This window comes from Pseudomonas sp. MAFF 730105 (assembly GCF_055380705.1).
Map to the genome: position 1 here is coordinate 1 of NZ_AP018438.1, position 461,373 is coordinate 461,373.

Annotated in this window: 391 protein-coding genes, 5 tRNA genes, 4 rRNA genes and 10 pseudogenes (1 of these 410 only partly in view); 212 read left to right on the forward strand and 198 right to left on the reverse strand. The window is 60.7% G+C overall.

What is annotated here, in order from left to right; translation table 11 throughout:
* The first annotated feature begins 199 nt into the window (after window positions 1-199).
* From dnaA to gabP, 5 genes are all read left to right on the forward strand, one after another.
* On the forward strand, window positions 200-1,714 hold the full coding sequence (dnaA, locus tag PCOSP_RS00005; protein ID WP_139641408.1) for a chromosomal replication initiator protein DnaA: 1,515 nt from the start codon (window positions 200-202) through the stop codon (window positions 1,712-1,714).
* 39 nt (window positions 1,715-1,753) lie between these two features.
* Complete coding sequence (gene dnaN, locus PCOSP_RS00010; RefSeq protein WP_139641410.1) at window positions 1,754-2,857, forward strand: DNA polymerase III subunit beta; 1,104 nt, start codon at window positions 1,754-1,756, stop codon at window positions 2,855-2,857.
* A 17-nt stretch (window positions 2,858-2,874) separates the two neighbouring features.
* The gene (gene recF, locus PCOSP_RS00015) at window positions 2,875-3,978 is read left to right on the forward strand and encodes a DNA replication/repair protein RecF (RefSeq protein WP_464710027.1); all 1,104 of its coding nucleotides are present in this window, start codon (window positions 2,875-2,877) and stop codon (window positions 3,976-3,978) included.
* A gap of 5 nt (window positions 3,979-3,983) precedes the next feature.
* Window positions 3,984-6,401 carry a DNA topoisomerase (ATP-hydrolyzing) subunit B gene (gene gyrB / locus PCOSP_RS00020; protein WP_139641414.1) on the forward strand — a complete coding sequence of 806 codons (2,418 nt, stop codon included), beginning with the start codon at window positions 3,984-3,986 and terminating at the stop codon, window positions 6,399-6,401.
* Between the two features lie 299 nt (window positions 6,402-6,700).
* Window positions 6,701-8,095, forward strand: coding sequence for a GABA permease (gene gabP, locus PCOSP_RS00025; protein ID WP_464710030.1), 1,395 nt, complete (start codon window positions 6,701-6,703; stop codon window positions 8,093-8,095).
* A 115-nt stretch (window positions 8,096-8,210) separates the two neighbouring features.
* On the opposite strand, the gene PCOSP_RS00030 is transcribed toward gabP, so the two are convergent.
* Window positions 8,211-8,945 (reverse strand): response regulator transcription factor, encoded by a 735-nt coding sequence (locus tag PCOSP_RS00030; protein WP_175362262.1) that lies wholly within the window; start codon window positions 8,943-8,945, stop codon window positions 8,211-8,213.
* Between the two features lie 212 nt (window positions 8,946-9,157).
* Between PCOSP_RS00030 and PCOSP_RS00035 the strand changes: the two genes are divergently transcribed.
* A complete protein-coding gene (locus tag PCOSP_RS00035) occupies window positions 9,158-10,696 on the forward strand; it encodes a sensor histidine kinase (RefSeq protein ID WP_139641421.1) in 1,539 nt (512 codons plus the stop codon).
* 155 nt (window positions 10,697-10,851) lie between these two features.
* On the opposite strand, the pseudogene PCOSP_RS00040 reads toward PCOSP_RS00035, so the two are convergent.
* The 4 genes and pseudogenes from PCOSP_RS00040 to glyQ form a co-directional block, all read right to left on the reverse strand.
* A pseudogene (locus PCOSP_RS00040) lies at window positions 10,852-11,630 on the reverse strand (lysophospholipid acyltransferase family protein).
* Window positions 11,631-11,710: 80 nt separating this feature from the next.
* Window positions 11,711-12,244 (reverse strand): D-glycero-beta-D-manno-heptose 1,7-bisphosphate 7-phosphatase, encoded by a 534-nt coding sequence (gmhB, locus tag PCOSP_RS00045; RefSeq protein WP_139641425.1) that lies wholly within the window; start codon window positions 12,242-12,244, stop codon window positions 11,711-11,713.
* A 3-nt stretch (window positions 12,245-12,247) separates the two neighbouring features.
* The gene (gene glyS / locus PCOSP_RS00050) at window positions 12,248-14,302 is read right to left on the reverse strand and encodes a glycine--tRNA ligase subunit beta (RefSeq protein WP_139641427.1); all 2,055 of its coding nucleotides are present in this window, start codon (window positions 14,300-14,302) and stop codon (window positions 12,248-12,250) included.
* On the reverse strand, window positions 14,299-15,252 hold the full coding sequence (gene glyQ, locus PCOSP_RS00055) for a glycine--tRNA ligase subunit alpha (protein ID WP_024777767.1): 954 nt from the start codon (window positions 15,250-15,252) through the stop codon (window positions 14,299-14,301). Before glyQ ends, glyS begins: the two co-directional genes overlap by 4 nt.
* Window positions 15,253-15,333: 81 nt before the next feature.
* Between glyQ and tag the strand changes: the two genes are divergently transcribed.
* From tag to PCOSP_RS00075, 4 genes are all read left to right on the forward strand, one after another.
* The gene (tag, locus tag PCOSP_RS00060; protein ID WP_139641429.1) at window positions 15,334-15,891 is read left to right on the forward strand and encodes a DNA-3-methyladenine glycosylase I; all 558 of its coding nucleotides are present in this window, start codon (window positions 15,334-15,336) and stop codon (window positions 15,889-15,891) included.
* Window positions 15,892-15,933: 42 nt separating this feature from the next.
* Window positions 15,934-16,821, forward strand: a complete 888-nt coding sequence (locus PCOSP_RS00065) for a lysophospholipid acyltransferase (RefSeq protein WP_024777765.1) — start codon at window positions 15,934-15,936, stop codon at window positions 16,819-16,821.
* Between the two features lie 734 nt (window positions 16,822-17,555).
* Window positions 17,556-17,912 carry a DUF6124 family protein gene (locus PCOSP_RS00070; protein WP_464710032.1) on the forward strand — a complete coding sequence of 119 codons (357 nt, stop codon included), beginning with the start codon at window positions 17,556-17,558 and terminating at the stop codon, window positions 17,910-17,912.
* Window positions 17,913-18,078: 166 nt separating this feature from the next.
* On the forward strand, window positions 18,079-18,867 hold the full coding sequence (locus tag PCOSP_RS00075) for an SDR family NAD(P)-dependent oxidoreductase (RefSeq protein ID WP_139641431.1): 789 nt from the start codon (window positions 18,079-18,081) through the stop codon (window positions 18,865-18,867).
* A gap of 170 nt (window positions 18,868-19,037) precedes the next feature.
* Here PCOSP_RS00075 and PCOSP_RS00080 read toward each other — a convergent pair.
* Both PCOSP_RS00080 and PCOSP_RS00085 read right to left on the reverse strand, forming a co-directional pair.
* A pseudogene (locus PCOSP_RS00080) lies at window positions 19,038-20,164 on the reverse strand (GGDEF domain-containing protein).
* Window positions 20,165-20,364: 200 nt separating this feature from the next.
* Entirely contained in the window at window positions 20,365-20,928 is a 564-nt protein-coding gene (locus PCOSP_RS00085) for a TetR/AcrR family transcriptional regulator (RefSeq protein WP_139641433.1), read from the reverse strand.
* A gap of 149 nt (window positions 20,929-21,077) precedes the next feature.
* Between PCOSP_RS00085 and PCOSP_RS00090 the strand changes: the two genes are divergently transcribed.
* Window positions 21,078-21,776, forward strand: a complete 699-nt coding sequence (locus tag PCOSP_RS00090) for a glutathione S-transferase (protein ID WP_139641434.1) — start codon at window positions 21,078-21,080, stop codon at window positions 21,774-21,776.
* Between the two features lie 105 nt (window positions 21,777-21,881).
* On the opposite strand, the gene PCOSP_RS00095 is transcribed toward PCOSP_RS00090, so the two are convergent.
* From PCOSP_RS00095 to PCOSP_RS00110, 4 genes are all read right to left on the reverse strand, one after another.
* Window positions 21,882-22,256, reverse strand: a complete 375-nt coding sequence (locus tag PCOSP_RS00095; RefSeq protein WP_081993370.1) for a lysozyme inhibitor LprI family protein — start codon at window positions 22,254-22,256, stop codon at window positions 21,882-21,884.
* Window positions 22,257-22,374: 118 nt separating this feature from the next.
* Complete coding sequence (locus tag PCOSP_RS00100; RefSeq protein WP_175362259.1) at window positions 22,375-23,145, reverse strand: MetQ/NlpA family ABC transporter substrate-binding protein; 771 nt, start codon at window positions 23,143-23,145, stop codon at window positions 22,375-22,377.
* 78 nt (window positions 23,146-23,223) lie between these two features.
* A complete protein-coding gene (locus PCOSP_RS00105) occupies window positions 23,224-23,898 on the reverse strand; it encodes a methionine ABC transporter permease (protein ID WP_139641438.1) in 675 nt (224 codons plus the stop codon).
* Entirely contained in the window at window positions 23,898-24,905 is a 1,008-nt protein-coding gene (locus PCOSP_RS00110; protein ID WP_464710033.1) for a methionine ABC transporter ATP-binding protein, read from the reverse strand. Before PCOSP_RS00110 ends, PCOSP_RS00105 begins: the two co-directional genes overlap by 1 nt.
* A 414-nt stretch (window positions 24,906-25,319) precedes the next feature.
* Here PCOSP_RS00110 and PCOSP_RS00115 point away from each other — a divergent pair, with 414 nt between their 5' ends.
* Window positions 25,320-27,206, forward strand: coding sequence for a ricin-type beta-trefoil lectin domain protein (locus tag PCOSP_RS00115; protein WP_175385373.1), 1,887 nt, complete (start codon window positions 25,320-25,322; stop codon window positions 27,204-27,206).
* A gap of 205 nt (window positions 27,207-27,411) precedes the next feature.
* On the forward strand, window positions 27,412-29,550 hold the full coding sequence (gene katE, locus PCOSP_RS00120; protein WP_175362257.1) for a catalase HPII: 2,139 nt from the start codon (window positions 27,412-27,414) through the stop codon (window positions 29,548-29,550).
* Window positions 29,551-29,682: 132 nt separating this feature from the next.
* Here katE and PCOSP_RS00125 read toward each other — a convergent pair whose 3' ends face one another.
* The 4 genes from PCOSP_RS00125 to zur are packed head-to-tail and all read right to left on the reverse strand — an operon-like array spanning window position 29,683 to window position 32,479.
* Window positions 29,683-30,396 carry a PA5502 family lipoprotein gene (locus tag PCOSP_RS00125; RefSeq protein WP_464710034.1) on the reverse strand — a complete coding sequence of 238 codons (714 nt, stop codon included), beginning with the start codon at window positions 30,394-30,396 and terminating at the stop codon, window positions 29,683-29,685.
* A gap of 37 nt (window positions 30,397-30,433) precedes the next feature.
* Entirely contained in the window at window positions 30,434-31,222 is a 789-nt protein-coding gene (gene znuB, locus PCOSP_RS00130; protein WP_139641449.1) for a zinc ABC transporter permease subunit ZnuB, read from the reverse strand.
* Window positions 31,215-31,997 carry a zinc ABC transporter ATP-binding protein ZnuC gene (gene znuC / locus PCOSP_RS00135; protein WP_041024685.1) on the reverse strand — a complete coding sequence of 261 codons (783 nt, stop codon included), beginning with the start codon at window positions 31,995-31,997 and terminating at the stop codon, window positions 31,215-31,217. Before znuC ends, znuB begins: the two co-directional genes overlap by 8 nt.
* A complete protein-coding gene (gene zur / locus PCOSP_RS00140) occupies window positions 31,997-32,479 on the reverse strand; it encodes a zinc uptake transcriptional repressor Zur (RefSeq protein ID WP_024778404.1) in 483 nt (160 codons plus the stop codon). The genes znuC and zur overlap by 1 nt, the downstream gene beginning before the upstream one ends.
* 66 nt (window positions 32,480-32,545) lie before the next feature.
* Here zur and PCOSP_RS00145 point away from each other — a divergent pair, with 66 nt between their 5' ends.
* On the forward strand, window positions 32,546-33,469 hold the full coding sequence (locus PCOSP_RS00145; RefSeq protein WP_175362255.1) for a zinc ABC transporter substrate-binding protein: 924 nt from the start codon (window positions 32,546-32,548) through the stop codon (window positions 33,467-33,469).
* Between the two features lie 183 nt (window positions 33,470-33,652).
* Here PCOSP_RS00145 and PCOSP_RS00150 read toward each other — a convergent pair whose 3' ends face one another.
* On the reverse strand, window positions 33,653-34,603 hold the full coding sequence (locus PCOSP_RS00150; RefSeq protein WP_464710035.1) for a homoserine kinase: 951 nt from the start codon (window positions 34,601-34,603) through the stop codon (window positions 33,653-33,655).
* Between the two features lie 55 nt (window positions 34,604-34,658).
* Window positions 34,659-34,949, reverse strand: coding sequence for a DUF2782 domain-containing protein (locus PCOSP_RS00155; protein WP_139641455.1), 291 nt, complete (start codon window positions 34,947-34,949; stop codon window positions 34,659-34,661).
* Window positions 34,950-35,043: 94 nt separating this feature from the next.
* Between PCOSP_RS00155 and polA the strand changes: the two genes are divergently transcribed.
* Window positions 35,044-37,791, forward strand: coding sequence for a DNA polymerase I (gene polA, locus PCOSP_RS00160; RefSeq protein ID WP_464712017.1), 2,748 nt, complete (start codon window positions 35,044-35,046; stop codon window positions 37,789-37,791).
* A gap of 304 nt (window positions 37,792-38,095) precedes the next feature.
* On the opposite strand, the gene yihA is transcribed toward polA, so the two are convergent.
* Window positions 38,096-38,737, reverse strand: coding sequence for a ribosome biogenesis GTP-binding protein YihA/YsxC (gene yihA, locus PCOSP_RS00165; RefSeq protein ID WP_041020741.1), 642 nt, complete (start codon window positions 38,735-38,737; stop codon window positions 38,096-38,098).
* 191 nt (window positions 38,738-38,928) lie between these two features.
* Here yihA and PCOSP_RS00170 point away from each other — a divergent pair, with 191 nt between their 5' ends.
* The 7 genes and pseudogenes from PCOSP_RS00170 (at window position 38,929) to PCOSP_RS00200 (ending at window position 46,222) form a co-directional block, all read left to right on the forward strand.
* Complete coding sequence (locus tag PCOSP_RS00170; RefSeq protein ID WP_139641458.1) at window positions 38,929-39,219, forward strand: c-type cytochrome; 291 nt, start codon at window positions 38,929-38,931, stop codon at window positions 39,217-39,219.
* Between the two features lie 46 nt (window positions 39,220-39,265).
* The gene (locus tag PCOSP_RS00175) at window positions 39,266-39,877 is read left to right on the forward strand and encodes a c-type cytochrome (RefSeq protein ID WP_139641460.1); all 612 of its coding nucleotides are present in this window, start codon (window positions 39,266-39,268) and stop codon (window positions 39,875-39,877) included.
* 196 nt (window positions 39,878-40,073) lie between these two features.
* The gene (locus PCOSP_RS00180; RefSeq protein ID WP_139641462.1) at window positions 40,074-40,718 is read left to right on the forward strand and encodes a thiol:disulfide interchange protein DsbA/DsbL; all 645 of its coding nucleotides are present in this window, start codon (window positions 40,074-40,076) and stop codon (window positions 40,716-40,718) included.
* Between the two features lie 14 nt (window positions 40,719-40,732).
* A complete protein-coding gene (locus tag PCOSP_RS00185; RefSeq protein ID WP_139641464.1) occupies window positions 40,733-41,611 on the forward strand; it encodes an endonuclease/exonuclease/phosphatase family protein in 879 nt (292 codons plus the stop codon).
* Window positions 41,608-43,649: pseudogene (locus PCOSP_RS00190) on the forward strand (GGDEF domain-containing protein). Before PCOSP_RS00185 ends, PCOSP_RS00190 begins: the two are co-directional and overlap by 4 nt.
* Window positions 43,650-43,752: 103 nt before the next feature.
* Window positions 43,753-44,532, forward strand: coding sequence for an N-acetylmuramoyl-L-alanine amidase (locus PCOSP_RS00195; RefSeq protein ID WP_464710037.1), 780 nt, complete (start codon window positions 43,753-43,755; stop codon window positions 44,530-44,532).
* A 76-nt stretch (window positions 44,533-44,608) separates the two neighbouring features.
* Window positions 44,609-46,222 carry an EAL domain-containing protein gene (locus PCOSP_RS00200; protein WP_175362249.1) on the forward strand — a complete coding sequence of 538 codons (1,614 nt, stop codon included), beginning with the start codon at window positions 44,609-44,611 and terminating at the stop codon, window positions 46,220-46,222.
* A 12-nt stretch (window positions 46,223-46,234) separates the two neighbouring features.
* On the opposite strand, the gene PCOSP_RS00205 is transcribed toward PCOSP_RS00200, so the two are convergent.
* Entirely contained in the window at window positions 46,235-48,025 is a 1,791-nt protein-coding gene (locus PCOSP_RS00205; protein ID WP_464710038.1) for an ATP-binding protein, read from the reverse strand.
* Window positions 48,026-48,035: 10 nt separating this feature from the next.
* Window positions 48,036-49,382 carry a sigma-54-dependent response regulator transcription factor AlgB gene (gene algB / locus PCOSP_RS00210; RefSeq protein ID WP_139641474.1) on the reverse strand — a complete coding sequence of 449 codons (1,347 nt, stop codon included), beginning with the start codon at window positions 49,380-49,382 and terminating at the stop codon, window positions 48,036-48,038.
* A 437-nt stretch (window positions 49,383-49,819) separates the two neighbouring features.
* On the opposite strand from algB, the gene PCOSP_RS00215 reads away from it, so the two are divergent.
* The 5 genes from PCOSP_RS00215 to PCOSP_RS00235 all read left to right on the forward strand — a co-directional run bounded on the left by PCOSP_RS00215 (window position 49,820) and on the right by PCOSP_RS00235 (window position 54,305).
* A complete protein-coding gene (locus tag PCOSP_RS00215; RefSeq protein ID WP_139641476.1) occupies window positions 49,820-50,107 on the forward strand; it encodes a hypothetical protein in 288 nt (95 codons plus the stop codon).
* An 80-nt stretch (window positions 50,108-50,187) separates the two neighbouring features.
* Window positions 50,188-50,352 carry a DUF1328 domain-containing protein gene (locus PCOSP_RS00220; protein WP_003177151.1) on the forward strand — a complete coding sequence of 55 codons (165 nt, stop codon included), beginning with the start codon at window positions 50,188-50,190 and terminating at the stop codon, window positions 50,350-50,352.
* Window positions 50,353-50,354: 2 nt separating this feature from the next.
* Window positions 50,355-50,819, forward strand: a complete 465-nt coding sequence (locus PCOSP_RS00225; RefSeq protein WP_139641478.1) for an inhibitor of vertebrate lysozyme family protein — start codon at window positions 50,355-50,357, stop codon at window positions 50,817-50,819.
* A 702-nt stretch (window positions 50,820-51,521) separates the two neighbouring features.
* Complete coding sequence (gene gltP / locus PCOSP_RS00230; protein ID WP_139641480.1) at window positions 51,522-52,853, forward strand: glutamate/aspartate:proton symporter GltP; 1,332 nt, start codon at window positions 51,522-51,524, stop codon at window positions 52,851-52,853.
* A gap of 222 nt (window positions 52,854-53,075) precedes the next feature.
* Complete coding sequence (locus tag PCOSP_RS00235; RefSeq protein ID WP_139641482.1) at window positions 53,076-54,305, forward strand: nucleoside recognition domain-containing protein; 1,230 nt, start codon at window positions 53,076-53,078, stop codon at window positions 54,303-54,305.
* Between the two features lie 200 nt (window positions 54,306-54,505).
* Here the strand turns inward: PCOSP_RS00235 and PCOSP_RS00240 are convergent, their stop codons facing one another.
* From PCOSP_RS00240 to PCOSP_RS00265, 6 genes are all read right to left on the reverse strand, one after another.
* Window positions 54,506-55,513 (reverse strand): DUF5924 family protein, encoded by a 1,008-nt coding sequence (locus PCOSP_RS00240; protein ID WP_139641484.1) that lies wholly within the window; start codon window positions 55,511-55,513, stop codon window positions 54,506-54,508.
* Window positions 55,514-55,722: 209 nt separating this feature from the next.
* Window positions 55,723-57,099 carry a M16 family metallopeptidase gene (locus tag PCOSP_RS00245; RefSeq protein ID WP_139641485.1) on the reverse strand — a complete coding sequence of 459 codons (1,377 nt, stop codon included), beginning with the start codon at window positions 57,097-57,099 and terminating at the stop codon, window positions 55,723-55,725.
* 58 nt (window positions 57,100-57,157) lie between these two features.
* Window positions 57,158-58,816, reverse strand: coding sequence for a Na/Pi cotransporter family protein (locus tag PCOSP_RS00250; protein ID WP_464710041.1), 1,659 nt, complete (start codon window positions 58,814-58,816; stop codon window positions 57,158-57,160).
* 323 nt (window positions 58,817-59,139) lie between these two features.
* On the reverse strand, window positions 59,140-59,907 hold the full coding sequence (locus PCOSP_RS00255) for a TerC family protein (RefSeq protein WP_024778426.1): 768 nt from the start codon (window positions 59,905-59,907) through the stop codon (window positions 59,140-59,142).
* Window positions 59,908-59,983: 76 nt separating this feature from the next.
* Window positions 59,984-61,291, reverse strand: coding sequence for a CitMHS family transporter (locus tag PCOSP_RS00260; RefSeq protein WP_041023168.1), 1,308 nt, complete (start codon window positions 61,289-61,291; stop codon window positions 59,984-59,986).
* Window positions 61,292-61,691: 400 nt separating this feature from the next.
* Window positions 61,692-62,018: a DOPA 4,5-dioxygenase family protein gene (locus PCOSP_RS00265; RefSeq protein ID WP_024778428.1), complete on the reverse strand. Its 327-nt coding sequence runs from the start codon at window positions 62,016-62,018 to the stop codon at window positions 61,692-61,694.
* A 75-nt stretch (window positions 62,019-62,093) separates the two neighbouring features.
* Between PCOSP_RS00265 and PCOSP_RS00270 the strand changes: the two genes are divergently transcribed.
* Window positions 62,094-62,753: an NAD(P)-dependent oxidoreductase gene (locus tag PCOSP_RS00270; RefSeq protein WP_175362244.1), complete on the forward strand. Its 660-nt coding sequence runs from the start codon at window positions 62,094-62,096 to the stop codon at window positions 62,751-62,753.
* 169 nt (window positions 62,754-62,922) lie between these two features.
* On the opposite strand, the gene PCOSP_RS00275 is transcribed toward PCOSP_RS00270, so the two are convergent.
* Entirely contained in the window at window positions 62,923-63,873 is a 951-nt protein-coding gene (locus PCOSP_RS00275) for a choline sulfate utilization transcriptional regulator (protein WP_139641493.1), read from the reverse strand.
* A 114-nt stretch (window positions 63,874-63,987) separates the two neighbouring features.
* On the opposite strand from PCOSP_RS00275, the gene betC reads away from it, so the two are divergent.
* The 3 genes from betC (at window position 63,988) to PCOSP_RS00290 (ending at window position 68,247) form a co-directional block, all read left to right on the forward strand.
* Window positions 63,988-65,502 carry a choline-sulfatase gene (gene betC, locus PCOSP_RS00280; RefSeq protein WP_464710043.1) on the forward strand — a complete coding sequence of 505 codons (1,515 nt, stop codon included), beginning with the start codon at window positions 63,988-63,990 and terminating at the stop codon, window positions 65,500-65,502.
* Window positions 65,503-65,521: 19 nt separating this feature from the next.
* On the forward strand, window positions 65,522-66,442 hold the full coding sequence (choX, locus tag PCOSP_RS00285; protein ID WP_139641498.1) for a choline ABC transporter substrate-binding protein: 921 nt from the start codon (window positions 65,522-65,524) through the stop codon (window positions 66,440-66,442).
* Window positions 66,443-66,678: 236 nt separating this feature from the next.
* Complete coding sequence (locus PCOSP_RS00290) at window positions 66,679-68,247, forward strand: SulP family inorganic anion transporter (protein ID WP_139641500.1); 1,569 nt, start codon at window positions 66,679-66,681, stop codon at window positions 68,245-68,247.
* A 104-nt stretch (window positions 68,248-68,351) separates the two neighbouring features.
* Here the strand turns inward: PCOSP_RS00290 and aroE are convergent, their stop codons facing one another.
* Together aroE and hemF are read right to left on the reverse strand one after the other, a co-directional pair.
* Window positions 68,352-69,173 (reverse strand): shikimate dehydrogenase, encoded by an 822-nt coding sequence (gene aroE / locus PCOSP_RS00295; RefSeq protein WP_041023175.1) that lies wholly within the window; start codon window positions 69,171-69,173, stop codon window positions 68,352-68,354.
* 21 nt (window positions 69,174-69,194) lie between these two features.
* On the reverse strand, window positions 69,195-70,109 hold the full coding sequence (gene hemF / locus PCOSP_RS00300; protein WP_024778435.1) for an oxygen-dependent coproporphyrinogen oxidase: 915 nt from the start codon (window positions 70,107-70,109) through the stop codon (window positions 69,195-69,197).
* Between the two features lie 165 nt (window positions 70,110-70,274).
* Here hemF and PCOSP_RS00305 point away from each other — a divergent pair, with 165 nt between their 5' ends.
* A complete protein-coding gene (locus PCOSP_RS00305) occupies window positions 70,275-71,252 on the forward strand; it encodes an NADPH:quinone reductase (protein WP_175362240.1) in 978 nt (325 codons plus the stop codon).
* A gap of 295 nt (window positions 71,253-71,547) precedes the next feature.
* On the opposite strand, the gene tsaC is transcribed toward PCOSP_RS00305, so the two are convergent.
* The 3 genes from tsaC to PCOSP_RS00320 form a co-directional block, all read right to left on the reverse strand.
* A complete protein-coding gene (tsaC, locus tag PCOSP_RS00310) occupies window positions 71,548-72,105 on the reverse strand; it encodes an L-threonylcarbamoyladenylate synthase type 1 TsaC (protein ID WP_003196294.1) in 558 nt (185 codons plus the stop codon).
* Between the two features lie 61 nt (window positions 72,106-72,166).
* Window positions 72,167-73,267: a DNA-processing protein DprA gene (gene dprA / locus PCOSP_RS00315; RefSeq protein WP_175362238.1), complete on the reverse strand. Its 1,101-nt coding sequence runs from the start codon at window positions 73,265-73,267 to the stop codon at window positions 72,167-72,169.
* 81 nt (window positions 73,268-73,348) lie between these two features.
* Window positions 73,349-74,374: a LysM peptidoglycan-binding domain-containing protein gene (locus PCOSP_RS00320; RefSeq protein ID WP_139641506.1), complete on the reverse strand. Its 1,026-nt coding sequence runs from the start codon at window positions 74,372-74,374 to the stop codon at window positions 73,349-73,351.
* Between the two features lie 155 nt (window positions 74,375-74,529).
* On the opposite strand from PCOSP_RS00320, the gene def reads away from it, so the two are divergent.
* From def to PCOSP_RS00345, 5 genes are all read left to right on the forward strand, one after another.
* On the forward strand, window positions 74,530-75,036 hold the full coding sequence (gene def / locus PCOSP_RS00325; protein ID WP_041023908.1) for a peptide deformylase: 507 nt from the start codon (window positions 74,530-74,532) through the stop codon (window positions 75,034-75,036).
* A gap of 69 nt (window positions 75,037-75,105) precedes the next feature.
* The gene (gene fmt, locus PCOSP_RS00330) at window positions 75,106-76,065 is read left to right on the forward strand and encodes a methionyl-tRNA formyltransferase (RefSeq protein WP_139641508.1); all 960 of its coding nucleotides are present in this window, start codon (window positions 75,106-75,108) and stop codon (window positions 76,063-76,065) included.
* Window positions 76,062-77,372, forward strand: a complete 1,311-nt coding sequence (gene rsmB / locus PCOSP_RS00335) for a 16S rRNA (cytosine(967)-C(5))-methyltransferase RsmB (RefSeq protein WP_464710045.1) — start codon at window positions 76,062-76,064, stop codon at window positions 77,370-77,372. Before fmt ends, rsmB begins: the two co-directional genes overlap by 4 nt.
* Window positions 77,373-77,396: 24 nt before the next feature.
* Window positions 77,397-78,770, forward strand: coding sequence for a Trk system potassium transporter TrkA (trkA, locus tag PCOSP_RS00340; RefSeq protein ID WP_139641511.1), 1,374 nt, complete (start codon window positions 77,397-77,399; stop codon window positions 78,768-78,770).
* Between the two features lie 150 nt (window positions 78,771-78,920).
* Window positions 78,921-79,232, forward strand: coding sequence for a tetratricopeptide repeat protein (locus tag PCOSP_RS00345; protein WP_175362237.1), 312 nt, complete (start codon window positions 78,921-78,923; stop codon window positions 79,230-79,232).
* 17 nt (window positions 79,233-79,249) lie between these two features.
* On the opposite strand, the gene PCOSP_RS00350 is transcribed toward PCOSP_RS00345, so the two are convergent.
* Together PCOSP_RS00350 and PCOSP_RS00355 are read right to left on the reverse strand one after the other, a co-directional pair.
* On the reverse strand, window positions 79,250-79,411 hold the full coding sequence (locus tag PCOSP_RS00350; RefSeq protein WP_154673559.1) for a hypothetical protein: 162 nt from the start codon (window positions 79,409-79,411) through the stop codon (window positions 79,250-79,252).
* Window positions 79,412-79,461: 50 nt separating this feature from the next.
* Window positions 79,462-79,728, reverse strand: a complete 267-nt coding sequence (locus tag PCOSP_RS00355; protein ID WP_041023913.1) for a DUF2790 domain-containing protein — start codon at window positions 79,726-79,728, stop codon at window positions 79,462-79,464.
* A 286-nt stretch (window positions 79,729-80,014) separates the two neighbouring features.
* On the opposite strand from PCOSP_RS00355, the gene PCOSP_RS00360 reads away from it, so the two are divergent.
* From PCOSP_RS00360 to PCOSP_RS00380, 5 genes are all read left to right on the forward strand, one after another.
* Entirely contained in the window at window positions 80,015-80,755 is a 741-nt protein-coding gene (locus tag PCOSP_RS00360) for a response regulator (protein ID WP_041023914.1), read from the forward strand.
* Window positions 80,752-82,065, forward strand: a complete 1,314-nt coding sequence (locus PCOSP_RS00365; protein ID WP_139641517.1) for an ATP-binding protein — start codon at window positions 80,752-80,754, stop codon at window positions 82,063-82,065. Before PCOSP_RS00360 ends, PCOSP_RS00365 begins: the two co-directional genes overlap by 4 nt.
* 214 nt (window positions 82,066-82,279) lie before the next feature.
* Window positions 82,280-82,927 carry a ferric reductase-like transmembrane domain-containing protein gene (locus PCOSP_RS00370; RefSeq protein WP_218938862.1) on the forward strand — a complete coding sequence of 216 codons (648 nt, stop codon included), beginning with the start codon at window positions 82,280-82,282 and terminating at the stop codon, window positions 82,925-82,927.
* A 99-nt stretch (window positions 82,928-83,026) separates the two neighbouring features.
* Window positions 83,027-83,884, forward strand: a complete 858-nt coding sequence (locus PCOSP_RS00375; RefSeq protein WP_139641519.1) for an alpha/beta fold hydrolase — start codon at window positions 83,027-83,029, stop codon at window positions 83,882-83,884.
* A gap of 68 nt (window positions 83,885-83,952) precedes the next feature.
* Window positions 83,953-84,762 carry an alpha/beta fold hydrolase gene (locus PCOSP_RS00380; protein ID WP_139641521.1) on the forward strand — a complete coding sequence of 270 codons (810 nt, stop codon included), beginning with the start codon at window positions 83,953-83,955 and terminating at the stop codon, window positions 84,760-84,762.
* A 217-nt stretch (window positions 84,763-84,979) separates the two neighbouring features.
* Here the strand turns inward: PCOSP_RS00380 and PCOSP_RS00385 are convergent, their stop codons facing one another.
* Window positions 84,980-85,945 (reverse strand): endonuclease/exonuclease/phosphatase family protein, encoded by a 966-nt coding sequence (locus PCOSP_RS00385; RefSeq protein ID WP_139641522.1) that lies wholly within the window; start codon window positions 85,943-85,945, stop codon window positions 84,980-84,982.
* A gap of 232 nt (window positions 85,946-86,177) precedes the next feature.
* Between PCOSP_RS00385 and PCOSP_RS00390 the strand changes: the two genes are divergently transcribed.
* From PCOSP_RS00390 to PCOSP_RS00420, 7 genes are all read left to right on the forward strand, one after another.
* Window positions 86,178-86,420, forward strand: coding sequence for a hypothetical protein (locus PCOSP_RS00390; RefSeq protein ID WP_464710047.1), 243 nt, complete (start codon window positions 86,178-86,180; stop codon window positions 86,418-86,420).
* 116 nt (window positions 86,421-86,536) lie between these two features.
* Entirely contained in the window at window positions 86,537-87,097 is a 561-nt protein-coding gene (locus PCOSP_RS00395) for a DUF4231 domain-containing protein (RefSeq protein ID WP_464710049.1), read from the forward strand.
* On the forward strand, window positions 87,094-88,632 hold the full coding sequence (locus tag PCOSP_RS00400; RefSeq protein ID WP_464710051.1) for a nucleotide-binding domain-containing protein: 1,539 nt from the start codon (window positions 87,094-87,096) through the stop codon (window positions 88,630-88,632). Before PCOSP_RS00395 ends, PCOSP_RS00400 begins: the two co-directional genes overlap by 4 nt.
* Before the next feature lie 47 nt (window positions 88,633-88,679).
* The gene (locus PCOSP_RS00405) at window positions 88,680-89,489 is read left to right on the forward strand and encodes a pentapeptide repeat-containing protein (RefSeq protein ID WP_464710052.1); all 810 of its coding nucleotides are present in this window, start codon (window positions 88,680-88,682) and stop codon (window positions 89,487-89,489) included.
* Window positions 89,486-90,115, forward strand: a complete 630-nt coding sequence (locus tag PCOSP_RS00410; protein WP_464710053.1) for a nucleotidyltransferase domain-containing protein — start codon at window positions 89,486-89,488, stop codon at window positions 90,113-90,115. The genes PCOSP_RS00405 and PCOSP_RS00410 overlap by 4 nt, the downstream gene beginning before the upstream one ends.
* Window positions 90,112-90,423 (forward strand): hypothetical protein, encoded by a 312-nt coding sequence (locus PCOSP_RS00415; RefSeq protein ID WP_464710054.1) that lies wholly within the window; start codon window positions 90,112-90,114, stop codon window positions 90,421-90,423. The genes PCOSP_RS00410 and PCOSP_RS00415 overlap by 4 nt, the downstream gene beginning before the upstream one ends.
* A 118-nt stretch (window positions 90,424-90,541) precedes the next feature.
* Complete coding sequence (locus PCOSP_RS00420) at window positions 90,542-91,156, forward strand: hypothetical protein (protein ID WP_464710056.1); 615 nt, start codon at window positions 90,542-90,544, stop codon at window positions 91,154-91,156.
* Window positions 91,157-91,510: 354 nt separating this feature from the next.
* On the opposite strand, the gene PCOSP_RS00425 is transcribed toward PCOSP_RS00420, so the two are convergent.
* The 8 genes from PCOSP_RS00425 to PCOSP_RS00460 form a co-directional block, all read right to left on the reverse strand.
* On the reverse strand, window positions 91,511-92,239 hold the full coding sequence (locus PCOSP_RS00425) for a hypothetical protein (RefSeq protein ID WP_464710057.1): 729 nt from the start codon (window positions 92,237-92,239) through the stop codon (window positions 91,511-91,513).
* The gene (locus tag PCOSP_RS00430) at window positions 92,239-93,354 is read right to left on the reverse strand and encodes an AAA family ATPase (RefSeq protein WP_464710058.1); all 1,116 of its coding nucleotides are present in this window, start codon (window positions 93,352-93,354) and stop codon (window positions 92,239-92,241) included. Before PCOSP_RS00430 ends, PCOSP_RS00425 begins: the two co-directional genes overlap by 1 nt.
* A 414-nt stretch (window positions 93,355-93,768) precedes the next feature.
* Entirely contained in the window at window positions 93,769-94,131 is a 363-nt protein-coding gene (locus PCOSP_RS00435) for a DUF6124 family protein (RefSeq protein WP_464710059.1), read from the reverse strand.
* Window positions 94,132-94,735: 604 nt separating this feature from the next.
* Window positions 94,736-95,371 carry an SCO family protein gene (locus PCOSP_RS00440; RefSeq protein ID WP_464710060.1) on the reverse strand — a complete coding sequence of 212 codons (636 nt, stop codon included), beginning with the start codon at window positions 95,369-95,371 and terminating at the stop codon, window positions 94,736-94,738.
* Window positions 95,368-96,267, reverse strand: coding sequence for a heme o synthase (gene cyoE / locus PCOSP_RS00445; RefSeq protein ID WP_139641563.1), 900 nt, complete (start codon window positions 96,265-96,267; stop codon window positions 95,368-95,370). The genes PCOSP_RS00440 and cyoE overlap by 4 nt, the downstream gene beginning before the upstream one ends.
* Window positions 96,255-97,334 (reverse strand): COX15/CtaA family protein, encoded by a 1,080-nt coding sequence (locus tag PCOSP_RS00450; protein ID WP_464710061.1) that lies wholly within the window; start codon window positions 97,332-97,334, stop codon window positions 96,255-96,257. Before PCOSP_RS00450 ends, cyoE begins: the two co-directional genes overlap by 13 nt.
* Before the next feature lie 10 nt (window positions 97,335-97,344).
* Complete coding sequence (locus PCOSP_RS00455) at window positions 97,345-97,938, reverse strand: hypothetical protein (protein ID WP_208555119.1); 594 nt, start codon at window positions 97,936-97,938, stop codon at window positions 97,345-97,347.
* A complete protein-coding gene (locus PCOSP_RS00460; RefSeq protein WP_139641568.1) occupies window positions 97,904-98,641 on the reverse strand; it encodes an SURF1 family protein in 738 nt (245 codons plus the stop codon). The genes PCOSP_RS00455 and PCOSP_RS00460 overlap by 35 nt, the downstream gene beginning before the upstream one ends.
* Before the next feature lie 70 nt (window positions 98,642-98,711).
* Between PCOSP_RS00460 and PCOSP_RS00465 the strand changes: the two genes are divergently transcribed.
* On the forward strand, window positions 98,712-98,915 hold the full coding sequence (locus PCOSP_RS00465; protein ID WP_024778455.1) for a twin transmembrane helix small protein: 204 nt from the start codon (window positions 98,712-98,714) through the stop codon (window positions 98,913-98,915).
* Between the two features lie 6 nt (window positions 98,916-98,921).
* Here PCOSP_RS00465 and PCOSP_RS00470 read toward each other — a convergent pair whose 3' ends face one another.
* From PCOSP_RS00470 to coxB, 4 genes are all read right to left on the reverse strand, one after another.
* A complete protein-coding gene (locus PCOSP_RS00470) occupies window positions 98,922-99,809 on the reverse strand; it encodes a cytochrome c oxidase subunit 3 (RefSeq protein ID WP_024778456.1) in 888 nt (295 codons plus the stop codon).
* A gap of 24 nt (window positions 99,810-99,833) precedes the next feature.
* Complete coding sequence (locus PCOSP_RS00475; protein WP_464710062.1) at window positions 99,834-100,385, reverse strand: cytochrome c oxidase assembly protein; 552 nt, start codon at window positions 100,383-100,385, stop codon at window positions 99,834-99,836.
* 117 nt (window positions 100,386-100,502) lie between these two features.
* Window positions 100,503-102,095 carry a cytochrome c oxidase subunit I gene (gene ctaD, locus PCOSP_RS00480; RefSeq protein ID WP_024778458.1) on the reverse strand — a complete coding sequence of 531 codons (1,593 nt, stop codon included), beginning with the start codon at window positions 102,093-102,095 and terminating at the stop codon, window positions 100,503-100,505.
* Between the two features lie 82 nt (window positions 102,096-102,177).
* Window positions 102,178-103,305, reverse strand: coding sequence for a cytochrome c oxidase subunit II (gene coxB / locus PCOSP_RS00485; RefSeq protein ID WP_139641572.1), 1,128 nt, complete (start codon window positions 103,303-103,305; stop codon window positions 102,178-102,180).
* A 373-nt stretch (window positions 103,306-103,678) separates the two neighbouring features.
* Here coxB and PCOSP_RS00490 point away from each other — a divergent pair, with 373 nt between their 5' ends.
* Window positions 103,679-104,329 carry a hypothetical protein gene (locus PCOSP_RS00490; protein ID WP_139641574.1) on the forward strand — a complete coding sequence of 217 codons (651 nt, stop codon included), beginning with the start codon at window positions 103,679-103,681 and terminating at the stop codon, window positions 104,327-104,329.
* 142 nt (window positions 104,330-104,471) lie between these two features.
* Here the strand turns inward: PCOSP_RS00490 and PCOSP_RS00495 are convergent, their stop codons facing one another.
* From PCOSP_RS00495 to PCOSP_RS00510, 4 genes are all read right to left on the reverse strand, one after another.
* Window positions 104,472-105,014, reverse strand: coding sequence for a hypothetical protein (locus PCOSP_RS00495; RefSeq protein WP_175362225.1), 543 nt, complete (start codon window positions 105,012-105,014; stop codon window positions 104,472-104,474).
* A 170-nt stretch (window positions 105,015-105,184) separates the two neighbouring features.
* Entirely contained in the window at window positions 105,185-106,714 is a 1,530-nt protein-coding gene (locus PCOSP_RS00500) for a SulP family inorganic anion transporter (protein WP_139641578.1), read from the reverse strand.
* A 92-nt stretch (window positions 106,715-106,806) separates the two neighbouring features.
* Window positions 106,807-107,538 carry a carbonic anhydrase gene (locus PCOSP_RS00505; protein WP_144930871.1) on the reverse strand — a complete coding sequence of 244 codons (732 nt, stop codon included), beginning with the start codon at window positions 107,536-107,538 and terminating at the stop codon, window positions 106,807-106,809.
* Window positions 107,539-107,733: 195 nt separating this feature from the next.
* On the reverse strand, window positions 107,734-108,792 hold the full coding sequence (locus PCOSP_RS00510; protein WP_139641580.1) for a PA0069 family radical SAM protein: 1,059 nt from the start codon (window positions 108,790-108,792) through the stop codon (window positions 107,734-107,736).
* Between the two features lie 195 nt (window positions 108,793-108,987).
* Between PCOSP_RS00510 and PCOSP_RS00515 the strand changes: the two genes are divergently transcribed.
* Window positions 108,988-109,668 (forward strand): phosphatase domain-containing protein, encoded by a 681-nt coding sequence (locus tag PCOSP_RS00515; protein ID WP_139641582.1) that lies wholly within the window; start codon window positions 108,988-108,990, stop codon window positions 109,666-109,668.
* Here the strand turns inward: PCOSP_RS00515 and PCOSP_RS00520 are convergent.
* The 3 genes from PCOSP_RS00520 to prlC form a co-directional block, all read right to left on the reverse strand.
* Window positions 109,649-111,646, reverse strand: coding sequence for a M3 family metallopeptidase (locus tag PCOSP_RS00520; RefSeq protein WP_175362223.1), 1,998 nt, complete (start codon window positions 111,644-111,646; stop codon window positions 109,649-109,651). The genes PCOSP_RS00515 and PCOSP_RS00520 overlap by 20 nt on opposite strands.
* A gap of 111 nt (window positions 111,647-111,757) precedes the next feature.
* Window positions 111,758-112,036 (reverse strand): YheV family putative zinc ribbon protein, encoded by a 279-nt coding sequence (locus tag PCOSP_RS00525; RefSeq protein ID WP_024778466.1) that lies wholly within the window; start codon window positions 112,034-112,036, stop codon window positions 111,758-111,760.
* The gene (gene prlC / locus PCOSP_RS00530) at window positions 112,033-114,084 is read right to left on the reverse strand and encodes an oligopeptidase A (RefSeq protein WP_464710064.1); all 2,052 of its coding nucleotides are present in this window, start codon (window positions 114,082-114,084) and stop codon (window positions 112,033-112,035) included. The genes PCOSP_RS00525 and prlC overlap by 4 nt, the downstream gene beginning before the upstream one ends.
* A 99-nt stretch (window positions 114,085-114,183) precedes the next feature.
* Between prlC and PCOSP_RS00535 the strand changes: the two genes are divergently transcribed.
* The 3 genes from PCOSP_RS00535 to PCOSP_RS00545 all read left to right on the forward strand — a co-directional run bounded on the left by PCOSP_RS00535 (window position 114,184) and on the right by PCOSP_RS00545 (window position 116,093).
* On the forward strand, window positions 114,184-114,729 hold the full coding sequence (locus tag PCOSP_RS00535) for a gamma carbonic anhydrase family protein (RefSeq protein WP_139641587.1): 546 nt from the start codon (window positions 114,184-114,186) through the stop codon (window positions 114,727-114,729).
* A gap of 67 nt (window positions 114,730-114,796) precedes the next feature.
* Window positions 114,797-115,447 carry an HAD family hydrolase gene (locus PCOSP_RS00540; RefSeq protein ID WP_139641589.1) on the forward strand — a complete coding sequence of 217 codons (651 nt, stop codon included), beginning with the start codon at window positions 114,797-114,799 and terminating at the stop codon, window positions 115,445-115,447.
* 187 nt (window positions 115,448-115,634) lie between these two features.
* Window positions 115,635-116,093 carry an REP-associated tyrosine transposase gene (locus tag PCOSP_RS00545; protein ID WP_464710065.1) on the forward strand — a complete coding sequence of 153 codons (459 nt, stop codon included), beginning with the start codon at window positions 115,635-115,637 and terminating at the stop codon, window positions 116,091-116,093.
* 131 nt (window positions 116,094-116,224) lie between these two features.
* Here the strand turns inward: PCOSP_RS00545 and PCOSP_RS00550 are convergent, their stop codons facing one another.
* Window positions 116,225-117,301 carry an aminopeptidase gene (locus PCOSP_RS00550; protein WP_464710066.1) on the reverse strand — a complete coding sequence of 359 codons (1,077 nt, stop codon included), beginning with the start codon at window positions 117,299-117,301 and terminating at the stop codon, window positions 116,225-116,227.
* A gap of 60 nt (window positions 117,302-117,361) precedes the next feature.
* Between PCOSP_RS00550 and PCOSP_RS00555 the strand changes: the two genes are divergently transcribed.
* Window positions 117,362-117,775: a PA0061/PA0062 family lipoprotein gene (locus PCOSP_RS00555; RefSeq protein WP_175385346.1), complete on the forward strand. Its 414-nt coding sequence runs from the start codon at window positions 117,362-117,364 to the stop codon at window positions 117,773-117,775.
* A 39-nt stretch (window positions 117,776-117,814) separates the two neighbouring features.
* Entirely contained in the window at window positions 117,815-118,240 is a 426-nt protein-coding gene (locus PCOSP_RS00560; protein ID WP_139641597.1) for a PA0061/PA0062 family lipoprotein, read from the forward strand.
* Here PCOSP_RS00560 and PCOSP_RS00565 read toward each other — a convergent pair.
* Together PCOSP_RS00565 and PCOSP_RS00570 are read right to left on the reverse strand one after the other, a co-directional pair.
* A complete protein-coding gene (locus PCOSP_RS00565) occupies window positions 118,237-118,470 on the reverse strand; it encodes a DUF1161 domain-containing protein (protein WP_139641599.1) in 234 nt (77 codons plus the stop codon). The genes PCOSP_RS00560 and PCOSP_RS00565 overlap by 4 nt on opposite strands.
* Before the next feature lie 128 nt (window positions 118,471-118,598).
* Entirely contained in the window at window positions 118,599-119,030 is a 432-nt protein-coding gene (locus PCOSP_RS00570; protein WP_139641600.1) for an OsmC family protein, read from the reverse strand.
* 231 nt (window positions 119,031-119,261) lie between these two features.
* Here PCOSP_RS00570 and PCOSP_RS00575 point away from each other — a divergent pair, with 231 nt between their 5' ends.
* Window positions 119,262-120,263, forward strand: a complete 1,002-nt coding sequence (locus PCOSP_RS00575) for an LLM class flavin-dependent oxidoreductase (protein ID WP_464710067.1) — start codon at window positions 119,262-119,264, stop codon at window positions 120,261-120,263.
* Between the two features lie 53 nt (window positions 120,264-120,316).
* On the opposite strand, the gene PCOSP_RS00580 is transcribed toward PCOSP_RS00575, so the two are convergent.
* Together PCOSP_RS00580 and PCOSP_RS00585 are read right to left on the reverse strand one after the other, a co-directional pair.
* Entirely contained in the window at window positions 120,317-120,538 is a 222-nt protein-coding gene (locus PCOSP_RS00580; protein ID WP_139641604.1) for a DUF1161 domain-containing protein, read from the reverse strand.
* Window positions 120,539-120,653: 115 nt separating this feature from the next.
* A complete protein-coding gene (locus PCOSP_RS00585; protein ID WP_041024236.1) occupies window positions 120,654-120,869 on the reverse strand; it encodes a dodecin in 216 nt (71 codons plus the stop codon).
* Window positions 120,870-121,039: 170 nt separating this feature from the next.
* Here PCOSP_RS00585 and PCOSP_RS00590 point away from each other — a divergent pair, with 170 nt between their 5' ends.
* Entirely contained in the window at window positions 121,040-121,366 is a 327-nt protein-coding gene (locus PCOSP_RS00590) for an ElaB/YgaM/YqjD family protein (RefSeq protein WP_024778479.1), read from the forward strand.
* On the opposite strand, the gene PCOSP_RS00595 is transcribed toward PCOSP_RS00590, so the two are convergent.
* A complete protein-coding gene (locus PCOSP_RS00595) occupies window positions 121,363-122,256 on the reverse strand; it encodes a LysR family transcriptional regulator (protein ID WP_464710069.1) in 894 nt (297 codons plus the stop codon). The two genes, PCOSP_RS00590 and PCOSP_RS00595, sit on opposite strands and share 4 nt — an antisense overlap.
* 114 nt (window positions 122,257-122,370) lie before the next feature.
* Between PCOSP_RS00595 and trpB the strand changes: the two genes are divergently transcribed.
* Window positions 122,371-123,603 (forward strand): tryptophan synthase subunit beta, encoded by a 1,233-nt coding sequence (trpB, locus tag PCOSP_RS00600; RefSeq protein WP_464710070.1) that lies wholly within the window; start codon window positions 122,371-122,373, stop codon window positions 123,601-123,603.
* Complete coding sequence (gene trpA / locus PCOSP_RS00605) at window positions 123,603-124,415, forward strand: tryptophan synthase subunit alpha (RefSeq protein ID WP_041024239.1); 813 nt, start codon at window positions 123,603-123,605, stop codon at window positions 124,413-124,415. Before trpB ends, trpA begins: the two co-directional genes overlap by 1 nt.
* A gap of 60 nt (window positions 124,416-124,475) precedes the next feature.
* Here the strand turns inward: trpA and PCOSP_RS00610 are convergent, their stop codons facing one another.
* The 10 genes from PCOSP_RS00610 to PCOSP_RS00655 all read right to left on the reverse strand — a co-directional run bounded on the left by PCOSP_RS00610 (window position 124,476) and on the right by PCOSP_RS00655 (window position 134,298).
* On the reverse strand, window positions 124,476-126,437 hold the full coding sequence (locus PCOSP_RS00610; RefSeq protein WP_464710072.1) for a DUF7844 domain-containing protein: 1,962 nt from the start codon (window positions 126,435-126,437) through the stop codon (window positions 124,476-124,478).
* On the reverse strand, window positions 126,434-126,754 hold the full coding sequence (locus PCOSP_RS00615; RefSeq protein WP_003187020.1) for a DUF2388 domain-containing protein: 321 nt from the start codon (window positions 126,752-126,754) through the stop codon (window positions 126,434-126,436). Before PCOSP_RS00615 ends, PCOSP_RS00610 begins: the two co-directional genes overlap by 4 nt.
* A gap of 26 nt (window positions 126,755-126,780) precedes the next feature.
* Complete coding sequence (locus PCOSP_RS00620; RefSeq protein WP_139641614.1) at window positions 126,781-127,089, reverse strand: DUF2388 domain-containing protein; 309 nt, start codon at window positions 127,087-127,089, stop codon at window positions 126,781-126,783.
* A gap of 106 nt (window positions 127,090-127,195) precedes the next feature.
* Window positions 127,196-127,513 (reverse strand): DUF2388 domain-containing protein, encoded by a 318-nt coding sequence (locus PCOSP_RS00625; RefSeq protein WP_139641616.1) that lies wholly within the window; start codon window positions 127,511-127,513, stop codon window positions 127,196-127,198.
* A gap of 327 nt (window positions 127,514-127,840) precedes the next feature.
* Window positions 127,841-128,056 (reverse strand): DUF1127 domain-containing protein, encoded by a 216-nt coding sequence (locus PCOSP_RS00630; protein ID WP_024778486.1) that lies wholly within the window; start codon window positions 128,054-128,056, stop codon window positions 127,841-127,843.
* Between the two features lie 324 nt (window positions 128,057-128,380).
* A complete protein-coding gene (locus tag PCOSP_RS00635; RefSeq protein WP_175362211.1) occupies window positions 128,381-129,874 on the reverse strand; it encodes an acetyl-CoA hydrolase/transferase family protein in 1,494 nt (497 codons plus the stop codon).
* A 198-nt stretch (window positions 129,875-130,072) separates the two neighbouring features.
* On the reverse strand, window positions 130,073-131,509 hold the full coding sequence (locus tag PCOSP_RS00640; protein ID WP_139641621.1) for an NAD(P)(+) transhydrogenase (Re/Si-specific) subunit beta: 1,437 nt from the start codon (window positions 131,507-131,509) through the stop codon (window positions 130,073-130,075).
* The gene (locus PCOSP_RS00645; RefSeq protein WP_003220416.1) at window positions 131,509-131,829 is read right to left on the reverse strand and encodes an NAD(P) transhydrogenase subunit alpha part 2; all 321 of its coding nucleotides are present in this window, start codon (window positions 131,827-131,829) and stop codon (window positions 131,509-131,511) included. Before PCOSP_RS00645 ends, PCOSP_RS00640 begins: the two co-directional genes overlap by 1 nt.
* 15 nt (window positions 131,830-131,844) lie before the next feature.
* Window positions 131,845-132,966: a Re/Si-specific NAD(P)(+) transhydrogenase subunit alpha gene (locus PCOSP_RS00650; protein ID WP_139641623.1), complete on the reverse strand. Its 1,122-nt coding sequence runs from the start codon at window positions 132,964-132,966 to the stop codon at window positions 131,845-131,847.
* 435 nt (window positions 132,967-133,401) lie between these two features.
* Window positions 133,402-134,298: a LysR family transcriptional regulator gene (locus PCOSP_RS00655; protein ID WP_175362210.1), complete on the reverse strand. Its 897-nt coding sequence runs from the start codon at window positions 134,296-134,298 to the stop codon at window positions 133,402-133,404.
* A 157-nt stretch (window positions 134,299-134,455) separates the two neighbouring features.
* Here PCOSP_RS00655 and PCOSP_RS00660 point away from each other — a divergent pair, with 157 nt between their 5' ends.
* The 14 genes from PCOSP_RS00660 (at window position 134,456) to pgaD (ending at window position 152,009) form a co-directional block, all read left to right on the forward strand.
* Window positions 134,456-135,637, forward strand: a complete 1,182-nt coding sequence (locus PCOSP_RS00660) for an acyl-CoA dehydrogenase (protein WP_175385340.1) — start codon at window positions 134,456-134,458, stop codon at window positions 135,635-135,637.
* A 13-nt stretch (window positions 135,638-135,650) separates the two neighbouring features.
* Window positions 135,651-136,871, forward strand: a complete 1,221-nt coding sequence (locus tag PCOSP_RS00665; protein WP_464710073.1) for a CaiB/BaiF CoA transferase family protein — start codon at window positions 135,651-135,653, stop codon at window positions 136,869-136,871.
* A 640-nt stretch (window positions 136,872-137,511) separates the two neighbouring features.
* Window positions 137,512-139,047, forward strand: a 16S ribosomal RNA gene (locus tag PCOSP_RS00670).
* Window positions 139,048-139,112: 65 nt separating this feature from the next.
* Window positions 139,113-139,189, forward strand: a tRNA-Ile gene (locus PCOSP_RS00675).
* 26 nt (window positions 139,190-139,215) lie between these two features.
* Window positions 139,216-139,291: transfer RNA gene (locus PCOSP_RS00680), tRNA-Ala, on the forward strand.
* A gap of 252 nt (window positions 139,292-139,543) precedes the next feature.
* Window positions 139,544-142,435: ribosomal RNA gene (locus tag PCOSP_RS00685) — 23S ribosomal RNA — on the forward strand.
* A gap of 159 nt (window positions 142,436-142,594) precedes the next feature.
* Window positions 142,595-142,710, forward strand: a 5S ribosomal RNA gene (gene rrf / locus PCOSP_RS00690).
* 107 nt (window positions 142,711-142,817) lie between these two features.
* A 5S ribosomal RNA gene (rrf, locus tag PCOSP_RS00695) occupies window positions 142,818-142,933 on the forward strand.
* The 16S, 23S and 5S rRNA genes sit together here with 2 tRNA genes alongside, the layout of an rRNA operon.
* 192 nt (window positions 142,934-143,125) lie before the next feature.
* Window positions 143,126-143,761, forward strand: a complete 636-nt coding sequence (locus tag PCOSP_RS00700) for an NADH:ubiquinone oxidoreductase subunit N (protein ID WP_139650247.1) — start codon at window positions 143,126-143,128, stop codon at window positions 143,759-143,761.
* A 156-nt stretch (window positions 143,762-143,917) separates the two neighbouring features.
* A complete protein-coding gene (locus PCOSP_RS00705) occupies window positions 143,918-145,423 on the forward strand; it encodes a YdgA family protein (protein ID WP_464710074.1) in 1,506 nt (501 codons plus the stop codon).
* Window positions 145,424-145,661: 238 nt separating this feature from the next.
* Window positions 145,662-148,142 carry a poly-beta-1,6 N-acetyl-D-glucosamine export porin PgaA gene (gene pgaA, locus PCOSP_RS00710; protein ID WP_464710075.1) on the forward strand — a complete coding sequence of 827 codons (2,481 nt, stop codon included), beginning with the start codon at window positions 145,662-145,664 and terminating at the stop codon, window positions 148,140-148,142.
* Window positions 148,143-148,154: 12 nt separating this feature from the next.
* Window positions 148,155-150,152 carry a poly-beta-1,6-N-acetyl-D-glucosamine N-deacetylase PgaB gene (gene pgaB / locus PCOSP_RS00715; RefSeq protein ID WP_464710077.1) on the forward strand — a complete coding sequence of 666 codons (1,998 nt, stop codon included), beginning with the start codon at window positions 148,155-148,157 and terminating at the stop codon, window positions 150,150-150,152.
* Window position 150,153: 1 nt separating this feature from the next.
* Window positions 150,154-151,509 carry a poly-beta-1,6-N-acetyl-D-glucosamine synthase gene (gene pgaC, locus PCOSP_RS00720; RefSeq protein ID WP_175386601.1) on the forward strand — a complete coding sequence of 452 codons (1,356 nt, stop codon included), beginning with the start codon at window positions 150,154-150,156 and terminating at the stop codon, window positions 151,507-151,509.
* Window positions 151,506-152,009, forward strand: coding sequence for a poly-beta-1,6-N-acetyl-D-glucosamine biosynthesis protein PgaD (pgaD, locus tag PCOSP_RS00725; RefSeq protein ID WP_139650256.1), 504 nt, complete (start codon window positions 151,506-151,508; stop codon window positions 152,007-152,009). Before pgaC ends, pgaD begins: the two co-directional genes overlap by 4 nt.
* Window positions 152,010-152,113: 104 nt before the next feature.
* Here the strand turns inward: pgaD and PCOSP_RS00730 are convergent, their stop codons facing one another.
* Entirely contained in the window at window positions 152,114-153,649 is a 1,536-nt protein-coding gene (locus PCOSP_RS00730) for an FAD-dependent oxidoreductase (RefSeq protein ID WP_464710078.1), read from the reverse strand.
* A gap of 139 nt (window positions 153,650-153,788) precedes the next feature.
* On the opposite strand from PCOSP_RS00730, the gene PCOSP_RS00735 reads away from it, so the two are divergent.
* Window positions 153,789-154,349 (forward strand): YbhB/YbcL family Raf kinase inhibitor-like protein, encoded by a 561-nt coding sequence (locus PCOSP_RS00735; RefSeq protein WP_139650260.1) that lies wholly within the window; start codon window positions 153,789-153,791, stop codon window positions 154,347-154,349.
* 79 nt (window positions 154,350-154,428) lie between these two features.
* Entirely contained in the window at window positions 154,429-155,742 is a 1,314-nt protein-coding gene (locus PCOSP_RS00740; RefSeq protein ID WP_139650262.1) for an MFS transporter, read from the forward strand.
* 31 nt (window positions 155,743-155,773) lie between these two features.
* Here the strand turns inward: PCOSP_RS00740 and PCOSP_RS00745 are convergent, their stop codons facing one another.
* On the reverse strand, window positions 155,774-156,652 hold the full coding sequence (locus PCOSP_RS00745; protein WP_139650264.1) for a LysR family transcriptional regulator: 879 nt from the start codon (window positions 156,650-156,652) through the stop codon (window positions 155,774-155,776).
* A 107-nt stretch (window positions 156,653-156,759) separates the two neighbouring features.
* Here PCOSP_RS00745 and PCOSP_RS00750 point away from each other — a divergent pair, with 107 nt between their 5' ends.
* The 5 genes from PCOSP_RS00750 to PCOSP_RS00770 all read left to right on the forward strand — a co-directional run bounded on the left by PCOSP_RS00750 (window position 156,760) and on the right by PCOSP_RS00770 (window position 161,776).
* Window positions 156,760-157,761 carry a zinc-dependent alcohol dehydrogenase family protein gene (locus PCOSP_RS00750; protein ID WP_464710079.1) on the forward strand — a complete coding sequence of 334 codons (1,002 nt, stop codon included), beginning with the start codon at window positions 156,760-156,762 and terminating at the stop codon, window positions 157,759-157,761.
* Between the two features lie 188 nt (window positions 157,762-157,949).
* The gene (locus tag PCOSP_RS00755; RefSeq protein WP_175386611.1) at window positions 157,950-158,531 is read left to right on the forward strand and encodes a hypothetical protein; all 582 of its coding nucleotides are present in this window, start codon (window positions 157,950-157,952) and stop codon (window positions 158,529-158,531) included.
* Window positions 158,532-158,674: 143 nt separating this feature from the next.
* Window positions 158,675-160,354: a vWA domain-containing protein gene (locus PCOSP_RS00760; protein ID WP_139650270.1), complete on the forward strand. Its 1,680-nt coding sequence runs from the start codon at window positions 158,675-158,677 to the stop codon at window positions 160,352-160,354.
* A 238-nt stretch (window positions 160,355-160,592) separates the two neighbouring features.
* The gene (locus PCOSP_RS00765) at window positions 160,593-161,165 is read left to right on the forward strand and encodes an RNA polymerase sigma factor (protein WP_464710081.1); all 573 of its coding nucleotides are present in this window, start codon (window positions 160,593-160,595) and stop codon (window positions 161,163-161,165) included.
* A complete protein-coding gene (locus PCOSP_RS00770; protein ID WP_464710082.1) occupies window positions 161,162-161,776 on the forward strand; it encodes a hypothetical protein in 615 nt (204 codons plus the stop codon). Before PCOSP_RS00765 ends, PCOSP_RS00770 begins: the two co-directional genes overlap by 4 nt.
* 61 nt (window positions 161,777-161,837) lie before the next feature.
* On the opposite strand, the gene PCOSP_RS00775 is transcribed toward PCOSP_RS00770, so the two are convergent.
* Window positions 161,838-161,914, reverse strand: a tRNA-Arg gene (locus PCOSP_RS00775).
* Between the two features lie 349 nt (window positions 161,915-162,263).
* Between PCOSP_RS00775 and gabD the strand changes: the two genes are divergently transcribed.
* From gabD to PCOSP_RS00790, 3 genes are all read left to right on the forward strand, one after another.
* Window positions 162,264-163,706, forward strand: coding sequence for an NADP-dependent succinate-semialdehyde dehydrogenase (gene gabD / locus PCOSP_RS00780; protein ID WP_053190479.1), 1,443 nt, complete (start codon window positions 162,264-162,266; stop codon window positions 163,704-163,706).
* Window positions 163,707-163,878: 172 nt separating this feature from the next.
* Window positions 163,879-165,156 carry a 4-aminobutyrate--2-oxoglutarate transaminase gene (gene gabT, locus PCOSP_RS00785; protein WP_139650275.1) on the forward strand — a complete coding sequence of 426 codons (1,278 nt, stop codon included), beginning with the start codon at window positions 163,879-163,881 and terminating at the stop codon, window positions 165,154-165,156.
* Window positions 165,157-165,296: 140 nt separating this feature from the next.
* Complete coding sequence (locus tag PCOSP_RS00790; RefSeq protein ID WP_464710083.1) at window positions 165,297-166,514, forward strand: HDOD domain-containing protein; 1,218 nt, start codon at window positions 165,297-165,299, stop codon at window positions 166,512-166,514.
* 126 nt (window positions 166,515-166,640) lie between these two features.
* Here the strand turns inward: PCOSP_RS00790 and PCOSP_RS00795 are convergent, their stop codons facing one another.
* The gene (locus tag PCOSP_RS00795) at window positions 166,641-167,630 is read right to left on the reverse strand and encodes a GGDEF domain-containing protein (protein ID WP_139650279.1); all 990 of its coding nucleotides are present in this window, start codon (window positions 167,628-167,630) and stop codon (window positions 166,641-166,643) included.
* A 200-nt stretch (window positions 167,631-167,830) separates the two neighbouring features.
* On the reverse strand, window positions 167,831-169,015 hold the full coding sequence (gene desA / locus PCOSP_RS00800) for a delta-9 fatty acid desaturase DesA (RefSeq protein ID WP_139650281.1): 1,185 nt from the start codon (window positions 169,013-169,015) through the stop codon (window positions 167,831-167,833).
* 146 nt (window positions 169,016-169,161) lie between these two features.
* Between desA and dibA the strand changes: the two genes are divergently transcribed.
* The 9 genes from dibA (at window position 169,162) to PCOSP_RS00845 (ending at window position 179,819) form a co-directional block, all read left to right on the forward strand.
* Entirely contained in the window at window positions 169,162-171,069 is a 1,908-nt protein-coding gene (dibA, locus tag PCOSP_RS00805; RefSeq protein WP_175363838.1) for a phosphodiesterase DibA, read from the forward strand.
* Window positions 171,070-171,308: 239 nt separating this feature from the next.
* Complete coding sequence (gene oscA / locus PCOSP_RS00810) at window positions 171,309-171,491, forward strand: sulfur starvation response protein OscA (protein WP_042732574.1); 183 nt, start codon at window positions 171,309-171,311, stop codon at window positions 171,489-171,491.
* Between the two features lie 81 nt (window positions 171,492-171,572).
* Window positions 171,573-172,586, forward strand: coding sequence for a sulfate ABC transporter substrate-binding protein (locus PCOSP_RS00815; RefSeq protein ID WP_139650285.1), 1,014 nt, complete (start codon window positions 171,573-171,575; stop codon window positions 172,584-172,586).
* A gap of 176 nt (window positions 172,587-172,762) precedes the next feature.
* Window positions 172,763-173,581, forward strand: a complete 819-nt coding sequence (gene cysT / locus PCOSP_RS00820) for a sulfate ABC transporter permease subunit CysT (RefSeq protein ID WP_175363839.1) — start codon at window positions 172,763-172,765, stop codon at window positions 173,579-173,581.
* A gap of 12 nt (window positions 173,582-173,593) precedes the next feature.
* The gene (gene cysW / locus PCOSP_RS00825) at window positions 173,594-174,463 is read left to right on the forward strand and encodes a sulfate ABC transporter permease subunit CysW (protein ID WP_139650289.1); all 870 of its coding nucleotides are present in this window, start codon (window positions 173,594-173,596) and stop codon (window positions 174,461-174,463) included.
* Between the two features lie 3 nt (window positions 174,464-174,466).
* Window positions 174,467-175,456: a sulfate/molybdate ABC transporter ATP-binding protein gene (locus PCOSP_RS00830; protein WP_139650291.1), complete on the forward strand. Its 990-nt coding sequence runs from the start codon at window positions 174,467-174,469 to the stop codon at window positions 175,454-175,456.
* Between the two features lie 267 nt (window positions 175,457-175,723).
* Window positions 175,724-177,088: a cytochrome C gene (locus PCOSP_RS00835; protein ID WP_139650293.1), complete on the forward strand. Its 1,365-nt coding sequence runs from the start codon at window positions 175,724-175,726 to the stop codon at window positions 177,086-177,088.
* Window positions 177,085-177,603 carry a sorbitol dehydrogenase gene (locus PCOSP_RS00840; RefSeq protein WP_175386633.1) on the forward strand — a complete coding sequence of 173 codons (519 nt, stop codon included), beginning with the start codon at window positions 177,085-177,087 and terminating at the stop codon, window positions 177,601-177,603. The genes PCOSP_RS00835 and PCOSP_RS00840 overlap by 4 nt, the downstream gene beginning before the upstream one ends.
* Complete coding sequence (locus tag PCOSP_RS00845) at window positions 177,600-179,819, forward strand: GMC family oxidoreductase (protein WP_139650297.1); 2,220 nt, start codon at window positions 177,600-177,602, stop codon at window positions 179,817-179,819. The genes PCOSP_RS00840 and PCOSP_RS00845 overlap by 4 nt, the downstream gene beginning before the upstream one ends.
* A gap of 137 nt (window positions 179,820-179,956) precedes the next feature.
* On the opposite strand, the gene PCOSP_RS00850 is transcribed toward PCOSP_RS00845, so the two are convergent.
* A complete protein-coding gene (locus PCOSP_RS00850; protein WP_464710086.1) occupies window positions 179,957-180,481 on the reverse strand; it encodes an Mpo1 family 2-hydroxy fatty acid dioxygenase in 525 nt (174 codons plus the stop codon).
* 85 nt (window positions 180,482-180,566) lie between these two features.
* Here PCOSP_RS00850 and PCOSP_RS00855 point away from each other — a divergent pair, with 85 nt between their 5' ends.
* On the forward strand, window positions 180,567-181,253 hold the full coding sequence (locus PCOSP_RS00855) for a Crp/Fnr family transcriptional regulator (protein WP_139650301.1): 687 nt from the start codon (window positions 180,567-180,569) through the stop codon (window positions 181,251-181,253).
* 112 nt (window positions 181,254-181,365) lie between these two features.
* On the opposite strand, the gene PCOSP_RS00860 is transcribed toward PCOSP_RS00855, so the two are convergent.
* Window positions 181,366-182,370, reverse strand: a complete 1,005-nt coding sequence (locus tag PCOSP_RS00860; protein ID WP_464710088.1) for an AraC family transcriptional regulator — start codon at window positions 182,368-182,370, stop codon at window positions 181,366-181,368.
* 100 nt (window positions 182,371-182,470) lie between these two features.
* Between PCOSP_RS00860 and PCOSP_RS00865 the strand changes: the two genes are divergently transcribed.
* A complete protein-coding gene (locus tag PCOSP_RS00865) occupies window positions 182,471-183,544 on the forward strand; it encodes a fatty acid desaturase (protein ID WP_464710089.1) in 1,074 nt (357 codons plus the stop codon).
* A gap of 293 nt (window positions 183,545-183,837) precedes the next feature.
* Window positions 183,838-185,718 carry a methyl-accepting chemotaxis protein gene (locus PCOSP_RS00870; protein WP_139650307.1) on the forward strand — a complete coding sequence of 627 codons (1,881 nt, stop codon included), beginning with the start codon at window positions 183,838-183,840 and terminating at the stop codon, window positions 185,716-185,718.
* Window positions 185,719-185,874: 156 nt separating this feature from the next.
* On the opposite strand, the gene PCOSP_RS00875 is transcribed toward PCOSP_RS00870, so the two are convergent.
* The 5 genes from PCOSP_RS00875 to PCOSP_RS00895 all read right to left on the reverse strand — a co-directional run bounded on the left by PCOSP_RS00875 (window position 185,875) and on the right by PCOSP_RS00895 (window position 192,999).
* On the reverse strand, window positions 185,875-186,339 hold the full coding sequence (locus tag PCOSP_RS00875; RefSeq protein ID WP_139650309.1) for an SRPBCC family protein: 465 nt from the start codon (window positions 186,337-186,339) through the stop codon (window positions 185,875-185,877).
* Between the two features lie 31 nt (window positions 186,340-186,370).
* Window positions 186,371-189,907 (reverse strand): amino acid adenylation domain-containing protein, encoded by a 3,537-nt coding sequence (locus PCOSP_RS00880; protein ID WP_464710090.1) that lies wholly within the window; start codon window positions 189,905-189,907, stop codon window positions 186,371-186,373.
* 10 nt (window positions 189,908-189,917) lie between these two features.
* A complete protein-coding gene (locus PCOSP_RS00885) occupies window positions 189,918-190,850 on the reverse strand; it encodes a diiron oxygenase (protein WP_464710091.1) in 933 nt (310 codons plus the stop codon).
* The gene (locus PCOSP_RS00890; protein ID WP_464710092.1) at window positions 190,847-191,623 is read right to left on the reverse strand and encodes a DUF3050 domain-containing protein; all 777 of its coding nucleotides are present in this window, start codon (window positions 191,621-191,623) and stop codon (window positions 190,847-190,849) included. Before PCOSP_RS00890 ends, PCOSP_RS00885 begins: the two co-directional genes overlap by 4 nt.
* Before the next feature lie 686 nt (window positions 191,624-192,309).
* The gene (locus tag PCOSP_RS00895; RefSeq protein ID WP_464710094.1) at window positions 192,310-192,999 is read right to left on the reverse strand and encodes a GntR family transcriptional regulator; all 690 of its coding nucleotides are present in this window, start codon (window positions 192,997-192,999) and stop codon (window positions 192,310-192,312) included.
* A gap of 280 nt (window positions 193,000-193,279) precedes the next feature.
* Here PCOSP_RS00895 and lapG point away from each other — a divergent pair, with 280 nt between their 5' ends.
* The 3 genes and pseudogenes from lapG to PCOSP_RS00910 all read left to right on the forward strand — a co-directional run bounded on the left by lapG (window position 193,280) and on the right by PCOSP_RS00910 (window position 197,037).
* Complete coding sequence (lapG, locus tag PCOSP_RS00900; RefSeq protein WP_241801691.1) at window positions 193,280-193,903, forward strand: cysteine protease LapG; 624 nt, start codon at window positions 193,280-193,282, stop codon at window positions 193,901-193,903.
* A gap of 14 nt (window positions 193,904-193,917) precedes the next feature.
* A pseudogene (gene lapD, locus PCOSP_RS00905) lies at window positions 193,918-195,863 on the forward strand (cyclic di-GMP receptor LapD).
* Window positions 195,864-196,677: 814 nt separating this feature from the next.
* Window positions 196,678-197,037 carry a DUF6124 family protein gene (locus tag PCOSP_RS00910; RefSeq protein WP_464710095.1) on the forward strand — a complete coding sequence of 120 codons (360 nt, stop codon included), beginning with the start codon at window positions 196,678-196,680 and terminating at the stop codon, window positions 197,035-197,037.
* A 136-nt stretch (window positions 197,038-197,173) separates the two neighbouring features.
* Here PCOSP_RS00910 and PCOSP_RS00915 read toward each other — a convergent pair whose 3' ends face one another.
* Complete coding sequence (locus PCOSP_RS00915) at window positions 197,174-197,512, reverse strand: hypothetical protein (RefSeq protein WP_041021529.1); 339 nt, start codon at window positions 197,510-197,512, stop codon at window positions 197,174-197,176.
* Window positions 197,513-197,633: 121 nt separating this feature from the next.
* Window positions 197,634-210,866 (reverse strand): retention module-containing protein, encoded by a 13,233-nt coding sequence (locus PCOSP_RS00920; protein ID WP_464710096.1) that lies wholly within the window; start codon window positions 210,864-210,866, stop codon window positions 197,634-197,636.
* Window positions 210,867-211,224: 358 nt separating this feature from the next.
* Here PCOSP_RS00920 and PCOSP_RS00925 point away from each other — a divergent pair, with 358 nt between their 5' ends.
* The 10 genes from PCOSP_RS00925 to PCOSP_RS00970 all read left to right on the forward strand — a co-directional run bounded on the left by PCOSP_RS00925 (window position 211,225) and on the right by PCOSP_RS00970 (window position 224,791).
* On the forward strand, window positions 211,225-212,574 hold the full coding sequence (locus PCOSP_RS00925; protein ID WP_139646139.1) for a TolC family outer membrane protein: 1,350 nt from the start codon (window positions 211,225-211,227) through the stop codon (window positions 212,572-212,574).
* A gap of 37 nt (window positions 212,575-212,611) precedes the next feature.
* Complete coding sequence (locus PCOSP_RS00930) at window positions 212,612-214,768, forward strand: type I secretion system permease/ATPase (RefSeq protein ID WP_464710097.1); 2,157 nt, start codon at window positions 212,612-212,614, stop codon at window positions 214,766-214,768.
* Window positions 214,758-216,125: an HlyD family type I secretion periplasmic adaptor subunit gene (locus tag PCOSP_RS00935; protein WP_139646144.1), complete on the forward strand. Its 1,368-nt coding sequence runs from the start codon at window positions 214,758-214,760 to the stop codon at window positions 216,123-216,125. Before PCOSP_RS00930 ends, PCOSP_RS00935 begins: the two co-directional genes overlap by 11 nt.
* A gap of 354 nt (window positions 216,126-216,479) precedes the next feature.
* The gene (locus PCOSP_RS00940; protein WP_464710099.1) at window positions 216,480-217,385 is read left to right on the forward strand and encodes a TauD/TfdA dioxygenase family protein; all 906 of its coding nucleotides are present in this window, start codon (window positions 216,480-216,482) and stop codon (window positions 217,383-217,385) included.
* Window positions 217,386-217,421: 36 nt separating this feature from the next.
* Window positions 217,422-218,447, forward strand: a complete 1,026-nt coding sequence (locus PCOSP_RS00945) for an ABC transporter substrate-binding protein (protein ID WP_464710100.1) — start codon at window positions 217,422-217,424, stop codon at window positions 218,445-218,447.
* A 5-nt stretch (window positions 218,448-218,452) separates the two neighbouring features.
* Window positions 218,453-219,313 (forward strand): ABC transporter ATP-binding protein, encoded by an 861-nt coding sequence (locus PCOSP_RS00950; protein ID WP_464710102.1) that lies wholly within the window; start codon window positions 218,453-218,455, stop codon window positions 219,311-219,313.
* Window positions 219,314-219,325: 12 nt separating this feature from the next.
* On the forward strand, window positions 219,326-220,192 hold the full coding sequence (locus PCOSP_RS00955; protein ID WP_464710103.1) for an ABC transporter permease: 867 nt from the start codon (window positions 219,326-219,328) through the stop codon (window positions 220,190-220,192).
* A 230-nt stretch (window positions 220,193-220,422) separates the two neighbouring features.
* Window positions 220,423-220,911, forward strand: a complete 489-nt coding sequence (locus PCOSP_RS00960; protein ID WP_464710104.1) for a cell division protein — start codon at window positions 220,423-220,425, stop codon at window positions 220,909-220,911.
* Window positions 220,904-222,346 carry a TIGR01777 family oxidoreductase gene (locus tag PCOSP_RS00965; RefSeq protein WP_464710106.1) on the forward strand — a complete coding sequence of 481 codons (1,443 nt, stop codon included), beginning with the start codon at window positions 220,904-220,906 and terminating at the stop codon, window positions 222,344-222,346. The genes PCOSP_RS00960 and PCOSP_RS00965 overlap by 8 nt, the downstream gene beginning before the upstream one ends.
* A 9-nt stretch (window positions 222,347-222,355) precedes the next feature.
* Window positions 222,356-224,791, forward strand: a complete 2,436-nt coding sequence (locus PCOSP_RS00970; RefSeq protein WP_464710107.1) for a PEP-utilizing enzyme — start codon at window positions 222,356-222,358, stop codon at window positions 224,789-224,791.
* Between the two features lie 16 nt (window positions 224,792-224,807).
* On the opposite strand, the gene PCOSP_RS00975 is transcribed toward PCOSP_RS00970, so the two are convergent.
* A complete protein-coding gene (locus tag PCOSP_RS00975; RefSeq protein ID WP_464710108.1) occupies window positions 224,808-225,497 on the reverse strand; it encodes an NYN domain-containing protein in 690 nt (229 codons plus the stop codon).
* A gap of 464 nt (window positions 225,498-225,961) precedes the next feature.
* On the opposite strand from PCOSP_RS00975, the gene PCOSP_RS00980 reads away from it, so the two are divergent.
* From PCOSP_RS00980 to PCOSP_RS00995, 4 genes are read left to right on the forward strand one after another with little or no spacing between them, the layout of a single operon-like run.
* Window positions 225,962-226,741, forward strand: a complete 780-nt coding sequence (locus tag PCOSP_RS00980) for an efflux RND transporter periplasmic adaptor subunit (protein ID WP_175361992.1) — start codon at window positions 225,962-225,964, stop codon at window positions 226,739-226,741.
* A complete protein-coding gene (locus PCOSP_RS00985; RefSeq protein ID WP_464710109.1) occupies window positions 226,738-228,057 on the forward strand; it encodes an efflux RND transporter periplasmic adaptor subunit in 1,320 nt (439 codons plus the stop codon). Before PCOSP_RS00980 ends, PCOSP_RS00985 begins: the two co-directional genes overlap by 4 nt.
* 1 nt (window position 228,058) lies before the next feature.
* Window positions 228,059-230,155: an efflux RND transporter periplasmic adaptor subunit gene (locus PCOSP_RS00990; protein WP_175361991.1), complete on the forward strand. Its 2,097-nt coding sequence runs from the start codon at window positions 228,059-228,061 to the stop codon at window positions 230,153-230,155.
* A gap of 9 nt (window positions 230,156-230,164) precedes the next feature.
* Window positions 230,165-230,656, forward strand: coding sequence for a GNAT family N-acetyltransferase (locus PCOSP_RS00995; RefSeq protein ID WP_139646167.1), 492 nt, complete (start codon window positions 230,165-230,167; stop codon window positions 230,654-230,656).
* 152 nt (window positions 230,657-230,808) lie between these two features.
* Here PCOSP_RS00995 and PCOSP_RS01000 read toward each other — a convergent pair whose 3' ends face one another.
* The 3 genes from PCOSP_RS01000 to PCOSP_RS01010 form a co-directional block, all read right to left on the reverse strand.
* Window positions 230,809-231,396, reverse strand: coding sequence for a phage tail protein (locus PCOSP_RS01000; protein ID WP_139646169.1), 588 nt, complete (start codon window positions 231,394-231,396; stop codon window positions 230,809-230,811).
* Window positions 231,397-231,678: 282 nt separating this feature from the next.
* Window positions 231,679-231,990 (reverse strand): DUF6916 family protein, encoded by a 312-nt coding sequence (locus PCOSP_RS01005; protein WP_139646170.1) that lies wholly within the window; start codon window positions 231,988-231,990, stop codon window positions 231,679-231,681.
* 46 nt (window positions 231,991-232,036) lie between these two features.
* The gene (locus tag PCOSP_RS01010) at window positions 232,037-232,624 is read right to left on the reverse strand and encodes a phage tail protein (protein ID WP_139646172.1); all 588 of its coding nucleotides are present in this window, start codon (window positions 232,622-232,624) and stop codon (window positions 232,037-232,039) included.
* 288 nt (window positions 232,625-232,912) lie between these two features.
* Between PCOSP_RS01010 and PCOSP_RS01015 the strand changes: the two genes are divergently transcribed.
* The 5 genes from PCOSP_RS01015 to PCOSP_RS01035 are packed head-to-tail and all read left to right on the forward strand — an operon-like array spanning window position 232,913 to window position 243,407.
* Window positions 232,913-233,749 carry a sulfotransferase family protein gene (locus tag PCOSP_RS01015; protein WP_047700034.1) on the forward strand — a complete coding sequence of 279 codons (837 nt, stop codon included), beginning with the start codon at window positions 232,913-232,915 and terminating at the stop codon, window positions 233,747-233,749.
* Window positions 233,750-233,801: 52 nt separating this feature from the next.
* Window positions 233,802-240,122 carry an Ig-like domain-containing protein gene (locus tag PCOSP_RS01020; protein ID WP_464710110.1) on the forward strand — a complete coding sequence of 2,107 codons (6,321 nt, stop codon included), beginning with the start codon at window positions 233,802-233,804 and terminating at the stop codon, window positions 240,120-240,122.
* Window positions 240,123-240,168: 46 nt separating this feature from the next.
* A complete protein-coding gene (locus PCOSP_RS01025) occupies window positions 240,169-241,680 on the forward strand; it encodes a TolC family protein (RefSeq protein WP_139646177.1) in 1,512 nt (503 codons plus the stop codon).
* A gap of 12 nt (window positions 241,681-241,692) precedes the next feature.
* Entirely contained in the window at window positions 241,693-242,478 is a 786-nt protein-coding gene (locus PCOSP_RS01030; RefSeq protein WP_464710111.1) for an aspartyl/asparaginyl beta-hydroxylase domain-containing protein, read from the forward strand.
* Window positions 242,466-243,407 carry a sulfotransferase family protein gene (locus PCOSP_RS01035; RefSeq protein ID WP_464710112.1) on the forward strand — a complete coding sequence of 314 codons (942 nt, stop codon included), beginning with the start codon at window positions 242,466-242,468 and terminating at the stop codon, window positions 243,405-243,407. Before PCOSP_RS01030 ends, PCOSP_RS01035 begins: the two co-directional genes overlap by 13 nt.
* Before the next feature lie 37 nt (window positions 243,408-243,444).
* Here the strand turns inward: PCOSP_RS01035 and PCOSP_RS01040 are convergent, their stop codons facing one another.
* Both PCOSP_RS01040 and PCOSP_RS01045 read right to left on the reverse strand, forming a co-directional pair.
* The gene (locus PCOSP_RS01040; protein ID WP_175361987.1) at window positions 243,445-244,206 is read right to left on the reverse strand and encodes a slipin family protein; all 762 of its coding nucleotides are present in this window, start codon (window positions 244,204-244,206) and stop codon (window positions 243,445-243,447) included.
* 1 nt (window position 244,207) lies between these two features.
* Entirely contained in the window at window positions 244,208-244,732 is a 525-nt protein-coding gene (locus PCOSP_RS01045; protein WP_175384559.1) for an NfeD family protein, read from the reverse strand.
* A 155-nt stretch (window positions 244,733-244,887) separates the two neighbouring features.
* Here PCOSP_RS01045 and PCOSP_RS01050 point away from each other — a divergent pair, with 155 nt between their 5' ends.
* The 4 genes from PCOSP_RS01050 to PCOSP_RS01065 all read left to right on the forward strand — a co-directional run bounded on the left by PCOSP_RS01050 (window position 244,888) and on the right by PCOSP_RS01065 (window position 247,867).
* The gene (locus PCOSP_RS01050) at window positions 244,888-245,133 is read left to right on the forward strand and encodes a DUF2789 domain-containing protein (RefSeq protein WP_139646187.1); all 246 of its coding nucleotides are present in this window, start codon (window positions 244,888-244,890) and stop codon (window positions 245,131-245,133) included.
* A 208-nt stretch (window positions 245,134-245,341) separates the two neighbouring features.
* Window positions 245,342-245,923, forward strand: a complete 582-nt coding sequence (locus PCOSP_RS01055; RefSeq protein WP_464710113.1) for an alpha/beta hydrolase — start codon at window positions 245,342-245,344, stop codon at window positions 245,921-245,923.
* A gap of 49 nt (window positions 245,924-245,972) precedes the next feature.
* Window positions 245,973-246,905, forward strand: coding sequence for a sigma 54-interacting transcriptional regulator (locus PCOSP_RS01060; protein ID WP_464710114.1), 933 nt, complete (start codon window positions 245,973-245,975; stop codon window positions 246,903-246,905).
* Between the two features lie 179 nt (window positions 246,906-247,084).
* On the forward strand, window positions 247,085-247,867 hold the full coding sequence (locus PCOSP_RS01065; protein ID WP_055137035.1) for a MetQ/NlpA family ABC transporter substrate-binding protein: 783 nt from the start codon (window positions 247,085-247,087) through the stop codon (window positions 247,865-247,867).
* A 294-nt stretch (window positions 247,868-248,161) separates the two neighbouring features.
* Here the strand turns inward: PCOSP_RS01065 and PCOSP_RS01070 are convergent, their stop codons facing one another.
* Window positions 248,162-249,322, reverse strand: a complete 1,161-nt coding sequence (locus tag PCOSP_RS01070) for an AAA family ATPase (protein WP_464710115.1) — start codon at window positions 249,320-249,322, stop codon at window positions 248,162-248,164.
* 105 nt (window positions 249,323-249,427) lie between these two features.
* Here PCOSP_RS01070 and PCOSP_RS01075 point away from each other — a divergent pair, with 105 nt between their 5' ends.
* From PCOSP_RS01075 to PCOSP_RS01085, 3 genes are read left to right on the forward strand one after another with little or no spacing between them, the layout of a single operon-like run.
* Window positions 249,428-250,531, forward strand: coding sequence for an efflux RND transporter periplasmic adaptor subunit (locus PCOSP_RS01075; RefSeq protein ID WP_175384561.1), 1,104 nt, complete (start codon window positions 249,428-249,430; stop codon window positions 250,529-250,531).
* Window positions 250,528-251,592, forward strand: a complete 1,065-nt coding sequence (locus PCOSP_RS01080) for an efflux RND transporter periplasmic adaptor subunit (RefSeq protein WP_139646197.1) — start codon at window positions 250,528-250,530, stop codon at window positions 251,590-251,592. The genes PCOSP_RS01075 and PCOSP_RS01080 overlap by 4 nt, the downstream gene beginning before the upstream one ends.
* The gene (locus PCOSP_RS01085) at window positions 251,589-254,636 is read left to right on the forward strand and encodes an efflux RND transporter permease subunit (RefSeq protein WP_139646199.1); all 3,048 of its coding nucleotides are present in this window, start codon (window positions 251,589-251,591) and stop codon (window positions 254,634-254,636) included. The genes PCOSP_RS01080 and PCOSP_RS01085 overlap by 4 nt, the downstream gene beginning before the upstream one ends.
* Before the next feature lie 107 nt (window positions 254,637-254,743).
* Here the strand turns inward: PCOSP_RS01085 and PCOSP_RS01090 are convergent, their stop codons facing one another.
* A complete protein-coding gene (locus PCOSP_RS01090; RefSeq protein WP_464710116.1) occupies window positions 254,744-256,957 on the reverse strand; it encodes a heavy metal translocating P-type ATPase in 2,214 nt (737 codons plus the stop codon).
* A gap of 86 nt (window positions 256,958-257,043) precedes the next feature.
* Between PCOSP_RS01090 and cadR the strand changes: the two genes are divergently transcribed.
* Window positions 257,044-257,490 (forward strand): Cd(II)/Pb(II)-responsive transcriptional regulator, encoded by a 447-nt coding sequence (gene cadR, locus PCOSP_RS01095; RefSeq protein WP_041021508.1) that lies wholly within the window; start codon window positions 257,044-257,046, stop codon window positions 257,488-257,490.
* Window positions 257,491-257,625: 135 nt separating this feature from the next.
* On the opposite strand, the gene PCOSP_RS01100 is transcribed toward cadR, so the two are convergent.
* The 3 genes from PCOSP_RS01100 to PCOSP_RS01110 form a co-directional block, all read right to left on the reverse strand.
* Window positions 257,626-258,597, reverse strand: a complete 972-nt coding sequence (locus tag PCOSP_RS01100; RefSeq protein ID WP_139646203.1) for a thymidylate synthase — start codon at window positions 258,595-258,597, stop codon at window positions 257,626-257,628.
* 51 nt (window positions 258,598-258,648) lie between these two features.
* Entirely contained in the window at window positions 258,649-259,458 is an 810-nt protein-coding gene (lgt, locus tag PCOSP_RS01105) for a prolipoprotein diacylglyceryl transferase (protein WP_464710118.1), read from the reverse strand.
* A 68-nt stretch (window positions 259,459-259,526) separates the two neighbouring features.
* A complete protein-coding gene (locus tag PCOSP_RS01110; RefSeq protein ID WP_175384564.1) occupies window positions 259,527-260,309 on the reverse strand; it encodes a sulfite exporter TauE/SafE family protein in 783 nt (260 codons plus the stop codon).
* A 290-nt stretch (window positions 260,310-260,599) separates the two neighbouring features.
* On the opposite strand from PCOSP_RS01110, the gene PCOSP_RS01115 reads away from it, so the two are divergent.
* Window positions 260,600-261,346: an NRDE family protein gene (locus PCOSP_RS01115; protein WP_464710119.1), complete on the forward strand. Its 747-nt coding sequence runs from the start codon at window positions 260,600-260,602 to the stop codon at window positions 261,344-261,346.
* A 129-nt stretch (window positions 261,347-261,475) separates the two neighbouring features.
* Here PCOSP_RS01115 and ptsP read toward each other — a convergent pair whose 3' ends face one another.
* Entirely contained in the window at window positions 261,476-263,755 is a 2,280-nt protein-coding gene (gene ptsP / locus PCOSP_RS01120; protein WP_139646209.1) for a phosphoenolpyruvate--protein phosphotransferase, read from the reverse strand.
* A gap of 22 nt (window positions 263,756-263,777) precedes the next feature.
* Window positions 263,778-264,257, reverse strand: coding sequence for an RNA pyrophosphohydrolase (locus PCOSP_RS01125; RefSeq protein WP_003186867.1), 480 nt, complete (start codon window positions 264,255-264,257; stop codon window positions 263,778-263,780).
* Window positions 264,258-264,400: 143 nt separating this feature from the next.
* Here PCOSP_RS01125 and PCOSP_RS01130 point away from each other — a divergent pair, with 143 nt between their 5' ends.
* Window positions 264,401-265,057, forward strand: coding sequence for a histidinol-phosphatase (locus PCOSP_RS01130; protein WP_139646211.1), 657 nt, complete (start codon window positions 264,401-264,403; stop codon window positions 265,055-265,057).
* A 94-nt stretch (window positions 265,058-265,151) separates the two neighbouring features.
* On the opposite strand, the gene PCOSP_RS01135 is transcribed toward PCOSP_RS01130, so the two are convergent.
* Together PCOSP_RS01135 and ilvA are read right to left on the reverse strand one after the other, a co-directional pair.
* Window positions 265,152-265,580, reverse strand: coding sequence for a DUF2269 domain-containing protein (locus tag PCOSP_RS01135; RefSeq protein ID WP_139646212.1), 429 nt, complete (start codon window positions 265,578-265,580; stop codon window positions 265,152-265,154).
* 45 nt (window positions 265,581-265,625) lie between these two features.
* Window positions 265,626-267,140, reverse strand: a complete 1,515-nt coding sequence (gene ilvA / locus PCOSP_RS01140; protein WP_139646215.1) for a threonine ammonia-lyase, biosynthetic — start codon at window positions 267,138-267,140, stop codon at window positions 265,626-265,628.
* A 137-nt stretch (window positions 267,141-267,277) separates the two neighbouring features.
* On the opposite strand from ilvA, the gene rpiA reads away from it, so the two are divergent.
* Window positions 267,278-267,952, forward strand: coding sequence for a ribose-5-phosphate isomerase RpiA (rpiA, locus tag PCOSP_RS01145; RefSeq protein WP_053193096.1), 675 nt, complete (start codon window positions 267,278-267,280; stop codon window positions 267,950-267,952).
* A 150-nt stretch (window positions 267,953-268,102) separates the two neighbouring features.
* Here rpiA and PCOSP_RS01150 read toward each other — a convergent pair whose 3' ends face one another.
* From PCOSP_RS01150 to PCOSP_RS01165, 4 genes are all read right to left on the reverse strand, one after another.
* Window positions 268,103-269,014: an SdiA-regulated domain-containing protein gene (locus PCOSP_RS01150; protein ID WP_464710121.1), complete on the reverse strand. Its 912-nt coding sequence runs from the start codon at window positions 269,012-269,014 to the stop codon at window positions 268,103-268,105.
* Window positions 269,015-269,130: 116 nt separating this feature from the next.
* Window positions 269,131-270,063 (reverse strand): SdiA-regulated domain-containing protein, encoded by a 933-nt coding sequence (locus PCOSP_RS01155; protein ID WP_464710122.1) that lies wholly within the window; start codon window positions 270,061-270,063, stop codon window positions 269,131-269,133.
* A gap of 231 nt (window positions 270,064-270,294) precedes the next feature.
* Window positions 270,295-270,960 carry a fumarylacetoacetate hydrolase family protein gene (locus PCOSP_RS01160; RefSeq protein ID WP_139646221.1) on the reverse strand — a complete coding sequence of 222 codons (666 nt, stop codon included), beginning with the start codon at window positions 270,958-270,960 and terminating at the stop codon, window positions 270,295-270,297.
* A 40-nt stretch (window positions 270,961-271,000) separates the two neighbouring features.
* Complete coding sequence (locus PCOSP_RS01165) at window positions 271,001-272,395, reverse strand: FAD-binding oxidoreductase (protein WP_464710123.1); 1,395 nt, start codon at window positions 272,393-272,395, stop codon at window positions 271,001-271,003.
* Window positions 272,396-272,596: 201 nt separating this feature from the next.
* Between PCOSP_RS01165 and serA the strand changes: the two genes are divergently transcribed.
* Window positions 272,597-273,826, forward strand: coding sequence for a phosphoglycerate dehydrogenase (gene serA / locus PCOSP_RS01170; RefSeq protein ID WP_139646226.1), 1,230 nt, complete (start codon window positions 272,597-272,599; stop codon window positions 273,824-273,826).
* A 146-nt stretch (window positions 273,827-273,972) separates the two neighbouring features.
* Here serA and PCOSP_RS01175 read toward each other — a convergent pair whose 3' ends face one another.
* Window positions 273,973-274,395 carry a DUF4399 domain-containing protein gene (locus PCOSP_RS01175; protein ID WP_464710125.1) on the reverse strand — a complete coding sequence of 141 codons (423 nt, stop codon included), beginning with the start codon at window positions 274,393-274,395 and terminating at the stop codon, window positions 273,973-273,975.
* Between the two features lie 133 nt (window positions 274,396-274,528).
* Between PCOSP_RS01175 and PCOSP_RS01180 the strand changes: the two genes are divergently transcribed.
* Window positions 274,529-275,095, forward strand: a complete 567-nt coding sequence (locus PCOSP_RS01180; RefSeq protein WP_139646230.1) for a transporter substrate-binding domain-containing protein — start codon at window positions 274,529-274,531, stop codon at window positions 275,093-275,095.
* A 177-nt stretch (window positions 275,096-275,272) separates the two neighbouring features.
* Here the strand turns inward: PCOSP_RS01180 and PCOSP_RS01185 are convergent, their stop codons facing one another.
* From PCOSP_RS01185 to PCOSP_RS01240, 12 genes are all read right to left on the reverse strand, one after another.
* The gene (locus PCOSP_RS01185; RefSeq protein WP_139646232.1) at window positions 275,273-275,899 is read right to left on the reverse strand and encodes a class I SAM-dependent methyltransferase; all 627 of its coding nucleotides are present in this window, start codon (window positions 275,897-275,899) and stop codon (window positions 275,273-275,275) included.
* Between the two features lie 56 nt (window positions 275,900-275,955).
* Entirely contained in the window at window positions 275,956-276,600 is a 645-nt protein-coding gene (locus PCOSP_RS01190; protein ID WP_464710126.1) for a methionine ABC transporter permease, read from the reverse strand.
* Window positions 276,590-277,708, reverse strand: coding sequence for a methionine ABC transporter ATP-binding protein (locus PCOSP_RS01195; protein ID WP_464710127.1), 1,119 nt, complete (start codon window positions 277,706-277,708; stop codon window positions 276,590-276,592). Before PCOSP_RS01195 ends, PCOSP_RS01190 begins: the two co-directional genes overlap by 11 nt.
* 2 nt (window positions 277,709-277,710) lie before the next feature.
* On the reverse strand, window positions 277,711-278,520 hold the full coding sequence (locus PCOSP_RS01200) for a MetQ/NlpA family ABC transporter substrate-binding protein (protein WP_464710128.1): 810 nt from the start codon (window positions 278,518-278,520) through the stop codon (window positions 277,711-277,713).
* An 87-nt stretch (window positions 278,521-278,607) separates the two neighbouring features.
* Complete coding sequence (locus tag PCOSP_RS01205) at window positions 278,608-279,966, reverse strand: LLM class flavin-dependent oxidoreductase (protein WP_139646238.1); 1,359 nt, start codon at window positions 279,964-279,966, stop codon at window positions 278,608-278,610.
* Window positions 279,966-281,159 (reverse strand): SfnB family sulfur acquisition oxidoreductase, encoded by a 1,194-nt coding sequence (locus PCOSP_RS01210; RefSeq protein ID WP_464710129.1) that lies wholly within the window; start codon window positions 281,157-281,159, stop codon window positions 279,966-279,968. Before PCOSP_RS01210 ends, PCOSP_RS01205 begins: the two co-directional genes overlap by 1 nt.
* 23 nt (window positions 281,160-281,182) lie before the next feature.
* Window positions 281,183-282,424, reverse strand: a complete 1,242-nt coding sequence (locus tag PCOSP_RS01215) for an SfnB family sulfur acquisition oxidoreductase (protein ID WP_464710130.1) — start codon at window positions 282,422-282,424, stop codon at window positions 281,183-281,185.
* Between the two features lie 334 nt (window positions 282,425-282,758).
* The gene (locus PCOSP_RS01220) at window positions 282,759-283,529 is read right to left on the reverse strand and encodes a hypothetical protein (RefSeq protein ID WP_139646244.1); all 771 of its coding nucleotides are present in this window, start codon (window positions 283,527-283,529) and stop codon (window positions 282,759-282,761) included.
* Between the two features lie 465 nt (window positions 283,530-283,994).
* On the reverse strand, window positions 283,995-284,756 hold the full coding sequence (gene tcyN, locus PCOSP_RS01225; RefSeq protein WP_464710131.1) for an L-cystine ABC transporter ATP-binding protein TcyN: 762 nt from the start codon (window positions 284,754-284,756) through the stop codon (window positions 283,995-283,997).
* A gap of 3 nt (window positions 284,757-284,759) precedes the next feature.
* Window positions 284,760-285,425, reverse strand: coding sequence for a cystine ABC transporter permease (gene tcyL, locus PCOSP_RS01230; RefSeq protein WP_139646248.1), 666 nt, complete (start codon window positions 285,423-285,425; stop codon window positions 284,760-284,762).
* Entirely contained in the window at window positions 285,425-286,225 is an 801-nt protein-coding gene (tcyJ, locus tag PCOSP_RS01235) for a cystine ABC transporter substrate-binding protein (RefSeq protein WP_139646249.1), read from the reverse strand. Before tcyJ ends, tcyL begins: the two co-directional genes overlap by 1 nt.
* Window positions 286,226-286,535: 310 nt before the next feature.
* Window positions 286,536-287,528, reverse strand: coding sequence for a D-cysteine desulfhydrase (locus PCOSP_RS01240; protein WP_139646251.1), 993 nt, complete (start codon window positions 287,526-287,528; stop codon window positions 286,536-286,538).
* A gap of 462 nt (window positions 287,529-287,990) precedes the next feature.
* Between PCOSP_RS01240 and betT the strand changes: the two genes are divergently transcribed.
* Window positions 287,991-289,952: a choline transporter BetT gene (gene betT, locus PCOSP_RS01245; RefSeq protein ID WP_464711851.1), complete on the forward strand. Its 1,962-nt coding sequence runs from the start codon at window positions 287,991-287,993 to the stop codon at window positions 289,950-289,952.
* A 12-nt stretch (window positions 289,953-289,964) separates the two neighbouring features.
* On the opposite strand, the gene PCOSP_RS01250 is transcribed toward betT, so the two are convergent.
* On the reverse strand, window positions 289,965-290,705 hold the full coding sequence (locus PCOSP_RS01250) for an SDR family oxidoreductase (protein WP_175361963.1): 741 nt from the start codon (window positions 290,703-290,705) through the stop codon (window positions 289,965-289,967).
* A gap of 116 nt (window positions 290,706-290,821) precedes the next feature.
* On the opposite strand from PCOSP_RS01250, the gene PCOSP_RS01255 reads away from it, so the two are divergent.
* A complete protein-coding gene (locus tag PCOSP_RS01255; protein ID WP_139646257.1) occupies window positions 290,822-291,712 on the forward strand; it encodes a LysR family transcriptional regulator in 891 nt (296 codons plus the stop codon).
* A gap of 237 nt (window positions 291,713-291,949) precedes the next feature.
* The gene (mgrA, locus tag PCOSP_RS01260; protein ID WP_464710132.1) at window positions 291,950-292,987 is read left to right on the forward strand and encodes an L-glyceraldehyde 3-phosphate reductase; all 1,038 of its coding nucleotides are present in this window, start codon (window positions 291,950-291,952) and stop codon (window positions 292,985-292,987) included.
* Window positions 292,988-293,020: 33 nt separating this feature from the next.
* On the opposite strand, the gene tauD is transcribed toward mgrA, so the two are convergent.
* The 7 genes from tauD to PCOSP_RS01295 all read right to left on the reverse strand — a co-directional run bounded on the left by tauD (window position 293,021) and on the right by PCOSP_RS01295 (window position 301,280).
* Complete coding sequence (tauD, locus tag PCOSP_RS01265) at window positions 293,021-293,863, reverse strand: taurine dioxygenase (RefSeq protein ID WP_139646261.1); 843 nt, start codon at window positions 293,861-293,863, stop codon at window positions 293,021-293,023.
* Between the two features lie 49 nt (window positions 293,864-293,912).
* The gene (gene tauC / locus PCOSP_RS01270; RefSeq protein WP_464710134.1) at window positions 293,913-294,752 is read right to left on the reverse strand and encodes a taurine ABC transporter permease TauC; all 840 of its coding nucleotides are present in this window, start codon (window positions 294,750-294,752) and stop codon (window positions 293,913-293,915) included.
* Window positions 294,749-295,543 (reverse strand): taurine ABC transporter ATP-binding subunit, encoded by a 795-nt coding sequence (gene tauB, locus PCOSP_RS01275; protein WP_464710135.1) that lies wholly within the window; start codon window positions 295,541-295,543, stop codon window positions 294,749-294,751. The genes tauC and tauB overlap by 4 nt, the downstream gene beginning before the upstream one ends.
* Before the next feature lie 26 nt (window positions 295,544-295,569).
* Window positions 295,570-296,547: a taurine ABC transporter substrate-binding protein gene (tauA, locus tag PCOSP_RS01280; RefSeq protein WP_464710136.1), complete on the reverse strand. Its 978-nt coding sequence runs from the start codon at window positions 296,545-296,547 to the stop codon at window positions 295,570-295,572.
* 172 nt (window positions 296,548-296,719) lie between these two features.
* On the reverse strand, window positions 296,720-298,303 hold the full coding sequence (gshA, locus tag PCOSP_RS01285; protein WP_464710138.1) for a glutamate--cysteine ligase: 1,584 nt from the start codon (window positions 298,301-298,303) through the stop codon (window positions 296,720-296,722).
* A gap of 269 nt (window positions 298,304-298,572) precedes the next feature.
* Window positions 298,573-298,956 carry a PaaI family thioesterase gene (locus PCOSP_RS01290; RefSeq protein ID WP_139646272.1) on the reverse strand — a complete coding sequence of 128 codons (384 nt, stop codon included), beginning with the start codon at window positions 298,954-298,956 and terminating at the stop codon, window positions 298,573-298,575.
* Window positions 298,956-301,280: a Tex family protein gene (locus PCOSP_RS01295; protein ID WP_175361955.1), complete on the reverse strand. Its 2,325-nt coding sequence runs from the start codon at window positions 301,278-301,280 to the stop codon at window positions 298,956-298,958. The genes PCOSP_RS01290 and PCOSP_RS01295 overlap by 1 nt, the downstream gene beginning before the upstream one ends.
* Before the next feature lie 356 nt (window positions 301,281-301,636).
* Here PCOSP_RS01295 and ompR point away from each other — a divergent pair, with 356 nt between their 5' ends.
* Complete coding sequence (gene ompR, locus PCOSP_RS01300) at window positions 301,637-302,377, forward strand: osmolarity response regulator transcription factor OmpR (protein WP_025211284.1); 741 nt, start codon at window positions 301,637-301,639, stop codon at window positions 302,375-302,377.
* A 111-nt stretch (window positions 302,378-302,488) separates the two neighbouring features.
* Window positions 302,489-303,802: an ATP-binding protein gene (locus PCOSP_RS01305; protein WP_139646275.1), complete on the forward strand. Its 1,314-nt coding sequence runs from the start codon at window positions 302,489-302,491 to the stop codon at window positions 303,800-303,802.
* A 131-nt stretch (window positions 303,803-303,933) separates the two neighbouring features.
* Here PCOSP_RS01305 and rimK read toward each other — a convergent pair whose 3' ends face one another.
* Together rimK and rimB are read right to left on the reverse strand one after the other, a co-directional pair.
* Window positions 303,934-304,839 carry a 30S ribosomal protein S6--L-glutamate ligase gene (gene rimK / locus PCOSP_RS01310; RefSeq protein ID WP_139646277.1) on the reverse strand — a complete coding sequence of 302 codons (906 nt, stop codon included), beginning with the start codon at window positions 304,837-304,839 and terminating at the stop codon, window positions 303,934-303,936.
* Window positions 304,836-305,318: a retropepsin-like aspartic endopeptidase RimB gene (gene rimB / locus PCOSP_RS01315; protein WP_041024672.1), complete on the reverse strand. Its 483-nt coding sequence runs from the start codon at window positions 305,316-305,318 to the stop codon at window positions 304,836-304,838. The genes rimK and rimB overlap by 4 nt, the downstream gene beginning before the upstream one ends.
* A gap of 241 nt (window positions 305,319-305,559) precedes the next feature.
* On the opposite strand from rimB, the gene PCOSP_RS01320 reads away from it, so the two are divergent.
* The 3 genes from PCOSP_RS01320 (at window position 305,560) to PCOSP_RS01330 (ending at window position 308,852) form a co-directional block, all read left to right on the forward strand.
* Complete coding sequence (locus tag PCOSP_RS01320) at window positions 305,560-305,964, forward strand: RNA-binding S4 domain-containing protein (protein WP_139646279.1); 405 nt, start codon at window positions 305,560-305,562, stop codon at window positions 305,962-305,964.
* Window positions 305,965-306,226: 262 nt separating this feature from the next.
* The gene (gene hslO / locus PCOSP_RS01325; RefSeq protein ID WP_139646281.1) at window positions 306,227-307,129 is read left to right on the forward strand and encodes an Hsp33 family molecular chaperone HslO; all 903 of its coding nucleotides are present in this window, start codon (window positions 306,227-306,229) and stop codon (window positions 307,127-307,129) included.
* Between the two features lie 178 nt (window positions 307,130-307,307).
* Window positions 307,308-308,852, forward strand: coding sequence for a phosphoenolpyruvate carboxykinase (locus PCOSP_RS01330; protein ID WP_139646283.1), 1,545 nt, complete (start codon window positions 307,308-307,310; stop codon window positions 308,850-308,852).
* A gap of 176 nt (window positions 308,853-309,028) precedes the next feature.
* On the opposite strand, the gene PCOSP_RS01335 is transcribed toward PCOSP_RS01330, so the two are convergent.
* Window positions 309,029-309,295 (reverse strand): hypothetical protein, encoded by a 267-nt coding sequence (locus PCOSP_RS01335; protein ID WP_464710139.1) that lies wholly within the window; start codon window positions 309,293-309,295, stop codon window positions 309,029-309,031.
* 460 nt (window positions 309,296-309,755) lie between these two features.
* Window positions 309,756-310,820 carry a S8 family peptidase gene (locus tag PCOSP_RS01340; protein ID WP_464710140.1) on the reverse strand — a complete coding sequence of 355 codons (1,065 nt, stop codon included), beginning with the start codon at window positions 310,818-310,820 and terminating at the stop codon, window positions 309,756-309,758.
* A gap of 296 nt (window positions 310,821-311,116) precedes the next feature.
* On the opposite strand from PCOSP_RS01340, the gene PCOSP_RS01345 reads away from it, so the two are divergent.
* Both PCOSP_RS01345 and PCOSP_RS01350 read left to right on the forward strand, forming a co-directional pair.
* Window positions 311,117-312,334, forward strand: coding sequence for a 3-hydroxyacyl-CoA dehydrogenase (locus tag PCOSP_RS01345; RefSeq protein ID WP_139646287.1), 1,218 nt, complete (start codon window positions 311,117-311,119; stop codon window positions 312,332-312,334).
* A 46-nt stretch (window positions 312,335-312,380) separates the two neighbouring features.
* A complete protein-coding gene (locus PCOSP_RS01350; RefSeq protein ID WP_464710142.1) occupies window positions 312,381-312,800 on the forward strand; it encodes an acyl-CoA thioesterase in 420 nt (139 codons plus the stop codon).
* Between the two features lie 66 nt (window positions 312,801-312,866).
* Here PCOSP_RS01350 and PCOSP_RS01355 read toward each other — a convergent pair whose 3' ends face one another.
* From PCOSP_RS01355 to PCOSP_RS01370, 4 genes are all read right to left on the reverse strand, one after another.
* Window positions 312,867-313,343: a glycine zipper domain-containing protein gene (locus PCOSP_RS01355; RefSeq protein ID WP_041024668.1), complete on the reverse strand. Its 477-nt coding sequence runs from the start codon at window positions 313,341-313,343 to the stop codon at window positions 312,867-312,869.
* A gap of 210 nt (window positions 313,344-313,553) precedes the next feature.
* Window positions 313,554-315,905 (reverse strand): FdhF/YdeP family oxidoreductase, encoded by a 2,352-nt coding sequence (locus PCOSP_RS01360; RefSeq protein ID WP_464710143.1) that lies wholly within the window; start codon window positions 315,903-315,905, stop codon window positions 313,554-313,556.
* Window positions 315,902-316,741, reverse strand: coding sequence for a formate dehydrogenase accessory sulfurtransferase FdhD (gene fdhD, locus PCOSP_RS01365; protein ID WP_139646293.1), 840 nt, complete (start codon window positions 316,739-316,741; stop codon window positions 315,902-315,904). Before fdhD ends, PCOSP_RS01360 begins: the two co-directional genes overlap by 4 nt.
* Window positions 316,742-316,833: 92 nt before the next feature.
* The gene (locus PCOSP_RS01370) at window positions 316,834-317,721 is read right to left on the reverse strand and encodes a LysR family transcriptional regulator (RefSeq protein ID WP_464710145.1); all 888 of its coding nucleotides are present in this window, start codon (window positions 317,719-317,721) and stop codon (window positions 316,834-316,836) included.
* 136 nt (window positions 317,722-317,857) lie between these two features.
* On the opposite strand from PCOSP_RS01370, the gene lysM reads away from it, so the two are divergent.
* A complete protein-coding gene (gene lysM, locus PCOSP_RS01375; RefSeq protein WP_139646297.1) occupies window positions 317,858-318,307 on the forward strand; it encodes a peptidoglycan-binding protein LysM in 450 nt (149 codons plus the stop codon).
* A gap of 112 nt (window positions 318,308-318,419) precedes the next feature.
* On the opposite strand, the gene yrfG is transcribed toward lysM, so the two are convergent.
* Window positions 318,420-319,082 carry a GMP/IMP nucleotidase gene (gene yrfG / locus PCOSP_RS01380; RefSeq protein WP_464710146.1) on the reverse strand — a complete coding sequence of 221 codons (663 nt, stop codon included), beginning with the start codon at window positions 319,080-319,082 and terminating at the stop codon, window positions 318,420-318,422.
* Between the two features lie 88 nt (window positions 319,083-319,170).
* Between yrfG and nudE the strand changes: the two genes are divergently transcribed.
* Both nudE and cysQ read left to right on the forward strand, forming a co-directional pair.
* On the forward strand, window positions 319,171-319,737 hold the full coding sequence (gene nudE, locus PCOSP_RS01385; protein WP_139646301.1) for an ADP compounds hydrolase NudE: 567 nt from the start codon (window positions 319,171-319,173) through the stop codon (window positions 319,735-319,737).
* Entirely contained in the window at window positions 319,734-320,561 is an 828-nt protein-coding gene (gene cysQ, locus PCOSP_RS01390; protein ID WP_464710148.1) for a 3'(2'),5'-bisphosphate nucleotidase CysQ, read from the forward strand. Before nudE ends, cysQ begins: the two co-directional genes overlap by 4 nt.
* Before the next feature lie 126 nt (window positions 320,562-320,687).
* Here the strand turns inward: cysQ and PCOSP_RS01395 are convergent, their stop codons facing one another.
* The 7 genes from PCOSP_RS01395 to rfbB form a co-directional block, all read right to left on the reverse strand.
* Window positions 320,688-321,143, reverse strand: coding sequence for a YiiD C-terminal domain-containing protein (locus PCOSP_RS01395; RefSeq protein WP_041024609.1), 456 nt, complete (start codon window positions 321,141-321,143; stop codon window positions 320,688-320,690).
* 37 nt (window positions 321,144-321,180) lie between these two features.
* Window positions 321,181-322,572 (reverse strand): sigma-54-dependent transcriptional regulator, encoded by a 1,392-nt coding sequence (locus PCOSP_RS01400; RefSeq protein WP_464710149.1) that lies wholly within the window; start codon window positions 322,570-322,572, stop codon window positions 321,181-321,183.
* On the reverse strand, window positions 322,569-324,377 hold the full coding sequence (locus PCOSP_RS01405; protein ID WP_175384571.1) for a sensor histidine kinase: 1,809 nt from the start codon (window positions 324,375-324,377) through the stop codon (window positions 322,569-322,571). Before PCOSP_RS01405 ends, PCOSP_RS01400 begins: the two co-directional genes overlap by 4 nt.
* Before the next feature lie 195 nt (window positions 324,378-324,572).
* Entirely contained in the window at window positions 324,573-325,454 is an 882-nt protein-coding gene (rfbD, locus tag PCOSP_RS01410) for a dTDP-4-dehydrorhamnose reductase (protein WP_464710151.1), read from the reverse strand.
* Window positions 325,451-325,996 carry a dTDP-4-dehydrorhamnose 3,5-epimerase gene (rfbC, locus tag PCOSP_RS01415; protein ID WP_464710152.1) on the reverse strand — a complete coding sequence of 182 codons (546 nt, stop codon included), beginning with the start codon at window positions 325,994-325,996 and terminating at the stop codon, window positions 325,451-325,453. Before rfbC ends, rfbD begins: the two co-directional genes overlap by 4 nt.
* Window positions 325,993-326,868 (reverse strand): glucose-1-phosphate thymidylyltransferase RfbA, encoded by an 876-nt coding sequence (gene rfbA, locus PCOSP_RS01420; RefSeq protein WP_139646315.1) that lies wholly within the window; start codon window positions 326,866-326,868, stop codon window positions 325,993-325,995. The genes rfbC and rfbA overlap by 4 nt, the downstream gene beginning before the upstream one ends.
* Entirely contained in the window at window positions 326,865-327,947 is a 1,083-nt protein-coding gene (gene rfbB, locus PCOSP_RS01425; protein WP_139646316.1) for a dTDP-glucose 4,6-dehydratase, read from the reverse strand. The genes rfbA and rfbB overlap by 4 nt, the downstream gene beginning before the upstream one ends.
* A 257-nt stretch (window positions 327,948-328,204) precedes the next feature.
* Here rfbB and PCOSP_RS01430 point away from each other — a divergent pair, with 257 nt between their 5' ends.
* From PCOSP_RS01430 to PCOSP_RS01475, 10 genes and pseudogenes are all read left to right on the forward strand, one after another.
* The gene (locus PCOSP_RS01430) at window positions 328,205-331,117 is read left to right on the forward strand and encodes an aminotransferase (protein WP_139646319.1); all 2,913 of its coding nucleotides are present in this window, start codon (window positions 328,205-328,207) and stop codon (window positions 331,115-331,117) included.
* A gap of 263 nt (window positions 331,118-331,380) precedes the next feature.
* Complete coding sequence (aguB, locus tag PCOSP_RS01435; protein WP_464710154.1) at window positions 331,381-332,259, forward strand: N-carbamoylputrescine amidase; 879 nt, start codon at window positions 331,381-331,383, stop codon at window positions 332,257-332,259.
* A gap of 3 nt (window positions 332,260-332,262) precedes the next feature.
* Window positions 332,263-333,368: pseudogene (gene aguA, locus PCOSP_RS01440) on the forward strand (agmatine deiminase).
* 243 nt (window positions 333,369-333,611) lie between these two features.
* The gene (locus PCOSP_RS01445; RefSeq protein WP_041021061.1) at window positions 333,612-333,812 is read left to right on the forward strand and encodes a hypothetical protein; all 201 of its coding nucleotides are present in this window, start codon (window positions 333,612-333,614) and stop codon (window positions 333,810-333,812) included.
* A 287-nt stretch (window positions 333,813-334,099) separates the two neighbouring features.
* A complete protein-coding gene (locus PCOSP_RS01450; RefSeq protein WP_175361939.1) occupies window positions 334,100-334,774 on the forward strand; it encodes a DsbA family protein in 675 nt (224 codons plus the stop codon).
* 240 nt (window positions 334,775-335,014) lie between these two features.
* On the forward strand, window positions 335,015-336,301 hold the full coding sequence (locus tag PCOSP_RS01455; RefSeq protein ID WP_464710155.1) for an OprD family porin: 1,287 nt from the start codon (window positions 335,015-335,017) through the stop codon (window positions 336,299-336,301).
* 232 nt (window positions 336,302-336,533) lie between these two features.
* Window positions 336,534-337,280, forward strand: a complete 747-nt coding sequence (locus tag PCOSP_RS01460; protein WP_139646329.1) for a 2OG-Fe dioxygenase family protein — start codon at window positions 336,534-336,536, stop codon at window positions 337,278-337,280.
* A gap of 13 nt (window positions 337,281-337,293) precedes the next feature.
* Window positions 337,294-337,731 (forward strand): GNAT family N-acetyltransferase, encoded by a 438-nt coding sequence (locus tag PCOSP_RS01465; RefSeq protein ID WP_175362009.1) that lies wholly within the window; start codon window positions 337,294-337,296, stop codon window positions 337,729-337,731.
* Complete coding sequence (locus PCOSP_RS01470) at window positions 337,728-338,441, forward strand: AzlC family ABC transporter permease (protein ID WP_139646331.1); 714 nt, start codon at window positions 337,728-337,730, stop codon at window positions 338,439-338,441. Before PCOSP_RS01465 ends, PCOSP_RS01470 begins: the two co-directional genes overlap by 4 nt.
* A complete protein-coding gene (locus PCOSP_RS01475; RefSeq protein ID WP_139646333.1) occupies window positions 338,420-338,737 on the forward strand; it encodes an AzlD domain-containing protein in 318 nt (105 codons plus the stop codon). The genes PCOSP_RS01470 and PCOSP_RS01475 overlap by 22 nt, the downstream gene beginning before the upstream one ends.
* Here PCOSP_RS01475 and PCOSP_RS01480 read toward each other — a convergent pair.
* Window positions 338,654-339,580: a LysR family transcriptional regulator gene (locus tag PCOSP_RS01480; RefSeq protein ID WP_139646335.1), complete on the reverse strand. Its 927-nt coding sequence runs from the start codon at window positions 339,578-339,580 to the stop codon at window positions 338,654-338,656. The genes PCOSP_RS01475 and PCOSP_RS01480 overlap by 84 nt on opposite strands.
* Before the next feature lie 378 nt (window positions 339,581-339,958).
* Here PCOSP_RS01480 and PCOSP_RS01485 point away from each other — a divergent pair, with 378 nt between their 5' ends.
* Both PCOSP_RS01485 and PCOSP_RS01490 read left to right on the forward strand, forming a co-directional pair.
* Entirely contained in the window at window positions 339,959-340,369 is a 411-nt protein-coding gene (locus PCOSP_RS01485; protein ID WP_139646337.1) for an MbcA/ParS/Xre antitoxin family protein, read from the forward strand.
* Window positions 340,369-341,045: pseudogene (locus PCOSP_RS01490) on the forward strand (RES family NAD+ phosphorylase). Before PCOSP_RS01485 ends, PCOSP_RS01490 begins: the two are co-directional and overlap by 1 nt.
* Before the next feature lie 70 nt (window positions 341,046-341,115).
* Here PCOSP_RS01490 and PCOSP_RS01495 read toward each other — a convergent pair.
* Window positions 341,116-342,723: a methyl-accepting chemotaxis protein gene (locus PCOSP_RS01495; protein ID WP_464710157.1), complete on the reverse strand. Its 1,608-nt coding sequence runs from the start codon at window positions 342,721-342,723 to the stop codon at window positions 341,116-341,118.
* Window positions 342,724-343,132: 409 nt separating this feature from the next.
* On the opposite strand from PCOSP_RS01495, the gene PCOSP_RS01500 reads away from it, so the two are divergent.
* Window positions 343,133-344,068, forward strand: a complete 936-nt coding sequence (locus PCOSP_RS01500) for an alpha/beta fold hydrolase (RefSeq protein ID WP_139646343.1) — start codon at window positions 343,133-343,135, stop codon at window positions 344,066-344,068.
* A gap of 491 nt (window positions 344,069-344,559) precedes the next feature.
* Here PCOSP_RS01500 and PCOSP_RS01505 read toward each other — a convergent pair whose 3' ends face one another.
* Complete coding sequence (locus PCOSP_RS01505; RefSeq protein ID WP_464710159.1) at window positions 344,560-345,207, reverse strand: TetR/AcrR family transcriptional regulator; 648 nt, start codon at window positions 345,205-345,207, stop codon at window positions 344,560-344,562.
* Window positions 345,208-345,315: 108 nt separating this feature from the next.
* Between PCOSP_RS01505 and PCOSP_RS01510 the strand changes: the two genes are divergently transcribed.
* The 4 genes from PCOSP_RS01510 to PCOSP_RS01525 all read left to right on the forward strand — a co-directional run bounded on the left by PCOSP_RS01510 (window position 345,316) and on the right by PCOSP_RS01525 (window position 348,565).
* Window positions 345,316-346,209, forward strand: a complete 894-nt coding sequence (locus tag PCOSP_RS01510) for an NAD(P)/FAD-dependent oxidoreductase (RefSeq protein WP_464710160.1) — start codon at window positions 345,316-345,318, stop codon at window positions 346,207-346,209.
* A gap of 103 nt (window positions 346,210-346,312) precedes the next feature.
* Window positions 346,313-346,702: an antibiotic biosynthesis monooxygenase family protein gene (locus PCOSP_RS01515; protein WP_024778022.1), complete on the forward strand. Its 390-nt coding sequence runs from the start codon at window positions 346,313-346,315 to the stop codon at window positions 346,700-346,702.
* Between the two features lie 28 nt (window positions 346,703-346,730).
* Window positions 346,731-347,603 (forward strand): class I SAM-dependent methyltransferase, encoded by an 873-nt coding sequence (locus tag PCOSP_RS01520; protein WP_053193159.1) that lies wholly within the window; start codon window positions 346,731-346,733, stop codon window positions 347,601-347,603.
* Between the two features lie 320 nt (window positions 347,604-347,923).
* Entirely contained in the window at window positions 347,924-348,565 is a 642-nt protein-coding gene (locus tag PCOSP_RS01525) for a BRCT domain-containing protein (protein ID WP_464710162.1), read from the forward strand.
* A 177-nt stretch (window positions 348,566-348,742) separates the two neighbouring features.
* Here PCOSP_RS01525 and PCOSP_RS01530 read toward each other — a convergent pair.
* From PCOSP_RS01530 to vapB, 8 genes are all read right to left on the reverse strand, one after another.
* Window positions 348,743-348,818, reverse strand: a tRNA-Thr gene (locus PCOSP_RS01530).
* 416 nt (window positions 348,819-349,234) lie between these two features.
* On the reverse strand, window positions 349,235-350,488 hold the full coding sequence (locus PCOSP_RS01535) for a methyltransferase (protein ID WP_464710164.1): 1,254 nt from the start codon (window positions 350,486-350,488) through the stop codon (window positions 349,235-349,237).
* Complete coding sequence (locus PCOSP_RS01540) at window positions 350,469-351,158, reverse strand: ABC transporter permease (protein ID WP_041023462.1); 690 nt, start codon at window positions 351,156-351,158, stop codon at window positions 350,469-350,471. Before PCOSP_RS01540 ends, PCOSP_RS01535 begins: the two co-directional genes overlap by 20 nt.
* The gene (locus PCOSP_RS01545) at window positions 351,155-351,850 is read right to left on the reverse strand and encodes an ABC transporter permease (RefSeq protein ID WP_139646362.1); all 696 of its coding nucleotides are present in this window, start codon (window positions 351,848-351,850) and stop codon (window positions 351,155-351,157) included. The genes PCOSP_RS01540 and PCOSP_RS01545 overlap by 4 nt, the downstream gene beginning before the upstream one ends.
* 78 nt (window positions 351,851-351,928) lie before the next feature.
* Window positions 351,929-352,684 carry an ABC transporter substrate-binding protein gene (locus PCOSP_RS01550; RefSeq protein WP_175361887.1) on the reverse strand — a complete coding sequence of 252 codons (756 nt, stop codon included), beginning with the start codon at window positions 352,682-352,684 and terminating at the stop codon, window positions 351,929-351,931.
* 13 nt (window positions 352,685-352,697) lie between these two features.
* A complete protein-coding gene (locus PCOSP_RS01555; protein WP_464710166.1) occupies window positions 352,698-353,471 on the reverse strand; it encodes an ABC transporter ATP-binding protein in 774 nt (257 codons plus the stop codon).
* A gap of 276 nt (window positions 353,472-353,747) precedes the next feature.
* Window positions 353,748-354,164 (reverse strand): type II toxin-antitoxin system tRNA(fMet)-specific endonuclease VapC, encoded by a 417-nt coding sequence (gene vapC / locus PCOSP_RS01560; RefSeq protein WP_139646366.1) that lies wholly within the window; start codon window positions 354,162-354,164, stop codon window positions 353,748-353,750.
* Complete coding sequence (gene vapB / locus PCOSP_RS01565) at window positions 354,165-354,395, reverse strand: type II toxin-antitoxin system VapB family antitoxin (RefSeq protein WP_139646368.1); 231 nt, start codon at window positions 354,393-354,395, stop codon at window positions 354,165-354,167.
* A gap of 174 nt (window positions 354,396-354,569) precedes the next feature.
* Between vapB and PCOSP_RS01570 the strand changes: the two genes are divergently transcribed.
* Window positions 354,570-355,019 (forward strand): carboxypeptidase regulatory-like domain-containing protein, encoded by a 450-nt coding sequence (locus tag PCOSP_RS01570; RefSeq protein ID WP_464710167.1) that lies wholly within the window; start codon window positions 354,570-354,572, stop codon window positions 355,017-355,019.
* Between the two features lie 9 nt (window positions 355,020-355,028).
* On the opposite strand, the gene PCOSP_RS01575 is transcribed toward PCOSP_RS01570, so the two are convergent.
* From PCOSP_RS01575 to panM, 9 genes and pseudogenes are all read right to left on the reverse strand, one after another.
* Complete coding sequence (locus PCOSP_RS01575; protein ID WP_464710169.1) at window positions 355,029-355,475, reverse strand: hypothetical protein; 447 nt, start codon at window positions 355,473-355,475, stop codon at window positions 355,029-355,031.
* Between the two features lie 141 nt (window positions 355,476-355,616).
* A pseudogene (locus tag PCOSP_RS01580) lies at window positions 355,617-356,675 on the reverse strand (PDDEXK nuclease domain-containing protein).
* Window positions 356,676-356,911: 236 nt separating this feature from the next.
* On the reverse strand, window positions 356,912-357,319 hold the full coding sequence (locus PCOSP_RS01585) for a hypothetical protein (protein WP_464710170.1): 408 nt from the start codon (window positions 357,317-357,319) through the stop codon (window positions 356,912-356,914).
* 65 nt (window positions 357,320-357,384) lie between these two features.
* Window positions 357,385-357,714, reverse strand: a complete 330-nt coding sequence (locus tag PCOSP_RS01590) for a DHCW motif cupin fold protein (protein ID WP_055136766.1) — start codon at window positions 357,712-357,714, stop codon at window positions 357,385-357,387.
* Between the two features lie 124 nt (window positions 357,715-357,838).
* Window positions 357,839-357,914 (reverse strand) — tRNA-Phe (locus PCOSP_RS01595).
* 102 nt (window positions 357,915-358,016) lie between these two features.
* Window positions 358,017-358,289: an oxidative damage protection protein gene (locus tag PCOSP_RS01600; RefSeq protein WP_024778047.1), complete on the reverse strand. Its 273-nt coding sequence runs from the start codon at window positions 358,287-358,289 to the stop codon at window positions 358,017-358,019.
* Window positions 358,286-359,353, reverse strand: coding sequence for an A/G-specific adenine glycosylase (mutY, locus tag PCOSP_RS01605; protein WP_464710171.1), 1,068 nt, complete (start codon window positions 359,351-359,353; stop codon window positions 358,286-358,288). The genes PCOSP_RS01600 and mutY overlap by 4 nt, the downstream gene beginning before the upstream one ends.
* Window positions 359,350-361,575, reverse strand: coding sequence for an AsmA family protein (locus PCOSP_RS01610; protein WP_464710172.1), 2,226 nt, complete (start codon window positions 361,573-361,575; stop codon window positions 359,350-359,352). The genes mutY and PCOSP_RS01610 overlap by 4 nt, the downstream gene beginning before the upstream one ends.
* Window positions 361,576-361,667: 92 nt before the next feature.
* Entirely contained in the window at window positions 361,668-362,066 is a 399-nt protein-coding gene (gene panM / locus PCOSP_RS01615) for an aspartate 1-decarboxylase autocleavage activator PanM (protein ID WP_464710173.1), read from the reverse strand.
* 261 nt (window positions 362,067-362,327) lie between these two features.
* Between panM and PCOSP_RS01620 the strand changes: the two genes are divergently transcribed.
* The 7 genes and pseudogenes from PCOSP_RS01620 to PCOSP_RS01650 all read left to right on the forward strand — a co-directional run bounded on the left by PCOSP_RS01620 (window position 362,328) and on the right by PCOSP_RS01650 (window position 368,142).
* Window positions 362,328-363,989 carry an OFA family MFS transporter gene (locus PCOSP_RS01620; RefSeq protein ID WP_139646382.1) on the forward strand — a complete coding sequence of 554 codons (1,662 nt, stop codon included), beginning with the start codon at window positions 362,328-362,330 and terminating at the stop codon, window positions 363,987-363,989.
* A gap of 301 nt (window positions 363,990-364,290) precedes the next feature.
* Entirely contained in the window at window positions 364,291-364,884 is a 594-nt protein-coding gene (gene hisB / locus PCOSP_RS01625; protein WP_024778052.1) for an imidazoleglycerol-phosphate dehydratase HisB, read from the forward strand.
* A complete protein-coding gene (gene hisH / locus PCOSP_RS01630; protein WP_047699832.1) occupies window positions 364,884-365,522 on the forward strand; it encodes an imidazole glycerol phosphate synthase subunit HisH in 639 nt (212 codons plus the stop codon). Before hisB ends, hisH begins: the two co-directional genes overlap by 1 nt.
* Window positions 365,522-365,775 (forward strand): annotated as a pseudogene (locus PCOSP_RS01635) (DUF2164 domain-containing protein). Before hisH ends, PCOSP_RS01635 begins: the two are co-directional and overlap by 1 nt.
* A gap of 42 nt (window positions 365,776-365,817) precedes the next feature.
* The gene (gene hisA, locus PCOSP_RS01640) at window positions 365,818-366,555 is read left to right on the forward strand and encodes a 1-(5-phosphoribosyl)-5-[(5-phosphoribosylamino)methylideneamino]imidazole-4-carboxamide isomerase (RefSeq protein WP_139646386.1); all 738 of its coding nucleotides are present in this window, start codon (window positions 365,818-365,820) and stop codon (window positions 366,553-366,555) included.
* Between the two features lie 9 nt (window positions 366,556-366,564).
* Complete coding sequence (gene hisF, locus PCOSP_RS01645; protein ID WP_041024709.1) at window positions 366,565-367,335, forward strand: imidazole glycerol phosphate synthase subunit HisF; 771 nt, start codon at window positions 366,565-366,567, stop codon at window positions 367,333-367,335.
* Between the two features lie 63 nt (window positions 367,336-367,398).
* The gene (locus PCOSP_RS01650; protein ID WP_464710174.1) at window positions 367,399-368,142 is read left to right on the forward strand and encodes a substrate-binding periplasmic protein; all 744 of its coding nucleotides are present in this window, start codon (window positions 367,399-367,401) and stop codon (window positions 368,140-368,142) included.
* A 130-nt stretch (window positions 368,143-368,272) separates the two neighbouring features.
* On the opposite strand, the gene PCOSP_RS01655 is transcribed toward PCOSP_RS01650, so the two are convergent.
* From PCOSP_RS01655 to gpmI, 4 genes are all read right to left on the reverse strand, one after another.
* The gene (locus PCOSP_RS01655; RefSeq protein WP_464710175.1) at window positions 368,273-369,055 is read right to left on the reverse strand and encodes a divergent polysaccharide deacetylase family protein; all 783 of its coding nucleotides are present in this window, start codon (window positions 369,053-369,055) and stop codon (window positions 368,273-368,275) included.
* 1 nt (window position 369,056) lies between these two features.
* A complete protein-coding gene (locus PCOSP_RS01660; RefSeq protein ID WP_139646393.1) occupies window positions 369,057-370,373 on the reverse strand; it encodes a S41 family peptidase in 1,317 nt (438 codons plus the stop codon).
* Between the two features lie 32 nt (window positions 370,374-370,405).
* Window positions 370,406-371,698 carry a murein hydrolase activator EnvC family protein gene (locus PCOSP_RS01665; RefSeq protein ID WP_464710176.1) on the reverse strand — a complete coding sequence of 431 codons (1,293 nt, stop codon included), beginning with the start codon at window positions 371,696-371,698 and terminating at the stop codon, window positions 370,406-370,408.
* Between the two features lie 240 nt (window positions 371,699-371,938).
* Entirely contained in the window at window positions 371,939-373,468 is a 1,530-nt protein-coding gene (gene gpmI, locus PCOSP_RS01670) for a 2,3-bisphosphoglycerate-independent phosphoglycerate mutase (RefSeq protein ID WP_464710177.1), read from the reverse strand.
* Between the two features lie 152 nt (window positions 373,469-373,620).
* Between gpmI and PCOSP_RS01675 the strand changes: the two genes are divergently transcribed.
* The 3 genes from PCOSP_RS01675 to secB are packed head-to-tail and all read left to right on the forward strand — an operon-like array spanning window position 373,621 to window position 374,808.
* Window positions 373,621-374,034 (forward strand): rhodanese-like domain-containing protein, encoded by a 414-nt coding sequence (locus tag PCOSP_RS01675; protein WP_041024715.1) that lies wholly within the window; start codon window positions 373,621-373,623, stop codon window positions 374,032-374,034.
* 1 nt (window position 374,035) lies between these two features.
* Entirely contained in the window at window positions 374,036-374,290 is a 255-nt protein-coding gene (gene grxC, locus PCOSP_RS01680; RefSeq protein WP_053148644.1) for a glutaredoxin 3, read from the forward strand.
* A 35-nt stretch (window positions 374,291-374,325) separates the two neighbouring features.
* Window positions 374,326-374,808, forward strand: a complete 483-nt coding sequence (secB, locus tag PCOSP_RS01685) for a protein-export chaperone SecB (protein ID WP_139646399.1) — start codon at window positions 374,326-374,328, stop codon at window positions 374,806-374,808.
* Between the two features lie 122 nt (window positions 374,809-374,930).
* Here secB and trmL read toward each other — a convergent pair whose 3' ends face one another.
* A complete protein-coding gene (gene trmL, locus PCOSP_RS01690; protein WP_464710179.1) occupies window positions 374,931-375,395 on the reverse strand; it encodes a tRNA (uridine(34)/cytosine(34)/5-carboxymethylaminomethyluridine(34)-2'-O)-methyltransferase TrmL in 465 nt (154 codons plus the stop codon).
* On the opposite strand from trmL, the gene PCOSP_RS01695 reads away from it, so the two are divergent.
* A complete protein-coding gene (locus PCOSP_RS01695; RefSeq protein WP_464710181.1) occupies window positions 375,394-375,831 on the forward strand; it encodes a hypothetical protein in 438 nt (145 codons plus the stop codon). The genes trmL and PCOSP_RS01695 overlap by 2 nt on opposite strands.
* Window positions 375,832-376,339: 508 nt before the next feature.
* Here PCOSP_RS01695 and ntrC read toward each other — a convergent pair.
* The 6 genes from ntrC to glnA all read right to left on the reverse strand — a co-directional run bounded on the left by ntrC (window position 376,340) and on the right by glnA (window position 382,520).
* Window positions 376,340-377,776 (reverse strand): nitrogen regulation protein NR(I), encoded by a 1,437-nt coding sequence (gene ntrC, locus PCOSP_RS01700; RefSeq protein ID WP_139646403.1) that lies wholly within the window; start codon window positions 377,774-377,776, stop codon window positions 376,340-376,342.
* Window positions 377,773-378,858, reverse strand: coding sequence for a nitrogen regulation protein NR(II) (gene glnL, locus PCOSP_RS01705; protein WP_464710182.1), 1,086 nt, complete (start codon window positions 378,856-378,858; stop codon window positions 377,773-377,775). Before glnL ends, ntrC begins: the two co-directional genes overlap by 4 nt.
* Window positions 378,859-379,110: 252 nt before the next feature.
* Window positions 379,111-379,731, reverse strand: a complete 621-nt coding sequence (locus PCOSP_RS01710) for a DUF4124 domain-containing protein (protein ID WP_139646405.1) — start codon at window positions 379,729-379,731, stop codon at window positions 379,111-379,113.
* A complete protein-coding gene (locus PCOSP_RS01715; RefSeq protein WP_139646407.1) occupies window positions 379,728-380,243 on the reverse strand; it encodes a DUF4124 domain-containing protein in 516 nt (171 codons plus the stop codon). Before PCOSP_RS01715 ends, PCOSP_RS01710 begins: the two co-directional genes overlap by 4 nt.
* 197 nt (window positions 380,244-380,440) lie before the next feature.
* On the reverse strand, window positions 380,441-380,995 hold the full coding sequence (locus PCOSP_RS01720; protein ID WP_139646409.1) for a chorismate mutase: 555 nt from the start codon (window positions 380,993-380,995) through the stop codon (window positions 380,441-380,443).
* A gap of 118 nt (window positions 380,996-381,113) precedes the next feature.
* Window positions 381,114-382,520, reverse strand: a complete 1,407-nt coding sequence (glnA, locus tag PCOSP_RS01725; RefSeq protein WP_041024722.1) for a glutamate--ammonia ligase — start codon at window positions 382,518-382,520, stop codon at window positions 381,114-381,116.
* A 330-nt stretch (window positions 382,521-382,850) separates the two neighbouring features.
* Here glnA and thiI point away from each other — a divergent pair, with 330 nt between their 5' ends.
* Window positions 382,851-384,305 (forward strand): tRNA uracil 4-sulfurtransferase ThiI, encoded by a 1,455-nt coding sequence (thiI, locus tag PCOSP_RS01730; protein ID WP_041024723.1) that lies wholly within the window; start codon window positions 382,851-382,853, stop codon window positions 384,303-384,305.
* A gap of 138 nt (window positions 384,306-384,443) precedes the next feature.
* On the forward strand, window positions 384,444-386,264 hold the full coding sequence (gene typA, locus PCOSP_RS01735) for a translational GTPase TypA (RefSeq protein ID WP_139646412.1): 1,821 nt from the start codon (window positions 384,444-384,446) through the stop codon (window positions 386,262-386,264).
* Between the two features lie 169 nt (window positions 386,265-386,433).
* On the opposite strand, the gene PCOSP_RS01740 is transcribed toward typA, so the two are convergent.
* A complete protein-coding gene (locus tag PCOSP_RS01740; RefSeq protein ID WP_024778075.1) occupies window positions 386,434-386,871 on the reverse strand; it encodes a YkgJ family cysteine cluster protein in 438 nt (145 codons plus the stop codon).
* A 254-nt stretch (window positions 386,872-387,125) separates the two neighbouring features.
* On the opposite strand from PCOSP_RS01740, the gene PCOSP_RS01745 reads away from it, so the two are divergent.
* The 5 genes from PCOSP_RS01745 (at window position 387,126) to PCOSP_RS01765 (ending at window position 396,746) form a co-directional block, all read left to right on the forward strand.
* Entirely contained in the window at window positions 387,126-389,576 is a 2,451-nt protein-coding gene (locus PCOSP_RS01745; protein WP_139646414.1) for a glycogen/starch/alpha-glucan phosphorylase, read from the forward strand.
* Between the two features lie 319 nt (window positions 389,577-389,895).
* The gene (locus tag PCOSP_RS01750) at window positions 389,896-393,555 is read left to right on the forward strand and encodes a DUF2339 domain-containing protein (protein ID WP_464710183.1); all 3,660 of its coding nucleotides are present in this window, start codon (window positions 389,896-389,898) and stop codon (window positions 393,553-393,555) included.
* Window positions 393,552-394,922 (forward strand): DUF3999 domain-containing protein, encoded by a 1,371-nt coding sequence (locus tag PCOSP_RS01755; RefSeq protein ID WP_139646418.1) that lies wholly within the window; start codon window positions 393,552-393,554, stop codon window positions 394,920-394,922. Before PCOSP_RS01750 ends, PCOSP_RS01755 begins: the two co-directional genes overlap by 4 nt.
* A gap of 213 nt (window positions 394,923-395,135) precedes the next feature.
* The gene (locus tag PCOSP_RS01760; RefSeq protein ID WP_139646420.1) at window positions 395,136-396,146 is read left to right on the forward strand and encodes a class 1 fructose-bisphosphatase; all 1,011 of its coding nucleotides are present in this window, start codon (window positions 395,136-395,138) and stop codon (window positions 396,144-396,146) included.
* 3 nt (window positions 396,147-396,149) lie between these two features.
* Entirely contained in the window at window positions 396,150-396,746 is a 597-nt protein-coding gene (locus PCOSP_RS01765; RefSeq protein WP_464710184.1) for a DUF924 family protein, read from the forward strand.
* Between the two features lie 123 nt (window positions 396,747-396,869).
* Here the strand turns inward: PCOSP_RS01765 and PCOSP_RS01770 are convergent, their stop codons facing one another.
* Window positions 396,870-398,762: a methyl-accepting chemotaxis protein gene (locus PCOSP_RS01770; protein ID WP_217510006.1), complete on the reverse strand. Its 1,893-nt coding sequence runs from the start codon at window positions 398,760-398,762 to the stop codon at window positions 396,870-396,872.
* Window positions 398,763-399,045: 283 nt separating this feature from the next.
* Here PCOSP_RS01770 and PCOSP_RS01775 point away from each other — a divergent pair, with 283 nt between their 5' ends.
* Both PCOSP_RS01775 and PCOSP_RS01780 read left to right on the forward strand, forming a co-directional pair.
* Entirely contained in the window at window positions 399,046-399,300 is a 255-nt protein-coding gene (locus PCOSP_RS01775) for an outer membrane protein assembly factor BamE domain-containing protein (RefSeq protein ID WP_024778082.1), read from the forward strand.
* A 31-nt stretch (window positions 399,301-399,331) separates the two neighbouring features.
* Complete coding sequence (locus PCOSP_RS01780; RefSeq protein WP_139646426.1) at window positions 399,332-399,901, forward strand: lipocalin family protein; 570 nt, start codon at window positions 399,332-399,334, stop codon at window positions 399,899-399,901.
* A 121-nt stretch (window positions 399,902-400,022) separates the two neighbouring features.
* Here PCOSP_RS01780 and PCOSP_RS01785 read toward each other — a convergent pair whose 3' ends face one another.
* Window positions 400,023-401,387: a formimidoylglutamate deiminase gene (locus PCOSP_RS01785; protein WP_464710185.1), complete on the reverse strand. Its 1,365-nt coding sequence runs from the start codon at window positions 401,385-401,387 to the stop codon at window positions 400,023-400,025.
* A 105-nt stretch (window positions 401,388-401,492) separates the two neighbouring features.
* On the opposite strand from PCOSP_RS01785, the gene hutC reads away from it, so the two are divergent.
* The 17 genes from hutC to mdoH all read left to right on the forward strand — a co-directional run bounded on the left by hutC (window position 401,493) and on the right by mdoH (window position 423,303).
* On the forward strand, window positions 401,493-402,242 hold the full coding sequence (gene hutC, locus PCOSP_RS01790; RefSeq protein ID WP_024778085.1) for a histidine utilization repressor: 750 nt from the start codon (window positions 401,493-401,495) through the stop codon (window positions 402,240-402,242).
* The gene (locus PCOSP_RS01795; RefSeq protein ID WP_464710186.1) at window positions 402,239-402,808 is read left to right on the forward strand and encodes a HutD/Ves family protein; all 570 of its coding nucleotides are present in this window, start codon (window positions 402,239-402,241) and stop codon (window positions 402,806-402,808) included. The genes hutC and PCOSP_RS01795 overlap by 4 nt, the downstream gene beginning before the upstream one ends.
* A gap of 474 nt (window positions 402,809-403,282) precedes the next feature.
* Window positions 403,283-404,971, forward strand: a complete 1,689-nt coding sequence (gene hutU, locus PCOSP_RS01800) for a urocanate hydratase (RefSeq protein ID WP_175361869.1) — start codon at window positions 403,283-403,285, stop codon at window positions 404,969-404,971.
* A 164-nt stretch (window positions 404,972-405,135) separates the two neighbouring features.
* Window positions 405,136-406,602: a purine-cytosine permease family protein gene (locus PCOSP_RS01805; protein ID WP_464710187.1), complete on the forward strand. Its 1,467-nt coding sequence runs from the start codon at window positions 405,136-405,138 to the stop codon at window positions 406,600-406,602.
* A gap of 69 nt (window positions 406,603-406,671) precedes the next feature.
* A complete protein-coding gene (locus PCOSP_RS01810; RefSeq protein WP_139646436.1) occupies window positions 406,672-407,640 on the forward strand; it encodes an ABC transporter substrate-binding protein in 969 nt (322 codons plus the stop codon).
* A gap of 71 nt (window positions 407,641-407,711) precedes the next feature.
* Window positions 407,712-408,563 (forward strand): ABC transporter permease, encoded by an 852-nt coding sequence (locus tag PCOSP_RS01815; RefSeq protein WP_041024738.1) that lies wholly within the window; start codon window positions 407,712-407,714, stop codon window positions 408,561-408,563.
* Window positions 408,560-409,390 carry a quaternary amine ABC transporter ATP-binding protein gene (locus tag PCOSP_RS01820; protein WP_139646438.1) on the forward strand — a complete coding sequence of 277 codons (831 nt, stop codon included), beginning with the start codon at window positions 408,560-408,562 and terminating at the stop codon, window positions 409,388-409,390. Before PCOSP_RS01815 ends, PCOSP_RS01820 begins: the two co-directional genes overlap by 4 nt.
* Window positions 409,391-409,591: 201 nt before the next feature.
* Complete coding sequence (locus PCOSP_RS01825; RefSeq protein WP_464711853.1) at window positions 409,592-411,076, forward strand: HAL/PAL/TAL family ammonia-lyase; 1,485 nt, start codon at window positions 409,592-409,594, stop codon at window positions 411,074-411,076.
* 130 nt (window positions 411,077-411,206) lie between these two features.
* Window positions 411,207-412,745 carry a histidine ammonia-lyase gene (gene hutH, locus PCOSP_RS01830; RefSeq protein ID WP_139646442.1) on the forward strand — a complete coding sequence of 513 codons (1,539 nt, stop codon included), beginning with the start codon at window positions 411,207-411,209 and terminating at the stop codon, window positions 412,743-412,745.
* A 130-nt stretch (window positions 412,746-412,875) separates the two neighbouring features.
* The gene (hutI, locus tag PCOSP_RS01835; protein WP_464710188.1) at window positions 412,876-414,078 is read left to right on the forward strand and encodes an imidazolonepropionase; all 1,203 of its coding nucleotides are present in this window, start codon (window positions 412,876-412,878) and stop codon (window positions 414,076-414,078) included.
* Between the two features lie 11 nt (window positions 414,079-414,089).
* Window positions 414,090-414,893, forward strand: a complete 804-nt coding sequence (gene hutG / locus PCOSP_RS01840; protein WP_464710189.1) for an N-formylglutamate deformylase — start codon at window positions 414,090-414,092, stop codon at window positions 414,891-414,893.
* A gap of 276 nt (window positions 414,894-415,169) precedes the next feature.
* Window positions 415,170-416,117: a choline ABC transporter substrate-binding protein gene (locus tag PCOSP_RS01845; protein ID WP_464710191.1), complete on the forward strand. Its 948-nt coding sequence runs from the start codon at window positions 415,170-415,172 to the stop codon at window positions 416,115-416,117.
* 100 nt (window positions 416,118-416,217) lie between these two features.
* Window positions 416,218-417,132, forward strand: coding sequence for an alpha/beta hydrolase (locus PCOSP_RS01850; RefSeq protein WP_139646452.1), 915 nt, complete (start codon window positions 416,218-416,220; stop codon window positions 417,130-417,132).
* Window positions 417,133-417,235: 103 nt separating this feature from the next.
* Entirely contained in the window at window positions 417,236-418,207 is a 972-nt protein-coding gene (gene pip, locus PCOSP_RS01855) for a prolyl aminopeptidase (protein ID WP_139646454.1), read from the forward strand.
* Window positions 418,204-418,641 (forward strand): D-aminoacyl-tRNA deacylase, encoded by a 438-nt coding sequence (dtd, locus tag PCOSP_RS01860; RefSeq protein WP_139646457.1) that lies wholly within the window; start codon window positions 418,204-418,206, stop codon window positions 418,639-418,641. Before pip ends, dtd begins: the two co-directional genes overlap by 4 nt.
* A 350-nt stretch (window positions 418,642-418,991) precedes the next feature.
* Window positions 418,992-420,734 carry a glucan biosynthesis protein G gene (locus PCOSP_RS01865; protein ID WP_175384591.1) on the forward strand — a complete coding sequence of 581 codons (1,743 nt, stop codon included), beginning with the start codon at window positions 418,992-418,994 and terminating at the stop codon, window positions 420,732-420,734.
* Window positions 420,727-423,303, forward strand: a complete 2,577-nt coding sequence (mdoH, locus tag PCOSP_RS01870) for a glucans biosynthesis glucosyltransferase MdoH (protein WP_139646461.1) — start codon at window positions 420,727-420,729, stop codon at window positions 423,301-423,303. The genes PCOSP_RS01865 and mdoH overlap by 8 nt, the downstream gene beginning before the upstream one ends.
* Window positions 423,304-423,494: 191 nt before the next feature.
* Here the strand turns inward: mdoH and PCOSP_RS01875 are convergent, their stop codons facing one another.
* The 13 genes and pseudogenes from PCOSP_RS01875 to ubiE form a co-directional block, all read right to left on the reverse strand.
* Window positions 423,495-423,866, reverse strand: a complete 372-nt coding sequence (locus PCOSP_RS01875; RefSeq protein WP_464710193.1) for a DUF6124 family protein — start codon at window positions 423,864-423,866, stop codon at window positions 423,495-423,497.
* Between the two features lie 850 nt (window positions 423,867-424,716).
* Window positions 424,717-425,580, reverse strand: coding sequence for a methyl-accepting chemotaxis protein (locus PCOSP_RS01880; protein WP_373682495.1), 864 nt, complete (start codon window positions 425,578-425,580; stop codon window positions 424,717-424,719).
* Window positions 425,572-426,633, reverse strand: a pseudogene (locus PCOSP_RS01885) (methyl-accepting chemotaxis protein); the annotation flags it as partial. The pseudogene PCOSP_RS01885 and the gene PCOSP_RS01880, both read right to left, overlap by 9 nt.
* Window positions 426,634-426,931: 298 nt before the next feature.
* Window positions 426,932-428,848 carry a methyl-accepting chemotaxis protein gene (locus tag PCOSP_RS01890; RefSeq protein WP_139646467.1) on the reverse strand — a complete coding sequence of 639 codons (1,917 nt, stop codon included), beginning with the start codon at window positions 428,846-428,848 and terminating at the stop codon, window positions 426,932-426,934.
* Window positions 428,849-428,948: 100 nt separating this feature from the next.
* Window positions 428,949-429,656 (reverse strand): 16S rRNA (uracil(1498)-N(3))-methyltransferase, encoded by a 708-nt coding sequence (locus PCOSP_RS01895; protein WP_464710194.1) that lies wholly within the window; start codon window positions 429,654-429,656, stop codon window positions 428,949-428,951.
* Entirely contained in the window at window positions 429,653-430,447 is a 795-nt protein-coding gene (tatC, locus tag PCOSP_RS01900) for a twin-arginine translocase subunit TatC (protein ID WP_139646471.1), read from the reverse strand. Before tatC ends, PCOSP_RS01895 begins: the two co-directional genes overlap by 4 nt.
* Window positions 430,444-430,860: a Sec-independent protein translocase protein TatB gene (tatB, locus tag PCOSP_RS01905; RefSeq protein WP_139646473.1), complete on the reverse strand. Its 417-nt coding sequence runs from the start codon at window positions 430,858-430,860 to the stop codon at window positions 430,444-430,446. Before tatB ends, tatC begins: the two co-directional genes overlap by 4 nt.
* Before the next feature lie 10 nt (window positions 430,861-430,870).
* On the reverse strand, window positions 430,871-431,158 hold the full coding sequence (locus PCOSP_RS01910) for a twin-arginine translocase TatA/TatE family subunit (protein ID WP_139646475.1): 288 nt from the start codon (window positions 431,156-431,158) through the stop codon (window positions 430,871-430,873).
* A 24-nt stretch (window positions 431,159-431,182) separates the two neighbouring features.
* Window positions 431,183-431,515 (reverse strand): phosphoribosyl-ATP diphosphatase, encoded by a 333-nt coding sequence (locus PCOSP_RS01915; protein ID WP_003186671.1) that lies wholly within the window; start codon window positions 431,513-431,515, stop codon window positions 431,183-431,185.
* Entirely contained in the window at window positions 431,508-431,906 is a 399-nt protein-coding gene (gene hisI / locus PCOSP_RS01920; protein ID WP_024779928.1) for a phosphoribosyl-AMP cyclohydrolase, read from the reverse strand. Before hisI ends, PCOSP_RS01915 begins: the two co-directional genes overlap by 8 nt.
* Before the next feature lie 81 nt (window positions 431,907-431,987).
* Complete coding sequence (ubiB, locus tag PCOSP_RS01925; protein WP_139646478.1) at window positions 431,988-433,592, reverse strand: ubiquinone biosynthesis regulatory protein kinase UbiB; 1,605 nt, start codon at window positions 433,590-433,592, stop codon at window positions 431,988-431,990.
* Window positions 433,589-434,213 (reverse strand): annotated as a pseudogene (locus PCOSP_RS01930) (ubiquinone biosynthesis accessory factor UbiJ). The gene ubiB and the pseudogene PCOSP_RS01930 overlap by 4 nt, the downstream one beginning before the upstream one ends.
* Window positions 434,213-434,983, reverse strand: a complete 771-nt coding sequence (ubiE, locus tag PCOSP_RS01935) for a bifunctional demethylmenaquinone methyltransferase/2-methoxy-6-polyprenyl-1,4-benzoquinol methylase UbiE (protein ID WP_024779926.1) — start codon at window positions 434,981-434,983, stop codon at window positions 434,213-434,215. The pseudogene PCOSP_RS01930 and the gene ubiE overlap by 1 nt, the downstream one beginning before the upstream one ends.
* 140 nt (window positions 434,984-435,123) lie before the next feature.
* Between ubiE and PCOSP_RS01940 the strand changes: the two genes are divergently transcribed.
* The 3 genes from PCOSP_RS01940 to PCOSP_RS01950 all read left to right on the forward strand — a co-directional run bounded on the left by PCOSP_RS01940 (window position 435,124) and on the right by PCOSP_RS01950 (window position 436,995).
* Window positions 435,124-435,399, forward strand: coding sequence for a polyhydroxyalkanoic acid system family protein (locus PCOSP_RS01940; protein WP_139646482.1), 276 nt, complete (start codon window positions 435,124-435,126; stop codon window positions 435,397-435,399).
* A gap of 248 nt (window positions 435,400-435,647) precedes the next feature.
* Window positions 435,648-436,070, forward strand: coding sequence for a phasin family protein (locus PCOSP_RS01945; RefSeq protein WP_139646484.1), 423 nt, complete (start codon window positions 435,648-435,650; stop codon window positions 436,068-436,070).
* A gap of 10 nt (window positions 436,071-436,080) precedes the next feature.
* Window positions 436,081-436,995, forward strand: coding sequence for a phasin family protein (locus PCOSP_RS01950; RefSeq protein WP_175384594.1), 915 nt, complete (start codon window positions 436,081-436,083; stop codon window positions 436,993-436,995).
* Between the two features lie 166 nt (window positions 436,996-437,161).
* Here PCOSP_RS01950 and PCOSP_RS01955 read toward each other — a convergent pair whose 3' ends face one another.
* The 10 genes from PCOSP_RS01955 to PCOSP_RS02000 form a co-directional block, all read right to left on the reverse strand.
* Window positions 437,162-437,782: a TetR/AcrR family transcriptional regulator gene (locus tag PCOSP_RS01955; RefSeq protein ID WP_139646487.1), complete on the reverse strand. Its 621-nt coding sequence runs from the start codon at window positions 437,780-437,782 to the stop codon at window positions 437,162-437,164.
* 60 nt (window positions 437,783-437,842) lie between these two features.
* On the reverse strand, window positions 437,843-439,525 hold the full coding sequence (phaC, locus tag PCOSP_RS01960; protein WP_464710197.1) for a class II poly(R)-hydroxyalkanoic acid synthase: 1,683 nt from the start codon (window positions 439,523-439,525) through the stop codon (window positions 437,843-437,845).
* A 107-nt stretch (window positions 439,526-439,632) separates the two neighbouring features.
* Window positions 439,633-440,490, reverse strand: a complete 858-nt coding sequence (phaZ, locus tag PCOSP_RS01965) for a poly(3-hydroxyalkanoate) depolymerase (RefSeq protein ID WP_139646491.1) — start codon at window positions 440,488-440,490, stop codon at window positions 439,633-439,635.
* Between the two features lie 224 nt (window positions 440,491-440,714).
* Window positions 440,715-442,394, reverse strand: coding sequence for a class II poly(R)-hydroxyalkanoic acid synthase (phaC, locus tag PCOSP_RS01970; RefSeq protein WP_175361858.1), 1,680 nt, complete (start codon window positions 442,392-442,394; stop codon window positions 440,715-440,717).
* A 274-nt stretch (window positions 442,395-442,668) separates the two neighbouring features.
* Window positions 442,669-443,046 (reverse strand): gamma-butyrobetaine hydroxylase family protein, encoded by a 378-nt coding sequence (locus PCOSP_RS01975; RefSeq protein ID WP_024779918.1) that lies wholly within the window; start codon window positions 443,044-443,046, stop codon window positions 442,669-442,671.
* A gap of 170 nt (window positions 443,047-443,216) precedes the next feature.
* Window positions 443,217-444,554: an ATP-dependent protease ATPase subunit HslU gene (hslU, locus tag PCOSP_RS01980; protein WP_139646495.1), complete on the reverse strand. Its 1,338-nt coding sequence runs from the start codon at window positions 444,552-444,554 to the stop codon at window positions 443,217-443,219.
* A gap of 44 nt (window positions 444,555-444,598) precedes the next feature.
* Window positions 444,599-445,129: an ATP-dependent protease subunit HslV gene (hslV, locus tag PCOSP_RS01985; RefSeq protein ID WP_003186641.1), complete on the reverse strand. Its 531-nt coding sequence runs from the start codon at window positions 445,127-445,129 to the stop codon at window positions 444,599-444,601.
* A 221-nt stretch (window positions 445,130-445,350) separates the two neighbouring features.
* On the reverse strand, window positions 445,351-446,046 hold the full coding sequence (locus PCOSP_RS01990; RefSeq protein ID WP_041024763.1) for an SPOR domain-containing protein: 696 nt from the start codon (window positions 446,044-446,046) through the stop codon (window positions 445,351-445,353).
* Between the two features lies 1 nt (window position 446,047).
* Entirely contained in the window at window positions 446,048-447,784 is a 1,737-nt protein-coding gene (gene argS, locus PCOSP_RS01995) for an arginine--tRNA ligase (RefSeq protein WP_139646497.1), read from the reverse strand.
* Between the two features lie 210 nt (window positions 447,785-447,994).
* Window positions 447,995-450,214, reverse strand: coding sequence for a primosomal protein N' (locus tag PCOSP_RS02000; protein WP_175384596.1), 2,220 nt, complete (start codon window positions 450,212-450,214; stop codon window positions 447,995-447,997).
* Between the two features lie 299 nt (window positions 450,215-450,513).
* On the opposite strand from PCOSP_RS02000, the gene rpmE reads away from it, so the two are divergent.
* The 3 genes from rpmE (at window position 450,514) to PCOSP_RS02015 (ending at window position 453,009) form a co-directional block, all read left to right on the forward strand.
* Entirely contained in the window at window positions 450,514-450,732 is a 219-nt protein-coding gene (rpmE, locus tag PCOSP_RS02005; RefSeq protein WP_024779913.1) for a 50S ribosomal protein L31, read from the forward strand.
* Window positions 450,733-450,773: 41 nt separating this feature from the next.
* Window positions 450,774-451,559: a thermonuclease family protein gene (locus PCOSP_RS02010; RefSeq protein WP_464710198.1), complete on the forward strand. Its 786-nt coding sequence runs from the start codon at window positions 450,774-450,776 to the stop codon at window positions 451,557-451,559.
* A 181-nt stretch (window positions 451,560-451,740) separates the two neighbouring features.
* A complete protein-coding gene (locus tag PCOSP_RS02015; RefSeq protein WP_139646501.1) occupies window positions 451,741-453,009 on the forward strand; it encodes a malic enzyme-like NAD(P)-binding protein in 1,269 nt (422 codons plus the stop codon).
* A 395-nt stretch (window positions 453,010-453,404) separates the two neighbouring features.
* On the opposite strand, the gene PCOSP_RS02020 is transcribed toward PCOSP_RS02015, so the two are convergent.
* Window positions 453,405-455,849, reverse strand: a complete 2,445-nt coding sequence (locus PCOSP_RS02020) for a penicillin-binding protein 1A (protein ID WP_373682496.1) — start codon at window positions 455,847-455,849, stop codon at window positions 453,405-453,407.
* A gap of 207 nt (window positions 455,850-456,056) precedes the next feature.
* Here PCOSP_RS02020 and PCOSP_RS02025 point away from each other — a divergent pair, with 207 nt between their 5' ends.
* The 6 genes in view from PCOSP_RS02025 to aroK are tightly spaced (at most 4 nt apart) and all read left to right on the forward strand, a layout consistent with a single transcriptional unit that may run on beyond the window.
* On the forward strand, window positions 456,057-457,121 hold the full coding sequence (locus PCOSP_RS02025; RefSeq protein WP_139646505.1) for a pilus assembly protein PilM: 1,065 nt from the start codon (window positions 456,057-456,059) through the stop codon (window positions 457,119-457,121).
* On the forward strand, window positions 457,121-457,687 hold the full coding sequence (locus PCOSP_RS02030) for a PilN domain-containing protein (protein ID WP_139646507.1): 567 nt from the start codon (window positions 457,121-457,123) through the stop codon (window positions 457,685-457,687). Before PCOSP_RS02025 ends, PCOSP_RS02030 begins: the two co-directional genes overlap by 1 nt.
* On the forward strand, window positions 457,684-458,307 hold the full coding sequence (gene pilO / locus PCOSP_RS02035; RefSeq protein ID WP_139646509.1) for a type 4a pilus biogenesis protein PilO: 624 nt from the start codon (window positions 457,684-457,686) through the stop codon (window positions 458,305-458,307). Before PCOSP_RS02030 ends, pilO begins: the two co-directional genes overlap by 4 nt.
* Window positions 458,304-458,846, forward strand: a complete 543-nt coding sequence (locus PCOSP_RS02040) for a pilus assembly protein PilP (RefSeq protein WP_139646511.1) — start codon at window positions 458,304-458,306, stop codon at window positions 458,844-458,846. Before pilO ends, PCOSP_RS02040 begins: the two co-directional genes overlap by 4 nt.
* Window positions 458,843-460,915 carry a type IV pilus secretin PilQ gene (gene pilQ / locus PCOSP_RS02045; protein ID WP_464710200.1) on the forward strand — a complete coding sequence of 691 codons (2,073 nt, stop codon included), beginning with the start codon at window positions 458,843-458,845 and terminating at the stop codon, window positions 460,913-460,915. Before PCOSP_RS02040 ends, pilQ begins: the two co-directional genes overlap by 4 nt.
* Before the next feature lie 4 nt (window positions 460,916-460,919).
* A protein-coding gene (gene aroK / locus PCOSP_RS02050; RefSeq protein ID WP_041020548.1) for a shikimate kinase AroK crosses the window boundary here: on the forward strand, window positions 460,920-461,373 show its 5' portion. The gene runs 65 nt beyond the window's last position; the window shows 454 of its 519 coding nt (coding positions 1-454); the start codon lies at window positions 460,920-460,922; its stop codon lies beyond the right edge, outside the window.

The following is a 461,373-nucleotide window of genomic DNA, read 5'->3' on the forward strand; positions in this document are numbered from 1 at the left end:
GAGTTTCGCCCCCACTTGTACAACGACCTCAGGCCCGGTTATCCACAGAGCTTATCCACTGACCGCCTGTCGTCTTTTTATGAGTTAACGCATTGATAAATCGTGGATGAGGATGAACCTGCGTGTGGATAAGTGGACGTCTGCTCGCTACAATGGCCGCTTGTTTTTGCCTCACCGGCTTTCAACTTAGGGGATGTCCGTGTCAGTGGAACTTTGGCAGCAGTGCGTGGAGCTTTTGCGCGATGAGCTGCCTGCCCAACAATTCAACACTTGGATCCGCCCACTACAGGTCGAAGCCGAAGGCGACGAGTTGCGCGTCTACGCACCGAACCGTTTCGTTCTCGACTGGGTCAACGAAAAGTACCTGGGTCGGGTCATGGAGCTGCTCGACGAGCATGGCAATGGCATGGCGCCTGCGTTGTCCTTATTAATAGGCAGCAAGCGCAGCTCGGCCCCGCGCGCGGCTCCGAATGCACCGCTGGCTGCTGCGGCCTCCCAGGCCCAGGCTGCCGTGGCACCGGCAAGCCCGGTCGCCCCGACTCCCGCGCCAAGCAAAAGAAATCCGCAGAAAGTGGCCGAAGCCAGTGAAGAGCCCTCCCGGGACAGCTTCGACCCGATGGCGGGCGCCAGTACCCAACAGGCGCCGGTACGCGCCGAGCAACGCACTGTGCAGGTCGAAGGTGCGCTCAAGCACACCAGCTATCTGAACCGCACCTTTACCTTCGAGAACTTCGTCGAAGGCAAATCCAACCAACTGGCCCGGGCGGCAGCCTGGCAGGTGGCGGACAACCCCAAGCATGGCTACAACCCGTTGTTCCTGTATGGCGGCGTGGGCCTGGGTAAAACCCACTTGATGCACGCTGTGGGTAACCACTTATTAAAGAAGAACCCGAATGCCAAGGTCGTGTACCTGCATTCCGAGCGTTTCGTGGCCGATATGGTCAAGGCGCTGCAACTGAATGCCATCAACGAATTCAAGCGCTTCTACCGTTCGGTGGATGCGCTGCTGATCGACGACATTCAGTTCTTTGCCCGTAAGGAACGCTCTCAGGAAGAGTTTTTCCACACCTTCAACGCGTTGCTTGAAGGCGGACAGCAGGTCATTCTCACCAGTGACCGTTATCCGAAGGAAATCGAAGGCCTGGAAGAGCGCCTGAAATCGCGTTTCGGCTGGGGCCTGACGGTGGCCGTCGAGCCGCCGGAACTGGAAACCCGGGTGGCGATCCTGATGAAGAAGGCCGACCAGGCCAAGGTCGAGCTGCCGCACGATGCCGCGTTCTTCATCGCTCAGCGTATACGTTCGAACGTGCGCGAGCTCGAAGGTGCGCTCAAGCGGGTGATCGCGCATTCCCACTTCATGGGGCGCGACATCACCATCGAGCTGATTCGCGAGTCCTTGAAGGATCTCCTGGCGCTTCAGGACAAGCTGGTTTCTGTGGATAACATTCAGCGAACTGTTGCTGAATACTACAAAATCAAGATATCCGATCTGCTCTCCAAACGCCGTTCGCGTTCGGTGGCCCGGCCGCGCCAGGTGGCCATGGCCTTGTCCAAGGAGCTGACCAACCACAGCCTGCCGGAAATCGGCGATGTGTTTGGCGGACGCGACCACACCACGGTGTTGCACGCCTGCCGCAAGATCAACGAACTTAAGGAATCCGACGCGGACATCCGCGAGGACTACAAGAACCTGCTGCGTACACTGACCACTTGATGACCACTAGCGCAGCTTATTAAGGCAAGGGACTAGACCATGCATTTCACCATTCAACGCGAAGCCCTGTTGAAACCCCTGCAACTGGTCGCAGGCGTCGTCGAACGCCGCCAGACCTTGCCGGTACTTTCCAACGTGCTGCTGGTTGTCGAAGGCCAGCAACTGTCGCTGACCGGTACCGACCTGGAAGTCGAGCTGGTCGGTCGTGTGCAGCTTGAAGAGCCGGCCGATCCGGGTTCCATCACCGTGCCAGCGCGCAAGCTGATGGACATCTGCAAGAGCCTGCCCAACGATGCGCTGATCGACATCAAGGTCGATGAGCAGAAGCTCGTGGTCAAGGCCGGGCGCAGCCGTTTCACTCTGTCGACCCTGCCCGCCAACGACTTCCCGACCGTGGAAGAAGGCCCTGGTTCGCTGACCTGCAGCCTTGAGCAAAGCAAGCTGCGCCGCTTGATCGAACGCACCAGCTTCGCCATGGCCCAGCAGGATGTGCGTTACTACCTCAACGGCATGCTGCTGGAAGTGTCTGCCGGTGTTATCCGCGCTGTTGCCACTGACGGTCACCGCCTGGCGATGTGCTCGATGCAGGCTGATATCGGTCAGCCGGATCGCCACCAGGTGATCGTACCCCGCAAAGGTATCCTGGAGTTGGCGCGCCTGCTGACCGAGCCGGACGGCAACGTCAGCATCGTGCTGGGCCAGCACCACATCCGCGCCACCACCGGGGAGTTCACCTTCACCTCGAAGCTGGTAGACGGCAAGTTCCCCGACTACGAGCGTGTGTTGCCTAAAGGCGGCGACAAACTGGTGCTGGGTGACCGCCAGGCGCTGCGCGAGGCCTTCAGCCGTACCGCGATTCTGTCCAACGAGAAGTACCGCGGCATCCGCCTGCAACTGGCCAGCGGTCAGTTGAAAATCCAGGCGAACAACCCGGAACAGGAAGAAGCGGAAGAAGAAGTGGGCGTTGATTACAACGGCGGCTCCCTGGAAATCGGCTTCAACGTCAGCTACCTGCTCGACGTGCTGGGTGTGATGACCACTGAGCAAGTACGCCTGATCCTGTCGGATTCCAACAGCAGTGCGTTGGTGCAGGAGTCCGATAACGACGATTCGGCTTACGTTGTCATGCCGATGCGTCTGTAATAATCAGCAGAAGCTAGATGTCCTTAAGTCGCGTCTCGGTCACCGCGGTGCGCAATCTGCACCCGGTGACCTTCTCCCCCTCCCCCCGAATCAATATTCTTTACGGCGCCAACGGCAGCGGCAAAACCAGTGTTCTGGAAGCCATACACCTGCTGGGGCTTGCCCGTTCGTTTCGCAGTACCCGCCTGTTACCGGTCATCCAGTACGACCAACTGGCCTGTACGGTCTTTGGACAGGTGGAGCTGGCGGAAGGTGGGCAAAGCGCGTTGGGCATTTCACGGGACCGGCAAGGCGAGTTCCAGATCCGCATCGATGGCCAGAACGCCCGCAGCGCCGCGCAACTGGCGGAAATCCTGCCATTGCAGTTGATCAACCCGGACAGTTTCCGTCTGCTGGAGGGTGCGCCGAAGATTCGCCGACAATTCCTGGATTGGGGCGTGTTTCACGTGGAGCCGCGCTTCATGGCGACCTGGCAGCGCTTGCAGAAGGCGCTGCGCCAGAGAAACTCTTGGCTGCGACATGGTACACTTGACGCCGTTTCGCAAGCGGTTTGGGACAGGGAACTGTGCCAGGCCAGCGCTGAAATCGATGAATACCGCCGCGCTTACATCAAAGCCTTGAAACCGGTCTTCGAGCAGACCTTGAGCGAGCTGGTTGAGCTCGAGGGCCTGACGCTCAGCTATTACCGAGGCTGGGACAAGGACCGGGAACTGAGCACCGTACTGGCTGGCTCGCTGCAACGGGACCAGCAGATGGGCCATACCCAGGCTGGACCTCAACGCGCTGACTTGCGCCTCAGATTGGGCGCCCATAACGCCGCGGACATTTTGTCCCGGGGTCAGCAGAAGTTGGTGGTGTGTGCCTTGCGTATTGCCCAGGGGCACCTGGTCAGCCAGGCCCGTCGCGGTCAGTGTATTTATCTGGTGGATGACCTGCCGTCCGAGCTGGACGAGGCCCACCGTCGGGCGCTTTGCCGTTTGCTGGAAGACTTACGCTGCCAGGTTTTCATCACCTGTGTAGATCACGAATTATTGAGGGAAGGCTGGCAGACGGAAACGCCAGTCGCTCTGTTCCACGTGGAACAGGGCCGTATCACCCAGACCCACGACCATCGGGAGTGAAGGCATTGAGCGAAGAAAATACGTACGACTCAACGAGCATTAAAGTGCTGAAAGGCCTGGATGCCGTACGCAAACGTCCCGGTATGTACATTGGTGACACCGACGATGGCAGCGGTCTGCACCACATGGTGTTCGAGGTGGTCGACAACTCCATCGACGAAGCCCTCGCTGGCTACTGCGACGACATCAGCATCATCATCCACCCGGATGAATCCATCACCGTTCGTGACAACGGTCGGGGCATCCCGGTAGACGTGCACAAGGAAGAAGGCGTTTCCGCGGCCGAGGTCATCATGACCGTGCTGCACGCCGGCGGTAAATTCGATGACAACTCCTACAAGGTTTCCGGCGGGCTGCACGGCGTAGGTGTCTCTGTGGTCAACGCGCTGTCCGAGGAGCTGGTGCTCACCGTGCGCCGCAGCGGCAAAATCTGGGAACAGACCTACGTCCATGGTGTACCCCAGGCACCGATGGCCATCGTTGGCGACAGCGAAACCACCGGTACCCAGATCCACTTCAAGGCTTCCAGCGAAACCTTCAAGAACATCCACTTCAGTTGGGACATCCTGGCCAAGCGGATTCGTGAGCTGTCCTTCCTCAACTCCGGTGTCGGCATCGTCCTCAAGGACGAGCGCAGCGGCAAGGAAGAGCTGTTCAAGTACGAAGGTGGCCTGCGTGCATTCGTTGAATACCTGAACACCAACAAGACTGCGGTCAACCAGGTGTTCCACTTCAACATCCAGCGCGAAGACGGCATCGGCGTGGAAATCGCCCTGCAGTGGAACGACAGCTTCAACGAGAACCTGTTGTGCTTCACCAACAACATCCCGCAGCGCGATGGCGGCACCCACCTGGTGGGTTTCCGTTCGGCGTTGACGCGTAACCTGAACAACTACATCGAACAGGAAGGCCTGGCGAAGAAGCACAAAGTCGCCACCACCGGTGACGATGCCCGCGAAGGCCTGACGGCGATCATTTCGGTGAAAGTGCCGGATCCGAAGTTCAGCTCCCAGACCAAGGACAAGCTGGTGTCTTCCGAAGTGAAGACCGCGGTCGAGCAGGAAATGGGCAAGTACTTCTCCGACTTCCTGTTGGAAAACCCGAACGAAGCCAAATTGGTGGTCGGCAAGATGATCGACGCCGCGCGTGCCCGTGAAGCGGCGCGCAAGGCCCGTGAGATGACCCGCCGCAAAGGTGCCCTGGACATCGCCGGCCTGCCGGGCAAACTGGCTGACTGCCAGGAAAAGGACCCTGCCCTGTCCGAACTGTACCTCGTGGAAGGTGACTCTGCTGGCGGCTCCGCCAAGCAGGGACGCAACCGCCGGACCCAGGCCATCCTGCCCCTCAAGGGCAAGATCCTGAACGTCGAGAAGGCGCGCTTCGACAAGATGATCTCCTCGCAGGAAGTCGGCACGCTCATCACCGCGCTGGGCTGTGGCATCGGCCGCGAAGAGTACAACATCGACAAGCTGCGCTATCACAACATCATCATCATGACCGACGCTGACGTCGACGGTTCGCACATCCGTACCCTGCTGCTGACGTTCTTCTTCCGTCAGTTGCCGGAGCTGATCGAGCGCGGCTACATCTATATAGCCCAGCCGCCGCTGTACAAGGTCAAGAAAGGCAAGCAGGAGCAATACATCAAAGACGACGACGCCATGGAAGAGTACATGACGCAGTCGGCCCTGGAGGATGCGAGCCTGCACCTGAACGAAGACGCCCCGGGCATTTCCGGTGAGGCTCTCGAGCGCCTGGTCAACGACTTCCGCCTGGTGATGAAAACCCTCAAGCGCCTGTCCCGCCTGTACCCACAGGAACTGACCGAGCACTTCATCTATCTGCCTGCCGTCAGCATGGAGCAACTGTCCGATCACGCAGCGATGCAGGATTGGCTGGCCCAGTACGAAGTCCGCCTGCGCACCGTCGAGAAGTCCGGCCTGGTCTACAAAGCCAGCCTGCGTGAAGACCGCGAGCGTAACGTCTGGCTGCCGGAGGTCGAACTGATCTCCCACGGTCTGTCGAACTACGTCACCTTCAACCGCGACTTCTTCAGCAGCAACGACTACAAGACTGTTGTATCCCTCGGCGCGCAACTGAGCACGCTGCTGGATGAAGGCGCCTACATCCAGCGTGGCGAGCGCAAGAAAGCCGTCACCGAGTTCAAGGAAGCCCTTGAATGGCTGATGGCCGAAAGCACCAAGCGCCACACTATCCAGCGATACAAAGGGTTGGGTGAGATGAACCCGGATCAGTTGTGGGAAACCACCATGGACCCGGGCTCGCGCCGGATGCTGAAAGTGACCATCGAAGACGCCATTGGCGCGGACCAGATCTTCAACACCCTGATGGGTGATGCGGTCGAGCCTCGTCGTGACTTCATCGAGAGCAATGCGCTGGCAGTGTCTAACCTGGATTTCTGATCCTGCGGCAGTGCTGCTACAAAAAAAGCCAACGCTCATGCGTTGGCTTTTTTTTACGCCTGAAAGCAGCGATTCCATGGCAGACCGTGCGGTCGAAAATCGGGTAACCCGGTAACACTTCGGAACAAATCCTTCATTCTCAGTCCCTTGCATATCGGCCTAGACCCCCGGGACCACGGGTTCTCAGGTTTTCTGGCGTAAAACTTGCGTGTTAAATAAACAACACCTCGTTTCTTTAAATTTACAAGAGGCGGTGGTACGAGGCGGTACGAATAAATTCAAGATCAAGGGTAGTCTCAATGAGTGGTACGCAAACTTCCAACAATCTGGAGCAAGGGCTCAAACCCCGTCATGTGACGATGCTCTCCATCGCCGGCGTGATTGGTGCCGGGCTTTTCGTAGGCTCCGGTCATGCTATCGCTGCGGCCGGTCCGGCCGTGCTGTTGGCCTACGCCGCCGCCGGTGCATTGGTGGTGTTGGTGATGCGGATGCTGGGTGAAATGGCGGTGGCTTCGCCGGACACCGGTTCGTTCTCGACTTACGCTGATCGTGCGATTGGTCATTGGGCCGGCTTCACCATCGGTTGGCTCTACTGGTGGTTCTGGGTGCTGGTGATTCCCCTGGAGGCCAACGCTGCTGCAACCATCCTGCATGCCTGGTTTCCGAATGTGGCCATCTGGGTATTCACTCTGGTCATCACGTTGCTGCTGACGATCACCAACCTGTTCAGTGTGAAGAACTACGGAGAATTCGAGTTCTGGTTCGCCTTGGTCAAGGTCATAGCGATCATTGGCTTCATTGTTCTTGGTACGTTGGCGATCTTCGGTCTTTTACCCAACAGCCAAGTCAGCGGTGTTTCGCACTTGTTCGACACCCAAGGCTTCCTGCCAAACGGTATGGGCGCAGTGTTGGGCGCGATCCTGACCACCATGTTTTCGTTCATGGGCACTGAGATCGTGACCATTGCGGCGGCCGAATCGAAGAACCCAGGGCAACAGATTTCCAAGGCCACCAATTCGGTTATCTGGCGGATCGGCTTGTTCTATCTTGTGTCGATTTTCATGGTCGTATCCCTGGTGCCATGGAATGACCCGCTGCTCGCCAGCGTGGGCTCTTACCAGACTGTGCTGGAACGCATGGGCATTCCCAACGCCAAGCTGATCGTCGATATCGTGGTGCTTGTGGCGGTGACCAGTTGCTTGAACTCGGCGCTCTACACGGCGTCGCGCATGATGTTTTCGTTGGGCAAGCGCGGTGATGCACCGGCCGTTGCCCAGCGCACCAACAAGAGCGGCACGCCTTACTGGGCGGTGATGCTTTCGACCGCTGCGGCGTTCCTGGCGGTGTTTGCCAACTACGTGGCCCCGGCGGCGGTGTTCGAGTTCCTGTTGGCCAGCTCCGGCGCCATCGCACTGCTGGTGTATCTGGTGATCGCGTTCTCGCAACTGCGCATGCGCAAGCAACGCATGGCCCGTGGGGAAAAAATCGCCTTCAGCATGTGGTTGTTCCCAGGCTTGACCTACGCGGTGATCATTTTCATCGTCGCGGCCCTGACCATCATGCTGTTCCAGGAAGCCCACCGTGTGGAGATCCTGGCGACCGGGCTGTTGAGCCTGCTGGTAGTGGTCTCCGGATTGCTGGTGCAGCGCCGCCGGATTGCAAAAACAGGAAGCCTGGTACAGGCACGCGGCTGATTTGATCGTTCCCACGCTCAGCGTGGGAATGCAGCCAGAGACGCTCTGCGTCTCAAAGAGCCGAACGCAGAGCGTCCGTTGAGGCGTTCCCACGCAGAGCGTGGGAACGATCAACCTAGCTCGCCACCGATGTTTCGCTTCCCGCCGTCACACTCTCCAACCGATACCCATACCCATAAATCGTCAACAACTGCCAACCTCGGTCCGCCGTCAGGCCCAGCTTGTTGCGTAGGCGATAGATATGGGTGTCGAGCGGACGGGACGAGGTCATTTCTTCGTGGGTCCAGAATCGCTCGTAGAAATATTCCCGGGACAGTGGGCGACCCAGGTTGGCGAACAGGCAACGGGCCAGGCGGTATTCCCGTTCGGTCAGGCTGATCGGGATACCGGCTCGGGTTACGGTCAGCTCGGCGTCGTCGAAGGCCAGGTCGTTGAACACCAGCACGTCGCTGGCCGGAGCGCGTTGCAGGTTATGACGACGCAACACCGCGGTGACCCTGGCCTTGAGCTCGTTGGGCCGGAAGGGTTTGCTCACGTAATCGTCGGCGCCGGCATTGAGCGCCTGGACGATGTCGTGTTCGCCGTCCCGGCTGGTGAGCATGATGGCGGCCGGTGGCGCATCCATGTGCTCGCGGGTCCAACGCAGCAGTGAAAGGCCGCTGATATCGGGCAGTTGCCAATCGAGGATCAGCAGGTCGAAGGTCTCCCGCCGCAGTTGCCGCAACAGGTCTTCGCCACGTTCGAAACTGTGCAGGGTCCAGGTTTGCTCACCCCTGCCGGGGATCTGTTGCAGTGTCTGTTCCACCCGGCGCAGCTCGGCCGGTTCGTCATCCAGTATGGCGACACGCATGGGACGCGATTCCTTGATCTCGAAAGTAACGGACATCATCAGGGGCACGCAATCTGCCATTTTTATTGCCGTTCCCCTGTCGCAGGCTGCGACAATACCGGCTCACGGCGCAGAGGGAAAGGCAACCGCACGCCGCCCATCGAGTCCGCTATAGTCTTGGGCTTCACATCAAACAAGAAGCCACTCCTCTCTCATGTTCGGTCAGGGCATCCATGAGTCATCCGCGTCGCAGTGAAAGCCGTGAACCCACCCAGGCCCAGCGATTGTTTCGTCAGTTGGTGCGGGAATGGTTGTGGATAAGTCTGCTGCTGTTACCGGTGACGGCGCTGTTGTCGCTCAGTGTCCAATCGGCTCGCCATGGATCGAGCGTCGTATTATCGGTGTGCCTGGTAGCCTGCGTGCTGGGACTTTTACTGCTGCGCCCTCACTTGGCCCTGTGGACAATGGTGGGTGGCATGGCGGCGGCATTGTCGATCAGTGCTGTGCTGGCGTTAGAGGGCTGGTGGTGGTCGCCGCTGGCGAGTGTATTGGGCATGCTGTTTGGCTACCTGATCTGGAACTGGCGACGCCTGAGCGTAGTGCTGGCCTATTTCGGCTGGGAGCTGGCGCGCCTGGACGCGGAGCCGAAAGTGTTTCCGGAACGCCGACGCACCCCCTACACCGGCAGTGACCGCCTGCAGGGCCAGATCATGGCCCTGGAACAGGCCATGGGCAGGACCCGCGACACCCGCCGCTTCATTGCTGACGGCCTGGAATACCTGCCCGTCGCGACCATGATCAGCGATCCGCAAGGCCGGATATTGCTCGGTAACCGCAAGGCCCGGGATCTTTTCGGCCATGTCCTGGCAGGCGGCGATGTGCTGGAACAGCTTGTGCAACTGGGGTACCCAGCGCTGGAGCGTGAACCCCATCACCGGTTATCCACACTGCCCTTGGTGGAGTTTCGCGACACTCGCGAACGCAGCCTGCGCCTGGAGCGTGCCCCGCTCATGCCGGTGGACGGTGATACGCCCATTGGCTGGTTGCTGAGCCTTATCGACCTGAGCGCCGAGCGAGAAGCCGAAGAGCAGCGCAGCGTGATGTTGCGTTTTCTCTCCCACGACTTGCGTGCCCCCCACTCGGCGATCCTGGCGTTGCTCGACGTGCAGCGGCATCAGACGGGAGGAAGTAATCTGCTGTTCGATCAGATCGAGCGTCAGGTTCGTCGCGCCCTGGACCTGACCGATGGCTTCGTGCAACTGGCCAAGGCGGAATCCGAAGCGTACCAATTCCAGCCGACCCTGTTCGCCATGCTGATTCTGGATGTGCTGGACCAGGCGTTACCCATTGCCCAGGCCAAGCGCATCCAACTGACTCATGCCGTGGATGATGAAGAAGCGATGGTGAGGGCGGATCAATCCCTACTGACCCGTGCGCTGTTCAACCTGCTGGAAAATGCCATCAAGTACAGCGCGCCCGATAGCTGGATTTCGTTGGTGGTTCGCGGCGCGGAGGGTTGGTTGATCTGTGAAATCAGCGACCAGGGCAAAGGCATTGGTGTCGATGAGCTTCCCGATCTGTTCAGTCAGTATCGGCGGTTCTCGTCGGCCCACGGCGTGGATGGGATTGGCTTGGGATTGTCGATGGTCAAAGCCGTGGTGGACCGCCATGGGGGACAGATCGAATGTCACAGCGTGGTCGGTGAAGGTACGACGTTCAGCTTGCGGTTTCCCTTGCTGGGGGACGAAGCGGAAGATCGCAACCTTCTATAGAAACGGTTCCAGGCAGCGAATCGCTCAGGCGCTATAAAAAACTTATGCACCTTCAGACTGGTTTTATGTTTTTAAGAAATATGCATTAAAAACAACCAGTTACAAGATAAAAGCTGTGTTTATCGAATAAACGGTACACAGCTTATCCACAGATATCAGACAGCGAGTTGATCCGTAGCCGCCGGTGTCGTGGGGGTCGGGGGAGCGAGCCCATGTCCCGCTGGGTCTGTTCGTTCCAGGCCTGGACCCGGTCGTTGAGGTCGGCAATGGCGCGGGGCCCACTGCCTTGGGCATACATTGGCTCGCCGATGACCACGGTGATGGTCCCTGGCGTCCTGATCCAGCCAGCCTTGGGCCAGAATTTGCCGGCATTGTGTGCAATCGGCAGTACAGGCAGATCGGCGTTCACTGCCAATGCCGAACCGCTGCGGGAAAACTTGCCGACCGTGCCGTACGGCACACGGGTACCTTCCGGGAAGATCAATACCCAGACGTTGTCCTTGAGCAGCTCGTCGCCCTTCTTCGCCACTTGCTTGAGCGCAGCCTTGGGATTGTCGCGATCGATGGCAATCGGCCGCAGCATCGCCATGGCCCAGCCGAAGAACGGTACGAATAACAGTTCACGCTTGAGCACCTGGCTCAGCGGCTCGAAATAGGCCGACAGGAAGAACGTCTCCCAGGTGCTCTGATGGTTGGACTGGATCACGCAGGGCCGCTCAGGCACGTTTTCGGCGCCCTTCACTTCATAGCGAATACCCAGGAACACTTTGCTTAACCACAGTGCGCAACGGCACCAGTACACGTTGATGAAGCGGTAGCGCGCCTTGAACGGCATGAAAGGCGCGACAAAAAAACTCAGGGAGCACCACAACAAGGAACTGGTGCCCAACAGCAGGTAAAAGAGAAAAGATCTGATGGCCTGCAATATCGACATAGCGGCATTTACCGTTGCGGGCAATGCCCGCCTGTTCAAGCGCTTCCCGAACAATCCTTGATCAGGATGTCTTGGGAGCTCTAATTGTGGATAAGTTCAGCGGCAATCGCCGCCAGGTCGTCAAAAATCAGGGTGCCTACCGGTAGGGTCTTGCCCAGAGTCTTCTCGCCTTTCCCGGTTTTTACCAAAACTGGCTGACAATCGACGGCCTTGGCCGCCTCCAGGTCACCGAGGCTGTCGCCGACGAACCAGACGCCCGCCAGCGGCACAGCATAATGCTCGGCAATGGCCTTCAACATGCCCGGTTTGGGTTTGCGGCAATCGCAACCTTCATCCGGCCCATGGGGGCAATAGACGATCAGCCCGACTTCGCCGCCCTGCTCGGCCACCAGGGCGCGCAAGCGCTCATGCATGGCGTCGAGGACCGCGAGGTCATAGTAACCGCGGGCAATGCCCGACTGGTTGGTGGCAACCGCCACCGTCCAGCCGGCCTTGCTCAACTGCGCAATGGCTTCGATCGAGCCGGGGAGCGGCAACCACTCCTCCACCGATTTGATATAAGCGTCGGAGTCGTGATTGATCACCCCGTCCCGATCGAGAATCAGCAGTTTCAAGGTTTACCCCAGCAGCGAAATGTCGGCGACGCCGAGGAACAGACCCCGCAGACGCGACAGCAGTGCATAACGGTTGGCCCGTACGCTGGCGTCTTCGGCATTGACCATCACTGCCTCGAAGAACGCATCCACCGGTTCACGCAGTGCCGCCAAGCGTGCCAGGGTTTCGCTGTACTGACGTGCCGCGGCCATCGGCTGTACTGCCTGGTCTGCCTGCTGGATCGCCGAATACAGAGAGAACTCGTTGGCGTTGTCGAAGTATTTGGCTTCGACGGTGGCCGCGATATTGCCTTCGGCCTTGCTCAACAGGTTCGACACACGCTTGTTCACCGCGGCCAATGCTGCCGCTTCCGGCAGTTTGCGGAAGGCCTGGACGGCTTGCACGCGCTGGTCGAAGTCCAGGGCCGAACCCGGCTTCAGGGCGCGCACCGACAGGTAGGTGGCGACGTCGACGCCTTCATCTTCATAACGCGCGCGTAGGCGGTCGAAGATGAACTCCAGCACCGCATCGGCCAGGCCGGCGGCCTTGACCTTGCTGCCGAACGCGTTGACGGTGAAGGCCACCGCGTCGTTCAGGTCCAGGTCCAGCTGCTTGTCGATGAGGATCCGCAACACACCCAGCGCCGCGCGACGCAGGGCATAGGGGTCCTTGCTGCCGGTGGGCAGCATGCCGATGCCGAAGATGCCGACCAGGGTGTCGAGCTTGTCGGCGATGGCCACGGCCGCACCGGTCAGCGTGGTCGGCAGTTCGGCGCCGGCGCCGCGGGGCATGTACTGCTCGTTCAGCGCCAGGGCGACGTCCTGCGGCTCACCGTCGTTGAGGGCATAGTAGTAACCGGCGATACCTTGCATCTCCGGGAACTCACCGACCATCTCGGTGGACAGGTCGCATTTGGACAGGATGCCGGCACGAGCCGCGCGCTGGGCGTCGCCGCCGATGCGTGGGGCAATGAAGGCCGCCAACTTCGAAACGCGCTCGGCCTTGTCGTAGACGCTGCCGAGTTTTTCCTGGAACACCACATTTTTCAGGCGTTCGTTGAAGCTTTCCAGCGGTTGCTTCTTGTCTTGCTTGAAGAAGAACTCGGCGTCGGTCAGGCGCGGGCGAACGACTTTTTCGTTACCGGCGATGATCTGCTGCGGGTCCTTGCTTTCGATGTTGGCAACCGTGATGAAGCGCGGCAGCAACTTGCCGTCGGCGTCCAGCAGGCAGAAATACTTCTGGTTGTCCTGCATGGTGGTGATCAGCGCTTCCTGCGGCACTTCAAGGAAACGTTCCTCGAACGAGCACACCAGCGGCACCGGCCATTCCACCAGCGCGGTCACTTCGTCCAGCAGGCTTGGTGGCACGATGGCGGTGCCTTCCTGGCGGGTGGCCAGCTCTTCGGTGCGCTTGCTGATCAGCTCGCGGCGCTCGTTGGCATCGGCCAGCACGTAGGCGGCACGCAGGTCGGCCAGGTAGTTGGCCGGCGAGGTGATGCGTACGCTTTCCGGATGATGGAAGCGGTGACCGCGAGAATCGCGACCGGCCTTCTGGGCCAGGATCGTGCAGTCAATGACCTGGTCGCCGAGCAGCATGACCAGCCATTGGGTCGGACGGACGAACTCTTCCTTGCGCGCGGCCCAGCGCATGCGCTTGGGAATCGGCAAGTCATTGAGGGAGTCTTCGACGATGGTCGGCAGCAGGCTGGCAGTCGGCTTGCCCTTGATGCTCTGGCTATAGCGCAGCTTCGGGCCGCTCTGGTCGATTTCGCTCAGGTCCACGCCACACTTCTTGGCGAAGCCCAGGGCAGCCTGGGTCGGATTGCCATCAGCGTCGAACGCGGCCTGGCGTGGCGGGCCGTCGAGGTTGATGCTGCGGTCCGGCTGCTGGGTCGCCAGGCCGGTGATCAACACGGCCAGGCGGCGCGGCGCGGCGTAGACGTGCTTGGTTTCGAAGTTCAGGCCGGCAGTTTGCAGGCCTTTTTCGATACCGGCCAGGAACGCATCGGCCAGGGTATTCAGGGCTTTGGGTGGCAGTTCCTCGGTGCCCAGTTCAACCAGAAAATCTTGAGCACTCATTGTGCAGCCTCCAGCTTAGCCAACACTTCATCACGCAGGTCCGGGGTCGCCATCGGGAAGCCCAGCTTGGCACGGGCCATCAGGTAGGCTTGCGCGACGGAACGCGCCAGGGTGCGTACACGCAGGATGTATTGCTGGCGCGCCGTCACGGAAATCGCCCGACGTGCGTCCAGCAGGTTGAAGGTATGGGAAGCCTTCAACACCATTTCATAGCTCGGCAACGGCAGCGGCTGGTCCAGTTCGATCAGGCGCTTGGCTTCGCTTTCATAGAAATCGAACAGTTCGAACAGTTTGTCGACGTTGGCGTGTTCGAAGTTGTAGGTCGACTGTTCCACTTCGTTCTGGTGGAACACGTCGCCATAAGTCACTTTGCCGAACGGGCCGTCGGCCCATACCAGGTCGTAGACCGAATCCACGCCTTGCAGGTACATGGCCAGGCGTTCCAGGCCGTAGGTGATCTCGCCGGTGACCGGGTAGCACTCGATGCCGCCGGCCTGCTGGAAGTAAGTGAACTGAGTCACTTCCATGCCGTTGAGCCAGACTTCCCAACCCAGGCCCCAGGCGCCCAGGGTCGGCGATTCCCAGTTGTCTTCGACGAAACGGATGTCATGCACCAGCGGGTCGAGGCCCACGCGCTTGAGGGAGCCCAGGTACAGTTCCTGGAAGTTTTCCGGGTTCGGCTTCAGGACCACCTGGAACTGGTAGTAGTGCTGCAGACGGTTCGGGTTTTCGCCGTAGCGGCCGTCAGTCGGGCGGCGGCTGGGCTGCACGTAGGCGGCGTTCCAGGTTTCCGGGCCGATGGCACGCAGAAACGTGGCAGTGTGGAAAGTGCCGGCGCCTACTTCCATATCGTAGGGCTGAAGTACCACGCAACCTTGCTCGGCCCAGTATTGCTGGAGGGCGAGGATCAAGTCTTGGAAGGTACGCACGGCTGGCGTAGGCTGGCTCACGAAATTCACCTGTTTCTTGGGCTGCGATTTAAAGAGCGGGAGTATACCCGATTCGTTCGTGCGCACGCCCCCTGGAGCCTTATGCCACGCTGCTTTTGGTGTTCCGAAGATCCGCTGTACATGGCCTATCACGATCAGGAGTGGGGGACGCCGCTGCGCGATGCGCAGGGTTTGTTCGAGTTGCTTTTGCTCGAAGGGTTCCAGGCCGGGCTGTCCTGGATCACCGTGCTGCGCAAACGCGCCCGTTACCGCGAGGTGTTGTACAACTTCGACGTACAGCGGGTGGCGCAGATGAGCGATGCCGAAATCGAGGACCTGATGCAGGACCCCGGCATCATCCGCAACCGCCTCAAGCTCAAGGCTGCGCGCCGCAACGCCCAGGCCTGGCTGGCGCTGGAAGACCCGGTGGCGTTCCTCTGGTCGTTCGTCGGCGACAGGCCCCTTATCAACCATTTCAAGGACCGTACCGAAGTGCCGGCCATCACTCCCGAAGCCGTGCAGATGAGCAAGGGCCTGAAAAAGGCCGGCTTCACCTTCGTCGGGCCGACCATTTGCTACGCCTTCATGCAGGCCTCGGGGATGGTCATGGATCACACCCAGGACTGCGACCGCTACGCCGAGCTGGCAAACGGCGGTTAGAATAGCCGGCTCGCAACACGCCCATGAATTCAGGAGTGACCTGTGGATAAGTTGAAAGGCGCCTTGCTGGTCGGCGCTCTGCGGTTATTTGCGCTGCTGCCTTGGCGGGCGGTGCAAGCGGTGGGGTCGGCCATCGGCTGGCTCATGTGGAAACTGCCCAACCGCTCCCGCGACGTGGTGCGGATCAACCTCGCCAAGTGCTTTCCCGAGATGGACCCGGCCGAGCGCGAACGCTTGGTGGGCCAGAGCCTGAAGGACATCGGCAAATCCCTGACCGAAAGCGCCTGCGCCTGGATCTGGCCGGCCCAGCGCTCCATCGAACTGGTGCGCGAAGTCGAGGGCCTGGAGGTATTGAAAGAAGCCCTGGCGTCCGGCAAGGGCGTGGTGGGCATCACCAGCCACCTGGGCAACTGGGAAGTGCTCAACCACTTCTATTGCAGCCAGTGCAAACCGATCATTTTCTACCGCCCGCCCAAGCTCAAGGCGGTGGATGAACTGCTGCAAAAGCAGCGGGTACAACTGGGCAACAAGGTCGCGGCGTCCACCAAGGAAGGCATCCTCAGCGTCATCAAGGAAGTGCGCAAGGGCGGCCAGGTGGGTATCCCCGCCGACCCGGAACCGGCCGAATCCGCCGGCATCTTCGTGCCCTTCTTCGCCACCCAGGCCCTGACCAGCAAGTTCGTCCCCAACATGCTCGCCGGCGGCAAGGCCGTCGGCGTCTTCCTCCACGCCCTGCGCCTGCCGGATGGCTCCGGCTACAAAGTCATCCTCGAAGCCGCCCCCGAGGCCATGTACAGCACCGACACCGCAACCGCCTGCGCCGCCATGAGCCAGGTGGTGGAGCGTTACGTGCGGGCGTACCCGAGCCAATACATGTGGAGCATGAAACGCTTCAAGAAACGCCCGCCGGGCGAGGCGCGGTGGTACTGAAGGCCTGTTGCTTCATAAGATCGGTCCCACTGGGATTTGTGGTGAATGCAGCGTCTGCTGCACCCAAGAAACCCTGTGGGAGCCGAGCTTTCTCGCGATGACGGCGACACAGTCAACATCGGTGCAAGCAGACCCACCGCCATCGCGAGCAAGCTCAGCTCCCACAGGATTTGGGATGGATGCGATGTCTGTGAACCGCCCGGAAAAAACTGTGGGAGCGAGCCTGCTCGCGATAGCGCCCTCACAGCCGCCGCTGAATTAACTGACTCCACCCTCCTGTGGCGAGGGAGCTTCGCAATAGCAGCCCCAACTTCCTACAGACGATCCGCCCCAGCCCTGCTTTCCAACCAAGCAGAGGCAGCCCCTGGCTCGCGAATTCCAGGCCTTACCGTCGCCTGTTTATTCTCCCAAGGCCACCCTTCCCCCAACCCACGCATCCTTGCGCCTTTGCCTACAACTACGCCAGAATCCGCCCGCTTGTGCACCCTGTCCCCGGGTTCTATTGTCTTCCTGCCACTGCTCATCAGTGGTCGGGTTTAGTAGCCCGTGGTTTCCCGCAAGATGCATGAGCTCCATTCAGGCAGGTATTTTCCATCCCTGTTCTTGATGGTGGCTGTGCGCAGGGCGCTTCGGCGCGCCGGCAATGCTGGAATCCCCGGTCTACTAACCTGCGTACAGCCGCCACCCTTCTTTTAGTAGGGAAGAGGTCGCGGCCTCACTGAGGATTCCAGCTTATGTTCAAAGTAACTCCAAACCCTCCGGAAACGGAGCAAGCCTCCCCGCGCACAAAATCCAGGACCAAAAAGCTCGATGAAGCCGCGGAGCGCGCCCTGGATTTCTATCTCTCACCCAAAGAGACGAAACCCGACGATCCCCAGCCGGGCCAGATATTCACAATCGTAAAAGACATCGACAACGAATCCCTGCTCGCCAACCTCACCGAAACCCTGGCCTCGGCTGACGCCATGATCAACGACCTCGCCTTCGAACTGGAAGGTTCACGCCGTCATGTGGCACTCGGTATTCAGCAACTGATCGAGCTGGGTTCGTTGATGGCAAATCGGGTGCTGGATAACGTTGAGTCGCGCTAGCAGGTAGACATTCGCTCAATCAACGAAGCAAACCCGACACCGCTTGTCGGGTTTGCTTCGTTTTACTGGATTGTCGCTATCTTCAATCGTTGTACGAAGAACTCGTAAATATCGTCTCGCCAAACATCGCACAGCCCCCTGGTCCATTACTCAAGGAGTCCCTCCCATGAAAATCGACTTCACCGGCCGTTACGTTTTAGTCACCGGCTCCACCAGCGGCATCGGTTTTGCCACCGCCAAAGGCTTCCTCGAAGCCGGCGCCAATGTGGTCCTCAACGGACGCAGCGAGAGCAGCGTGCAGGACGCGTTGCAGCGCTTGGGCGAGCTTGCCTCCAAAGCCGAAGGCTTTGTGGGCGACCTCAGCAACGCGTCAGGCTGCCAGGCATTGGTCGCCAAGTACCCGCGTTTCGATGTGGTCATCAACAACCTGGGCATCTTCAAGCTGGAAGATTTCTTCGACACGCCGGACAGCGAATGGCAGCGCTTCTTCGAAACCAACGTGATGTCCGGCGTGCGTGTTTCCAGGGCCTATGCGCAGGGCATGGTCGAGCGTGGTTGGGGGCGGATTGTGTTTGTCTCGTCGGAATCCGGCGTGAATATTCCTGCCGACATGATCCACTACGGTTTCACCAAGACCGCCCAACTCTCCATTGCACGCGGCCTTGCCAAGCGCCTCGCTGGCACGGGCGTTACGGTGAACTCGGTGCTGCCCGGGCCGACGCTGTCCGAAGGGGTTGCCCAAATGCTCCAGGCCGATGTCGAGCGCACCGGCGAAAGCCTGGAAAAGGTGGCGGCGGATTTCGTCAACGAGCACCGTAGCACCTCGATCATCCAGCGCGCGGCGCGGGTCGAGGAAGTCGCCAACATGATCATCTATGCCAGCTCGGAGCAGGCCTCGGCGACCACAGGGGCGGCGCTGCGTGTCGATGGGGGTGTAGTGGACAGCATCGTTTAGCAGGGGCATCGACATTCCGAGCCTACAAAAACGGGTCTGCATTCATATGCGGCCCTGCTTGGTTTGATTCATGTGACGAAGGTGCTACTTCCACGCCGCCGAGCGGGAGCAAGCTCCCTCGCCATGGGATCGGGGATGTCTTTCGGTTCCTGCGCCGGGCAAATCCACCCCTACTGCGCCACTGCCACCTGATTGCGCCCCAACGCCTTAGCCCGATACAGCGCCTTATCCGCGTTATTCATCAAGCTATGCAGATCCTTATGCCCAGCCTCCGTCGACGCGACGCCGAGGCTGGCCGTTATTCCGTGAACCGGCTCGATCATCAACCCGCCAATGGTCTGGATCAGTTCTTCTGCAATCTTGATGGCGACCTCGATGGAAGTGTCCGGAAGCAAAATCGCGAACTCTTCCCCGCCCAGTCGACCGTGAATGTCCGTCGCACGAAAGGACGAGCTGATGACCACACCCATCTGGCGCAACACCTGATCCCCAACCTGATGGCCGTAGGTGTCGTTGATCTGCTTGAAATGGTCCATGTCCAGCATTACCGCACACAACCCCTGCCGATTGGTTTTACAGTCGTTATAGAGCCGTTGGGCATGTTCGAAAAAAGCCCGTCGGCTTTTCAGACCCGTCAGTTCATCGGTTTGGGCTGCGCGGGTTGAAATACTGTTCGCCTGCTCCATCTCACGGGTCAATCGGAAAGCGGTTTCCAGTGCCTGGGACATTTTGTGTGTGGCGCGGGCGGCAAATGCCGCGAACACCACAATCGAAAGCGCCATGCCGACTTGGATCGGAAAGGGTTGAAACAGCAGCCAGGCGGTGCATGGCAACAGAACCAGGCCAATGGAGACGAGCGTCATATCGCGGTAGGCCGAATAGCAGGACACCGCGCTGACGGACATGCCGACCGTAAAGAGCATGACCAATGCCTGCACCAAGAGATCGTCTGCCGGCATGACCGCCAATGCGCCTCCCCCCAGATGCTGGCGGACAGCACGAGGGTGATCCAGTATTTGCGCTCCCAGTGCTGAGGCGTGCGTTTGCTTTCGTCGCTGCGAACATAGGCAATGAACAACGAGACGCGCAACAACGTCGACCCGGTCAGGATGGCCAGCCACCAGAAGATAACGCTATGGTCAAAGCGATCCCAGCACAGCCAAGACAGCATGATGGCCGCGAGGTAACTGCCAAAAACCGCGGAAACCGATTGGCGAAAAAGTTGCTGTAACCGGTCAGTTCGCACCTGCTCGGCGATGAACAAACCCTGGTCATCCCGAGATCCTAGGCAACCCATATGATCCACCTGATCGTGACGCAACTTAAAAAAACGATTGTGGCACCTTGCCAGCAACGCAAACAACCGAATTACACCCATTGTAGGGCCCTTGAAGCATTATCCTGCCCTCGAACGCACTCTAGGCATGGCAAAAACCTCGGCATTCTCGGTGGTCGGCAGAATGTTGCCCTGATCCTGCAGCGTTTTTGCGACGGCAGTCAGGCTGGAATCAACCCCGACTCCTGGTAGCTCGATATCAGGTCGTCGAACAGGCCGATATCCCCCCGGGTTCGCGCAATTAACTGAGCGCCTGCAACCGCGGTGTAAATGGCAAGGGCTCGACGCTCACAGGTTGGCGTGTCGCCTGCCCCGAGATCGGCCAGTACCTGGGCCAGCCACTTTACGTTAACGTCCGCAAACGCCTTGACCTCTCGCATCACCTCTTCAGGCAGGTCTTCGGATTCGGCTGCCATGAAGCTGGACAGGCAGAGCCTGTTACCGTTCTGAAGAGACGTGCGAAAAATGGAGGGGTAGAGCTGCAGGCACCGTTTCGGATCGACATTGGTGGCGCGGATTTCTTCAAGCGCCCGCTGCACATCCTGCCAGTAGCGTTCAGCGACCGCAGCGCCCAGGCCGGCCTTGCTGGGGAAGTGGTAGTAGATGCTCGCATTCTTGATGCCGACTTCTTCGGCAATGCTGCGGAAATTGATACCGCTGTAACCGTGTAGCTGGGCGGCGGATTTGGCCGCCGCCAATATGGCTTCTCGAGCATTTTCGTTCACGTTGCCACCTCGCATCGAGATTCAAGTTCATCAGATGCGAGGGATTCTACGCGCAGATCCGCTTACCTGCCAATTGTCAGGTAGGGGATTGACGACGTCGAAAGTTCGGTTCAGTCTTTACCTACCAACTGACAGGCAGGGAATAAATCATGACTTTTCCACAGCAACGCAGTGACGCATCGCCAACGACTTCCAAGCTGAAAATCTACGATTGGTTCAATGGCCCTTATCCCGCCCGAGTGCGCATCGCACTGGCGGAAAAGGGCTTGCTGCCAAACGTCGAGTTTGTGTCGGTCAATCTCTGGACGGGCGAGCACAAGAACCCCGAGTTCCTGGCCATCAATTACTCCGGGACACTGCCCGTGCTGGAATTGAGCGATGGGACGCGGATCGCAGAGTGCACGGCGATTACCCAATACCTGGATAGCCTGGACGGCCATCCGACGTTGACGGGCGAAACGCCTGTTGAAAAAGGCATCATCCATATGATGACCAAGCGTGCCGAAATCGAGTTTCTCGATGCCGTCAGCACGTACTTCCACCATGCCACGCCGGGCCTCGGCCCAGAGGTCGAGCTATACCAGAATGCTGAATGGGGCGGCCGGATGCGTGACAAGGCGATCCGGGGCATGCGCTATTTCGACAACCTTCTCAAAGACCAGCCCTTCGTGGCGGGCGATAAGTTTTCGATGGCCGATATTGCGGTACTGGGCGGCATGATCTTCGCCTCGCTGGTGCAGCTCCCGGTGCCTGAAGAGTGCCTGGCGCTTCGAGCATGGCACGCCAGGATGCAGGAGCGCTCCAGCGTCCAGGCATGGCGTGCCATGGTCGAGCGTGGCGCTGTGTAGCGTTGAGCCGTGATAGCAGGTGAACCGCCAAAGAAAAACCCGACGCTTTACGTCGGGTTTTTCTTTGGGTACGACTGCAAGCCCGATGTGCTCGTGGTTTACGGCTTACTCGACTTGCGACAGCTTGGCGTCGTCGCAACCGGCAGCACGGCACTCGCGCTCGACAGCCTTGAGTATGACGATACGCGCTTCGGTCTTCTCATTGGCACAGTCCAGGTAGAGCAGGCCATCGTTGGAGCAGGCGTTGTCACGAATCTTGATCCACTGGATCTGAGCGGCTTTCACCTTTTTCTTTTGATCCGGGTTCAGAGCACTCATCGTCTTCTTGTATTGATCATTGATTTCCTGATCCGACTGAACCATTTTCAACGACGCGCAATAGGTTCTGTCATAGGCGTTTCTAGGGTTATCGCAACTCATCGCGGATGCCGATGCGGATGCCATTGCCAGCAGTGCCCCAACCAACAAAGACTTGATCACTTACTTCTCTCCCTGAATGCCCTCTATTCATTAGAGGTCGTGGCGTGGAATTTATCATGAGTGCAAAAAAAACGGGCCTGCATTCCCACGCAGCCCCGTTTTTTCATCACCGATCAGATCAGAACGCCGGCAACACCGCGCCTTTGTACTTCTCCAGAATGAACGCCTTCACTTCCGGGCTATGCAACGCAGCCGCCAGCTTCTTCATCGCCTCGCTGTCCTTGTCATCCTCACGGGCTACCAGGATGTTCACGTAAGGCGAGTCGTTGCCTTCGATCACCAGCGCATCCTTGGACGGATCCAGCTTGGCTTCCAGCGCGTAGTTGGTATTGATCAGCGCCAGATCCACCTGAGTCAGCACGCGGGGAATGGTCGCGGCTTCCAGTTCGCGGAATTTCAGGTCCTTCGGGTTCTCGGTGATGTCCTTGGTGGTCGACAGGATGTTGGCCGGATCCTTCAGCTTGATCACCCCGGCCTTCGCCAGCAGCAACAGCGCACGGCCGCCGTTGGTGGCGTCGTTCGGGATCACCACGTTGGCGCCGCCTGGCAGTTCTTCGAGCTTCTTGTACTTATTGGAATACGCGCCCAGGGGTTCCAGGTGCACACCCGTCACGCTTACCAGGTGCGTGCCCTTGGCCTTGTTGAACTCATCCAGGTACGGCTGGTGCTGGAAGAAGTTGGCATCCAGGCGCTTCTCGGCGACCTGTACGTTCGGCTGGATGTAGTCGGTGAAGACCTTGACCTTGAGGTCCACGCCTTCTTTGGCCAATGCCGGTTTGACGAATTCGAGGATTTCCGCGTGGGGCACCGGCGTTGCCGCAACGGTCAGGGTATCGGCGTGGGCGGAAAATGCTGCGGCGGCAGCGAAGGCAACCAGTAACTTCTTCATTCAGCTAACTCCTTGTGGGGCGCCCGCTCTTGGCGCCTGCCAGCGAATGGCTGGCTCATGGTTTATGGGCTCGAGGCCTTATTTTCTAGAGAAATGCACAACCAGCTTGTCGCCTACGGTTTGCAGGACCTGGACCAGCACCAGCAGCAATACCACCGTGACCACCATGACATCGGTCTGGAAACGCTGGTAACCGAACCGGATCGCCAGGTCACCCAAGCCACCGGCGCCCACCACACCGGCCATGGCCGTGTAGGACACCAGCGTAATCGCTGTCACCGTAATCGCTGCAAAGATGCCCGGACGGGCTTCCGGCAGCAAGGCGTTGACGATGATCTGCCGGGTGGTTGCGCCCATGGCCTGGGTCGCTTCGATGATGCCGCGGTCGACTTCGCGCAGGGCGGTTTCCACCAGGCGGGCGAAGAACGGGGTCGCGCCGACCACCAGTGGTGGAATTGCACCGGCCACGCCCAACGAGGTGCCGGTAATCAATACCGTGAACGGGATCATCACGATCAACAGAATGATGAACGGCAGCGAGCGCAGGATGTTGACGATCAGCGATAACAGCGCATAAACGCCCCGGGCTTCGAGCAACTGGCGTGGGCTGCACAGGAACAGCAGCACCCCCAGCGGCAAGCCGAGCAGCACGGTGAACAACAGCGAACCGAACAGCATCAGGAAGGTGTCGCCAGTCGCCAGCCAGATTTCCAGCCAGTCGATGTTTACAAAGAAATTCGTCAGCAGTTCCATTAGCGCAGCACCTCCATGTGGACATCGGCCGCGGTGAAGCGGGCGAAAGCCGCCTCCATGTCACCGCCGGTGATGGCGAGGGTCAGTTGCCCGTAGGGGGTGTCTTTGATGCGGTCGATACGGCCGGCCAGGATGCTGTAGTCCACACCGGTTTCCCGGGCGACGGTGCCGAGCAAGGGGGCGTAGGTCGCATCGCCCTGGAAGGTCAGACGCACGATGCGCCCAGGTACGTGGGCAAAATCGTCGCGCTGTTCGCTCTCGTCGATCTGCTCGTCTTCCTGGACGAAACGCTTGGTGGTCGGGTGCTTGGGATGCAGGAACACATCGGCCACCGGACCTTGCTCGACGATGACGCCGGCGTCCATCACCGCCACTTCATCGCAGACCCGGCGGATCACGTCCATTTCATGGGTGATCAACACGATGGTCAGCTTCAGCTCGCGGTTGATTTCGGCCAGCAGTTGCAGCACCGATGCGGTGGTTTGCGGGTCCAGCGCACTGGTGGCTTCGTCGCACAACAGGATCTTGGGCTTGGTCGCCAGGGCGCGGGCGATGCCGACGCGTTGCTTCTGGCCGCCGGACAACTGGGCCGGGTATTTCCTGGCGTGATCGGACAAGCCTACTCGGGTCAGCAACTCGGCCACTCGCCGGTCAATGTCGCTGCGGGACAGCTCGCCCGCCAAGGTCAGTGGCAAGGCCACGTTGTCGGCCACGGTCTTGGAGGCCAGCAGGTTGAAGTGCTGGAAAATCATCCCGACCTGTTGACGGAAGCGTCGCAGACCGTTGGCGTCCAGGGCGGTGATTTCTTCACCGTCGACGATGATCTTGCCGCCGCTGGCGTCTTCCAGGCGATTGATCAGACGCAGTAGGGTACTTTTTCCTGCACCGGAGTGGCCGATCAGGCCGAAGACCTGACCGTTCTCGATCGTCAGACTGGTCGGGTGCAGAGCGGGGATATCCTTACCGGCGACGCGGTAGGTTTTATGGACGTTTTGAAACTCGATCACGTAGCGAACCTTGTGGGGCGCGTTGGAAAAGGGGCAGCGGTTAGCCGGGGGCGCATTTTAGCCTGTCTGTATAGAGGTCATTAGCATTTATTTCGCAAACTGACTGCCATTTGGAAATAACGCGATCGAAGGTCAGCGAGCCTGGTGGTCGGTCGTTGAGCACCCCTGCGCGCCGCTGTCGGGGACCGGGCGCCATGCGGCCGTCGCCAACCCAGACAGTAACAACACCGTTAATACTTTTTGCTCAAGAGCATTTAAAGTTAGCTTTTAATATATTCACATACTCGGTTTCATTTCGAATAAGTCCTTTCAGTTGTCCACGGATAAGTATCTGGTAAGTTACCGGCCGTCGCTAACTACAGCGAAGTAAAGCCCGTCACGCAACGGCGGGGAAACATTTAAAAGGAATTGAATGTGAAAAAGCATAAGGCTATTTTTGCAGGACTGTTTGTGTTGAGCGTAATGGCAAACGCAGTGGCTGCAAGTTCGACGACTTCGGACACTTTAATGATCTTCGGTGAACTTCCCGACGCGCATGTCGCGCTACCTCGGTACCAGGCCTTGTCAGTCGCGGCAATGCCTGAGGAAGAATTCAAGGAGCGACTTGCCGACGACAAATTTTCTTCCCTGGCCTATCTGGACATCGCCGCAGTAAAAGACGATGAAGCCGCCATCGAGAAAGCGACGGCGATTTTCCGCTCGGGGAAACCGGTGCTGTTGAAAATGGGCTACCAGACGACGGAACTGGCAAAAACAGTAAGTAGCATATTCGGAATTTCCAGCGCGTTTGACTATGCCTTGTTTCACCGGGTGAGCAATTCGGAGATCAATGTCTATCGCCTAGAAGGTTACCAGGATGAAGCCGTCCTGGAAGCGGTGTTGTTGCTGGTCACGGAACTGCAGGCACAGGGCAGCTACCCCCGGGAGGAAGGCGAGTTCATTGGCCTGCCGAAACTGACCTACAACATCAATCTTCAAAGCCCGAACCAGGAAATGACGTCCGTGGTGAATATCGATGTCATCAGGAGTGCAGAGCGAAGCCAGGACAAGAAGTTCGTTTCCATCAAAACGTCGCCAACGACAACGCGTTCCACGAAAAACGGCATCACCATTGGTGGGTCCGGACCGGGTGGCAGTGGGGAAAATCTGTGGGGCGCGTACTTGCCCCATGCATACCGGTTCACTCACCAACTGACCGCTGAACAGGTTGTTCCGGTGTTAGTCAATTCGGCGCCTGCCAGCGATTCGAGGACGGATTTCAATTACAGCGAGACGAAAACCAATGGATTTTCCATTGGCGGAACATTGGGTAGCGAGTTTGGCGGAACGAAAGCCGAAAACATTACCTATGCCGCCAAATCGCCGTTCAACGTGAATTTCGGCCTGAGTTATTCACATTCCAAGACCATGAGCTACGCGTTCCAGGACTACTCGTTGATCGCAGCGCAGAACGGCTCGAAGTTGACGTGGAACGCACCCATAGACCCCAAGCTGAAGGCTGTATTGGTCGACAGGCTCACGGCTGGCATGCCTATTTTGACTGAGGCGCGAATGACGCCAATGATGCGCTCGGCGTCGCTTGAGTCTTATACCTTGTGGGAGTTGCCCGGCACCTACACCGGTGCGGCAACAGTCAGCATTGGCGGCGGCTATGATTTGAATCGGCGTGAGTGGTGGTGGGATCGGACCCAGGTTAGATCCCTGCATGTCACCGATGTCTACGATGCCGCCGAGCAGTACACGCTGGACTTGAACAGTCCGTTCCTGACACGCGAGATGACCGTGCTGATTCGCTCCGCCGACGGCGTCGGCAAGTGCATGTCTGAAAACGCCAACTCCGGTGTTTCCCTTGAGTCCTGTGCGGCCTCGAACGTCAATCAGCTGTGGGGCCTGGATTCGGAGAATCGGTACGTCAACCGGGCGTCGAACCGGTGCCTGAGCGTGCGCGAAACGGATGGCGCCCTGATCACCGATAGCTGCGCCCTGGATAACCGGCAGCAGTGGGAGTGGCAAGCGGATCGGATTCATTCGTTGTACAACCGCGACTGGCGCCTTTATGCCGATGACAGCCGGCTGAAAGTCATTCCGGATGACTCCATGCACTTCCAGGACACGCCCAAGAACGTGTTCAACCCGCTGAACATTCCTTGGGCGAGCTATCCACGGGCACCGTCCATCCATGATGTGATGCCCAACCACCTGGGCCCATCGCCTCAGATCAGCCCGGAATGGGTCGACCGCTATCAAGGCGTGGATACGCGCCAGAGGTGGAGAATCGAGATCCTGCGCGATGGCATTTGATCGCTGAAGTTCCGCCAACCCAACGGTGAGGTTCATCACCGTTGGGTTGGCGCCGGCGGGGAACATCCAGGCGCGTTTCGAGGGAACGGCTCGAACCCTCATCAGTCACTACATAAGCCACTCCCAAATGCCTGGGCACTACTGCCCCGGCGCTTGTCCGCAAGCCCTGTCTGGAAAAGGGATCGAAACGAGGAGTTTATGTCTGATGAATACCAAGCAGCCTGCAACCGCCAAGAGCCAACTGGCCGGGACCGACACCCTGGATCGCGGCAACACCAACGCCAAGCTTGAGAGCCTGGAGCCGTTTCGCTCCGATGCCACCGAGCAGGCATTGCGCACCAACCAGGGAGTGAAGATCGCCGACAACCAGAACACCCTCCGTGCCGGCGCCCGTGGGCCTTCGCTGCTGGAAGATTTCATCATGCGTGAAAAGATCACGCATTTTGACCATGAGCGTATCCCTGAGCGCATCGTTCACGCCCGCGGTACCGGGGCCCATGGTTACTTTCAGAGTTATGAAGCGCATTCGGCACTGACCAAGGCTGGTTTCCTACAGGACCCGAGCAAGAAGACTCCGGTGTTCGTGCGTTTTTCCACCGTGCAGGGGCCACGGGGGTCCGGTGACACGGTGCGTGACGTGCGGGGCTTTGCCGTGAAGTTCTTCACCGACGAAGGCAACTTCGATCTGGTCGGCAACAACATGCCAGTATTTTTCATACAGGATGCGGTGAAGTTTCCTGACTTCGTCCACGCGGTAAAACCCGAACCCCATAACGAGATTCCTACCGGCGGTTCGGCCCACGACACCTTCTGGGATTTTGTCTCGCTGGTGCCGGAGTCGGCTCATATGGTGATCTGGGCGATGTCCGACCGGGCCATTCCAAAGAGCTTGCGAAGCATGCAAGGCTTCGGCGTCCATACCTTTCGTATGATCAACGCCGAAGGCCGCAGCAGTTTCGTCAAGTTCCATTGGCGACCCAAGGTCGGTACGTGTTCATTGGTGTGGGACGAAGCCCAGAAGTTGGCCGGTAAAGATACGGACTACCACCGTCGCGATCTGTGGGAAGCGATCGAGATGGGCGATTACCCGGAATGGGAGTTCGGTGTGCAGATCGTCGCCGAGGAAGACGAGCATGAATTCGACTTCGACCTGCTCGACCCGACCAAGATCATCCCCGAAGAACTCGTGCCCATCACGCCGCTGGGCAAGATGGTGCTGAACCGCAACCCGGACAACTTCTTCGCCGAAGTCGAGCAAGTCGCCTTCTGCCCCGGGCATATCGTGCCGGGTATCGACTTTTCCAACGACCCTTTGCTGCAAGGCCGGCTCTTTTCCTATACCGATACGCAGATCAGCCGACTCGGTGGGCCGAATTTTCATGAGCTGCCGATCAACCGTGCGATCACCCCTGTACACAACGGCCAGCGTGACGCCATGCACCGCACCACCATCGACAAGGGGCGGACCTCCTACGAGCCGAACTCCATCGACGGTGGTTGGCCGAAGGAAACCCCGCCCGGTCCGCAAGACGGTGGTTTTGAAAGCTATCCAGAGCGTATCGACGCCTACAAGATCCGCCAGCGCAGTGACTCGTTCGGTGACCATTTTTCCCAGGCGCGGCTGTTCTACAAAAGCATGAGTGCCCATGAGCAGGAGCACATCATCGCGGCCTACAGTTTCGAATTGGGCAAGGTCGAGCGGGAGTACATCAGGGCGCGGCAGGTTAACGAGATTCTCGCCAACATCGATTTGGACCTGGCGGCACGGGTGGCGAAAAACCTCGGATTGCCGGCGCCCACTGCGGGCACCGTGGATGTACCGACGCTTTCGCTGGAAACATCCCCGGCCTTGAGCCAGGCGAACTTGCTGTCCGGAGATATCAAGACACGCAAAGTCGCGGTGCTGGTGGCGAACGGCGTCGATGGGGCGATCATCGATGCGCTCAAGCAGGCGCTGGAGGCCGAGGGTGCCCATGCAAAAGTCCTCGGGCCGACCTCCGCGCCGGTCACGACCGCCGATGGGCAGACGCTGGCGGTGGATGCATCCATGGAAGGCTTGCCATCCATTGCCTTTGACGCAGTGTTCGTGCCGGGCGGCGCGCAGTCGATCCAGGCCTTGAGTACCGATGGCGTTGCGCTGCATTACCTGCTGGAAGCCTACAAACACCTGAAGGCTATCGCCCTCAACGGTGAAGCCAGGCAATTGTTGGCGTTGTTGAAACTGGAGGCGGACGCGGGGCTGATTCCGGATGCCGATGCCGGGAAGTTCGCGGATTTCTTTGCGGCGATTGCTCAGCATCGGGTTTGGGCGCGGGAGCCCAAGGCCAAAGGGATTCCGGCTTGATGATTGTCTGAAAAGGGCTTGTTGCCTGTCAGGACGCTATCGCGAGCAGGCTCGCTCCCACAGGGGTGTGTCGGATACAAAATTTGTATTCACAACACATCCAATGTGGGAGCGAGCCTGCTCGCGATGCCTTTAAGATTTACGCGGAGTCAGCACCAGCTGCGCCGGCACGCTGCGCAGGATCTGTTTGCGAAGCTTCAGGTCAAACCCCGGATCCAGCTTTTTTACCCGCTTGGTCAGCAGGTTCGCCAGCCATGGATAATCGTTGGTACGCGGCGCCTGGACTGTGACATCACACTGGAAATTCACCACATCGGCGGCAATGGCATCCAGTTGCCGACGCATTTGCTGGATATCGTTGATGTCGAGCTGAATCGTGGTGCTCTCGGCGCTCGGATCGATCAGCTTGGCGACCGGTTTGGTTTCGGCAGCCTGGAGGGCGGCCTCGGCTTTATCCAGCTCGACCTTACGGGCCTCGGCGATCGCGCCGTTGACTTCACCGGTCAGAGCCGGGGCCTTGGGCATCAGGGCGCGAGCACGGCTCAGGGCGGTGGCGGCGGCGTTTACATCGCCTTTTTGCAGATCGATCTGGCTGCGGCGCAGATACGCCTCGGCCAGTTGCCGCTGATAGGGCTCCAGCGCCGGGTCATTCGACGTCTGGGCCTGCAGTGCGGCCAATTGATCTTCAGCGGTGGCCAACTCATTGCTGGCCAGGCTTTGTTCCAGCTGCGCAATGGCCGGGCCCCGGGTGTCGGGCGCTTCGGTCACTGGCGGCGAACTCGTGCAAGCCCCCAGCAGCAAGGAAAATGCGACAAGGAGCAGATAACGGGAGGCGAACGGCTTCATTCCTGCGACTCTCTATTTGCGCAAAAAGCGAGCAAGTCTACACCCCTCGGCGGGGCAGGACAAAACTCAGCAGAAACAATGCCGCGGCGCTGACCACGATCGACGGGCCGGCCGGGGTGTCCTTGAACCACGACAAGGCCAGCCCGCCACACACCGCAAGCATGCCCAGCAGGCTCGCGCCCAGGGCCATCTGCTCCGGCGAGCGGGCGTGACGCTGTGCCGCGGCAGCTGGAATGATCAGCAATGACGTAATCAGCAACACACCGACGATTTTCATCGCCACGGCAATGACCACCGCAATCAGCAGCATCAGCGCCAGTCGCAGCCCCGTCACGGGCAGGCCTTCGACCCGGGCCAGTTCTTCGTGGACGGTGACGGCCAGCAAGGGTCGCCAGAGCGCCACCAGCAACAGCAGGACGGCTGCGCTGCCACCCAGGATCCAGGCCAGGTCCGTCGGGCTGATGGCCAGCAGGTCGCCGAACAGGTAGGCCATCAAGTCGATCCGCACTTCACGCATGAAGCTCAGCACCACCAGGCCAAGGGACAGGGTACTGGGCGCGAGGATGCCCAGCAGCGTGTCGGATGCCAGCGGCTGGCGCTGTTGCAAGGTCACCAGCACCACCGCCAGCAACAGGCAGCCGACGGTCACCGCCACCGTTGGGCTGACGTCCAGCAAGAACCCCAACGCCACACCGAGCAATGCCGCGTGGGACAAGGTATCGCCGAAATAGGCCATGCGCCGCCAGACCACGAACGAGCCCAGGGGACCGGCCACCAGCGCGAGGGCCAGGCCTGCAAGCAGGGCGTACAACAGAAAATCAGCCATGCTTGCAGCCATCTCCATGAACATGGGGGGTAACAGGTGCACCGATGACCACCGAACCGTGCAGGTCGTGGGCGTGGTCATGGTGGTGGTGATAAATCGCCAGGCTGGGTGCGTTCTTGCCGAACAGTTCGACGAACGCCGGGTCGCCACTGACCTGCTCGGGATGGCCGGAACAGCAGACATGCCGATTGAGGCAGACCACTTGGTCGGTGGTGCTCATGACCAGGTGAAGATCATGGGAAACCATCAGCACACCGCAGCCGTGACGGTCGCGCAGGCGGGTGATCAAGCTGTACAGCTCGGCCTGTCCCGCCACGTCGACCCCCTGTACCGGCTCGTCGAGCACCAGCAGCTCAGGCTCGCGCAGCAAGGCTCGGGCCAGCAGCACGCGCTGCATTTCACCACCGGAGATGCTTTGCACCGGGCTGTCGATCACGTGTTCGGCGCCGACTTCGTTGAGTGCCGCCAGGGCCCGCCCGCGATCCACGCCAGGCACCAGGCGCAGGAAACGCAGGACCGACAGGGGCAGCGTCGGGTCTACATGGAGTTTTTGCGGCATGTAGCCGACCCGCAGCTTCGGTTTGCGCCAGACGCTGCCGCTGTCCGGCTTGAGCAAACCCAACACGGCGCGCACCAGGGTGGTCTTGCCGGCGCCGTTGGGGCCGATCAGGGTGACGATCTGCCCCGGCTCGACGCTCAGGTGGATGTTGTCCAGCACGTTCTGCCCGGCGAACGTCACGGCCACCTGCTCGAGGCGGATCAAGGCATTGCTCATCAGGCCCCCTGGCAACCGGAGCAGAGACCGACCACTTCGACGGTCTGGCTGTCGACCACGAAGCCGACCTCCTTGGCGCTGGCGACGATGGCATCGCTGATGGATTTCTGCTCCAACTCGATGGCGGCGTGGCATTCGCGGCAGATCAGGAACTGGCCTTGATGGGCGTGTTCGGGGTGGTTGCAGCCGACGAAGGCGTTCAGGGAGGAAATGCGATGCACCAGGCCGTTTTCCAGCAGGAAGTCCAGCGCCCGATAGACCGTCGGCGGCGCGGCGCGGCGGCCGTCCTGCTCGCTGAGCACCGCCAGGATGTCGTAGGCACCCAACGGCTTGTGGCTTTGCCAGACCAGTTCCAGCACGCGTCGCCGCAAGGCGGTCAAGCGCAGCCCCTGCCGTGCACAGATGGCATCGGCCTCGGACAGCGCGCTGTGCACGCAGTGAGAGTGATCGTGGGGACGACTGGCGAGGGGTGTAATAGGCATGGGCAGCGACGAGTTCAGTGAGAGACGTTATTATGTTACCCGTTCTCGCCTCTTCGAGTGGTCATCGTGTCCCGATTTTTTTCGCTCTTTGTCGCTTTTGTCGCAACTTTTCTGTTGACCGGTCCGGCCCAGGCCGAGGTCAAGGTCCTCACCAGCATCAAGCCGCTGCAGTTGATTGCCGCTGCGGTGCAGGACGGCGTGGCCGTTCCCGAGGTGCTGCTGCCTCCCGGAGCTTCGCCTCACCACTACGCCTTGCGCCCATCCGACGTACGCAAGGTGCAATCGGTGGACCTGCTGTACTGGATCGGTCCGGACATGGAAGGGTTCCTGCCGAGGGTGTTGAGCGGTCGTACGCTGCCTTCCGTCGCGGTACAGGACCTGCCGGGGCTCAAGTTGCGGCATTTTACCGAGGACAGCCAATCCCATACCGATGAGGATGGCGACGAGCATGATCATGACCATCGTCCTGGCACGATCGATGCCCATTTGTGGCTTTCACCGACCAACGCTCGGGTGATCGCCGCCAGAATGGCCGCAGACCTGAGCGCTGCCGACCCGGCCAATGCCGAGCGTTATCAAAGCAACCTCAAGGGCTTCAACCAGCGGCTCGATGCCTTGGACACGCGCCTCAAGTCTCGTCTGGCCGGGATTACGGGCAAGCCCTACTTCGTATTCCACGAAGCGTTCGATTATTTCGAAGACACCTACGGTCTCAAGCACGCCGGGGTGTTCGCCGTGGCCGCCGAGGTCCAGCCCGGGGCCCAGCATGTGGCGGCGATGCGCACCCGCTTGCAAGCCGTGGGCAAGACCTGCGTGTTCAGCGAACCGCCCCTGCGCCCGCGCCTGGCCGAAACCCTGGTGGCCGGGTTGCCGGTCAAGCTTGCGGAGCTGGATGCGCTGGGCGGCTACACCCCGGCGACGGCGCAGGGGTATGAGCAGTTGTTGGAAAAGCTGGGGAATGATTTGGCGGGGTGTCTGGAGTCGTTGTAACGCTTGATTGGCGACGATCCCGATCGCGGGCAAGCCTTGCTCCCACAGGGTTAAAACACAAGCAAGCCTTGCTCCCGCAGAGTAAACACAGACAAGCCTTGCTCCCACAGGTAAAACACAGGCAAGCCTTGCTCCCACAGAGTAAACACAGACCTGTGGGAGCAAGGCTTGCCCGCGATGCTTTTACAGGGCAAAAGGCAGCGGTGTATGAACGTCCTGCCGCTGCGCCAACCGCTGCTGAAACTCCATCGGATCGTGGATCAACACGTCCTGTCCGGCAAAGGATTCGGCGGCGATCAGACGCGACAGCCAGAACCGCACGCACGCCACACGCAGCATGGTCGGCCAAAGTTCGGCTTCGGCGGCGGTGAAGGGGCGCAGCGCCGCGTAAGCGCCCAGCAACGCCCGCGCCCTCGGGCCGTCGAGCACTCCGTCGTCATCCGAACACCAGTCGTTCAGGGCAATGGCGACGTCATACAGCATCGGCCCGGAGCAGGCGTTGTAGAAGTCGATCAGCCCGGTCAGGTGCGTGCCTTCGAACATGGCGTTATCGCGGAACAGGTCCGCATGGATGTTGGCGCGGGGCAGCGCCAGGATGCCGCTCTTCTGCAGCGAAATTTCGTCCAGTGCCGCCTGCAGCAGCCGACGAGGCTCGGTTTCGAGGTGTGACAGCAGCTTTGCGCCCTCCTCTTGCATCCAGTCCAGGCCGCGATCGGTCTTGCGCTTGATCATGTTGTCCCGGGTGGCCAGGTGCAGATGGGCCAGCAACTCGCCAACCTGGGCGCAATGCTGCGCATTGGCCTGCTTGATATGTTTGCCGGCCAGGCGCGGTTGCAGCAGCGCAGGTTTGCCGGCCAGCTCCCTGAGCGCAACGCCGTCGGTGGTGCGCAACGCATAAGGCACCGGCAGGTCGGCCTCATGCAGCACGTCCAGCAGTTCGATGAAGAACGGCATTTCCTGCACCGGGCCGCGCTCCACCAGGGTCAGGACGAATTCGCCCTGCTCCAGGCTGATAAAGAAATTGGTGTTTTCGCTGCCAGCGGCGATCCCCTGGAAATCAAGCAGGCGGCCGAGCCCGTAAGGGGCAAGAAAGGTTTCCAGCTCGGGCCGAGCCAGGGGGGTGAACACAGACATGGTTAGAACTGCCAGTACGGGCGCCCTTCAGCGGGCGCCGGTTGAAATTAGGAAACTATTTCCACTCAAAGATCTTCCATGACGGGATCAGCATATCCGGTTGGTCCGAACGGATGAAGTTTGCATCAGTGCCATCGGCGCGTACCAGGAAATAAGGCTTGCCGTGCTTGGGCGTGACCTTGATCGCATACAGGAAACCGTTTTGCCGGTACTCCTGGATGGTTTTATCGCCTTCCGTGCGAATGGTGACGTCCGGGTCCGCGGAAGGTGCCTCGTCCGCCGCCATCACGGTAAGCGGAGTGATCGCAAACAAGCCAGCCAGTAACAGGCGATTTAGTGTACGCATGATAACCTTGTCCCTTTGTCGTCAACGGTCCCGCTATTCTAGCCCCGGACCCGCCGAAAAGGTTGATCCTGCTCATGAGCCAAGCCCCCTCGTCCTGGTGGACGGTTCTTCTTACCTGTACCGCGCGTTTCACGCGCTGCCACCGCTGACCACGTCCAAAGGCCTGCCGACCGGTGCGGTCAAGGGCGTGCTGAACATGCTCAAGAGCCTGCGCAAGCAGTACCCGGACAGCCCGTTTGCCGTGGTGTTCGACGCCAAGGGTGGGACGTTTCGCGATGCGCTGTACGCCGAGTACAAGGCCAATCGCCCGAGCATGCCCGACGACATGCGCGTGCAAATCGAGCCGCTGCATGCCAGCGTCAAGGCCCTGGGCTTCCCGCTCCTGTGTGTGGACAATGTCGAAGCCGACGACGTGATTGGCACCCTGGCCCGCAGCAGCGCCGCAGCCGACCGCCCGGTGGTGATCTCCACCGGTGACAAGGACATGGCTCAATTGGTCGACGGGCACATTACCTTGGTCAATACCATGACCGGTAGCTCGCTGGACGTGGCTGGCGTAAAGGAGAAATTTGGTGTCGCTCCGGAGCAGATCATCGATTATCTGGCATTGATGGGCGATTCTTCCGACAACATCCCGGGCGTTCCGGGGATCGGGCCGAAGACTGCCTCCGGCTTGCTGGTGGGAGTCAACGGCGGCCTGACCGAGCTGTATACGCAGCTGGATATCGTTCCCACGCTGCCGATTCGCGGCGCCAAGACCCTGCCCGCCAAGCTCGAAGAACATAAGGAAATGGCGTTTCTTTCCTACGAGCTGGCGACCATCAAGACTGACGTGCCGCTGGATGTTGGCCTCGACGATCTGCAAATGGGCCCACCGGACCACGACAAACTTGCCGAGCTGTACACCCTGCTGGAGTTCAAGAGCTGGTTCGAAGAAAACCAGCGGGACGCCAAGCGTGCCGGCCAGGAGATCGTCGAAGTGGCCGACGAACAACCGGGCGGCGACGAAGCGAAGTACGAAGTCATTCTCGATCAGGCGCGCTTCGATGCCTGGCTGGCCAAGCTCGAGCAAGCGCCACTGTTTGCGTTCGTCACGGAAACCAATGGTGACGATCCGCAACATGCGCAACTGGTCGGGTTGTCGTTTGCCGTGGCGGCCCATGAGGCGGCCTACATTCCGCTGACCCATTCCTACATGGGCGTGCCGGAGCAGCTTGATCGCGACACGGTACTCAAGGCCCTCAAGCCCCTGCTGGAAAACCCCGACAAGCTCAAGGTCGGTCAGCATGCCAAGTTCGAGACCAATATCCTGGCCAACTGCGCCATTGGTGGCGATCAGAACAACGGCATCCTGGTTCAAGGCATTGCCTTCGACACCATGCTGGAGTCCTACGTGCTGGACTCCACCGCGACCCGTCACGACATGGACAGCCTGGCACTCAAGTACCTGGGCCAAAGCAAGACCGATTTCCAGGACATCGCTGGCAAAGGGGTCAAACAGCTGACTTTCGACCAGATCTCCCTGGAACTGGCCGGCCCGTACGCCGCTGAAGATGCCGACGTAACGTTCCGTTTGCACCAGGCCTTGCAGGAAAAGCTGGCGGCGATCCCGAGCCTGGGCAAAGTGCTCACCGAGATAGAAATGCCGCTGATGCCGGTGCTGGCGCGCATCGAGCGCCAGGGGGCATTGGTCGATGCCAACCTGCTGGGCGTGCAGAGCGTCGAGCTGGGCGAGAAGCTGGTGGCCTTGGAGCGTGAGGCGTTTGCCATCGCCGGAGAGGAATTCAACCTCGGCTCGCCCAAGCAATTGGGTGTGATCCTGTACGAAAAGCTCGGTTTGCCAGTGCTCAGCAAAACCGCCAAGGGCCAGGCATCCACGGCCGAAGCGGTGCTCGCCGAACTGGCCGAGCAGGACTACCCGCTGCCCAAGGTGCTGATGCAGTACCGCTCGCTGAGCAAGCTCAAGAGCACCTATACCGATCGCCTGCCGGAGCAGATCAACAGCCGCACTGGCCGCGTCCACACCAATTATCAACAAGCCGTTGCCGCGACCGGACGACTGTCGTCCATCGATCCGAACCTGCAGAACATTCCGATCCGTACCGCTGAAGGTCGGCGGATCCGACAGGCGTTCGTCGCACCGAAAGGCTACAAGCTGCTGGCGGCGGACTACTCGCAGATCGAATTGAGGATCATGGCGCACCTGGCCAAGGATGAAGGTCTGCTCCACGCGTTCCGCAACGACCTGGACGTGCACCGGGCCACTGCCGCCGAGGTGTTCGGCGTCGAGCTGGAGGCCGTCAGCCATGACCAGCGTCGCAGCGCCAAGGCGATCAACTTCGGCTTGATCTACGGCATGAGCGCCTTCGGTCTCGCCAAACAGATCGGTGTTGATCGCAAGCAGTCCCAGGCCTACATCGATCGCTACTTCGCCCGCTATCCGGGTGTGCTGGAGTATATGGAGCGCACCCGCGCCCAGGCCGCCGAACAGGGGTTTGTCGAAACCATTTTCGGCCGTCGGTTGTACCTGCCGGACATCAACGCGAAGAACCCGGCGCTGCGCAAGGGGGCTGAGCGCACGGCCATCAACGCACCGATGCAAGGCACCGCGGCCGACATCATCAAGAAAGCGATGGTGGCCGTGGATCGCTGGTTGACGACCTCAGGGCTGGATGCCCGGGTGATTCTGCAGGTGCACGACGAACTGGTGCTGGAAGTACGGGAAGACCTGGTCGAACAGGTCAGCAAGGACATTCGCCAGTACATGAGCGCCGCCGCCACGCTGGACGTGCCGCTGCTGGTGGAAGTGGGCGTGGGCGACAACTGGGATGAGGCGCACTGAGGCGTGACGAACTTCCGAGGGGCTGCTTTGCAGCCCAGCGGGGATAAATCCCCTCGCCACAATGGAATGTCATTGCCTGCGAGGGGTGAGTAAGAAATTTCCTAAGGGCATTTCAAAAATAATCTGAACTAAACCCATGAAATGCCACTCAGAGATTCTGAATGGCTGGTGAAGCCCTTCAATGCTCCTATGTTGTGTTAAGTGTTGGCAGATATCTGGACCCCGCCCTAGCGGTCCGGAACTTGGACCCCGAACTTCCCCCTCCCCATACGAAGTCCGGGGTTTTTTTTGCCTGCGATTTGGCTTATTCGGCCTCTTCGCTGCCCTTGTCCGCCAGCTCCATCCAATCGGCCAGCACGGTGTAGGCTTCTTCCAGGCCCATGCGCTTGGGTGCCGAGAACAGCTGGATGGTGATCGCGTCGCCCCAGCCTTTGCGGATTTCCGACTGCACTTTGAGCAGCGTGTTCTTGGCCGCACCGTAGGTGAGCTTGTCCGCTTTGGTCAGCAGGATGTGCATGGGCATGCCGCTGGCGACCGCCCAATCGAGCATCAGCGTGTCGAAGTCGGTCATCGGATGGCGGATGTCCATCATCAGGATCAAACCCTTCAAACTCTCGCGGCTGCCCAGATAGGCTTCCAGGTGACGCTGCCAGTGCTGCTTGAGCGGAATCGGCACCTTGGCGTAGCCGTAGCCGGGAAGGTCGACCAAACGGCGTTCATCGTCTAGCTTGAAGAAGTTCAACAGCTGCGTGCGCCCCGGGGTTTTCGAGGTACGTGCCAGGCTTGCGTGGGTCAAGGTGTTCAGTGCGCTGGATTTGCCGGCGTTGGAACGCCCGGCAAACGCCACTTCGTAGCCTTCGTCGTCGGGGCATTGATCGACTTTGGCGGCGCTGAGCATGAAGGTGGACTGTTGGCACAGGCCAAGGATGGGGTTCTTCAGTTGCATGGGATTTCCGATGTGGGCGGCGTCGGGAATGGACGCGGCAAGCTGTGTCGTTTCCGTTTCAGTGACGCCAGTATATAATGCCGCAGATTTTGTGTGCGCTTTGTCCCAGCGAAGGATGAGGCTCACGAGAGCGATCGACCTAAATTGCGCATCAGAACGCAGCTTGCTCTCAACCCTGAAAAGGTCGTTTTATGACGAAATGGCTGCTAGCTGCCGGTGTCCTGATACCGCTTTACAGCGCTCAGGCTACACAGGATCCGGAAGCTGTGTACAACCGTGTTTGTGGTGCCTGTCATTCCGGCCAACTCCCAACGGCGCCCCGCAAGGGCGATCAGGAAGCTTGGACGCCGAGGTTGGCGAAAGGTATGGGGACGCTGGTGCAACACGTGACCCAGGGTTTCAAGGCGATGCCGCCGCGTGGTTTGTGCATGGACTGCAGTGCCGAGGATTACCGAGCCATCATCCAGTGGATGAGCGAGTAAACCCGGTCCATAACTCTTTAACCCTTAGCCGTAGTTGGATTAGCTGATGAACAAACTGATCGTGAGTCTGCTGTTGACCTTGGGGATATCCGGCGTAGCCCACGCCGCTGGCGATGCCGCCGCCGGCCAGGCGAAAGCCGCCGTATGCGGGGCCTGCCATGGGCCGGATGGCAACAGCGCAGCGCCAAACTTTCCGAAACTGGCGGGCCAGGGCGAACGCTACCTGACCAAGCAATTGCACGACATCAAGTCGGGCAAGCGTACCGTTCTGGAAATGACTGGCCTGCTGACCAACCTGAGCGATCAGGATCTGTCGGACATCGCCGCTTACTTTGCCAGCCAGAAAGGCAGCATCGGCGCCGCCGACCAGAAACTGGTGGCCCGCGGTGAGAAGCTGTTCCGTGGCGGTGATCTGGACAAAGGCCTGCCGGCCTGCACCGGTTGCCATTCGCCGAACGGTGCCGGTAACGCCGCTGCCGGCTTCCCGCACCTGGGAGGCCAGCATGCCCAATACGTAGCCAAGCAACTGACCGATTTCCGCAAGGAAGAAGGCGGTCGTGCCAACGACGGCGACGCGATGACCATGCGCACCATCGCCCGCAAGCTGAGCGACGAAGATATCGCCGCTGTCGCCAGCTACATCCAGGGCCTGCACTAAGGTCTTTGAGCGGCGTTGCGGGAGCTGTACACCGCTTGTAACGTTAACGCTCGATTAATCTGTCGATGCAAGCATCAAAAGGGTGGCTTTGGCCGCCCTTTTTTGTGGCCGCTGCCGTTACACTAAGAACTTGAACCCGCCGTGGTCTGTCTGAAAGCACACCTCGCGAGGCCACCTATTTGTCCAGGAGTAAAGCATGCGTAATCTGATCATCAGCGCCGCGCTCGTCGCCGCCAGCCTGTTCGGCATCGGCGCTCAAGCCAACGCCGAGGAATCGAAGGCCCCTTACGTCGAATTGAGCAACCCGGTTCCGGTAGCCGTGCCCGGCAAGATCGAAGTGGTGGAGCTGTTCTGGTATGGCTGCCCGCATTGCTACGCTTTCGAGCCGGTGATCAATCCATGGGTCGATAAGCTGCCTTCGGACGTGAACTTCGTTCGCATCCCTGCCATGTTTGGCGGCCCGTGGGATGCCCATGGCCAGATGTTCCTGACCCTCGAGGCCATGGGCGTCGAGCACAAGGTTCACGCTGCGGTGTTCAACGCGATCCAGAAAGAACATAAGAAGCTGACTGACAAAAGTGACATGGCAGACTTCCTGGCAACCCAGGGCGTAGACAAGGAGAAATTCCTGGCGACCTTTGACTCTTTCGCCGTGAAGGGCCAAATCGTCAAAGCCAAGGAGCTGGCGAAGAAGTACGAGATCACCGGCGTACCAACCATGATCGTCAACGGTAAATACCGCTTTGATATCGGCTCTGCCGGCGGCGCTGACGAAGCGCTGCAACTGGCCGACAAGCTGATCGCCAAAGAGCGAGCGACGACCAAGGCTGCTGCCAACTAAGCGCGGCCCACGCCATGGCTCGCTGGAGCACCGAACGCATCGTTGGCCTGCATGAGCCGCGGGTCAACGAGCATCATGTCGCGTCCACTGGCCTGCCCGCCGACAGTCGCTTGCGGCTGCTCAGCTTCAACATCCAGGTGGGTATCAGCACCGAACGCTACCGACATTACCTGACCCGGGGTTGGCAGCATCTGCTGCCCCATCCCGGGCGTGCCGGTAACCTGCAGAAAATCGGCGACCTGTTGAAGGATTTCGACCTGGTGGCCTTGCAAGAGGTCGATGGCGGCAGCCTGAGGTCAGGTTACGTCAACCAGGTGGAGTATCTGGCCCAACTGGGTGCGTTCCCCTACTGGTATCAGCAACTCAATCGCAACCTCGGCCGTCTCGCCCAGCACAGCAATGGTGTGTTGAGTCGCCTGCGGCCCTGGGCGATCGAAGACCATCCGCTGCCGGGCCCCAAGGGGCGCGGAGCGATCCTGGCGCGCTTCGGCGAAGGTCCGGAGGCATTGGTCGTGGTCATGATGCACCTGGCCCTCGGGGCGCGTACCCGGACGATGCAACTGGCCTATATCCGTGAATTGATCGGTGGGTATAAACATCAGGTGCTGATGGGCGACATGAACACCCACGCCAACGACCTGTTGCAGACGTCGCCCCTGCGCGACCTCGGCCTGCTCGCGCCCCAACTCGAAGCGACATTCCCCAGCTGGCGCCCCCAGCGCTGCCTGGACCATATTCTGCTGAGCCCGACCCTGACCCTTGAGCGTGTCGAGGTCCTGGCCCAGCCCATTTCCGATCACCTGCCGGTTGCAGTCGAAATTCGTCTACCGGGTTCGCTCACGGCTGACGCATTTCCTGCGCTGAGTTCTGCCCCTTGCGGACCCGATGAATGAGCGACGACGCCGAACGCTGGAGAGAGAAGTACCTCAAGAGCATTGAGCAACAGGAAAAGCTGGAGCGCCGCTGGGATGCCCGGCTCGACTTGCTGCGCCGTGGCCTGGTGCGCAGCACCCTGGCCGCCGAGGGCACGGACCGGGCCGTTGATCAATGCATGAAAGAGATGCGCGAAGTGGTGCGCACCGATGACATGGATGCCGCCCTCGCCGCCCTGTTGCCACGCTTGGAAAAAGCCGTGCTGGATTCCGAGCAGCGCCGCGAGACCCGGGTCGAACAGATGAGCACCGCATTGACCGCGCTGGTCGCTCAGTTGCAGACCCTGCCACTGCCGAAAGACGTGCGTCGGCCGCTGAAAAAGTTTGCCAAACAACTGGAGGCACGTGTCGACCAGGCCCGGGAAATTCCCCTGTTGCTCAGCGAGTTGAGCAGCTTGCAGGGCAAGGCGCTGGATGCATTGGAGATGCCTGCCGAAGCGAGTCGTCCCGGCCTGCTGCAACGGCTGTTTGGGGGGCATGGTCACGAAGATACGATCCCTCAGTCGCAGGCGGCCGCTCCGGACAAGGGTGTGCTTGTACCCCCGGCGTCCTCGCCCGAAGCGCCCCCGCCCCCGCCCGTGCCGATACAGCCGACAACCGTTGCTGCCCCCGTCATGCCGACCGTGGAGCAGACCCGGCCCGTCGATGAGCCCCCCGAACCGGTTGCCTTCATTCCGCCAATCCTCGACCCCGTTCCGAAGTCTGGCACCGACATCGCGCCGTCGGCCCCCGAACCAGAGAAAACGGCTGGGCCAGCAACCCCTGTCACGGAGCCCGCGGCTGCCGCGGCTGCGCTGGATAATCCCGATGAGCTGATGCCCGAGGCGCCATCACCCGTACTGGAGGAAGCACCGTCCCCTGACACAGAAGCTGATGAGCCCCCGACCACCGTCGAGCCGTTGCCCGTTGATCCGGATGAGGCCCATTACGCCCTGCCCGACTCCCCGGAGCCCTCCTACAGTTCGGTGGCGAAGCACATCGAAGACACCCTGCTGGGCCTGCTGGGTGACCTCACCCTGCCTGAGCGGCATCGCCCTCAAGCCGAGGCCATGGGGGAACGTCTTCGAAACGGTTTGAACTGGTACGAGTTATTGCCGATTCTCGACGACTTCGCGACGCTCATGTTGGCCATCACCGACAGTGGCCAGCATGAGTTCGAGGCGTATCTGCAGCGCCTCAATGATCGGTTGGAGTCGTTCCAGAGCAGCTTGCGCGCGGCCAGTGAAGGCCACGCCGACAACCTCTCGGCTTCCAGGGAAATGGACACCCAGATTCGTGAGCAGGTCGATGGTCTGCAAAGCAGCATGCAGGAAGCCGACGACCTGGAGGGACTCAAGCAGGTGCTGGAGAACCATCTGGAAGGCCTGCTCGGTACCATGGACCAGCACCAGAAGCAGCGTGACCAGCGCGAGCAAGAGGTTGCCAGCCGCCTCAAGAGCTTGGCCGAGCGCGTCGCGGTGATGGAGCAGGAAGCCCAGGTCGTGCGTGAAAACCTTGAAGAGCAGCGACAAAAGGCATTGATTGACCCGCTCACCGGGTTGCCCAACCGCGCTGCCTGGACCGAGCGGCTTGAACACGAGGTCACCCAGTGGCAGCGACACGGCAACAGCTTGCTGCTGGCGATGCTCGACCTCGATCATTTCAAGCGGATCAATGACAACTACGGTCACCTGGCGGGTGATCGGGTGTTGAAGATTATCGCCACCGTGTTGCGCAAACGTCTGCGGGGCAGCGACTTCATCGCTCGTTTTGGCGGCGAGGAGTTTGTCTTGCTGGTGCCCGATACCCCCTGGCGTCAGGTGCCAAGCTGGTTGAAGGCCTACGGGCAGCCATCGAAGCCTGTCCGTTTCACTTCAAGGGTGAGCCGGTGACGATTACCGTATCCGTGGGCATGACCGCATTCAAAGCAGGCGAATACAGCGATCTGGTGCTTAAAAGAGCCGATCAGGCGCTTTATCGGGCAAAATCTGCGGGGCGTAACCGAGTGGAGCTGGGCTGAGGTCAATTGTTCCATTTTGTTTAAATCGGAAGGCAAGCCGGATCCTTGCACAGTGATACGTTACACTGTTGCATTATTCGTCATCCGTAGACGCATGTGCGCCATGAAAATTGTCTCGATCATTGTCTTTTTACTGACCCTGGCCGGTTGTGCCAGCGTTCCACGGCTTGATACCAGCCATCCGTCGGTCAATCAGGACAGCCGCATCCAGTTCGTCGTGGTGCATTACACCTCGGCTTCCCTGGAGCGGTCCCTCGCGCTATTGACCCATGGCGAGGTCAGCGCCCATTACCTGATCGGCGACGACAAGGACGCGACGATCTACAAGCTGGTGGATGAAAGCCGGCGCGCCTGGCACGCCGGGGAAAGCGAATGGCAGGGGCGGACCTGGCTCAACTCCAGCTCCATCGGCATCGAGATCGTCAATCCGGGCTATGTCGACAGCCCCACCGGGCGTCTCTGGTACCCCTACAGCGAAGCCCAGATCCAGTCCCTGATCGCGTTGCTCAAGGACATCACCCGGCGCAACGCGATCAACCCGATCAACATCATCGGACACAGCGATATCGCCCCCCTGCGCAAACTTGATCCGGGGCCGTTGTTCCCGTGGAAGCGCCTGGCGGAAGCAGGCCTGGGCGTCTGGCCGGACGAACAGGCCGTGGCGCGCCAGCAGGCCTTCTTCCTGACGCAGCTGCCGAGCGCCACCTGGTTCCAGACCGAGTTGGCCCGCCTCGGCTACCCGACGCCCCGGACCGGCGAATGGGACGTGGCCACCCACCATGTGCTGGCTGCCTTCCAGATGCGTTATCGACCGACCCGGTTCGACGGTACGCCGGACGCGCAAAGTGCAGCGATCCTGCAGGTGCTCAACCAGACAAAATAATGACGCCTGTCCGACGGTAAAGGCTAAATCCAAATCAGCGGCTATAACTCATTGGTAACTTTCGGATTATCAATCGATGAAGGCTGCCCGCGAAACCCTGCAAAGCTGGCTGCATCGCCCTCTTTTCCTGGCGACGGTAGCGGCTGCACTGAGTACGGCGCTGTTGCTGGCGGGGAGCCTGTTCGTTGTCATGCAACAGACCCAGCAGCGCGAAAGCGACCAGATGAACGCCCAGGGTGAACGTTTCCTGCAACGGTTGGAACAGCTTTTCGGGCAGTTGCGCGAAAGCCTCGATGACCTGCAAAACCAACCGCTGCGCGGATGCGACGAGGAAATGGTCGCGACCTTGCAGCAGGTCAGCTTCAATTACCGCTTCGTCTACGAGGCGGTGTATGTCGACGGTCGCGGTGCCTGCTCCAGCCGTCCGCGCCAGAGCGGATTATCAGTCGCTCGTGCGCCCGACTTACGGGGGCCGACCTACAGTTATTGGCTCAACACCACCACCGAGCCCGACGAAAACCGCGCTGTATTAATGCTGGGGCGCGGTAACTTTCGGGTCGCCACCTCCAGGGGACACCTGACTGACGTGGTAGACCTGCCGCCCGGCAGCAGCCTGCTGGTGGTCCTGGACCATGGCGAGCGTGCCGTTCCCGTGCTGGGTACCGACCAATATTGGCCGCCCACCGAGCCTTGGCCGCCGAAAAACCGCAATGCCCTGCAAGTGACAGCCACCCGTCTGATCTATCGCATGCAGACCGACAGTCCGGAGTATCAGTTGGTGCTGATTGCCCAGCGCAACGGGTTTCATATTCCAGCCAACGCCTGGTGGATGCTGCCCACCAGCCTGATATTGGGCCTGGCGATCGGTTTCCTGGTGTTTCTCCTGGCACGCCAGCGTCAATCCATGGATGTCGAGCTGCATGGGGCCATCCGGCGGGGTGAGTTCCAGGTGCTGTATCAGCCGATTTTCGACCTGCGCAACCGCAATTGTGTCGGTGCTGAAGCCTTGTTGCGCTGGCGACGACCGGACGGCACCCTGACCAGTCCGGATCTGTTCATCCCGATGGCGGAAGATACCGGGCAGATCCGCCAGATCACCGACTTCGTCTTGCACCGGCTGTTCGACCAGTTGGGTCAGCTGTTGCGGGCCAATCCGCAGCTCTATATTTCGGTGAACCTGGCGGCATGCGACGTGATGGTGCCACGCATCGGCGAAGTGATCGCCGGCTTGCTGGCGCGGCATCGGGTCTCGGCGCGGCAGATTGCCTTTGAAGTGACGGAGCGTGGGCTGATCGATGTGCTGGTTGCCAGGGATAACCTGCAATCGCTGCGTGATGTGGGCCATCAGGTGCTGATCGATGACTTCGGCACCGGCTATTGCAGCCTGGCTTACCTGCAAACCCTGCCGGTGGATTGCCTGAAAATCGACAAGGCCTTTATCGATGCCCTCGGCCACGATGCCGCCAGCAGCGGCGTGGCCCCGCACATCATTCGCATGGCCCACGCGTTGGAGCTGAAGGTGATTGCCGAAGGGATAGAACACGAGGCCCAGGCGTCATACCTGTGTAGCGAAGGCGTAACGTTCGGCCAGGGTTGGCTGTTTGCCCATGCCCTCAGTGCCGTGCAGCTCATTGAGCTGATTACCCGCGGCCGACGACGGCTCGGACGGCGGCTGGACGATGAGGCTTAGACGCGAACGGCCTCAAACCGTCAGCGCCATGTAGAACTGGGTGCCCTGTCCTGGCCTTGAGTAGACACCCATGCGCCCGCCATGGAGCTGAACGATCTCCTTGCACAGCGCCAGCCCGAGGCCTGCGCCACCTTTCTTGCGTCCGACCTGGACGAACGGTTCGAAGATCCGCCCCTGTTGACCATAAGCAATGCCTTCGCCGTTGTCTTCGACGCTGATAATCACCCGCTCGCCATGGCGCCGGCCCTGCAGGCGGATCTGGCCGTGGTCGCCGGTGTGACGCATGGCATTGTCGATCAGGTTATCCAGCACCCGCTCCAGCTGCGCCGCGTCGGCGTGCAGGCGCGGCAGCGGGCCCTGGATCGCCACGAGCAACTCGATGCCCTTGGCTTGGGCCTGGGTGGCAAATCGCAGGCGGGCCGCTTCCAGCAGGTCTTCGATGGAGCAAGGAGCCAAGGTCAGCTTTTGCAAACCGTTCTGGTAGCGAGAGAAGTTCAGCAGGTCATTGATGAGCTGCATCAACCGCTGCATTTCTTCATTGACGGTGTCGAGCAGGTCCGCCTCGCGGGATTCTTCAGGGAAATGGACGCGCTCGCGCAGCAGGCCGAACGCCATGTGCATACCGGTCACCGGTGTACGCAGCTCGTGGGAAGCCCGCAGCACGAACTCACTGCGTACCCGTTCGAAGGCGCGCTGTTCGGTGACGTCGTGCAACACCATCACCGCCCCGAGAATATGCCCCTGGGTGTGGCTGACGGGCGTGAGGCTGTAGGTCAACAATCGGGATTCGCCATCGACCTCGATACTCAGATCATCTGGTGCCCGCTCCAGCGTTCCGCCGCGTAGCACCAGGTGCAATTCCTCATCCAGCTCAGGGCGTCCAAGCGCCTCGCCCAATCCCTGTCCCAGGCGCTCCTCGTCCCAGCCCAGTTGTCGTTGGGCGACCGGGTTCAGGTGCTCCAGCCGGCCCTGGCGGTCGATCATCAACAAGCCATCGTCGATGCTATCGAGTACCGCTTGCAGGCGCTGCTGGCCGGCCAACAACTCATCGACATTGGTGGCCTGATGCTCACGCAGTGCCTGGGCCATGATTCCGAAACGACGGGTCAGCAGGTTCAGTTCAGGGGCAGAGGAAACCGGCAGCGTCACTTCGAAGTTGCCCTGGCCAATGTCGTCCGCCGCCGAAACCAGCGCTTCGATCGGGGTCCCGAAACGCCGGGCGATGCCATGGGCCGTGATGAATCCGATGACCAGCACCGCCACTCCCACCAGGCCCAGCAGACCGGAAATCAGCAATGCCCGGTCACGGGCGCGGGTCTGGGTTTCGCTGATGTTGTTCAAGGCGTGCCGATAGCCTTCGATCAGCCCGTTGCGCAGTACATTGAATTTCTCAGTGAGGTTCTGGATACCCGTGAGCTGGGATGTCTGTTCACGCGAGTCTGTAAAGGCTTCAAGGAATTCAAGGTAGTCGGCCTTGGCCTGGGTGAAATTCGCGGTTGGCTCCTTCAGGCTCTGCTCGTGGGCGATGCCCTCCTCCAGAAGGCTGAAATATTGCCGCTTGGAGTCTTCGAGCGCGGCCAGGTCAGGTTTGTCATCGAGCATGATCATCAACTGGTCGCCCAGGGTCTGGCGCAGCTTGAGACCCAGGTCCAGCAGGATGAAGTTGTCGCGCACCGATTGTTCCTGGGTGTTGGCCATCTGCATCACACTGACCAAGCCAAGCAGCAATCCCAGCAAAGCCACTGTTATCAGGGCCGAGATACTGAGAAACAGTCGAGTGCGCAGCTTCATCGCCAGTTTCATAAGGTACCGCTCACAGGTTGTATTGCTTGCGTTTGCGATACAGCGTGGAGGCATCGATGCCCAGGGTCTTGGCCGCCTGGTCCAGCGTATCGGCCGTGGCCAGCACGGCACCGATGTGGGCCTTTTCCAGTTCATCCAGGCTCAGCGCGGCGCCGATGCGCGGTGCGTTGTTGACCGGTTGCTCGGCCATGCCCAAGTGACTGATCTCAACTTTTTCCTGGGGACAGATGATGCTGGCGCGCTCCACCACGTTACGTAGCTCCCGGATGTTGCCCGGCCAGCGATAGCCTAGCAGCGCTTCACGGGCCTCATCGCTGAATCCTCGCGCCGGACGGGCATATTCCTTGACGAAGCGGGCCAGGAAGCGGTCCGCCAGGGTCAGGATGTCTTCGGTGCGCTCGCGCAGCGGCGGCAAATGCAGGGTAATGACATTCAACCGGTACAGCAGGTCCTCCCGAAAACGTCCGTCGCGGACCATGTCTTCAAGGTTCAGGTTGGTCGCTGCAAGGATGCGCACATCCGCCCGGCGGGTGACCGGATCGCCGACCCGTTCGTATTCCTTGTCCTGGATGAAACGCAACAATTTCGGTTGCAGTGTGAGGGGAAAATCGCCGATCTCATCGAGAAACAGCGTTCCGCCGTCCGCCTGGCTGACCCGCCCCAGGGTGCTCTCGCTGGCGCCGGTGAATGCGCCACGGCTGTGACCGAACAGTTCACTTTCCATCAGCTCAGTCGTCAGCGACGGGCAATTGATGGTGACGCAGGATTTTTTCGCGCGTTTGCTCCAGCCATGAATCGCCCGGGCCAGTTCTCCCTTACCGGTACCGGACTCACCCAGAATCAGGATATTGGCATCGGTGCTGGCCACTTGACGGGCGGTTTCCAGCACCACTTTCATCGCCGGACTATGGGAGTCGAGGCCGTCCTTGGGTTTGCGTATCTCGCCTTCCAGCGCCTCCAGCCTTGCCGACAACTGGCGGACCTCCAGTTGCTTGGCGGTCGCCAGGCGCAACTGGTCCGGGCTGCATGGCTTGACCAGATAGTCGGCGGCACCGGCCTGGATCGCGTCCACCGCAGTGTCGACCGCCGAGTGGGCGGTGACGATCACCACGCGCATCCACGGTGCCTGAATGCGCATCTGGGCCAGCACATCGAGGCCGTTGTCTTCACCCAGGCGAAGGTCGAGAAAGCACAGGTCGAATACCTGGCGCTGCAACAAGGTATCGGCCTGGGCGGCGCTGTTGGCGGTGGCGACGGTATAGCCTTCGTCTTCCAGGCAATAGCGGAACGTACGCAGGATGGCGGACTCATCGTCTACCAGCAGAATGCGGCCTTGATGCTCGGTGGCTGATTCCATTTTTCCTACGCTCCTTTAATGAATGATGTTGGTTAGTGTCAGAAAAATCGGGCAAGTTGCATGGTCGATTCTGAGCGAATATTACCTATAGAAAGCGTCGTGGTGAGCTGTGGCGTCCTAACGACCTGATTTGCGTATATTTTTTTCAATTCGTCCGGGATGAGTGACCGGACCTGCCCATTCCGACCGCTGTTCACGGTCGGCAATTCAAAAAGAATCCGATCACCTTTCTCCCCTTCAGTCGTGCAATACGCACGACTGCGTTCAAGGCCATCGTGCAGGATGCGCTTTAGAGTTTTTGCATATCAGATGTAACTACCTGATTATAAAGGAGTTTTTCTCGATAAATTTCTGGCATGCCGTCTGCAATGGTCTAGTCATCGTGGCGTTAGAGCGCCTCAACCAGATCACCACCCGGGGTGGGGAGGAATTCCAGGATGAATTTGCAACGTGCCGCCCGATTACCCATCACCTCCCTGCACATTCAGCAGGGGTTGTGGGCCGTTCTGGCATTGCTGGTGACCCTCGTGGTGGGCCAGCAACTGCTCCTCTGGCACTACAGCCAGCAGCCCGAGCCGGCGCCGGTGTCGATTCATCGCGCTCCTCAAACCCACTTCAGTGCCGTCAGCAGCGTCTCGGAAGCATCCTCCTCGATGCGGATGATGGATGTGGATCAGGCTCAGCCGATCACCGACCTTCCCCGCCAGGAACGCTGGGTGTTTTAACCCGGTGACCGTGCGTCCGACGCGTCCGGAACCATTCCAAGCAGTCCCTAACTAAATAGAAAAGCGTAAGGAGAATCACCATGTTGAGCTGGGCAATTACCTTCCTGATCATTGCCATCATCGCTGCAGTCCTGGGCTTCGGTGGTATCGCCGGCACCGCCACGGGCATCGCCAAGATTCTCTTTGTCGTGTTCCTGGTGATGTTCATTGCCTCCTTCTTCTTTGGTCGTCGCGGCCGAGGCTGACCATGAACGCTGCATTAAAAGGACTGGCCGCCGCCCTGCTACTGGGCGGCAGTGCCATGGCAATGGCTGCCAATGACGGACAGATGCGGGTCAATCAACTGCTTGAGGCTGACACGCAATACCGTGAAACCTGGCAGCACGTCGTCAAGAAAGAAGAGCGCCTGCCGGAATGGGTAATGAATCTGTCAGGCGATTCGGAACAGATGAATGCTGTCGAGGAAGACGGCGACAAATATCTCGTAGGGCCGCTGTGTGAAACCCAGGCGACGTGCCGCAATGAGCGTTTGTTCGTGGCTTTCAGTTTCGACAAGGACAAGGCCTACGCCTTGCTGGTGGAGGTACCTGCCGGGTTGCCTGCCGACAAGTCGCCAAGTCGTCATGCCAACTACCGCTTCCTCGGCAATCCCGATGAAGGTATGCAAGAACTGTTAATGGAACAACTCAAAAAAGATCCCAACTGGTACTAAGTTCTGGATAACGGGAAAAGCAGCCTTGCTTTTCCCCTGCACAGCCCGAGGAGGGCCGATGCATGACCAGGGGGCCGGGACGTTCTGACCGTTCAGGGTCGGAGTGACCTACGGGCACAAGGGGTGCCTGCGAAAGGGCCGGGTCAGGAAAAAAGCTGCGATGCAGGTTCGCGAAATCGAGACGGCTTGGCGAACCTGCGTAGAGCTTAACGGGCAAGAAGCCTGTTCCAGAGCGGCTGGTTATTCGCGCTTCACAACTGCCCATCCTATGCGGCATTTTGTCCCGTCACCTCTCTCTTTTCCCTGACGTCTGACCGTATATCGGAGAGCTTTCCAGCTCTCGCCGTTGCCCTCGGCTCGTCCGTGGGTATCCGTTTTATCGGTTTTCCCGACAGATGAAATAAAGCCCGGCTACGCTGAAACCGCCGCTTCACGGCATTTATGCCTGCTGAAATGTCGCATTCGAACCGCTTGGGATGCGGGTTTTATTTTGAAAATCTCATGCCGATTCGGCATAGGGTAGGCGTTTACGGCATTAGACGTGCCCCCCTCGCATCGCAATAGTTGCGCCTTTTTTCGCCCGCCAGTAAGCCGCCAGCGCGCGCTCGGGGTGACCTTATACGGGGGCAGGAGCACGATTCGTATCACCATGGGTGGTTCGATTTGCTTCTGTCCGAGTCCAATCGAAGTAAGGGTAACGATATGAAGAAGGCAAAATTAAGCCTCGCCTGGCAGATCCTCATCGGTCTCGTGCTCGGTATTGCACTGGGCGCGCTGCTCAACCACTTCAGTGCCGAGAAGGCCTGGTGGATCAGCAACGTGCTGCAACCGGCGGGCGATATCTTCATCCGTCTGATCAAGATGATCGTGATCCCGATCGTGATTTCCTCGCTGATCGTCGGCATCGCCGGGGTCGGTGACGCGAAGAAGCTCGGGCGGATCGGCCTCAAGACGATCCTCTACTTTGAAATCGTCACCACCATCGCCATTGTCGTCGGTCTGCTGCTGGCCAACTTCTTCCATCCGGGCAGCGGCATCGACATGAGCACCCTGGGCACGGTGGATATTTCCAAGTACCAGGCCACCGCCGCCGAAGTGCAGCATGAGCATGCCTTCGTCCAGACCATTCTCAATCTGATCCCGTCGAACATCTTCGCGGCGCTGACTCGTGGCGAGATGCTGCCGATCATTTTCTTCTCCGTACTGTTCGGCCTGGGTCTTTCCAGCCTGCAATCGGACCTGCGCGAGCCGCTGGTGAAGATGTTCCAGGGCGTGTCCGAAAGCATGTTCAAGGTCACCCACATGATCATGCAGTACGCCCCGATCGGTGTTTTCGCACTGATCGCGGTGACGGTCGCCAACTTCGGTTTCGCCTCTCTGCTGCCGCTGGCGAAACTGGTGATCCTGGTTTATGTCGCCATTGCCTTCTTCGCTTTCGTGGTGCTGGGGCTGATCGCCCGCCTGTTCGGCTTCTCGGTGATCAAGCTGATGCGCATCTTCAAGGACGAACTGGTACTGGCCTACTCCACCGCCAGCTCCGAAACCGTGTTGCCGCGTGTGATCGAGAAGATGGAAGCCTACGGGGCTCCGAAAGCCATCTGCAGCTTCGTGGTGCCGACCGGTTACTCGTTCAACCTCGACGGTTCGACGCTGTACCAGAGCATCGCGGCGATTTTCATCGCCCAGCTGTACGGCATCGATCTGTCCATCAGCCAGCAATTGCTGCTGGTGCTGACGTTGATGGTCACCTCCAAAGGCATCGCCGGCGTGCCGGGCGTGTCCTTCGTGGTATTGCTGGCGACCCTGGGCAGTGTCGGTATCCCGCTGGAAGGCCTGGCCTTCATCGCCGGTGTCGACCGTGTCATGGACATGGCCCGTACCGCATTGAACGTGATCGGTAACGCCCTGGCCGTGCTGGTCATCTCTCGCTGGGAAGGCATGTACGATGACGCCAAGGGCCAGCGCTACTGGAATTCCCTGCCGCACTGGCGCAGCAAGGAACCGCTGCCGGCCGGCGAGCCTTCCAGTCGCTGATCCGAAGTGTTGGTGAGAGCAAAAATACCTGTGGGAGCAAAGCTTGCTCGCGATAGCGATCTGTCAGCCTCATTGAGCCAGCAGACCTTGCGCTGATCGCGAGCAAGCTTTGCTCCCACAGGGAATGCGCTGTGTAACCTGTCTGAACCCCGGAGAAATCCGGGGTTTGTCGTTTCTGCCAGCCCCGCTATCATTCGCGGCATCTTCCGGGGGATTTAACTGATGCTCAATGGCCTGTGGCTTGGCTTCTTTATCGTGGCGGCCGTCTCGGCGCTGATGCAGTGGCTGGTGGGTGGCAACGCCGGCATCTTTGCGGCGATGGTGGAAAGCATCTTCGCCATGGCCAAGCTGTCGGTGGAGGTGATGGTCCTGCTGTTCGGTACCTTGACCCTGTGGCTCGGATTCCTGCGGATCGCCGAAAAGGCCGGCATCGTCGACTGGCTGGCCAAGGCCCTCGGCCCGCTGTTCCTGCGCCTGATGCCGGAAGTGCCGCCGGGCCACCCGGCCATTGGCCTGATCACCCTCAACTTCGCCGCCAACGGCCTGGGCCTGGACAACGCCGCTACCCCCATCGGCCTGAAGGCCATGCGCGCCCTGCAGGACCTGAACCCCAGCCCGACCATCGCCAGTAACGCGCAGATCCTGTTCCTGGTGCTCAATGCCTCGTCGCTGACGCTGCTGCCGGTGACGATCTTCATGTACCGCGCCCAGCAAGGCGCGCCGGACCCGACCCTGGTGTTCCTGCCGATCCTGCTCGCCACCAGTTGTTCGACCCTGGTGGGATTGCTGTCGGTGGCGTTCATGCAGCGCCTGCGCCTTTGGGATCCGGTGGTGCTGGCTTACCTGATCCCCGGTGCGCTGGCGCTGGGCGGTTTCATGGCGTTGCTGGCAACGCTCTCGGCCACGGCCCTGGCGGGCTTGTCTTCGATTCTCGGCAATCTGACGCTGTTCGGCCTGATCATGCTGTTCCTGGTGGTGGGCGCCCTGCGCAAGGTCAAGGTGTACGAAGCATTCGTCGAGGGTGCCAAGGAAGGGTTCGACGTTGCCAAGAGCCTGCTGCCCTACCTGGTGGCGATGCTGTGCGCGGTGGGTGTACTACGGGCTTCGGGTGCCCTGGATTTCGGTCTGGACGGTCTCCGGCACCTGGTGCAGTGGGCCGGCTGGGACACGCGCTTCGTCGATGCCTTGCCGACGGCCATGGTCAAGCCGTTCTCCGGCAGCGCCGCCCGGGCAATGCTGATCGAAACCATGAAGACGTCCGGCGTGGACAGTTTTCCCGCCCTGGTGGCGGCGACGGTCCAGGGCAGCACCGAGACCACGTTCTATGTGCTGGCGGTGTACTTCGGGGCCGTGGGCATCCAGCGGGCGCGGCATGCGGTGGGCTGTGCGTTGCTGGCGGAGCTGGCCGGAGTGCTGGGGGCCATCGGGGTCTGCTACTGGTTCTTCGGCTGACACCGAGTTTCTGTGGGAGCGGGCTTGCCCTAATGCAAGTCTGTCAAGCCACAAACCTAATGTGGGAGCCAAGCTTGCTCGCGAAGCGACAGACCAGTCACATTGTTGCTGACTGACTTACCGCAATCGCGAGCAAGCTTGGCTCCCACGGGTTTTGCGTCGTTTGATTCTTAGCTGACGGGTATCAGGGCTCGTCCTGCTCATTCGGTTACGTTGAAGCGCAGCACCCCAATCATCTGTCCGTTCTCTGTCAGTACCCGTACCTGCCATTTGCCCGTCGGGTTATCCGGGAAATTCTGCTTGTGGGTCCAGGCGCGGTAGCCTTCCTTGCGTCCGCCATGGATGTCCAGAGCGATGCGGTCCACTTCTTTGCCGTTGAACTGCCAGACGTGATAGATCCGCTCATCCAGCCCCCGCGGCGCATTGATGGCGGTATAGGCATACAGGCCATTGCCGCGGATCTGCGCGGCGCTGACTTCCTTGAGACTGTCACCGGGTGTGCGGTCTTCCAATTGCGTGCTGATCGCCACTTCGGTCATCCACAGCGTGGCCGGTGGTACCCAGGAGCGCAGCACCCACCCGGCGGCGCCAATGCCCAGGGTGATGCACAGGATTGCCAGTGCATTACGTACGGTGCGGATCGGAAAGATCGAGGCCAGGCTCGGGAACGACAACAGCATGGCGATGCCCAGCGCCAGCTTGAAGCTCTGGTCGGTGGTCAGGTGCATGATGATCGGCAGCGCCGTGAGCAGGGCGGCGAACAGCGTCAGCGTATGCAACGCCAGGAACGCCCAGCGTCGGGGCGCCAGCCATTTGTAATACAGCGGATCGGTGATCGAAATCAGCCCTGACGCCCCCAGCAACCCGGTGAAAACCAACTGGCTGCTGTTCCAGGTGGTGGTAATCAGGAAAAACGGCAGGACAAAGAACAGGCTTTCCTGGTGAATCATCTGCGTGGCGTAACGCAGCAACGGCTGCGGTATTTCCCGCTTGAAAATTCGCGTGAACAGCCGGGTCAGACTGTTTTCCAGCATCAGCCAGAGCCAGCTCACCAGCATCAGGATGGCGATCCAAGTGGCCAGGCCCTGTTGGCGGTCCACCAATATGAAACTGCCGGCGCCGGAGATGAAACCGCCGAGCGCAATGACCCCGGGATAGCGCTTCATCAATTCAAGAATGCGCTGGATGTAATGAGTCAGGGTCTGCATTAGGCGGTTCACAGTAAGTCGTAGGAAATATCCCTGACAGAGTATCGTCCGGACACCTGTATGGCGAGGCTCGCATCCGCCTCTGTGGTCGGGGACTGTGGGAGCAAAGCTTGCTCGCGACGCAGGCGACGCTATTCAGAAAGACTTCATCAACTTCATCGCGGGCAAGCCTTGCTCCCACCGGCCTTGCGTCTTCACGTCTTGTTGTCTCAAACCCGGCGACGCAACCGCCACACCACCAGCCCCAATAGCAACAACCCCAGCAAGCCGCTTACTCCCCACACTAGCTCGTCGTCACTGAGCAACGACCTCTCGATGCGCAGGTAGCCCGGGTCCTTGAGCAGTTCGCGCAGGGCCTGGTTGGCTTGTTCCAGGCTCACCGACTGCAAGCGCACGGCCGGGTTGGCGAAGCGGCCGTCTTCATAGTCGCCCAGGGCGCCCCAGTAATAATCGGCCAGGGCGCTGTTGCCTTGAACCGCCCAGGTCTGGTGGGCGATGGCTGCACGTTTGATGCGCATGAAGCTGTCCGGGTCCAGCCCGTCCTTGAGCAACGTCCTGCGCAATTCTTCGAGGGCCTGTTCGGCTTGCGGCAGGTCTTCGCGGGCGAGGTCCGCGTTCAGGCTGAGAAAGCCGACGCCGCCGAACACCTCACGTTCCACCCACGGGCCATAGGACAGGCTGCGGGCCAGGCGCAGCTGGCGATAGAGGGCCCAGTCCAGATAGTTCTTGAGCAGGTCGAAGGTTTCGTCGTGTTGTTCTTCCAGTACCGGCTCCGGGAACAGCCAGTGCAGCTTGGCACCATCGCCCACCAGGCTGCGGATCAGGTTGCGCTTGGTCACGGCGCTGTAGCGGATCTGCGGCAATGCCTCATGGGCGCTGGGCTCGACCGGCTTGAGTTTGCCGTAGGTGCGCTCCAGGTAGGCCGGCAGCAAGCGGTCGAGGTCGCCGACCACGATCAGCGTCATGTTGTTCGGTGCATACCAGGCTTTGCGAACCTGTTCGAGCCGGGCGAGGGTGTGGTGCTCGACCTCGGCCCGTTCCGCGCAGCGCAGGCCCAACTCCACCGCTAGCTGATTGCTGGCCTTGTGACCCAGGTCCTGGCGGTCGAGCCAGCGTTGCAGGTGGGTGTAGTGGCCGCCGTCCTCGCGCTCGACCACCCGTTTCGCCGCCTCCAGGGCCTTTTCGTCTATGCGGGTACGGGTCAGCACTGCCAGCAGCAGGTCGAGGATCTTGCGCTGGTTGCTCGCCGGTGCCTCGATGACAAACGTGGTATCGGCGTTGTTGGTGAAGGCGTTCCACTCGCCACCCAGCGCCTGCATCCGCTCTTCCAAGGCACCTTCGCCGCCTTCATCGATCCCGCTGAACAGCGCGTGCTCGAGCAGGTGCGGCAGTTCCTTGTCGGCGCAACTGAAGTCATCCAGGCCTACGCCGACCACCAGCCGGATGGCGACGTGCCCGCGTTCGCTACCAGGCTTGAGCAGCAACTGCATACCGTTGGGCAGCGTGTAGCCTTCGACCTGGAACCGGTCGAGGGCCACCACAGGCAGCGAACCGAACAAGAAAAGAGCGAATAACAGACCACGCATAAACGGCTTCCCGGCGACTGACAGTCCAACCCTACTGACTGAACAATGCGCCAGATGTTCAAGGCGAGTGGGTAATGTCGGACATTTCATCCGCCGCCAGGGCACCGATCTCGGCCGTTTCCAGTACCACGTAGGCGCTGCCGCAGAACAGCGAATTGAGACGCCGCATGTCGGCGATCAGGTCCAGGTGCAGGGAACTGGTTTCCAGGCTTTGTACGATTTTGCGCTGCAAGCGGCTGACGTGGGCATGGGCCATTCGTCTTTCCTGGGCGCGAAAGCGCCGTTTCTCACGCAGCAACTGGCGGGCGCTTTCCCGATCGGCACTGAGAAACACTGACAATCCCAGCCGCAGGTTGGCGATCAAGTGACTGTGCAACCCCGCCAGCTCCTCCAGGCCGACCTCGGAAAAGGACAGGCGTTGCGAGGTCTTCTGCTGCTGCACCTTGCGCAGCATGCGTTCGATGAGGTCGCTGCCGAGCTTCAGGTTGATCGCCAGCTCGATGATTTCTGCCCATCGACGGCTGTCCTGTTCGCTGAGGTCTTCGCGGGGCATCTGGGCCAAGTACAACTTGATGGCGCTGCACAGGGCCTCGACATCATCGCTCACGCGCCGCACTTCCTGGGTCAGCGCCGTCTGCTGGCCGCGCAGCACGTCGAGCATGGCTTCGAGCATGTTTTCGATCAGGTCGCCGATGCGCAATGTCTCCCGGGCTGCATTGGCCAGGGCCAGGCTCGGCGTGGCGAGGGCTGTGGGGTCCAGGTGCCGGGGTTTGGCTGTGCCATTGGTTTCCGGACGCTCCGGCAGCAGCCAGGCGCACAGCTTGGCCATCGGCGCGACGCTGGGCAGCAACACCAGGCAGCGCACGGAGTTGTAGAACAGGTGAAAGCCGATGACGGTTTCCTGGGGGCTGAAATCCAGGCTGTCCAGCCACCGTACCAAGGGATCGAGCGCTGGAATGATCAGCAACAATCCGATCAGCTTGTACAGCAGGCTGCCCAGCGCCACCTGACGTCCGGCAGCGTTTTGCATGCTGGTGCTGAGGAACGCCAGCACGCCGCTGCCAATGTTGGCGCCGATCACCAGGCCAATGGCTACCGGCAGGCTGATCACGGCTGCGCCGGCCAGTGTGGCGGTCAGCAGCACGGCGGCCAGGCTCGAATAGGAAATCATGGCGAACAGCGCACCCACCAACGCATCGAGCAGGATGTCACCGGTCAGCGAGGCGAAGATCACCTTCACGCCTTGGGCCTGGGTGATGGGCGTGGCCGCCTCGACGATCAATTGCAGCGCGAGAATGATCAGGCCCAGGCCGATGGAGACGCGGCCCATTTGCCCGACCCGGGTCTGTTTGCGCGACAGGAAAAAAATCACCCCGAGGAAAATCAGCAACGGCGACAGCCATGACAGGTCGAGGGTCAGTACCCGGGCCATCAACGCCGTGCCAACGTCGGCGCCGAGCATGGTCGCCAGGGCAGGGGTCAGCGCCATCAGGCCCTGGCCGACAAACGAGGTGACCAGCATGGCCGTGGCGTTGCTGCTCTGGACCATGGCGGTGACCATGATGCCGGCGACAAATGCCAGCCAGCGCCGAGACATGTTCTGGCCGATGACGTGGCGCAGGTTGGAGCCGTAGACCCGCAGGATGCCGGTACGGACGATGTGCGTGCCCCAGATCAGCAGGGCCACGGCAGAGAGTAGATTCAGCAGGGTCAGCATGAGAGGCCCCCTGTTAGCGTCTCAAAGAGACAAGTTGACGATGCCACATCGTTCTTCTTTGTACTTAAGCTGTAGTTGGCGAACGGTTCGGACGCCAGCATTGCACAGCTAAAGAATTGATTGAAACAAAACTGTCATGAAAAGCACCGCAAACCCTGTGGGAGCGAGCCTGCTCGCGATAGCGGTGTGTCAATCGATACTGTTGTGACTGAAAGGACGCTATCGCGAGCAGGCTCGCTCCCACAGGTCCGGGGTCCAGGGCAACTTTCCAGCGGGCATGAAAAAGGGGCTCCAAGAGCCCCTTCGTTCATTGCTCCGTCCAATTACTGACCCGGAACGTCCTTGCGCAGTTTCACCGGATCCTGCTGCTTGCGCTTGCGTGCAATCGCGGTGCGCATCTTGATGTTGATCGCCTCCACGGCCAGGGAGAAGGCCATGGCGAAGTAGACGTAGCCTTTCGGTACATGGACGTCGAACGACTCGGCGATCAGTACGGTACCGACCACCAGCAGGAACGACAGCGCCAGCATCTTCAGCGACGGATGCTTGTCGATGAACTCACTGATGGTGCCCGAGGCCAGCATCATCACCAGCACGGCCACGATGATCGCCGCCACCATCACCGGCACATGGGAGACCATGCCGACAGCGGTGATGACCGAGTCCAGGGAGAACACGATGTCGATGATCGCGATCTGGATGATGGTGTAGAGGAAGTTGCCACCCTTGCCCGACGGTTGATCGTCGCTTTCATCGTCGCCTTCCAGTGCGTGGTACATCTCCTGGGAGCTTTTCCACAGCAGGAACAGGCCACCGAAGAACAGGATCAGGTCGCGACCGGAGATGCCCTGGCCGAACACTTCGAACAAATCGGCGGTCAGACGCATGACCCAGGTGATGGACAGCAGCAACAGGATCCGCGTGATCATGGCCAGGGCCAGACCGAAGATCCGGGTACGCGCCTGCATGTGCTTGGGCATGCGGCTGACCAGGATCGAGATCATGATGATGTTATCAATGCCCAGGACGATTTCCAGGGCGGTCAGGGTAAAGAAGGCAACCCAGATTTCCGGGTTGGTCAGCCATTCCATGTGAGTTCCTTTGAACGAGTGTTAGGCCGCGCCGCGCTTCGGAATAACCAGGAGCGCGGCGCCGCGGGTATTGCTTTTATAGAGTGCTGAACAGCGGAAAGATCCCCATCAGCAAGGCGGCGAACATTATGCACAGGCAAACCAGCACTGCCCACTTCAGGGTGAAACGCTGGTGATCGCCGAACTCGATCCCGGCCAGTGCCACCAACAGATAAGTGGACGGAACCAGCGGGCTCAACAGGTGGACGGGCTGGCCGACGATCGAGGCACGGGCCATTTCCACCGCCGTGATGCCGTAATGGCTGGCGGCTTCGGCGAGAACCGGTAACACCCCGTAATAAAATGCGTCGTTAGACATGAAGAACGTGAACGGCATGCTCGCCAGCGCGGTAATCACCGCCAGGTACGGGCCGAGGAAGTCCGGGATCACCGCCAGCAGGCTCTTGGACATGGCGTCGACCATGCCGGTGCCGGACAGGATGCCGGTGAAGATACCCGCCGCGAAAATCAGCCCGACCACTGCCAGTACGCTGCCAGCGTGTGCCGCAACGCGGTCTTTTTGCTGTTGCAGGCACGGGTAGTTGACGATCATCGCGATACTGAAGGCCACCATGAACAGCACCGGCAGCGGTAACAGGCCGGCGATCAGGGTGCACATCAGGGCCAGGGTCAAGGCACCGTTGAACCAGATCAGCTTCGGACGGCGAGCGTCCGGGAACTGGGACACGCTGATTTCGCTGTGGTCGATTTCATCGTGGGCCAGCTGCAATTCACCCAGGCGCGCACGCTCGCGTTTGCCGTACATGTAGGCAATCGCCAGGATCGCCACCACACCGAACGCCATCGCAGGAATCATCGGTACGAAGATGTCGGACGGATCCACGTGCAACGCACTGGCCGCACGGGCCGTCGGGCCGCCCCAGGGGGTCATGTTCATCACGCCACCGGCGAGGATGATCAGGCCGGCCATGATCCGAGGGCTCATGCCGATGCGGCTGTAGAGCGGCAGCATCGCGGCCACGCAGATCATGTAAGTGGTCGCGCCGTCACCATCGAGGGAAACGACGAGCGCCAGAACGGCGGTACCGACCGAAACTTTCAGCGGGTCACCCTTGACCAGCTTGAGGATCTTGCGCACGGCCGGGTCGAACAGGCCGGAGTCGATCATCAGGGCAAAATAGAGAATCGCGAACATCAGCATCACCCCGGTCGGGGCGAGCTTGGTGATGCCTTCGAGCATCATCGGGCCGATCTTCGGCGCAAAACCACCGAACAGGGCGAACAGGATCGGGATGATGATCAGGGCGATCAGCGCGGATAGGCGCTTGGTCATGATCAGGAACATGAACGTGATGACCATGGCGAAGCCAAGAAAAGTCAGCATGGGAAATACTCCAGGCGTGGCGTGGCGCGGCGAGGTTAAGGCGAACCGGACGGGTCAGCGCAGAACGTGAGTCACGAGGCGGACGGATGGAGTGGGTGCAGCAGGACGGGTAGCAGCGGACATCAGAATCACCATTGTTGTTGTTAAAACGGCCAAACGGGTCGTGGAGATCCGTTTCTGGCCACCGGTCTTTTGCCGGTAGTGAGGCGATCCTAATCGCGCAAGCTTTCAGCCAGCTTTCGCCGCAGGCAATGGTTTTTTCCGCTGGTCGGAGTCTGTGGGAGCAAGGCTGTGGGAGCAAGGCTTGCCCGCGATGAAGCTGACGCGGTCGTCCTGCATATCGAGTGCCCCTTGTCGCGAGCAAGCTTTGCTCCCACAGGTCGTTCTGTCTCAGTACATTTCAGAACACCGAAAGATCCAACGGTCGCATCGCCCCCATCCAGATCGCATGGTCGGTGTGGTCCGCCAGCTCATCGCCGGTGTTCGGGTGCAGAAAGATCACCAGCCCTTTGCGATAGAGCGCCAGCCACGGTAGTACCACCCCGATGTACTGCGGATCGAACGACAGCTGACAACTCCAGTCCGGATGGGGCCCGACCGGGCGCTCGTGAACGCGGCCCATTTTCAGCGGAAACAGGCGCGACGCTTCCTCACACAGTGCCCGCGCCTGGTCGATGGTGCTGGCATCGAAATAAACATGGGCGTGGTAGCCCTTGATCCGTTGCAATTGTCACTCCTTGCGAACCCTCGCCGTTTCCCGCAGGTCAGAGGCTTATACGCGGTAAAAAAGGGAAAAACAGCCATGAAAAACGCCGAAACCCCGGTGATCAAAGTGGTGCTCTATGGTGCCATGAGCAGCCTAGGCAGTGCGTTGATGGCTGAAATGCTGCGACGCCAGCATGAAGTCATTGCCGTTCTCGATGATCTCACGGCCCTGGCGCCGCGTCCGGGCCTGCGGACCAAGACCGGCGATCTCTATGACCCCGAACGGGTCAAGCAAAGCGTGGCCGGCGCCGATGCAGTGATTTGCCTACTTAACGCGCCGGGGTTGCCGATGAACAGCGAGCACGTGGAACGCACGCTGATTCCGGGTCCGGTGGAACAGGTCCTGGCGGTGGATGCGCTGATTGTCGGCATGCAGGCGGTGAACATTCCCCGGCTGTTTCTGGTGGGGGACTTCGCCGTGCTCGACGAAGACGAGGGCGAAGATGACTTGCAGCGGCATGCCGCCGAGGAAATCCTCGATGCCCTGCGCAACAGTTCATTGCGGTGGACCCTGGTCAATGCGCCCTATGCTGCCGCTGGGTTGAGTATCGAGCATTTCACCCAGGTCAGTACCAGCCTGGAGCCGGGTATGGCCGAGTCCCTGGAACGGCTCAACCGGGTGGCCGTCGGCATTGCCGATGAGCTGAGCTTGAATCTGCATGTGGGCCAGCATGTCAGCTTCGTAGCCGCCACCTGACGACCGCACAAAACCTGTGGTGAGGATTGCTGTTTGTGGCGAGGGGATTTATCCCCGCTGGGCTGCAAAGCAGCCCCAAAAAAGCAGGGCCGCTTCGCAGCCCAGCGGGGATAAATCCCCTCGCCACAGGGTTTTTCTTTGATCATGAAAGTGCCTTCACCCGCACATCTCAAACAGCAATGGACGGCAACGGCAACCCCGTGAGCGACTCGCCGCTGGTGGCCTGTTCTTCCATCAGCCAGTCCACAAACTGCCGGATCAATGCCCCACGCCGTTTACGCTGGGGCAGGACCACGTAATACCCCAGGCGCGACAGCACCGTCTCGGCGATGGGACGACACAACAGGCCTTGAGCCAATAAGTTATCCACAAGGTGGCGCCAGCCGATGGCAACACCTTGTCCGCCAATCGCCGCCTGGATCAGCAAGGTGTAATTGTCGAAACGCAATTGCCCCGGCGCTGGCGGCGAGGTGATGCCCAGTTCGCGGAACACGCCATTCCAGTCGAACCAGTGACTGCTGTTGCCGCCGCGCAGGTGCAGCAGTGGAAACTCCAACAAGGCCTGGGCCGGCAGAGGCAGGGGACGCTCCTTGAGCAGCAACGGGCTGCACACTGGAAAAACTTCTTCACTGAACAGCCAGCGACTTTCGCCCTGTTTGAAGCGACCGTCGCCGAACAGCACGGCAACGTCGATGTCGGTGCGCAACATGTTGTGGTTCCGCTCGCTGGTCACCAGGCTGACGTCCACCTGCGGGTTGGCAGCGTGAAAACGATGCAGTCGCGGCATCAGCCAGTAGGCGGCGAAGGCGAAGTCGGTGGCGACCTGCAACACCTCGTGCTGATGTTGAGCGGTGATCGCGCTCAATCCTGCGTCGATGTTCTGTAAACCGGCCTGTACTTGTTCGAACAACGTCGTCCCGGCCTCGGTCAATTCGATGCCACGGTAAATGCGATCGAACAACCGCGTGCCGAGCTGTTCCTCCAGGCGTTTGATCTGCTGGCTGATGGCCGGCTGTGTGGTGCCCAGCTCAATCGCCGCCGCCGTAAAGCTTCGTTGTCTGGCCGCAGCTTCAAAGGCCCGGAACAGATCCAGAGACAGGTCACCCAAGGCGTCATACATAAGCTGTGCTTATCCTAGTCATTATCCTGCATGGGCTTTACCCCAATAGGTTGGGGGAACATGCTCAATCGCAGCAATTTCGCATAACCGCTCACTATGGAATGCCGCGATTACATGAAGCGCAAGAACATTCTTTTCATCATGGCCGATCAGATGGCCGCGCCAATGTTGCCAATCTACGGTCCTTCGCCCATCAAGCTGCCGAATCTGTCGCGCCTGGCCGAGCAAGGCGTGGTGTTCGACGCCGCTTATTGCAACAGTCCGCTGTGCGCGCCGTCGCGTTTTACCCTGGTGAGCGGCCAGTTGCCCAGCAAGATCGGCGCCTATGACAACGCTGCGGATTTTCCGGCCGACGTCCCGACGTATGCCCATTACCTGCGGCGCCTCGGCTACCGCACGGCGTTGTCCGGCAAGATGCACTTCTGCGGGCCGGACCAGTTGCACGGCTACGAAGAGCGCCTGACCAGTGACATTTACCCGGCCGATTACGGCTGGGCCGTGAACTGGGATGAGCCGGATGTGCGGCCGAGCTGGTACCACAACATGTCTTCGGTGTTGCAGGCCGGGCCGTGCGTGCGCACCAACCAGTTGGATTTCGACGAAGAAGTGGTGTTCAAGGCGCAGCAGTACCTGTTCGACCACATCCGTGAAGACGGCGACCAACCGTTCTGCCTGACCGTATCGATGACTCACCCACACGACCCGTACACCATTCCCAAGGCTTTCTGGGATTTGTATGACGACAACGACATCCCGCTGCCGCAAACCCCGGCGCAAACCGATCTCGATCCCCACTCCCAGCGATTGCTGAAGGTCTATGACCTGTGGGACAAGCCGTTGCCTGTGGATAAGATTCGCGACGCGCGCCGTGCCTATTTCGGCGCTTGCAGCTACATCGACAGCAATGTGGGCAAGCTGCTGCAAACCCTTGAGGACACCGGCTTGATGGACGACACGATCGTCGTGTTCTCCGGCGATCATGGCGATATGCTCGGCGAAAAAGGGCTCTGGTACAAAATGCACTGGTTCGAGATGTCCGCGCGGGTGCCGCTGCTGGTCAGTGCTCCGGGTCAATTCGCCAGTGGCCGGGTCAGCGCCGCGGTGTCCACCGCCGACTTGTTGCCCACCCTGGTGGAACTGGCCGGCGGTACGCTGGAGCCTGGCTTGCCGCTGGACGGTCGTTCGTTGGTGCCGCACCTGCAAGGGCAGGGCGGGCACGACGAGGTCTTTGGTGAATACATGGCCGAAGGCACCATCAGCCCGTTGATGATGATCCGCCGCGGCCAGTGGAAATTCATCTACAGCGAAGATGATCCGTGCCTGTTGTTCGATGTCCGTAACGACCCCAAGGAATTGGAAGATCTCAGCCAGTCACCGGAGCATCAAGCCCTGTTCGCCGAATTTCTCGCCGAAGCCAGGGCCAAGTGGGACATCCCAACCATTCATCGACAGGTGCTCGCCAGCCAGCGACGCCGTCGTTTCGTCGCCCAGGCGCTGACCCTGGGCAAACTCAAGAGCTGGGATCACCAGCCGCTGGTGGATGCCAGTCAGCAATACATGCGCAATCACATCGACCTCGACGATCTGGAGCGCAAGGCCCGTTATCCACAACCCTGCCAAAATCAATAACGAACGTAAGGGGAAGCACATGCAAAAGTTATCCACAGTACTGGCCGCTGGGCTGTTGGTGTTGAGCAGTGCCTCGGCGTGGGCCGAGCAGAGCTGCGAGACGGTCAAGATGGCTGACCCGGGTTGGAGCGATATCGCGGCGACCAATGCCATCACCGGTTTTCTGTTGGAAGGCATGGGCTACAAGCCCAAGGTCGACACCCTCGCGGTGCCGATCACGTTTGGCGGCCTCAAGGATGGCCAGGTCGATGTATTCCTGGGCAACTGGATGCCGGCGCAGCAAGGGTTCTATGACAAATTCGTGGCGAACGGGGATGTCACGCAACTGGCCAAGAACCTGGACGGCACCGAATTCACCCTGGCCGTCCCGGACTACGTTTGGGATGCCGGTGTGCATAACTTTGCCGACCTGAACAAATTCGCTGACAAGTTCGAGAAGAAAATCTATGGCATCGGTTCCGGCGCCCCGGCGAACCTTTCCTTGAAAGAAATCATCAAGACCAACGACTTCGGCATGGGCGATTGGAAACTGGTGGAGTCCAGCGAGCAGGCGATGCTGGCGGAAGTGTCCCGGGCCGTGAAGAAGCAGAAGTTCGTGACCTTCCTCGGCTGGACGCCGCACCCGATGAACGTGCAGCTGAAAATGCATTACCTCAAGGGCGGCGAGAAGTACTTCGGCGATACGGGCAGCGTCTATACCCTGACCCGCAAAGGTTATGCACAGGCCTGCCCGAACGTGGGCAAGCTGTTGACCAACCTGAGCTTCACCCAGGAAATGGAAAACAGCATCATGGCCGAGGTGGTGAACAACAAGGTCACCAACGCCGAGGCGGCCAAGGCCTGGATCAAGGCCAACCCGGCGGTGTTGGACAAATGGTTGGATGGCGTGAAGACGGCGGATGGGCAAGAGGCGTTGGCTGCGGTGAAGGCCAAGCTCTGATGACCCGTGTGCTCCGGATAAGCCCTCAGAAGGTGATCCGGAGCACTTTTGTGGCGAGGGGATTTATCCCCGCTGGGTCGCGAAGCGGCCCTAATGTGTCGACTCGGTGTGTCAGATCATTTGGGTTCAGCTGTTTGGGGCCGCTCCGCGACCCCGCGGGGATAAATCCCCTCGCCACAGGGAGAACGGTGCCTGGTCCTGATACTCTTGTTCTCAACCCCCATCCTTGAGGCCCCATGGCAATCCCCACCCGCCATTCACTGTTCCCCTTCCTGAGCTGGCTGCCCCGGCAGACCCGGGCCAGTGTCGGCCGTGACCTGATCGTGGGTTTGAGCGGCGCGATCCTGGCGTTGCCGCAGTCCATCGCCTACGCCCTGATTGCCGGTTTGCCCCCTGAGTACGGCTTGTACGCCGCGATCGTGCCGGTGCTGATTGCCTGCCTGTGGGGTTCGTCTTGGCATTTGATCTGCGGACCTACGGCGGCGATCTCCATTGTCCTGTACGCCAGTGTCAGTCCCTTGGCCGTGCCCGCGACCCAGGACTACATCACCTTGATTCTGTTGCTGACGGTGCTGGCGGGCATCTTCCAATGGCTGTTGGGCCTGCTACGTTTTGGTGCCTTGGTGAACTTCGTCTCGCACTCGGTGGTGCTCGGTTTCACCCTGGGAGCGGCGGTGGTGATCGCACTGGGGCAGTTGCCGAACCTGATGGGGCTCGATCTGCCGAACGAGGCCACGGCCTTGAAGGGCGTGCTGATGTTGCTCAGTCATCTCGGGGCTGTGGATAAGCCGTCGTTGCTGTTGGGTTTGGGGACGCTGGCCCTGGGTGTGCTACTCAAGCGGCTGTTGCCGCGCTGGCCGAGCCTGTTGATAACGTTGGTCATCAGTAGCCTGGTGGTCTGGTTGTGGCCGGCCATGTTCGGGCATGTGGCGCTGGTCAGCGCCTTTGCCGGGCGCCTGCCGCCGTTCACTGCGCTGCCACTGGACCTCGACCTGATCCTGCGCCTGCTCCCAGGTGCCGTTGCGGTGGGCATGCTCGGGCTGGTCACCAGTCTGTCCATTGCTCGTTCGTTATCGGTGCGCTCCGGGCAATTGCTCGACGCCAACCAGGAGGTCAGGGCGCAGGGGCTTTCCAACATCGTGGGCGGATTTTTCTCCGGCTCCCTGTCAGCCGGTTCTTTTACCCGTTCCGGCCTCAGCTACGACGCGGGGGCCTGTTCCCCCCTGGCCGGGGTGTTCTCGGCATTGTGGGTGGCCTTGTTTGCGGTCGCCGGTGCGAAACTGATCTCGCACATCCCGATTCCGGCGATGGCCGGCAGTATTCTGCTGATCGCCTGGGGGCTGGTGGACCACCGCGGCATCCGCGCGTTGTACCGGGTGAGCCGGGCGGAATTCGTGGTGATGAGCCTGACGTGCCTGGCCACGTTGCTGCTGGAGCTGCAGACGGCCATCTACGCCGGTGTGCTGGCGTCGCTGTTTTTCTACCTCAAGCGCACGTCACAGCCGCGGGTGCACCATGCCCACGAAGGCGAGGCGGATGTGCTGCGGGTCGGCGGTTCGATCTTCTTCGGCGCCAGTCATTATCTGCAGGTGCGCCTGCAACGCTTGCAAGGGCAACGGGTGGTGATCGATGCCCAGCAAATCAACTTCATCGATTACTCAGGAGTGGAAATGTTGCACCAGGAAGCCCGCCGCCTCGGTGCCCAAGGGCGCAGCCTGACCTTGCGCAAGGCCCGGCCCCATGTAGTGGAGGAGTTGAAGAAGCTGGAAGGGCCGGAGAGGTGCCCGATTCACTTCGAGGATTGATACGGTCAGCACTGTGGGAGCAAAGCTTGCTCGCGACGAAAGCGACCCGGTCTGTTGAAAACCGAGGTGCCTGTCTCGCGAGCAAGCTTTGCTCCCACAGTGGTTTAGAGCGCCAGCTGGCGACGCAACTCGGCCAGCACCGGCGCGGTGTCCGGGCGCACGCCGCGCCACAGGTAGAACGCTTCGCCCGCCTGTTCCGCCAGCATGCCCAGGCCGTCCATCGCCACCGCGGCGCCCTGTTCGCTGGCCCAGCGGCAGAACGAAGTAGGCTCCTTGCCGTACATCATGTCGTAGCAAACGGTCTTGCCGGGTTCGATCAGGCTGCCTGCAATCGGCGGTACATCCCCTGACAGGCTCGCGGACGTGGCGTTGATGATCAGGTCCACCGGCTCGCGCAGCCAATCGAAACCACTGGCCGAGACCGGGCCCAGGTCCGCGAACAACTCGGCCAGCAATTCGGCTTTTTCTACGGTACGGTTGGCGATGATCACCGAAGCCGGTGCCTCGGCCAGCAGCGGCTCCAGGGCGCCGCGTACCGCGCCTCCGGCCCCCAGCACCAGGATGCGTTTGCCCTTGAGGCTGAAACCGGCATTGACGGTCAGGTCCCGCACCAGCCCGGCGCCGTCGGTGTTGTCGCCCAACAGACGACCATCGGCCAACTTGCTCAGGGTATTAACCGCCCCGGCCCGCTGCGCCCGCTCGGTCAGGCTGTCAGCCAGTCGGAAAGCGTCTTCCTTGAACGGTACGGTGACATTCGCCCCACGTCCCTCGCGGAAAAATTCCCGCGCGCAGCCGGCAAAATCATCCAGGGGGGCCAGAAGGGTGCTGTAGTCCAGTGTCTGCCCGGTCTGTTCGGCAAACAGGCGATGGATCAACGGCGACTTGCTGTGGCCGATGGGGTTACCCATTACAACGTAGCGGTCCATGGTCATCGGGTCAGTCTCCGTTCAGGCCTGCGCCAGCCAATCGCGATCCTGCAGGAAGTACTCGGTCAGGCGCGCTTCTTCGCTGCCCGGCTCGGCTTTCCAGTCGTAACCCCAGCGTACCTGCGGCGGCAGGGACATCAGGATCGACTCGGTCCGTCCGCCCGATTGCAGCCCGAACAGGGTGCCGCGGTCGTAGACCAGGTTGAATTCCACGTAGCGCCCGCGACGGAATTCCTGGAACTCCCGTTGCTTCGCGGTGAACGGCTCGTGTTTGCGCCGGCGCACGATGGGCAGGTAGGCCTCGATGTAGGCATCGCCGATGGCACGGATGAAGGCGAAGCAGGTGTCGAATCCCCACTCGTTCAGGTCATCGAAAAACAGGCCGCCGATACCCCGGGGTTCGTTCCGATGCTTGAGGTGGAAATAGCTGTCGCACCAGGCCTTGTAGCGCGGATACACCTCTGGGCCGAACGGGGCACAGGCCTGTTCGGCCACGCGGTGCCAGTGCACGCAGTCTTCGGCGACACCGTAGTACGGCGTCAGGTCGAAGCCACCGCCGAACCACCAGACCGGTTCTTCGCCTTCTTTTTCCGCGCTGAAGAAGCGCACGTTGGCGTGGGAGGTCGGAACGTGGGGGTTGTGCGGATGGATCACCAGCGACACGCCCAGGGCTTCGAAGCCGCGTCCGGCCAGCTCCGGCCGATGGGCGCTGGCCGACGGTGGGAGACCGCTGCCGAAGACGTGGGAAAAATTGACACCGCCCTTTTCAATGACCGTACCGTTCTCCAGCACCCGGGTGCGACCGCCACCGCCGGCAGGCCGGGTCCAGGCGTCTTCGACGAAGCGAGTGCCGCCGTCCTCGGCTTCCAGTGCAGCGCAGATGCGGTCTTGCAGGTCGAGCAGATAGGCTTTCACGGCCTCGGTGCGAGTGGTCATGACACCCCCTTTGATCAGGACTGGGCTACGCGGCGTACAGCGGGCCGGTGGCCAATGGGCGCACAGGATACCACCGCACTTGCCCACGCCACAGTTGACGAAGGTCAAGCTTAGGAGTCCGATGTCAGGCTTGGTAAAAAGTCCTGCGACAAGGAGAAAGTGAAGATGGCCAAACGTATCCAGTTCAGTTCCCACGGCGGCCCCGAAGTGCTTGAGTACGTGGATTACCAACCTGCCGAACCAGGCCCGCAGCAGGTGCGCGTGAGCAACCGGGCCATCGGTCTGAATTTCATCGACACCTATTACCGCAGTGGTCTTTATCCTCCGCCGGCCCTGCCTTCGGGCCTGGGCGCCGAGGGTGCGGGCGTGGTCGAGGCGGTCGGCTCAGGCGTCACCCGGTTCAAAGTGGGCGATCGGGTGGCCTATGGCAGCGGCCCGCTGGGGGCCTACAGCGATGTGCATGTGTTGCCCGAGGCCAACCTGGTGCACCTGCCTGAGTCCATCAGTTTCGAACAGGCTGCCGGCGTCATGCTCAAGGGCCTGACGGTGCAGTATCTGCTGCGCCAGACCTATGAGCTCAAGGGTGGCGAAACCATCCTGTTCCATGCCGCTGCCGGTGGCGTCGGCTCCCTGGCCTGCCAATGGGCCAAGGCTTTGGGCGTGAAGCTGATCGGTACCGTGAGCTCGGCGGAAAAAGCGGCCGTCGCCAAAGCCCATGGCGCCTGGGAAACCATCGATTACAGCAAGGAAAACGTCGCACAGCGGGTGCTGGAATTGACGGACGGCAAGAAAGTCCCGGTGGTGTACGACGGGGTTGGCAAGGACACCTGGCTGACCTCGCTCGATTGCGTCGCGCCCCGTGGCCTGCTGGTGAGCTTCGGCAATGCCTCGGGAGCGGTGGACGGGGTGAACCTGGGGATTCTGTCGGCGAAAGGCTCGCTGTACGTAACCCGGCCGACCCTGGCGACTTACGCCAACAACGCCGAAAACCTGCAACGCATGGCCGACGAACTGTTCGGGATGATCAGCAGCGGCAAGCTTACGGTGGATATCAATCAGCGTTATCCATTGGCGGAAGCGGCCAAGGCCCAGGCCGAATTGTCGGCGCGGCGCACGACGGGGTCGACGATCCTGCTGCCTTGAAATGGTGGTGTGCATAAGTTCTGTGGCAACACAAAACCTCTGTGGGAGCGGGCTTGCTCGCGAATGCGTCGGGTCAGCCAATATCGATGTTGCTGACCCACCGCTTTCGCGAGCAAGCCCGCTCCCACATCTGAACTGTGGTGTGCATAGGGTCTGTGGTAACACAAACCCTGTGGGAGCGAGCCTGCTCGCGATGGCGGTGTATCAGACAACACTTATTCGTCTGACCGGCGCTATCGCGAGCAGGCTCGCTCCCACATTGAATAGGTATTGAATCCGGAGGTTGGGGCCGGGCTCAGTCCGGCCGTACCACTTTCCCGGTGGCCAGGTCGCGAATCACGCTGGGGTTCTTGCGCCCGCCCAGGTTGCCGCCGAGTACCAGGTCGATCTGCCCGCGGAAGTACTGCTCGACGCGAATCCGCGTGCGCGCTGCCGGGCGGCCTTGGGGGTTGGCCGAGGTGGACACCAGCGGCCCGACCAGCGAGCACAGGTCCCGCACGGTAGGGTGATCGCTGACCCGCAGCGCCACCGTATCGTGCACCCCGGTGATCCATTCCGGCAACAGGTTCTGGTGCGGTACCAGCCAGGTGTTGGGTCCCGGCCAGGTGCTGGCCATGCGGTCCATCCAGGTGTCGGGGAAGTCTTCGAACAGGAAGTCGAACTGATGGATGTTGTCCGCCACCAGGATCAAACCCTTGTCGGGCAACCGCGACTTGATCGCCAGCAGGCGCTCCACCGCTTCCTCGTTCCATGGATCGCAACCCAGGCCCCAGACCGCTTCGGTTGGATAGGCAATCACCGCCCCGGCGCGAATTTCTCGCGCGGCTTGTTGCACACGCCAACTGTTGACCATGAAAGATTCTCCGCAACACAAGATAAGGCTGTGCGCAGTTTACCGATCTTCCCCATAAAACCTAGCGCGTGCGCGCAAACCAGCGGCCGTTGTCGCAGGTGGCACGTCCTTCCATCTCCAGTTCGGTCAGCGCCGCCAGCACTTTGGGCAATCCCCAGCCACTGGCCTCGGCCAACGCTTCGCTGGTGAGCGGCGCGGCATGGAGCAGGCGCAACAGCGGATGGCTGACAGGCGCCGGCTCCAGGGCCGGCGGCAGGCGTTGCCACCCGCGCAAGGCTTCGAGAATGTGCTCCACGGTTTCCACCAGCGCCGCACCGTCACGGATCAATTGATGACAACCCCGGGCACCCGGGTGATGGATCGATCCCGGAATGGCGTACACCTCGCGCCCCTGTTCCGCCGCCAGGCGCGCCGTGATCAGCGAACCGCTGGCGACACTGGCTTCGACCACCAGAACACCGAGGGACAAGCCGCTGATGATCCGGTTGCGGCGCGGAAAATGGCTGGCGTGGGGTGGGGCGTCCAACGGAAACTCCGAGAGCACCGCGCTGCCTTGGGCAATCATCGCGTCCGCCAAGCGGCGGTTGCGCTGTGGATAAAAATTTTCCAGGCCGGTGCCGAGCACCCCGACGGTTTGCCCGCCGACATCCAGTGCCGCCTGATGGGCCGCTGCGTCGATGCCCAGGGCCAGGCCGCTGGTGATGACAAAACCGGCGCTGGCCAGGCTGCGGGAAAACGCCGCGGCCGTGTCCATCCCCGGACGCGAGGCGCGGCGACTGCCCACCATCGCCAGCTGCGGTTTTTCCAGGATGGTGGGGTCGCCAGCGGCGAACAGCAGCGGTGGCGGATCGCTGATCTGTGCCAGCAGTGCCGGGTAGTCAGGCTGGTCCCACATCAGCAAATGCTGGCCCGAACCCTCCAGCCAGGCCAATGCGTGGGCGGCGCCGTCGCGCACATCCGGGTTGCGCCGGGCTTCGGCGCTCGCCACGGGCAACCCCAGCGCCCGCCATGCGCTGGCCGGCGCGCTGAGGGCTTTGGAAGCCGAGCCGAAGGCTTCCATCAGGGTCATGAAACGTTTGGGTCCCAGCTCCGGCAAGCGGTGCAGGCGCAGGCGAGCCTCCAGTTCCGCAGGGGAAACCGGGGGGCATTCAGGCAATGTCATGTGATCAATCCTTGATCGTCATATATCCCGTTCAAACGGGAACAAGCTGTGGATAACTCTGTTGGTAAGTTGTGAGACCCGTTATGGATTGCGCACCTTGTCGAGCACCGCCAGCGAGCGCGAGGCATACAGCACCAGGCCGTAGCTGAGCTTGTCGTAGGTGCGGAACACCATCAGCAGGCCGGCCCGTTCGTCGGGGATCTTCACCGGTTCGCCGGTGACGCGGTCGCGCACGGTTTCACCGGTCTTCATCACTGCCAGGACATTGCCCTCGGCCAGCCCGTCGCGCCGGCCCTTGTTCAGGGTGACCACATCCAGCGCGCCGATCTGGGTTACGCCCCGTGGCACGTCGAGGATCAGCCCGTTGATGTCCGTTTTCGGCGCGCTGGGCATGAATGTCGAATTGATCGAGCGTTCTTCGCCGCTGAACAGTCGATCGCCGAGGCGTACTTCCTGGGTGGTGCGTTGCAGGGTGAGGGTGGTGACGTCGCCCTCGGCCGCCACGACTTCGGCGCTGCCGATGTCGTCGGCGTTGATGCCCAGTAACTCCTTGGTCTGCGGATCGGTGTAGACCTTGCCCTGGCGGAAGATGCCGTAGGCCGACTGGTCGGTGTCGAATGCCCCACGGGCGAAGATCTGGTCCCCGGCGCCGCTGAGCACCCGTTCGGCATTGCCGGCGACGACGTAGGGCGCCTTGTTGAAATCCGCCGCCGTGTCGACGATGCGGTTGCTCAGCAGGAAGCTGTTGATGGCCTGCAACGGGATGCTCGGGATGGCATCAGCCACCGGCGAGCTGCGGATCCGCGGCGACAGCTTGATGGTGCCCCGGGAGGCGCCGCGATTGAGGGTCAGCCGTGGCTGGCCATTGACGTAGACCAGTGACAGGGTATCGCCGGGGTAAATCAGGTTCGGGTTCTCGATCTGCGGGTTGGCCTGCCAGAGTTCGGGCCATTTCCACGGTTCGCGCAGGTATTTGCCAGAAATGTCCCACAGCGTGTCGCCAGCGACCACGGTGTATTGCTGCGGGAAACCTTCCCGAAGTTGCACTTGCCCGTGCGCGATACCGGCCGAGGCCAGGAGCAGCAGGGCGAGTAGTGATTTCCTCATGCGGTGAATCCCTTTATCATGTGCGTTCGCGTAAAACGCCAGAGCCCCCGTGGCTCGCTCCGTATCAAGAGCAACGTTTTACAACGGTAGCCTGCATCCCAATACACGCCAGGCCAGCCACCCGACTTTACCTCACACGTGCATTTATCAAGCTTATGGCCATTTTGAACATTCTCGAATTTCCGGACCCGCGCCTGCGCACGATTGCCAAACCGGTGGCCGTAGTGGACGACGAAGTGCGTCAGTTGGTCGATGACATGTTTGAAACAATGTATGAAGCGCCAGGCATCGGCCTCGCCGCGACCCAGGTCAACGTGCACAAGCGTATTGTCGTCATGGACCTCTCAGAAGACCGCAGCGAGCCACGGGTGTTCATCAACCCCGAGTTCGAAACCCTCACCGACGAGATGGACCAATACCAGGAAGGCTGCCTCTCGGTACCGGGCTTCTACGAGAACGTCGACCGTCCACAGAAAGTCAGAATCAAGGCTTTGGACCGTGACGGCCAGCCATACGAACTGGTCGCCGAAGGGTTGCTGGCGGTGTGCATCCAGCATGAGTGTGACCACCTCAACGGCAAGTTGTTCGTGGATTACCTGTCGACCCTCAAGCGTGACCGGATCAAGAAGAAGCTGGAAAAGATCCATCGCCAGAATGCTTGATGCCCCCTTCAAAGGCTTGCCGCGGCAAGCCTTTTTTCTTTATGCGACTGTTGTTGATTGAGAGCTTCCATGACTGAGCCACTGCGCATCGTCTTTGCCGGCACTCCCGAGTTTGCCGCCGAACACCTCAAGGCCCTGCTGGCCAGCCCCCATGAAATCATCGCGGTCTACACCCAGCCGGACCGGCCGGCCGGCCGCGGGCAGAAACTGATGCCCAGCCCGGTCAAGCAACTGGCCCTGGAAAACGGTTTGCAGGTGTTGCAGCCGCCGACCCTGCGTGATGGGCAAGCCCAGGCCGAACTGGCCGCGCTGAAGCCGGACCTGATGGTGGTGGTTGCCTATGGCCTGATCCTGCCCCAAGTGGTGCTGGACATCCCGCGCCTGGGCTGCATCAACAGTCACGCCTCGCTGCTGCCGCGCTGGCGCGGTGCGGCGCCGATCCAGCGCGCCGTGGAAGCGGGCGATGCCGAGAGCGGCGTGACCGTGATGCGCATGGAGGCGGGCCTGGACACCGGGCCGATGCTGCTCAAGGTCGCCACCCCCATCAGCGCCGAAGACACCGGTGGCAGCCTGCACGACCGCCTCGCACTGATCGGCCCGCCGGCCGTGGTCGAGGCCATTGCCGGCCTGGCCGCCGGTACCCTGGAAGGCGAAGTGCAGGATGACAGCCTCGCCACCTACGCGCACAAATTGAACAAGGACGAGGCCCGCATCGACTGGAGCCGTCCGGCGGTCGAGCTGGAGCGGCTGGTCCGCGCCTTCAACCCGTGGCCGATCTGCCACAGCACCTTGAACGGCGAAGCGGTGAAGGTACTGGCCGCCCAGTGCGCCGAAGGGAAGGGCGCTCCGGGGCAGATCCTCGAGGCCAGCAAGGACGGCCTCGTCGTGGCCTGTGGCGAACAGGCACTGTGCCTGACCCGCCTGCAACTGCCCGGCGGCAAGGCGCTGAACTTCAGCGACTTGTTCAACAGCCGGCGTGAGAAATTTGCCGTTGGCAGCGTCCTCGGCCAAGCGGTGGAGGCTTCATGAACCCGCGTCTGGCCGCCGCCAAGGCGCTTGCCGCCGTGCTCAGCGGCAAAGCGTCGCTCAACAGTTCCTTGCCGACCCAGTTGGACAAGGTCGAGGACCGTGATCGCGGTTTCACCCAGGACCTGGCGTTCGGCACTGCTCGCTGGCAGCCTCGGCTGTCGGCGCTTGCGGCCAAGCTGTTGCAGAAACCATTCAAGGCCGCCGACGCCGACGTCGAAGCGCTGCTGTTGGTGGGACTTTACCAATTGCTCTACACCCGTGTGCCCGCCCACGCCGCCATCGGCGAAACCGTGGGCTGCGCCGACAAACTGAAGAAACCCTGGGCCAAGGCCTTGCTCAATGCCGTGTTGCGCCGTGCCCAACGGGAAAGCGAAAGCCTGCTGGCCGAGCTGGAGCATGATCCGGTGGTGCGCACCGCTCATCCGCGCTGGTTGCAGAAAGCCTTGAAGGCGTTCTGGCCAGAGCAATGGGAAGCCATCTGCGCGGCCAACAATGCCCATCCGCCGATGATCCTGCGGGTCAACCGTCGCCACCATACCCGCGATGCCTACCTGGCCTTGCTGGGCGAGAATGGCATTCCGGCCCGGCCATGCGTGTACAGCCGCGACGGCATCCTGCTGGAAACCCCGGGCGATGTGCGCGCCCTGCCGGGCTTCGCCGACGGCTGGATCAGCGTCCAGGACGAAGCCGCCCAACTGGCCGCCGACCTGCTGGAGCTGGCGACTGGGCAACGGGTGCTGGACGCCTGCTGCGCACCGGGGGGCAAGACCTGCCACATCCTCGAAGCCGAGCCGAAACTGGCCGGCGTGGTGGCGGTAGACCTGGAAGCCAAACGCCTGGTGCGCGTGAAAGAAAACCTCGAGCGCCTGGGCCTGGACGCCGAGCTGATCGCCGCCGACGGTCGCGACACTGCAGCCTGGTGGGATGGCAAGCCATTCCAGCGCATCCTGCTGGACGCGCCGTGTTCGGCCACCGGCGTGATCCGTCGTCACCCGGACATCAAGCTCACCCGCCAACCGGACGACATCGCTGCCTTGGCGCTGCTCCAGGGCGAGTTGCTCGACGCCCTGTGGCAGACCCTCGATGTCGGCGGCATCCTGCTCTATGCCACCTGCTCGACCTTGCCGACCGAGAACACCGAAGTGATCGAAGCGTTCCTCGCCCGCACCCCCGGCGCCCGGGAACTGGACATCGCCACCCAGGCCGGCCTGAAACAGCCCCACGGCCGCCAGTTGCTGGCCCAAGAGGGCGGGCACGATGGGTTCTACTACGCCAAGCTGATCAAGATCGCCGCCGCACGCGGCTAAGACCGATTCGATAGGAGTGAACGGATGAAAATCATCATCCTCGGCGCAGGACAGGTCGGCGGTTCGCTGGCGGAGCATCTGGCCAGCGAGGCCAACGACATCACGGTGGTCGACACCGACGGCGAACGCCTGCGCGACCTCGGTGACCGTCTCGACATCCGTACCGTGCAAGGGCGGGGTTCCCTACCGACCGTGCTGCGCCAGGCCGGCGCCGACGATGCCGACATGCTGGTGGCCGTCACCAACAGCGACGAAACCAACATGGTCGCCTGCCAGGTCGCCCACACCCTGTTCCACACCCCGACCAAGATCGCCCGGGTGCGGGAAGCGGCCTACCTGACCCGCGCCGACCTGTTCGACAACGAAGCGATCCCGGTGGATGTGTTGATCAGCCCCGAGCAGGTGGTGACCAACTACATCAAGCGCCTGATCGAGCATCCCGGTGCCCTGCAGGTGATCGACTTTGCCGAAGGCAAGGCGCAGCTGGTGGCGGTCAAGGCCTACTACGGCGGACCGTTGGTGGGGCAGCAGCTGCGTCAGTTGCGCGAGCACATGCCGAACGTGGAAACCCGGGTCGCGGCGATCTTCCGCCGTGATCGTCCGATCCTGCCCCAGGGCGATACGGTGATCGAGGCGGACGACGAGGTATTTTTCATCGCCGCCAAGGCGAATATTCGTGCGGTGATGAGCGAAATGCGCCGTCTCGACGAGAACTACAAGCGCATCGTCATCGCTGGCGGCGGGCAGATCGGCGAGCGCCTGGCCGAAGCCATTGAAAGCCGCTACCAGGTGAAGATCATCGAGATGAACCCGGCCCGCTGCCGCTACCTTTCGGACACCCTCGACAGCACCGTGGTGCTGCAGGGCAGTGCTTCGGACCGCGACCTGCTGCTGGAAGAAAACATCGCCGACGCCGACATCTTCCTGGCCCTGACCAACGACGACGAAGCCAACATCATGTCGTCATTGCTGGCCAAGCGCCTGGGGGCGCGGAAAGTGATGACCATCATCAACAACCCGGCCTACGTCGACCTGATCCAGGGCGGCGACATCGACATCGCCATCAGCCCGCAACTGGCAACCATCGGCACCTTGCTCGCGCATGTGCGTCGCGGTGACATCGTCAGCGTGCACTCCCTGCGCCGTGGCGCGGCCGAAGCCATTGAGGCCATTGCCCACGGCGATGCCAAGTCCAGCAAAGTGATCGGCCGGGCCATCCGCGACATCGGCCTGCCGCCGGGCACCACCATCGGCGCGATCATCCGCGACGAAGAAGTGCTGGTCGCCCATGACGACACCGTGATCCAGACCGGCGACCATGTGATCCTGTTCCTAGTGGACAAGAAGCACATTCGCGATGTCGAGAAGCTGTTCCATGTAGGCTTGAGCTTCTTCTGACCCTGGATGTGCCGATCGTTCCCACGCTCCGCGTGGGAATGCCTCAACGGACGCTCCGCGTTCGGCTATAGGGGGACGCAGAGCGTCCCTGGCTGCATTCCCACGCAGAGCGTGGGAACGAGCCTGACCCAACCAACAAGGAAGCCCCCAATGCTCGAATCCCTGGAAAAAATGCTCGCCAAGGGTGTGGATAACCCGCTGCTGCGCTTCGGCCTGGGCAAGGGCTATCTTGACCTCAACGAATTCCCCCGCGCCGCCGAACACCTGCAACGCTGCGTCGAACTCGACCCCAAGTATTCGGCCGCCTGGAAACTGTTGGGCAAGGCTCACCAGGGCCAGGGCGACTTAGCGGCTGCGCGCAGTGCCTGGGAACAAGGCCTGGAAGCCGCCCGCGCCCATGGCGACAAACAGGCCGAAAAGGAAATGACGGTGTTTCTCAAGAAACTGGACCGCCATTCCTGATACACCCCACAACGCCTTCAAAGGCCAACTGCCCGCGGCGAGGGCGTTTTCTTCAGCGGTGTGAGCTGGTAGCAGAGGCCGCTGTTGCCTCGGTTGTGCTCACCGGCGGCATTGGCGTGGGCAGCCATGCCGCCCAATGCGAGGGCAAAAGCGGTCAGGTAGGTCTTGAGTTTCTTCATAGTGACTCCTGTTTGCACGATGATTGCGGCTTTAATGAGGGCCGTGAAGCTCAGCTCCCTTCGTTGTTGCAGGTGTCTGCCTGCTTGAGGTACGTCAGGGACCGCTGCTCACCCATCGAATCGAGGTAGTTGATCTGCGCATTTACCAAGCCGCAGGTCTGGCCGCCGTCCTCAGTTAGCGAGACCACTCGCTTGATGTCCAGGTGCGTGCCGTAGGTGTAGGTCTCGCTGGCGGCTTTGTCCTGGGCCAAGGCGGGTAATGCGGCGGCGCTCAGGGCAGTGATCAGGCAAGCGGTAGCGATGGTTTTCAGTTTCATGGTCGTTTTCCTTCAATGAGTTCGATGGTTTCATCGAGGCGATTCATGTTGTCTCGATGGAGCTCATTTAAGGCCCGTGAGGTATCTCGGCTGTGTCGAGAAACACCTCGGTTGGATGCGTTACGTATCTGAGGTGGGTTGCGATACAGAGCGATACAATCGCTGCTGTTTTGGCTGGGCTCTGGCTTAATCTCGGGCTGGAAAAGCAGAACCGCGCTGCCCTGCCAACCGGCAACCGGGCATCGTCACACTGCGCACTCGATGCGCGTATTTCGGAGAGCAGGGCATGGAACATGTCGATCACGTATTGATCGTGGATGATGATCGCGAGATCAGGGAACTGGTCGGCAATTACCTGAAGAAGAACGGTCTGCGCACCACCGTGGTCGCGGATGGCCGCCAGATGCGGGCCTTTCTCGAAACCAACCAGGTGGACCTGATCGTGCTCGACATCATGATGCCGGGGGATGATGGGCTGCTGCTGTGCCGCGAACTGCGCGCCGGCAAGCATAAGGCGACTCCCGTGCTGATGCTGACGGCGCGCAGCGACGAGACCGACCGCATCATTGGCCTGGAAATGGGCGCCGACGACTACCTGGCCAAGCCCTTCGCCGCCCGGGAGCTGCTCGCGCGTATCAATGCCGTGCTGCGGCGTACCCGCATGCTGCCGCCCAACTTCGTCGTCACCGAGAGCGGCCGCCTGCTCAAGTTCGGGCGGTGGCGCCTCGACACCACCGCCCGCCATCTGCTCGATGAAGACGACACCCTCGTCTCGCTGAGCGGCGCCGAATACAGGTTGCTGCGGGTGTTCCTCGATCATCCTCAGCGGGTACTGAGCCGCGACCAGTTGCTCAACCTGACCCAGGGCCGTGACGCGGACATCTTCGACCGTTCCATTGACCTGCTGGTCAGCCGCGTGCGTCAGCGCTTGCTGGATGACGCCCGGGAACCGCTCTACCTGAAGACGGTGCGCAATGAAGGCTACGTCTTTACCTTCGCCGTCGAAATGCTCGAGGAGCAGGCATGAAGCTCGCGTTGCAATGGCCCCGCACGCTGGCCTCGCGGCTGTGGCTGGTGTTCCTGGTCGGTCTGATACTCGCCCAGTCCCTGACGTTCGCAGCCCAGTACTACGAACGTTACCAAAGCACCAAGACGGCCATGTTGGGCAACTTCGAACACGACACGGCGACCTCCATTGCCATCCTCGACCGTCTGCCTGCCGACGAGCGCCTGGCGTGGACCAAGCGTCTGCAGCGGCGTAACTATGATTACTTGCTGCGCGAACATGACCCGGGCATTCCACTGGCCTCGAACGATCTCGCGGCGACAGCGGCGCAATCCCTTCAGGTCTCGCTGGGCAGCAACTATGACCTGACCTTCGTCGAGATCCCCGGGCCGCAGCAGCATTTCCAGGCCCAGGTGCGACTGGCCGACGGCAGCCCGGTCACCATCGACGTGCGCCCCTCGGTCAAGCCGTTGTCGCCCTGGTTGCCCTTTGTCCTGGTTGGTCAACTGGTGTTGCTGATCGGCTGCACCTGGCTGGCCGTGCGGATCGCGATACGCCCCCTCAGCCGCCTGGCCGAGGCCGTGGAGAACCTCGACCCGAACGCACACCCCGTGCAGTTGGATGAAAGCGGCCCACGTGAGGTGGCCTACGCCGCCCGGGCCTTCAACAGCATGCAGGCGCGGATCGCCGCTTACCTGAAGGAGCGCATGCAACTGCTGGCGGCCATTTCCCATGACTTGCAGACGCCCATCACGCGCATGAAGCTGCGCGCCGAGTTCATGGACGACTCGCTGGAGAAAGACAAACTGGGCAACGACCTGAACGAAATCGAGCACCTGGTGCGCGAAGGCGTGGCTTATGCGCGCAGCGTCCATGGGGCGACCGAGGCCAGTTGCCGCATCAGCCTGGACTCCTTTCTCGACAGCCTGGTGTGCGACTACCAGGACACCGGCCGGGAGGTCAGCCTGCGCGGCACGAACGGCGCGGTCATCGAGACACGGCCCCATGCCCTGCGCCGTATCCTGGTGAATCTGGTGGATAACGCGCTGAAGTACGCCGGCACCGCCGAAGTGGAGATCAGCGGCGACGCGAGCACGGGCGTTACGATCAGCGTGCTCGACCGGGGCCCGGGCATTCCCGAGGAAATCCTCGCCGAGGTGGTCAAACCGTTCTATCGGGTGGAAAGCTCACGCAACCGCAGCACCGGCGGCACCGGCCTGGGTTTGGCCATCGCCCAGCAGTTGACTGTCGCGATTGGTGGGGCACTGAGTCTGCGCAACCGCGACGGTGGCGGTCTTTGCGTGACCCTCGACTTCGGCCTCAATCGGTAGGCCATGCTGGCTGCACATCAAGTGCAGCCGCTACCGGCGGGACGCATAGACGTGCGTTTGTAAGCCATTGTATCTAGCGCATTCGCGTACTCAAAAGAACGTATAACCGCCGGTTGTCGAACATAGGCGGTATACATCTCCTTGCAAGAATTTTCCCCATCGAATCGCCATCAGGCCCCCTGAATGGCGAACCCATACGACAGGAGATCTTGCCATGCATACCCCATCCTACCGCCCCCAGGGCTGGCAGCTGTTCGGCCTGGTCGCAGCCCTGGTGGTGGCGATGAGCATCACGGCAGTCGCTGTCCAACCCGACCTGGTCGAGGGACTGCGCAGCGCCATCCGCGCCACCGCCCGTTCCTCCTTCGCACTGTTCCTGATCGCGTTCACCGCGTCGGCCTTCGCTGTACTGGTGCCTTCGCCGCTTTCCAAGGCACTGGTTCGCGAACGACGCTTCATCGGCCTCGCCTTTGCCTTCTCGCACCTGGTGCATGCTGTGCTGATCTACGCCTATGGGCAGCTCAATACCGAGTTCTGGCCGGCCCGCACCGTGGCGAACAACATTCCAGGCGGGACCGCCTACACCTTCATCCTGCTGATGGCGCTGACCTCATTCAAAGCACCCGCCCGGCTGCTGGGCCCCAAGGCATGGAAGACCTTGCACGTCACTGGCATGTGGGTCATCGCCGCCGTATTCGCCCTCTCCAACTTCAAGCGCATCCCGATGAGCGACTGGTACGTGCTGCCCTTCGGCATCACCTGCGCCGCCGTGGCGATCCGACTGGTCGGCAAGCTGGCCCAGGCCAATAAACGCAGCCAGGCCAGGCAGGCCTCGATACGCCGGGCGGCGGTGATCTCCTGAGCTCGCAGCCAGCAAAGCGGCCTTCTCAGACACGACATATTTCTCCAATACATTTCTCAGAAGCAGTCATCCCGACTGCCTAAAACAAGGAAGCAAAAAATGAGCACCAGCATCCCTACCCAGAACGGCAGCTATATCACCACCCAGGACGGCGTACAGCTCTACTACAAGGACTGGGGCCCGAAGGATGGACAAGTCGTCACCTTCAGCCATGGCTGGCCGCTGAATTCGGATAGCTGGGAATCACAGATGCTGTTCCTGGCTGACCAAGGCTACCGGGTGATCGCCCACGACCGCCGCGGCCATGGCCGCTCCAGCCAGCCGTGGGAAGGCAACGACATGGATCACTACGCCGATGACCTGGCCGCTGTGATCAACGCCCTGGATCTCAAAGACGTCACCCTGGTGGGCTTCTCCACCGGTGGCGGCGAAATCACCCGCTACATCGGTCGCCACGGTACCGCTCGGGTGAAGAAGGCCGCATTGATCAGCGCCGTGCCGCCAATGATGCTCAAGACCGCAGACTACCCGGGCGGCCTGCCGATCGAAGTGTTCGACGGCCTGCGCCAGGCCTCACTGGACAACCGCTCGCAGCTGTATCGCGACATCGCCTCGGGCCCGTTCTTCGGCTTCAACCGCGACGGGGCGAAGGTCTCCCAGGGGCTGATCGATTCGTTCTGGGTGCAGGGCATGCAAGCGGGCCACAAGAACACCTACGACTGCATCGCGGCGTTCTCGGCAACGGACTTCCGCGCCGACCTGGCCAAGTTCGACGTGCCGACCCTGATTGTGCACGGCGACGACGACCAGATCGTCCCGATCGCGGCCTCCGCCCATGCCGCCGCCGAGCTGGTGCAGAACGCCGAGCTGATCGTCTATCAGGGTGCGCCCCACGGGCTGACCGACACCCACAAGGACCGCCTGAATCAGGACCTGTTGAATTTCCTCGGCAAGTAAGCCCATCGCCGGGCTCATGTGCCGCCCAGCGCCGCACATGAGCCCGGCATCCCTATAAAAGAAAAGGAATGATCATGCTCAGTCTCAAATCGCTCTTGGCCGCCGCCATCACCGCAGCAATGGCGCTGACTTCCCTTCAGAGCACAGCCGCCACGCAACCCGACGCCGCCAAGCCCACCGTCGTGCTGGTGCATGGCGCCTTCGCCGAATCGTCCAGCTGGAATGGCGTCGCCACCCGGTTGCTGAGCCAGGGCTACCCGGTGGTGGCAGCCGCCAACCCGCTGCGCGGCGTGAAGCAAGACGCCGACTATGTCGCTGACATCGTCGAGCACACCGCCGGCCCGGTGATCCTCGTAGGCCACTCCTACGGTGGCGCCGTGATCACCAACGCCGTACATGACAACCCGCGGGTCAAAGCGCTGGTCTACGTCGCGGCCTTCGCCCCGGACAAAGGCGAAACCGCCATCGAACTGTCCGGCCGTTACCCGGGCGGCACCCTCGGGCCGACCCTGGCCGCACCGGTGCCACTGGACGACGGCAATAAGGACCTCTACATCCAGCAGGACAAATTCGGCCAACAGTTCGCCGCCGACGTTCCAGCGGCTGAGTCCGCACTGATGGCCGCCACCCAACGGCCCATCAGCGAGGCGGCCTTGAAGGAAGCTTCTGGCGATCCGGCCTGGAAAAAACTGCCGTCCTGGTTCATCTACGGTTCGGCGGACAAGAACATCCCCGAGGCTGCCCTGAAGTTCATGGCCGACCGTGCGGGCTCGAAAAAGACCGTCACCGTCCCCGGCGCCTCCCACGTGGTGATGACGTCCAACCCGGAGAAAGTGGCGGATCTGATCGTTGAAGCGGCGCAAGCCAGTTCCAAATGATGATCGCGTACTGACTAAAAAACCCGGCGCAGGACGCCGGGTTTTTTATTGCAAAGCGCCCCCAAAAAGCGCCGCTCAATTAAAGATCAAATCCCATTCCCCCTGTGGGAGCGAGCCTGCTCGCGATGGGGCCCTGCCAGCCTACACTTCGTCAACTGACAGACCGCTATCGCGAGCAGGCTCGCTCCCACAGGTTATGGGCCAGTCGATCAACCGCTTAGAACCTCATCCTGAAAACAAGCGGGCAATGGTCAGAACCCTTCATCGGCACAGGAAACTCCGATAACGAACCGGCCACATAGCGCTTTCTTAACTCGCGAGTTATCAATGCGTGGTCAATGAACCATTTGGAGCCTCCGCCCCGGCATTCGGGAAGGGCCTCATAACCTTCGGTTGGGCGAAACAACCTGGCAGCAGAAGGCTCGCCATCTGAAAGCTCAGCAAAAAGACTCACTTCTGGCGCTGTTTCGTGTTCAACCTCCGCGTCAAATCGACGATTGAAATCGCCGATAATCACTGCGGAAGCGCCAGACTGGATTGCCTTATCGAGCCAGGCTTCCAGAGCTGGTGCTTGCCTTCTAAGCACGTCGCAGGTGACGACCCCGTTAGCTTTATCACGCTTGGTCGCATACCCGCTGTTCAATGCCTGGTCAAAACAGCCACTTTTGAGGTGTACGGATAAAAGCTTGAGGGTCATGCCCTTGATCGTCACGGGTAACTCCGCGCCATGGCGAGCATGACTCTTGAAGGCCTCTCCAAGCGGGCGAACATCGCCGAGCCTCCCGACCTCAAGCCTGCTGGATTTGCGGACAACAAACCCCGTGCGCTGTATCCAAGGGCTCTGCATGTTGACGTAGAAATCGTACTGATCCTGCGGCCAGATCTGCTGAAGCGCCTCAGGACTCTCGACTTCCTGCACGGCAATCACATCAGCATTCAGCTGTGCCGCCACGGCCTTCATGTCCGCTATCTGCGCCGGCGATTTGCATTCCCACCGGTAGGGGTGTGTTTCTTCAAGTCGCTCGCGATCAGCGGCCTTGATTTGGGAGCACTCCTCGAACTCTCGCTGGCTGAGCGGAGCCGACCGCTGCCACTCCAGGTTCCATGTTGCGAAGGTGAGGGTTTCGGCCAGGGCAGGGTGTGAGAGGCAGGTAAGCGATAAGGCTAAATACAGTGGTTTCATGGGGGAGCATTCCGAGCGCGGTGGCAGTGGGAGTCCAGGAGACGGCACTGCTTTTAGCCGCTGTTTGAGCGTAGCAGCCCATTTTGTCGCTACAGAGTTCTATCCAAATGAAATCCTACTCACCTACCTTGCGGGCGATGTATTGGTCAGCATCGAGGCGTAGGTCAACGGCGGTATTGGTCCGCAACGCACCCTCTCGACATTAATCATCAAGACCTGACTGGAGACCTATATGTCCGTAATTACTCAGGTGGTCATTGCCTTGGTGGTGTCCTTTCTGCTCGATTGGTTTCTCAAGCCGTATCTGTTGCGCAAGTGGCTGGGAGTGGCGTTGGTGGCGACGGGTGCGGTTGGTTCCGTTGTGGCAGGCCAGAGCCGCTTGTTGGGGTTTGATCTGGGGTTGCTGTCGGTTTTTGCCGTGGGGATGGGGATGGGATTGTTCATGAAGCAGCGGCGGTTTGAGCAGGTTGGCTGAGGAGAAGGAAGGGGCAGACTGAAATATCAGAATGAACCCGACCCCTTATTCCTCGAAGACTGCAAAGCTTGGAAGTGGCACAATGGTGGCCAAAGTAGCGTTCAGGGAGGACAGATATGAGTGACTTTGTGCATATGGAAGGACAACTGCGCGAGTGCTTAGGTCGGGTCATATACACCCACAAAACTCATGAAAAGATGGCGGACAAGTGTGCCGCTACTCTGCGACTCCTGAAGATATTCCAGATAATAGTTTCCGCGTTTACGGCTGCTGGAGCTGTAATCGCGGCGGTTTTTGGTCCCGACTGGGCGAAGATTGTCACTGCTATCCTTTCATTGTTAACGTTATTTCTGTCTGGTTACATGAAGGGGTTTGACCCCGGAGGGACGGCCCAGAAGCATCGTGATGCAGCGGCGCGCATCTGGCCTATCCGCGAGTCCTATCTGTCTCTACTCACGGATTTGAAAGCTGGTGCCATTAGCTACGAAAAGGCCTCGGAACGACGGGACGAGTTGCAGGAAAGACTTTCCGTTATTTACAAAGCAGCTCCACAGACCGACGCCAAGGCCTACGCGGCAGCTCAAAAGGCGCTGAAATTCAACGAGGAGCTCACGTTCTCTGATAGGGAAATCGACTGCTTTTTGCCCGCCTCGCTGCGTAGTGAGGCAAAGTCATGACGCAGGTTACCTCTGTTGCTGATCGCCTAATCACTCATTTAGCGTCCACTTTGGACATCCCTGAAGAACGCTACGCGTCCGCCGACCGTAGTTACCGTTCGATCTGCGATTGGTTGGAGCGTCCGGCTTCCCGCTTTGCGCAATTAGGTATCAATGCCTACATTCAAGGGTCGTTTCGACTTGGAACGGTGATACGTCCCTTAAACGACGAAGAGCACTACGATCTGGATGTCGTCTGCGAGTTTGGCGTAAGCAAGATGTCCATAACCCAGAAGCAACTTTTTGATGATCTTGGACATGAGCTCAGGTTGTATGCGGCGCGGTATTCAATGGAGGAGCCATCTGGCTGGGACCGCTGTTGGACGTTGAACTACGCCGACTCTGCCCAATTCCATATGGATGTTTTGCCGTCTGTTCCTGACGGGCAGCGTCAGCGCTCGCTCCGTGAGGCACGAAGGCTATCCATTGAATTCGTAGAAAAGTCGATTTCAATCACTGACAGCAATCACCCTGGCTACCTGTACTACACAGACGATTGGCCATCTAGCAATCCCAACGGTTACGCTGACTGGTTCATGACGCGGATGGAGGTAGCTTTTAATGAGCGACGCCGTGCTATGGCCCTACGCGAGGCCAAAGCTGACGTTGCGGATATTCCAGCATTTCGTGTCAAAACCCCATTACAGTCGGCAATCCAAATACTGAAGCGGCATCGGGACCTATGTTTTTCAGAGCAGCCCGAGGGGTGGCCATCATCAATCATCATATCGACGCTGGCTGCCCATTCGTATAACCAGGAGGCCACGGTCACCGGAGCTCTGTTCAGCATCCTCGCGTCGATGGACCAATATATCGAGGTTCGGGGACAAGCCTATTGGATCGCCAATCCCTCTGACCCACGCGAAAATTTCGCAGACGCGTGGGAAGCAGAGCCGGAGCAAAAGTTAGCATTCGATGATTGGCTCGATACGGCGCGCAGGGACTTTGAACGGGCCGGTGAGACTATCGACCTAGCTCAAATAATCGACTTGCTTTCCCCCCGGCTTGGTCGTGAGTTGTTGGAGAAAGCTGCGACCCGGTTTAGCCCTGGTGCTGTTGCGAAGTCAGTTACTACCCGTCGACTTCACGGAGCGATGCAGCGTCTGTTCGATGCTCCGCACCGTAAACCCGTGGCCTGGCCAACTGTCCCCCAAGGTGACGTTAGCCTCTCTTGTGCAATGAGCAAGGCTGGGTTTCGGACGACAGCTGTAGGTAATAATGGAGCCCTCGTACCGACAGGAAGTTCTTTACGTTTTGAGGCAAGCAGCAATCTTCCAAGGCCTTACAAAGTTTTCTGGCAAGTGGTGAATACTGGGCCTGTCGCGCTAAAAGCTAAGGATTTGAGAGGCGAGTTTTTGGAGGGAACAGTCTCTGCCGGCAACTTGGTGCGAACCGAACACGCAGCTTATAGAGGGTCACATACGATTGAGTGCTTTATCGTTAAAGATGGTTACTGTGCGGCCCGGAGTGGCCCTTTCGTCGTGAATATAGGCTAGCCAACGCGCTGAAACCGTTTATGGCTACACAAAAGAGGAAAGAATCGATGCTAGCTGATAGCGGTAAGCATGAGCTGAAGGATCAGAAGTTTACCGACGATATTTCAGGTGAAAAACATGAAAATTTACTCTTTGTTCGACTAGTGGCAAAGAGTCGTGAATTCACGAATGTGAACTTTAGATACTGCACTTTCGACTCGTGCTATTTGCGCAACTGTAAATTTGACTCCTGCGACTTCACAGGATGTCGCTTTATCGGGACTAATCTTCACGGTTCTACATTCAGTGGTTGTAAATTTGAGTATGCCCACTTTGAAAGAACCGATATCAATAACGAGGTGCTTTCAAGTGGTTGCCCCGGCAACGAAAACCTTAAGGTTCGGTTTGCTCGATCTTTACGTATGAACTATCAGCAGCTGGGTGATGCTCTGTCAGTGAATAAGGCGATCGAGGTAGAATTGGATGCTACTAAAGATCATTTATACAAGGCCTGGCGCTCGAATGAGTCTTATTATCGAAAAAAATATAAGTCTTGGCGTCGCGTCCAGCAACTCTTGCTATGGATTAACTTTAAATTACTCGACTTTTTATGGGGCAACGGGGAAAGCGCTTGGAAGTTGGCTCGCACTGTTCTAGTGTTTTTGGTGTTGATGAGTGCCTTTGATGTTGTCAATTATAGGGATGTATCATTGCTACAAAGTTATTGGGGCGCTTTTTTGCAAGCTCCACAGATATTTCTTGGCACGATTAAGCAATCCTATTTTCCTTCTGGCTATATCACCTTAATCACGTTCGTTCGGCTAGTTCTCTTTGGTTTTTTCATGGCAATTATTGTGAAGCGGTTCAATCGGCGATGATGGCACATATTTATGCGTTCGGATCGATTTGCAGGGGGGAGGTTACGCCTGAGTCTGATGTTGATCTCTTAGCGGTTACAGAAGGGGTCGATCAGAGGTTTGATCCAGAGATGTATTCTGTCTACTCATACGCCCGAGTGGCAGAAATCTGGCGTGAGGGCACCCCGTTTGCTTGGCATTTGTCCCTTGAGGCAAAACTGCTCTTTTCGCCCGATGGGACTGACTATCTGAGTGAATTAGGTACGCCCGCCCCCTACCAATCGGCAGCCCGAGATTGCCGCAAATTTTTCGCACTGTTTGACGTGGCCGCTAACGCGCTTCGCGTTGGAACGAACAGTCCGACTTTCGAGATGTCGACAATTTTTCTAGCAATGCGCAATTTTGCTACTTGCTATTCGCTTGGGGCTGAGTCGCCTAACTTTTCGCGCTACTCTGCTCTTCGGCTTGGAGCGAACAGCTTATCGTTTTCAAGCGAAAGCTTCGGCCTGCTGGAGCGCGCACGACTCCTCTGTACACGTGGATTAGGCGAAATGATATCCAAAGAAGAAGTTACTTTCGTCACAATGGAGTTAGGGATAATAGAGGATTGGATGCGTACTTTACTTATAACGGTAGATGAATCATGAAGAGTTTCAATAACAGGATCGATGCTCAACGCACCATTCTTCAGATAGTTAATAGACGTGGCGCTCAAGTTGAGGAGTTGTCTGGGTTGTCAAGTAAAGCTATCAGGCGCTGGATGTTAGCGAACCAAATAGAAGCTACTTCACATCTTGCGGAATTAATCCGAGATGCGGGGCGGGCGTTGTTTTTCTTGGCAAACAAGAGTCAAGAGCAAATTACCGATGAGTATGAGCTCCACTCGCAGGAGGTAGTTTCAATCACTAAAGAAGTTGAAATTGAAATCCAGAGTTTGGCATCAGCGGCCTTTTAATAGGGCGGAGCTCGTTAGTTATTTTAGAAGGATTTAATTAGAGTAATCCATGTTCCCCAAACGGTTTAGCTGACATTATCTAGCGGTCATATCCCATTTGTCCTACAAGGAGTTAAATATGCTGAAGAATTGGCTTGGCAGAATTGAAAAGGTGCACGTTGGGGTTCAGGTTGTTGCTCAAGTTACAACAATCGTTGCAGCGATCGTCCTCGCGGTTTGGGGGTATTACTCCGCTGTGTATGTGAAAAAAGAAAAGGAAGTCACAGAATACACACTCAAGGAGATGGAACAGAAAACTACACAAAAGCCGCATATCCAAGCTAAGGTTGAATCAATGGTTCAGCCACTCATGGATGGGCAAAATTTGCTTCAGGTTAAGGTGATTCTTTCAAATCTTGGAAACAAGGAAAGCAAAGTTACTTTGGACGATGATGCCTTGACGCTAGTACCGGTTTCCTTTATTGACGGGAAACCAATCTACCAAAAACCTATCAACTTACTTTCTGGACGCTATCCGGGAACCGTCAGCCGTTTGCCACTACGCTTCGTAAATGTTGGAGCGGGTGAAAGCTATGAGATCACCTTTGTACAGAGCCTGGAGAGTTCAGGTATTTATCTCATCCACTTTCTAGCACTCAACGGTATAGACCCATCTGCAGAGGAACTTTTGATCACCGGTGGCGTGCCATACAAGTATTCTGTTGGTGCAGACCAATACGTGGTTTTGAAATAGGCAGTAAGAAATGGGGACAGATTTATTTACTGGAAATAAATCTGTCCCCATTTTTCAGTAAAGGAAATATCAGAACTCTTAGACGTCGAGTTTCCTGAAGGACTGGAGTACTTCATCGGAACCAGAGCGGGTTAAAAAGTACATATTAGATGAGGTTGCAGATCATTAGAGCTTTATCGGTGGTCAGAACCTTTTAGAAAAGCGCACCGAGAGAAGTGTGAGGAACATAGGGGGTTTAAATTTAGAATTGAGTGGCTAGCGTGTAGAGCGAATTATACGAGGAGGAGTACTCAAAGATTTTGTTGAGAATGAGGTGCTTGGGGACCCGCTCGCGAGCAAAATATATAATTTTGATTAGGGGGCGCTATTTAAGACGTCCAATCCAAAATAATCGACAAGAAAGATTGGGAAAGCGCTGAGTACGGGCAGTGGGTCGCGAGGCAAGTCGTTAATTAGTTGCGCTAAAGCGAGTGATGCTTGGTCGCCAACAATTGCTGCGGTGTCTTCTCCAATCGTTAGAATATTGGCCTTTCGAAGATTTGCTCCAATCAGGAACTGCCATCGTTGCTTATCTATTTTTTTTGCATCTTGATACACATGGCTACCTCTTTCAGCGGAAAGTTTTTTATAAACAGCACCTATGCAGTCAGATATGGCGACTGTTCTGTCTAAGTATTCCTCAGGATTATCGATATCTCGAATGGCTTCAACCATTGGGTAGCTTATGAATAACTTTCCAAGATCCGTCTCGTTATCGAAGCGGCGGAGCATGTTAAGCAAGTTTTTCCCGGTGAATTTATCGTCTTTCGGTTCGAAATCAAAGAATAGATAAATTTGTCCTATTTGGTCGCGTCTTAAATTTTTTAAGTTTTCATCTTTGTTGGCGCTTGGGTTTAGTTCTTTAATGAGTTCAAAAAGATCTAGGTCTTCATCTTCTGCAACTTGCGCATAGAGTTCGTAGAGATCGTTTTGAAAGCTGGCTAATAGTCGGCTTTCTTCGCCGGGGAAAAACGCGCGCTCTAAGCTTTGAAAGTAAAGTCGTTCAGTTTTTTCGCCTTCAAATATAAATAATGTCCGCTCCATCAGCTAGACAGTCCTTTATAAATTTTCTCTAAGTTGTGTGCTTTTCGAAGTTCTTTGTCCGTTAGCTCAGTGATAGGAGAAATTGTCTTGTCCAACACAAAGTAGCAGTCAGGCCGTAGAAGGTCATTACTCATCACGCCAGTGTTATGTGTAGTCATAATAGTCTGAGCTTGTGATGTAGTGATTTTTTCAACTATAGTTGAAGCTAAAGCGTGGTGATAGAACGCATCAAACTCATCTATATATGCGAACGTTACCGCTCCCGCCATCAATCGGAGCCACCAAAAATAGAAAATTCCGAGGGATAATGTTCCCGTGGATGCTACTGACCCAAACTCCAGTTTTATCCCGCCGAAATCAAAATAAATAGCTTTGTCACTGCTATTGTTGCTGTCGGCGACGACAAGCTTGCACTCTACGCCCGCATCGTTAAGGAGTTTTTCAAAGTCTTTTATAGCGCCGCTTTCAATTATGCCTTGCGATAGTCGCTTAACGCCGATATCTTTGCCTACATATTCGCCTTTTTTGGTTGCATCTAACGAGCGAAAGAAAACCATTCCCTCAATAAAGTCCAATAATTTTGTGAAGGTATTATTTATGGCGCCTTCATCTAATATTGTATTGCTTTTCACATATTTAAGTAGCGATATCTCCGAGTCGCCCACATCCCTCTTTAGATGTTCCGCGCCTTTCAGCTCGATATTCGCTAAGGTTGATTCTCGGCGATCTATATGAAGGACGTCATTTTTATCTATTGAGAGATGCTCGTAGACTAACGTGCTCCAGGTTTTCTTTCCGTAACTATATTCTATGTGTACGTCGTCAATGCAAAATTCAAAGATAAATTCCGCGATATGTACATTTGGGCTGCCGTTAAGATAGTTGTTATCCAGCGAGGGGAAGTAACTGGGTGAATCAATTAAATGTAAAACCGGATCAACCATTGCGAGGCCGAGGTTAGATTTGCCTCCGCCATTAGGGCCATAGATCATGGCATGTTTCACTATACCTTCACTGACCGCATTTTCATTAAATTCGTATTGCTGGCTAGTTAGATCGAAACATAGCCAGTCTGAGAAGTTTCGGTAGTTTTTAACAGAAAATTTCCGTAGCATCAGGGTAGCCCCTTCTGATTGATAGCGTGAGCTTACCAGTTTTTATAGCTGCCGTAAAAAAACTACGGCTAAAATTTTTATCGGCGGATTGCAGTGCCTCGGAATTTTTTTCACCTGCAAAGCTGTCTGGCACCGTTCCTTTTCTCCCATAGAGCCAGACTGATTTTCCATTCCTATGTAGGTTCTCTGTGATCGGTGCATCTCGTAATGAGCATGAATTGGGATATAAAAACTCAAAAAGTAAAATCGGGAATGGATTCCCTTGCTGAATTTCTGCTATGACCGGTCGCTGTTTTCATTCGTATTTTCTAGAGAGAGTATTGCCCGGAAGAGTCTCGAGTATACATAGGAGTTGCTCGGCGGTTTTGTGGATGATAACCCGGCATAGGTTGCCGGGTATCATAATCAAAATGCCTACTGCCGCGGCTCCACATTATCCAACACCCGATTCGCCAACAACGAACTCAGCTCAATCATCTGCTGAATCCCTAGCGCCAAATGGCGCCGCGAGCCATCCAGGTCAAACGCCAGATCAGTAACCATGGCATCGGCCGAAGCCAGCGTTTCACTGAGGTTGGCGAGCATGCATTCGTTATCGAGGCCTTTCACAACGGTGAAAACCTGCCCCGGTATCGGTTCGTCTTTGGATTGATCTGTCTTCGGCAGCAAGTAGTGGTCCAGCACGCGTTTGGTGGTTTCTTCTTGCTTCCTGGCCTTGGCTTTTGCGGACTGTGTGGTGGGGTCTGTTTCTGGTGGGTTTGGAGTTACTTTGAACATTGGTGTGATCCTCTAATGGGGCCGCGCCATTTCGCTACTAAACGGATGGAGGCGGCTGTGCGCAAGTTAGTAGACCGGTGATCACACCAAACCCGGCGCGCCCGAAGGCGCCATGCGCACAGCCACCATCAAGAACAGGCAATGCCTGCTGATGAGACTTGTGCAACCGAAGATGTGAACCAGGCTACTAAACCCGACCACTGATGAGCAGTGGCAAGGAAACGATAGAGCCCAGGAACAAGGCGCACAAGCGGGCGGATTCTGGCGTAGTTGTAGGCAAAGGCGCAAGGATGCGTGGCTTGGTGGTGGGGTGTAGGTGGGGGCTGTAGGAGGAGGGCTTTTGGGTGATGCAGGGGTTGGTTTTCGCTTGGAACCGCGTTGAATTCATCGCGAGCAGGCTCGCTCCCACAGGGGTATGCGGTTTGCTTAAAGGTTTGTCGATTCAGTTGTGGCGGGGGAGCGCAGTTCTTCTCGACTCATCTGACGCGTCCCGTGCTCGGGTTTTGGGGGCGCTTTGCGCCCCAGCGGGGATAAATCCCCTCGCCACAGGTTTATCTACTTTCTCTGGTGAACAGCATTGGTCCCATAGAGGTGTGGGTAGGTGCTATTTGCGCTTGAGCATCTCCGGCAACTGCGCCACCAGTTTCTGGTTGTTCAGCGGCGCGCGGATGAAGCCGCGTTGGTGGCCGTCCGGGCCGATGACGGCGAGGTTGCCGCTGTGGTCGACGGTGTAGTTGGGTTTGCTGGTGTCCGCCGGGATGAACGGGATGCTCACGGCGTTGGCGAGTTTCTGCAGGTCTTCGATGGAGGAGGCGGTGAGGCCTTTGAATTGTGGGTCGAAGTAACCCAGGTATTGCTTGAGCTGCTTGGGCGTGTCGCGGTTCGGGTCGACGCTCACCAGTATGATTTGCAACTTATCCACAGCTTCTTTCGGCAACTCGCTCTTGATCTGGCGCAGTTGGGCGAGGGTGGTCGGGCAGATGTCCGGGCAGAAGGTGTAGCCGAAGAACAGCAGGCTCCATTTGCCTTTCAAGCCGTCCACGGCCACGGGCTGGCCGTCCTGGTCGGTCATTTTCACGTCCGGCAGGGTGCGGGCCTGGGGCAGCAGGATGATGCCGGCGTCGATCAGCGCCGTCGGGTCGCCTTCACCCTTGCCGGACAGCACTTTGTTGACGGTGAGGCCGAGAATCAGCGCGATCACGGCCACGAGGATGAAGACGGTTTTCTGGGTTCGGGTCATAGGCTCAACAGTAAGTAATGATCTACAAGCAGGGCGATGAACAGCAGGAACAAGTAGTAGATAGAGTACTTGAACGTGTTGATCGCCGCGTGCGGCCGACTGCCACGGTACAACACCACGGCCCATTGCAGGAACCGCGCGCCCAGCACCAGTGCACACACCAGGTAGAGCAGCCCGCTCATCTGGATCACGAACGGCATCAGGCTCACCGCCAGCAACACCAGGGTGTAGAGCAGGATATGGATTTTGGTGTAGTGCTCACCGTGGGTGACCGGCAGCATCGGGATGTCGGCCTTGGCGTATTCCTCCTTGCGATGGATCGCCAGGGCCCAGAAGTGCGGCGGGGTCCAGGCGAAGATGATCAGCACCAGCAACAGCGGTTCGGCGCTGACGTGGCCGGTGGCGGCCACCCAACCCAGCAGCGGCGGTGCGGCACCGGCCAGGCCGCCGATGACGATGTTCTGCGGCGTCGCGCGCTTGAGGAAACCGGTGTAGACCACCGCATAACCCAGCAAGGAGGCCAAGGTCAGCCAGGCCGTCAGCGGGTTGGTGAAGGCCAGCAGCAGCGCCTGGCCGATCACCGCCAAGGCCAGGGCGAAGGTCAGTGCGGCGGCCGGTGAGACCCGGCCTTCGGCCAAGGGGCGTTTGTGGGTGCGGGCCATTACTGCGTCGATGCGTCGGTCCACCACGTGGTTGACCGCCGCCGCGCCGCCGGCACACAGGGCGATCCCCAGGTTGCCGAACACCAGCACCGTCCACGGCACACCGGCGCGGGTGGCGAGGAACATGCCGACCAGTGAGGTGATCAGCATCAGCACCACCACTTTCGGCTTGGTCAGCTCCAGATAGTCGCGCCAGATCGCCTGGCTGCGGCGTGCACCGGTCAGGGTTGCCATGGCATCTCTCCTTTTATTGTGATGGGGCTGGCGCCGTGTTTATGCGGGGTGAACCGCCAGCGCAGCGGGACTTGATGCTTGACCCGGACCAGGCTGGTGCGGGCGTGATAATTGACCAGCACCAGGGTCAGCAGCAGCGCTGCGCCCCCGGCGTTGTGGGCGACGGCCACCGGCAGCGGCAGGTGGAACACCACGTTGCTGATGCCCAGGGTGATCTGCGCCGTCAGCGCGACCAGCACCAGGCCCGCCAGGCGGGTCATACCCACCGCTTTCAATTGCCAGGCCAGGCCCAGCAGCACTACCGTCACCAGCAACGCGCCGATCCGGTGGGTCAGGTGAATGGCGGTGCGGGCGTCGCTGTCGAGTTGGCCGCCCAGGTAGTTCGGGCCGATGTGTTGGGTCAGGTGGAAGCCATTGGCGAAGTCCGCCGCTGGCAGCCATTGGCCGTGACAGGTGGGGAAGTCGATGCAGGCCACCGCGGCGTAATTGGAACTGACCCAACCGCCGAGGGCGATCTGGCCGATCACCAGCAGCAGTCCTGCGGTGGCCCAATGTTGCAGGCGCTTGGGCACGGTCAGTGCCGGCAGTACGCCGGACAATCGCAAGGTGAGCAGGAACAGCAGGCTCAACGTCGCGAAGCCGCCCAGCAAATGTCCGGTCACCACCTGCGGCCATAACTTCAGGGTTACGGTCCACATGCCGAATGCCGCTTGCGCGAAAACCACCGCCAGCAGGAACAACGGCAACTTCAAGGGCTGGCCCGGGCGGTGGCGGTTCATCCAGGACCGTGCCGCCAACGCTACGATCATCAAGCCCAGGGTCCCGGCGAAGTAGCGATGGACCATCTCGTTCCAGCCCTTGTGGGCTTCCACCGGGGTATCGGGAAAATGCAGTTCGGCATGGGCCAGTTGGGCTTCGCTCTTGGGCACGCTGATGAACCCGTAGCAACCGGGCCAGTCCGGGCAACCGAGGCCGGCGTGGGTCAGGCGGGTGTAGGCGCCCAGCAATACGACGATCAGTGCCAGCAGGGTGGCAAACAGCGCAAGGCGAAATCCTGGTTTGGCCATGTCGATGCCCTCATCCGATGTTCGACAGTTTCAGCAGGTGCCGCAGGTCGTTGAGCAGGTCCTTGCCCTTGACCCGGGCGTCGTAGCGCAGCACCAGGTTGCTATGGGGATCGATGATCCACAGCTGGGCGCCGTCGGTGTTCTGGACGTCTTTCTGATAGACCGGCAAGTCCAGCGGGTAGCGTTGCAGTTGTGGGTATTCGCGCTGCAGCTGGGCGTCATATTCGGCATCCAGCGGTTGGGCGATGGCCAGGGCATGGCTGGCGCGGGACGCGTCGCGACCGAGGCCGATCTGCACCTGTCGGGCCAGGTACACCAGTTGCCGGCAGTCCGCCGAGCATTCCTTCGGCGCTGTGACGAGGATCTGCCAGCGCTGCTCATCGGCCTGTACGCCGATCTCCGCGCGGGTCTGGCCGGTGCCGATCAGTTCGCCGTGATAGCTGCGGCTGTCCGGCACCCAAAACTGGAATTTGTACATGCCGGTGGCCAGGATCATCGGGCCGATGACGCCGAACACGATCAGCAGCAGTTGCAGGCGTCCCTTGCGACGGTCGCGCGCGGAGGGTGCCTCAGACGTGTTGGTTGGATTCATGGCGGTTCCCATGGTGTCTCCCTGCGTTATGCCATCCGAGATAAAGAAAAAGGCCGAACAGTGCCGCCGCCATGGCGAACCACTGCACGGCATAACCGAGGTGTTTTTCCGGGCCCATGCTCACCACCGGCCAATCGGTCCGGTAGGCGCCGGGGCCGTTTTGTTGGCGCAATTCATAGGCGAAACCGTGGCGGCCCAGCTCGGCCCAGAGCTTGTCCGGCTCGATGGCGGTGACCAGGCGTGGCCACGGTGCGCCGGTGGGGTCGGCGTGGAGCTGGAACGTGGTGCCGGGCGCGACATAGACCCAGGCCTCCAGGCTCAAAGGCTGTTCGGGGGTGTCGAAGACCGGCGGGGTGCGGCGGTCAGGCCAGGGCAGCCACCCACGATTGACCAGCAGCCACAGCCCGGTGCGGTGGTCGAGAAAGGGTTGCAGCAACTCGACGCCGACCTTGCCGTCGTGCTGGCGGTTATCCAGCAGGATGCTGTGCTCGGCGTCGAACTGACCGCTGAGCTGCACCGGCCGAAAGGCTGGATCCGCCGTCTGTTGCAGCTCGGCGCTGTCCATTGGCGGCGCCACGCGACGCTCGGCGTAGTTCGCCATGAGCACGCGCTTCTGTTCACCCCGGCTCAATTGCCAGAAGCCCAGGCACACCATCACCGGCACCAGAATGGCCACCACCAGTGTCGGTACGAGGCCCGGCCGGAAGCCTTTCATGGCGCCGCCCGAAAGTCGTCGAACGGGAAAGCTATACTCACGTGCATCGCGTCCCCCCGGAGTGTCCCTGATGCTAAAAGCAGCCATCGTCCTGATGCTGATCGCCACGGTTGTCAGCCTGTTCAGCGGCCTGTTTTTTCTGGTCAAGGACGAAAGCGATTCCAATCGCCTGATGATCGCCCTGGCGATTCGGGTCAGCCTGGCCGCTGTCACCGTCGGCTTGATTGCCTGGGGCTTCTTCAGTGGCCAGTTGGTGTCCCACGCGCCTTGGTAAAAAGCGCTAGAGCACGTAGACGAAGATGAACAACCCGATCCACACCACATCGACGAAGTGCCAGTACCAGCTCGCCGCCTCGAAGCCGAACTGATGCTCGTTGTCGAAGTGCCCGCGCATGATCCGCATCAGCATCACGAACAATATGATCGTGCCGATGGTGACGTGGGCGCCGTGGAAACCGGTGAGCATGAAGAACGTCGCGCCGTAGACCCCGGAGCCCAGGGTCAGGCCCAGTTCCTTGTAGGCGTGGATGTACTCTTCGGCCTGGAAGCTCAGGAACGCGCAACCCAGTAGCACGGTGATCGCCAGCCAGAGCTTCAGCGCGCCACGGTGGCCCTTTTTCAAGGCATGGTGGGCGATGGTGACCGTGACGCTGGAGCTGACCAGCAACACGGTGTTGAGCAGCGGCAGGCCCCAGGGGCTGATGACTTCCTTGGGCGCCGGGAAGAGTTTCGGGTCGGGGTTGTTCAGCAAGGGCCAGGTGAACTGGAAGTTCGGCCAGAGCATATGGGCCAGGCCCTTGGTGCCTTCGCCGCCCAGGGCCGGTCCCGACACATGGCGTACGTAGAACAGCGCACCGAAGAAGGCGATGAAGAACATCACCTCGGAAAAGATGAACCAGCTCATGCCCCAGCGAAACGAGCGGTCGAGCTGCGGGCTGTACAGCCCGGCGCGGCTTTCCTTGACCACCGCGCCGAACCAGCCGAACAGCATGTAGGCCACCAGCAGGCCGCCGACGAAGAAGATCAGCGGGCCGTGGGATTCCGGTCGGGCGGCCTTCAGGTCGTTGAACCAGGTCGCCAGGCCATACACCGTGACGAACATCCCGACCGTGGCGATGATCGGCCACTTGCTCTGGGCCGGAACGTAATAGTGTTCGTGAGTTGCCATTTATTGTTCTCCTTATCGGGCACGCTATCGTTCAGTGTTTTGAGCCACCGGTGGATGACGAGCGGTGATATCGAACAGCGTGTAGGACAGCGTCAGGTGCTTCACATCCTTGGGCATGTCCCGGTCGACGATGAAGCGCATGGGCATTTCGATCCGTTCACCGGGTTGCAGCACTTGCTGGGTAAAACAGAAACACTCGGTCTTGTGGAAGTACGCCGCCGCGGTGCTCGGCGCGATGCTTGGAACGGCCTGGGCGCTCATCGGCCGATCGGTGGGGTTGTGGGCCACGAAGACCATCTCGTTCACCGCGCCCGGCTGCACCACCAACTGATCGCCCTTGGGGTAGAAGTCCCAGGGCATGTCCACTGCATTGGTCGACAGGAACTGCACGCGCACCTGCCGCGACGCATCGGCCACCTGCTCGCCTTCGTACTGCCCGGCGGTCTTGCCATTGATGCCGAACGCCTTGCACATCACGTCGTAGATCGGCACCAGGGCAAAGCCGAAGACGAACATCGCCACCACCACGATCATCAGGCGGGTGACCAGTTTCTTCAGCGAAATCGACTCAGCCATGGTTCCCAACCTCCCCACGAACCCCTGTGGGAGCGAGCCTGCTCGCGATAGCGGTGCATCTGGCACACCGAGTCGCGTCTATCGCGAGCAGGCTCGCTCCCACAAGGGCAACCGTGTTCATTTCACTTCCGGCGGCGTAGTAAAGGTGTGATACGGCGCCGGCGAAGGCACGCTCCACTCCAGCCCTTCGGCGCCATCCCACGGCTTGGCCGGTGCTGGCGGGCCACCACGGATGGTCTTGATCACGATGAACAGGAAGAAGATCTGCGTAGTGCCGAACATGAACGCGCCGATGGACGACACCATGTTGAAGTCGGCGAATTGCAGGTTGTAGTCCGGAATCCGCCGGGGCATGCCCGCCAGGCCGACGAAGTGCATGGGGAAGAACGCCATGTTCATCCCGATGAACGACAGCCAGAAGTGCAGCTTGCCGAGGGTTTCGTCATACATGTGGCCGGTCCATTTCGGCAGCCAGTAGTAGGCCGAGGCGAAGATCCCGAAGATCGCGCCGGGCACCAGCACGTAGTGGAAATGCGCGACCACGAAGTAGGTGTCCTGGTACTGGAAGTCCGCCGGGGCGATGGCCAGCATCAGCCCGGAGAAACCACCGATGGAGAACAGGATCACGAACGCCACGGCAAACAGCATCGGCGTCTCGAAGGTCAGCGAGCCCTGCCACATGGTGCTGGCCCAGTTGAACACCTTCACCCCGGTGGGCACGGCGATCAGCAGGGTCGCGTACATGAAGAACAGCTCGCCCACCAGCGGAATGCCCACCACGAACATGTGGTGCGCCCAGACGATGAACGACAGGAACGCAATGGCCGCCGTGGCGTAGACCATCGAGGTGTAGCCGAACAGCGGCTTGCGCGAGAACGCCGGGATGATCGAGCTGACGGCACCGAAGGCCGGCAGGATCATGATGTACACCTCGGGGTGCCCGAAGAACCAGAACACGTGCTGGAACAGCACCGGATCACCGCCGCCGGCGGCACTGAAGAAGCTGGTGCCGAAGTGGATGTCCATCAGCATCATCGTCACGCAGCCGGCCAGCACCGGCATCACCGCGATCAGCAGGAACGCGGTGATCAGCCAGGTCCAGACGAACAGCGGCATTTTCATCAGCGTCATGCCGGGGGCGCGCAGGTTGAGGATGGTGGCGATCACGTTGATCGCGCCCATGATCGAACTGATCCCCATCAGGTGGATGGCGAAGATGAAGAACGTCACGCTTTCCGGCGCGTAGGTGGTGGACAGCGGGGCGTAGAAGGTCCAGCCGAAGTTCGGCCCGCCGCCCGCGGTGAACAGCGTGGACACCAGCAGCAGGAAGGCGGCCGGCAACAGCCAGAAGCTGAAGTTGTTCATGCGCGGCAGGGCCATGTCCGGCGCACCGATCATCAACGGGATCATCCAGTTGGCGAGGCCGACGAAGGCCGGCATCACCGCGCCGAAGACCATCACCAGGCCATGCATGGTGGTCATCTGGTTGAAGAACGCCGGTTCCACGATCTGCAGGCCGGGCTGGAACAGTTCGGCGCGGATCACCATGGCGAACGAGCCGCCCAGCAGGAACATGGAGAAGGCGAACCACAGGTACAGCGTGCCGATATCCTTGTGGTTGGTGGTCAGTACCCAGCGCATCAGGCCCTTGGCGGGGCCGTGGGCGTGGTCGGCGCCGGCATGACCGTGGTCATCGATCACAGCACTCATGTCCTGTCTCCTTCGAACGAATGGGCTGGACGGCGCGGGGCGATGAGCCCCGACCGGTTGCGGGAACACACGTCAGGCCGGCTCATTTGCTTTCCGCCTGTTTGAGTTCCAGCACTTCTTTCGGCGTAACCATGTCGCCCTTGTTGTTGCCCCAGGCGTTACGTTCATAGGTCACGACGGCGGCGATATCGACTTCCGACAGCTGCTTGCCGAACGCGGCCATGGCGGTCCCCGGTTTGCCGTGGAAAACCAGGCTCAGGTGATCGGCCTTCGGCCCGGTGGCAATCTTCGAGCCCTTGAGTGCCGGGAACATCGGCGGCAGGCCCTGGCCTTCGGCCTGGTGACAGGCCACGCAGGTGGTGTGGTAGATCTTGTCGCCACGTTCCTTGAGTTCGTCGAGGGTCCATTCCTTGCTGGTCAGCTCTTTGAGCTGCGCGGCTTCGGCCTTGCGTTCGGCCAGCCATTTTTCGTAGTCGGGCTTACTCTTGACCTCGACCACGATGGGCATGAAACCGTGGTCCTTGCCGCACAGCTCGGCACACTGGCCGCGATACAGGCCGGGCTTGTCGACCCGGGTCCAGGCTTCGTTGACGAAGCCGGGAATGGCGTCGCGCTTGACCGCGAAGGCCGGCACCCACCAGGAGTGGATCACGTCGGCGGAGGTCACCAGAAAGCGCACCTTGGCGTCGACCGGCAGCACCAGCGGCTTGTCGACTTCCAACAGGTAATGTTCGCCCTTGGCGCTCTGGTTATGGATCTGTTCGGCGGGTGTCGCCAGGTTGCTGAAGAACTCGACGTCCTGGCCCAGGTATTTGTAGTGCCACTTCCACTGGTAGCCGGTGATCTGGATATCGATGTCCGACTCGCTGGAGTCGTACATCTTGATCAGGGTCGCGGTGGCGGGAATCGCCATGGCCACCAGGATCAGGAAGGGCACGATGGTCCAGAGGATCTCGACGCGGGTGTTCTCGTGGAAGTGGGCCGCGTTCTGGCCTGTCGAGCGGCGGTGCATCATCATCGACCAGAACATGGCGCCGAAGACGATGAGGCCGATCACTACACAGATCCAGAAGATGGTCATGTGCAGGTCGAAAACTGCATTGCTGATCTGTGTCGCTCCAGGCGCCATATTCACAGTCCAGGCCGCTTGTGCCTGGCTGAAAATCGAACACAACAGGAGGCCCATCCAAACATGTGGATGTCGCGTCATTGCGGGTTCCCCTTATCGTTCTTGTTATCCCGTAGGCATAAAGCCCGCGGCAAGGAGAGCGGCTACATCAGACTACGAACTCGAACCGCCGTGCCTTGCTGCCGTACATCGGGTTCATCAGCTAACTCCATTCAGAACCGAGTATAGACAGCGACTGCAACCTCGCAACGCGATGGCGTAAATCGTTTGAAACAGACGGGACTTGCGCTGGAGGCCGCGAATGGAGAAGGATGCGAAACCAGATGATGGCAAACCGATATAACAGCGCTGCATCAAGGAAGAGGCATTTATGACAAATAGGTCTTAGGCGTGTTTATTCGCCAGCTAAGTTATGTCTTCCCTATTTCATTGCCTTTGTTTTCCTGGAGTTTTCATGAACACCGCCGCATTGCGCGAGCAGATCCAAAAAGCCCAACAACACGAAGCCGAGACCGGCCAATTGGCCCGTCAGTTGGAAGGCCAGTTACCGCACCTGCACCGGGCTATCCAATTGCCAGAGACGAACGCCAACGACGTCCTGGCGCGGTTTGTCGCCGCCTACATCGACGAAGTCCCCGACCTGCTGGATGCGGCCAACGAGGTCGCCAAGGAGGCGGGCATCGAGCCGCAAATCAAACCGGTGCTGACAATCGCCGAACAGTATTTCCTCCAGCCGCCGACGATCATGGCCGGCCATGTCGGGCTCGACAGCCTGCTGGACGAGGCCTACCTGGCCCACCGATTCGTCGAAGAGGTCAATGACCTGTACATCAAGCATTTCGGCCAGCCATTGATCCCCTTGGACATGACGGTCGCCAATCTGATTGCCCACCAGTTGATCGGCGAAGCCTTTGCCAACCAGCTCGACGAAGTGGTGCATCACGCCTTTGATGAGATGCTCAACGAAGAGACATTTGCCTTGGAGTCGGTGGAAACCTACCGCGAGAAACTCAGCAGCCCGAACACCGGCGCCGCCTGGAAGCGCTGGCCGTGCATGTCGCGGCGCCTGGGGGTCGGACTGGAACTGGATAAGCCGGCGGCTTGATCAAGAGCTGACTCTCACCAACCCCCTGTGGGAGCGAGCCTGCTCGCGATAGCGGTCTATCAGCTGACTAAAATGTAGTCTGATGCACCGCCATCGCGAGCAGGCTCGCTCCCACATTCGTTCATAAGGATGCCCTTCGCTTTCAGGCCTTGAAGTCTTTCATCGAGGCAAAGGAATTCGCGATCTTGCGGTAGATCAAGTGATCGTCCAGATCCGTATCGCCATCGCTGTCGGCGTCGGTGGCGTTGATGACCTCTCGATAAAGTCCCTTGTTGTAGCCGGTCACCGTCACGATTGAATCGGGGGCGGTCATGTCGGAATCTTTCTTGTAGAGGCCGATGTTGACGTCAGGCAGTGCAGTGTTTCGGCTATTGCTGCCAAACGACACCAGGATGCATTTGTACAGCCGCCGCTCATCCATGCTACTCAACGTGACCATGGCGCTGGCCAGGTCGGCGGCAAGGGTGTAGTAAGACGCGTCATCGGCGTCGATGTCGTCGTCGCCCTCGACATCGTCCACACCTTCAGCGGTTTCATATTGGCCAGTGGTGGAATTGGCATAGGCCGTGACGACGACATCGGGCTTGAGTCCGGGCCTATACCCGTTGTTATATCGGGAGATTATGGCTTCTGACACGCCATCGTCATTAGAGTCGTTGAACTCGTATAGCAGCGCGTAGTTCATGGAATGCTCCATGGGAGATAGGGAAGATACCTCCCCTACAAACTAAGTCTCGCTCAACGAATGCGTCTACTGTCATAGCTGACAGGTGTACGTGTGTACAACTGTTCCAAGTGCCAACAAAAAACCTGTGGGAGCGAGCCTGCTCGCTCCCACATTCGTTTATCAGGGTGTCAGGACGCCGCAGCGCCAATCCCCGTCGTCGTTCGCAACCGTCCTTCCAGTCGGCGCTTGAGCCCGCGGGACTCGATCAGCAGCTTCGATCCCTTGCTGGCGTTCGCCCGGCTCCATTCTTCCAACAACTCCAGGCAGGAGTGGTCGATGTAGCTCAGGTTGTTGAGCGGTACATGTACCGTCACGCCCTCGGGGATGGTCCCCAACACCTGGGTCAACGCCGGCACCTTGAGGAAGGTCGCCGCGCCGACCAGGCGCAGTTCCATCTCACCTTCCTGGGGCAGATCCACCAGACTGATTTTCAGTCGCGAGGCTTTCCAGGCCAATTTCGCCAGGGTCAGGCCAAAACCGATCAGCACGCCGGTGAGCAGGTCGGTGAAGATGATCGCCAACGCCGTCGCGGCATAGGTGAACATCGGCATCCGGCCATAACGGCCCAGGCCTCGAAACGCCTTGAGATCCACCAGTTTGAAACCGGTGTAGACCAGCACCCCCGCCAGGCTCGCCACCGGAATGCTTTGCAGCACGCTGGACAGCAGCAGGACAAAGAGCAGCAGCCACAGGCCATGGAAAATCGTCGACATCCGCGTGGTGGCTCCGGCCTGGACGTTGGCCGAGCTGCGCACGATCACCCCGGTCATCGGCAAGGCACCGAGCAGGCCGCAGAGCATGTTGCCGATACCTTGGGCGGACAGTTCCCGGTCGAAATCCGCACGCTCGCCGCTGTGCATGCGGTCGACGGCGGCGGCCGACAGCAGGGTTTCGGCGCTGGCGATGAACGCGACCGTCAGGGCGGCAACCAGCAACATTGGATCAGCCAGGTTCATCAGGTCTGCCGGGCGCAGCCAGTCGATGGCTTCGGCGAGGTTGTCCGGTACTTCGACACGCTTGACCTGCAAGGCCAGCACGAGGCTGGCCACGGTGGCCAAGCCGACGCCGAGCAAGGCACCGGGTATGAAGCGCAGGCCGTGAGGGCGAAATTTTTCCCACAGCCACATCACCGCAATCGTCGACAGACCCAGCAGGCCGGCTTGCCAGCCGAACGACGGCAACGCCTGGGCGACTGCGCCGGGGAATGCCGCCAGGTTATCCAGCCCTGACGGCTTGGGCGCCGCGTCGAGCATCACGTGGACCTGGGACAGCACGATCAGCACGCCGATACCCGCCAGCATGCCGTAGACCACGGCCGGCGCGGTGACCCGGAACCAGCAGCCCAGGCGAAAACGCCCGGCCAGCAATTGCAGGAGCCCGGCCAGCAACAGGATCGGGCCGAGCATGCCTACGCCATGTTGGCGCACCAGTTCGAAAACCAGCACCGCCAACCCGGCGGCCGGCCCGCTGACTTGCAGCTTCGAACCGGCGAAAAAGCCCACGATCAGTCCACCGACAATGCCGGTGATCAGACCCTTGGCGGGCGGCAGACCGGACGCAATGGCGATGCCCATGCACAAGGGCAGCGCCACCAGAAACACAACCACCGAAGCCAGCAGCTCCCGTGGCAGAACAGCTTTCAATTGAGCAGCACGCATGGCGGTTCTCCTGAAGATTCTTCAGGCATGGCAAGGCCCGCCCGCTCGAAGAGCAGGAAGGCTTGACCACGCAAGGATTTATTTAGGAGCGATTAGAAGCGCGCTTTGGGCGTCGCGACCGGGATCGGATGGCTTCCATCGAGCGGCAGGAAACGACCCTGGTCCGCATCGAAGGCTTTGATCTCGCTGGTCTCGATGTTGTACACCCAGCCGTGGATGAACAACTGACCGCTGGCCATGCGCGAGGCCACCGAAGGGTGCGTTCGCAAATGCTGCAATTGCGCGATCACGTTTTCTTCGGTGAGGACGGGCATGGTTTGTTTTTCGTCGCCGCACGGGCAGTTGTCGTGGACCATGGTCTTGGCCACTTCGGCGTGGCGCAGCCAGGCTTTGACCGTGGGCATTCTTTCCAGGGTTTCAGGGTTGAGCACCGCGCGCATGGCGCCGCAATCGGAATGACCGCACACAATGATGTGCTGCACCCCAAGGGCCAGTACGGCGTATTCGATGGCGGTGGAGACGCCGCCGTTCATTTGTCCATAAGGCGGAACGACGTTGCCGACGTTGCGGGTCACGAACAGATCGCCTGGAGAGCTATGGGTAATCAGCTCGGGCACGATGCGCGAATCGGCGCAGGTGATGAACATCGCCCGGGGCGATTGGGCGGTGGCGAGTTTCTTGAAGAGTTCTTCCTGCTGCGGGAAGACTTCGTGATGGAAATGCAAAAAGCCGTCAACAATATGCTGCAGCGCTGCATCGGCGGTTTCCGCCTCGGGTTGGGCTGAAGCCGACGCAGCCAACGGCTGTTTATCCTTGTCACTCATGATTCATCCTCATAACGCCAGTGGCTGGTTAAAAAACGTCCAGGTCAAAGGGTTCGACCCGTCAGTCACTCGATGAACAAGGTAGCGGTCGAAACTTAACTCAAACTGAATCGGAGGCTCTAGGACAATGATTACGGGCATGACCTAAAGTGCAGGTGCCCTCCTGTCCAGCCTGTGCTGCTGGGTCAACTTTAATCAAATCAATGACATCTGTCGGCCCGGCGGGCAAAAGGCCTCGCAGTCGAGAGTGTACCCTTCGCGCCGATCGAGCCCCAAGCGTTTGATCGCCTTGGCGAAGCGCTGGGCCAGCAGGTCGGCAAAGGGGCCTTCGCCGCGCATGCGTTTGCCAAACTGACTCTCGTACAGCTCGCCGCCACGGCTCTGGCGGACCAGGCTCAACACATGGGCGGCGCGCTGCGGGTAGTGGGCCTGCAACCACTCTTCGAACAGTGGCGCGACTTCCAGCGGCAGGCGCAACATGATGTAGGAAGCACTTTGGGCGCCGGCGGCATGGGCTTCGTTCAGCAGGCTTTCGATTTCGCTGTCGTTGATCATCGGAATCATCGGCGCGCACAACACCCCCACGGGAATGCCTGCCTCCCGCATCACCCTGATCGCTCGCAACCGCGCCTTGGGCGCCGCCGCGCGGGGTTCGAGAATACGTTTGAGCTCGTCATCCAGGGTGGTGAGGCTGATCATCACCGCCACCAGCCGTTGTCGGGCCAGCTCGGTGAGCAGGTCCAGGTCCCGCAGGATCAGCGAGCCCTTGGTCACGATGGTCACCGGGTGGCGATAGCGCAGCAGCACCTCCAGGATCCGGCGGGTGATGCGCTGTTCGCGTTCGATGGGCTGGTAAGGATCGGTATTGGAGCCCAGGTTGATCGGCGCGCACTGATAGCCGCGCTTGGACAGTTGCTCCTCCAGCACGTCGGCGGCGTTGCTCTTGGCAATCAGTCTGGTTTCGAAATCCAGCCCCGGCGACATGTCCCAATACGCATGGCTGGGCCTTGCATAGCAGTAGATACAGCCATGTTCACAGCCCCGGTAAGGGTTGATCGAGCGATCGAAAGGGATATCCGGAGAGGTATTGCGGGTGATGATGGTCTTCGCTGCCTCGAAGCGCACTTCGGTGCCTTGGGTCAGTGGTACTTCCTGATACCAACCATCATCTTCGACCACCGAGCGGCTCGGGGCGAAGCGGTTGTGTGGGTTGGTAGCGGTGCCACGACCGCGAGGCGGAAGAGAGGCCGACATGAGAAATACTCCGATGCTGTATGTGCATACAGTATCTCCTGCATTCGGATTGGACCAGTGCCATTCAGCGCCTGAGGGGCGTTGGCGCATCTGCGATGACAATTCACAACACTTTGACGTCCTTGTTACGGGTTTTTAACTGGGCAGAGCCGAAACTGCTCCACTTCGAACTCTCTTGTTTCCGGTCATCCGTGCATGTTCAAGTTTCGCTCCCGTTCACTGTGTTGCCTGGCCTTGCTGATGGGGCTGGCCGTGCCCTCGGTCCAGGCCGCTGATGTCGTACAGACGAGGCCCGCTGAGTGGGCCCAGCCTGTAGAAAAGGATTACAACCTTTACCAGATGTCACCCACCCTTTACCGCAGCTCCTTGCCGGATGGTGGAGCCTTGCCCCTGCTGACGAAGCTCAGGATCGGCACGGTCATCACCTTCTTGCCGGAGTCGGATGCACGCTGGCTCTCCACCCCCGGCATTGAGCAGGTACGGTTACCGTATCGCACCAACCATGTCGACGACAGCGACATCCTTCGGGCCTTGCGTGCCGTCCAGGCTGCCGAAGCCAAGGGCCCCGTGCTGATGCACTGCAAGCACGGCTCGGACCGCACCGGGCTGGTGGCGGCGATGTACAGGGTGGTCGTGCAGGGCTGGAGCAAAGAAGACGCGCTGAACGAAATGACCGAAGGCGGCTTCGGCGACAGCCATCACTTCAAGGATGGGGTTCGTTACATGATGCAGGCCGATGTGGAAAAACTCCGTCTTGCATTGGCGAACGGCGAATGCAGCACCAGCGTGTTTGCCCTTTGCTCCTTGAAGAGCTGGGTCAACTCGACCACGACAGCCCATCACCTTGAGCCGCAGATCACCCTGCCCGAGCGCTGATCGATGACGTGCCTGAAAAGGCGGCGATGGAGACGGACAGCGGTCGCGAGTCACCTGGCGCAAAAATGGTTTCACGCAACGCGCGGCCGGTTACCGGGTTGAACAGCCCGTCGCGCTTGAATCGCTGGAACACGGTCATGGCCAATTCCTTTGCCCAGGCGTAGGCGTAGATCGTCGCCCCATAGCCGGTCACCAGGTAGTCCAGGCCATTGGGCCAGCGCTCGCTCGGCGACACCGGCAGATGCCCCACCTGCGCGCTGGTTTGATCAAATACCTGTTGGACGGTCCGCCCGTCGCCGTGGGTGCGGTGTAATTCCATGTCGAATAAAGCGCTGCGCAACAGCACCGCGGTTTCCCAACTGTTCTGGGTGCGGGCAAAGGTCAACAGTTGAGTGGCGACCTCGTCAGGCATCTTTTCTCCGGTTTGATAGTGCTTCGAGATCCGCACCAGGCATTGCCTTGAGAAGCACCATTGCTCGAACAGGATCCCGGCAAATTCGGCGGTGTCGCGAGACAGGCTGTTGATGCCCGACAGATCGCGATAGTCGGCGCGGGTCAGGACATGCTGCAGGCAATGGCCGAACTCATGGAAAAGGATTCGCAGTTGCAGATGGTCGAGCAGGACCGGGTCTGGTCCCTCGCTGCGCGGTAGCCAGCCATGCAGCGCTGCGATGGGGTGTCGTGGACGGCCCTCGGCGGTGATGTGGCGGTTTCGCAGGGTGGTGGTATTGGGAAAACCGTCTCGGTTGGCATCCGAAAACGGATCGAAATAAATGTAACCAATGGTCGCGTCCCATTCGCGGACTTCGAACAGACGCACGTCGGGGTGCCAGGTCGCTACATCCTTTCGCTCGACGAAGTCGACGCCGAACAACTCCGTCGCCATCCGCAACAGCTGGGCAAACGTGGGCTCCAATGCAAACCAGACACTCAGCGCTTCCCTGGAAACGCCTGCTGCCTGCTGGCGAAGTTGATTCGCCAGGTAGGGGTAGTCCCAGGGCTGGAGGTCGCTGAGACCTTGCTGCGTGGCAAAGGTCTTGAGCTGGTCGGCGTCCCGCTTGAATGTGTGCTGCTGCCGTTCGAGCTGTGCCCGCAGAAACGTCATGACTTCTTCAGTGGAGGCGGCTTGCTCTGGCTCGATCGCCAGCTGGGCAAAATTCGAATAGCCCAGGGAGGTGGCGTACTGATGACGGTCATCGAGCAATTGCCTGAGTATGTCGGCGTTGTCGAACTGGCCCGCGTGTGGGCCTTGATCCGATGCGCGGGTGCTGTAGGCCTCGTACATCTGCTGACGTAGGAAACGGTTGTCGGCGTAGTGAGTGACGATGCCAAATGATTCATCGCTAAGTGTCAGCAGCCATCCCGTGCGGCCGGCTTCCCGCGCCTGGCGGGCCATTTGTTGCTTGAACCGCGACGGCAGGCCGCTCAGCTGAGCTTCATCGTCAAACGTTTTGCGCCAGGCCTGGTTGGCCAGTTGCAGGTTTTCCAGGAATAACCCCTGGACCTCCTTGATGCGCAGCTTCAGCAGGCTCTGGCCTGCCGGCATGTGCTGGTGAAATTGGTGCAGGATTTTCTTCAGGACCCGTGTGCGAGTCGGTGCGAAATGCCTGGCGATCTGGCTGTCCGCCAAGCGCTGATAGAGCTCGAACAGCGTGGGGTGTTGTTTCAGCGAAGCCTGGAAGTCATGTAATCGTTCACTGCAATCCAGGGAGGCCCGCGCCCAGGCGTCCGCTGTCCGGGTCGTGGTCAGAAGGTGCAGCAGGTAACCGAAGCCTTCCAATCGTGTGTGGATTTCATCCATGGCCAACACGAGGTCGTCCCAAGTGGGGAAGGGCGTCTGGGTCTTGATGATATGGGCGACCTGATCGCGGCTTTCGGCAAGCAGGCGGTCGAGGGCGGGTGAGAAGTGTTCGGCTTGAATCTGCGAAAAAGGCGGCAGGTCATACGCCTGCAGCAGCGGGTTATCGTCGTGGGGCATGGAGGGCCTTCCTGTCTGTCTGGGCTGACCAGTCTGGGCAGGAAGGCGTGAAGCCTGGCGGTATATATATCGCTCCCGGGCCGGGTGGCCCGGAAGGTGATGCCGGACATGTCAGTCGGTTTTTTTCTTCAACTTGGGGTTGGGAAAGAACTGCACCGCCTGGACCTTGGCGTCCGGCACTTTAAGCGCCGACGTATTGACCCGGGTGCCCAGTTCCTTGGGCACCGATAGGCCTTGTTCGTTGAGCGTGTCGGAATAACCACAGGCGACGCACTCGCGGTGCGGCACGCCGTCTTCGTTCCACATCATCAACTTGTCCGGCTCGCTGCACGCCGGGCAGACTGCCCCGGCGATAAAGCGTTTTTTCGTGATCACAGGCCCCTCGCTCATGCTGCCGCGTCCTCGCTCAGGCCGCTATGGCGCAAGAGTGCGTCAATCGACGGCTCACGGCCACGGAAGTCGACGAACAGCACCATCGGTTCCTGGGAACCTCCACGGGCCAGGATCGCCTCGCGGAAAGCGCGGCCGGTGTCGGCGTTGAGCACGCCGTCTTCCTCGAACTTCGAGAACGCATCGGCCGACAGCACTTCCGCCCACTTATAGCTGTAGTAGCCCGCCGCGTAGCCGCCGGCGAAGATGTGGGCAAAGCTGTTGGGGAACCGGTTGTAGGCCGGAGGACGCATCACCGACACCTCGTCGCGCACACCTTCGAGCACTTGCAGCACGCTACGGCCGTCGCCATGGGTGGCGTGCAGTTCGAAATCGAACAGCGAGAATTCCAGTTGGCGGACCATCATCAGGCCGGACTGGAAGTTTTTCGCCGCGAGCATCTTCTCCAGCAGGTCCTGGGGCAGCGGTTCGCCGGTCTCGTAGTGACCGGAGATCAGTGCCAGGCCTTCAGGCTCCCAGCACCAGTTCTCCATGAACTGGCTTGGCAGCTCCACGGCATCCCAGGCCACGCCGTTGATGCCGGATACGCCGGCGTGCTCGACGCGGGTCAGCAGGTGGTGCAGGCCATGGCCGAACTCGTGGAACAGTGTGGTGACTTCGTCGTGGGTCAGGAGGGCCGGTTTGCCACTGTCGGCCGGGGTGAAGTTGCACACCAGGTTGGCGACCGGGCTTTGCAGCACGCCATCGATCGTGCGACGACGGTCCCGGGCGCCGTCCATCCAGGCGCCACCACGCTTGTTGGCGCGGGCATAGAGATCGAAGAAGAAACGCCCGACGTGCTGGCCGTTTTCCTTGATCTCGAACAGGCGCACGTCCGGGTGCCAGGCGTCGAAGCCTTTCAGCTCGGTGATCTCGATGCCGTAGAGGCGTTGCACGATGGCGAACAGACCGCTCAGTACCTTGTCGATCGGGAAGTACGCGCGCAGGGCTTCCTGGGCGACGCTGTAGCGCTGCTGGCGCAGTTTTTCACCGTAGAAACCGCTGTCCCAGCTTTGCAGGTCGGGGCAGCCTTGCTCGGCGGCGAAGGCTTTCAGTTGTTCCAGATCCTGGGCGGCAAACGGTTTGCTGCGCTTGGCCAGGTCACGGAGGAAGCTGAGGACCTGGTCGCTGGACTCGGCCATCTTGGTCGCCAGGCTCAACTCGGCGAAATTGGCGAAGCCCAGCAATTGGGCCAGCTCCTGGCGCAGGTCGAGGATCTGCTCCATCACCGGGCCGTTATCGTTCTGACCGGCATTCGGGCCTTGGTCCGACGCACGGGTGCAGTAGGCCGCGTAGACTTCTTCACGCAGGGCGCGGTCTTCGGCGTAGGTCATCACCGCGTAGTAGCTGGGGAATTCCAGGTTGATCAGCCAGCCGTCCAGTTCCTTGGCCTGGGCTGCCGCAGCCATTTGTGCCTTGGCCGAATCGGTCAGGCCGGCGAGCGCCGCTTCGTCGGTGACGTGCTTGGTCCAGGCCTGGGTGGCGTCCAGCAGTTGGTTGGAGAACCGGCTGCCCAGCTCGGACAACTTGCTTTGCACCTCGGCGTAGCGTTTCTGCTGCTCCGGTGGCAGGTCGATACCCGACAGACGGAAGTCTCGCAGGGAGTGTTCCAGGATGGTTTTTTGCGCCACGTCGAAACCGGCGGCCTCAGGGCTGTTCGCCAAGGCTTCGAAGGCCTGGAACAACTCACGGTTCTGGCCCAACTCAGTGGAGTAGGCGCTCAGGGCTGGCAGGCAGGCTTCATAGGCTTCACGCAGTTCAGGGCTGTTGCGCACCGCGTTCAAGTGGCTCACCGGGCTCCAGGCGGCGCCCAGGCGATCGTTGAGCTCGTCCATCGCCAGCACCAGGCCGGCCCAGCTTGGCTGTTGGCCTTGGGTCTTGAGGATCTGCGCGATGGCGGCACGGTTGTCAGCCAGGATCTGCTCGATGGCCGGTTGCACGTGCTCGGCACGGATCGCCGAGAATGACGGCAGGTCATAGGGCTGTAAAAGAGGGTTGTTCACGCTCACGGTTGGCACCTTGGCTGGAAGAAACATCGGCCCATCTTAATTACAATCGACCTTCACCGCAGCTAGCAGCGACTATCAGTAGAAAAGAGAGAGCCTATCGTGACCCTTCGCACGTACCAGAATCACACCCCACGGCTTGCCCGGGGCGCTTTCGTCGACAGCACCGCGGTGGTGATCGGCGACGTTGAAATCGGCGAAGACAGCTCCGTCTGGCCACTGACGGTCATTCGCGGCGATATGCACCGCATCCGCATCGGCGCCCGTACCAGCGTGCAGGACGGCTGCGTGCTGCATATCACCCACGCCGGCCCGTTCAATCCCGATGGCTTTCCACTGTTGATCGGCGACGACGTGACCATCGCCCACAAGGTCATGCTCCATGGCTGCGCCGTGGGCAGCCGGGTGCTGATCGGCATGGGCAGCATCGTCATGGACGGCGCGGTGGTCGAGGATGAGGTGATCATTGGTGCCGGCAGCCTCGTCCCGCCGGGCAAACGCCTGGAGAGTGGCTTCCTGTACGTGGGCAGCCCGGTGAAACAGGCCCGGCCGCTGACTGACAAGGAGCGCGCCTTCTTCACCTACAGCGCGGCGAACTACGTCAAGCTCAAGGATTTGCACTTGGCTGAAGGTTATGACCAGCCCTGAAACATCTGGTGAGTCCCCTCGCCACAGATGACCCCTTGCTACTGATTCATTCACCTCGGGAGCTTGCATGCACTACCAAACCGTACTGTTCGACCTCGACGGTACCCTCACCGACCCGCGTGAAGGCATCACCCGTTCGATCCAGTTCGCCCTCAGCCAATTGGGCATCGACGAGCCCGACCTGACCCGCCTCGAACATTTCATCGGCCCGCCGCTGCTGCAGGCCTTCATGCAGTTCTATGGCTTCGACGAAGCGAAGGCCTGGGAGGCGGTGAATTTCTACCGCGAGCGCTTCAAAGTCACCGGCCTGTACGAAAACCGCGTTTTCGAAGGGGTGATGCCGCTGCTGGAAACCCTGGTGGGGCAGGGTCGGCAGTTGTACATCGCCACTTCCAAGCCTTGGGTCTTTGCCCGGGAAATCGCCCGGCATTTTGATTTTGCGCGGCACTTCAAGGTGATCTACGGCAGCGAGCTGGACGGCACCCGCACCGACAAAGTCGAATTGATCGCCCACCTGCTGGCTGAAGAAGGCATCGACCCGGCGAAGACCCTGATGATCGGCGACCGTAAACATGACCTGATCGGCGCGCGCAGCAATGGCCTGGATGCGGCTGCGGTGGGGTATGGGTTTGGCAGTCGTGAGGAGCTCCTGGCCGAGAGTCCGGCGTATCACTTCCAGACGGTGGATGAGCTGCATCAGGCATTTATGCGAGGGTAGTTCGATGGTCATCGCGGGCAAGCCTTGCTCCCACAGATTCCATCCGGCATGAGGGAATTGTCGGTTCTGTGGGAGCAAGGCTTGCCCGCGATGAGGCCACCCAGACACATCCTGCTCCAACTTTTCAGATCAGATCCGCTTCTGCTGTCTAGCCTTAGGACAAAGACAGATCAAGGAGGATCCCCCATTGAAAACCCAGGCACATTCCAATCGATTGCGTTTCGGGCGTTATTCGCAATCCGGACAAATTTATCTATTGACGGTAGTAGCGCTCCGTCGCGATCCGGTTTTCAATCGCTTCGAGACAGGACGTTTGGTAGTGGACGCCTTTCGAAAAGCTCAGCAAGAACAATTCGCCCGTTCCCTGGCCTGGGTTGTCATGCCGGACCATTTTCATTGGCTGATTGAATTGCAGGATATAGGGCTTTCGAAATTGATTGCGCGCACGAAGTCCCGGACCACCGTAGCCTTCAATCGACAGATGCAGTGTCAAGGACCGCTTTGGCAAGAAGGTTTCCACGACCGGGCCATTCGCAAGGAAGAAGATTTGCAGGCCGTGGCGCGTTATATCGTGGCAAACCCTCTGCGAGCGGGGTTGGTTAAGCGGATAGGGGATTATCCGTTGTGGGATGCAGCATGGATCTGAGTCGGCTTATGCGGTGTTCATGACGGCCTCATCGCGGGCAAGCCTTGCTCCCACAGGGGAGTCCTTCATGCCCGATGAGTTCTGTGGGAGCAAGGCTTGCCCGCGATGAGGCCGGCTCAATCACTGGATATCTATGACCCTGCCAACGCCTTCAACGCCGCCTTGCGCTCATCCATTGGCAGCTTGCCCAGTTTTTCCACCGCGGCATAAAACGCGACCCAGTCACCCGATTCCTGTCGGAACAAGGCCGCAAACGCCGGCACCCATTGGTCATACAGGCCAAACGGCAGTAATCGCGCATTGTTCAGCGGCGCATAGACCCAGGCATCGTAACGTTTGTCGCCGGTCCACTGGCTGTCACGTAGCTGCGCATATTCGGCGCGTAGGCGTTCGAACGCCTGAAGCTTTTGCTGACGCATCTGTTCGGGTGGCAGGGGCTGGGTATAGAGCTTTTCCAGTCGTTGACGGGTGTCGAGGATCAGCTGGATGAACTGATCGCGCTGACGTGCCTGCTGGCCGTTGTCCGGCGCCAGCCCGCGACTGGCGCGCCACTGCCGGGTGCCTTCCTGTTCGACGAAGGTGGCGAAGGACTCGTTGAACTCAGTGTCGTCCTGTACGTAGAACCGCTGGTGCGCCAGTTCATGAAAAATCAGTGTGGCCAGGCGTTCGTCGCCCCAGTGCATCATCGAGCTCAGGATCGGGTCGTTGAACCAGCCCAGCGTCGAATAAGCCTCTACCCCGCCAATCGACACATCCATGCCACGCAAACGTTGCAAGGCGGCTTCGCCACGGGCGGCACTCTGGCTGTAGAAGCCGCGATACGCCACGCAACCGGCGATGGGAAAGCAGTGGTTTTGCGGGGTCAGGGAAAATTCCGGCGTGGCGAAGACATTCCAGACTACGTAAGGCCGACCAATGTCCGCATACAGGCGGTAACTTTTGTTATCCGGCAGATGCAGGTGAGCGCTGGCGAAGGTTCGTGCCTCACGCGCCTGCACCAGATGCTCCCGCAACCGAGCGTCTTGAGTGGGGTCGGCAATCACCTGATCGACGGGCTCCCGGGCCTGTAACAGCCGCAGCTGTCCGCTGATGAGCTGGCCGTAGTAACCGACGTTGGAACAACCGTTGAGTAACAAAAGCAGGAGGCCCGGAAACAAAAGCCTGAAAACACGGTCGAGTAACCGATGGCTGGAACGCGGCCTGATCAATTGGAATCACCTTGGGAAAAGTCTGCGCACAAGACTATCCCGCCTGCCCGGAGCTTCGCTATGCGCATGTTGATGCTGACGAGTGGCCTGTTGCTGCTGACCGGTTGTGCCAGCTTGCCTGATCCTGATCCTTCGCAAGCGTGGATCGATCTTGGCAATCATCAGGACACGGCGCTGCAAGCGCTGGAAGTCGATGACAAGACGTCCGTGGACAAACGTTATTTCGAAGTGCAGCCCGGCGCCCATGAGTTGACCGTGCGTTATCAATTTGCCGTCGAGCCCGGGAATATTGGCCCGGATGCCGAGCCGCTGTGGCGGGATTGTCGGTTGAATGTGAAATTCAAGGACTTCAACGCAGGCCAGCGCTACCAGTTGCAGGCCGGCAGCATCGGTTTCCGACCATGGGCCAAACTCTATGACCAGCAGCGCAAAGTGGTGGGCCAAGGTACGCCGGCGGGCTGCCAGCAGAGTTGATCGGCGCTATGCTCAACACCCGACTTCAGGGAATCCACCATGCGCCCTCATATCCTGTTACTGGCTCTTGTCTCGTTGAGCGGTTGTGCATCAAGTCCGCAGCCCCCGGTCGATCCGAACATGGCCTGGGTCGATTTTGCGACCCCCATGCCGGGCGGAAAACTGCTCATGGCCGAGGGCCTGGATGGGCAACGCTTGCAAGATGGGCGGTTCTTCCAGGTTTCGCCGGGCAGCCATGAGCTGAAAGTGCGCTTCGACTTCGAGGTCATGAGTGGGGGTGGGTTGGGCATGCAGGCCGAACCGCAGGAGCGGTTGTGCTACATGATCGTGCGCTACGATCATTTCGAGGCCGGCCAGCGTTATCGTCTGGAAGCCCGCAACCTGGCGTTTACCCCAAGTGCCCGGCTCTATAATGCCAAGCGTAAGATTGTCGCTGAGGAGCGGCAGGTCAACTGCGTCCCTTAATTGTCGTTCTTCTGGTAGATGATTTTCTTCGTACCGCCTTCGCAGGTGCCGACCACCATGTTTTGATCGTGGACTTCTTCGTTCGTGGCGATTTCCAAGGTGTAGGACGACACTTTGTTCGCCTGGATCTTCGCCTCGATTTCCGCTTTCAGTTCTTCACAGGATTTTGGCGCCGCCAGGGCTGACGTGGTCAAGGCGCAACCGATGATGACCAGGGCAAACCGTTTCATGCTCGAACTCCTCGCTGCAGCACGTACCGCTTGTACGTTGAAACTGCCTACTGCATTCGACCACACATTGCTCAACGGGTAACAGGGAAAGATCGCAGCCTTCAGCGGCTGCGATCCTGATGCGGGCGTCAGTTCACCAGCGTGGCATCCAGGGTGATCTTGGCGTTCAACACCTTGGAAACCGGGCAACCTTCCTTGGCCTTGTTGCTCAGCTCTTCAAACTGCTGCTGGCTGGCGCCGGGGATCTTCGCCTTGAGAATCAGCTTCACCGCCGTGATGGCAAAGCCGCCGTCGACCTGGTCGAGGGTCACTTCGGCATTGGTATCGATACTGTCGGCCTTGAGCCCGGCATCCCCCAGAATCATCGAGAACGCCATGGAGAAGCAGCCGGCATGGGCCGCGCCGATCAGCTCTTCGGGGTTGGTGCCGCGGCCGCCTTCGAAACGGGCCTTGAAACCATAGGGTGCTTCACGCAGTACGCCGGTTTCCGTGGAGATGGAGCCGATGCCGGTTTTCAGGTCACCTTCCCAGTGAGCCGATGCTTTCTTAATGATAGCCATGTCTGCCTCCTCAAGATCCGACGCGCGGGTTGCGCCGGGTGTTTTTTGACTGCCAGGCTTGTGAGGATAGACCGTCCGATAAAGTTCACTTCATCGATTAGTCGACTAATTTAGTAGGAAAATTCGTTGCAGCTATTGAAACTCGGGTATATGCCCACATTGCAGGGAACACACCTACAGAAAACGGTAGGCTTTTGCTCGTAGGAAAAGCCCCGTTGGAGACGCCGGCCCATGAAACAGCTGTCCGAAGTGAAATTCTCAACCCTCGACCTCGTGCCTGTCCGCGAGGATGGCAATGCCGCCCGTTCCTTGCGTAACTCGCTGGATCTGGCGCAGCACGTGGAAAAATTCGGCTACACCCGTTTCTGGGTGGCCGAACACCACAATATGGATGGCATCGCCAGCTCCGCGACGGCGGTGTTGCTGAGTTATCTGGCCGGTGGTACTTCGACCATTCGTGTCGGTTCCGGCGGGGTGATGTTGCCCAACCATGCACCGTTGATCATCGCCGAACAGTTCGGCACCCTGGAAAGCCTCTACCCTGGTCGGATCGATCTGGGACTGGGTCGTGCGCCCGGGTCCGATCAGATGACTGCCCGGGCCCTGCGGCGTGAGCGCTCTGGTAGCGCGGACGATTTCCCTGACGATGTGGCTGAGCTGATGCGCTATCTCGGCCCGCGCACGCCCGATCAACGCATCATCGCCATGCCTGGCACCGGGACCAACGTGCCGGTGTGGTTGCTGGGCTCCAGCCTGTTCAGTGCGCAGTTGGCCGGTGAGCGCGGTTTGCCCTACGCCTTTGCCTCCCACTTCGCGCCGCGCTACATGCATGAGGCGATTCGCATCTACCGCAATCACTTCCAGCCGTCGGCGGTGCTCGACAAACCCTACGTGATGCTCGGCGTGCCTTTGGTGGCGGCGGATACCGATGAGCAGGCTGATTATCTGGCGACTTCGGTGTATCAGCGGATCCTCGCGCTGATGCGCGGCCAGAGCCTGGTACAGCGTCCGCCCGTCGAAACCATGAACGGTCTCTGGTTGCCCCATGAGAAGGAAGCGGTGGGCGATTTCCTTGGCCTGGCGATGGTCGGTGGTCCGCAGAAGATCCGTGCCCGCCTCGAGGTGCTGATCGAGCAGACTCAGGCCGATGAGCTGATTTTCACCAGCGACCTGTATGAGCATGCCGACCGCTTGCGTTCATATGAATTGTTGGCGCAGGTCATGAAGGGCTGAATCGTGCCCATGAAAAAGCCGACGCATGCGTCGGCTTTGACATTCGAGCAGCATCAGCGCTTGTAGACGATTTCCTTCGCACCACCCTCACAAGTACCGACGACTTTCCCGTCACTCGCCGCACCTTTATCGACGATCTCCAGCGAATAACCTGACACCTGCTTGGCGTCGAGCTTCGCTGCGATTTCGCTTTTCAGCTCCTCGCAGGGCTTACCGGCGGCAAATACCGAACCCGCAAGGCTCAGCAGACCCACAGCAACCATCAACTTTTTCATCGCTCGCACTCCTTGGTCGGATCAATAGGCTGGTATTAAACAGGAGGGATGCGCCCGCCGGATAGCGCATCGCCATTCCTATGGCACTCCGCCAGCCTGCAAGTTCCAAGCCCCCTCAGCTATTTGCGATCCGGAACCCGACCTTGAGGGTCACCTGAAAGTGCGCGGCCCGGCCGTTTTCAATATGCCCACGGGTTTCCGTGACTTCGAACCATTCCAGGTGCTTGAGGCTTTTGCTGGCTTCGGCCAGGGCATTGTTGATGGCATCTTCGATGCTGGTGGGAGACGAGCCGACCAGCTCGACCTTTTTGTACGTGTGATGATCAGTCATGGCGTTCTCCTTAGGTTATCTCTAGCCGCCTGGCTACCAAGAGCCTAGCAGCGATTTTTCGCCTTACGTGTGGTGCCGTTCACGCGCTGAAGTTCAGATTTACTGCACTTTCAGAAATGCTGGGAGTCCCAACTTTCACACGCACTCAACCACTGCAGGAGAGAGCCACCATGGCCAGCAATTCATTACGCAAAGCCTCGTTGCAAAGCATGGAAGCGGAAATCGAGAATCTGCTCAAGTCGTTGGAAAGCCTGAAGGACGACGCTTCGGACGAGTCGCGTAAGACCCTCAAATCGCTCAAGGCAAACGCCGAAAATGCGTTGAAGCATTCCCGTCATCTGCTCAGCGATGCGTACGAAGAGGTCAAGGTGAAAACCCGCGAAACAGGGCTCGCCACACGCGATTACGCTCAAGAGCACCCTTGGACGACCGCCGGTGTCGCGGTCGGGGCTCTTGGTCTGTTGGCCGCTTATCTGCTGTGCAAGCGCGGTGATTAAGCCGGTTGGCTCAGCTCATGCCTGAGCCACTGGGCCAACTGCCGGGCACGGCCGTCCGCGGCGCGCTTGGGTAGCCACAATGCCAGTCGCGCCGGGGTTTCATCGAAGCCCCATGGCGCGACGAGGCGTCCGGCGCGCACATCCTCGGCCACCAATGGCTCGGGAGCGATGGCCACGCCCAGCCCAGCTACCGCGGCCTCCAACAAATAATACAAATGCTCGAAACCCTGGCCGAATTTCAGCGCCTGGGGATCGAGGTTGTTCTGCCGTGCCCAGGTCGGCCAGGCTTGAGGACGCGACGTGGTATGCAGCAACGACTCGCCCAGCAGCGCATCGACCGGGGCGCCGTTCAGGTCGACGAAACCGGCGTAACGCGGGCTCATGACCGGGCCGATCCGCTCGCTGGCCAATTCATACACTTGCATGTCTGCCGGCCAGGGAGGCTCGGCAAACACCAGTAAAGCGTCCAGCCCTGGGCGCCTGGGGTCCAGATCACCTTCGCCAGCGGACAGATGCAAGCGCAAGTCCGGCAGATCGGCATTGAGCCGGCCCAGGCGCGGAATGAACCAGCGTGCCAGCAGACTGCCCGAGCAGCCCAGCACAAACGGAGCATCCGCCGTGCTTTGGGTGAGTTCGGCGCAGACGCTACGTAGCCGCTCGAAAGCTTCGGCGCTGGCATCGCGCAGACGCAGGCCTGCATCTGTGAGTTTCAGGCCGCGTCCGTCCTTGACGAATAGGCTGACGCCCAGATGCTCCTCCAGCACCTTCAACTGTCGACTGACTGCGCCGTGAGTCACGTGCAGCTGTTCGGCCGCCTGGCTTACGCTGTTCAAGCGGGCGGTGGCTTCGAAGGCGCGCAAGGCGTTAAGCGGAGGCAGATCGTGGCTCATGGTATCTGTGAGTTTTCCTGACAGGTTGCGGCGATCTTATCGGTTTTCAGAGAGGGATGTCAGGGGTAGAGTGACCTCATTGTCTTCTTTCGCATTTGCCTGGAGCGTTCTCCCATGACCCAGCCTACGACCCCTTTCAGCCTGCGCAGCGGCCCCGACGCCAACGGCCTGTTCGGTGCGTTCGGCGGCCGCTATGTGGCCGAAACCCTCATGCCGTTGATCCTTGATCTGGCCCGCGAATACGAAGTGGCGAAGGAAGATCCTGCATTCATCGAGGAGCTGGCCTACTTCCAACGAGACTACGTCGGTCGTCCAAGCCCGCTCTATTTCGCTGAGCGCCTGACCGAATACTGCGGTGGCGCGAAGATCTATCTCAAGCGCGAAGAGCTGAACCACACCGGCGCGCACAAGATCAACAACTGCATCGGTCAGATCCTGCTGGCGCGGCGCATGGGCAAAAAACGCATCATCGCCGAGACGGGCGCCGGCATGCACGGTGTGGCGACTGCCACCGTGGCCGCGCGTTTCGGTCTGGATTGCGTGATCTACATGGGTACCACTGACATCGAGCGCCAACAGGCCAACGTGTTCCGCATGAAGTTGCTCGGCGCCGAAGTGATTCCGGTGGTAGCGGGCACCGGCACCTTGAAGGACGCCATGAACGAAGCGCTGCGTGACTGGGTCACCAACGTCGACAGCACGTTCTACCTGATCGGCACCGTGGCCGGTCCGCACCCGTATCCGGCCATGGTTCGCGACTTCCAGGCGGTGATCGGCAAAGAAACCCGCGATCAACTGCAAGCACAGGAAGGCCGCCTGCCGGACAGTCTGGTGGCGTGCATTGGTGGTGGTTCCAACGCGATGGGCCTGTTCCACCCGTTCCTGGACGACAAGAGCGTCGACATCATCGGCGTTGAAGCGGCTGGCTACGGCATCGAAACCGGCAAGCACGCGGCGAGCCTGAACGGTGGTGTCCCCGGTGTATTGCACGGCAACCGTACCTTCCTGCTGCAGGACGAAGACGGCCAGATCATCGACGCCCATTCGATCTCCGCCGGCCTCGACTACCCGGGTATCGGTCCGGAACACGCCTGGTTGCATGACATCGGTCGCGTCCAGTACACCTCGATCACCGATGCCGAAGCGCTGGATGCCTTCCACAAATGTTGCCGCCTGGAAGGCATCATCCCTGCGCTGGAAAGCTCCCATGCCCTGGCTGAAGTGTTCAAGCGCGCACCGAACCTGCCCAAGGACCACCTGATGGTGGTCAACCTCTCCGGCCGTGGCGACAAAGACATGCAAACCGTGATGCACCACATGGAACAGTCCCAGCAGGAGAAACACTGATGAGCCGCCTGCAAACCCGCTTTGCCGAACTCAAGCAACAGAACCGCGCCGCCCTGGTGACCTTCGTGACCGCTGGCGACCCGAACTACGACACCTCCCTGGCGATCCTCAAGGGCCTGCCGGCGGCCGGTGCCGATGTGATCGAATTGGGCATGCCGTTCACCGATCCGATGGCCGACGGCCCGGCGATCCAGTTGGCGAACATCCGCGCGCTGGGTGCCCAACAGAACCTGGCGAAAACCCTGCAGATGGTTCGCGAGTTTCGTAAAGACAACAGTGAGACGCCCCTGGTGCTGATGGGTTACTTCAACCCGATCCATCGTTATGGCGTGCAGCGCTTCATCGGCGAGGCGCTGGATTCCGGCGTTGATGGCTTGATCGTGGTGGACATGCCGCCCGAGCACAACGGCGAACTGTGTGATCCGGCCCAGGCTGCGGGCCTGGATTTCATCCGCCTGACCACGCCGACCACCGACGATGTGCGGTTGCCGACCGTGCTCAATGGCAGTTCGGGCTTTGTGTACTACGTGTCGGTGGCGGGCGTGACCGGCGCCGGTGCCGCGACGCTGGAGCATGTGGAAGAAGCCGTGGCGCGTCTGCGTCGCCATACCGATCTACCGATCAGCATCGGTTTCGGCATTCGCACGCCGGAGCAGGCCGCCGCCATCGCACGGTTGGCCGATGGCGTGGTGGTCGGCTCGGCGTTGATCGACCATATCGCCAGTGCCGAGACATCGGAGCAGGCCGTCGACGGTGTGCTGAGCTTGTGTGCCGCCTTGGCTGACGGTGTGCGTAAGGCGCGCGTGAGCTGATTTACTGCTGAAAAAAAGGGTTCAGAACCAAGTTCTGAACCCTTTTTTATGCCTGGGACACTAGGGCAATTCCAACCCACCGCTCGCCTTGTGCAGCTTGCGCAAATGCTCACCAAGCTCCTTGACGTTGGCCTCGCTCGCGGCGATTTCAGCAGCGCGGCTAGGCTCGAGCAGCGCCCGGACTTCCTTGTCCAGATCTCCCGTCAGTGTTTGAAGCTGTTTCTGCCGCAGGCTGCTTTCCGATTCCAGTCGCTGCCACTCGCTGGGTTGTGGCAACCCGTAGCCGCTACTGCCCAGCAACTCCGCGGGGCGGCTCAGGAAACCGCTGTTGGCGAGGATCTGTTGCAGTGTCGCGTTGGCCCTTTCCATGCCGCCGTTCTGCAACTCACGGGCACCGAGGTAACGTTGTTTGACCTCATCCTGGGCCAGCAGCAATTGCCGGCGATAACTGGCCTGTTCCAGCAACAATAAAGCCGCGCTGGTGCGCAGGTCAGCCTGTTCGAACCAGACACGGCGCTCGGCGGCGTCCAGGGCCAGCCAGTCTTCCACCGATTGTTGTTTGATCGGCAGGTATTTCTTCAGCACATTGAACATCGCCTGATACCGATCGCGAAAGGAATCGAAGCGGTAGCCCAGGCGCAGGGCCTCCTTGGGGTCGTCCAACACGCTGGTATCCGCCAGACCCCGGCCCTTGAGTACTTCCAGTAATCCGTTGGGCATGATGCTGTCCAGGCCCTTGAGTTGTTCGTTATTGCTGCCGCTGCGCAGCAGCTTCAAGCTCTCCACCGCGCAGTTATTGGACAGGAAGTAATAGCTGCCGTCGTAGCTCCAATGCATTTCGGCGGCGTGCTCGACCGTCTCTTCGATCTCGGTCCGTGACAGGTTCAGCGGCACGGACGCCAGGCTTCGCAATTCGGTCTTGGTGTATTCGTCGATCACCTGGGCCAGTGGCAACACGAACAGGCGCGACGGGTACTTGCCCACCAGGCCATCCCAACTGGACAGCTGCACATCACCCACGAAGGCGCGGTACGAGAGCACCAGGTGTTGATCCAGATCCAGCCGGCAATCTGGCCCACGTGGGCGACCAGGTGCGCAGATCACCAACCGCAGCATGCTGTGGCCCCAGCGGCTGACCCAATTCTGATTGGCTTCGGCCAACAGATAGTCGATGGCGTAAACCCGTTCCGGATCGACCTTGCCCAGGGGTGTCCTGGCGAAATCGTTGCCGGCGTTGAGGAAGGCGAACGACTTGGCGCAGGTGTCCTTGGCGGGCGGGGCCCAACCAAAGTGTTCTTGGTAATAGCGGTACAGCGCGGGGCGTCGGCAGGCGTAGCTCGGGTCGAGGAGAAAGTACTCCATGTTGACCGCGACGAATTCCTTGGGGCTGCTGGTCTCGTAGAGGTCCGGGCTGCGGGCGACCTGGCGGTTGTGTTGCTCCCGTTCACCGCGACGGCCGACATACTGTGGCCAGCCTGCGAGGTCCAGCAGGCGGGGATCGTCACTGAGGGTGAAACGGCGGTCGTTCTGGCCGCGGCACTCATCCGGAAGGCCGATCAGCCCGGCGCTACTGTTGCGTCGTGTGCAGCGCTGGATCAACGCGCGCTCGGCATCCGGCCATAAACGCGCGCGGTCATAGATGTGGGTCAGTTCGTGCAGGACGGTGGCGAGCAATTCCCGCCGCACGGTACCGTGGGGGCGGTGGGTCTTCTGCGTAGCGGCGCTGCCGTCCGTGAGACTGTCGAGCAGATTGCTGTTGAGGTCGAGCTGTGACACCCGCGAGGCTTGGCCATACGCGTTGGCTGGCATCCGGTCGGTCCAGCCGACATCGATACGACGGTCCAATTGTTCGATGAAGCGCGGCGGCAAGGCCGCCATGGCTTCATCGAGCAGCGCCTGGCTGGCCTGCTGTTGCGCGGGGCTCAGGCCTTCATCGTTGAGGTGCAGTCGCAGGCCTGCCTGGGCTGTGCCGCCCATGAGCAGCAGGGCCCCGGCCGCCAGCCAGGCGGCGAGCCGCCTCACAGTGCGAGGATGGCTTCGGCGAGGACCTGGTCACTGGCATCGCGGGCTTCCGGCACGCGGGTACGCAAGGTGTCGAAGGCGGCCTCAAGATGAGCGCCACGGATTTCACCGTTGCTGGCGACGAAGCTGGCTGCATCGTCATGGGCTTCGCGGACGATCTTCGAATCACGGATGGAAGTGGTGGTATCGGAGGTGAAATCGATCGTGCGCTGCGAGGCGCGAACGATGATGTTACTGGTGGCTACCAGGGTATGGGCCTGGGCCACATCGGCCAATACCAGTAGGCCTAGGGCGGCAGCAATCAGCGGGCTACGCATGGAACGACTCCGGAAAGTAGGGATAACTATTGGACGAGAATTGCCTGTGCCAGTTCAAGGTCGCTGACATGAAGTTTTGGCTGGGTCTGGCGTAGATAAGCCAAGGCCGACTCCAGTCGTGCGCCTCGTAACTGTCCTTCACTGGCAACGAATGCCGCTGCGTCATCGCGAGCGGCGACGATCAGTTTATGGTCGAAGGGTGCGGAGGTCACCATGCTCGTGGCGTAGCCACTGACGACCAACTGCTGGGTGGATACATCGAAGGCTTGAGCCGAAACGGACCAGCAGGCAGCGACCAGGAACAAAACGATAGGCAGATCTGAGGTAAAACGCATGGCACTCGACGGTTGATGGCGAACCTGAAGGCTAGCGCAAACCGCCGGGCCAGAGCCAGCGTTGAAACATCGGGATACCTTCGGCCGCCCGATATTTCATGTTGGATCAGATCACCAGGATCGCCTGGGCCAGTTGGGCATCGGTGGCATTCAATTGCGGTGCCTGTTGGCGGATGAAATCCAGAGCACTTTCCAGCTTCACGCCACGGATAGCGCCTTCGCTGGCCACGAAACTGGCGGCATCGTCACGGGCCGCCTGGACGATTTTATTGTCCCGCAGCGAGGAGGTCGCATCGGAAGTTGCATCGGACGTGGCCTTGAGCGCGCCGACGATGGAGTCGGTGGTGACGATGAAGCTGCTGGCATTGGCATGGGCGGCTACGGCCAGCAGGGTTGCAACGCTGAGCAGACGAAGACGGATCATGGTGAGACTCCTTGGATAATGAGAATGCCGGTTCTGTAGCTGGAAGAGGAGACGTCTGTTCGACTCGCTTCGCCACGTTCGCCTGGATAGTAAAGTCAGATCGCGACGCAGGACAGCTTTGATAAGGGATCCCTCCAGGGTTCTGACTGCAAATCAAAACTGTACCTGTAGATATGATGATCTATAAAACTGTACCTGTTTGCAATCTGGCATCGAATTTAGGGGCACTTAAACGACAAGACCCGTCGCGGTTTCCCGCGACGGGTCTTGTTGTGTTCAATTCGGTGCTGGCGGTGGACCCGGTGGGTCAGGGCCAGCGACGCTGAGTTAGCGCCAGAACGGCTTGCTCAGCTCTTCGTAGCGTTGTGCTTCGCTGATACCGGCGTCAGCCAGCAGGCGAGCATCCAGACGAGCCAGTTGATGGCGGCTGGCGATGCGGCGCTGCCACAGCATCAGGTTGGCAATAACGCGAAGAGGCAGGGAAGCCTGGTTTTTTGCAGCGTTGTCTTCGAAAAACAGCTCGGAACTGAGTGTACGTTCCATGGTTGACATCCTTCCGCTTATGGCGGGATTAGGTAGTGGTTTAACTTTAACTGGTGCCCATGATCCTCTCGTTTGGCCAGACTCTGTAGATACAGTTCTCTAGTATTGTGCGCGACCAGTTAACTGTTAAAGGACGGTGTACTGGTCCATATTGAGGCAACTGTACCTGTCTGCACATTTATGGTGCGTTTTAGGTTGGGTTTGGGTGTAGAGCATTAAAAACCTCTAGAAAAACACCGGTACAGCAGTACAGTTTTTGTCGGTAGTCGCAGAAAAGCTTTGATTGACGAAAACTGTATGTGCCGTAGCGCCGATCCAGCTGTATCAAACGGCCAACATGCGTCCGGTTTCTTCCAGGTTCTGGTGCCAACTCAGTGCATCGCGAAGGATGTGAGGCGTATGTCCACCCAAGGCGCATGCCGCTTCAAAATACTCGTTCAAGGCCTGGCGATAAGTCGGATGCACACAGTGGTCGATGATCACTCGCGCCCGTTCCCGCGGTGCCAGGCCTCGCAGGTCGGCCAAGCCGACCTCGGTAACCAGGATGTCGACATCATGCTCGGTGTGGTCCACGTGGCTGACCATGGGGACGACGCTGGAGATGGCGCCTGCCTTGGCAATCGACTTGGTCACGAAAATCGCCAGGTGCGCGTTGCGGGCGAAGTCTCCCGAGCCGCCGATGCCATTCATCATCCGTGTCCCGCAGACATGGGTGGAGTTGACGTTGCCATACAGGTCGAACTCCAGGGCGGTATTGATGCCGATGATGCCCAGGCGGCGGACTATTTCAGGATGATTGGAAATCTCCTGTGGTCGCAGGACCAGTTTGTCCTTGTACTTCTCCAGGTTGGCGAACACATCGGCATTGCGCCGGCTCGACAGCGTAATGGAGCTGCCTGAGGCGAAGCTCAGTTTGCCGGCGTCGATCAGGTCGAACGTGGAGTCCTGCAGGACTTCGGAGTACATGGTCAGCTCTTCGAAGGGCGAATCGATCAGCCCGCACATCACGGCGTTGGCGATGTTACCGATACCGGCCTGCAGCGGGCCAAGCTTGTTGGTCATGCGCCCGGCCGCGACTTCGCGCTTGAAGAAATCGATCAAGTGATCGGCAATGGCCTGGGTGTCGCTGTCCGGTGGTGTGACGGTCGACGGCGAGTCGCCCTGATCGGTGATGACAATGGCAGCGATTTTCTCCGGCGGGATCGGGATGGCGGTACTGCCGATACGGTCGTCGACCTTCACCAGGGGAATCGGTGTGCGGGTTGGGCGATAGGTTGGGATATAGATGTCGTGCAGCCCTTCCAGGTCCGGGTTGTGGGCCAGGTTGATTTCAACGATTACTTGCCGGGCGAAGATGGCAAAACTGGCGGAGTTACCCACTGACGTGGTCGGGACGATGTGGCCTTGCTCAGTGATGGCGACGGCTTCGATCACGGCAATATCAGGCAGCTTGAGCTGGGCGTTGCGCAGCTGCTCTACGGTTTCCGAAAGATGCTGGTCGATGAACATCACTTCACCTGCGTTGATCGCCTTGCGCAACGTGCTGTCGACCTGGAACGGCATACGCCGCGCCAGCACGCCGGCTTGAGTGAGCTCCTTGTCGAGGTCGTTACCCAGGCTTGCGCCGGTCATCAGGCTGATTTTCAGCGGGCTGACCTTGGCGCGCTCGGCCAGGGCGTGGGGGACTGCTTTCGCTTCACCGGCGCGGGTGAAGCCGCTCATGCCGACGGTCATGCCGTCCTCGATCAACAACGCTGCGTCGGCAGCGCTCATCACTTTATCCAGCAAGGAAGGCAGGCGAATGCGGTCACGGTACATGAAGTGTTTTCTCGGGCTGGGAGCATGGATGCGCAGTCTAGTGAATTCGCGCGGTACCCGACCCGCGACCAAAGTCGCATTTTAGGCGTCTATTACGAGGGTTTCAGGCAAAACATCATTACCGGATCGGTAACATCGGGCCTTGATACAAATCAAAACGCCCCGACAAGTCGGGGCGTTTCAGTGAAGCAGAGAGCGTTATTCCACGGCTTTGACCATGTCTTCGATGACTTTCTTGGCGTCACCGAACACCATCATGGTCTTGTCCAGATAGAACAGCTCGTTGTCCAGGCCGGCATAGCCGCTGGCCATGGAGCGCTTGTTGACGATGATGGTCTTGGCCTTGAAGGCCTCGAGGATCGGCATGCCGGCAATCGGCGATTTCGGATCGTTCTTCGCCGCCGGGTTGACCACGTCGTTGGCGCCGAGCACCAGGACCACGTCGGCCTGGCCGAACTCGGAGTTGATGTCCTCCATCTCGAACACCTGGTCGTATGGCACTTCAGCCTCGGCCAGCAACACGTTCATGTGCCCGGGCATGCGACCGGCCACGGGGTGGATCGCGTACTTCACGGTCACGCCATGGTGAGTCAGCTTCTCGGTCAGCTCTTTCAAGGCATGCTGCGCCCGGGCCACCGCCAGGCCATAGCCCGGCACGATGATCACGGTATCGGCGTTGGTCAGCAGGAACGTTGCGTCATCCGCCGAGCCGGATTTCACCGGACGCGCTTCTTTCGAGCCGGCCGGACCTGCCGCATCGGCGCTGTTGCCGAAGCCGCCCAGCAGCACGTTGAAGAACGAACGGTTCATCGCCTTGCACATGATGTACGAGAGGATCGCACCGCTTGAGCCCACCAGGGAGCCGGCGATGATCAGCATCGAGTTGTTCAGCGAGAAACCGATACCGGCCGCAGCCCAGCCCGAATAGCTGTTGAGCATCGACACCACCACCGGCATGTCCGCACCGCCGATGGGGATGATGATCAGCACGCCCAGCACGAATGCCAGGGCCAGCATCAGGGCAAATGCGCTGAAGTTGCCCGTGACCATGAACGTTACGCCCAGTCCCAGTGTGGCCAGGCCCAGGATCAGGTTGAGCTTGTGCTGGCCGCCGAACTGCACCGGCGCGCCTTGGAACAGGCGGAACTTGTACTTGCCGGACAGTTTGCCGAAGGCGATCACCGAACCGGAGAAAGTGATTGCACCGATCGCCGCACCGAGGAACAGCTCCAGGCGGTTACCGGCCGGAATCGAGTCGCCCAGTTGCTTGACGATGCCCAGGGATTGCGGCTCGACGACGGCGGCGATGGCGATGAACACGGCCGCCAGGCCGATCATGCTGTGCATGAACGCCACCAGCTCCGGCATCTTGGTCATCTCGACGCGTTTGGCCATGATCGAGCCTGCGGTGCCGCCGATCAGCAGACCGACGATGACATAGCCGATGCCCGCGGTTGCAAGCTCGGCCCCCAGCTTATAGATGAGGCCCACGGTCGTGGCGATCGCCAGCGCCATGCCGAGCATGCCGAACAGATTGCCGCGACGGGATGTAGTCGGGTGCGACAGGCCCTTGAGGGCCTGGATGAAACAGATCGACGCGATCAGGTACAGCGTCGTTACCAGGTTCATGCTCATTACTTGGGCGCCTCTTCTTTTGCTTTCGGGGCTTTTTTCTTGAACATCTCAAGCATGCGGCGCGTCACCAGGAAGCCACCGAATACGTTGACCGCGGCCAGGGCCACAGCCAGGGTGCCCATGGTCTTGCCCAGCGGTGTCACGGTCAGCGCGGCGGCGAGCATCGCGCCGACGATCACGATCGCCGAAATGGCGTTGGTCACGGCCATCAAGGGGGTGTGCAGTGCAGGCGTTACGTTCCAGACCACGTGGTAACCGACATAAATCGCCAGCACGAAGATGATCAGGTTGTAGATACCGGGGGAGATAAGCTCTTCCATTGTCTGAATCCCTGCTTAGGCGTTTTTGCGGATGACCTGGCCGTCGCGGCACATCAGGCACGCGGCGACGATGTCGTCTTCCAGGTTCACGTCGAACTGACCTTCCTTGGTGAAGACCAGCTTCAGGAAGTCCAGCAGGTTACGGGCATACAGTGCCGAAGCGTCGGCTGCGACTTCACCGGCCAGGTTGGTCGGGCCGACGATGGTCACGCCGTTCTCGACAACCACCTGATCGGCCACGGTCAGCGGGCAGTTGCCACCCTGGGCTGCCGCGAGGTCAATGACCACCGAGCCGGGTTTCATCTGTGCCACGGTTTCGGCGCTCAGCAAGGTCGGTGCCTTGCGGCCGGGGATCAGCGCGGTAGTGATGACGATGTCAGCCTGCTTGGCGCGTTCGTGCACAGCCTGGGCCTGGCGTTGCATCCAGCTTGCGGGCATGGGGCGAGCGTAGCCGCCGACACCGACGGCGCATTCGCGTTCTTCGTCGGTTTCATAAGGCACGTCGACGAACTTGGCACCAAGGGATTCGATCTGTTCCTTCACCGCCGGACGCACGTCCGAAGCTTCGATCACCGCGCCCAGGCGTTTAGCCGTGGCAATCGCCTGCAACCCGGCCACGCCCGCACCGAGAATCAGCACGCGCGCCGCTTTCACGGTGCCTGCCGCCGTCATCAGCATTGGCATGAAGCGAGGGTAGTAGTGCGCGGCCAGCAGCACGGCCTTATAGCCGGCGATGTTGGCTTGGGACGACAGCACATCCAAGCTCTGGGCGCGGGAGGTGCGCGGCGCTGCTTCGAGGGCGAACGCGGTGATGCCGCACTCGGCCAGCTTGGCGATGGTTTCGTTGTTGAACGGATTGAGCATGCCCACCAGAACGGTGCCGCTCTTGATCAGCGTCAGTTCGCTATCGCTGGGAGCAACCACCTTGAGGATCAGTTCGGCCCCGAACGCCTCGCTGGCGCTGCCAATGGTCGCGCCTGCGGCCTCATAGGCACTGTCGATAACGCTGGCCTTGAGACCCGCGCCGCTTTGAACAGTGACTTTATGACCTTGGCCGATCAGCTTCTTGATGGTTTCCGGGGTAGCAGCAACCCGTGTTTCACCCGTCTGGGTTTCGAGAGGAACACCAATGTGCACGTCAAATCTCCTGCGTGATCTTATTGAGTAAACCCATGCACTTCGGATGGTGCGACTGGGGCGGCGGATCAGCACGATCCCGCCGAATCAGGCGGGGCGCGGCATTTTGCAGGCGAAAATACAACCCTTCAAGGGATTATGACGGGTGACGAAAAATTAACTACAAGTCACCCTGTGACCGAATGTCGCAATCATCGGGTCATATCCCCTGTAGGCCGTGCCTTTCAAGGATTCAGGCTCAAATTGATAAATTTTCCCATCGGCCAGATGAATGAGCCGTAATGAGCGGGGCGATATGGCTCAAAGCCACGTATTTGAACGCTTCTGAGACTACTGTACTGATTTCTGAACAGATTGACTGATTGCGACAAAAACTTATATCTGTAGCGCTTTTTATTAGCTTACTACCGGAGTCAGTCATGACTGATTTCCTTATTAATCAGGCACGTAGCCTCTGGCCTGGCCTACCAGCCAATCACGAAAAGCTCGCAGCGATGCAGATTCGACCTTTCGTTCCGGGATCATCAGGTAATAGGCCTTGATGCTCGATAGCGCGTTGCTGTTGGCAACGACCAAGCGTTTTTCCGCCAGCTCCCGCTGGATCAGGAAGGGCGGAATCAAGGCTATTCCCATGTCGTGCATGGCGGCCTGGGCAAGCATGGAGAATAGTTCATAACGCGGGCCTGTCAGGTCGCGGGCAACATTGAGGTCCTGCGCGTTGAACCACTGGCGCCAGGCATATGGACGGGTGGTTTGCTGCAGCAGGGGTAACTCGGCAATGGCTTGCGGTGTCAGGTTGCTGCGGTCGCCCAATAGCGCGGGGCTACAGACTGGCATGGGATTTTCACCCATGAGTTTGTGGGATTCGGTGCCGGACCAGTCGGCGTCGCCAAAATAGATGGCGGCGTCAAAGTCCGTGTCCGCAAACAGAAAGGGGCGCGTGCGATTGGTCAGGTTGACGGTGACTTCCGGATGTTGCTTCTGGAAATCCTTCAGGCGCGGTAACAGCCATTGGGTCCCAAACGTGGGAACCACGGCCAGCTCAATCACGTTCGCGCCGGTGTGCCCCATCACCGAGAGCGTATCGCGCTCGACGGCGTCCAACTGGGTGGCAACCCGGCGGCTATAGGACAGGCCGGCTTCAGTCAGTTTGACGCCGCGCCGCGAACGTCGGAACAACTCCACGCTGAGAAAATCCTCCAGGCTGGCGATCTGTCGGCAGATCGCCCCTTGGGTGAGCGAAAGCTCCTGCGCGGCCTTGGTGAAGCTCTCATGGCGTGCGGCGGCTTCGAAGCTGATCAGTGCGGCGGTGCTGGGTATCTTTCTACGCATGTACGGAGACCTCACTGGTCGGCGGCATAAACAGGGCTTTTGGCGTTTACGGAGTGAGAAATTAGCACAAGCACATGCGTAATCGTCGTTTGCCCTCGTAGGAAAGCGCGCCTAGGATCAATCCACGACTTTTCATTTGATTGGCGAGGATTTTTTCATGGCCGGTAAAGCGAGCTTCAACTGGATCGATCCATTGTTGCTGGACCAGCAACTCACCGAAGAAGAGCGCATGATCCGCGACACTGCCCAGCAGTTCGCCCAGCAGAAGCTTGCGCCCCGGGTGCTGGAAGCGTTCCGTCATGAAAAAACCGACCCGGCGATCTTTCGTGAGATGGGGGAAGTGGGACTGCTGGGCGCCACCATTCCGGAGCAGTACGGCGGCAGTGGTTTGAACTACGTCAGCTATGGCCTGATCGCTCGTGAAGTAGAGCGGGTCGACTCCGGCTACCGCTCGATGATGAGTGTGCAATCTTCGCTGGTCATGGTGCCTATCAACGAGTTTGGCACCGAGGCCCAGAAGCAGAAGTACCTGCCGAAGCTGGCCTCCGGTGAGTGGATCGGTTGCTTCGGTCTGACCGAGCCGAACCATGGTTCCGACCCGGGCGCGATGATCACTCGTGCGCGCAAAGTCGAAGGCGGCTACAGCCTGACGGGCAGTAAGATGTGGATCACCAACAGTCCGATTGCCGATGTGTTTGTCGTGTGGGGCAAGGACGACGCCGGTGATATCCGCGGTTTTGTACTGGAGAAAGGCTGGAAGGGCCTGAGCGCGCCGGCCATCCATGGCAAGGTCGGGCTGCGGGCTTCCATTACCGGCGAGATCGTCATGGACAACGTGTTTGTTCCGGAAGAGAACATCTTCCCGGATGTGCGTGGTCTGAAAGGTCCGTTTACCTGCCTGAACTCGGCACGCTACGGCATTTCCTGGGGCGCCTTGGGCGCCGCGGAGTTCTGCTGGCACACCGCTCGTCAATACACCCTGGATCGCCAGCAGTTTGGTCGTCCCTTGGCGGCCAACCAGTTGATCCAGAAGAAACTGGCCGATATGCAGACTGAAATCACCCTCGCCCTGCAAGGATGCCTGCGTCTGGGGCGTATGAAAGATGAAGGCACGGCGGCGGTGGAGATCACCTCGATCATGAAGCGTAACTCCTGCGGCAAATCCCTGGATATCGCGCGTATGGCGCGGGACATGCTGGGTGGCAATGGCATCTCCGATGAGTTCGGCATTGCCCGTCATCTGGTGAACCTTGAAGTGGTGAACACTTATGAAGGGACACACGACGTTCATGCGCTGATCCTCGGTCGCGCGCAAACCGGTATCCAGGCGTTCTATTAATAGGAGAACGGCCATGGGCGCGCTTTCGCACCTGCGGGTACTGGATTTATCGAGAGTCCTGGCCGGGCCGTGGGCCGGCCAGATCCTGGCGGACCTGGGGGCGGAGGTTATCAAGGTCGAGCGCCCGGGCAATGGCGACGACACGCGTGCCTGGGGGCCGCCCTTCCTGAAGGATGGGCGGGGCGAAAATACGACCGAGGCGGCTTATTACTTATCGGCCAATCGTAACAAGCAGTCGGTCACCATCGACTTCACCCGACCCGAGGGGCAGAACCTGGTGCGGGAGCTGGCAGCCAAGTCCGACATCCTGATCGAGAACTTCAAGGTCGGTGGGCTTGCAGCCTATGGCCTGGACTACGACTCGCTGAAGGCGATCAACCCGCGGTTGATCTATTGCTCGATCACCGGGTTTGGCCAGACCGGTCCTTATGCAAAGCGCGCCGGTTATGACTTCATGATCCAGGGCCTGGGGGGGCTGATGAGTCTCACCGGTCGGCCCGAGGGCGATGAGGGGGCCGGGCCGGTGAAGGTCGGGGTGGCACTGACGGATATCCTCACGGGACTCTATTCGACTGCTGCAATCCTGGCGGCACTGGCTCACCGCGACCAGACCGGTGACGGTCAGCACATCGACATGGCATTGCTGGACGTTCAAGTGGCTTGCCTGGCCAACCAGGCGATGAACTACCTGACGACAGGCAATGCGCCGAAACGATTGGGCAACGCTCACCCCAATATCGTGCCTTATCAGGATTTTCCTACGGCTGATGGCGACTTCATTCTTACCGTGGGTAACGACGGCCAGTTCCGCAAGTTTGCTGAAGTCGCTGGTCAACCGCAGTGGGCTGATGATCCTCGTTTTGTAACGAACAAGCAGCGGGTGGCGAACCGAGCGGTACTGATCCCGTTGATTCGCCAGGCGACGGTGTTCAAGACCACTGCTGAATGGGTGGTCCAGTTGGAGCAGGCCGGAGTGCCCTGCGGACCGATCAACGATCTGGAGCAGGTGTTTGCCGATCCGCAGGTGCGGGCTCGCGGACTGGCAATGGAGTTGCCTCACGCGTTGGCCGGTAAGGTGCCCCAGGTAGCCAGCCCGATTCGCTTGTCCAAGACGCCCGTGGAATATCGTCGTGCGCCTCCGTTGTTGGGGGAACACACGCTGGAGGTGTTGCAGCGTGTGCTTGGCTTGGATGAAGCGGCTGTAACTGCTTTTAAGGAGGACGGAGTCATTTGAAGCTTTCTTCTATATAGAGGGGAGGCTTTTGGCGGGTGTAGACGGCGTTTTATCGGGTGTGTCGCAACGTATTGATAGAAAAGCGAAATTAAGGGTTGACGGCAGATTCTGAGTCTCTATAATTCGCCCCACTTCCGGCGCAGTCGAAACTGAAAACTCCTTGAGTTTCAATGAGTTAGACGATTTAAGATGGCGCAGGGCTTCAGTTCATCGAAGTCCGGAAGGAGTCGGCAGGGCGTGTTGTTTGGCCCCGTTGACGGTTCGATCTTCTCGGTCGAAAGCGGTGAAAAAGAGGTGTTGACAGCAGCGACTAACGCTGTAGAATTCGCCTCCCGCTAACGAGAGATCGGAAGCGCAAGTGGTTGAAGTTGTTGAGGTTTTGAAAAGCAAAACTTTGAAAACTTCCAAAATAATCGCTTGACAGATACACGGGGCGCTGTAGAATGCGCGCCTCGGTTGAGACGAAAGGCTCGACCCACCGCTCTTTAACAACTGAATCAAGCAATTCGTGTGGGTGCTTGTGGAGTCAGACTGCTAGTCAACAGATTATCAGCATCACAAGTTACTCCGCGAGAAATCAAAGATGTAACCAACGATTGTTGAGCCAAGTTTAGGGTTTTCTCAAAACCCAAAGATGTTTGAACTGAAGAGTTTGATCATGGCTCAGATTGAACGCTGGCGGCAGGCCTAACACATGCAAGTCGAGCGGTAGAGAGGTGCTTGCACCTCTTGAGAGCGGCGGACGGGTGAGTAATGCCTAGGAATCTGCCTGGTAGTGGGGGATAACGCTCGGAAACGGACGCTAATACCGCATACGTCCTACGGGAGAAAGCAGGGGACCTTCGGGCCTTGCGCTATCAGATGAGCCTAGGTCGGATTAGCTAGTTGGTGAGGTAATGGCTCACCAAGGCGACGATCCGTAACTGGTCTGAGAGGATGATCAGTCACACTGGAACTGAGACACGGTCCAGACTCCTACGGGAGGCAGCAGTGGGGAATATTGGACAATGGGCGAAAGCCTGATCCAGCCATGCCGCGTGTGTGAAGAAGGTCTTCGGATTGTAAAGCACTTTAAGTTGGGAGGAAGGGCCATTACCTAATACGTGATGGTTTTGACGTTACCGACAGAATAAGCACCGGCTAACTCTGTGCCAGCAGCCGCGGTAATACAGAGGGTGCAAGCGTTAATCGGAATTACTGGGCGTAAAGCGCGCGTAGGTGGTTCGTTAAGTTGGATGTGAAAGCCCCGGGCTCAACCTGGGAACTGCATTCAAAACTGTCGAGCTAGAGTATGGTAGAGGGTGGTGGAATTTCCTGTGTAGCGGTGAAATGCGTAGATATAGGAAGGAACACCAGTGGCGAAGGCGACCACCTGGACTGATACTGACACTGAGGTGCGAAAGCGTGGGGAGCAAACAGGATTAGATACCCTGGTAGTCCACGCCGTAAACGATGTCAACTAGCCGTTGGGAGCCTTGAGCTCTTAGTGGCGCAGCTAACGCATTAAGTTGACCGCCTGGGGAGTACGGCCGCAAGGTTAAAACTCAAATGAATTGACGGGGGCCCGCACAAGCGGTGGAGCATGTGGTTTAATTCGAAGCAACGCGAAGAACCTTACCAGGCCTTGACATCCAATGAACTTTCCAGAGATGGATTGGTGCCTTCGGGAACATTGAGACAGGTGCTGCATGGCTGTCGTCAGCTCGTGTCGTGAGATGTTGGGTTAAGTCCCGTAACGAGCGCAACCCTTGTCCTTAGTTACCAGCACGTTATGGTGGGCACTCTAAGGAGACTGCCGGTGACAAACCGGAGGAAGGTGGGGATGACGTCAAGTCATCATGGCCCTTACGGCCTGGGCTACACACGTGCTACAATGGTCGGTACAGAGGGTTGCCAAGCCGCGAGGTGGAGCTAATCCCATAAAACCGATCGTAGTCCGGATCGCAGTCTGCAACTCGACTGCGTGAAGTCGGAATCGCTAGTAATCGCGAATCAGAATGTCGCGGTGAATACGTTCCCGGGCCTTGTACACACCGCCCGTCACACCATGGGAGTGGGTTGCACCAGAAGTAGCTAGTCTAACCTTCGGGGGACGGTTACCACGGTGTGATTCATGACTGGGGTGAAGTCGTAACAAGGTAGCCGTAGGGGAACCTGCGGCTGGATCACCTCCTTAATCGACGACGGCAGCTGCTCCATGAGCTCCCACACGAATTGCTTGATTCATTGAAGAAGACGATTGGGTCTGTAGCTCAGTTGGTTAGAGCGCACCCCTGATAAGGGTGAGGTCGGCAGTTCGAATCTGCCCAGACCCACCAATTACTGGTGTACCCTGTAGCGATACGGGGCCATAGCTCAGCTGGGAGAGCGCCTGCCTTGCACGCAGGAGGTCAGCGGTTCGATCCCGCTTGGCTCCACCATTTACCGATTGGTGACCCTCGTTTAAAGCTTAGAAATGAGCATTCCATCAAGACGATGATGAATGTTGATTTCTAGTCTTTTGATTAGATCGTTCTTTAAAAATTTGGGTATGTGATAGAAAGATAGACTGAATGGCACTTTCACTGGTGTTGTTCAGGCTAAGGTAAAATTTGTGAGTTGCTCGCATGAGCAAGATCGAATTTTCGGCGAATGTCGTCTTCACAGTATAACCAGATTGCTTGGGGTTATATGGTCAAGTGAAGAAGCGCATACGGTGGATGCCTTGGCAGTCAGAGGCGATGAAAGACGTGGTAGCCTGCGAAAAGCTTCGGGGAGTCGGCAAACAGACTTTGATCCGGAGATGTCTGAATGGGGGAACCCAGCCATCACAAGATGGTTATCTTGCACTGAATACATAGGTGCAAGAGGCGAACCAGGGGAACTGAAACATCTAAGTACCCTGAGGAAAAGAAATCAACCGAGATTCCCTTAGTAGTGGCGAGCGAACGGGGACTAGCCCTTAAGCTTCTTTGATTTTAGCGGAACGCTCTGGAAAGTGCGGCCATAGTGGGTGATAGCCCTGTACGCGAAAGGATCTTAGAAGTGAAATCGAGTAGGACGGAGCACGAGAAACTTTGTCTGAATATGGGGGGACCATCCTCCAAGGCTAAATACTACTGACTGACCGATAGTGAACTAGTACCGTGAGGGAAAGGCGAAAAGAACCCCGGAGAGGGGAGTGAAATAGATCCTGAAACCGTATGCGTACAAGCAGTGGGAGCAGACTTTGTTCTGTGACTGCGTACCTTTTGTATAATGGGTCAGCGACTTATTTTCAGTGGCGAGCTTAACCGAATAGGGGAGGCGTAGCGAAAGCGAGTCTTAATAGGGCGTCTAGTCGCTGGGAATAGACCCGAAACCGGGCGATCTATCCATGGGCAGGTTGAAGGTTAGGTAACACTGACTGGAGGACCGAACCGACTACCGTTGAAAAGTTAGCGGATGACCTGTGGATCGGAGTGAAAGGCTAATCAAGCTCGGAGATAGCTGGTTCTCCTCGAAAGCTATTTAGGTAGCGCCTCATGTATCACTGTAGGGGGTAGAGCACTGTTTCGGCTAGGGGGTCATCCCGACTTACCAAACCGATGCAAACTCCGAATACCTACAAGTGCCGAGCATGGGAGACACACGGCGGGTGCTAACGTCCGTCGTGAAAAGGGAAACAACCCAGACCGTCAGCTAAGGTCCCAAAGTTATGGTTAAGTGGGAAACGATGTGGGAAGGCTTAGACAGCTAGGAGGTTGGCTTAGAAGCAGCCACCCTTTAAAGAAAGCGTAATAGCTCACTAGTCGAGTCGGCCTGCGCGGAAGATGTAACGGGGCTCAAACCATACACCGAAGCTACGGGTATCACGTAAGTGATGCGGTAGAGGAGCGTTCTGTAAGCCTGTGAAGGTGAGTTGAGAAGCTTGCTGGAGGTATCAGAAGTGCGAATGCTGACATGAGTAACGACAATGGGTGTGAAAAACACCCACGCCGAAAGACCAAGGTTTCCTGCGCAACGTTAATCGACGCAGGGTTAGTCGGTCCCTAAGGCGAGGCTGAAAAGCGTAGTCGATGGAAAACAGGTTAATATTCCTGTACTTCTGGTTATTGCGATGGAGGGACGGAGAAGGCTAGGCCAGCTTGGCGTTGGTTGTCCAAGTTTAAGGTGGTAGGCTGAGATCTTAGGTAAATCCGGGATCTTAAGGCCGAGAGCTGATGACGAGTTACCCTTTGGGTGACGAAGTGGTTGATGCCATGCTTCCAAGAAAAGCTTCTAAGCTTCAGATAACCAGGAACCGTACCCCAAACCGACACAGGTGGTTGGGTAGAGAATACCAAGGCGCTTGAGAGAACTCGGGTGAAGGAACTAGGCAAAATGGCACCGTAACTTCGGGAGAAGGTGCGCCGGTGAGGGTGAAGCACTTGCTGCGTAAGCCCACGCCGGTCGAAGATACCAGGCCGCTGCGACTGTTTATTAAAAACACAGCACTCTGCAAACACGAAAGTGGACGTATAGGGTGTGACGCCTGCCCGGTGCCGGAAGGTTAATTGATGGGGTTAGCTAACGCGAAGCTCTTGATCGAAGCCCCGGTAAACGGCGGCCGTAACTATAACGGTCCTAAGGTAGCGAAATTCCTTGTCGGGTAAGTTCCGACCTGCACGAATGGCGTAACGATGGCGGCGCTGTCTCCACCCGAGACTCAGTGAAATTGAAATCGCTGTGAAGATGCAGTGTATCCGCGGCTAGACGGAAAGACCCCGTGAACCTTTACTATAGCTTTGCACTGGACTTTGAATTTGCTTGTGTAGGATAGGTGGGAGGCTTTGAAGCGTGGACGCCAGTCTGCGTGGAGCCATCCTTGAAATACCACCCTGGCAACTTTGAGGTTCTAACTCAGGTCCGTTATCCGGATCGAGGACAGTGTATGGTGGGTAGTTTGACTGGGGCGGTCTCCTCCTAAAGAGTAACGGAGGAGTACGAAGGTGCGCTCAGACCGGTCGGAAATCGGTCGTAGAGTATAAAGGCAAAAGCGCGCTTGACTGCGAGACAGACACGTCGAGCAGGTACGAAAGTAGGTCTTAGTGATCCGGTGGTTCTGTATGGAAGGGCCATCGCTCAACGGATAAAAGGTACTCCGGGGATAACAGGCTGATACCGCCCAAGAGTTCATATCGACGGCGGTGTTTGGCACCTCGATGTCGGCTCATCACATCCTGGGGCTGAAGCCGGTCCCAAGGGTATGGCTGTTCGCCATTTAAAGTGGTACGCGAGCTGGGTTTAGAACGTCGTGAGACAGTTCGGTCCCTATCTGCCGTGGACGTTTGAGATTTGAGAGGGGCTGCTCCTAGTACGAGAGGACCGGAGTGGACGAACCTCTGGTGTTCCGGTTGTCACGCCAGTGGCATTGCCGGGTAGCTATGTTCGGAAAAGATAACCGCTGAAAGCATCTAAGCGGGAAACTTGCCTCAAGATGAGATCTCACTGGAGCCTTGAGCTCCCTGAAGGGCCGTCGAAGACTACGACGTTGATAGGCAGGGTGTGTAAGCGCTGTGAGGCGTTGAGCTAACCTGTACTAATTGCCCGTGAGGCTTGACCATATAACACCCAAGCAATTTGCTGACCTGAAAGGGCACCAGATTGCGGTGTGTGAAGACGAAACGAACCGAAAGTTCGGACTGACTCAGCAGCAACACACAAACTATCGCATACCCATTCGCTGGAACGTGACCGCAAGGCACGCGCTGGCTACCGAATTTCTTGACGACCATAGAGCGTTGGAACCACCTGATCCCATCCCGAACTCAGAAGTGAAACGATGCATCGCCGATGGTAGTGTGGGGTTTCCCCATGTGAGAGTAGGTCATCGTCAAGATTAAATTCCGAAACCCCTATCTGCTGATGCAGGTAGGGGTTTTGTTTTAGTAGAAGTTATCGATTTTCGCCGGCACGTTGCTGTTGAACGGGCTGGTCACAGAATTTCTTGACGACCATAGAGCGTTGGAACCACCTGATCCCATCCCGAACTCAGCAGTGAAACGATGCATCGCCGATGGTAGTGTGGGGTTTCCCCATGTGAGAGTAGGTCATCGTCAAGATTGAATTCCCAGAACCCCTGTCTGCTGACGCAGACAGGGGTTTTGTCGTTTTGGGCCGGTAATCGGATCGTGCCCCTGATTACTGCCGACACCCCGGCAAACCGTGGGGCCGTTGCTATGCTGTGAGAGTCGGGGACTGGCAAAAAAAGAGTCCGCGACGTCAATGCGTCACTGGTCATGGGGATTCCAATAATGAAAAACCCTTATGTTCCCGGTTTCTGGTGCGCCATCGCGGCGTTGGTGCTGCTTTCGGCCACTTATTTCTATGGCGTCATGCTGACTCACCAGATCGAAAAAGCGCTGATATTCCTGGACAGTGCATCTGCGCTGATCGGCGTGATATCCATCGCCATCGTTGCCTGGGCGTCGCTGCAAGGGCAACGCATCAAGAAGAAACACCTGGGACAGGGCAAGACCCTGGTGCTGATCTGGGACACCAAGGTCGCATTAAGACGCGTCGAAACGGTGTTCGATCGTTATTTCTGGGGCAGCTACTGGCAGCCTGGTCGTACCTTCCAAGAGGTCATGGGTGAACTCACAGGCACTCCGCTGGAAAAAAGTCTCGAAGCCCTGAAAATCCAATGTGCCGCTCTGGACAAACAAATCGCCCAGGACGGCTGGCATTGGCTGAGCAATGCCCGTGAGCTATGCGATGTGGCCAATGCCATGGCCCGTGAACGTTATCAGTTGGATTTCTGCGACCCTCGTGCAGAGTCATCGGGCGCGGCGGTCATCAACCGCGATTTCGAGGTGCTGGTGTACACCTGGACAGCGCGGCTCAGGACTTTCGACCATCAACTGGACGAAATTGAAGTCCAATATTCGTAGACCACCTCTCAAGAATTTGCTTTATCCCCTTTAAACATTGGGCCCCCAAGGGTGCCTGATGGTAATCTCCCCCCCTCTTTACGGCGTCAAGCCATACCCTTCGCGGGTCAGGGAAGACGACGGCTTTTTCAACCATGGATATCGATCGGGTCACTTATGAATAAATCAGCAAGCGTACTCTTGGGAATCGTTGTAGCGATCGGAGCTATCAGTGCGGGCGGCGCCTGGTACACCGGGACCAAGCTTGAGGGCGTGCTGCAAACTGCCATTGCCGAAAGTAACAAGCAGATGGTGACTGCCTTGGCCGGCTCCAACAGCTCGTCCTCCATCGAACTGGTTTCGCTGGATCGTGGGATCTTCAGCAGCACCGCTCATTATCGTCTCAAGGGTGAAGGCGATATGTTCGGTGGCGAAGCGGTGGAGCTGCTGGTCGTGGACAACATCGAACACGGTCCGCTGCCTTTTTCCCGTCTGATGACCCTCAAGTGGCTGCCGGTCATGGCCACCAGTCATGCCGAAATCGAACGGACCCCGCTGACCGAAAAATGGTTCGCCGCCGCCAAGGACAAGTCGCCGGTCAAAGGTGTGTTCAACCTGGGTTACGACCAATCGGTCAACGGCACGCTGGAATTGCTGCCGCTGGACGCCAAGCTGGATGAGCAGTCCCAGGTCGTCTTCTCCGGCCTGAAACTCGACCTGGCCGCCAATGCCCAGGCACAGAAGATCAAGGCGGACGGCTACATGGACAGCCTCAAGCTGACCAGCGTCGCGGAGGATCAGAGCCCGGTACTGGTTGAACTGAATGGCCTGACCCTTGCCAGCAACCTGAGCAAGAGCACCTACGGCTATTACATGGGCGATAACGCCCTGATTCTGAGCAACCTCAAGGCCAGCTTCGGTGAGCAGAAGTCGGTGGTGGGCCTGAAGAATATCGAGATGAAAAACAGCAGCACCGAAAGCGGCACCAGCGCTTCGGGGCGTGCCGATTACAAGATCGGTGAGTTGTCGTTCAACGATAAGACCATTGGTGCCGCGCAGATGGCAATCAGTGCGAAGAACCTCGACATTCCCGCCACCATGTCGCTGATGCAGGTTTATCAGGCCAAGTTGCAACCCTATGAAAAAGCCGCCGCCGAAGCCGCTGAAGCTGGCGAGCCCGCTCCGGAACTGAACCTGACCGAGGCCGAAGAGGCGAAGGTCAAGGCCGACCTGGAAAAACTCCTGGCCGCTGGCCCGCAGATCGCGTTGGAGAATCTGTCGTTCAGTACCGCCAGCGGTGAAAGCCGTGCGAGCCTGGTCGTCGATCTGGCCAAGCCGCAATCGATGGACCTGCCGCCTGATGAGCTGGGTCGTCAGTTGCTCGCCCTGCTGGAATTCAACGTGAAAGTGTCCAAGCCGATGCTGGTGGACCTGGCGACCGTGCAAGCCCAGATGGAAGGTCAGACTGACGCCAAACTGATCGCGGATCAGGCCCTCGCCACCAGCGATATGTTCAGCGCCATGGCAGTGGGTACGCAGCTGGCGACCCTGGAAGGCAACGATGTGGTGACCAAGCTGCGTTATGCCAATAATCAGGTTGATTTCAACGGTAAGAAAATGACGGTCGAAGAATTCACCACGTTTGTGATGAATCAAGTGGGTGGCGGCGTCGCCGTTCAGTAACAGCGTTTAGCAACATCTGGAACCGGTCCGTGCCTTGCGCACGGGCCGGTTTTTTTTCGCCTTTCGATAGGAGCCGAATCTGTATCGATTCTGAAGAATTGTGGCGTTCTCAAAAATGCAGCGCCCCGCGATGCAAGACTAGGCCCATTAGAGCTTGGCTGGATTTCTTTGATCCGGCTTCCTGTTTGATGGGCAAGGGGGCACTGCGACCCGGCTGGCCATGTAAGGATGCTGACGAATGCCGCGTACTGTGGGTCCTCTTATTCAATGCGGTTTGCGCCCGTTGTTTGGCGTCGTGTTGTGCAGCCAGTTGTGCTGGCCGGCCTTCGCATTCGCCGATACCACCTATGACCAGATGGTGCTCGACGCCCGTGCCGGCCATTACACGCCTGCGTTGACCCTGTTGCGTCGGGTACCGGCCGGACAGGCCAGTGCCGCCCAGACCAGTGATTATCTGCAGATTGCCAGTTGGGCCGGCCTCGATACTGAAGTGGTGCAGGTCTATGAAACTCAGGGGCGCCACCGCAACCTGCCAGTCCAGGCGCTGAGCGCAACGGCTCGTGCCTACCGCAATCTCAGGCGTTGGGATTCGGCCGCCGAGCTGTACCGCCAGGCGCTGCTGATCGAACCCCAGAATCCTGACCTGCAACTCGGCCTGGCCTTGACCCAGGCCGATGCCGGCAAGCCCGATGAGGCCGTCGCTCGCGCAAGGGCCATGGTCGCCGCGAAGCCTGAAGACCCGACGCGTCGGATGGCCTTGGGCTATGCCTTGACCCGCGCCGGTAACCCTCACGGAGCGCTGTTCGAATACGACCAGGCGCTCTCGCACGCTGGCAGCAGGCCCGAAATCGCCGGGGAATACATCAATGCCCTGCAGCGTGCACGCCTGCCGGAGCCGGCATTGCGGCTGGCCCGTCTTCAGCCGGGTCTGATTGACCGCGGCGTGCAACGGCGGCTGGAAGGCGACGTGGCGGCCGAGCGGGTTCGCTTGGCGGACATGGCCAGTCGCAGCGAAAAGGACCGCTTCGTCATCGCCGATCGTGCCCTGGCCGATTACGATAAGTTGCTCGCCACCTGGACGCCGGTGCCCGAAGCCCATGATGACGTGCTTCGCTGGCGAATCGACCGCATGGGTGCGCTCAACGCCCGGGCGCGTCGGGCGGAAGTGATTGCCGAGTACCAGAAGTTGATCGCCGAAGGCGTGAGTATTCCCACCTACGCCTTGCGCTGGGTGGCGTCCTCCTACCTGGAGCAGCGTGAGCCGGAGATCGCCGTCGACCTGTACCGACGGGTACTGAGCGCACCGGACGCCGATGCCGCGGATCGCTTTGAAGACAGTACCGCCCTCTATTACGCGCTGCTGGAAAGCGAAAGATCCGAAGAAGCCCGTGCCTTGGCCGAGGACCTGGCGAAGTCCCAGCATCCACGAGTCGAGCTCAAGGGCTTGCCAATCGGCAACCCCAACGACGAATGGATGGATGCTCAACTGCTCGCCGCCCAGTCCGGGACCTATGGTGCCGATCTGCCTACCGCGGAGGCGCGCCTGGAAACCCTGGTCAATCAAGGACCCGGCAATATCGGCCTGCGGCTGGCCCAGGCTGATCTGTATCAGGCCCGGGATTGGCCGCGCCGTTCGGAAAACCTGCTCAAGGAAGTCGAGGCAACCACCCCGCGCAACCGGGACCTGGAAATCGCCCAGGCCCGCGCTGCCATGGATTTGCAGGAATGGCGGCAGTTGGATGTCCTGACCGACGATGTTGTTGCTCGTTACCCGGAAAACGCCCACGTCAAACGCTTGCAACGCCTGCGCGATGTGCACGACATGGCTGAACTGCGCATCGAGGCCTACACCGGTAAAAGTTATGGCGGCGGCAACGGCGATGCCGGTGCGGTGACCGGCAGTCGGGACTTCGGTGTCGAAACGTTGCTCTATAGCCCACCCATCGACGAGGACTGGCGGCTGTTCGGCGGCGTCGGCTATGCCACGGGCGACTTCGAGGAAGGCACCGGCCATCATCGCTGGCAGCGCCTGGGTGTGGAGCGTCGCAGCCGTGACATGACCCTGGAAGCGGAAGTCTCCAACCATGCCTACGGCTCCGGTGACAAACAGGGCGCGCGCGTGGCGTTGGCCCGGGATATCGATGATCACTGGCAGTACGGCGGCAGCCTGGATTACCTCTCGGCCAACACGCCGCTGCGTGCCCTCAACAGCGGCATTCGCGCCAATGGCGGCAGCGGTTTCATCCGCTGGCGAGCCCATGAAAGCCGCGAATGGCGATTGACGGTCAGCCCGTCCCACTTCAGCGATGGCAACAACCGTCTCGAAACCCTGCTGACCGGCCGCGAAGGTCTCTACAGCACCCCGCGCCTGCAACTGGAGCTGGGTCTGGAGGTAGCGGCCAGCCGCAACAGTGGCTCCAACGAAGTGCCCTATTTCAACCCCAAGTCGGACCTCGGCGTGATGCCGACCCTCACGGCCAACCATGTGCTGCATCGCCGTTACGAAACTGCATGGAGCCAGCAATTCCAGGTCGGTGCCGGCAGCTACAGCCAGCGCGACCACGGCACCGGCGCCATGGGACTGCTCGGGTACGGCCAGCGTTTCCTCTGGAACGACGTGCTCGAGGCCGGTGCCACGCTGAGCTGGCTCAACCGCCCTTACGATGGCGATCGTGAAAGCGATCTGCGCCTGCTTGTCGACCTCACCTACCGTTTCTAGAAGAGTTTGAAAATGCCTGTCATTTCGCGATTCATCCTTCTGCTGGGGGTCTTGCTGATCAGCGCGTGTGCCCAGCAGGCCCCGGCATTCACGCCGCCCTCGCAACGTTCCCTGGCGGCCAACGATGAGCCGTGGCCGAAGAACCATGTGCTCGGCATCGCCTATCACGACGTCGAGGACCTCGATCCGGACCAGGCGCTGGTGGCCGTGCGTACCGAACGACTGATCGAGCAACTGGCGTGGCTGCGGGAAAACAACTACCAGCCGGTGACCGTGGACCAGATCATCAACGCCCGTAAAGGCGGCCCCGAGCTGCCGCCGCGTGCGGTGCTGCTGAGCTTCGACGACGGCTATGCGAGTTTCTACACCCGCGTAATGCCGATCCTGCGCGCCTATAACTGGCCGGCGATCCTGGCGCCGGTGGGCAGTTGGATCGATACGCCGCTGGACCAACCGGTGGATTTCGCCGGGGTGCCGCGCAAGCGTTCCGAATTCCTGACCTGGGAGCAGATTCGTGAAGTGTCGAAATCGGGTCTGGTGGAGATCGCCGCCCACACCGACGCCAATCACAAAGGCATCCTCGCCAACCCGCAAGGCAACCAACAACCTGCGGCCACTACCCGGCGCTACGATCCCGCCACCGGTCGCTATGAAACCGAGGCCGATTTCCAGGCTCGCCTGCGCAAGGACGTGGCGTCGATCTCCGAGAAAATCCGCAAGGTCACCGGTTACCGTCCGCGAATCTGGGTATGGCCTTACGGGGAAGCCGATGGCACCGCGCTGCAGGTGATCGACAGCGAGGGTTATAAAATGGCCCTGACCCTGGAGGACGGCCTCGACAGCCTCGGTAACCTGATGAGCGGGCCGCGGTTTTTGGTGGCCTCCGATCCGGATGGCGCGCATTTCGCCGAAAGCATTGTTTCCGTGCAGACGAACGACCCGATGCGGGTGGTCCATGTCGACCTGGATTACGTTTACGACCCCGACCCTGTGCAGCAGGAAGCCAACGTCGGCAAGTTGATCCAGCGCATCTATGACCTGGGCGCCAACACGGTATTCCTGCAGGCCTTCGCCGATCCAAAAGGCGATGGCTTGGTGCGTTCGCTGTACTTCCCCAACCGTCACTTGCCGGTACGGGCCGATCTGTTCGACCGGGTCGCCTGGCAGTTGCGCACACGGGCCAACGCCAAGGTCTATGCCTGGATGCCGGTGCTCAGTTTTGCCCTGGATGCGAAGCTGCCGCGAGTGCAGCGCTGGGATCCGGAAACCGGCAGGACTGGCATCGCCCCGGACCAGTACGTGCGCTTGTCGCCGTTCGATCCGAACGTGCGCAAAGTCATCGGCGAAATCTACGAAGACCTGGCGCGGTTGAGCTCAGTGGACGGGGTTCTGTACCACGACGACGCCGTGTTCTCCGACTTCGAGGATGCCGGTCCCGCGGCCCTGAAAGTCTACGCCGCCAATGGCCTGCCGACGTCCATCGCCGCCCTGCGTGAAGACCCGGCAGCGATGCAACGCTGGACCCGCTTCAAGAGCCGCTACTTGATCGATTTCACCCGTGAGCTCACCGCCAAGGTCCGGGCGATTCGTGGTCCACAGGTGCTGACGGCGCGCAATATTTTTGCCGAACCGATGCTCAATCCCGACAGCGAAGCCTGGTTCGCCCAGAACCTCGACGACTTCCTCGGTGCTTATGACTGGACGGCACCGATGGCCATGCCGTTGATGGAGAAACAGACCCGCGCGCAGTCCGGCCCATGGCTGGAGCGCCTGGTCCAGACCGTCAAGGCCCGCCCCGGTGCCCTCAAGCGCACGGTGTTCGAATTGCAGGCCCGTGACTGGGACAGCAAGCCGGCCAGCGATATCGGGGGTGAACAACTGGCCGACTGGATGGGGCGCCTCAAGCGCCAGGGTGCGACCAGTTTCGGCTACTACCCGGACAACTTCATCGAAGACCAGCCCGCGGTGAAAACCGTGCGGCCGGCGCTCTCCAACAAGTGGAATCCTTGACATGCTCGACAGACTGCTCGCTCTGCTGGTGCTGGCGATCGTCCTTGGAGTGCCCCTGGGCCTGATCTTCCTGGTCACTGGGCAATTCCTGATGGACTTCGTGTTCTTCTACCCGCTGTTCATGTCCGGCCTGTGGATCGCCGGTGGCCTGTATTTCTGGCTGCACTGGGAGCGCCACTGGCCGTGGAAGGACGACACCCTGCCGCCGGCCCTGGCCGGCGAGCCGCTGATCAGCATCCTGGTGCCTTGCTTCAATGAGGGCGACAACGTCGCCGACACCATTCACGCGGCGCTGGGCCAGCATTACCCGAACATCGAAGTCATCGCCATCAACGATGGCTCCAAGGACAACACCGGCCAGGTTCTCGATCTATTGGCGCTGGAAGATCCGCGCCTGCGGATCCTGCACCTGGCGGAAAACCAGGGCAAGGCCGTGGCTTTGCGCATGGGCGCCATTGCGGCTCGCAGCGAATACCTGGTGTGCATTGATGGCGACGCACTGCTGGCGCCCAATACCTGCGCCTACTTGGTGGCGCCGATGCTCGAGAATGCCCGTCTTGGCGCCGTGACCGGCAACCCGCGTATCCGTACCCGCTCGACATTGGTGGGTCGGGTCCAGGTCGGCGAGTTCTCCTCGATCATCGGCCTGATCAAGCGCACCCAGCGGGTCTTTGGACGGATCTTCACCGTCTCCGGCGTGATCGTCGCCTTCCGTCGCACGGCCCTGCACAGGGTCGGCTACTGGAGCCCGGACATGATCACCGAAGACATCGACATCAGCTGGAAGCTGCAACTGGACCATTGGAGCATCTTCTACGAACCCCGTGCGCTGTGCTGGATCCTCATGCCCGAAACCTTGCGCGGCCTGTGGCGGCAACGGCTGCGCTGGGCCCAGGGTGGTGCCGAGGTGCTGTTCAAGAACATCCGCGGCATCTGGCAATACCGTCATCGCTACCTGTGGCCGCTGCTGTTCGAATATTGCCTGTCCACGGGGTGGGCGTTCACGTTCCTGCTGTCGGTGGTGTTCTGGGGCGCGGGTAAATTCGTCGAGATGCCGGCGGCCATCGCGGTCGATCATTTGATGCCGCCGGCCTTCACCGGCCTGTTGCTGGCGGTGGTGTGCCTGGTCCAATTCGCGGTGAGCATCCTCATCGATCGCCGTTATGAAAAAGGCCTGTGGCACATCATGTTCTGGGTGGTCTGGTACCCGTTGGTGTTCTGGTTGATCAGCCTGTTCACCACCCTGGTGAGTTTTCCGAAGGTCTTGTTCGGGCAGCATCAGAAGCGTGCGCGCTGGGTCAGCCCGGATCGGGGTATCAAACCGTTTGGTGATGACGAAGAGGAAGTGATCCGATGAAAATTATCAGGACCCGGCAAAGGCCTTTTCTGGTGCTCATCGATGTGTTCTTCACGGTGCTGGCATGGGTTGGGCTGCTGTACCTGCTGGTCAATGGGCTCTGGCCGCTGTTCGACAGTCACGCCGGGCCGCGCTTCGGCGGAACGTGGCTGGACACCCTCGGGACGTTGCAGATCTACGGTTGGGTGGCACTGGTCAACGCGGTCATCCTGATTGCCTGGGCGCGTTATCAGCAGCGCAAGAGTCGAAGCTTCGCCCAGCGTCGATTGCCAGCGCCGGTCGTCGACGATCAGGGTTTGAGCGACAGTTTCAAACTGACTGACGAGCGCCTGGACACCCTGCGCCGGCCGGGCTCCAAAATCATCCATAACAACCAGGAGGGTGACATCAGCCATGTCGTGCCGCACTTTCATGTGCTGAGCAAGGAACTGCAACCGCCGCCCCTGGCGCCGTTTGAGCCGACGCGGGTTATCCAGCTGCCGGCCGATCATTCGATGTAGAGGCCGCCGACGCCTTCGCGAGCAGGCTCGCTCCCACAGGGATTGGTGTGAGCCTAGGCAACGCAGCTTAATGTGGGAGCGAGCCTGCTCGCGAAGGCGATAGGTCAGGCGCTTGAAAAATCCCGGATCAACCGCCACGCCTCGTCCACCGGCAGCGGTTGTTTCATGCGCTGGGCCAGCGCCGCCATGGCTCGGCCTTCATCGCAGGCCACAGCCGCGGCAACCAGGCCATCCTTGCCCAACAGACCAATGAAGGGCGGATGCTCGGGGGTGCCCTTGAACTGCACCTCATCCCATTGTTCGGCATGGCCGAGGTAGTCGTAGCGTTTGCCGAAGTGATAGGTCCAGAAAAACGGCACATCCAGGTAATGTTCTTCACCACCGAGCATATTCGCGGCTGCGATCCGGGCCTGTTGCTGGGCCAGGCGCCAATGTTCGATTCGCCGGGGCTGGCCGTTGAGAGGAAAGGTCGCGATATCACCGACGGCCCATACGCCATCGGCCACGCGCATGCCGGCGTTGACGGCCAACGACTGGTCTTCTTGCCGTGGCAAATCGGCGAACGGTTCGGTGGCCGGGCGCACGCCGATCCCGACAATCACCAGGTCCGCCGCAAAGCGCTGGCCGTTATCCAGCACCACGGCCTCAACCGTGCCGGCACCTTCGATGCCCGCCGCTTCGCCCTCGCTGTGATACACCACGCCGTTGGCTCGATGCCGGGCGAGGATGGCCTGGCCGACGCTGTCGCCCAACTGCGCCGCGAACGGCACGGGATGCCGGGCCAGGACAGTGACGCTCAGCTCCCGTTTGCGCAGCGACGAGGCGACTTCCATGGCAATGAAACTGTCACCGATAATCACCGCCCGTTGCCCCGGCCGGGCACTGTCGAGGATGTGCCTTGCGTGCTCCATCGAGCGCAGCACGAACACCTGCGGCAAATCGATGCCCGGCAGCTCCGGGGTCTTGGGCGTTCCGCCAGTGGCAATCAGGGCTGCGTCGTAGCTCAGCGTCTGCCCGTCGGCCAGGCGAATCTGGCGAGAGGCGCTATCCAGACCGATGACCTCGCCGTGAATCCGTTCGATGCGTTGCTGGGTGAAGTAAGTTTCATCACGCAGTGCGGGGGGCTCGTCGACGGTCATGTCACCGGCCAGGACGTATTTGCTCAGCACTGTACGGTCATACCCGGCGTCGGGCTCGCGATCGATCATCTGGATCCGGCCGCCGAAGCCTTTATCGCGCAATGCCGCAGCGCATGCCGTACCGGCTGCCCCGGCACCGATGATGACAAAGGCGCGTGGGTCGTCGGCCGGCGGGATTTTCTCGTCGGGCAGCGGTTGATCATCGACCCAGATGTCGCCGTCGCGCACCTCGACGTGGTAGCGCTCCAGGCTGTCGAGGGCCGGCGGTTCGCACAGGGCGCCGTCTTCAGCCCGAAATGCCGCCTTGTGCCAGGGACAGATCAGCCGTCCGTGACACACCGCACCCTTGGCCAGCGGCGCACCAGCGTGCGGGCATTTGCCTTGGAAGGCGCGTACCTGATCGCCGGTGCGCAGCAGCACGATGGGCGTTTCGTTGATCTTGACTTCGAGGCCGCGGTCTTCGCGTACATCCGTGAAGCGGGCGACTTGATGCAAGGGCATGGTCGGTCCTCCGGCAGGCGTTTCTCGTTGGAGTCGGCTGATTGGAGTGAGGTTCATCATAATTGTCACTGCAACCCGGGCGAAGCTGGGGCTATAGTGCGCAGGCCGTCCATGGCCTGACCCGCATAAGGTGCCCGGTATGACCCGATTGACTTCCCTCACTCCCTGGCTGGCAGCCTTCACCCTGGTGCTGTGCGCACAAGGGGCTGCCCAGGCTGACGAGCGCTTCACCCTCAACATCCCCGGCGTGTCGGATGACCGTCTTTTCACCGCTGCGGCCGCCAGTGATGCCAACAATTGCGGGGGCAAGAACATTTCCCCTGCCTTGAGCTGGAATGCCGGCCCACCGGGCACCCTCAGCTACGCCATCGTCATGCTGGATCCGGATGGCCAAAGGGGTCAGGGCGTGGACCATTGGGTTCATTACGGTATCAAGGCCACTACGCGGCAAATACCGACCGGGGCGGGCAGCAAGTCCACGCTGGAAGGCATGAGCGGTATCAACAGCAAGAATACCCGTGGTTACATCGGTCCTTGCCCACCCATCGGCGACAGCGCTCATCACTACCTGATCCAGCTCTTCGCCCTGGACCTGCCACCGGATGCGTTGCCCGCGGGACTGACCCGTGCCCAGCTGATGGAAAAGATCAACGGCCACGTGTTGCGCAACAGCAGCGTCGTGCGGCGTTACCACCGCTGATCTCTCTCCCTGTGAGCCTTTGTGGCGAGGGGATTCCCATCCCCCCGCCCTTTCAACAACCTGATATTCAAATCTGCCCATGACAGCCATCACCCATCCGCCAGGCGACCGGTTCAGCCGGTCCGACTACAAGACCCTGGGGCTTGCCGCCTTGGGCGGGGCGTTGGAGATCTACGATTTCATCATCTTCGTTTTCTTCGCCCTGACCCTCAGCCAGTTGTTCTTCCCACCGGAAATGCCCGACTGGCTGCGCTTGCTGCAAAGCTTCGGGATTTTCGCCACTGGCTACCTGGCGCGGCCACTGGGCGGCATCCTCATGGCACACTTCGCTGATCGCCTGGGACGCAAGCGGGTATTCAGCCTGAGCATCCTGATGATGGCCTTGCCATGCCTGCTCATCGGCGTGATGCCGACCTACGCACAAATCGGTTATTTCGCACCGTTGCTGCTGTTGGCGCTGCGTATCCTGCAGGGCGCGGCGGTGGGGGGTGAGGTGCCGAGCGCCTGGGTGTTCGTGGCCGAACATGCCCCGCTCCACCATCGTGGCTACGCCCTGGGCTTCCTCCAGGCCGGGCTGACCTTCGGCTACCTGCTCGGCGCGCTGACCGCCACGGCGCTGGCCCGTATCTACACCCCAACGGAAATCCTCGATTACGCCTGGCGCATGCCTTTCCTGCTGGGCGGAGTCTTCGGCGTCATCGGCGTCTGGTTGCGGCGCTGGTTGAGCGAAACACCGATCTTCATGGCCTTGCAAGCCAACCGCGAAGGCGCAGCGGAACTGCCGTTGCGCACGGTGCTGCGGGAGCATCGGCATGCCTTGCTACCCGCCGCCATTCTGACTTGTGTGCTGACCTCCGCCGTGGTGGTGTTCGTGGTCATTACCCCGACCGTGATGCAGAAAAGCTTCGGCATGACGCCTGGCCAGACCTTCGCCTTGAGCAGCCTGGGCATCGTCTTCCTGAACATCGGCTGTGTCCTGGCCGGCCTCATCGTCGACCGCATCGGCGCCTGGCGCACGGTCATGCTCTACAGCGTGTTGCTGCCCCTGGGCATCTTCGTGCTCTACGCCAGCCTGATCAACGGCGGTGCCTGGCTGGGCCTGGCCTACGCCGTGGCCGGCCTGGGTTGCGGCGTGGTCGGCGCGGTGCCTTCGGTGATGGTCAACCTGTTCCCGCCGAAGATCCGCGTCTCCGGCATCTCGTTCACCTACAACATCGCCTATGCGCTGTGGGCCAGTGTCACGCCGCTGGTGCTGATCGCGCTGGTGCCTTGGAGTCCGTGGGTGTGCGTGGGGTATAGCGTGGTGATGGGGGCGGTGGGTGTCGCGGCGGCGCTGTTTTTCTCGCGACGTCCCATGAAGTCGGCGCAGCCTTCATTGGCGTGTGACGCCTAGTCCTGCTCAGGCGCCTCTGCAGGTCCAGCCTTCAAAGGTGTTCACGCAAAAAGTCCACAAACGCCCGGGTACGTGCCGAGCGGCGTCGGTCCTGACTGAATACCGCGTGGATGGGCAATGCCATCGGCAGGTAATGGGCAAGCACGTTGGTCACGGTTCCCTGGTGAACATCGGCGGCGAACAACCACTGTGGCGAAAGCGAAAGCCCTAACCCGGCAAGCACCATTTCCCGGATCGCTTCGCTGCTGTTGCTGGTGACGTTGCCCTTGATCGTCACGTGATGTTGCTCGCCATGGTGGTCGAATTGCCAGGCGTCATAATGTTCCAGCAGGGTAAACCCCAAACAGTTATGGCGGCTCAGGTCGGACGGTTCGAGTGGCGTGCCATGCCGTTGCAAGTAGGCGGGGGAGGCATACACCCGGCGTGTGCTTTCGCCGAGCTTCAGGGCTACCAGCCCTTCGTTTTTGATCCCGCCGATACGGATGGCCACGTCGATATTTTCCTTCAGCACATCCTCATGTTGATCGCTCAGCCTCAGGTCGATCCGAACCTGTGGATGACGCGCCAGGAAGTCCCCCAGCAAAGGCGCAATGCATAACCGTCCGAAACTCACCGGCGCCGCCACGCGCAGAGGGCCGGCAACCTGCTCCTGTCCGCTGGCGAAACTGAGCCTTGCAGTGTCCAGGTTGGCGAGGATTTCCTTGCTTTGGGCGTAGAAGCGCTGGCCTTGGTCGGTCAACGCCAGATGGCGGGTGCTGCGGGCAAACAGCGCCCCACCCAGGTGTTTCTCCAATCCGCTGATCTGCTTGCTGACCGCTGGTTGACCCAGGTTCAGTTCCCTGGCGACGGCCGAGAACGAGCCGCGTTCCACCACCCGTACGAACACCTGCATTGCCTCGAACAGATCCATGGGATTTGGCCTTTATGAGGAATAAATCCTATCCATTCTTGCTTACTTATCGGAATAGCCCGGCGCTCGCAATATAAACCTACCCACCCATTGGAGGTTTACCCGTCATGAACAACACCATGTCCGCTGCCATCGCCGAAGTTGCCCAGGCGCCACTGGTCGTCCGCTCTATTCCCCGGCCTGTTCCGGGCAAGGGACAGGTCCTGATCAAGGTTCAAGCTGTAGGGATCAACCCGCTGGATACCAAGATCGCGGCAGGAGGTGGTGCCCATGCTCGTCAGCCGCTGCCTGCTGTATTGGGGATTGACCTGGCCGGGACAGTTCTTGAGCTGGGGGAAGGCGTGCATGACTTTATCCCCGGCGAGGAGGTATTCGGCATGGCGGGCGGTATCGGTGGTGCACAAGGTGCCCTGGCCGAATACATTGCCGTCGATGCTCGCCTGATCGCCCCCAAGCCCGCTTCACTGAGCATGCGGGAAGCAGCGGCACTGCCGCTGGTCTTCATCACGGCTTGGGAAGGGCTGGTGGATCGTGCCAATGTCCGGGCCGGCCAGCAAGTGCTGATCCATGGTGGCGCGGGCGGTGTTGGCCAAATGGCTGTGCAGATTGCCAGGGCACGGGGTGCCGAGGTCTATGCCACCGGTTCGATCGACAGCCTGGATTTCATCCGCGAACTGGGCGCGACGGCCATTGACTACCGATCCGAGGACACCGACAGCTACGTACGCCTGCACACCGAGGGCGAGGGCTTCGACATCGTTTATGACACGGTCGGCGGCCCGACCCTGGACGCGTCGTTCAACGCCGTGAGGACCTACACCGGCCACGTCCTAAGTTGCCTGGGCTGGGGGCAACACAGTCTGGCGCCATTGTCGTTTCGTGGCGCGAGCTATTCCGGCGTATTTACCTTGATGCCCTTGCTGACCGGCAAGGGACGCGAGCGCCATGGCCAGATCTTGCGGGAGGCGGCAGGGCTGGTAGAGGCGGGGAAATTGCGGATCAGGGTGGATCCGCGGCGGTTTAGCCTGGACGAGGTCAACGACGCGTTTGTGCAAGTGGCCGAAGGACGCGGGCAAGGAAAAACGGTGGTGGAAATCGGCATCGAATGATCGGATCTTCCTGTTGTGAGTCATGTGCCAACCAAAGCTCAGGTCCATCACGACCGGGGCTTTTGGCTTCTGTGGGAAGGTCGTCAGGGCAGCACAGTCGCGTAAACAACAAAACAGCTTGAGAAGCCTTCCAGACTCCGTAAAATCCGCCGCGCTTTACAATCAACTCTTCAAGGACGAATTCGGATATGCGCTTTTTTGCCACATTCCTGGCCCTCTGCCTCCTGGCGGGCTGTGCCTCCAAGCCCGATTACTACATTTCTCCCGCGCCGGTAGCGATCCCCAAGACCGCCACTTACTGGATCGATACCTTCAACGTTGAAGTCGTCGGCAAGAATGAACGCTTCCTGCCTGACGAAACCGTTCGCGAGCAATTGAACGGCGATCTGGTCCTGCGCCTGCTCGATGCCAACCGCTATGCCTCCAGCCGGGAAACAGCGGACTACCTGCTGGATGTAAACACCGTTTACGCGCGCCGCATCCAGGACACCCAGGGCGGCTTCATGAACAAGGTCGTCGCCGACGGTACGTACCTTGCCAGCGTCGATTTCAGCTATCAGGTCAAGGTGAAGAAGGCCGGCGCCGAAGTGTTGCACTTTGCCCAGGCCCGTGAGGGGTTGATGCCTGGCGGCGCGATAGGGCAAATGCAGAACATGAAGAGCATGCTGGGCGCGCTGACCAACAAGGGTAACTCCGATGTGGAGGGTTACTATACCGGCGTGTTGAGCCGCTTTATCGTCGATGATCTGCAAGCCATTCCGTCTCGCTAGTCGTGTCTTGCGCCTGGACATCTAGGGTGACCAGGCGCTGCTGTTTCAGTACCCCCAAAAAAATTTTGCCATCGTTAACCCGAACCGCAAATCCTCCTCGTCTGAGCTTGTGAACGGATCATCCACTCACGAGGTTCAGCCCCATGTCCCGTCCCCGTCCATTTCTTCGTCCTGCAGCCCAGGGCTTCACCGTGACCTTATTGGTGGCGCTGGCGGGCTGTGGGTTGTCTTCGTCCCGAGAGACTGCCGTTACCGCCGAGCCCGCCGCCGCGCCCGCAAAGCCTGGACCGCAACGCGAGATCGCCCCCATGCAGCCCCGGTTCAAGCGCATGGACGTGCCAATGACGATTGGCTCGTATCTGGTGATGGACGATGATGCCGTCACGCGTTACCGCAGCGCGCCCGGGGAGCGATATGAAAACTTGCCAGGCAATCCCGTCCGCAGCGTTGCGCAGAAACCGGTGTCGACCTTCAGCGTGGATGTCGACACCGGCAGCTACGCCAATGTGCGACGTTACCTCACCCAAGGCAGCCTGCCGCCCGAGGGCGCTGTGCGGCTGGAGGAGATGGTCAACTACTTTCCCTACACCTACGCGCTGCCCACCGATGGTTCGCCTTTTGGCGTGACCACCGAAGTGGCGCCGTCGCCGTGGAACCCTCACACCCGTTTGCTGCGCATCGGCATCAAGGCTTCCGACCGCGCCGTGGCGGACCTGGCGCCGGCCAACCTGGTGTTCCTGGTGGACGTCTCCGGTTCGATGGACCGTCGCGAAGGCCTGCCGCTGGTCAAGGGCACGTTGAAATTGCTGGTTGACCAATTGCGCGATCAGGACCGAGTGTCCCTGGTGGCCTATGCCGGTGAGTCCCGGGTGGTGCTCAAGCCGACCTCGGGTCGCGACAAGGTGAAAATCCGCAATGCCATCGATCAGCTCGACGCCGGCGGTTCCACCGCAGGCGCCTCGGGTATCGAAATGGCTTACCAGATGGCGCGGGAGAGCTTTATCGACAAAGGCATCAACCGCATCCTGCTGGCCACCGACGGCGACTTCAACGTCGGCGTCAGTGATTTCGACAGCCTCAAGCAGATGGCAGTGGACCGGCGTAAAAGTGGCGTATCCCTGACGACCCTGGGTTTCGGTGTGGATAACTACAACGAACGCCTGATGGAGCAACTGGCCGACGCCGGCGACGGCAACTACGCCTACATCGACAACCTGCTCGAAGCACGCAAGGTGTTGGTGGACCAGCTCAGCTCGACCCTGGCGGTGGTGGCGCGGGATGTGAAGTTGCAAGTGGAGTTCAACCCCGCCCAGGTCAGCGAGTATCGCCTGTTGGGTTATGAGAACCGCGGGCTGAAACGTGAGGATTTCAGCAACGACAAGATCGACGCCGGCGAAATCGGTGCCGGGCACACGGTGACGGCGTTGTATGAAATCGTGCCGAAAGGGGAGCAGGGTTGGCTGGAGCCGCTGCGCTATGCCAGCCCGCAGCCCAAGCAAGAGGGCAAGGCCGGTGAGCTGGCAATGGTGCGGGTACGCTACAAAACCGCTGAAGGCGGCAGCAGCCGACTGATCGAACATCCCATCGCCAGTGCGCAGGGCGAAGGCAAGGCCAGCGATGACCTGCGTTTCTCGGCGGCGGTGGCGGCTTTTGCGCAGCAGCTCAAGGGCGAGGGACGCTACACTGGGTCGATGAGTTTGAAGGACACCGCTCAGTTGGCCCGTTCCGCCCGGGGCGATGACCCGTTCGGGCTGCGTGCCGAGTTCGTGCAGATGGTCGAGCTGGCGCAGAGCCTCAAGCCCGAGGTCAAACACGGCTCCTGAAGATTAATGGGATCAAAGTGTGGGAGCCGGGCTTGTGGGAGCAAGGCTTGCCCGCGATTGCGGTAAGTCAGTCAGCAGCAATGTTGACGGGGCCATCGTTATCGCGAGCAAGCTTTGCTCCCACAGGTGTTGCGCCGTTTGATCCTTAACTGACCGGCGTTAGAGCAAGCCCGGCTCCCACAGTGGATCGGTGTTGTTTGCAGGATCGCATTTCTATTGGAAGGAGTCCGCTGCCCAAATGCCCACCCCGATTGACTCTGTCAGCGACGAAGCGCTGCTGGCCCGCTACCGCAATGGCGATGGCGCCAGCTTTGAAAGCCTGTATGCGCGGCATCGGCAGGGGCTTTACCGTTTCCTCGTGTCCTTGAGCAACAAGGCCGAGCTGGCCGAGGAAATCTTTCAGGACACCTGGCTCAGCCTGATCCGCAGCAGCACCCAGCCACAAGGACGGGCGAGTTTTCGCACCTGGTTGTTCCAGATTGCCCGCAATCGCTTGATCGATCACTGGCGCCGGCACGGTGTTCACAATCCGTTGCATGACAGCTATGACGAACAGCTTCACGTCCAGCCCGACGACTCCAACAGCCCGGAGCAGCAGTTGAGCCTGAGCCGCGATCAGGGCCGTCTGGAGGCCGCGTTGCAAGCCTTGCCGGAAGACCAGCGAGAAGTCTTCCTGCTGCGCCTGCACGGCGACCTGGAGCTGCCACAGATCGCCGCCCTGACCGGCGTCCCGCTGGAAACAGTAAAGAGCCGTTTGCGTTACGCCCAGCAGAAGTTGCACCGGCTGCTGGCCGAGGAGGTACCCGCATGATTGACTCCCGAAAGACCCCGGATCCCGCTGACGAAGCGCTGATCGAGCATTTCCGTCAACACACCAGCGGTGAGCCACCCGCCTCCCTGGACGCCTTCATCCTGGCCACCGCCCGCCGCGAAGCGCCGGCGCCCAAGCCAAGCCTGTGGAGCCGCTGGTTGCAGGCCTGCCAACGGCCGCGCTGGCAAATGGCGTTCGCCACGGTGGCGGGCGTGGCGCTGATGATCGGCCTGGTGCTGCGTTCGCCGGTCCCGAAGGACGAACTGGCTGCACCGGCAGCGCTGGATTATTCCGCGGCCCGGCAGGAGCTTGCTGTTGCCCCCGCGCCGGCAGCCCCTGCTGCCCCGGCGCCGATGGCGCGCATGGCGCCCCTGGGCGAACTGAGCCGGGAACCGGAGCAGCCTGTGCAAATCCAGGCGGATGAGCCCATGGCGAAAAAGAGCAAGGCCGTGCCCGCCGCCCCCTCTTCGCTGGAGCAGGGATTGCTGGAAATCCTGCGGTTGCGCCAGGCGGGGGAGACCAAGGCGGCGGATGAGAAGCTGCTCGCGCTGCACAAGCGGTTTCCCAAGGAAGACTTGCCGGCGCGGCTGGAGGCGTTGCGCAAGCGTTGAGTGAACCAACGCCCACAAAAAAGCCCCAAGTCTCGCGACTTGGGGCTTTTGATCATCTGTATGGTGCACCAGGCGGGATTCGAACCCACGACCCCTGCCTTCGGAGGGCAGTACTCTATCCAGCTGAGCTACTGGTGCAACGCGGCGCCATGATACTCATATGCATGGCGGGCGTCCATGCTGCTGATTTGCCGTTGTTTTCCGGCTCTGAGGCGGGTGTTGGCTACGCTGATCAGAAAAAACGGTCAATTTCGTCTTTTTCGTTCTTTTTTTCGAACAGCCTATTGTCCTTCACCCCCATCGGCCCTAGGATTCGTTTGAGATTTCAAACGCTCTTGTCTGGGTGCTGAACCGCACGTCTATGCTTGTTGTGCGTTATTTCTGTGCTTCAGCCCGGTGAATGATTTCCCTGACGGCAGCCCATAAGGCGCCTTTCTACAACTCTAATTCGCTCCGCGTGCGCGCGGTGCTGTTAAGGAAAGCCGACATGCAGCTTAAAGACACCCAGTTGTTCCGCCAGCAAGCCTTCATCGATGGCGCTTGGGTCGATGCGGACAATGGTCAGACGATCAAGGTCACCAACCCGGCCACGGGCGAAGTGTTGGGTACCGTGCCGAAAATGGGCGCTGCCGAAACCCGTCGTGCGATCGAAGCCGCCGACAAGGCCCTGCCGGCCTGGCGTGCGCTGACCGCCAAGGAGCGCGCCAACAAGCTGCGCCGCTGGTATGAATTGCTGATCGAAAACCAGGACGACCTCGGTCGCCTGATGACCCTGGAGCAGGGCAAGCCGCTGGCAGAAGCCAAGGGCGAGATCGTCTATGCCGCGTCGTTCATCGAGTGGTTCGCCGAAGAAGCCAAGCGCATCTACGGTGACGTGATTCCCGGCCACCAGCCCGACAAGCGCCTGATCGTGATCAAGCAGCCGATCGGCGTGACCGCCGCCATTACTCCGTGGAATTTCCCGGCCGCGATGATCACCCGCAAGGCCGGTCCAGCCCTGGCCGCCGGTTGCACCATGGTCATCAAGCCGGCCTCGCAAACCCCGTTCTCGGCCCTGGCCCTGGTGGAACTGGCGCACCGTGCCGGCATCCCGCAAGGCGTGCTGAGCGTGGTCACCGGCAGCGCCGGCGATATCGGCGGCGAGCTGACCAGCAACCCGATCGTGCGCAAGCTGTCCTTCACCGGTTCGACCGAGATCGGTCGTCAACTGATGGCCGAATGTGCCAAGGACATCAAGAAAGTCTCCCTGGAACTGGGCGGCAACGCGCCGTTCATCGTGTTCGACGACGCGGACCTGGATAAGGCCGTCGAAGGCGCGATCATTTCCAAGTACCGCAACAACGGCCAGACCTGCGTCTGTGCCAACCGTCTGTACATCCAGGATTCGGTGTACGACGCGTTCGCGGAAAAACTCAAGGCCGCGGTCGCCAAACTCAAGATCGGCAACGGTCTGGAAGACGGCACCACCACCGGCCCGTTGATCGACGAGAAAGCCGTTGCCAAGGTCCAGGAGCACATCGCCGATGCCGTCGGCAAAGGCGCGACCGTGCTGGCCGGTGGCAAACCGATGCAAGGCAACTTCTTCGAGCCGACCATCCTGACCAACGTCCCGAAAACCGCTGCGGTAGCCAAGGAAGAGACCTTCGGACCACTGGCGCCGCTGTTCCGCTTCAAAGACGAAGCCGAAGTGATCGCGATGTCCAACGACACCGAGTTCGGCCTGGCCTCGTACTTCTATGCCCGTGACCTGGGTCGTGTGTTCCGCGTGGCTGAAGCCCTGGAGTACGGCATGGTTGGCGTCAACACCGGCTTGATTTCCAACGAAGTCGCGCCGTTCGGCGGCATCAAGGCCTCGGGCCTGGGCCGTGAAGGCTCCAAGTACGGCATCGAAGACTACCTGGAAATCAAATACCTCTGCCTGGGTATCTGATCCTGCTGCAAGCGCAAAGGGCACGAGAGCGCTGTCCCTTTGCGTGTTCCACCTGTTCTGTTTCTTGTGGCCGGAACGCTGCGGCAGTCGATCATCGCATGCTGTCGCAGTTGCCTCCCCGCCATGTATTCCTTGGACTACGCCGACCGATGAGCGGCGAATGAGGACCGTAATGAGCAAGACTAACGCTGACCTGATGGCCCGCCGTACCGCTGCCGTTCCACGTGGCGTCGGCCAGATCCACCCGATCTTCGCTGAATCGGCGAAGAACGCCACGGTAACCGACGTCGAAGGCCGTGAATTCATCGACTTCGCCGGCGGTATCGCCGTGCTGAACACCGGCCACGTGCACCCGAAAATCATCGCCGCCGTGACCGAGCAGCTGAACAAGCTGACCCACACCTGCTTCCAGGTCCTGGCCTACGAGCCGTACGTGGAACTGTGCGAAAAAATCAACGCCAAGGTGCCAGGCGACTTCGCCAAGAAAACCCTGCTGGTAACCACCGGTTCCGAAGCGGTGGAAAACGCCGTGAAGATCGCCCGTGCCGCCACTGGCCGTGCCGGTGTGATCGCCTTCACTGGCGCTTACCACGGTCGCACCATGATGACCCTGGGCCTGACCGGCAAGGTCGTGCCGTACTCGGCCGGCATGGGCCTGATGCCAGGCGGTATCTTCCGTGCGCTGTATCCGAACGAATTGCACGGCGTGAGCATCGACGATTCCATCGCCAGCATCGAGCGCATCTTCAAGAACGACGCCGAGCCGCGTGACATCGCTGCAATCATCATCGAGCCGGTGCAGGGCGAGGGTGGTTTCTATGTGGCGCCTAAGGAGTTCATGAAGCGCCTGCGCGCCCTGTGCGACCAGCACGGCATTCTGCTGATCGCCGACGAAGTGCAGACCGGCGCAGGTCGTACCGGTACTTTCTTCGCCATGGAACAGATGGGCGTCGCTGCCGACCTGACCACCTTCGCCAAATCCATCGCTGGCGGTTTCCCGCTGGCCGGTGTCTGCGGCAAGGCCGAGTACATGGACGCCATCGCCCCGGGTGGCCTGGGTGGCACCTATGCGGGTAGCCCGATCGCCTGCGCGGCGGCGCTGGCGGTGATGGAGGTATTCGAAGAAGAACACCTGCTGGATCGCTGCAAGGCGGTGGGCGAACGCCTGGTCAGCGGCCTCAAGGCCATCCAGAAGAAATACCCGGTAATCGGTGAAGTCCGCGCCCTGGGCGCGATGATTGCCGTGGAGCTGTTCGAAAACGGTGATTCCCATAAGCCGAACGCCGCTGCCGTGGCCCAGATCGTAGCCAAGGCCCGCGACAAGGGTCTGATCCTGTTGTCCTGCGGTACTTACGGCAACGTCCTGCGTGTCCTGGTGCCGTTGACCTCGCCAGACGAGCAACTGGACAAGGGCCTGGCAATCATCGAAGAGTGCTTCTCCGAACTCTGACGCAGCCAGCTGTGCACTGATCCACAAAAAACCCGCTTTTAGCGGGTTTTTTCATGTCCGGGCACCTAATCTCAAAGTTCAAGCTGTCTGGAACGACGGTCATTGTCTAAGGTGCAGGTATTGCAAGGGAGCGATGCCGCATGACTGCTGTGGACTTACCCGCTGTACCCCGCGTATTGATCGCCGAGGCCGACCCGGCATCCCGTGAGCTGCTGGAACAGGTGTTGTCGGGCTTGCGCTGCGATGCGCGGGTGGACATGTGCAGTGAGGGCAAGCAGGCGCTGGAATTGCTGGCGCATCATCCTTACGACCTGGTGATCGCCGACTGGGAGCTGCCGGGTGTCGATGGCTTGAGTATCCTGCGGGGCCTTCGCCATCAACAGCGCACCCCGCCATTGCCATTCATCCTGATGAGCCGGCGCAATGACAGCGCCAGTGTACGAGAGGTATTACCACTGGCGCCGGCCGCTTATCTGACCAAACCCTTGAACCGGGAAAGCCTGACCCAGCGTCTGCAAGGCTTGCTGTTGAGTGGCTCTGAAGACGTCGCCAGCGATGCGCCGGCGCCTGGCCCCGCCCAGACCCTGGCGACGTATCTTGAGCGTCGGCGCGAGCAGTCCGAAGGCGCGCCGCTGATGACCGATGTGCAAGTGGCGGTCAAACGCAGCCTCAACCCCAGCGGCCTGGACCTGAAATTACTGGAAGAGGAAATTCGCACCGACCCGCAGATTACCGCCGTGCTGATCGCCGCGGCCAACAGCGCCGCCCAGCATCAGGGCGGCGGTCCGGTGCAAACCGTGGCCCAGGCGCTGCACCAGCTCGGCACCGGGCAGAGCATGAACCTGATTCTCGGATTGACCCTCAAGCGCTGTGCCCGACTCAACGATCCCTGCCTGGCGGACTATGCCGAGCGTTATTGGCTGTTGTCGCTGCACACCGCCGAATACGCCCGGACGATGGCTCGCTTGCTGGATCTGGATCAAGAGCGCTGTTATTGCGCCGGGTTGCTGCATCGCCTGGGTGAACTGGCGGTGTTGCGCTGTCTGGAGGAATGGAAGCGCGCCGATGGCGAACTGGATGAGCCGGAGGAAGTGGGGAACTCCCTGGCGCAGTACGGTGCCGGTTTCGGCTCGGCGTTGCGTACCCGCTGGCGCTTGCCACTGGAACTGCGGGAGTTGATTGCGGCGGTCTATAGCCTCGGCGGCGGGGTCTACTCCCGCGAGGCCCTGGTGATGAACATGGCGGCGCAAATGGCCCACCTGACCGAGCATGAAGGCCTCGAAGAGCTGGCCCGTGGACGCACGGCGCGTTTGCTGAAGATTGGCTTGCCGGAGTTGATGCGTTTGCGCAGGAAGTAAGAACGTCGATTCAACCCTGTGGGAGCGAGCCTGCTCGCGAAAGCGGTCTTGCATTCAACGATGCAGTGACTGTCAGACCGCTTCGCGAGCAGGCTCGCTCCCACAGGTACTTGTGTAGGACGTCGATCAGGCGACGATGATCCGATTCTTGCCCTGGCGCTTGGCTTCGTACATGGCGGCGTCAGCGCGCGAGAACAGGCTGTCGAGGGTCTGGTCTTCGTCGGTGATGCTGGTCAGACCCTGGCTGACGGTGATACCGAAACCCTGCTCCCCACTGCGGAAGGTCAGGCGCTGGATTTCCCGTTGCAGGCGCTCGGCCACTTGCATGGCCATGTCCGGGGCACAGCCGGGGAATACGGCGGCGAACTCTTCGCCGCCGATCCGTCCGAACAGGTCGCCTCGCCGGAGCACGGTCCGCCCGCTTTCGGCGATTTTCTGCAGCACGCTGTCGCCTTCCTGATGACCGTAGGTGTCGTTGATCACCTTGAAATCATCGATGTCCAGCAACAGGAACGCCATGGGCGTCCCTTGCAGTCGTGCCTGCTCGAATTCGCGGTGGGCGCATTCGAAGAAGTGGCGGCGGTTGCTGCTCTGGGTCAGCACGTCGGTGGTCGCCAGTCGCTGCAGCTCGCTTTCCAGCAGCTTCTTTTCGGTGATGTCTTCGGCGATGCCCACCACGATTACCGGCTGCCCCGATTCGGCCTGGCGGTTGATGAAGCATTTGTCGCTCAGCCAGCGGATCTGGCCATCGGCGGCGATGATGCGGTACTCGCGATCCTCCACGGCACCCTTGACCAGCACTTCGGCCAGGCTGCGCTCGGCATAGTCTAGGTCGTCGGGGTAGATTGCGTCACGCCATTCGTTGAAGTCGGCCAATACCAGGCCGACGGGCCGGCCAAAAATCCGTTCGTAGGCGGGGCTGACGTAGAGCAGTTGCCGGGTTTCCCAGTTGAACGCCCAGAGCACCGCGTTGACGCTGACCAGTAACGAACTGAAGAGCTGTTCACGCTCGCTCAGGCGCGCCACCTCGCCTTGGGCGTGCATCAGCGCCATGAGCGTCTGGGCCGCTTCAGGCCAATGAGGTTGGGTTGAATCCTGCAGGTTCTTGTCGACCATTGGCACAAATCTCAAAGAGCGTGCACTGTTGAAGGTTCGCACGCGCTTGCTCCAAAGCCCGCCTGGATGGCGAAGTGCTCTTGAGATAGGGGATTCGAGACGAAGTTCCTTTTCAGGCGACGAAGGGGCGGGGTTTCGGCAGCCAAATCTGCGGGATCGTGCAGGAAAGAAAAACCCCGCCGGGTGGCGGGGCTTGGTTATCAAGCCGTAGCAGGCCGCAACGAGTAGGTCTTGAGCTGATCGGCAAAGTCCCGCAAGGATTGGATACCGCTGATCTCGGCGTCGTGGACCCATTCCTTGATGGCCGCCAGCATGTCGTGGCCGTTGCTGCTGGTCTTGACCCAGATCTGCTGCAGGGCCAGGCGTTTTTCGTAGATCACCTTCAACGCCTGGCTGTGTTCCAGCATGTTCTGGATGCGCAGATGGTGACGGTCGTCCAGCAGGCTGGTTTCCCGTGACAGCAGGCGCTTGGCCCGATGGAATTGGTGGCGAACGGAATGATCGACCTTTTCCAGTTCCTGCTTGACCAGCGGGGCGATCACCAGCTTGCGGTACTGGGCCATGATCTGGAACCGGTTGTTGAGGATCGCGATAGCGGTGTCCATGTCCAGATGGCCCTTGCCTTCGATCCGATGGGCAATCGGCGCGACCCGCTGGACCTTGGCCAGGCGCAGGAAGCGGAACACCTGGATCCAGGCCCAGCCCAGGTCGAATTCCCATTTGCGTACCGACAGCTTGGCCGAATTGGGGTAGGTGTGGTGGTTGTTGTGCAGTTCTTCGCCACCGATCAGGATGCCCCAGGGCACCAGGTTGGTCGCCGCATCGCGGCATTCGAAGTTGCGATAGCCCACGGCATGGCCCAGGCCGTTGACCACGCCGGCCGCCCAGACCGGAATCCACATCATCTGGATGGCCCAGATGGTGATGCCGATGGTGCCGAACAGCAGCAGGTCGATCACGCCCATGATCGCCACGCCCAGGAGCGGGTAGCGGCTGTAGAGGTTGCGTTCGATCCAGTCTTCGGGGCAGTTCTTGCCGTAGATGCGCAGGGTTTCCGGGTTTTCCGCTTCGGCGCGGTACAGCTCGGCGCCTTTGCGCAGTACGGTGGACAGGCCTTTGACGACCGGGCTGTGGGGATCGTCGACGGTTTCGCATTTGGCGTGGTGCTTGCGGTGGATGGCGGTCCACTCGCGGGTGTTCTGCCCTGTGGTCAGCCACAGCCAGAAGCGGAAGAAATGTTTGAGGCCGGCGTTGAGCTCCAGGGAGCGGTGAGCCGAGTAACGGTGCAGGTAGACCGTGACGCTGATGATCGTGACATGGGTCATCAGCAGGGTGACTGCCACCAGTGACCAGGGTGACAAGCCAAGAAAACCTTCGTACCACATAGGCTGTAGGGCCCTCGATAAAGATAGAAACAGCCGTTGCATTATCACCAGCCCTACAGATAAAACCAGTCGGCCTTTCAGATAAGAGTGGCAGGATGTTTCTTCCTCTATAATCCCGGCCTATTTATAAGGACATGGACGACCGAATGACTGCCCATCACCGCATTGCCATGCGAGAAGCGCTGTTTTATCTCGTGCTGTCAGTCGCCTGGCTGCAGCTGGTTGGTTATTTATTAAGCAATTTCTTCGATCAATCCGCCGTCAGGCAGAACTGGCAACTGATCAACGGTTATGTCTGGATGTTGATCAGCGCCGGGTTGATCTTCTTCGCGCGGGCGCGCATGTGCCAGTCGCTCGGCGAAGGCGGGCACACGGCCGATCGCGAACGTCTGCGCCAGGCCGCCGCTGTTTTCGACTGCACCCGCGAAGGGGTACTGGTGACTGATCGCAGTGGCCTGATCGTGCACGTGAACCGGGCCTTCATGGCGATCACCGGTTATGACCGGGACGAGGTGCTGGGCCGGCGTCCCAACCTGTTCAAATCCGGCCGCCACGGGGCGGATTTCTACCGCGACATGTTTGCCTCCCTGGACGGGCGGGGGGAATGGAGCGGTGAAATCTGGAATCGACGCAAGAGCGGTGAGATCTTCCCGCAATGGCAGACGATCCGCGCGCTTATCGACGATAACGGCCAAGTCAGCCAGTACGTTGCAGTGTTCTCCGACATCAGTGCAATCAAGGATTCGGAACACGAACTGGCGCACCTGGCTCACCACGATCCGCTGACCGGCCTGCCCAACCGCATGCTGTTTTCCGACCGCGCGGAACAGGCCCTGGCCTCGGCGCAACTGCACAAGCGCGGTTGCGCCCTGCTGCTGGTGGACCTGGACCACTTCAAGAATATCAATGACAGCCTCGGACACGCGGTGGGCGACGAGTTGCTCAAAAGCGTGGCCGAGCGGTTCCAGGCACTCTTCGTGCCGGGGGTGACCCTGGCTCGCCTGGGCGGCGATGAATTTGCCGTGCTGGTGGAAAACTGCTCGCAGCCGGGGCAGGCAGCGGTCCTGGCCCAACGTATTCTCGACACGTTGAAAGAGCCATTGCGGCTTGATGGTCATGCCCTGTTCATCAACGCCAGCATCGGCATCAGCCTGTTTCCGGGCGACGCCCTCAGCGCTGGGCAATTGCTACGTAACGCCGACTCGGCCCTGTTCAAGGCCAAGAGCGCCGGACGTGACGGTTACGCCTTGTACACCGAAGAACTGACCGCCCACGCTCAACAACGGGTCGAGATAGCCTCCGAATTGCGTCGTGCCCTCGCCCAGCAGGAGCTACGGGTGCACTACCAGCCGGTGCACGACCTGACGTCCAGTCGCCTGATCGGGGTCGAAGCGCTGGTGCGCTGGGAACATCCTGTACGTGGTTTGATCTCGCCGGCCGAATTCATCCCCGTCGCCGAGCGCACCGGGCTGATCGCCCAGATCGATGGTTGGGTCCTGGCCCAGGCCTGCCGACAGATGTGCCAGTGGCAGCAGGCCGGGATTGCGTTGACGTTCATCGCGGTGAACGTTTCCAGCCGATTGTTCGCCCATCGTGAGTTGTACGAGCAGGTTTCACGGGTGCTCCATGAAACCGGTCTGGATCCGGCGTTCCTGGAGTTGGAGGTGACCGAAAGCGCGGTGATGGAAGACCCGGAAGTGGCGTTGGAGCAGATGCATCGGTTGCGGGAACTGGGTGTGCGGTTGGCGATTGATGACTTCGGCACCGGTTACTCATCGTTGTTGCGGCTCAAACGCCTGCCAGTGCAGAAGCTCAAGATCGACCAGGGCTTTGTCGCGGGGTTGCCGTGGGATGAAGACGACGCGGCAATCGTCCGGGTGATCATCGCCCTGGCCCGTAGCATGGGTATGCAGGTGCATGCCGAAGGCATCGAACAGCGCGAGCAGGCAGGATTCCTGCTGGAGCAGGGCTGTGGGATGGGACAGGGTTATTGGTTCGGACGACCGATGCCGGCGCAGCAGCTGGATTGGGAGCGGGCTCCGGCGATCACCTGACAGACAAAAAAACCTGTGGGAGCGAGCCTGCTCGCGATGGCGCCAGATCAGCAACATAGGTGTCTGACTGACACGCCACCATCGCGAGCAGGCTCGCTCCCACAGGGTTTGCTGGTGATGTTTTTGGTTATATAAAAATTCTTAAATAGTCTTTTTAAGAATATCTCGGCTTATCTAGTATTGCTCCACGCCCCAGGCAGTGCCGCCCACTGCCGGGCATTCATTCAAGGAGCAGCAGCATGAGCGCATCCCTACGTAGCGTTGACGGCCAGGACGAAGCAACCATCTTGCGTGAGATCCAGAGCGCATTGCGCGACCTGCGCTTTGGCGCGGTGGAAATCACTGTGCACAACGCGCAGGTAGTCCAGATCGAACGCAAGGAAAAATTCCGCCTGCAGCAGCCGAGCCATAAGCCAGGCTGAAACAGTTTGGCTGTGGGGAATTCTCGAGACCATCCGATCTGCCAGAAACCATAAGAAATCAGCACTCCAGGAGCTTTCACCATGTCGTCGATTCGCCGTTATGCCTTGGCCGCTCTGGCCAGCGCTGTTTTCGCAGGTTCCGCCGTCGCGAAGGATTACGAACTGCTCAATGTGTCCTATGACCCGACCCGCGAGCTGTACCAGGATTACAACGCCGAATTCGTCAGTTTCTGGAAGCAGGCGCACCCGGACGACAGCGTGAAGATCCAGCAATCCCATGGTGGTTCGGGCAAGCAAGGCCGGGCGGTGATCGATGGGTTGCGCGCCGACGTCGTGACCCTGGCCTTGGCCGGCGACATCGATGAAATCGCCAAGTTGGGTAAAACCCTGCCGGTTGATTGGCAACAGCGCCTGCCGGACGCCAGCACCCCTTATACCTCTACCATCGTGTTCCTGGTACGCAAGGGCAACCCCAAGGGCATCAAGGACTGGGGTGACCTGATCAAGAATGACGTCTCGGTTATCACCCCGAATCCGAAGACTTCCGGCGGTGCGCGCTGGAACTTCCTCGCGGCCTGGGCCTATGGCCTCAAGGCCAATGGGGGGGACGAGGCCAAGGCCAAGGAATACGTGCAGGCGCTGTTCAAGCACGTACCGATCCTCGACACCGGCGCCCGTGGTTCGACCATTACCTTCGTCAACAACGGTCAGGGCGACGTGTTGCTGGCCTGGGAAAACGAAGCCTTCCTGGCGCTGAAAGAAGAAGGTGGAGCCGACAAATTCGATATCGTCGTGCCGTCGTTGTCGATCCTTGCTGAACCACCGGTGTCGGTGGTGGACAAGAATGCCGAGAAAAAAGGCAACCTGCAGATCGCCGAAGCCTATCTCAAGCATCTGTACAGCCCGGCCGGACAGGAAATCGCCGCGAAGAACTTCTACCGTCCGCGGGACAAGGACGTGGCCGCCAAGTACGCCCGGCAGTTCCCGAAACTGGAGCTGGTGACCATCGACAAGGACTTCGGCGGCTGGAAAACCGCCCAACCGAAATTCTTCAACGATGGTGGTGTGTTCGACCAGATCTATCAGGCGCAGTAAGCTGGGCTGATCTGAAAAACCGGACATTGAATCTGTGGCAAGGGGATTTTGTGGGAGCAAGGCTTGCCCGCGATGAAGGCGATGCGGTCCTTTAGAAACCGAGTCGCCCCCATCGCGGGCAAGCCTTGCTCCCACCCAGTTTTGCTCCCACGGTGTGTTTTCAACCAAGGACTTTTATGTCGCGTCGCATCTCCCCCGTCATACCCGGCTTCGGGCTGACGCTGGGCTACACCCTGGTGTACCTCAGTCTGATTGTGCTCATACCGCTGGCGGCGATGTTCGTGCATGCCGCCCAACTCACCTGGGACCAGTTCTGGACGATCATTTCGGCACCGCGGGTGTTGGCTGCCTTGAAGCTCAGCTTCGGCACCGCGCTGTGCGCCGCGATCATCAACGGCGTGATCGGCACGCTGCTGGCCTGGGTGCTGGTACGGTATACCTTTCCTGGCCGCAAGATCATCGACGCGATGATCGACCTGCCCTTCGCCCTGCCCACCGCCGTGGCCGGTATCGCCTTGACGGCCTTGTATGCACCGACCGGCCTGGTGGGCCAGTTCGCCACCGACCTGGGGTTCAAGATCGCCTATACCCCGCTGGGGATTACCCTGGCACTGACCTTCGTGACGCTGCCGTTCGTGGTGCGCACGGTGCAGCCGGTGCTGGCGGATATCCCTCGTGAGGTCGAAGAGGCCGCCGCCTGCCTCGGTGCCAAGCCGTGGCAGGTGTTTCGCCATATCCTGATGCCGGCGTTGTTGCCGGCTTGGCTGACCGGTTTCGCCCTGGCGTTTGCCCGGGGCGTGGGCGAGTACGGTTCGGTGATTTTCATCGCCGGCAACATGCCGATGAAAACCGAGATCCTGCCGCTGTTGATCATGGTCAAGCTCGACCAATACGACTACACCGGCGCCACCTCCATCGGCGTGCTGATGCTGGTGGTTTCCTTCGTCCTGTTGCTGCTGATCAACTTGCTGCAGCGGCGCATCGAAACCCCATAAGGAGGCGCGAACATGTCCCAATCGTCTATTTCCGCGGCCTCCACCAACGCCGCCCGCCGCGGCAGCGCGACATCGCGACGGATCCTGATCGGCTTCGGCTGGCTGTTCTTTGCCTTGTTCCTGCTGTTGCCGCTGTTCATCGTGGTGTCCCAGGGCCTGAAGCTCGGCCTGGGCGCGTTCTTTACCGCGATCTTCGAACCCGACGCGCTGTCGGCGCTGAAGCTCACGGTGATCGCGGTGCTGATTTCGGTGCCGCTGAACCTGGTGTTCGGGGTCAGTGCCGCGTGGTGCGTGAGCAAGTATTCGTTCCGTGGCAAGAGCATGCTGGTGACCCTGATCGACCTGCCGTTCTCGGTCTCGCCGGTGATCGCGGGTCTGGTCTACGTGCTGATGTTCGGTGCCCAGGGCCTGTTCGGGCCGTGGCTGGCGGACCACGATATCCAGATCGTGTTTGCGCTGCCGGGCATCGTGCTGGCGACGATTTTCGTCACGGTGCCGTTCGTGGCCCGTGAGCTGATCCCGCTGATGCAGGAACAGGGAACCCAGGAAGAAGAAGCCGCGCGCCTGCTGGGAGCCAATGGCTGGCAGATGTTCTGGCATGTCACCGTGCCGAACATCAAGTGGGGGCTGATCTATGGCGTGGTGCTGTGTACCGCCCGGGCCATGGGCGAGTTCGGCGCGGTGTCGGTGGTGTCCGGACACATTCGCGGGGTGACCAACACCCTGCCGCTGCACGTCGAGATTCTCTACAACGAATACAACCATGTGGCCGCGTTCGCCGTGGCGAGCCTGTTGCTGATCCTGGCGCTCTTCATCCTGCTGCTCAAGCAGTGGAGCGAAAACCGAATCAACCGCCTGCGCGCCAGCGCCGCGGAGGAATAAGTCATGTCGATCGAAGTTCGTAACGTCAGCAAGAATTTCAACGCGTTCAGGGCACTGGACGACATCAGCCTGGACATCCAGAGCGGTGAGCTGGTGGCGCTGCTGGGCCCGTCGGGTTGCGGCAAGACCACGCTGCTGCGGATCATCGCCGGCCTCGAAACCCCGGATCAGGGCAGCATCGTGTTCCACGGCGAGGACGTGTCCGGCCACGACGTGCGCGATCGCAACGTCGGCTTCGTGTTCCAGCACTATGCCTTGTTCCGCCACATGACCGTGTTCGACAACGTCGCCTTCGGCCTGCGCATGAAACCCAAGGGCCAGCGCCCGAGCGAGAGCCAGATTGCGACCAAGGTTCACGAGCTGCTGAATATGGTGCAACTGGACTGGCTTGCCGACCGCTACCCCGAGCAACTCTCCGGCGGCCAGCGCCAGCGTATCGCCCTGGCCCGCGCACTGGCGGTAGAACCCAAGGTGTTGCTGCTGGACGAACCGTTCGGCGCCCTCGATGCCAAGGTCCGCAAGGAACTGCGCCGCTGGCTGGCGCGGCTGCACGAGGACATCAACCTGACCTCGGTGTTCGTGACCCACGACCAGGAAGAAGCGATGGAAGTCGCCGACCGCATTGTGGTGATGAACAAGGGTGTGATCGAGCAGATCGGATCGCCAGGCGATGTGTATGAAAACCCGGCCAGTGATTTCGTGTATCACTTCCTGGGCGACTCGAACCGCCTGCACCTGGGTGAAGACCGGCATGTGCTGTTCCGTCCCCATGAAGTCTCGCTGTCGCGTTCGGAGCTGGAAGACCACCACGCCGCCGAAGTGCGGGACATCCGCCCGCTGGGCGCCACGACCCGGGTGACCTTGAAGGTGGAAGGCCAGAGTGAACTGATCGAAGCCGAAGTGGTGAAGGACCACGACAGCCTGGTGGGACTGGCGAAGGGCGAGACGCTGTTCTTCAAGCCGAAGGTCTGGCAGAAGGTCGCCAACCTCTAGGATCAAAAGCATCGCGAGCAGGCTCGCTCCCACAGGGATCGTGGTCTCCCTGAAATCCCTTATGGGAGCGAGCCTGCTCGCGATGGCGTCCACCATGACACCGCTCTTTGAATTCGAATAACGCCGTCCGGCCTTGCTTCGATTGGTTCTACGTCCACCGCTCTTCTTGCATAAAACCCTACCTAGACTCTGACGTGCCAGGAGGCAGTGAGAGTCCATGACGGACCGGAGTGATTTCCTGGCGCCCTGATGCCAAGGAGATCAAGCATGAGAATGGAAGTCAGTCGGCATGGCCCGCTGGGCTGTGCCTTGTTGAGCGTTTTGCTGTGCCCGTTCGCCAGCGCCGACCCCTCGTTGTCGCCGCAAATACCCTTCGATGTCACGGCCACCCAGCCTGTCTCCCTGTCCAGCCTGCAAGGTAATTTCGATGACCTGTCGTGGCAGACCTTCATCGCCCTGAACTGGCCGGCGCTGGACAACGGCAATCCCAATACCGGTACCACCATCGGCCAGCAGGACGGGGCCACGGTCTGGGAAAGCTGGAAAGAGAGTTACCAGATTTTCCGCGCCAAGGGCCAGGCCCCCTTGCCCTGGGATGCGCCTGCGACGCTTCCCGAAGTGTGCAAGCAGCTCAAGCCCGGGCGGTTGCTGCAGCAGATGGGCAAGGTCCCCGACATGCTGGATGAGTTTATCCAGCCCTTCGATAGCGGCCCGCTGGTGGATCAGAATGGCGTGTATACGCGCAACGAAATCGTGGTCAACCAATCCATGTTCAACGGGATCGTCGACAACGGTCTGTATAGCATCGAAGGCCAGCAGAAATTCTTTGCCGCGAACAAGACCAACACCGTGGCGTTCAGCTGTGGCTCCAACGACACGAGCCAGGTCGGTTCGGTGATGGTGAAGGCATCCTGGAAGGTGCTGGGCGCCAACGACCGGCCCCAGGATTTCCACACGGTCGATGCACTGGTCTATACGCCGGGCAACAGTGACCCAAGCCATGGGCCGATTGTCGAGGAGTCGTGCGCGTCCCAGTCGGTCGGTCTGGTGGGCCTGCACATCGTTCATAAGACCGCCAGCGCACCGCAGTGGGTCTGGTCGACCTTCGAGCATGTGAACAACGTGCCGGAACAATCCACCCCGGTGGCGCAGCGCAAAGGCCCGTACCTGTTCTACAACGCCGCCAGCACCAATGCGATCAACCAGCCTCCGCCACGACCATGGAACCCGGCCGTCAAGGCGACGCCCTCGCAGATCGTGCGCGAAGTACCGCTGACCGGACCTACCAATGCCCTGAACGCCAAATATCAGGGCCTGTTGCGCACGGTCAACCCGCAGAGCGTCTGGGCCAACTATCAGTTGATCAGCACCCAGTGGCCGAGCGCCGCGCCGCCACCGAACTGCCAGATTTCGGCGGCCAACCCGCTGGGCAATCCCGCGCCCCCGTTCCTGGCCAATGCCACGCTGGAAACCTACATCCAGGGCACCACGCCCCAGGCGTCTTCCAGTTGCATGGCTTGTCATGGCAACGCCGCCACTCATGTCACCGAATCTCCGCGTACCAGCTTTGCGGACTTCACCTATTTGCTCGAACGCGCGCAGTCCACTTCCGGACAAGGAGCCAAACAATGAGCACTGACCTGGACAATTTCGTCGGCCTGTCATCGGCCCTGACCGGTATCCCCATCGCGCGCCTGGCGCCACAGCTCGACCCGATAGGTCTGCCTCCGCTCTTTCTCGATTACGTCACCCCACGCATCACTACCGATGTGCTCAACCCGTTGCTGGCGCAGTACGCCACGTTGGCGGCCGACAACGTGCCCCCGGACAAGATCGCCCAGCAGGTGCTGGTCACCACGCAACCGACCCCCAACTCCGTGCTGGCGGCGCGTTCAATCATGAAGCTCTGGTTCCTGGGTGTCTGGTACCAACCGTATGACGCGGGGAATTACAAAAAGGGTGACTCGGCGGTGGTGTCCGATCAGGCCTACATCAACGGCTGGTCCTGGAAAATCGCCCAGGCTCACCCCATGGGCTACAGCGAATCCTTCTTCGGCTACTGGAACGAACAGCCGTCGAGCCTTGAGGACTTGACCGGCGTACCCGCCACCGCGTCCTCCAATGCACAACAAGGAGACCGGTCATGAGTACTGAACAAGCCGAAGTGGTGATCGTTGGCGCTGGACTGGCCGGTAGCATCGTTGCCTATCAACTGGCCATGGCCGGGGTGGAGGTACTGGTACTCGAGTCGGGGCCGGAGATCCCGGTCAATCGGGCTCAATACCTGGAGCGGTTCTACACGACCACGCTGAAAACCCCGGAATCGCCCTATCCACCGGTCACCAGCCTGGACCCGCCCCGTGACCCTGCCGGGCAAAACGCCCCGCGTGCGACCATCGCCGACCTGATCCTGGGCTGGGACAATCCAAAGGTCAGTTATCTGGTGCAGAAAGGCCCGATGCCTTTCACCAGTACCTATGAGCGAGTGGGCGGCGGGACCACCTGGCACTGGGTCGGAACGAGCCTGCGCATGGTGCCGAACGATTTTCGCCTGAAATCCTTGTACAACGTCGGAGTGGACTGGCCCATTGGCTACGACGATCTGCAAAGCGCCTACTGCCGGGCCGAGGCGGAAATCGGCGTCTCGGCCAACGTCGCCGACCAGGCGTACCTGGGCATTACCTTTCCCGAAGGCTACGCCTTTCCGATGCACAGCATTCCGTTGTCGCTGGTCGATGGCAGTTTTGTCACGGCGGTGACAGGGCAGACCTTCGATGGCTTGCCGTTGGTGGTCAGTCCGACGCCCGCTGGGCGTAACTCCCAGCCCTATGCGGGGCGCCGGGTGTGTGCCGGCAATACCAATTGCACCCCGATCTGTCCGATCCAGGCCAAGTACGACGCCACCGTGACGATGACCAAGGCCCTGGCCACCGGCAAGGTCAAGGTGCTGTACCGAACCGTGGCGAGCAAAGTGACCGTGGGCGCGGACAACAATGTCAGCGGAGTGGAGTTCATGCAGTATCAATTGGGTGACGGACCGGTCACCGGCACTGGCGTGGCCCTCGGCCAACGTTATGTGATCGCCGCCCATGCCATCGAAACCCCCAAGCTGTTGCTCAACTCCGCCACGCCCGCCTGGCCCAAGGGCGTGGCCAACAGCAGCGGTCAGGTGGGACGCAGCCTGGCCGATCACCCGATCTACCTGGCGTGGGGCCTGATGCCTGAGGGCAAGGCGATTTTTCCGTACCGCGGACCCCTGTCCACCGCGGGTATCGAGAGCTTGCGCGACGGTGCCTTCCGCAGCCAACGAGCGGCGTGGCGCATTGAAATCGGCAACGAGGGCTGGAACTGGCCGGCCAACGATCCTTACGACACGGTGGCCGACTTCATCGACGGCACGAACAACAACCGCGTCAACCCGCTGTCGTCGAATCAGGACCCCAAAGCCCCTACCGAAGCGCTTTATGGAACAGCGCTGGTGCAAAAACTCAACGACATTTTCATCCGGCAGTTCCGCATCGCGTTCCTGGTGGAGCAGGTGGAAGATGATCCCGATAACGCCAAGTGCTACATCGTGCCGTCGACCGAGTACAAGGACCGCCTCGGTATTCCCCGGCCGGAAATCCACTATGAATTGTCCAAGTACACCCAAAAGGGGTTCCTGGAGGCAAAACGGCTGGCTACTCACATTATCAAGGACCTGCTCGGTGCCGTAGAGCTGACCAAGCCTCTTACGCCGGGGACATTCACTTACGGGAACGAATCTATGAGCTTCCAGGGTGCCGGTCACTTGATGGGCACCTATCGCATGGGCAGTGACCCGGCCAAATCGGTGGTCGACAAGGACCAGCGCAGTTGGGATCACAAGAACCTGTTCCTGGTGGGCGATGGTGTTTTCCCCAGCAGCGGGACCTCGAATCCGAGCCTGACCATCGCGGCGTTGTCGTTCCAGGCCGGGGATACCGTGGCCAACGACCTGAGGGCGGTGACGATGAAGGTCCAATCCAACGTCGCCTGGCAGGGCACCGGTGTGCAGGTCAACGGTTTGGTGCCGCGCCTGGTTCGCTACGTCAGCGGGCTATGGTGTGCCAGCCCGCAGGGCGGCAATGTCGATGGGAAGGGTGGTTCGAGGCACATCGACTACAGCAGCTATGCCTTGCCCGGTGCTGCCGAAGGTGCCTTGGTTGGTCGCGTGGGAGACAGTGGCACGCCGTTCCTGGTGGGGGATCTGGCGCAAGTGCCGGGCAACCAGCAAGGGGAGCTGCAACTGTGCATCAATGATGACCTGACCGGGAAATACGGGGCTGGCTTGAGCGATAACACCGGCGCGCTGACCATCCGGGTCGAGTTCGGTGCGCTGTAACGCTTGACCGCTAAGGTCTGGCACTTGTGGGAGCGAGCCCTGCTCGCGATTGCGCCCTGTCAGTCAATAGTGTGTTGACTGACCCACCGCTATCGCGAGCAGGCTCGCTCCCACAGATTCCGGCTGATTTCTTGGATTCAGGCGGCCGAGCGCTGGTTGCGCAAGGCCACCGGGCCGACGCGTTCCTCAATGGCCTGCTTCAGTTCACCACGAAGTCCCAGTAGGAATCCTGCCTCGACCACCACGAACAACGGCCCGATGATCAACCCGGTCAGGTCATCGACGAATGCCGGTTTACGGCCTTCGTAATAGTGACCGACGAACTGGATCGCCCAGCCCACCACGAACATCCCCAGGCCACTGCCCAGCCACACCGCTGTGCCTTGCGCGGCCAACACCTGTCCTAGCCACACGGCCAGGCCCAACAGTACCGTCATCAGCACACCCAGGCGCAACTCCAGGCGCAGGTAGAACCAGGCACTGGCCGCCGCGACCAGCAACGCCGGTGACAGCAGCAGCGCGCCCATTGGCCAGCCCGGTCGTGACAACAGCACGGCGACCGCGACGAAAATCAGCGGAATGCCAATGAAATGGCTGGCGATGTTGCGCGGATCGCGGTGATAGGCGGCGTATTGACTGAGATGATCGACGAGGCTTTTCATTGTTGTTCCTCCTGAGGTGATGCCTGCATGATGCCCAGGTCTCATAAGGTGTTCTGTCAGTTAGCCGACACTTCCCGGAGTTTTCATGAATTCGCAGCCCTGGCACTCGCACCTGATGGCTGGCCACTGGTACAGCCATCTGCCCATTGAACTGCAGGATAGCCTGCTGGGCATGTCACGGCTGCGTCGACTGTCGCCGGGGCAGCGGCTGTTCCAGCGCGGCGATCCGCCGTGTGGCCTGTACGCGGTGCTGGAAGGCGCGGTGCGGGTCGGTTCGGTGAACGAGCAAGGCAAGGAAGCGTTGCTGAGCGTGGTGGAGGCGCCTCACTGGTTTGGTGAAATCTGTCTGTTCGATGGCCAGCCGCGTACCCATGACGCGGTCATCGTGGGGCAATGCACGCTGCTGCACCTGCCCCAGGCGACGTTGCTGGCCTTCCTGGAACAGCACCCGGCCTACTGGCGGCATCTCGCGCTGCTGATGAGCCACAAACTGCGCCTGGCTTTCATCAACCTCGAACAACTGAGCTTGATGCCTGCCCCGGCCCGCGTTGCCCATCGCTTGCTGCTGATCGCCGAAGGCTACGGCGAAATCGAATCGGCGCGACAGGTCCTGCAACTGTCCCAGGAACAACTGGCGCTGATGCTCTCGCTGTCACGTCAGACCACCAACCAGATCCTCAAGGACTTGCAGGCCCAAGGCATCCTGCACCTCGGTTATGGCGAGATCGAGATCCTTGATATGGGGCGGTTGCGGGAGATGACACTGGTCTGAGAGCGGTATCGACTGATCCATCGCTTTCGCGAGCAGGCTCGCTCCCACATTGGGTCTGTGTTGGCCGTGCATCCCTGTGGGAGCGAGCCTGCTCGCGATGAGGCCAGCCCTGCTAGCGCAGCCCCTCCCGAAACTGCCCCGGCGTCATCCCGGTCCAGCGCTTGAATGCGCGGCTGAAGCTGCTGGCGTCGGCAAAGCCCAGCAGGTAGCCGACTTCACTCAACGAGCATTGGGGGTCGCGCAGGTGCAGCAGCGCCAGGTTTTCCCGGCACTCGTTGAGCAACGCATCGAAGCGGCAGCCTTCGTCGGCCAGGTGCCGTTGCAGGCTGCGCAGGCTCAGGTGCATGGCTTGGGCGATGCGTTCGGCGCTGGGTTCACCTTCGGGTAATTGGGCCTCGATGGCTGCACGCACCTTGCGCTCCCAGGTCAACGGCTGGAGGTGGGCGAGGGTGCGCTTGAGCACCGTTTCATTGTGTTCGGCCAGTTCCGGGTTGGCGTCGTCCAGGTGGCTGTCGAAGTCGGCGAGGCTGAACTCCAGGCAATCCTGTTCGGCGGCGAAATGCACCGGCGAACGGAACGCTTTATGCCACGGCGCAGGGTCCGCCGGCTCAGGGCGTCGCAGGTACACCGCCAACGGTGCGTAGTCGCGACCCAGGCGGTTACGGCAGGTGCGCACGTAAATCGAGGCGAACGCGTCGATGGCTTCGAAAGCGGGCACGGGGTGGCCCTGGGGCAAATCAAGGGTAAAGCGGTAACGGTCCTCGCAGCGGCTCAGTTGCAGCGTCAGCGCGTCGCTGACCACCGGGTGATAGCGCACGATGCGCTCGAACACTTCCCGCAGGCTGCCGCTGGCCACCAGGGCGTAACCCAAGGCGTGAAACGTCGTGGGGCTGACGAAGCGCGATACCCGCAGGCCGATGGCCGGATCACCGCTGGTTTGCACTGCCAGGGCCCATAAGCGGGTGGTGGCTGAAAGCGGGTAGCGAGCGTTCGGATCGTCCATCAGCTGTGGGTCAAGCCCGGCTTCGATGCACAGGGCATGGCCATCCAGGCCCAACGCATCGAGCTGTTTGCGCAGGGCGCGGGTCCAGCTGGCGAGGGTGGTCGGTTCAGTCATGGCGATTGGCGCTTGCGGTCAACAGGTTGGCGTCTACGGCTACCACCCGGCGGTTCAAGGCTCGTCAGGATGAGCACATCTTTAACAGAGGATTTAAGCCATGCATGGCCGTAGCGCAAGTCCCGAGCGATTGAATGCACAACAACGATCCGCCCATATTCGCCAGGTGGTATTGGCCCATGGAGAAGAGTTGCGCCGACGCTACCCGATCCTGCTCCATCAGGATGCCTTGGGGGCGGGCATTCTGGCGTTCGCCCTGGCGGGGATGATCGGATCGGCACTGCTTTACATCAACGGCCATCTGGCTGGCTGGGCGTGCCTGCTGCTCAACGCTTTTTTCGCCTCGTTGACCCACGAATTGGAGCACGACCTGATCCACAGCATGTATTTTCGCAAGCAACGCCTGCCCCACAATCTGATGATGGGATTGGTGTGGCTGGCGCGGCCGAGCACTATCAACCCGTGGATCCGCCGTCACCTGCACCTCAATCACCACAAGATGTCCGGCACCGAGGCCGACCTGGAAGAACGGGCCATCACCAACGGCGAGCCGTGGGGGCTGGCGCGGTTGCTGATGGTCGGTGACAACGTGATGTCGGCCCTCATCCGTCTGCTGCGGGCCAGGACCTGGGCGCACAAGCGCAACATCCTCAAACGCACGCTGAAGGTGTATTTCCCGCTGGCACTGCTGCACTGGGGGGCCTGGTACGTGTTTCTCGGTTTCCATGGGGCCAATGGCGTCGCGAGCCTGTTGGGTACATCGATTGACTGGTCGGCGGACACCCTGGCGATGATGCACGTGATCGATATCGCGGCGGTGGTGATCATCGGTCCAAACGTGTTGCGCACCTTTTGCCTGCACTTCATCAGTTCCAACATGCATTACTACGGCGACGTCGAACCTGGCAATGTCATCCAGCAAACCCAGGTGCTCAACCCGTGGTGGCTATGGCCGTTGCAGGCGTTCTGCTTCAACTTCGGCAGCAGCCACGGGATCCATCATTTTGCGGTGAAGGAGCCGTTCTACATCCGTCAGCTGACGGTGCCGGTGGCACACAAGGTGATGCGCGAGATGGGTGTGCGGTTCAATGACTTCGGCACCTTTGGCCGGGCGAACCGGTTTGTAGGCGAGGATAAACCGAGGCAGGAAGCGGTGAGTGCTGTTCAGGGTTGAGGAGGCTTTTTTCACACGTCGTCGATAGACCCATGGTCCGTGGCGAGGGAGCAATTCCCTTTGCCACTGAGGTCGCGCCCGTTGGCCATGCAGCAGCCCTGGCGAGCGGGTGCATAACGACTACGCTCATCCTCTCGTCGGGCCATCCCAAAAAAACCTAATTTTTTCCCGGGGCTTGCCGAAAGACTGATATGCGTGCACCAAAGTGGAGCAGACCACAAGTCCTGCCCGCGCTGGCATGTGAACGTTGCAACCGGAATGCACCCCCACTCCCTGCATAAGAAGCCTCTTCGATGAATTTGAAATTCAGCCATAAAATCCTTCTAGCCGCCTCTGGTGTGGTAGTTCTGGCTTTTGCCCTGTTCACCCTCTACAACGATTATTTGCAGCGCAACACCATCGGCCGCAGCCTTGAGTCCTCTATCGAACAATCTGGTGACCTGACGGCCAGCAGCGTCCAGAACTGGATGAGCGGTCGCATCCTGGTACTGGAAAACCTGGCGCAGAACATCGCACACCAGGGGGCTACCGCCGATCTGGCGGGGCTGGTGGACCAGCCGGCGCTGACATCGAATTTCCAGTTCACCTACGTGGGCCAGGCCAACGGTGTCTTCACCCAGCGCCCCGACGCAAAAATGCCCGACGGCTACGACCCGCGCCAGCGCCCTTGGTACAAACAGGCGGTGACCGCCGATAAAACCATGCTGACTCCGCCTTATTCGGCCGCCGTCGGCGGGCTGGTGGTGACCATTGCCCTGCCGGTGAAGAAAAGCGGCGAATTGCTGGGTGTGGTGGGCGGCGACCTGAGCCTCGATACCCTGGTGAAAATCATCAACTCGGTGGACTTCGGTGGCATCGGCCATGCCTTCCTGGTCAGCGGTGACGGTCAGGTGATCGTCAGCCCGGACAAGGACCAGGTAATGAAGAACCTCAAGGACATCTATCCCGGCACGCCTGTGCGCATTGGCAAAGGTATCCAGGACGTCGAGTTGAACGGGCAGGATCGTATTCTGTCGTTCACCCCGGTGACCGGCCTGCCGGGCGCCGAGTGGTACATTGGCCTGTCGATCGACAAGGCCAAGGCCTATGCGCCGCTGAGCCAGTTCCGTACCTCCGCGCTGATTGCAATGTTCGTCGCGGTCGCGGCCATCGCGTTGCTGCTGAGCCTGCTGATTCAGGTACTGATGCGTCCGTTGACCACCATGGGCCGTGCCATGCACGACATTGCCCAGGGCGAAGGCGACCTGACCCGGCGTCTGGCCGTACAAGGCAAGGACGAGTTCGCGGTATTGGGGGGCTCGTTCAACCAGTTCGTTGAGCGGATCCACGCCTCGATTTCCGAAGTGTCTTCCGCCACCCGCCAGGTGCACGACCTGTCGCAGCGCGTGATGACGTCGTCCAACGCTTCGCTCGTCGGTTCGGATGAACAGAGCGCCCGCACCAACAGCGTGGCGGCGGCCATCAACCAGTTGGGCGCTGCGACCCAGGAAATCGCCCGCAATGCCGCCGACGCCTCGCAACAGGCCAGTGGTGCCAGCGAACAGGCCGATGACGGTCGTCAGGTGGTGGAAAAAACCATTCAGGCCATGACCGAGCTGTCGCAGAAAATCAGCCTTTCGTGCACCCAGATCGAAACCCTGAACGCCAGCACCGACAACATCGGGCACATCCTGGACGTGATCAAGGGCATTTCCCAGCAAACCAACCTGCTGGCCTTGAACGCCGCCATCGAAGCGGCCCGTGCCGGTGAGGCGGGGCGTGGTTTTGCGGTGGTGGCCGATGAAGTACGCAACCTGGCGCACCGTACCCAGGAATCGGCGGAAGAAATCCACAAGATGATCACCTCGCTTCAGGTCGGCTCCCGTGAAGCGGTCACGACGATGAACGCCAGCCAGGTTTCCAGCGAAGAGAGTGTGGAAGTTGCCAACCAGGCCGGTCTGCGGCTGGTCAGCGTGACGCAGCGTATCGGTGAAATCGATGGCATGAACCAGTCGGTGGCCGCCGCGACCGAAGAACAGACCGCCGTGGTGGAAACCCTCAACATGGACGTCAGCCATATCAACCTGCTGAACCAGCAAAGCGTGGCCAACCTCAATGAAACCCTGAAGGACTGCGATGCCTTGTCCCAACAGGCCAATCGGCTGAAGCAGTTGGTGGACAGCTTCAAGATCTGACCCAGTCCTGTGGGAGCGGGGGGTGGGTTCGTATATTGCGGTTAGTCAGGAACCAGTGTGGGAGCGAGCCTGCTCGCGATGACGGCGGCACAGTCGACATCATCGCTAGCTGACCCAGCGCTATCGCGAGCAGGCTCGCTCCCACAGTGGCATTACCTAGGCGAACATCTTCCGCACATTCCCCATGGCCTCATCGGCAAAGCCTTGCAGGAAATCCCTGAACCCCGACGGCGAATGGGCTTCGGTGTGGTCGGCGATGATGGTCCAGGTGGCGCGGCAGCGGTTGTTCGCCATTGGCTCGACGCGCATGGCGGCCCACAGGTTGTCGATGCCCAGGGTGTTGTAGATCAGTGTCCAGGTCATGTGCATGGCCTGGTCGTCACGGCTGTTGAGCTGTTCCACCACCAGGTTCTGCCCGTCGACAAAGAACTTCTTGCGCAGGGATCTCACCCCCTCGCCGGTCATTTCGATGCGCTCGAGCGCCGGGATGAAACGATTGAAACCGCCAAAATCGCCCACCAGTTCCCAGACCTTTGCCGCGTCCGCCGTCACCTCCACTGAGGTTTCGACTTGGCAGGCGTGAGGGTTCCTGATCAGGGTATCGGGTTGAAATGCATTCATGGTCTTGCTCCTTGCTTCGGGTTGGATGGCTTCAGATGAAGTCGATGGCTTTGAGGTAGTCGGCACCGCGCCGCAGCAGCGCCGGGGATTTTTCCGGGTAGCGGGCCCCCATCTGCCGCACCCCGGTCCGAGCGTTGTCATGGCGGATCATCGAGATGTCGCCGATGTCTTCTTCGAAGCCGTTGAGGTAGAACCCCAGCACGCCGAACAGCGCGTTGTCGGCATCGACCCGGCCCAGTTGCCGCTGCCAGTCCGCGACGCTCACCAGGGAAAACTCCCGGCCGCTCTCGCGGAACGACGCCACGTAGGCGTCCCAGCTCAAAGGCTCGGGGTTGTGCAGGTTGAACACCGCTTGCGTCGGCTGGTAGCGGCTGGCGTGGAAGGCGATGAAGCGGGCCAGGAAATCCACCGGCATCAGGTCGAAGTTGAGTGACAGATCCGGCACCTGGCCCAGCTGGATCGAGCCCTTGAGCATCAGCATCAAGCGATTCTTGTGGGGCTGGCAGACCCCCGTCAGGCTGTTGAAACTGATGTTGCCTGGACGGAACAGGTTGACCCGCACCCCGCGATCCCGCGCCCGCTGCAGGATCCGTTCGCCGACCCATTTGGACAGGTTGTAACCGTTCTTGATGTAGATCGGTGGCGTCGGTGCGGCGGGTTGCTCCAGTACCTGGCCGTCGGCGCCCAGGGCACTGGAGGCCGAAAGCGTGGAGACGAAGTTGAAGATCTTCTTGCTGCGGCCTTCACACAGGCGCAGGCATTCGAAGATCGGCTCCACGTTGTCCCGCGCCAGGGACTCGTAGTCGAGCACGTGGTTGACGTGGGCGGCGTTGTGCACCAGGGCACCAAAGGTTCGGTCGATACGGGCATAGACATCGTCCGGCAGACCCAACTGCGGTTGGGTGATGTCGGCGGCATAGACACTGACCCGGCTCAGGTCCAGATGAGTCAGGCGATTGTCCTGCAGGGCCTGAGAAAAGCGTTCTGCCGCGCTTTGTCCGGCAGACGCGCGCACCAGACAGGCGACTTCGGTGGCGCCCCAGGCCAGCAACGCCTCGACAATGTGCACCCCGAGAAAGCTGTTGGCGCCGGTCACCACCACTTTATGCACGTCACCGCATTGACTGATGGGCAGTGGATCGATGTTGAGTTCCGCCTCGGCATCGATGAAGGCCTGGGGACTGAGCACCGATGTGTCGCTTTGTTCAGGGCTGTCGAGCAGTTTCGCCAAGGTCATCAGCGTCGGTGCCTCGATGAAGCGATTGATCGACAGGCTGCGCCCGAAGGTCTGGCGAATGCTCAGCAGCAGTTGCGACAGCAGGATCGAATGCCCGCCCAGGTTGAAGAAACTCTCGTCGGTGGCAATGTCTTCGGCCGGCAGCTCCAGCAGCTCGGCCCACAATTGCTGCAACTGGGTTTCCAGCGGGTTTTGCGGCTGGCGTCGTTGGCCACTGACCTGAACCTGCACCGACAGGGCGAGCAAGGCGCGGCGATCGACCTTGCCGTTGCTGGTGTAGGGCAGGCTGGGCAGCTCGATGAAGGCGCCAGGGTGCATGTAGCTGGGCAACGTGTCCTGCACATGCTCGCGCAGCGCCTGGAGGGCGGTGCCGGGCCGGTCTTCTCGAGGATGGACCAGGAACGCCAGGATCCGTCGACGCTCGTCCACACCCACGGCCACCTGGCGGTACAACTGGCTTTCCCGCAGGCAATGTTCGATTTCCTCGGGTTCGACCCGAAAGCCCCGGACCTTCACCTGATTGTCGCGCCGGCCGCACAGTTCGATGCCGTTGTCGCTCCACTGGCCGATATCGCCGGTGCGATAGACCCTCAGCTTCTGTCCACCGGGCAGGGTCAGGTCAAGATACCGCGAGGCGGTCAGGGTCGGGTCGTGCAGATACCCCAGGCCGACGCCCGGCCCGGCGATGTAGAGCTCGCCGGGTACGCCTTGGGGCACCGGTTGCAGCTGCTCATCGAGGATCAGTACCCGAGCGTTGGCGATGGGTACGCCGAGGTTGCGGTTGTTATCACCCACGCCAAACTGCCGCGTGGTGGCAAGCACGGTTGTTTCGGTCGGGCCATAGATGTTGTGGAAGCGGCACTGGGGCGCGAGTCGCTCGATCACGAACGGCTCGCAGACATCCCCACCGGTGATCAAGTGCGCCAGGCCCAGGGGGGCCTCCAGCGGCAGCACGCTCAGCAGCGCAGGCGGTAGAAAGGCGTGGCTGACGCGCTGCGCGTGAATCAACGCCACCAGTTGCTGCGGATCGCGGCGCTGGTCTTCGCTGGGCACTACCAGCAATGCACCCTGGATGAAGGTCGGGAGGATATCCAGCAGCGACGCATCGAAGTTGATGGTGGAGAACTGCAACGCCCGACTGTCGCGCTGCAACCCGACGTAATCGCTGTACCAGGCACAGAAATGACTGAGGTTGCGATGACTGAGCAGCACGCCTTTGGGTTGGCCGGTGGTGCCGGAGGTGTAGATCGCCACGGCCGGTTCGTCGATGTCCACCGGACGGCGGATCAGCGAGACGGGGATGCCCGGCTTGAGCGCTGGCAGCCGATGCACGTTCAGCGCGGGCACCGGCAGATCGCCCAGGTCGCTGTCGCCATCGTGCAGCAGCAGGTCGGCCTTGGCGTTTTCCAGGATGAAGCGTCGACGCTGCACGGGGTGTTGCGGGTCCAGCGGCAGGTACACCGCGCCACAGCCCAGAACGGCCAGGATCGCTGCATATAACGGCGCGGATTTAGACAGGCACACCGCAATCACCATTTGAGAGCTAGGCTTGTGGGTGCAAGGCCTGTGGGAGCAAGGCTTGCCCGCGATGAACGATGACTCGGTCTGGTTGGGTACCGCTGTGTCTGTATCGCAGGCAAGCCTTGTCTCCACAGGTTTTGCTTCCACAGATTCTGCCTGCCCCAGCCGGTCCAGCATGGCCTGCTGCAACCTCAGCGACTGGGTGCGCAAGGTTTTGTAGTCGGTGAGCTGGCCTTCGACCCACAACGCCGGTTGCACCGCATCATCGAGCATGCGCTGTTCGATGCCGTGCATCACCGGCACTTCGGCGGCGGCCAGCAGCCAGGGCACTGGCCGCCGGTTGAGGCCATGCTCGAAAGCCAGCACGTCCAGCGCATCGAGCCCCTGTAAAGGGTGTTCGGCAGCGTCGGCCTGCACCGTCGGCCAGTGATCGAGGCCGGTGTCATCCCGGGATAATTGGCTGACCAGCTGCGCGCCGATCTCAACCACCACTGCCAGGGCCTGCAGTCGCAAGGACTGACCATTGCCGCTTTGCGCAGCTATCACCTCCTGGCATAACAGCCGCTGCGCACCGTCGCGAAAAATAATGATCGGTTGTGGCAATGCTTCGCCGGGTACCGTTCGCAGCGCTACACGCACCTCAAGGCGTGAGCGGGCTTCAATGGCGCACGGCGCCGTACCGTCGTCGATCAACAGGTCGACCGCCGGAGATTGAATCGTCACGACACCATGGCCGTGCAGTTCAAGTTCCTGGGTCAGTTCGGCCATGGCCCGGCTGGTGCCAGGCACTGCAATTTCGAGGCGTCTCATCGGCAGCTCCTCATGGGGTCAGGTAGTCGGCCAAGGCATCGCGCACGCAGGGGGAAGCGAGCATCGAACTGCTGCGGAAAAAGCGGGTGATGTTGCCCACCAGCGGATGAAAGCGATTGATGGGGTAGGTCAGCGCGCTGGCCTCTTCACGCAGCGACTGGCGCACCGATTCATCAACGGGCAGATGAGCGATCAGCTCGAAATCGAAGGCCTGCTGCAGATCGCTCGCTAGGTACTGGACGATGAAGCCGGGCATCAACCGGGCAATCGCTTCGTGGTCTTCTTCGGGGGCTGCACGCCAGTACATCTGCACCAGCCGCGTCCAGAAGCCCGAGTGTCGTCCCTCGTCCATCAGATGATCGGCCATCAGGCCTTTGATCGAAGCCTTGACCGAGTCGTCCCGGGCGAACGCCGCGACTTCGTTGGTCACAGTGTTTTCGGCGATCGCGATGCAGATCAGTTCCACGGCGCTTTGCAGATGTTCCGGCGCCTGGGCCAGCGTCGTCGGTATCGCGCGGCTGAGCTCGATCTGGGTCGGCAACGGAATCGGTTCGATGCCGGTCATGTCGATGGTCTGCTGCATGAAGTCCATCGCCACCAACGCGTGGTAATCCTCGTCCACCACCACGGTCATCGCGTCGTAGCGGCAGGCGAACGGGAACTCGATGCCGAAGCGATTCTTGGCGATGCGCCGGGCGGTGTGATCCACCAGTTCGGTCTCGAAGATCACGACGTCGTTGATGAACTTGTAGAGGCTCTGCACCAGTGCGTAATCGCGCAGCTGCGGGCAATGGCTGAGAAAGGTCTGGCTGTGCACCAGGGGCTGACGGCTCATGGGAAAGATCAGTTTGTCGTCATTTTCGACCCGGCGCCGTGGCCGGGTACGGATCGTGGCGCGGCTTTCCCAGGTGTCGGCGAAGGACTGGTACTGGATGGCGTTCATGGCGTCACCTGCGCGACCGGTTGGGTCATGCTCTGGCGCAGGCCATCCCACAGGGCCGCTCGACTGTGGACGGCGGCGAGCGCGGCGGACAGCACCTCGGTTTCGCGCTGCGGATCGCCGTCGATCAAGCGGGCCAGCAATTTTTCCGCAGCAGGGCCGTGGTCTTCGGAGTCGACCTCGATGTGCCGTTGCAGGTAGTACCGAAATGTCGGCGCCTGATCCAGGCCGATGCCCCAGGCATCCAGCATGCGTTGGAACATCTGCGGGATGACGCTCTCGCGACCATGCACGAATGCGGCTGCTACGCTGTGGGCTGGGGCATGCAGGGCGGTGTGCAGGGTCTGGCGAACGAACCGGGCCGCCGCGGGTTCAACCTCGACGCTATCCAAGGCGGTTTCGGGGCTGACGCCTTCCTGCTGCAGGGTGATGAATTGTTCAATCGCCCGGGTGTCCGCGCCGACTTCCCGCATGGCGTCCAGGTACAGCTCGAAATGGCTGCAATACCCGGTGCCGGGGCGATCGTCGGACTCTTCCCCCAGCACGATTTCATTGATCAGGCGTGCCGCATGCGGGTCGGCCGGTGGTAGCCAGGGTAGATGAACGCAGGTCAGCTCCCGTTGCAGCCGCTTGGTCAGCGACATGAAGTCCCACACGGCAAAAACGTGGCTTTCCATAAAGCGGCGTAGTAGATCGATTGATGTTATTTCAGAAAAAACAGGGTGTTGGCCAAGTTCGCGTTTCTTCAAAAAAAGTTGTTCTTTTGTTGGCTGCATTTGAACGTCCTCATCAATGATGTTTGTCCGGTAGGGTGCTCGTTGTTTTTAATAAGGCGAGCGGGTGCCTGAACCGAAATCCATGAATTACCCAAGTCATGCAAGTGTGTGCTGCTATTTCAGTTGTAAGGTCTGAATGCCTTGTTCTTTAAGCGCTTGAGGAAAAATTAAGTCATCGACAACAACTCGACGTAGAAAAAATTAATACACGAAACAAGTCCGCGGCAAGCGATTTTTTAATTATTTAAAGTTGTGGTTTTATTGGGCGTGAAGAGGCTTTATAAAACTTATAAGGTAAGTTTTATTTGGGCGAAGTTGCTCCTTCCGATGTATAACGATCAGAATCGATAGTTCGAGTGAATGCCTCACCCGGAGCACTTCAGGGAACAGGGAATAATGAAGTTCGTGTTTTATGGGCGGGGCGTCGGTCGGACACTCGATTCTCCCGCCGGTGGGCGACGCTCCTTGCGTGGTGGCTTCGATCCGCCTGGTATGTACCAGGCGCTGACTTCTTCAGGTCTTTTTTTGAATCGACAAACGCAAGAGTGAGCCCAAATCGACGGCAGTGCCATTGAACTGATGTGGCGGCGAGTCGCAGACGCGGCCAAGCCGCGTCGGGCGGGCGGGAAGACGGGTGGGAAGGATGTGTAAGAAAGTAATACGCCGGTTGGGTCGCCGGCGCGCGATCAGTTGGATGACTGTTCCAGATAGCGTCGAATAGTCACGCAGGCTTTTTCCAGATGACTCTCCAGCAAGGTTACCGCTGTATCGATGTCTTTGGTTCTTGCGGCCTCGAGCAGTGCGCGATGATCGTCCTGGGTCAGCTTGCCCAGCCCCATGGACGACAGATGAAAGCGCAGGAAGCGCTCCTCCTCATTGAGCTCGCGTTCGATCAGGTCCAACAACTTGCTATTGGGTGCCTTGTGATAAAGCGACATGTGGAACAGCCGATTGAGTTTGCCGATCTCGGCATGATCGGTTTGTGCTTCCAACTGTTCGATGTAATGGGCGGCCAGCGCCAGGTCGTCGGCATCGAGCAAAGGTACTGACAGGCGCAAGGCGAACGATTCCAGCACCGCGCGTAGCGCGTAGGTTTCGATGGCGTTATTGGTGATCAGCGGGGCGACCACGGCGCCTTTGTGTTGAACCACATTGAGCAGCGATTGCGCTTCGAGCTGGCGCAGCGCCTCGCGCACCGGCATGCGACTCACGCCGAACAGGTCAGCCAGTTCCTGCTGACGCAGGGCCGTGCCGCAGGGCAGGCGTCCGTCGAGGATCGCTTCGCGCAGAGCACTCTCGATGATCGAACGGGCCTGGGCAGCGGGGATGGGTCCGTTGACCTGGATAGTGCTTAACGGCTTGGGCTTCTTTGTCACGACCACGCACCCTGAATGAGGAATTGGATCCATGCCAACATTAGTGACAGATTACCAGCCCGTCAAAGTCTCACGGCCGGGGTTCATAAACTAAAGTGTTCCTGAACTAAAGTTTAGCGTGCCTTGGGTGATTGCATCCTGCCATTGTCTTTTGCCGGGTCAGGCTTCACCATCCCACGCATCCTCAACGGCCTTTTCTGGACGCATTCCCTTGGCTGCACCTTCCCCTGCCCTCAGGTCCCTGCGCTGGCTGTGTTCGGCATTGTTGCTGGCCGGCCTCATGCTGGGTGGCCTGCGGGCCGACTGGGACTTTGCGCAGATCAGCCGACGGGCGCAGGCACTGTACGGGCCGCTGGGTGAAGGGCAGCAGCGGATCGATGCCTGGCAGCACCTGCTGGCGACCGAGAAGCAGACGCCTGAGCTGGAGCAGCTCAAGGTGGTGAACCTGTTCTTCAACAAACAGGTGCGCTACGTGGAAGACATCGACCTGTGGCATGAGGTCGATTACTGGGAAACCCCGATCCAGGCGTTATGGAAGGGCGCCGGCGATTGCGAGGACTACGCCATCGCCAAGTACTTCAGCCTGCGGCATCTCGGGGTGTCCAGTGACAAGTTGCGCATCACTTACGTCAAGGCGTTGCGACAGAATCGGGCGCACATGGTGCTCACCTATTACGCCACGCCCGAGGCGATGCCGCTGGTGCTCGACAGCCTGATTGATGCTATCCAGCCGGCCAGCCAGCGAACCGACCTGCTGCCGGTCTACTCTTTCAATGCCGAAGGGCTGTGGCTGTCGGGCGCCAAGGGCAACAAGAAAGTCAGCGACACCAAGCGCCTGTCCCGGTGGCAGGATGTGTTGAAGAAAATGCAGGCCGAAGGTTTTCCGGTCGAGACGACTAACTAGGAGCACGCGCTCAGATGTCTTTGTTCAAACAACTGTTGATCGCTATCTGTCTGTTCCTGGTGGTTGCCTTCAGCGGCAGCTTCATGGTCAGCCTGGAGAGCTCGCGGGCCCAGTACGTCAATCAGCTGCGCTCTCATGCCCAGGACGCGGCCACGGCGCTGGCGTTGTCCCTGACGCCGAACATCGACGATCCGGCGATGGTGGAGCTGATGGTCAGTTCCATCTTCGACAGTGGCTACTACGCCAGCATCCGTGTGGTCGACGTGGCCACCGACAAGACCCTGGTCGAGCGCACCGGCACGCCGGACGCCGGCAGCGTGCCGCAGTGGTTCGTCAAGCTCATCGGTCTGGAGCCGGCCGGTGGCGATGCGATCGTCAGTCGTGGCTGGGAGCAGGCGGCGCGGGTCGAAGTGGTCAGTCACCCGATGTTCGCGCTTGCCAAGCTGTGGCAGAGCGCACTGGGCAGCCTGGGCTGGTTGCTGCTGTGCGGTGCCGTGAGCGCGGTGCTGGGGGCCTTGCTGCTGCGTCGCCAGCTCAAGCCATTGGATTACATGGTGCTCCAATCCCAAGCCATCGCCCGGCGCGAATTCCTGAGCCTGCCGGAGCTGCCGCGTACCCCTGAACTGCGCCGCGTGGTGCAGGCGATGAACCAGATGGTCGAGAAGCTCAAGGCGTTGTTTCAGGAGCAGGCCGAGCGCAGTGAAAAGCTGCGGGTCGAGTCCTACCAGGACAATCTCACAGGGCTGGCCAATCGGCGTTATTTCGAAATGCAGCTCAATGCCCGGGTGAGCAACCCGGAGCAAGCCAGTTCCGGTTATCTGTTGTTGTTGCGGGTCCAGGACCTGGCCGGTCTGAACCAGCGCTTGGGTGGGCAGCGCGCCGACCAATTGCTCAAGGCCGTGGGCGAGCAGTTGTTGCGCGAGTGTGCCCGATACCCGGAAACCCAGAATCTGGTGACACGTATCCGAGGCGGGGAATTCGCGGTGCTGGCGCCGGGGCTGGTGCGCGAGGAAGCGCTGCAACTGGCGCAGAATCTCGAAGTTGCACTGGCGAGCCTGCATGCCACCGGCGCGACCGACGTGGCATCGGTGGCCGCGATCGGGCTGGCGCCCTTCGTCCATGGTGACTCGCCGCAAGCGGTGTTGCAGCTTGGCGACCAGGCCCTGGCCCAGGCCGAAAGCCAGGGCGAGCCGGGCTGGGCCTGTCTGGAGCACAGTGCTTCGGCCAGTATCGGCGACGATCATCATGCCTGGCATACGCTGCTTGACCGGGCGCTGGACAATCAGCGGTTCGAGCTCTACTTCCAGCCGGTGGTGGCTGCCCAGGACACTCAACTGGTGCTGCATTACAAAGTACTTTCCCGGTTGCTCGACGATCAGGGCCAGACCATTCCCGCCGGGCGTTTCCTGCCTTGGCTGGAGCGCTTCGGTTGGACGGCGCGCCTGGACCGCTTGATGCTCGAGCAGGTGCTGCGGCAAATGGCTGGGCACGAAGAGGCCCTGGCGCTGAATCTATCCTCTGCCACCCTGGCCGACCCGCAGGCACTGAACAAAGTCTTTGAGGTCTTGCGGGCCCATTCCAACCTCGGGTCGCGCCTGACCCTGGAAATCGGTGAAGAACAGTTGCCCGAGCAGGCGGTGCTGGAGCAACTGACTCGACGTTTGCGTGAGCTTGGTTTTTCCTTGAGCCTGCAGCGTTTTGGTGGGCGTTTCAGCATGATCGGCAATTTGTCGCGGTTGGGGTTGGCCTATTTGAAAATCGATGGCAGTTATATCCGGGCTATTGATCAGGAGAGTGATAAGCGTCTGTTTATCGAGGCTATCCAGCGTGCTGCCCACAGTATCGACCTGCCGTTGATTGCCGAGCGGGTGGAGACGGAGGGGGAGTTGGCGGTGATTCGGGAGATGGGGTTGTTTGGGGTGCAGGGGCAGTTGGTGGGGGGCCGCGGCGTTGGGATTGAGTACATATCCGTTGCTGCGGTAATGGCTGCTGGCGGTTCCGCCCTTACGGCGGGTTACTTTGGCAAACGCCGGAATGCCGGCCCAGCCCAAAGTAACCAAAGGTCTGTGCCCCACCACTCGGCACCTCGCCAAGGCGAGGTGTTCCCTCACTCCGGCATTGCTCCGTGGGCCCGCCGCGAAGGGCCATCCATGGCCCAGCGCGGCTAACCCGGCATCCATGCCGGGTTGCCCACTACGCAATGCCTGCGTTCGGCCAGCGTGGTTAATGGGGCCTTCAGATCAAAAGCAGAGCAAAAGCAAAAGCGAGGCGGCCTTTGGGCCGGCCTATTTCTTGCGGCTGACCTCAATACCCCCTGTGGGAGCGGGCTTGCTCGCGAAGGCGGCCTTACAGCCAACCTGTCTCTCCGGACGTACCCCGATCCACTGTGGGAGCGAGCCTGCTCGCGATGACGCCAGCCCAGACAACACAGCCCTTGGGGTTATGCAGAGAACAGCCAGGTCCTAGGAGATTTCCTTCAAGTTGTGGCGAAGTTGGTGAACTTGTCCGGCGTCGGGCTCATGGCTAGTCTGGGTTTGTCACTGAAAAAACGGTGACACCGGCGTGCAAGCCGGTTAAAAGAACGTCCTATATCTCACTAGCCGTCTATCGTGCCTTCGTGCTCGTTTTTATGGCAGCTATGTGTGGGAGACCTTCGGGTCTGCCGAGGTCTTGGGCGTTGTCTTACTCGGTCTTGCACACTCGCACATAGCTGCCACCCTTCATCGCGTGCAAGCGAGCCGGGGTGGCTCTGAATTGAATAGGAAGCCCAAGCCATGTTCAAACCTACGCCTAACCCTCCACAGTCGTCTTCCAAATCCCGCGTCGAAACCCTGCAAGCCAAAAAACTCGACGAAGCCGCCGAACGCGCCCTCGACTATTACCTCAAGCCCAAACCCGTCGACGAGTCTCCATCCGGTCAGCTCTTCGTCGTCGCTCCGGACATCGATACCGAAACCCTGCTGGCCAACGCTTCCGAAGACTTGCTGTCCATCAGCGCCATTGCCGCTGACCTGGCCGACGATGTCGACGGTTCGCGTCGCAGCGTGATCCTGGCGATCAGTCGGATGGCCGATGGGGTGCATCTGTTGGTGGAGCGGGCGATGGACCGGCTGGAAGCCCAGGCGTCGGGCTGAGAGGTTTTCGGTGGACTGAAGATCGCTATCGCGAGCAGGCTCGCTCCCACAAGGGATGGGTGTTGCCCCGGTTATTGCGGTGAGCACCGATCAACTGTGGGAGCGAGCCTGCTCGCGATGGCGTCAGTCCAGGCGTCTAGATCAAGCCCTTTTCATCATCATCGATCAATCGGCTCAGCCCGCCCAAGGCTTCCCGGGCCTGGTTGCGGTCCATCAGCTTGGCCTGGGCGGCAGGGGGCAGGTCGGTGACGCGGATGACGCCTTTGCTGGTCAGCACCTGAATCAAGTCGTCGAGTACCCGGATCATCTCCAGGTCGCTTTGCTTGAGTTGCTTGAGGCTGTTTTCCACGGCTTGGTTGGCGAACCAGTCCTGGATCTCGTGGTTGTCGGCCGGCAGGGTTTCGGTGGCTTCGGCATAGGCGATGGCTTCTACGCGCACCAGCAGGCCTTGTGCATCGCGTTGCACATAAAACATCGGGCATCCCTCATGGATTAAGCAGCGTCATGCCGAGCAGCATAGGCCAACTGTGCGCGAGTATGAACCCTTATCCCATGGCGAGGGAGCAAGCGCCCTCGCCATGGGTTTTGTGTCAGGTTCAGCTGTTGTTGTGATCGACCTTGATGGTCGGGTCACTGCCGGCGATCAACGTGTTCAGGTTGACGTTCGACCAGTTGTTGCCTTCCAGCTTGATCGTCACGTCCGGCGCTGCCGATGTGCCGTTGGCCCCGTTGAACTGGCCGGTGGTGCTGACCTGCAACGACGACACCCCATCGACCGTACTGATCTGCAGGAAGTGATCAATGGTGCTGCCGGATTCGCCTTGCAACAGATCCCGCAGGTCGATCCGGTCGCCATCGGCAGCCTTGAAGTCCTTGATCACGTCGTTGCCGGTGTCCCCGGCCTTCCAGACAAAGGTATCGCCGCCCAGGCCACCGATCAGCGTGTCATGACCCTGACCGCCGATCAGCGTGTCGTTGCCAGTACCGCCGAGCAGGATGTCATTGCCCTTGCCGCCGTTGAGCGAGTCGTTACCGCCCTGGCCGAAGAGAATGTCGTTGCCGCCGCCACCCAGCAGCGTGTCGTTGCCATCATGGGCACCGGACACGTCGAACGCGGTGTAGTGCTCGGTGATGTATTGGTGCACGTTGCTGGTGGTGACTTTGCTGACATCCACGCCGCTCTGCTGGGCCACGAACGCCTGGATGGCCTGGTAGCCTTCGCCAATGACGCCGTTGAAGCTCACCAGGTCGCCGAAGAGGATGTCGTTGCCTTCGCCACCGTTGACCGTGTCGGCACCCGGCAGGGTTGCTTCGGTGTGGCCGATGATCGAGTTGGCCAGGTTGTTCGGGTCGATGTTGGTCTGTGGTGTGCCATCCGAGTCGTACGGCTTGAGGTCGTTCAGGGTGACGTCATTGTTCAGGCCAATGGCTTCGACATTGCTCAGGCCCTTGAGCAGGGTGAAGCTGGCGCTCGAACCCGTCGCGGCCCAGGAGTCGGCGTAGCCGCTACCGTCCACGTAGGAGAATTCGAAGGTACCGTTGCCCTCGGCATGCACCGTACCGACATAGTTGTCGTTCCAGTTCCTGCCGTTCTTGGTCGACAGGTACATGTCGCCGTTTTCGTAGATGGTGTATTTGTGCGTGCTGTCGATCGTCTGGGTGTAGTACTTGCCAATGGAGTAGTTGGCCGCACTCAAGACGTCATCGAGCTTGACGGTGCCGTACAGCGTCGGGTTCGTCTGTTCGCCGGACTGGTAGAGCGTCGGCTGGCCGTCGGTGATGAAGTACGTCAGGTTCTTCGCGTCGGTATTGCTCAGGGCCTGGGTGCTGTTGAAGAAGTTCGCCGTGGTCTTGAACACGTCTTCGTAGTTGGTACCGCCGCCGGAGACCATCGAATCGATGACGTTCTTGAGCAGCGTCAGCGCGTTCGGGTCATTGAGGTTCACCGCAACGTTCTTGTTCACCTGGTTGTCGAAGTCCGCCAGGAAGATGTTCACGGTCCCGGAGTTGCTGCCCAGGCTCTGCTTGAGGGTATTGAACACCTGGGTCAACGAGTTCTTGGCTGCGGCAATGGACGACGAACTCATGCTGCCGGAGCTGTCGACCATGAATGCGATGTTGTAGTTGACGCCTGGCACGACGGTCAGCCCGCCAATGTCGGCAACCATGATGTCGTTGCCATCGGTGCCGGTGACGTTGTCACTGCCCGAGGTCGCGGTCACGGCGTTGTAGACCGCCGGGTACACGGTAACCGGGATGTGTGCGGTGGTCACCGCCGACCCGCCGAGGGCTTCCGTGGACGTGGAGGTTACAGTCAGGTCCAGGTGACCGTTGTAGTAGGCCGGTGGCGTCAGGGTCAGGCTGCCCAGGTTCCAGCCGCTGACCGTGGCTTCGCCGTTGCTGCCCACGGTCGCGGTGTGACCCGCGCCGTCGGTCAGCACGCTGCCTTCGGGCATGCCGCCGATCTTCACGCTCAGTTTCTCGGAACCGTCGGTGTCGGTCAGGGCGGTGGTGATTTTCGACAGGTGCACGCTGGTGCCTTCGGCGCCTTCGTTGAGCTTGTAGCCGTCGTAGTAGCCTTCGCCGTTGGTGCCGTGCAGGTCCGAGACGGTTACGCCGGCGTTCGCCAGATCGGTCACGCTGGTGTACAGCGGCACACCCGCGCCGCTCAGGTCGATAGGCGTGCCGCCATTGACCGACAGGTTCACGTCATAGCTGCCCGGGCCGCTCTGGTTGTGGTGATAGATATCGAGGGTGTAGTAACCGCTGGTGGTCGGCGTGAACGAACCGTTCAACTTGCCGCCCGCGCCCCAAGTGATAGCTGCCACGTCCTTGCCGCCGACGGTGACCAGCAAGCTGTCGTCGCCGGTGCCGCTGAAGGTGTAGGTCTTGCCCGCTTCGAGGTAGATCAGGCCCGATGTCTTCGAGGCCGTGCCGGCGTTCACGTTGCTGTCGGACTGCACGTTGGTCACGGTGCTGGTGCTGTTCGGTGTGCCGGCAGCATCGATCACCGACTTGAGCGTGCCGGACGGCGCGCCGCTGCCGTCGGTGCCCAGGCCCGACAGGCTGGTCCAGACTTCCTTGATCAACCCGGTGGAGGTCACGTTGTTGTCGGCCACACTCAGGCTCGGTGCATCCGCCACCGGGGTGATGTCGATCTTCACGGTGCCGGTGTTGCCCAGTGTCTGGCCGTCGGTGGGCTGGAACTGGATCTGTGCGTAATCGGACTTCTGATCGCCCACGCCGGTCGGGTTGCCGTTGGCGCCGGATTCGTTGGCGTCCGGTGTGAAGCGCAGCTTGCCGCCGTCGATGTCAGCCTTGGTGAAGGTCTGGTTGCTGGTCACGTCCTTCCAGGTCGTGCCGTCCAGGTACTGCAACTTGCCGTCGCCTGGCAGGCCGGTGATCTTCACGCCCTGGCTGGCGGCGGCACTGTCCACGTCGCTGACGCCAAAGGTCGACCAGCCGAGAACCAGCGAAGTGTCCTCGGTACCGGTCACCGTGCCTCCGGTGGCAACCGGCGCATCGTTGACCCCGACCACGTTCACGGTGGTGGTGGCGGTGTTGGAGACGTTGCTGCCATCGGTCACTGTCACGGTGATGATGCGCGGGACACTGCTCGGGTCGTCGCTGTTGTTGGTGAAGGTGATGTTCTTGATCTGCTGCATGTAGTCGGCCAGCGTCGCGTTGCCCGACATCGTCAGCGTGACGGTGCCATTGGTGCTGTTGGCGTTGATACTGATGCCGTTGACGCTGTTGCCCAGGTTCAGCGCATCGCCCGGCTGACGGTTGGTCAGCACGACGGTGGCGCCGGTCAGCATGGTGCTGTCCGGGTCGGTTATCTTCAGGTCGGTATCGCCAATCGACACGCCCGGGCCCGCGGTGCCTTCGGTGAAGGTGACCTGGTAATCGGCTCCGGTCTTGCCGCTGGAATTGTTGGCATCCAGGTCGAGTACCGGTGGTGCGTCGTTGTCGATGATCGAGGTACTGACGCTGCCATTGGTGTTGCTGATCGCCAGGTGCTCGAAGTTACCACCGGTCGCGGAGTCGATCTTGACCACGAAGTTTTCCGTGCCTTCGGTGATCTTGTCGTCCAGCGTCGCCACGTTGAAGGTCGTGCTGGTGGCGTTGGCTGGGATTTTGACGGTGTAGACGCCAGTGAAGTCCGTGCCGTCGGCCGCAGTGCCGCTGTAGACGAGCTTGAGGGTCACCTCGGTCTGCGCCGGGTTGGTCAGGCTGACGGTGTAGGTCGCGGCCTGGCCTTCGGTGACCGACGAGCTGCCACTGATGCTGACGGTGGTGTCATCGACCGTGTCGGTGACGGCGGTCACCGCTGGCGCGGTGCTCGGCACCAGGTGCTCGAAGTTGCCGCCGGTGGCGGACTGGATCGTCGCCTGGACATTGCCGGCATCCTGATAGACATCGTCCTTAGGTGCGTCGACGGTGACAGTACCGGTGGTCTTGCCGGCATCGATATTAATGACCGCGCCGTTGCTCAAGGTCACGGTAACCGGTGTGCCGGCGGCATGGGTCAGGGTCGCGGTGTAGGTGATCTGACCACCCTCGGCAACCGTGCCGGTGGCGCTCAGGCTCAGGCCGGTGTCGTCCTGGACATCGGTGACCGCGGTATTGGCCGGTTTGCCGTCGATGTCGAGTTTTTCGTAATTGCCGCCCTTGGCGTCGTCGATCTTGACGCTGAGGCTATTGCCGCCAGCGAGGGCATCATTCGGTGCGATGAAGTTCACCGAACCGGAGCTCGCGCCGACCGGGATGGTGATGGTCTGGCCGTTCGACAGGGTGACAACCAGCGGAGCATCGGTCACTGGTGCGTTGACCGAAGCGGTATAGACGACAGTGCCGCCTTCCGCGATGGTCGACGTGGCGCTGAGCGAAACGGTGCTGGTGTCGAGGGTGTCGGTCACGGTGGTGACGGCCGGGGTGGTGCTTGGCACCAAGTGCTCGAAGTTGCCTCCGGTGGCGTGGTCGATGCTGACTTCGACTTTGCCGGCGTCTTTGTAGACGTCGTCTTTCGGCGCATCAACGGTGACGGTGCCCGTGGTCTTGCCGGCGTCGATGGTGATGACGGCGCCATTGCTCAAGGTCACGGTGACCGGCGTGCCGGCGGCATTGGTCAAGGTCGCGGTATAGGTGATCTGGCCACCCTCGGCAACGGTGTCGGTGGCACTCAGGCTCAGGCTGGTGTCGTCCTGGGCGTCGGTGACCGCGGTGTTGGCCGGCTTGCCGTCGATGTCGAGTTTTTCGTAGTTGCCGCCCTTGGCGTCATCGATCTTGACGCTGAGGTTGTTGCCGCCAGCGAGGGCGTCGTTTGGCGTGACGAAATTCACGCTGGCGCTGCTCGCACCGACCGGGATGGTGATGGTCTGGCCGTTCGACAGGGTGACAACCAGCGGAGCATCGGTCACCGGTGCGTTGACAGACGCGGTGTAGACAACGGTGCCGCCTTCAGCGACGGTCGACGTAGCACTGAGCGAAACGGTGCTGGTGTCGATGGTGTCGGTGATTGTGGTGACGGCAGGCGTAGTGTCCGGCACCAGATTCTCGAAGTTACCGCCGGTCGCACCGGTAATGGTGGTGCTGACGGTGCTGCCGTTGTTGTAGACGTCGTTGGCAGGCGTATTGACTGCAACAGTGCCGGTGGTTTCGCCAGCGGCGATGGTGATCACCGAGCCATTGCTCAGCGTCACGGTCACTGGCGTTTGCGCGGCGTTGGTCAGCGTGGCGGTGTAGGTGATCTGGCCGCCTTCGGTGATGGTCTCGCTGGCGCTCAGGGTCAGGCCAGTGTTATCCACCGAATCAGTGATCGTGGTAACCGCAGGCGTCGTGTCCGGAACCAGGTTCTCGAAGTTACCGCCGGTTGCGCCGGTAATGGTGGTGCTGACGGTACTACCATTGTTGTAGACGTCATTCGCAGGTGTATTAACCGCAACGGTGCCGGTGGTTTCGCCGGCTGCGATGTTAATCACCGAGCCGTTGCTCAGCGTCACGGTCACTGGCGTTTGCGCCGCGTTGGTGAGCGTCGCGGTATAGGTGATCTGGCCGCCTTCGGTGATGGTTTCGCTGGCGCTCAGGGTCAGGCCAGTGGTGTCCACCGAATCAGTGATCGTGGTAACCGCAGGCGTGGTGCTTGGTACCAGATTCTCGAAGTTGCCGCCGGTCGCACTGGTGATGGTGGTGCTGACGGTGCTGCCGTTGTTGTAGACGTCGTTGGGCGATGTCTCGACGGCAATGGTGCCGGTGGTTTCGCCCGCAGCGATATTAATGACCGAACCGTTGCTCAGTGTGACGGTGACTGGTGTTTGAGCGGCGTTGGTCAGGGTGGCGGTGTAAACAATCGAACCACCTTCGGTGATGGTTTCGCTGGCGCTCAAGGTCAAGCCAGTGGTGTCCACCGAGTCGGTGATCGTGGTGACGGCTGGCGTGGTGTCTGGCACCAGGTTTTCGAAGTTGCCGCCAGTTGCGCCAGTGATAGTGGTGCTGACGGTGCTGCCATTGTTGTAGACGTCGTTGGCAGGCGTATTGACTGCAACAGTGCCGGTGGTTTCGCCCGCAGCAATGTTAATGACCGAACCGTTGCTCAAGGTGACGGTCACTGGCGTTTGAGCGGCGTTGGTCAGCGTCGCGGTGTAGGTGATCTGACCACCTTCGGTAATGGTTTCGCTGGCACTCAGGGTCAGGCCAGTGTCGTCCACAGAATCGGTGATCGTGGTGACCGCAGGCGTCGTGTCCGGAACCAGGTTCTCGAAGTTACCGCCGGTGGCACCGGTGATGGTGGTGCTGACGGTGCTGCCGTTGTTGTAAACGTCGTTGGCAGGCGTATTAACCGCGACGGTGCCAGTGGTTTCGCCAGCGGCGATGTTAATCACCGAGCCGTTGCTCAGCGTCACGGTCACTGGCGTTTGCGCCGCGTTGGTCAGCGTCGCGGTATAGGTGATCTGACCACCTTCGGTGATGCTCTCGCTGGCACTCAGGGTCAGGCCAGTGTCGTCCACCGAATCAGTGATCGTGGTGACGGCAGGCGTAGTGCTTGGTACCAGATTCTCGAAGTTACCGCCGGTTGCGCCGGTAATGGTAGTGCTGACGGTACTGCCGTTGTTGTAGACGTCGTTGGGCGATGTCTCGACGGCAATGGTGCCGGTGGTTTCGCCCGCAGCAATGTTAATGACCGAACCGTTGCTCAAGGTGACGGTCACTGGCGTTTGAGCGGCGTTGGTCAGCGTTGCGGTGTAAACAATCGAACCACCTTCGGTGATGCTCTCGCTGGCACTCAGAGTCAGGCCAGTGTTATCCACCGAATCGGTGATCGTGGTGACGGCTGGTGTGGTGTCTGGCACCAGGTTTTCGAAGTTGCCGCCAGTTGCGCCAGTGATAGTGGTGCTGACGGTGCTGCCATTGTTGTAGACGTCGTTGGCAGGCGTATTGACTGCAACAGTGCCGGTGGTTTCGCCAGCGGCGATGTTAATCACGGAGCCATTGCTCAGCGTCACGGTCACTGGCGTTTGCGCGGCGTTGGTCAGCGTCGCGGTATAGGTGATCTGCCCGCCTTCGGTGATGCTCTCGCTGGCGCTCAGAGTCAGGCCAGTGTCGTCCACCGAATCAGTGATCGTGGTGACCGCTGGTGTGGTGTCTGGCACCAGATTCTCGAAATTGCCACCGGTGGCACCGGTAATGGTGGTGCTGACGGTACTGCCGTTGTTGTAGACGTCGTTGGCAGGCGTATTGACTGCAACAGTGCCGGTGGTTTCACCGGCAGCGATGTTGATTACTGAGCCATTGCTCAGCGTCACGGTCACTGGCGTTTGCGCGGCGTTGGTCAGCGTTGCGGTGTAAACAATCGATCCACCTTCGGTGATGCTCTCGCTGGCGCTCAGAGTCAGGCCAGTGTCGTCCACCGAATCAGTGATCGTGGTGACGGCAGGCGTAGTGTCCGGAACCAGATTTTCGAAGTTACCGCCGGTCGCACCGGTGATGGTGGTGCTGACAGTGCTGCCGTTGTTGTAGACGTCGTTGGCAGGCGTATTGACTGCAACAGTGCCAGTGGTTTCGCCCGCAGCAATGTTAATGACCGAACCGTTGCTCAAGGTGACAGTCACTGGCGTTTGCGCGGCGTTGGTCAGCGTTGCGGTGTAAACAATCGATCCACCTTCGGTGATGCTCTCGCTGGCGCTCAGAGTCAGGCCAGTGTCGTCCACCGAATCAGTGATCGTGGTGACGGCAGGCGTAGTGTCCGGAACCAGGTTTTCGAAGTTACCGCCGGTCGCACCGGTGATGGTGGTGCTGACGGTGCTGCCATTGTTGTAGACGTCGTTGGCAGGCGTATTGACTGCAACAGTGCCGGTAGTTTCGCCAGCAGCGATGTTAATCACCGAGCCATTGCTCAGCGTCACGGTCACTGGCGTTTGCGCCGCGTTGGTCAGCGTCGCGGTATAGGTGATCTGGCCGCCTTCGGTGATGGTTTCGCTGGCACTCAGGGTCAGGCCAGTGTCGTCCACCGAATCGGTGATCGTGGTGACCGCAGGCGTCGTGTCCGGAACCAGGTTTTCGAAGTTGCCGCCAGTTGCGCCAGTGATAGTGGTGCTGACGGTGCTGCCATTGTTGTAGACGTCGTTGGGCGATGTCTCCAGAGCAATGGTGCCGGTGGTTTCGCCGGCGGCGATGGTGATGACCGAGCCGTTGCTCAACGTCACGGTGACCGGGGTTTGGGCTGGGTTGCTCAGGGTGGCGGTGTAAACAATCGAACCGCCTTCAGTGATGTTCTCGCTGGCGCTCAAGGTCAGGCCAGTGGTGTCCACCGAATCGGTGATCGTGGTAACCGCAGGCGTAGTGCTTGGCACCAGGTTTTCGAAATTGCCGCCAGTTGCGCCAGTGATAGTGGTGCTGACGGTGCTGCCATTGTTGTAGACATCGTTCGCAGACGTATTCACCGCAACGGTGCCGGTAGTTTCGCCGGCTGCGATGGTAATCACCGAGCCGTTGCTCAAGGTGACGGTCACTGGTGTTTGAGCGGCATTGGTCAAGGTAGCGGTGTAGGTAATCTGGCCGCCTTCGGTGATGGTCTCGCTGGCGCTCAGGGTCAGGCCAGTGTTATCCACCGAATCGGTGATCGTGGTGACCGCAGGCGTAGTGTCCGGGACCAGGTTTTCGAAGTTACCGCCGGTCGCACCGGTGATGGTGGTGCTGACAGTGCTGCCATTGTTGTAGACGTCATTCGCAGGCGTATTCACCGCAACGGTGCCGGTAGTTTCGCCAGCAGCGATGTTGATCACCGAGCCGTTGCTCAGCGTCACGGTCACTGGCGTTTGAGCGGCGTTGGTCAGCGTCGCGGTGTAGGTGATCTGACCACCTTCGGTAATGGTTTCGCTGGCACTCAGGGTCAGGCCAGTGTCGTCCACCGAATCGGTGATCGTGGTGACCGCAGGCGTCGTGTCCGGAACCAGGTTTTCGAAGTTACCGCCGGTCGCACCGGTGATGGTGGTGCTGACGGTGCTGCCGTTGTTGTAGACGTCGTTGGCTAGTGTCTCGACATTGACGCTGCCGGTGGTTTCGCCCGCTGCGATGGTGATGACCGAGCCGTTGCTCAAGGTGACGGTGACTGGCGTCTGCGCGGCATTGGTCAGCGTTGCGGTGTAAACAATCGAACCACCTTCGGTGATGCCTTCGCTGGCGCTCAGGGTCAAACCAGTGGTGTCCACCGAGTCAGTAATGGTGGTAACCGCAGGCGTGGTGCTCGGCACCAGATTCTCGAAGTTGCCACCAGTCGCACCGGTAATGGTGGTGCTGACGGTGCTGCCGTTGTTGTAGACGTCGTTGGCAGGCGTATTGACTGCAACAGTGCCGGTGGTTTCACCGGCAGCGATGTTGATTACTGAGCCATTGCTCAGCGTCACGGTCACTGGCGTTTGCGCGGCGTTGGTCAGCGTTGCGGTGTAAACAATCGATCCACCTTCGGTGATGCTCTCGCTGGCGCTCAGAGTCAGGCCAGTGTCGTCCACCGAATCAGTGATCGTGGTGACGGCAGGCGTAGTGTCCGGAACCAGATTTTCGAAGTTACCGCCGGTCGCACCGGTGATGGTGGTGCTGACGGTGCTGCCGTTGTTGTAGACGTCGTTGGCTAGTGTCTCGACATTGACGCTGCCGGTGGTTTCGCCCGCTGCGATGGTGATGACCGAGCCGTTGCTCAAGGTGACGGTGACTGGCGTCTGCGCGGCATTGGTCAGCGTTGCGGTGTAAACAATCGAACCACCTTCGGTGATGCCTTCGCTGGCGCTCAGGGTCAAACCAGTGGTGTCCACCGAGTCAGTAATGGTGGTAACCGCAGGCGTGGTGCTCGGCACCAGATTCTCGAAGTTGCCACCAGTCGCACCGGTAATGGTGGTGCTGACGGTGCTGCCGTTGTTGTAGACGTCGTTGGCTAGTGTCTCGACATTGACGCTGCCGGTGGTTTCGCCCGCTGCGATGGTGATGACCGAGCCGTTGCTCAAGGTCACGGTCACTGGCGTCTGCGCTGCGTTGGTCAGGGTCGCTGTGTAAACAATCGAACCGCCTTCAGTGATGGTCTCGCTGGCACTCAGGGTCAGGCCAGTGTTATCCACCGAGTCAGTGATCGTGGTGACCGCAGGCGTAGTGTCCGGGACCAGGTTTTCGAAGTTACCGCCGGTCGCACCGGTGATGGTGGTGCTGACGGTACTGCCGTTGTTGTAGACGTCGTTGGGCGATGTCTCGACGGCAATGGTGCCGGTGGTTTCGCCCGCAGCGATGGTAATCACCGAACCGTTGCTCAGTGTGACGGTGACTGGTGTTTGAGCGGCGTTGGTCAGGGTGGCGGTGTAAACAATCGAACCACCTTCGGTGATGGTTTCGCTGGCGCTCAAGGTCAAGCCAGTGTCGTCCACCGAATCGGTGATCGTGGTGACCGCAGGCGTCGTGTCCGGAACCAGGTTTTCGAAGTTACCGCCGGTCGCACCGGTGATGGTGGTGCTGACGGTGCTGCCGTTGTTGTAGACGTCATTCGCAGGTGTATTAACCGCAACGGTGCCGGTGGTTTCGCCCGCAGCAATGTTAATGACCGAACCGTTGCTCAAGGTGACGGTCACTGGCGTTTGAGCGGCGTTGGTCAGCGTTGCGGTGTAAACAATCGAACCACCTTCGGTGATGCTCTCGCTGGCACTCAGAGTCAGGCCAGTGTTATCCACCGAATCGGTGATTGTGGTGACGGCAGGCGTAGTGTCCGGAACCAGGTTCTCGAAGTTACCGCCAGTCGCACCGGTGATGGTGGTGCTGACGGTGCTGCCGTTGTTGTAGACGTCGTTGGCAGGCGTATTGACTGCAACAGTGCCGGTGGTTTCGCCAGCGGCGATGTTAATCACGGAGCCATTGCTCAGCGTCACGGTCACTGGCGTTTGCGCCGCGTTGGTCAGCGTCGCGGTATAGGTGATCTGCCCGCCTTCGGTGATGGTTTCGCTGGCGCTCAGGGTCAGGCCAGTGTTATCCACCGAATCGGTGATCGTGGTGACGGCTGGTGTGGTGTCTGGCACCAGATTTTCGAAGTTGCCGCCAGTTGCGCCGGTGATGGTGGTGCTGACGGTGCTGCCATTGTTGTAAACGTCATTCGCAGGTGTATTAACCGCAACGGTACCGGTGGTTTCACCGGCAGCGATGTTGATCACTGAGCCGTTGCTCAGCGTCACGGTCACTGGCGTTTGAGCGGCGTTGGTGAGCGTCGCGGTATAGGTGATCTGGCCGCCTTCGGTGATGGTTTCGCTGGCGCTCAGGGTCAGGCCAGTGTTATCCACCGAATCGGTGATCGTGGTGACGGCTGGTGTGGTGTCTGGCACCAGGTTTTCGAAGTTTCCGCCAGTTGCGCCAGTGATAGTGGTGCTAACGGTGCTGCCATTTTTGTAGACGTCATTCGCAGGCGTATTCACCGCAACGGTGCCGGTAGTTTCGCCTGCAGCGATGTTAATCACCGAGCCATTGCTCAGCGTCACGGTCACTGGCGTTTGCGCCGCGTTGGTCAGCGTCGCGGTATAGGTGATCTGGCCGCCTTCGGTGATGGTTTCGCTGGCGCTCAGAGTCAGGCCAGTGTTATCCACCGAATCAGTGATCGTGGTAACCGCAGGTGTCGTGTCCGGCACCAGGTTTTCGAAGTTGCCGCCGGTGGCACCGGTGATGGTAGTGCTGACGGTACTGCCGTTGTTGTAGACGTCGTTGGCTAGTGTCTCGACATTGACGCTGCCGGTGGTTTCGCCCGCTGCGATGGTGATGACCGAGCCGTTGCTCAAGGTCACGGTCACTGGCGTCTGCGCTGCGTTGGTCAGGGTCGCTGTGTAAACAATCGAACCGCCTTCAGTGATGTTCTCGCTGGCACTCAAGGTCAGGCCAGTGGTGTCCACCGAGTCGGTAATGGTAGTGACGGCTGGCGTGGTGCTTGGCACCAGGTTTTCGAAGTTACCGCCGGTTGCGCCGGTAATGGTGGTGCTGACGGTGCCGCCATTGTTGTAGACGTCGTTGGCTGGCGTCTCGACATTGACGGTACCCGTAGTTTGACCGGCAGCGATGGTGATAACCGAGCCGTTGCTCAAGGTTACAGTGACTGGGGTCTGGGCCGGATTGGTCAGCGTGGCGGTATAGGTGATCTGGCCGCCTTCGGTGATGTTGTTGGTGGCGCTCAGGGTCAGGCCTGTGGTGTCTACCGAATCAGTGATCGTGGTGACCGCAGGCGCGGTGCTTGGCACCAGGTTTTCGAAGTTGCCACCGGTCGCACCGGTGATGGTGGTGCTGACGGTACTGCCGTTGTTGTAGACGTCGTTGGTCGGAGTGTCGACGGCAACGGTGCCGGAGGTCTGGCCCGCAGCGATGGTAATGACCGAGCCATTGCTCAAGGTCACGGTCACTGGGGTCTGTGCCGGGTTGGTCAATGTCGCGGTGTAGGTGATCTGCCCCCCTTCGGTCACCGTCTCGCCTGCGGTCAGGGTGACATTGGTGGTGTCGATGGTGTCGGTGATCTGGGTCACGGCTGGCGTGGTGGGCAGGGTCACGGCGATACCGCTGCCACCGGTGGTGCCGGTCACGGTCACGCTGATCTGGCTTGGGTCGTTGTAGACGGTGTCGTTCGGTGCCAGTGGGACGTTGACGCTGCCGGTGGTTTGTCCGGCGGAAATCACGATCACCGAGCCATTGGACAGGGTTACCGTCAGGTCGGTAAGGGGCGCCTGAGTAACGGTCGCGGTATAGACCAGCACGCCACCGGCCTCGGTCAGGGTCGGGGTGGCGCTCAGCGTCAGCGTTGAATTGATCAGGGTGTTGGCAGTGGTATTGGCGTTGGCATTGGTGGCCAGGCCGGTGATGTTGTTATTCGCGGCGTTGGTCGCGCCCAGGCCTTCAGTTGGGAAACCGACAGTCGGGTCGACGCTGCCGGCCGTGGCATCCAGCACGACAACGCTGTGGCCGCCACCGGCGGAACCACCGGTACTCGTTTCGCCCGCTCCGGCGGCGGTGGCTTCGAGGGCTGTAGTCGGGTCGACACCGGCTGCGATGGCCTGCTGCAGTTCTTCCACCGACGGCGCGGCCTGGGCAGTGGCCTGTTCGAGATCAGTGGATGAGTCTGGAGTGTTGGCGCTCCACTGGGTGTCTCGGCCCAGATCGAGGGTGCGGCCATCGGCCAGGTCCAACGTGACGGAGCCGGCAGGACCGGTGTCCAACTGATCGCCTGTAAACAGACGATCACCTTCAATGAGCACGCGCCGGATACCCTCCGGGGACACGGCGAAAACCTGACCGACAATGCTTTTGACGACGGCAATAACGCTGCTCATTGATGACTCTCCGGATGCCACGTTCAGTAAACTTCCATGGGCCCGCAAGCTGTGGATAGCGGCGGTCTGGACGTTTTGGCTTTACTTGATAAGGTTATTTGACGCTTTGATATGTCAATAATTTGGCTTAAATTCTTGGGATTTTTGTTTTCGCCAAACTATTGACCTTCCTCTGGGCATCCTAAACAATTGTATCGGTCATGTCACATTGATATTTAAGTGGCGGCTTGTTCTTTCGCTGCAAGATTCAGTACCTGCTTCGAACTTTCCGACATACGGTAATTCCGGTTGCCATCATACGATGCAGCGCCTCGTTTCGCTGTGATCCAAGACAAGCGTTTCAGGAAGAAAAAACACCATGCGTTCGCATTTGTTAATGGCTTTACCCTTCGCTCTCGCTGCCAGTTTCGTGCAGGCACAAACCTTGCCGCAGGCTATGCAACAGGCCCTGGACGTACATCCTGAAATCCAGGCTGGAGTGAACAGCCGCCTGGCAGCGGACTATCAACTCAAGGCGGCCAAGGGCGGTTACCTGCCCCGGGTAGACGTGGCGGCGGGGTATGGTCGCGAAGGCACCGACAGTGTCACGACCCGGTCGGGCAGTAACAATCATTGGGAAACCCTGAATCGCGGCGAGTCGAGCCTGCGTGTGACACAAATGGTTTTTGACGGTTTTGCGACGTCCAGTGAAGTGGGGCGTCAACAAGCCACCGTTAATGCCCGCGCCTATTCGCTGCTCGATACCTCCGAGCGCACCGGCCTGACCGTGGCCCAGGTTTATCTGGATGTGCTGACCCGGCGCGAGTTCGTACGCCTGGCCGAGGAGAACCTCAAGAGCCACGAGCGCATCTTCGATCAGATCAAACTGCGTACCGAGCGCGGCGTGGGCAACCGTGCCGACCACGATCAGGCCGAAGCACGCGTGGCCCAGGCCCGCAACAACCTGATCACCGAGCAGACCAATCTGGCCGACGCCGAGACCAACTACCTCAGTGCCGTGGGCCAGTTGCCTGACCAACTGGAACGCCCCGCCGATTTTATGGCGCTGCTGCCGGCCAACCTGACGGAAGCTCGTGCCCAGATGCTGGAAAACAGCCCGGTACTGCGTTCGGCCGAGGCGGACATCGTCGCTACCGAGAAACAGTACGAAGCCGCCAAGTCGAGCTTCTACCCACGCTTCGACGCCGAACTGGGTCGCACCGCTGACAACGACCTGGACGGCCAGGACGGTCACAACAACGAATGGCAGGCCATGCTGCGCATGCGTTTCAACCTGTATGCCGGCGGCAGCAACAAGGCGGATCTGGAGTCCAAGTCCTACCTGTCCAACCAGGCCCTGGACATCCGTAACAACGCCTTGCGTCAACTGACCGAAGAACTGGGCCTGGCCTGGAACGCTCTCAACAATGCCAATGCCCAAGTACCGATTGCCCAGCAATACGTGGACCGCAGCGCCAGCGTGCGTAACGCCTACCAGAAGCAGTTCAGCCTCGGCGAGCGGACCCTGCTCGACTTGCTCGACAGCGAAAACGAGCTGTTCAGTGCTTCCCGGCGGTTGGCGGAAATCAAGAACGTGCAGTTGTTCACTCAGTATCGGATCAAGGCAACCATGGGCGAGCTGCTCAAAAGTCAGGGGGTAGTCGCGCCGTTGGCATCCGTTGTGCAGAATGACGTGAAACCCAAGGTCCAGTTGCCTGGGATGAATTGAATCATCCATCCAGTTTGATCAGTAAAGAGTGCAGAGCGTGGAATCAGAAGTCAGTCGAGTCGAACTAGTCCATGACCCGCGCACGCTGCATGACGACCCGTTGCTGGACGGGTTGCTGGCGCTCTGCATGCTGCATCAGAAACCGGCCAGCGCGGCGATGCTCACCACCGGGCTGCCGCTGCCCAAGCAACGGCTGAGCGTCGAATTATTGTCGCGCGCTGCCGCCCGGGCCGGCTTGCAAGGCCGGGTGCTGCAACGCCGGCTCGAGCAGATCCCGACCATTGCCATGCCGGCCTTGTTGCTGCTCAAGGACGGTCGCAGTGCGGTGTTGCTGGGCTGGGTCGGCGACGATCAGGCGCGGCTGCTGCTCAGCGAAAGCGACGGCGGAGAAGTGACGGTCAGTCGTGAACTGCTGGCCGACGACTACAGCGGCAAGGTCTTCTTCGCCCAGCCCCAGCACAAATTCGATGTGAACCATGGCACGCTCATTCCCCGGGCGCGCTCGTGGTTTCGCGACACCCTCAAGCGTTCCCGTTGGCTGTACGCCGATGCGATTGCCGCGAGCCTGCTGATCAACATCATCGCCATGGCTGCGCCGCTGTTCGTGATGAACGTCTACGACCGAGTCGTGCCAAACCAGGCCGAGTCGACCTTGTGGGTATTGGCCATCGGCATCACCGGTGCCTATCTGTTCGACCTGATCCTGAAAATGTTGCGCAGCCTGTGCCTGGACCTGGCGGGCAAGAAGACCGACCTGATCATTTCCGCCACGCTGTTCGAGCGTATCGTAGGTATGGCGATGAAGTACCGTCCGGCGCGGGTCGGCAGCTTTGCCCAGAACATCCATGAATTCCAGAGCCTGCGAGACTTCCTCGCCTCGCTGACCCTGACCAGCCTGATCGACCTGCCGTTCACCCTGCTGATCTTCATGGTCATCGCGATTATTGGCGGACACCTGGTGTGGATTCCGGTGCTGGCGTTCCCGATCGCCCTGCTGATCGGCTACGCATTGCAGAAGCCCCTGGTGGCGACCATGGAGCGAACCATGGCCTTGGGCGCCGAGCGCCAGTCCAGCCTGATCGAGACCCTGGCCGGGCTGGATGCGGTGAAGGTCAATAACGCCGAGAGCGAGCGTCAATACCAGTGGGAGCAGACTATCGGCACCCTCAGCCGTCTCGAGCTGCGGGTAAAAATGCTGTCCGGGCTGGCGATGAACATCACCTTGCTGATCCAGCAACTGGCGGGCGTGATCATGATCGTCTTCGGTGTCTACCTGATCATCGCCGGTAACTTGAGTATGGGTGGGCTGGTTGCCTGCTACATGCTCAGTGGCCGTGCCCTCAGCCCGCTGGCGTCGCTGTCGGGCCTGCTGACCCGTTACCAGCAGGCGCGGGTGACCATGACGTCCGTCGATCAGATGATGGAGCTGCCCCAGGAGCGCAATTTCGAAGAGCGTCCGTTGAGCCGCAAGGTCCTGCAGGGTGCCATCGAATGCCGGCAGTTGAGCTTCACTTATCCGAACCAGCAGAACGCCGCGCTGAAGAATATCAACCTGGTGATCAAGCCCGGTGAAAAAATCGGCATCATCGGCCGCAGTGGTTCGGGCAAGAGCTCCCTGGCGAAGTTGCTGGTGGGCCTTTACCAGCCGGACGATGGCGCCTTGCTGGTGGACGGGGTGGACATTCGTCAGATCGATGTCAGCGAGTTGCGCTACAACGTCGGTTACGTCCCTCAGGACATCCAACTGCTGGCCGGCACCCTGCGGGACAACCTGACCTCAGGCGCCCGTTATGTCGAAGACGAGTTGGTGCTCCAGGCCGCCGAACTGGCGGGTGTGCATGAGTTCGCGCGCCTGCATCCCCAGGGCTATGAATTGCAAGTCGGCGAGCGCGGGCAAAACTTGTCTGGCGGTCAGCGCCAGAACGTTGCCCTGGCCCGTGCGCTGCTGCTCAACCCACCGATCCTGCTGCTGGACGAACCCACCAGCGCCATGGACAACACCGGTGAGGAACGCCTCAAGCAGCGCCTTGCCTCCGTGGTGGAAAACAAGACCGTGCTGCTGGTGACGCACCGGGCATCCTTGCTGTCGCTGGTGGATCGCCTGCTGGTGATCGACCGTGGACAGATCCTGGCCGACGGCCCGAAAGCTGCCGTGATGGAAGCGTTGAAGAAGGGGCAGATCAGTGTTGCTTAAGTCGGGTATCAAGGATTCCGTGGGCCGTTATTTCAAAGGCTCCGCTTCGCTTAGTGGACAACCCCTGCCGGAGGTGAACAAGGCCCTGATCGAAGACGCACCACGAGTGGTGCGCCTGACGATCTGGGGCATCATCGCGTTCTTTGTGTTCCTGGTGCTGTGGGCCAACTTCGCCGTGGTCGACGAAGTGACCAAGGGCGACGGCAAGGCGATTCCGTCGTCCAAGATCCAGAAGATCCAGAACCTGGAGGGCGGCATCGTCGCCGAGTTGTTCATCAAGGAAGGGCAGATTGTCGAGGCCGGTGCGCCTTTGATTCGTCTGGACGACACACGGTTCGTCTCAAATGTAGGGGAAACCGAGGCGGATCGCCTGTCCATGCTGTTGCGGGTCGAACGATTGAGTGCCGAGGTCGACGACCGGCCGCTGAACTTCCCGGCCGACGTGCTCAAGGCTGTGCCGGGCCAGGCCGCCAGTGAAGAGTCGCTGTACATCAGCCGTCGCCAGCAATTGCACGATGAAATCGGTGGGTTGCAGGAGCAACTGGTGCAGCGCCAGCAGGAGTTGCGCGAGTTCATTTCGAAGCAGGCGCAGTACCGTTCCGGCCTGGCGTTGCAACGCCAGGAAATCAACATGTCTGAACCATTGGTGGCTCAGGGCGCGGTATCACCGGTGGAAGTGCTGCGGCTCAAGCGTGCTGAAGTCGAGACCCGCGGGCAACTGGATGCCACGACGCTGGCGATTCCTCGCGCCGAATCGGCGATCAAGGAAGTGCAACGCAAGATCGACGAGACCCGCGGCAAGTTCCGCAGCGAAGCGCTGACCCAGCTCAACGAGGCGCGCACCGACCTGAACAAGGCCCAGGCGACTGGCAAGGCCTTGGAAGACCGCGTGAGCCGCACCCTGGTCACGTCGCCCGTGCGGGGTATCGTCAACAAAATGCTGGTGAACACTATCGGTGGCGTGATCCAGCCTGGCAGTGACCTGGTGGAGATCGTGCCGCTGGACGATACCATCCTGGTGGAAGCGAAAATCCGTCCCCAGGACATCGCCTTCCTGCACCCTGGCCAGGACGCCACGGTGAAATTCACCGCGTATGACTACACCATCTACGGTGGGCTGAAAGCCAAGCTGGAACAGATCGGCGCCGACACCATCACCGACGAAGACAAGAAAACCACCTACTACATCATCAAGCTGCGCACCGAGCGCAGCCACCTGGGCACCGATGACAAACCGCTGCTGATCATCCCGGGCATGGTGGCCTCGGTGGACATCATCACCGGCAAAAAAACCGTGCTCAGCTACCTGCTCAAGCCCATCATCAAGGCCCGGGCCGAGGCGTTGCACGAGCGGTAGAGACGAGCAATCGAGGCCGCCCCGTCCCCTGTGGCGAGGGGATTTATCCCCGCTGGGCTGCGAAGCGGCCCCAAACCAAGCAACTCAATCTGCCTGATACGCCAGGGTGCATGGCTTCAGGGCTGCTGCGCAGCCCAGCGGGGATAAATCCCCTCGCCACAGGGACAGGTGAAAACTCCAGGCCATATCGTTATTCACTAACGGTATTTAAATTTAGATTTTTATACCGATAAAGTCATACCCCTGCGTACCTGCCGACCAATCGGCGCGCCGCACGACACGAACCCATACGGCCATGCCGTGAGTTTTTGATCGAGGCGCGCCCATGAAGCGCGCTGTGCGTAGGAGTGATGTATGCCAGCCGTTTCTTATTCCTCGGATTTTCCAAGCGTCGAGAATATCGCGCCGCAAAGCTTCGAAATTCGCCCGTTCAACGGCGCCGTTGGCGCCGAGATCATTGGCCTGGACCTGTCCCGACCGCTCAATGACCAGGATTTCGCCCGTATCCATCGGGCGCACTTGGACCATCACGTCGTGGTGTTCCGTGATCAACGCATTACCCCTGAACAGCACATCGCCTTCAGCCGCCGTTTTGGCGTGCTGCAGATTCATGTGCTCAAGCAGTTCCTGTTGGCCGGGCATCCCGAAATTCTCATCGTTTCCAACATCATCGAGAACGGCCAGTCCATCGGTCTGGGCGACGCCGGGAAGTTCTGGCATTCCGACCTTTCCTATAAACAACTGCCCAGCCTGGGGTCGATGCTCCACGCGCAGGAGTTGCCGAGCGAAGGTGGCGATACCCTGTTCGCTGACATGCACAAGGCCTGGGATGGCTTGCCCGGGGCGTTGCGCAAAGCCGTGGAAGGCCGTTCGGCGGCGCACTCCTATACCGCGCGCTACAGCGAAAGCAAATTCGAAGGCAACTGGCGACCGAAGCTGACACCGGAGCAACTGGCCCAGGTCGCCGAGGTGGTTCACCCGATCGTGCGCACCCATCCGGAAACCGGGCGCAAGGCGTTGTTCGTCAGTGAAGGCTTCACCACCCGCATCGTCGGTTTGCCGGAGGACGAAAGCAAAGCGCTGCTGGCCGAGTTGTACGCACACAGCGTGTTGCCCCGGAATATCTATCGCCATCAATGGCAGCCCCACGACCTGGTGTTCTGGGACAACCGCTCGCTGATCCATCTGGCCGCCGGTTGCCCGAGTCATCTGCGTCGCAAGCTGTACCGCACCACCATCCAGGGCGACGCCCCTTTCTGATTGGCTGCCCACGCGCATAGCGCCCGGAGAATCAACATGTTCAAACGCATTGCTTTTGCGCCGCTGGCCGCTGCCGTCGGCCTGGGATTCAGCCTGTTGGCCGGTAGCCTGGTGGCACCCTCCAGCGCCCGCGCCGAGGGTGAGATTCGTATCGCGGAGCAGTTCGGCATCGTGTACCTGCTGCTGAACGTGGTCCGTGACCAGCAGTTGATCGAGAAACACGCCAAGCAGGAAGGCATCGACATCAAGGTCGACTGGACCCAGTTGTCTGGCGGCGCGGCGGTCAACGATGCGTTACTGTCGGGCTCCATCGACATTGCTGGCGCCGGGGTCGGCCCATTGCTGACCATCTGGGACCGCACCCGCGGCAAGCAGAACGTCAAGGCGGTGGCTTCTCTGGGCAACTTTCCTTATTACCTGTTGAGTAACAACCCCAAGGTCAAGACCATCGCCGACTTCACCGAGCAGGATCGTATCGCGGTGCCGGCGGTAGGTGTTTCGGTGCAGTCACGTTTCCTGCAGTACGCCGCCGCGAAGCAGTGGGGCGACAAGGAATTCAATCGCCTGGACAAGTACACCCTGGCCGTTCCACACCCGGACGCGACGGCGGCTTTGATCGCCGGTGGCACGGAGTTGACCGGACATTTCTCCAACCCGCCGTTCCAGGACCAGGCGCTGCAAACCCCGGGCGTTCATGTGGTGCTCAATTCCTATGATGTGTTGGGGCCGAACTCCCCCACAGTGTTGTTCGCCACCGAGAAATTTCGCGATGAGAACCCGAAAACCTACAAGGCGTTCGTCGAGGCGCTGACCGAAGCGGCCGAGTTTGCCCAGAAGGACAAAGGCGCGGCGGCGGATACCTACCTGCGGGTGACCCAGGCCAAGATCGATCGGGCGACGCTGCTGAAGATCATCGATAACCCGCAGATCGAATTCACGGTCACGCCGAAGAACACCTACCCGCTGGCCGAATTCCTGTACCGCGTTGGCGCGATCAAGAACAAGCCGGCCTCCTGGGAGGATTATTTCTTCCAGGATGCCAAGCCATTGCAGGGGAGTTGATCGCCATGACCGCGCTATTGCAAGGCCACGCGGCCAGCAACCCCGCTCGCATCGATACCCCGTTGTTGTCAGTGGATAACGTCAGCCTGGAGTACCGCACCTCCCAACGCGTGGTGCGGGCCACCCATCGAGTCAGCTTCGACGTCGATCCGGCGGACCGCTTCGTGCTGCTCGGCCCGTCGGGTTGTGGCAAGTCCACATTGCTCAAGGCCATCGGCGGTTTCATCGCACCGCAGGAAGGCGAGATCCGCCTGCAACGAGAAGCCGTCAACGCACCAGGGCCCGACCGGGTCGTGGTGTTCCAGGAATTCGATCAGTTGCCGCCCTGGAAAACCGTCAAGCAGAACGTAATGTTTGCGCTCCTGGCCTCGCGCACCCTCAAGCGTGCCGAGGCCGAAGAGCGGGCGTTGCATCACCTGGACAAGGTCGGGTTGGGGGCCTTTGTCGATGCCTATCCGCACACGTTGTCGGGTGGCATGAAGGCCCGTGTCGCCATCGCCCGGGCACTCGCGATGCAACCGAAAATCCTCTTGATGGACGAGCCCTTCGCCGCCCTCGATGCCCTGACCCGACGCAAGATGCAGGAGGAACTGCTGCTGCTCTGGGAAGAGGTGCGCTTCACACTGCTGTTCGTCACTCACTCCATCGAAGAAGCGTTGGTGGTGGGCAATCGTATCCTGCTGCTCTCACCGCATCCGGGGCGGGTAAGGGCGGAGATCCACAGCCATCAATTCGACCTGCATAGCCTGGGTGGCGTGGCATTCCAGCAGACGGCCCGGCGGATTCATCGGTTGCTGTTCGAGCAAGGCCCAGGGCCCGACACCGAACGGGAACTGGATTTTGCCGACATTCGTATCGCGTATTGAGAGGGGCGACCCATGAGCCGTTTATCGCCTGTGCGCGAAGAGTATGAAGTTGACCTGCAACCCTTGACCCACGTGCCGCTGGAACGGGAGTTACCCCTGGGCCAGCGTCTCTGGCAGCAGGGTTGGCTGCGCAAGAGCTTGATCCTCGTGCTGCTGGCGTTGTTATGGGAGGGGCTGGCCCGCTACCAGAACAATGACTTGTTGCTGCCGGGTTTCCTGCAAACCGCCAGTGCTTTGTACGAAGGGCTGCGCAGTGGCGAACTGTTGGGCAAGGTCTGGATTTCCCTGACGGTGCTGCTCAAGGGATATCTGCTGGGCATCGCCCTGGCGTTTGGCCTGACGACCCTGGCGGTGTCGACGCGGTTGGGGCGGGACCTGCTCAGCACCCTCACGTCGATGTTCAATCCATTGCCAGCCATCGCCTTGCTGCCGCTGGCATTGTTGTGGTTCGGCCTGGGGCAGAACAGCCTGATCTTCGTGTTGGTGCATTCGGTGCTGTGGGCGTTGGCGCTGAATATGTACGCGGGCTTTCTCGGCGTGTCCGAAACCTTGCGCATGGCGGGGCGCAATTATGGGCTCAAGGGTCTGCGCTTCGTGCTGTTCATCCTGATTCCCGCAGCGCTGCCGTCGATCCTCGCGGGGTTGAAAATCGGCTGGGCCTTTGCCTGGCGTACGTTGATCGCCGCTGAACTGGTGTTCGGCGCCACCAGCGGTAAGGGCGGCCTGGGTTGGTACATCTTCCAGAACCGTAACGAGCTATACACCGACAAGGTCTTTGCCGGGTTGGCGGTGGTGATCCTGATCGGCTTGATGGTGGAGAACCTGGTGTTCGACAACCTGGAGCGGGTGACGGTGAAGCGTTGGGGGATGCAGCGTTGATGGAAGGGCTGTCATGATGTTCAGGTAAGCGGTTGTCTGGGCGGACGCCATCGCGAGCAGGCTCGCTCCCACACAGGGTCTGTGCTGGTCGTGACATTCGCGTCTGCGCCCATTTCCTGTGGGAGCGAGCCTGCTCGCGATGGCGGACTTCAACTCAGCCCAATTAGCCAGGTAAAGCCACTTTCTTTTCCTTTAGACTTGCGGCTCTCAAGCAAGTCTCAGGACACGGAATGCCAGCCCCTCCCAGCTCCCTTCGCAAAGCCCTGGTCGCTTGGCTATACGCCGCTGCCCTCATGCATCTGCTGGTCAGCCTCGTGCTGACCTGGGCAGGGCATGCGGGATTGCTCGACGGCTATCTGCAAACCATCGAACAGGCTTTCTGGTCCGGCGCCGCAGTGCCTTCGGCTGCCCGGGCGCAGCAGGTCTGGTGGCTGGCGCTGTTCGGCGCCACGTTGCAAAGTTATTCGCTGTACATGCTGGCCCTGGTCCATCTCGGTAGTCGACTGAGAAGCGCGATGCCTTGGGGGTGGTTGATCGCCGGCATCCTGCTCTGGGCGCCCCAGGACATGCTGCTTTCGGCCCACGCGCAGGTCTGGTCGCATTTGTGGTTCGACAGCCTTGCCCTGTTTGCATTGCTGCCTCCGCTGTTCTGGCTCTACCGTCACGATCGCCGCAGTCCCCTCGTCGACCACCTGCTAAGTGAGTCAAACCATGCCTGATTTTTCTCTCCTCGACTGGGCCATCGCGTTGTTGATCGCCCAGGCTGTCCTGGGCGCGCTGGATACCCTCTATCACCATGAACTGACCGTCGCGCTGCCCTATCGCCACAGCGCCCGGTTGGAGCTGTCGATCCACGCCCTGCGTTCGTGTTTCTACGGGATTCTGTTCCTGGGCATCGCCCACCTGACCTTCCAGGGAACGTGGGCGATTGTCATCGGGTTGCTGTTCGCCCTGGAGATCGGCCTGACGCTCTGGGATTTCGTGGTCGAGGACCGCAGCCGCAAGCTGCCGGCCATTGAGCGCATCATGCACACGGTGCTGGCGGTCAACGGCGGGGCGTTCTTCGCGCTGTACGGGGTGCAACTGGCGCAATGGGCGAGTTTGCCCACTGGGCTGGGCGCGCTCGATCTGGGCTGGCGCGGCTGGTTGCTGACGCTGTTTGCCGTCGGTGTCAGTGCCTCGGGTATCCGTGACGGGCTGGCGGCGCTGCGCATGCAACGCCGGGGAAAATCTGGCAATCCGTTCGCGGGCGGTGTCCATCGGCGCGTGTTGGTGACCGGTGGCACCGGGTTTATCGGGGAGGCACTGGTCAATCAGTTGCTCGATGCCGGACACACCGTCAGCGTGTTGGCCCGGGATCCGTTGAAAGCGGCCTATCTGTTCGACGGCCGTGCCCGTTGCCTGCGCTCGCTGAGCAAGCTGGGCCATGACGAAATCTTTGACGTGGTGATCAATCTGGCGGGGGCGCCGGTGGCCGGTCCACGCTGGAGTCCCCGGCGCCAGGCGCAACTGATTGCCAGCCGGGTCCATACCACCGAAGCATTGATCAACTGGCTGAAGAACGCCCGGAACAAGCCGACGCTGTGGGTCCAGGCCTCGGCCATCGGCTTTTATGGCGTGCGTGATGCCAGTGAGAGCCTGGATGAGCGTGCCGCCAAGGGCGATGGTTTCATGGCCGAACTCTGTGCCCGCTGGGAAGCGTCGGCGTTGCCCGCCGTCGAATTGGGCCTGCGTCAGGTGGTGATGCGCCTGGGCGTGGTCTTTGGCCCGGGCGGGGCATTGCTGCCTTTGCTGATTCCGTTTCGCCTGGGGTTCGGCGGGCGGATGGGCGACGGTCGGCAGATCATGAGTTGGATACACCGTGACGATGTGATCCAGGTCATCGCCCGGGTCTTCGACGACGAGAGCCTGAACGGCACTTACAACCTGGTAGCGCCGGAGACGGTCAGCCAGGGGGCGTTTGCCGAGCGCGTCGGTAAAGTTCTCAGGCGCCCGGTATGGTTTCACATCCCTGCCGCACCGGTGCGTGCCCTGGCAGGGGAGATGGCCCAGTTGTTTTTCGACGGCCAACGCGTGGTGCCGAGCCGTCTTGCCGAGGCCGGGTACCGGTTCCGTTATCCGACCCTCGACGCTGCCCTGCGCGATCTGGCCTGAGGACCGCTCATGAGCAAGCCTTTGATGTACCTGCTGGCCGGTAACGGCAGCGCCGCCGATTGGTGGGACGATGCATTGCCGCACTTCGAGCGCTACGAAGTGGTGCCACTGGAGCTGCCCGGCTTTGGCAATCATCCTCAAGCGCCGTGCGAAGACCTGGCCGCCTACGCCCAGGCTTTGCTGCAGATGACGGTCAAGGGCAGCGCGATCACGGCGGTAGGGGTGAATGCGTTGTTGGTGCTGCATGCCTTGCAGCGTCAACCAGGGCACTTCTGTCGCAGTGTATTGTTGGCGCCGGTTGGAGCTTTTTTATGGCAGCGCCGTCTGCCGGCGTTGATGTCGCCTCTGCCGCTGCGCAAAACCATTCATTGGTTGCTGGCAAACCAGCCGACGCTGTTTGCCCGCAAGTTTTCCAACCAGACCTGGACGCCTGCGCAGTACCAGCGCATGGGGGCCGGGTACGCCCGCTGTCGTGCCTTTGTGCCGCACTGGGATCTGGTGCGCGCGGACACCGCGCTGCCACTGCTGGAGTGGATCACCGACCCGGTCGAACTGGTCTGGGGCGACCAGGACAATGTGCTGGGCATCGAGCAGGCCGCGGCGTGGTCAGCGATTCTCGCCCGCGCCGATCTGACCATCAGCCTGAAGCCCGGCTGGGGTCACTATCCCTGGATTGACGCGCCGAGGGAATTCGTCGCGTGGCTGGAGTCAGGCGAGCGAGGGTTCGTCGCCCATACCAAGGGTGGGCGCTTGCGCCTGGCGGCTCTGGCCGGGCAAGCGGTGCCTGCGGCGCTGTCGCTCAACGACTGCCACGATCCGCGCCTGCCGGCGTTCCTCGACAGCCAATCGGACGCTCTCTGGGCGGTGCGCTCCTCCAGTTATGGCGAAGACCAGGCCGATGCGGCGAACGCGGGCCTGAGTACCACCTTCTTGCGAGTATCGACACAGGACGTGCCGGGGCGCGTTGCCGAGTTGAGTGCGACGGGGGTCGAGGAAGTGGTGGTGCAGCGGTTCATCACGCCGCGGCTGTCCGGGATCGCCTTCGTCCGTCACTTGGCCGTCGAACTGGAGTGGGTCGAAGGTCATCTCGAATCGTTGGCCGACGGCCAGGCGAGCCCCGAGCGCGCGATCATTTCGCGCCTGGGGGACGCGTGGAATAGCGACACGTTCAAGCCATCCCACGGCCTGACCGCCGATCAGCTATGGCGCTTCCTGCAAAGCGTGCTGCGGGTTTTCCACTACGTGCCCGGTGACGTTGAGTGGGCTTGGGACGGCAGCCAACTCTGGTTGCTGCAGTACCGGCCGATCAGCGACTACGGCTGGCGTCGACACCTGACTGCCGCCAACATCGCCGAGATCCTGCCGCCGCAACCCAGTGTTCTGGTGGAATACGCCCAGCGCCGTGCTGCGGCGAGCATTCCCGCGATCATGGCGCGCTGGGACTCGCGGATATTGCAGGACAACGAGCCCTTTACCGCGGTGTTTGGCGGTGCTTCATACATCAATAACGACCTGTTTCTCGCGCGCCTGGCGGACTGGGGCATCAGCGCCAGCAACTACGCGGGTGAGGTCGGCGGCGCTACGCCCCATCTGCCTTGGCGACCGCTACGCCTGATCCGTTCGCTGCCGTTGTTCCTGCGCATGCAGCGCATCGCTCGTGGGCATTTGCCAACGTTGGAAAGGGGGTTGCGGCGCTTCGATCGGGAGCTGCTCGAACTGACCGGACAGGGCGTCGACGGGCAGCGATTGGCGGACTGGTTCACCCGTTTCTATGTATTCGTGGTCCAGGGCAACCTGTGCATCGCCACTGCGTTGGCCAGCAGCGGTGGCGACTGGCTGGGACGACCCCCAACCGCCTATGACAACCTGGAGTGCGCCCCGCATCGACTGCCTTGGGAAACCGACCCGGCTACGCCGCGTCCGGCACCGACCGAGTTGCCGTTGCAGGCGTTCCCCCAATGGCCCCTGGCGGTTCGCCTGGCCCATTCGGGCGGTTTGCCAGGGCTGCGCGGCTACTACCTGCAAGTGCGCGAGTGGTATCGCGACAACCTGATGCGTATTTTCTTTCGCCTGCATCACGCCATGCCGGCGGCCGAAAGGGCGCATTGGTTCGCACCGCATCCGGACATCCGCAGCCGCGAGGGTAGCTTCTGGCAGGATGGTCGCGAGGGCACCGAGCAAGCGAGTGGGTTCCTGATCTACCCGGGACAGGTGCAAGGCATCCTGGGCGACGACATTCTGCTTGAAGAGACCTTGGACCCAGGTCGCCATGCACACTATCAGAACGCCCGGGCGGTGATTGCGCGCATGGGCGGACGCTTGTCCCATGGGTCGACCCTGCTGCGCGAACTGCGCAAACCCTCGGCGGTGCTGCCGCAGGTGGATGCGGCCTGGCTGGGGCGCGAGGTGTTGTATCGGGATGGGAAGTTGACGTTGGTGGAGTAGCAGGTGGCGGGTGTGACTACCAGTAATCCGGTTTGATGGCGGGGGCCTTGCGGGTGGGCACCCGGTTGGGGAATTGGTGGGCTTGGAGCTCGTCGCAGCTAACAACGCGGCGCGTCCAGTGGGCGTGCTGCCTCAAAGAACCTGGGGATGGACGATCTAACTCTGCTCGGTGAGGAAGAATGACGCCGACCGTTATTTCGGGGAAGTCTTCACGAATGGCTCTCAAGGCAGGCGTCATATCGGTATCGCTAGATACTAGTATCAATTGTTCTACTTTTTCATGAGTCTCCAGCTTCGTTTGTCTTGCAGCGGCTCGGTATATGCTGACTGCAATGTGAACATCTGTTTCCTTTTCTTCCAATTTCCAGATGTCGACTTTGTCATTACGAGAAGCTCTCGTCTTTCTATCAATGAAGCGTGGGGCCTTCGCAGGTTCAAGTTGATGATGACCGTAATGGATACAGACATCGGTCGACCTCAGGGCTCGGATATAGGTGTCCTGCGCTTCCTTTGATATTTGACCACGGGTAGCCAGGAGGGGTTTGACGGATGATGTGAAGTAATCGATTGAGGCAATCGTGCTGCTTGGGTTTTCGATATACACGATGTGAGATAACAGGCTTCGAAGATTCAGCCATTTGTAAGGCGTGCCTGCGAGTAATCCATAAAACAGGTTGTAACCATCGACGAAAAATGCGGTACGCACAAATTCAACCCCCCGAAACGAAAAAACCGGCCTAAGCCGGTTTCTTCACCCCAACGGCCAGAAAACTGAATTTCTGCGTACGGGGTTGAGTAAAGAGATCCTAAGTCGGGCGAATTCTGACGTCAACCGTTGCTTAGCCCCTCTCCGTTACCGGCGACGCAGTGTTGAGCGTATGCAGGGCGCAGAGTCAAATCGTTGTGGGCTCGTTTTGTGAGTGTTTATTGCAGAATATGGATGTTCCTCCGATAAGTCCAAAACACCATCCTCCGAAGCCGTTTGGAGTAAAAGGATCGCTCCCAATTTTTTGTGGGATTTGATACCGACCAACGTAAGCAAAAAACTAAGCATCTTTTGACCCCCTCCCAACCTTTTTGAAACAAGAGATTTCCCAAACCTGACTGCATCTCCCTTGACGCTCCCCACCGCTGTCGTAGACTCCGACCATCCGTCAGGGAGTAGCGGTCATGCAACGTTTTTGCAGTTGGGTTATGGGGTTGGCCTTTGTAACGTGCGCAGTCCAGGCGCAGACGCCTGTCGCGGACGATCCGTTGCTCGAGAGCAATGTGACGGCCGGGGCGGCAGGGGGTAACGAGGCGCGAGGAATACTTAGGGCGCGGGATCAGGCGGTGTTGGCCAGTGAGTTGGCCGGACGTATCGTCGAATTGCCGTTCAGTGAGGGCGAGTCGTTCAAGAAGGGCGATACCCTCGCACGTTTCGATTGTTCGGCTTATCAGGCCCAGCTCAACGCAGCCCAGGCAGCGAGTCGGGGCGCCAATGAGGAGTTGGCGCATAACCGGCAACTGGAAGCATTGAAATCCGTCGGGCGCTTCGAAGTCTCACGGGCCGAGGCTCGGCTCAGCGAAACCCAGGCGCAATCCCAGGTGTATCAGGTCCAGGTCAAGCGCTGCAGTGTGATCGCACCGTTCGATGGGCAAGTGGTGGCGCGCAAGGTCCAGCGTTATGAAAGCGTGGCGGCCGGTGCGCCGTTGCTGGACGTGGTCGACAACCGCACCCTGGAGATCCATCTGCTGGTGCCGTCGCGCTGGATGAGCAGGCTCAAGCCCGGACAGTCCTTTACGTTCACCCCCGATGAAACCGGCCGGCCGCTGCAAGCGACGGTCAAGCGCCTCGGCGCGCGTATTGATGAAGGCAGCCAGACCTTGCTGCTGGTCGCGAGCCTGCCCGACGCCAGTGGCTTGCTGTCCGGCATGAGCGGCACGGCCCGTTTCGCGGAGTCCAAGTGAACGCGCCGGTCATGGGCAGCGTCGAGCAGGTATTTGCGCGCTTTCTCGATCTGGAGCGTCAGACGCGGGCCGCGCGTAACCCGGCGCAACTGAGCTACAGCCTGGTCAATGATGGTCAGGCCCTGTTCGGGTTTCGCCACGCCGCGCTGCTGATCGCCGGCAAGGTGCAGGCGGTGACTGGCGTCAGTGCCGTGGAGCCGAATGCGCCTTTCGTGGCGTTTGTCGAGCAGGCGGTGGCGCAATTGTTCAAGCAAGGCGTGCTGAACCAGGCCCGGGTGATTGCCGTCGATGGGGTGAGCGAAGCCGTACAGGCGGACTGGCGAAGCCTGTCGGCCGCGCAGGTATTCTGGCTGCCGTTGATCGATCACAAGGGGCTGGTTTTCGGTGGCCTGTGGCTGGCCCGCGACCAGCCCTGGACGCCGGCCGAGCAAGTGCTGCTGTCGCAACTGGGCGACACCTACAGCCATGCGTGGCTGGCGTTGCAACCACGCAAACCATGGCGCCTGCGCTGGACGCGCAAGCGCCAGGTCGCACTGGTGGCGGTGCTGTTGCTGGGCTTGCTGGTGCCGGTGCGCCAGTCGGTGCTGGCCCCGGCCGAGGTGGTGCCGCTGGGTGGCCAGGTGGTGGCGGCGCCGCTGGACGGCGTGATCGCCGAATTCATGGTCAAGCCCAATCAGGCCGTCAAGAACGGTGACCTGTTGCTGCGCTTCGAAAGCACCAGCCTCAAGGCCCAGGCTGACGTGGCCGAGCGCGCGTTGGATGTGGCCGAGGCGGAGCTCAAGGCCAACTCCCAGCGCTCGTTTGCCGACGCCGAGTCGAGTTCCAAGATCGACCTCCTGGCCGCTCGCGTCGAACAGAAACGTGCCGAGCGCAACTATGCCCTCGAGTTGCTCAAGCGCAGTGAAGTCCGTGCCGAACGGGATGGCATCGCGGTGTTTGCCGATGTCGAGCGCTGGCTCGGCAAGCCGGTGCAGACCGGTGAGCGATTGATGGAAATTGCCGACCCCAGCCAGGCTGAGCTGCGCATCGAACTGGCGGTCGGCGATGCGATAACCCTGGCCCCCGGTGCGCAAGTCGCATTGTTTCTCGACAGCGATCCGTTGCAGCGGCATGTGGCCTGGCTCGAGCGTTCGGCCTATGAGGCGCAACCCACCGCCGCCGGACAGCTTGCTTATCGATTGGATGCGCGCTTCGACGCCGCGGCACCGCGCATCGGTTTGCGCGGCACGGCGAAAATATTCGGAGATCGTGCGCCGCTGGCGCTGTACCTGTTGCGTCGGCCACTGGCAGGTCTGCGCCAGAGCGTAGGTCTGTAGCATGGCGCTGCCGAGTCTGCGGCCGGACCTGCAGCTGTCCCCTGCGGCGCCGGACCCTGATGGTTCGCCTCAGTGGACCCTGGCCGATCCGGTGCGCGGGCGTTACTTCAAGCTTGGCGCGGCGGCGATGCGCATGCTGCGACATTGGTCCCTGGGCGACCCGGAACGGGTGCTGCAAGCCGCGAACCGTGAACCGGGCCTGCCCCTCAATGGCGAGTCCCTGGAGCAGTTGCTGGGCTTTCTGCGTGGCCACGATCTGATCAGCGCAATGGACCCGCAACAGCGCGACAGCTATCAATTCAAGACGGCCGCCCGGCGCCAGAGCCTGTGGCAGATCCTGTTGCATCAATACTTGTTTTTCCGGATCCCGCTGTGGCGTCCGGACGCCTTTCTCAACCGCGCCTGGCCCTGGCTGGCACGGTTCGGGCCCAAGATCCTGCGCTATGGACTGCCGCTGACCCTGGGCTCGGGGATTTTCCTGGTGTCACGGGATTGGCAGCGGTTCCTGGCGACTTTTCCACACCTGTTCAGCCTGGGCGGTGCGCTTGCGTTCGGGGTGGCGTTGTTTTTCGCCAAGCTGTGCCATGAGTTCGGCCATGCCTTCATGGCCAAGCGCGCCGGTTGCCGGGTGCAAAGCATGGGCGTGGCGTTCATGGTGCTGTTGCCGATGTTCTATACCGATGTCAGCGACGCCTGGCGGATCAATGATCGGCGGGCCCGGTTGCTGATTGGCGCCGGCGGCGTGCTGGCGGAACTGCTACTGGCGTGCATCGCCCTGCTGGCCTGGTCGTTGTTGTCCGACGGGCCGGCCCGCACCGCCGCATTCATGCTGGCCAGCGCCACCTGGATCACCACGCTGATCATCAACCTGAATCCCTTCATGCGCTTTGACGGGTATTTCCTGCTCAGCGATTTCTGGGCAGTGGATAACCTTCAAGGCCGTGCGTTTGCCCTGTGTCGCTGGCGTTTGCGCGAAGCTTTGTTCGGCTATGGCGTGGCAGCGCCGGAGCCCTGGTCGCCGAAAATGCGTCGCCGCTTGCTCATATGGGGATATGGCTCGTGGTTGTGGCGCGCGGCATTGTTCTTTGGCATCGCCCTGGCGGTCTATCACCTGTTCTTCAAGGTGCTGGGCATTTTCCTGATGATGGTGGAATTGGTCTGGTTCATTTTCATGCCTATCGTGAATGAGTGGCGACAATGGTGGCAGCGTCGCGAGCAGGCCCATGGGCCGCGGGTGCTGCTGACTGGATTGGTCTTGCTGGCGCTGATCCTGGCCTTGCTCTTGCCCTGGCGCAGCGCCGTGGAAGTGCCGGCGATGCTTGAGGCCGGACGTGCCAGTGCCTTGTACGCGCCGGTGGCGGCACGGGTCAGACAGGTGAATGTGCACGATGGGCAGGTGGTGGCCCAGGGCGACGTGTTGATTGAATTGGAGTCGCCGGACATGGCGTCACGCCTGAGCATCGTGCGCCGGGAAATCGAGATCCAGCAATTGCAGATGCGCCGCCGGGCCGGCCGTAGCGAAACCGCCGCCGACGCGGGCATCGTCGAGCAGCAACTGGCCGAAGCCGTCGCCGAGTACCGCGGCCTGGTCGCCCAACGTGAGCGCCTGTTGCTGCGTGCGCCCCATGCCGGCCAGGTGCGTGATCTGCTGCCGCAATTGGCGGTGGGCCGCTGGTTGTCACCCACGCAACCGCTGGTGCGGGTGGTGCAGGCCGATTCCCGCTTGCGCGGCTACCTTACCGAGGCCGAGCTTTGGCGGGTCGGGCCCGGTGCCACGGGGCGATTCATCGCCGATGATCCGATGCACCCTTCGATTGCCGTGCAACTGAATGAAGTCGACACCAATGGCGCCGCCTGGGTTGAGCAGCAGGCGTTGACGTCCGATCACCATGGGCCGATTGCCGTGCGCCGCGATTCGCAACAGCGGGCCGAGCCCGTGCAGGCGCAATATGGCGTGCGCCTGAGCGCCATCGATGACGAAGCTGCGCCGCCGCAACCGCTGCGGGGCGTCGTGGTGTTGCAAGGGCAGGGCGAATCGATATTGGGAGCGGCCTGGCGTCGGTTGGCGGCGTTGGGTGTGAGGGAAAGCGGGTTCTAAGGAGTGCACATGGAGTCAGTAGCGGCAGAGGGACTGGTGGTGCGGCCGTCGCGGGTCAGTGACGGTCCATTCTTGCAGAGTCTTTATCAGGCGGCGCGACCGGATCTGCAATGGATCGATGGCGAGCACGAGCAGGTGCAGCAGGTGATCGCCCAGCAGTTTCAGGTGCAGGAGCAGGGGCTGGGGGACAACTTCCCCAATGCCATGCATTACGTCGTGGAAAAACTGGGTACCGCCATCGGCGCCTTGAGCACCGATTTCGGTCCCAATGAAATTCGCGTGCTGTACCTGGCCTTCATTCCCCAGGCCCGTGGACAGGGTTATGGCCGGACGGTGTTGCAAGGCGTGCAGAAAGCCGCGCAGCAGATCCGCTGCCCGGTGGCGACCGTGGTCTGGACCAGCAACCCTCACGCACGTCGGCATTACCTGGCACTGGGCTTCGAAGTCCAGGAGCGCAACCCGGCGGCGGAGCGGTTGGTCTGGTATCCGAAAGGGAACTGACAGCTCAATATTCCTTAGTGTGTGGGAGGCGTTTGTGTGGGAGCAAAGCTTGCTCGCGATAGCGGCAGACCAGTCAATATTGTTGCTGCCTGACTTGTCGCAGTCGCGAGCAAGCTTTGCTCCCACAGGGCCGCCGCCCTGCGATTGAAAAATCAGTTACGGGATGGGAACAGACCGTTCAGGGCAATGCTGAAGTTGATGACCAGGAACGGGTTCATGATTGCCATCGGCAGGCCGTTGCCCGTAGGGGCTACCGTGCCGCTGACCGTGGTGGTCACGCCTTTCAGCGGTACTGGCGACGCACCTAGCTGGTCGGAATAGATATTCGCCGCACCCGGTCCGGTGCCTGAAGTGCCGATGAAGGAGTTGGTGGCCGTTGGCGCGTTCAGTGGATTGCTGGCCGGGTTCGCCAATTGCAGGGTGGTTGCGGCCGTAATACCCGTAAGGGTGTGGGTGTGATTGGGCAGGTTGTTCAATGTCGCCGTAACGTTTTCGGTACCGGAAGTCTCGCCGATGACACGCGGGGTCAGGCCCAGGCCGTTGCCCTGGCCCAAGGTCTGTCGGCCTTGCAGGTTGGGGAGCATGAAGTTGGTCTGGCCATTGCCTCCGTAGTAGGTGCCGATCAGTGAAAACAGCGCCTGGTATTGCGAAATGCCAAGTGTCTGCCCGCTGCACAGCGCCCAGCCGCTGGGTGCGAAATTAAAGGCAAACGACTGGATAGTGCCCATGAATACTTCCATAGATTCCTCGTCCTTCAGGTTATCGTTCTGGTATCGCCAGGGGGGAAAATTGCGTTCAGTTCGACTCCGTCCCTGGTCTGGTTACGCACGGCTGAGCTTAGACGCGGTTGTCGTGCTCTGCCGGGTGGGATTCGTGGATCGGCCACTAGGCCTGTGGGCACCACAAATCCCTTGTGGGAGGGAGCCTGCTCGCGAAAGCGGTGGGTCAGTCGCATTCTTGTCGAATGTGCCGCCATCATCGCGAGCGGGCTCGCTCCCACAGGGTCACTCGGATGGCTCACGCTAGTTGAATGCAATGTAGAAATATCCCACCGTCGGATCCCGTCCCATGGGGGGTATCCGCGACACGAATACGTCTTCGAGTCTGCCCAGCTCGGGCACTTCCAATGAGCACAAGCCGTCCACGAAATCAGTGGCCTGCAAACTATTGAATTCGACGCTGAAGGGCATGCGCTCTGCGTTGGGCATTTTCGCCCGAGGCGCTTGTTCGAGGGTTTCGATCCGCACGGGTAAGCAACTGCCGTCGGGCAGGATCAGGCTGCTGGTCAGGCCCAGCAGTGGTTGGAAATGGTGGCTATGAACTTCTTGCAACATGTCGATACTCCAACGGACCGGAGGACCGTAGTCCTCCGGTGGATCATCAGTTACGGGATGGGAAGTAGCCTTGCAGGGCAATGCTGAAGTTGATCGCCAGGAATGGGTTCATGATTGCCATCGGCAGTCCATTGCCGGTAGGGGCGACCGTACCGCTGACCGTCGTGGTCACACCCTGCAGCGGTACCGGCGAAGCACCTAACTGGTCGGAATAGATATTCGCCGCACCCGGCCCTGTGCCCGAGGTGCCGATGAAGGAGTTGGTGGCCGTTGGCGTATTCACCGGGTTGCTGGCCGGGTTCGCCAGTTGCAGGGTGGTTGCGGCGGTTATACCGGTCAGGGCGTGTGTGTGGTTGGGCAGGTTGTTCAGCGTCGCCGTGACGTTTTCGGTGCCGGAGACGGTGCCGATCACCCGAGGGGTCAGCCCCAGGCCGTTGCCCTGGCCCATGGGCATCCGCCCCTGCAAATTGGGGAGCAGAAAAGTGGTCTGGCCGTCGCCGCCGTACGTCACGCCGATCAGGGCAAACAAGGTCTGGTATTGGGCAAGACTGAGCGTTTGCCCGTTGCACAAGGCCCAGTCCCTGGGGGCAAAGTTGAAAGCGAACGGCTGGATAGTACCGATGAATACTTCCATAGAATCCTCATCCTTCAGGTTGTTGGTCTGTGGTATCTGGCGGATACAACGGGAAAGCTGTGATCACCTGGCCTGGTCACGCACGGCTGAGCGTAGACGGGGTTATTTCGTTCTGCCCAAGGACTGAAAATGGCTGACGCTTGGCTTAATCGATTCAGGTTGAGGGAGGACCTATACCGTCCATCTTTTTTACAGGCTCAGATGTATTTGATATCAAAGTAGTACTAGTCGAGGTTTGTTTCCTCGTCTACTCTTCGGACACAAACGGACTACAAACGGTGATAGGGATTGTCAAAGTTTCACTTTATTTCCGGTCTGCCGCGCTCAGGTTCGACCCTGCTTTCTGCAATTCTTTTGCAGAACCCGCGCTTTCACGCCGGCATGACCAGCCCCGTCGGTACGCTGTTCAGCAGCGTGTTGCAGCAATGCAGTGCCGGCAGCGAATTCGGTTCGGTGATCGACACCGACTTGCGCCGTCGCCTGCTGCGCGGGTTGTTCGACTCCTACTATGCCGACAAGGCCGACAAGCCCGTCATCTTCGACACCAACCGCCAGTGGTGCGCACGTTTGCCCGCGCTGCAGGATCTGTTCCCCCAAGCCAAGACCATCGCCTGCGTGCGCAACGTCGCCTGGGTGCTCGACAGTCTTGAGCGGCTCTACCGCGCCAACCCGTTCGAGAACACCAAGCTGTTCAACGATGATGACGAGCGCAACACCGTCTACAGCCGCTGCGAAACCCTGGCCCAGCGCAACCGTCTCGTGGGGTATGCGTGGACAGCGCTCAAGGAAGCCTATTACGGCGAAAACGCCGAGTCATTGCTGATCGTCGACTATGACCTGTTGAGCCAGGCACCCGAGCGGGTGATGCGGCTGATCTACGAGTTCATCGACGAGCCCTGGTTCGAACACGACTTCAATCATTTGACCTACGACGCACCGGCCTTCGATCTGGCCCTGGGCGTTGCCGGCCTGCACAAGGTCAAACCCAGGGTCGCGCCGCAAGCGCGACGGACCCTGCTGCCGCCGGATCTGTTCGAAAAGTATGCCGAGTTGTCGTTCTGGCGCGATGGGTCTGCCAGCGCCGCCAATGTCATTCGTATGAAAACCGACGCCGCGCTCAGTTGAGCGCGGTTTATTTCATTTGCGTGTTCAAGCAGTTCGAGTCCGGGTGAACGTCATGTGGTGGAGCAAAGGTAAATCGCGGGTAATCGAGGGTGCACAGGCCCTGGCATCGCCAATGATCATGTCTCTGGAGCCGCGGATGCTGTTCGACGGCGCTGTCGCCGCGACCGTGGCCGATGCCGCGCAGCCGGACACCCATCCGACCGCCGACGCGGCCAAGACGCCCACGGCCGATCAGGCCACCGATACCCACGCGGCCCAGGGCCAGACCGATGCCACCGAGGCCGCCGTTCCGGGCAAGTCGGTGGTATTCGTCGATTCCCGGGTCAAGGATGCCGCCAGCCTGCTCGAAGGTGTGGCGCCCGGTACCCAGGTCGTGCAACTGGACGCCACCAAGGACGGCCTGCAACAGATCGCCGATTACCTGGATACCCACCAGGGAGTCAGCTCGGTGCAGATCATCGCCCACGGCAACGCCGGTGATCTGTGGTTGGGCAACGCCTATCTGTCGGCGGAAAACGTCCAGGCCCGCAGCGAGGTGCTGGCGCAGATCGGCAAGGACATGAACGCGGGTGGCGACATCCTGATCTACGGCTGCTACACCGCCCAAGGTGATCGTGGCCTGGAACTGGTCGATTCGCTGGCGCAGTTGACCGGCCGCGATGTGGCCGCGTCCAACGACCGTACCGGCCTGGGGGGCGACTGGGACCTGGAAATCGCCACCGGCAACATCGAAAGCGCCAATGTGCTGTCTGCCAGTGCAATGAGCGACTATCAATGGGGTCTCGCCACCTGGACAGCCACCAATAACGCCAACACCGGCGTCGGCTCATTGCGTGCGGCCCTGGCCTCTGCGCAGAACGGCGACATCGTGACCTTCAGCAGCGGCATGACCGTCGCGCTGACCCAGGTGCTGGTGGTCAATAAGAACGTGACCATCGATGGCGACCTCAATAACGACAACGTCGCCGATGTCACCCTCGATGGGCAATTCCGCACCCAGGTCCTCAACGTGACGTCCGGTACGACGGCGACCCTCGATGGCTTGGTGATCACCCGTGGCATGGTGGCGGGTGACGGCGGCAATGGTGGCGTCGATGCTGCGGTCGCCAAGGCCGGTGGTATCTACAACGCCGGCACCTTGACCCTGAAGAACGTCACGATCACCGCGAACGCCGCATCGGGCGGTGGTGGCGGTGGTGGCGTGACGCCGCAATATGCCGGCGGCGGTGGTGGTGGCGGCGGCGCGGTCGGCAGCGGTACGGGCGGCCGGGGCGGCGACACGATCAATGCCACGGGCTCCGTCGGTTCGACGGGCCAGGGCGGTGCCGGCGGTGGTTTCTTCAACATGGGCGGGCGGGGTGGTAACTCCACGGGCGGCGCCGGCGGTGCCGCTTACCCGGGCTATAGCACTGGATCGGCCGGCGGCACGGCGGCCAGCGCCGGCTTGTCCATCGGCGGTGGTGGTGGCGGTGACGGCTACAACGCGGTCGGCGGTGCCGGTGGCGGCGCGGTCGGCGGCATCTACAACGACACTGGCGCGACCCTGCGCATCATTGGCAACTCGGTGATTTCCAACAACATCGGCGCCGGTGGTGGCGGTGGCGGCGGCGGTGCTGGCGGTGGCTACACCCACACCGGCGGTGCGGGCGGCGTCGGCGTTGGCGCCATCTGGAACAAGGGGACCATCCTGATCACCGCCGCCAACTTCGCGGCCCTGTCAGGTAACGTCGGCGGCAGCGGTACCGGGGGCGGCAGTGCGGGCACCTCGGGCACCTCGCCGGCCTCTGTCGCCAACGTCTACGGTGACGGCGGGACCATCAACACCAACTATGTGCCGGACTTGACCCCGCCTACCGCGACTGTCGTGGTGGCCAATACCAGTCTGAACTCCGGCGGCACATCCCTGGTGACTGTCACCTTCTCCGAAGCCGTGACGGGGTTTACCTCAGCCGACCTGACGGTGCAGAACGGCACCGTGGGTGCCTTCAGCAGCGCTGATGGCGGTATCACTTGGACCGGCACGCTGACGGCGGCCAGCAACATCGCCGACACCACCAACGTCATCACCCTGGACAACACCGGCGTTGTCGACCTGGCGGGCAACGCTGGCGTGGGCACCACCGATTCGAACAACTACGTGGTCAACGACACCGTGGCGCCGACGGCGACCATTGTGGTGGCCGATACCGCACTCAAAAGCGGTGAAACCTCGGCCGTCACCATCACGTTCTCCGAAGCGGTGACCGGCTTCACCACCGCCGACCTGACGGTGGCCAACGGTACCCTCACCGGGTTGAGCAGCAGCGACGGCGGCATCACCTGGACCGCTACCCTGACCCCGGATGCCGATGTGACCGACACCACCAACCTGGTGGTCCTGGACAAGACTGGCGTCGCAGACCTGTCCGGCAACGCCGGGGTGGGCACCACCAACTCGAACAACTACGCCATCGATACCCTGCGCCCGACCGCTACCATCGTGGTAGCCGACACCGCGCTGAGCGTTGGCGAAACTTCCCTGGTGACCATCACCTTCAACGAGGCGGTGACCGGCTTCACCACCGCCGACCTGACGGTGGCCAACGGTACCGTCACCGGACTGAGCAGCAGCGATGGCGGCATCACCTGGACCGGGACGCTCACCCCGACCGCCAGCATCAGTGACACCTCGAACCTGATCACACTGGCCAACAGCGGCGTTGCCGATCTGTCTGGCAACGCCGGCACGGGTACCACCGACTCGAATAACTATGCCATCGACACGCTGCGCCCCACCGCGACGATCGTAGTGGCCGACACCGCGCTGAGCGCGGGTGAAACCTCACTGGTGACCATCACGTTCAGCGAGGCCGTCAGCGGGTTCACCCTGGCCGACCTGACGGTCGCCAACGGCTCCTTGAGCGGGTTGAGCAGCGCGGATGGCGGTATCACCTGGACCGCGACGCTTACCCCAAGCGCCAGTGTCACTGACGCCACCAATCTGATCGTCCTGGCCAATACCGGGGTGAGCGATGCGGCGGGCAACGCCGGCAGCGGCACCACCAGCTCCAACAACTACGCCATCGACACGCAGCGCCCCACCGCCAGCATCGTCGTTGCCGACCCCACGTTGAGTGTTGGCGAAACCTCGTTGGTGACCATTACATTCAACGAGGCGGTCACCGGTTTCACCACCGCCGACCTGACGGTGGCCAACGGTACCGTCACCGGGTTGAGCAGCGGCGACGGCGGCATTACCTGGACCGGAACATTCACTCCGAGTGCCAGCACCACCGACGCGACCAATCTCATTACCCTGGACAACACCGGGGTAAGCGATGCGGCGGGTAACGCCGGCAGTGGCACCACCGACTCCAACAACTACGCCATCGACAATGTACGTCCTACCGCCACCGTGGTGATTGCCGATACGGCACTTGCCGCTGGCGAAACCTCACTGGTGACCATCACCTTCAGTGAGGCGGTGACCGGTTTCACCCTGGCCGACCTGACCGCTGCCAATGGTAGCCTGAGCGGGCTGAGCACCAGCGACAACATTACCTACACCGCCACCTTCACTCCGAGCGTCGGCATCAGCGACACCAGCAATCTGATCACCCTCGACAACACCGGTGTCGTGGACGGTGTGGGCAATGCCGGCACCGGCACCACCGATTCCAACAACTACATTGTCGATACGCAACGCCCGACCGCCACCATCGTCGTGGCCGATAACGCGTTGAGCGTCGGCGAAACCTCGCTGGTGACCATTACGTTCAGCGAGGCGGTCAGCGGCTTCGACAACTCGGACCTGAGCGTAGCCAACGGCACGCTGAGCGCCGTCAGCAGCAGCGACGGCGGCATCACCTGGACCGCTACCCTTACGCCGACCCTCGGGATCGTCGACACCACGAACGTCATCACGCTGACCAACACCGGTTTCAGTGATGCGGCGGGCAACACGGGTACCGGCACGACCAGTTCGAACAACTACCAGGTCGACACCAACGTGCCGACAGCCACCATCGTGGTCGCCGATTCGTCGTTGAGTATCGGTGAAACTTCGACGGTGACCATCACCTTCAACGAAGCGGTGAATGGGTTCGACAACAGTGACCTGACCGTCAGCAACGGCACCCTGACCAGCGTCAGCAGCAGCGATGGCGGCGTGACCTGGACGGCCACCTTTACCCCGAGCGTCGGTATTTCCGATACCAGCAACGTGATCACCCTGGACAATACTGGCGTGCGCAATGGTGCGAGCAACGCCGGGGTCGGCACCACCGACTCCAACAATTATGCCGTCGATACCGTGCGCCCCACCGCGACCGTCGTCGTGGCCGATACCGCCATCGGCGCTGGCCAGACCTCGCTGGTGACCATCACCTTCAGCGAGGCGGTGACCGCTTTCACCACGGCCGACCTGACGGTCGCCAACGGTACGGTCACCGGGTTGAGCAGCAGTGACGGCGGTATCACCTGGACCGCGACGTTTACGCCGAGTGCCGGCATCAACGACACCAGTAACGTCATCACCCTCACCAACGGCGGTATCGCCGACCTGGCGGGCAACATCGGCACCGGCACCACCGATTCCAACAACTATGCCATCGACACCCAGCGTCCGACCGCCACCATTGTGCTGAACGATTCAACGCTGCGGCCGGGCGAGACCGCCCAGGTGACCATTACCTTCTCCGAGGCCGTGACCGGCTTTACCAACGCTGACCTGAGTGTTGCCAATGGCAGCCTGAGCGCGGTCAGCAGCAGCGATGGTGGCCTGACCTGGACCGCCACGTTCACGCCGACCGTAGGCGTGAGCGATGCCACCAACCTCATCGTCCTGGACAACACCGGCGTAAGCGATGCGGCCGGCAACGCCGGGACAGGGACCACCAACTCGGCCAATTATGCGGTCGAGACACAGGTGCCGACCGCCACTGTCGTGGTAGCGGACAGCTCACTCACGGTGGGGGAAACCTCGCAGGTGACCATTACCTTCTCGGAAGCGGTCAGCGGCTTCGACAATTCGGACCTGAGCGTGAATAACGGCACGTTGAGCAATGTGTCGTCCTCCGACGGTGGCGTGACCTGGACGGCGACGTTCACCCCGAGCGCCGGAATTTCCGACACCAGCAACCTGATCAGCCTGGACACCAGCGGCGTGGTCAACGTTTCCGGCAACAGCGGCGTCGGCGTGGTGAACTCCAACAACTATGCCGTCGACACGGTGCGCCCGGGCGCCACCATCGTGGTGGGCGATACCAGCCTGGGCATCGGCCAGACCACCACCGTGACCATCAGCTTCACCGAGGCGGTGACCGGTTTCGACCTGTCGGACCTCAGTGTCGCCAACGGTGTGCTGTCCAACCTGGCCAGCAGTGACGGCGGCCTGACCTGGACGGCGACGCTGACGCCTTCGGCGGGTGTCAACGACGCCACCAACCTGATCCTGCTCGACGCCAGCACCGTGCAGGACATGGCCGGCAACGCCGGCGCGGGTATCGCGATCTCCAGCAACTACGTACTCGATGCTACCCGGCCGACCGCGACCATCGTGGTCGCCGATTCAAACCTGACTGTGGGTGAGACGACCCAGGTGACCATCACCTTCAGCGAAGCCGTGGCCGGTTTCGATCTGTCGGACCTGAGCGTCACCAACGGTGAACTGACCAATCTGACCAGCAGTGATGGTGGCAAGACCTGGACAGCGACCTTCACTCCCACGGTGAATCTCACCGACCCGAGCAACTTCATCGCCCTGGACACCAGTAACGTCAGCGACGTGGCGGGCAACGCCGGGGCAAGCGTGGCGGTGTCCAACAATTACGCAATCGACACGGTGGTGCCCAACGACGTGAAGCCACCGCCGGAGTTCCTGACATCGGATCCCGTCACGGTCATTCCGCCATCCGATGTGCCGTTGCAACCGATCGTCTTCACGCCACCGACGGGCAACCTGGGTTCGCCGTTGGGCTTCCCACCGCTGTTCGAACAGCGTGATGTGGGCGGCGGTCTGCGGCCTATAGGCGATATTTTCATCAACCGTGGCGAGCTGGCGCCAAGCTATATCGCCCAGGTATTCAGTACTGATGCCGCCGGCGATGGCTCGGGTCAAGGGTTCCTCGGTTTTGGGGGCGGCGATGGCGGGGTGTTCGGCAGCAGCACCATTTCGACCTTGTTCAACCATGATTCCGGCACCGATAACGAGTCGATGAATGCCTTCGGCAACGCGTCGATGCAGGGGGGGGATGTTTCCCAAGGTATGCGCGGGATGTTCGGCGCACCGACCTTGGGCCAGCAATTGCAACACATCAAGGACACTGAGCAACGTCAAGTCGACAGTCTGGCCATGGCGCTACAACAGGTAGGCGTCAGCCAGGCACAGGCCTGAAGCATTCAATAAGAAAATTGTGCGGCAACCAGGGGCATTCCAGGGAATGAATAGAAGTCAGAAGTTATTCGGTATGAGTCTGCTGGCCGTGATGGTCAGTGGGTGTGCAGTCACCAGTGAGCCGATCGATCGCAGCGTCAGCGAACAGCGCGCCCAAACCGATCTGCAGAACATGTACAAGGGCCAGGAGCCCCTCAGCGGCCCGTTGACGCTGCACCAGGCCATGGCCCGGGCAGTGAAATACAACCTGGAAGGGCGCCTGAAAATCATGGAAGAGGCCCTGGCCAAGCGGCAGCTGGACCTGGCCAGTTTCGACATGCTGCCACGCATGGCGTTGGATGCCGGTTACGTGGGCCGCAACAACGTCAACGCCTCCAGCAGCCAGAGCGTGGAGACCGGCACCCAGTCCCTCGAACCGTCGACGTCCCAGGACCGTGATCGTGAAGTGGCCGACCTCACCATGGTCTGGAACGTGCTCGATTTCGGCGTGAGCTACATCAGCGCCAAGCAGGCCGGTGACCAGCGGTTGATCGTCCAGGAACGCCGGCGCAAGGTGATCAACACCATCGTCCAGGATGTGCGTTCGGCCTACTGGCGAGCCATGGCTGCCGAACGCCTGCTCAAGCAGATCGACAGCCTGATGGCCCGGGTCGAGGCGGCGCGCAACAACAGCCAGAGCATGAGCGAACAACGCATCGGTGACCCGGTGCAGGCTCTGGGTTACCAGCGCTCGTTGATCCAGGCCACCCGCCAGCTCGAAGAGCAGCGGCGCGCGTTGTCCCTGGCCAAGACCGAACTGGCCACCCTGATCAACCTGCCCTTGGGCACTGAGTTGACCCTTGCGACCCCGGATGAGTACGAGATCCCGGAACTCAAGGTCGACATGGCCCGTCTCGAGCACGAAGCCCTGGCCAGCCGTCCGGAACTGCGCGAGCAGGATTACCAGACACGCATCACGGCCGCCGAAACCCGCAAGGCCATGCTGCGCCTGCTGCCAGGGCTGGAGTTTTCCGCCGGCGGGCACTACGACAGCAACTCGTTCCTGGTGGAGCAGGGCTGGGCGGACTATGGCGTGAAAGTCACCTGGAACCTGTTCAACGTGATCTCCGCTCCGGCGGCCATCGACGTGGCCAAGGCCGGTGAAGAAGTGGCGGCGGCGCGGCGTCAGGCAATGTCGATTGCCGTGCTGGCGCAGTTGTACGTCGCCAACGCCAACTACCGCGATGCGCTGCGCCAGTTCAAGACCAACCAGCAACTGTCGGACATCGATGGGCAAATCGTCGGCCAGTTGCGCAGCCGTCATCAGGCCGCCGGCATCGGTGAGCTGGACCTGATCCAGGGCGAGCTCAATACCTTGCAGGCGGACCTGCGACGGGATCTGTCCTATGCCGACCTGCGCAATGCCTATGGTCAGATCTTCGCCAGCGCCGGTCTCGACCCGATGCCCGATGAAGTGCAATCGACCCAGGTGCAGTCGATCGCCACGGCACTGGCCAGCCGCGAAGCGGCCTGGGCCCAGGGCGACATCACGGTGCCGAAGGCGGCGGTGAAGCCATAACCGGGCGTGGGCATGACGCGTCCGGCGTTTTCCCGGCTACCGGTGACGGTGGATCTGCCCCTGCTGTTGCAAGCACTGGCAGCCATTGAGGAGGATCGCTGGCAGGGGCATTTCAACAGCGCCTATTACCACGGCGACTGGAGCGGCGTGGCGCTGATTTCGGCGGTCGACGCGCTGACCGAATTGTCGCCCGGCCAAGGGCAGCCGTTGCGCCGGCCGCCCTGGTCAAACGATGATCGCTGGCACCAGGCGTTGCGCGACTGGTCCGTGGAGATCGTTTCGGCCCGGCTGCTGCGGCTCGGCCCCGGCGGCCGGATCCACGAACACCGTGACTATGACCTGGGCGGACCGGACGCCGACCTGCGCCTGCACGTGCCACTGCTCAGCCCGCCCGAAGTGGATTTCTGGCTGGAGGGGCAGCGCATCCCGATGAAGGCGGGTGAGTGCTGGTTTCTCGACTTGTCACGGCCCCATCGTGTCGACAATCGGGACCGGTTGCCACGGGTTCATCTGGTGCTCGACTGTCGCCCCGGCCCCTGGCTGGAGCAACAGATTGTCGATGGGCTGCCCACCACCCCAGCTGTCCGCGACGAACTCGGCGACTTCCTGCGCTTTCAAGAGCAGGTGGCAAGCGATCCGCAACTCGCCCGGACCCTGCAGAGCCTGGCAGACCCGGACGCCTTCATCGAATGCGCCCTGACGCTGGCTGCCCGGCAAGGGCTGCAGGTGCGCCGGGAGGAATTGCGGGCGGCCATGCGCAACGGTCGTCGGCAGTGGAGCGACCAATGGAAGGCCTGAACCTGCAAGGCTGGCTGCCGATCCGCGTGTGGCAAGAGGCGGGGCAATGGCGGGTCGATTGGTGCTGGTTCGGCGAGAAGCCCTTGTCGCAACCCTTCTTCGGTGATGCCGTGGAAGACGCTTTGCGCCTGCCCTTCAATCAGGCGTTCCGGCGCCAGACTCCCTTGGACGCGCTCGCCCAGTGGCAGTGCCAGAGCCCTGGCCTTGCGCCCAGTGCATTCATCTTCCATGCCTCGCGCTGTGGCTCGACACTGATCAGCCAGATGCTGGCGCAACTGGACGACCACATCGTCGTATCCGAACCGCCGCCACTGGATCGGCTACTGCGCAGTGATCTTCCCGCCGCCGAACGCTGTGCGGCGCTCAAAGGGTTGCTGTCGGCCTATGGGCAGCCTCGTCGAGGCGTGGAGCGGCGATTGGTGATCAAGCTCGATGCCTGGAACATCGGTGAGCTGTCACGGCTGCGTGAGTGTTTTCCCGATACGCCTTGGCTGTTCGTGTACCGCGACCCGCTGGAAATTGCCGTGTCTCATCTGCGCCGCCCCGGCATGCACATGGTGCCGGGGATGATTGGTCCGAGCATCCTGGACGACGGGCTGCCTTTCGGCGGCCCGGAAGACTTCATTGCGCGTAGGGTCGGGCGATTGCTGCAGGCCGGGTTGGAGCAATGCCAGGCATCCGCTGCACAGACGGTTGACTATCGCGAGCTGCCCGACGCCATGGCAGGCAGGCTGGCGGTCTTTTTCCAGCTTGATGAGGTGCAGCGCAGGCAGGCGTTCGCCAGCGTGAAGCGGCACGCCAAGCAGCCGGCGCAGGGTTTTACCGGCGACAGCGAGGAGAAGCGCCGGGAGGCATCGCCCTTGTTGCGCGAGCGGGTACAGGCGTGGGCGCAAGGGCCGTATGAAGCCCTGAAGTCCCTGCCAGGGTAATCAGTTCTATGGCCTGTTTAGGCTCGGCGGCGCTCCATCAGGGCTTGTTCGGCGACAACTCCGCCATCCCCTTGAGCAACTCGATCGGCAGGGGAAAGACAATGGTGGAGGACTTGTCCCCGGCAATCGACCCCAACGTCTGCATGTAGCGCAGTTGCATGGCGCCCGGCTGGCGCCCGAGCATCTCGGCGGCCTGCATGAGTTTTTCCGACGCCTGCAGCTCGCCTTCGGCGTGGATCACCTTGGCCCGCCGCTCCCGCTCGGCCTCGGCTTGCCGGGCGATGGCGCGAATCATCGATTCGTTGAGGTCCACATGCTTGATCTCGACGTTCGCCACTTTGATGCCCCAGACGTCGGTCTGGGCGTCCAGTACCTGCTGGATATCGCCATTCAATTGCTCGCGCTCGGCCAGCAGTTGGTCCAGGTCATGTTTACCAAGCACGGCGCGCAAGGTGGTCTGGGCCAGTTGGCTGGTCGCCATGAGGAAATTCTCGACCTGGATGATTGCCTTCTGCGGGTCGAGGACGCGGAAATACAGCACCGCATTGACCTTCACCGAGACGTTGTCGCGGGTGATCACGTCCTGCGGCGGTACATCGAGCACTATGGTGCGCAGGTCGACGCGGATCATTTGCTGCACCACCGGAATCAGCAGGATCAGCCCGGGTCCCTTGACCTGCCAGAACCGGCCGAGCTGGAACACCACCGCACGCTCGTACTCGCGCAGGATCCGGAAGGTCGAAGCGGCCAGTGCGATCAACAGCAACAGCAGCATCATAAAACCGATTTGCATACCCATCTCATGCTCCTTGTGAGTCAGCGGGGACCACTTCCAGCATCAGGCCCTTGCGTGCGACGACGCGCACCGCTTGTCCAGCCCGTAGCGACGTCGCGCACGCCACTTGCCAGCGTTCGCCTTCCAACTGCACCCAGCCATGGTGATGATTGCCGACCTGCAGGGTGGTAATCACGGTGACGCTTCCCAATAACGCGGCATCGCCGCTGACGGGATGACGCGGCCGGGTTTTCAACGCGCGGAACAACAGAAAAATCAGCAGCAAGGCACTGACCAGGCCCAGCCCGACCATCAAGGGAACAGGCACATCGGCATCGGTCAGGATAATCGCGCCGACGACACACAAAGTGATGCCGCCCAGCCCGGCCACACCATAGTTGGGCAAGGCCACCTCGGCGATCAGTAATGCCACCCCCAGGGCAATCAGCCAGAAACCCAGGGAGTTGGCGACCATTAACGCAGGGCCATCGGCTGCCAGCGTCGGCCCGCTCACGGCCAACAGCGCAAGCATCAAGCAGCGAATATTCACCGGATCCTCCGCAACGCCCGTGCGTGACGTTTATCCACAGTCGTTACTTACAGTCTAGTCGAACCGTGGGTTGATCGAATTTTGAGCAGTCTGGCGATGCTCCAGAGGCTAGACTGCTGGGAGAGAAGCCGCATCCAGCCATGTCAGGAGTTCCCATGGAAACCCCAATCCACAGCCTCCCCGCCCTGTTCAAGCAACTGGGGCTGCCCGACGACGCCATCAGCATCGATCAGTTCATTGCCAGCCATTCACCCCTCAAGCCCGAACTGCACCTGGCTGACGCGTTCTTCTGGAGCAAGAGTCAGCAGCAATTGTTACGCGACGAAATCCTCGAGGATGCCGATTGGGCGGTGGTGGTGGATCAGTTGGACGTGTTGTTGAGGAAAGGGCGCAGTGACTGATGCAAATGCAGAACCTGTGGGAGCAAGCCTGCTCGCGATAGCGGTCTCACATTCAACGCAGAGCTGACGGATATATCACTATCGCGAGCAGGCTCGCTCCCACAAAGTTGATATTCATTTTTATTATTAACAAATAGCTTCTTATTCCTTAAACAATATATCTCTCCTCCCTATACTCGTCCCTGAACAGACACGCAGGAGAGCACCCATGCGCAACGAATCGACTCGCTACCTGATTGTGCCGGGCTGGCAAGGATCGCCGGAAAATCATTGGCAGACCTATTGGCAGAACAGTCTGCCCAACAGCGCCCGGGTCGAGCAGGACGACTGGCTGACGCCCCGGCGTGAAGACTGGGTGGCTGCGCTGGCCGAAGCCATTGCCGCCGACAACACCCCGGTGATTCTCATTGCCCACAGCCTGGGCTGCATCACGGTTGCCCATTGGGCCGCCACCGCGCCGCTGCAACTGTTGCGGCAGGTTCGCGGGGCGTTGCTGGTCGCGCCGGCGGATGTCGAGCGGCCGGCCTGTGTGCCTGCGCTGCGCAATTTCGCACCGATTCCCACCGATCCGTTGCCCTTTCCCTGCCACGTGGTCAGTTCCGACAACGACGCCGCAGTGAGTGCGCCGCGTGCGCTGGAGTTGGCGCGTAGCTGGGGGGCCGAAGCCGGGATTCTGGCCGGGGCAGGACACATTAACGTGCAGTCCGGCCATCAGCGCTGGGAGCAGGGTTTCGCCTATCTCTATCGTCTGCAAAACCGCATGGAGCATCACGCCCTGCGTCGCGCCTGAATTTTTTGACGCCCTTCCGTTACCCGGCGGTGTGGGGCGGGAGTCTGCCATGAGTTTGCATGAAACCTTCGGTCAGCCGTTGCTGACCTTTCCCGATGCGGAAAAAAGCCCCCTGAGCATCCGCGCCAAGGCACTGGTGTTCGTTGATCCACGTTCGCGCCAGTTGCGCCAGGCTCTGGAGCAACTGGCGCCACGCGCAATCCCGGTGTTGATTCGCGGCGAAACCGGCACGGGCAAGGAATTGCTCGCCCGGCACATCCACCGTGAAAGCGATCGTGGCGGGTTGTTCGTCTCGGTCAATTGCGGCGCCATCAGTCCGACTTACGCCGACGCCGAATTGTTCGGCTATGCGGCCGGCAGCTACAGCGGTTCGGCCAGCAGTCGCGCCGGCTGGTTCGGTTCGGCCAACGGCGGCACGCTGTACCTGGATGAAATCGGTGATCTGCCGCTGCCGATCCAGGTCAAACTGCTGGCGGCCCTGGAAAACCACGAGGTCACCCGCGTTGGCGCTCATCAGCCCAGCCCCGTGGACGTGCGGCTGGTGGCGGCCACCAGCATCGACCTGGCGCAAGCGGTAGCCGCCGGCAAATTTCACCAACGGCTTTACCACTACCTCAGCGAAGGCCGTCTCGAACTACCGGCCCTGCGCGAGCGGGTGGGCGATATCCTGCCCCTGGCCGAATACTTCCTGGGCATCTACACCCAGCGCCTCGGCCTGACCATGCCGCTGATCAGCGAGGCGGCCCAGCAGGCGCTTGAGCGGCATAGTTGGCCGGGCAATACCCGCGAACTGGAGAACGTCATTCATTTCGCGTTGCTGGTGAGCACGGAAGAGGAAATCTTGCCGGAGCATTTGAACCTGCCATCCCTGCCCTCGGTACTCGACGCCATCGAGCAGGCAGCAAAGACCCTCGCAAGCGCAACGGCTGCCGAGCGTGTGGCATTCAAGGCGCTGCTTACCCGTCTGGAGCCGCTCTTCTAAAGCCTTGCCGAGAGCATGTTTTATATATGAGTAAAATGAATATGAACTTGAATAAAAGATATTGTTAAGGAATAAAAAATATCGGTATCGTCCGCTTCACGCGAGCGATAGCACTTCGCTTGCACCTCACCCTTTGGCCGTCGTCCATGACGACCGTGATTTTTCGATAAGGACACTGCATGAAAAAGGTTCTGTTGTTCACCGCATTGGCGGCAGCGTTGGCTTCGGGTCTGGCCCAGGCCGCGGAGAAACTGGTGGTAGCGGCGACTCCGGTTCCCCACGCTGAAATCCTCGAGCTGATCAAGCCGGCCCTGGCAAAAGAAGGTGTGGACCTGCAGATCAAGGTCTTCACCGATTACGTGCAGCCCAACGTACAGGTGGATCAGAAGCGTCTGGACGCCAACTACTTCCAGACCCTGCCGTACCTCAAGAACTTCAACGAGGGCAAAGGCACGAATCTGGTCACTGTGATCGGTGTGCACGTCGAGCCGTTTGGTGGCTACTCGAAGAAAGTCAAAAGCCTGGCCGAGCTGAAAGATGGCGCGACCATCGCCATCCCCAACGAAGGCAGCAACAGCGGTCGCGCCCTGATCCTGTTGCAGAAGGCTGGCCTGATCGAACTCAAGGATCCGAAAAACGCCGTGGCGACGCCGAAAGACATCGCCAAGAACCCGCATAACTTCAAGTTCAAGGAACTGGAATCGGCCATGCTGCCGCGGGTGCTGGATCAGGTCGACCTGGACATGATCAATACCAACTACGCTTTGGAAGCGGGTCTCAACCCGGCCAAGGATGCGCTGGTGATCGAGGGTTCGGATTCGCCTTACGTCAACTTCCTGGTGGCCCGTCCGGACAACAAGGACAGCCCGGCCATCCAGAAACTGGCCAAGGCCCTGACCAGTCCTGAAGTGAAGGCATTCATCGAGAAGAAATACAGCGGCGCGGTATTGCCGGCGTTCTGATCGACCCCGCCCTATAAAAAACTGATGTGGCGAGGGAGCAAGCTCCCTCGCCACAAATGGATTGCGGATCTATGCCGCCCTGTTCTTCAGTGCCCGGCGCAGGGCCACGAGCAGTTTGACCATGTCTTGCGGGTCGAGTTGTTGCGGGGCTTTCACGTCGGCCATGTCAATCCTCCTTGTGCGTATCGCCAGCAAGCCTGGCCTTGAGCTGCGGTTCCTTGGCGGCTGTCATCAGACCCGTCCTGCAGCGCTAGGAAAATAGACCGCCTGCAAGGCTTCTGCAAATACCACGGATCAATCCGGCCAGTTCCACGCCGGCGCATCCAGCATTCTCTGGCCGACAATCCCTGTCTGGCCCAGGTCCTTTTCCAGCACGATGCAATTGCAGTCGCCATCCTTTTGCAAGGCCGTGATCAAGCGTCGGGCGTGGGAAACCACCCAGACCTGACAATGCTCCGAAGCCCGGATGATCAAGCGTGCCAGGGCCGGCAACAAGTCCGGATGCAGGCTGGTCTCCGGTTCGTTGAGCACCATCAACGAAGGAGGTCGCGGGGTGAGCAGTGCGGCGATCAGCAGCAGGTAGCGCAGAGTTCCGTCTGACAATTCGGCGGCGGACAACGGGCGCAGCAAGCCATGCTGGTGAAGCTCGATGCCGAAACGCCCGCCTGGCAGTTTATCGATGTGCAGCCGGGCGCCGGGGAACGCATCGCTGATGGATGCGTGCAGGGCTTGATCGTCTCCGATTTCAAGAATGGTTTGCAGGGCGGCCGCCAGGTCACGTCCGTCGTGGTGCAGCACTGGTGTGCGGGTACCCAATTGCGGTTGGCGCGCCGGGGCATCGGCGTCGCTGCGAAAATGGTCGTAGAAGCGCCAGCGCCGAATGAACTCGCGCATCTGCAACACCTCCGGCGAGGTGCGCAGGCTGCCGACCTGGTCGAACAGGCTGTCGAAGGTGGGCGTGTGCTGGGCCAGGACGTCCCACGCGCGGCCATCACGGGCACGGATCATGGGGCCGTTGCGATCCACCAATAGGCTGGCCGGACGGAATGTGGGACCGGCCCAGATGCATTCGCGCTTGATTTGAGGGTCCAGGGAAAACGCGGACGAACTCGGTTCCGGCAGGCCGAGGGAAATCGAATAGCTGAAGTCTTCCGCGGTGAATCCCAGGCGCAGGCGTTTGGTATTTATCCGGACCGTAGCGCCGATGGGCACCTCGCCGCTGCGCATGCGCCGGCTGATCACTTCCGGTCCGGCCCAGAACGTCGAGTCCAATCCACCTTCACGGGCCAGGGCGTTGACCACTCCACCCTGTGCCGTCTCCGCCAACAGGCGCAGGGCGCGGTACAGGTTGGATTTGCCACTGCCATTGGGGCCGGTGATCAGGTTCAGCCGCCCCAGGGGGACCACCAATGTGTTGATGGATCGGTAGTTGGCCACCGCAAGGGTTTTGAGCATGAGCGATTTCCTGCTGCCTGGTTAGCGTCTGTGCATCCGTGGAACCCTGTTCTAAGCTCACAGTCGTATCGTCACTGGCACATTCGTGCAATGCAAGGAGTCTGCATGGCTGGTCCCCGAAACAAACTGGTTGTTTGCTTGGGTTTGTGTGCGTTGTTGGCGGGATGCGGTGACGAAAAAGTCGGTGAAAAAGCCCTGCCGCGGGTTTTCGTACAGCAAGCCGTGCCTACCGAGTACGCAGCCTCGGTGACCTTGACCGGGGATGTCCAGGCTCGGGTGCAGACCGATCTGTCGTTTCGTGTGGGTGGCAAGATCATCGAGCGCAAGGTCGATGTCGGTGACCGTGTCTCGGCCCGGCAAGTGCTGGCCCGGCTCGACCCTCGGGACTTGCAGACCAACGCTGATTCCGCCGAGGCCCAGGTGGCCGCCGAACAGGCGCGGGTCAAGCAAAGCGCGGCAGCCTTCCTGCGTCAGCAGAAACTCTTGCCCAAGGGCTACACCAGCCAGAGCGAATACGACGCGGCCCAGGCGCAATTGCGCAGCAGCCAGAGCGCACTGACGGCCGCCCAGGCCCAGTTGGCCAACGCGCGGGAACAACTGAGCTACACCGCGCTGATCGCCGAGGCGCCAGGCATCATCACGGCGCGCCAGGCCGAGGTCGGCCAAGTGGTGCAGGCCACGGAGCCGATCTTCAGCCTGGCCCGGGACGGCGAGCGCGACGCGGTGTTCAATATCTACGAATCGCTGCTGAGCGAACCACCCTCGGATCCGGCCATTGTCATCAGCCTGCTGGATAACCCGACCATCCAGACCACCGGCAAGGTGCGTGAGATCACTCCGGCGGTGTCCGCCGAGACCGGCACCGTACAGGTCAAGGTGACCCTCGACGATTTGCCCGAAGGCATGCGCCTGGGTTCGGTGGTCAGCGCCACCGCCAAGTCCGCAGGCAAGACCGCTGTGGAGTTGCCCTGGTCGGCACTGACCAAGGACCTCAGCGAGCCCGCCGTGTGGCTGGTAGATGGCGAAGGCCGCGCGCAATTGCGTACCGTCACCGTAGGCCGGTACCTGACTGGGAAAGTCATCATCAGCGACGGGCTCAAGGGCGGCGAGACTGTCGTTACGGCCGGTGGGCAATTGCTGCATCCTGGCGTGCGCGTCGAGATCGCTGAAAACACCCGTGACAAACCGCCGGCAGGAGCTCAGCCATGAAGCGCTTGTGGATGGTCCTGGCGAGCCTGGTCCTGGCTGCCTGCTCGAAGGAAGACGCGCCGCCCGAGCCGGTACGTCCGGTGTTGTCCATTGAGGTCCGCGCGCTTGACCAGCAGGCCCTCGGACGCTTCGCCGGGAATATCCAGGCGCGTTACGAGAGCAATGTGGGTTTCCGGGTACCGGGGCGAATTGCCCGCCGTAATGTCGATGTCGGCGCCGAAGTGAAAAAAGGCGACCTGCTGGCGACCCTTGATCCCACCGATCAACAGAACCGGTTGCGTGCCGCCGAGGGCGACCTTGCGCGGATCGAGGCGCAGTACATCAATGCCCAGGCCAATGCCCGTCGCCAGCAACAGTTATTCGATCGGGGTGTCGGTGCCCAGGCGCAACTGGACGTCGCCCAGACCGACCTGAAAACCACCGGCGCTTCCCTCGAACAGGCCCGGGCGGCGGTGGAGCAGGCCCGTGACCAGCTCAACTACAGCGAGCTGCGCACCGACCATGACGCCGTTGTCACGGCTTGGACAGCAGAGGCCGGGCAGGTGGTTACCGCCGGCCAACAAGTGGTGACCCTGGCCCGCCCGGACATCAAGGAGGCGGTGATCGACCTGCCGGCCGGGCTGGTCGAACGTCTGCCCGAGGGCGTGGTGTTCGAAGTCGCAGCGCAACTGGACCCGAGCATCCGCACCACCGCCACCGTGCGCGAGATCGAGCCCCAGGCCCAGAGTGCCACGCGCACCCGCCGCGCGCGCCTGACCTTGACCGACACCCCGTCCGGCCTGCGCCTGGGCACGGCCATCAGCGTGACGCTGAGCTCGGCCATCGATCCTCGCATCGAGTTGCCGCTCAGTGCGTTGCAGGAGGTCGATGGCAAGGCGCGGATCTGGCTCGTCGACCCGCAGACCCAGACCGTCTCCCCTCGTGAAGTGAAAATACTCGAACGTTCGGCCGACTCGGTGCTGGTGGCCAACGGTATCAAGTCCGGCGATCGCGTGGTCAGCGCCGGCGTCAACAGCCTCCAGCCAGGGCAGAAAGTGAAACTCGACGAGGACGCGCGATGAAAGGGCCTTTCAACCTGTCCGAATGGGCTCTGCGGCATCAGTCGTTTGTCTGGTACCTGATGTTCGTTGCGTTGCTGATGGGGGTATTTTCCTACGTGAACCTGGGTCGCGAAGAAGACCCGTCGTTCACCATCAAGACCATGATCATCCAGACCCGGTGGCCGGGCGCGACCCAGGAGGAGACCCTCAAGCAGGTCACCGACCGTATCGAGAAAAAACTCGAAGAGCTCGACTCCCTCGACTACGTCAAAAGCTACACCCGGCCGGGCGAGTCGACGGTATTCGTGTATCTGCGCGACACCACCAGCGCCAAGGACATCCCCGAGATCTGGTACCAGGTGCGCAAGAAGATCAACGATATTCGTGGCGACTTCCCCGAGGGCTTGCAGGGGCCGGGTTTCAACGACGAGTTCGGCGACGTGTACGGTTCGGTGTATGCCTTTACCGGCGACGGCCTGTCGATGCGCCAGTTGCGTGACTACGTGGAACAGGTACGGGCCGAGATCCGCGACGTGCCCGGCCTGGGCAAGGTGGAAATGCTCGGCGAGCAGAATGAAGTGCTGTACCTGAATTTCTCCACGCGCAAACTCGCTGCATTGGGCATCGACCAGCGCCAGGTGGTGCAGAGTCTGCAATCCCAGAACGCGGTGACGCCTGCCGGGGTGATCGATGCCGGCCCGGAGCGGATTTCCGTGCGCACATCCGGGCAGTTCCAGTCGGAGAAGGATCTGGCCAACGTCAACCTGCGACTCAATGACCGGTTCTATCGACTGGCCGACATTGCCGAGATCAGCCGTGGCTACGTCGATCCGGCTACGCCGCTGTTCCGTTTCAACGGTACGCCGGCCATCGGCCTGGCCATCGCCATGAAAAAGGGCGGCAACATCCAGGAATTCGGCAAGGCGCTGCATGCCCGCATGACCGAACTGACCGCCGACCTGCCGGTGGGCATCGGCGTGCATACGGTGTCGGACCAGGCCGAAGTGGTGCAGGAGGCGGTCGGCGGCTTTACCAGCGCCTTGTTCGAGGCGGTGGTGATCGTGCTGGTGGTCAGCTTCATCAGTCTGGGCATACGCGCCGGGCTGGTGGTGGCCTGCTCGATTCCCCTGGTGCTGGCGATGGTTTTTGTGTTCATGGAATACAGCGGCATCACCATGCAGCGGATCTCCCTCGGCGCCTTGATCATCGCCCTCGGCCTGCTGGTGGATGACGCGATGATCACCGTGGAAATGATGGTTACGCGCCTGGAAAAAGGTGAAACCAAGGAGCAGGCCGCGACCTTCGCCTACACCTCGACCGCGTTCCCGATGCTCACCGGCACCCTCGTCACCGTTGCCGGTTTCGTGCCTATCGGCCTGAACGCCAGTTCCGCCGGCGAGTACACCTTTACCCTGTTCGCGGTGATCGCCGTGGCGATGCTGGTGTCCTGGATCGTCGCGGTGCTGTTCGCCCCGGTGATCGGCGTGCACATCCTCAGCACCAACGTGAAACCCCACGATGCCGAGCCGGGGCGCATCGGCCGGGCGTTCAATGGCGGCCTGCTGTGGGCGATGCGCAATCGCTGGTGGGCCATCGGCATCACCGTGCTGCTGTTCGTGCTGGCGGTGTTCTGCATGCGCTTCGTGCAGAACCAGTTTTTCCCGTCTTCGGACCGGCCGGAGATCCTGGTGGACCTCAACCTGCCACAGAACGCTTCGATGGACGAGACGCGCAAGGCCGTCGACCGTCTGGAGGCGACCCTCAAGGGCGATCCGGACATCGAGCGTTGGAGCACCTACATCGGCGAAGGTGCGATTCGTTTCTACCTGCCGCTGGACCAGCAACTGCAGAACCCCTACTACGCGCAACTGGTGATCGTCAGCAAGGGACTGGAGTCGCGCACGGCTCTCACCGAGCGCCTGCAAAAACGCCTGCGCGAGGACTTCGTCGGCATTGGTAGCTACGTGCAGGCCCTGGAAATGGGGCCGCCGGTAGGACGACCGATCCAGTACCGGGTCAGCGGCAAGGACATCGACCAGGTGCGCAAGCATGCCATCGAACTGGCCACCGAGCTGGACAAGAACGAGCACATTGGCGAAATCATTTACGACTGGAACGAGCCGGGCAAGGTCCTGCGCATCGACATCGCCCAGGACAAGGCGCGGCAACTGGGCTTGTCTTCGGACGATATAGCACGACTGATGAACAGCATCGTCAGCGGATCGCCGGTCACCCAGGTCGACGATGACATCTACCTGATCAACGTGGTCGGGCGTGCCGTAGACAGTGAACGGGGTTCGCCGGAAACCTTGCAGAACCTGCAGATCGTCACGCCGGGCGGCACGTCGATTCCGTTGCTGGCGTTCGCCACGGTGCGCTATGAACTGGAGCAGCCACTGGTGTGGCGTCGCGACCGCAAGCCCACGATCACCATCAAGGCTGCGGTGCGCGATGCAATCCAGCCCACCGACCTGGTGAAACAGTTGCAGCCGGACATCGACAAGTTCGCCGCCGGCTTGCCCGTGGGCTACAAGGTCGCCACCGGGGGGACGGTGGAGGAGAGCGGCAAGGCCCAGGGGCCGATTGCCAGTGTCGTGCCGCTGATGCTGTTCCTGATGGCGACGTTCCTGATGATCCAGCTGCACAGCGTGCAGAAACTGTTCCTGGTGGCCAGCGTCGCGCCCCTCGGGTTGATCGGCGTAGTGCTGGCGTTGGTTCCCACAGGCACGCCCATGGGCTTTGTGGCGATCCTGGGAATCCTTGCGCTGATTGGCATCATCATCCGCAACTCGGTGATTCTGGTCACCCAGATTGATGAGTACGAGCGTGACGGATATGAGCCCTGGGATGCGGTGGTGGAAGCCACCCAACACCGGCGGCGACCGATCCTGCTCACCGCGGCTGCGGCGAGCCTGGGGATGATCCCGATTGCTCGGGAAGTGTTCTGGGGGCCGATGGCCTACGCGATGATCGGCGGGATCATCATCGCCACGCTGCTGACTTTGCTGTTCCTGCCGGCGTTGTATGTGGCCTGGTACAAGATTCGCGAGCCGCGCAAGTCATAGGGCTGCTGTGCAGCCCATCGCGAGCAGGCTCGCTCCCACAGTGACTTGTGATCCACTGTGGGAGCGAGCCTGCTCGCGATGGGGCCTGTCCGATCACCCGGAATTCTTCATTTGCGCAACAACCGCAACCCATTGAACACCACCAGCAAACTCACCCCCATGTCGGCAAACACCGCCATCCACATGGTGGCGAACCCGGCAAAGGTGACGCCGAGGAAGATCGCCTTGATCACCAGCGCCAGGGCGATGTTCTGTTTCAGGATGCTTGAGGTTTGCCGCGACAGGCGGATGAAGGCCGGGATCTTGCGCAGGTCATCGTCCATCAAGGCGACATCGGCGGTCTCGATAGCCGTATCGGTGCCGGCCGCCGCCATGGCGAAGCCGATTTCCGCTCGGGCCAGGGCGGGGGCGTCGTTGATGCCGTCGCCCACCATGCCGACCCGGTGACCCTGGTCGTACAGGTTTTCGATGGCCTGCAGCTTGTCCCCCGGCAGCAGGTCGCCTCGCGCCTGATCCATGCCGACCTGGCCGGCAATCGCTTCGGCGGTGTGGGCGTTGTCGCCGGTGAGCATCAGGGTCTTGATGCCCAGTTCATGCAACTGCCGGATGGCTTCACGGCTGGAGTCCTTCACGGTGTCGGCCACGGCGAACAGCGCCAGGGGGCCCGAGCCGTCGAGCAGCAGCACCACGGACTTGCCTTGTTTTTCCAGGGCGAAGAGTTTCTCCTCCAGTTCCGGGGAGCACAGACCCAGGTCTTCCACCAGGCGATGATTACCCAAGTGGTAGGTCTGGCCATTGATGTCGCCGCGAACCCCACGACCCGGGAGGGCTTCGAAGTTATCCACAGGCTGCGGCGTCGATTGCTTATCCACAGCGGCGATGGCTCGGGACACCGGGTGGTCGGAACGGGCGGCGAGGCTGGCGGCCAGGGCCGGGGCGGTGGTTTCCACGGTCGGGTCCAGCGCCATGTAGTCGGTCTGTATCGGTTTGCCGTGGGTGATCGTGCCGGTCTTGTCCAGGGCCAGGTAGTCGAGCTTGTAGCCGCCCTCCAGGTACACGCCGCCCTTGACCAGGATGCCTTTGCGCGCGGCCGCGGCAAGACCGCTGACGATGGTCACCGGGGTGGAGATCACCAGCGCACAGGGGCAGGCCACCACCAACAGCACCAGGGCCCGATAGATCCAGTCGAACCACGCCGCACCCATCAACAGTGGCGGGATGACGGTTACCGCCAGCGCCAGGGCAAACACCGCCGGGGTATAGATTTTCGAGAATCGATCGACGAAGCGTTGGGTCGGCGCGCGGGAGCCCTGGGCCTGCTCCACGGCGTGGATGATCCGTGCCAGGGTGGAGTGGTCGGCCGCCGCGGTCACGCGGTATTCCAGCTCGCCGGCCTGGTTGATGGTGCCGGCGAACACTTTATCGCCCACGGTTTTTTCCACCGGCAGGCTTTCACCGGTGATCGGCGCCTGGTCGATGGTCGAACGACCGGCCACCACTTCACCGTCCAGCCCGACGCGCTCGCCGGGGCGAATCCGTACCCGGGCGCCGAGGACGATGGCCTTGACCTCTTGCACCTGCCACGTGCCATCAGCCTGTTGCACCGTGGCCTGTTCCGGGGCCATCTGCATCAAGCCGCTGATGGCATTGCGCGCCCGGTCGAGGGACTTGGCTTCGATCAGCTCCGCCACGGTGAACAGGAACATCACCATCGCCGCTTCCGGCCATTGGCCGATCAGCACTGCGCCGGTCACGGCGATGCTCATCAATGCATTGATGTTCAGGTTGAGGTTCTTCAGGGCGATCCAGCCTTTCTTGTAGGTGCCCAGGCCGCCGCTGAGGATCGACACCAGTGCTACCACGGCGACCACCCAACCTGGCGCGGCATTGGTGAAGTGGATCAGTTCGGCACTCAGGGCCGTGACGCCGGACAGCGCCAGTGGCCACCAGGGTTTGGTCGGGGCCGGCAAATTGCTGGTCTGTTGCTCCTGGCCCGGCTTCAGCGGTTCGGCCTGCATGCCGAGGGACTGGATTGCACTGATGATCGGCCCATCGTCGGGCAGGTCATGTGTCACACCCAATACGCGATTGATCAGGTTGAATTCCAGCTGCTGCACGCCTTCGAGTTTGCCGAGCTTGTTCTGGATCAGTGTCTGTTCGGTGGGGCAGTCCATCGCTTCAATGCGAAAACTGCTCAGCCGGGCACCGTCCGTCGGCGCTTTACCGAGGTTGACCACGGACGGCGCTGCTTTCAAAGCGCAGCAGGAATGCCCGTGGTCATGGCCGTGGACGGGCTTGTGGATGTGAAGGGAATCGCTCATTGGGTGACGTCCATGAAAAGTGCTTGTTGCACAGTAAAGACCCTGTAGCCACTATAGGGTCAAGCACCTGTTCAGGAGGCAATGCCATGAAAATCGGCGAGCTGGCGAAAATCACTGACTGCCAAGTCGAAACCATCCGTTATTACGAGCGCGAAGGTCTGCTGCCGGAGCCGGCCCGCAGCGACGGCAATTACCGCGTCTACACCCAGGCCCACGCCGAGCGGCTGACGTTTATCCGCAACTGCCGCACCCTGGACATGACCCTGGAAGAAATCCGCAGCTTGCTGGCCCTGCGCGACAGTCCCCAGGACCAGTGCGAGAGCGTCAACGCGCTGGTCGACGAACATATTCTTCACGTCAAGGCTCGCATCGATGGCCTGCTGGCCTTGCAGGCACAACTGATCGACCTGCGCCGTCGTTGCGGCGAAGGGCCGGATCCGGACCAATGCGGGATCTTGCAGCGCCTGGAAGTGAGCGGAGCGGTGGCGCCGGAGGTGGAACATTCACATGTGGGGCGCAGTCACGGGCATTGAGTGCCTAGCCCCGAAATCCATGGCGAACCCTGTGGGAGCGAGCCTGCTCGCGATTGCGGTGGGTCAGCCAACACTTCTGTGTCTGATATACCGCAATCGCGAGCAGGCTCGCTCCCACAGGGATAGTGGTGTGCTTTAGACCGCCATCGGCGCGGTCATCGGCGCATGGTGCTGGTAGCCTTCAAGGGAGAAGTCGCTCGGCTCCACCTGTTCCAGCCACTCGGGCTGGTACACGCCCGTCTTGGCGAACTCCGGTACCCGCTCGGAAATCACCAGCCTTGGCATCGGGAACGGCTCGCGGGTGAGTTGTTCCTTGAGCATGTCCAAGTGGTTTTCGTAGACGTGGGCGTCACCGATGAAATAGGTGAACCAGCGCGGCGTGTAGCCGGTCAGGCGGCCGATCAGGCTCAGCAGGGCGGCGCCTTCTGTGAGGTTGAACGGCGTGCCCAGCCCCAGGTCGTTGGAGCGGATGTAGAGGGTCAGGGAAATTTCCTTCGTCTCGACATTCGGGTGGAACTGATACAGCAGATGGCACGGCGGCAGGGCCATTTCATCGAGCTGGGCGCAGTTCCAGCCGTGGAACAGGATGCGGCGGCTGCCCGGGTCCTTGATGATGGTGTCGACACACTGGCGAACCTGGTCGATAGCCTTGTACAGCACCACGTAGGCCTGGCCGTTTTCCTCGCCTTCGGCAATCTGCCGGTAACCCTGGGCCAGGGTCTGCTCGATGGCCGCCGGATTGCTCACGGGGATCTGCTTGTAGGCCGGCCATTTGCGCCACTGCACGCCGTAGATCTCGCCCAGGTCGTCTTCGCCCTGGCGGAACGGGTTGGCCAGCCACTGGGCGTTCTCGTTGGCGTTCTGGTCCCAGACCTTGCAGCCCAGGGCACGGAATTCGGCAGCGTTGTTGACTCCACGGAGAAAACCGCACATCTCGCCGATAGCCGATTTGAATGCCATCTTTCGGGTGGTGATGGCGGGGAAACCGTCCTTCAAGTCATAGCGCAGCATCGCACCAGGAAAGCTGATGGTGTTCACGCCCGTGCGGTTGGCCTGCTTGGTGCCGTTCTTGATGACATGGGCCACCAGATCGAGATATTGCTTCATGGATTACCTGTGTCCTTGAACCCGAGGCCAGCGCCTCGGGGTCCGAATTTTTTAAGCCTTGGCCGCCGCAGCCGGCGCACGATGATAAGCCAGCCAGATCAGTACCAGGCCACCGACGATCATCGGCAGGCACAGTATCTGGCCCATGGTCAGCCAGTTCCACGCCAGATAGCCAAGCTGGGCGTCCGGTACGCGGACGAACTCGACGATGAAGCGGAAGATCCCGTAGAACAGCGCGAACATGCCTGACACCGCCATGGTCGGCCGTGGCTTGCGCGAGAACAGCCAGAGAATCAGGAGCAGGGCTACGCCTTCAAGGGCGAACTGGTACAGCTGCGACGGATGGCGCGGCAACTGCGCGGGGTCGCTGAACGGCGGGAAGATCATTGCCCACGGCACGTCGGTCGGCTTGCCCCACAATTCGGCGTTGATGAAGTTGCCGATGCGTCCGGCGCCCAGGCCGATCGGCACCATTGGCGCGACGAAGTCCATCAGTTCGAAGAACGACTTGTTGTTGCGCTTGCCGAACCACACCGCCGCCAGCATCACACCGATGAAGCCACCGTGGAACGACATGCCGCCCTTCCAGACCTCGAAGATCAGCGTCGGGTTCGCCAGGTAGGCGCTCAGATCATAGAACAGCACATAGCCCAGGCGTCCGCCGACGATCACTCCCATGGAGAGCCAGAACACGAGGTCGGAGAGCTTTTCCTTGTTCCAGGTCGGGTCGAAACGGTTGAGCCGTCGCGACGCCAGCAGCCAGGCACCGCCGATGCCGACCAGGTACATCAGGCCGTACCAGTGGATTTTCAGCGGGCCGATGGCCAGGGCCACCGGATCGATCTGCGGGTAAGGCAGCATTGATATTCCTCGTAAACGTCAAAAATACTGGGGTGACCCTGTCACCCCGGGATTAAGCCAGGATTGCGTCAGAGCAGGAAACTCAGGCCCACGCAGAACAGCAAAGCCGCGAACAGCCGCTTGAGCAAGCGCGGTGACAGGCGATGGGCCAGTCGCGCGCCGAAGCGGGCGAAGACCATGCTCGTCAGGGCAATGCCCAGCAGCGCCGGCAAATACACAAAACCGAGACTATGGGCCGGCAACAGTGGATCGTGCCAGCCCAGAATCATGAAACTTAACGCACTGACCAGGGCGATCGGCAAGCCGCAGGCCGAGGAGGTGGCCACCGCCTGCTGCATGGGCACGCTGCGCCAGGTCAGGAACGGCACGGTCAGCGAGCCGCCACCAATGCCGAAAATCGCCGAGGCCCAGCCGACGACCGTGCCGGCCAGGGTCAATCCGGCCTTGCCAGGTACCGTGCGGCTGGCCTTGGGTTTGAAATCCAGGGCCAGTTGCGCGGCGACGATCATGGCGAACACGCCGATGATCTTTTGCAGGTGCGGGCCGGAAATCGCTTCGGCGGTGACAGCACCGAAACCGGCCCCGATCAGGATCCCGACGGTCATCCAGGCGAAGATCGGCCAGCGTACCGCGCCTTTGCGCTGGTGTTCGCGCACGGCATTGACCGAGGTGAAGATGATCGAGGCCAGGGACGTACCGACGGCCAGGTGGGTCAATACCTGCGGGTCGAAACCCTGCAAGGTGAAGCTGAACACCAGCACCGGGACGATGATCATCCCGCCACCCACGCCGAACAACCCGGCCAGCACCCCGGCGCAGGCACCGAGCAGCAGATAGATCACGAATTCCACCAGCGTCCCCCACCCATCCCCGAAACAAGAGCGGCATGGTAACGGATCCATGCCCTTGGGCTCTACTGAAGGCGATGGATGCGCGGGCGATGTGTCGGTTAGAGTGGAAGTTGATCCGACACAAACCCTGTGGCGAGGGGATTTATCCCCGCTGGGGCGCGAAGCGGCCCTAAAATCGGACACCCCGGTGTGCCAGATAAATTGCTTTGGGGCTGCTGTGCAGCCCAGCGGGGATAAATCCCCTCGCCACAGGGATTGTGTTCGGCATTGTTGAGTGGGGGACATACCTGATGTGCCTGATCGTATTTGCCTGGCGACCTGGTCACGCCCAACCGCTGATTGTGGCGGCCAATCGTGACGAGTTCTACGCACGCCCGACCCTGCCCCTGGCCCAGTGGCCCGATGCTTCCCATGTCTACGCCGGTCGCGACCTGGAAGCCGGCGGCACCTGGCTCGGTATCGGCGCCGACGGTCGCTTTGCGGCCCTGACGAATATCCGTGACCCAGGCCAATTGCCGGCGTTCAAGTCTCGGGGCGAACTGGTGGCCCGGTTTCTGACCGGAACTCTGCCGATCACCGATTACTTGAGTGAAATCGTGCCCCGTGCCGGCGAGTATGGCGGGTTCAACCTGTTGCTCGGTGACGGCAGCGAACTGTGGCACTACAACGCCCGCGATGTCCGGCCGCAGCGACTGGCCGAAGGTGTCTACGGGTTGTCGAACGCCGGCTTGAACACGCCTTGGCCCAAGCTGCTCAAGGCCCGGGCGGCACTGGTCGAGGTGCTTGCCGATCCGCAGCCCCAGGATTTGCTGGCGCTACTGAACGACCCGCAACCGGCACCCGTGGCGGAACTGCCGGATACCGGCGTGGGGTTGGCGACCGAGATGCTGCTGTCGAGTGTGTTCATCGCCAGCCCGGCGTATGGGACGCGGGCCAGTACGGCGTTGATTGTCCAGGCCGATGGGACGCAGCACATGGTCGAGCGCAGCTTCGGGCCCCATGGGGGGCATTTGGGGGAGATCGAGGTCAGGGTTTAGTGTTGTGGTGACTGCGCTGGCCTCATCGCGAGCAGGCTCGCTCCCACACTGAGTCTCCAGTGAACACCGAGTTTGTGTCCGACCGAGAACCACTGTGGGAGCGAGCCTGCTCGCGATGGGGGGCAACGGTTAGAGTGTCTTGTTCGAAGCCGGATTGATCATTCGCGCCAGCCCAAGGTTCTTCAGCGCCAGTTGCAACGAGCTATGGATGACCTGCGGATTATCGATGGTCATCACCTCCGCCAGCAGTTCCTGGGCTTTGCTGAGGTTGATCTGGCGCAGCATCCATTTCACTTTCGGCAGGTTGGTGGCGTTCATCGACAAGCTGTCGAAGCCCATCGCCATCAACAGGACCGCCGCTGCCGGATCGCCGGCCATTTCACCGCAGATACTCACCGGCTTGCCTTCGGCATGGGCGTCGCGCACCACGGTCTGCAAGGCTTGCAGCACGGCAGGGTGCAGGTAGTCGTACAGGTCGGCCACCCGTGGGTTGTTGCGGTCCACGGCCAGCAGGTACTGCGTCAGGTCGTTGGAGCCGACCGAGAGGAAGTCCACCTGCCGCGCCAGTTCCTTGGTCTGGTACACCGCTGCCGGGATCTCGATCATGACGCCAACCGGCGGCATCGGCACGTCGGTGCCTTCGTCGCGCACTTCGCCCCAGGCCCGGTGGATCAGGTGCAGGGCTTCTTCCAGCTCATGGGTGCCGGAGATCATCGGCAACAGGATGCGCAGGTTGTTCAGCCCTTCGCTGGCCTTGAGCATGGCGCGGGCCTGGACCAGGAAGATTTCCGGATGGTCGAGCGTCACGCGAATCCCGCGCCAGCCGAGGAAGGGGTTTTCTTCCTTGATCGGGAAATAGGACAAGGCCTTGTCGCCGCCGATGTCCAGGCTGCGCATGGTCACCGGTTGCGGATGGAACGCGGCCAGTTGCTCGCGGTAGATCGCCAGTTGTTCCTTTTCGCTGGGGAAGCGCTGGTTGATCATGAACGGCACTTCGGTGCGGTACAGGCCCACACCCTCGGCGCCGCGCTTCTGCGCCCGGGCCACGTCGGCCAGCAGGCCGGTGTTGACCCACAGCGGCATGCGATGGCCGTCGGGCGTCACGCAGGGCAGATCCCTCAGCGCATCCAGGCCCAGGGACAGTTGTTTCTCTTCCTCCACCACATCGGCGAACTGCTTGCGCAACACGTCGCTGGGGTTGGTATAGACCTCGCCATGGTAGCCGTCGACGATCATCTGGATGCCGTCGACCTTGGAGTACGGCAGGTCCACCAGGCCCATCACCGTGGGAATGCCCATGGCCCGGGCGAGGATCGCGACGTGGGAGTTGCCCGAACCCAGTACCGAGACCAGCCCCGCCAGCTTGCCCTCGGGCACCTCACCGAGCATGGCCGGGGTCAGCTCCTCGCTGACCAGGATGGTGTTGTCGGGGTAGACCAGGGTCTGCTGGCGCTCCTGCTGCAAGTAGGCCAGCAGGCGACGGCCAAGGTCCTTGACGTCCGAGGCACGCTCGCGCAGGTAAGCGTCATCCATCAGTTCGAAACGGTTGACGTGGTCGGTCACCACCTGGCGCAACGCGCCCTGGGCCCATTGGCCAGTCTTGATGACCGTGGTCACTTCGCTGCCCAGGGAGGCGTCGTCGAGCATCATCAGGTAGACGTCGAACAGCGCGCGTTCTTCGGGGCGCAGCTGCGTCGCCAGTTTGGCCGACAGGGCCCGCATGTCGGCGCGCACCCCTTCGATGGCGGTCTTGAACAGCTTCAGCTCGGCATCGATGTCGCTGATGGCCTTGTCCGGCACCACATCCAGGTCGGCGGGCGGCAACATGACCACCGCCGTGCCCACGGCCGCGCCCGGAGAACCCGGCACGCCGACGAACTTGGCTTCCTGGATGCCCTTGCCCTGGCGGCCCAGGCCGCTGATCGAGCCGGTGGCCTCGGCGTGGGCGATCACCCCGGCCAGTTGCGCGCTCATGGTCACGAGGAAGGCTTCTTCACCCTCGTCGAACTGGCGACGCTCCTTTTGCTGGATGACCAACACGCCGACGACGCGGCGGTGGTGGATGATCGGTGCGCCGAGGAACGACGCATAGCGCTCCTCGCCGGTTTCGGCGAAGTAGCGGTAGCGCGGGTGGTCCGCGGCGTTTTCGAGGTTCAGGGGCTCTTCGCGCGTGCCGACCAGGCCGACCAGACCTTCATTGGGTGCCATGCTGACCTTGCCGATCGAGCGCTTGTTCAAGCCCTCGGTGGCCATCAGCACGAAACGGTTGGTCTCGGGGTCCAGCAGGTAGACCGAGCAGACCTGGCTGCCCATGGCCTCTTTGACGCGCAACACAATAATCCCCAACGCCGCCTTGAGATCCTTGGCGGCGTTAACTTCCTGGACGATCTTGCGCAGCGTATTGAGCATGGCTCGGGGTCGAACTCCGTCGTCAGTCGCGCGTCAGCAGGCGCGGGGCAAGCTCTTTGAGAGCGCGTCGATACACCTCGCGCTTGAATGTCACCACCTGGCCCAGCGGATACCAATAGCTGACCCAGCGCCAGCCATCGAACTCCGGTTTACCGGTCAAATCCATCCGCACCCGCTGCTCGTTGGAGATCAAGCGCAGGAGAAACCATTTCTGCTTCTGGCCGATGCACAGCGGCTGGCTGTGCGTCCTGACCAGGCGTTGCGGCAAACGATAGCGCAACCAGCCTCGGGTGCAGGCGAGTATTTCAACATCTTCGCGCTCCAGCCCCACTTCTTCGTTCAACTCGCGGTACAAAGCCTCTTCCGGCGTCTCCTGGGGGTTGATCCCGCCTTGAGGAAACTGCCAGGCGTCTTGATTGATACGGCGAGCCCATAGCACCTGACCGGCATCATTCGTAAGAATGATCCCCACATTGGGTCGGAAACCATCGGGATCGATCACGGCAACAACCTCGCAAGCGCATGTCGCCGCATTGTTCCACAAAGGTTGTGAAAGCAGCAACGAGCCCGCCCAGGTTATGTGCACTCTTGTGAAAAGTCCGTATTCTGAGCACCTTTCTTCAGAAATTTCAGCGAGTAACTGCAATGCGGCTGGCCTTATTCGACCTGGACAACACACTGTTGGGTGGCGACAGCGATCACGCCTGGGGCGATTACCTGTGTGAGCGCGGCTTCCTGGACGCCGTCACGTACAAGGCGCGCAACGACGAGTTCTACCAGGATTACCTGGCCGGCAAGCTCGACAATGCCGAATACCTGAACTTTTGCCTGGAAATCCTCGGTCGTACCGAAATGGAAGTGCTGGCCCAATGGCATCTGGACTACATGCGCGATTGCATCGAGCCCATTGTGTTGCCCCAGGCCATCGAACTGTTGAAAAAGCACCGTGACGCCGGCGACAAACTGGTGATCATTACCGCCACCAACCGCTTCGTCACCGCCCCGATTGCCGAGCGCCTGGGGGTCGAAACCCTGATCGCCACCGAGTGCGAGGTGATCGATGGGCGCTACAGTGGGCGCAGCACCGACATTCCCTGCTTCCGCGAAGGCAAGGTGGCTCGCCTGAATCGCTGGCTGGAAGAAACCGGGTATTCCCTCGACGGCAGCTATTTCTACAGCGATTCGATGAACGACTTGCCGTTGCTGGAGGTGGTTTCGCGTCCGGTCGCCGTGGATCCGGACCCGAACCTGCGGGCTGAAGCCGAGAAACGCGGTTGGCCGGTGATCAGCCTGCGCGACTGACATCGCCATCGCGAGCAGGCTCGCTCCTACATTGGAATGCGTTTCCCCTGTGGGAGCGAGCCTGCTCGCGATGAAGCCGACTCGGTTCCGAGCCCTAAACCGGCTTGGCCCCCATCAACCCGGCAATGGCAATCAGGCAGACAAAACTGAACAGCGCCAAGGCCAAGGTAAAGGTGCCGTTGCCCGCCGTCGGCAGCTTGCGCCGCTTGTTCAGTCGCACCAACAGCCAGAACCCGGTCAGCGCCGCCAGGGTGTAGAGGATGCTGGAAGCCAGCAGCCAGGTCTGTCCCAATGGCCAGCCGACCTGGTGAACCATCCACCAGCCCGTGAAAGGCAGGCTCGCCAGGGAAAGCCCCATCACCAGCCAGACGAACACCCGCGGGCGTTGCAATACGCGGGCAGATGCCGTGGCGTCACCGTTGCGGCGTGTCCGCCAGACCCAGATGGCCAGCCCTACGGCGCCCACCAGCAGCAGGGCCGTGGCCAGGACGTGAGCGATCTTCAGCGCAGTCAACGTTTCCATTGTTCGATTTCCTTGAGCCGTGCCCAACAGCCTAGCTTGGCTTTGTTAACCCAGGAACAACTGGTATGCCGGGTTATCGCTTTCATCCCAATACGGGTAGCCGATCTCCTCCAGGGCTGCCGGCACCAGGTGGCGCTCGTCGTGGGGCACCTGCAAGCCGGCGACCACACGGCCGTCCGCCGCGCCATGGTTGCGATAGTGGAACATCGAAATGTTCCAGCGTCCGCCCAGCTTGTTGAGAAAGTTGAACAGCGCGCCCGGACGCTCAGGGAATTCGAAGCGAAGCACCACCTCGTCGATGACGTGGGCCGCATGCCCGCCGACCATGTGGCGGATATGCAGCTTGGCCAGTTCGTTGTCAGTCAGGTCCAGTACCGGGAAACCTTGCTCGGTCAGGCTGGCGATCAGCGTGCTGCGTGGGTCGTTCTCCGGGTGTGTCTGCACGCCCACGAAGATGTGCGCCTCGCTGCCGGTGTTGTAGCGGTAGTTGAATTCGGTGATCTGACGCTTGCCCACGGCTTCGCAGAAGGCCTTGAAGCTGCCCGGTTGCTCGGGAATGGTCACCGCGATGATTGCTTCGCGGCCTTCGCCCAGTTCGGCGCGCTCGGCCACGTGGCGCAGGCGGTCGAAGTTGACGTTGGCACCGGAGTCGATGGCGACCAGGGTCTGGCCGCTGATGCCGCGTGACTCGACGTATTTCTTGATCCCGGCTACGCCCAGCGCGCCTGCAGGTTCGGTGATCGAGCGGGTATCGTCGTAGATATCCTTGATTGCGGCGCAGATCTCGTCGGTGCTGACGGTGATGACTTCATCCACGTGATGCTTGCAGATATCAAAGGTGTGCTGGCCGATCTGCGCCACGGCGACGCCGTCGGCAAACAGGCCGACGGTCGGCAACACCACGCGCTCTCCGGCGGCCATGGCAGCCTGCAGGCAGTTGGAGTCATCGGGTTCGACACCGATGACCTTGATTTCGGGGCGCAGGTATTTCACGTAGGCCGCGATCCCGGCAATCAGCCCGCCACCGCCCACCGGAACGAAAATCGCGTCCAGGCGCCCCGGATGTTGACGCAGGATTTCCATCGCCACCGTGCCCTGCCCGGCAATGGTGTGGGGATCGTCGTAGGGATGGATATAGACGTAACCCTTTTCGTCGACCAGTTTCAGCGAGTAGGCCAGGGCCTCGGGGAACGAGTCGCCGTGCAACACCACTTTGCCGCCACGGGAGCGCACGCCTTCAACCTTGATTTCCGGGGTGGTCTTGGGCATCACGATGGTGGCTTTCACACCCAGGACCTTGGCGGCCAGGGCCAGGCCCTGGGCATGGTTGCCCGCCGACGCCGTGACCACGCCGCGTGAACGCTCTTCATCGCTGAGCTGGGTCAGCTTGTTGTAGGCCCCGCGAATCTTGAACGAGAACACCGGCTGCAAGTCTTCGCGCTTGAGCCAGATGCTGTTGCCCAGTCGCTCGGAAAGCTGGCGAGCGTTCTGCAGCGGGGTTTCTACGGCGACGTCGTAGACGCGCGAGGTGAGGATCTTTTTGACGTACTGTTCAAGCATCGGAAAGCATCACTGGGCGGGTTGGGCAGGGTCAAGGAGTCTAACCCGGCTTTTGGCCGGGCGACCACACGAATCCCGAGGTTTTGTTGGGTTATACTCGCGTCCCTCTTTACTCCCTGCCCGTTTTCGGAGCCCGCATGACCCAGGATCAACTCAAACAGGCCGTGGCCCAGGCCGCCGTCGACCTCATCCTCCCGAAACTGGATGACAAGAGCATCGTCGGGGTCGGCACCGGCTCCACGGCCAACTGCTTCATCGACGCGCTGGCGCAGCACAAGGGCGCCTTCGACGGGGCGGTTGCCAGCTCCGAAGCCACTGCTGCGCGGCTCAAGGGCCACGGGATCCCGGTGTATGAGCTCAACACCGTGAGCGACCTGGAGTTCTACATCGACGGCGCCGACGAAAGCGACGCGCACCTGAACCTGATCAAGGGCGGCGGCGCGGCCCTGACCCGCGAGAAGATCGTCGCGGCGGTGGCCAAGACCTTCATCTGCATCGCCGACGCCAGCAAACTGGTGCCGGTGCTTGGTGCGTTCCCGCTCCCGGTCGAGGTTATTCCGATGGCTCGCAGCCACGTGGCCCGCCAGTTGGTGAAGCTGGGCGGCGATCCGGTGTATCGCGAGGGTGTGCTGACCGATAACGGCAACATCATCCTGGATGTGCATAACCTGCAGATCACCAATCCGGCGGAGCTGGAAAGCCAGATCAACGCCATCGTTGGCGTGGTCACCAATGGTTTGTTCGCTGCCCGTCCGGCGGATGTGCTGCTGCTGGGCACGGCGGAAGGGGTGAAGACCCTGCGGGCCGAGTAAACAGGGAAAAAGCCCGGTCTTCTGATCGAAGCCGGGCCCCTGTGGGAGCGAGCCTGCTCGCGATAGCGGTTTCACATTCAACGCTGATGTGACGGGTGAATCGCTATCGCGAGCAGGCTCGCTCCCACATGGATTCATGGCAGGCCTGGTTCAAGGCTGCGGTTTCTTGAACACGTAGAACAGGTTCGGCTCGCTCACCAGGTACAGAGTGCCGTCATCGTCCATGGCGATGCCTTCGGCCTGGGGGACATTTTTTTGCAATCCCTGACGGCCTTTGCTCAAGGACAGTGTGCTCAGGGGCTTCCCGTCGATACCCAGCTCGATGATCAGTCGCGACTCATCGGACAGCGCCAGTAAATGGCCGCTGCGCTCATCGTATTGCAGGCTCGACAGGTCCCGCACGAACAGTCCGGCATCGCGCTTGGGGTTGTTGATGACGTGGACTGTGTAAGACTTTTCCGAATTGTGATGGGGAAAGCCCTGCACTTCATAAATCAGCATCGGATCGCGTTCCTTTGCTACGAACAGCCGCTTGCCTACTGAGTCGTAGGCCAGCCCTTCGAACCCTTTGTTCTTGCTCATGTGCACGCCGAGGGTCATTTGTTCGGCGTCGGCCGCGTCGAGGAACCGGGTGTCTTCGTCCAGGTGAATCTTGATCAGCCGCTGCTGGCGCTCGTCGCTGATGACGTAGATGTCCTCGCTGATGAACTCCACCGCTTCCGGATCACCGAAACCGATCAAGGCCACGCGGCGCAGGATCTTGCCGTCCAGTGACACTTCGATCAGTTCGGCATTCTTGTTGGTGACGGTGAACAGGCTCTTGCGTACTGGATCGAACGTCAGCGCCGACACGTCGTCGAGACCTTCGATTACCTGGGCCTCCATCGTGACCCGGTACTGGTCCAGGGCGATGGCCTGCTCGTTGGTGGGTTGCCAGAGGGTATTGAGGTTGAACCAGGCCCGTTCGAACAGGCGCAGGTACTGACCCGCCGCGATCAGCACGATCAGAGCGATTGCCAGTAGCATCAGGATCAAGGGTTTGGGGCGGGCAAGTCGACGCATGGGTGGGCTCGGGTAGGAACAGGTGGTTGGAAATACCACGACTGCCTGAACTGAAGCTTAATGGCCGTGTGCCACACCCTACAGCGAAGGAGGAACTGCCTTACAGAGTTGCTCTGTCAGCGTTGTTTCTCGAAACGATAGAACAGGTTCGGCTCGCTGACCATGTACACGTTGCCAGCTTCATCCATGGTGACGCCTTCGGCGCGCGGGATGGTGTTCTTCAGCCCGTTGAAGTCGCCCAGTAAGGTCATGAAACTGACTTGCTGGCCTTTTTCATCAAGCTCCAGCAAAAGATGAGAATCGGCCGAAAGTACCAGCATGTGACCGGTTCGGGGGTCGATCGCCAGGGCCGAGAGGTTGCGCAGGTCCAGTTCATCGCTGGTATGGATCTGTTTGTCACCCTTGAGCACCGGGGTGCCGTCGCTTTTCCAGGTGAACAATGCTGGCGGCCGTTCCTCGCCCAGTACCAGTTGCTGGTTGCGTGGGTCCCAGACAACCGCTTCGAACCCCTTGTTCTGGTTCTTTGAAGGGCCAAGGTCGTAGTGAGGGAAATCGCTCTCTTTCAATTCTCGGGTATCGGCATCGACGTGGACAATCGACAGTGTGTGGCTTCGCTCATCGGTGATGGCCAGGAGACCGTTCTCCATGAAGGAGACGCCTTCAGGGTTACTCCAGCCCACCAAAGGTATCTTGCGAAGCACATCACCCTGTAACGTCAGCTCCACCAGGAACGGATTCTTGCCCATGACGGCAAACAAGGTCTTGGTCTGTGGGTTGTAGGTCACATCGGACGCTTCATCCTTCTCCATGCCAGGGAGCGGCTTGGCGTCGATCACAGCGGTGTAATCGGGTAGCCAGACGCTTTCCTGACGTTGAGCCGGGCTTTGAAAATGCTCCTTGACCCAAAGCAGACCCCGGTCGTCCCAATGCATCGCAAACGCCAATCCATAAGCGGCAGCCAGCGCCAACAGCGACCAGACATACCAGGGCAGGGCAAAGCGGGAGCGGCGGACGGAGGCGGCGTGGGGCAATGCTGGGGTCTTGGCCATCGATGATTGCGTTCCAGGAATTCGGGCAGGGGAATGGCTGGTTCAGATGCCACATTCGCCGGGATTATCCGGATGGCATGTGAAAAAAACGGTAAATCGTGGGGTGGATGCCTTCAAACCCTTGTGGGAGCGAGCCTGCTCGCGATCGCGGTGTGTCAGGCAACATCAATGTTGCAGGCAGACCGCGATCGCGAGCAGGCTCGCTCCCACAGAAAGGAGATGACGCAGCTGTCAGCAAACGGTGCTTTCGAAACGGCTCGCGCCCGGCAGCTCCAGCACCAGCTCATCCCCCACATTCAGCGGCCCGACGCCCGCCGGGGTGCCGGTGAGGATCACGTCGCCGGCCTGTAGCGAGAAGCAGCCGGCCATGTATTGGATCATCGGCACGATGGGGTTGAGCATCAGGCTGCTGTTGCCGTCCTGGCGCACTTCACCGTTGATGGTCAGGCGAACGGGGATATCGGCCAGATCGGTAAAGGTGGCGTTCGATACGAAGGGCGCAATCACGGCCGCGCCGTCGAATGACTTGGCAATTTCCCATGGCAGGCCCTTGGCCTTGAGCTCGGCCTGCTTGTCCCGAAGGGTCAGGTCCAGGGCCGGGGCGAAGCCGGAAATGGCATCGAGCACTTCTTCGACGCTTGGCCGGGTCGACAGCGGCTTGCCGATCAGTACGGCGATTTCCGCTTCGTAATGCACCGAGCCCCGCTCCACGGGAATGCTGAAACTGCCTTCCAGCGGTACCACGCAACTGCCGGGCTTGATGAACAGCAAGGGTTCGGTGGGCACCGGGTTATCCAGTTCCTTTGCATGTTCGGCGTAGTTACGCCCAATGCACACCACTTTTCCGACCGGGAAGTGGATGCGGGTACCGTCGACATACTGGTGCTGATAGCTCATTACCGACTCCTGTTTTCTGAAACTCATCGGGTGTTTTGCATCACACCGCGAAAATTTTGCCTGGGTTCATGATGCCGTTCGGGTCGAATGTGGCCTTGATGGCTTTCATGTATTCGATTTCCACCGGTGAGCGACTATAGGTCAAGTAGTCGCGCTTGGTCATGCCCACGCCGTGTTCCGCCGAAATCGAGCCGTTGTACTTCTCGACGATTTCGAAAACCCATTTGTTCACGGTCGCACATTTGGCGAAGAACTCATCCTTGCCCAGGTTGTCCGGCTTGAGGATATTCAGGTGCAAGTTGCCGTCGCCGATGTGGCCGTACCAGACCACTTCGAAGTCCGGGTAGTGTTTGCCGACGATCGCGTCGATTTCCTTGAGAAACTCCGGGACTTTCGAGACGGTTACCGAGATGTCGTTCTTGTACGGCGTCCAGTGGGAGATGGTTTCGGAGATGTACTCACGCAGTTTCCACAGATTCTGCAGCTGGGTTTCGCTCTGGCTCATCACGCCATCCAATACCCAGCCTTGCTCCACGCAATGCTCGAAGGTTTCCAGGGCCTGATTGGCGACTGCTTCGGTGGTGGCTTCGAATTCCAGCAGGGCGTAGAACGGGCAGTCGGTTTCGAAGGGCGCGGGTACGTCGCCACGGCCCATGATCTTGGCCAAGGCCTTGTCGGAGAAAAACTCGAAGGCCGTCAGGTCGAGTTTTCCCTGGAAGGCGTGGAGCACTGGCATGATCGAATCGAAGTCCGGCGTGCCGAGCACCATCGCCGTGAGGTTTTTCGGCGCCCGATCCAGGCGCATGGTGGCCTCGACCACGAAACCGAGGGTGCCTTCGGCGCCGATGAACAGTTGCCGCAGGTCATAGCCGGTGGCGTTCTTGATCAGGTCCTTGTTCAGTTCCAGCAGGTCGCCCTTACCGGTGACGACTTTCATCCCGGCTACCCAGTTGCGGGTCATGCCATAGCGAATCACCTTGATCCCGCCGGCATTGGTGCCGATATTGCCGCCAATCTGGCTGGAACCGGACGAAGCGAAGTCCACCGGGTAGTACAGCCCATGCTCTGCGGCCTTGTTCTGTAGCTGCTCGGTGATCACGCCCGGCTGGCAGACGGCGGTGCGGTCGGTGAGGTTCACCTCGAGAATCCGGTTCATGTAGTCGAATGACACGACCACTTCGCCGTTGGCCGCCACGGCTGCGGCGGAAAGCCCGGTGCGCCCGCCCGATGGCACCAGGGCAACCCTGCGTTCATTGGCCCAGCGCACGATGGCCTGGACCTGTTCGATGGTCTTTGGGAAGACGATGGCGCTCGGCGCCGGGGCGAAGTGTCGCGTCCAATCCCTGCCATAGGCTTGCAGGGAGTCGGCATCGGTCAGGACCTTGCCAGGCTCGACGAGGGTCTTGAGCTCTTCTATCAGGGCAGAATGGGTCATCGACAAAACTCTCGAACAATTCATGGTCACCCTGAGAACGCTTCATGTCGCAGAATGAGTGTTTGCAGGTCGCATATGCTAGCATACCGCCCCCGTAGAACAGTGCCGAAGGTCGTTCTGCGGCGACGGCCATCACGCCGGTCGGGCCAGCATGCGCGGTCCGATTCCCTGCCATTTTTTCCGGGACACAGGTTTACGCAGATGAGCAAGACTTCTCTCGATAAGAGCAAGATCAGGTTCCTTCTCCTCGAAGGCGTCCACCAATCGGCTGTCGACGTCCTCAAGTCGGCGGGCTATACCAGTATCGAGTACATCACCAGTTCTCTGCCGGAAGCCCAGCTCAAGGAAAAGATCGCCGATGCTCATTTCATCGGCATTCGCTCCCGCACTCAATTGACCGAAGAGATCTTTGACCACGCCAAGAAACTGGTGGCGGTCGGCTGTTTCTGCATCGGCACCAACCAGGTTGACCTCGACGCGGCTCGCGAGCGCGGTATCGCGGTGTTCAACGCGCCGTACTCCAACACCCGTTCCGTTGCCGAACTGGTGCTGGCCGAAGCCATCCTGCTGTTGCGCGGCATCCCCGAGAAAAACGCTTCCTGCCACCGTGGCGGCTGGATCAAGAGTGCGGCCAACTCCTTCGAAATCCGTGGCAAGAAGCTGGGTATCGTCGGTTATGGCTCGATCGGCACCCAGTTGTCGGTCCTGGCCGAAGGCTTGGGGATGCAGGTGTTCTTCTACGACACCGTGACCAAGCTGCCACTGGGCAACGCCACCCAGGTCAACGATCTGCATGAGTTGCTGGGCATGTCCGACATCGTGACCCTGCACGTGCCGGAAACCGCAGCGACCCAGTGGATGATCGGCGAGAAGGAAATCCGCGCCATCAAGAAGGGCGGGATCCTGATCAACGCCGCCCGCGGTACGGTGGTCAAGCTCGACGCCCTGGCCGACGCGATCAAGGACAAGCACCTGATCGGCGCTGCCATCGACGTGTTCCCGGTGGAGCCGCGCTCCAACGACGATATCTTCGAAAGCCCGCTGCGTGGCCTGGACAACGTGATCCTGACCCCGCACATCGGCGGTTCCACGGCTGAAGCCCAGGCCAACATCGGTCTGGAAGTGGCGGAAAAACTGGTCAAGTACAGCGACAACGGTACTTCGGTATCGTCCGTGAACTTCCCGGAAGTGGCCTTGCCGGCGCACCCTGGCAAACACCGCCTGCTGCACATCCACGAAAACATCCCGGGTGTGATGAGCGAGATCAACAAGGTCTTCGCGGAAAACGGCATCAACATTTCCGGTCAGTTCCTGCAGACCAACGAGAAAGTCGGCTACGTCGTGATCGACGTCGACGCCGAATACTCGGACCTGGCGCAAGAGAAGCTGCAGCACATCAAGGGCACCATCCGGTCCCGCGTGTTGTTCTAAAGAGCACTGGCGAGCTGTTAGCTTCAAGTGGCATGTAATGAAAAAACGGGAGTCCATAAGGACTCCCGTTTTTTATGGCTGACATAAACCTGTGGGAGCGAGCCTGCTCGCTCCCACAGAGGTTATTTACTGTCAGCCAATCACGTTTATTTCACGTTTACGGTGATCTTTTCGGAGACAATCGGCGGATCGAACGGTACATGGCTGAAGTCGCCCAGCTCCAGCTGCAAGGTATGTTTGCCTGGCGCCAGCCTGATGGTGGCCTCGGTCTGCGCCTTGCCGAAATGCATGTGGTTGGCGTCGGCCGGTATCGCCGCGCCGGCGGCAGGCAGTTTGTCGACGTCGATCAGCAGGTGGTGATGTCCGGTGTTCTTTGTCGTATCACCCGCTGGCGCCAGCGCAACGCCCGCGACGCCGAACTTGACCTTGAATTCCTGGGAGACGGTGGCGCCGTCGGCTGGGGACACGATAAATACTTTTGCGCCTTCAGGCGCAGGCGTTGCTGCCGCCAGCATCGAAGTTCCCAGCAACAGGCCGGCTAAAAATGCACGTGACATAAAGCTTTTCATTTTTTTCTCCAGTTTTTCCGCGAAATCCTATTGGTCGTGACAACTTCATGACCAATCGTTGTCGAAGCCTGCAACAACCATAGCAAAGCGAGCCTGAAACGAGCGTCGCTTGTACAAATACCAAGGAGTGACCATGCGTTTCCTGCCTGGCCTGATCTGCCTGCTACCCCTCTTGAGCCCTTTGGCCCATGCCGAACTGATCGACGACATCAACGACCGTGGCGAACTGCGCATCGCTCTCGAAGCCAATGCCGCTCCCTTCAACTTCAAGGAAGACGGCAAGCTCACCGGTTTCGAAGTGGAACTGGGCCAGATGCTGGCCAATGAACTCGATGTACGCGCCGACTTTGTGGTCACCGATGCCGCGGATCTGCTGAGCGGCGTGGAAAGCGGCAAGTACGACGTCGCCATCAACCACATAGCAATGACCCCGGAACTGGCGGAACGTTTCGACACCAGTGCCGCTTACAGCCACCCGGATGCGCAATTGTTGGCGAAGAAGGAGGACACACCGCGCCCGCTCATGATGGCGCAGTCTTTCCAACCGGAAGAAAAGAGCGGTCCGGCACCGAGCCTGGTGATTCCGTTCCAGAAGGGCAACCCGGCGTTCAAGGCCAGCGTGGACAACGCCCTGGCGCGTATCAAGGATGATGGGAGGCTGGAGCAGTTGTCGCAGAAGTGGTTGGGTAAGCAGCAGTGACAGGTTATTAAAGAGTCAGGCGCGGTCTTTGTGGCGAGGGGATTTATCCCCGCTGGGGTGCGAAGCGCCCCCCATACTACCGAAACCGATCAACCTGACAGTTCGAGGCATTAGCTTTTAGAGCTGCTTCGCACCCCAGCGGGGATAAATCCCCTCGCCACAGGGGGGCTGTGGGCCTTAAGACTTGCGCCAGACACTCGCCAGCCATGGCTGCTGCTCCCGGGGCAGTCCCGTCGGCCGATAGTAGTGTTCCAGCTCCACAAAACCGGCTGCGATGAGCTGCGTGCGCCAGGCCTCGAGGTCGTGGTAGGCGCCGAAGCGCTGGCCGCTCCAGCCTTCCTGGTTCTCGCCCCGGGGATTGGAGCTGAACAGCACGCCACCAGGCTTGAGGGTGGCATGCAGTTGCTTGAGCACCCGCGGCAATTCCTGGGTCGGGATATGAAACAGCACGGCGTTGGCGAAGATCCCGTCGAAACGCTCGCTTGGCAGGTCCAGTCGCAGGAAATCCTGTTGCCAGACTTCGCAGCCGCTGTCCTGGCGAGCCATCCGGGCGAATTCCTGTGAACCATCGAGCCCCACCGCAATGTGCCCCATGCGGGTGAAGGTCTGCAGATCCCTTCCCGGGCCGCAACCGAAATCGAGAATGTGAAGCGGTGCCGGGCCGTGGATATGCCGCAACAGCGCATCGATGTTCTGGCTGACGTCGTGATCACGAGTGCCGTCGCGAAAGCTCTCGGCGACCGAGTCGTAATGGCCCAGGGTCGTGGTGGTGATGGCGTTGAGGTCGTCGGAGGAGTGTTTCATGGCGAGGCTTGAGTGGGGAGCGAAGGCCGACTATACCCCATCGTCACAGCATCCACTCAACGCCTGTTCAGCCCTCGCGCTAACCGATCACCGCCCAATTGAATCAGCGCCACCAGTGCCACCAGCAGCACGATCACGGTGAGCATGATCTGGCTGTCGAAGCGCTGGTAACCATAACGATAGGCAATGTCCCCCAGGCCGCCGGCGCCGATGGCTCCGGCCATGGCTGAGGAGTTGATCATGGTCACCAACGTGATGGTAAAACCACCCACGATACCCGGCAGCGCTTCTGGCAACAGCACGTTCCAGACGATATGCCAGCGTCGGCAACCCATGGCCTGGGCGGCTTCGATCAAGCCGTGGTCGACTTCTCGCAGGCTGACTTCGGCGATGCGGGCGAAGAACGGTGTGGCAGCGATGGTCAACGGCACCACGGCTGCCCACACGCCGTAGGTGGTACCGACGATCAGTCGCGTGAACGGGATCAGCGCCACCATGAGGATCAGGAACGGTATCGAACGGAACAGATTCACGAACGCGCCAAGGGCGCGGTTCAGCGTGGGCGCTTCGTAGATCCCGCCCTTGCCGCTGGTGACCAGAATCACCGCCAGCGCGATGCCGGTTGGTAACGCGATCAGCGACGACACGCCCACCATCAGCAGTGTGTCGATGAACCCCTGCAGCAACCGATCAAACCACATAGCCCAGCACCTCCACTTGTTGCGCCCAATTGCCGGCGCGCTGTCGCAGTTCCTCGACGCCCCAGGACGAGCCGCTGACCGCCAGCAACAATTGTCCCAGTCCATGACCCTGAATCCGCTCGATGCCTCCATGCAGCAGTCGTACCCGTCCGCCTAAGGCACTGAACAACGCCGCGAGATCCGGTTCCTCCCGTCCCGTACCAGTGAATTGCAGGCGCAGCACTGCGGCTGCATCCGCCGATGGTGGCTGTGCCTGCAAACGGCTTTGCAATTCCTCCGGCAAGGCCTGTTGCAACGGCGCCAACAATGTCCGGCTGACCTCATGCCGCGGATTGCCGAACACCTCCCAGACCGGCCCCTGTTCAACGATCCGCCCTTGTTCAAGCACCACCACGCGGTCGCAGACTTCACGGATCACCGCCATTTCATGGGTGATCAACACGATGGTCAGGCCCAGCCGCTGATTGATCTGGCGCAGCAGGCCGAGAATCGATTGGGTGGTCTCCGGGTCCAGGGCCGAGGTGGCCTCGTCGCACAGCAAGATCTGTGGGTCGTGCACCAGCGCCCGGGCGATGCCGACGCGTTGCTTCTGGCCACCCGAGAGCTGCGCCGGATAAGCCTTGTGCTTGTCTTGCAGGCCGACCAGTTCCAGCAGTTCGCGGACTTTGCGCTGGCGCTGTGCCTTGGGTACGCCGGCGACCTTCAGCGGTAATTCGACGTTTTGCCATACGGTCTTGGCCGACATCAGGTTGAAATGCTGGAAGATCATGCCGATGCGTCGGCGCAGCTCCACCAGGCGATCTTCATCGAACCCGCCGATGTCGACCTGATCGATCAGCACCCGTCCACTGCTGGGTTGTTCCAGGCGGTTGATGGTACGGATCAATGATGACTTGCCGGCGCCGCTGCGGCCGATGATGCCGAACACTTCGCCATGCTGGATCGCCAGGTCGATGCCCTGCAGAGCCGCTACCCGGGCGCCGTTGTAGGTCTTGCCCACGCCGATGAAACGTACGTGGGCGCGGTTGAACTCTGGATGCAGCTCGGTGTGCGTGGCGCTGAGGGGCAAGGAGGCTTCTGGTCTGGGAAGGGCATTGGCGACGCTCATGGTCAGCCCTCCCAACCGGCCTGGTAGAGCTTGCCATGAGCCTTGTCCAAGGCTGCCCGCACCGCAGGAGAGTGTTGGTAGATGTCGACGAACTTGATCAGCCGCGGGTCGCTCTTGCTCTTGGGCTGGATCACGAACTGGATGACGTATTCCTTGTGATCGAGGCCGTCGAACAGCAACGCGGAGGTGGCGTCGAAGGTGTTCGCCAGGCGAATGTAGGCGGGGTATCCCTGCACCAGGTCGGCGTCTTCATAGGCGCGCACCAGTTGCACGGCTTCGACCTGCAGGATCCGGAGCTTCTTCGGGTTGGCGACGATGTCATCCTCGGTGGCCTTGTAGCCCACTCCCGGCTTGAGCGTGATCAACCCGGCCTTGGCCAGCAGTTGCAAGCCGCGCCCGCTGTTGATCGGATCATTGGCAATGGCGACGCTAGCACCCTCGGGCAGTTCGTCGAAGCTTTTGTATTTCTTCGAGTAGAGGCCGACGTTGTTGATGATTCCCGGTGCGAACGGCACCAGGTCGAACCCGGCGGCGGCCTTGGCATTTTCCAGGAACGGGATGTGCTGGAAATAGTTCACGTCGATATCGCCGGAGGCGAGGCTGACGTTCGGTGCGATCCAGTCGCTGAACTCCACCAACTCGACCTTCAGGCCTTGTTTGGACGCTTCGTCCACGGCGGCCTCCAGGGGGATGGCGAATGCGGCGGTGGTACCGATTTTCAGCGGCGCGTCGGCGGCAAACAGTGTCGAGCTGAACAGACTGAGAAGCAGGGCCAGTGTTTTGACTGGCAGGGTCAGGCGTTGCTTTGTCATGTAGGTATTCCAGTCATTGATGAATAGTCGCAGGTCCTTGTGGCGAGGGAGCCGTTCCCTCACCAAGGTTTGCCTTGGTCTGGCAGGTCAGTGTCGGTAGTGCGAGCCGGTGTGTCGTTCGGGCAAATGGGCTCCTGCATGGAACAGCTTTTCCCGCAGGGTGCCGCTGTCGTATTCCGTCTTGTACGACCCGCGTCGCTGCAGTTCGGGGATCACCAGGTCGATGAAGTCCACATAGCTTTGCGGCGTGACGATGCGGGTCAGGTTGAAACCGTCGAGACCGGTTTCGGCCATCCACGATTCCAGCTCGTCGGCCACCTGCTCGGCCGAGCCGACCAGCGTGATGTAGCGGCCGCCCAGGGCGTGTTGTTCCAGTAGCCTGCGCCGGGTCCAGTCGTTGTTCTGCAGAATCCGGGTGGCGGACTGGATGGCATTGTTCTTCACGTACTGGATCGGCTCGTCCAGTGTGTACTCGGAAAAATCGATGCCCGTCGACGCGGAGAAATGTGCGACCCCGGCCTCGGCGCTGGCGTAGCTCAGGTACTCGGCGTGCTTGGTCCAGGCGGCTGCCTCGGTCTCGCCAACAATCACGTTCAAGCCCATGAATACCTTGATGTCCTCGGGCTTGCGTCCGTCCTGGACGGCGCTGGCGCGCACCTTGTCCACCTGATGCCTGGTCGCCGCTTTGTTCTGCCCGCTGATGAACACGCACTCGGCGTGGCTCCCGGCGAACTGCAATCCGCGCTCCGAGCTGCCGGCCTGGAACAGCACCGGTGTACGCTGGGGTGAAGGTTCGCAGAGGTGGTAACCCTCGACCTGATAGAACTCGCCCCGGTGGCGGACCTTGTGGACTTTTTCCGGTCGGGCGTAGATCCGCTGTTCGCGGTCGTTGAGTACCGCGTCATCTTCCCAACTGCCTTCCCACAGCTTGTAGAGCACTTGCAGGTATTCGTCGGCCTGGTCGTAGCGGCGGTCATGTTCGACCTGCGCAGTCAGGCCCATGGCCTTGGCGGCGCTTTCCAGGTAGCCGGTAACGATGTTCCAGCCGACCCGGCCACGGCTCAGATGGTCGAGGGTGCTCATGCGGCGGGCGAACAGGTAGGGCGGCTCGTAGGTCAGGTTGGCGGTGAGGCCGAAGCCCAGGTTTTTCGTAACGGCGGCCATCGCGCTGACCAACAGCAACGGATCGTTGACCGGTAGCTGAATCGACTCCTTCAGCGTGACGTCCACCGATTGTTGATACACGTCGTAGACCCCGACGATATCGGCGATGAACAACCCGTCGAACAGCCCGCGTTCCAGCAGTTGCGCCAGTCCGGTCCAGTATTCGAGGGTATTGTACTGGGTAGAGGTGTCCTGGGGATGCGTCCACAGTCCGTGATTGATGTGCCCGATGCAGTTCATGTTGAACGCATTGAGCAGGATTTTTTTCTTGCCGGGTGCCATCAGATGGTCCCCCGCAGCGGCGGCTTCTCGTCGTTGAGATAGAAGTTGCCCACCGCGTGGTATTTCCAGCGCACCGGGTCATGCAGCGTATGCACCCGTGCGTTGCGCCAATGGCGGTCCAGGCCATGCTCGGCCAGGGTCGCCTGACTACCGGCCAGCTCGAACAGCGTGCTGCCGGTGGCCAGGGAAATTTCGGTGCTGATGGCGCGGGCTTCGGCCACGGCAATCGACGCGGCGGCGACCGTTTCGGCGTTGGTGTCGGCCTGGGCCCGGTCGAGAAATTCCCCGGCCCTTTCCAGTAGCGCTTCGGCGGCATGCAGGCGGCTGCTCAGTTGGCCAAAACTCTTGAGCGTGTGGGGGGCTTCGGTGGCGACGTCATGGGTGGCGTCGATCCATGGCCGGGTTTTGCTCCGGACAAACTGCAGGGCATCTTCATAGGCTGCGCGGGCAATACCGGTGTCGATGGCGGCATGAAGAATCTGCGCCAGTGGCCCCACCGGTGTCGGCCGCTCGAAGGCACTCTGCAGGGGCAGGACGTCTTCGGCCGAGACATACACGTTTTCGAACACCACCGAACCGCTGCCGGTGGTGCGCTGTCCGAAGCCGCTCCAATCGTCGATCACCGTCAGACCTTCGCTGTTGCGCGGGACGAAGGCCAGTTGCTGGACACCGTTTTCATCCACCACTGACGTGGGGATGCGCTGGGCATAGAGCGCACCGGTGGCGTAGAACTTGCGACCGTTGATGCGATAGCCGTCGCCGTCGCGGCGCAGTTGGGTGGTGCGGTGATGGGCGGTCTTGGTGCCCAGTTCCGCCAAGGCATTGCCAAACCGCTGGCCGGCCAGGACCTCGCCATACAGGCGTTGCTTCTGTGCATCGCTGCCATTGACCCGTAGCACCTCCAGGGCATGGAAATGATTTTGCGGAATCTGCCCGAGAGAGCCGTCGGCCTCGGCAATCAATGCAATGACTTTGGCCAGCGTGACGTTGGAAACGCCCGCGCCGCCATAGGCCTTGGGCACGCTGATGCCCCACAGGCCGGAGCGGGAAAAGGCTTCTAGCTCCGGGTGCGGCAGGCGACGTTCGAGGTCGCGCAGGGCGCTGTCGCGTTTGAAGTCATCGGCCAGGTCGCTGGCGACAATCAGGGCTTGTTCGTCGCTGGTGATCACCGCGACGTGTTGGGAAAGCGTCATGTGCTGCTCCAGAAGTCGGGTGGTCAGATCCAGGAATGCCGGGCCGGCAAAGTGCCGTTCAAGTAATAGGCGCCCACTGCGTGATACTTCCAGCGCACCGGGTCGTGCAGGGTATGGACGCGTGCATTGCGCCAATGACGGTCGAGGTTGAATTCGGCGAGGGTCGCGCGGCTGCCGGCCAGCTCGAACAGTTTTTCGCTGGCTTGCAGGGCAATTTCGGTGCTCAGCACCTTGGCCTCGGCCACGGCTATCGAAGCCCGGGCGGCGGATTGCGCGGTAATTGGCGCGGCATTGACCTGGTCCAGCACTTGGCCGGCCTTGCGCAACAGTGCTTCGGTGGCGTGCAGGTCGATTTTCAGTCTGCCGATATCGGCGATGACGTACGGGTCATCGCTGGCCCGCTCGACCTTGGCATCGATCCAGGGCCGGGAACGTTCGCGGACGAATGCAATGGCGTCGTCGATAGCGCCACGGGCAATGCCTGCGTCAATGGCGGCCTGGATCAATTGCGAGATAGCGCCTTGCACGTTTGGCGTCTCGTTGATGCGCCAGTTGTCCAGCACCAGTTCGGCGTCGACCCGCACGTTGTTCAGCAGCACGGTGCCACTGGCCGTGGTGCGCTGACCAAAACCCGACCAGTCGTCGACGATGCGCAGGCCCGGTGTGCCGCGTCGCACGAAGGCCAGCACCTGCCGGCCCTCGTCGTCCAGCGCCTTGACCGCAACCCAGTGGGCGAACAGTGCGCCGGTGGAATAGAACTTCTGGCCGTTGATGAGAAAGCCATGGCTGTCGGCGCTGATCCGTGCCTTGAGCTCCAGGGTGTTGCGAGTCCCGCGTTCCGGCCCCGCGTTGCCAATGCGCCAACCTTCGAGCACGCTGTTCAGAAGGATTTCTTTCTGCCGTTCGGTGCCCGTGCCAAGAATCAGTTGGAGCACGCCAAACTGGTTCTGCGGAATCTGTCCGAGGGCCGGGTCGGCGGCGGAAATGATCGAGAAGACCTCGGCAAGGGTCACGAACGAGACTTGCGGCCCACCATATTCCCGTGGGACTGCGATACTGCCGAGCCCGCTGCGGGTGAACTGCTCGATTTCCGACCAGGGCAGCTTGCGCTGTTGATCCCGTCGTGCGGCCTGCTGGCGGGCAACCTGTGCCAACTCTCGTGCGGCCTGGATCGCCTCGGCATCGTTGCGCAGCACCTGGGCGGGCAACAACGGGGGGGCGACGTCCTGATCGCTCTGGAGCTTCGCTTGCGCCAGACCAGACATCACAGCCGCTCCATGGCTGTTGGCAGTGCCTGGGCGTTCTGCGCCCGGGTGATTGTGTTGCGTACCATACCCACCTCACATCTCAAGAAAATCAGGAATGTCCGGTGGTCCGGTTTATATACCCTAAACGGATGTAAATTATTTTTGAACTAACGTTTAGGAATATAGATAGAGATCTTTCGCCGGGTGATTTTGTGGCGAGGGGATTTAGCGAAACGTCGCACCGCCCCGCTGGGTTGCGAAGCAACCCTTAAAGTCTTGCGGCGGCTTCGCAGCCCAGCGGGGAAAAATTCCCCTCGCCACAGAAAAATGTCCTCACCCGGAACCTGTTGTATCAAGGCCTTTTACGCCGCGGTTCGGCGGCCTGGAGGGGCTCTTTCGGTTGGGTTTTCAAATAGGACCTGGCACAACCGATCGTCAGTGTTCGGGGCGGCGCCCAGTGGGAGTTGTTGCCCACTCGATCGAGGATGCAGTAGGTCACTTCCAGGCGCAGGTCTTCTCCCGCCTCCAGGATGATCTCCGGTGGCACCCAGACATTGACCGGTTGGCCCACTTCGCTGGATTTGATCCGAGGCAGGTCCATACGCACATCGCCCCAGCGCAAGGTGATCGCATCGTCGACGGCCATGTTCAGGTAGGGCTCGATGGTCAGCGGGACGCCGCGTTTGATCTGGCTCGGGTTCACCCCCTGGCGACGAATGGGCTCCGGAATACGCACCGGTGCCAGCCCCTGGTTTTCATCGCCACTCAGGGCTGACGGCTGGCCGCCGGGGCAATCGAGCTTGACCTGTACCCGATGCGTTGCCGACAGCGCCGGCCCGCGCCCGACCCGCATCACACGATAATGGATGCGCGAAGTCCCGTTGACGATGAAACTCTCCGGTACTCGCAACGTGACACTGGCTTGCGTGTCCGCCTCGGTCAGCAGACGTGAGCCGACGTAGCAGTTGTCCCAGAACAGTTCGATCAGATCGCCCGCGTCCATGCCGGGATAAGGGGCGACGAGCACTTCCAGGCGGGCGGCACCAGTGATGTTGATACCGCTACGGCAGGCATTGGCCAGGGCAGGGGCGGCAAGTTCCGGGATAGTTGACGTACATGTCATGGTGTTCTCCTTGATGCTGACAAACGAAGTCCGTTTCGGAAAGAGCAAAGGCGTTGATATACGCGACTATTTTATTGCGCAGTCTTGAATGCTGTTTCTGTGGTTCTCCGCTGCGTACAACTAAAATAATGTGCGTCGCCTGCTGGTCAACTAGATACGGGGTCGATAGTTTCAGTGTCAATAGAGGCGCTTGCTTAACAATGGACTGTTAAGTTCTTCAGAAATGTCCTACGTGTTGATGTTAAAAATACACAGCGCAAATCGCCTTTTACCTCGGTTTGAGAGCCGAGCGGAAGGTTTGTAGGGCATGAACTGGCAGAGAGCTTAGCGCGAAGGGAAGTGTTGCGAGAGGTAGGTATATACCGCACGTCAGATAATTGAAGATGCTTAACGGGTTTCAAACGGTGAGGTTGTCTTCAAGTCGACAGCTCCTTCCATCCCTGGAAGTAAGCCTGCGTCGATAAGTTACTGTGCGCCGGGACTGGCTGAGAGAAACTTGCTGAGGAACTGCCGGGTGCGTTCTTCCTTGGGCGCTGCGAACATGGTCTTGGCTTCACCTTGTTCGACGATCACGCCCTTGTCGAAAAACACCACGCGGTTCGCCACGTCACGAGCAAAGCTCATTTCGTGGGTCACGATGACCATGGTGCGTTTCTCTTCGGCCAGGCCGCGAATGGTCGCCAGGACTTCTCCGACCAGTTCAGGGTCCAGCGCCGAGGTCGGTTCGTCGAACAGGATCACTTGCGGCTCCATCGCCAACGCCCGGGCAATCGCCACCCGTTGTTGCTGACCGCCGGACAGGCGACGTGGATAGGCGTCCTCCTTGCCGGCCAGGCCCACCTTGGCCAACAGTTTGCGGCCCAGGGTTTCAGCGTCGGCACGTGGGGTCTTCTTCACCACCAGCGGGCCCTCGATGACATTTTCCAGAGCCGTGCGATGGGGAAACAGATTGAAGTTCTGGAACACAAAGCCCACCTGCTGGCGCAGACGACGCACCAGGCCTTGTTGCTGGTTCAACGGGCGGCTGCCATCGATTTCGATGTCACCGACCTTGATCCGGCCGCTGCTGGGTTCTTCGAGGAAGTTCAGGCAGCGCAGGAAGGTGGTCTTGCCCGAGCCGCTGGGGCCGATGATTGCGACGACCTCGCCTTCCTCGACCTGCAGATCGATACCGTTGAGCACCGTCTGACCCTTGAATTGTTTGGTCAGTTTTTCAACCACGATCATGCTTCAAGACTCCTGCTCATGCCGGTTGACCCGCGCTTCCAGACGGTTTTGCACATGTGCCAGGGCGCTGACAAGAATCCAGTAGATCAACGCGGCGGACAGGTACATGGCGAAAATTTCGAAGGTCCGCGCGGAAACCAACTGCGCCTGGCGGAGCAGTTCAGGTACCTGGATGGTGGCTGCCAGCGAGGTGTCCTTGACCAGTGAAGTGAAGCTGTTGCCCAAGGGCGGCAGGGCCGTGCGCATGGCTTGCGGCAGGATAGCCCGACGCAAAGTCTGCACGCGGGTCATGCCGATGCTGGCAGCCGCCTCCCACTGGCCGCGCTCGATGGAACTGATGGCGGCCCGCAGGGTTTCACAGATGTAGGCGGCCATGTTCAACGAGAGGCCGATCAGCGCAGCGGGTATCGGGTCCAGTTCGATGCCCACTTGTGGCAGGCCGTAATACATCATGAACAATTGGACTAGCAACGGCGTGCCGCGGAAGAACGAGACGTAGACCCGGGCGAACCAGTTCACCAGTTTGAAGCGCGACAAGCGCATCAAGGCCAGGCCAAACCCAAGCAGGAAGCCGAAGAACATTCCGCCCAGGCTCAGGATGACCGTGAAGTACACGCCCTGAAGCAAAAAGGGCGTGGAACTGAGGACGAGTTGGAGCTTTGCTTCCATTATTGAGTGACGTCAGCGTTGAAGTATTTCTCGGACAGCTTCTTCAAGGTGCCGTCGGCGCGCAGCTTATCGATGGCCTTGTTCACCGCCGCCAGCAGCTCGGGTTCGCCTTTACGCAGGGTTACACCGGCTTCCTGACGGGAAAAGGCATCGCCAGCAACGGCCGTGTCCGGGGCTTTTTTCGCCAGTTCGAAGGCGGCCAGGCGGTCGACCAGAATGGCGTCGATACGGCCGATACGCAGGTCCTGGTACTTGGTCGGATCATCCTCGTAGGTACGGATGTCCGCCTGGGGCACGTTGTCCTTGAGCCACTGTTCGTAGTTGGTGCCCAGGCCTACACCGACTTTCTTGCCAGCCAGGTCGGCGGCCGCCTTGATGTTGAGTTTTTCTTCGTTCTTCTTCAGTACCAGCGCCTGGATGCCGGAGACGGTGTAGGGCTCGGAGAAGTCGTACTTTTTCTTGCGCTCTTCGGAAATGGTGACCTGGTTGATCACCGCGTCCAGACGCTGGGATTCCAGCGCAGCCAGGATGCCATCCCATTTAGTGGCTTGCAGCTTCACCTTCACGCCCAGTTCCTTGGCCAGGGCCTCGGAAAACTCCACTTCGAAACCGGCCAGTTTGCCGTCGGCATCGACGAAGCTGAACGGTGGATAGGTGCCTTCCAGGCCGACGTTGATCACGCCCGCATCCTTGATTTTTTGCAGCTGCTCACCCGCAACTGCTTGCCCCAGCAGGCCGGCGCTCAATGCCAGGCCCAGCGAACCGATCAACAGGTTGCGACGTAATGCGGAAAAATTCATGACAAGCCCCTGTGTTTTCTTATGAAGACGTAAATTGGATTAGAAGGTGTAGCCGTGATCTGGAAGACTGCCACATCCTGCCTTAAAGCGGCATGTGCGTCGCGTGGCAAATAGGCCAGCGGGCACGACTATAGGGTGGCTTTAATAGATTGGAAAATAATATTAAATCATCCAAATATTCCCAAATGGAATTGTTCCTGTGGGAGCGAGCCTGCTCGCGATGGTGGTGTGTCAGTCAACGGCTATTTGACTGATCCACAGTCATCGCGAGCAGGCTCGCTCTCCCAAGATGGTGCTGCTCCCACTTCTTTCAGAACGCGGCGTTGTAGGCAAACAGCGCCGGTGCCCCGCCGGTGTGCAGGAAGATGATCGGACCCTCGTCGAAACGGTCGCGGCCGATGCCGTCGAGCAGGCCGGCCATGGCCTTGCCGGTGTAGACCGGATCCAGCAGCAGGCCTTCGAGGCTTGCCAGCAGCTTGACCGCTGCCAGGGTACCGGCGTTCGGCTCACCGTAGCGAGGGGCGAAATATTCGTCCCACAGGTTCACCTTGAAGGCCTCTGGAAGCGCTACCTCAAGCAACTGGGCGACACGCTCGGCAAGCCCTTGGACCTTAGGGAACTGGTCTTCCTCGCTGCGCGATACCGTGACGCCAATCACTGGAAGTTGCGGCAGGGTTTCACTCAAGGCCAGGGCCAGGCCGCTGTGGGTACCGGCGCTGCCCGAGGCCAGCACCACGGCGGCGAAGTCCAGGCCGGTGTCCTTGATCTGCTCGGCCAACTCCAGGCCGGCGCGCACGTACCCCAAAGCGCCCAGGGCGTTTGAGCCACCAATCGGCACCAGATATGGCTTCTTGCCGTTGTTGCGCAGCCGGGCAGCCAGGGCTTGCAGTTGCTCGTCGGCGTTATCCAGGTTTTCCACCAGTTCGACCTTGGCATCGAACAGCTCCAACAGCAATCGGTTGCCATTGCCCAGGTAATTGGCGTCTTCGGTGCCGATGGGGTTTTCCAGCAGCGCCACGCAACCCAGGCCCAGCCTGGCGGCCAGTGCGGCAGTCTGGCGCACATGGTTGGACTGGATCGCGCCGGCGGTAATCAGGGTGTCGGCTCCCTGGGCCAAGGCGTCGGCGGCGAGGTATTCGAGCTTGCGCAGCTTGTTGCCACCCAGGGCCAGGGGCGTCAGGTCGTCGCGCTTGATGTAAAGATCGCGGCCGAGCCAGGTGGAGAGGCGTTCGAGTTTTTCCAGCGGTGTCGGATGGCCGAGCAATTCGAGACGGTTAAAGCGGGACAGCTGTTGTTTGATCATGAGTCCGTACTGGTTGTAGGCAATGTCTGGACTATAGGCACGCCGATATTCTCGGGCAACCCCGGGACCAGATCAGAGTGGGGGACGGAGCCCCTTGTGGGAGCGAGCCTGCTCGCGATAGCGGTGTACCTGCTACATACAATGTGCCTGACAGACCGCTATCGCGAGCAGGCTCGCTCCCACAGGGTAATTGTTTATTTGGAACCTAGGGTGCCCCACTGAACGAATGTAGGCGAAGCGGCGTCATCTATGTGGGACACGTACCGCCGAGCCCGACGATTAGTCCTTAGCTGCCTATTCATGTTTAAATTGAACGTTCATTCAAGTTAAACCATTGGTTTGCTGCCCGCTCACAACAGGAGGCTTGCCTTTGCCGAGTCCGTTATCGACTGTCACGGTTTCCCACATCGGGGTGCTTCGCTCATGAGTGCCTCGTCCCTTCCATCCAGCGGCCTGGTCCGCATGAACCCGCCGGTATTCTACTTCGCGGCGACTTTTATCCTGTTGTTCGGCCTGGTGGTGATTGCCCTGCCCGAACAAGCCGGCGCCTGGTTGCTGGCGGCGCAGAACTGGGCGGCCAACACAGTCGGCTGGTATTACCTGCTGGCGATGGCCCTGTACCTGGTCTTCGTGGTGGTCACCGCCTTGTCCGGCTACGGCAAGATCAAGCTCGGTGCCGACCACGACGAGCCCGAATTCAGTTACCTGTCCTGGGCCGGTATGTTGTTCGCCGCCGGGATCAGCATCACGCTGTTCTTCTTTTGCGTCTCCGAGCCGCTGACCCATCTGGCGCAGCCGCCCCAAGGCGAGGCCGGCACTGCCGATGCGGCGCGCCAAGCCATGCAGATACTGTTTTTGCATTGGGGCCTGCACGGCTGGGGCGTGTTTGCGTTCGTCGGCATGGCCCTGGCGTACTTTGCCTATCGGCACAACCTGCCGCTGGCGCTGCGTTCGGCGCTGTATCCGCTGATCGGCAAACGCATCAATGGCCCCATCGGCTATGCCGTCGATGGCTTCGGCATCATCGCGACCGTGTTCGGCCTGGGCGCCGACATGGGGTTTGGGGTCCTGCACCTCAATTCCGGTCTCGATTACTTGCTGGGCATCCCGCATACCCAGTGGATTCAGGTCGGCCTGATCGTGCTGATGATGGGGGCGGCGATCATCGTGGCGGTGGCCGGCGTCGATAAGGGCGTGCGGGTCATGTCCGACATCAACATGCTGCTGGCCTGTGCGCTGCTGCTGTTCGTGCTGTTTGCCGGGCCCACCCAGCATTTGCTCAACACCCTGATCCAGAATGTGGGCGATTACCTCGGCGCCTTGCCGATGAAGAGTTTCGATCTCTATGCCTACAACAAACCCAGCGACTGGCTGGGGGGCTGGACGGTGTTCTATTGGGCCTGGTGGATCGCCTGGTCGCCATTCGTGGGGCTGTTCATCGCGCGGATTTCCCGTGGTCGCACCATCCGTGAATTCGTGTTTGGCGTGTTGCTGATCCCCTTGGGTTTCACCCTCGCGTGGATGTCGATCTTCGGCAACAGCGCCATCGACCAGGTACTCAACCACGGCATGAGCGCCCTGGGCATGTCAGCCCTGGACAATCCGTCGATGAGTCTTTACCTGCTGCTGGAAACCTACCCGTGGAGCAAGACGGTCATCGCGATCACGGTGTTCATCAGCTTCGTGTTCTTTGTCACCTCGGCCGATTCCGGCACTGTGGTGCTGTCGACGCTCTCGGCCAAGGGCGGCAATGCTGATGAAGACGGGCCGAAGTGGCTGCGGGTGTTCTGGGGGGCGATGACCGCCCTGGTGACCAGTGCGCTGCTGTTCTCCGGCAGCATCGATGCGCTGAAATCGGCGGTGGTGCTGACTTCACTGCCGTTCTCGCTGATCCTGTTGTTGATGATGTGGGGCCTGCATAAAGCGTTTCACCTTGAGTCTCAGAAGCAGATCGCGCAATTGCATTCCCTGGCGCCGGTGTCGGGTTCACGTCGAGGTAAGGGCGGCTGGCGCCAGCGCTTGAGCCAGGCGGTGCATTTCCCGTCCCGGGACGAGGTCTATCGCTTCCTCGACACCACGGTGCGTCCGGCCATCGAGGAGGTGAAAGCGGTGTTCGCCGAGAAAGGTCTGGCGGTGATGACTCAGCCCGACCCGGCCAACGACAGCGTCAGCCTGGAAATCGGCCATGGCGAGCAGCACCCGTTCATCTACCAGGTGCAGATGCGCGGCTACTTCACGCCATCCTTCGCCCGGGGCGGCATGGGCTCCAAGCAGATCAACAACCGTCGTTACTACCGCGCCGAGGTGCATTTGAGCGAAGGCAGTCAGGACTACGACCTGATGGGCTATACCAAGGAACAGATCATCAACGACGTCCTCGACCAGTACGAGCGGCACATGCAGTTCCTGCACTTGGTGCGCTGATCGGCTGCTATCTCAGACAAGCCCGCCGTTGGCCCGCAGGACCTGACCATTCACCCACCCGGCGGCCGGGCTCACCAGGAAGGAAACGATGCTGGCAATGTCTTCCGGCTGGCCGAGGCGCTCCAGGGGCGGCATCTTGGCGTGCTGCTGGATCTGTTCTTCGCTCTTGCCGTGCATGAACAGTTCGGTCGCCACCGGGCCGGGAGCGATGGCATTGACCGTGATCTGGCGGCCGCGCAGCTCCTTGGCGAATACCTGGGTCAGCGATTCCACCGCCGCCTTGCTGGCGATGTACACCGAATAACCGGGCAGGTTCAGGCCAACGGTGCTACTGGAGAAGTTCACGATGCGGCCGCCATCATTCAGGCGGGTCGCGGCTTCGCGCAAGGTATTGAACGTGCCACGGGTGTTGATCGCGAAGGTCTGGTCGAACAATTCGTCACTGTGTTGCGCCAGGGGCATCACCTGCAGGATCCCTGCGTTATTGATCAGCACATCGACCTTGCCCAACTGCGCCTCTGTCTCATCGAACATCCGGCGAACGTCGGCGGCAGAAGACACGTCGGCCTTGATCGCTATGGCCCGGTGGCCAGCCTGGCGCAACTGCACCACCAGCTTCGAGGCTTCGGTAGCACTGCTGGCGTAGTTGATGGCGACAGCGAAGCCGTCGTGGGCCAATTGCTTGGCGATTTCAGCACCGATGCCGCGAGAGGCTCCGGTGACAATGGCTACTTTGGCGGTTTGAGTCGACATGGCTGTTTCCTTCGTTGGGTGAGTGAATCCAGATTCACATGTTTACTTACCCCGATAAATACATGAGAGTTGCCTTGACTGTTCAATAATCACCAACAATAAGGGCGAGGCAATCCATGGATCAGGTCAAGGCGATGAAGGTGTTCGTGCGCATCTACGAGCGCAGCAGTTTTACCCTGGCCGCCGATGACCTGAACCTGCCCCGTGCCACGCTGACTCATACCCTCAATCAGTTCGAAACCTGGCTGGGGGTGCGTTTGCTGGAGCGCAGCACCCGCAAGGTGCGGCCGACACTGGACGGCGAGGCGTATTACCCACGCTGCGTTCAACTGCTGGCGGAGCTCGAAGAGGCCGAACTGGCGTTTCGTAGCGTGGCACCCAAGGGGCGGCTGCGGGTGGACTTGCACGGGACCCTGGCCCGGCATTTCGTGATCCCGGCGCTACCACAATTCATGGCCCGCTACCCGGATATCGAGTTGTCCATCAGCGAGGCCGATCGTTTCGTCGACCTGATCAGCGAAGGGATCGATTGCGTGCTGCGGGCCGGCACGCTGGGGGATTCATCATTGATTGGTCGGCGTGTCGCCACCCTGCGCCAGATCACCTGCGCCAGCCCAGCCTATTTGCGCCAGTACGGCGAACCGAAGAACCTTGACGACCTGAGCCGGCACCGGGCGGTGAACTACGTTTCACGCACCACCGCCAAACAGTATCCGTTCCAGTTCATGGTCGAGGGCGAACTCAAGGAAGTGGCTATCGAGGGGGCGCTCTCGGTGTTCGGTGCCGAAATATACGCCGCCTCGGCCATCGCCGGCCTGGGCCTGATCCAATGCCCGCATTATCGGATGGAAACGCAGATCCAACAGGGCCTGGTCCAGGAAATCCTCACGGCCACCCCACCGCCGCCCATGCCGATATCGGTGCTCTACCCGCACAACCGTCACCTTTCGCCGCGGGTGCGGGTGTTTGTGGATTGGGTGGCGGAGGTGTTTGCCGAGGCACGTTAGCGCTTATTTCGAGCTTGTGATCGCTGCGCCGTCTGTGGGAGCGAGCCTGCTCGCGATGAGACCTTTTCTGCCGACGTATCATTGCCTGTTCCGCCGCTATCGCGAGCAGGCTCGCTCCCACATTTGATCTCGCTGCAATGCTCTTTCCGGGCGACTACGCGAACTTTCGAGCTGAACGATGCGTCTGTGAAATGTTAGCTTCTGCCATCCACATCGCCCCCGAACAGAGAGCCTTCGATGACCTACATCGCTGCTGAAAATCGCTACGAGTCCATTCCCTATCGCCGCGTTGGTCGCAGCGGGTTGGTGTTGCCGGCGTTGTCGCTGGGGTTGTGGCACAACTTCGGCGACAGCACGCCGATCGACACCCAGCGTGCCTTGTTGCGCACGGCGTTTGACCTGGGCATCAACCACTTCGACCTGGCGAACAACTACGGCCCGCCCTACGGCAGCGCCGAGATCAATTTTGGTCGGTTGTTGCGTGAAGATTTCAAGCACTACCGCGACGAGTTGATCATCTCCAGCAAGGCCGGTTGGGACATGTGGCCCGGACCGTATGGCCAGGGCGGCGGGTCGCGCAAGTACGTGCTGGCCAGCCTCGATCAGAGCCTGCAACGCCTGGGGCTCGACTATGTGGATATCTTTTATTCCCACCGTTTCGATCCGGACACCCCGCTGGAAGAAACCGCCAGTGCCCTGGCGACGGCGGTGCAACAAGGCAAGGCGTTGTACGTCGGTATTTCTTCCTATTCCGGGGTAAAAACCCGGGAAATGGCGACGTTGCTCAACGACTGGAAAATCCCGTTACTGATCCACCAGCCGGCCTACAACCTGCTCAACCGCTGGGTGGAAAAAGACCTGTTGGACGCCACCGACGAATTGGGTACCGGCGTGATCGCCTTTACCCCGTTGGCCCAGGGCCTGCTCACGGACAAGTACCTCAAGGGCATTCCGTCCGATGCACGGGTCAATCGTCCGGGTGGCGGTTCGTTGCAGGCTTCGCACCTGTCGGAGGAAAACATCGCCCATGTGCGTGCCCTCAACGAGATTGCCCAGCGACGCGGCCAAAGCCTGGCACAAATGGCCCTGGCCTGGACCCTGCGCGATCCTCGGGTCACGTCTGCCCTGATCGGCGCCAGCCGCCCGGAGCAGATCGTCGAGAACGTCGGAGCGCTGAAGAACCTGGAATTCAGTGCCGAGGAACTGGCGGAGATCGATCGATTTGCCCAGGAGGGCGGTATCAATCTCTGGGAGAAGCCTTCGTCGGCGGAGTAATCCCCTCGCCACAAAGGTGACTCAATCTTCTGTTCACTTGAAAAACGGCACATCCCCCAGCACTGTCGCCCGGTGCATCACGCGTCGGGCAGGCCGGTAGTCGTCCACGGCGAAATGCTGGGTCACGCGGTTGTCCCAGAACGCCACGTCATTGACCTGCCAGCGCCAGCGAAGGGTGAACTCCGGGCGGGTGGCATGGGCGAACAGCAGTTTCAGGATGGCTTCGCTTTCGGTTTCGGACAGTTCATTGATGCGGGTGGTAAAGCCTTCGTTGACGAACAGCGACCGGCGACCGCTCACCGGATGGGTGCGAACCACCGGATGGGATAGCGGTGGATTTTTCCGCCGAGTTTCCTCCCAACGAGCCTGGTCCGCGGCGGTATGACCAAAGCGCTCCAGGGGAAAGGAGCGAGTGAAATCGTGGGTGGCCGTCAGGCCTTGAAGCAGGCTTTTCAAAGGCGCCGACAAGGCTTCGTAAGCGGCAATGCCGCTGGCCCATAACGTATCGCCACCGAACGCCGGCAGCAGCTTGGCGCTGAGCACCGCACCCATGGCCGGGGTTGGCAGGAAGGTCACGTCGGTGTGCCAGATGGCGTTGTCGCGAACATCGGTGACGGCTGTGTCGAGCACCAGCACTTCGGGCTGCCCAGGCACATTGGGGTAGATGGGGTGAATATGCAGGTCGCCAAAACAGGCGGCGAAACGTGCCTGCTGGACCGGGTCGATAGGCTGGTCCCGAAAGAACAGCACCTGGTGTTCGAGCAATGCCTGCTCAATGAAATCCCGCTGCTCCATCCCCAGCGGCTGACTGATATCGATCCCGCTGATCTGCGCGCCAAGGGCGATACTCAACGGGGTGACGGTTGGGTGGTTCATCGTTGTTTTCCTGGATTGGGCGCCGAATGGTCGACGTGGTCATTCGGTCTCAATGGGCCTGGCCATGCCACGGCACCAGTTTGCGTTGCACAGCACGCAAGCTCATTTCCATGGCGAAGGCGATGAGTGCAATGACCAGGATCCCCAGCACCACCACATCGGTGACCAGAAACTGCGCCGCTGACTGCACCATGAACCCCAGGCCGCTGGTGGCGGCGATCAGTTCGGAGGCCACCAGTGTCGACCAGCCCACACCCAGGCCGATGCGAATGCCGGTGAGGATATCGGGCAGGGCGCTGGGCAGGATCACGTGGCGAATCAACTGTGCCGGCGTCGCTCCCAGGGATTGCGCGGCCCGTACCTTGGCCGGGTCGACCGTGCGCACACCGGTGGCGGTGGCGATGGCAATCGGGGCGAAAATCGCCAGGTAGATCAGCAGCACTTTCGACAATTCGCCGATGCCGCACCAGATCACGATCAGCGGCAGGTAGGCCAGCGGCGGAATCGGCCGATAGAACTCGATCAACGGATCGAACACGCCCCGGGCGATACGGCTGGAACCGATGGCAATGCCCACCGGCACCGCCGTCAGCACGGCCAGCAACAGGCCCAGGCCGATCCGTCCGAGGCTCGCGCCCAGGTGCTGCCAGAGCGTGGCGGCCATGTAGCCACTGGTCGCCAGCAGCCAGCCTTTTTGCAGCACGGCGGAAGGAGAGGGCAGGAATAATGGTTCGACCAGCCCGCTTGCCGTCACCGCCCACCACAGGACCAGAAGCGTGATCAGGGTCAGGCCGCTGATCCATCGCGTACTCAAGGGATGCCGGGGGCGATGGGCTGGGTCCTTGACTGTGGGTTCGCCGACCACTGCCGGGATTTCATAGCTGCTCATCTTGGCTCCTCGCGCCGGGTGGCGCTGCGTTGGGCGAACACTTTGGCAAGCACATGTTCACGGATGTCGATGAAGCGAGGGTCGGACTTGATCGACCGCGCGGACTCCCCCGCCCGGTAGCGCTGGCTGAAGTCCAGGCGCAGCCGTTCGACAATCCGCCCCGGGTTGGGCGCCAGCAGGATCAGTTCGGTGGCGAGGAACACGGCCTCTTCGATGTCATGGGTAATCAGGAACACCGGTTTGGCAGTGCGTTGCCAGACCTGCAGCAACAGCTCCTGCATCTGTTCACGGGTGAAGGCATCCAGGGCGCCGAAGGGTTCGTCCATCAGCAGCACGCGTGGGTCGGCCGCCAGCGCCCGGGCCAGGCCGACGCGTTGCTTCTGGCCACCGGAGAGCTGCCAGACGCGGCGTTGCTCGAAACCGGCCAGGCCCACCAAGGCGAGCATTTCCCGGGCGCGGGCTTCGCGCGGTTCCCTGGCGACCCCGGCCAGCTCCAGGCCGAAGCCGACGTTTGCCAGTACATCCTGCCAAGGCAGCAGCGCGTCGTCCTGGAACACCACGCCGCGTTCGGCGCCGGGCCCCAGGACCGGCGCGCCGTCCAGGGTGATCTGTCCGGCGCTGGGCTGGACGAATCCGGCGATCAGGTTCAGCAGCGAGGTCTTGCCGCTGCCGGACGGCCCGAGGGCAACCAGCAGTTGCTGCGGCCCCAGGGACAGAGAAATATCCGTCAACACGGCTTCCGACGCCCCGGGGTACTGTGCGCCGATGCGCTCCAGCTGTAGCAAGGCCATTGCAGTGACTCCCTTTTTCCTGGCGATCAGTGAGTGATGTATTTGGCGCTCACGTAAGGGGCGTAGTCGGGCAGAACCGCTTCCACCTTGCCCTGCTCCTTGAGAAACGCGGCGGTGTTGGTGATGGCCTGGGTGGTCGGCGCGCCGAGGCTCACGACCTGGTCGGCCGCCAGTGGATACACGTTGCCTTGCAGCAACAGCGGGATGTCGCTGGCCTTGGCGCCGGAGAGTTTCACCAGCTTGTCGATGTTGGCCGTGTTCGCCAGCCAGGCTTGCGGATCCTTGCGGTATTGGGCGTAGGCATCCAGGGTGACTTTGGCGAAGGCGGTGACGATTTCAGGGTGCTTCTGGGCGAAGTCCTTGCGCACGATCCAGGCATCGAAGGTCGGCGCGCCGAATTTGGCCAGCTCCGCCGAGGTGATCAGCACCTTGCCGTTCTCCTTGGCCACGCCCAGGGCCGGGTCCCAGACATAGGTGGCATCGATATCGCCACGCTTCCAGGCGGCGATGATGGCCGGTGGCGCGAGGTTGAGTACGGTGACCTTCGACGGGTCGATGTCCCAGTGCTTCAATGCGGCGAGCAGGCTGTAGTGGCCGGTGGAAACGAACGGTACGGCGATCTTCTTGCCGATCAGGTCCTGCGGGGTCTTGATCCCGGAACCGTCGCGAACTACCAGGGCCTCGGCGGCGCCGATCTGGGTGGCGATGAGGAAGGTTTCCACCGGGACCTTGCGAGTGATGGCGGCGGTCAGCGGGCTGGAACCGAGGTAGCCGATCTGCACGTCGCCCGAGGCGATGGCGGTGATGACGTCGGCGCCATTATCGAATTTGCGCCAGTCGATGCTGGCCTGGGTGGCTTCTTCATAGGCGCCGTCGGCCTGGGCGACTTTGGCCGGGTCGACGGTGGTCTGGTAGGCGACGGTCAGGTCGGCGGCTTGGGCAAACAGACTCGAAGCGGCCAGGGAAGCGGCTGCGAGAAGGCGAAGGGGAAAACTCAAAGTCATGGGAAAAGCTCCTCGACAGACCGCCGGATGTTCGGCGTTGGAGGAGACTAAATGATCTAAGAATCCAAAAATAAATAACTTTTTCGCATGAGCTTATCAGCGAAAAAGTCTATCGCGGAGGGACGGTTGTGCGGCTTGTGGGGCGAAGGAGCAAGCTCCCTCGCCCCAGGGCTCAGTTACTGATCGCCAGGATGCTCGCCTGATACGACCCCACGAACACATCGAAATCTCCCACTTCGTTCTGTTCCAGCTCGGCTTGCTGTGCCAGGGACTCGCGAGCGGCTGTTTCGAACGCGGCCTGTTCCTGGGCAGGCAATGGTTCGGCACGAAAGAACTCGGCGTGGGCCTGGCTCTGGCGCAGGGAGAACTGGGCGAAGCTTTCCCTGTGTTCCGCCATGGCCGCCAGTACCTGCGCGGAGGGGGTCAGTGACGGATCCCGGACCTTCGCCAGTTGTGCGTCCAGGGCCTGGCGGTGGGCATCGCTACCCTGGCTCTGGTCGAGCAACGCCGCCAGCGGTGCGATCTGTTCCAGCAGCTCGATGGCCCACGCCTGCATGTCCACCGATTGGCCCTGGCGTTGCAATTGCAGGCCCGGCTTGCGGCCTTCCTTGACCACGGTCAGGAAGTTGTTCGTGGCATTGCTGCATTCGCCGCTTTCGAACAACGGGCTTTCGCTGAGACCGCAATACAACAGGAACGCATCGAGGAAACGCGATTCAGTGATGTCGATGCCCAATGGCAGGAACGGGTTGATGTCCAGGCAGCGTACTTCCACGTACTGGATGCCCCGGGCCATCAAGGCCTGGATCGGACGTTCGCCGGTATAGGTCACGCGTTTGGGGCGGATGTTGGAGTAGTACTCGTTTTCGATCTGCAGGATGTTGGTGTTGAGCTGTACCCACTCACCGTTCCGATGGGTGCCGACTTCGACATACGGCGCATAAGGTGTCGCCACCGCTTTACGCAGGCTGTCGGTGTAGCTGGCCAGGTCGTTGTAGCACGGCGTCAGGCCGGCCTGGGCGTTGCTCTGGTAGCCCAGGTCGCTCATGCGCAGGCTGGTGGCATAGGGCAGGTACAGGGTGTCCGGGTCCAGTTGTTCCAACTGGTGTGGGCGACCACGCAGGAAACCGGCGTCCAGGGCCGGCGAGGCACCGAACAGGTACATCAGCAGCCAGCTGTAGCGACGGAAATTACGGATCAGCGCGATGTAGGCCTGCGACTGGAAATCACGGTCGGTGGTGTCGGCCGCCTCGGCCTGCCGAAGCAGCGGCCAGAGTTTTTCCGGCAGGGAGAAGTTGTAGTGGATCCCGGCGATGCATTGCATGGTCTTGCCGTAGCGCAGGGCCAGGCCCTGGCGATAGACGTACTTGAGTCGACCGATGTTCGAGGTGCCGTAATACGCGATCGGGATCTCTTCTTCCGCCGGCAGCGGGCACGGCATCGACGGACTCCACAGGTATTCATCGCCGAGTTTGCTGTAGACAAACCGGTGGATCCTGTCGAGGCTGCTCAGGGTATCGGCCGGGTCCGCCAAGGCGGGGGTGATGAATTCCAGCAGCGACTCGGAGTAGTCGGTGGTGATCTGCTCGTTGGTCAGCGCCGAGCCCAGGGCTTCGGGATGCGGGGTCAACGCCAGGCGCCCACTGTCCGTGACACGCAGGCATTCACGTTCGATACCGTGCAGGCACTGCTCGAGCAGGGAGAGGTTGGCGCGCTCGCCGAGCAGGGCCAGGCGGCGGTTTAAGAGGTCGCTCAAGTTGAATTCCTTCACGCGTCAGTCGCCCCAATATGGGGGTGGGCAAGGCGCTCTACAAGGGTGAAGTTGAAACTGGCGTTATCGCCTGGTTTTGTACGGCCAAGAACGGATCACCGCAGTCTCCTGTGGGAGCGAGCCTGCTCGCGATTGCGGTGAATCAGCTGCGTTGATGCGACTGACACACCGTTATCGCGAGCAGGCTCGCTCCCACAGGGAGTTGCGACGCTGTTTCTGTTGCGCCGAAATTAACTCAAATCGATGACAGGGAGCTATAGGACAGCGAAGGTGCCTTGTGCTTTTGCGACCAGCTTGTCGCCCTGGGTCACCTCGGCCTCGACCACCAGTGTGCGCCGCCCCGGGTGGATGACCCGGGCTGTGCACAGCACCTCGCCGTCGGACACGGCGCGGATGTAGTTGATCTTGCACTCGATGGTTGCGCTCTGCTGATCAAAGCCATGGACACTGGAACAAGCCAGGCCCATGGCGATGTCCACCAGGCTGAACAGTGCGCCGCCGTGCAGCTTGCCGCCGCGATTGCGCAACGGCGGCTCCAGGGCCAGGGCAACTTGCGCCACCCCGTCCCCCAGGCTGTGCAGGCGACAGCCGAGCAGCTTGAAGAAGGCGCTTTCCACCAACCCGGCCGGCGTGTCCATCAGCGTTTCTTCAACTGCTTGGCGTTGGCGAACAGCGAGGCCATGGCATTGTTGGCCGGAGCCGCCGTGGCGGTCTCCTTGCGCGGCGCGGTGTTCTGCGACTGACGCGGCGCGGAGCCTGGACGAGGGCCGCGGGCTCCGTCGACTTTCTCGCCGGGCGTGTCGCTCATGCGCATCGACAGGCCGACGCGCTTGCGCGGAATGTCGACCTCCATGACCTTCACTTTCACCACATCACCGGCCTTCACGGCTTCGCGCGGGTCCTTGATGAATTTCTCCGACAAGGCCGAAATGTGCACCAGACCGTCCTGATGCACGCCGATGTCGACGAACGCCCCGAAATTGGTGACGTTGGTCACCACGCCCTCGAGAATCATGCCGGGTTGCAGGTCCTTGAGGTCTTCGACGCCTTCCTGGAATTCCGCGGTCTTGAACTCGGGACGCGGGTCACGGCCCGGTTTCTCCAGCTCCTGCAGGATGTCGGTGACGGTGGGCAGGCCGAAGGTTTCGTCGGTGAATTTCTTCGGATCCAGGCGCTTGAGGAACGAAGCGTCGCCGATCAGTGAGCGGATGTCGCGATCGGTCTGGGCGGCGATGCGTTGCACCAGCGGGTAGGCTTCAGGGTGGACGGCCGACGAATCCAGCGGGTTGTCGCCGTTCATGACGCGCAGGAAGCCGGCGGCCTGTTCGAAGGTTTTTTCCCCCAGGCGCGGGACTTTCTTCAACGCGGCGCGGGTCTTGAAGGCGCCGTGCTCATCGCGGTGGGTGACGATGTTTTGCGCCAGCGTAGCGTTGAGGCCCGAGATCCGCGCCAGCAGCGCCACCGAAGCGGTATTCACGTCCACGCCCACGGCGTTTACGCAGTCTTCCACCACGGCGTCCAGGCCGCGGGCCAGCTTCAACTGGGACACGTCGTGCTGGTACTGGCCGACACCGATGGATTTCGGGTCGATCTTCACCAGCTCCGCCAGCGGATCCTGCAGGCGGCGGGCAATCGATACCGCGCCACGGATCGACACGTCCAGGTCCGGGAACTCCCTGGACGCCAGTTCCGACGCCGAATAAACAGAAGCGCCAGCCTCGGACACCATGACTTTGGTCATCTTCATGGCCGGGTATTTCTTGATCAGCTCGGCGGCCAGCTTGTCCGTTTCACGGCTGGCGGTGCCGTTGCCGATGGCGATCAGGTCCACCGAGTGCTTGGCGCACAAGGCCGCGAGCACCGCGAGGGTCTGGTCCCATTTGTTGTGCGGGACGTGAGGATAGACCGTCGTGTGGTCCAACAGCTTGCCGGTGGAATCCACCACCGCCACCTTGCAGCCGGTACGCAGGCCCGGGTCCAGGCCCAAGGTGGCGCGTGGGCCGGCCGGTGCCGCCAGCAGCAGGTCGTGCAGGTTGTGGGCGAAGACGTTGATTGCCTCGGTTTCGGCGTTGTCCCGCAATTCGCCCAACAGGTCGGTTTCCAGATGGGTGTAGAGCTTGACCTTCCAGGTCCAGCGCACCACCTCTGCCAACCATTTGTCGGCGGCGCGGTTCTGGTTCTGGATGCCGAACTGCTGGCCGATCATGCCTTCACAGGGGTGCATGGTGCCGGGCAATTCATCGCCGACTTTCAGCGCGGAGCTGAGGATGCCTTCGTTGCGGCCACGGAAAATCGCCAGGGCGCGGTGGGACGGCACGCTCTTGAGCGGCTCGTCATGTTCGAAGTAGTCACGGAACTTCGCCCCTTCCTCTTCCTTGCCGGCAATCACGCGGGCACTGAGGATGGCTTCCTGTTTCAGGAAGTTGCGCAGCTTTTCCAGCAGATTGGCGTCTTCGGCGAAGCGCTCCATGAGGATGTACTTGGCGCCTTCCAGCGCCGCTTTCACGTCCGCCACGCCCTTTTCGGCATCGACGAAACGCGCGGCTTCTGCTTCGGGCGCCAGGGTCGGGTCGTTGAACAGCCCGTCGGCCAGTTCGCCAAGACCGGCTTCCAGAGCGATCTGACCCTTGGTGCGGCGCTTCTGTTTGTAGGGCAGGTACAAGTCTTCGAGGCGGGTCTTGGTGTCCGCCAGCTTGATGTCGCGCTCGAGCGCCGGAGTCAACTTGCCCTGCTCCTGGATGCTGGCCAGGATGCTGATACGCCGTTCGTCGAGTTCACGCAGGTAGCGCAGGCGCTCTTCCAGATGACGCAATTGGGTGTCATCGAGGCTGCCGGTCACTTCTTTCCGGTAACGGGCGATAAAAGGCACCGTGGAGCCTTCATCGAGTAGCGCGACGGCCGCTTCGACCTGTTGTGGGCGTACGCCGAGTTCCTCGGCGATGCGGCTGTTGATGCTGTCCATAAAACCACCTGACAAATTATGAAATCAGGCCCGCCGGCGCAGGAACAGGGCTCGGCGAGACTGGTTGAGCGACCTGGCGTGGGCCGCTGCCTGGGTCAAAAGAGGCTGCCTGTTGACCCGCGAAATTCAAAAAGTGCTGCCTGGCCAGAGGGGAAAAGTCCCGTCGAGGTAACGATTCGACATCCCCAGGCACAAAAGGCCGCGCATTATAACCAGCGTTCCGCCCTTCGGGGTGTCATGACCTGTAGGTCCGATACCCGTATTTGTGGAGATGGAGGAAAAATCTGCTAACAATGCACACGGTGCGTATAACGGCAGCTAGGCCATAATGCGCGCCGAGATCAAAGGAGCTTCCTATGAGCAGCACTGCACAAACTGCTGAAGGCGAAAAAATTCTTATCGTTGACGATGACCCAGGGCTGAGCAGCCTGCTGGAGCGTTTTTTCGTCAGCAAGGGCTACCGGGCCCGCACCGTACCCAATACCGAACAGATGGATCGGCTGCTGGCCCGTGAAGTCTTCAACTTGGTGGTTCTCGACCTGATGCTGCCTGGCGAAGACGGCTTGACGGCCTGCCGCCGCCTGCGCGGCGCCAACAACCAGATCCCGATCATCATGCTCACTGCCAAGGGCGACGAGCTGAGCCGTATCAAGGGCCTGGAACTGGGCGCCGACGATTACCTGGCCAAGCCGTTCAACCCCGACGAGCTCATGGCCCGGGTCAAGGCCGTCCTGCGTCGTCAGTCGGCCCCGGTGCCGGGTGCCCCGGGCAGCGAAGACGAAAGCGTGACCTTCGGCGACTACGAGCTGTCCCTGGCCACCCGTGAGCTCAAGCGTGGCGATGAAATTCACATGCTGACCACCGGCGAGTTCGCCGTGCTCAAGGCCCTGGTGATGAACGCCCGTCAACCGCTGACCCGGGACAAACTGATGAACCTGGCCCGTGGTCGCGAGTGGGATGCGCTGGAGCGCTCCATCGACGTACAGATTTCGCGCCTGCGCCGGATGATCGAGCCCGATCCTTCCAAGCCGCGCTATATCCAGACTGTCTGGGGCGTGGGCTATGTGTTCGTGCCGGACGGCGCCGCCAGCAAGTGATCGGCGATTTGTAGGAGCGAGTGGCCTGGCGGGTTGAAATCTTCCTCCAGGCGACTCGCGTCCGTCAGTATGCGAGCATCGCTCGCTCCTGCAAGTGTGTAGCGGTTATCCATGAAAACCCCCGTTTGGTTCCCCCAGAGTTTCTTCTCCCGCACCCTCTGGCTGGTGCTGATCGTCGTGCTCTTTTCCAAGGCGCTGACGTTGGTCTACCTGCTGATGAATGAAGACGTCCTGGTGGACCGCCAGTACAGTCACGGCGTTGCCTTGACCCTGCGGGCCTATTGGGCGGCCGATGAAACCAATCGTGCGAAGATCGCCGAGGCGGCGACGCTGATCCGGGTGGTCGGTGCCGGTGTGCCCGAAGGCGAACAGCACTGGCCCTACAGCGAGATCTATCAGCGGCAGATGCAGGCCGAACTGGGCGCCGATACCGAGGTGCGCCTGCGTATGCATTCGCCCCCGGCGTTGTGGGTGCGTGCCCCAAGCCTGGGGGACGGCTGGCTGAAGGTGCCGTTGTACCCGCACCCCCTGCGTGGCCAGAAAATCTGGAACGTACTTGGCTGGTTCCTGGCTATCGGTCTGCTATCGACTGCGTCGGCGTGGATCTTCGTCAGCCAGCTCAACCAACCGTTGAAACGCCTGGTCTACGCGGCACGACAGTTGGGCCAGGGGCGCAGCGTGCGACTGCCCATCAGTGACACGCCCAGTGAAATGACCGAGGTGTACCGGGCCTTCAACCAGATGGCCGAAGACGTCGAGCAGGCCGGCCGCGAGCGTGAACTGATGCTCGCCGGTGTCTCCCACGACCTGCGCACACCGTTGACCCGGTTGCGGCTGTCCCTGGAACTGATGGGGGAGCGCACCGACCTGACCCGTGAAATGGTCCGTGACATCGAAGACATGGATGCGATTCTCGACCAGTTCCTGGCATTCATTCGCGATGGACGGGATGAGTCGGTGGAGGAAGTGGACCTCAGCGAGTTGGTGCGGGAAGTGGTCGCCCCCTATAACCAGGGCGACGAAAAAGTGCACCTGCAGCTGGAGCCGATCCAGCCGTTCCCGTTGCGCCGGGTGTCGATGAAGCGGTTGCTGAACAACCTGATCGGCAATGCCCTGAACCATGCCGGCGCCGGCGTCGAGGTCGCGGCCTATGTCTCTGGCGACACCAACGCGCCTTATGTGGTGCTGAGCGTCATGGACCGTGGCGCCGGCATCGATCCGTCGGAGCTGGAAGCCATTTTCAATCCCTTCACCCGCGGCGACCGTGCCCGAGGCGGAAAGGGCACGGGGTTGGGCCTGGCGATCGTCAAGCGCATTGCCTCGATGCACGGGGGCAACGTCGAATTGCGCAACCGCGTCGGTGGCGGGCTCGAAGCGCGGGTGCGGTTGCCATTGGGGTTGATGTTGCCGAGGGATGCGGTATAGCCATTACCCGTCAAGTGAAGGTGGAGAACTCTGTGGGAGCGAGCCTGCTCGCGAAAGCGGAGTGTCAGTTAGCGATAATGTCGCTGACTGTCCGCCTTCGCGAGCAGGCTCGCTCCCACAAGGAGGCTGTGTTAGCCCTTGCCCTTGGTCCGAGTCATGTTCGGCCCGCCATTCTTTTCCAGGTGCTCGATGATGATCCCCGCCACGTTCTTGCTCGTGGTGGTCTCGATGCCTTCCAGGCCAGGCGAGGAATTGACCTCCATCACCAAAGGGCCGTGATTGGAGCGCAGGATGTCGACGCCCGCCACGGCCAGGCCCATGACTTTTGCGGCGCGCAGGGCGGTCATGCGTTCTTCGGGGGTGATCTTGATCAGGCTGGCGCTGCCACCGCGATGCAGGTTGGAGCGAAACTCACCAGGCCGGGCCTGACGCTTCATCGACGCGATGACCTTGTCGCCGACCACGAAGCAGCGGATGTCCGCGCCGCCAGCTTCCTTGATGTATTCCTGGACCATGATGTTCTGCTTGAGGCCCATGAATGCCTCGATCACCGATTCTGCCGCCGTCGCGGTTTCGCACAGGACCACGCCGATCCCCTGGGTGCCTTCCAGCACCTTGATGACCAGCGGTGCGCCATTGACCATTGCGATCAGATCGGGAATATCGTCGGGTGAATGGGCAAAACCGGTGACCGGCAGGCCGATGCCGCGCCGCGACAGCAGCTGCAGCGAACGCAGCTTGTCCCGGGCGCGGGCAATCGCCACGGATTCGTTGAGGGGAAACACCCCCATCATTTCGAACTGGCGCAGCACGGCGCAGCCATAGAAGGTCACGGATGCCCCGATGCGCGGGATCACCGCATCGAACCCTTCCAGCGGCTGGCCCCGGTAGTGGATCTGCGGCTTGTGGCTGGCGATGTTCATATAGGCGCGCAGGGTGTCGATCACCACCATTTCATGGCCACGCTCAGTCCCGGCTTCAACCAGGCGACGAGTGGAATACAGACGCGGATTACGCGACAGCACAGCGATCTTCATGCAACACCTGTGGCAGAGGTAGTGGACACCGGGAATGCCGGCTTGTCTTGAACGTATTTGATGCCTGGATTGACCACCAACTGGCCGTCGATCAAGGCTTTGGAGCCCAACAACAGGCGATAGCGCATGGACTTGCGGCAAGCCAGGGTGAACTCGACCCGCCAGATCCGATCCCCGAGCGCCAGCGTGGTGCTGATCACGTAGCGGACCTGGGCATGGCCGTTGGAGCTTTTGATCGTCTTGCGCGCCACCAGCGGGGCTTCGCAGCGGCGATGACGAAGTTGTACCACCGTGCCCAGGTGCGCGGTGAAGCGTACCCACTTCTCACCGTCACGCTCGAATGGTTCGATATCGGTGGCGTGCAGGCTGGAGGTACTGGCACCGGTGTCTATTTTTGCCCGTAGGCCCGCAACTCCCAGATCCGGGAGCGCCACCCACTCGCGCAGACCGACAACGGTCAAATGGTCAAAAGTCTTCAATAAAAACAACCTGTGATCGGTACTTCGGATCAGGGAGCCTGCGAGTCGCGGCATTTGCACAGAATAATCACAAAATGGCGACAGTTATCCAGTGGCCTGTGCGGCTAATTCGTGCACTCGACTTCAGGCCAGGATTTGCCGGTGAGGCCGGTTCGGTGGGCATTCTATCTGTCGGCGTGGGTTCGTGCGCCCGACAAAAACGGTAGTACAGTTCTGGTTATTGGCAGAAAGAGGAATTGCAGTGGCACAAAAACAGGAAGAGGACGACAAGGTCCGTCTCGATAAATGGTTGTGGGCGGCGCGATTCTATAAAACACGCGCGCTCGCCAAGGCCGCCATCGAAAGTGGCAAGGTCCACCATCGGGGCGAACGTTGCAAGCCGGGCAAAGAGCCACGTGTCGGGGACGAGTATGTCATTCGCGCCGGGTTCGACGAGAAGACTGTAGTGGTCGAGGCGTTGTCGATCGTGCGGCGTGGGGCGCCTGAAGCGCAAACCCTGTATCGCGAAACCGAAGCCAGTATCGCCAGGCGCGAAGCCGCCGCTGCCCAGCGCAAGGCCGGCGCCCTGGGCGTCAGTACCGACGGCAAGCCGAGCAAGAAACAGCGTCGGGACCTGTTCAAGTTTCGCGGCAGCAACAGCGAATAAAAATGCTTCCAGAACAATGCGCATTGTCTGGGGGATCTATCTGTGGCGAGGGGATTTATCCCCGCTAGGGCGCGCAGTGGCCCTGTTTTTTGGGGGGGCGCTACGCAGCCCAGCGGGGATAAATCCCCTCGCCACAGATAGATGTTGGATGCAACGAACGGTGTGGCTGTTCCCAGTCCCATTCCCTCCCTTGCTTGGAACCACCCTCGAATGCCCATAAAATGTCCGGCATCCTTTGTCATCACCTCAGATACCCATTCCTATGACTGATTTACCGGATAACGACTGCACTCAACGTTTCATCTTTGATGACATCGACGCCCGTGGCGAGCTGGTGGCGTTGGAGCGTAGCTATGCCGAAGTCCTTGCCAAGCACCCCTATCCGGAGCCGGTCGCGCAACTGCTCGGTGAGTTGATGGCGGCGGCGTCGCTGTTGATCGGCACGTTGAAATTCGATGGCTTGCTGATTCTCCAGGCCCGCTCCGAAGGCCCGGTGCCGATGCTGATGATCGAATGCTCCAGCGAGCGCGAAATTCGAGGCCTGGCCCGCTATCACGCCGATCAGATCGCCCCTGGCGCGACCCTGACCGACCTGATGCCCGACGGTGTGCTGGCCCTGACGGTCGACCCGACCCATGGCAAGCGCTACCAGGGCATTGTCGATCTCGACGGCGCGTCCCTGGCTGAATGCTTCACCAATTACTTCGTCATGTCCCAGCAGACCAATACCAGGTTCTGGCTCTATGCCGACGGGCGGCGCGCCCGTGGCCTGCTGCTGCAACAATTGCCCGTCGACCGCATCCGCGACTCGGAAGAGCGCGAGGCCAGCTGGCAGCACGTCACGGCTCTGGCCAGCACCTTGAGCGCCGACGAATTGCTGAGCCTGGACAACGAAACGGTCTTGCATCGTCTCTATCATGAAGAAGCCGTGCGCCTGTTCGACGAGTTGCCGCTGCGCTTCCAATGCAGTTGCTCTCGTGAACGATCCGGCAATGCGCTGGTCAGTCTGGGTCTGGAAGATGCGCAACAACTGGTCATCGAGCATGGCGGCGCCATTGAAATCGATTGTCAGTTCTGCAACGAGCGCTACCTGTTCGATGGGGCAGACGTTGCACAATTGTTCGCCGGAGCGGGTGTCGATGCACCGTCAGATACTCGTCACTGAATCGGTTCAGTGCAGGTAAATCTCCTGACAAACGCCGGATTTACGCCGTACTGACGGGAGGGCCCTACTCTTTTTGGGCTTTTCTGGCATAATCCGGCCCACTTTTTTCGGGTAGTAGTGCGCGACTTCCTACTACAAAACGTTTGGAGCACTCGGCCAAGGGCCGATGGGGAACCACATGACGCAAGCCAATAACGCCGTGTACACCGATCTGAGTGTTGATGATCTGGTCAAAGAAGCCCTGAATCGCGGTGAAGGCGAGCTTGCCGATACTGGCGCGCTGGTTGTTCGTACCGGTCATCGTACCGGTCGCTCGCCAGCCGACCGTTTCATCGTAGAAGAACCGAGCACCCAGAACGCCATCGCCTGGGGCCCGATCAACCGCAAGTTCCCGGCCGACAAGTTCGATGCCCTGTGGAACCGTGTTGAAGCTTACTTGGGCGAGCGTGAGCGTTTCGTGTCCCACGTGCATGTAGGTTCCGATCCTGCGCACTACCTCCCGGTCAAGATGACCACCGAGACTGCCTGGCACAACCTGTTCGGTCGTTGCCTGTTCATCAACCCCGAGCAGTACAACGCCGGCGGCAAGGATGAATGGCAGATCCTCAACGCGCCGAACTTCGTTTGCGAGCCTGCGCGTGACGGCACCAACTCCGACGGTACCGTGATCATCAACTTCGCGGCCAAGAAAGTTCTCATCGCTGGCATGCGCTACGCCGGTGAAATGAAGAAGGCCCTGTTCTCCGTACAGAACTTCTTGCTGCCGGCTGTTGACGTACTGCCTATGCACTGCGCCGCGAACATGGGCGAAGAGGGTGATGTGACCCTGTTCTTCGGTCTGTCGGGCACCGGCAAGACCACCCTGTCCGCCGACGAAAGCCGCTACCTGATCGGCGACGACGAGCACGGCTGGGGCGTGGGTGTGGTCTTCAACATCGAAGGCGGTTGCTATGCCAAGTGCATCGACCTGTCCGAGAAGAACGAGCCGGTGATCTGGAAAGCCATTCAGCACGGCGCCGTACTGGAAAACGTCGTCCTGGACCCGGTCACGAAGAAAGCCGACTACGCCGACGACAGCCTGACCCAGAACAGCCGCGCCGCCTACCCGCGCGAACTGATTGAAAAGCGCGCACCGAAAAACCTCGGTGGCGAGCCTAACGCCGTGATCTTCCTGACCTGCGACCTGACCGGCGTACTGCCACCGGTGTCGATCCTCAGCGAAGAACAAGCTGCTTACCACTTCCTATCGGGTTACACCGCATTGGTAGGCTCGACCGAAATGGGTTCGGGCAGCGGCATCAAGTCGACCTTCTCCACCTGCTTCGGCGCTCCGTTCTTCCCGCGCCCGGCCGGTGAGTACGCGGAATTGCTGATCAAGCGTATCCGTGGCTTCGGCTCCAAGGTCTACCTGGTCAACACCGGCTGGACCGGCGGTGGCTACGGCGTCGGCAAGCGCTTCAACATCCCGACCACCCGTGCGGTGATCGCTGCGATCCAGAGCGGTGCGCTGATTGGTGCTGAAACCGAACACCTGGACATCATCAATCTGGACGTGCCGTTGGCCGTTCCAGGCGTCGAGACCGGCCTGTTGAATCCACGCAACACCTGGGCCGACAAGGCTGCCTATGATGAAGCCGCCAAGGCTTTGGCTGGCCTGTTCACCGAAAACTTCAAGAAGTTCGAAGTGAGCGACGCGATCAAGGCTGCTGGTCCGCAGTTGTAAGGTTTGGTCCGCGAATAGAAAGCCGCCCTTCGGGGCGGTTTTTTTTGGGCGGTTATTCGTGTCCATCCCTCGCGCACGTCCGCTTTGGCTGAGGGCTGGAATTTTTCCGCCTGATTGAGAAGGAACAGCCAGAATATTGCTACTTGGCCGTCTAACGACCCTACAAGCTCTGATGCCTAGCTCAATCGCTGCCGTACAACCTCCAGCAGTTCGCTGCCGTCCTGAACCAATAGATAAAGCGCATGGACAATGCTGGGAATGTCCTTTACATCGGCATGCTCGAAACAAAGGCAATGCAGGGTTTCGAGCAGGTTGCTGGAGGCTTGGATTCGTTGGGCGGCGGCGTCGCAGAGGTGCTGGAGATCGGCCTCGGTGTCGATGACCAGCACAGGTGTGCTGTTGAGCCGCTGGTATTGCTCGACAGGCGGGTTGGGTATTTGCATTTGAGCCTCTTCGGTACGGCTTTTGAATCGCGCCGTGGACTATAGAGAGCTCTATTCGAGGACCGCAATATGGCCGGGAGGGACAGGTTGCGTAGGACGTTTACCAGCGTCTGACGCTCGGATGAGCGTCTTATTCCTGATGCTTGCTGGCTTCCCGGTTTTCCGCGTCATTCTCCGTGAGGTCCTACACATGCGCTGTAGGCACTGCCCAAGAGGCGGTAGGCTGCTTCTGATAAGGCCGTCATTGATCACAGCCTTATCAGGTATTCACTGAGCGAAACGTGTCGCTGTGCTGGGTCAGCCCATCAATGAAGAAGTCGCAGGCGTTAGGGGTGGGGTTTTACAGGCGGCAAGCAATGGCGGTATTTCGGGGACTCTCATGCATCCGCCCAGCAGCAGGGTTGCGGTGATGAGGAGGAGGGTCAGTTTGTGCGACATGGTTTTTTCCCTTTGAAGTTTATCAATCAACCATTGATTCAGGTACGCGTAGAGAAGCCGCTTCAAGGTCCATCAACCCTCGACCATAGGCCTCGCTGTTGGCGTAGATACCCGTGCGATTGCTCGTCGCCAGCAGGTGCTCGCGTACCTGCTGCGGATTGAGTTGTGGATAACGGCTTTGCAGCGCAGCCAATGCGCCCGTGACTAACGCTGCAGCCGGGGATGTACCGGCGGTGTGTACGTAACGTCCATCCTTGGCGACGGTGAGCAGGCCTGCCTGAGCACCTGCGTCCCCACCGGGAACGGCGATGCACCAGGCTGCCGCGACCCCGCAATAATTGGATTTGCCATTGATGGCGCTGCCGTCGCTCTTCAGTGCGACGACCGCGATCCAACCCTTTTCCAACTCAGGTAATGCCGCTGGCAAGCCTGGTTCGGCCAAGGGTTCGCGCTTGAGTTCATTACCGGTCGGAAAGACAAACACGGCGCCTTCCGATACCAGCTTTCGAGCAACGCCCAATGAGTCAGGCATTACCTGTTTGTAACGTGATTCGGTGATTTCGGTGGCGGGGATGGCGTTGGCCCACGAGTTGTTGAACAGGCGGGCGCCCTTGTCGAAGCCACTTTGCCAGGATCGGGCAATTTCGCTGTCGAAGAAAAACGGCTCGTTGTCGTCGCCAAAGCGGAAGGGGATCAGCCGGGCGTTGAAGGCGATCCCGTGCATACCCTGATTGTCCTTGTTGGCGGCGAGGATGCCCGCCATCTGGGTACCGTGGCCAACGCGATCAACCGTACCAGGACGGTCTTCGACATAGTCGTATCCGGGGTCATTCAACCTGCCCTCGAACTCTTGCAAATGGGCGTTGAGTCCCGAGTCGATCAGCGCCACGGTCACGTCCTGGCCGGTGCCGCCACGTGCATACAGAGCCGAAGCCTTTACGACGGACAGGCCTTGTTGCGCAAGATACTCGGGGGTTTCGAACACGGCCGGTTCCACACCGGATTGTTCAGGAATGGTCAGACAGCCGACCAGCAATGACGCTGACATGATCGCCAGGACGCGTAGCGCGGAAAACGGGTGTGACATGGTTCGGTCCTTGAACGGAGCGCTTGAGCACCGGGCCTCCTGGCCCGATGTCGCGGGTGAATTGACGGTGCACCTTAACCTGCGAGCGGTGCCGGAACGAGGCATCAAAGTGCCCGGATTTGTATCACCTCATGGCAAAGGAAAGGGCAGCCGTGGCTGTATCAAGGGCAACATCCGCAAGAGACACCTGTGATCTGCATCCATCCGCTGAATGCCGCTTATCACACGAATAAATTTCAAAAACGGCCAGTGGCTGACTAAGGTGAAGGCTGTCTATCGCCGACGAGAGAACAGACATGAGCCAGACGATTGAGCACGCCGCCGTGATCGGTGCAGGCACCATGGGACGGGGCATCGTAATGTGCCTGGCCAATGCCGGAGTGATGGTGCGGTGGGTCGACAACAACCCGCAGATGCTGGAACAGGCGCTGGCGGCCGTGGCCGAGACCTATGCCCATGGCGTGCGCCAGGGCCGTATCGACCAGGGTGAAGCCGATGCGCGGATTGCCAGGGTGACCAGGGCAGGCGACTACGCGGCGATCCGGGACGTGGACCTGGTGATCGAGGCGGTGTACGAGAACCTTGAACTCAAGCAGCAGATCTTCAGGGAGCTGGATGGCCTGCTCAAACCCGAGGCCATTCTGGCGAGCAACACGTCGGCCCTGGACATCGATGCCATTGCCGCCGCCACGCGCCGGCCAAGCCAGGTCCTGGGCCTGCATTTCTTCAGTCCGGCGCACATCATGAAACTGCTGGAAATCGTTCGCGGCGCGCAGACCTCCAGGGCGGTGCTGGACGCAGCCCTGACACTGGGCAGGCGTATGGGCAAGGTCAGTGTGGTGTCGGGCAATTGCCATGGATTCATCGGCAACCGGATGCTTCACCCCTATGTGCTGGAGGCCCGCAAGATGTTGCTGGAGGGCGCGTTTCCCCATCAGATCGATGCGGCGTTGCAGGGTTTCGGCTTCGCCATGGGGCCATTCCGGATGTACGACGTAGTCGGGATCGACCTGGAGTGGCGTGCACGGGAACTGGCGGGCAAAGGCCAGGATGCCCCCGAAGTGCAGGTGGACAACCGTTTGTGCGAGCTCGGGCGGTTCGGCCAGAAAAGCGGCAACGGGTATTATCATTACGAACCCGGCAGCCGACAGGCCGAGCATGACGTAGAGGTCGATGCGTTGGTGCTGAAAGTCAGTGAGGAACTGGGTTTTCAGCGTCGGGAGATCGACAGCGGGGAAATTCTCGAGCGTTGCCTGCTGGCATTGGTCAACGAGGGTGCGAAGATCCTGCAGGAAGGCATTGCCGGGTCCGCCCACGACATCGACCTGGTGTACCTCAACGGCTATGGTTTTCCGGCGGACAAAGGTGGTCCGATGGCCTGGGCCGACCAGCAAGGACTTGAAGATATCCACGCGCGACTGCTGGCGCTCGAAACGAAGCAGGGAGACCAGTGGCGACCTGCGCGTCTGATCGGGGAGCTGGCGGCCCAAGGCAAGGGATTCGCGCAGCTGTAGCCGCGTCCTGCGAAGTTCACTGGCCCCCCACCCTCAAGGACAATCGATGCCCCAACGTACCGAATACCCATACCTGCAAGCCATCACCACGCGTTGGCATGACAACGACCTGTACGGTCACGTCAACAATGTCACCTACTACAGCTTCTTCGATACGGCGGTGAACACCTACCTGATCGAGGTCGGCGGCCTGGATATCCAGGGTGGGGAGGTCGTGGCGTTTGTGGTGAGTTCGGCCTGTGACTACTTTGCGTCCATCGCATTCCCCGAGCGCATTGAAGTGGGCCTGCGGGTCGGAAAGTTAGGCAGCAGTTCGGTGCAATATGAACTGGCTGTGTTCAAGGCGGGCGAGGAAGAGGCCTGCGCAGCGGGACGCTTTGTCCACGTGTTCGTGGATCGGGCGTCGAATCGGCCGGTGGCGATTCCGGATCGGTTGCGTGCGGCCCTTGAGCTGTTGGTGGTTTGAAACGAAAAATCGCAGCCTCCGGCGAGCGGTAGGCTGCGATTTTCAACGGCTGGTATCAGTCAGCTATCAGTCGCGGTAGTAGCGGTGATGCTTGCGATGCCCGTAGGCATGGCCGCGACCCGGATGGCCGTCACGGTAGTAGCGGCGGTCGCCACGGCGACCTTCATAGCGACGATCATCATCATCGTCCTTGCCCATGTAGTTACCCAGTGCGCCGCCGGCGCCACCGCCTGCTGCTGCACCGATCAGGCTGCCGGTGCTGCCACCCACGCTACGTCCGACCACGTTACCGCCGGCTGCACCCAGCGCGCCGCCGATCGCCGCTTCGCCACGGCTGTGCTTGTCTGCGCCGACGGCACTACCGCCCGCGCCGCCCAGGGCCGCACCGATGGTCGAACCGGTATTGCCGCCCAGGGACTGGCCGACGACCGAACCCAAAACCCCGCCCAATGCGCCGCCGACGCCTGCTTCGGCGGTGCCGCCGGCAGACGCGACGCCACTGATCAGGCCAAGGGACAACAAGAGAATGGAGGAGAACTTCATAGAGGAGCCTCAAAGGGATGACGGCGCGATCCTGAGGCTGGCTTCGCTTGGTGACAATCGAAATCCGACGAGTAACACGACTTGTGCACAATTCTCTAAGTTATTGTTTTTCCGTCGGAACTTAATGTATTTGCACCGGTCTGTAACTACTTCAGACAGGCCGTTTTCTATGGAAAACGGCCTTTTTTGTGGGCGGGTGAAAAGAAGGGATCAGGCCGACTTGGCCAGGATCAATCCATTCTCGCTTGCCGCTTCCAGGCGGATCGCCACGAACTTCGAGGTTGGCGTGTCGCTGTCGTCGCCAGTGCTTTCCAGCGGTACCAATGGATTCACCTCAGGGTAGTAGGCGGCCGCTTGCCCGGCAGGGATGTCGAATGCCAGCAAGGTAAAACCCTTGACCCGCCGCTCACGACCGTCATCCCAGAGCGAGACGATATCGGCCTTCTGTCCTGGTTTGAAGCCCAGGCGAATGATGTCGGCTTCATTGACGAACAGCACGTCACGCTGGCCTTTCACGCCACGATAACGGTCATTGAGGCCGTAGATGGTGGTGTTGTATTGGTCATGGGAGCGCATGGACTGCAGGATCAGGTCCGGCAACTGACCGGTGGCGCGGGTGCGTTCATGCACCAGATCCGCCGGCAATCGGTTGGGCTTGAAGTTGGCGCGGCCCGACGGGGTATTCCAGCGACGTGCGCTGGCGCTGTTGCCCAGGTAGAAGCCGCCGGGGTTGTGCAGCTTCTCGTTGAAATCCCGGAAGCCTGGGATGGTGTCGGCGATCAGGTCGCGGATGCGGCTGTAGTCGGCCACCAGCCAGCTCCAGTCCACCGGGTGGCCACCACCCAGGGTGGCGGCGGCCATGCCGGCAATGATCCAGGGCTCGGAACGCATCTGGTTCGACAGGGGTTCCAATTGCCCGTTGGAGGCGTGGACCATGCTGAAAGAGTCTTCCACGGTAACCGCTTGCGGGCCGGCGGCTTGCCGGTCGATGTCGGTGCGACCCAGGCACGGCAGGATCAAGGCTTCCTTCCCGTGGGCCAGGTGGCTGCGGTTGAGCTTGGTGCTGATCTGTACGGTCAGGTCGCAGTTGCTCAAGGCCTGGAAAGTCCGGTGACTGTCCGGGGTGGCCTGGGCGAAGTTGCCGCCCAGACCGATGAACACTTGCGCCCGGCCGTCGGCCATGGCGTGGATTGCCTCGACCACGTTGTGACCATCCTCCCGTGGCACCTTGAACTGGAAGCGTCGCTCCAAGGCGTCGAGGAACGCTGCCGGTGGGCGCTCATTGATACCCATGGTCCGGTCGCCCTGCACGTTGCTGTGGCCCCGAACCGGGCACAGGCCAGCGCCCGGCCGGCCGATGTTGCCGCGCAGCATCATCAGGTTGGCAATTTCCTGGATGGTTGCCACCGAGTGGCGATGTTGGGTGATGCCCATCGCCCAGCACATGATCACGTTCTTGCTGTTGGCGTACATGCGCGCCGCCTGCTCGATCTCCACCAGGGCCAGGCCCGACTGTTCGACGATCTGCTCCCACGAGGTATCGTCGACCACCGCCAGATAGTCCAGTACGTTGATGCTGTGCTCGTTGAGGAATGCATGGTCGAACACGGCGGGAGCGCCGGTGTTTTGCGCTTCGCGTTCCCATTGCAGCAGGAATTTCGCCATGCCGCGCAAGATGGCCATGTCGCCGCCCAGGGCTGGTCGGAAAAACGCGGTGTTGGTGGGCTTGTTGCCGTTGGTGAGCATCTCGAACGGGTTCTGCGGATGCTGGAAACGCTCCAGGCCACGCTCCTTGAGTGGGTTGATGCACACCACCTGGGCACCGCGCTTCACTGCTTCGCGCAGCGGTTCGAGCATCCTGGGGTGGTTGGTCCCCGGGTTCTGACCCCAGACGAAAATCGCATCGGAGTGCTCGAAGTCGTCGAAGGTCACCGTGCCTTTGCCCACGCCGACGCTCTGGGACAGCGCCACACCGCTGGCTTCGTGGCACATGTTCGAGCAGTCAGGGAAGTTGTTGGTGCCGAAAGCGCGCACGAACAATTGGTACAGGTACGCCGCTTCATTGCTGGCCCGGCCAGAGGTGTAGAACTCGGCCTGGTTCGGGCTGGACAGCCCCTGCAAGTGCTTGGCGATGAGGGCAAACGCCGCTTCCCAGCTGATGGGTTTGTAGCGATCGGTTTCGGCGTCGTAGCTCATCGGCTCCGTCAGGCGGCCCTGGTATTCGAGCCAGTAGTCGCTCTGCTCCAGCAGTGAAGTAACGCTGTGCCGGGCGAAAAATGCCTCATCGACACGGCGTTTGGTGGCTTCCCAGTTCACGGCCTTGGCGCCGTTCTCGCAGAACTTGACCATGCCGCTTTCCGGCGAGTCGCCCCAGGCACAGCCCGGGCAGTCGAAGCCGCCGTTCTGGTTGGTCTTGAGCATCATGCGGATGTTTTTCAGCGCGTTATCGCTGGTCAGCCAGGCCTGGGTAACGCTGATCAGCGCGCCCCAACCACCGGCCGGGCCTTTGTAGGGCTTATAGCGCGGTACGGGTTTCTGGTCGGCTTGTTGATGCTTGCTCACGCGTGTTTCTCCATCGCAGGGCTGTAGACCCGCGGCGCACTTTTTTGCGGCAGGTGGATGAGATTGAGGTTGTGTTTACGGGCCCACTGCACGGCAAGCCCGGTGGGCGACGACAGGCTTACCAGCGTCTGGATGCCGGCCCGCAACACCTTCTGGATCAGTTCGAGGCTGCAGCGACTGGTGACGATCGCCACGCCATCGACCACCGGAATCTGTTGCCGGACCAAGGCGCCGATCAGTTTGTCGAGAGCGTTGTGGCGGCCGATGTCTTCGCGGCCCAATAGCAATTCGCCTTGGCCATTCATGAACAGCGCGGCATGGACGGCGCCGCAGTGCTGGCCCAGGGGCTGGAATTGGCCAATGCGCTGGCGCAGGCCATCGAGCCATTGCGCGGGTGGCAGCGGTGCGCCGGGCAATACTTTCAGGTCCGGCAACGCTTGCTCCACGGCTTCCACGCCGCAGAGGCCGCAACCACTGGTACCGGCCAGTTGCCGACGTTGTTGCTTGAGGTTCCAGAAGGCGCGGTTGGCGATGGTGACCTGGGCATATTGTGCCGAGCCGGTGCCGCTCAGTTGCAGGTCATAGATGTCCGACGGGTTCTCGATGATGCCGCTGCCCAGGCTGAAACCGATGATGAAATCCTCAAGATCGGTTGGGGTGACCAGCATGACGGCCTGACTGATGCCGTTATAGGCGATCGCCAGCGCCACTTCCTCGGCCAGCGCTGTGCTGTCCGTTTGGGAGTGATCCAGACTGCAGTAGTGATAGCTCTGGCTGGCGCTGGGCGCGGGCGTTTGCGCGGCGGGCACCGGACAGGCCGGAGGCTTGGCTTTCATGGCATCACCGACGATTCGAATAGTGATAAGACTAAATGCGGCAATCTGCCACGTCTAATCGCAATTACCGATCTATCGATAGATGACGTCGATCAAGATGTAACTGTTGATTTCTGATAGAGCGCGAAGCAGGCTTCCGCCAGCGCCGAGCGCGGGGCACCGCGGCGCATGATGAGCCCCAGCGGAACCAGGGTTTGCGCATCGACGATGGGTTGCATACGCAGGTCTTCGGTCAGCACGTCCAGGCCGCTGTTCAGCGGCATCACCGCGCAACACAGCCCTCCGTGTACGGCTTGCAGGAGCTGGTGCACCGCGTCGGTTTGCAACACCGGACGGGGTGCGAGGCCGCGGATGTGGAAGTTGTGATCGATGGACTGGCGAAAATGCATGCCGCTGGTGAGCATGCCCAAGGGCAACTCGATCAGTGCTTGCCAGGTGAGTGGTTGTTCACCGAAAAAGAAATAGCGCTGGTCGTAGAGCAGGCCCATGCGGGTGGGGCTGAACGGCAGGGATTCGAAGCGTTCATTGTCCAGGCGTTCGAGATAGGAAACGCCCAGGTCGATGCGGTTGTTTGCCAGTTGTTCGAGGATCTGTTCGGAGCTCAGGGACGATAGTTCGAAATGCAGATCCGGGTGCTCGGCGTGCAGGCGTTGCATCATCGACAATGGGTCGAAGTCGGACAGCGGCACCACGCCCAGGCGCAAGGTGCCGACCAGATTGCCACGGCAGGCTGCTGCTTCGGCCTGCAAGCCGTCATAAGCCGCCAGAACCGTGCGCGCCCAGGCCAGCACCCGTTCCCCTGGCGCGGTGAAGCCCTCGAAGCGTTGGCCGCGATTGACCAGCGGCAGGTCAAGTTCCTCTTCGAGGCTGCGCAGGCGCATCGACAAGGTGGGCTGGGTGATGTGACAGCGTGCGGCGGCTTGGCCGAAGTGGCGGGTTTCGTCCAGCGCGATGAGAAATTTCAGCTGCTTGATGTCCATCTTCGCTCCAGGGCGCGGGGAGATTCGAATTCTAGCGCTTGCGCGTGGCGTGGTCATTGGTCGGCCGGAAACGAGGTTCGTCTCGTTCGGGTCTAGGCTGTTACGTCTGGACATTCAAACCCAGGGAGAGAATACGATGAGCCTTTTCAGTTTTTTCAAAGATGCCGGTGAAAAAATTCTCGATGCGTTGACGCCCGACAAGGCCCAGGCCAATGGTGAGGCGCTGACCCGGCACGTGCAGGACGCGCTGACAGGCATTGATACTTCGAAGATCCAGGTGAAGGTCGAGGGCGAAAAAGTCGTAGCCACGGGTGAAGCCGCGAGTCAGGAAGAGAAGGAAAAGATCCTGTTGGCGTTGGGTAATGTGGCCGGTATCAGCGGTGTCGATGACCAGATCACGGTAACCGGTCCGGTCGCGAAGGAGGCCAGATTCGTGATGGTCGAAAAAGGCGACACCTTGAGTGCGATTGCCAAGCGTGTCTATGGCGATGCGAACAAGTACATGAAAATCTTCGAGGCCAACAAACCGATGCTCAAGAACCCGGACAGGATCTATCCGGGGCAGTCGTTGCGCATTCCTGAGTAGATCCAGGACCGTATAGCCCCCTATCGCGAGCAGGCTCGCTCCCACCACAGGGATCGCTGGAAACCGAGGAACCATTGTGGGAGCGAGCCTGCTCGCGATGGCGGCACCGGATTCAAAGCCCGGCAGTGAGATCCCGATAGTCCTTCAGCGCCTCGAACTCCCCCGTATCCTTCGGTCCCTTGCGGCTGTCCGGCTCGCTGACAGCCAGCAGGTGTGCCACGCCGAAATCCCGGGCACTGCGCAATACCGGCAAGGTGTCGTCGATGAACAGGCTGCGAGCCGGATCGAAGTCCAGGTCGGCTTTCAGTGCGTCCCAGAATTGCGGGTTTTCCTTGGGGAAGCCGTAGTCGTGGGAGCTGATCAAGCGCTCGAAATAAGGGGCAAGCTCGATGCGTTCCAGCTTCAGTGACAACGAGTCGCGGTGGGCATTGGTGATCATTACCACGCGCTTGCCAGCTCGCTGGATCGCCGCCAGGAAGGTATCGGCATCCGGGCGCAAGGCGATCAGGTGCGCGGTTTCCAGTTTCAGTTCGCGCACCGGTAGCTTCAGCTCTGTGCTCCAGAAATCCAGGCAGTACCATTGCAACTGGCCGGCGTTGCGTTCGAACAGCGGTTGCAGTTCCATCTCGGCCATGGCCCGGCTCACGCCATGCAGTTCGGCGTAGCGCTGGGGCAGGTGTTCCATCCAGAAATGGTTGTCGTAATGCAGGTCCAGCAAGGTGCCGTCCATGTCCAGCAGCACCGTGTCGATCTCGTGCCAGGGCAGCAAGGCCATAAAACTTCTCCAGCGGTAATCGGATATCCGCCATAAACAATCAGAATAGGCCGGGTATAGTAGCCTGCTATCGCCCAGGGAGCCGTTTATGCGCCAGAAACCCACCATACTTGATCGACGGATCGTCGCCACCAGCCGCCTGTTTTGCGTGGAGGAGTTGAAGCTGCGTTTTTCCAATGGCGTGGAGCGCACCTACGAGCGTCTGGCGGGCAAGGGCCCGGGTTATGGCGCGGTGATGATCGTGGCGATGCTCGATGCCGATCACGCGGTGTTGGTGGAAGAGTATTGCGGCGGTACCGACGCTTACGAGCTGTCGCTGCCCAAGGGCCTGGTCGAGCCGGGCGAGGACGTGCTGGCGGCGGCCGAGCGGGAGCTCAAGGAAGAGGCCGGTTTTGGCGCGCGTCAATTGGAGCTCCTGACCGAGCTGTCGTTGTCTCCCGGCTACATGAGCCAGAAAATCCAGGTGGTGCTGGCGACGGATCTGTACGAGGAACGACTGGAAGGTGACGAGCCTGAGCCGATGCGCGTGGACAAGGTCAACCTGCGCGAACTGTCATCCCTGGCGCAAAACCCCCAATTTACCGAGGGCCGGGCCTTGGCGGCGTTGTACCTGGCCCGTGACCTGCTGACCCTGCGCGGAGCGTTCCTGGCATGAATTACCCCCATCCCCTGATGGCCCCGGTGGTCGAACTGGCGCTCAAGGCTGGCGAGGCAATCCTGCCTTTCTGGCGAGCCAACGTGCAAGTTGTCCACAAGGCTGACGAGTCGCCTGTCACCGCCGCGGACATGGCCGCTCACGATGTCATCGTGGCCGGGCTGGCGGCCCTGGCCCCGGAGATCCCGATCCTTTCCGAAGAGGACGCCAATATCCCCCAGGCTGTGCGCGCCGGTTGGCAACGCTGGTGGTTGGTGGATCCGCTGGATGGGACCAAGGAGTTCATTTCCGGTAGCGAGGAGTTCACCGTCAACATTGCGTTGATCGAACGGGGACATGTGGTGTTTGGCGTGGTATCGATGCCCACCAACGATCGCTTCTACGTCGGCGGCGCGGGTTTGGGTGCCTGGCGTGGCGACAAGGGCGCCGCGCCTGTGCCGGTAGGGGTGCGTAACGTGCCGGCGCCGGGCGAAGCGTTCACCGTGGTCGCCAGTCGCCGTCATACCAGCCCGGAACAGGAGCGTCTCCTGAGCGGTTTGAGCCAGAGCCTGGGGGAGTTGCAGCTCACCAGCATTGGCAGTTCATTGAAGTTCTGCCTGTTGGCCGAAGGCTCGGCGGATTGCTATCCGCGGCTGGCGCCGACGTCCCAGTGGGACACCGCCGCGGCCCAGGGTGTGTTGGAAGGCGCTGGCGGCGAGGTGTTGGACTTGAGCGGCGAGCGGTTCTGTTATCCGCCGCGGGAATCGCTGCTGAATGCGTCGTTCCTGGCGTTGCCGGCGAAGGCCGCGTGGCGTGAACAATTGCTGGCGCTCGCCCGTTCCTGAGTCTGTGGGAGCAAAGCTTGCTCGCGAAACGAACGCCCCGATACCCGAAAGACCGCATCGTTCCTATCGCGGGCAAGCCTTGCTCCCACAGAGATCCCCTCGCCACAGAGGTTTGTGACAGCCCGGTCAGCGGTGCAACACGTACTGCCCCTCAAAGCGCACCGCCGCCTCTTCGCTGCCCTCATTTACCACCCGCGTTTGCAGGGTCAACCGCGCCCGTCCATAGCGCTGATAGGTGGCCAGGAAGCGTTTCCAGACCTTCTCCTCAGGCGCGTCGCAGAGCACCGCCGCGTCGCGGGTGACCGGCAACGGATAGCTGATCTGCCCTTCCTGGATCACGATATGCCCGTCCTCGATGCCTTCGTCGCGCAGGGCCAGGTGCAGCCAGCCCCAGCCGCCGAGCACGGCGCCGCAATACAGGCTGCCGCCGAACATGGTGCTTTTGTGGTTGACGTTGGCCTCCAGCGGCAGGAACAGGCGCAGTTGTCGGGCCTGCCAATCGAGCACCTTGAGACCCATGTCACGGGTCAACGGGATGTCGTGGTGCAGAATCGATTCCAGGTAACGGCTGTCGCGGTTCATTGCGGGGCCTCTTGCTTGAAGGGAGGACAACGATAACTCAATCGGACTCATCGGCTGCGCCAGCGCTGCTGTCGCCGAAGGTCAGCCCATGCTTGCGCAGCTTGTCGTGCAGGGTCTTGCGCGGAATGCCCAGGGCTTCGGCGAGGCTGCGTACCGAGCTGTGGGGACGGGCCAGCTCGGCGGCGATCAGGGTCCTCTCGAAGTTCTCGACCTGTTCGCTCAAGCCGCCGCTGATCACTTCCACTGGTGTGCCGGCCGCGCCATCCGGCGCGCCGTTGTCCAGGGCCAGTTCAAGACCCAGGGCAAAGCGTTCGGCGGCGTTCTGCAATTCCCGGACGTTGCCCGGCCAGTTGTGGCGCAACAGCAGCGCCCGTTGCGCCGGCTGCAGTTCATGGGGTGGCAGACCATGGCGGGCACTGGCTTCGTCGGCGAAGTGCTGGAACAGCATCAACGCATCCTCACCCCGTTCGCGCAACGGCGGTATGCGCAACGGTGCCACGTTCAGGCGGTAATACAAGTCGGCGCGAAAGCGCCCCTGGTCGGCCGCCTGGCGCAGGTCTTCCTTGGTCGCGGCGATGACACGGATGTCCAGCGGAATCTGTTGATTGCCCCCCAGGCGCTCCACCACGCGTTCTTGCAGCAACCGCAGCAGTTTGACCTGGACGTCCAGACTCATGCTTTCGATTTCATCGAGGAACAGCGTGCCACCGTTGGCGAACTCGAACTTGCCGATGCGACGTTTCTGCGCGCCGGTGAAGGCTCCAGGCTCGTGGCCGAACAGTTCGCTTTCCACCACCGATTCGGCCAGGGCCCCGGCGTTGATCGCCACGAACGGGCCGTTGCGCCGGCTCGAAAGGTCATGCAGCGCACGGGCCACCACTTCCTTGCCGGCGCCGGTTTCACCGAGGATCAGCACGTCGGCGCGGGTCGCCGCCAATGCGCCGATCTGCTCGCGCAGTCGCAGCATCGGCGTTGACTGGCCGACCAGGCGGGCGCTGAGCTCATGACGGTCACTGAGGGCCAGGCGCAGGCTGCGGTTGTCCAGCACCAGGCGGCGCAGGGCCAGGGCCCGGCGCACGCTATCGAGCAGATGATCGCTGGCGAAAGGTTTTTCCAGGAAATCATAGGCGCCGGCGCGCATGGCCTGGACTGCCAGCGGCACATCGCCGTGACCGGTGATCAGCAGCACGGGCAGTTCCGGGTCCTGGGCGTGGAGTTGATTCAGCAGTTCGAGACCGTCGATGCCCGGCATACGAATGTCGCTGACCACCACACCCGGCCAGTCACGGGGCAGTTGTCCGGCAAGGCCCTTGGCCTCGGCCAGGGACAGGATGTTCAGGCCGGCCAGGTCGAGGGTCTGGCTCAGGGCCTGACGCAGGTGGGGATCGTCGTCGATCAGCACCACCTCAATCCGGTTATCGATGGTCATACGCTACGGTCCTCGGACGGTTGCAAGCTTACCCCAGGCGCGCCGGCGCGCAGTTTGAGGGTGATCAGGGCGCCGCCCTCCTTGTGATTGGCGAACGACAGTTCGCCACCGAAGGCGCGCATCAGGGTGTCGCAGATCGCCAGGCCCAGCCCCAGGCCCTGGGTCCGGGTCTTGGTGGTATAGAAAGGCTCGCCGGCACGGCCCAAAGCTTCCATGCAAAAACCCGGGCCGTTATCGCGAATGTACAGGTTGACGCCGGTTTCTGTGGCTTGGGCACTGAGCCAGAGTCTACGCGGAGGACCTTTCTCGGTCAGGGCGTCGAGGGCATTGGCCAACAGGTTGCCGAGCACCTGGCGCAAGCGGGTTTCTCCAGCCTCGACCCACAGCGTGGCTGCCGGCAAGTCGCGGATCAGCTCCACTTCCATGCTGCGCCGACGCTTGGCGAGCAGCGCCAGGGCATCGTCCAGGGCCGGTTGCAGGGCAACGCTTTCCGGCGCGTGGCGGTCGCGGCGGGCGAAGGCCCGCAGGTGAGCGATGATCGACGCCATGCGCCCGGTCAGTTCATTGATCAGTTTGAGGTTGCCCCTGGCGTCCTCGGTGCGCTGGTGGTCGAGCAGTATCTCGGCGTTTTCCGCGTAGCTGCGGATCGCTGCCAGCGGCTGGTTGAGTTCATGGCTGATACTGGCCGACATGGTGCCCAAGGCGGACAGCTTGCCGGCCTGGACCAGGTCATCCTGGGCGCGAACCAGTTCCTGTTGCGCCTGCTCGCGCTCCAGGACTTCCTGTTTCAGCCGCCGGTTCAGGCCTTCCAGATCGCTGGTACGCTCGGCCACCCGACCTTCCAGCTCGTGACGCGCCTTGCCTTCGAAGGCGATCCGGTCCAGGTAATGCCGCCGGCGTTGCATCATCAAGCCGAGCAACAGCATCAAGACCAGCAACGCCGCACCGCCGGTGGCGACGACGGTGCGCACAGGGCGGTCGATCAGGGTACGTGGAGCGAGGATGCTCACGCTCCATCCCGTTTCTTCGATGGTCTGGGTCTGGGTGAGCCAGGCCTGTGGATCCAGGTTCAGCGGTTTCGGGTCACGGGTCGGGTAGGGTTGCACGGCGCTGATTGCGTTGTGTTCCTCGTCGCTTAACGGGCGGGTCGAGCGGAATCGCCATTCCTGCCGTGACGTCAGGATGACCACCCCGTTGTGATCGGTCACCAGCAACTGTTCCGGGGTTTTGCCCCACAGGCTTTCGGTGTGGTCCAGGTCGACCTTGACCACCAGCACACCGATGACGCGGTCGCGCTCGCGCACGGCGGCGGCGAAGAAATAGCCGCGCTTGGCCGACGTGGTGCCCAGGCCGAAGAAGCGCCCCAGGCGTCCGGCCATGGCTTCGATGTAATACGGCCGGAAGGCGAAATTGCGCCCGACGAAACTGTCGTGTTTGTCCCAGTTCGAGGCCGCCAGCGTCTTGCCGGTGGCGTCCATCAGGTACATCACCTCGGCGCCGGTCTGGGTGCTGATTTTTTTCAGGAGCTGGTTGGCATTGCTTTGGGTGAACTCATCGTCCGGGGCCAACAACGTCGCACGCAGGGCCGGCAGGTCGCCGAGAATCTGCGGCAAGACTTCATAGCGGTGCAGCGTGCCCAGCAGGTTGGCGACGTAAAGGTCCAGGGTCTGGCGATTCTGCCCGGCCAGCTCGCTGCGGTAATAGCGCTCGGCCAGATGCTCCAGCGGCCATAGCAATGGGGCCAGGCACAGGGCGAGCAAGGCCAGGCTGCGCCAACGGGGTCTGCGGGGAAGGGTGGAGTTCATGAGCGTGCGCCTGTAGGAACAAGCGCATTATGCCTAGTGTCCTGTCTCGGAAATACGTTCTTTTTTGGCGAGTGGCTTGGGTGTTCGGCCAAGGCGCCGCGACGAGTCATAGCAGGGCTATGGCGAGGAGTGGCAACGCCGGCCGGGCACCCAAGACGCCGCCAAAAATGAACAGCTTATTTCCGAGACCGGACACTAGTGTCGCTCGGCAAGACACTGCTGCAACGCGCTTCGCCAGTCGGGTTGGCTCACTCCCCATTCCCGTAACAGGCGTGTGCAATCCAGACGCGAGTTCAGTGGGCGTGGGGCGGGCGTCGGGTACGCGCTGGACGGGATGGCCTCGAGCACCGAACAAGGCTTGTGCTGCTCGACCAACCGTTCGCCGATGGCCTGGGCAAAGCCGAACCAGGACGTCTCGCCCTGGGCCGTCAGGTGATAGGTGCCCCAGGTGCCGCACCGGCCGGCCTGCCAATGCTCGATGAGCTTGGCGGTACTGTCGGCGATGGTTCCAGCCCACGTCGGTGCGCCGATCTGGTCGGCTACTACTCGCAGGTGTGGTTTTTCCTGGAGCAGGCGCTGCATGGTCAGGAGGAAGTTGCGACCTTCCATGGAGTACACCCAACTGGTGCGCAATATCAGGTGCTGCCCGCCGGCTTGGCGAATGGCATCCTCGCCGGCCAGTTTGCTGCGCCCATAGACGCTCAGCGGGTTGGGTGTGTCGTCCTCTGTATAGGGCGCCGGTTTGCGGCCGTCGAAGACATAATCGGTGGAATAGTGGATCAGCGGGGCGCCCAGGTCGTTTGCTGCGAGGGCCAGGATCCCCGGTGCAGTGGCGTTGATGGCAAAGGCCAGTTCCGGCTCGCTCTCGGCCTGGTCGACGGCTGTGTGGGCAGCGGCGTTGATGATCAGGTTGGGGCGCAGGGCACCGATGTGGGAGCGCAGTTGATCGGGGCGTGCCAGGTCGAGCTGATCGCTTCCGCGCACAATCAGCTCGCCGGTGTCGGCCAGACGCGACTGGAGTGCCCGGGACACCTGGCCGTTCTTGCCGATAATCAGGATTCGCAAGGACTTACTCATGGGAACAGGTCGGCTTCATACAGGAACTTGCCGTTCTGGTCTTTGGGCGACAGGGTGGGTGGATCCGCCAGTTCCCAGTCGATGGCCAGGTCTGGATCGTTCCACCGGATGCAGCGTTCGGCCGAAGGTGCATAGTAGTCCGTGGTTTTATAGAGAAAATCCGCTGACTCGCTCAGGACCACAAAACCATGGGCGAAGCCTGGCGGAACCCACAACTGCCGCTGATTCTGTGCCGACAGGTGCACGCTTTCCCACTGGCCGAACGTGGGCGAGCTGCGGCGAATGTCCACCGCCACGTCCAACACCTCGCCAGCGATGACACGCACGAGTTTTCCCTGGGCCTGTTCGATCTGATAATGCAGGCCGCGCAGCACGCCTTTGGTCGAGCGCGAATGGTTGTCCTGGACGAACTGCGGGTCACAGCCAGTGGCCTCGGCGAACGCCCGGGCATTGAAGCTTTCGTAGAAAAAGCCACGGTCGTCACCGAAGACTTTCGGCTCGATGATCAGGACCTCCGGCAACCGGGTGGCAATAACGTTCAACGGGGTTCTCCAGCGATTTTGAACAAGTACTGGCCGTAACCGGTCTTGCCGAAGTACTCGGCACGCTCAAGTATGTGCTCGCGGCTGACCCAGCCCTGTTGGTAGGCAATTTCTTCCAGACAAGCTACTTTCAGGCCTTGGCGATGTTCGATGGTCTGCACGTATTGCGAGGCTTCCAGCAGGCTGTCGTGGGTGCCGGTGTCCAGCCAGGCGAAACCGCGACCGAATCGCTCGACATGCAGGTCGCCGCGTTGCAGATAGGCGTTGTTGACGTCGGTGATTTCCAATTCGCCGCGTTTGGAGGGCTTTATCGCCTTGGCGATCTGGATCACGTCGTTATCGTAGAAATACAAGCCAGTGACCGCATAACTGGATTTTGGCTCGGCGGGTTTTTCTTCAATGGAAAGGGCGTGGCCTTCAGCGTCGAAGTCGATCACGCCAAAACGCTCCGGATCCTTGACCCAGTAGCCGAATACGGTCGCACCCTGCTGTCGATTGACAGCGGTCTGCAATTGTTCACCGAAGTACTGCCCATGGAAAATGTTGTCACCGAGGATCAGGCACACCGGATCGCTGCCAATGAACTGTTCGCCGATCAGGAATGCCTGCGCCAGGCCATCGGGTGAGGGCTGTTCGGCGTAACTGATCTGCACGCCGAATTGGCTGCCGTCGCCCAGCAGATTGCGATATTGCGGCAGATCTTGTGGGGTGGAGATCACCAGGATGTCCTTGATACCCGCAAGCATCAGTACCGAGATCGGGTAGTAGATCATCGGTTTGTCGTAAACCGGCAGCAGTTGCTTGGAAACCCCGAGGGTAATCGGGTGCAGTCGTGTGCCGGAGCCACCGGCGAGAACAATACCCTTCATCATGCAATCGATTCCTTTTCGTCGAGCGAGCCGAGGCGCTCGCCCTGGTAGCTGCCGTCCTGGACACGTCGGCACCATTGGAGGTTCTCAAGGTACCACTGCACGGTTTTGCGCAGGCCCGTGTCGAAGGTTTCCCTGGGCGTCCAGCCCAGTTCCCGTTCGATCTTGCCGGCATCGATGGCATAGCGCAGGTCGTGGCCGGGACGGTCCCTGACGAAGGTGATCAGGTCGACATAGCGCCCGATCCCTGCGGGCTTGTCGGGCGCCAGCTCTTCGAGCAGCGCGCAGATGTTGCGCACGACGTCGATGTTCTTTTGTTCGTTGTGGCCGCCAATATTGTAGGTTTCGCCGACCACGCCTTCGGTGACGACTTTCAGCAGTGCCCGGGCATGGTCTTCGACATACAGCCAATCCCGCACCTGTTGTCCGTCGCCGTACACCGGCAATGGTTTACCGGCCAAAGCGTTGAGGATCACCAGCGGAATCAGCTTCTCAGGGAAGTGGAACGGCCCATAGTTGTTTGAGCAATTGGTCAGCAGCACGGGTAAGCCGTAGGTGCGCTGCCAGGCACGTACCAGATGGTCGGACGCCGCCTTGCTGGCGGAATAAGGGGAGCTGGGTGCATACGGGGTGGTTTCGGTGAACAGGTCATCTACGCCGTGCAGGTCACCGTACACCTCGTCGGTGGAGATATGGTGGAAACGAAATGCCTGTTTCTGCGGTTCAGGCAGGGTCTGCCAATAGGCACGGGTAGCTTCCAGAAGGCTGTAGGTGCCCACGATATTGGTCTGGATGAAGTCCGCCGGGCCATCAATGGAACGGTCCACGTGAGACTCTGCAGCCAGATGCATGATTGCATCGGGCTTGAACCGCGCCAGCACTGCACTGACTGTGGCTTGATCGACAATATCGGCCTGTACGAACTCATAACGACTGCTGCGATCGACGCTGTTCAGCGATTCGAGATTGCCAGCGTACGTCAGCTTATCGAGGTTCAGGATCTGGTGTTCGGTATCAAGGATCAAATGCCGTACGAGGGCCGAGCCGATGAAGCCGGCACCGCCAGTGATGAGAATGCGCATCCGGTTAAGCCTTTTTTCCATGAGACGACAAAATATGGAGCATAGCTTGTCGACATGCGGATGACGGCGCAAGTGGGATATCTCAAGCGGTGTCCCCGAATCTGGAGGTCAAGCCAGGATTGAGGTAACTGGCCAAAAAGTATCCGTCAGTCTGCAAGAAAGGTGCGTACGCCTCTCTTCCAACAAAGAGGGGTTGCTTATTCTTCAACTCAATGGCGTGATAGGTGTTCAATAAAAACCACATCAGGGGTCGTTGTATGCCGCTCGCTACGTTGGTTCACCGTGCCAGTTTGCCAAGCCCACAGATCAGCGCCGAGCAGGCGTTGGTGCTGCTGCGCTTGAACTACGGACTCAGCGGCGACCTGCGACCCCTCGGCAGCCAGCAGGACCTCAACTACCGCGTCGACAGCGAGCGCGGGCGATTTGTGTTGAAAATTTGCCATGGCGACTACGCCGTTCAGGAGCTCCAGGCCCAACATGCGGCTCTCAGGCAATTGGCCAATCACGGCACGGTAAAAGTGCCACGGGTGATTGTGGCCAATAACGGCCAGGATCTGTTGACGCTCGACGTCGACGGACAGGCGGTCCATGTCCGGCTGCTGGAGTACATCGACGGGCAGCCCCTGACCCAACTCAAGCATCTGGGGCAGGAGCTGGTGAGCGGCCTGGGGCGCTTGTGTGCGGAAATCGATCTGGCCTTGGCCACGTTCGATCATCCGGGCCTGGAGCGCACCCTGCAATGGGACGCCCGCCATGCCAATGCGCTGATCGGCCATCTGCTGCCGGTCATCCAGGACGATCAACGGCGTGGTCTGATCGCCGAGGTTGCGCAACAGGCCGAACGACGCCTGCATCCGCTCAAGGCCCACCTGCCGGTGCAAGCGATCCACATGGACCTGACCGATGACAATGTCGTCTGGCAGCGCGATGCCCAGCGCCAGTGGCAATTGCAAGGCGTCATCGATTTCGGCGACCTGATCCGCACCTGGCGCATCACCGAGTTGGCGGTGACGTGTGCGGCGTTGCTTCACCACGCCAATGGCGATCCGTTCTTCATCCTGCCGGCGATCCAGGCTTATCACGGGACGAACCCGTTGCAGCGTGAAGAGCTGCTGGCGCTCTGGCCGCTGATTGTGGCGCGTGCCGCCGTGCTGGTGCTCAGTGGCGAACAACAGGTTTCCATCGATCCGGACAACGCGTACAGCCGTGCCAACCTGGAGCATGAATGGGAAATCTTCCGGGTTGCCCACTCGGTGCCGTTCGAACTGATGGAAGCGGCAATCCTGAGCGCCGTTGGCCAGAATCTGCCACCGATTGTCAGTGAAGGCTTTGTACCGCTGTTGCCGACCCTGGTGGGCCGTGAGTTCGCGCTGATCGACCTGGGCGTGCTGAGCCCGCATTTCGAGGCCGGTAACTGGGAGCAGCCGGGTATCGATCAGCGTCTGTTGAGCGAAGCTGCCACCGTTCACGGATTGGCCGCCAGCCGTTACGGCCAGTATCGGTTGTCGCGCACCCGGCCGGACAGCGCGGTGGAGCCTGATACCTGCGCGCTGCATGTGGAACTGCATGTACCTCGCGACACGCCGCTCGAGTCGCCGTTCGCCGGGGTGTTGCACAAGACGGCTGATGGCATGCTGCAACTGGACAGTTCTCAGTTGAGCATACGGCTGTGGGGTGTGGCATCGCCGCTGCATTCCGGGGCTGCACTGGTCAAGGGACAGGTCTTGGGCGAAGTGGTTGGTCCGTTGCGGGTGCAGTTATGCCGAGGCGCGCACTTGAACCCGCCGCTGTTCTGCACGCCGTCCGCAGCCCCGGCCTGGCAGGCGTTGTGCCCTTCACCGGCGGTATTGCTCGGGCTGGCTTGCGACGCAGAGGAGGAAGTCGACGCCAAGGCGTTGTTGGCCCGTCGCGATGCCAGCTTCGCCCGTACCCAGAAACACTACTACGTCGACCCGCCGCGCATCGAGCGTGGCTGGCGCAACCACCTGATCGACATGCAAGGGCGCTCCTACCTCGACATGCTCAATAACGTCGCGGTATTGGGGCACGGCCACCCACGCATGGCGGCCGTGGCTGCCCGGCAGTGGTCGCTGCTCAATACCAACTCCCGTTTTCACTACGCGGCGATTGCCGAGTTTTCCGAACGGTTATTGTCACTGGCGCCGTCAAACATGGATCGGGTGTTCCTGGTCAACAGCGGCACCGAGGCCAACGACCTGGCGATCCGCCTGGCCTGGGCCTACAGCGGCGGGCGGGACATGCTCAGTGTGCTAGAGGCCTACCATGGCTGGTCGGTGGCGGCGGACGCGGTCTCGACGTCCATCGCCGACAACCCCAAGGCCCTGAGCAGCCGTCCGGACTGGGTGCACCCGGTGACCGCTCCCAACACTTATCGCGGTGAATTCCGTGGTCCCGACAGTGCGCCGGACTACGTGCGCAGCGTCGAACACAACCTGGCAAAAATTGCCGAGCAAAAACGCCAACTCGCCGGTTTCATCTGCGAGCCGGTGTACGGCAACGCTGGCGGTATTGCGTTGCCACCTGGCTATTTGAAGCAGGTCTATGGGCTGGTGCGCGAACGGGGCGGCGTGTGCATCGCTGACGAGGTGCAGGTCGGCTACGGGCGCATGGGCGAGTTTTTCTGGGGCTTCGAAGAGCAAGGCGTGGTGCCGGATATCATTACCATGGCTAAGGGCATGGGGAATGGGCAGCCGCTGGGGGCTGTCATCACCCGCCGGGAAATCGCCGAGGCGTTGGAAGCCGAAGGTTATTTCTTCTCGTCGTCCGGTGGCAGCCCGGTCAGCTGTCAGATCGGCATTGCCGTGCTGGATGTCATGAAGGAAGAAGGGCTGTGGGAAAATGCCCGAGTGGTGGGCGGTCACTTCAAGGCACGGCTGCAAGCCCTGATGGACCGATACCCATTGGTCGGCGCGGTGCATGGGTCCGGGTTCTATCTGGGCCTGGAACTGATCCGCAACCGCGAAACCCTGGAGCCTGCGACCGAAGAGACCGCGACGCTGTGCAATCGCCTTCGGGAGCTGGGTATCTTCATGCAACCCACCGGTGATTACCTGAACATCCTCAAGATCAAGCCACCGATGGTCACGACCCGTCAGAGTGTGGATTTCTTCGTCGATATGTTGGAGAAGGTCCTGGACGAAGGACTCTGAACCGAGGCTGATGCTCCAAAGCAGGAGCCTGCTCGCGATGCCGGATGGAAAGTCGCATCGCAAGCAGGCTAGTTCCTCCAGACTGATCGCGAGTATTTTCCGATTTTTATCGGCGATAATCGCGATTTTTTTTCGCCTAGATATTTTTAAAGCTTTTAAGTTCGATTTTTATCGGCTATAAAGTCTTCGTGCCGAAGCCATGGTCGCTTCTTGCTCGCCGTTATCCTCTTTGTCATCCGCTGCACATCGCCCGGAGATGATTCATGAGCCGTATCGTTACCGTTGCCGCCACTCAGATGGCCTGTTCCTGGGACCTTGAAGCCAACATCGAGACCGCTGAAAATCGGGTTCGCGAGGCCGCAGCCAAAGGCGCCCAGTTCATCCTGATCCAGGAATTGTTCGAGACTCCGTACTTCTGCCAGAAGACGAACCCGGATTACCTGCTGCTGGCGACCTCGGTTGAAGAGAACGTAGCCATCAAGCATTTCCAGAAGCTGGCGAAAGAGCTGCAGGTTGTGCTGCCGATCAGCTTCTTCGAACTGGCCGGACGTGCGCGTTTCAATAGCATTGCAATCATCGACGCCGATGGGCGGAACCTGGGTGTGTACCGCAAGAGTCACATTCCGGACGGTCCCGGCTACCATGAGAAGTATTACTTCAACCCGGGGGATACCGGCTTCAAGGTCTGGAATACCCGTTATGCGAAGATAGGCGTAGGCATTTGCTGGGACCAATGGTTTCCCGAATGTGCCCGCAGCATGGCGCTGCTGGGTGCGGAAATACTGTTCTATCCGACGGCCATCGGCAGCGAGCCGCACGACAAGACCATTTCGTCACGTGATCACTGGCAGCGTGTGCAACAAGGCCATGCCGGCGCCAACCTGATGCCGCTGGTGGCCAGCAACCGCATCGGCAATGAAGAACAGGACGGTTACGACATCACCTTCTACGGCTCGTCGTTCATTGCCAATCAGTTCGGCGAAAAAGTCCAGGAACTGAACGAAACCGAAGAAGGTGTATTGGTGCACAGCTTCGATCTCGACGAGTTGGAGCGTATTCGCAGTGCCTGGGGCACTTTCCGGGATCGTCGTCCGAACCTGTACGGACCGATCAAAACCCTCGATGGCTCACTGGAGTCCTGATTCATGACAACGTTGCACAGCACTCCCCGCGCGGATGGTTTCTACATGCCTGCCGAGTGGGCAACCCAGACCCAGGCCTGGATGATCTGGCCGGAGCGCCCGGACAACTGGCGCCTGGGCGGCAAGCCCGCGCAGGCTGCCCACGTAGCGGTCGCCAAGGCCATTGCCCGTTTCGAACCGGTGACCGTGGCGGTGTCTGCGGCTCAATACGAAAACGCCCGGGCGCGCCTCGATGTACCGAATATCCGCCTGGTGGAAATGTCCAGCGACGACGCCTGGGTCCGGGACACCGGCCCGACGTTCGTCATCAATGACAACGGCGAAGTACGCGGTGTCGACTGGGATTTCAACGCCTGGGGCGGTTTTGACGGCGGCCTGTATTCACCGTGGAATCGGGATTCGCAAGTCGCCAGCAAGATCCTTGAAATCGAGCGCAGCCCGCGTTACCGCACTGAAGGTTTCGTGCTCGAGGGTGGTTCCATCCACGTCGATGGCGAAGGCACCGTGATCACTACCGAGGAATGCCTGCTCAATCGCAACCGTAACCCGCACTTGAGTCGCGAAGAAATCGAGGCCGTGCTCAGCGCCCAATTGGCGGTGGACAAAGTCATCTGGTTGCCGGATGGCCTGTTCAATGACGAAACCGACGGCCATGTGGACAACTTCTGCTGCTACGTGCGTCCTGGCGAAGTGTTGCTCGCCTGGACCGACGATCCACAGGATCCGAATTACGCACGCTGTCACGCCGCGATGGATGTGTTGCAAAACAGCACCGACGCCCAGGGCCGCTCTTTCATGGTGCACAAAATGCCGATTCCGGGGCCGTTGTATGCCACCGAAGCAGAATGCGCCGGTGTGGATGCGGTGGAAGGTTCCCAGGAGCGCAATCCGAGCGTGCGACTGGCCGGATCCTACGTCAACTTCCTGATCGTCAATGGCGGCATCATCGCGCCAAGCTTCGACGATCCGCTGGATGCTACGGCCAGGGAGATTCTGCAGAACCTGTTTCCACAGCACGAAGTGGTTATGGTTCCGGGTCGTGAACTGTTACTGGGGGTGGGAATATCCATTGCCTTACTCAACAGCAACCGGCGCCGTACACAAAATGAGTGGCGATGTAACAGCAAGGTGACGTTGGTTACAGCGGCCTTGCATGACGGTTTTTGGATCCAACCAAGCAAGCCCGCAGCCCGATTGGGGTGCGGGCTTTTTTGCGTCTGTTTATTAGCGGTGCCGGATACATTGGCATAGCTCTTGTATCTGCATCCCGGCAGTCCGGAGTGCGGAGCTGCGTTGTTTTGTAATAAACCTTGGATAAATTGGCCGCTCATCAACCAGGAGAGGGCGCTGGAATGAATATGATAAGCGAGCGCACATGCCATCCCTTGGCCGTTAATGGTGAGTCGCTTCAAGCCCTGGCGCAGTGGTTGAAATCCAATGGAACGCGTCAGATCAGAGAACCTGATCCGCGTCGGCTGATCATGGAGCGCTACCCCGCTGGGTTGTTCAGCGAGGCGGAGTTGGAAGCGTTGTGGGATGTCATGCAAGGATAAGAATTCGACGGATTGATAAAAAGCGCTGGCCGGGATGGCAGCGCTTTTTTTATGTGCACGAACCAGAGACTGAAACAGCCCCTGTGGGAGCGAGCCTGCTCGCGATGGCGGTGTACCGGCTGGCATCGGGGTAACTGATCCATCGCTATCGCGAGCAGGCTCACTCCCACAGGGGACACGGGATTTGACCGATTCACGAAACAGACTGAAAGCCATTTCGACATTTTTCCGCGAGGTCCTCGAGGGTACGCTGCCGTTATTCAGTCCTGACGGCGAGCGGAGTTTCCATGACCACCCTTCATTACATCTACGACCCGCTTTGCGGCTGGTGCTATGGCGCCAAGCCGCTGGTGCAGGCCGCCCGTGCGGTGCTGCCGGTGATCGCCCATGGCGGCGGCATGATGACCGGTGCCAATCGCCAACCGGTCTCACCCCAATTGCGCAATTACGTGATGCCCCATGACCGGCGGATCGCCGAATACACCGGCCAGCCGTTTGGTGAGGCCTATTTCGAGGGATTGCTGCGGGACGAACGTGCGGTGTTCGACTCGGCGCCACCCATCGCAGCGATTCTCGCTGCCGAGCAACTGGGTGGACGGGGGTTGGACCTGTTGGAGCGCTTGCAAACCGCACATTACGTTGAAGGCCGCAGAATTGCCGATGAAACGGTGCTGCTGGAACTGGCCCAGGCTATCGGACTTGAATCCAAGGCATTCCAGTCGGTTTTCACCGTGGTTGATGTGGAGGCTCATATCAAGGCCAGCCGTGCCTTGCTGGCCCAGGTCGGTGGCCAGGGCTTCCCGACCTTGGTCTTGCAACAGGATGGACAGTTCACGCGTGTGGACATTGGTCCTTGGCTTGGCAAACCCGAGGCATTCGCCGAGTGGTTGAATCTGTCCTTGCCGACGCAGGCCTCTTCTCCGACCCCGGTCTGCAGCCTGGATGGATGTTCGGGGTCTTAGACGTTTTTCGCCTGATTACAGACGATTAACGAAATTGACACATTCTTGAAGGCACGGCTAGGATTCGTCCCACGCCTGTGGCTAACAGCCATGACTCTTAAATAATAAAAAGGCCCGACACGATCTTTCGTGGGCGGGCCTTTTCATTATTTCAGGGGCAAGAGTCCGAAAAAGAGTGCAAAAAGCGCCATTTCGGCTGCCGGTCGCAGTGCGTATCAACCCATTACAAGGAAAACAATTATGTTGAACACGCGCATCGGTTTGATCGCACTGGGGATTTTGAGCACGACACACGCCATGGCCAGCGACCAGTCTGAGTCCAAGGGATTTGTTGAGGACAGCAGCCTGAAAGTGCTGTTGCGCAACGCGTATATCAACCGTGACTACAAAGACGGCAACAAGGACAAGGCCGAATGGGGCCAGGCGGCCATCGGTACGTTCTCGTCCGGCTTCACCCAAGGTACTGTCGGTGTGGGGGTGGACGCCTTTGGCCTGTACGCATTGCGTCTAGATGGTGGCAAAGGCCGCAGCGGTGCGGACGGCATCGACTTCTTCAAGCAAGGCGACAGTGGTAATGCGGCGGATGACCTGTCCAAGTTCGGTGCAGCAGTGAAGTTCCGCGTCTCCAACACAGTGTTGGCCTACGGTGACCAGATGCCGGCCTTGCCAGTGTTGAGTTACGACAACTCGCGGCTGCTGCCGGAAAGCTATACCGGCACGCTGATCACATCCAAAGAGATCAAGGGCCTGGAACTGAATGCCGGCCGTTTCACCGCTGAATCGCGCAAGAGCGCCGAAGGCCGTGACAGCGGTGGGTTGAAGTCGATCAACGTATTGGGCGGCAGCTATCAGTTCACCGAGCAGTTCAAGGCTTCGCTCTACGCCTCGGATGTCGAAGATGTGCTGAAGAAGCAATACGTCAACGCCAACTATGTATTCCCACTGGCCAAGGATCAGTCCCTGACACTGGACTTCAACGGCTACCGCACGAAGCTGGACAACGACTACGTTCGTGAAAACAACGTCACTGGCGACGACAACAAGATCTGGAGTCTGGCCGCCACCTTCGCCACCGGGCCGCACAGCTTCACGCTCGCTCATCAGCGCAGCACCGGCGACAGCAACCTGGGCTATGCCTACGGTGGCTATCAGCGTGAACAGAATCGGGTGGGGGACGGTGGCAACACGATCTACCTGGCCAACTCCTACTGGTCCGACTTCAATGCTGAAGACGAACGCAGCTGGCAACTGGGCTACGGCCTGGATTTCACCACCTTCGGCGTCCCCGGCCTGACCTATAACGTCGCTTACGTGCGTGGCGATAACATCACCACCTCCACCAGCGAAGGTGGCACCGAGCGCGAGATCTTCAACCAGCTCAAATATGTGGTCCAGAACGGCCCGGCCAAGGATCTTAGCGTGAGGTTGCGCAGTTCTGTCCTGCGTGTTTCGCAGAAGTCCAGCGAGTACAACGTCAGCGGCAACGAGCTGCGAGTGTTTGTGGATTACCCGATCAACGTTTTCTGATGCCTGATCGCGTTACCTGAACCAGAAAAAACCTCGAATCAGATTCGAGGTTTTTTTGGCTTCCGGTGCCAGAATATTGCTGTAATCGACTGTTTTCCCGATAAAAAGTCGTACTAATGGCTCTTCACCCTTCGTTTCAAGTATGTCTTGAAATGACTCAAATTCTTTTTCATGGACGGAAATTTTGCACCTACTAGATTAGGCCGCTCAATGCAGTGGAGACCTAATAAAAATGATCGTTCTGAACAGGGAAGTGGGCGAAGCGCTACGACGTGACAAATACGTTAACGTCCGCGGTGGAGACTTCAATCTCTACGGTCATTTCGGCGACTTTGTCCGGCTGACCAAGAGCTGGGACAACATGGAGCCCGACAGCTACTACGGCCAGGCCGAGTCAGGCATGCGTTTTCGCCGTTACAGCGACTTCGAATACAACCCCCAGACCCGTGAGCTCAAGCAGCTCGAACATCGGGCCTATATCCAGTCCAAGGCCAACAACAGCTACGTCGGGGGACTGGAGCGGCACTTCCAGGATTTCTCCAACGAAGTGATCAACTCCCCGGTGATGCGCAGCCTGATCGACACGGACTTCGAGGTCTACAAGAACGTCCTGCCGCAGGAACTGCATGATGAAATCTGGCAGTGCCAGATCCATCAGATCCGCATCGAGATCAAGCCGGGTAAACAACTGGAAATCACCCCCGAAGGCATTCACTGCGACGGATATCCGTTCAGCGGTGTGCATTTCTGGGGCCGTCACAATGTGGCGGGCGCGGAGAGCCGGTTGTATACCGCCCAGGAAGAACAATTGGCGGCGGTTACCTACGAGGACATCCTCGATACGACGTTCTTCCTCGATCGCGACATGCGTCACTACGTGACCCCGGCTCGCAATGTCCACAGCCATGAAATGGCGTTCAGGCAGATCCTGGCGATTTCCTTCTCGCGGCCCGGGACCGCTTTTGACATTGTTCGCTGAACAGCTGGTACCCATGGACGACCCGGAGCAGCAGGTGCTGTTGCGCCGGGCGATGGTCAGGGATGCCGAGCGAATGGAGCAGTTCTTTCGCGCTTTCGACGAAGTGTCGTTCTGCGAATGGCAGGATGCCCGGTTCTTGCGGGGGGTGTTGTTGCAGGAAACCACCACGGCGTACCTGGCCATCGATGCCACTGGCAGCGTGGTGGGCGCCGTGATTGGCGGTATGCTCGGTACCCGTGGCACCATCAATCACCTGGCGGTCAGCCCAAGGCATCGTACCCGGGGCCTGGGTCAGCGCCTGGTGGAAGCGGCATCCGCCGACATGAAGCGGGTGGGCGTGCTGCGCATGTTCCTGTTCGTCGACGATGCTAACCTGGCCGGCAAGCGTTTCTGGGCGGCCCAGGGGTTCTGCGAACCACGGGGTGAAATCACTTTCGAGAGGGATCTATGAGCAAGACTTCCAGCCAGCCGCTGGTGGTCGAACCACAAACCTCGCGTACCTTCGCCGAAGCCAGTCCGGTGGTCGCGGGTTATTTTACGGTTTCGTTTGTGTTCGGTCTGATGGCGGTCAACGCCGGGTTACCCTTGTGGTTGCCGGTAGCGATGTGCCTGTTCGTCTACGCGGGCGCCTCGCAGTTCGCGGCGCTGGCGTTGATCTCCAGCGGGGCGTCGCTGACCACCATCGTGCTCACTACATTCCTGATCAATGCGCGACACATGTTGATGTCGGTGTACATGGCCAAGGCCCTGCGTGCGCTGGGGCTCAGTCGTTTCGAGCGCTGGTGCTACGCGTCAGGGCTGACGGACGAGTCGTTCGCCTTCCACAGCGTCAAGTTGGGTAGTGGCGCGCCGGTGAGTGTGCGCTATCTGATCGGCTTCAACCTGTTCTGTCATACGTCCTGGGTGCTCGGCGGCTTATTGGGTGCCGTGTGTGCGCAGTACGCTGCGCACCTGATCAAGTATCAGCTCGACTATGCCTTGACCGCGATGATGCTCTACGTGCTGGTTTCGCTGTGCAATACCCGTAACAAGCTGATCGCGGCCCTGGCGGCCGTCGTCTGCATGGGTGGGCTGAGCCTGCTGGGCAGTTCGCCATTCAATGTCTTCATTGCCACGTTCGTTGGCTGCGGGGTGGGCGTATGCCTGACCAAACGTTCCTGATCCTGGTCGTGGGCCTGATGATGGTCGTGACCTTCCTGCCGCGGGCCTTGCCGTTGCAGGTCAACACGGAACACTGGCCGCCCTTCATTGCCCGTGCCCTGGAATACCTGCCGGTGGCGATCGTCGCTGCGATCAGCCTCACCCCGTTATTGATCAAGGATCAGCAGATACAACTCGACCGCCCGGAGCTCTACGCCGCGATTCCGACGCTGTTATGTGCGTATTTCAGCCGTAACCTGTTTCTCAGTGTGGCGGTGGGCACGGCGGCGTATATCGCGCTCGGTTCGTTCCTGTAGCGCGAGGTCCACTACATCGTGCAGCGCCTGGCCGGACAGTTCAGGATTGTTCACTGCCAGGCGTACCTCGAGAGAGTCCTCGAAGTCGGGGAAGATCGTCAGGCCGTTGCGCAGTGCCGCATCCCGGGATACCAGCCCCAGGCCATCGAGTTGGGTGATCAACGACAACGTCAGCGTTTCGCTGCAGGAATACACCATTCGCTGACTTGAGCCATATTCGCTCAGCCCTGCGTCGAGAAAACGGAGGAAGCTGTGGGAATATGGACACTCTTCTGCGGGACGTACCTGAAACCTGTCTCCGAGCAAACCGAGGGAGTCGCCTTCGTTGCCACAATGGGCACCCACCACCCGAACCTGTACATCAGGCATTGTGATGCTGGAAAAGCCGCTCTGCTGCGCCCCGATCAGGATGGCCAGGTCAAAATCTTCATTCTTGAGTTTGCTCAGGTTCTCCATCGATTCGGCGTAACTGAATTCCAGCTGATACTGGGGGAAGACGGCTATCAACCGATCGATCATCCGCCGGTTGAACTCCGCCGGCAGGGTGGTATTGAGCGCCATTTTCAAGGTGCGCTGCCGCGGCTTCTTGAGCGCCGTGACTTTCTCTTCGAGCTGGCGTGTGGCCACCAGCACCTGATCCATGAAAGGGGTCAGTTCCGAGCCTTGGCTCGTCAACGTCAGGCCCTTGTTCGAACGCCTGAACAGCCGGAAACCAAATTGTTCCTCGACCTTGTTCAACTGCGCCGCCAATGCCTGCACCGTGAGGCACGAATGTTCCGCGGCCGCCGACAACGAGCCGGTCTGCACGATGCGCATGAGGTTGCGTAGGGTTCTGCTATCCATGAGGTAATGCCCTCTGCTTAAGTGGGCTCGCTATTGTTGTGCACTTGGCCCGGGTCAGGCGGTGCATGCGGCTATCATCGTGCAGCTTGCCACGGTTGTCGCGGTTTTGTGGTGAAAAGCTCCGGTAGGCGCTGTTTGGAGCTTATGTGGGATTTTGGTTTTTTGCTGGTTTGGCGCGTGTTGGCTTGTGTAATTCTTCTTGTCAGGGCTGAGGCCAGGCAATCAGGCGACAAAACCCGTGGGAGCCTTGATTTCAACTGACGGGTATTAGCAGGGCCTGAATTCAACTTTGGCTTGTTCGTTTGCGAATTAAATATTAATTTATATCCGTATGTGTACTATGCTCTAAGCGTCACCCGTAAAAGGAGCCCAAATCCCATGGCTACTTCCTCCATCACCCTCAACGCACAGCAACAACTGGATTCCCCGGACGCGGGTCGAATTGCGTTGAAGTTTTTCTTCAACCTCATGGAGTTGTGGGGCTGCAGCGTCGAGCAACAGCGCACGTTGCTGGGCAAGGTGGGGAACACGACCTTCTACAAGTACAAACAATTACCCACCAACGTCAGGTTGCCCCGTGACACCTTGGAGCGTATTTCCTATCTCATGGGTATCCACAAGGCGCTGAGCATCATCTTCAGCAACAGCCGGGACCGGGCCTATCAATGGGTCAGCAGCCCCAACGCCGCTGCGCCGTTCAATGGCCAGTCGGCGCTTTCCTACATGCTGGCCGGGCGAGTGGTGGATATCGCCGATGTGCGGCGCTACCTGGACGGAGTGCGCGGTTGATGACGCCACCTCTGACAGAGCCGCAATGGAAGGGTGCCTATCGGATCGTCAACAGCAGCTTCCCGCCGATCACGCTGTTCGAAGACGTGCTCGATCCCGAGGATTTGCCCACGGCCTATGCCTTGGAAGCGCTGACCAACGATCGGTTGATGGAAGAGGCCGGCGTGCTGTCGCGGGTACGTCCTGAAGACCGGGTTTCCGGGCCTGGTTCCTCGCCGGTGATGGCGGCGTTCACCCATATCGGCAAGAGCAGTCGCTTCAGCGACGGCACCTTTGGTGTCTACTATGCCGCCAGCAGCCAGGAAGCCGCCATTGCCGAGACTTGCTATCACCAGGCGCGCTTTCTCGGGGCAACCAATGAGCCGGATCTGGAGTTGACCATGCGCACCTACGTCAACCAAGTCATCAAGCCCTTGCACGACATCCGCCACGACTACCCCACCTCCACGACCCGGACCCCACCGCCTACGGCCCGTCCCAGGTATTCGCCCGGCAACTGCGTGAAACATTATCCTGGGGCCTGCTCTACAACAGCGTCCGCCTGCCCGGCCACGAATGCGTCGCCGCATTTCGCCCACCGGCGGTTTCGATTCCAGTGCAGGGCAAGCATATCCGGTATGTCTGGAGTGCCCAGAAGCGGGAGATTTCGTTTGTGTTTGAGGTGAGTCAGGTCTGATTCGAAAACAAAAGCTCTAGCAGAATCGGCTTCGTGGCGAGGGGGCAAGCTCCCTCGCCACAAATAGAACTTAGATCTTGAACTGCTGCACCGAAGACTGCATCGACCCCGCGGCAGTGTTCAGTTGAGTGGCGGTTTGCTGCAGATGGTGAATAGAGAGTGTGTTTTCCCGTGACTGGGCGGCAATCGACTCCACCCGCTGAGCCATCTCATCACTGGCCTTCGATTGCTCGGCAATCGTCTGGGAAATTTCCTCGACCACTTCGGCGGCATGACGGGCGCCAGTGCGGATTTCGCTGATGGACACCCCGGCCTGTTGGGCCAGGTTCACCCCCTCGTCCACGCGACTGACGCATGCCTGCATGTTGGACACGGCATCCCGGGCACTGGTCTGGATACGCTCGATCATCACAGTGATTTCCTGGGTGGACTGGGTGGTGCGCGCCGCCAGGTTGCGCACTTCATCGGCGACCACGGCAAAACCCCGACCGGCCTCTCCGGCGCGGGCAGCCTCGATGGCGGCGTTGAGCGCCAACAGGTTGGTTTGCTCCGCGATACTCTTGATCACCTGGATGATGGAATGAATGTCTTCGGACGAAGCATCCAGGGCCGTAATCTTGCTGGAGGACTGATTGACCACCTCGGCGATGCGGCTCATGCCTTCCACCACCCCGAGAATCACTTGCCCGCCGCTGCTCGCCAGTTGTTCGGACTGCGCCGAAATCGTCCGGGCGCTGTCGGCATGCTGATGGATCTGGCTGATGTTCGCCATCATCTGCTCCATGCTCGCCGCCATGCTGGTCGCGCTCTGGGCCTGTTGATCGGCGCTGGAGACAATTTGCCTGGCAGTGTCGCCCAAGGTACGGGAGGTACCATGCAACTCGTCGCTCTGACTGCGGATCGTGGCGATCATTTGCCGCAGGTTGGCTTGCATCTGTTCAATGACGCTCTGCAATTGGCCCAGCTCATCCTTGCCGTGCGCCCCCATGGACCGCTGCAAATCGCCTTGGGAAATCGCCTGGGTATTGAGGATGATTTTATTCAACGGTGTGAGCACAGCGTTGACCAAGCTCCAGGACGACAGTATCAGTGCCGCACAGGTGGCCAATAACGTCCCGATCAGCCAGCGCCCCGAAGACTGGATGCTCTCATCCTGATGCTCGCGAGAAGCCTGGGCCTGATTCTCGATCAGCTCGCTCACGGCTTCATTACGCTCTTCCAATGCCGAAAACGCTGCGTTGAATTCCGTCCGCAGCGCTTGTATATCCTTGGCGCCACCCAGCACCTTGCCGATCACCTGCTTGGCTTTATCAATGTAGGTATCGGCCTGTGGTTTCAATTCGACGATGGCCTTGGCGACTTCCGCCGGCAACTTCGCCTCGGCGTTCTCGGCAATCACCTTGCGCATCCGCTGCGAATGCTCGTCAAACGCTTCCTGCACTTCCTTGGCTTCCTGAACATTACCGGGCGTTGCCAACAGCGCAGCCAAGACATCGGCACGAATGGCATCGTGCATCATGTCCGCCTCCATGTGTTTGCGCATGGCTGAAATACTGGTTTCGTTCTCCGCCAGGGATGCGGTCATGGAGGTATGCCCCCACAACCCGATACCGCCGAGTAGAAGAGCAAAGAAAAGACTGACCAACCCCGAAGCTATGATCTTGGTGCGGATCTTCATTGTCGATTGCTCCTGGAGCGGCGATTTCTGGGCAAGTGTAGTCGAGCGCCTGTGAGGGCTTGGGGCAGTGATGCGTCTATTGAGGGTATCGGCAAGGGAGAAATTAAATGAATGCCGCATAGCGCCTTGCGGCGAGGGGGTGGGCATTCACTGCCCTGAATTCCGATGTGCGGATCGCTTACCTCTATTTGAATAGTCTTGAGAGCGCTAAAGGGAGTAGCCATGCCCCCGCCGTTTATCGGAACTGTCATTCCTGACAGTGCCAGCGGACCGAGGAATCCTCCACGCTGACGCTGAAAGACATTCGGTTTTTTCAGGCCCGTTACTAATGCTTGATCCGCCTGTTTAGTCTCGGGAATCAAGGTTCGGAGTGATGCTCCGGGTCGTCCGGCTCAAGTAAGGTGTCAGAATGAATCGGCTTATTCATCCAGGCGTAATGTCCGCCTCGTCAGATGGAGCAAATATTGTCGTTGACGGTGCGACATTCAGAAGTGAATACGCGAACGTAAACGGCATTCGCATGCACTATCTGGTGAGCGGTAATGGTGAGCAGCCGGTCTTGTTGATTCACGGGTTTCCAGGAAGCTGGAGAAATTGGAAATCCCTGATGGGAAGACTCCTGCGCGCGGGCTATACCCCTATCGTTCCAGATTATCGTGGCGCTGGAGAAACGGATATCTCGAAGGATGGATACGATAAAAAGAACATGGCACGCGACCTCCATGAATTGGTCGCCGTTCTGAAACTGGGGCGACTGGATATTGTCGGTCACGACATGGGGCTGATTGTCGCCTACGCCTATGGCGCACTCTATCCGCAGGAAACCAAGCACATCATTTTGATGGATGGATTCGTCCCGGGACTCCCAGGCTGGGAAATCCCTTATAACGGCAATCCGGCGAATGGCACTGCCAGCAAATGGCATTTTCGTTTCTTCGGCGAAACAGCGTTGAAAATGATTCGAGGGCAGGAAAAAACTTATCTGGACATGTTTTTTGATGAGTTCGTATATCCAGGCAACCCTAAAGTTGATGATGAGGTGCGCAACGCATTGGTAATGGATTATTCCCGGCCTGGACGAATGGAAGCGGCATTCAAACTCTATTCAGCTTGGGTGGAAAGCGATGCAAATGACAATCAGGCGTTTGCTCAGAACAAATTGGCCGTACCAGTACTCACCATCGGCGGAGATCACTCAAGAGGCAAGACGTTGGCCGAGCAGGTAAACCATATCAGTTACCGACCGCATTCACTGATTTTACAGAACACGGGTCATTGGGTACTGGAAGAAAAAGCGCAGGCTACCGCCCAGGCAATTCTGGATTTTCTGCAAGATCGTCAATGACGAGTATCGATGACGCCACAGTGCAGTGACGTGGGCGAAAGGAAAGGGAAGCTCAGAACGTAGGCTGACGCTTGTTACGTCATTTATTTACGTAAGGGAAAAACAAAGCCCCCGCATTTCTGCGAGGGCTTTGTCTTGTATGGTGCCGGCACCAGACGGACGGTATCTTTCGACTGAGCCAGGTTTTCCAGGCGCCTGGAATTCGCTGGAAAACTCGGCGTACCCCAACTAGTAACTATGAATAAATCAGCTAGGTATGGCGTTCGGTGGAATCAAGTTCGGGATATTTGAGATGTAAGTACGCTGTCGGTCTGTAAGTAATTTAGAGCCGCATTCAGAGACAGAGCACTCGACCCCAGTCACGGAGTTGCCAGTTCGTGAAATGCTGAAGGTGATCCACCAACGCAGCGTTTCGATACTGTCGCCATATTGGCGCGCGCCAGTCCAATATGACGAAGTACCCGGCCAAGCTACCCGGAACAATAAAGTTATTATTCGCCCGCGTGGTCGGTGCGACTGTGCGCGGCGATGAACATGGCGACGGCCGACCGGCAATAGGATTCTATTTCGTCGTCGTCCTCTGCTCTCGCCTCATCGAAGCGCGCGATAATCAGGAGATCGGATCCTTTGAAAAGCGCGGCAAACAAGCGGGCGGACTGGAGAGGATCAGGCACGTTCAGAACCGCCTTCGCGTGCAACTGACGCAACAGGGCCTCGATTTGGGCGATGACATAGGCGGGGCCGGCTTCGTATTGGCGCTTGCTTAACGACTTTTGATTTGTCTTGTCGGCCATGATCATGGCTTCGACACTCCGCACGTCCGGACTCAACAGCGTGCGAAGCAGGGTTGATCCCACCGCCATTAGCTGATCTTCGGCCGAACCGCCGACGCCTTCAAAAAGGGCTTGTGGTGCAAACTGCTGGCAGTGGGCCGCGATGGCTGCGCTGAACAGCGCCTCCTTGTTCTCGAAGTGCCGATAGATGCTTAGCTTGGATATCTTCGCCCGCTTGGCGACCTTATCCATGGTCGTCGCTTGAAAACCCAATTCCACAAAAAGTTCGCACGCGGCGTCGGCTATCGTTTGGCCAAGCGCCTCGTTGGCCGGCCGGCCGCGCCGGCTCTGGCTGTTTTCGCTCATAAAAAATTCCAGTACTTGACAGTATTCTAATTCTTGAATTAGGGTACTCCAAAGTATCTTAAGTGTGCAAGCCAATCCCCCTTAATCCACAGTGCGGAGCCCATCACCATGAATGACGTCATCATCATCGGCGGCAGTTTTGCAGGTCTTGCCGCCGCCTTGCAGCTCGGCCGTGCCCGGCGCAAGGTCATCGTTCTCGACACCGGCCTGCCGCGCAATCGCTTCGCCGACCACTCGCATGGCCTGCTCGGCCACGACCACAAGCCACCACTGGAGATCCTGGTCGAGGCACGGCAGCAGCTGGCGCGTTATCCCACGGTCAGGCTGGTCACTTCCTGTGCCGAGAGCGTCTGCGGCGCTATCGACGATTTCTCTGTCCTCACTGGCGATGGCGAAAGCCTCAGGGCGCGCCGCCTGATCCTGAGCTATGGCGTCGCCGACCAGATGCCTGAAGTTCCCGGCTTTGCCGAAGGCTGGGGCAGCTCAATCGTGCCTTGCCCCTATTGCGACGGCTTTGAGGTTGCCGGTCGGCATTGGGGCCTCGTCTGGTCCGGCCCGCCGTCGCACAACTACGTCAGGCTGTACCACGACTGGACCGAAACGCTGACGGTCTTCGCCGATGGTCACGACATTCCAGCCGATATCCGGGCCGATCTGGCACTCCGCCATATCCCTGTCGTCGATGGCAGGATCACTGAAATCGACCATGACGAGAGCCATAACGCCATCGTCAGGCTCGACGCCGGCCCTTCTGTCGCGGTCGACATCCTGTTCGCGCATCCGCGCAACAAGCCATCCGCGCGCCTGCATGAATCGCTGGGCCTCGCCACGGTCAATACGCCCCAGGGCATCGCCCTCAAAGTCGACGAGCGCCGCGAAACCAGTATGCCCGGCGTTTACGCCGCAGGCGACCTCGCCAATCCCCTCATGTCTTCGGTCACCACGGCATCATGGCAAGGCGCGATGGCGGGAATCTTCGCCCAGCAGTCGATGCTGGTTTGAGAGCACAGATACCCTTCTTCGGTTGTCGCAGGCTACTAAAAGGCTGCTTCCAAGCAGCATCGATCATGCCATTTTCAATTTCGCAGTAGACGGGAGCATCACCATGGCCGACCTAAAGCCGCAAGACCGTAAATTCAAACCGCTAGACGATAAATTCCCGCTTGAGCGCCAACTCGGCATCGCGGCCGCGCCAGTCGTGCTAATCAACCTCTTCACGCTCGATTACGCCGACGAAGCGGGCTTCCTGGACGCTTTCAAGGCGGCCGCCGAGATCATAACCAAGCAACCGGGCTTCATTTCCATGCAACTGCATCGAGCGATCGGCGATAGCCCGACTTATCTGAACTATGTGGTGTGGGAATCCACCGAGACGGTCCGCGCCGGCCTCACCCATCCCGAGTTCGTCGCGAAGCTTTCGGCCTATCCGTCATCCGTCGTAGGCAGCCCGCACCTGTTCCAGAAGGTCGCCGTCCCCGGCTTTTGCACGGCCTAGTTAAGGCGAATCAAAACGAGGAGATGTCATGACAGAGCAAAATGCCTATCAGGTAGCCGACTGGAATGGCCAAAGTGGAGAGTACTGGGCCGCCAACCAGGCCCGGCTCGACGCCATGTTCGCGGTGTTCGGCCAGGCCGCGATAGAAGCCGCCGCGCCTGCGACGGGCGAACGCGTGCTGGACGTCGGCTGCGGCGCGGGTGCCTCGAGTCTGGCTCTGGCCGCTCGGGTCGGCGCGGGCGGCCATGTGCTAGGCGTGGACATATCCGAACCGTTGATCGGCCGAGCGCGTGCGTTTGCACCAAAGGATACGCCGGTCCTGTTCCGGGTGGCCGACGCCAGCAGCACCGAGTTGCCCGAGGGAGCGTTCGACATCCTGTTCTCGCGTTTCGGGGTGATGTTCTTCGACGATCCGACTGGGGCGTTTGCCCATATGCGGCGTGCGCTGCGGCCGGGCGGGCGGGTCGCTTTCGTCTGCTGGCGCGGCGTGGCCGAGAACGATTGGCTGCGCCTGCCGATGGGCGCGATCAAGGACATCGTCCCGCTACCCGCGCCGCCCGGTCCCGAAGCGCCCGGCCCGTTCTCGTTCGGCGACCGGGGACGAGTGACGCGCATCCTGACGGCGGCCGGATTTACCGATATCGCTATCGCGCCCTTCGATGCTTCCATCCCGTTCGGCGAGGGCGGGACGCGGGACGCGGCGATCGACGACGCGGTGAAGATGGCCTTCGAGGGCGGCCCGCTGTCGCTTGTGCTCGCGGATCAGCCCGACGACATCCGCGCCCACGCCTGGGCCGCGGTTCGTGCCGCCTTCGCGGGCCTCCCCGGCGAGCGGTCGGTGATGATCGACGGCGCGGCGTGGATCGTCATGGCACGCAATCCGGCAGCTAGCAGCGACTAACAGGGGAGACGCCCCCGCACGGTGGATCGAGGGGGATTTTCCTAAGCGATGAGTGAGTAATTGCATGGTCAGCAAATAGTAATAGCGCGTCGATTCAGTGTGCTGGTTTAGCTGGTGATTCAAAAACCACTCAAGGTGTTTTCTCTGCCAAGTCCATGGATTGTCGCGTTGCCAGCGCTCCCGAAAAAGGGGGCGGATTTATTTTCTTGTTCAGAAAATGAGGGAACCGTGCACAGGAATGCTACGTTTCAATACAACATCCCCTCAGCCAGTATTGCTTACGTATCGAGCCAAGACGCGCACCCAAAGGAGACCCCGTAATGGACCTACACAGCGAGTTCGAAAACAGCAAATTCTTCAACCGCACACGCATCGACCGGCGCGCTGCCGATGCCTTGTTGGGGCTGGCGGCTGGGATCACGGCGGACGGTGTCGTGAACACCAGCGAAGCGATTTTTCTTAAGCGGTGGTTGGAGAGCAACCTCGTCCATCTGAATGACCCGGTGATCAATCTGCTGTATTCGCGTTTGGCATCCATGCTTCAGGACGATGCTCTGGACCCGGAAGAGTCTCTTGAGCTGCTTAACGTGCTGCGTAGTTTTTCTGGCGTGGATGTTGAGAACTCGAAGGTTGGCGGGACTGTTGTCGTTGCTCCGACGGACTTGCCCTTCAATTCTCCGGCCCCTGATTTGGTGTGGGATGGCCGAATGTTTGTATTTACAGGCGTCATGGCTTTTGGGCCGCGTAAAGATTGTCAGGCATTGGTGGAAGAGCGTGGCGGTTTGATTGGGGGCGGGGTGAGTAAGAAGGTGCATTACCTGGTGGTCGGCAGCGTGGGTAATGAGCAGTGGCGGCACAGTACCTATGGAACGAAGATCATGAAGGCAGTGGAGCTGCGGGAGGCGGGTGCTTCAATTGCTATTGTGGGGGAGGATCACTGGCAAAAGATGCTGTTTGGTTGAGGATGCTCGGTCGTGGTGTTCTGAGAAGGCCGTCTTGTCTTGGCCGAAGGACTGTCGGTGGGTTTGACGGCCTCATCGCGAGCAGGCTCGCTCCCACGGGTTTTTCCAGGGAGTGGACAAAAGTGAACACCCTGAAACAACAAAGCCCCCGCATTTCTGCGAGGGCTTCGTCTTGTATGGTGCCGGCACCAGGAATCGAACCCGGGACCTACTGATTACAAGTCAGTTGCTCTACCATCTGAGCTATACCGGCGTGTGGGCGACGATTATAGCGATTGAGTGATTTCTGTAAACCCCTGAATTTTGACTATTTTTGCCAGGACCGTAGGTCGGGTGCGAACCGGAAGCTTTCGGGGTTTGTACAGGGCCTGGCAGGTGCGGTTGTTCGGGATGTCCTGTTGCTGGCTTCGACCTGTTTGGTGCCGGTAGGGATGTAACTGCAGGCGCATTTCCTGCCCTGATTTCGACCGTTATGCCGATTTGCTTGAGCGCTTATGCACAACGGACCCGACTGGACGGGTGGCGTCTTGCGATTTTGTGACAGCCTTCTCATTCGCATGCAAATGACTGTTTTAATGGTTTTTTATTCTGATGAACAAAAAATGACCAGTCATGATTTGCTCAACAAAACGCGGATTTATTGGATCCCGGCATATTCCATCAACAGAGTTATCCACAGGCTGTTTCACCTTGGCAACGCTCTGCCAGCAGCATCAGATTTCGCGGCGTAATGGGTGTTTCGCAGAAAGTGCCAAGGCGAACGTCGTAGCCTTTTTCAGTCAGGAAAAGTGCTCGATCCAATGCCAGCCAAAGCTCCAGCGGCCGTCGGAACAGGCCGCGCACCAGTTCCAGGTTACGCACCTCGATCAAGCGTTGATGACCCGCTGCTTCCAAGGCGGCCCAATCCGGCGTGCCGGTGATGGAGAGGTTTTTCAGGGCTGCCAGATCGATGCAGTACTGGGCGAAGGATTTATCCAGCCACGCGGTGGGTAACGAGGGGGTGGGGAGGTAGTCGTTGCGGCCTCGGATCTGTCGTTGCAGCAGGTCGAAACCCAGGCGCCGGGCCATGGACTGATCTCGTTGTCTGCGCACCCGGGCCCCGGCGGTAACGGTTTCGGTCAGTGGCAGGCCGAGATCATCGACGGACAACTGCAGGGCGGAGCCTCGGGCGGCGCTGGACAGTGGCTGATAATGGTCAGCGTTGATGCGGTTATAGCAGCAGGGTGCAATAGCTAACTGGGCGCAACCGGCGGCGCTGGCCAGTTGCATCAGCCGGACGTGCAGGTCGCCACAGGCGTGCAGGGCTACTGGCGTGTGCTCGGCCTGGATCGCCTGGGCCGCCTCCGGTGCCAATACGTCTTGTTGCAGATGCGTGGCGGCCAGGTGGTGACGCTGGCTCAGTTGCTGGCCGTTGACGACCAATGCGGGATCGTATTCCAGGCAGGTCAGCTGTTGATCGCCGTGCAGCAAGCGTCTGCCGAGGTGGCCTTTGCCGGCGCACCAGTCGAGCCAATGGGTCGGTTCGGTGGAGAATTGCAGGCGGCTGGCGAAGGCTTCGATCTGCTGCCACTTGCGACCGGGCACGTCGACGTTGAGGCGCTGGGTTGGCGCTTCGAGCCGTTTGCCGGGTAATGCTGCGACGGTGCTCAATGCGTGGGAAAACATCGCCAGTTCCGGAAACGGCGCTGGCGCCTGTTCAGTCAGCCAGGGCTGGTGATGATCGTTCTCTGCGTCTTCCAGCGAGCGCCTGCGTAGCCACTGGGCGAGTTCCGGATGGGGCGCTTCCCAAGGCAGTTGCAAGTGGGTAAACGGGCGTGGTTTCCACAGCGTCTGGTGTGCCGTGAGAAATCCATCCAGCTCGATGAAACGGGCGAGCAGCGCTGCGCCCGTCAACACGTCGGTTTCAGCGCCCCTGGCAGGCATCGACGCGTAACCAACGTTCTAGCTGCTTGAAGCCTTGCACCAGCAGGAACGCTATCACCAGATAGAACAAACCAGCCGCGAAAAAGATCTCCACGGGCAGGTAGGTTCGGGCAATGATGGTGCGGGCCATGCCGGTGAGTTCCAGCAGGGTCACCGTGCTCGCCAGGGCGCTGGCCTTGAGCATCAGGATCACTTCGTTGCTATAGGCCGGCAGCCCGATGCGCGCGGCGCGCGGCAGCATGATGTAGAACAGCGCCTTGGGCCGCGACATGCCCAGGGCTCGCGCGGCTTCGATCTCGCCTTTGGGGATGGCCTGGATCGCGCCGCGCAGGATCTCGGCGATGTAGGCAGCGGTGTGCAGGGTCATGGTGGCGGTGGCGCACCAGAACGGATCCCGCAGGTACGGCCACAATGCGCTGCTGCGTACGGCATCGAATTGCGCCAGGCCGTAATAGACCAGAAACAGTTGGACCAGCAGCGGCGTGCCGCGGAAAAAGAAAATGTAGGCGTAGGGCAGTGCCCGCACGTACCACAGGCGCGACGAGCGAGCGATGCCCAGTGGAATCGCCAGCAGCAGGCCGGCGATCACTGCTATGGCGACCAGTTCCAGGGTCAGGGTTGCGCCCTGGGCCAGTTTCGGCAACCACTTGATGATAACTTCCCAGTTCATTGGGTGCTCCTGGCAAAGCCGCGGGCGGCGCGTCGTTCCAGCAGGTGCATGCCGATCATGGCGAGGACTGTCAGGCCCAGGTACATGAACGCGGCCACCATGTAGAAGGTGAAGGGTTGCTTGGACACGGTCACGCCGATCTGTGCGTGGCGCATGATTTCTTCCAGACCGATCACCGAGACCAGTGCGGTGTCCTTCATCAGGATCATGAAAAGATTGCCCAGGCCCGGCAGGGCAATGCGCCACATCTGCGGCATGATCAATTTGGTGAAGATCCGCCATTTCGACAGGCCCAGGGCCACGCCGGCTTCGCGGTGACCTTTGGGGATCGCCAGGATTGCGCCACGAAACACTTCCGTGGCGTAGGCGCCAAAGCACAGGCCCAAGGCGATGACACCGGCGGAGAAAGGATTGAGGGCCAGGTCCGGGTTGCCGAAGTACTTGCCCAAGGCTCCCATCAGATTGATGGTGCCGAAGTAGATCAGCAGCACCCAGAGCAATTCCGGGACGCCGCGGACCAGGGTCGAATAGGTGCCGCCAAGCCATTGCAGCGGCTTGTGGGCAGACGTCTTGGCCAAGGCGCCGAGCAGGCCGAGCACCAGTCCCAGGCACAGGGCCGAGAGCGCCAGTTTGACGGTCATCAGTGCGCCGGCGGCAAGCGCCGGGCCGAATCCGTAGAGGTCGATCATCATGGGTATGTGTTCATATCGCGGCAGGCTTTGCTAAGGGTCGGCGCTGCAATGCAGCAGCGCCGACCAGGCACGTCCGCATCAATAGATGCTGAACGGGAAGTACTTATCGTTGATCTTTTTATAGGTGCCGTCGGCAACGATTTCTTTCAGCGCGGCGTTCAGCTTGTTGCGCAGCTCGTCGTCACCCTTGCGCACGGCGATGCCGATCTTGTCGCTTTCCACCACCGGGTCGCCCTTGAACTCATAGGCACGGCCGGCGTCGGTTTTCAGCCAGTCGTAGTTCACGTATTTGTCCGCCAGGATCGCGTCGACGCGACCGGAAGTCAGGTCCAGGTAGGCATTTTCCTGGGTGTCGTAGAGCTTGGCAGTGATATCGCTGCCCAGTTCGTCTTCCAGCCAGGTGCCGGCGAGGGTCGCGCGTTGAGCACCGATGACCTTGCCTTTGAGCGAAGCCTTATCGGTCTTGAACTCGACATTCTTCGGTGCGATGAATTGCAGTTTGTTGGAGTAGTACGGGTCGGTGAAGTCCACGGCCTGCTTACGCTCTTCGGTGATCGATAGAGAGGAAATCAGGAAGTCGAACTTCTTGGCGTTCAGGGCCGGGATGATGCCGTCCCAATCGGAGGTGACCACTTCGCATTCGACTTTCATCTTGGCGCACAGGGCATCGCCGATGTCTTTGTCGAAGCCCACCACCTGGCCGCTGGCGTCTTTGTTGTTGAACGGCGGGTACGCCGCTTCGATGCCCATCTTCAGTTTCTCGGCTGCCATGGCGTTGGCCGAGAACACCAGGCTGGCAGCTGCGGCCAAAAGGAATTTCTTGTAAGTCTGCATATGCACTGCTCCGTTAGCGGTTGCTGGACATGAATTGTTTGCAGCGCGCCGAAAGCGGGTTTTCGAAGACCTGCTGTGGCGATCCTTGTTCTTCGACCAGGCCCTGATGGAGGAATACCACTTCACTGGAAACCTGACGGGCGAACCCCATTTCGTGGGTCACCAGCAGCATGGTGCGACCTTCTTCGGCCAGGGCGCGGATCACATTAAGTACTTCCTGGACCATTTCCGGGTCAAGGGCGGAGGTGGGCTCGTCGAACAGGATCACCTTGGGCTGCATCGCCAGGGTGCGGGCGATAGCGGCGCGTTGCTGCTGGCCGCCTGACAGCTCGGCAGGATAGGCGTGGCGCTTGTCGGCGATGCCGACCTTGGCCAGCAAGGCTTCGGCTACTTCAACCGCTTCGGCCTTACTCTGGCCGAGCACCCGGCGTGGGGCTTCGGTGATGTTGTCGAGCACGCTCATGTGGGGCCAGAGGTTAAAGTTTTGAAACACAAAACCAATCTCACTGCGCATGCGATTGATCTGTTTGCCGTCGGCCGCCACCAGCTCACCGTTTTTCGCAGCCTTGAGCTTGAGCGCTTCACCGGCCACCAGGATCTCGCCCTGATTGGGACTCTCCAGCAGGTTGATGCAGCGCAGGAACGTAGACTTGCCGGAGCCGGAGGAGCCCAGGATCGAGATCACATCGCCGTCGCGGGCGGTCAGCGAGACGCCTTTGAGCACCTCCAACTGTCCGTAGCGTTTGTGCAGGTTGCGGATTTCAAGCGCGGGCGTGGCCTGGGCCATGTGCGGTCCTCATGATATGTGCTCCCTTGCTGTTGGCAGCCTTCCTTGGCGAGGCGGCCAAGCTAGCATGCGTCCGAATGGCCGCCAACAGCGCTACGGGTGGTAAACCGGTGATGTGCGGCAGCTTGTCGCATCGGCACAGCAGACTGTCGCGCCATCAACAACCGAACGGCTGTTTGAACCGTGTTTGCCGGTGAAAATCCCCGGGAGTCGCGTAAAAAAAGGCGCGATGGTGCCAGCTTTGGGCGGGGGTTGGAAGGGTTAACCGGATGAGCGTTACTCTGGCCCTTTCACAACGGTCCAATCTTCGGTGCGCAGTCCCGGAACTCTTTCAAACTCCTTCAGATTGTTGGTTATCACGATCAGCCCGAGAGAACGGGCATGGCCGGCAATCATTTGGTCGTAAGGGCCGATTGGCTTGCCTGCCTTCGCCAGTTCGGCTCGAATCATTCCGGTATGTGCGGCAGCTTCATAACCAAATGGTAGAACCTCAAGGCGAGCACAGAAGCCTTCGATGACGGCGAGATTTCTTTCTGGGGCGCAAGACTTTTCTGCGCCGTAGATCAGCTCCATCAGCGTAACGGCACTAATGCAAAGCTGGCCGTGATGCAGATTGAAAGCTTCTCTGACCATCTGGGGTTTGTTCTTGATGGTGAAAATACAGATGTTGGTATCCAGCATGAATTTGATCATTTAGAAGGATTCACGCTCCTGATCGGCGGGCTGATCGCGGTCTGTCATAAAGTCAGCTGTCACGGTATCTCCATCGAACCAGCTGTCCCATGCTTCTCCGGCCGGGGTAATGATTCGGGCTCTGCCGACGGCGATTACATCTACGCGCTTCACGTCGCTTGGCATCGCCACTGCTTTGGGAAGCCGGACCGCTTGGCTGCGGTTGCTCATGAAAAGGGTGGTTTGTTCCATCAGGAGTCCTCCACGAATCCAAAAATCCAAGCGTAGGCTACCACTGGGATATGGCGATGGGATATACGATTCTGACGCCTGCCGGTGGCGCGGATGCTTCCAATCGATCTAAACCTACGACTGCAACCCGAATCAAAAGGGAACCTGTATGGGCGAACCGTGGGAGTTATCGCCATGAAGCTTTTTCGTTGCTTTTTGTTGCCCTTCACGAGCGTAGGGGTATTACTTTTTTCCATCATGCTCAACGCCACCAACCTCGCTCCAATAGACAGCGCCGGCGTGCAGGTTCAGCCGCTGCAGCAAAACGGCATCACCTACCTGTCCGGTGGTATCGGCGAAGACGAAGCCCGGGCCATCGGGCAGGCGCACGGGTACAACCTGCACATGACTTTTGCGGTCGGGCCTGAAAACAAATACATCCCGGATGTGCACGTCACAATTCACAACGCGTCGGGGCAAACACTGCTGACGCTGGATGACGCGGGGCCGCTGGTTTATGTGCAACTGCCGCCGGGCAAGTACACCGTGATGGCGACACGCAATGGCGAGGAGCGCCGCGACACCGCCGACATCGGCAGCGGGGCCGCACGCAATCTGGTGTTCCATTGGAACGGTGACGAATAGCCATTCGGCTTACTCGCCGGCGGGCTCTTCCATCGATTGGCGATAACGGTCCAGCGCTTCGCCGAAGTCCTTGATGAATTCAGGGGTGCTGAGCCAGCGCTGTGCCGTTTCGCGGTCCATGTCGTCGACCCACATGCGGTAGTCCACCAGCATGTCGGCGGCCAGGTTGGTTGCCGCCATGCTTTCGTTCTCGGCGTTCTTCAGGTCCAGCAGGCTCGGACGTTCGCTGATCATCACGCTCAGGGAAGAAAGCAGCGTGTCGAGCAATTCGCTTCGGCTGACGGCTTCGGCTTCACGCAGTTTGGCGAACAGCTCCAGCACATAGACGGGCGGCTGCGCGGTGGCGTGGGCCGGGTCGCCATACATTGGAATGGATTTACGCCCGGTCATGCGGATCTGCTTGGCTTTGTCTTTGGCACGCTTGGCGCGTTTCTGCTGCTTATTCAGTGAGGCCATTGGGTTTCGGTTTCCAATTCGTCAGGTGGCAGCCCCCGGCTCAAGCCATTTCGGCACGGTCGGTAGTCTGTGAGGCGGGTAGTTTACCGCTTCGGACTCGGATAATGCCCTTGGAACGCATCGCGGATCAGCGCAAGGGTGTCAGTGGCCTTCAGCCGGCGTACCCGATGGTCGCTCTTCAAGCCGGGCTCGCTCACGATCCAACTCATTGCGCAGTTCTTCTTCTGTCGGGAGTACAAGTTGGTACTGACTGGCGAAGAGCTGTTCGTTGCCTTGCAGCACTGAGTAGCGCACCACCGACTCGTCCTTCTGCGCACAGAGAATGATGCCGACGGTGGGTTTGTCATCCGGGCCGCGTCTCAGGTCGTCGTAGAGGCGGACGTACATGTCCATCTGGCCGATGTCCTGGTGGCTGAGTTCGCCGCGCTTGAGGTCGACAATCACAAAGCATTTGAGCAGATAGTTGTAGAACACGAGGTCGACGTAGAAGTCCTTGCTCTCGGTGCTGATGCGCTGCTAACGGGCAACGAAGGCGAAGCCCTTGCCCAGTTCGAGGAGGAATCCCTGCAACTGGTCGATCAGGGCTTGTTCCAGATCGGTTTCCAGCAGGAGGCCGGCATTGGGCAGTCCGAGAAACTCCAGGACGACCGGATCCCGAACGATATCCCTGGGGCCGAGATCCAGTGCTTTCAGGTTGGCCGAGGCCTCCTGCTTCACCTTGGGCCGGTCGCGGCTTGCCAGCAGGCGCTCGTAGTAGAAGGTTCCGATCTGGCGTTCCAGGGCGCGGGTGGACCAGTTCTGCGTGGCGGTTTCGTTCATGTACCAGTGCCGGGCGTTTTCGTTTTCCACCCGGAGAAGCGTGCGGTAGTGGGTCCAGCTCAATTCGGGACGCACTGCGTTCCAATTTGAAAATGTCTGATAGAAATCCCGCATGTGCCGCAGGTTGCGTTCATCAAATCCTTTGCCGAATCTGGTTGTCAGTTCCTTGGCCAATGTCTGCAGCAGCTTGGTCCCGTAGGTCGCCCGTTCTGCTCCTCGTTGCTCAAACTGAACGATATGCCGGCCGATCTGCCAGCAGGTCTGTACTTGAAGGGTATCAACGGCGCGCAGCACTTTACGACGTGCCTGCTGGATCAGTTCACCGAGTTCGTTGATCAGTGGCGCAAGCTTTGGATCGTCTTGGGGTAAAAGTGGACTCATCGAATATCAGCCGAAGTGGTGGGCGGTCCATAAAAGGATGCTCCAATCAGTATTTCGATGATGCCGGACTAGGCTGATTGACCTGGATGAAAAGCGATAGATTCATGCAGGATCGGTTTGAGGCAGGGTTATGTCTGTTGTGTCAGAACCTGTAGGCGCTGTCCGAAGAACGTGTCGGTGTGCGGAAAGTTCTGACACAGGCTGCCCAGTTCGACCGGACAGCTTCGTCACCGAAGTTAATCAGGCGCTTGCGTCAATTCCCGGGATGCAGAGACATAATCGGCCTGGAACTGGGGGCTTTCGACCCAGTCCAGCGCGGTTTGCTCGTCAACACCCGTGGTCAGGCGACGGTATTCGATCAAGGCGGTAAAGATGAAGTCCGTGGCTTCTTCCTCACCTTCCTGTTCCAGCACCAGCGCCAGCAGTGGATGCCCGAGGAAGGCCGCGCACATGGCCTGCTGACTGACTTTTTCAGCCATGCGCATCTGGTTGAACAGATCGGACAGGTCCACCGTTTCCAGATCGATGCGCTCATCGTTCGGGTCCAGGAAGTCGTTCGGCGCAGCGGCACGTTGAACGCGGTTCTGCTTGGCTTTTGCCTTGGCGCGCTGGTTACGTTTCTGCTGTTTGTTCGCCGATGCCATGGGCCGGATTCCTGACGTGAATTGAGGCTGTATATCCTACAGCCTCAAGGCCAATGCTTCGAACCTCAATCCACCACGAACAAGGTGGCACCCTGGGAAGTCGAAGAGCGATGGGGCTCGGCCTGGTCGGCCACCTGGTAGCTCATGCCAGCCTTGAGCACGAAGTGCCGTCCATCCTCCAGCTCGGTGTTCAGCTCACCTTTCAGGCAAAACAGGATGTGCCCTTTGGTGCACCAGTGGTCGGCGAGGTATCCCGCCGTGTATTCCACCATCCGCACCCGGATGTTCCCGAACTGCCGGGTCCGCCAATATGCCGTTCCGGTGACGCCTTTGTGTTCGGTCGGTTCGATGGTTGACCAGTCGGTGGTGCCGAAGGGGATGCCGGTGATGTCCATAACGACTCGCTTGTTAGGGAAGAGAGAGCAACGAGGGGCGAATGTAACTGAGTCGGCGAGACGGTGGAATAAACCCAGGCAATAAAAAAACCCGATCAATTGCTTGATCGGGGTTTTCGGTATTTGGTGCCCAGAGACGGAATCGAACCGCCGACACGGGGATTTTCAATCCCCTGCTCTACCGACTGAGCTATCTGGGCAACGGGGCGCATTAAACGGGTTTTTCAGGGGGGCGTCAAGCAAGTTTTCAAAAAATATTTAATTATTACCGTCGCTTACGATTCGCCCCCGGTCCGGACAGCTTATTCGGACGGCGGCACGTAGCCTTCGGCCTTGGCGTATTCTTCGCCGGAAAAGAACTTCGCCATCTCGCCCTGGAGGTATTTGCGGTCGTCGGCGTTCATCATGTTCAGGCGTTTTTCGTTGATCAGCAGGGTCTGGTGTTTCTGCCAGTCGCCCCAGGCCTTGGCCGAGACGTTGTCGTAGATATCCTGGCCGATGGAACCCGGAAAGGGGGCTCGTTCCAGGGCGGGCAGTTCTTCTTTGTACTTACGGCACATGATGGTGCGGGTCATGACGGCTCTCCTGCGTTCAATACGGCGGCCGCGCGCTCGAGCAAGGTTTTGACCGGGGCGGCGAGGCCCAGGCGCGGCGGGGTGGCGAGGTTATACCAGAGCCAGTCGGCCTCGGCCACGTGATGGCCGCTTTCCCGAACCTGGACCAGCCAGGGTTCGATTGCCAACTGGAAGTGACTGAAGGTGTGTACCAGGCCAGGCATTTCCTGGTGCTTGCCCAGTTCCAGGGAGTGTTGCAGGGCCAGGTGTTGCAGGTCGTCGAGGTCGTCGAGTTCCGGAAGGCTCCACAATCCACCCCACAGGCCGGTGGAAGGGCGACGGTAGAGCAGGATGGCGCCTTCACGGTTGGCCAGCATTGGCATCAGCGTGCGTTTTTTCGGGACTTCCTTGCGCGGCTTGGGGATCGGGTAGCGGGTTTCCAGGCCCAGCATGTGGGCTTCGCAACCTGACTTCAGGGGGCAGAGCAGGCAACTGGGTTTGCTGCGAGTGCAGAGCGTGGCGCCCAGGTCCATCATCGCCTGGGTGTAGGCGTTGACCCGATCCTGGGGGGTGAAGCGCTCGGCGGTGGCCCACAACTGCTTGGCGACCTTGGGTTCGCCCGGGTAGCCTTCCTGGGCCGTGAAGCGCGCCAGTACCCGCTTGACGTTGCCATCGAGGATTGGCGCCCGAAGGCCCATGCTGATGCTGGCGATAGCGCCGGCGGTAGACAGGCCGATCCCCGGCAGTTCGGTGAGCTTTTCCACGTCCCGGGGGAATTCGCCGCCGTACTGGTCGACGACGATCTTCGCGGTTTTCTGCAAGTTGCGCGCACGGGTGTAATAGCCCAGGCCGGTCCACAGGTGCAGCACTTCGTCTTCCGGCGCGGCGGCCAGGGCTTCGACGGTGGGCAGCGAGGCCATGAACCGGTCGAAGTAATTGAGCACGGTGCTGACCTGGGTCTGCTGCAACATGATCTCGGAGACCCACACCCGGTACGGGGTGATGCCTTGTTGCCAAGGCAAGTCATGGCGCCCGTGGCGGTCGAACCAGTCCAGGACGGCGATGGAAAACTGCTCGGCTCTCATCGTTTGAACAGCCCCTTGAGCGCGTCTTTCAACTCGGGGCTGACCTTGTCGCCCAGTTTCTCGTCGATCTTGTCGCCGAGACGGTCGCCGGCCAGTTTCGCCGCGACCTTGCCTAGTCCGTCGTTGTCCAGGCGGCAGGCCTTGGCGCCGAGCTCCAGCGGACCGCGGCAGCGCAGCGGCCATTCGACATCGACGTAGCGTTCGTTGACCTGGCAGGCCGGGTCAGGCATCTCGCTCTTGTCGCCTTCGACGATGACGCCGACACGGTAATCCATGCCGAGCACGCGCAGATCGATATCACCGTTGCCGTTGACGGTCATGCCGGGGATGCGGACTTTCAGGTCCGGGTTGCTGGCCACGCCATTGCGGAAGGTCAAGTTGCCGTCGAGTTGCTGGAACGGTGTGTCCTTGCCCCGAGGTTCGCCGCTCAGGCTCTTGCGGTTCAGCAGGGCAATGCCCTTGCACAGTTGCTGTTCGAGGTTGGCGTTGAGCAGCACACCGTCGTTGATGACGAAGCCGGCGTTGCCGTTGAGGCTGTCGATCAGAGCTTTCTGGCTGTTGCCGCTGGCGGTCACGGCGCTGTTGAGTGTCACCAGGCCTTTGACCGGCGGATTCTTGCCTTGGCTCTCGATGATTTTCTCGGCCGGCACCCGGTTGATCCGGGTTTGCAGGCTCAACTGTGGCGTGGGCTGGCGTACATCCAGCGTGCCCTTGGCCTCGAAGTTGCCGTTGAACAGGTCTCCCCGCAGGTTTTCCAGGGTCAACAGGCCACCCTGGCCGGTGGCCTTGAGGGCCGCGTCCTGGATAGGCAGTTTGTCGAGGGTCAGCTGGCCGAAAGTCAGGTCGGCATCGAGGTCCAGTTTGCTCAGGCGTTCCACCGGAAAGAGTCGGTCGTTGCTCCAGGCGCCCTGAGTCGGAGCGTTCGGCAGCGGCGTGGTGCCGGCGCCGGCCATGGCACTGGCCTCGGTGTTGCTGACCTCCTCCTCGCGGGCGGTCTTGGCGCTGTTGGCCTCGGTGGATTTTGGCGGCAGGTAGCGGTCAACGTTGAACGTGTCGGCCTTGAGCTGCGCGCGCAGGGACTGCTTGGCGAAGTCTTCCACGGCGATACGGCCGCTGAAGCTGCTGTCGTCGACTTTCAGATTGATGTTGTTGAATTCGACGCTGGTGGGTGTACCGGCGATGCGGCTGACCAGTTCGACCTTGGTCAGGCTGCCTTCGCCCATGGCGGGTAGTTTCTGGCCGATGCTGTCGACAAAATTCGCCAGGTCGAACTGAGCGATCGATACACCGCCGTTCAACTGCGGGGTCTTGTCGAGGTCGTTGACCTTCAGTTCGCCCAGGGCGCGCAGCTGGTTCAAGGACAGCTTGATGCCGGTCCATTCGGCAACGTTCGCGGCCCTGTCCAGGAACAGCTGACCCTGGGCGTTGAAATTCAGGATCTTGCCCTGTAATGGATCGCCAGTGACTTCGCCGGACAGTTTCAGGTCTTCGAACTTGTAGCGCTGCAAGGCGCGTTCGAAGCGCAGTTCGCCGGTGACTTCGGTCCGCACGCGCACGGCTGGCTGGCTGCTGGACAGGAAGGCGGTCAGCTTGACCGGAATGTTGGTGGAGTCGTGGACCGGGCCGGTGCTCAGTTGGATACTTTCGGCGCTGAACTGCTTGCCGGTCTGCTCGTCGGTGTACTCGACCCGGGCGTTGTTCACGGTCAGGCTGTCGATGTCCAAACGGGTCGGCTGGGCTGGTTTTTCCGCCGGGGCACTGGCGGGCGGAGCCGGTTGCTCGGCCGGTGCCGGGGTGCCCGCGGTCGTTGTGGAAACGGGCGCCTTGCCAATGTCTTCCCAGTTGCCGTGGCCGTTCTTGTCACGGTTGAGGCGCAGGTTCAGGCCTTCGACCCGCACGTCGCTCATCTGTACTTCCCGGCGGAGCAGCGGCATGACCCGCACCGAAAGACCAAGCATCTGCAGGTCGGCGAAAGGTTGTGTCGGGTTGGCCAGCGTCGCGACGCTGGCCTCGTGCAATTCCAGACCCAGCCATGGAAACAGACTCCAGCCGATGTCGCCATTGAGGGTCAGCTCAATGTGGGCCTTGTCGCGGGCTATCTGGCGGATCTCTTCCTTATAGTCGTTGGGATCGAAGAGGTGGGTCAGGGCAAAGCCCAAGGCCACAATGATCAGCAACAGCCCGAGAAGTACCAGACCCAGGATTTTGCCGAACGCTTTCATGGGCGAGTCCTTGTAGGTTGAGTTCAGAATTTAGCCTGCGAGTATAACGCTGTGGATTGCTGGTGCGTTGGGGCGATCATTTCCCCTGATGCTCAACTTTCGTCCAGCGCCAGCTTCAATTTGGCTGCCAGGGCCTGGGCCATCAAGTGCCCGGCCGGGGCCAGCAACCGCAGTTGGGCGCCCTCTTGCCGGGCCATCCGCTGCGCCTCACTGACCAATCGCTCAGCTACGCCACGGCGACGGGTTACGCTTCGCACGCATATCTGGGACAAGTGCCAGGCGTTCTGGTGCCGTTGCAGGCGTGCGGCACCGAGCAGTCGATCGTTGAAGCGAGCCGCGATCAATGAGCCATCTTGCAGGTAATCCTGGATCAGGTGTGTGGCATCGTTGAACGGCTCGAGCAGCCAGGGCGGGGCGTCCAGGTAGATTTTGTGCAGGTCCTGCCGATCCTGGCCGGTGGCTTCAATCAGGTGCTCGACAACAATGGGCATGGAAATTCCTGAAAAATAAATGACTTTCGCCCTACAGAAAGCAAACAAGGACGCGATAAGACAAATGACATGAAAAAGGTGATATCACTTTGGTTTTTCTGTCGCGAGCAAATGGTAACCTTTACCCGTTCGCCCGTCCTTCTGCGACTTGATGTCACACCAACAGGGAGCTTCACCGCACAATACAGTCATGCCTGCGTGCAAATAAGGCTGAGGGTGATGCGTGGCTGGCGAACCATTCTAACAACTGGGGGATACACAATGAGCACGAGCATTACGGCGGACGGCACTGCCGACCAGCCCGCGTTCCTCTCCAAGGAACGTATCATCGCCAAGTCCGGCTTCAATCGGTGGCTGGTTCCACCGGCCGCGCTGGCCATTCACCTCTGCATCGGCATGGCCTACGGTTTCTCGGTGTTCTGGTTGCCACTGTCCAAGGCCTTGGGCATCACCAAGCCGGTAGCCTGCGCACCGGACATGAGCTTCATCTCGCAAGTCTTTTCGTCCCAATGCGACTGGCCGATCTCGATGCTCGGCTGGATCTACACCCTTTTCTTCATCTTCCTGGGTTGCTCGGCAGCCATCTGGGGTGGCTGGCTGGAACACGCTGGCCCACGCAAGGCCGGTGTCGTGTCGGCCTTGTGCTGGTGCGGTGGCTTGCTGATTTCCGCGCTGGGTATCTATACCCACCAGATCTGGCTGATGTGGGTCGGCTCCGGTGTAATCGGCGGTATCGGCCTGGGCCTGGGTTACATCTCCCCGGTGTCCACCCTGATCAAATGGTTCCCGGACAAGCGCGGCATGGCGACGGGCATGGCGATCATGGGCTTTGGTGGCGGTGCGATGGTTGGTGCCCCGCTGGCAGCAGCGCTGATGAACCATTTCGCCTCGCCAACCAGCGTGGGCGTATGGCAGAGCTTCCTGGTCATGGCTGCGATCTATTTCGTGTTTATGATCGGTGGTGCCTTGTCGTACCGCGTGCCACCGACCGGCTGGAAGCCCGAGGGCTGGACTCCGGCTCCGAAGAAAGCCGCGAACGCGATGATCACCCATCGCCACGTTCACGTGAACGTCGCCTGGAAAACCCCGCAGTTCCGCCTGGTATGGCTGGTGCTGTGCCTGAACGTATCCGCCGGTATCGGCATCCTGGGCATGGCGTCGCCGCTGCTGCAGGAAGTGTTCGGCGGTAAATTGCTCGGCAACGATCTGCCTTTCGGTCAACTGGATGCCACGCAGCTGGCCCAGATCGCCGCCATCGCCGCCGGCTTCACCGGTCTGCTGAGCCTGTTCAACATCGGTGGGCGGTTCTTCTGGGCATCCTTCTCGGATTACCTGGGCCGTAAAAACACCTACTTCGTGTTCTTCGCCCTGGGTGTTGCCCTGTACTCGCTGATCCCGAACCTCGGTCACCTGGGCAGTGTCGCCCTGTTCGTGGCGGCGTTCTGCATCATCCTGTCGATGTACGGCGGCGGTTTCGCCACGGTGCCGGCCTACCTGGCCGACCTGTTCGGTACGCAAATGGTTGGCGCGATCCACGGTCGCCTGTTGACCGCCTGGGCTGCGGCCGGCGTGCTGGGTCCGGTACTGGTGAACTACCTGCGTGAATATCAGTTGAGCATCGGCGTTGAACGCGCCGCCGCTTATGACATTACCCTGTACATCCTCTCCGGCCTGCTGGTGCTGGGCTTCCTGTGCAACCTGATGGTTCGCCCGGTCGCCGACAAGTACTTCATGACCGACGCAGAACTGGCTGCCGAACAGGCGCTGGGCCATGACAAGGGTGCCGACAGCACCACTTCTCTGGAGTGGAAAGCCGCACCGGGCACCAAGCTCATGGCGGTCGCCGCCTGGCTGGTGGTGGGTATTCCGCTGGCGTGGGGTGTGTGGGTGACCCTGCAGAAGACGGCGGTGTTGTTCCACTAAGCAACACCGAGGTGATCCCGGAGCCATCGGCTTCGGGTGAGCCCTGTGGGAGCGAGCCCGCTCTCGATGGGGTGTCTCAGTCGAGTCATTGTTGACTGATCCGCCGCTATCGCGAGCAGGCTCGCTCCCACATTTGTTTCTGGCTGATGGCAAAAAACTGCATCCCTCACTTGTATGGACATGTCTATCGCCGGCGGCGCGGGATTCAGCCCGTCAGTGATATCGTCTCTCGTGTTTCTGTTTGTCGCTCGCGCCCCTATAATGGCTGCCTTTTTCGCCCAATGATTTTGCGGAGCTGGTGATGGCCGAACGTAAGGCGTCTGTCGAGCGCGACACTCTGGAAACCCAGATCAAAGCCTCGATCAACCTGGATGGCACCGGAAAGGCCCGGTTTGATATCGGCGTGCCTTTCCTTGAGCACATGCTGGACCAGATCGCCCGTCACGGGCTGATCGACCTGGACATCGTCAGCAAGGGCGATCTGCATATCGACGACCACCACACGGTGGAAGACGTCGGTATCACCCTGGGGCAGGCCTTCACCCAGGCCATCGGCGACAAGAAGGGCATCCGTCGCTACGGCCACGCCTATGTGCCGCTCGATGAAGCGCTGTCGCGGGTGGTCATCGACTTCTCCGGTCGTCCGGGCTTGCAGATGCATGTGCCATACACCCGCGCTACCGTCGGCGGCTTCGACGTCGACCTGTTCCAGGAGTTCTTCCAGGGCTTCGTCAACCACGCCAACGTGACCCTGCACATCGACAACTTGCGCGGGCATAACACCCACCACCAGATCGAAACCGTGTTCAAGGCTTTCGGCCGCGCCTTGCGCATGGCCGTTGAGCTCGATGACCGCATGGCCGGGCAGATGCCTTCCACCAAGGGCGTCCTGTAATGCAGACGGTTGCGGTTATCGACTACGGTATGGGCAACCTGCACTCGGTGGCCAAGGCCCTCGAGCACGTGGGCGCCGGCAAGGTCCTGATCACCAGCGATGCCGACGTGATTCGCGAAGCCGACCGGGTGGTATTCCCCGGCGTCGGAGCTATTCGCGATTGCATGGCCGAGATCCGTCGCTTGGGCTTCGACTCGCTGGTCCACGAAGTCAGCCAGGACCGTCCGTTCCTTGGCATCTGCGTGGGCATGCAGGCATTGCTCGAGCGCAGCGAAGAGAACAGCGGTGTCGATTGCATCGGCATGTTCCCGGGCCAGGTTAAGTTCTTTGGCAAGGACCTGCATGAAGATGCCGAACACCTGAAAGTCCCCCACATGGGCTGGAACGAAGTGAAACAGGCGGTGGATCATCCTCTGTGGCACAACATTCCGGACCTGGCGCGCTTCTACTTCGTGCACAGCTACTACATCGCGGCCGGCAATGCGCGGCAGGTGGTGGGCAGCGGTCACTATGGCGTCGATTTCGCCGCAGCCCTGGCCGATGGGTCGCGATTCGCCGTGCAGTTCCACCCGGAGAAGAGCCATACCCATGGCCTGCAACTGCTGCAGAACTTCGCGGCGTGGGACGGTCGCTGGTAATGGCACGCAAGAAACCGCCAATCCTGACCCTCACCCCGAGCAGGAAAGTGAGGCGAATCGCAAGATCCAGCGGTTCATGGAGGATCGTTTCGAACTGGACCTGGGTTCGTTCGAGGCGGCGGAAATTCTTGACCTGTTTACCCGCGAAATTGCTCCGCACTATTACAACAGGGCGATTTTCGACGTGCAGGCGCACCTTAAGGAAAGGTTCGAAAGCATCGAAAGCGACCTGTGGGCGCTCGAGAAAAACTGATTCCCGAGCCAAGCTGAACATTCGTATTTGAAGGTTTGCCAGATGCTGATTATCCCCGCTATCGATCTCAAGGACGGCGCTTGCGTACGTCTGCGTCAGGGCCGGATGGAAGACTCCACGGTATTTTCCGATGATCCGGTGAGCATGGCCGCCAAGTGGGTGGAAGGTGGCTGCCGTCGCCTGCATCTGGTCGACCTGAATGGCGCCTTCGAAGGGCAGCCGGTGAACGGTGAAGTGGTTACCGCCATCGCCAGGCGCTACCCGAACCTACCGATCCAGATCGGCGGGGGTATTCGTTCGCTGGAAACCATCGAGCACTACGTCAAGGCCGGCGTCAGCTATGTGATCATCGGCACCAAGGCTGTCAAGGAACCTGAGTTCGTTGCCGAAGCCTGCCGCGCCTTCCCGGGCAAGGTCATCGTTGGCCTGGACGCCAAGGACGGTTTCGTCGCCACTGACGGCTGGGCCGAAGTCAGCACCATGCAGGTGATCGACCTGGCCAAGCGCTTCGAGGCTGACGGCGTGTCTGCCATCGTCTACACCGACATCGCCAAAGACGGCATGATGCAGGGCTGCAACGTCCCGTTCACCGCCGCCCTGGCCGCCGCCACGAAGATCCCGGTCATCGCTTCCGGTGGTATCCACAACCTGGGCGACATCAAGACGCTGCTCGACGCCAAGGCGCCCGGCATCATCGGTGCGATCACCGGTCGCGCGATTTATGAAGGCACCCTGGACGTCGCCGAGGCCCAGGCCTTCTGCGATTCCTACACAGGCTGAGGACTCATCATGGCGCTGGCCAAACGCATCATCCCTTGCCTGGACGTGGATAACGGCCGGGTGGTCAAGGGCGTCAAGTTCGAGAACATCCGTGACGCCGGCGACCCGGTGGAAATCGCCCGTCGCTACGACGAACAGGGCGCGGACGAGATTACCTTCCTGGACATCACGGCCAGCGTCGATGGCCGCGATACCACGTTGCATACCGTCGAGCGCATGGCCAGCCAGGTCTTCATCCCGCTGACCGTGGGCGGTGGCGTGCGCACCGTACAAGACATCCGCAACCTGCTCAACGCCGGTGCGGACAAGGTGTCCATCAACACTGCGGCCGTCTTCAATCCTGAATTCGTCGGCGAGGCCGCCGAGCGTTTCGGCTCGCAGTGCATTGTCGTGGCGATCGATGCGAAGAAGGTTTCCGGTCCGGGCGAGCCTCCGCGCTGGGAAATCTTCACCCACGGCGGCCGCAAGCCTACCGGCCTCGACGCTGTTGAGTGGGCGAAGAAGATGGAAGGCCTGGGCGCCGGTGAAATCCTGCTGACCAGCATGGACCAGGACGGCATGAAGAACGGCTTCGACCTGGGCGTCACCCGCGCCATCAGCGATGCCCTGGGGATCCCGGTGATTGCCTCCGGCGGGGTCGGCAACCTGCAGCATCTGGCCGACGGCATTCTCGAAGGCCACGCCAGCGCGGTGCTGGCGGCGAGCATCTTCCACTTTGGCGAATACACCGTGCCGGAGGCCAAGGCCTACATGGCGCAGCGCGGTATCTGCATTCGCTGATCGCTGGACACCATGGCGGGCCCAAGGCACTCTTGGGCACACCATGGATTGCGGTAGCCCGACATGTTCAAACGCCTCGTTCTTGCCTTCAGCGCCACCTTGCTGCTCGCAGGGACCGTTCGCGCTGCCGATACGTCGCTGGTGTTGCTGACGGAAAACTTTCCGCCGTACAACATGGCCAAGAACGGCAAGAACTTCGCCCAGGACGAGAACATCCATGGCATTGCCGTAGACATCGTCCGTGAGATCTTCAAGCGCGCCGATATCAGCTACAGCCTGACGCTGCGTTTTCCCTGGGAACGCATCTACAAACTCGCCCTGGAAAATCCCGGCTACGGTGTATTTGTCATGGCGCGGTTGCCGGAGCGGGAAGCGCTTTTCAAATGGGTCGGCCCCATCGGTCCGGACGACTGGATCATGCTTGCCAGGGCGGACAGCAAGATTGCCCTGGACTCATTGGAGCAGGCGCGCCCATACAGGATCGGCGCCTACAAAGGTGACGCCATTGCCGAAACACTGGACAAGCAGGGGTTGAAGCCAATAGTCGTGCTGCGCGACCAGGACAACGCCAGGAAACTGGTCAACGGTCAGATCGACCTGTGGGCCACTGGCGATCCGGCCGGTCGCTACCTGGCCCGTCAGGAAGGCGTGGACGATCTCAAGACCGTGCTGCGATTCAACAGTGCCGAGTTGTACCTGGCGCTGAACAAGGACGTGCCCGATGACGTGGTCGCACGGCTTCAAAAAGCCCTGGATGAGCTGCGCAAGGAAGGGACGGTGGACGCGATCATGGCGCGGTATCTCTGAGCCGTGCGCTAGCCGGTCTGGCCCCATCGCGAGCAGGCTCGCTCCCACAGGGGTCTATGGCGGATACAGCATTTGCGACCAACCACAATTTCCTGTGGGAGCGAGCCTGCTCGCGATGGCCGCGACGCGGTTATCGATAAACCCCGTTCTTCCCATGCCCCGTCATCGCTCGATTGCTGCGCAGGCTGATCATCGACTTGATGTCCACCCATTCGATGCCCTGCGCCTTGAGGCGGGGCAGTTCGCGTTCGAGCACCGCCAGGGTTTGCGGGTAGGGATGGCCGATCATCACGGCCGAGCCCTGGCGGCGAGCCAGGTCGATGGCGGTCTGGAACTGATGGGTGATGGCGGCTTCGGTGCGCTCGTCGTCGAGGAATACATCCCGCGACACACTGGCGAGGCCGATCTTCTGGGCTTCGGCGGCTGCGACAGTCTGGGCGCTGGTGCGGCTGTCCACGAAGAACTTGTGTCGCTGTTGCAAGTCCGCCATCAGCCACGCCATGGCCTGGGGCTGGGCGGTCATGCGGCTGCCCATGTGGTTGTTGATCCCACTGGTATAGGGCACGGCAGCGAACGCGGCGTCGAGGCGCTTGCCGAGTTCTTCAATCGGTAGCTCGGGATGCCAGGCGAACGGCCCGGTCGCCGGATCCATGGGCATGTGCAGCATGACGATCTTGCCGGCGCGGTGAGCCTCGCGGGCAAATTCGGCGGCGTGGGGCGTATCGGGCATGATCGCGGTGGCGACCGGGCCGGGGAGGGCCAATACCCGGCGATCCCGGGGCAGGCTTTGCCCCAGGTCGTCGATGATCAGGCTCAGATAAGCCTTGTGCGGTGAAGCCGCGGGGGTGTCGGGCGCCGCAAAGGCGGCGCTTGCCAGGCAGCACAACAGCCCGAGGATGAAACGCAGGCCCATCTCAGCGGCCGGAGGTGATGTTCAGTCCTTTGAGCAGACTCAGGGCCTGGGCCAGTTGGTAGTCGTCATCCTGCGGCATCGGCTTGGCCTTGGCGCCGGAACCGCTCGGTTTGTCGGCGCCGCCATTGCCGTTGCCCAAGTGACCTTGCAGGTCGGCTTCCTTGAAGTACTCGCTGTCCTGCTCGTTGGTGATCTTGGCCTTGCGTACCTCGATGTCCGGGACGATACCCTGGGCCTGGATGGAGCGGCCGTTTGGCGTGAAGTACAGCGCAGTCGTGATCTTGAGCGCACGGTCGTTGTTCAGCGGCAGGACGGTCTGCACCGAGCCTTTGCCGAAACTGGTGGTGCCCATGACCACGCCGCGCTTCTGGTCCTGCAGGGCGCCGGCGACGATTTCCGAGGCCGAGGCGCTGCCACCGTTGATCAATACCACCAGTGGCACGGCGTCGCTCAGATCGTTGCCGGTGGCCGAGAAGCGCAGCTCGGAGTTGGCGATACGGCCTTTGGTGTAGACGATCAGGCCTTTGGTGATGAAGTGATCCACCACTTCCACCGCCGATTGCAGCACGCCGCCAGGGTTGTTGCGCAGGTCCAGGACCAGGCCATTGAGTTTCTTGCCATTGTCCTTGCGCAACTTGGCCAGGGCTTTGGCGACTTCTTCGCCGGTCTTGACCTGGAACTGGGTGATGCGGATGTAGCCGTAGCCCGACTCCAGCAGCTGGCTCTTCACGCTCTTGACCTGGATTACCGCCCGGGTAAGGGTCACGTCGAATGGCGTACCGCCATCGCGTACCAGGGTCAGGGTGATCTTCTGGCCGATCTTGCCGCGCATCTTGTCCACGGCTTCGGTCATGCTCTGGCCGCGGGTCGGCTGGCCGTTGATCTTGACGATGAAGTCGCCGGCCTGGATCCCGGCCTTGGAGGCTGGTGTGTCGTCGATCGGCGACACCACCTTGATAAAGCCGTCTTCGCTGCCGACTTCGATGCCCAGGCCGCCGAACTCGCCGCTGGTGCTTTCCTGCAATTCGGCAAAGTCTTCCGGCCCCAGGTAGGCAGAGTGCGGGTCAAGGTTGCTGAGCATGCCCTTGATGGCGTTCTCCAACAGCATCTTGTCATCCACCGGTTCGACGTAGGCGGCCTTGATCCGGTCCATGACTTCGGCGAAGGTGCGCAGTTCGTCCAGGGGCAACGGTGCCTTGGTGGTGGCGGCCGTGGCGGCCGGCGCCGATGGGGCCGGTCCGGCGGCAAAAGCCAGGGGTGCACCGATCACGAGGGCGATCGTCAGGGCCAGCGAGGTGAGGCGGGACAAATGCAGCATGTCGAACGAACTCCTTAATTGGATGGGCGCGCTTATCCTTGCGCACGACACCATTGGGCCGGGTCACTGGGGCGACCCTGCTGACGAATTGCGAAATACAGCGCAGGCGTATCCTGCCCGCCATTGTTGCCGACCGTGGAGATGGACTCACCGGCCTTGACCACATCCCCCGCCGACTTGAGCAGCGTCTGGTTGTGGCCATACAGACTCAGGTAACCGTTGCCGTGATCGAGGATCACCAGCAGGCCGGCGCCGCGCAGCCAGTCGGCGAACACTACCCGCCCGCCATGAACGGCATGCACCTGGCTGCCGGCGGATGCGCTGATCATCACGCCGTCCCACTTGGTGCGGGTGTCGTCGCCGCGGGTTTCACCAAAGCGCGCAAGCAATCGACCATTGACTGGCCATGGAAGTTTGCCCCGGGCGGAAGCAAAGGCGCCGCCGAAGGTTTCGCCATCGCTGGAAACCAAGGCGCCAGGGCTGGGCTTCGTCGTTTTGCGGGGCGCATCGTCCGAGTCCGCATCGGCCTGGGCTTCACGCAAGCGCTTTTTTTCGGCTTCCTGCTGGGCGATCAGCGCTTTCTGCCGCGCTTCCTCTGCCTCTCGCGCCTGGCGGGCCAGGGTTTCCTCGATGGTCTTCAGCACGTTTGCCAGTTCGGCCTGGTCCTGCTCGCGAGCCTTGAGCTTGCTGTCCCGCGCTTTCATGTCGTCATTGAGCTTGGCCAGGGCCACCGCGCGTTCCTTGCGAACCTTCTCGAGTTCTTCGCGCTGAGTGTCCAGGCTGCTTTTCTGCACCAGCAACTGGGCCTGTTGCAATTCGATGTCTTTCTCGACGTTGGCCAGTTGGCGCAGGGTTTCGTTGAATTTCTTGAGTTGCTCCAGGCGTGCCTGGCTCAGGTAGTCGTAATAGGTGAGGGTGCGGGCGAACTTCTCGGGGTTCTGCTGGTTGAGCAACAGCTTGAGGTACTCCTGACGGCCGCTCTGATAGGCCGCGCGGGCCTGGATGGCGATCAGGTGTTGCTGTTCAGTGCGCGCGCTCTGGAGTTTTTTTTTCTCTCCATCGAGCCGCTGCAGCTCGGATTCGCTTTTCTTCAGCTCTTTTTGCAGGGCATCGACCTGTTTCTCCAGGTTGCCCATCTCGGTCTCGGTGCCGCGCAGGTCTTTCTGTACGCCGGCTTTCTCTTCCTGCAGCTTGCCCAGCAGCTTCTTCAGCTCGGCAATGTCCTGGCGCGTGGCTTCCAACTGCTGTTGGGTTTGCGCGCGCTCGTCAGCGAAGGCCGGTTGGAGCAGGCAGGTCAGAGCGAGGGCTATCAGGACGCGAAGCATAGAGGCGGGCGATACCAGGGAAAGGGACGGCCTAGTATGCCCGCCCCACGCCGCAAAAAAAACGCCCATTTGGGGCTGTGTGATAACTGGGCTGGTGTCAGGCGCCAAATCACCGCCAAACCTCTGTGGGAGCAAAGCTTGCTCGCGATGATGTCAGCACATTCGACAAAAGTGCTGGCCGTTCGATCGCTATCGCGAGCAAGCTCTGCTCCCACAGGGTGGGTTAGGGTGACCGTCTCGTCAGACCAGAATCGAAGTCCCGGTCATTTCCGCCGGCTTTTCCATGCCCAGCAGCATCAGCATGGTCGGCGCCACGTCGGCCAGCACGCCGCCGTCGCGGACCTTGAAGTCGCGCTTGCCGACATAAATGAACGGCACCGGCTCGGTGGTGTGGGCAGTGTGGGCCTGGCCGGTGGATTCGTCGGACATCTGCTCGACGTTGCCGTGGTCGGCCGTGATCAGCGCTTCGCCACCGACCTTTTCCAGCGCTTCGACGATGCGGCCAACGCAGGTATCCAGGCACTCCACGGCCTTGACCGCCGCCTCGAACACACCGCTGTGACCGACCATGTCGCCGTTGGCGTAGTTGACCACGATGACGTCGTAGCGCTGGTTTTCAATGGCGTCGACGATCCGGTCGGTGACTTCCGGGGCGCTCATCTCAGGTTGCAGGTCGTAGGTGGCGACTTTCGGCGAGGGGATCAGAATGCGTTCTTCGCCTGGAAACGGTTCTTCGCGGCCGCCCGAGAAAAAGAATGTCACGTGGGCGTATTTTTCGGTTTCGGCGATGCGCAACTGGGTCTTGCCATTCTTGGCCAGGTAATCGCCCAGGACGTTTTCCAGGCTGCCGGCGGCGAAGGCCGACGGTGCGGGAATGCTGGCGGCGTACTGGGTCAGCATCACGAAACCGGCCAGTTTGGGCTGGCGAGCGCGTTCGAATTCCTTGAAATTGTCTTCGACGAAGACCCGGGTCAGCTCGCGGGCGCGGTCGGCACGGAAGTTCATGAACACCACGGCGTCGCCATCCTCGACCTTGACCGGTGTGCCGATGGTGGTGGCCTTGACGAATTCGTCGCTTTCGCCACGCTCGTAGGCAGCTTCCAGGCCTTCCAGGGCGGTGGCGGCGCTGAATTCGGCATTGCCATCGACGATCAGGTTGTAGGCTTGGGCGACACGGTCCCAACGGTTGTCGCGGTCCATGGCGTAGTAACGGCCGACAATGCTGGCGATGCGACCCTTGCCGAGCGCCTGGAAGGTCGTGTCCAGCAGCTCGATCGAAGATGCGGCGCTTTTCGGCGGCGTGTCACGGCCGTCGAGGAAGGCGTGCAGGTAGATGTTCTCGGCGCCGCGCTTGAAGGCCAGTTCGGCCATGGCGATCAGGTGGTCCTGGTGGCTGTGCACGCCGCCATCGGACAGCAGGCCCATGAAATGCACGGCCTTGCCGGCCGCCACGGCTTTGTCCACGGCAGCGCAGATGGTCGGGTTCTCGAAGAACTCGCCGTCGCGGATCGCTTTGGTGACGCGAGTGAAGTCCTGGTAAACCACACGGCCGGCGCCGAGGTTCATGTGACCGACTTCGGAGTTGCCCATCTGCCCGTCCGGCAGGCCGACATCCATGCCGCTGCCGGAGATCAGGCCGTTCGGCACGGTGGCCCACAGGCGGTCCAATACAGGCTTGTTGGCCGAATACACAGCGTTGGATTCGTGGCTGTCACTGTGACCGAAGCCGTCGAGAATCATCAGGACCAAAGGTTTAGGCGTGGTAGTCATGGAATCCACTCGTGGCTGGTTAAAAGAAGACGATGGAAAAGGGACGGGCAGTTTAAAGGTAAGTTCCGGTGCCGTCACCGCCGGGCGGGGTTTGGCCGACCCTGAGTGCTGTGTATACTGGCCGACATTTTAACGCCCTGGAACCTCCTTCGATGGTTGCTCACCTGATTGAATTTGCCACTAACCACTACATTCTCGTCGGTATCTTCGTCGTACTGCTGGCATTGCTGGTCGCCCATACGATGCAGGGCGGCGGCCGCAGCCTGAGCACCGCCGAACTGACCGCGCTGGTCAACAAGGATGCCGGCGTGGTGGTGGACATTCGCCCGGGCAAGGAATTCGCCGCCGGTCACATTGTCGGCGCGCTGAACATTCCCCAGGACAAACTGGCCGCACGTATCGGCGAGCTGGAAAAGCACAAGGCCAAGACCATCATCCTGGTCGATGCCATGGGCCAGACGGCCGGTACCCACGCCCGCGAACTGATGAAATCCGGTTTCACCGCCGCCAAGCTGTCCGGTGGCGTGGCAACCTGGAAAGCCGACAACCTGCCCCTGGTGAAGTGAGATGACCCACGTCGTTGTCTATTCCAGCGATTACTGCCCCTATTGTTCCAGAGCCAAGTTCCTGCTCCAGAACAAGGGCGTGGCTTTCGAAGAGATCAAGGTCGACGGCAAGCCGCAGCTGCGCGCCGAGATGACCCAGAAGGCCGGGCGTACGTCCGTGCCGCAGATCTGGATCGGCAGCACCCACGTGGGCGGTTGCGACGACCTGTTTGCCCTGGAGCGCGCCGGCAAGCTCGACGCGATGCTCAAGGCCTGAATCCCCTAAAGAACCTGAAGTGAGAAGGATCTGCGATGACTGACCAACAGAACACAGCTGCCAGCGAAGAAGAAGCCGCACCGCAATTCTCCTTGCAGCGCATTTATGTGCGTGACCTGTCCTTCGAAGCCCCGAAAAGCCCGGCGATCTTTCGCCAGCAGTGGGAGCCGAGCGTAGGCCTGGACCTGAACACCCGTCAGAAAGCCCTGGAAGAAGACTTCCACGAAGTGGTGCTGACCCTGTCGGTCACCGTGAAGAACGGTGAGGAAGTCGCATTCATCGCTGAAGTCCAGCAGGCCGGTATCTTCCTGATCAAGAACCTGGATGCCGCTTCGATGAGCCACACCCTGGGCGCGTTCTGCCCGAACATCCTGTTCCCGTATGCCCGTGAAGCGCTGGACAGCCTGGTGACCCGTGGTTCGTTCCCGGCCCTGATGCTGGCCCCAGTGAACTTCGACGCCCTGTACGCCCAAGAACTGCAGCGCATGCAGGAAGAAGGCAGCGCGACGGTTCAATAAGCCGACCTGCATAACGACGCAAGTCCAATGTGGGAGCGGGCTTGCTCGCGAAAGCGGTGTGTCAGGCGACGTAGATGTCAACTGATACACTGCTTTCGCGAGCAAGCCCGCTCCCACATTCGTTATGAGGCGTTATGAAAACCGTTCTGCCGCCACGCCTCGTAAACAGCCACCGCCACTGTGTTGGACAGGTTCAGGCTGCGGCAGCCTTGGCGCATCGGCAGGCGCAAGCGCTGCTCTGCTGGTAGGGCGTCCAGTACGTCGGCCGGCAGGCCCCGGCTTTCAGGCCCGAACAGGAACGCATCGCCAGCGACGAAACTGGCGTCATGAAAGGGCCGCGAACCTTTGGTGGTGAAGGCGAACAGGCGCGGATGCCCGAGGCTTTCCAGACAACTGGCGAGGTCTGCATGACGCTGCAAGGTGGCATACTCGTGGTAGTCGAGTCCGGCGCGGCGCAAACGCTTGTCGTCCATTTCGAAGCCCAGCGGTTCGATCAAATGCAGGTGGCAGCCGCTGTTGGCGCAGAGCCTGATGACATTGCCGGTGTTCGGCGGAATTTCCGGTTGAAAAAGGATGACGTGAAACATGCACGGCTCCGATAACAAAGATGACGCGCATTCTACGCTGCAAACCGATGAGCGTTCGAAGCTATTCCCGCGGGTCATGGGCTCCCTGGCAATCTTTGGGTTGATGATTGGCTTGATGATCGGTCGCCTGACCAATCCCGAACCGAGTGTGTTGGAGCGGATCGAGGTGGGCGATGGGGTGCTGGTGGCCTGGTTCAATGACGAACCCAAGCTGCACGGGGAAATCGTCGATGGCTCCGTGGCGCTGTTGTTCGAAGCCGAAGGCCCGGCGCAGAAGGGACAATTGAAGTTCAACGGCAAGGACGTGAACTGGCGGGTGCGCTTGAGTGACAAGGGGTTGCTGCTGACGTTGGTGGCGGCGCGTCCATTGCGGGCTGAGTGGACCGGCGGCGAGGTGGACGACCGCTGGCAGCTGGAGGTCCGTCTCCAGGAGTAATAAAAGAGGGGAATCCCCGGCCTGCCTGTACCAAGGTCCCCAAAACGGGAGGGCGATCGAGAGGATCCAGCCCTGGGTGTAAAGAAGGGAAACCTTGACCTGCCTGTATCAAGGCCCCCAAAACGGTGGGCTCGGATGAGCCCGGATAAAATGGGGAATCCCCGGCCTGCCTGTACCAAGGTCCCCGAAACTGGGTAGTGATTGGGTTATTGCAGGGGGCGTGCCAGTTTTAAATGGCTTGTCACAAAAAACTTTTTGATGTTGCGCAAAGCCCCGTATTCCGGGGCTTTGGCTTTTTTATGAGGCGGTTTTCATGAAGTAGCGCGGTTGCCTTGGGCTCGAATGAAACGCGCATTTGCGGTTCGTGGTGCATTGGTGTGGTGCACGGGACTTTCAAAAGCATCGCGAGCAGGCTCGCTCCCACATGAATGCGCGGACACCGATGTCCGAGGTGGGAGCGAGCCTGCTCGCGATTGGCCTTCAGATTCAGCGAAAAGCCAACGGCTGCTCAGCCCTCATCGCTTTCATCGTCATCCCCGCCATCGACCTTCATCCCCAATTCCTTGATCTTGCGGGTCAAGGTATTGCGCCCCCAGCCCAGCAACACGGCGGCGTCGCGGCGGCGGCCGGCGGTATGCTTGAGGGCGGTTTCGATCATGATGCGTTCGAAACTCGGTACGGCGCTGTCCAGCAGGCTCGACTGGCCACGGGCCAGGGCCTGGTCGGCCCACTGGCGCAGGGCCTGTTCCCAGTTGGTCACCGGGGCCGAATCCTGTGGCAGGCTCAACAGTTCCGGCGGCAGGTCACCGATATGCACCTCACGTCCCGAGGCCATGACCGTGATCCAGCGGCAGGTATTCTCCAACTGGCGCACGTTGCCGGGCCACGGCAGGTTCTTCAGGTATTCCTCGGTCTCGCTCTTGAGCAGCTTGGGCTCCACCGCCAGTTCCTGGGCGGCGCGGCTGAGGAAATGCCTGGCCAGGGTCGGGATGTCTTCGCGACGATCCGCCAGGCGCGGGATATGAATGCGGATCACGTTCAGGCGATGGAACAGGTCTTCACGGAATTTGCCGGCGTGAACCAGGGTTTCCAGGTTCTGGTGGGTCGCGGCGATGATGCGGACATCGACCTTGACCGGCGTATGACCGCCCACCCGATAGAACTCGCCGTCCGCCAACACGCGCAACAGACGGGTCTGGGTGTCGGCCGGCATGTCGCCGATCTCGTCGAGGAACAAGGTGCCGCCGTCGGCCTGTTCGAAGCGCCCGCGTCGCAGGTTGGCCGCGCCGGTGAATGCGCCTTTCTCGTGGCCGAACAGTTCGGATTCCATCAGGTCCTTGGGAATCGCGGCCATGTTCAGGGCGATGAACGGCGACGCTGCCCGTGGGCTGTGGCGGTGCAGGGCATGGGCTACCAGTTCTTTACCGGTACCGGATTCGCCATTGATCAGCACGGTAATGTTGGAGTGGCTCAGGCGTCCGATAGCGCGAAACACTTCCTGCATCGCCGGCGCTTCGCCGATGATTTCCGGGGTGCGGGTCAGGGCCGGCACTTCTTCCAGGCCCTGTTGTTCCTGGGCGTGCTGGTTGGCGCGCTTGACCAGGGACACCGCTTCATCGACGTCGAACGGCTTGGGCAGGTATTCGAAGGCTCCGCCCTGGTAGGACGCTACGGCGCTGTCCAGGTCGGAGTGGGCGGTCATGATGATCACCGGCAGCCGGGGGTGCTCCTCGCGAATCCGCGCCAGCAGGTCCAGGCCGCTGGCCCCGGGCATGCGGATGTCGGAGATGATGACGTCCGGTTGCTGACGGGCCAGGCGGCTCATCACGCCATCGGCGCTGTCGAAGCTCTGGGTGGTCATGCCTTCCTGTTGCAAGGCTTTTTCCAGGACCCAGCGGATAGAACGGTCGTCATCGACGATCCACACGGTTTCACTACGGCTCATGTCGATGTGGCTCCTTGTTCCAGTGGCAGGAAGATCGAAAAGGTGGTGTGGCCGGGATGGCTCTCACACTCGATCAGGCCCTGATGCTGACTGATGATGTTCTGGGTAATGGCCAGGCCCAGTCCGGTACCGTCCGGACGGCCACTGACCATGGGAAAGAAGATGGTTTCCTGCAGCTCCGTGGGGATGCCCGGGCCGTTGTCGATGATTTCGATCTTGGTCACCAGGCGATGGCGCACATGGCCGATGGTGAACTGGCGCAAGGCGCGGGTGCGCAGGCTGATGCGGCCCAGGCGCAGCTCATTCTGGCTGCTGATGGCCTGCATCGCGTTGCGCACGATGTTCAATACGGCCTGGATCATCTGTTCACGATCGATCAAGACATCGGGAATGCTCGGGTCATAGTCGCGCACCAAGGTGATGCAGCCCTGGCTCTCGGCTTCCACGAGGCTGCCAACGCGCTCCAGTACTTCGTGGACATTGCACAAGGCCAGGGACGGCAGCTTGTTGGAGCCGAGCATGCGGTCCACGAGATTTCGCAGGCGGTCGGCTTCCTCGATGATGACGTTGGTGTAGTCCTTGAGGCTTTCTTCAGGCAGCTCCCGGGCCAGCAATTGCGCAGCGCCACGGATGCCACCGAGGGGGTTCTTGATCTCGTGGGCCAGGCCCCGCACCAGCATCTTGCTGGTTTCCTGCTTGGACAACTGCGCCTCTTCCTTGGTGATGCGCAGCAAGCGATCACGAGGGTGGACTTCCAGCAGCAACAGGGTGGCGCCGTTACTCAGGATCGGGGTCACCGCGTAGTCGACCGTCAGCGTCTGGCCGGTCAGGGCGGTGAGCATCGCCTCGCGCTTGGTGAACGGGTGAGCCTGCTCCACGGCCTGGCGCAAGGAGTTGAGTGCCTCGGTGGATTCGGTGAACAACTCGCTGATGAACTGTCCATGGCTGCGCTGGCCGCTGACGGCCAGGAGCATCTCCGCCGCCGGGTTCATGTACTCGAGGCGCAGTTCGGCGTCGAGCAGAATGGTCGCGGTGGTGAGGTTGTCGAGTAACAAGCGGTGTAGTGCGTCGCTAATGGTCATCGGGACCTCTTTTGATGCGTGGCAATTCGGGGCCGGTCCTAAATTGCGCGCGCAATGAATGCGCTGATAGAAGGAAAATGCAAAAACCAAACCAAGGCTCCGAAAAGAAGCGTTTAGAGCCTGAAAAGAGGTTTTTTCGCCCGATTGCGTGGCGTTCTGCCAGTTTTTCCGGGTACTTTCGAACCAAAATGGGCTGACAGCTGAGTAGCGGCGCAACGTTATGCACCAATATAGTGCATCGTCATGGCGACGTTAGAAGAATGGCAGGATGCTGCTTTCTTCTTCGGGTTTGTCGGCGAGGGGGCATTCGGGGCGCTGGCCATAGTCGGCGGTTGCGCAGGGTTTGATACGGCGCTTCTGCGCCAGCGACGTGCGTTGCATGTGGAAGGGCTGGTTGGCGGTGCGCTCGACGATGCGGTCTTGCTCATCGAGGATTTCCACCGCCAGGTGATGGGTGCCTCGATCGATGTTGCTCAAGGCAAACACCGGGCTTGGTCCTGGTTCGCCGGTGGGCTGACCGTCCAGCAGCAGACGGTAGCGATGGCCCTTTTTCAGCCTCGGCTCACTGGTAGCGGTGACGATCAATTCCCCCGCTGTGCTGCGTATCGTGGCATCCGGTTCCGGGATCAGCAGCCGCAGCATCTCGTAATGAAACAGGGGCGTGGGCTGCTCTGCGGAGGCCGGTGCCGAGGTGGTGGTAGCGGGCGCCGTGGTCATCCGGTTGCCCGGTGGCAGTTGGACTTTCTTCGCATTGCCGGGGCGCGGTTGATCGGTGAAGACACGATTGCCCTGGGCGTCGACGTAGGTATAGACCTGCGCTACCCCCGGCAAGGCGACCAGCGACAGGCACAGCACTAGCACCCAACGGATCATGGCTGGTGCACCCGCTGCACGGTAAAGGTGACGGTATCGCTCTGTTGCACAAGGTGATCCCCATCGATGACCTGGACCGCCAGACGATGCTCGCCCCGGTCGATGTTCACCAGTTGCAGGCGCGGCACGTTGGAGGGCTGGCCGTAGGGCTGGTCGTCCAGCAGCAGCCGGAACTGATGAGGGCTTTGCAGGCGCGGTTGCGTCCGGACGCCAACGGTGAAAGTGCCGTTGTTGGCGCGCAGGGCTTGCTCGGTGGGGATGTCCGTCAGTTCGAGCAGGTCGTAGGCCTTGCGCGGCGCTTCACTGTTGGCAGGCGTTGTCGGCATGTCCGGGCTGCTTGAGGATTGATGTTCGATGCTGTTGAGCGGCGGCAACTCCACCGTCTGGGCCGGTACGCCTTGGGGCGGCTGGTTGCTGTAGGCGGTGTTGCCATCGGCGTCGGTGTATTTGTAGATCTGGGCTGCCGCGGGCAATGCCAGTAGCAACAAAACGCCAGGAAAGACACGACCCATAAAAATCGACCGGAAACTGAAAGTGTTGGATGCAGCATAGGACAAGGCGGCGGTTGGCCCAACCCAAAGAGTTCAACCACTGAAGTCCCCTTGTGGGAGTGAGCCTGCTCGCGATGGCGATGTGTCAGGCAGCAGCAATGTTGCTGATCGATCGCCATCGCGAGCAGGCTCGCTCCCACAGGGGAGTGTGTGTTGCCTCAGCTTTTGGCCAGGCACAGCTCTGCGGTCGCCCGGATCAGGGCAAGACGGTGCACTGGGTGCTGTTTGTCGTTGTGGGTGGCCCGGGCCAGCCATTGCGGGCACTGCGGATCGGTACGGTAGGGGGCGAAATCGGCCAGTTGTTGCAGCAGGCGTTTTTGCAGCCGATCGAGTTGCGGGCGGATTTGCCCCACCAGGTCCGGACGCGGGAGGTCCGGGGCCTTGCCGGCCAGGGCCCAGTCGGACAGGTCGATGTACTGCACCAGTTTGTTGGCTTCTATCTGGGCGCTGAAAAACGCTTCCACGGTTTCACCGGACAGCTTGTAGACCGGTGCCTGGGCGACGGCGGCGGCAATGACTTCTCGCTCACGCTGACGGTCTTCTACCGGTTTATGGCTGTCCCATTTGCTCAGCGCCACTTGATCGGCAAGGGCGATGCGTTCGCCAATGGCGTTAAGCAATGGGGTAAGGGCGTCCGGAGCAGGTGTGGCTTCGGCGGTGGTCGTCAGTAGCGCGGCAGCGAGGGCAAGGCCAAGTGTGAGGCGCAAGTTCATGGGCAGTCTCTTCTTGTCTGGGAGGCGGCGGTCATCATGCACGTAATCTGCACCCATAAAAAAGGCCTCCCGAAGGAGGCCTCTCTTGTTTCACGCCGCGTGTGCGAGCGCTACCGGATCAGCAGCTGTAGTACAGCTCGTATTCCAGTGGGTGTACGAAGGTGCGAACCTTGATTTCTTCTTCGCTTTTCAGTGCGATGTAAGCGTCGATGAAGTCATCGCTGAATACGCCGCCCTTGGTCAGGAACGCACGGCCCTTGTCCAGCTCTTCCAGGGCTTCTTTCAGGCTGCCGCAAACCTGTGGGATTTCCTTGGCCTCTTCAGGCGGCAGGTCATACAGGTTTTTGTCAGCGGCATCGCCAGGGTGGATCTTGTTCTGGATACCGTCCAGACCGGCCATCATCAGTGCGGCGAAGGCCAGGTACGGGTTGGCAGCCGGATCCGGGAAGCGGGCTTCGATACGGCGAGCTTTAGGGCTGTTCACGTAAGGAATACGGATCGAGGCGGAACGGTTGCGAGCTGAGTAGGCCAGCATCACAGGTGCTTCGAAGCCGGGTACCAGACGCTTGTAGGAGTTGGTCGACGGGTTGGTGAAACCGTTCAGGGCCTTACCGTGCTTGATGATACCGCCGATGAAGTACAGGGCGGTGTCCGACAGACCGGCATAGCCTTCGCCTGCGAAAGTGTTCTTGCCGTCCTTGGAGATCGACATGTGAACGTGCATGCCCGAACCGTTGTCGCCGTACAGTGGCTTCGGCATGAAGGTCGCGGTGCGGCCATAGGCATCGGCAACGTTGTGCACGACATACTTCAGGGTCTGGACTTCGTCAGCCTTGGCTACCAGCGTGTTGAACTTCACGCCGATTTCGTTCTGGCCGGCAGTCGCCACTTCGTGGTGGTGAACTTCGACGGTCTGGCCCATTTCTTCCAGTGCGTTGCACATGGAGGTACGGATTTCGTGGTCGAAGTCGAACGGTGGTACTGGGAAGTAGCCGCCTTTCACGCCTGGACGGTGGCCCTTGTTACCGCCTTCGATGTCCTGGTCGGACATCCACGAACCTTGTTCGGAGAAGATCTTGAACATGGAGCCGGAGATGTCGGACTTGAACTTGACCGAGTCGAAGATGAAGAACTCAGGCTCAGGACCGAAGAAAGCGGTGTCGCCGATACCGGTGGACTTCAGGTATTCCTCGGCACGGTGGGCAATGGCGCGTGGATCGCGGTCATAGCCTTGCATGGTCGAAGGTTCGATGATGTCGCAGACCAGGATCAGGGTCGGCTCTTCGGTGAACGGATCCAGGACAGCCGTTTCGTCGTCTGGCATCAGGATCATGTCGGACGCTTCGATGCCTTTCCAGCCGGAAATGGAGGAGCCGTCGAACATCTTGCCGATTTCGAAGAAATCGTCATCCAGGGCATCACGGGCCGGCATGGTTACGTGATGTTGAGTGCCTTTGGTGTCAGTGAAGCGCAGATCAATCCACTTGACGTCATGATCTTTGATGAGTTGAACCGACTTCGACATATGTCCTCCGGGTGGCTTCGGGCGGGGTAATGGTTTGCCCGTAGATATGAGTGATGCCGGCGCGAATACTCTGCCAAGGCAACCTGCCTCACAAGGGAGCAAATTGCATGCCAGTGCCCCAGCTTGGGTTTTTTGCACCAAATCCACGCCTTTAGAGGGCTTGAACCAGGGATTGTCAGACAATTACGCACTGTAATGTAGCGCAAAGGATAGTCGGCGACCCGTTTTGGTGCGCTCAAAACCATCTACACATTAATTGGTCAAACCTTGAGCAATTTCCGCTATAATCCGCGCCCCCCTTTTTCGGCTGGCCGTTCGCGCGCTGTTTTCATGAAACTAATCGTAAAAGTCTTCCCCGAAATCACCATCAAGAGCCGCCCGGTCCGGACCCGTTTCATCCGGCAGTTGGCCAAGAACATCCGTGCCGTGCTCCGTGATCTGGACCCGGTCGTGGTGGTGAATGGCGTGTGGGACAATCTCGAACTGGAAACCCGCGTCAGCGAACCCAGGATCCTGAAGGAAATGACCGAGCGGCTGACCTGCATGCCAGGCATCGCGCATTTCCTGCAGGTGGATGAATATCCGCTGGGGGATTTCGACGATATCGTTGCCAAATGCAAGCTGCATTATGGCGATGCGTTGGCGGGCAAAATTTTCTCGGTACGTTGCAAGCGCGCGGGCAAGCATCCGTTCAGCTCGATGGACGTGGACCGCTACGTCGGCAGCCAACTGCGCCAGCAGTGTGGCGCCGCCGGTATTTCGTTGAAAAACCCGCAGGTTGAAGTCCGTATCGAAATACGCGACCAACGGTTGTTCGTCATCCACAGCCAGCACAACGGCATCGGCGGGTATCCGCTGGGTGCCCTGGAGCAGACGCTGGTGCTGATGTCTGGCGGCTTCGACTCCACGGTCGCGGCTTACCAGATCATGCGGCGCGGCCTGATGAGCCATTTCTGCTTCTTCAACCTCGGCGGGCGTGCCCATGAGCTGGGCGTGATGGAAGTGGCGCACTTCATCTGGAAGAAGTACGGCAGTTCCCAGCGCGTGTTATTTGTGAGTGTGCCGTTCGAAGAAGTTCTGGGAGAAATCCTCGGCAAAGTCGACGACAGTCATATGGGCGTCATTTTGAAGCGTATGATGTTGCGTGCCGCGTCCAGCATCGCTGATCGCCTGCACATCGACGCGCTGGTTACCGGGGAGGCGATATCCCAGGTATCGAGCCAGACGCTGCCGAACCTGTCGGTGATCGACTGCGTCACCGAAAAGCTCGTGCTGCGCCCGCTGATCGCCAGTCACAAGCAGGACATCATCGACACGGCCAACGCGATTGGCACCGCCGAATTTGCCCGGCACATGCCGGAGTACTGCGGGGTCATCTCGGTCAACCCGAAGACGGCCGCCAAGCGCGGGCGCGTGGAGCACGAAGAGAAAGAATTCGACATGGCGGTGCTCGAGCGTGCGCTCGAAAACGCCAGGCTGGTGCCGATCGATCGGGTGATCGACGAATTGGGCCAGGACATCAAGATTGAAGAAGTCGGCGAAGCGCTGGCCGGTCAGATCATCATCGACATCCGTCATCCGGACGACGCTGAAGACGACCCGTTGAGCGTCGCCGGTATCGAGGTACAAACGATGCCGTTCTATGCAGTGAACGCGCGTTTCAAGGAACTGGACCCTACTCGCCAGTACCTGCTGTATTGCGACAAAGGCGTGATGAGTCGCCTGCATGCCCACCATTTGCTCAGTGAGGGGCATGCCAATGTGCGCGTTTATCGACCGAGCTAAGTGCCCGGGGCTGTTTGCCTGTGGCCTGCGTCACCGGCCCCCCGACGCCGCCGACAAGCTGTAGCGGCTTTGTCGGACTCAACGTAAATCGCTGCCACGACCTGTCAGCACACCGAATCCTCTGATCGAGATACACAAGTGATCGAAAATCTACGCAACATCGCCATCATTGCCCACGTTGACCATGGTAAGACCACCCTGGTAGACAAACTCTTGCGTCAATCCGGCACCCTGGAACGCAACGAGCTCAACGACGAGCGCGTGATGGACTCCAACGACCAGGAAAAAGAGCGTGGTATTACCATCCTGGCGAAAAACACCGCCATCAACTGGAACGGCTACCACATCAACATCGTGGACACCCCGGGCCACGCCGACTTCGGTGGTGAAGTAGAGCGCGTGATGTCGATGGTCGACTCCGTGCTGCTGCTGGTCGACGCCCAGGACGGCCCTATGCCGCAAACCCGTTTCGTGACCAAGAAAGCGTTCGAAGCCGGCCTCAAGCCGATCGTCGTGATCAACAAGGTCGACCGTCCGGGCGCGCGTCCTGACTGGGTTCTGGACCAGATCTTCGACCTGTTCGACAACCTGGGTGCCACCGACGAACAACTGGACTTCCAGGTCGTCTACGCCTCGGCCCTGAACGGCATTGCCGGTCTGGACCACACCGACATGGCTGAAGACATGACCCCGCTGTACCAGTCGATCGTCGACAACGTACCTGCGCCGGCCGTTGACCGTGATGGTCCGTTCCAGATGCAGATCTCGGCCCTGGACTACAACAGCTTCCTGGGTGTGATCGGTGTTGGCCGTATCGCCCGTGGTCGCGTCAAGCCGAACACCCCGGTCGTCGCCATCGACGTCGACGGCAAGAAGCGCAACGGCCGTATCCTGAAGCTGATGGGTCACCACGGTCTGCACCGTGTGGACGTCGAAGAAGCGGCTGCCGGCGACATCGTCTGCATCAGCGGCTTCGAAGAGCTGTTCATCTCCGACACCCTGTGCGACCCGACCGTTGTCGAGGCGATGAAGCCGCTGACCGTCGACGAGCCGACCGTTTCCATGACCTTCCAGGTCAACGACTCGCCATTCTGCGGTAAGGAAGGCAAGTTCGTGACGTCCCGTAACATCAAGGAGCGTTTGGACAAAGAGCTGCTGTACAACGTTGCACTGCGCGTTGAAGAAGGCGACTCTGCCGACAAGTTCAAGGTTTCCGGCCGTGGTGAGCTGCACCTCTCGGTACTGATCGAAACCATGCGTCGCGAAGGCTTCGAAATGGCCGTAGGCCGTCCTGAAGTGATCATCCGCGTCGTCGACGGCAACAAGCAGGAACCGTTCGAGAACGTCACCATCGACATCCCTGAGGAATCCCAGGGCAAGGTCATGGAAGAAATGGGCCTGCGTAAAGGCGACCTGACCAACATGTCCCCGGATGGCAAAGGGCGTGTACGCCTGGAGTACAACATCCCGGCTCGTGGCCTGATCGGTTTCCGTAACCAGTTCCTGACCCTGACCAACGGTGCTGGCATCCTGACCTCGATCTTCGATCGCTACGACACCATGAAGTCCGGCCACATGTCCGGCCGTCAGAACGGCGTCCTGGTATCGGTAGAAACCGGCAAGGCGCTGACCTACTCCCTGGAAACCCTCCAGGCGCGTGGCAAGCTGTTCGTCGAGCACGGCCAGGAAATCTACAACGGCCAGATCGTAGGTCTGAACAGCCGTGACAACGACCTGGGCGTCAACCCTACCAAGGGCAAGAAGCTCGACAACATGCGTGCTTCGGGTAAAGACGAAACCATCGCCCTGGTTCCACCTGTTCGCTTCACCCTGGAACAGGCACTGGAATTCATCCAGGATGACGAGCTGTGTGAAGTGACGCCTAAGTCGATTCGCCTGCGCAAGAAGATCCTGGACGAAGGCGAGCGTACCCGCGCTGCCAAGAAAGCCAAGGCTTGATCGTTTAGCTTCGGCTGAATGAAAAACGCCCCCGGTCGTGAGACCGGGGGCGTTTTTTTATGCCTGGAGTTTTATGCTGGCTATTCGGGCCTCATCGCGAGCAGGCTCGCTCCCACAGGTTCAGCGCCGTCCATGTGGGAGCGAACCTGCTCGCGATAGCGTCAGCCGATCAAAACCGATCCAGCGTCCGCGGATTGCGCTCGCGCTCCACTTCCTTGGGCTTGTACGCACAATACCCCGGCCGTGGGCCGACCCGCGGATGATTGCGGCAGGTGTCCGGGCGTTTCTCGTAAATGGTGCACAGGCGGCTCTTGCGGTCCAGATAAAGGCAATCGTTGTTGCTCATGCGCTGGAGCGTGAAGATCTCCGACTTCTGGTTGTAACGCTCGACGATCCCTTCCTTTTGCAGGCGCTTGGCAATGTTTTTCGGTGGGTCGCCCAGTTCGAATTCGTCGACGATGCCGATCCGGATCAGGTCCTTGATCTTGACCTCGACCGGCAGCGTGCAGCAGCTCGACACGCAGGAACCGCACATCGGGGCGGAATACTTGGCCCAGGTATCGAGTCGGTCGATCTCCGCGGCGGCGATCAGGTTGGGCTTCATCATCTAGGTGTACCAGCATGCATCAGGGCGCGCGATCATACCGGTACTGGTGAAATTTTGAACGACCATCCGCCGGTTTTTTTTCGTTCTGGCAAAACCCCGCGTTCGGCGGCACGGCCCCTGCATTCATTCGTCCATCGGCAATTCCCTGGCGGCAATTCTCCGGCACTTGGAGAAAAACCACCGAACCAAGAGCCTTTGCCGTCTGTCAGACCGTCTAGGCTCAGACAATTCCATGCTCGTTCGAGGTCTTATTCATGACTCAAGAACCACTTGTTCGCGAAGCCGAAGTAGCCGCATTTCGCGACGCTGTGTTGACCAAACTCACTTATGCCGTCGGCAAGGACCCGGATCATGCGTTTGATCACGATTGGTTCGAAGCCATTGCCCTTGCCGCCCGCGACCACATGGTCGAGCACTGGATGGACCACACGCGGCAGATCTATCGCAAGGGCCAGAAGCGGGTCTATTACCTTTCCCTGGAATTTCTCATCGGACGCCTGCTCTACGACAGCCTGAGCAACCTCGGCCTGCTGGATACTGCCCGCGAGGCCCTCACCGAGTTGGGCGTGGACCTGGAGCGCATTCGTACACTGGAGCCCGATGCGGCGCTGGGCAACGGTGGCCTCGGCCGGTTGGCGGCGTGCTTCATGGAGAGCATGTCGACCCTCGGCATCGCCGGCCATGGCTATGGCATTCGTTACGAGCACGGCCTGTTTCGCCAGGCGATCGTCGATGGCTGGCAACAGGAGCAGACCGAGCACTGGCTGGATTTCGGCAACCCCTGGGAGTTCGAACGGCCGGAAGTGGTTTACCCGATCGGATTCGGCGGTAGCGTCGAGACCGTCACCGACGAGACCGGCAAGACCCGGCAGGTCTGGTCTCCGGGTGAAACCGTACGGGCCATTGCCTATGACACCCCGGTGGTGGGCTGGCGGGGGGCGAGCGTGAACACCCTGCGCCTGTGGCGCGCCCGGGCCGTGGAAGACCTGCACCTGGAGCGCTTCAATGCCGGCGACCACCTCGGTGCCGTGGCTGAGGTTGCCCGGGCCGAAAGTATTTCCCGTGTGCTCTATCCGGCCGATAGTACCGAGGCCGGCCAGGAGCTGCGCCTGCGCCAAGAGTATTTCTTCGTGGCCGCCTCGTTGCAGGACCTGCTGCGCCGTCATCGCAACATGCACACCTCGGTACTGACCCTGGGCGATCACGCGGCGATCCAGCTCAACGACACCCACCCGTCCATCGCCGTGGCCGAGCTGATGCGCCAGTTGGTGGACGTCTACGACGTGGCTTGGGACGCGGCCTGGCAGATCACCCAGGACACGCTGTCGTACACCAACCACACGTTGCTGCCCGAAGCCCTGGAAACCTGGCCGGTGGGGTTGATGGAACGCATGCTGCCCCGGCATATGCAGATCATCTACCTGATCAACGCCCAGCACATCGATTCGCTGCGGGCCAAGGGTGTGCATGATTTCGACGTGCTGCGCTCGGTGTCGCTGATCGAAGAAGACAACGGCCGCCGGGTGCGCATGGGCAACCTGGCGTTTCTCGGTTCCCACAGCGTCAACGGAGTGTCCGGGTTGCACACGCAACTGATGCGCAGCACGGTGTTCTCCGAGCTGCACAAGCTCTACCCGGAACGGATCAACAACAAGACCAACGGCGTCACCTTCCGCCGCTGGCTGTTCCAGGCCAACGCCGAACTGACCTCGATGATGGTCGATGCCCTGGGCCCGAGCGTGCTCGACAACCCTGAAGAGCGCCTGATCGAGCTGGAGCCGTTCGCCGACAAGCAGGCCTTCCGCAAGCAGTTCGCCGAACAGCGCCTGCACAGCAAGAAAGCCCTGGCCTACCTGATCCACGAGCGTTTGGGCATTGCCGTGAACCCGGCGGCGATGTTCGACGTGCAGGTCAAGCGGATCCACGAGTACAAGCGCCAATTGCTTAACCTGATGCACACCGTGGCGCTGTACCAGGCGATTCGCGCCGAGCCGGAAGTGGACTGGGTGCCGCGAGTGAAAATCTTCGCCGGCAAGGCGGCCGCCAGCTACCACCAGGCCAAGCTGATCATCAAGTTGACCAACGACATCGCCCGGGTGGTGAACAACGACCCGACCGTGCGTGGCCTGCTCAAAGTGGTGTTCCTGCCCAACTACAACGTCAGCCTGGCCGAAAGCATCATCCCGGCGGCGGACCTGTCGGAACAGATCTCCACCGCCGGTTTCGAGGCGTCGGGCACCAGTAACATGAAGTTCGGCCTCAACGGCGCGCTGACCATCGGCACCATGGATGGCGCCAACGTGGAAATGCATGAGCGGGTAGGGGGTGAGCACATGTTCATCTTCGGCCTGACGTCCGAGCAGGTGGAGGCGCGCAAGCGCAACGGTGAATTCAGCGCCGCGCCGGACATTGCCGCGTCCCATCGCCTCAGCGATGTGTTGCAGGCGATTCGCGGCGGAGTCTTCTCGCCGGACGATCCGATGCGCTACACCGGCCTGGTGGATTCGCTGGTGGACTATGACCGCTTCCTGGTCTGCGCCGATTTCGATGCCTACTGGGCCGCCCAGGCCAGGGTCGAGGAGCGCTGGCACGATTCCAAGCAGTGGTGGCGTTCGGCGGTGCTCAATACCGCGCGCATGGGCTGGTTCTCCTCCGACCGGACCATCCGCGAGTACGCCACCGACATCTGGAAAGCCCTCGACTAGCATTTGCTGTAAGAAATGTGAGCGAAGCCCAACGGCAAGTGGGCTTCGTCGATATACTGAGCGCCAGTTTCGCCGGGCGGTGTGGCCGGATTCAGGACTGGACGCCCTCATGACCCATGTGGGAGCGAGCCCTGTGGTACCGAGCTTGCTCGCGATGGAGTCGACACGGTTCAACTGCAAACCGCGTCATCGTTCATCGCGAGCAAGCTCGGCTCCCACAGGGTTCGTTCCCACAGGTTGCGTGTGGTTTCCACTAGACTGAGCCAGGCACCGCATCACCCCGGTCATGCCCGCAATGGGCCGCTCAGGGATATCAACCATGCAATGGATTTTGACGCTGTTGGGCCTGGCAATCGGCTGGGTGGTGGATGAGTCGTTCGCCGATGCGTTGATAGGCGCATTGACGGGGCTCGGCATCGCCCTGGTCTTGCGGCTGCGCCGCCTCGGGGCCGAGGCTGGCAAACAACAAAGTCTGCTGGAAGCGACCCAGCAAAACCTGCTGACGTTGGAGGCGCGTCTCGCCGTGCTTGAGCGCGGCACGGTGTCTGCGCCGAGCGCACCCGCACCCGCACCCGAGATCGTCGTGGCCTCGGCCCCGCAGCCTGAAGCCCGGAGCGAGGCAGAGCCGGAGCCGGAGCCGGAGCCGGAGCCGGAGCCGGAGCCGGAGCCGGAGCTGGTCTGGGAACTACCGCCTGACCTGGCGCCGGCCCCCGCGATGGTCACGCAAGCCAGTCAACCGCTGCCCGACGATATCTGGACCCCCACGTCTGTCACCTCACGGCGCGAGGCCCGCGCAGCGGAGCCCCTGGAACCGATTGTCACGCCGCCTGTTCCTCGTGACCCCGGTTTCATCGAGCGTGCCGTGGCCGGTGCGCGCAACTGGCTGTTCGGTGGCAATACCGTATTGCGAGTCGGCGTGCTGCTGTTGTTCCTCGGCCTGGCGTTTCTATTGCGTTATGCCACTGAAGGCATGGTGGTGCCGATCGAACTGCGCTATGCCGGTGTCGCGGCCAGTGCGTTGGGCTTGCTGGGTCTGGGCTGGTGGCTGCGTCAGCGCAACAGCAGTTATGCGCTGATGCTCCAGGGTACCGGCATCGCTGTGTTGTACCTCACGGTGTTCGCGGCCATGCGCCTGCATCCACTGCTCGATTCCAAGGCCGCGTTGGGGCTGCTGGTGGCGGTCACGGTGTTCTCGGCGATCCTGGCAGTGACCCAGAACGCCCTGGGGCTGGCCGCCGCCGCAGCGCTGGGCGGCTTTGCCGCGCCGATCCTGACCTCCACTGGCAGCGGTAACCATGTCGCGCTGTTCAGCTACTTCATCCTGCTCAATGCCGGCATCCTCGCGATTGCCTGGTTCAAGGCCTGGCGACTGCTCAACCTGATCGGTTTTGTCGGGACCTTCGGCATCGGTATCGCCTGGGGTCTGCGTTCGTATACGCCGGCACTGTTCTTCAGCACCGAGCCGTTCCTGATCATTTTCTTCCTTATGTACCTGGCGATTGGCTTGCTGTTCACCCGGCGCAAACTGCTGGAGATGAGCGACGGTCCCGAGGATGACAGCCGTGAAGCGCTGCTGCGCTGGTCGGCGCGCAAAGGCGATTATGTAGACGGCACGATGCTGTTCGGTCCGCCGTTGGTGGGCTTTGGCTTGCAGCTCACGCTGGTGATGTTCCTGGATCTGGCCGCAGCGTTCAGCGCCTTGGTCCTGGGCATGATCTACATGGGCCTGGCCCGGGTGTTGATGAAGGGACGCGCCTTGTTGCTGGCCGAAACCTGCCTGGCACTCGGGGTGATTTTTACCAGCCTGGCGATTCCCCTGGGCCTCGATGCCCGTTGGACCACGGCAGCGTGGGCGGTGGAAGGCGCGGGGATTTTCTGGTTGGGCCTGCGTCAGCAGCGACCACTGGCGCGTGCGTTTGCCTTGTTGCTGCAGGTGGGCGCGGTGCGGGCTTTCTTCGGTGAGTTGCAAATCGGTCAAAGCAGCCTGCTCCAGGGCGCTCCATTGGGGGCGCTGATGCTTGGCGGGGCCTTGCTGTTCAGCTTCTATCAATTGCGCAAGGCGTCGCCCGACCACACCGCGAGCTGGGAGCGCCAAGTGCTGCCAGTGCTGGCCGCGTTGGGCCTGGGCTCGCTCTATCTGCTGGCGCCTCTGTTCTTTTTCACCCACGGTACCGCTATCGCCTGGGCGCTGGCCGGTCTGGCGACGCTGTTTGTCGGCCTGCGCCTGCAAGCGCGTAGCTTCCTGTTCATGGCGTTTGGCGTACAGCTGCTGGGGGGCGCACTGTTCCTGATGCGTTTGCGCGGTGCCGAAGGGGATTCGGCAGCAGTGTTCGCCGCCGGCTGGAGCGGCTTGCTCAGCGCCTCGTTGATCGGCCTGGCCCTGATTGGCGGCATGTTGCTGGCCGCCCGCGACGAAATGGTGCGCAACGACATTCGGTTGCTGCGTGGCTTGTCGGTGGTGTTGCTGGCGGGGCTGGCTTTGATCAACCTCGCTGTGCTGTTCGTCCTGCCCTGGCAAACGGCGAGCGGCGTGTGGGCCGCCAGTGGCCTGTTGATCATCTGGTTGAGCCTGTACCTGAAACAACGCGTGAGCTTCGTGTTCGGCCTGCTCCTGCAAGTGTTGGGCGGTGCGGCGTTCCTGGTGGCGGGGCCGGCCTTGCTCGGACCGCTCGACAGCGAGGGGCTGCGGCCCCTGGCCCACAGTGGCTTCTGGACGCCGATGGTGCTGGGACTGGCGGCGCTGGTGGGGGCTTGGCGACTGCAACGGGGCCATCCGGCCGCGGTGTTCGATGTCTTGAGTTTGCAGCGGTTGTCCGAGCTGCTGCTGATCTGGGGCGCCGGTTGGTGGGCGCTGACGTGGGTCAGCGAAGTGCTGCGCTTTGCTCCGGTCCATCTGCAAGGCAGCTTGCTGCTGATTGTCGCGGCGCTCAGTGTTGCGGTATGGGCGATTCTGGCGCTGCGCTTGCAGTGGCCGGCGCTGGGGTTGCTGTGCACCTTGCTGATTCCTGCGGCGGGCTGTGTGCTGGTTGCGAGCTGGCACAGCCGCTATCACCCGGCGGCGGATTTCGGCTGGTTGGCCTGGCTCGTCCTGTTCGGTGTGCATTTCCTCTCGCTCAAGCGCCTGGCCTCGATGCTCCCGGACTCGGTTCGCAGCACTGCCCATGTGCTCGGTTGCTGGTTGCTGATCGGCGTGTTGGCGCTGGAGCTGCGTTATGGCCTGTTGCTGTTGTCCGAGCAATACAACGCCTGGCGTTGGCTGGGTTGGGCGATCCTGCCGAGCCTGTACCTGGTGCTGATGGCCGCGCCGCGAGCCTGGCCATGGCCGATATCGGCTCAGTCGCGGGAGTATCGCGTCTACGCGGCGGCGCCTCTGGCCCTGTTGATGCTGGGGTGGTTCTGGCTGGCCAACACCTTCAGCGATGGCATCGCCGAGCCGTTGCCATATGTGCCGCTGCTCAACCCATTGGAGCTGGGCCTGTTGTTTGCCCTGTTCGGTGTCTACGTATGGGCTCGTAGCGCGCTGGCGCAATTGGCGATCCGTTGGGCCCATGCCGAACACGTCGCCCAGTTGCTCGCCGGGGTCTCGCTGTTCGCGTTCTTCACCGCCCTGGTGATGCGCAGCGCCCACCATTGGCTGGGTGTGCCGTTCGAACTGGATGCATTGCTCGAATCCATGTTCGTGCAGGCGGGGTTGTCCCTGGTCTGGACCCTGATCGCCCTGGGCCTGATGATCGGCGGGCACCTGCGGCATCGCCGCGAGGTATGGCTGATCGGTGCGGGGTTGATTGCCGTGGTGGTGGCCAAGCTGTTCTTTGTCGAATTGAGTAACCGTGGTGGTCTGGCGCGGATCGTGTCGTTTATCGGCGTGGGTGTATTGCTGTTGGTGGTGGGCTATTTCGCACCGCTGCCGCCCAAGCGGCCGGAAACGGTTCCAGAGGCCGAGCCGCCGATGCCTGTCAGTGAGGGAGTGTCATCTTGAGTCGCAAGTTGAGTCGGATCGGCCTGGGAGTGGTCGGGTTGTGGGTGGCATTGTCGGCTACGGCCCAGGAAAAACCGGCGGACTTCGCCCACCAGGTGCCGTTGACCTTGAGTGGCGAAGGGCCGTGGTATCGCCTGCCGTTGCCGCTGGAGGTCCAACTGCAGGCGCGGCAGACCGACCTGAGCGACTTGCGGGTCTTCAACGCGGCCGGACAGGCCCAGGCGTATGCGCTGGTTCGCGAGACCGCGCAAAGCCGTGAAAACCGCACCCTCACCGATGTGAAATGGTTCCCGTTGTACAACGCGGCCGATGACAACGAGCGCGCGCCCAGTGTGCGGGTGCAGTCGAACGCCAACGGCACGCTGGTGGAAGTCCAGCCGGCCAGTCGGCTCGAGGCCGGTGAGGAAGAGTTGCGCGGTTGGTTGCTGGATGCCAGCGCGATCAAGGCGCCCTTGCAGCAGCTGATCCTCGACTGGACCAGCGAGCGCGACGGTTTCCAGCGGTTCACCATCGAAGCCAGCGACGACCTGCAGAACTGGCAAGCGTGGGGCGAAGGCCAGGTGGCGCGCCTGACCTTCGCCGATGAGCGGGTCGAGCAGCATGAAGTGAACCTGCCAGGACAGTCGGCGCGTTATCTGCGGCTGTTGTGGGATTTGCCGTCTTCCGCGCCGGTGCTGACTTCAGCACAGTTGCAGAGCGCCAGCCGCGAAAGCCTGCCGTTGCCACTGGCCTGGTCGCAGCCGTTGGCCGGCAGCAGCACGAAGGCCGGTGAATACACCTGGCAGTTGCCCATGGGTCTGAATATCGAAGAGGTGCAGGTCGAGCTGAGCCAGGCCAACAGCCTGGCACCGGTGACCCTGGACGGGCGTCGTGAGAGCAGTCATCCGTGGCAGCCGATGGGCAGTGGCTTGCTGTACCGGCTGACCCAGAATGGCCAGGACGTGGTGCAGAACCAATTGCAGTTGTCCGGCCAGACCGTCCAGCAATTGAAGCTGACGGTGGACGAGCGCGGCGGCGGCCTCGGGACCGAAGCGCCGGCCCTGCGCTTTGCCGTGCGCCCGACCCAGGTGGTGTTTCTCGCCCGTGGCGAAGGGCCCTATAGCCTGGCGCTGGGCAGCGCGACGGTGAAGGCGGCCAGCCTGCCCCTGACGACACTGGTGCCCGATTACCGTCCTTCGCGCCTGGCGACCCTGGGGGCGGCGACGGTGAATGGGCCCACGACCTCTACACCGGCGGCCGAAACGGCGCCGGCCGTCGTCGGGACCAACTGGAAGAAAATCGGCCTGTGGGCGGTGCTGGTGCTCAGCGTGCTGTTCCTCGGCTCGATGGCCTTCAGCCTGCTGCGCAAGCCGCCGGTCAAATCCTGAAAGCGGGTGCTTCGCACCCATCGCGAGCAGGCTCGCTCCCACACTTGATCGGATTCTGTCAGGGGAAACACAATCCAATGTGGGAGCGAGCCCGCTCGCGATGACGCCCCTCTGTGAACTCAATCCTCCATTCCCCGTCTCATAGGAGGAATTAAGTCCCGACACGCGCTAAACTGCGCTGGTTTTTCCGCCCCCTATTCTTCGGAGCCGTCCATGTCTCGCGTTACCTTGAGTCGCTATTTGATTGAGCAGACCCGCAGCAACAATACCCCTGCCGATCTGCGCTTTTTGATCGAAGTGGTGGCGCGTGCCTGCAAGGAAATCAGCCACGCCGTATCCAAAGGCGCGCTGGGTGGTGTCCTGGGCAGCATGGGCACCGAAAACGTGCAAGGCGAAGTGCAGAAGAAACTCGACGTGATTTCCAACGAGATCCTGCTCGAAGCCAACGAATGGGGCGGTCACCTGGCCGGCATGGCGTCCGAGGAAATGGACAATGCCTACCAGATCCCGGGCAAATACCCCAAGGGTGCCTACCTGCTGGTATTCGACCCACTGGACGGTTCGTCGAACATCGACATCAACGCCCCGGTCGGTACCATTTTCTCGGTATTGCGTTGCCCGAACGAATACCTGAGCCAGAACGAAGCCTTGAACGAAAAGGCCTTCCTGCAGCCAGGCACCCAGCAAGTGGCCGCCGGCTATGCCATCTACGGTCCTCAGACCATGCTGGTGCTGACCCTGGGCGACGGTGTGAAGGGTTTCACCCTGGATCGTGAAATGGGCAGCTTCGTACTGACCCACGAGAACATCACCATTCCTGAAAGCACCCAGGAATTCGCCATCAACATGTCCAACCAGCGCCACTGGGAAGCCCCGGTACAGCGCTACGTCGGCGAGTTGCTGGCCGGTGAAGAAGGTCCGTTGAAAAAGAACTACAACATGCGCTGGGTGGCCGCGATGGTTGCCGACGTACACCGCATCCTGAACCGTGGTGGCCTGTTCATGTACCCACGTGACAGTCGCGAGCCAACCAAGCCGGGCAAACTGCGCCTGATGTACGAAGCCAACCCGATGTCGTTCCTGGTGGAACAGGCCGGCGGCGCTTCCACCGATGGTCACCAGCGCATCCTCGATATCCAGCCTGAAGGCCTGCACCAGCGCGTGGCGGTGTTCCTCGGTTCGAAGGAAGAAGTGGCCCGCGCCACGGCCTACCACAAGGAATAAATCATGGCCGAGCCTTGGCAGCCGTTACTCGACTGGTGGTTTGGTTCAGCCGATACGCCGAACGAAATAGCGGCCGACAAGAACAGCCTGTGGTTTGGCAAACACCATGATCGCCAGGCGCGCGAGCGTTTTGGCGATCTGGTCGATCAGGCACTGGCCGGCGGATTGACCGACTGGGCGCAACGCCCGGAAGGTTGGCTGGCCCTGGTGGTGCTGCTCGATCAGTTCCCGCGGATGATTTTTCGCGACACACCCAAGGCCTTCTCCGGCGATCTTCTCGCCCAAGCGTTGGTGGCCCAAGGGCTGGCGGCGGGTTTCGACCGGCAACTCAAGCCCATCCAGCGTGTATTCATCTACCTGGTGCTCGAGCACTGTGAAAACCTCGCGGTGCAGAATGAGGCCGTGTCCCGGTTTATCGACCTGGCCCGAGAGCAGCCGGAAGCGGAGCGGGCGGTGTTCGAAAACAATCTGGACTATGCCGAACGGCATCAGAAAATCATTGCCCGGTTTGGACGGTTTCCCCATCGCAACGCAGTGTTGGGGCGGGCGTCTACGGCTGAGGAAGTGGAGTTTTTGAAGGGGCCGGGGTCTAAATTCTGATTTCGCGGTGAGGCGGGTGCCGTCTTCGCGGGCAAGCCCGCTCCCACAGTTGACCGAGTTCCGTCGGAAGAAACTCAATCGATTGTGGGAGCGAGCCTGCTCGCGATAGGGTCCGCAAGAGCACTAGATCCGGAAGCTGCCCACCAACTGCTTCAAGCGCGCCGCCTGCTGCTCAAGGTCGGTACAAGCCCGCAATGTGGCTTGCAGGTTTTCCACACCTTCCTGGTTCAGCGTGTTGATCTCGGAGATGTCGACGTTGATCGACTCCACCACGGCGGTCTGCTCTTCGGTGGCGGTGGCCACGGACTGGTTCATGCCGTCGATCTCTCCGATGCGTTGGGTCACGCTGCCCAGGCGCTCGCCGGCCTGGTTGGCGATGCCGACACTGCTTTCGCTCTGGCGCTGGCTGTCGGTCATGATCAGCACCGCTTCCCGTGCGCCGACTTGCAACTCTTCGATCATCTTTTGTACTTGCTGCGCCGAATCCTGGGTGCGGTGGGCCAGGTTGCGCACTTCATCGGCCACCACGGCGAAACCGCGCCCGGCTTCACCTGCGCGGGCCGCTTCGATGGCAGCGTTCAGGGCGAGCAGGTTGGTTTGCTGGGAAATGCTGGTGATGACCTCGAGGATCTGGCCGATGTTCACCGTGTTGCTGTTCAGGGTTTCGATGTTGCCGCAGGAGTCGCTGATCTTGGCCGACAGCTGCTGCATGGCGGTGATGGTCTTATCCACCACTTGTTGACCTTCTTCGGCCAGGTTGCGGGCGTCGCTGGAGTGTTGCGAGGCAAGGGCGGCGTTCTGGGCGATTTCCTGGGCGGCGGCGCCGAGCTGGTTGATGGCCGCCGCCACGCTGCTGGTGCGGGAGGCTTGCTGGTCGGAATTGAACATCGATGAGTTGGAGGCGCTGACCACACGCAGCGCTACTTCGTTGACCTGGCCGGTGGCCGAGGCCACTTCACGGATCGAAGTGTGGATGCGTTCGACGAAACGGTTGAAGGAGGTACCCAGGGCACCGAACTCGTCCTGGCCGTGAATGGTCAGGCGTCGGGTCAGGTCACCTTCACCTTCGGCAATGTCATGCATCGCACGGCCCATGGTCAGCAGCGGTTGCATCAGCACGCGGATCAACATGCCCAGCAGGGTGATGATGAACACCACGGCAATGATCATGGCGACCAGCGCCGAGGTACGGAACTCGCTGAGCATGGCCAGCGCGGTGTCCTTGTCGAGTACCAGTGCCACGTACCAGTCGGCGCCCGGCACGCCGTTGACCCGGGTGAACGAGATGAATTGGGTCTTGCCGTCGAGTTCGACTTCTTTCATGCCCGGGCTGACCTGCGGTGCCCCGTTGGGGTAGGCCTCGGCCAGGGTCTTGAGGATGCGTTTGCTGTCGGGATGGATCAGGATCTTGCCATCGGCGCTGACGATGAAAGCATGGCCGTGGCCGCCGAAGTTCAGCGAGTTGATGATGGTGCTGATGCTCGACAGGTCGATGTCCGCACCCGCCACGCCGATCATCTGGTTCTGTCGCTGTACCGGGGTCGCGACGGTGATGACCAGTTTGCCCGACGAGGCGGCAATGTAGGGTTCGGTAACGATGGTTTGCTGTGCGCTGTTGGCGGCCTTGTACCAGCCACGGGCGCGAGGATCGTAGTCGGCGGCGCGATTGCCGGCCGGCACGGAGAACATTACACCGTCGACGCCACCGAAGTAGCTGAGCTGGAAGTTGCCAGTATAGGCGGGCAGGTCGATGGCTCGCTTGAGGCTGGCAGCGCTGTTGCCGTCCACGGCGATCTGCTGGGCCAGCGATTGGAGTAATTGGATACGACCGTCGACCCACGTCTGGATATTACGGCTGGTCAGGTTGCCGAGTTCCTGCATGGAAGTTTCGGTGCTGTTGCGCAGGCTTTGACGCTGACGATAGTCGTTGAACAGGATGAAACAGGCGAACGCAACGGCTACCACAAGGGCTGCGGCCAGCAGGATTTTGTGGCTGAATTTCATGTTTCTGGTCATTAAGAACGCTACCGCATAGGAGCTGGTCAGGAAGGGGCGTCAATTTGCCATAAGGCAGGGTTTCGCGCTGTTCTTTTATCGGCCTGAGAGCGCCGGGATTCAGGCGTCAACGAGGTAAAACCGACGAAATGCACGACGGCATCACAAACTTGTTGATTTACCGACGAACTACCTGCTTTTACTCCAATAAATACCGGGTTGCGCGGGGAACCAGATAGGGGTTTTCTCTTCTAAGCTTCAGGTTGGCACCCTGCCACCTCCCTTCCGCTCCAGGAGTTTCACGATGTCCCTGCGATCTATCGCGTTGTTGTCTTTGTGCGTCTTGTTGACCGCATGCAGCAAGGTCAACCAGGAAAACTATTCGAAGCTGTCAGCCGGCATGTCCAAGGCCGAAGTCGAGACGTTACTGGGGAAACCGACCGACTGTTCGGGCGCGCTCGGCATGTCCAGTTGCACCTGGGGCGATCAGAAAAGCTTTATCAGCGTGCAGTATGCCGGTGAGAAGGTGTTGATGTTTTCCGGCCAAGGCCTGAAGTAAACCGGGGCCACGTGCCCGCGGGAGAAAAATAATGATGCGGTTATTGTTAGTGCTTTTGGCTGGCCTGGTATTGGCCGGCTGTGCCACTTCTGGCGAAGACCCGTTGGCGCCCAAGACCGTCAACAGCGTCAATCTCAAGCGTTACCAAGGGACCTGGTACGAGTTGGCTCGCCTGCCAATGTATTTCCAGCGCAACTGCGCACAATCGGAAGCCCATTACACCCTCAAGCCTGACGGCAACATGGGGGTGTTCAATCGCTGCCTGACCTCTGACTGGAAGTGGGAAGAAGCCAAGGGCACCGCTACGCCACAGGTGCCGGGCAAGACCGACAAGCTCTGGGTCGAGTTCGACACCTGGGTCTCGCGGATCCTGCCGGGTGTATCGAAGGGACAATATTGGGTGTTGTACGTCAGCGATGACTACAAGACCGCCATTGTCGGCGACCCTAGCCGGCGCTACATGTGGTTGTTGTCCCGTACGCCGACGGTCAACAGTGTGGTGCGCGAAGAACTGCTGAGCAAGGCACGCCAGCAGGGCTATGACACGACACGACTGATCTGGCGCGCCTCGGATCGGCAGATGGCCAAGACGTCGGACTGACGGCCAGGAAATAACCCTGTGGGAGCGAGCCAGCTCGCGATGACGGGCCTTCATTCAACATCTCTGTTGAATGTGGAGGCCTCATCGCGAGCAGGCTCGCTCCCACAAGGGGGATTTGCGGTCAGCCTAGAAGCTCACGCAATACCTGGGTAAATGCTCGGGCGCTGTCCTCTTCCGCGGCGTGATGCCCGTTACGCACCACCCACTTGCCGCCCACCATGACATCCCGCACCTGGCGATCACCGCCGGCAAACAGCCAGCGATTGAGGATGCCGTCGCCCTGGGCCGTGGCCAGGTAAGGGTCGTTGCCATCGAGTACCAGCCAGTCGGCACGCTTGCCAATTTCTAGGGCACCGATGGGTTGCCCCAATGCCTGGGCGCCACCTTCCAGTGCCGCATCGAACAACGTGCGGCCGACCATCGGCTGATCGGCCCGATACAGACGGTTACGTCGTTGATCCCGCAGGCGCTGGCCGTATTCCAGCCAACGCAACTCTTCCACCACGCTCAATGACACGTGGCTGTCGGAGCCGATACCCAGGCGTCCGCCCTGGGCGAGGTAGTCCACCGCCGGGAAAATACCGTCGCCCAGGTTGGCTTCGGTGGTCAGGCACAGGCCGGCAATTGCCCGGCTCCTGGCCATGAGGCTGACTTCATGGGCATTGGCGTGGGTGGCGTGGACCAGGCACCAGCGCTGATCCACCTCGGTGTTTTCGTACAACCATTGCAGCGGCCGGGCACCGCTCCAACTCAGGCAGTCGTCGACTTCCTTCTGCTGCTCGGCAATGTGGATATGCACCGGGCAGTGAGCGTCGCTGGCGGCCAGTACTTCCTGGATCTGTCCGGGCGTGACGGCGCGCAGGGAGTGGAAACACAGCCCCAGCGTCTGCAGCGGTTGCCCGGACAGGATCGGTTGCAAGCGAGATTGGAGCTTCAAGTAGTTCTCGGTGCTGTTGATGAACCGACGCTGCCCGTCATTGGGCGCCTGGCCACCAAAACCCGAATGGCTGTAGAGCACCGGTAGCAGCGTCAGCCCGATACCGGCGGTGTTGGCGGCGTGACTGATGCGCAAGGCCAGCTCCGCCGGGTCGGCGTAAGGCGTGCCGTCGGTGTCGTGGTGTACGTAATGGAATTCGGCGACCGAGGTGTAACCGGCCTTGAGCATTTCGATGTACAGCTGTCGGGCAATGATGCCGAGTTGGTCGGGGCTGATTTTTCCGACCAGGCGGTACATCAGGTCGCGCCAGGTCCAGAAACTGTCGTTGGGATTGCCCGCCACTTCCGCCAGGCCGGCCATGGCCCGCTGGAACGCGTGGGAGTGCAGGTTCGGCATGCCCGGCAACAGCGGACCGTCCAGCCGTTCGGCGCCGTCTGCGTGGGAACCGGCCTGGATATGGGTCAGGACGCCTTGGGCGTCGACTTCAAGACGTACATCATTGGCCCATCCACTAGGCAACAGCGCGCGTTCGGCAAAGAAGGCGGACATGGTTCAACCTCATTGTGCGTAATTTGTATATACATATACAGACGTTTGCCTGCCCGGTAAACTCCGGCAAGCTAGCAATCTTTATAAGCAGAACAGGGAACCGCCGTGCCGACTCCGCCTGCCAAACCGCCGCTGGCCTCAAACCTGGGTGACAGTCCGGCACCCTTGTATGCCCGCGTCAAACAGATGATCACCCAGCAGATCGACAGTGGAAACTGGCCGCCGCATTACCGTGTGCCGTCGGAAAGCGAACTGGTCAATCAGTTGGGCTTCAGCCGCATGACCATCAACCGTGCCCTGCGGGAAATGACCGCCGATGGCCTGTTGGTGCGTATGCAGGGCGTCGGCACATTCGTCGCCGAACCCAAGAGCCAGTCCGCGCTGTTCGAAGTGCACAACATCGCCGACGAGATTGCCTCTCGCGGCCATCGCCACACCTGCAAGGTCATCACCCTGGAGGAGGAGGCCGCCGGCTCCGAGCGGGCCCTGGCCTTGGACATGCGTGAAGGCCAGAAGGTGTTCCACTCGCTGATCGTGCATTTCGAAAACGACATTCCGGTGCAGATCGAAGACCGCTTCGTCAACGCGTTGGTGGCGCCCGACTACCTCAAGCAGGACTTCACCCTGCAGACACCCTACGCCTATCTGAACCAGGTCGCGCCGCTGACCGAAGGCGAGCATGTTGTGGAAGCGATCCTCGCCGAGCCGAATGAATGCAAGTTACTGCAGATCGAAAAGGGCGAACCGTGCCTGCTGATCCGCCGTCGTACCTGGTCCGGGCGTCAGCCTGTTACCGCCGCGCGGCTGATTCATCCGGGTTCCCGTCATAGTCTGGAAGGGCGATTTCATAAGTGAGTGACTTGAAAGTTCTACGCGCGGTGGATTACCCGCGTATGCCATGGAAAAATGGCGGTGGCAGCACCGCGGAAATCACCCGTGACGCTGGTACCGGCCTGGAAGGTTTCGGCTGGCGTCTGTCGATTGCCGATATCGGTGAGTCGGGCGGTTTTTCCACCTTTGCCGGTTACGAGCGCGTCATCAGCGTCTTGCAGGGCGATGGCATGAGCCTGACCGTCGATGGTCAGGTCACGCGGCCGTTGCATCCCCTGGACCCTTTCGCGTTCAGTGGTGAGAGCCACGTTCATTGCACGTTGCTGGGCGGACCGATTCGTGACTTCAATCTGATCTATTCGCCCCAGCGTTACCGGGCACGGTTACAGTGGCTGGCGGACGAGCAGCGGTTCTTCAGTGAGGCGGGGACGGTGCTGGTGTTCAGTGCCGACCCGGCGCTGCACGTCAAGATCGGCGAGTCCACCGCGGAACTGGCCCTATACGATTGTTTGCAATTGAGCGGTAACACCGGGCTGCTGGAAGTTTCCACGGACGGTCAGTGCTGCGTGATCGAACTGACTGCCCGCTAGTCTCAGCGGTACCTCCTTGTGGCGAGGGGATTTATCCCCGCTGGGTCGCGGAGCGACCCCAAATCAGTTGGCTCCGAAGCTGTTGAGTTGGCACCAAGAGGGGCCGCTTCGCAGCCCAGCGGGGATAAATCCCCTCGCCACAAAAGCACGCCTTACTGTTTCTTCAGCCGCACCAATTTGTTACCGAATGCCCCAGCGTGGCGCAACGCCACGCTTGTGTCCTCCTGATGTCTACCCCAGAAAATCCTCCTCCGAAAAATTAATCCGCTTCTGCAGCCCTTCAATTCCGCGCTTTCCAGCCATTTCAAAAAAGATTCCTGAATGCACCTTCAGCAAGTTGGCCGCTTGATTGCATATGCTTGTACATACAAGTAAAGACGTATGCGTATGAGTCATCGATATTCAACGCAACGTTCGTTAAATCGCTGCCCACTGCCCGGGCTGGTCTGGATTGATCGCTGAGGAGTTTTTGCTGTGACCGACGCTACCCGCAAACCCGAAAAATACCGTGACGTTGAAATTCGCGCCCCTCGCGGTAATACGCTGACCGCCAAGAGCTGGCTGACTGAAGCGCCGCTGCGCATGCTGATGAACAACCTCGATCCGCAAGTGGCCGAGAACCCCAAGGAGCTGGTGGTCTACGGTGGCATCGGCCGCGCGGCGCGCAACTGGGAGTGCTACGACAAGATCGTCGAAAGCCTCACCAACCTGAACGACGACGAAACCCTGCTGGTGCAATCCGGCAAGCCGGTGGGCGTGTTCAAGACCCACACGAATGCCCCGCGCGTGCTGATCGCCAACTCCAACCTGGTACCGCACTGGGCCAGTTGGGAACACTTCAACGAGCTCGACGCCAAGGGCCTGGCCATGTACGGCCAGATGACCGCCGGCAGCTGGATCTACATCGGCAGCCAGGGCATTGTGCAGGGTACCTATGAAACCTTCGTCGAAGCCGGTCGCCAGCATTACGACTCCAACCTCAAGGGCCGTTGGGTCCTGACCGCCGGCCTGGGCGGCATGGGCGGCGCACAACCGTTGGCTGCGACACTGGCCGGCGCTTGCTCGCTGAACATTGAATGCCAGCAGGTCAGTATCGATTTCCGTCTCAAGACCCGTTACGTCGACGAGCAGGCCACCGACCTGGATGATGCCCTGGCCCGTATCGAGAAATACACCGCCGAAGGCAAGGCAATCTCCATCGCACTGTGCGGGAACGCCGCTGAAATCCTGCCGGAAATGGTCCGTCGCGGTGTGCGGCCGGACATGGTCACCGACCAGACCAGCGCCCACGACCCACTCAACGGTTACCTGCCGGCTGGCTGGACCTGGGACGAGTACCGTGCCCGCGCCAAGACCGAACCCGCCGCCGTGGTGAAAGCCGCCAAGCAATCGATGGCGGTGCACGTGAAAGCCATGCTGGCCTTCCAGAAAATGGGCGTGCCGACCTTCGACTACGGCAACAACATCCGTCAGATGGCCCAGGAAGAAGGCGTCGAGAATGCCTTCGACTTCCCAGGCTTCGTGCCGGCGTATATCCGTCCGCTGTTTTGCCGCGGCATCGGTCCGTTCCGCTGGGCCGCGCTGTCGGGTGACCCGCAGGACATCTACAAGACCGACGCCAAGGTCAAGGAACTGATCCCTGACGACGCCCACCTGCATAACTGGTTGGACATGGCCCGCGAGCGCATCAGCTTCCAGGGTCTGCCGGCACGTATCTGCTGGGTCGGCCTGGGCCAACGCGCCAAGCTGGGCCTGGCGTTCAACGAAATGGTGCGCAGCGGTGAGCTGTCGGCACCGATCGTGATTGGCCGCGATCACCTGGACTCCGGTTCCGTGTCCAGCCCCAACCGTGAAACCGAATCCATGCAGGACGGCTCCGACGCGGTCTCCGACTGGCCGTTGCTCAACGCCTTGCTCAACACCGCCAGCGGCGCGACCTGGGTATCGCTGCACCACGGTGGCGGCGTCGGCATGGGCTTCTCCCAGCACTCGGGCATGGTGATCGTCTGCGATGGTACCGATGAGGCGGCCGAGCGAATCGCTCGCGTACTGCACAACGACCCGGCTACCGGTGTGATGCGTCATGCCGATGCCGGTTACCAGATTGCGATCGACTGCGCCAAGGAACAGGGCCTGAACTTGCCGATGATTACCGGCAAGTAACGCAGGACCCCTTGTGGGAGCGAGCCTGCTCGCGATGAGGGAGTGTCAGTTAACAACACTGCAACTGACCCACCGCTATCGTCGGATCGCCGCCCGGAGCAGGCTCGCTCCCACAGAAAAGCAACACCAGAGTCACCACCAGAACAATCCACAGAGGTTGAACCATGGCCGTCAGTAGCACACGTGCAAGCAGCAAGCCGTTGATCGAGAAGCGTTCGATCGACTACATCCCGGAATCGGAGAGACACGGTCGATTGTTGAGCCAGTTCACCCTCTGGATGGGGGCCAACCTGCAAATCACTGCCATTGTCACCGGTGCGTTGGCGGTGGTGCTGGGCGGTGATGTGTTCTGGTCGTTGATCGGTTTGCTGATCGGCCAACTGCTCGGCGGTGGCGTCATGGCGTTGCATGCCGCGCAAGGACCCAAGCTTGGCCTGCCGCAGATGATTTCCAGCCGGGTGCAGTTCGGTGTATATGGCGCGGCCATCCCGATTGTCCTGGTGTGCCTGATGTACCTGGGTTTCACCGCCACGGGAACTGTGCTTTCCGGCCAGGCGCTGGGCCAGTTGTTTGGCGTCAGTGACAGTGTCGGGATCCTCATTTTCGCCAGTGTCATCGTGCTGGTCACGGTGCTCGGTTATCGGGTGATCCACTTCATTGGCCGTGTCGCCAGCATTATTGGTGTGATCGCTTTTGTTTACCTGTTCGCTCGCCTGATCAGCCAGACAGACGTTGGCGCACTCCTGCAAATCCGCCATTTCAGCTGGAGCAGCTTCCTGCTCGCGGTGTCGCTCGCGGCATCCTGGCAGATCGCCTTCGGCCCCTACGTGGCTGACTATTCGCGTTACCTGCCGAGCAAGACGTCCTCGGTGAAAACCTTTTTCGCCGCGGGCGCCGGTTCGGTCATCGGCGCCCAGGTGGCGATGATCCTCGGCGTATTCGCCGCCGCCTCGGCCAACGGACAGTTCGCGGGTCACGAAGTGGCCTACATCGTCGGCCTGGGAGGGACCGGCGCCACCGCTGCGCTGCTGTACTTCAGCATCGCGTTCGGCAAGGTCACCATTTCCACGCTGAACTCCTACGGCAGCTTCATGTGCATTGCGACCATCATCAGCGGTTTCCGTGGCCAGCTGAACGTAACGCGCTTGCAGCGGCTGGTGTTCGTGCTGGTGATCGTCGGCGCCGCGACCCTGATCGCGTTGCTCGGCCAGCACTCGTTCCTCGGTGCCTTCAAGTCTTTCATCCTGTTCTTGCTGGCGTTCTTTACGCCCTGGAGCGCGATCAACCTGGTGGACTACTACTGCATCACTCGCGAGCGCTATGACGTACCGGCACTGGCCGACTCGAACGGTCGCTATGGTCGTTGGAATGCTCTCGGTATCAGCGTTTATGCGTTGGGTGTACTGGTTCAATTGCCGTTCATCTCCACCAAGTTCTACACCGGGCCGCTGGTGGCAGCGATGGGGGATGTGGATATCTCGTGGATCATCGGCCTAGTGGTGCCGGCGGCGCTGTATTACGTCGCGGCGAAGAAATGGCACAGCGCTGTACCCGATCAATTGATCCTGCCAGTCGAGCAGGACGCGGTTGACGCACAACCGAGCAGGGCGGGCCGCATCCAAGCGGTCTGATAGGACGTTGACAGGGCTGGATGCCTCTTGACTGCCGTAAGCCAATTCACTGATTAGGAGCGTCACACAATGAAATCGAACAAGACCCTGCTGACCACGTTGCTTTCCATGGGCCTGCTGGCCAGCGCCGGCGCCACCCAGGCGGCGGGTTGGTGCGAGTCGGGCAAACCGGTGAAATTCGCCGGCCTGAACTGGGAAAGCGCCATGCTGCTGACCGACGTCCTGCAAGTGGTGTTGGAAAAAGGCTACGACTGCAAGACCGACAGCCTGCCGGGCAACTCCATCACCATGGAAAACGCCCTGAGCAGCAACGACATCCAAGTGTTTGCCGAAGAATGGGTCGGTCGCAGCGAAGTCTGGAACAAGGCCGAGAAGGCCGGCAAAGTGGTCGGCGTCGGTGCGCCGGTGGTGGGTGCCATCGAAGGCTGGTACGTGCCGCGCTACGTGGTTGAAGGCGACGCCAAGCGCAAGCTGGAAGCCAAGGCCCCGGGCCTGAAGAACATCGCCGACCTGGGTCAGTACGCCGCCGTGTTCAAGGACCCGGAAGAACCGTCCAAGGGCCGTTTCTACAACTGCCCGGCCGGTTGGACCTGTGAGCTGGACAACAGCGAAATGCTGAAAAGCTATGGCCTTGAAAATACCTACACCAACTTCCGTCCAGGTACCGGCCCGGCGTTGGATGCGGCCGTGTTGTCGAGCTACAAGCGCGGCGAGCCGATCCTGTTCTACTACTGGTCGCCAACCCCGTTGATGGGCCAGGTGGACCTGGTAAAACTGGAAGAAAAACCGGGTGTGGATAAAAGCGTGAGCATCAAGGTCGGCCTGTCCAAGACCTTCCACGATGAGGCCCCGGAACTGGTGGCTGTGCTGGAAAAGGTCAACCTGCCCATCGATATCCTGAACCAGAACCTCGGACGCATGGCCAAAGAGCGGATCGAGTCGCCGAAACTGGCGAAGATCTTCCTGAAGGAACATCCTGAAGTCTGGCACGCCTGGGTGAGCGCAGACGCTGCCAAGAAAATCGACGCGGCTCTGTAGGTCGAATACCTCCCGGCCACCCCTTGGGCTGGCCGGGACATTCACCGCATCCCCCTGATCGAGAGTCTCTTATGTTTCCCGAAAGCTTTACCTTTTCCATCGCCGACTGGGTCAACGGCTGGGTCGACGCCCTGGTGACGAATTATGGCGATGTGTTCCGGCACATCTCCGATACCCTGCTGTGGGCCATCGTCAATCTCGAAGGCCTGCTGCGCATGGCGCCCTGGTGGTTGATGCTGGCCATCGTCGGTGGCATTGCCTGGCACGCCACCCGCAAGGTCGTGGCCACGGCGGTGATCGTCGGCCTGCTGTTTCTGGTGGGCGCGGTGGGCCTGTGGGACAAACTGATGCAGACCCTCGCGCTGATGCTGGTGGCGACGTTGATTTCGGTATTGATCGGCATCCCGCTGGGCATTCTTTCGGCACGCAGCAATCGCCTGCGTTCGGTGCTGATGCCGTTGCTGGACATCATGCAGACCATGCCGAGCTTCGTGTACCTGATTCCTGTGTTGATGCTGTTCGGCCTGGGCAAGGTCCCGGCGATCTTCGCCACCGTGATCTATGCCGCGCCGCCCCTGATTCGTCTCACCGACCTGGGCATCCGCCAGGTAGACGGCGAAGTGATGGAGGCCATCAACGCTTTCGGTGCCAACCGCTGGCAACAACTGTTCGGCGTGCAACTGCCCCTGGCCCTGCCGAGCATCATGGCCGGGATCAACCAGACCACCATGATGGCCCTGTCGATGGTGGTCATCGCCTCGATGATCGGCGCCCGTGGCCTGGGTGAGGACGTGCTGGTGGGCATCCAGACCCTCAACGTCGGACGCGGCCTGGAAGCCGGGCTGGCGATTGTGATTCTCGCCGTGGTCATCGACCGCATTACCCAGGCCTATGGTCGTCCTCGGCATGAGGTGAGCAAATGAACAACGCAACCATCAGCAAAATCGAAGTCAAGAACGTCTTCAAGATTTTCGGCAACCGGTCCAAGGACGCCTTGGACCTGATCCGCCAGAACAAGACCAAGGACCAGGTGCTGGCCGAAACCGGCTGCGTGGTCGGTGTGAACGACCTGTCGCTGAGCATCGGTACCGGTGAGATCTTCGTGATCATGGGCCTGTCCGGCTCCGGCAAATCCACCCTGGTGCGGCACTTCAATCGCCTGATCGATCCCACCAGCGGCGCGATCCTGGTGGACGGCGAAGACATCCTGCAACTGGACATGGACGCCCTGCGTGAATTCCGTCGGCACAAGATCAGCATGGTGTTCCAGAGCTTCGGCCTGCTGCCCCACAAGAGTGTGCTGGACAACGTCGCCTACGGCTTGAAGGTCCGCGGCGAGAGCAAACAAGTGTGTGCCGAGCGCGCGCTGCACTGGATCAACACCGTGGGCCTGAAGGGCTACGAAAACAAATACCCGCACCAGCTCTCCGGCGGCATGCGCCAGCGCGTAGGCCTGGCACGTGCCTTGGCGGCGGATACCGACATCATCCTCATGGACGAAGCCTTCAGTGCCCTCGACCCGCTGATCCGCGCCGAAATGCAGGATCAGTTGCTGGAACTGCAAAAGACCCTGCACAAGACCATCGTCTTCATTACCCACGACCTCGACGAGGCCGTGCGCATCGGCAACCGTATCGCGATTCTCAAGGACGGCAAGCTGATCCAGGTCGGCACACCCCGGGAGATCCTGCATTCGCCGGCCGATGAGTATGTCGATCGGTTCGTGCAGCGGCGGGCGGCGGTGGTGTAGGGCGGGCCGGTCACAAAATCTGTGGGAGCAAAGCTTGCTCGCGATACAGGCACCTCGGTTCCAGAGAGAGCGCATTGGATTCATCGCGGGCAGCCTTGCTCCCACGGATAATCCCGCTGCGACTCAAGGGTATTGGCAACTTAATATGTGTATGAGGCTTTAGATGTCCCAGGCTGAAAAAATCATCATCGCCGACGCCCCCTGCGTTGGCAGGACGTGGTCGCCGTCGCTCGCTTCGGTGCCGAGCTTGAGCTGTCGGCCCAGGCCTGGGCGCGGATCGACAATGCCCAGGCCATCGTGCAGCGCATCGTCGAAAGCGGCGAGCGCGCCTATGGCGTCAACACCGGCCTGGGGGCCTTGTGCAATGTGTCGCTCAAGGATGAACAACTCAGCCAACTGTCGCGCAACACCCTGCTCAGCCATGCCTGTGGCGTGGGCGCGCCGCTGGCGGACGAACAGACCCGGGCGATTCTCTGCGCTGCCATCCTCAACTACAGCCAGGGCAAGTCCGGCATTCATCGTCGGGTGGTCGAAGCCTTGCTGGCGCTGCTCAATCGCGGCATCACCCCACAAGTGCCGTCCCAGGGATCGGTGGGTTACCTGACCCACATGGCTCACATCAGCATTGCGCTGCTGGGCGTCGGCCAGGTCAGCTATCGCGGCCAGATCGTCGCGGCGCAACAGGCCCTGGCCGCAGAGGGCTTGCAGCCGGTTCAACTGGGGGCAAAGGACGGCCTGTGCCTGGTCAACGGTACGCCGTGCATGACCGGCCTCAGTTGCCTGGCCCTGGCCGATGCGACGCGGCTGGTGCAATGGGCCGATGTGATCGGCGCCATGAGTTTTGAGGCGCAGCGTGGACAGATTGCCGCGTTCGACGCCGAGATCATCGCCCTCAAGCCGCACCCCGGCATGCAGCAGGTCGGTACCAATCTGCGGGCCTTGCTCGATGGCAGCGAAGTCATCGCCGCGAGCCTGGGCATTCGCACCCAGGATGCCTTGAGCATCCGCTCGATTCCCCAGGTGCACGGCGCTGCTCGCGATCAACTGGCCCATGCGCGGCAGCAAATCGAAACCGAACTCAACGCTGCCACCGATAACCCGCTGTTGCTGGGCACGCCGGATAACTTCCGGGTCATGTCCCAGGCCAACCCCCACGGTCAGTCGGTGGCCCTGGCGGCGGATCTGCTGGCCATTGCCATGGCGGAAATCGGCTCCATCGCCGAGCGCCGTCTCGACCGGTTGATCAACCCGCATGTCAACGGACTGCCGGCCTTTCTGGTGGCCAATCCCGGCGTGAACTCGGGGATGATGATCGTGCAGTATGTCGCCGCCTCCTTGTGCGCGGAGAATCGCCAGTTGGCGCAACCGGCGGTGCTCGATAATTACGTGACCTCGGGCTTGCAGGAAGATCACTTGAGCCTGGGCACCAACGCGGCCCTGAAGCTGCACAGGGCGTTGGAAAACTGTACGCAGATTCTCGCCATCGAATACCTGCTGGCGGCCCAGGCCTTTGAATTCCTCAAGGCACAGCGCTTCGGCGCCGGCACCGGTATCGCCTGGCAATTGCTGCGTGAGCGCGTTGCTGCCTATGACCAGGACCGCTGGCTGGCGCCGGACATTGCCAGCGCCGCCGGGCTGCTTAAAGACCCGAACCTGCTGCACAGCGTGTTACCGAATTTGAATTGATCGAAAAAAAGCGCCAGCGTGCCAAGGCACCCCTTGCCCAAAAAGCATCGCTCAAAAAGCGAGGGTGACGGATAACGGAACATTCCGGAGCGACTGGCGAGTTAAAAAAAACTCTCAAAAGGAGCAATAAATGACTGCCTTAAACCTGATTCCCGGTCAATTGAGCCTGGCTCAATTGCGTGACATCTATCAGCAACCGGTGACCCTGAGCCTCGATGCCAGCGCTTCGGCACAAATCGAAGCCAGCGTGGCGTGCGTGGAGCAGATCCTCGCCGAGAACCGTACCGCCTACGGCATCAACACCGGTTTCGGTCTGCTGGCCTCGACCCGTATCGCCAGCGAAGACCTGGAAAACCTGCAGCGCTCCCTGGTGCTATCCCATGCCGCTGGCGTGGGCGAGCCGATCAGCGATGCGCTGGTGCGCTTGATCATGGTGCTCAAGGTCAACAGCCTGAGCCGGGGTTTTTCCGGTATTCGCCGACAAGTGATCGATGCGCTGATCGCGCTGGTCAATGCCGAGGTCTATCCGCACATCCCGCTCAAGGGCTCGGTCGGTGCTTCCGGCGACCTGGCACCGTTGGCCCACATGTCCCTGGTGTTGCTGGGTGAAGGCAAGGCGCGCTACAAAGGTGAATGGCTGCCGGCCGTCGACGCGCTGAAAATCGCCGGTCTCGCACCGCTGACCCTGGCCGCCAAAGAAGGCCTGGCGCTGCTCAACGGCACCCAGGTGTCCACCGCATTTGCCCTGCGTGGCCTGTTCGAGGGTGAAGACCTGTTTGCCGGTGCCCTGGCCCTGGGCAGCCTCACGGTGGAAGCCGTGCTTGGCTCCCGCTCGCCATTCGACCCGCGTATCCACGCCGCCCGTGGCCAGAAGGGCCAGATCGATGCCGCCGCCGCGTACCGCGATCTGCTGGGCGAGCGCAGCGAAGTGTCCGCTTCGCACCAGAACTGCGACAAGGTCCAGGATCCGTACTCCCTGCGTTGCCAGCCGCAAGTGATGGGCGCCTGCCTGACCCAGTTCCGCCAGGCGGCCGAAGTGCTGGTGATCGAGGCCAACGCCGTCTCGGATAACCCGTTGGTGTTCGCCGCCGAAGGCGATGTGATTTCCGGCGGCAACTTCCACGCCGAACCCGTGGCGATGGCCGCTGACAACATGGCCCTGGCGATTGCCGAAATCGGCTCCCTGAGCGAGCGTCGCATTTCCCTGATGATGGACAAGCACATGTCGCAGTTGCCACCGTTCCTGGTGGGTAATGGCGGGGTCAATTCCGGCTTCATGATCGCCCAGGTCACCGCGGCTGCTCTGGCGAGTGAGAACAAGGCGTTGTCCCATCCTCACTCGGTGGACAGCCTGCCGACCTCCGCCAACCAGGAAGACCACGTGTCCATGGCCCCGGCCGCCGGCAAGCGCCTGTGGGAAATGGCCGAGAACACCCGTGGCATCCTGGCGGTGGAATGGCTGGCGGCTTGCCAGGGCCTGGACCTGCGAGGTGGCTTGAAGACCTCCGCCAAACTGGAGCAGGCCCGCAGCATTCTGCGTGCCGAAGTGCCGTTCTATGAGAAGGACCGGTTCTTTGCGCCAGACATCAATGCCGCCAGTGAGCTGTTGGCGAGCCGTTGCCTGAACGAGCTGGTCATGGCGAACCTGTTGCCGAGTTTCCAAGGCTGACTCGATCGTTCCCACGCTCTGCGTGGGAATGCTTCATGGGACGCTCTGCGTCCCGCTCGACAAGGGACGCGGAGCGTCCCGGACTGCATTCCCACGCAAAGCGTGGGAACGATCCTGACGGAGGACGTCAATGAAAACCCTCTGGCAAAACTGCCACGCCGCCACCATGGCCCAGGGCGTCTACTCGATCATCGAAGATGCCGCCATCGTCACCCACGGTGAACACATCCACTGGATCGGCCCGCGCGCGGAACTGCCGGCTGGTGACTATCCGGCGGTCAACGACCTCAAGGGCGCGTGGGTCACCCCGGGCCTGATCGACTGCCACACCCACACGGTGTTCGGCGGTAACCGTAGCGGTGAATTCGAACAACGCCTGCAGGGCGTCAGCTATGCCGATATCGCAGCGGCCGGTGGCGGCATCGCCAGCACGGTGCGCGCCACCCGAGCTGCCAGTGAGGACGAACTGTTCGCCAGCGCCGCCAAGCGTCTGAGAAGCCTGATGCGTGATGGCGTGACCACGGTGGAAATCAAGTCCGGTTATGGCCTGGACCTGGCCAACGAACGCAAGATGTTGCGGGTCGCCCGCCGTCTCGCTGCCGAACTGCCGGTCAGTGTGCGTAGCACCTGCCTGGCTGCCCACGCGTTGCCGCCGGAATACGCCGACCGCGCCGACGACTACATCGAACACATCTGTGCCGAAATGCTCCCGGCCCTGGCGGCCGAAGGGCTGGTGGACGCGGTGGATGCCTTCTGCGAGTACCTGGCGTTTTCCCCGGCGCAGGTCGAGCGGGTGTTCGTCACCGCGCAACAACTGGGCTTGCCGGTGAAGCTGCACGCCGAGCAATTGTCATCGTTGCACGGTTCGAGCCTGGCGGCCCGTTACCAGGCGTTGTCGGCGGATCACCTGGAGTTCATGACCGAGGACGATGCCATCGCCATGGCTGAGTCCGGCACCGTGGCCGTGCTGCTGCCGGGTGCGTTTTACTTTCTTCGGGAAACCCAACTGCCGCCGATGGACGCCCTGCGCAAGCACGGCGTGAAGATCGCCGTGGCCAGCGACCTCAACCCCGGCACCTCGCCGGCGCTGTCGGTGCGCCTGATGTTGAACATGGCTTGCACCTGCTTCCGGATGACTCCGGAAGAGGCCTTGGCTGGTGCAACGATCCATGCCGCCCAGGCCTTGGGCATGGCCCGTACCCATGGTTCGCTGGAGGTCGGCAAGGTGGCGGATTTTGTCGCCTGGCACATCGACCGTCCGGCCGACCTTTCGTACTGGCTGGGTGGTGAACTGGAAAAACGCGTCGTGCGCCACGGCGTTGAAATCGCTTGAGGAGAATGCTAGTGGAGAAGGTCTTGAATTTCACCCAGGGACGCGTGCCGTTGTTGATCAGCATGCCTCACGCGGGCCTGCGCCTGACCCCGGCAGTGAAGACCGGGTTGATCGATGAAGCCCAGAGCCTGCCGGACACCGACTGGCACATTCCCAAGCTCTACGATTTTGCCGCTGAGCTGGGCGCCAGTACCCTGTCCGCCGAATACTCACGGTTCGTCGTCGACCTGAACCGACCCTCCGACGACACACCGATGTACGTCGGCGCCACCACTGGCCTGTACCCGGCGACGCTGTTCGATGGCGTGCCGCTGTTTCGCGAAGGGCTGGTACCCTCGGCGGAGGAACGGGCCATGTACCTGCAGCAGATCTGGATGCCGTATCACCAGGTCCTGCAACAGGAGCTGGCGCGGCTCAAGGCCGAGTTCGGCTACGCCTTGCTGTTCGACGCCCATTCGATCCGTTCGGTGATCCCGCACCTGTTCGACGGCAAGCTGCCGGACTTCAACCTCGGCACCTTCAACGGCGCCAGCTGCGACCCGGTGCTGGCGAGCCAGCTCGAAGCCATCTGTGCCCGTCACGACGCATTCACCCATGTGCTCAACGGGCGTTTCAAGGGCGGACACATCACCCGGCACTACGGCAACCCGGCCGAAAATATCCATGCGGTGCAACTGGAGCTGTGCCAGAGCACCTACATGGAAGAGTTCGAGCCGTTCAACTATCGGGAAGACCGGGCCGCCCCGACCCGGGTTGTCCTCCGGGAGCTGCTTGAGGGCCTGCTGGCCTGGGGGCAGCAAACCTACAAGAAGTAAGGATCGCGCAGTACCCCTGTGGCGAGAGAGCTTGTTCCCGCTGTGTCGGTCCGACGCAGCGGGCGAGGCCGCCCCGGCAATCTTGTGAGCACCGAGCACTCAAGCGGGAGCAAACTCTCTCTCGTCACAACAGCCCTCATTCCTCTCTGCCTGTCGCCACCGTGCAAAACCGGGTCGCCTCAGGTCACCTTTACCGCCTCGGCGCTGCGTACTGTTTCGGCACGGTGCACAAAGACACCGGTCCACAATAATCCGCTGCCGCACGAGACCCTCCCGATGAAAAGACTGTTCATACGCTGTCTGTCGATCTTCTGCGCTACCGCCATGTTGGGCTCCGGGGCGATGGCCGCCGAGACGGCGTCCTGCCAGACCGTGCGCATGGGCGTGGTCAATTGGACCGATGTGATCGCCACCAGCGGCGTGGCCGAGGTACTGCTCACTGGCCTGGGTTATGAAAGCAAGCAGACTAGCGCAGTGCAGCAGATCATCTTCGCCGGTATTCGCGACAAGCGCCTCGACATCTTCCTGGGCTATTGGAAGCCGGCCATGGACAAGAACATAGCCCCGTTCCTGGCCGCCAACCAGGTGAGGGTACTGGACAAACCGAGCCTGGCCGATGCGCAGGCTACCCTGGCGGTACCCGACTACGTGGCAGCGGCGGGGCTCAAGACCTTCTCCGACATCGCCCGGTTCAAGGAGCAACTGGGTGGCAAGATCTACGGCATCGAGCCAGGCAGCGGGGCCAACACCACCATCAAGACCATGATCGAGACCAACCATTTCGGCCTCAAGGACTTCAAGCTGATCGAGTCGGGTGAGGCGGGCATGCTGGCCGCGGTGCAGCGGGCGGTGAATCGCAAGGAATTCGTGGTCTTCGTGGGCTGGACCCCTCACCCGATGAACATCAACATGAAGATCGCCTACCTGACCGGCAGCGAAGACGTCTACGGGCCGAACGAAGGCGCCGCGACCGTTTCCACCGTGACCGCGCCGGACTATGCCCAGCGCTGTCCGAACGTTAACCGCTTGCTGGAAAATCTGACCTTCACAGCCGCCCAGGAAAGCCAGCTGATGGTGCCGATCATGGAGCGCAAGACACCCCAGGACGTCGCCCGGCAATGGTTGCGTGAGCATCCCGAGGACCTCCAGCACTGGCTGGCCGGCGTCACCAGCTTCGACGGCAAGGACGGCGTGGCGACGGTGCAGGCCAGCCTGAAAAATTGATCATCACATGATTGTGGCGCGGGGATTTGGCGACGTTTCGTTAAGTCCCTCGCTATAGTTCAGCGCTTGATCCTGGATATTTACCGGACTGTATCTCTCCATGGTTTCTTATCCACTTTCCCCAGCAATGTCCGCCTTCGTCGACAAGACGTTGGGTTTCAACAGCCCGGACACGAGCCTCACGGGCGTGCGCCAGGCCTACAACCAGATGTGCCGCGGATTTAACCCGCCGCGCCCGGCGACGCTGACAATCGATGACTTGGAGTTGGCCGGCGTGGCCGTGCGGGCCTATCACCCACGGCGTGCAGCGCCACTGGCAGGCTGGCCGTGCCTTCTTTATCTTCACGGTGGCGGATGGGTGGTGGGAGACCTGGATTCCCATGATTTCATCTGCATGGAGCTGGCTGCCGCGCTAGGGGCGCTGGTCATTGCGGTGGATTATCGGCTGGCGCCGGAGCATCCGTTCCCGGCCGCCTTCGAAGATTGTCTCGCGGTATGGCGCCACCTGATGGCGGCGCCCTTTGCCGTCGACCCCAGGCGTCGATGGGTGATGGGTGATAGCGCCGGGGGCAACCTTGCCGCGGCGCTGTGCCTGGCCTTGCGCGATACCGCTCAACCGATGCCTGGAGGTCAGGTGTTGATTTACCCCGCCCTTGGCGGCCCCGCAGATCTGCCCTCGCGACAAGAATGTGCCAACGCGCCGCTCCTGAGCAGTCGCGACCTGGACGACTATCACCAGCTTTACCTGGGTACCACCGCGCCATCGCCGTACGCCATGCCGTTGCTCGCCGATGACCTGGGTCGCCTGCCGAAGGCACTCATCATCGTGGCCCAATGGGATCCGCTGCGCGATGACGGGGTCCTTTACAGCGAACGGCTAGACGCCGCCGGAGGGCGGTCCGTGCTGTATGTCGGGGAAGGACTTGTGCACGGCTGTCTGCGTGGCCGGCACCAGGTGCCGGAGGTCGATCAGATGTATCGCATGCTGTTGGCGTACTTGGCCGACACGCTTTGACTGCGCGGGGGCATGCTCATTAAGGCGATTCGGGTTTATGATGCCTGACGGCAGATTAAATAGAGTCCCTACAGGGATGACTCGACCCCTTACGGAGCGCCCAATGCAGACTTTGTACCCGCAGATCAAACCCCATGCCCGGCACGATCTGGCTGTCGATGACACCCACACGCTCTATGTCGATGAAAGTGGCTCTCCGGAAGGCCTGCCGGTGGTGTTCATTCACGGTGGTCCGGGCGCGGGTTGCGACGCGCAGAGCCGTCGCTACTTCGATCCGAACCTGTACCGCATTGTTACTTTCGATCAGCGCGGCTGTGGTCGTTCCACGCCCCACGCCAGCCTGGAAAACAATACCACCTGGGATCTGGTCGAAGACCTGGAGCGCATCCGCAAGCACTTGGGCATCGAGAAATGGGTGCTGTTCGGCGGCTCCTGGGGTTCTACCCTGGCCCTGGCCTACGCCCAGACCCATCCGGAGCGGGTCCACGGCCTGATCCTGCGTGGAATCTTTCTCTGCCGTCCCCAGGAAATCGAGTGGTTCTATCAGGCTGGCGCCAGTCGCCTGTTCCCCGATTACTGGCAGGATTACATTGCACCCATTCCCCTGGATGAGCGCGACGACCTGCTCAGCGCCTTCCACAAGCGCCTGACCGGCAATGACCAGATCGCCCAGATGCACGCAGCCAAGGCCTGGTCCATCTGGGAGGGTCGTACAGCGACCTTGCGTCCGAACCCGCTGGTGGTCGACCGCTTCTCCGAGCCGCAGCGTGCGCTGTCGATTGCCCGCATCGAATGCCATTACTTCACCAACAACGCCTTCCTCGAACCCAACCAGCTGATTCGCGACATGGGCAAGATCGCCCATTTGCCGGGCGTCATCGTGCATGGTCGCTATGACGTGATCTGCCCGCTGGACAATGCCTGGGAGCTGCATCAGAACTGGCCCAACAGCGAACTGCAGGTGATCCGCGATGCCGGTCATGCGGCGTCGGAGCCGGGTATTACCGACGCACTGGTGCGCGCCGCCGGCCAAATGGCCCGGCGCTTGCTCGACCTGCCGCCCGAAGAAGCATGAAGGGGCTGTTGCAACGGGTCCGTGGTGCCCGGGTGGAGGTCGCGGGCGATATCGTGGGGGCCGTGGACCAGGGTTTACTGGTCCTGGTGGCGGTCGAACCCGAGGATACCCGGGCCAGTGCCGACAAGCTCTTGCACAAGCTGCTTAACTACAGGGTGTTCAGTGACGCCGACGGCAAGATGAACCTGTCCCTGGCGGATGTCGGGGGTGGTCTGTTGCTGGTGTCACAGTTCACCCTGGCGGCGGACACCAAGAGCGGTTTGCGCCCGAGTTTTTCGACGGCCGCGCCTCCGGCACTGGGAGAGGAGCTGTTCACCTACCTGGTCAATCAGGCGAAAGAGGTGCATGGCACTGTGGCATCAGGTAGATTCGGCGCCGACATGCAAGTGCATCTGGTCAATGATGGCCCGGTAACCTTCCTGTTACAGGTCTGAAAGCGTTTGAAACACCTTTTCGGTTCTGTTTCGAGGTTAAACAGGGAGTTTTCTCGATAAATACTTTGTTGCCCCTGATGCGTTGTCACGCGGCCTGCTAGATAATCGCGCGCTACGGGGGATCGGCGTTCGCTGGTCCATTTGACTTAGGTAGAGAGTTGTCCTGAGCCGTTTGGGGAATCATTTTGCCCCATCGGAGTCGGAACAATGCTCGCCAACTTGGCAAGAGTGCTCCGCAAGGTCGGTTTTTCAATGCCGTTACCAAGCGGATACTTTATCTGGCCGTTGGTTTTTTGATCTGTTTTCGGCGAGGGTTGCTCGTGATTGTTAGTCCCTGTAATGCACCAAAAATGTCTGCCAAACGGTTTAAAAGCGCTCTGGTAGCGGGCTCGGCGCTGTTGTGCCTGCTCGGTGCGGGCCAACTGTGGGCATTCAGCCTGGATGATGTATCGGCGAAGGCTAAAGAACTGGCCGGGCAAAAATTCGAAGCCCCGCGCAGCAATCTGCCGAACGAATTTCGCGAGATGAAATTCGGCGACTATCAAAAAATCCGTTTCCGCACCGAAAAAGCCGAATGGGCCGACCAGAAGACGCCGTTCAGGCTGTCGTTCTATCACCAGGGCATGCACTTCGATACGCCGGTGAAAATCAACGAAATCACCGCGACCAACGTCGAAGAAATCAAATACGACCCGACGCGCTTCGATTTCGGCGACGTCCAGTTCGATCCGAAGTCCACCGAGCAATTGGGCTACGCGGGTTTCCGCGTGTTGTACCCGATCAACAAGGCCGACAAGCAGGACGAAATCATGACCATGCTGGGCGCGAGCTATTTCCGCGTCATCGGCAAGGGCCAGACTTACGGCTTGTCCGCCCGCGGCATGGCGATCGATACCGCATTGCCGTCCGGTGAAGAATTCCCGCGTTTTCGCGAGTTCTGGATCCAGCGTCCGAAACCCACCGACAAGCACCTGGTGATCTTCGCTCTGCTGGATTCGCCTCGGGCCACCGGCGCCTACCGCCTGACCCTGCGTCCGGGTACCGACACTGTCGTCGACGTGAAAGCGCGCATGTTCCTGCGTGACCGCGTCAACAAGCTGGGTGTCGCCCCGCTGACCAGCATGTACCTGTTCGGCGCCAACCAGCCGTCCAAAGTGCTGAACTACCGCCGCGAGCTGCACGATTCCAGCGGCCTGTCGATTCACGCTGGCAACGGCGAGTGGATCTGGCGTCCGCTGAACAACCCGAAACACCTGGCCGTGAGCAACTTCTCGGTGGAAAACCCACGCGGTTTCGGCCTGCTGCAACGTGGTCGTGACTTCAGTCATTACGAAGACCTGGACGACCGCTACGACAAGCGTCCAAGCGCTTGGATCGAACCGAAAGGCGACTGGGGCAAGGGTTCTGTCGATCTGGTGGAAATCCCGACCGCTGACGAAACCAACGACAACATCGTTGCCTTCTGGAGCCCGGAAAAACTGCCTGAGCCAGGCCAGCCACTGGACTTCGCCTATCGCCTGCACTGGACGCTGGACGAAGCCAGCCTGCACTCGCCGGACAGCGCCTGGGTCAAGCAGACCCTGCGCTCCACGGGCGATGTGAAGCAATCCAACCTGATTCGCCAGCCGGACGGCAGCGTCGCCTATCTGGTGGATTTCGAAGGTCCATCCCTGCAGGCTCTGCCGGAAGACGCCGAAGTGCGTAGCCAGGTGAGCGTCGGCGATAACGCCGAGGTCGTCGAGAACAGTGTGCGCTACAACCCTGAAACCAAGGGCTGGCGCCTGACCTTGCGCTTGAAGATCAAGGATGCGAAGCAGGCGACCGAAATGCGCGCGGCGCTGGTCCGTCCGTTGACGCCTGTCGAAGCACCAGCCGCGTCGCATTCCGTGACCGCTACCCTGGCCAAGGCAGACAAGATCGCCAAGCAACAAGGCGAGAAAGAAGCAGAAAAAACCAAAGAACAAGCCAAAGAAGAAGCCAAGGCTGTCAAGGCGTCCGACGCCGCCGAGGCGACCCCAACCCCGCAGGAACCGGAACCGACTGAACAAGTCCTGACCGAGACCTGGAGCTATCAGTTGCCAGCCGATGAGTAATACGCCAGTACCGCCAGAGACGCTCAGCGAATATCTGGCCCATTTGCCAATGACCGACCAGCAGCGCGCCGAGTTGGCGGGCTGCAAGTCCTTCAGCGAGTTGCATGAACGTCTTTCGTCTTCGACCTTTGACGTTGACGATTCCGCCGAGGCGGCGCAAGCCTCGGTGGGGCGTCGCCTGGTCCTGAGCACTGCCGAAGAGCTCGAGGATGCGGAGATGCTGGGGCTCGACTCCAGCGGTCGCGTGCGTCTCAAGGCCACGCCGCCGATTCGTCGGACCAAAGTCGTGCCGGAACCATGGCGCACCAACATCCTGGTGCGCGGCTGGCGACGGATGACCGGTCGCACCAACCCGCCGAAGCCGCCCAAGGATGAGCGGGTGCTGCCCCATGCCCGTTGGCGCACCGTGGGTTCGATCCGCCGTTATATCCTGCTGATCCTCATGCTCGGCCAGACCATCGTTGCCGGCTGGTACATGAAAGGCATCATGCCGTACCAGGGCTGGTCGTTCGTGGACCTGGAGGAAGTTCTGCACCAACCGTTGCTGCAGACAGCCACGCAAGTGCTGCCGTATGCCCTGCAAACCAGCATCCTGATCCTGTTCGGGATCCTGTTCTGCTGGGTATCGGCCGGTTTCTGGACTGCGCTGATGGGCTTTCTGGAACTGCTCACCGGTCACGACAAGTACCGCATTTCCGGTGCCAGCGCCGGCAACGAGCCGATTCCCAAGGACGCCCGCACCGCCCTGGTGATGCCGATCTGCAACGAAGACGTACCCCGTGTGTTTGCCGGCTTGCGCGCGACCTTCGAGTCGGTGAAGGCCACCGGCGACCTGGATCGTTTTGACTTCTTCGTGCTCAGCGACAGTAACGAGACGGATATCTGCGTCGCCGAACAGCAGGCCTGGCTGGACGTCTGCCGCGAAGCCGGCGGCTTGGGCAAGATCTTCTATCGTCGTCGCCGTCGTCGCGTGAAGCGCAAGAGCGGCAACCTCGACGACTTCTGCCGTCGTTGGGGCAGCGACTACAAGTACATGGTCGTGCTCGACGCCGACAGCGTCATGAGCGGCGAGTGTCTGACCAGCCTGGTGCGCCTGATGGAAGCCACGCCGGACGCGGGCATCATCCAGACCGCGCCAAAGGCCTCGGGCATGGACACGTTGTATGCGCGCATGCAGCAGTTCGCCACCCGGGTGTACGGTCCGCTGTTCACCGCCGGCCTGCACTTCTGGCAGTTGGGCGAATCCCACTACTGGGGCCACAACGCGATCATTCGCATGAAGCCGTTCATCGAGCACTGCGCCCTGGCGCCGTTGCCGGGCAAAGGTGCGTTCGCCGGTGCGATCCTGTCCCACGACTTCGTCGAAGCGGCGCTGATGCGCCGTGCCGGCTGGGGCGTGTGGATCGCCTATGACCTGCCGGGCAGCTACGAAGAGTTGCCGCCGAACCTGTTGGACGAGCTCAAGCGTGACCGTCGCTGGTGCCACGGCAACCTGATGAACTTCCGGCTGTTCCTGGTCAAGGGCATGCACCCGGTGCACCGTGCGGTGTTCCTGACCGGGGTGATGTCCTACCTGTCGGCGCCGTTGTGGTTCTTCTTCCTGGTGCTGTCCACTGCGTTGTTGGCGGTGAACACGCTGATGGAGCCGCAGTACTTCCTCGAGCCGCGCCAGCTGTATCCGCTCTGGCCGCAATGGCATCCAGAGAAGGCCATCGCCCTGTTCTCCACCACGATCGTGCTGTTGTTCCTGCCCAAGCTGTTGAGCATTGTCCTGATCTGGGCCAAAGGCGCGAAGGAGTTCGGTGGCAAGTTCAAGGTGACGCTGTCGATGCTGCTGGAGATGCTGTTCTCCATGTTGCTGGCGCCGGTGCGGATGATTTTCCACACCCGTTTCGTGCTCGCCGCGTTCCTGGGCTGGGCCGCCACCTGGAACTCGCCGCAACGTGATGACGACTCGACGCCCTGGAGCGAAGCGGTCAAGCGCCACGGCCCGCAGACCCTGCTGGGCTTCTTCTGGGCACTGCTGGTGATCTGGTTGAACCCGAGCTTCCTGTGGTGGCTGGTGCCAATCGTCGGTTCGCTGATGCTGTCGATCCCGGTGTCGGTGATCTCCAGCCGTGTAGGCCTGGGCTTGAAGTCCCGTGATGAAAGCCTGTTCCTGATCCCTGAGGAATACGCGCCACCACAGGAGCTGGTGTCGACCGACCAGTACACCCATGAGAACCGTTGGCATGCATTGAACGACGGCTTCATTCGCGCGGTGGTCGATCCTCAGCAAAACGCCCTGGCGTGTGCGTTGGCGACGTCCCGGCACGGCCAGGCCGAGCCGATCGAATGGCTGCGGGTCGAACGTGTTCGTCACGCCTTGAAGGTCGGCCCGAGCGGGCTCAACAACGGCGAGCGACTGGCGCTGCTGAGCGATCCGGTGGCCCTGTCCCGGCTGCATGAGCAGATCTGGAGCGAAGGCCATCCCGAATGGCTGGCGGCATGGCGCGCATCGGTCAAGGCCGATCCCCATGCACCGCTGCTACCGCTTCAGCCAGTGAGTGCACAGACTCAAGTGGCCTGATGCGCAAAAAGCCCCGCTTCCGAAAAGGAAGCGGGGCTTTTTGTTGGGTGTCTTGTGAACATCACCCCTGTGGCGAGGGGATTTATCCCCGCTGGGCTGCGTAGCAGCCCCTCAACCTGTCTGACACACCGCATGCCCAGATTTCAGGGGCGCTTCGCACCCCAGCGGGGATAAATCCCCTCGCCACAACATCACTCGGCTTCAGCTCGTGGATCGACCCGATCCAGCGCCCGATTCGCCAGCAAACCACTCAACTCGATCAACTGCTGAAGACCCAAGGCAAAATGCCTCCGCGAGCCATCCAGCTCGAACGCCAGGTCGCTGGCCATGACATTGGCCGAAGCCAGGGTCTCGCTGAGGTTGGCCAACAGACACTCGGTGTCGATATCGTCCACAACGGTGAAGAGCTGGCCAGGGGGCGGCGCGTTGTCGGGTTCCGCCTGTTTCGGTTTCAGGTAGAAATCCAATGCCCGCTCGGTGGCTTCCTGGAGTTTTTCGGGGTCGAGGCCGGTGTAGGAAGAGGCTGGGTCCGTTTCCGGAGGATTGGGTGTGATCTTGAACATGGTGATGCTCCTAGGGTAATGGAGCCGCCAGAATTCGCTGCTAAACAAAAAAGGTGGCGACTGTACGCGGGTTAGCAGACCGGCCCCTAGAACCCGGCAGACCCTGGGGTCTCCCACGCACAACCGCCATGACATAGACGTGTAGACACTGAAGTCTGAACACGAATGTGGAGAACTGTACGTCTAGGATTATCCGAGCTGCTAAACCCGATCGCTGAACCGACAGCGACCCGCAAACAATAGGACCCAGACCCCAAGCGCACAAGCCGGCGGATTCTGGCGCAGTTGTAGGCAATGGCGCAAGACGATGTAGCCCTACTCAACTCCCGACAACAGCACCCAATCCTGTGGGAGCGAGCCTGCTCGCGATGAACGATAACGCGGTCTGACAGAAGAACCGCGGCGCTTTCATCGCGAGCAGGCTCGCTCCCACAGGCGACGGTGTTGTCTGTTGGATTATGGTTGCCTGATGACTATCTGTGGGAGCAAGGCTTGCCCGCGATGAACGATAACGCGGTCTGACAGAAGAACCGCGGCGCTTTCATCGCGAGCAGGCTCGCTCCCACAGGGGACGGTGTTGTCTGTTGGATTATGGTTGCCTGATGACTATCTGTGGGAGCAAGGCTTGCTCGCGATGAACGATAACGCGGTCTGACAGAAGAACCGCGGCGCTTTCATCGCGAGCAGGCTCGCTCCCACAGGCGACGGTGTTGTCTGTTGGATCGTGATTGACTGATGACTATCTGTGGCAGCAAGGCTTGCCCGCGATGAACGATAACGCGATCTTGCAGAAGGACCGCGTCGACTTCATCGCGAGCAAGCTCTGCTCCCACCGGGGAGGGGGTATTGTCTAGACCTTGAACCGCCCCACCAACGTCTGCAAATGAACGCCGAGGCGTGCCAGTTCGGCGCTGGAGGCGGCGGTTTCTTCGCTGGCGGCGGAGGTTTGTTCAGAGACGTCGCGCACGTTCAGCACGCTGCGGTTGATCTCTTCTGCCGTGGCGCTCTGCTGTTCGGCCGCAGCGGCGATTTGTTGATTCATCGACTGGATGGCCGAGACCGTACGGGTGATGTTTTCCAGGGAACTGCCGGCTCGGCGGGTGAGTTCGACGCTGCTGTCGGTCAGGCCGCGGCTGTTGTCCATGATGGTCGCAACTTTTTCGGTTCCGCTTTGCAGCCCAAGAATGAGTTCTTCGATCTCTTCGGTGGATTTCTGGGTGCGTTGGGCCAGGCTGCGGACTTCGTCGGCGACCACGGCGAACCCACGCCCGGCCTCTCCGGCGCGGGCGGCCTCGATGGCGGCGTTGAGGGCCAGCAGGTTGGTTTGTTGGGCCACGGATTTGATCACGTCCAGCACGCTGCCGATCTTGTCGCTCTCGTGCTTGAGATGACCCATCGCTTCGGTGGAGTTGCCGACCTCGTTAGCCAGGCGCTCGATCTGCGCGATGGCTTCGCCAACCACCCGCTCACCCTCACGGGCTTGCTGGTCGGCGGCAACGGCGGCCTCGGAGGCTTCCTCGGCGTTGCGTGCCACATCCTGCACCGTAGCGGTCATTTCGTGCATGGCGGTAGCCACCTGATCGGTCTCGACCTTCTGGTTGTTGACCCCGGCGCTGGTTTGTTCTGTCACGGCCGAAAGTTGTTCGGCGGCGCTGGCGATCTGGGCCACGCCGTCTCTGATCCCGCCGATCAATTCCCGCAGACTGACGACCATCCGCTGCAAGCTGCCTTGCAGCTGACCCATCTCGTCGCGACGGCTGACCTCAAGGTTTTGACTCAGGTCGCCCGAGGCGACACGTTCGACGGCGATCAGCGTCTGTTGCAGCGGAGTGACTATCTGCCGGGTGATGAGCCATGCGGCAAGCACGCCGAACGCCAGTGCCAGGAGGGCGACGATGATCAGGGTATTCTTCGCCTGTGTCGTCTCCTGCTCGCGTTTTTCAACTTGCGAAACAGTCAGCTCATTATTCAGTTCGTTCAGACGGGCTTCTTGATCCACCATTTTTTTGAGCGCGGCGGTGCTGGCAACTTGTGAGTCACGGAAAAGGCTGACGGCAAGGCGATACCCCTTGAGCGATTCGGTGGCTTGTTGCAGGTTTGCAATATGCTGTTCCGGCAGCTTGCTCGGCAGGCTTTCGAGGTTTTTCAGGGCGTCGTCGATAGCATTCAATGCCGGTTGTTCGGCTTCGGCCTTGCCACTGTAGGTGTAGCCGCGAACCTGGAAGCGTGCCTGCTGGATCAGTTTGCTCAGCTCGATCACGCTGTTGAATTGCGCGACGCTGTCGCCTTGCAGCAGGGACTTTTCAACGTCCGCAACCTTGGCCACGGCGTTGTCGGCGGTAGCACCGAGCTTGGACCGGGCCGATTCTCGGTTATCTGTCGCTTGGGTCAAGTCGTTAAAGGCGCGTTTGTACTCATCGAGGATCGCCAGCTGCTGGTTGAACATCTGCTGGTCAACGGCTCGTACAAATTGTTTGAGAGCGGCTTGCAAGCCCTCCTGGAGCTTGCCCAGAAGATCGTTGACGGCGGCGGCGCCTTGTTCGCCGCGACGCATTTCGTATTCGAGGCGAGCGATTCGAAGGTCCTTGGCCGTCTCGTTGAGATGGGCGATGGCGGCCTGCTTGTCCGCACGACTGATTACACTGGTCAGGCTGTTCCAACCCGCATAAGTGCTCAGGACCGTCATGAGCAAGACCAGGCCAAAACCAAACCCCAGCTTGCGATTGACACTTACGTTTCCCAGCTTTTCGGTTAGCCAACTGAACATGCTGATACTCCCACGGACCTTTTTGTAGGTCTTATGAGGAGAGTATCGACCATGCCATGCAGATCTGTAGGAAATAGGTAAGGGATTGGATGGGAGGGTGCGTGCTCTTGTTCGGTTAAGAATCAGTCGCAAATCCGTCCACCGTGGGGCAGCTTGCTCAGGCTCAACTCCCGACAGCAGCACCCAATCCTGTGGGAGCGAGCCTGCTCGCGATCAACGATAACGCGATCTTGCAGAGGGACCGCGTCGCCTTCATCGCGAGCAATCTCAGCTCCCACAGGGGAAGGATTGTGTATCTCTAGACCTTGAACCGCCCCACCAGCGTCTGCAAATGAACGCCCAGTCGCGCCAGTTCGGCACTGGAACTGGCGGTCTGTTCGCTGGCGGCGGAGGTCTGTTCGGAGACGTCGCGCACGTTCAGTACACTGCGGTTGATCTCCTCGGCCGTGGCGCTCTGTTGTTCGGCCGCGGCGGCGATCTGCTGGTTCATCGATTGGATCGCCGAGACCGTGCGGGTGATGTTTTCCAGCGAACCGCCGGCCCGTCGGGTCAGCTCGACGCTGCTGTCGGTCAGGCTACGGCTGTTGTCCATGATGGTCGCGACCTGTTCGGTGCCGTTTTGCAGACCGACGATCAGCTCCTCGATTTCTTCGGTGGACTTCTGGGTGCGTTGGGCCAGGCTGCGGACTTCGTCGGCGACCACGGCGAACCCACGCCCGGCTTCACCGGCGCGGGCAGCCTCGATGGCGGCGTTGAGGGCCAGCAGGTTGGTCTGCTGGGCGACAGACTTGATCACGTCCAGAACGCTGCCGATCTTGTCGCTCTCGCGCTTCAAGTCCCCCATGGCGGCGGTGGAGTTACCCACTTCCCGTGCCAGGCGCTCGATCTGAGCGATGGCTTCACCGACCACTTTGTCCCCTTCGCGGGCTTGTTGATCCGCGGCGACGGCGGCTTCGGAGGCTTCCTCGGCGTTGCGCGCCACTTCCTGCACCGTGGCGGTCATTTCATGCATGGCAGTAGCCACCTGATCGGTCTCGACCTTCTGGCTGTTGACCCCGGCGCTGGTCTGTTCGGTCACGGCGGAAAGCTGTTCGGCGGCGCTGGCGATCTGGGTGACCCCCTCGCTGATGCCACCGATCAATTGCCGCAGGCTCACGGTCATGCTTTGCATGGCGCGTTGCAGCTGGCCCATTTCGTCACGACGCTCGGAGGTCAGGTTGTGGCTCAGGTCGCCTGCGGCCACCCGTTGGGCGACCTGGAGGGTCTGGCCCAGCGGAACGACGATCTGCCGGGTGATGAGCAAGGCGGCGATGACGCCGAACAACAGGGCCAGTGCGGCAGCGGCGATCAGGACGGTCTTGGCCTGGGCAACGTCGTGGTCACGCACGGCTGTCTGGGACACGGTCAGTTTCTGGCTGGAGTCGATCAGCACTTGGCCTTGCTCGGTCATGCGCTGAAGGGCGGCACCGTTCTCGATCTGCGAATCCCGGAACTGCGCAACCGCCGCGCGATACAGATTGAACGAATCGTTGGCCTGTTGCAGGTTGGCAGCATGTTCCTGGGGCAATTGGTCCGGCAGGCGTGCGAGCAGCTTGAGCACGGTGTCGATGGCCTCAAGGGCCGGTTGCTGGGCTTCGCTCTTGCCGCTGTAGGTGTAGCCGCGCACTTGGTAACGCGCTTGCTGGACCGCTTTGCTCAGGGTCACCACGCTGTTGAATTGGGTGACGTCGCCGCCTTGCAGCAGTGATTTTTCCACCTCGGCGACGCGGGCCACGGCGTTGTCGGCACTGGCGCCGAGTTTACTGCGGGCATCTTCGCGGTTGACGGTGGCGCGGGTCATTTCGGCGAAAGCGCTTTTGTACTCGGCCACGGCGGCCAATTGCTTATCGATCATGGCCACATCGGCCGGTTGTTCGATCAACTGGCGAGCGGTCTTCAGCCCGGCGTCAAGCTTGACCAGCAGGTCGTTGACGAGCTGTGGCCCTTTCTCGCCCCGGGTGGCGTTGTAGTCGATGCTGGCCAGGTTCAAGTCTTTGCTCAAGTCGTTCAGGCTGGCAATGAATCCCAGCTTGTCGCCCCGGCTGATGACATTGCCCAAGCCGGACCAACCGGTGAAGGCGATCATCAAGGTGAGAAACAGCACCAGGCCGAAGCCGAAGCCGAGTTTGCGATTGACGCTTACGTTTCCCAGACTCTGGGCAAGCCACCGGAACATGCTGATACTCCCTTGAGGGACCAAATTGGTTTTATGGGGACGTATATCGGCGGCTTGGGCGAAATCTGTAGGGATTTGTCGAGATTTTGCGGCGAGGGGATCAGAACAGTCGGGCGAGCAATGCCGTCACCGCGGTCTCGACCCGCAGGATTCGTTCGCCAAGTTGCACCGGCTGCAGGCCGGCCTTGCCCAGCAGGTCGATCTCGTAAGGAATCCAACCGCCTTCGGGGCCAATCGCCAGCGTGACCGGTTCCGTCAGTGCCCGGGGGCAGGGCGGGTGGTCACCAGGATGGCCCACCAGGCCCAGGGTGCCATTGACGATGGCCGGCAGGCGATCTTCAACGAAGGGCTTGAAGCGCTTTTCGATGATGATCTCCGGCAGCACACTGTCCCGGGCCTGCTCCAGGCCAAGGATCAATTGTTCGCGGATGGCCTCGGGCTCGAGGAACGGCGTCTGCCAGAAGCTCTTCTCGACGCGATAGCTGTTGACCAGCACCACGCGCGGCACGCCCATGGTGGCAATGGTCTGGAACACCCGCCGGAGCATCTTTGGACGCGGCAGGGCCAGCACCAGTGTCAATGGCAGCTTCGCCGGCGGTGGCTGGTCGAGGGTCACTTGCAGTTCGGCTTCGCGGGCTTCCAGGCGCAGCACCTGGGCGGAGCCCATCGACCCGCCGATGCGTCCGACCCGCAGGCTGTCGCCGACAGCGCTGCGGTGGACTTCCTGCATGTGGGTCAGGCGGCGATCACTCAGGACGACCCGGTCAGGACCAACGAAATCGGCCTCTTCGAGCAGCAGCAGGTTCACGGTTGGGTCGCAGGCGGCTGGTCGTTATGATCGTCGGCCGTTTCAGCTTCCGGCTCTTCGCTACGTTTACGCACCAGACCGCCGAACAGCACGCCGATCTCGAACAGCAACCACATCGGTACTGCCAGCAAGGTCTGGGAGAAAATGTCCGGCGGGGTCAGGATCATGCCGACCACGAAGCAGCCGATGATCACGTACGGACGGATCTTCTTCAGGTACGTAACGTCGACCACGCCGATCCACACCAGCAACACCACCGCCACGGGTATTTCGAACGCCACGCCGAAGGCGAAGAACAGCGTCATGACGAAATCCAGGTAACTGGTGATGTCGGTCATCATCTCCACGCCGGCCGGAGTGGCGGCGGCGAAGAACTTGAAGATCAGCGGGAACACCAGGAAATAGGCGAACGCCATGCCGGTGTAGAACAGCAGGATACTGGACACCAGCAGCGGCACGGCGATGCGCTTTTCATGCTTGTACAGGCCGGGGGCGATGAAGCCCCAGATCTGGTGCAGGATCACCGGGATCGCCAGGAACAGCGAGACCATCATCGTCAGCTTCAACGGTGTCAGGAACGGCGACGACACGTCGGTGGCGATCATGGTCGCGCCTGCCGGCAAATACTGGCGCAGGGGCGTGGAGACGAAGGTATAGATCTGCTGGGTGAAGGCGAACAGCCCGGCGAAGATGATGAAAATCGCCGCCACGCAGCGCAGCAGGCGGGTGCGCAACTCGGTGAGGTGCGATACCAGCGGCATCGGCTGATCGTTCTCTGGGATATTGCTCATGATGCTCGCGGCGGCTGTGTGGGGTCGTTGGGGGCCGGTGTCGGCGCCGTTGGGGCTGTCTCTACGGGCTTGACTGGCTCAGCCGGCACCGCTGCGGGTTCATCCACCGGCACCTGGGGCGCCGTTGCCTGTTCGGCCGTGGGTTGGACCGGCGTCGGCTCCTGTTGGGTCGGCGTGAGGATCTTGCGCGCCTCCTGCTCCAGGGACAGGATGTGTTCGTTGTGAAGCTGCCGACGGATCTCGTCGGCACCGATTTCACGCTCAACTTCCTGTTTGATCGCATTGAAGCTGCGCTTCAGGCGCCCGATCCAGAGACCGGCGGTGCGCGCAGCACCCGGCAGGCGCTCGGGGCCCAGCACCAGCAGGGCGACGAGGCCGACGAGCAGCAGTTCAGTGAAGCTGATCCCAAACATTAGTCAGTGCTCACGAGTCTTTGCGGGTCGGCTCTTCGACTTTCTGTGCCTGCACATCGATAGTGTGCGGCGCATTCACAGGCTGTGCTGCTTGAGGCTGTACGGGCTGGGCCGGCTGCACAGGCTGGGCAGGTGCTGCCGTCGGATCGGCCGGTTTCTCGTCGTCGTTCATGGCTTTGCGAAAGCCCTTGATCGATTCGCCGACATCGGTACCCAGGTTCTTCAGTTTCTTGGTCCCGAACACCAGCACCACGACAACCAGGATGACGATCCAGTGTTTCCAGTCAAAAATACCCATGTGGCTATTCCTCTCAATAGTTGATCAGGCGGACGGGCGCGAAGCCTTCTCGACGTGCCCGGACAGACCGAAGCGACGGTCCAGTTCATCCAGTACAGCCTGTGGGTGCTGCCCCAATTGAGCCAGCATGACCAGGCTGTGGAACCACAGGTCGGCGGTCTCGTAGATCACGTCGCTGCAGTCACCGCTGATAGCGGCGTCCTTGGCGGCGATGATGGTCTCGACCGATTCCTCGCCGACTTTCTCCAGAATCTTGTTCAGGCCCTTGTGGTACAGACTCGCGACATAGGAACTGTCGGCCGCTGCGCCTTTGCGCTCTTCCAGCACCTGGGCCAGGCGGGTCAGGGTATCACTCATGAGTATGTCCTGAATAAATGGCATGCGGGTCCTTGAGCACCGGATCGACGGTTTTCCAATCGCCGTTCTCGAAGACGCGATAGAAGCAGCTCTGACGGCCGGTGTGACAGGCGATTTCACCGACCTGTTCGACCATCAGGATGATGACGTCGCCGTCGCAGTCCAGGCGCATTTCATGCAGATGCTGCACGTGGCCGGACTCTTCGCCCTTGCGCCACAGCTTGCCACGGGAACGTGACCAGTAGATGGCGCGGTTCTCGCTGGCGGTCAGGGCCAGGGCCTCGCGGTTCATCCAGGCCATCATCAGTACGCGCCCGGTCTTGTGATCCTGGGCGATGGCTGGCACCAGGCCGTCAGCGTCCCATTTGATTTCGTCCTGCCAGTTTTTCATCTTCGACTCCGACCATGGGCCTTGCACCTCAAGTCGGTGGGCCCAGCGTTGAAACAGTGTGCCAGTGCGAACCGGTGCTGGCTATCGACGAACGACCAGATACAAACCAACGATCACCATCACGGCGGCAGGCCAATGCCCCAGCTCGCTCAACGGTCCGCCGGCGGCCAGCACCGCGCCGCCACCCAAGTGTGCGGCACCGAGCAGGCGCAGCAACCAGTCGTCCTTGCGGCGTTTCCACGGCGGGGCGGGGTCTTGGGCGTGGGGCTGGGACATGCGTTCGAGCAGGTCCCGGGTCATGTTGGCCAGGTGCGGGATCTGCTCGAGCTGACTCTGCACGTTGCCCAGCAGGGCCTTGGGGCTGACGCGCTCGCGCATCCAGCGTTCGAGGAAGGGCTGGGCGGTGTTCCACAGGTCCAGGTCCGGGTACAACTGGCGACCGAGGCCTTCGATGTTCAGCAGGGTCTTCTGCAACAGCACCAGCTGTGGCTGGACCTCCATGTTGAAGCGACGCGCGGTCTGGAACAGGCGCATCAGCACCTGGCCGAAGGAAATATCTTTTAACGGTTTTTCGAAGATCGGCTCGCACACGGTGCGGATCGCCGCTTCGAACTCATTGAGCTTGGTCTCGGCCGGTACCCAGCCTGAATCGATGTGCAGTTGTGCGACGCGGCGGTAATCGCGCTTGAAGAACGCGAACAGGTTGCGGGCCAGGTAATCCTGGTCCTCGGGCGTCAGGCTGCCGACGATGCCGCAGTCGATGGCAATGTATTGCGGGCTCCACGGTTGCACGGTGCTGACGAAGATGTTGCCGGGGTGCATGTCGGCGTGGAAGAAACTGTCGCGGAACACCTGTGTGAAGAAGATCTCCACGCCGCGTTCGGCGAGCATCTTCATGTCGGTGCGCTGGTCGGCCAGGGTCGCCAGGTCGGTGACCTGGATGCCGTAGATGCGCTCCATTACCAGAACCTTGGGGCGGCACCAGTCCCAATAGACCTGCGGCACATACAGCAGCGGCGAGCCTTCGAAGTTGCGGCGCAACTGGCTGGCGTTGGCGGCCTCGCGCAGCAGGTCGAGCTCGTCGTAGATGGTTTTCTCGTAATCCTGGACCACGTCGACCGGGTGCAGCAGGCGCGCATCGGCAGACAGTCGCTCGGCGGTGCGGGCGAGGATGAACAGCCAGGCGAGGTCCTGGGCGATGACCGGCTTGAGGCCCGGTCGGATGACCTTGACCACCACTTCTTCACCGCTCTTTAGCTGCGCGGCATGGACCTGGGCCACGGAGGCCGAGGCCAGGGGCTCGACGTCGAAACGGCTGAAGACTTCGTTGATCTTCTTGCCCAGTTGCTCCTCGATCAGGGCCACCGACAGCTTGGAGTCGAACGGTGGCACGCGGTCTTGCAGCAGCATCAGCTCATCGGCGATGTCTTCGGGCAACAGGTCGCGGCGGGTCGAGAGGATCTGCCCGAACTTGATGAAGATCGGTCCCAGGTCCTGCAAGGCCAGCCGCAGGCGGGCGCCGCGACTCAGGTCCAGCGTTCGCCGGGGGAACCAGCGCCACGGCAGCACGAAACGCAGTGCCAGCAGAAACCAGGGCAGAGGCAGGGCGAACAGCAAGTCATCGAGGCGGTAACGGATCACGACGCGCTGGATGCGCAACAAACGGCGGACGGCAAGCAGCTTCATGCGTTATCGCTTGGTTTCAAGGGATCGGGAAAGGCGCTCGAAACGCGCCTCGAGACGTTCCAGATCAAGTTTGATCCGGTCCAGTTCGTTAAAACGGGCTTCGGCTTCGCGTTTTCCTACGAGCGTACGCGATTCTTCAGCCAGGTATTCACTCAGATTCTGCCCCAGGCTGGCGAACCCCTGCCGATACCAGCGTGTGCGGCTGCGTAGGTGGCCGCTGATCAACTGGGTGGCCACCGGGCCGAGCCAGCGGGACAGCTCATATTCCCAGTCCAGCTCCAGGTCCTGCAGGATGGCCGCCAGGTCCAGCAGCGCGCCGCTGTCGCCTTCGAGCTCGACGTCGGGGCTGTGCAACACCGCCGTTTTGTCCTTGCTCAAGGCCAGGTTCAGCAGGCTCGAGGCCGGGGCACGCAGGGTGCAATCCGCCTCGGCTTCCCAATGGGAGGCGAGCATCAGGCCTTCGTCGCTGGGCAGGATAAACAGCTGCAACGTCGGGCTGCGGCAATCGACGGCAATCACCTTGCCACCCAGATGCGCCAGGCGCGCCAGCGCCGTGCTGTCCAGGCGCAATACCCGGTTGATACCAAGTTCGACGCTGGCGAGCAGGCCGGCGAGCAGCATCAGGGTTTGATACCGCGGTGCAGGGCCACGATGCCTGAGGTCATGTTGTGGTAGGTCACGCGGTCGAAACCGGCCTCGACCATCATCGACTTCAGGGTCTCCTGGTCCGGGTGCATGCGGATCGATTCGGCCAGGTAACGATAGCTTTCTGCATCGTTGGTGATCAGCTTGCCCATCAATGGCATGAAGGCAAACGAGTAGGCGTCGTAGGCCTTGGACATCAGCGCGTTGGTGGGTTTGGAAAATTCCAGCACCAACAGGCGCCCACCGGGCTTGAGCACCCGCAGCATCGAGCGCAGGGCGTCTTCCTTGTGGGTGACATTGCGCAGGCCGAAGGCGATGGTCACGCAATCGAAGTGGTTGTCCGGGAACGGCAGTTTCTCGGCGTCGGCCTGGACGAACTCGACATTGCCGGCCACACCCAGATCCAGCAGGCGGTCGCGACCGACCTTGAGCATGGATTCGTTGATGTCGGCGAGCACCACATGGCCGGTCGGTCCGACGATGTGGGAGAATTTTTTCGTCAGGTCGCCCGTGCCGCCAGCGATGTCCAGCACGCGGTTGCCGCTGCGCACGCCCGACAGCTCGATCGCGAAGCGCTTCCACAGACGGTGCATGCCGCCCGAGAGCAGATCGTTCATCAAGTCATATTTGGCGGCTACCGAGTGGAAAACCTCAGCGACTTTTTCCGCCTTCTGGCTTTCCGGCACGTTCTTGAAGCCGAAGTGAGTGGTGGGTTCGGCATCGCTGCCTTTGCGCTGATCAGTCATATCGCTGTCACCAAAAAAGAATGCGGGACATTCTAATCCCGGTGGAGGGCTTTGTCTTGGCAAGGCTGAAGGTAAGATGAACCACCGCCGGGACGTTTTGACGCAGTCCGGGCAATTGCCGATATAACAGGAGTCAGCGAATGGCCAAAATCAGTGTTGAGCGTACCCATGACCTGGGCAAGGAAGCGGCCCGCGCGAAGGCCGACCAGTTGGCGCAGAAATTATCCGACAGCTATGGCCTGAAACCGCAATGGGTCGGCGACACGCTGGAGTTCAAGGGTTCCGGAGTCGAGGGTACGGTGGCGGTCGGCGAGGACCTGATTCGCGTCGACGTGAAGCTGGGCCTGTTGATGTCGGCCATGAGCGGGATGATCAAGACGGAGATTGAAAAGGCGCTGGATAAGGCGTTGGCCTGACGCTGAACTCATGCGGGCGCTCCCCGCTGTGGGAGCGAGCCTGCTCGCGATAGCGGTGGGTCATTCAATGATGATGTTGACGGTGATACCGCCATCGCGAGCAGGCTCGCTCCCACAAGAAAGAAGTCAGTGCTTTCAAGAATTGTGTGAGTTGTTAGGGTGCCGTTTCTAATTATTCTCCCTACTTTGTGCCTGAGCCCGTCCGCATGCGGGCAGTTCCTCCAACCTGTTTTCCAGTGAGGTGCACCATGGCCAAAGTTATTCTGAAGAAAAAAACCGACGTTGAATCTTCCACGCTCAGCGGCGTGAAAACGTACGCGCGCAAGATCTGGCTGGCTGGCCTGGGCGCCTACACCAAGGTCGGCCAGGAAGGCAGCGAGTACTTCCAAGAGTTGGTCAAGGCTGGCGAAGTTATTGAAACCAAAGGCAAAAAGAATATCGCTGGAAAACTTGAAGCGGCCAACAGCGAACTGATTGAAGCCAAGGCCGACGTCAATACGTTCAAGGCCCGGGTCGAAGTACAACTCGATAAAGTCGAGAAGGTATTCGACGCCCGTGTTGCAAGTGCCTTGAATCGTATCGGCATTCCGTCTAAACATGACGTTGAGGCACTCTCTGCCAAGCTCGATGAGCTGACGGCACTGCTCGAACGTGTGACGCGTAAACATTAAGGAGAACGGGATGGCTGGCAAAAGAACAACCGAAAAAGAAAGCAGCTCGTGGGCCGGGAAGATTGAAAAATACTCCCGCAAAATCTGGCTTGCTGGTTTAGGCGTGTACTCGAAGATCGACACTGACGGCAGCAAACTCTTCGAGTCCCTGGTTAAGGACGGCGAGAAGGCCGAAAAACTCACCAAGACGGCGGTCAGCAAGCAAGTCGATGCCGCCAAGGACTCTGCCGAGTCCGCCAAGTCGCGCATGAGCGGCGTGAAGGATCGTGCACTGGGCAAATGGGACGAGCTGGAAGGGGCTTTCGACAAGCGCCTGAACAGCGCGATCTCTCGCCTGGGCGTGCCAAGCCGCAATGAAGTCAAGGCACTGCACAGCAAGGTCGACACCCTGACCAAGCAGATCGAAAAACTCACCGGGGCCAAGGTCGCACCGGTGGCGGCCAAGACTGCAGCGGCCAAGCCGGCCACTAAAGCGGCGGCCAAGCCATTGGTGAAAGCGGCGGCAAAAACCGTGGCCAAACCTGCGGTGAAAGCCGCGGCCAAGCCAGCGGCAAAAACCGCTGCGGCCAAGCCTGCAGTCAAGGCTGCGGCCAAACCGGTAGCGGCCAAAGCGGCAGCCAAGCCTGCAGCGGCCAAACCAGCGGCGAAGCCTGCGGCAAAAACCGCGGCGGCGAAACCTGCTGCGGCGAAACCGGCAGCGAAACCGGCGACCAAGCCCGCGGTAAAAGCAGCAGCCAAACCTGCCGCCGCGAAAAAGCCGGCCGTGAAGAAAGCGACCGCGCCAAAAGCAGCGGCACCCAAGGCACCGGCAGCCGTCGCAAAACCGGCGACCCCGACGAGCACGGCAAACTCCGTCTCGGCTCCGACTCCGGTTGCCACCCCGACTCCAGCGCCAGCTCCATCGACGCCTACCAGTCAGTCCTGATTTTCAGGGCACACACAAAACGCCCGGCCTGCGAAGGTCGGGCGTTTTTGTTCATGAGTGGCAAAGGTCCTTGTGGGAGCGAGCCTGCTCGCGATAGCGGTGTATCAGTGACATCCACGCTGCTGACCCACCCCCTTCGCGAGCAGGCTCGCTCCCACAGAAAGGGCTATTCGTGGTCTTCCAGATACCGCAATGCCAACCGTTCGGTCGCCACCTTGGTCGCCGGTAGCAGGTGTGGAGCCACCAGCATCATGATCTGATAGACCACCAGCCGAACCTCCCCTTCGCGATCAAGAATCCGCTGGTAGTCCAGCGAGAACAGCAACGTCAGGGTGATCTGTTCCACCAATTGTCCCAAGGCCTGGGTGCCGCTGACCAGAAGTCCCTGGGCCTTGAGTTGCGCCAGCAGGGATGCCAGGGTGCGCTTCAGGGCATTGAGCAACTGGCGGATACCCTTGGCCAGTTTCGGCAGGCGCCCGGCCAGGTTCGACAAGTCCTGGAACAGGAACCGGTACTGGGCCAGGCGTTCGACGATCAGGTGCAGGAACAGCCAGTAATCCTCCGGTGCCAATTGCGCGTCGGCGGGGGGATCCAGCAGCGGCGACAGCTCTGCCTGGAAGTGCTCGAACAGCCCCAGGACAAGGGGTTCCTTGCCATGGAAGTGGTAATAGAGATTGCCGGGGCTGATGCCCATTTCGTTGGCGATTTCCAGGGTGGAAACGTTCGGCTCGCCCTTTTCATTGAACAGATGCAGGGCGCATTCAAGAATGCGGTCGCGGGTCTTCATCCGGTTTTCTTAATGATGGAGTCGTGCCACGGCCGACACCTCGACCGTGGGTTGAGCCTTTCAACGCACGCGTACATAGGTTCCCGGTGCGGCTTCCAGCGGTGGGTATTTGGTGTTGCCCAGGGTCATCCGGGTTTCACGTCGGGCACCGGAGCGCGCCTGAATCCAGTCCAGCCACTGAGGCCACCAACTGCCATCGACGTGTTTGCCATCGTAGTACCAGGCTCGCGGGTCACTGCTCAGTTGTGGGTTCTCGACGTAATTGGCCTTGGGGTTGCCCGGAGGATTGATGATGCTCTGGATATGCCCGCTGTTGGAGAGCACGAAGCGTCGCTCACCTCCCAGCAGCAGCGTCGAACGGTACACCACGTCCCACGGGGTGATGTGGTCGTTTATGCCAGCCACGCTGAAACTGTCCACGGTCACCTTCTGCAGGTCGACTGGTGTGCCGCACACTTCCAGCGCCCCGGGACGGGTGAGCGGGTTGTGCTTGAAAAGGTCCAGCAGCTCACCGTGATAGGCCGCCGGCAGCCGCGTGGAGTCGTTGTTCCAGTAGAGAATGTCGAAGGCCGGCGGCTCTTTACCCAGCAGGTAATTGTTGATGAAGTAATTCCACACCAGATCGTTGGGCCGCATCCAGGCGAATACCCGGGCCATGTCACGACCCTCGAGGATGCCCTTCTGGTAGGACCGGCGCTTGGCGGCTTCGAGGGCCTGCTCATCGAGGAACAGGGTGGCCGCACTGTCGATCTCGCAGTCCAGCAGGCTCACCAGGTACGTGGCGCTGGCGACCCGGCGCAGTTGGCGCTTGGCTTGCAAATGGCCTTGCAGGGCGGCGATGGTCATGCCGCCGGCGCAAGCCCCCATCAGGTTGACTTCGCGAGCGCCAGTAATCGCCCGACAGACGTTCATGGCTGCTTCGGTCGCCTCCACGTAACTGGACAGGCCCCATTCGCGATGGCGCACATCCGGGTTGCGCCAACTGATGATGAACACCTGCAAGCCATTCTTCAGGGCGTATTGGACAAGGCTGTTGGAGGGGGTCAGGTCGAAAATATAGAACTTGTTGATCTGCGGCGGCACGATCAGCAACGGCTTGGCGTATTGCTTTTCGCTCATGGGCCGGTATTGGATCAGCTCCAGCATTTCATTGCGGAATACCACTGCACCGGGTGTGATTGCCAGGGTCTTGCCGACCTCGAAGGCGTGGGGCGTGACCTGCCGTGGCATTGCGTCGTTGTGCAGCAAGTCGTCGACCAGGTGACTGAGGCCGCGGATCAGGCTGGTGCCGCCGGAGTTGAAGAATTCCTTGACTGCCAGTGGGTTGAGCAAGGTGTTCGAGGGCGCCATGGCGTCGTTGAGCAAGGAGAAGGCGAAGTGCGCGCGTGCATGATCATCGGGCGTCATGTCGCAATCGTCGATCCAGCTCCTGACCTGCTTTTGCCAGCTCAGGTAGGCCTGCAGGCTACGACGGTAAAAGGGGTTGAGTTCCCAGGTGGGATCGGCGAAGCGCTTGTCCTTGGGGTTGGTGGGGTGCAGGGTTTCCCCCAGCAGCACGCGACCCAACTGGCTGCCCAGCTTCAGCGCGTGCCGGGCACTGTTCACCGGGTTGCGCAAGCCGTAGGCGGCAACGTCGCGCAAGGTGGACAGCAGGTCCCTGCCGCGCAGGCCGGTGACCGCACTTTGCGCATTGATGAAGCTGGCAGGGGCGGGTACGGAACCCTTCGCCGGTTTGTCGCGCATGAGTCAACTCCTTCATCATCAGGCCAAATACAAACACACCGAATCAGACAACATAGTCGCTGTTTCGGAAGTTGCGCGTCCCGGCGTCCTGCCAGGCGCGCTGGGCGTCAGCCCCCGCCCTGCGGCGTGGGATGCGGATGCATGACCGCACGCTGACGTTCTTCCTCCAGGAATTTCATGATGATGGGCGCCACAGCCTCGGCCCGGGTGATCAGGAAGAGGTGGCCGTCATCGATGATGTGCAGCTGGGAGTTGGGGATGCGCCAGGCCAGCATGCGCATGTTGATCAATGGGATCAGCGGATCGTCGTCGCCGGCCAGGATCAGGGTCGGCTGATGGATCTTGTGCAGCCAGTGGATACTGGTCCAGCCCAGGCCGGCAAACAGTTGCCAGTAATAACCGAGCTTGCCCGCCGAGCGGACCCTGGCCGCGTGGCTGGTCGCCAGGTTCGGGTCACGGCGGAACGAGCCGCCGTAGATCAGCGGCGCGATGCGCAGCACATGGGAAGGCTGAACGTAGCGCCTGGGGCTTGCCATCATCCACAGCACCTTCGGTTTGCCCGGCACCATCACCGCTCCGGCGGCCGTGGCCGCCAGGATCAGTTTCTTGCAGCGCTCCGGGTAGTCGTGGGCGAACTGCTGGGCCAGGGCGCCGCCCCATGACACACCCACCACGCTGACCTGCCCATAGTCGAGGTAATCGAGCATGCGCGCGGCAAGCTTTGCCAGGCCAGGAAAGCGATAGGGCCGGCTGGGTGTCGATGAACCGCCGACACCGGGCACATCGAAGGCGATGACTTCCAGGTCCGGGTCCAGGGCCTCGATGAACGGGAACACCAGCTCCAGGTTCGCGCCGATGCCGTTGAAAATCAGCAGCGGCGTCAAGTGAGGCTTGCCGGGACGTACCGCGGTGCGCAAGGTCTGGCCATCCAGGTCGACGGTACGGAAGATGTACGGTTGCGGCATGCTTCAAGCCCTGTGGGTTATGTCGCGATCTTTCATTTTTCCCCGATTCCTTGTGGGAGCGAGCCTGCTCGCGATGGCGTCGGGTCAGTCGGTATGGATTTGACTGGCCTGGCGCTATCGCGAGCAGGCTCGCTCCCACAGGGGATTTGCTGCGAGCATGGGATCGGGTCTGCAGCGAGCGGGTCCTGCATCAGATCAGGATATCGGCAGGCAAGTCCCATCCGTTACCGCTCATGCACATACGTGCCAGGTGCCGCTTCACCCGCCACGTAGGTCTTGTTGCCCAGAACGGTGGGCGCCTTTTTCAGTTTGCCCGAGCGCTCGGCCTGCCAGGCCTGCCAGTGCAGCCACCAGGAATCGGTGTGCTTGGTGGAGTTTTCCTGCCAGTCCTCGGCCTTGGCGGGCATGTCTTCGCTGGTCATGTAGCGCGACTTGGGATTGCCCGGCGGGTTGAGGATGCTCTGGATATGACCGCTGCTCGACAGCACGAAATCCACTTTGCCGCCGAACAGTTGCGCCGACTTGTAGCAGGACTTCCAGGGCGTGATGTGGTCGTTGGTGCCCGCCAGAGCAAAGATGTCGGCAGTGACCTGCTTGAGATCGATCGGCGTACCGCACACTTCCAGTGCATTGGGCCGGGTCAATGGGTTGGTCTTGAACATTTCGATGAGGTCGCCGTGGAACGCCGCCGGAAGCCGGGTGGTGTCGTTGTTCCAGAAGAGGATGTCGAATACCGGCGGCTCGTTGCCCAGCAGGTAGTTGTTGACCCAGTAGTTCCAGATCAGGTCGTTGGGGCGCATCCAGGCGAAGACCTTGGCCATGTCGCGGCCTTCGAGCACACCCGCCTGGTAGGAATGACGCCGGGCCGCTTCGAGGGTCTGCTCGTCGACGAACAGTGCCACGTCAGTGTCCAGGGTGGTGTCGAGCACGCTCACCAACAGGGTCAGGGCGTTGACTTTCTTCTCGCCGAGGGCGGCGTAATGGCCCAGCAGCGCGGTGCAGGTGATGCCACCCGAACAGGCTCCCAGCATGTTCACGTCCTTGCTGCCGGTGATGGCCGTGACCACATCCACCGCTTCCTTGAGCGCCTCGATGTAGGTCGACAGGCCCCACTCGCGCTGGTCTTTGGTGGGGTTGCGCCAGCTGACGATGAAAGTCTGCACATTGCTGCGCAGGCAGAAGCGCGCCAGGCTCTTGTCCGGGCTCAGGTCGAATACATAGAACTTGTTGATCTGCGGCGGAACCACCAGCAGCGGTCGCTCATGGACCTGCTCGGTGATGGGACGGTACTGGATCAGCTCCAGCACGTCGTTGCGAAACACCACGGCACCTTCGGTCACGCCCAGGCTCTTGCCGACTTCGAAGGCGCCCATGTCCACCTGGCTCGGCATCCCCCCGTTGTGCACCAGGTCCTTGGCCAGGTGGGACAGGCCGTCCAGCAGGCTCTTGCCGCCGGTTTCGAAGAAGCGCTTGACCGCCGCCGGGTTGGCCGCCGAGTTGGTCGGCGACATGGCTTCGGTCATCAGGTTGATCACGAAATGCCCACGGCTGATGTCCTGGGGCGGCAGGTTGCTGTCATCGATCCAGGCGTGCAGTTCCTTGCGCCAGGCCAGGTAGGTCTGCATGTAGCGCTTGTAGAGCGGGTTCTGGCTCCATGCCGGATCATTGAAGCGGCGGTCATCGGCGGCTGGTTGCAGCTCGGACTTGCCGAACAGGACGTTCTTGAGCTCGGCACCGAAATGGGCGACGTGCCTAGCGCTGTGCAGCGGTTGCTTGAGGGTCTGGGTCAGTACCATGCGAGCAGAGGCCAGCAGGTCTTTTCTGCGCAAGCCGACGACGGGATTCAACCCCAGGGTATTTTCCGAGGCTTGGTACTTCAGGTCATCGTTGTTCTTGTTGCTCATCTACGACGCTCCATTGTCAGACGAGTACCGGGACCGTGCCGCAAAGCCACACAGCCAATACCAGGTACGCTGCTCGGGTGACCGTTAATTCCGCATCGTGGCCAATGAGGAAACATGTGCAAGGGAACTCGCAGGTTCCTTTGCAGGGAACTTGCCAGCTCCATTGGTTACCCGAGTTTAATTTTTTTCGCAAGCAGGCCAGTCATTGACCTTGCCGGGTGGACATTCAAACAGATGAGTCTAGAAAATTCGCCCTAAAGCGCCAGCCCTTGAGCTAGAGCATCAGCTTGACGACGGACTCGCTGGGGTCGCGGGTTTTTCCGGCGGCCTTGAGCTCGGCAAGATAATCGCTCCACAAGTCGTCCTGGCGCACTGCCAACTGGTACAGGTACTCCCAGGTGAACAGTCCGCTGTCATGACCGTCGTCGAAGGTCAATTTCAGTGCGTACTGGCCGGCGGGTTCGATCTTGGACAAACCGACGTTGAGCTTGCCGTATTGCAGGATGGGCTTGCCGTGGCCCTGGACCTCGGCGGAAGGCGAATGCACCCGCAGGAATTCGGCGGGCAGGTGGTACTCCTCGTCCGGCGCGTATTTCAGCGTCAGGGTCTTCGAAGCTTTGTGCAGATTGATGGCGGTGGGGAGTTTGGTCATGGCCTGTGGTCCGTAGCTGAAAGAACCCTGATCTACGCAGCGACACCGTCAGATGTGGGAGCGAGCCTGCTCGCGAAGGCGCAGTGTCAGCCAACAATGATGTGACTGATACCCCGCTTTCGCGAGCAGGCTCGCTCCCACACGGAACTGCGCATGCCTGTAGTGATGAGTTACAGGATATACCGCGACAGGTCTTCGTTCTGCGCCAATTCACCCAGGTGGCTGTTGACGTACTCGGCGTCGATGAGGATCGGCGCTTCGTCATGTTTGCTCGCCAGGTCACCGGCGCTGAACGACACTTCCTCGAGCAGTCGCTCAAGCAGCGTGTGCAGGCGGCGAGCACCGATGTTCTCGGTCTTCTCGTTGACCTGCCAGGCGATCTGCGCCAGGCGCTTGATGCCTTCTGGCGTGAACTCGATGTTCAGGCCTTCGGTCTTGAGCAGTGCGCAGTACTGTTCGGTCAGGGAGGCATGGGGCTCGCTCAGGATGCGTTCGAAGTCTTCCGGCGACAGCGCCTTGAGCTCCACACGGATCGGCAGGCGGCCTTGCAGTTCCGGCACCAGGTCACTTGGCTTGCTCAGGTGGAACGCGCCGGAGGCGATGAACAGGATATGGTCGGTCTTGACCATGCCCAGCTTGGTGTTGACCGTACAACCTTCGATCAGCGGCAGCAGGTCCCGTTGCACGCCCTCACGGGAGACGTCGGCACCGCCGACATTGCCACGCTTGGCAACCTTGTCGATTTCGTCGATGAACACGATGCCGTGCTGTTCGACGGCCTCCAGGGCCTTGGCCTTCAGTTCTTCCTCGTTGACCAGGCGGCTGGCCTCTTCATCGCGCACCAGTTTCAGCGCTTCCTTGACCTTCAGCTTGCGGCTTTTCTTCTTGCCCTTGCCCATGTTGGCGAACAGGCTCTGCAACTGGTTGGTCATCTCTTCCATGCCCGGCGGCGCGGAAATGTCGACGCCGGACATTTCGGCCACTTCGATCTCGATTTCCTTGTCGTCCAACTGGCCTTCGCGCAGACGCTTGCGGAACAGTTGGCGGGTGTTGGAGTCCTGGGTCGCGGCGGAGTCGGCATTGAAACCCATGCGCGCCGGTGGCAGCAGGGCATCGAGGATGCGTTCTTCGGCCGCGTCTTCGGCGCGGTGGCGGACCTTGGTGATTTCCTGTTCGCGCAGCAGCTTGATGGCGGCGTCGGCCAGGTCGCGGATGATCGACTCGACGTCACGGCCGACATAGCCGACTTCGGTGAACTTGGTGGCCTCGACCTTGATGAACGGGGCGTTGGCGAGTTTCGCCAGGCGACGGGCGATCTCGGTTTTACCGACACCGGTCGGGCCGATCATCAGGATGTTCTTGGGGGTCACTTCGACGCGCAGCTCTTCGGGCAGCTGCATCCGGCGCCAGCGGTTACGCAGGGCGATGGCGACGGCGCGCTTGGCATCGTCCTGGCCGATGATGTGGCGGTTGAGTTCGTGGACGATTTCGCGGGGAGTCATGGACATAGTAGTTGGCGGTCCTCAAGCAAGAATGAGCCGGGGTACGGGCTTCATTCTGCGAGATCCTGCTCCTCAATGGTTTGGGTATGGTTGGTGAAGACACAGATGTCGCCGGCAATGCCCAGGGCGGTCTCGACGATTTCACGGGCCGACAGGTCGGTCTTCTTCAGCAGCGCACTGGCGGCGGCCTGGGCGTAGGCGCCCCCGGAACCCATGGCGATCAGGCCGTCTTCGGGCTCAACCACATCGCCGTTGCCGGTGATGATCAGGGAGGCGTCCTTGTTGGCGACCGCCAGCATGGCTTCGAGGCGGCTGAGGGAACGGTCGGTGCGCCACTCCTTGGCCAGCTCAACGGCGGCCCGAACCAGATGGCCCTGGTGTTTTTCCAACTGGCCTTCGAAGCGCTCGAACAAGGTAAAAGCGTCGGCAGTGGCCCCGGCGAAGCCGGCGATTACCTGGCCGTGATACAGGCGGCGGACTTTCTTCGCATTGCCTTTCATCACGGTATTGCCCAGTGAAACCTGGCCGTCGCCGCCCATGACGACTTTGCCATGACGGCGGACTGAAACGATGGTGGTCAAGGGAAGAGTCTCCACGCAGCGGGGCGAAAATGCCCGGATGAAAACTCATATGGGGGTGACGTGGGGTTTTTCAACTGCGGCGTGGGCGAGAGGACGGGTGGTCTCTTACTGATCGTGCCCACGCTCCGCGTGGGCATGCAGCCCGTGACGCTCCGCGTCACTGGACGCGGAGCGTCCCCTGAGGCGTTCCCACGCGGAGCGTGGGAACGATCAGTAGGCTACTAGCGGCTCTGGCGTTGTTGTAACAACAGGTTGCTAAAGCCGCTGCTGGCCAGTTGTTTCTGCGCCTTGGTCAGTTCCTCGCGGTTGCTGAACGGGCCGACCATGACCCGATACCAGGTTTCGTCCTTCACGGTCCCGGACTCCACCGACACGGATTGGCCCTGCAAGATGATCTGCGCCCGGACCTTGTCGGCGTCGGCTTCCTTGCGGAACGAACCGGCTTGCAGGAAGAACTTCGTCACCGGCGCGGCTTTCTGCACGGGTGGCGCCGGTGGCGGCGTGATGCCAGCCAGGGCCGCCTGGGCGCGGGCGGTGTCGATCTTCGCGGCTTCGGCCGGCGTGACCGGCGTGGCGGGCACTTGTGGCGTCGGCAGGGTTTTTTCCGGTACCGCATCAGGCGGCACGATGACTTCCGACTCCGGCAGCAGGGTGTAGAAGTCGTATTTCGGCTTCACCGGTTGCGTCGGGCTCGGCGGAGTCTTGTTGGCCTCGGCGATGCGCGTGGCTTTCTGCTGCTCCTGGCGAACGCGCTTGACGTCATCGCCCTGGCCCGGCTCCAGCTTCATCAGGAACACGATGAAGGCGCCGACGCTCAGGCCGATCGCCATCCACAACCAGCCCGGAATCGGCTTCTTGGCCGGGGCCTGGTAACGACTGGCGCCGCGTTTGGGTGCAGGTTTTTTCTTGGCAGCCAACTTACATGCGCTCCAGCGTTTCCAGGCCCAGCAGTTCCAGGCCTTGCTTGAGGGTGCGTCCGGTCAGCGCGGCGAGGCGCAGGCGGCTCTGCATTTGCTCCGGGGTGTCGGCGCTGAGGATCGGGCAGTTCTCGTAGAAGCTGGAGAACAGACCGGCCACGTCATACAGGTACGCGCACAGGGTGTGGGGTGTGCCCTTGTCGGCGACGTTGTTCAGCACTTCGCCGAACTGCGCCAACCTCGCTGCCAGTTCCTGTTCGTGAGCCGCCTCCAGCACAATCCGGCCATCCACCTCGTCGAAGCTTTTGCCGAGCTTGCGGAACACGCCTGCCACGCGGGTGTACGCGTACAGCAGGTACGGCGCGGTGTTACCTTCGAAATTGAGCATCAGGTCGAAGTTGAAGCTGTAGTCGCTGGTGCGGTGCTTGGACAGGTCGGCGTACTTCACCGCGTCGATGCCCACAACTTTGGCGATCTGGCGCAGTTCGTCCTCGGCCAGGTCCGGGTTCTTGCCCTTGACCAGGGTGTAGGCGCGCTCCTGGGCTTCGGTCAGCAGGTCGATCAATTTCACCGTGCCGCCGTCGCGGGTCTTGAACGGACGGCCATCGGCACCGTTCATGGTACCGAAGCCCATGTGCTCCATTTCCATCGGGCGAGGTACGAAGCCGGCCAGGCGGGCCACTTCGAACACTTGCTGGAAGTGCAGGGCCTGACGCTGGTCGACGAAGTACAGGACCCGGTCCGCCTTCAGCACGCTGTTGCGATAGCGCACGGCCGCCAGGTCAGTGGTGGCGTAGAGGTAGCCGCCGTCGGCCTTGACGATGATCACCGGCAGAGGTTCGCCGTCGGCGGTCTTGAACTGGTCGAGGAACACGCACTGGGCGCCGTTGCTCTCTACCAGCAAGCCCTTGGCCCGAAGGTCGTTGACCACATTGATCAGGTCGTCGTTGTAGGCGCTTTCGCCCATCACGTCGGCCATGGTCAGCTTGACGTTCAGCAGTTCGTAGATTTTCTGGCAGTGGGACAGGGAGATGTCCTTGAACTTGCTCCACAGGGCCAGGCACTCGGCATCGCCGGCCTGCAACTTGACCACCAGGCCACGGGCGCGGTCAGCGAACTCCGGCGACTCGTCGAAGCGTTGCTTGGCGGCGCGGTAGAAGTTCTCCAGGTCCGAAAGTTCGTCGCTGGTGATTGGGTTTTCCTGCAGATAGGCCATCAGCATGCCGAACTGAGTGCCCCAGTCGCCGACGTGGTTCTGCCGGATCACGGTGTCGCCCAGGAACTCCAGGACCCGGGCCACGCCATCGCCGATGATGGTCGAGCGCAGGTGGCCGACGTGCATTTCCTTGGCGAGATTCGGCGCGGACAGGTCGACCACGGTGCGTTGCAACGGGCCGGCTTTGCGCACGCCGAGGCGTTCGTCGGCCAGGGCGGCGTCCAGGCGCGAGGCCAGGGCCTGGGTATTCTGGAAAAAGTTGATGAACCCGGGGCCGGCGATGTCTGCCTTGGTGACGTTTTCGTCAGCCGGCAGCGCAGCGATGATTTTCTCGGCCAGGTCCCGTGGTTTCATTCCGGCCGGTTTTGCCAGCATCATTGCGATGTTGCTGGCAAAGTCGCCATGGGTCTTGTCGCGGGTGTTTTCGACCTGAATCGCCGGCGACAGGCCTTCTGGCAACACACCTTCAGCGACGAGTTGGGTGATGGCTTGCTGGATGAGCTGGCGAATGGTGTCTTTCATGGTCTTCTCTTTCAACCGCAGGCGCGGCGGCGCTTCGATGCGCTGGTGGAAAAACTGGGCATTATCCGTGGGGAAGACGGGCTTGCCAACTGTAGCGGGTCGGTTGGGGGCCGGTGGTGACTATTCGGACGCCATCGCGAGCAGGCTCGCTCCCACATTGGAATGCGATTTCCTGTGGGAGCGAGCCTGCTCCGGGCGGCGATATTCCATTCAGTACAAATCCACCGGATCCACATCCAGCGACCAGCGTACCGCTCGTCCGCTGGGCATCTGTTCCAGTACCAGCAGCCAGGCGCTCAGTAGGCGATGTAGTGGCGCCCGGGCATTGGCTTGCAACAAGAGTTGCGCCCGATAGCGCCCCGCGCGTCGTTCCATCGGCGCTGGTACCGGGCCCAGTAACTCGATTCCGCTCAGGTTCTGCTCGGCCAGCAGGCGCTCGGCCTCGCTGCAGGCGTCGTCAAGAAAGCCTTCGGCCTGCCCCGGCTTGTGGGCTTCGGCCCGCAACAGCGCCAGATGGGCAAACGGCGGCAGGCCGGCGCTGCGGCGTTCGCTCAAGGCTTGCTCGGCGAAGGCGAAGTAGCCTTGCTCGGTCAGTTGTATCAGCAGCGGGTGGTCCGCCAGGTGGGTCTGGATAATCACCTTGCCCGGCTCTTCGGCCCGCCCGGCCCGGCCGGCAACCTGGACGATCAGTTGCGCCATGCGTTCGCTGGCGCGGAAATCCCCGGAGAACAGCCCGCCGTCGGCGTCCAGGATCGACACCAGCGTCACCCGGGGGAAGTGGTGTCCTTTGGCGAGCATCTGTGTGCCCACCAGGATGCAGGGCTGGCCCTTCTGGATCGTGGTGAACAACTGGTTCATCGCGTCCTTGCGCGACGTGCTGTCACGATCCACCCGCAGCACCGGGTAATCGGGAAAGAGAATGCCCAGGCGCTCTTCGGCGCGTTCGGTGCCGGCGCCCACCGGACGCAAGTCCACCTTGCCGCATTGCGGGCAATGCCTCGGTACTCGCTCGGTGTGGCCGCAGTGGTGGCAACGCAGCTCGCCGTAGCGTTGATGCACTGTCATCCGCGCGTCGCAGCGTTCGCAGCCGGACATCCAGCCACAGTCATGGCACAGCAGGGTCGGGGCGAACCCGCGGCGGTTGAGAAACACCAGGACCTGCTGGCCTGCGGCCAGGGTCTGGCCGATGGCTTGCTGCATCGGCCCGGAAATACCGCTGTCCAGTGGACGACTCTTTACGTCCAGGCGCAGGAACCGCGGCTGTTTGGCACCGCCGGCCCGTTCGTTCAGGCGCAGGAGCCCATAGCGACCGGTGTAGGCGTTGTGCAGGCTCTCCAGGGAGGGCGTCGCCGAGCCGAGGACAATGGGAATGTCCTCCTGGCGGGCCCGCACCAGGGCCAGGTCGCGGGCGTGGTAGCGCAGGCCTTCCTGCTGTTTATACGAGCCGTCGTGTTCTTCGTCGATGATAATCAGCCCGGGGTTCTTCATCGGCGTGAAGAGGGCCGAGCGGGTGCCGATGATGATATCGGCCTCGCCGTCCCGGGCGGCCAGCCAGGCTTCCAGGCGTTCGCGGTCATTGACCGCCGAATGCACCAGGGCGATCCGGGCGTTGAAACGCTGTTCGAAACGCGCGAGGGTCTGTGGACCGAGGTTGATTTCCGGAATCAGCACCAGGGCCTGCTTGCCCGCTTCCAGGGTCTGGCGGATGAGCTGAAGATAGACTTCGGTCTTGCCGCTGCCGGTGACGCCCGCCAGCAGAAAGGCGTGATAACTGTCGAAGCCGGCGCGGATCGCTTCGCAAGCCGCTCGCTGTTCGGCATTGAGCGGCAGTTCCGGCTGGGCCAGCCAATGTTCATGACGGGCGCCCGGGGCATGCCGGCGGACTTCCACCTGGACCAGGTCCTTGGCCAGCAGCAGGTCGAGGCTGTCCTTGCTGAGCATCAGCTTGCTCAGCAACTGATGCGCCACGCCGTGGGGATGCTGGGCAAGCGTCGCCAGGGCTTCGCGTTGACGGGGCGCGCGGGCGATGCGCGGGTCATCCAGCGAAGCCCCCGGTGCCACCGACCAGAACCGCTCCTGGCGTGCTTCGGCCGGTTCGCCCTGGCGCAGCAACACCGGCAACGCCCAACTCAGGGTGTCGCCGAGGCTGTGCTGGTAATACTGGGCGGTCCACAGGCACAGCTTGAACAACGAGGCCGGCAGCGGCGGCGTGGCATCGAGCAGCGCCAGGGCGGGCTTGAGCTTGTCGGCGGGGACCTCGCTGTGGTCGGTGACTTCCACCAGAATGCCGATCATTTCCCGCCGACCGAACGGCACCCGCAAGCGCATGCCCGGTTGCAGCCGGGCACGCGGGACTCCGGCCGGGGCGCGATAGTCGAACAGGCGGCGCAGGGGCGAAGGCAGGGCGAGGCGCAGGATGGCGTCGGGCACGCGGGGATCTCGATAGCAAATCAGAAGGGCTGGGTGCACCCTGTGGGAGCGAGCCTGCTCCGGGCGGCGATCCGACGATAGCGGTGGTTCAGCAACCTGCACAGTGACTGACACGCCGCCATCGTCGGATCGCCGCCCGGAGCAGGCTCGCTCCCACAGTTGAGGTCGGGAGCCTAGCAGACGGTTGGTACAAGGCATAGCTTGCGTCATCGTCGATGTCTGGTAGAATCCGCGCCCTAATTACGTGCGGTATTCAACAATAGTGTTGGGTGGCGGCACGCTAGCCTGAGGAAAACACCATGAAAGCCGATATCCATCCGGAATACCCAGCCATTGCTGTAACCTGCAGCTGCGGCAACAAGTTCGAAACCCGTTCGACCTACGGCAAAGCCCTGGCGATCGACGTTTGCAACGAATGCCACCCGTTCTACACCGGTAAGCAAAAGACTCTGGATACCGGTGGTCGCGTTCAGAAGTTCGCAGACCGTTTCGGTGCTTTCGGCGCCAAAAAGGCCTGAGACTGATCATTTTGGCGTGTCGTTTCGACGGCTGCGAAGTGATGAAAAAGGCGTCCCTTGTGGGCGCCTTTTTTGTGTCCGCGATTTGGCTGAGCGGCGCCCAGGCCTTCTGCCCCGCACCGACGGGCGCGACCGAGGTGGTGGTCCGGCGGGTGGTGGATGGCGATACCCTGCGCCTGACAGATGGTCGCAGCGTGCGCTTGATCGGCCTCAATACACCTGAGCTGGGTCGGCAGGGGCGTTCCGACGAGCCCTTTGCCGTTGCGGCCCGCCGTCGCCTGGAAGCCTTGGTGGCCGCCAGTGGCGGGCGCGTAGGGTTGGTTCCCGGCAGGGAGGGCAAGGATCGCTACGGTCGGGCACTGGCCCATGCCTATGGTGCCGATGGACGCAATCTCGAAGCGCAGATGCTCGCCGAGGGCCTGGGCTTTCAGGTGGCGGTGGCACCGAATGTCGGGTTGGCCGATTGTCAGCGGGCCGCCGAACGCCAGGCGCGGGAAGCGCGTCTCGGCCTGTGGAAGCGTTCACCCGTGCTCAAGACCGGGCAGGTCAAGGCGTCCGGTTTCGCAGTGCTGAGCGGGCGCGTCAGCGCAGTCAGGCGCAATCGTGGTGGTGTTTGGCTGCAATTGGATAATTCGGTTGTATTGCGCATTGCGCCCAATCTGCTGGAACGCTTCGATATGGCTTCGCTCGAGCGCCTTGTCGGCAAGCAGGTCGAGGCGCGTGGCTGGGTGGTCGAGCGGTCTCGCCGTGGGAACGCGGGGCAGGGGCAAGGCCGCTGGCTACTGCCGCTGACCGATCCGGCGATGCTGAGTCCGATGTCGGGATAAAAAATTGTAGACATTTTTTCTGTTGATTGTATGCATCGAGCCCTTGTGTTTCGTGGCCCTTGGCCCAAAGTCGTAGGGCAGGGCGCTTGACAGCGGTGACCGGTCAGTCTTGTAGGGACTTTGCGAGGCGCGTATCCTCGGCGGTCCGTCTGTCCAACACAGTAAAAAGCGGAATGCCCACATGTCTGATCTGAAAACTGCCGCTCTCGAATATCACGCTCATCCTCGTCCAGGAAAGCTGAGTGTCGAGCTCACCAAGGCCACCGCTACTGCCCGCGATCTGTCGCTGGCCTACAGCCCCGGCGTAGCCGAGCCAGTCCGCGAAATCGCTCGCGACCCTGAACTGGCCTACCGATACACCGGCAAGGGCAACCTGGTTGCAGTCATTTCCGATGGCACCGCGATTCTCGGCCTGGGTGACCTGGGTCCATTGGCCTCCAAGCCGGTCATGGAAGGCAAGGGCGTCCTGTTCAAGCGTTTCGCCGGTATCGACGTGTTCGACATCGAAGTCGACTCCGAAAGCCCGCAAGCCTTCATCGACACCGTCAAGCGCATCTCCATCACCTTTGGAGGCATCAACCTGGAAGACATCAAGGCGCCTGAGTGCTTTGAAATCGAACGCGCGCTGATCGAACAGTGCGACATTCCGGTGTTCCACGATGACCAGCACGGTACCGCAATCGTGACCGCGGCCGGCATGATCAACGCCCTGGAAATCGCTGGCAAAACCTTGCCGGAAGCCAAGATCGTCTGCCTGGGCGCCGGTGCTGCGGCCATCTCCTGCATGAAATTGCTGGTGAGCATGGGCGCGAAGATCGAAAACATCTTCATGATCGACCGTACCGGTGTGATCCATTCCGGTCGTAGCGACCTGAACCAGTACAAGGCTGTCTTCGCTCACGCGACCGACAAGCGCACCCTGGCGGACGCATTGGACGGCGCTGACGTATTCGTCGGTCTGTCGGGTCCGAACCTGCTGAGCCCGGAAAACCTGCTGCGCATGGCGCCGAACCCGATCGTGTTCGCCTGCTCGAACCCGGATCCGGAAATCGCTCCGGAACTGGCTCACGCCACTCGCAACGACGTGATCATGGCGACTGGTCGTTCGGACTACCCGAACCAGGTCAACAACGTACTGGGCTTCCCATTCATCTTCCGTGGTGCCCTGGACGTTCGCGCCAAGCGCATCAACGAAGAGATGAAAGTCGCGGCGGCCAACGCCCTGCGCGAACTGGCCAAGCTGCCGGTGCCTCAGGAAGTCTGCGACGCCTACGGCGGCATCAAGCTGGAATTCGGTCGTGAATACATCATTCCGAAGCCAATGGACGCCCGCCTGATCACCCTCATCTCCGACGCCGTGGCCAAGGCCGCGATCGAGACTGGCGTGGCAACCCTGCCGTACCCGAAAAACTACCCACTCAAGAGCGTGGATGATGTGTTCAACGGCTAAACCGTTGTAACGCCTCAACGAAAAACCCCGGCTCCTGTGAGCCGGGGTTTTTTATTGATCGTTCCCACGCTCTGCGTGGGAATGTGACCTGGGACGCTCCGCGTTCCATCAAGAGTCGAACGCGGAGCGTCCGTAGAGGCGTTCCCACGCAGGAGCGTGGGAACGATCACACCTTGAGGGCGCCATCGCGAGCAGGCTCGCTCCCACATTGATCGTTCCCACGCTCTGCGTGGGAATGTAGCCCGGGACGCTCCGCGTTCCCATCAAGAGCCGAACGCGGAGCGTCCGTAGAGGCGTTCCCACGCGGGAGCGTGGGAACGATCAATCGCGAGCAGGCTCGCTCCCACATTTGGAATACATACCCCTGTGGGAGCGAGCCTGCTCGCGATGCAATATCAGAACAGATCGATCGGCGCCGCTTCATCCGCCGGCAGCGGGCTGCCTGGTGCAACGCCATTGCCCAGCTCGTTGGCCGACGGTGGGGTGTCTTCGCTCTTGAACAGCTCGAAGTACGCACCCGGAGTGCCTGGTGTGGCCGCACGGCCGCTGACCGGGTCGACCCGCAGGCTGAGGATGCCTTCCGGTTCTGGCTGGGTGTGAGGCGGTTTGTCCTTGAGGGCGGCGCCCATGTAGCTCATCCAGATAGGCAGCGCCACGGTGCCGCCGAACTCGCGGCGACCCAGACTCTCGGGCTGGTCGAAACCGGTCCAGACGGTGGTCACGTAGTCGCCGTTGTAGCCGGAGAACCAGGCGTCCTTGGATTCGTTGGTGGTACCGGTCTTGCCTGCCAGGTCGGTACGGCCCAGGGCCAGTGCACGACGGCCGGTGCCGAGCTTGATCACGTCTTCCAGCATGCTGTTGAGAATGTAGGTGGTGCGCCCGTCAACGATGCGTTCGGCGACCGCAGGTGCCTGGGTCGCTGGAGTGGCGGCGGAGGCTTCACCCGGAGTCGGATTCACCGTGAAAGTCTCGGCGGACGGGGCGGCGATGCCATCGCTGGCCTGCTCGCCGGTAGGCACCCGCGGCGGGTTGGCCACGAACAGTGTCTCGCCGTTGCGACTTTCGATCTTGTCGATGATGTACGGGGTGATCTTGTACCCGCCGTTGGCGAATGTGCTCCAGCCCGTGGCGATTTCCATCGGGGTCAGGGTGGCGGTGCCCAGGGCCAGTGACAGGTTGCGGGGCAGGTCCTGCTTGTTGAAGCCGAACCGGGCGATGTAGTCGATGGTGCGATCCACCCCCAGCGCCTGCAACAGGCGGATCGACACCAGGTTGCGCGACTTGTACAGCGCCTCGCGCAGACGGATCGGGCCGAGGAAGGTGTTGGTGTCGTTCTTCGGGCGCCAGACCTTGTCCAGGTATTCGTCGACAAACACGATGGGCGCGTCATTCACCAGGCTCGCAGCGGTATAGCCGTTATCCAGCGCGGCGCTGTAGACGAACGGCTTGAAGCTCGAGCCCGGCTGGCGCTTGGCCTGCAATGCGCGGTTGTAGTTGCTCTGCTCGAAGGCGAAGCCACCCACCAGGGAGCGGATCGCGCCGTCCTGCGGATCGAGGGACACCAGGGCGCCCTGGGCGGCCGGGATCTGGCTGAACTTGAGGGTGTTGTCCGGCTGGCGCTGCACCCGGACCAGATCGCCGACCTGGGCCACGTCCGATGGCTGCCGGGGTGCGGCGCCCATGCTGTTGGTATTGAGGAACGGACGGGCCCACTTCATGGTGTCCCATTTCACGTGTTCCTCAAGCTCGCCGTTGCGCGTCAGGACCTTGATACCGTCCTTGTCCACCTGGGTGACGATCGCCGGTTCCAGGCTGCTGATGGTGCGCTGTTTGGTCAGCTCAAGGGCCCAGGCTTCCCTGGTCTTGCCTGGCAGGCGCGATTCGGGGCCACGGTAGCCGTGGCGCTGATCGTAGGTCATCAGGCCTTCGTGCAGCGCGGTGTTGGCCATTTCCTGCAGGTTGCTCGGCACCGTGGTGGTCACGCGGAACCCTTCGGTGTAGGCATCGCTGCCATAGCGTCCGACCATCTCGGCCCGGGCCATTTCGGCGATATACGGGGCGTTCACTTCCGGTGTTGGCACGTGATAGCTGGCGTTCAATGGCTCGTTGATCGCGGCGGTGTAGTCGGCCTCGCTGATCTTGCCGAGTTTGTACATGCGCCCCAGGATCCAGTCGCGACGCTCCTTGCTGCGCGCCGGGTTGGCCAGCGGATTGAAGCGCGACGGTGCCTTGGGCAGGCCGGCGATCATTGCCATCTGCGCCAGGCTCACATCACGGATCGACTTGCCGTAATACACCTGGGCCGCCGCCTCGATGCCATAGGCGCGGTTGCCCAGGTAGATCTTGTTCACGTACAGCTCGAGGATTTCATCCTTGGTCAACTGCCGTTCGATCTGCAGGGCCAGGAGAATTTCGGTGGTCTTGCGCGAGAAGCTGCGCTCGCTGGTCAGGAAGAAGTTCTTGGCCACCTGCATGGTGATGGTGCTGCCGCCGGACTGGATGTGCCCGCTCTTGACCAACTGGCTGGCGGCACGCATCAGACTGCCCGGATCGACGCCATAATGGTTGGCGAAGTTGTCGTCTTCGGCACTGAGTAACGCATTGATGAAATTGGGGGGGATGTCGGCGAAGCGGATCGGCGTGCGGCGCATTTCGCCAAATTCGGCGATCAGCTTGTTGTCGCTGCTGTATACCCGCAGAGGAATCTGCAACTGAATACTTCTCAGCGCCTCCACGGATGGCAATCCCGGACTAAGGTAAAGAAACGCACCGCTCAGACCCAAGAGCAGTCCGCAGAAAACGGCGATGACGGACCATCCGAAAAATTTCAGCAGACGAATCAAGGCTTTTGGATATCCAGGCAAAGAATGAAAAAGACGCCAGGTGCAGGGAAGGACCCGTGCTTGCAGCAAAGCGAAAAAAACGCTGCGCATTATAAGCATTTTTTTCCGTCGGAAACGCCATCCGGACGTCCGTCGGGCTGGGGTGATTGAACGCAATGCGTATTAGAGAGTCCGTAACTCACGGATAGTCATAGGGAATTGGTAGTGCTACGACTCTTCAATAAAAAAACCCATACGCTTCTGGGCATCGACATCAGCTCCACATCGGTGAAGCTGCTCGAGTTGAGCCGCCAGGGTGACCGTTACCGTGTCGAGTCCTACGCGGTCGAACCGTTGCCGGCCAACGCCGTGATCGAGAAGAACATCGCCGAGCTCGAGGGGGTCGGGCAGGCGTTGTCCCGGGTTTTGATCAAGGCCAAGACACCCACGCGCAGTGTGGCGGTGGCCGTGGCGGGTTCGGCAGTGATCACCAAGATCATCGAGATGGATGCGGGGCTTTCCGACGACGAGATGGAGAACCAGCTCAAGATCGAGGCGGACCAGTACATTCCTTATCCACTGGATGAAGTGGCCATCGATTTCGAGGTCGTGGGCGTGTCTGCGCGCAACAGCGAGCGGGTCGAGGTGCTGCTGGCGGCCTGTCGCAAGGAAAACGTCGAGGTTCGCGAGGCTGCGCTGGCGCTGGCGGGGCTGACGGCTCGGGTGGTCGATGTGGAAGCCTATGCGTTGGAGCGCGCCTTTGGCCTGCTCGCCACACAACTGGCGGCGTCCCAGGAGCGGTTGACCGTTGCGGTGATCGATATCGGCGCCACCATGACCACTCTGAGCGTGCTGCACAACGGACGCATCATCTATACCCGTGAGCAACTGTTCGGCGGTCGCCAACTCACCGAGGAAATCCAGCGGCGCTATGGCCTGACCCTCGAGCAGGCCGGCCTGGCAAAGAAGCAGGGCGGTTTGCCGGACGATTACCTCAGCGAAGTGCTGCAACCCTTTCGCGAGGCGTTGGTGCAGCAGGTTTCGCGGTCGCTGCAGTTTTTCTTCGCTTCGGGCCAGTACAGCGCGGTGGACCACATCCTGTTGGCCGGAGGCACGGCGTCAGTCGCCGGGCTGGACCGCCTGATCGAACAGCGCCTGAGCACGCCGACCCATGTGGCCAATCCGTTTTCCAACATGGCCCTGGGCAGCAAGGTCAATGCCGGTGCCCTGGCCAGTGACGCGCCGGCACTGATGATCGCTTGCGGGCTGGCCCTCAGGAGTTTCGACTGATGGCACGGATCAACCTTCTTCCCTGGCGCGAAGAGCTTCGTGAAGAACGCCGCAAACGCTTCCTGCTGGCATTGGTGGGGGCGCTGGTCGGCGCGGTGGGGGTGACCTTGATCGGCGTTCAGTACCTGCACAGTGCCATCAATCACCAACTGGCGCGCAATGGGCACATCACTGAGCAGATCGCGGTGCTGGACGAGCGCATCAAGCAAATCAGCGAGCTGAAAGCCCGTCGCCAACAACTGGTGGAGCGCATGCGCATCATCCAGGACCTGCAGGGAAACCGGCCGGTCAGCGGGCGCATCTTCGATCAATTGGTACGGACGTTGCCGGACGGGGTGTATTTCACCGAAGTGAAAATGGAAGACAAGACGCTCTCCATCAAGGGGGCTGCGGAGTCCAACCACCGGGTCTCGGACCTGATGCGCAACCTGGACGCGTCGGATCTGTTCGATGCGCCCAGCCTGACGGAAGTCAAGGCCACGACCGCTGGCCAGCTCGACCAGGCCAACGTGTTCCAACTGACGGTCCGACAGACCCAGCCGGTCGACGCGGAGGACGCCCAATGAGGCCGGGGGAGTGGTTCGACGCGCTGCGCAAGGTCGACTTCCGTGACCTGGACACCAACAACGTCGGTTCCTGGCCGTTGCCGGTCAAATGGTTGGCCGGCGTCCTGCTGGTAGTCCTGGTCCTGGGGTTGGGCTATAACTTTGCCGTGAGCGACCTGGAGGATGAGTTGCAGCAGGTGCGCGAGGAAGAAAATACCCTCAAGGCGCAATTCGCGGGCAAGGCCCATATGGCCGCGAACCTGGAGCGCTATACCGAGCAGATGAAGCAGATGGAAACCTCCTTTGGCGTGCTGTTGCGGCAATTGCCCAGCGACACCGAAGTGCCTGGCCTGCTGGAAGACATCACCCGCACCGGCCTGGGCAGCGGCCTGGAGTTCGAGGAGATCAAGCTGCTGCCCGAAGTGACCCAGCCGTTCTACATCGAACTGCCGATCCAGATCACGGTGACCGGTGGCTACCATGACCTGGCGACATTCGTCAGCGGTGTTGCCGGGCTGCCCCGCATTGTCACGCTGCACGATTTTGACATTGCCCCCGCGGACCCCGAGTCGGGCTCGAAGCTGCGCATGAGCATCCAGGCCAAGACCTATCGGTACAACGAGCAGGGGGCGCAGCCATGAAGCCGCTCCGCTGCATGGGCCTGCTGGCCGGGCTGGTTGTGCTGGCCGGCTGTAACAACGACAGTGGCTTCGAGGACCTGGACGCCTACATGAACGAGGTGCGGTTGCGCCCGCCCGGCAAGATCGAGCCGACGCCGACGTTCAAGCCAAACGAAACCTTCACCTACAGCGCGTCCGACCTTCGCAGCCCGTTCTCGCGGCAGGTCCGGGTGGATCAGGCCGAACGGCAAAAAGGTTCGCGCAATGTCCGGCCCGATCCGAACCGGGTCAAGCAGTACCTCGAAGGCTTCAACATCGAACAGTTTGAAATGGTCGGCACGATCGCCAATGCCAGTGGCTCCTATGCGCTGCTGCGCGGTGCGGGCGGGGTGCATCGGCTCAAGGTCGGTGACTATCTGGGGCGCAACGACGGGCGAATCGTCGCCGTCACTGCCACCCAGGTCGATGTGGTCGAAATCGTTCCCGATGGCGAAGGTGCCTGGCTGGAGCGACCACGGACCATTCCTTTGAAAGAGCACTCAGTGGAACTCGAACAATGAACAGGATTTTTACCGCCCTCGGTGTTTCGCTATGGATGGCGCTGATGTCACCGATGGTCCTCGGGGCGAACCTGAAGGCGCTGGATGTTGCGGCTTTGCCGGGAGACCGGGTCGAGTTGAAGCTCTCTTTCGACGGGCCACCGCCAACGCCTCGTGGCTATACCACCGAACAACCGGCCCGGATTGCCCTGGACCTGCCTGGGGTGACCAGCCAGCTGGCGCGCAAGACCCAGGACCTGGGCAGCGGTAACGCACGCAGCGCCACCGTCGTCGAGGCGGGGGACCGCACCCGATTGATCATCGGCCTCACCCAATTGGTGCCGTATAACGCTCGGGTCGAGGGCAACAATCTGTTCGTGGTGGTCGGTAAAGGCGCGGAGCCGAAAACGATTGCCCAGGCCCCACGCCCAGCAGCTGCCGGCGCGGTGCCCGCCAGGAGCAACGCACCGGTGGGCCGGGCCATTCGTGGCGTGGACTTCCAGCGCGGGACCCAGGGTGAAGGCAACGTGGTGATCGACCTGTCGGACCCGTCCATTGCGCCGGATATCCAGGAGCGGGAAGGCAAGATCATCCTCAACTTCGCCAGGACCCAACTGCCTGAACCATTGCGAGTGCGCCTGGACGTCAAGGACTTCGCCACCCCGGTGCAGTTCGTCAATGCCAGCGCCGGTTCCGACCGGGCCACCATCAGCATCGAGCCCGGCGGTACCTTCGATTACTCCACCTACCAGACCGACAACAAACTGACCGTCAGTGTCCGTCCGATGACAGTCGAGGACTTGCGCAAGCGCGACACCGACCGTGCCGCCTACAGCGGTGAAAAGCTGTCCCTGAACTTCCAGGACATCGAAGTGCGCTCGGTCCTGCAACTGATTGCCGATTTCACCAACCTGAACCTGGTGGCAAGCGACACGGTGCAAGGGGGGATCACCTTGCGATTGCAGAATGTTCCCTGGGACCAGGCGTTGGATCTGGTCCTGAAGACCAAGGGGCTGGACAAGCGCAAGGTCGGCAACGTGTTGCTGGTAGCCCCTGCCGATGAGATTGCGGCTCGCGAGCGCCAGGAGTTGGAGTCCCAGAAACAGATTGCCGACCTGGCGCCGCTGCGGCGAGAGCTGTTGCAGGTCAACTATGCGAAGGCGGCGGACATCGCCAAGCTGTTCCAATCGGTGACCAGCGCCGAAGCGAAAGCCGATGAACGTGGCACGATCACGGTGGATGAGCGAACCAATAACATCATTGCCTACCAGACCCAGGATCGGCTCGACGAATTGCGTCGGATCGTGGCCCAGCTGGATATTCCGGTGCGCCAGGTGATGATCGAGGCCCGGATTGTCGAGGCCAACGTCGATTACGACAAAAGCCTGGGGGTGCGTTGGGGCGGCTCGGTGCAGAACCAGGGCAACTGGAACTCTTCGGGTGTGACCAACGGCAGCTCCACCACTATCGGCACGCCGGGCAGCACCAGCACCAACCAGCCGTTCGTCGACATGGGCGCGGCAGGCAATACCTCGGGTATCGGCATTGCGTTCATCACTGACAACGTACTGCTGGATCTGGAGCTGACGGCCATGGAGAAAACCGGCAACGGGGAAATCGTCTCCCAGCCCAAGGTGGTGACTTCGGACAAGGAGACCGCGAAAATCCTCAAGGGCACGGAAATTCCCTACCAGGAAGCCAGTTCCAGTGGCGCGACCTCGGTGTCGTTCAAGGAAGCCTCGCTGTCGCTGGAGGTAACCCCGCAGATCACGCCGGACAACCGCATCATCATGGAGGTCAAGGTCACCAAGGATGAACCGGACTACCTGAACAAGGTGCAGGAAGTACCACCGATCAAGAAGAACGAAGTCAACGCGAAGGTGCTGGTCAATGACGGCGAGACCATTGTGATTGGCGGGGTTTTCTCAAATACTCAGAGCAAGGTTGTAGATAAGGTGCCATTTCTTGGCGATGTGCCGTATCTTGGCCGCCTTTTCCGGCGTGATCTGGTTTCGGAGAAAAAATCCGAGCTGCTGGTATTCCTCACTCCGCGTATCATGAATAACCAGGCGATTGCTGTGAGTCGTTGATTCTGTGCGAAATTTGATTCTTGTTGGGCCGATGGGCGCTGGAAAAAGCACCATCGGCCGTTTGCTGGCCAAAGAGCTGCGCCTGCCGTTCAAAGATTCCGACAAGGAAATTGAATTGCGCACGGGCGCCAATATCCCGTGGATTTTCGACAAGGAAGGCGAACCAGGCTTTCGTGATCGCGAGCAGGCGATGATCGCCGAACTGTGCGCATTCGAAGGCGTGGTGCTGGCCACCGGTGGCGGCGCCGTGATGCGCGAAGCCAACCGTCGGGAACTGCATGCCGGCGGACGGGTGGTCTATCTGCACGCCTCCGTCGAACAGCAGGTCGGTCGTACCGCCCGGGACCGCAACCGTCCGCTGTTGCGTACCGCCGATCCGGCCAAGACCCTGCGGGACCTGCTGGAGCTGCGTGATCCGCTGTACCGGGAAATCGCCGACCTGGTGGTGGAAACCGATG

Bases quoted from the DNA above. Each gene is read 5' to 3' on its own strand.
- PCOSP_RS01405 (WP_175384571.1), bottom strand. From the start codon at position 324,377: ATGAACTCCACCCTTCCCCGCAGACCCCGTTGGCGCAGCCTGGCCTTG.
- PCOSP_RS01100 (WP_139646203.1), bottom strand. From the start codon at position 258,597: ATGAAGCAATATCTCGATCTGGTGGCCCATGTCATCAAGAACGGCACC.
- PCOSP_RS01540 (WP_041023462.1), bottom strand. From the start codon at position 351,158: ATGAACTGGGAAGTTATCATCAAGTGGTTGCCGAAACTGGCCCAGGGC.
- PCOSP_RS00755 (WP_175386611.1), top strand. From the start codon at position 157,950: ATGCGCTTTTTTGCCACATTCCTGGCCCTCTGCCTCCTGGCGGGCTGT.
- PCOSP_RS00220 (WP_003177151.1), top strand. From the start codon at position 50,188: ATGTTGAGCTGGGCAATTACCTTCCTGATCATTGCCATCATCGCTGCA.
- PCOSP_RS01470 (WP_139646331.1), top strand. From the start codon at position 337,728: ATGAGCAAGACTTCCAGCCAGCCGCTGGTGGTCGAACCACAAACCTCG.
- trmL (WP_464710179.1), bottom strand. From the start codon at position 375,395: ATGTTTCACGTCATCCTTTTTCAACCGGAAATTCCGCCGAACACCGGC.
- PCOSP_RS01890 (WP_139646467.1), bottom strand. From the start codon at position 428,848: ATGTTCCGGTGGCTTGCCCAGAGTCTGGGAAACGTAAGCGTCAATCGC.
- PCOSP_RS00955 (WP_464710103.1), top strand. From the start codon at position 219,326: ATGAGCCGTTTATCGCCTGTGCGCGAAGAGTATGAAGTTGACCTGCAA.
- PCOSP_RS01880 (WP_373682495.1), bottom strand. From the start codon at position 425,580: ATGGTCGTCAGTCTGCGGGAATTGATCGGCGGGATCAGAGACGGCGTG.
- hisH (WP_047699832.1), top strand. From the start codon at position 364,884: ATGCAGACGGTTGCGGTTATCGACTACGGTATGGGCAACCTGCACTCG.
- PCOSP_RS01810 (WP_139646436.1), top strand. From the start codon at position 406,672: ATGAAATCGAACAAGACCCTGCTGACCACGTTGCTTTCCATGGGCCTG.
- PCOSP_RS00430 (WP_464710058.1), bottom strand. From the start codon at position 93,354: ATGCTACGGAAATTTTCTGTTAAAAACTACCGAAACTTCTCAGACTGG.
- PCOSP_RS01710 (WP_139646405.1), bottom strand. From the start codon at position 379,731: ATGATCCGTTGGGTGCTAGTGCTGTGCCTGTCGCTGGTCGCCTTGCCG.
- PCOSP_RS01070 (WP_464710115.1), bottom strand. From the start codon at position 249,322: ATGCTCAAAACCCTTGCGGTGGCCAACTACCGATCCATCAACACATTG.
- znuC (WP_041024685.1), bottom strand. From the start codon at position 31,997: ATGAGCAATGCCTTGATCCGCCTCGAGCAGGTGGCCGTGACGTTCGCC.
- cadR (WP_041021508.1), top strand. From the start codon at position 257,044: ATGAAAATCGGCGAGCTGGCGAAAATCACTGACTGCCAAGTCGAAACC.
- PCOSP_RS01745 (WP_139646414.1), top strand. From the start codon at position 387,126: ATGACTCAAGAACCACTTGTTCGCGAAGCCGAAGTAGCCGCATTTCGC.
- pilO (WP_139646509.1), top strand. From the start codon at position 457,684: ATGAGGCCGGGGGAGTGGTTCGACGCGCTGCGCAAGGTCGACTTCCGT.
- PCOSP_RS01940 (WP_139646482.1), top strand. From the start codon at position 435,124: ATGGCCAAAATCAGTGTTGAGCGTACCCATGACCTGGGCAAGGAAGCG.
- tauA (WP_464710136.1), bottom strand. From the start codon at position 296,547: ATGACTTTGAGTTTTCCCCTTCGCCTTCTCGCAGCCGCTTCCCTGGCC.
- pgaB (WP_464710077.1), top strand. From the start codon at position 148,155: ATGCCTGTCATTTCGCGATTCATCCTTCTGCTGGGGGTCTTGCTGATC.
- PCOSP_RS00400 (WP_464710051.1), top strand. From the start codon at position 87,094: ATGACGCAGGTTACCTCTGTTGCTGATCGCCTAATCACTCATTTAGCG.
- PCOSP_RS01875 (WP_464710193.1), bottom strand. From the start codon at position 423,866: ATGTTCAAGATCACACCCAATCCTCCGGAAACGGACCCAGCCTCTTCC.
- PCOSP_RS00275 (WP_139641493.1), bottom strand. From the start codon at position 63,873: ATGTATGACGCCTTGGGTGACCTGTCTCTGGATCTGTTCCGGGCCTTT.
- PCOSP_RS00035 (WP_139641421.1), top strand. From the start codon at position 9,158: ATGAGTCATCCGCGTCGCAGTGAAAGCCGTGAACCCACCCAGGCCCAG.
- PCOSP_RS01025 (WP_139646177.1), top strand. From the start codon at position 240,169: ATGAATAGAAGTCAGAAGTTATTCGGTATGAGTCTGCTGGCCGTGATG.
- glyS (WP_139641427.1), bottom strand. From the start codon at position 14,302: ATGAGTGCTCAAGATTTTCTGGTTGAACTGGGCACCGAGGAACTGCCA.
- algB (WP_139641474.1), bottom strand. From the start codon at position 49,382: ATGGAATCAGCCACCGAGCATCAAGGCCGCATTCTGCTGGTAGACGAT.
- PCOSP_RS01395 (WP_041024609.1), bottom strand. From the start codon at position 321,143: ATGAACCGCGACAGCCGTTACCTGGAATCGATTCTGCACCACGACATC.
- grxC (WP_053148644.1), top strand. From the start codon at position 374,036: ATGACCCACGTCGTTGTCTATTCCAGCGATTACTGCCCCTATTGTTCC.
- PCOSP_RS01500 (WP_139646343.1), top strand. From the start codon at position 343,133: ATGAATCGGCTTATTCATCCAGGCGTAATGTCCGCCTCGTCAGATGGA.
- PCOSP_RS00200 (WP_175362249.1), top strand. From the start codon at position 44,609: ATGAAGGCTGCCCGCGAAACCCTGCAAAGCTGGCTGCATCGCCCTCTT.
- PCOSP_RS00745 (WP_139650264.1), bottom strand. From the start codon at position 156,652: ATGGATCTGTTCGAGGCAATGCAGGTGTTCGTACGGGTGGTGGAACGC.
- lysM (WP_139646297.1), top strand. From the start codon at position 317,858: ATGAGCCTTTTCAGTTTTTTCAAAGATGCCGGTGAAAAAATTCTCGAT.
- hisI (WP_024779928.1), bottom strand. From the start codon at position 431,906: ATGAAAAACTGGCAGGACGAAATCAAATGGGACGCTGACGGCCTGGTG.
- PCOSP_RS00620 (WP_139641614.1), bottom strand. From the start codon at position 127,089: ATGCGTTTTACCTCAGATCTGCCTATCGTTTTGTTCCTGGTCGCTGCC.
- PCOSP_RS00440 (WP_464710060.1), bottom strand. From the start codon at position 95,371: ATGACCCGAACCCAGAAAACCGTCTTCATCCTCGTGGCCGTGATCGCG.
- PCOSP_RS01495 (WP_464710157.1), bottom strand. From the start codon at position 342,723: ATGAAGATCCGCACCAAGATCATAGCTTCGGGGTTGGTCAGTCTTTTC.
- PCOSP_RS00495 (WP_175362225.1), bottom strand. From the start codon at position 105,014: ATGAACTACGCGCTGCTATACGAGTTCAACGACTCTAATGACGATGGC.
- PCOSP_RS00155 (WP_139641455.1), bottom strand. From the start codon at position 34,949: ATGCGTACACTAAATCGCCTGTTACTGGCTGGCTTGTTTGCGATCACT.
- PCOSP_RS00705 (WP_464710074.1), top strand. From the start codon at position 143,918: ATGAATAAATCAGCAAGCGTACTCTTGGGAATCGTTGTAGCGATCGGA.
- PCOSP_RS00270 (WP_175362244.1), top strand. From the start codon at position 62,094: ATGAAAAACGCCGAAACCCCGGTGATCAAAGTGGTGCTCTATGGTGCC.
- pilQ (WP_464710200.1), top strand. From the start codon at position 458,843: ATGAACAGGATTTTTACCGCCCTCGGTGTTTCGCTATGGATGGCGCTG.
- PCOSP_RS01035 (WP_464710112.1), top strand. From the start codon at position 242,466: ATGGAAGGCCTGAACCTGCAAGGCTGGCTGCCGATCCGCGTGTGGCAA.
- rfbD (WP_464710151.1), bottom strand. From the start codon at position 325,454: ATGAGTAAGTCCTTGCGAATCCTGATTATCGGCAAGAACGGCCAGGTG.
- PCOSP_RS01010 (WP_139646172.1), bottom strand. From the start codon at position 232,624: ATGGAAGTATTCATCGGTACTATCCAGCCGTTCGCTTTCAACTTTGCC.
- PCOSP_RS01815 (WP_041024738.1), top strand. From the start codon at position 407,712: ATGTTTCCCGAAAGCTTTACCTTTTCCATCGCCGACTGGGTCAACGGC.
- choX (WP_139641498.1), top strand. From the start codon at position 65,522: ATGCAAAAGTTATCCACAGTACTGGCCGCTGGGCTGTTGGTGTTGAGC.
- PCOSP_RS01130 (WP_139646211.1), top strand. From the start codon at position 264,401: ATGCGGCTGGCCTTATTCGACCTGGACAACACACTGTTGGGTGGCGAC.
- PCOSP_RS01055 (WP_464710113.1), top strand. From the start codon at position 245,342: ATGCGCAACGAATCGACTCGCTACCTGATTGTGCCGGGCTGGCAAGGA.
- PCOSP_RS01165 (WP_464710123.1), bottom strand. From the start codon at position 272,395: ATGACCCATTCTGCCCTGATAGAAGAGCTCAAGACCCTCGTCGAGCCT.
- PCOSP_RS01200 (WP_464710128.1), bottom strand. From the start codon at position 278,520: ATGACAAAGCAACGCCTGACCCTGCCAGTCAAAACACTGGCCCTGCTT.
- PCOSP_RS01715 (WP_139646407.1), bottom strand. From the start codon at position 380,243: ATGGGTCGTGTCTTTCCTGGCGTTTTGTTGCTACTGGCATTGCCCGCG.
- PCOSP_RS01205 (WP_139646238.1), bottom strand. From the start codon at position 279,966: ATGGCACCCGGCAAGAAAAAAATCCTGCTCAATGCGTTCAACATGAAC.
- PCOSP_RS01820 (WP_139646438.1), top strand. From the start codon at position 408,560: ATGAACAACGCAACCATCAGCAAAATCGAAGTCAAGAACGTCTTCAAG.
- PCOSP_RS00625 (WP_139641616.1), bottom strand. From the start codon at position 127,513: ATGATCCGTCTTCGTCTGCTCAGCGTTGCAACCCTGCTGGCCGTAGCC.
- PCOSP_RS00245 (WP_139641485.1), bottom strand. From the start codon at position 57,099: ATGCGTGGTCTGTTATTCGCTCTTTTCTTGTTCGGTTCGCTGCCTGTG.
- PCOSP_RS00875 (WP_139650309.1), bottom strand. From the start codon at position 186,339: ATGAATGCATTTCAACCCGATACCCTGATCAGGAACCCTCACGCCTGC.
- cysT (WP_175363839.1), top strand. From the start codon at position 172,763: ATGTCGCGTCGCATCTCCCCCGTCATACCCGGCTTCGGGCTGACGCTG.
- PCOSP_RS01290 (WP_139646272.1), bottom strand. From the start codon at position 298,956: ATGGACACGCCGGCCGGGTTGGTGGAAAGCGCCTTCTTCAAGCTGCTC.
- hisF (WP_041024709.1), top strand. From the start codon at position 366,565: ATGGCGCTGGCCAAACGCATCATCCCTTGCCTGGACGTGGATAACGGC.
- PCOSP_RS01915 (WP_003186671.1), bottom strand. From the start codon at position 431,515: ATGAGTGATACCCTGACCCGCCTGGCCCAGGTGCTGGAAGAGCGCAAA.
- recF (WP_464710027.1), top strand. From the start codon at position 2,875: ATGTCCTTAAGTCGCGTCTCGGTCACCGCGGTGCGCAATCTGCACCCG.
- PCOSP_RS00410 (WP_464710053.1), top strand. From the start codon at position 89,486: ATGATGGCACATATTTATGCGTTCGGATCGATTTGCAGGGGGGAGGTT.
- tcyJ (WP_139646249.1), bottom strand. From the start codon at position 286,225: ATGAATTTTTCCGCATTACGTCGCAACCTGTTGATCGGTTCGCTGGGC.
- PCOSP_RS00505 (WP_144930871.1), bottom strand. From the start codon at position 107,538: ATGAGTGACAAGGATAAACAGCCGTTGGCTGCGTCGGCTTCAGCCCAA.
- PCOSP_RS00990 (WP_175361991.1), top strand. From the start codon at position 228,059: ATGGCGCTGCCGAGTCTGCGGCCGGACCTGCAGCTGTCCCCTGCGGCG.
- pip (WP_139646454.1), top strand. From the start codon at position 417,236: ATGCAGACTTTGTACCCGCAGATCAAACCCCATGCCCGGCACGATCTG.
- PCOSP_RS00835 (WP_139650293.1), top strand. From the start codon at position 175,724: ATGAGAATGGAAGTCAGTCGGCATGGCCCGCTGGGCTGTGCCTTGTTG.
- pgaA (WP_464710075.1), top strand. From the start codon at position 145,662: ATGCCGCGTACTGTGGGTCCTCTTATTCAATGCGGTTTGCGCCCGTTG.
- PCOSP_RS01005 (WP_139646170.1), bottom strand. From the start codon at position 231,990: ATGTTGCAAGAAGTTCATAGCCACCATTTCCAACCACTGCTGGGCCTG.
- PCOSP_RS01210 (WP_464710129.1), bottom strand. From the start codon at position 281,159: ATGACGCTTTCCCAACACGTCGCGGTGATCACCAGCGACGAACAAGCC.
- PCOSP_RS00735 (WP_139650260.1), top strand. From the start codon at position 153,789: ATGACCCGATTGACTTCCCTCACTCCCTGGCTGGCAGCCTTCACCCTG.
- rimK (WP_139646277.1), bottom strand. From the start codon at position 304,839: ATGAAGATCGCTGTGCTGTCGCGTAATCCGCGTCTGTATTCCACTCGT.
- PCOSP_RS00655 (WP_175362210.1), bottom strand. From the start codon at position 134,298: ATGCGTAGAAAGATACCCAGCACCGCCGCACTGATCAGCTTCGAAGCC.
- PCOSP_RS00920 (WP_464710096.1), bottom strand. From the start codon at position 210,866: ATGAGCAGCGTTATTGCCGTCGTCAAAAGCATTGTCGGTCAGGTTTTC.
- PCOSP_RS00970 (WP_464710107.1), top strand. From the start codon at position 222,356: ATGAGCAAGCCTTTGATGTACCTGCTGGCCGGTAACGGCAGCGCCGCC.
- PCOSP_RS00590 (WP_024778479.1), top strand. From the start codon at position 121,040: ATGGCCAGCAATTCATTACGCAAAGCCTCGTTGCAAAGCATGGAAGCG.
- PCOSP_RS01370 (WP_464710145.1), bottom strand. From the start codon at position 317,721: ATGGACATCAAGCAGCTGAAATTTCTCATCGCGCTGGACGAAACCCGC.
- secB (WP_139646399.1), top strand. From the start codon at position 374,326: ATGACTGACCAACAGAACACAGCTGCCAGCGAAGAAGAAGCCGCACCG.
- PCOSP_RS01510 (WP_464710160.1), top strand. From the start codon at position 345,316: ATGAATGACGTCATCATCATCGGCGGCAGTTTTGCAGGTCTTGCCGCC.
- PCOSP_RS01655 (WP_464710175.1), bottom strand. From the start codon at position 369,055: ATGGGCCTGCGTTTCATCCTCGGGCTGTTGTGCTGCCTGGCAAGCGCC.
- hemF (WP_024778435.1), bottom strand. From the start codon at position 70,109: ATGACCACTCGCACCGAGGCCGTGAAAGCCTATCTGCTCGACCTGCAA.
- fdhD (WP_139646293.1), bottom strand. From the start codon at position 316,741: ATGAAAGCCAAGCCTCCGGCCTGTCCGGTGCCCGCCGCGCAAACGCCC.
- PCOSP_RS00390 (WP_464710047.1), top strand. From the start codon at position 86,178: ATGTCCGTAATTACTCAGGTGGTCATTGCCTTGGTGGTGTCCTTTCTG.
- PCOSP_RS00195 (WP_464710037.1), top strand. From the start codon at position 43,753: ATGAAAATTGTCTCGATCATTGTCTTTTTACTGACCCTGGCCGGTTGT.
- tauD (WP_139646261.1), bottom strand. From the start codon at position 293,863: ATGAACCACCCAACCGTCACCCCGTTGAGTATCGCCCTTGGCGCGCAG.
- PCOSP_RS00770 (WP_464710082.1), top strand. From the start codon at position 161,162: ATGATTGACTCCCGAAAGACCCCGGATCCCGCTGACGAAGCGCTGATC.
- rfbB (WP_139646316.1), bottom strand. From the start codon at position 327,947: ATGCGCATTCTCATCACTGGCGGTGCCGGCTTCATCGGCTCGGCCCTC.
- PCOSP_RS02010 (WP_464710198.1), top strand. From the start codon at position 450,774: ATGAAAAAGGCGTCCCTTGTGGGCGCCTTTTTTGTGTCCGCGATTTGG.
- hisA (WP_139646386.1), top strand. From the start codon at position 365,818: ATGCTGATTATCCCCGCTATCGATCTCAAGGACGGCGCTTGCGTACGT.
- PCOSP_RS00360 (WP_041023914.1), top strand. From the start codon at position 80,015: ATGGAACATGTCGATCACGTATTGATCGTGGATGATGATCGCGAGATC.
- PCOSP_RS01780 (WP_139646426.1), top strand. From the start codon at position 399,332: ATGATGCGGTTATTGTTAGTGCTTTTGGCTGGCCTGGTATTGGCCGGC.
- cyoE (WP_139641563.1), bottom strand. From the start codon at position 96,267: ATGGCAACCCTGACCGGTGCACGCCGCAGCCAGGCGATCTGGCGCGAC.
- PCOSP_RS01240 (WP_139646251.1), bottom strand. From the start codon at position 287,528: ATGATCAAACAACAGCTGTCCCGCTTTAACCGTCTCGAATTGCTCGGC.
- PCOSP_RS01345 (WP_139646287.1), top strand. From the start codon at position 311,117: ATGAGCCAGACGATTGAGCACGCCGCCGTGATCGGTGCAGGCACCATG.
- PCOSP_RS01250 (WP_175361963.1), bottom strand. From the start codon at position 290,705: ATGTCGACTCAAACCGCCAAAGTAGCCATTGTCACCGGAGCCTCTCGC.
- PCOSP_RS01950 (WP_175384594.1), top strand. From the start codon at position 436,081: ATGGCTGGCAAAAGAACAACCGAAAAAGAAAGCAGCTCGTGGGCCGGG.
- PCOSP_RS00795 (WP_139650279.1), bottom strand. From the start codon at position 167,630: ATGGTCGACAAGAACCTGCAGGATTCAACCCAACCTCATTGGCCTGAA.
- PCOSP_RS00100 (WP_175362259.1), bottom strand. From the start codon at position 23,145: ATGAAGAAGTTACTGGTTGCCTTCGCTGCCGCCGCAGCATTTTCCGCC.
- tatB (WP_139646473.1), bottom strand. From the start codon at position 430,860: ATGTTTGGGATCAGCTTCACTGAACTGCTGCTCGTCGGCCTCGTCGCC.
- mdoH (WP_139646461.1), top strand. From the start codon at position 420,727: ATGAGTAATACGCCAGTACCGCCAGAGACGCTCAGCGAATATCTGGCC.
- PCOSP_RS01335 (WP_464710139.1), bottom strand. From the start codon at position 309,295: ATGCAAATACCCAACCCGCCTGTCGAGCAATACCAGCGGCTCAACAGC.
- vapC (WP_139646366.1), bottom strand. From the start codon at position 354,164: ATGATCAAATTCATGCTGGATACCAACATCTGTATTTTCACCATCAAG.
- PCOSP_RS00595 (WP_464710069.1), bottom strand. From the start codon at position 122,256: ATGAGCCACGATCTGCCTCCGCTTAACGCCTTGCGCGCCTTCGAAGCC.
- znuB (WP_139641449.1), bottom strand. From the start codon at position 31,222: ATGGCTGATTTTCTGTTGTACGCCCTGCTTGCAGGCCTGGCCCTCGCG.
- PCOSP_RS01090 (WP_464710116.1), bottom strand. From the start codon at position 256,957: ATGAGCGATTCCCTTCACATCCACAAGCCCGTCCACGGCCATGACCAC.
- PCOSP_RS01215 (WP_464710130.1), bottom strand. From the start codon at position 282,424: ATGTCTGGTCTGGCGCAAGCGAAGCTCCAGAGCGATCAGGACGTCGCC.
- lgt (WP_464710118.1), bottom strand. From the start codon at position 259,458: ATGCTGCCTTACCCGCAGATCGATCCGGTGGCCCTGGCCATCGGCCCG.
- PCOSP_RS01775 (WP_024778082.1), top strand. From the start codon at position 399,046: ATGTCCCTGCGATCTATCGCGTTGTTGTCTTTGTGCGTCTTGTTGACC.
- PCOSP_RS00290 (WP_139641500.1), top strand. From the start codon at position 66,679: ATGGCAATCCCCACCCGCCATTCACTGTTCCCCTTCCTGAGCTGGCTG.
- PCOSP_RS01295 (WP_175361955.1), bottom strand. From the start codon at position 301,280: ATGGACAGCATCAACAGCCGCATCGCCGAGGAACTCGGCGTACGCCCA.
- PCOSP_RS00635 (WP_175362211.1), bottom strand. From the start codon at position 129,874: ATGTACCGTGACCGCATTCGCCTGCCTTCCTTGCTGGATAAAGTGATG.
- PCOSP_RS00420 (WP_464710056.1), top strand. From the start codon at position 90,542: ATGCTGAAGAATTGGCTTGGCAGAATTGAAAAGGTGCACGTTGGGGTT.
- PCOSP_RS00460 (WP_139641568.1), bottom strand. From the start codon at position 98,641: ATGAAAGGCTTCCGGCCGGGCCTCGTACCGACACTGGTGGTGGCCATT.
- PCOSP_RS00030 (WP_175362262.1), bottom strand. From the start codon at position 8,945: ATGCGTGTCGCCATACTGGATGACGAACCGGCCGAGCTGCGCCGGGTG.
- PCOSP_RS00380 (WP_139641521.1), top strand. From the start codon at position 83,953: ATGATCATGCTCAGTCTCAAATCGCTCTTGGCCGCCGCCATCACCGCA.
- PCOSP_RS01850 (WP_139646452.1), top strand. From the start codon at position 416,218: ATGGTTTCTTATCCACTTTCCCCAGCAATGTCCGCCTTCGTCGACAAG.
- rfbA (WP_139646315.1), bottom strand. From the start codon at position 326,868: ATGATGAAGGGTATTGTTCTCGCCGGTGGCTCCGGCACACGACTGCAC.
- trpA (WP_041024239.1), top strand. From the start codon at position 123,603: ATGAGCCGCCTGCAAACCCGCTTTGCCGAACTCAAGCAACAGAACCGC.
- PCOSP_RS01555 (WP_464710166.1), bottom strand. From the start codon at position 353,471: ATGGCCCAGGCCACGCCCGCGCTTGAAATCCGCAACCTGCACAAACGC.
- PCOSP_RS00555 (WP_175385346.1), top strand. From the start codon at position 117,362: ATGCGCATGTTGATGCTGACGAGTGGCCTGTTGCTGCTGACCGGTTGT.
- PCOSP_RS00320 (WP_139641506.1), bottom strand. From the start codon at position 74,374: ATGAGGAAATCACTACTCGCCCTGCTGCTCCTGGCCTCGGCCGGTATC.
- hutH (WP_139646442.1), top strand. From the start codon at position 411,207: ATGACTGCCTTAAACCTGATTCCCGGTCAATTGAGCCTGGCTCAATTG.
- PCOSP_RS00235 (WP_139641482.1), top strand. From the start codon at position 53,076: ATGCTCAATGGCCTGTGGCTTGGCTTCTTTATCGTGGCGGCCGTCTCG.
- PCOSP_RS00630 (WP_024778486.1), bottom strand. From the start codon at position 128,056: ATGGAACGTACACTCAGTTCCGAGCTGTTTTTCGAAGACAACGCTGCA.
- PCOSP_RS00150 (WP_464710035.1), bottom strand. From the start codon at position 34,603: ATGTCTGTGTTCACCCCCCTGGCTCGGCCCGAGCTGGAAACCTTTCTT.
- PCOSP_RS01505 (WP_464710159.1), bottom strand. From the start codon at position 345,207: ATGAGCGAAAACAGCCAGAGCCGGCGCGGCCGGCCGGCCAACGAGGCG.
- PCOSP_RS01185 (WP_139646232.1), bottom strand. From the start codon at position 275,899: ATGAAACACTCCTCCGACGACCTCAACGCCATCACCACCACGACCCTG.
- PCOSP_RS01150 (WP_464710121.1), bottom strand. From the start codon at position 269,014: ATGCGTCGACTTGCCCGCCCCAAACCCTTGATCCTGATGCTACTGGCA.
- tauC (WP_464710134.1), bottom strand. From the start codon at position 294,752: ATGAGCAGCTATGAAATCCCGGCAGTGGTCGGCGAACCCACAGTCAAG.
- PCOSP_RS01465 (WP_175362009.1), top strand. From the start codon at position 337,294: ATGGACGACCCGGAGCAGCAGGTGCTGTTGCGCCGGGCGATGGTCAGG.
- PCOSP_RS01000 (WP_139646169.1), bottom strand. From the start codon at position 231,396: ATGGAAGTATTCATGGGCACTATCCAGTCGTTTGCCTTTAATTTCGCA.
- PCOSP_RS00860 (WP_464710088.1), bottom strand. From the start codon at position 182,370: ATGACTGAACCGACCACCCTCGCCAGCTGGACCCGCGCCCTGCGCAAA.
- PCOSP_RS00250 (WP_464710041.1), bottom strand. From the start codon at position 58,816: ATGCTGACCCTGCTGAATCTACTCTCTGCCGTGGCCCTGCTGATCTGG.
- ubiE (WP_024779926.1), bottom strand. From the start codon at position 434,983: ATGACTGATCAGCGCAAAGGCAGCGATGCCGAACCCACCACTCACTTC.
- dprA (WP_175362238.1), bottom strand. From the start codon at position 73,267: ATGACATTGCCTGAATGCCCCCCGGTTTCCCCTGCGGAACTGGAGGCT.
- desA (WP_139650281.1), bottom strand. From the start codon at position 169,015: ATGTGGTACGAAGGTTTTCTTGGCTTGTCACCCTGGTCACTGGTGGCA.
- PCOSP_RS00915 (WP_041021529.1), bottom strand. From the start codon at position 197,512: ATGTTTTATGTGCAACGCGATGCACAAGGCCTGCTGGTGCGCGTAGAA.
- PCOSP_RS00640 (WP_139641621.1), bottom strand. From the start codon at position 131,509: ATGAGCATGAACCTGGTAACGACGCTGTACCTGATCGCGTCGATCTGT.
- PCOSP_RS00375 (WP_139641519.1), top strand. From the start codon at position 83,027: ATGAGCACCAGCATCCCTACCCAGAACGGCAGCTATATCACCACCCAG.
- PCOSP_RS01305 (WP_139646275.1), top strand. From the start codon at position 302,489: ATGAAAACCCCCGTTTGGTTCCCCCAGAGTTTCTTCTCCCGCACCCTC.
- PCOSP_RS01080 (WP_139646197.1), top strand. From the start codon at position 250,528: ATGAAGCGCTTGTGGATGGTCCTGGCGAGCCTGGTCCTGGCTGCCTGC.
- PCOSP_RS01570 (WP_464710167.1), top strand. From the start codon at position 354,570: ATGAAGCTTTTTCGTTGCTTTTTGTTGCCCTTCACGAGCGTAGGGGTA.
- PCOSP_RS01430 (WP_139646319.1), top strand. From the start codon at position 328,205: ATGCCGCTCGCTACGTTGGTTCACCGTGCCAGTTTGCCAAGCCCACAG.
- PCOSP_RS00890 (WP_464710092.1), bottom strand. From the start codon at position 191,623: ATGCAGCCAACAAAAGAACAACTTTTTTTGAAGAAACGCGAACTTGGC.
- PCOSP_RS01590 (WP_055136766.1), bottom strand. From the start codon at position 357,714: ATGGACATCACCGGCATCCCCTTCGGCACCACCGACTGGTCAACCATC.
- PCOSP_RS01475 (WP_139646333.1), top strand. From the start codon at position 338,420: ATGCCTGACCAAACGTTCCTGATCCTGGTCGTGGGCCTGATGATGGTC.
- tcyN (WP_464710131.1), bottom strand. From the start codon at position 284,756: ATGATCGTGGTTGAAAAACTGACCAAACAATTCAAGGGTCAGACGGTG.
- PCOSP_RS00125 (WP_464710034.1), bottom strand. From the start codon at position 30,396: ATGAAGCCGTTCGCCTCCCGTTATCTGCTCCTTGTCGCATTTTCCTTG.
- PCOSP_RS00615 (WP_003187020.1), bottom strand. From the start codon at position 126,754: ATGCGTAGCCCGCTGATTGCTGCCGCCCTAGGCCTACTGGTATTGGCC.
- PCOSP_RS00395 (WP_464710049.1), top strand. From the start codon at position 86,537: ATGAGTGACTTTGTGCATATGGAAGGACAACTGCGCGAGTGCTTAGGT.
- PCOSP_RS00750 (WP_464710079.1), top strand. From the start codon at position 156,760: ATGAACAACACCATGTCCGCTGCCATCGCCGAAGTTGCCCAGGCGCCA.
- PCOSP_RS01085 (WP_139646199.1), top strand. From the start codon at position 251,589: ATGAAAGGGCCTTTCAACCTGTCCGAATGGGCTCTGCGGCATCAGTCG.
- cysQ (WP_464710148.1), top strand. From the start codon at position 319,734: ATGAATTACCCCCATCCCCTGATGGCCCCGGTGGTCGAACTGGCGCTC.
- phaC (WP_175361858.1), bottom strand. From the start codon at position 442,394: ATGAGCAACAAGAACAACGATGACCTGAAGTACCAAGCCTCGGAAAAT.
- PCOSP_RS01585 (WP_464710170.1), bottom strand. From the start codon at position 357,319: ATGGCATCGGCGAACAAACAGCAGAAACGTAACCAGCGCGCCAAGGCA.
- PCOSP_RS01330 (WP_139646283.1), top strand. From the start codon at position 307,308: ATGACGCAAGCCAATAACGCCGTGTACACCGATCTGAGTGTTGATGAT.
- PCOSP_RS00225 (WP_139641478.1), top strand. From the start codon at position 50,355: ATGAACGCTGCATTAAAAGGACTGGCCGCCGCCCTGCTACTGGGCGGC.
- PCOSP_RS01340 (WP_464710140.1), bottom strand. From the start codon at position 310,820: ATGTCACACCCGTTTTCCGCGCTACGCGTCCTGGCGATCATGTCAGCG.
- PCOSP_RS00105 (WP_139641438.1), bottom strand. From the start codon at position 23,898: ATGGAACTGCTGACGAATTTCTTTGTAAACATCGACTGGCTGGAAATC.
- yrfG (WP_464710146.1), bottom strand. From the start codon at position 319,082: ATGGCCTTGCTGCCCTGGCACGAGATCGACACGGTGCTGCTGGACATG.
- PCOSP_RS00490 (WP_139641574.1), top strand. From the start codon at position 103,679: ATGAACACCGCCGCATTGCGCGAGCAGATCCAAAAAGCCCAACAACAC.
- gabT (WP_139650275.1), top strand. From the start codon at position 163,879: ATGAGCAAGACTAACGCTGACCTGATGGCCCGCCGTACCGCTGCCGTT.
- PCOSP_RS00570 (WP_139641600.1), bottom strand. From the start codon at position 119,030: ATGGCTATCATTAAGAAAGCATCGGCTCACTGGGAAGGTGACCTGAAA.
- PCOSP_RS00425 (WP_464710057.1), bottom strand. From the start codon at position 92,239: ATGGAGCGGACATTATTTATATTTGAAGGCGAAAAAACTGAACGACTT.
- PCOSP_RS00355 (WP_041023913.1), bottom strand. From the start codon at position 79,728: ATGAAACTGAAAACCATCGCTACCGCTTGCCTGATCACTGCCCTGAGC.
- PCOSP_RS00560 (WP_139641597.1), top strand. From the start codon at position 117,815: ATGCGCCCTCATATCCTGTTACTGGCTCTTGTCTCGTTGAGCGGTTGT.
- PCOSP_RS01060 (WP_464710114.1), top strand. From the start codon at position 245,973: ATGAGTTTGCATGAAACCTTCGGTCAGCCGTTGCTGACCTTTCCCGAT.
- PCOSP_RS01220 (WP_139646244.1), bottom strand. From the start codon at position 283,529: ATGACATGTACGTCAACTATCCCGGAACTTGCCGCCCCTGCCCTGGCC.
- PCOSP_RS00260 (WP_041023168.1), bottom strand. From the start codon at position 61,291: ATGCTGACTTTTCTTGGCTTCGCCATGGTCATCACGTTCATGTTCCTG.
- PCOSP_RS00385 (WP_139641522.1), bottom strand. From the start codon at position 85,945: ATGAAACCACTGTATTTAGCCTTATCGCTTACCTGCCTCTCACACCCT.
- PCOSP_RS00175 (WP_139641460.1), top strand. From the start codon at position 39,266: ATGAACAAACTGATCGTGAGTCTGCTGTTGACCTTGGGGATATCCGGC.
- PCOSP_RS00180 (WP_139641462.1), top strand. From the start codon at position 40,074: ATGCGTAATCTGATCATCAGCGCCGCGCTCGTCGCCGCCAGCCTGTTC.
- PCOSP_RS01620 (WP_139646382.1), top strand. From the start codon at position 362,328: ATGAGCACGAGCATTACGGCGGACGGCACTGCCGACCAGCCCGCGTTC.
- PCOSP_RS01195 (WP_464710127.1), bottom strand. From the start codon at position 277,708: ATGAGCGTCGCCAATGCCCTTCCCAGACCAGAAGCCTCCTTGCCCCTC.
- katE (WP_175362257.1), top strand. From the start codon at position 27,412: ATGAATACCAAGCAGCCTGCAACCGCCAAGAGCCAACTGGCCGGGACC.
- PCOSP_RS01135 (WP_139646212.1), bottom strand. From the start codon at position 265,580: ATGGAAACGTTGACTGCGCTGAAGATCGCTCACGTCCTGGCCACGGCC.
- PCOSP_RS01190 (WP_464710126.1), bottom strand. From the start codon at position 276,600: ATGTGGTTTGATCGGTTGCTGCAGGGGTTCATCGACACACTGCTGATG.
- PCOSP_RS01525 (WP_464710162.1), top strand. From the start codon at position 347,924: ATGGACCTACACAGCGAGTTCGAAAACAGCAAATTCTTCAACCGCACA.
- PCOSP_RS01445 (WP_041021061.1), top strand. From the start codon at position 333,612: ATGAATATGATAAGCGAGCGCACATGCCATCCCTTGGCCGTTAATGGT.
- hslO (WP_139646281.1), top strand. From the start codon at position 306,227: ATGACTGATTTACCGGATAACGACTGCACTCAACGTTTCATCTTTGAT.
- yihA (WP_041020741.1), bottom strand. From the start codon at position 38,737: ATGCAACTGAAGAACCCCATCCTTGGCCTGTGCCAACAGTCCACCTTC.
- ubiB (WP_139646478.1), bottom strand. From the start codon at position 433,592: ATGAAGCTGCTTGCCGTCCGCCGTTTGTTGCGCATCCAGCGCGTCGTG.
- PCOSP_RS00510 (WP_139641580.1), bottom strand. From the start codon at position 108,792: ATGTCGGCCTCTCTTCCGCCTCGCGGTCGTGGCACCGCTACCAACCCA.
- PCOSP_RS00885 (WP_464710091.1), bottom strand. From the start codon at position 190,850: ATGAACGCCATCCAGTACCAGTCCTTCGCCGACACCTGGGAAAGCCGC.
- PCOSP_RS00305 (WP_175362240.1), top strand. From the start codon at position 70,275: ATGGCCAAACGTATCCAGTTCAGTTCCCACGGCGGCCCCGAAGTGCTT.
- ntrC (WP_139646403.1), bottom strand. From the start codon at position 377,776: ATGAGCCGTAGTGAAACCGTGTGGATCGTCGATGACGACCGTTCTATC.
- PCOSP_RS01765 (WP_464710184.1), top strand. From the start codon at position 396,150: ATGGCCGAGCCTTGGCAGCCGTTACTCGACTGGTGGTTTGGTTCAGCC.
- PCOSP_RS01975 (WP_024779918.1), bottom strand. From the start codon at position 443,046: ATGACCAAACTCCCCACCGCCATCAATCTGCACAAAGCTTCGAAGACC.
- gabP (WP_464710030.1), top strand. From the start codon at position 6,701: ATGAGTGGTACGCAAACTTCCAACAATCTGGAGCAAGGGCTCAAACCC.
- PCOSP_RS00170 (WP_139641458.1), top strand. From the start codon at position 38,929: ATGACGAAATGGCTGCTAGCTGCCGGTGTCCTGATACCGCTTTACAGC.
- betT (WP_464711851.1), top strand. From the start codon at position 287,991: ATGAACCCGCCGGTATTCTACTTCGCGGCGACTTTTATCCTGTTGTTC.
- PCOSP_RS00870 (WP_139650307.1), top strand. From the start codon at position 183,838: ATGAATTTGAAATTCAGCCATAAAATCCTTCTAGCCGCCTCTGGTGTG.
- PCOSP_RS00075 (WP_139641431.1), top strand. From the start codon at position 18,079: ATGAAAATCGACTTCACCGGCCGTTACGTTTTAGTCACCGGCTCCACC.
- PCOSP_RS00995 (WP_139646167.1), top strand. From the start codon at position 230,165: ATGGAGTCAGTAGCGGCAGAGGGACTGGTGGTGCGGCCGTCGCGGGTC.
- PCOSP_RS01255 (WP_139646257.1), top strand. From the start codon at position 290,822: ATGGATCAGGTCAAGGCGATGAAGGTGTTCGTGCGCATCTACGAGCGC.
- gabD (WP_053190479.1), top strand. From the start codon at position 162,264: ATGCAGCTTAAAGACACCCAGTTGTTCCGCCAGCAAGCCTTCATCGAT.
- PCOSP_RS00855 (WP_139650301.1), top strand. From the start codon at position 180,567: ATGAATTCGCAGCCCTGGCACTCGCACCTGATGGCTGGCCACTGGTAC.
- PCOSP_RS01720 (WP_139646409.1), bottom strand. From the start codon at position 380,995: ATGAACTTGCGCCTCACACTTGGCCTTGCCCTCGCTGCCGCGCTACTG.
- PCOSP_RS01450 (WP_175361939.1), top strand. From the start codon at position 334,100: ATGACCACCCTTCATTACATCTACGACCCGCTTTGCGGCTGGTGCTAT.
- PCOSP_RS00370 (WP_218938862.1), top strand. From the start codon at position 82,280: ATGCATACCCCATCCTACCGCCCCCAGGGCTGGCAGCTGTTCGGCCTG.
- oscA (WP_042732574.1), top strand. From the start codon at position 171,309: ATGAGCGCATCCCTACGTAGCGTTGACGGCCAGGACGAAGCAACCATC.
- PCOSP_RS00980 (WP_175361992.1), top strand. From the start codon at position 225,962: ATGCAACGTTTTTGCAGTTGGGTTATGGGGTTGGCCTTTGTAACGTGC.
- PCOSP_RS00465 (WP_024778455.1), top strand. From the start codon at position 98,712: ATGCTAAAAGCAGCCATCGTCCTGATGCTGATCGCCACGGTTGTCAGC.
- dnaN (WP_139641410.1), top strand. From the start codon at position 1,754: ATGCATTTCACCATTCAACGCGAAGCCCTGTTGAAACCCCTGCAACTG.
- PCOSP_RS01760 (WP_139646420.1), top strand. From the start codon at position 395,136: ATGTCTCGCGTTACCTTGAGTCGCTATTTGATTGAGCAGACCCGCAGC.
- PCOSP_RS00660 (WP_175385340.1), top strand. From the start codon at position 134,456: ATGGCCGGTAAAGCGAGCTTCAACTGGATCGATCCATTGTTGCTGGAC.
- vapB (WP_139646368.1), bottom strand. From the start codon at position 354,395: ATGGAACAAACCACCCTTTTCATGAGCAACCGCAGCCAAGCGGTCCGG.
- betC (WP_464710043.1), top strand. From the start codon at position 63,988: ATGAAGCGCAAGAACATTCTTTTCATCATGGCCGATCAGATGGCCGCG.
- tatC (WP_139646471.1), bottom strand. From the start codon at position 430,447: ATGAGCAATATCCCAGAGAACGATCAGCCGATGCCGCTGGTATCGCAC.
- PCOSP_RS00255 (WP_024778426.1), bottom strand. From the start codon at position 59,907: ATGGAATGGCTGACCAACCCGGAAATCTGGGTTGCCTTCTTTACCCTG.
- PCOSP_RS00450 (WP_464710061.1), bottom strand. From the start codon at position 97,334: ATGGCCAAACCAGGATTTCGCCTTGCGCTGTTTGCCACCCTGCTGGCA.
- phaZ (WP_139646491.1), bottom strand. From the start codon at position 440,490: ATGCCGCAACCGTACATCTTCCGTACCGTCGACCTGGATGGCCAGACC.
- PCOSP_RS00765 (WP_464710081.1), top strand. From the start codon at position 160,593: ATGCCCACCCCGATTGACTCTGTCAGCGACGAAGCGCTGCTGGCCCGC.
- PCOSP_RS00415 (WP_464710054.1), top strand. From the start codon at position 90,112: ATGAAGAGTTTCAATAACAGGATCGATGCTCAACGCACCATTCTTCAG.
- glnA (WP_041024722.1), bottom strand. From the start codon at position 382,520: ATGTCGAAGTCGGTTCAACTCATCAAAGATCATGACGTCAAGTGGATT.
- PCOSP_RS00515 (WP_139641582.1), top strand. From the start codon at position 108,988: ATGTTCAAGTTTCGCTCCCGTTCACTGTGTTGCCTGGCCTTGCTGATG.
- PCOSP_RS01515 (WP_024778022.1), top strand. From the start codon at position 346,313: ATGGCCGACCTAAAGCCGCAAGACCGTAAATTCAAACCGCTAGACGAT.
- PCOSP_RS00240 (WP_139641484.1), bottom strand. From the start codon at position 55,513: ATGCAGACCCTGACTCATTACATCCAGCGCATTCTTGAATTGATGAAG.
- panM (WP_464710173.1), bottom strand. From the start codon at position 362,066: ATGCCCATTGTTGTCGAGCACCTGATTGAAGCCACCGGCCAGGATCGG.
- PCOSP_RS01695 (WP_464710181.1), top strand. From the start codon at position 375,394: ATGCACGGCTCCGATAACAAAGATGACGCGCATTCTACGCTGCAAACC.
- PCOSP_RS00405 (WP_464710052.1), top strand. From the start codon at position 88,680: ATGCTAGCTGATAGCGGTAAGCATGAGCTGAAGGATCAGAAGTTTACC.
- PCOSP_RS00850 (WP_464710086.1), bottom strand. From the start codon at position 180,481: ATGAAAAGCCTCGTCGATCATCTCAGTCAATACGCCGCCTATCACCGC.
- serA (WP_139646226.1), top strand. From the start codon at position 272,597: ATGAGCAAGACTTCTCTCGATAAGAGCAAGATCAGGTTCCTTCTCCTC.
- PCOSP_RS01485 (WP_139646337.1), top strand. From the start codon at position 339,959: ATGGCTACTTCCTCCATCACCCTCAACGCACAGCAACAACTGGATTCC.
- hutI (WP_464710188.1), top strand. From the start codon at position 412,876: ATGAAAACCCTCTGGCAAAACTGCCACGCCGCCACCATGGCCCAGGGC.
- tcyL (WP_139646248.1), bottom strand. From the start codon at position 285,425: ATGGAAGCAAAGCTCCAACTCGTCCTCAGTTCCACGCCCTTTTTGCTT.
- PCOSP_RS00965 (WP_464710106.1), top strand. From the start codon at position 220,904: ATGCCTGATTTTTCTCTCCTCGACTGGGCCATCGCGTTGTTGATCGCC.
- PCOSP_RS01115 (WP_464710119.1), top strand. From the start codon at position 260,600: ATGTGCCTGATCGTATTTGCCTGGCGACCTGGTCACGCCCAACCGCTG.
- PCOSP_RS01740 (WP_024778075.1), bottom strand. From the start codon at position 386,871: ATGATGAAGCCCAACCTGATCGCCGCCGCGGAGATCGACCGACTCGAT.
- PCOSP_RS00740 (WP_139650262.1), top strand. From the start codon at position 154,429: ATGACAGCCATCACCCATCCGCCAGGCGACCGGTTCAGCCGGTCCGAC.
- PCOSP_RS01520 (WP_053193159.1), top strand. From the start codon at position 346,731: ATGACAGAGCAAAATGCCTATCAGGTAGCCGACTGGAATGGCCAAAGT.
- PCOSP_RS00910 (WP_464710095.1), top strand. From the start codon at position 196,678: ATGTTCAAACCTACGCCTAACCCTCCACAGTCGTCTTCCAAATCCCGC.
- PCOSP_RS01845 (WP_464710191.1), top strand. From the start codon at position 415,170: ATGAAAAGACTGTTCATACGCTGTCTGTCGATCTTCTGCGCTACCGCC.
- PCOSP_RS00760 (WP_139650270.1), top strand. From the start codon at position 158,675: ATGTCCCGTCCCCGTCCATTTCTTCGTCCTGCAGCCCAGGGCTTCACC.
- dibA (WP_175363838.1), top strand. From the start codon at position 169,162: ATGACTGCCCATCACCGCATTGCCATGCGAGAAGCGCTGTTTTATCTC.
- rsmB (WP_464710045.1), top strand. From the start codon at position 76,062: ATGAACCCGCGTCTGGCCGCCGCCAAGGCGCTTGCCGCCGTGCTCAGC.
- PCOSP_RS02030 (WP_139646507.1), top strand. From the start codon at position 457,121: ATGGCACGGATCAACCTTCTTCCCTGGCGCGAAGAGCTTCGTGAAGAA.
- PCOSP_RS01665 (WP_464710176.1), bottom strand. From the start codon at position 371,698: ATGCTTCGCGTCCTGATAGCCCTCGCTCTGACCTGCCTGCTCCAACCG.
- PCOSP_RS00700 (WP_139650247.1), top strand. From the start codon at position 143,126: ATGAAAAACCCTTATGTTCCCGGTTTCTGGTGCGCCATCGCGGCGTTG.
- thiI (WP_041024723.1), top strand. From the start codon at position 382,851: ATGAAACTAATCGTAAAAGTCTTCCCCGAAATCACCATCAAGAGCCGC.
- PCOSP_RS01180 (WP_139646230.1), top strand. From the start codon at position 274,529: ATGCGTTTCCTGCCTGGCCTGATCTGCCTGCTACCCCTCTTGAGCCCT.
- PCOSP_RS00580 (WP_139641604.1), bottom strand. From the start codon at position 120,538: ATGAAAAAGTTGATGGTTGCTGTGGGTCTGCTGAGCCTTGCGGGTTCG.
- phaC (WP_464710197.1), bottom strand. From the start codon at position 439,525: ATGCGCGACAAACCGGCGAAGGGTTCCGTACCCGCCCCTGCCAGCTTC.
- ptsP (WP_139646209.1), bottom strand. From the start codon at position 263,755: ATGCTCAATACGCTGCGCAAGATCGTCCAGGAAGTTAACGCCGCCAAG.
- PCOSP_RS00435 (WP_464710059.1), bottom strand. From the start codon at position 94,131: ATGTTCAAAGTAACTCCAAACCCACCAGAAACAGACCCCACCACACAG.
- PCOSP_RS01865 (WP_175384591.1), top strand. From the start codon at position 418,992: ATGTCTGCCAAACGGTTTAAAAGCGCTCTGGTAGCGGGCTCGGCGCTG.
- PCOSP_RS01535 (WP_464710164.1), bottom strand. From the start codon at position 350,488: ATGCCTGCCAGGGGCGCTGAAACCGACGTGTTGACGGGCGCAGCGCTG.
- PCOSP_RS01945 (WP_139646484.1), top strand. From the start codon at position 435,648: ATGGCCAAAGTTATTCTGAAGAAAAAAACCGACGTTGAATCTTCCACG.
- PCOSP_RS02015 (WP_139646501.1), top strand. From the start codon at position 451,741: ATGTCTGATCTGAAAACTGCCGCTCTCGAATATCACGCTCATCCTCGT.
- PCOSP_RS00665 (WP_464710073.1), top strand. From the start codon at position 135,651: ATGGGCGCGCTTTCGCACCTGCGGGTACTGGATTTATCGAGAGTCCTG.
- PCOSP_RS01600 (WP_024778047.1), bottom strand. From the start codon at position 358,289: ATGACCCGCACCATCATGTGCCGTAAGTACAAAGAAGAACTGCCCGCC.
- PCOSP_RS00540 (WP_139641589.1), top strand. From the start codon at position 114,797: ATGCACTACCAAACCGTACTGTTCGACCTCGACGGTACCCTCACCGAC.
- PCOSP_RS01660 (WP_139646393.1), bottom strand. From the start codon at position 370,373: ATGCTGCATTTGTCCCGCCTCACCTCGCTGGCCCTGACGATCGCCCTC.
- tag (WP_139641429.1), top strand. From the start codon at position 15,334: ATGCCACGCTGCTTTTGGTGTTCCGAAGATCCGCTGTACATGGCCTAT.
- PCOSP_RS01155 (WP_464710122.1), bottom strand. From the start codon at position 270,063: ATGGCCAAGACCCCAGCATTGCCCCACGCCGCCTCCGTCCGCCGCTCC.
- PCOSP_RS00070 (WP_464710032.1), top strand. From the start codon at position 17,556: ATGTTCAAAGTAACTCCAAACCCTCCGGAAACGGAGCAAGCCTCCCCG.
- PCOSP_RS00520 (WP_175362223.1), bottom strand. From the start codon at position 111,646: ATGCCCCACGACGATAACCCGCTGCTGCAGGCGTATGACCTGCCGCCT.
- coxB (WP_139641572.1), bottom strand. From the start codon at position 103,305: ATGACGCGACATCCACATGTTTGGATGGGCCTCCTGTTGTGTTCGATT.
- PCOSP_RS01400 (WP_464710149.1), bottom strand. From the start codon at position 322,572: ATGACCATCGATAACCGGATTGAGGTGGTGCTGATCGACGACGATCCC.
- PCOSP_RS01460 (WP_139646329.1), top strand. From the start codon at position 336,534: ATGATCGTTCTGAACAGGGAAGTGGGCGAAGCGCTACGACGTGACAAA.
- PCOSP_RS00730 (WP_464710078.1), bottom strand. From the start codon at position 153,649: ATGCCCTTGCATCAAGTCGCCCGCTTCACGGATGTACGCGAAGACCGC.
- PCOSP_RS01750 (WP_464710183.1), top strand. From the start codon at position 389,896: ATGCAATGGATTTTGACGCTGTTGGGCCTGGCAATCGGCTGGGTGGTG.
- PCOSP_RS00500 (WP_139641578.1), bottom strand. From the start codon at position 106,714: ATGCGTGCTGCTCAATTGAAAGCTGTTCTGCCACGGGAGCTGCTGGCT.
- hslU (WP_139646495.1), bottom strand. From the start codon at position 444,554: ATGTCCATGACTCCCCGCGAAATCGTCCACGAACTCAACCGCCACATC.
- cysW (WP_139650289.1), top strand. From the start codon at position 173,594: ATGTCCCAATCGTCTATTTCCGCGGCCTCCACCAACGCCGCCCGCCGC.
- ilvA (WP_139646215.1), bottom strand. From the start codon at position 267,140: ATGCTTGAACAGTACGTCAAAAAGATCCTCACCTCGCGCGTCTACGAC.
- PCOSP_RS01040 (WP_175361987.1), bottom strand. From the start codon at position 244,206: ATGGGTATGCAAATCGGTTTTATGATGCTGCTGTTGCTGTTGATCGCA.
- fmt (WP_139641508.1), top strand. From the start codon at position 75,106: ATGACTGAGCCACTGCGCATCGTCTTTGCCGGCACTCCCGAGTTTGCC.
- PCOSP_RS01350 (WP_464710142.1), top strand. From the start codon at position 312,381: ATGCCCCAACGTACCGAATACCCATACCTGCAAGCCATCACCACGCGT.
- PCOSP_RS00645 (WP_003220416.1), bottom strand. From the start codon at position 131,829: ATGGAAGAGCTTATCTCCCCCGGTATCTACAACCTGATCATCTTCGTG.
- PCOSP_RS00940 (WP_464710099.1), top strand. From the start codon at position 216,480: ATGCCAGCCGTTTCTTATTCCTCGGATTTTCCAAGCGTCGAGAATATC.
- PCOSP_RS00585 (WP_041024236.1), bottom strand. From the start codon at position 120,869: ATGACTGATCATCACACGTACAAAAAGGTCGAGCTGGTCGGCTCGTCT.
- pgaC (WP_175386601.1), top strand. From the start codon at position 150,154: ATGCTCGACAGACTGCTCGCTCTGCTGGTGCTGGCGATCGTCCTTGGA.
- PCOSP_RS00865 (WP_464710089.1), top strand. From the start codon at position 182,471: ATGCATGGCCGTAGCGCAAGTCCCGAGCGATTGAATGCACAACAACGA.
- PCOSP_RS00790 (WP_464710083.1), top strand. From the start codon at position 165,297: ATGACTGCTGTGGACTTACCCGCTGTACCCCGCGTATTGATCGCCGAG.
- aroE (WP_041023175.1), bottom strand. From the start codon at position 69,173: ATGGACCGCTACGTTGTAATGGGTAACCCCATCGGCCACAGCAAGTCG.
- PCOSP_RS00215 (WP_139641476.1), top strand. From the start codon at position 49,820: ATGAATTTGCAACGTGCCGCCCGATTACCCATCACCTCCCTGCACATT.
- rpmE (WP_024779913.1), top strand. From the start codon at position 450,514: ATGAAAGCCGATATCCATCCGGAATACCCAGCCATTGCTGTAACCTGC.
- PCOSP_RS00345 (WP_175362237.1), top strand. From the start codon at position 78,921: ATGCTCGAATCCCTGGAAAAAATGCTCGCCAAGGGTGTGGATAACCCG.
- PCOSP_RS01355 (WP_041024668.1), bottom strand. From the start codon at position 313,343: ATGAAGTTCTCCTCCATTCTCTTGTTGTCCCTTGGCCTGATCAGTGGC.
- PCOSP_RS00845 (WP_139650297.1), top strand. From the start codon at position 177,600: ATGAGTACTGAACAAGCCGAAGTGGTGATCGTTGGCGCTGGACTGGCC.
- trpB (WP_464710070.1), top strand. From the start codon at position 122,371: ATGACCCAGCCTACGACCCCTTTCAGCCTGCGCAGCGGCCCCGACGCC.
- PCOSP_RS01575 (WP_464710169.1), bottom strand. From the start codon at position 355,475: ATGGCCTCACTGAATAAGCAGCAGAAACGCGCCAAGCGTGCCAAAGAC.
- gltP (WP_139641480.1), top strand. From the start codon at position 51,522: ATGAAGAAGGCAAAATTAAGCCTCGCCTGGCAGATCCTCATCGGTCTC.
- PCOSP_RS01785 (WP_464710185.1), bottom strand. From the start codon at position 401,387: ATGTCCGCCTTCTTTGCCGAACGCGCGCTGTTGCCTAGTGGATGGGCC.
- PCOSP_RS00960 (WP_464710104.1), top strand. From the start codon at position 220,423: ATGCCAGCCCCTCCCAGCTCCCTTCGCAAAGCCCTGGTCGCTTGGCTA.
- PCOSP_RS01545 (WP_139646362.1), bottom strand. From the start codon at position 351,850: ATGATGATCGACCTCTACGGATTCGGCCCGGCGCTTGCCGCCGGCGCA.
- PCOSP_RS01955 (WP_139646487.1), bottom strand. From the start codon at position 437,782: ATGAAGACCCGCGACCGCATTCTTGAATGCGCCCTGCATCTGTTCAAT.
- PCOSP_RS02040 (WP_139646511.1), top strand. From the start codon at position 458,304: ATGAAGCCGCTCCGCTGCATGGGCCTGCTGGCCGGGCTGGTTGTGCTG.
- PCOSP_RS00565 (WP_139641599.1), bottom strand. From the start codon at position 118,470: ATGAAACGGTTTGCCCTGGTCATCATCGGTTGCGCCTTGACCACGTCA.
- PCOSP_RS00880 (WP_464710090.1), bottom strand. From the start codon at position 189,907: ATGAGACGCCTCGAAATTGCAGTGCCTGGCACCAGCCGGGCCATGGCC.
- PCOSP_RS00575 (WP_464710067.1), top strand. From the start codon at position 119,262: ATGAAACAGCTGTCCGAAGTGAAATTCTCAACCCTCGACCTCGTGCCT.
- mgrA (WP_464710132.1), top strand. From the start codon at position 291,950: ATGACCTACATCGCTGCTGAAAATCGCTACGAGTCCATTCCCTATCGC.
- PCOSP_RS00090 (WP_139641434.1), top strand. From the start codon at position 21,078: ATGACTTTTCCACAGCAACGCAGTGACGCATCGCCAACGACTTCCAAG.
- tauB (WP_464710135.1), bottom strand. From the start codon at position 295,543: ATGGCCTTGCTACAGCTGGAGCGCATCGGCGCACAGTACCCCGGGGCG.
- PCOSP_RS00350 (WP_154673559.1), bottom strand. From the start codon at position 79,411: ATGAAGAAACTCAAGACCTACCTGACCGCTTTTGCCCTCGCATTGGGC.
- PCOSP_RS01175 (WP_464710125.1), bottom strand. From the start codon at position 274,395: ATGAAAAGCTTTATGTCACGTGCATTTTTAGCCGGCCTGTTGCTGGGA.
- gpmI (WP_464710177.1), bottom strand. From the start codon at position 373,468: ATGACTACCACGCCTAAACCTTTGGTCCTGATGATTCTCGACGGCTTC.
- PCOSP_RS01075 (WP_175384561.1), top strand. From the start codon at position 249,428: ATGGCTGGTCCCCGAAACAAACTGGTTGTTTGCTTGGGTTTGTGTGCG.
- argS (WP_139646497.1), bottom strand. From the start codon at position 447,784: ATGAAAGACACCATTCGCCAGCTCATCCAGCAAGCCATCACCCAACTC.
- ompR (WP_025211284.1), top strand. From the start codon at position 301,637: ATGAGCAGCACTGCACAAACTGCTGAAGGCGAAAAAATTCTTATCGTT.
- mutY (WP_464710171.1), bottom strand. From the start codon at position 359,353: ATGAGAGCCGAGCAGTTTTCCATCGCCGTCCTGGACTGGTTCGACCGC.
- PCOSP_RS01650 (WP_464710174.1), top strand. From the start codon at position 367,399: ATGTTCAAACGCCTCGTTCTTGCCTTCAGCGCCACCTTGCTGCTCGCA.
- PCOSP_RS01805 (WP_464710187.1), top strand. From the start codon at position 405,136: ATGGCCGTCAGTAGCACACGTGCAAGCAGCAAGCCGTTGATCGAGAAG.
- PCOSP_RS00945 (WP_464710100.1), top strand. From the start codon at position 217,422: ATGTTCAAACGCATTGCTTTTGCGCCGCTGGCCGCTGCCGTCGGCCTG.
- PCOSP_RS00365 (WP_139641517.1), top strand. From the start codon at position 80,752: ATGAAGCTCGCGTTGCAATGGCCCCGCACGCTGGCCTCGCGGCTGTGG.
- hisB (WP_024778052.1), top strand. From the start codon at position 364,291: ATGGCCGAACGTAAGGCGTCTGTCGAGCGCGACACTCTGGAAACCCAG.
- trkA (WP_139641511.1), top strand. From the start codon at position 77,397: ATGAAAATCATCATCCTCGGCGCAGGACAGGTCGGCGGTTCGCTGGCG.
- pgaD (WP_139650256.1), top strand. From the start codon at position 151,506: ATGAAAATTATCAGGACCCGGCAAAGGCCTTTTCTGGTGCTCATCGAT.
- PCOSP_RS00925 (WP_139646139.1), top strand. From the start codon at position 211,225: ATGCGTTCGCATTTGTTAATGGCTTTACCCTTCGCTCTCGCTGCCAGT.
- PCOSP_RS01020 (WP_464710110.1), top strand. From the start codon at position 233,802: ATGTGGTGGAGCAAAGGTAAATCGCGGGTAATCGAGGGTGCACAGGCC.
- PCOSP_RS01675 (WP_041024715.1), top strand. From the start codon at position 373,621: ATGGTTGCTCACCTGATTGAATTTGCCACTAACCACTACATTCTCGTC.
- PCOSP_RS01065 (WP_055137035.1), top strand. From the start codon at position 247,085: ATGAAAAAGGTTCTGTTGTTCACCGCATTGGCGGCAGCGTTGGCTTCG.
- def (WP_041023908.1), top strand. From the start codon at position 74,530: ATGGCCATTTTGAACATTCTCGAATTTCCGGACCCGCGCCTGCGCACG.
- PCOSP_RS00830 (WP_139650291.1), top strand. From the start codon at position 174,467: ATGTCGATCGAAGTTCGTAACGTCAGCAAGAATTTCAACGCGTTCAGG.
- PCOSP_RS01550 (WP_175361887.1), bottom strand. From the start codon at position 352,684: ATGCAGACTTACAAGAAATTCCTTTTGGCCGCAGCTGCCAGCCTGGTG.
- aguB (WP_464710154.1), top strand. From the start codon at position 331,381: ATGAGCCGTATCGTTACCGTTGCCGCCACTCAGATGGCCTGTTCCTGG.
- PCOSP_RS01160 (WP_139646221.1), bottom strand. From the start codon at position 270,960: ATGAGCTATCAGCACCAGTATGTCGACGGTACCCGCATCCACTTCCCG.
- PCOSP_RS01910 (WP_139646475.1), bottom strand. From the start codon at position 431,158: ATGGGTATTTTTGACTGGAAACACTGGATCGTCATCCTGGTTGTCGTG.
- PCOSP_RS00475 (WP_464710062.1), bottom strand. From the start codon at position 100,385: ATGGCTGAGTCGATTTCGCTGAAGAAACTGGTCACCCGCCTGATGATC.
- nudE (WP_139646301.1), top strand. From the start codon at position 319,171: ATGCGCCAGAAACCCACCATACTTGATCGACGGATCGTCGCCACCAGC.
- PCOSP_RS00205 (WP_464710038.1), bottom strand. From the start codon at position 48,025: ATGAAACTGGCGATGAAGCTGCGCACTCGACTGTTTCTCAGTATCTCG.
- dtd (WP_139646457.1), top strand. From the start codon at position 418,204: ATGAAGGGGCTGTTGCAACGGGTCCGTGGTGCCCGGGTGGAGGTCGCG.
- PCOSP_RS01610 (WP_464710172.1), bottom strand. From the start codon at position 361,575: ATGAAAGCGTTCGGCAAAATCCTGGGTCTGGTACTTCTCGGGCTGTTG.
- PCOSP_RS01050 (WP_139646187.1), top strand. From the start codon at position 244,888: ATGGAAACCCCAATCCACAGCCTCCCCGCCCTGTTCAAGCAACTGGGG.
- PCOSP_RS00185 (WP_139641464.1), top strand. From the start codon at position 40,733: ATGGCTCGCTGGAGCACCGAACGCATCGTTGGCCTGCATGAGCCGCGG.
- PCOSP_RS00525 (WP_024778466.1), bottom strand. From the start codon at position 112,036: ATGAGCGAGGGGCCTGTGATCACGAAAAAACGCTTTATCGCCGGGGCA.
- PCOSP_RS01455 (WP_464710155.1), top strand. From the start codon at position 335,015: ATGTTGAACACGCGCATCGGTTTGATCGCACTGGGGATTTTGAGCACG.
- PCOSP_RS01770 (WP_217510006.1), bottom strand. From the start codon at position 398,762: ATGACCAGAAACATGAAATTCAGCCACAAAATCCTGCTGGCCGCAGCC.
- zur (WP_024778404.1), bottom strand. From the start codon at position 32,479: ATGCCTATTACACCCCTCGCCAGTCGTCCCCACGATCACTCTCACTGC.
- tsaC (WP_003196294.1), bottom strand. From the start codon at position 72,105: ATGGTCAACAGTTGGCGTGTGCAACAAGCCGCGCGAGAAATTCGCGCC.
- PCOSP_RS00840 (WP_175386633.1), top strand. From the start codon at position 177,085: ATGAGCACTGACCTGGACAATTTCGTCGGCCTGTCATCGGCCCTGACC.
- PCOSP_RS00950 (WP_464710102.1), top strand. From the start codon at position 218,453: ATGACCGCGCTATTGCAAGGCCACGCGGCCAGCAACCCCGCTCGCATC.
- PCOSP_RS01030 (WP_464710111.1), top strand. From the start codon at position 241,693: ATGACGCGTCCGGCGTTTTCCCGGCTACCGGTGACGGTGGATCTGCCC.
- PCOSP_RS00815 (WP_139650285.1), top strand. From the start codon at position 171,573: ATGTCGTCGATTCGCCGTTATGCCTTGGCCGCTCTGGCCAGCGCTGTT.
- ctaD (WP_024778458.1), bottom strand. From the start codon at position 102,095: ATGAGTGCTGTGATCGATGACCACGGTCATGCCGGCGCCGACCACGCC.
- rpiA (WP_053193096.1), top strand. From the start codon at position 267,278: ATGACCCAGGATCAACTCAAACAGGCCGTGGCCCAGGCCGCCGTCGAC.
- PCOSP_RS00470 (WP_024778456.1), bottom strand. From the start codon at position 99,809: ATGGCAACTCACGAACACTATTACGTTCCGGCCCAGAGCAAGTGGCCG.
- PCOSP_RS01480 (WP_139646335.1), bottom strand. From the start codon at position 339,580: ATGGATAGCAGAACCCTACGCAACCTCATGCGCATCGTGCAGACCGGC.
- PCOSP_RS00455 (WP_208555119.1), bottom strand. From the start codon at position 97,938: ATGGGAACCGCCATGAATCCAACCAACACGTCTGAGGCACCCTCCGCG.
- lapG (WP_241801691.1), top strand. From the start codon at position 193,280: ATGCTGGGTGGCCTGCGGGCCGACTGGGACTTTGCGCAGATCAGCCGA.
- glnL (WP_464710182.1), bottom strand. From the start codon at position 378,858: ATGACCATTAGCGACGCACTACACCGCTTGTTACTCGACAACCTCACC.